The sequence below is a fragment of the Arthrobacter sp. T572 genome (genome assembly GCF_056780115.1).
In genome coordinates this window covers 2,852,716-3,310,541 of record NZ_JBRAZQ010000002.1, presented here as the reverse complement: position 1 = coordinate 3,310,541, position 457,826 = coordinate 2,852,716, and the positions used below count along the sequence as shown (strand labels likewise).

The 457,826-nt window shown below is 63.7% G+C and carries 422 protein-coding genes and 5 tRNA genes (2 of these 427 only partly in view); 285 read left to right on the top strand and 142 right to left on the bottom strand.

Annotation, left to right across the window (positions count from 1 at the left end):
• From ACUYMZ_RS16495 to ACUYMZ_RS16450, 10 genes are all read left to right on the top strand, one after another.
• Positions 1-445 carry the 3' portion of a histidine phosphatase family protein gene (locus ACUYMZ_RS16495; protein ID WP_426003905.1) on the top strand. 221 nt of this gene lie to the left of the window's left edge, so 445 of the gene's 666 nt are visible here — the last part of the coding sequence; its start codon lies off the left edge, out of view; the stop codon is at positions 443-445.
• 9 nt (positions 446-454) lie between these two features.
• The gene (locus tag ACUYMZ_RS16490) at positions 455-1,060 is read left to right on the top strand and encodes a TlpA family protein disulfide reductase (RefSeq protein WP_426003904.1); all 606 of its coding nucleotides are present in this window, start codon (positions 455-457) and stop codon (positions 1,058-1,060) included.
• Between the two features lie 6 nt (positions 1,061-1,066).
• Positions 1,067-1,822, top strand: a complete 756-nt coding sequence (locus tag ACUYMZ_RS16485; protein ID WP_481604584.1) for a cytochrome c biogenesis CcdA family protein — start codon at positions 1,067-1,069, stop codon at positions 1,820-1,822.
• On the top strand, positions 1,822-3,531 hold the full coding sequence (gene resB, locus ACUYMZ_RS16480) for a cytochrome c biogenesis protein ResB (RefSeq protein ID WP_481604582.1): 1,710 nt from the start codon (positions 1,822-1,824) through the stop codon (positions 3,529-3,531). Before ACUYMZ_RS16485 ends, resB begins: the two co-directional genes overlap by 1 nt.
• Entirely contained in the window at positions 3,531-4,598 is a 1,068-nt protein-coding gene (ccsB, locus tag ACUYMZ_RS16475) for a c-type cytochrome biogenesis protein CcsB (RefSeq protein WP_481604580.1), read from the top strand. The genes resB and ccsB overlap by 1 nt, the downstream gene beginning before the upstream one ends.
• Positions 4,599-4,755: 157 nt before the next feature.
• On the top strand, positions 4,756-6,894 hold the full coding sequence (locus ACUYMZ_RS16470; RefSeq protein WP_481604578.1) for an Hsp70 family protein: 2,139 nt from the start codon (positions 4,756-4,758) through the stop codon (positions 6,892-6,894).
• Between the two features lie 2 nt (positions 6,895-6,896).
• Positions 6,897-8,972 (top strand): LuxR C-terminal-related transcriptional regulator, encoded by a 2,076-nt coding sequence (locus ACUYMZ_RS16465; RefSeq protein WP_481604576.1) that lies wholly within the window; start codon positions 6,897-6,899, stop codon positions 8,970-8,972.
• A 126-nt stretch (positions 8,973-9,098) separates the two neighbouring features.
• Positions 9,099-10,385 (top strand): IniB N-terminal domain-containing protein, encoded by a 1,287-nt coding sequence (locus ACUYMZ_RS16460; RefSeq protein WP_426003896.1) that lies wholly within the window; start codon positions 9,099-9,101, stop codon positions 10,383-10,385.
• Between the two features lie 130 nt (positions 10,386-10,515).
• Entirely contained in the window at positions 10,516-12,393 is a 1,878-nt protein-coding gene (locus ACUYMZ_RS16455; protein WP_481604574.1) for a dynamin family protein, read from the top strand.
• Entirely contained in the window at positions 12,390-13,889 is a 1,500-nt protein-coding gene (locus tag ACUYMZ_RS16450; protein ID WP_481604572.1) for a dynamin family protein, read from the top strand. The genes ACUYMZ_RS16455 and ACUYMZ_RS16450 overlap by 4 nt, the downstream gene beginning before the upstream one ends.
• A gap of 94 nt (positions 13,890-13,983) precedes the next feature.
• Here the strand turns inward: ACUYMZ_RS16450 and ACUYMZ_RS16445 are convergent, their stop codons facing one another.
• Entirely contained in the window at positions 13,984-14,424 is a 441-nt protein-coding gene (locus tag ACUYMZ_RS16445; protein WP_481604570.1) for a hypothetical protein, read from the bottom strand.
• Positions 14,425-14,592: 168 nt separating this feature from the next.
• Positions 14,593-15,039, bottom strand: coding sequence for a PLD nuclease N-terminal domain-containing protein (locus tag ACUYMZ_RS16440; RefSeq protein WP_426003892.1), 447 nt, complete (start codon positions 15,037-15,039; stop codon positions 14,593-14,595).
• Between the two features lie 87 nt (positions 15,040-15,126).
• On the opposite strand from ACUYMZ_RS16440, the gene ACUYMZ_RS16435 reads away from it, so the two are divergent.
• Positions 15,127-15,438 (top strand): DUF4229 domain-containing protein, encoded by a 312-nt coding sequence (locus ACUYMZ_RS16435; RefSeq protein ID WP_426003891.1) that lies wholly within the window; start codon positions 15,127-15,129, stop codon positions 15,436-15,438.
• A 30-nt stretch (positions 15,439-15,468) separates the two neighbouring features.
• Here ACUYMZ_RS16435 and ACUYMZ_RS16430 read toward each other — a convergent pair whose 3' ends face one another.
• From ACUYMZ_RS16430 to ACUYMZ_RS16410, 5 genes are all read right to left on the bottom strand, one after another.
• Positions 15,469-16,350: a 1,4-dihydroxy-2-naphthoate polyprenyltransferase gene (locus ACUYMZ_RS16430; RefSeq protein WP_426003889.1), complete on the bottom strand. Its 882-nt coding sequence runs from the start codon at positions 16,348-16,350 to the stop codon at positions 15,469-15,471.
• A 60-nt stretch (positions 16,351-16,410) separates the two neighbouring features.
• Positions 16,411-17,550 (bottom strand): AMP-binding protein, encoded by a 1,140-nt coding sequence (locus ACUYMZ_RS16425; RefSeq protein WP_481604567.1) that lies wholly within the window; start codon positions 17,548-17,550, stop codon positions 16,411-16,413.
• 7 nt (positions 17,551-17,557) lie between these two features.
• Positions 17,558-18,517 carry a 1,4-dihydroxy-2-naphthoyl-CoA synthase gene (locus tag ACUYMZ_RS16420; protein ID WP_481604565.1) on the bottom strand — a complete coding sequence of 320 codons (960 nt, stop codon included), beginning with the start codon at positions 18,515-18,517 and terminating at the stop codon, positions 17,558-17,560.
• A 21-nt stretch (positions 18,518-18,538) separates the two neighbouring features.
• Positions 18,539-18,976: a VOC family protein gene (locus ACUYMZ_RS16415; RefSeq protein ID WP_481604563.1), complete on the bottom strand. Its 438-nt coding sequence runs from the start codon at positions 18,974-18,976 to the stop codon at positions 18,539-18,541.
• Between the two features lie 123 nt (positions 18,977-19,099).
• Positions 19,100-19,828 (bottom strand): CPBP family intramembrane glutamic endopeptidase, encoded by a 729-nt coding sequence (locus ACUYMZ_RS16410; RefSeq protein WP_481604561.1) that lies wholly within the window; start codon positions 19,826-19,828, stop codon positions 19,100-19,102.
• Positions 19,829-19,881: 53 nt separating this feature from the next.
• On the opposite strand from ACUYMZ_RS16410, the gene ACUYMZ_RS16405 reads away from it, so the two are divergent.
• The 5 genes from ACUYMZ_RS16405 (at position 19,882) to ACUYMZ_RS16385 (ending at position 25,862) form a co-directional block, all read left to right on the top strand.
• Positions 19,882-20,826: a metal ABC transporter substrate-binding protein gene (locus ACUYMZ_RS16405; protein ID WP_481604559.1), complete on the top strand. Its 945-nt coding sequence runs from the start codon at positions 19,882-19,884 to the stop codon at positions 20,824-20,826.
• A complete protein-coding gene (locus ACUYMZ_RS16400; RefSeq protein WP_481604557.1) occupies positions 20,823-21,557 on the top strand; it encodes a metal ABC transporter ATP-binding protein in 735 nt (244 codons plus the stop codon). The genes ACUYMZ_RS16405 and ACUYMZ_RS16400 overlap by 4 nt, the downstream gene beginning before the upstream one ends.
• Before the next feature lies 1 nt (position 21,558).
• Positions 21,559-22,425, top strand: a complete 867-nt coding sequence (locus tag ACUYMZ_RS16395) for a metal ABC transporter permease (protein WP_481604555.1) — start codon at positions 21,559-21,561, stop codon at positions 22,423-22,425.
• Between the two features lie 123 nt (positions 22,426-22,548).
• A complete protein-coding gene (locus ACUYMZ_RS16390; RefSeq protein ID WP_481604553.1) occupies positions 22,549-24,198 on the top strand; it encodes an ABC-F family ATP-binding cassette domain-containing protein in 1,650 nt (549 codons plus the stop codon).
• A gap of 200 nt (positions 24,199-24,398) precedes the next feature.
• Positions 24,399-25,862, top strand: coding sequence for an amino acid permease (locus tag ACUYMZ_RS16385; protein ID WP_426003877.1), 1,464 nt, complete (start codon positions 24,399-24,401; stop codon positions 25,860-25,862).
• A gap of 56 nt (positions 25,863-25,918) precedes the next feature.
• On the opposite strand, the gene ACUYMZ_RS16380 is transcribed toward ACUYMZ_RS16385, so the two are convergent.
• Positions 25,919-26,851: an endonuclease domain-containing protein gene (locus tag ACUYMZ_RS16380; RefSeq protein ID WP_481604551.1), complete on the bottom strand. Its 933-nt coding sequence runs from the start codon at positions 26,849-26,851 to the stop codon at positions 25,919-25,921.
• A 159-nt stretch (positions 26,852-27,010) separates the two neighbouring features.
• Between ACUYMZ_RS16380 and ACUYMZ_RS16375 the strand changes: the two genes are divergently transcribed.
• The 5 genes from ACUYMZ_RS16375 to ACUYMZ_RS16355 all read left to right on the top strand — a co-directional run bounded on the left by ACUYMZ_RS16375 (position 27,011) and on the right by ACUYMZ_RS16355 (position 31,139).
• Entirely contained in the window at positions 27,011-27,469 is a 459-nt protein-coding gene (locus tag ACUYMZ_RS16375; protein ID WP_481604549.1) for an SRPBCC family protein, read from the top strand.
• Positions 27,469-28,125, top strand: coding sequence for a pentapeptide repeat-containing protein (locus tag ACUYMZ_RS16370; RefSeq protein ID WP_481604547.1), 657 nt, complete (start codon positions 27,469-27,471; stop codon positions 28,123-28,125). Before ACUYMZ_RS16375 ends, ACUYMZ_RS16370 begins: the two co-directional genes overlap by 1 nt.
• A gap of 120 nt (positions 28,126-28,245) precedes the next feature.
• Positions 28,246-29,472 carry a thiolase family protein gene (locus ACUYMZ_RS16365; protein WP_481604544.1) on the top strand — a complete coding sequence of 409 codons (1,227 nt, stop codon included), beginning with the start codon at positions 28,246-28,248 and terminating at the stop codon, positions 29,470-29,472.
• Positions 29,473-30,279, top strand: coding sequence for an enoyl-CoA hydratase/isomerase family protein (locus ACUYMZ_RS16360; RefSeq protein ID WP_426003871.1), 807 nt, complete (start codon positions 29,473-29,475; stop codon positions 30,277-30,279).
• Positions 30,276-31,139 (top strand): 3-hydroxyacyl-CoA dehydrogenase family protein, encoded by an 864-nt coding sequence (locus ACUYMZ_RS16355; protein WP_426003870.1) that lies wholly within the window; start codon positions 30,276-30,278, stop codon positions 31,137-31,139. Before ACUYMZ_RS16360 ends, ACUYMZ_RS16355 begins: the two co-directional genes overlap by 4 nt.
• Positions 31,140-31,176: 37 nt before the next feature.
• Here ACUYMZ_RS16355 and ACUYMZ_RS16350 read toward each other — a convergent pair whose 3' ends face one another.
• Positions 31,177-32,415 (bottom strand): IS110 family RNA-guided transposase, encoded by a 1,239-nt coding sequence (locus ACUYMZ_RS16350; RefSeq protein WP_481604541.1) that lies wholly within the window; start codon positions 32,413-32,415, stop codon positions 31,177-31,179.
• Positions 32,416-32,770: 355 nt separating this feature from the next.
• Between ACUYMZ_RS16350 and ACUYMZ_RS16345 the strand changes: the two genes are divergently transcribed.
• The 6 genes from ACUYMZ_RS16345 to paaZ all read left to right on the top strand — a co-directional run bounded on the left by ACUYMZ_RS16345 (position 32,771) and on the right by paaZ (position 38,996).
• Positions 32,771-33,367, top strand: coding sequence for a GNAT family N-acetyltransferase (locus tag ACUYMZ_RS16345; protein ID WP_442424955.1), 597 nt, complete (start codon positions 32,771-32,773; stop codon positions 33,365-33,367).
• Between the two features lies 1 nt (position 33,368).
• On the top strand, positions 33,369-33,800 hold the full coding sequence (locus ACUYMZ_RS16340; RefSeq protein ID WP_481604538.1) for a hypothetical protein: 432 nt from the start codon (positions 33,369-33,371) through the stop codon (positions 33,798-33,800).
• 161 nt (positions 33,801-33,961) lie between these two features.
• The gene (locus tag ACUYMZ_RS16335; protein ID WP_481604535.1) at positions 33,962-34,876 is read left to right on the top strand and encodes an SGNH/GDSL hydrolase family protein; all 915 of its coding nucleotides are present in this window, start codon (positions 33,962-33,964) and stop codon (positions 34,874-34,876) included.
• Positions 34,877-34,966: 90 nt separating this feature from the next.
• Positions 34,967-35,704, top strand: a complete 738-nt coding sequence (locus ACUYMZ_RS16330) for a tyrosine-protein phosphatase (protein ID WP_481604531.1) — start codon at positions 34,967-34,969, stop codon at positions 35,702-35,704.
• Complete coding sequence (locus ACUYMZ_RS16325) at positions 35,701-36,717, top strand: glycosyltransferase family 2 protein (protein WP_481604530.1); 1,017 nt, start codon at positions 35,701-35,703, stop codon at positions 36,715-36,717. Before ACUYMZ_RS16330 ends, ACUYMZ_RS16325 begins: the two co-directional genes overlap by 4 nt.
• Positions 36,718-36,896: 179 nt before the next feature.
• On the top strand, positions 36,897-38,996 hold the full coding sequence (paaZ, locus tag ACUYMZ_RS16320; RefSeq protein ID WP_481604528.1) for a phenylacetic acid degradation bifunctional protein PaaZ: 2,100 nt from the start codon (positions 36,897-36,899) through the stop codon (positions 38,994-38,996).
• 221 nt (positions 38,997-39,217) lie between these two features.
• On the opposite strand, the gene ACUYMZ_RS16315 is transcribed toward paaZ, so the two are convergent.
• From ACUYMZ_RS16315 to ACUYMZ_RS16300, 4 genes are all read right to left on the bottom strand, one after another.
• Positions 39,218-39,451: a hypothetical protein gene (locus tag ACUYMZ_RS16315; RefSeq protein ID WP_481604526.1), complete on the bottom strand. Its 234-nt coding sequence runs from the start codon at positions 39,449-39,451 to the stop codon at positions 39,218-39,220.
• A 183-nt stretch (positions 39,452-39,634) separates the two neighbouring features.
• Complete coding sequence (locus tag ACUYMZ_RS16310) at positions 39,635-40,237, bottom strand: TetR/AcrR family transcriptional regulator (protein ID WP_426003862.1); 603 nt, start codon at positions 40,235-40,237, stop codon at positions 39,635-39,637.
• A gap of 108 nt (positions 40,238-40,345) precedes the next feature.
• Complete coding sequence (gene paaK, locus ACUYMZ_RS16305) at positions 40,346-41,677, bottom strand: phenylacetate--CoA ligase PaaK (protein WP_481604522.1); 1,332 nt, start codon at positions 41,675-41,677, stop codon at positions 40,346-40,348.
• A 7-nt stretch (positions 41,678-41,684) separates the two neighbouring features.
• Positions 41,685-42,146 carry a hotdog fold thioesterase gene (locus ACUYMZ_RS16300; RefSeq protein WP_426003860.1) on the bottom strand — a complete coding sequence of 154 codons (462 nt, stop codon included), beginning with the start codon at positions 42,144-42,146 and terminating at the stop codon, positions 41,685-41,687.
• Positions 42,147-42,254: 108 nt separating this feature from the next.
• Between ACUYMZ_RS16300 and ACUYMZ_RS16295 the strand changes: the two genes are divergently transcribed.
• A complete protein-coding gene (locus ACUYMZ_RS16295) occupies positions 42,255-42,818 on the top strand; it encodes a GNAT family N-acetyltransferase (RefSeq protein ID WP_426003859.1) in 564 nt (187 codons plus the stop codon).
• Here ACUYMZ_RS16295 and ACUYMZ_RS16290 read toward each other — a convergent pair.
• Entirely contained in the window at positions 42,811-44,364 is a 1,554-nt protein-coding gene (locus ACUYMZ_RS16290) for a putative bifunctional diguanylate cyclase/phosphodiesterase (RefSeq protein ID WP_481604519.1), read from the bottom strand. The genes ACUYMZ_RS16295 and ACUYMZ_RS16290 overlap by 8 nt on opposite strands.
• Before the next feature lie 71 nt (positions 44,365-44,435).
• Positions 44,436-45,500 carry a hypothetical protein gene (locus ACUYMZ_RS16285; RefSeq protein ID WP_481604517.1) on the bottom strand — a complete coding sequence of 355 codons (1,065 nt, stop codon included), beginning with the start codon at positions 45,498-45,500 and terminating at the stop codon, positions 44,436-44,438.
• Positions 45,501-45,606: 106 nt separating this feature from the next.
• Between ACUYMZ_RS16285 and ACUYMZ_RS16280 the strand changes: the two genes are divergently transcribed.
• On the top strand, positions 45,607-45,774 hold the full coding sequence (locus ACUYMZ_RS16280; RefSeq protein ID WP_426003856.1) for a hypothetical protein: 168 nt from the start codon (positions 45,607-45,609) through the stop codon (positions 45,772-45,774).
• Positions 45,775-45,923: 149 nt separating this feature from the next.
• On the opposite strand, the gene ACUYMZ_RS16275 is transcribed toward ACUYMZ_RS16280, so the two are convergent.
• Positions 45,924-47,567, bottom strand: a complete 1,644-nt coding sequence (locus ACUYMZ_RS16275) for an ATP-binding protein (RefSeq protein WP_481604513.1) — start codon at positions 47,565-47,567, stop codon at positions 45,924-45,926.
• 214 nt (positions 47,568-47,781) lie between these two features.
• On the opposite strand from ACUYMZ_RS16275, the gene ACUYMZ_RS16270 reads away from it, so the two are divergent.
• Complete coding sequence (locus ACUYMZ_RS16270) at positions 47,782-48,165, top strand: DUF7793 family protein (RefSeq protein WP_426003854.1); 384 nt, start codon at positions 47,782-47,784, stop codon at positions 48,163-48,165.
• A 19-nt stretch (positions 48,166-48,184) separates the two neighbouring features.
• The gene (locus ACUYMZ_RS16265; protein WP_481604511.1) at positions 48,185-48,988 is read left to right on the top strand and encodes a class I SAM-dependent methyltransferase; all 804 of its coding nucleotides are present in this window, start codon (positions 48,185-48,187) and stop codon (positions 48,986-48,988) included.
• 78 nt (positions 48,989-49,066) lie between these two features.
• Here the strand turns inward: ACUYMZ_RS16265 and ACUYMZ_RS16260 are convergent, their stop codons facing one another.
• From ACUYMZ_RS16260 to ACUYMZ_RS16245, 4 genes are all read right to left on the bottom strand, one after another.
• Positions 49,067-51,286, bottom strand: a complete 2,220-nt coding sequence (locus ACUYMZ_RS16260) for a S9 family peptidase (RefSeq protein WP_481604509.1) — start codon at positions 51,284-51,286, stop codon at positions 49,067-49,069.
• A gap of 72 nt (positions 51,287-51,358) precedes the next feature.
• On the bottom strand, positions 51,359-52,279 hold the full coding sequence (locus tag ACUYMZ_RS16255; RefSeq protein ID WP_481604507.1) for a GGDEF domain-containing response regulator: 921 nt from the start codon (positions 52,277-52,279) through the stop codon (positions 51,359-51,361).
• Entirely contained in the window at positions 52,276-55,440 is a 3,165-nt protein-coding gene (locus ACUYMZ_RS16250) for a hybrid sensor histidine kinase/response regulator (RefSeq protein WP_481604504.1), read from the bottom strand. Before ACUYMZ_RS16250 ends, ACUYMZ_RS16255 begins: the two co-directional genes overlap by 4 nt.
• Positions 55,441-55,534: 94 nt before the next feature.
• Positions 55,535-57,211 carry an alkaline phosphatase D family protein gene (locus tag ACUYMZ_RS16245; RefSeq protein WP_481604502.1) on the bottom strand — a complete coding sequence of 559 codons (1,677 nt, stop codon included), beginning with the start codon at positions 57,209-57,211 and terminating at the stop codon, positions 55,535-55,537.
• A gap of 122 nt (positions 57,212-57,333) precedes the next feature.
• Here ACUYMZ_RS16245 and paaA point away from each other — a divergent pair, with 122 nt between their 5' ends.
• The 16 genes from paaA (at position 57,334) to ACUYMZ_RS16165 (ending at position 70,778) form a co-directional block, all read left to right on the top strand.
• Complete coding sequence (gene paaA / locus ACUYMZ_RS16240) at positions 57,334-58,329, top strand: 1,2-phenylacetyl-CoA epoxidase subunit PaaA (protein ID WP_481604499.1); 996 nt, start codon at positions 57,334-57,336, stop codon at positions 58,327-58,329.
• The gene (paaB, locus tag ACUYMZ_RS16235; protein WP_481604497.1) at positions 58,329-58,757 is read left to right on the top strand and encodes a 1,2-phenylacetyl-CoA epoxidase subunit PaaB; all 429 of its coding nucleotides are present in this window, start codon (positions 58,329-58,331) and stop codon (positions 58,755-58,757) included. Before paaA ends, paaB begins: the two co-directional genes overlap by 1 nt.
• Positions 58,754-59,677, top strand: a complete 924-nt coding sequence (gene paaC / locus ACUYMZ_RS16230; protein ID WP_426003846.1) for a 1,2-phenylacetyl-CoA epoxidase subunit PaaC — start codon at positions 58,754-58,756, stop codon at positions 59,675-59,677. Before paaB ends, paaC begins: the two co-directional genes overlap by 4 nt.
• Before the next feature lie 5 nt (positions 59,678-59,682).
• Complete coding sequence (gene paaD / locus ACUYMZ_RS16225) at positions 59,683-60,228, top strand: 1,2-phenylacetyl-CoA epoxidase subunit PaaD (protein ID WP_481604494.1); 546 nt, start codon at positions 59,683-59,685, stop codon at positions 60,226-60,228.
• An 8-nt stretch (positions 60,229-60,236) separates the two neighbouring features.
• On the top strand, positions 60,237-61,442 hold the full coding sequence (gene paaE / locus ACUYMZ_RS16220) for a 1,2-phenylacetyl-CoA epoxidase subunit PaaE (RefSeq protein WP_442424825.1): 1,206 nt from the start codon (positions 60,237-60,239) through the stop codon (positions 61,440-61,442).
• An 8-nt stretch (positions 61,443-61,450) separates the two neighbouring features.
• Entirely contained in the window at positions 61,451-62,230 is a 780-nt protein-coding gene (locus tag ACUYMZ_RS16215; RefSeq protein WP_481604492.1) for an enoyl-CoA hydratase/isomerase family protein, read from the top strand.
• A 230-nt stretch (positions 62,231-62,460) separates the two neighbouring features.
• On the top strand, positions 62,461-62,859 hold the full coding sequence (locus ACUYMZ_RS16210; RefSeq protein WP_426003842.1) for a hypothetical protein: 399 nt from the start codon (positions 62,461-62,463) through the stop codon (positions 62,857-62,859).
• A gap of 253 nt (positions 62,860-63,112) precedes the next feature.
• Positions 63,113-63,358: a Flp family type IVb pilin gene (locus ACUYMZ_RS16205; RefSeq protein ID WP_426003841.1), complete on the top strand. Its 246-nt coding sequence runs from the start codon at positions 63,113-63,115 to the stop codon at positions 63,356-63,358.
• Positions 63,359-63,454: 96 nt separating this feature from the next.
• Positions 63,455-63,829 (top strand): TadE/TadG family type IV pilus assembly protein, encoded by a 375-nt coding sequence (locus ACUYMZ_RS16200; protein ID WP_481604489.1) that lies wholly within the window; start codon positions 63,455-63,457, stop codon positions 63,827-63,829.
• Positions 63,817-64,845: a pilus assembly protein TadG-related protein gene (locus ACUYMZ_RS16195; RefSeq protein WP_481604487.1), complete on the top strand. Its 1,029-nt coding sequence runs from the start codon at positions 63,817-63,819 to the stop codon at positions 64,843-64,845. Before ACUYMZ_RS16200 ends, ACUYMZ_RS16195 begins: the two co-directional genes overlap by 13 nt.
• Before the next feature lie 31 nt (positions 64,846-64,876).
• Complete coding sequence (cpaB, locus tag ACUYMZ_RS16190; protein WP_481604485.1) at positions 64,877-65,647, top strand: Flp pilus assembly protein CpaB; 771 nt, start codon at positions 64,877-64,879, stop codon at positions 65,645-65,647.
• A complete protein-coding gene (locus ACUYMZ_RS16185) occupies positions 65,644-66,840 on the top strand; it encodes a CpaE/TadZ family protein (RefSeq protein ID WP_442424822.1) in 1,197 nt (398 codons plus the stop codon). The genes cpaB (ACUYMZ_RS16190) and ACUYMZ_RS16185 overlap by 4 nt, the downstream gene beginning before the upstream one ends.
• A gap of 218 nt (positions 66,841-67,058) precedes the next feature.
• Positions 67,059-68,348 carry a TadA family conjugal transfer-associated ATPase gene (locus ACUYMZ_RS16180; protein WP_442424837.1) on the top strand — a complete coding sequence of 430 codons (1,290 nt, stop codon included), beginning with the start codon at positions 67,059-67,061 and terminating at the stop codon, positions 68,346-68,348.
• Between the two features lie 7 nt (positions 68,349-68,355).
• Entirely contained in the window at positions 68,356-69,288 is a 933-nt protein-coding gene (locus ACUYMZ_RS16175) for a type II secretion system F family protein (protein ID WP_481604482.1), read from the top strand.
• Between the two features lie 8 nt (positions 69,289-69,296).
• Complete coding sequence (locus tag ACUYMZ_RS16170; protein WP_481604479.1) at positions 69,297-70,181, top strand: type II secretion system F family protein; 885 nt, start codon at positions 69,297-69,299, stop codon at positions 70,179-70,181.
• Positions 70,182-70,298: 117 nt separating this feature from the next.
• A complete protein-coding gene (locus ACUYMZ_RS16165; protein WP_481604477.1) occupies positions 70,299-70,778 on the top strand; it encodes an Hpt domain-containing protein in 480 nt (159 codons plus the stop codon).
• On the opposite strand, the gene ACUYMZ_RS16160 is transcribed toward ACUYMZ_RS16165, so the two are convergent.
• Positions 70,775-71,554, bottom strand: a complete 780-nt coding sequence (locus ACUYMZ_RS16160) for a response regulator transcription factor (RefSeq protein ID WP_481604475.1) — start codon at positions 71,552-71,554, stop codon at positions 70,775-70,777. The two genes, ACUYMZ_RS16165 and ACUYMZ_RS16160, sit on opposite strands and share 4 nt — an antisense overlap.
• 231 nt (positions 71,555-71,785) lie before the next feature.
• On the opposite strand from ACUYMZ_RS16160, the gene ACUYMZ_RS16155 reads away from it, so the two are divergent.
• Together ACUYMZ_RS16155 and ACUYMZ_RS16150 are read left to right on the top strand one after the other, a co-directional pair.
• Positions 71,786-73,459: an ATP-binding protein gene (locus tag ACUYMZ_RS16155; RefSeq protein ID WP_481604473.1), complete on the top strand. Its 1,674-nt coding sequence runs from the start codon at positions 71,786-71,788 to the stop codon at positions 73,457-73,459.
• 65 nt (positions 73,460-73,524) lie between these two features.
• Positions 73,525-74,469 (top strand): lipid kinase, encoded by a 945-nt coding sequence (locus tag ACUYMZ_RS16150; protein WP_481604469.1) that lies wholly within the window; start codon positions 73,525-73,527, stop codon positions 74,467-74,469.
• A gap of 60 nt (positions 74,470-74,529) precedes the next feature.
• Here the strand turns inward: ACUYMZ_RS16150 and ACUYMZ_RS16145 are convergent, their stop codons facing one another.
• On the bottom strand, positions 74,530-76,437 hold the full coding sequence (locus ACUYMZ_RS16145) for an FG-GAP-like repeat-containing protein (RefSeq protein ID WP_481604467.1): 1,908 nt from the start codon (positions 76,435-76,437) through the stop codon (positions 74,530-74,532).
• A gap of 267 nt (positions 76,438-76,704) precedes the next feature.
• On the opposite strand from ACUYMZ_RS16145, the gene ACUYMZ_RS16140 reads away from it, so the two are divergent.
• Together ACUYMZ_RS16140 and ACUYMZ_RS16135 are read left to right on the top strand one after the other, a co-directional pair.
• Entirely contained in the window at positions 76,705-77,013 is a 309-nt protein-coding gene (locus ACUYMZ_RS16140) for a VanZ family protein (RefSeq protein WP_481604465.1), read from the top strand.
• Positions 77,014-77,041: 28 nt separating this feature from the next.
• The gene (locus ACUYMZ_RS16135; protein ID WP_481604462.1) at positions 77,042-77,854 is read left to right on the top strand and encodes an alpha/beta fold hydrolase; all 813 of its coding nucleotides are present in this window, start codon (positions 77,042-77,044) and stop codon (positions 77,852-77,854) included.
• A gap of 55 nt (positions 77,855-77,909) precedes the next feature.
• On the opposite strand, the gene ACUYMZ_RS16130 is transcribed toward ACUYMZ_RS16135, so the two are convergent.
• From ACUYMZ_RS16130 to ACUYMZ_RS16120, 3 genes are all read right to left on the bottom strand, one after another.
• Positions 77,910-79,223 carry a choice-of-anchor P family protein gene (locus ACUYMZ_RS16130; protein WP_481604460.1) on the bottom strand — a complete coding sequence of 438 codons (1,314 nt, stop codon included), beginning with the start codon at positions 79,221-79,223 and terminating at the stop codon, positions 77,910-77,912.
• Positions 79,224-79,337: 114 nt separating this feature from the next.
• Entirely contained in the window at positions 79,338-80,417 is a 1,080-nt protein-coding gene (locus tag ACUYMZ_RS16125) for an LCP family protein (RefSeq protein ID WP_481604458.1), read from the bottom strand.
• Between the two features lie 80 nt (positions 80,418-80,497).
• Complete coding sequence (locus ACUYMZ_RS16120; RefSeq protein WP_481604456.1) at positions 80,498-82,072, bottom strand: DUF4434 domain-containing protein; 1,575 nt, start codon at positions 82,070-82,072, stop codon at positions 80,498-80,500.
• Between the two features lie 709 nt (positions 82,073-82,781).
• Between ACUYMZ_RS16120 and ACUYMZ_RS16115 the strand changes: the two genes are divergently transcribed.
• The 9 genes from ACUYMZ_RS16115 to ACUYMZ_RS16075 all read left to right on the top strand — a co-directional run bounded on the left by ACUYMZ_RS16115 (position 82,782) and on the right by ACUYMZ_RS16075 (position 94,162).
• A complete protein-coding gene (locus tag ACUYMZ_RS16115) occupies positions 82,782-83,081 on the top strand; it encodes a hypothetical protein (RefSeq protein WP_481604453.1) in 300 nt (99 codons plus the stop codon).
• A gap of 66 nt (positions 83,082-83,147) precedes the next feature.
• On the top strand, positions 83,148-84,365 hold the full coding sequence (locus ACUYMZ_RS16110; protein ID WP_481604451.1) for a glycosyltransferase family 4 protein: 1,218 nt from the start codon (positions 83,148-83,150) through the stop codon (positions 84,363-84,365).
• A 536-nt stretch (positions 84,366-84,901) separates the two neighbouring features.
• On the top strand, positions 84,902-86,113 hold the full coding sequence (locus ACUYMZ_RS16105; protein ID WP_481604449.1) for a glycosyltransferase family 4 protein: 1,212 nt from the start codon (positions 84,902-84,904) through the stop codon (positions 86,111-86,113).
• Positions 86,113-87,000, top strand: coding sequence for an ABC transporter permease (locus ACUYMZ_RS16100; protein WP_426003822.1), 888 nt, complete (start codon positions 86,113-86,115; stop codon positions 86,998-87,000). Before ACUYMZ_RS16105 ends, ACUYMZ_RS16100 begins: the two co-directional genes overlap by 1 nt.
• Before the next feature lie 88 nt (positions 87,001-87,088).
• Positions 87,089-87,880 (top strand): ABC transporter ATP-binding protein, encoded by a 792-nt coding sequence (locus ACUYMZ_RS16095; protein ID WP_442424835.1) that lies wholly within the window; start codon positions 87,089-87,091, stop codon positions 87,878-87,880.
• Positions 87,881-88,097: 217 nt separating this feature from the next.
• Complete coding sequence (locus ACUYMZ_RS16090; protein ID WP_481604446.1) at positions 88,098-89,774, top strand: glycosyltransferase family protein; 1,677 nt, start codon at positions 88,098-88,100, stop codon at positions 89,772-89,774.
• A gap of 16 nt (positions 89,775-89,790) precedes the next feature.
• Positions 89,791-91,089 carry a UDP-N-acetyl-D-mannosamine dehydrogenase gene (wecC, locus tag ACUYMZ_RS16085; protein WP_481604444.1) on the top strand — a complete coding sequence of 433 codons (1,299 nt, stop codon included), beginning with the start codon at positions 89,791-89,793 and terminating at the stop codon, positions 91,087-91,089.
• Positions 91,090-91,127: 38 nt separating this feature from the next.
• Positions 91,128-91,487, top strand: a complete 360-nt coding sequence (locus ACUYMZ_RS16080; protein ID WP_442424809.1) for a hypothetical protein — start codon at positions 91,128-91,130, stop codon at positions 91,485-91,487.
• Between the two features lie 53 nt (positions 91,488-91,540).
• Complete coding sequence (locus tag ACUYMZ_RS16075; RefSeq protein WP_481604442.1) at positions 91,541-94,162, top strand: glycosyltransferase; 2,622 nt, start codon at positions 91,541-91,543, stop codon at positions 94,160-94,162.
• A gap of 1 nt (position 94,163) precedes the next feature.
• On the opposite strand, the gene ACUYMZ_RS16070 is transcribed toward ACUYMZ_RS16075, so the two are convergent.
• From ACUYMZ_RS16070 to ACUYMZ_RS16035, 8 genes are all read right to left on the bottom strand, one after another.
• Positions 94,164-95,921, bottom strand: a complete 1,758-nt coding sequence (locus ACUYMZ_RS16070; RefSeq protein WP_442424807.1) for a heparinase II/III domain-containing protein — start codon at positions 95,919-95,921, stop codon at positions 94,164-94,166.
• The gene (locus ACUYMZ_RS16065; RefSeq protein ID WP_481604440.1) at positions 95,914-98,238 is read right to left on the bottom strand and encodes a glycosyltransferase; all 2,325 of its coding nucleotides are present in this window, start codon (positions 98,236-98,238) and stop codon (positions 95,914-95,916) included. The genes ACUYMZ_RS16070 and ACUYMZ_RS16065 overlap by 8 nt, the downstream gene beginning before the upstream one ends.
• Positions 98,239-98,286: 48 nt before the next feature.
• Positions 98,287-101,169 carry a heparinase II/III domain-containing protein gene (locus ACUYMZ_RS16060; RefSeq protein WP_481605907.1) on the bottom strand — a complete coding sequence of 961 codons (2,883 nt, stop codon included), beginning with the start codon at positions 101,167-101,169 and terminating at the stop codon, positions 98,287-98,289.
• A gap of 265 nt (positions 101,170-101,434) precedes the next feature.
• Positions 101,435-102,577, bottom strand: a complete 1,143-nt coding sequence (wecB, locus tag ACUYMZ_RS16055) for a non-hydrolyzing UDP-N-acetylglucosamine 2-epimerase (protein WP_442424805.1) — start codon at positions 102,575-102,577, stop codon at positions 101,435-101,437.
• Positions 102,578-102,666: 89 nt separating this feature from the next.
• Positions 102,667-102,996 (bottom strand): hypothetical protein, encoded by a 330-nt coding sequence (locus ACUYMZ_RS16050; RefSeq protein WP_481604438.1) that lies wholly within the window; start codon positions 102,994-102,996, stop codon positions 102,667-102,669.
• 197 nt (positions 102,997-103,193) lie between these two features.
• Entirely contained in the window at positions 103,194-104,840 is a 1,647-nt protein-coding gene (locus ACUYMZ_RS16045; protein ID WP_481604436.1) for a hypothetical protein, read from the bottom strand.
• 230 nt (positions 104,841-105,070) lie between these two features.
• The gene (locus tag ACUYMZ_RS16040) at positions 105,071-105,640 is read right to left on the bottom strand and encodes a YdcF family protein (RefSeq protein WP_481604434.1); all 570 of its coding nucleotides are present in this window, start codon (positions 105,638-105,640) and stop codon (positions 105,071-105,073) included.
• A 59-nt stretch (positions 105,641-105,699) separates the two neighbouring features.
• Complete coding sequence (locus ACUYMZ_RS16035; RefSeq protein ID WP_426003811.1) at positions 105,700-106,164, bottom strand: Lrp/AsnC family transcriptional regulator; 465 nt, start codon at positions 106,162-106,164, stop codon at positions 105,700-105,702.
• A 172-nt stretch (positions 106,165-106,336) separates the two neighbouring features.
• Here ACUYMZ_RS16035 and pdhA point away from each other — a divergent pair, with 172 nt between their 5' ends.
• From pdhA to ACUYMZ_RS15975, 12 genes are all read left to right on the top strand, one after another.
• On the top strand, positions 106,337-107,530 hold the full coding sequence (gene pdhA / locus ACUYMZ_RS16030; protein ID WP_481604429.1) for a pyruvate dehydrogenase (acetyl-transferring) E1 component subunit alpha: 1,194 nt from the start codon (positions 106,337-106,339) through the stop codon (positions 107,528-107,530).
• Positions 107,527-108,615 (top strand): alpha-ketoacid dehydrogenase subunit beta, encoded by a 1,089-nt coding sequence (locus tag ACUYMZ_RS16025; protein ID WP_481604427.1) that lies wholly within the window; start codon positions 107,527-107,529, stop codon positions 108,613-108,615. Before pdhA ends, ACUYMZ_RS16025 begins: the two co-directional genes overlap by 4 nt.
• A gap of 2 nt (positions 108,616-108,617) precedes the next feature.
• Positions 108,618-110,066 carry a dihydrolipoamide acetyltransferase family protein gene (locus tag ACUYMZ_RS16020; protein ID WP_481604425.1) on the top strand — a complete coding sequence of 483 codons (1,449 nt, stop codon included), beginning with the start codon at positions 108,618-108,620 and terminating at the stop codon, positions 110,064-110,066.
• 196 nt (positions 110,067-110,262) lie between these two features.
• Complete coding sequence (locus ACUYMZ_RS16015; protein WP_481604422.1) at positions 110,263-112,689, top strand: S8 family serine peptidase; 2,427 nt, start codon at positions 110,263-110,265, stop codon at positions 112,687-112,689.
• Positions 112,690-113,943: 1,254 nt separating this feature from the next.
• Positions 113,944-114,882 carry a hypothetical protein gene (locus ACUYMZ_RS16010; protein ID WP_481604420.1) on the top strand — a complete coding sequence of 313 codons (939 nt, stop codon included), beginning with the start codon at positions 113,944-113,946 and terminating at the stop codon, positions 114,880-114,882.
• A 14-nt stretch (positions 114,883-114,896) separates the two neighbouring features.
• On the top strand, positions 114,897-115,373 hold the full coding sequence (locus ACUYMZ_RS16005) for a hypothetical protein (protein ID WP_481604418.1): 477 nt from the start codon (positions 114,897-114,899) through the stop codon (positions 115,371-115,373).
• 298 nt (positions 115,374-115,671) lie between these two features.
• Entirely contained in the window at positions 115,672-116,559 is an 888-nt protein-coding gene (locus ACUYMZ_RS16000) for an MBL fold metallo-hydrolase (protein WP_426003805.1), read from the top strand.
• Between the two features lie 113 nt (positions 116,560-116,672).
• Positions 116,673-117,893: a hypothetical protein gene (locus ACUYMZ_RS15995; protein WP_481604416.1), complete on the top strand. Its 1,221-nt coding sequence runs from the start codon at positions 116,673-116,675 to the stop codon at positions 117,891-117,893.
• A gap of 98 nt (positions 117,894-117,991) precedes the next feature.
• A complete protein-coding gene (locus ACUYMZ_RS15990) occupies positions 117,992-119,977 on the top strand; it encodes a beta strand repeat-containing protein (protein WP_481604413.1) in 1,986 nt (661 codons plus the stop codon).
• A 93-nt stretch (positions 119,978-120,070) separates the two neighbouring features.
• Positions 120,071-121,288 carry an MFS transporter gene (locus tag ACUYMZ_RS15985; protein ID WP_481604411.1) on the top strand — a complete coding sequence of 406 codons (1,218 nt, stop codon included), beginning with the start codon at positions 120,071-120,073 and terminating at the stop codon, positions 121,286-121,288.
• Positions 121,289-121,338: 50 nt separating this feature from the next.
• Positions 121,339-122,265: a YqiA/YcfP family alpha/beta fold hydrolase gene (locus ACUYMZ_RS15980; protein WP_481604409.1), complete on the top strand. Its 927-nt coding sequence runs from the start codon at positions 121,339-121,341 to the stop codon at positions 122,263-122,265.
• Positions 122,266-122,342: 77 nt separating this feature from the next.
• A complete protein-coding gene (locus ACUYMZ_RS15975; protein ID WP_481604407.1) occupies positions 122,343-123,818 on the top strand; it encodes an adenine nucleotide alpha hydrolase family protein in 1,476 nt (491 codons plus the stop codon).
• A 13-nt stretch (positions 123,819-123,831) separates the two neighbouring features.
• On the opposite strand, the gene ACUYMZ_RS15970 is transcribed toward ACUYMZ_RS15975, so the two are convergent.
• The 3 genes from ACUYMZ_RS15970 to ACUYMZ_RS15960 form a co-directional block, all read right to left on the bottom strand.
• A complete protein-coding gene (locus ACUYMZ_RS15970) occupies positions 123,832-124,722 on the bottom strand; it encodes an alpha/beta fold hydrolase (RefSeq protein WP_481604405.1) in 891 nt (296 codons plus the stop codon).
• A gap of 214 nt (positions 124,723-124,936) precedes the next feature.
• A complete protein-coding gene (locus ACUYMZ_RS15965; protein WP_481604403.1) occupies positions 124,937-126,484 on the bottom strand; it encodes a M28 family peptidase in 1,548 nt (515 codons plus the stop codon).
• 60 nt (positions 126,485-126,544) lie between these two features.
• Complete coding sequence (locus tag ACUYMZ_RS15960) at positions 126,545-127,870, bottom strand: acyltransferase family protein (RefSeq protein ID WP_481604401.1); 1,326 nt, start codon at positions 127,868-127,870, stop codon at positions 126,545-126,547.
• A 186-nt stretch (positions 127,871-128,056) separates the two neighbouring features.
• Between ACUYMZ_RS15960 and ACUYMZ_RS15955 the strand changes: the two genes are divergently transcribed.
• A complete protein-coding gene (locus tag ACUYMZ_RS15955) occupies positions 128,057-128,425 on the top strand; it encodes a putative periplasmic lipoprotein (RefSeq protein WP_481604398.1) in 369 nt (122 codons plus the stop codon).
• 76 nt (positions 128,426-128,501) lie between these two features.
• Positions 128,502-129,827, top strand: a complete 1,326-nt coding sequence (locus ACUYMZ_RS15950) for a D-glucuronyl C5-epimerase family protein (RefSeq protein ID WP_481604395.1) — start codon at positions 128,502-128,504, stop codon at positions 129,825-129,827.
• Positions 129,828-129,894: 67 nt separating this feature from the next.
• Here the strand turns inward: ACUYMZ_RS15950 and ACUYMZ_RS15945 are convergent, their stop codons facing one another.
• The gene (locus ACUYMZ_RS15945) at positions 129,895-130,806 is read right to left on the bottom strand and encodes a phosphatase PAP2 family protein (protein ID WP_481604393.1); all 912 of its coding nucleotides are present in this window, start codon (positions 130,804-130,806) and stop codon (positions 129,895-129,897) included.
• 154 nt (positions 130,807-130,960) lie between these two features.
• On the opposite strand from ACUYMZ_RS15945, the gene ACUYMZ_RS15940 reads away from it, so the two are divergent.
• From ACUYMZ_RS15940 to ACUYMZ_RS15925, 4 genes are read left to right on the top strand one after another with little or no spacing between them, the layout of a single operon-like run.
• Positions 130,961-132,379: an extracellular solute-binding protein gene (locus ACUYMZ_RS15940; RefSeq protein WP_481604391.1), complete on the top strand. Its 1,419-nt coding sequence runs from the start codon at positions 130,961-130,963 to the stop codon at positions 132,377-132,379.
• Positions 132,376-133,335, top strand: a complete 960-nt coding sequence (locus ACUYMZ_RS15935; protein WP_481604389.1) for a carbohydrate ABC transporter permease — start codon at positions 132,376-132,378, stop codon at positions 133,333-133,335. Before ACUYMZ_RS15940 ends, ACUYMZ_RS15935 begins: the two co-directional genes overlap by 4 nt.
• An 8-nt stretch (positions 133,336-133,343) precedes the next feature.
• Positions 133,344-134,216 (top strand): carbohydrate ABC transporter permease, encoded by an 873-nt coding sequence (locus tag ACUYMZ_RS15930; protein WP_442422916.1) that lies wholly within the window; start codon positions 133,344-133,346, stop codon positions 134,214-134,216.
• 25 nt (positions 134,217-134,241) lie between these two features.
• Positions 134,242-135,615: a glycoside hydrolase family 32 protein gene (locus ACUYMZ_RS15925; protein ID WP_481604386.1), complete on the top strand. Its 1,374-nt coding sequence runs from the start codon at positions 134,242-134,244 to the stop codon at positions 135,613-135,615.
• Between the two features lie 82 nt (positions 135,616-135,697).
• Here the strand turns inward: ACUYMZ_RS15925 and ACUYMZ_RS15920 are convergent, their stop codons facing one another.
• Positions 135,698-136,747 (bottom strand): LacI family DNA-binding transcriptional regulator, encoded by a 1,050-nt coding sequence (locus ACUYMZ_RS15920; RefSeq protein ID WP_481604384.1) that lies wholly within the window; start codon positions 136,745-136,747, stop codon positions 135,698-135,700.
• 70 nt (positions 136,748-136,817) lie between these two features.
• A complete protein-coding gene (locus ACUYMZ_RS15915; protein WP_481604382.1) occupies positions 136,818-137,450 on the bottom strand; it encodes a DUF2510 domain-containing protein in 633 nt (210 codons plus the stop codon).
• Positions 137,451-137,541: 91 nt separating this feature from the next.
• On the opposite strand from ACUYMZ_RS15915, the gene ACUYMZ_RS15910 reads away from it, so the two are divergent.
• The 4 genes from ACUYMZ_RS15910 (at position 137,542) to menD (ending at position 143,251) form a co-directional block, all read left to right on the top strand.
• The gene (locus tag ACUYMZ_RS15910; protein ID WP_481604379.1) at positions 137,542-138,141 is read left to right on the top strand and encodes a hypothetical protein; all 600 of its coding nucleotides are present in this window, start codon (positions 137,542-137,544) and stop codon (positions 138,139-138,141) included.
• A gap of 61 nt (positions 138,142-138,202) precedes the next feature.
• Positions 138,203-139,222, top strand: a complete 1,020-nt coding sequence (locus ACUYMZ_RS15905) for an o-succinylbenzoate synthase (RefSeq protein ID WP_481604377.1) — start codon at positions 138,203-138,205, stop codon at positions 139,220-139,222.
• Between the two features lie 75 nt (positions 139,223-139,297).
• On the top strand, positions 139,298-141,388 hold the full coding sequence (locus tag ACUYMZ_RS15900) for a PhoX family protein (protein ID WP_481604375.1): 2,091 nt from the start codon (positions 139,298-139,300) through the stop codon (positions 141,386-141,388).
• Between the two features lie 159 nt (positions 141,389-141,547).
• Positions 141,548-143,251 (top strand): 2-succinyl-5-enolpyruvyl-6-hydroxy-3-cyclohexene-1-carboxylic-acid synthase, encoded by a 1,704-nt coding sequence (gene menD, locus ACUYMZ_RS15895; protein WP_426003788.1) that lies wholly within the window; start codon positions 141,548-141,550, stop codon positions 143,249-143,251.
• Between the two features lie 63 nt (positions 143,252-143,314).
• On the opposite strand, the gene ACUYMZ_RS15890 is transcribed toward menD, so the two are convergent.
• The 4 genes from ACUYMZ_RS15890 to ACUYMZ_RS15875 all read right to left on the bottom strand — a co-directional run bounded on the left by ACUYMZ_RS15890 (position 143,315) and on the right by ACUYMZ_RS15875 (position 147,319).
• Positions 143,315-144,097 carry an amino acid ABC transporter ATP-binding protein gene (locus ACUYMZ_RS15890; RefSeq protein ID WP_426003787.1) on the bottom strand — a complete coding sequence of 261 codons (783 nt, stop codon included), beginning with the start codon at positions 144,095-144,097 and terminating at the stop codon, positions 143,315-143,317.
• 11 nt (positions 144,098-144,108) lie between these two features.
• Positions 144,109-144,900 (bottom strand): amino acid ABC transporter permease, encoded by a 792-nt coding sequence (locus ACUYMZ_RS15885; RefSeq protein ID WP_426003786.1) that lies wholly within the window; start codon positions 144,898-144,900, stop codon positions 144,109-144,111.
• Positions 144,901-145,007: 107 nt separating this feature from the next.
• Positions 145,008-145,805 (bottom strand): ABC transporter substrate-binding protein, encoded by a 798-nt coding sequence (locus tag ACUYMZ_RS15880; protein WP_426003785.1) that lies wholly within the window; start codon positions 145,803-145,805, stop codon positions 145,008-145,010.
• 158 nt (positions 145,806-145,963) lie between these two features.
• Positions 145,964-147,319 (bottom strand): isochorismate synthase, encoded by a 1,356-nt coding sequence (locus ACUYMZ_RS15875; RefSeq protein WP_481604372.1) that lies wholly within the window; start codon positions 147,317-147,319, stop codon positions 145,964-145,966.
• 90 nt (positions 147,320-147,409) lie between these two features.
• Between ACUYMZ_RS15875 and ACUYMZ_RS15870 the strand changes: the two genes are divergently transcribed.
• The 4 genes from ACUYMZ_RS15870 (at position 147,410) to ACUYMZ_RS15855 (ending at position 152,101) form a co-directional block, all read left to right on the top strand.
• Positions 147,410-148,180 (top strand): demethylmenaquinone methyltransferase, encoded by a 771-nt coding sequence (locus ACUYMZ_RS15870; protein WP_426003783.1) that lies wholly within the window; start codon positions 147,410-147,412, stop codon positions 148,178-148,180.
• An 11-nt stretch (positions 148,181-148,191) separates the two neighbouring features.
• Positions 148,192-149,535: a geranylgeranyl reductase family protein gene (locus ACUYMZ_RS15865; protein WP_481604370.1), complete on the top strand. Its 1,344-nt coding sequence runs from the start codon at positions 148,192-148,194 to the stop codon at positions 149,533-149,535.
• 9 nt (positions 149,536-149,544) lie between these two features.
• Complete coding sequence (locus ACUYMZ_RS15860; protein ID WP_481604368.1) at positions 149,545-150,648, top strand: polyprenyl synthetase family protein; 1,104 nt, start codon at positions 149,545-149,547, stop codon at positions 150,646-150,648.
• Between the two features lie 586 nt (positions 150,649-151,234).
• Positions 151,235-152,101 (top strand): endonuclease domain-containing protein, encoded by an 867-nt coding sequence (locus ACUYMZ_RS15855; protein WP_481604366.1) that lies wholly within the window; start codon positions 151,235-151,237, stop codon positions 152,099-152,101.
• A gap of 194 nt (positions 152,102-152,295) precedes the next feature.
• Here ACUYMZ_RS15855 and ACUYMZ_RS15850 read toward each other — a convergent pair whose 3' ends face one another.
• On the bottom strand, positions 152,296-152,718 hold the full coding sequence (locus ACUYMZ_RS15850; RefSeq protein WP_426003779.1) for a hypothetical protein: 423 nt from the start codon (positions 152,716-152,718) through the stop codon (positions 152,296-152,298).
• Between the two features lie 13 nt (positions 152,719-152,731).
• A complete protein-coding gene (locus tag ACUYMZ_RS15845; protein ID WP_481604364.1) occupies positions 152,732-153,391 on the bottom strand; it encodes a trimeric intracellular cation channel family protein in 660 nt (219 codons plus the stop codon).
• A gap of 62 nt (positions 153,392-153,453) precedes the next feature.
• Here ACUYMZ_RS15845 and ACUYMZ_RS15840 point away from each other — a divergent pair, with 62 nt between their 5' ends.
• The 9 genes from ACUYMZ_RS15840 (at position 153,454) to ACUYMZ_RS15800 (ending at position 163,239) form a co-directional block, all read left to right on the top strand.
• The gene (locus ACUYMZ_RS15840) at positions 153,454-154,152 is read left to right on the top strand and encodes a sirohydrochlorin chelatase (protein ID WP_481604362.1); all 699 of its coding nucleotides are present in this window, start codon (positions 153,454-153,456) and stop codon (positions 154,150-154,152) included.
• A 151-nt stretch (positions 154,153-154,303) separates the two neighbouring features.
• Positions 154,304-156,046 carry a nitrite/sulfite reductase gene (locus ACUYMZ_RS15835; protein ID WP_481604360.1) on the top strand — a complete coding sequence of 581 codons (1,743 nt, stop codon included), beginning with the start codon at positions 154,304-154,306 and terminating at the stop codon, positions 156,044-156,046.
• On the top strand, positions 156,043-156,756 hold the full coding sequence (locus ACUYMZ_RS15830; RefSeq protein ID WP_442422933.1) for a phosphoadenylyl-sulfate reductase: 714 nt from the start codon (positions 156,043-156,045) through the stop codon (positions 156,754-156,756). Before ACUYMZ_RS15835 ends, ACUYMZ_RS15830 begins: the two co-directional genes overlap by 4 nt.
• Positions 156,753-157,712 (top strand): sulfate adenylyltransferase subunit CysD, encoded by a 960-nt coding sequence (gene cysD, locus ACUYMZ_RS15825; RefSeq protein WP_481604358.1) that lies wholly within the window; start codon positions 156,753-156,755, stop codon positions 157,710-157,712. The genes ACUYMZ_RS15830 and cysD overlap by 4 nt, the downstream gene beginning before the upstream one ends.
• Positions 157,713-159,134: a sulfate adenylyltransferase subunit 1 gene (locus ACUYMZ_RS15820; protein ID WP_481604356.1), complete on the top strand. Its 1,422-nt coding sequence runs from the start codon at positions 157,713-157,715 to the stop codon at positions 159,132-159,134.
• A gap of 101 nt (positions 159,135-159,235) precedes the next feature.
• Positions 159,236-160,189 (top strand): homocysteine S-methyltransferase, encoded by a 954-nt coding sequence (gene mmuM / locus ACUYMZ_RS15815; protein ID WP_481604354.1) that lies wholly within the window; start codon positions 159,236-159,238, stop codon positions 160,187-160,189.
• Positions 160,190-160,341: 152 nt separating this feature from the next.
• Positions 160,342-161,493, top strand: a complete 1,152-nt coding sequence (locus tag ACUYMZ_RS15810; RefSeq protein WP_426003772.1) for an ABC transporter substrate-binding protein — start codon at positions 160,342-160,344, stop codon at positions 161,491-161,493.
• Between the two features lie 86 nt (positions 161,494-161,579).
• Positions 161,580-162,311, top strand: a complete 732-nt coding sequence (locus tag ACUYMZ_RS15805) for an ABC transporter ATP-binding protein (RefSeq protein ID WP_426003771.1) — start codon at positions 161,580-161,582, stop codon at positions 162,309-162,311.
• A complete protein-coding gene (locus ACUYMZ_RS15800) occupies positions 162,301-163,239 on the top strand; it encodes an ABC transporter permease (protein ID WP_481604351.1) in 939 nt (312 codons plus the stop codon). The genes ACUYMZ_RS15805 and ACUYMZ_RS15800 overlap by 11 nt, the downstream gene beginning before the upstream one ends.
• Positions 163,240-163,660: 421 nt before the next feature.
• Here ACUYMZ_RS15800 and ACUYMZ_RS15795 read toward each other — a convergent pair whose 3' ends face one another.
• On the bottom strand, positions 163,661-164,218 hold the full coding sequence (locus ACUYMZ_RS15795; RefSeq protein ID WP_481604349.1) for a dihydrofolate reductase family protein: 558 nt from the start codon (positions 164,216-164,218) through the stop codon (positions 163,661-163,663).
• 119 nt (positions 164,219-164,337) lie between these two features.
• On the opposite strand from ACUYMZ_RS15795, the gene ACUYMZ_RS15790 reads away from it, so the two are divergent.
• The 5 genes from ACUYMZ_RS15790 to ACUYMZ_RS15770 all read left to right on the top strand — a co-directional run bounded on the left by ACUYMZ_RS15790 (position 164,338) and on the right by ACUYMZ_RS15770 (position 170,804).
• Positions 164,338-165,381 (top strand): LLM class flavin-dependent oxidoreductase, encoded by a 1,044-nt coding sequence (locus ACUYMZ_RS15790; protein WP_481604347.1) that lies wholly within the window; start codon positions 164,338-164,340, stop codon positions 165,379-165,381.
• Between the two features lie 135 nt (positions 165,382-165,516).
• Complete coding sequence (locus tag ACUYMZ_RS15785) at positions 165,517-166,428, top strand: glutaminase (protein WP_481604345.1); 912 nt, start codon at positions 165,517-165,519, stop codon at positions 166,426-166,428.
• Between the two features lie 103 nt (positions 166,429-166,531).
• Positions 166,532-167,809 (top strand): uroporphyrinogen-III C-methyltransferase, encoded by a 1,278-nt coding sequence (gene cobA / locus ACUYMZ_RS15780; RefSeq protein WP_481604343.1) that lies wholly within the window; start codon positions 166,532-166,534, stop codon positions 167,807-167,809.
• Between the two features lie 101 nt (positions 167,810-167,910).
• Positions 167,911-169,377, top strand: coding sequence for an FAD-dependent oxidoreductase (locus ACUYMZ_RS15775; RefSeq protein ID WP_426003766.1), 1,467 nt, complete (start codon positions 167,911-167,913; stop codon positions 169,375-169,377).
• Between the two features lie 62 nt (positions 169,378-169,439).
• A complete protein-coding gene (locus tag ACUYMZ_RS15770) occupies positions 169,440-170,804 on the top strand; it encodes an MBL fold metallo-hydrolase (protein WP_481604340.1) in 1,365 nt (454 codons plus the stop codon).
• 4 nt (positions 170,805-170,808) lie between these two features.
• Here the strand turns inward: ACUYMZ_RS15770 and ACUYMZ_RS15765 are convergent, their stop codons facing one another.
• The 3 genes from ACUYMZ_RS15765 to ACUYMZ_RS15755 all read right to left on the bottom strand — a co-directional run bounded on the left by ACUYMZ_RS15765 (position 170,809) and on the right by ACUYMZ_RS15755 (position 174,299).
• Positions 170,809-171,495 (bottom strand): FadR/GntR family transcriptional regulator, encoded by a 687-nt coding sequence (locus ACUYMZ_RS15765; protein WP_426003764.1) that lies wholly within the window; start codon positions 171,493-171,495, stop codon positions 170,809-170,811.
• A complete protein-coding gene (locus ACUYMZ_RS15760) occupies positions 171,492-172,760 on the bottom strand; it encodes an MFS transporter (RefSeq protein ID WP_481604338.1) in 1,269 nt (422 codons plus the stop codon). The genes ACUYMZ_RS15765 and ACUYMZ_RS15760 overlap by 4 nt, the downstream gene beginning before the upstream one ends.
• Before the next feature lie 96 nt (positions 172,761-172,856).
• Positions 172,857-174,299 (bottom strand): PucR family transcriptional regulator, encoded by a 1,443-nt coding sequence (locus ACUYMZ_RS15755; RefSeq protein ID WP_426003762.1) that lies wholly within the window; start codon positions 174,297-174,299, stop codon positions 172,857-172,859.
• Positions 174,300-174,443: 144 nt separating this feature from the next.
• Here ACUYMZ_RS15755 and ACUYMZ_RS15750 point away from each other — a divergent pair, with 144 nt between their 5' ends.
• Positions 174,444-175,874 carry an aminobutyraldehyde dehydrogenase gene (locus ACUYMZ_RS15750; protein ID WP_426003761.1) on the top strand — a complete coding sequence of 477 codons (1,431 nt, stop codon included), beginning with the start codon at positions 174,444-174,446 and terminating at the stop codon, positions 175,872-175,874.
• 47 nt (positions 175,875-175,921) lie between these two features.
• Positions 175,922-177,292, top strand: coding sequence for a 4-aminobutyrate--2-oxoglutarate transaminase (gabT, locus tag ACUYMZ_RS15745; RefSeq protein ID WP_481604335.1), 1,371 nt, complete (start codon positions 175,922-175,924; stop codon positions 177,290-177,292).
• Positions 177,293-177,476: 184 nt separating this feature from the next.
• On the opposite strand, the gene ACUYMZ_RS15740 is transcribed toward gabT, so the two are convergent.
• Complete coding sequence (locus ACUYMZ_RS15740; RefSeq protein ID WP_481604333.1) at positions 177,477-179,747, bottom strand: polysaccharide lyase 8 family protein; 2,271 nt, start codon at positions 179,745-179,747, stop codon at positions 177,477-177,479.
• A gap of 305 nt (positions 179,748-180,052) precedes the next feature.
• The gene (gene rarD / locus ACUYMZ_RS15735) at positions 180,053-181,129 is read right to left on the bottom strand and encodes an EamA family transporter RarD (protein WP_481604331.1); all 1,077 of its coding nucleotides are present in this window, start codon (positions 181,127-181,129) and stop codon (positions 180,053-180,055) included.
• Positions 181,130-181,258: 129 nt separating this feature from the next.
• Between rarD and ACUYMZ_RS15730 the strand changes: the two genes are divergently transcribed.
• From ACUYMZ_RS15730 to ACUYMZ_RS15705, 6 genes are all read left to right on the top strand, one after another.
• A complete protein-coding gene (locus ACUYMZ_RS15730) occupies positions 181,259-182,692 on the top strand; it encodes an FAD-dependent oxidoreductase (RefSeq protein ID WP_481604329.1) in 1,434 nt (477 codons plus the stop codon).
• A gap of 130 nt (positions 182,693-182,822) precedes the next feature.
• A complete protein-coding gene (locus tag ACUYMZ_RS15725) occupies positions 182,823-184,175 on the top strand; it encodes a GAF domain-containing protein (RefSeq protein WP_442422946.1) in 1,353 nt (450 codons plus the stop codon).
• Between the two features lie 99 nt (positions 184,176-184,274).
• Positions 184,275-185,798: an acetaldehyde dehydrogenase ExaC gene (gene exaC, locus ACUYMZ_RS15720; RefSeq protein ID WP_481604326.1), complete on the top strand. Its 1,524-nt coding sequence runs from the start codon at positions 184,275-184,277 to the stop codon at positions 185,796-185,798.
• Between the two features lie 94 nt (positions 185,799-185,892).
• A complete protein-coding gene (adhP, locus tag ACUYMZ_RS15715; RefSeq protein ID WP_481604324.1) occupies positions 185,893-186,915 on the top strand; it encodes an alcohol dehydrogenase AdhP in 1,023 nt (340 codons plus the stop codon).
• Positions 186,915-187,370 (top strand): DUF779 domain-containing protein, encoded by a 456-nt coding sequence (locus tag ACUYMZ_RS15710; protein WP_481604322.1) that lies wholly within the window; start codon positions 186,915-186,917, stop codon positions 187,368-187,370. The genes adhP and ACUYMZ_RS15710 overlap by 1 nt, the downstream gene beginning before the upstream one ends.
• Before the next feature lie 229 nt (positions 187,371-187,599).
• Positions 187,600-189,132 (top strand): amino acid permease, encoded by a 1,533-nt coding sequence (locus ACUYMZ_RS15705; protein WP_481604320.1) that lies wholly within the window; start codon positions 187,600-187,602, stop codon positions 189,130-189,132.
• Positions 189,133-189,260: 128 nt separating this feature from the next.
• Here the strand turns inward: ACUYMZ_RS15705 and ACUYMZ_RS15700 are convergent, their stop codons facing one another.
• The 4 genes from ACUYMZ_RS15700 to ACUYMZ_RS15685 form a co-directional block, all read right to left on the bottom strand.
• The gene (locus ACUYMZ_RS15700) at positions 189,261-189,896 is read right to left on the bottom strand and encodes a DUF2461 domain-containing protein (protein WP_426003751.1); all 636 of its coding nucleotides are present in this window, start codon (positions 189,894-189,896) and stop codon (positions 189,261-189,263) included.
• Between the two features lie 119 nt (positions 189,897-190,015).
• Positions 190,016-191,497 carry a catalase gene (locus ACUYMZ_RS15695; protein WP_442422951.1) on the bottom strand — a complete coding sequence of 494 codons (1,482 nt, stop codon included), beginning with the start codon at positions 191,495-191,497 and terminating at the stop codon, positions 190,016-190,018.
• Positions 191,498-191,504: 7 nt separating this feature from the next.
• Positions 191,505-191,981: a Fur family transcriptional regulator gene (locus tag ACUYMZ_RS15690; RefSeq protein WP_481604317.1), complete on the bottom strand. Its 477-nt coding sequence runs from the start codon at positions 191,979-191,981 to the stop codon at positions 191,505-191,507.
• Positions 191,982-192,011: 30 nt separating this feature from the next.
• Complete coding sequence (locus tag ACUYMZ_RS15685; protein WP_481604315.1) at positions 192,012-192,803, bottom strand: hypothetical protein; 792 nt, start codon at positions 192,801-192,803, stop codon at positions 192,012-192,014.
• A 96-nt stretch (positions 192,804-192,899) separates the two neighbouring features.
• On the opposite strand from ACUYMZ_RS15685, the gene ACUYMZ_RS15680 reads away from it, so the two are divergent.
• On the top strand, positions 192,900-194,171 hold the full coding sequence (locus tag ACUYMZ_RS15680) for an MFS transporter (protein WP_481604313.1): 1,272 nt from the start codon (positions 192,900-192,902) through the stop codon (positions 194,169-194,171).
• 101 nt (positions 194,172-194,272) lie between these two features.
• Entirely contained in the window at positions 194,273-195,142 is an 870-nt protein-coding gene (htpX, locus tag ACUYMZ_RS15675; RefSeq protein ID WP_426003746.1) for a zinc metalloprotease HtpX, read from the top strand.
• Between the two features lie 108 nt (positions 195,143-195,250).
• Here the strand turns inward: htpX and ACUYMZ_RS15670 are convergent, their stop codons facing one another.
• A complete protein-coding gene (locus ACUYMZ_RS15670; RefSeq protein ID WP_426003745.1) occupies positions 195,251-195,742 on the bottom strand; it encodes a YajQ family cyclic di-GMP-binding protein in 492 nt (163 codons plus the stop codon).
• Positions 195,743-195,922: 180 nt separating this feature from the next.
• On the opposite strand from ACUYMZ_RS15670, the gene ACUYMZ_RS15665 reads away from it, so the two are divergent.
• Together ACUYMZ_RS15665 and ACUYMZ_RS15660 are read left to right on the top strand one after the other, a co-directional pair.
• Entirely contained in the window at positions 195,923-196,189 is a 267-nt protein-coding gene (locus ACUYMZ_RS15665; RefSeq protein ID WP_426003744.1) for a hypothetical protein, read from the top strand.
• A 129-nt stretch (positions 196,190-196,318) separates the two neighbouring features.
• Positions 196,319-196,403, top strand: a tRNA-Tyr gene (locus ACUYMZ_RS15660).
• An 87-nt stretch (positions 196,404-196,490) separates the two neighbouring features.
• Here ACUYMZ_RS15660 and ACUYMZ_RS15655 read toward each other — a convergent pair.
• Positions 196,491-197,258, bottom strand: coding sequence for a potassium channel family protein (locus ACUYMZ_RS15655; RefSeq protein WP_426003743.1), 768 nt, complete (start codon positions 197,256-197,258; stop codon positions 196,491-196,493).
• A 46-nt stretch (positions 197,259-197,304) separates the two neighbouring features.
• A complete protein-coding gene (locus tag ACUYMZ_RS15650; RefSeq protein WP_426003742.1) occupies positions 197,305-197,526 on the bottom strand; it encodes a hypothetical protein in 222 nt (73 codons plus the stop codon).
• 172 nt (positions 197,527-197,698) lie between these two features.
• Between ACUYMZ_RS15650 and ACUYMZ_RS15645 the strand changes: the two genes are divergently transcribed.
• On the top strand, positions 197,699-198,244 hold the full coding sequence (locus ACUYMZ_RS15645) for an acyl-CoA thioesterase (protein WP_442422952.1): 546 nt from the start codon (positions 197,699-197,701) through the stop codon (positions 198,242-198,244).
• On the opposite strand, the gene ACUYMZ_RS15640 is transcribed toward ACUYMZ_RS15645, so the two are convergent.
• Positions 198,241-198,645: a hypothetical protein gene (locus ACUYMZ_RS15640; protein ID WP_481604310.1), complete on the bottom strand. Its 405-nt coding sequence runs from the start codon at positions 198,643-198,645 to the stop codon at positions 198,241-198,243. The genes ACUYMZ_RS15645 and ACUYMZ_RS15640 overlap by 4 nt on opposite strands.
• Before the next feature lie 174 nt (positions 198,646-198,819).
• Between ACUYMZ_RS15640 and ACUYMZ_RS15635 the strand changes: the two genes are divergently transcribed.
• Both ACUYMZ_RS15635 and trxA read left to right on the top strand, forming a co-directional pair.
• A complete protein-coding gene (locus ACUYMZ_RS15635) occupies positions 198,820-200,685 on the top strand; it encodes an SGNH/GDSL hydrolase family protein (protein WP_481604308.1) in 1,866 nt (621 codons plus the stop codon).
• Between the two features lie 98 nt (positions 200,686-200,783).
• Positions 200,784-201,161, top strand: a complete 378-nt coding sequence (gene trxA / locus ACUYMZ_RS15630) for a thioredoxin (RefSeq protein WP_426003738.1) — start codon at positions 200,784-200,786, stop codon at positions 201,159-201,161.
• A 95-nt stretch (positions 201,162-201,256) separates the two neighbouring features.
• On the opposite strand, the gene ACUYMZ_RS15625 is transcribed toward trxA, so the two are convergent.
• From ACUYMZ_RS15625 to ACUYMZ_RS15610, 4 genes are all read right to left on the bottom strand, one after another.
• On the bottom strand, positions 201,257-201,535 hold the full coding sequence (locus ACUYMZ_RS15625) for a putative quinol monooxygenase (RefSeq protein WP_426003737.1): 279 nt from the start codon (positions 201,533-201,535) through the stop codon (positions 201,257-201,259).
• Between the two features lie 91 nt (positions 201,536-201,626).
• A complete protein-coding gene (locus ACUYMZ_RS15620; RefSeq protein ID WP_442422955.1) occupies positions 201,627-202,442 on the bottom strand; it encodes an ABC transporter permease in 816 nt (271 codons plus the stop codon).
• On the bottom strand, positions 202,442-203,410 hold the full coding sequence (locus tag ACUYMZ_RS15615; RefSeq protein ID WP_481604305.1) for an ATP-binding cassette domain-containing protein: 969 nt from the start codon (positions 203,408-203,410) through the stop codon (positions 202,442-202,444). The genes ACUYMZ_RS15620 and ACUYMZ_RS15615 overlap by 1 nt, the downstream gene beginning before the upstream one ends.
• A gap of 118 nt (positions 203,411-203,528) precedes the next feature.
• Entirely contained in the window at positions 203,529-204,503 is a 975-nt protein-coding gene (locus ACUYMZ_RS15610) for a DNA-3-methyladenine glycosylase family protein (RefSeq protein WP_481604303.1), read from the bottom strand.
• A gap of 132 nt (positions 204,504-204,635) precedes the next feature.
• Here ACUYMZ_RS15610 and ACUYMZ_RS15605 point away from each other — a divergent pair, with 132 nt between their 5' ends.
• The 4 genes from ACUYMZ_RS15605 to ACUYMZ_RS15590 are packed head-to-tail and all read left to right on the top strand — an operon-like array spanning position 204,636 to position 209,011.
• Complete coding sequence (locus ACUYMZ_RS15605; protein ID WP_426003733.1) at positions 204,636-205,028, top strand: VOC family protein; 393 nt, start codon at positions 204,636-204,638, stop codon at positions 205,026-205,028.
• Between the two features lie 60 nt (positions 205,029-205,088).
• Positions 205,089-206,474, top strand: a complete 1,386-nt coding sequence (locus ACUYMZ_RS15600; RefSeq protein WP_426003732.1) for a cystathionine beta-synthase — start codon at positions 205,089-205,091, stop codon at positions 206,472-206,474.
• 13 nt (positions 206,475-206,487) lie between these two features.
• The gene (locus ACUYMZ_RS15595; RefSeq protein WP_481604301.1) at positions 206,488-207,657 is read left to right on the top strand and encodes a cystathionine gamma-synthase; all 1,170 of its coding nucleotides are present in this window, start codon (positions 206,488-206,490) and stop codon (positions 207,655-207,657) included.
• Between the two features lie 4 nt (positions 207,658-207,661).
• Positions 207,662-209,011 (top strand): glycosyltransferase 87 family protein, encoded by a 1,350-nt coding sequence (locus ACUYMZ_RS15590; RefSeq protein WP_481604299.1) that lies wholly within the window; start codon positions 207,662-207,664, stop codon positions 209,009-209,011.
• Here the strand turns inward: ACUYMZ_RS15590 and ACUYMZ_RS15585 are convergent.
• A complete protein-coding gene (locus ACUYMZ_RS15585) occupies positions 209,008-211,143 on the bottom strand; it encodes a phosphocholine-specific phospholipase C (protein ID WP_481604297.1) in 2,136 nt (711 codons plus the stop codon). The genes ACUYMZ_RS15590 and ACUYMZ_RS15585 overlap by 4 nt on opposite strands.
• 147 nt (positions 211,144-211,290) lie before the next feature.
• Between ACUYMZ_RS15585 and ACUYMZ_RS15580 the strand changes: the two genes are divergently transcribed.
• A complete protein-coding gene (locus ACUYMZ_RS15580) occupies positions 211,291-211,821 on the top strand; it encodes a winged helix-turn-helix transcriptional regulator (protein ID WP_481604295.1) in 531 nt (176 codons plus the stop codon).
• A complete protein-coding gene (locus tag ACUYMZ_RS15575) occupies positions 211,818-213,164 on the top strand; it encodes an MFS transporter (RefSeq protein WP_426003727.1) in 1,347 nt (448 codons plus the stop codon). Before ACUYMZ_RS15580 ends, ACUYMZ_RS15575 begins: the two co-directional genes overlap by 4 nt.
• A gap of 72 nt (positions 213,165-213,236) precedes the next feature.
• Here the strand turns inward: ACUYMZ_RS15575 and ACUYMZ_RS15570 are convergent, their stop codons facing one another.
• Genes ACUYMZ_RS15570 through ACUYMZ_RS15555 form a run of 4 tightly spaced genes read right to left on the bottom strand, consistent with a single transcriptional unit; the run spans position 213,237 to position 219,530 of the window.
• Positions 213,237-216,335, bottom strand: a complete 3,099-nt coding sequence (locus ACUYMZ_RS15570) for a glycoside hydrolase family 2 TIM barrel-domain containing protein (RefSeq protein WP_481604293.1) — start codon at positions 216,333-216,335, stop codon at positions 213,237-213,239.
• Positions 216,335-217,255, bottom strand: coding sequence for a carbohydrate ABC transporter permease (locus tag ACUYMZ_RS15565; protein WP_481604291.1), 921 nt, complete (start codon positions 217,253-217,255; stop codon positions 216,335-216,337). Before ACUYMZ_RS15565 ends, ACUYMZ_RS15570 begins: the two co-directional genes overlap by 1 nt.
• Entirely contained in the window at positions 217,252-218,199 is a 948-nt protein-coding gene (locus ACUYMZ_RS15560) for a carbohydrate ABC transporter permease (RefSeq protein WP_481604289.1), read from the bottom strand. The genes ACUYMZ_RS15565 and ACUYMZ_RS15560 overlap by 4 nt, the downstream gene beginning before the upstream one ends.
• Positions 218,196-219,530, bottom strand: coding sequence for an ABC transporter substrate-binding protein (locus ACUYMZ_RS15555; protein ID WP_481604287.1), 1,335 nt, complete (start codon positions 219,528-219,530; stop codon positions 218,196-218,198). The genes ACUYMZ_RS15560 and ACUYMZ_RS15555 overlap by 4 nt, the downstream gene beginning before the upstream one ends.
• A gap of 142 nt (positions 219,531-219,672) precedes the next feature.
• On the opposite strand from ACUYMZ_RS15555, the gene ACUYMZ_RS15550 reads away from it, so the two are divergent.
• The gene (locus tag ACUYMZ_RS15550; protein ID WP_426003722.1) at positions 219,673-220,281 is read left to right on the top strand and encodes a TetR/AcrR family transcriptional regulator; all 609 of its coding nucleotides are present in this window, start codon (positions 219,673-219,675) and stop codon (positions 220,279-220,281) included.
• 76 nt (positions 220,282-220,357) lie between these two features.
• On the opposite strand, the gene ACUYMZ_RS15545 is transcribed toward ACUYMZ_RS15550, so the two are convergent.
• Genes ACUYMZ_RS15545 through ACUYMZ_RS15530 form a run of 4 tightly spaced genes read right to left on the bottom strand, consistent with a single transcriptional unit; the run spans position 220,358 to position 224,981 of the window.
• Positions 220,358-221,521: an acyl-CoA dehydrogenase family protein gene (locus ACUYMZ_RS15545; protein WP_481604285.1), complete on the bottom strand. Its 1,164-nt coding sequence runs from the start codon at positions 221,519-221,521 to the stop codon at positions 220,358-220,360.
• Between the two features lie 27 nt (positions 221,522-221,548).
• On the bottom strand, positions 221,549-223,069 hold the full coding sequence (locus ACUYMZ_RS15540) for an APC family permease (RefSeq protein WP_481604283.1): 1,521 nt from the start codon (positions 223,067-223,069) through the stop codon (positions 221,549-221,551).
• A complete protein-coding gene (locus ACUYMZ_RS15535) occupies positions 223,066-224,274 on the bottom strand; it encodes a glutathionylspermidine synthase family protein (RefSeq protein ID WP_481604281.1) in 1,209 nt (402 codons plus the stop codon). Before ACUYMZ_RS15535 ends, ACUYMZ_RS15540 begins: the two co-directional genes overlap by 4 nt.
• 2 nt (positions 224,275-224,276) lie before the next feature.
• A complete protein-coding gene (locus ACUYMZ_RS15530) occupies positions 224,277-224,981 on the bottom strand; it encodes a Tat pathway signal protein (RefSeq protein WP_481604279.1) in 705 nt (234 codons plus the stop codon).
• A 152-nt stretch (positions 224,982-225,133) separates the two neighbouring features.
• On the opposite strand from ACUYMZ_RS15530, the gene ACUYMZ_RS15525 reads away from it, so the two are divergent.
• The 8 genes from ACUYMZ_RS15525 (at position 225,134) to ACUYMZ_RS15490 (ending at position 232,443) form a co-directional block, all read left to right on the top strand.
• Complete coding sequence (locus ACUYMZ_RS15525) at positions 225,134-226,642, top strand: ATP-binding protein (RefSeq protein WP_481604277.1); 1,509 nt, start codon at positions 225,134-225,136, stop codon at positions 226,640-226,642.
• Positions 226,639-227,313, top strand: a complete 675-nt coding sequence (locus ACUYMZ_RS15520) for a response regulator (RefSeq protein ID WP_426003716.1) — start codon at positions 226,639-226,641, stop codon at positions 227,311-227,313. Before ACUYMZ_RS15525 ends, ACUYMZ_RS15520 begins: the two co-directional genes overlap by 4 nt.
• Before the next feature lie 384 nt (positions 227,314-227,697).
• Positions 227,698-228,354 (top strand): MOSC domain-containing protein, encoded by a 657-nt coding sequence (locus ACUYMZ_RS15515; RefSeq protein WP_426003715.1) that lies wholly within the window; start codon positions 227,698-227,700, stop codon positions 228,352-228,354.
• Positions 228,355-228,779: 425 nt separating this feature from the next.
• The gene (locus ACUYMZ_RS15510) at positions 228,780-230,837 is read left to right on the top strand and encodes a DEAD/DEAH box helicase (protein WP_481604275.1); all 2,058 of its coding nucleotides are present in this window, start codon (positions 228,780-228,782) and stop codon (positions 230,835-230,837) included.
• A gap of 117 nt (positions 230,838-230,954) precedes the next feature.
• Positions 230,955-231,380, top strand: a complete 426-nt coding sequence (locus ACUYMZ_RS15505; protein WP_442422971.1) for a LysM peptidoglycan-binding domain-containing protein — start codon at positions 230,955-230,957, stop codon at positions 231,378-231,380.
• A gap of 118 nt (positions 231,381-231,498) precedes the next feature.
• A tRNA-Thr gene (locus tag ACUYMZ_RS15500) sits at positions 231,499-231,570 on the top strand.
• Positions 231,571-231,630: 60 nt separating this feature from the next.
• Positions 231,631-231,704, top strand: a tRNA-Met gene (locus ACUYMZ_RS15495).
• Between the two features lie 82 nt (positions 231,705-231,786).
• Positions 231,787-232,443, top strand: a complete 657-nt coding sequence (locus ACUYMZ_RS15490) for an SDR family oxidoreductase (RefSeq protein ID WP_426003712.1) — start codon at positions 231,787-231,789, stop codon at positions 232,441-232,443.
• On the opposite strand, the gene aqpZ is transcribed toward ACUYMZ_RS15490, so the two are convergent.
• Positions 232,397-233,200 carry an aquaporin Z gene (gene aqpZ, locus ACUYMZ_RS15485; protein ID WP_481604272.1) on the bottom strand — a complete coding sequence of 268 codons (804 nt, stop codon included), beginning with the start codon at positions 233,198-233,200 and terminating at the stop codon, positions 232,397-232,399. The two genes, ACUYMZ_RS15490 and aqpZ, sit on opposite strands and share 47 nt — an antisense overlap.
• Before the next feature lie 57 nt (positions 233,201-233,257).
• Positions 233,258-233,485, bottom strand: a complete 228-nt coding sequence (locus ACUYMZ_RS15480; protein ID WP_481604270.1) for an antitoxin — start codon at positions 233,483-233,485, stop codon at positions 233,258-233,260.
• A gap of 217 nt (positions 233,486-233,702) precedes the next feature.
• On the opposite strand from ACUYMZ_RS15480, the gene ACUYMZ_RS15475 reads away from it, so the two are divergent.
• Positions 233,703-235,274 carry a Na+/H+ antiporter gene (locus ACUYMZ_RS15475; protein ID WP_481604268.1) on the top strand — a complete coding sequence of 524 codons (1,572 nt, stop codon included), beginning with the start codon at positions 233,703-233,705 and terminating at the stop codon, positions 235,272-235,274.
• 8 nt (positions 235,275-235,282) lie between these two features.
• On the opposite strand, the gene ACUYMZ_RS15470 is transcribed toward ACUYMZ_RS15475, so the two are convergent.
• Positions 235,283-236,506, bottom strand: a complete 1,224-nt coding sequence (locus ACUYMZ_RS15470; protein ID WP_442422975.1) for an ROK family protein — start codon at positions 236,504-236,506, stop codon at positions 235,283-235,285.
• A 236-nt stretch (positions 236,507-236,742) separates the two neighbouring features.
• Here ACUYMZ_RS15470 and ACUYMZ_RS15465 point away from each other — a divergent pair, with 236 nt between their 5' ends.
• The 5 genes from ACUYMZ_RS15465 (at position 236,743) to ACUYMZ_RS15445 (ending at position 242,697) form a co-directional block, all read left to right on the top strand.
• Positions 236,743-238,014 carry an ABC transporter substrate-binding protein gene (locus ACUYMZ_RS15465; RefSeq protein ID WP_481604267.1) on the top strand — a complete coding sequence of 424 codons (1,272 nt, stop codon included), beginning with the start codon at positions 236,743-236,745 and terminating at the stop codon, positions 238,012-238,014.
• Positions 238,015-238,035: 21 nt separating this feature from the next.
• Entirely contained in the window at positions 238,036-238,950 is a 915-nt protein-coding gene (locus ACUYMZ_RS15460; protein ID WP_442422977.1) for a carbohydrate ABC transporter permease, read from the top strand.
• On the top strand, positions 238,950-239,858 hold the full coding sequence (locus tag ACUYMZ_RS15455) for a carbohydrate ABC transporter permease (RefSeq protein ID WP_426003705.1): 909 nt from the start codon (positions 238,950-238,952) through the stop codon (positions 239,856-239,858). The genes ACUYMZ_RS15460 and ACUYMZ_RS15455 overlap by 1 nt, the downstream gene beginning before the upstream one ends.
• A gap of 103 nt (positions 239,859-239,961) precedes the next feature.
• Complete coding sequence (locus ACUYMZ_RS15450) at positions 239,962-241,716, top strand: glycoside hydrolase family 13 protein (protein WP_481604264.1); 1,755 nt, start codon at positions 239,962-239,964, stop codon at positions 241,714-241,716.
• 21 nt (positions 241,717-241,737) lie between these two features.
• Positions 241,738-242,697 (top strand): aldo/keto reductase, encoded by a 960-nt coding sequence (locus tag ACUYMZ_RS15445; protein WP_481604262.1) that lies wholly within the window; start codon positions 241,738-241,740, stop codon positions 242,695-242,697.
• Between the two features lie 75 nt (positions 242,698-242,772).
• On the opposite strand, the gene ACUYMZ_RS15440 is transcribed toward ACUYMZ_RS15445, so the two are convergent.
• From ACUYMZ_RS15440 to ACUYMZ_RS15425, 4 genes are read right to left on the bottom strand one after another with little or no spacing between them, the layout of a single operon-like run.
• A complete protein-coding gene (locus tag ACUYMZ_RS15440; RefSeq protein WP_481604260.1) occupies positions 242,773-243,696 on the bottom strand; it encodes a TauD/TfdA dioxygenase family protein in 924 nt (307 codons plus the stop codon).
• 42 nt (positions 243,697-243,738) lie between these two features.
• On the bottom strand, positions 243,739-244,662 hold the full coding sequence (locus ACUYMZ_RS15435) for an ABC transporter permease (RefSeq protein ID WP_426003701.1): 924 nt from the start codon (positions 244,660-244,662) through the stop codon (positions 243,739-243,741).
• Positions 244,662-245,558: an ABC transporter ATP-binding protein gene (locus ACUYMZ_RS15430; protein ID WP_481604258.1), complete on the bottom strand. Its 897-nt coding sequence runs from the start codon at positions 245,556-245,558 to the stop codon at positions 244,662-244,664. The genes ACUYMZ_RS15435 and ACUYMZ_RS15430 overlap by 1 nt, the downstream gene beginning before the upstream one ends.
• Before the next feature lie 2 nt (positions 245,559-245,560).
• Positions 245,561-246,598: an ABC transporter substrate-binding protein gene (locus ACUYMZ_RS15425; RefSeq protein WP_442422983.1), complete on the bottom strand. Its 1,038-nt coding sequence runs from the start codon at positions 246,596-246,598 to the stop codon at positions 245,561-245,563.
• A 362-nt stretch (positions 246,599-246,960) separates the two neighbouring features.
• On the opposite strand from ACUYMZ_RS15425, the gene ACUYMZ_RS15420 reads away from it, so the two are divergent.
• The 6 genes from ACUYMZ_RS15420 (at position 246,961) to ACUYMZ_RS15395 (ending at position 251,142) form a co-directional block, all read left to right on the top strand.
• Entirely contained in the window at positions 246,961-247,824 is an 864-nt protein-coding gene (locus ACUYMZ_RS15420; protein ID WP_426003698.1) for an HpcH/HpaI aldolase/citrate lyase family protein, read from the top strand.
• Entirely contained in the window at positions 247,824-248,744 is a 921-nt protein-coding gene (locus ACUYMZ_RS15415; protein WP_442422984.1) for a DUF2797 domain-containing protein, read from the top strand. Before ACUYMZ_RS15420 ends, ACUYMZ_RS15415 begins: the two co-directional genes overlap by 1 nt.
• Before the next feature lie 36 nt (positions 248,745-248,780).
• Positions 248,781-249,011 (top strand): DUF3188 domain-containing protein, encoded by a 231-nt coding sequence (locus ACUYMZ_RS15410; RefSeq protein ID WP_426003696.1) that lies wholly within the window; start codon positions 248,781-248,783, stop codon positions 249,009-249,011.
• Between the two features lie 45 nt (positions 249,012-249,056).
• Entirely contained in the window at positions 249,057-249,518 is a 462-nt protein-coding gene (locus ACUYMZ_RS15405; protein WP_426003695.1) for an FAS1-like dehydratase domain-containing protein, read from the top strand.
• A complete protein-coding gene (locus tag ACUYMZ_RS15400) occupies positions 249,518-249,952 on the top strand; it encodes a MaoC family dehydratase (protein WP_481604255.1) in 435 nt (144 codons plus the stop codon). The genes ACUYMZ_RS15405 and ACUYMZ_RS15400 overlap by 1 nt, the downstream gene beginning before the upstream one ends.
• Positions 249,953-250,074: 122 nt before the next feature.
• Positions 250,075-251,142 carry a UDP-N-acetylmuramate dehydrogenase gene (locus ACUYMZ_RS15395; protein WP_481604253.1) on the top strand — a complete coding sequence of 356 codons (1,068 nt, stop codon included), beginning with the start codon at positions 250,075-250,077 and terminating at the stop codon, positions 251,140-251,142.
• Between the two features lie 11 nt (positions 251,143-251,153).
• On the opposite strand, the gene ACUYMZ_RS15390 is transcribed toward ACUYMZ_RS15395, so the two are convergent.
• Complete coding sequence (locus ACUYMZ_RS15390) at positions 251,154-251,633, bottom strand: hypothetical protein (RefSeq protein ID WP_481604251.1); 480 nt, start codon at positions 251,631-251,633, stop codon at positions 251,154-251,156.
• Positions 251,634-251,735: 102 nt separating this feature from the next.
• On the opposite strand from ACUYMZ_RS15390, the gene ACUYMZ_RS15385 reads away from it, so the two are divergent.
• On the top strand, positions 251,736-252,839 hold the full coding sequence (locus ACUYMZ_RS15385) for a winged helix DNA-binding domain-containing protein (protein WP_481604249.1): 1,104 nt from the start codon (positions 251,736-251,738) through the stop codon (positions 252,837-252,839).
• A 122-nt stretch (positions 252,840-252,961) separates the two neighbouring features.
• Here the strand turns inward: ACUYMZ_RS15385 and asd are convergent, their stop codons facing one another.
• The 10 genes from asd to ACUYMZ_RS15335 all read right to left on the bottom strand — a co-directional run bounded on the left by asd (position 252,962) and on the right by ACUYMZ_RS15335 (position 263,198).
• Positions 252,962-254,116, bottom strand: a complete 1,155-nt coding sequence (asd, locus tag ACUYMZ_RS15380) for an aspartate-semialdehyde dehydrogenase (RefSeq protein ID WP_426003690.1) — start codon at positions 254,114-254,116, stop codon at positions 252,962-252,964.
• A 105-nt stretch (positions 254,117-254,221) separates the two neighbouring features.
• On the bottom strand, positions 254,222-254,443 hold the full coding sequence (locus ACUYMZ_RS15375) for an NF038396 family protein (RefSeq protein WP_426003689.1): 222 nt from the start codon (positions 254,441-254,443) through the stop codon (positions 254,222-254,224).
• A gap of 20 nt (positions 254,444-254,463) precedes the next feature.
• Positions 254,464-255,063, bottom strand: coding sequence for a dihydrofolate reductase (locus ACUYMZ_RS15370; protein ID WP_481604247.1), 600 nt, complete (start codon positions 255,061-255,063; stop codon positions 254,464-254,466).
• The gene (locus ACUYMZ_RS15365; protein WP_481604245.1) at positions 255,060-255,863 is read right to left on the bottom strand and encodes a thymidylate synthase; all 804 of its coding nucleotides are present in this window, start codon (positions 255,861-255,863) and stop codon (positions 255,060-255,062) included. Before ACUYMZ_RS15365 ends, ACUYMZ_RS15370 begins: the two co-directional genes overlap by 4 nt.
• Entirely contained in the window at positions 255,860-256,252 is a 393-nt protein-coding gene (locus tag ACUYMZ_RS15360) for a GntR family transcriptional regulator (protein ID WP_481604243.1), read from the bottom strand. Before ACUYMZ_RS15360 ends, ACUYMZ_RS15365 begins: the two co-directional genes overlap by 4 nt.
• The gene (locus tag ACUYMZ_RS15355; protein WP_481604241.1) at positions 256,249-257,892 is read right to left on the bottom strand and encodes a hypothetical protein; all 1,644 of its coding nucleotides are present in this window, start codon (positions 257,890-257,892) and stop codon (positions 256,249-256,251) included. Before ACUYMZ_RS15355 ends, ACUYMZ_RS15360 begins: the two co-directional genes overlap by 4 nt.
• A gap of 73 nt (positions 257,893-257,965) precedes the next feature.
• Entirely contained in the window at positions 257,966-258,934 is a 969-nt protein-coding gene (locus tag ACUYMZ_RS15350) for an NUDIX hydrolase (protein WP_481604239.1), read from the bottom strand.
• 9 nt (positions 258,935-258,943) lie between these two features.
• Positions 258,944-261,193 (bottom strand): RNA degradosome polyphosphate kinase, encoded by a 2,250-nt coding sequence (locus ACUYMZ_RS15345; protein ID WP_481604237.1) that lies wholly within the window; start codon positions 261,191-261,193, stop codon positions 258,944-258,946.
• Positions 261,194-261,297: 104 nt separating this feature from the next.
• Positions 261,298-262,278, bottom strand: coding sequence for a mycothiol synthase (mshD, locus tag ACUYMZ_RS15340; protein ID WP_481604236.1), 981 nt, complete (start codon positions 262,276-262,278; stop codon positions 261,298-261,300).
• A 221-nt stretch (positions 262,279-262,499) separates the two neighbouring features.
• On the bottom strand, positions 262,500-263,198 hold the full coding sequence (locus ACUYMZ_RS15335) for a winged helix-turn-helix transcriptional regulator (RefSeq protein ID WP_021472377.1): 699 nt from the start codon (positions 263,196-263,198) through the stop codon (positions 262,500-262,502).
• A gap of 262 nt (positions 263,199-263,460) precedes the next feature.
• Here ACUYMZ_RS15335 and ACUYMZ_RS15330 point away from each other — a divergent pair, with 262 nt between their 5' ends.
• From ACUYMZ_RS15330 to ACUYMZ_RS15300, 7 genes are all read left to right on the top strand, one after another.
• Positions 263,461-264,195: a permease gene (locus ACUYMZ_RS15330; protein ID WP_426003681.1), complete on the top strand. Its 735-nt coding sequence runs from the start codon at positions 263,461-263,463 to the stop codon at positions 264,193-264,195.
• A 165-nt stretch (positions 264,196-264,360) separates the two neighbouring features.
• On the top strand, positions 264,361-264,960 hold the full coding sequence (locus tag ACUYMZ_RS15325; RefSeq protein WP_442422992.1) for a nitrobindin family protein: 600 nt from the start codon (positions 264,361-264,363) through the stop codon (positions 264,958-264,960).
• A gap of 69 nt (positions 264,961-265,029) precedes the next feature.
• Positions 265,030-265,752 carry a flavodoxin family protein gene (locus ACUYMZ_RS15320; protein WP_481604233.1) on the top strand — a complete coding sequence of 241 codons (723 nt, stop codon included), beginning with the start codon at positions 265,030-265,032 and terminating at the stop codon, positions 265,750-265,752.
• 52 nt (positions 265,753-265,804) lie between these two features.
• Positions 265,805-266,890 (top strand): CAF17-like 4Fe-4S cluster assembly/insertion protein YgfZ, encoded by a 1,086-nt coding sequence (gene ygfZ, locus ACUYMZ_RS15315; RefSeq protein ID WP_426003678.1) that lies wholly within the window; start codon positions 265,805-265,807, stop codon positions 266,888-266,890.
• A complete protein-coding gene (locus ACUYMZ_RS15310) occupies positions 266,887-267,297 on the top strand; it encodes an ankyrin repeat domain-containing protein (RefSeq protein WP_481604231.1) in 411 nt (136 codons plus the stop codon). Before ygfZ ends, ACUYMZ_RS15310 begins: the two co-directional genes overlap by 4 nt.
• Before the next feature lie 119 nt (positions 267,298-267,416).
• Positions 267,417-268,040 (top strand): PadR family transcriptional regulator, encoded by a 624-nt coding sequence (locus ACUYMZ_RS15305; RefSeq protein ID WP_481604229.1) that lies wholly within the window; start codon positions 267,417-267,419, stop codon positions 268,038-268,040.
• Positions 268,024-269,532, top strand: a complete 1,509-nt coding sequence (locus tag ACUYMZ_RS15300; RefSeq protein ID WP_481604227.1) for a DHA2 family efflux MFS transporter permease subunit — start codon at positions 268,024-268,026, stop codon at positions 269,530-269,532. The genes ACUYMZ_RS15305 and ACUYMZ_RS15300 overlap by 17 nt, the downstream gene beginning before the upstream one ends.
• A 4-nt stretch (positions 269,533-269,536) precedes the next feature.
• Here ACUYMZ_RS15300 and ACUYMZ_RS15295 read toward each other — a convergent pair whose 3' ends face one another.
• The 5 genes from ACUYMZ_RS15295 to ACUYMZ_RS15275 all read right to left on the bottom strand — a co-directional run bounded on the left by ACUYMZ_RS15295 (position 269,537) and on the right by ACUYMZ_RS15275 (position 273,769).
• Positions 269,537-270,286 carry a GNAT family N-acetyltransferase gene (locus ACUYMZ_RS15295; RefSeq protein ID WP_426003672.1) on the bottom strand — a complete coding sequence of 250 codons (750 nt, stop codon included), beginning with the start codon at positions 270,284-270,286 and terminating at the stop codon, positions 269,537-269,539.
• 17 nt (positions 270,287-270,303) lie between these two features.
• Positions 270,304-271,329, bottom strand: a complete 1,026-nt coding sequence (locus ACUYMZ_RS15290) for a 6-phosphofructokinase (RefSeq protein WP_426003671.1) — start codon at positions 271,327-271,329, stop codon at positions 270,304-270,306.
• A 206-nt stretch (positions 271,330-271,535) separates the two neighbouring features.
• Entirely contained in the window at positions 271,536-271,784 is a 249-nt protein-coding gene (locus tag ACUYMZ_RS15285) for a PspC domain-containing protein (RefSeq protein WP_481604224.1), read from the bottom strand.
• Positions 271,785-271,815: 31 nt separating this feature from the next.
• A complete protein-coding gene (locus ACUYMZ_RS15280) occupies positions 271,816-272,190 on the bottom strand; it encodes a hypothetical protein (RefSeq protein ID WP_426003668.1) in 375 nt (124 codons plus the stop codon).
• A gap of 1 nt (position 272,191) precedes the next feature.
• Entirely contained in the window at positions 272,192-273,769 is a 1,578-nt protein-coding gene (locus ACUYMZ_RS15275; protein WP_481604222.1) for a PspC domain-containing protein, read from the bottom strand.
• 125 nt (positions 273,770-273,894) lie between these two features.
• Between ACUYMZ_RS15275 and ACUYMZ_RS15270 the strand changes: the two genes are divergently transcribed.
• Both ACUYMZ_RS15270 and ACUYMZ_RS15265 read left to right on the top strand, forming a co-directional pair.
• Positions 273,895-275,343, top strand: coding sequence for an ATP-binding protein (locus tag ACUYMZ_RS15270; protein WP_481604220.1), 1,449 nt, complete (start codon positions 273,895-273,897; stop codon positions 275,341-275,343).
• Positions 275,343-276,017: a LuxR C-terminal-related transcriptional regulator gene (locus ACUYMZ_RS15265; RefSeq protein WP_426003663.1), complete on the top strand. Its 675-nt coding sequence runs from the start codon at positions 275,343-275,345 to the stop codon at positions 276,015-276,017. Before ACUYMZ_RS15270 ends, ACUYMZ_RS15265 begins: the two co-directional genes overlap by 1 nt.
• Before the next feature lie 118 nt (positions 276,018-276,135).
• Here the strand turns inward: ACUYMZ_RS15265 and ACUYMZ_RS15260 are convergent, their stop codons facing one another.
• Positions 276,136-277,365 carry a pyridoxal phosphate-dependent aminotransferase gene (locus tag ACUYMZ_RS15260; RefSeq protein WP_481604218.1) on the bottom strand — a complete coding sequence of 410 codons (1,230 nt, stop codon included), beginning with the start codon at positions 277,363-277,365 and terminating at the stop codon, positions 276,136-276,138.
• Between the two features lie 255 nt (positions 277,366-277,620).
• Between ACUYMZ_RS15260 and ACUYMZ_RS15255 the strand changes: the two genes are divergently transcribed.
• The 9 genes from ACUYMZ_RS15255 (at position 277,621) to rplL (ending at position 284,151) form a co-directional block, all read left to right on the top strand.
• Positions 277,621-277,693 (top strand) — tRNA-Trp (locus tag ACUYMZ_RS15255).
• A gap of 80 nt (positions 277,694-277,773) precedes the next feature.
• Positions 277,774-278,058: a preprotein translocase subunit SecE gene (gene secE / locus ACUYMZ_RS15250; RefSeq protein ID WP_426003661.1), complete on the top strand. Its 285-nt coding sequence runs from the start codon at positions 277,774-277,776 to the stop codon at positions 278,056-278,058.
• A 114-nt stretch (positions 278,059-278,172) separates the two neighbouring features.
• Positions 278,173-279,012, top strand: a complete 840-nt coding sequence (gene nusG / locus ACUYMZ_RS15245) for a transcription termination/antitermination protein NusG (protein ID WP_442422999.1) — start codon at positions 278,173-278,175, stop codon at positions 279,010-279,012.
• Between the two features lie 129 nt (positions 279,013-279,141).
• Positions 279,142-279,573, top strand: coding sequence for a 50S ribosomal protein L11 (gene rplK / locus ACUYMZ_RS15240; protein ID WP_481604215.1), 432 nt, complete (start codon positions 279,142-279,144; stop codon positions 279,571-279,573).
• Positions 279,574-279,703: 130 nt separating this feature from the next.
• Entirely contained in the window at positions 279,704-280,411 is a 708-nt protein-coding gene (gene rplA, locus ACUYMZ_RS15235; protein WP_347108088.1) for a 50S ribosomal protein L1, read from the top strand.
• 112 nt (positions 280,412-280,523) lie between these two features.
• Positions 280,524-281,636 carry a GNAT family N-acetyltransferase gene (locus ACUYMZ_RS15230; RefSeq protein WP_481604213.1) on the top strand — a complete coding sequence of 371 codons (1,113 nt, stop codon included), beginning with the start codon at positions 280,524-280,526 and terminating at the stop codon, positions 281,634-281,636.
• Positions 281,615-282,787, top strand: a complete 1,173-nt coding sequence (locus ACUYMZ_RS15225) for a GNAT family N-acetyltransferase (protein WP_481604211.1) — start codon at positions 281,615-281,617, stop codon at positions 282,785-282,787. The genes ACUYMZ_RS15230 and ACUYMZ_RS15225 overlap by 22 nt, the downstream gene beginning before the upstream one ends.
• Before the next feature lie 307 nt (positions 282,788-283,094).
• Positions 283,095-283,694 (top strand): 50S ribosomal protein L10, encoded by a 600-nt coding sequence (gene rplJ / locus ACUYMZ_RS15220; protein WP_426003656.1) that lies wholly within the window; start codon positions 283,095-283,097, stop codon positions 283,692-283,694.
• Positions 283,695-283,770: 76 nt separating this feature from the next.
• Positions 283,771-284,151 carry a 50S ribosomal protein L7/L12 gene (gene rplL, locus ACUYMZ_RS15215; RefSeq protein WP_426003655.1) on the top strand — a complete coding sequence of 127 codons (381 nt, stop codon included), beginning with the start codon at positions 283,771-283,773 and terminating at the stop codon, positions 284,149-284,151.
• Positions 284,152-284,268: 117 nt separating this feature from the next.
• Here rplL and ACUYMZ_RS15210 read toward each other — a convergent pair whose 3' ends face one another.
• Positions 284,269-284,751 (bottom strand): aminoacyl-tRNA deacylase, encoded by a 483-nt coding sequence (locus ACUYMZ_RS15210; protein ID WP_426003654.1) that lies wholly within the window; start codon positions 284,749-284,751, stop codon positions 284,269-284,271.
• A 14-nt stretch (positions 284,752-284,765) separates the two neighbouring features.
• Positions 284,766-285,965: an acetyl-CoA C-acetyltransferase gene (locus ACUYMZ_RS15205; RefSeq protein ID WP_481604208.1), complete on the bottom strand. Its 1,200-nt coding sequence runs from the start codon at positions 285,963-285,965 to the stop codon at positions 284,766-284,768.
• Positions 285,966-286,357: 392 nt separating this feature from the next.
• Between ACUYMZ_RS15205 and rpoB the strand changes: the two genes are divergently transcribed.
• The 8 genes from rpoB to ACUYMZ_RS15165 all read left to right on the top strand — a co-directional run bounded on the left by rpoB (position 286,358) and on the right by ACUYMZ_RS15165 (position 303,294).
• A complete protein-coding gene (gene rpoB / locus ACUYMZ_RS15200; protein ID WP_426003651.1) occupies positions 286,358-289,864 on the top strand; it encodes a DNA-directed RNA polymerase subunit beta in 3,507 nt (1,168 codons plus the stop codon).
• A 104-nt stretch (positions 289,865-289,968) separates the two neighbouring features.
• Positions 289,969-293,868 (top strand): DNA-directed RNA polymerase subunit beta', encoded by a 3,900-nt coding sequence (locus ACUYMZ_RS15195; protein WP_426003649.1) that lies wholly within the window; start codon positions 289,969-289,971, stop codon positions 293,866-293,868.
• 425 nt (positions 293,869-294,293) lie between these two features.
• Positions 294,294-294,668, top strand: a complete 375-nt coding sequence (rpsL, locus tag ACUYMZ_RS15190; RefSeq protein ID WP_009358312.1) for a 30S ribosomal protein S12 — start codon at positions 294,294-294,296, stop codon at positions 294,666-294,668.
• A 1-nt stretch (position 294,669) separates the two neighbouring features.
• On the top strand, positions 294,670-295,140 hold the full coding sequence (rpsG, locus tag ACUYMZ_RS15185; RefSeq protein ID WP_021472399.1) for a 30S ribosomal protein S7: 471 nt from the start codon (positions 294,670-294,672) through the stop codon (positions 295,138-295,140).
• 69 nt (positions 295,141-295,209) lie between these two features.
• Positions 295,210-297,324 carry an elongation factor G gene (fusA, locus tag ACUYMZ_RS15180; protein ID WP_166183604.1) on the top strand — a complete coding sequence of 705 codons (2,115 nt, stop codon included), beginning with the start codon at positions 295,210-295,212 and terminating at the stop codon, positions 297,322-297,324.
• A gap of 231 nt (positions 297,325-297,555) precedes the next feature.
• The gene (tuf, locus tag ACUYMZ_RS15175) at positions 297,556-298,746 is read left to right on the top strand and encodes an elongation factor Tu (protein WP_021472401.1); all 1,191 of its coding nucleotides are present in this window, start codon (positions 297,556-297,558) and stop codon (positions 298,744-298,746) included.
• A 156-nt stretch (positions 298,747-298,902) separates the two neighbouring features.
• Entirely contained in the window at positions 298,903-303,144 is a 4,242-nt protein-coding gene (locus tag ACUYMZ_RS15170) for a hypothetical protein (protein ID WP_481604204.1), read from the top strand.
• A gap of 24 nt (positions 303,145-303,168) precedes the next feature.
• Positions 303,169-303,294, top strand: a complete 126-nt coding sequence (locus tag ACUYMZ_RS15165; protein ID WP_481604202.1) for a hypothetical protein — start codon at positions 303,169-303,171, stop codon at positions 303,292-303,294.
• A 24-nt stretch (positions 303,295-303,318) separates the two neighbouring features.
• On the opposite strand, the gene ACUYMZ_RS15160 is transcribed toward ACUYMZ_RS15165, so the two are convergent.
• A complete protein-coding gene (locus tag ACUYMZ_RS15160; RefSeq protein ID WP_481604200.1) occupies positions 303,319-304,752 on the bottom strand; it encodes a GH1 family beta-glucosidase in 1,434 nt (477 codons plus the stop codon).
• 383 nt (positions 304,753-305,135) lie between these two features.
• Here ACUYMZ_RS15160 and rpsJ point away from each other — a divergent pair, with 383 nt between their 5' ends.
• The 28 genes from rpsJ (at position 305,136) to map (ending at position 323,687) form a co-directional block, all read left to right on the top strand.
• Positions 305,136-305,444 (top strand): 30S ribosomal protein S10, encoded by a 309-nt coding sequence (gene rpsJ / locus ACUYMZ_RS15155; RefSeq protein WP_003803825.1) that lies wholly within the window; start codon positions 305,136-305,138, stop codon positions 305,442-305,444.
• A gap of 17 nt (positions 305,445-305,461) precedes the next feature.
• Entirely contained in the window at positions 305,462-306,112 is a 651-nt protein-coding gene (gene rplC, locus ACUYMZ_RS15150) for a 50S ribosomal protein L3 (protein WP_426003641.1), read from the top strand.
• Between the two features lie 4 nt (positions 306,113-306,116).
• A complete protein-coding gene (gene rplD / locus ACUYMZ_RS15145; protein WP_426003640.1) occupies positions 306,117-306,734 on the top strand; it encodes a 50S ribosomal protein L4 in 618 nt (205 codons plus the stop codon).
• The gene (gene rplW, locus ACUYMZ_RS15140) at positions 306,731-307,036 is read left to right on the top strand and encodes a 50S ribosomal protein L23 (RefSeq protein ID WP_021472408.1); all 306 of its coding nucleotides are present in this window, start codon (positions 306,731-306,733) and stop codon (positions 307,034-307,036) included. Before rplD ends, rplW begins: the two co-directional genes overlap by 4 nt.
• A 29-nt stretch (positions 307,037-307,065) precedes the next feature.
• The gene (rplB, locus tag ACUYMZ_RS15135; protein ID WP_021472409.1) at positions 307,066-307,905 is read left to right on the top strand and encodes a 50S ribosomal protein L2; all 840 of its coding nucleotides are present in this window, start codon (positions 307,066-307,068) and stop codon (positions 307,903-307,905) included.
• 12 nt (positions 307,906-307,917) lie between these two features.
• Positions 307,918-308,199 carry a 30S ribosomal protein S19 gene (gene rpsS / locus ACUYMZ_RS15130; protein WP_003803803.1) on the top strand — a complete coding sequence of 94 codons (282 nt, stop codon included), beginning with the start codon at positions 307,918-307,920 and terminating at the stop codon, positions 308,197-308,199.
• Positions 308,200-308,237: 38 nt separating this feature from the next.
• Positions 308,238-308,603: a 50S ribosomal protein L22 gene (rplV, locus tag ACUYMZ_RS15125; protein WP_426003639.1), complete on the top strand. Its 366-nt coding sequence runs from the start codon at positions 308,238-308,240 to the stop codon at positions 308,601-308,603.
• A complete protein-coding gene (rpsC, locus tag ACUYMZ_RS15120; protein WP_481604193.1) occupies positions 308,604-309,425 on the top strand; it encodes a 30S ribosomal protein S3 in 822 nt (273 codons plus the stop codon).
• Complete coding sequence (gene rplP / locus ACUYMZ_RS15115; RefSeq protein ID WP_021472412.1) at positions 309,426-309,842, top strand: 50S ribosomal protein L16; 417 nt, start codon at positions 309,426-309,428, stop codon at positions 309,840-309,842.
• Positions 309,843-309,844: 2 nt separating this feature from the next.
• Positions 309,845-310,165: a 50S ribosomal protein L29 gene (rpmC, locus tag ACUYMZ_RS15110; RefSeq protein WP_021472413.1), complete on the top strand. Its 321-nt coding sequence runs from the start codon at positions 309,845-309,847 to the stop codon at positions 310,163-310,165.
• Positions 310,162-310,458: a 30S ribosomal protein S17 gene (gene rpsQ / locus ACUYMZ_RS15105; protein ID WP_144659419.1), complete on the top strand. Its 297-nt coding sequence runs from the start codon at positions 310,162-310,164 to the stop codon at positions 310,456-310,458. Before rpmC ends, rpsQ begins: the two co-directional genes overlap by 4 nt.
• A gap of 352 nt (positions 310,459-310,810) precedes the next feature.
• Positions 310,811-311,179, top strand: coding sequence for a 50S ribosomal protein L14 (gene rplN / locus ACUYMZ_RS15100; RefSeq protein WP_003803789.1), 369 nt, complete (start codon positions 310,811-310,813; stop codon positions 311,177-311,179).
• Between the two features lie 3 nt (positions 311,180-311,182).
• A complete protein-coding gene (rplX, locus tag ACUYMZ_RS15095; RefSeq protein ID WP_347108073.1) occupies positions 311,183-311,542 on the top strand; it encodes a 50S ribosomal protein L24 in 360 nt (119 codons plus the stop codon).
• Positions 311,542-312,120 carry a 50S ribosomal protein L5 gene (gene rplE / locus ACUYMZ_RS15090; protein WP_426003637.1) on the top strand — a complete coding sequence of 193 codons (579 nt, stop codon included), beginning with the start codon at positions 311,542-311,544 and terminating at the stop codon, positions 312,118-312,120. The genes rplX and rplE overlap by 1 nt, the downstream gene beginning before the upstream one ends.
• A gap of 78 nt (positions 312,121-312,198) precedes the next feature.
• Positions 312,199-312,597: a 30S ribosomal protein S8 gene (gene rpsH, locus ACUYMZ_RS15085; RefSeq protein ID WP_426003636.1), complete on the top strand. Its 399-nt coding sequence runs from the start codon at positions 312,199-312,201 to the stop codon at positions 312,595-312,597.
• Positions 312,598-312,615: 18 nt separating this feature from the next.
• A complete protein-coding gene (gene rplF / locus ACUYMZ_RS15080) occupies positions 312,616-313,152 on the top strand; it encodes a 50S ribosomal protein L6 (protein ID WP_426003635.1) in 537 nt (178 codons plus the stop codon).
• A 3-nt stretch (positions 313,153-313,155) separates the two neighbouring features.
• Positions 313,156-313,539 (top strand): 50S ribosomal protein L18, encoded by a 384-nt coding sequence (rplR, locus tag ACUYMZ_RS15075; RefSeq protein WP_397325847.1) that lies wholly within the window; start codon positions 313,156-313,158, stop codon positions 313,537-313,539.
• A gap of 29 nt (positions 313,540-313,568) precedes the next feature.
• Complete coding sequence (rpsE, locus tag ACUYMZ_RS15070; RefSeq protein ID WP_426003633.1) at positions 313,569-314,240, top strand: 30S ribosomal protein S5; 672 nt, start codon at positions 313,569-313,571, stop codon at positions 314,238-314,240.
• Between the two features lie 2 nt (positions 314,241-314,242).
• Positions 314,243-314,449 carry a 50S ribosomal protein L30 gene (gene rpmD, locus ACUYMZ_RS15065; protein ID WP_115790334.1) on the top strand — a complete coding sequence of 69 codons (207 nt, stop codon included), beginning with the start codon at positions 314,243-314,245 and terminating at the stop codon, positions 314,447-314,449.
• Positions 314,449-314,919 carry a 50S ribosomal protein L15 gene (gene rplO, locus ACUYMZ_RS15060; RefSeq protein ID WP_426003632.1) on the top strand — a complete coding sequence of 157 codons (471 nt, stop codon included), beginning with the start codon at positions 314,449-314,451 and terminating at the stop codon, positions 314,917-314,919. Before rpmD ends, rplO begins: the two co-directional genes overlap by 1 nt.
• Before the next feature lie 186 nt (positions 314,920-315,105).
• Positions 315,106-316,416, top strand: coding sequence for a preprotein translocase subunit SecY (secY, locus tag ACUYMZ_RS15055; RefSeq protein WP_426003631.1), 1,311 nt, complete (start codon positions 315,106-315,108; stop codon positions 316,414-316,416).
• 5 nt (positions 316,417-316,421) lie between these two features.
• Complete coding sequence (locus ACUYMZ_RS15050) at positions 316,422-316,991, top strand: adenylate kinase (protein ID WP_426007591.1); 570 nt, start codon at positions 316,422-316,424, stop codon at positions 316,989-316,991.
• Between the two features lie 116 nt (positions 316,992-317,107).
• On the top strand, positions 317,108-318,160 hold the full coding sequence (locus ACUYMZ_RS15045) for a 3-oxoacyl-ACP synthase III family protein (RefSeq protein WP_481604187.1): 1,053 nt from the start codon (positions 317,108-317,110) through the stop codon (positions 318,158-318,160).
• Positions 318,157-318,954: a glycosyltransferase family 2 protein gene (locus ACUYMZ_RS15040; protein ID WP_442423008.1), complete on the top strand. Its 798-nt coding sequence runs from the start codon at positions 318,157-318,159 to the stop codon at positions 318,952-318,954. The genes ACUYMZ_RS15045 and ACUYMZ_RS15040 overlap by 4 nt, the downstream gene beginning before the upstream one ends.
• Complete coding sequence (locus tag ACUYMZ_RS15035; protein WP_481604184.1) at positions 318,951-320,126, top strand: cytochrome P450; 1,176 nt, start codon at positions 318,951-318,953, stop codon at positions 320,124-320,126. Before ACUYMZ_RS15040 ends, ACUYMZ_RS15035 begins: the two co-directional genes overlap by 4 nt.
• Positions 320,116-321,921 (top strand): class I adenylate-forming enzyme family protein, encoded by a 1,806-nt coding sequence (locus ACUYMZ_RS15030; protein ID WP_481604182.1) that lies wholly within the window; start codon positions 320,116-320,118, stop codon positions 321,919-321,921. The genes ACUYMZ_RS15035 and ACUYMZ_RS15030 overlap by 11 nt, the downstream gene beginning before the upstream one ends.
• On the top strand, positions 321,918-322,829 hold the full coding sequence (locus ACUYMZ_RS15025; RefSeq protein WP_481604180.1) for an NAD-dependent epimerase/dehydratase family protein: 912 nt from the start codon (positions 321,918-321,920) through the stop codon (positions 322,827-322,829). The genes ACUYMZ_RS15030 and ACUYMZ_RS15025 overlap by 4 nt, the downstream gene beginning before the upstream one ends.
• A gap of 30 nt (positions 322,830-322,859) precedes the next feature.
• Positions 322,860-323,687, top strand: coding sequence for a type I methionyl aminopeptidase (gene map / locus ACUYMZ_RS15020; protein WP_442423012.1), 828 nt, complete (start codon positions 322,860-322,862; stop codon positions 323,685-323,687).
• A 76-nt stretch (positions 323,688-323,763) separates the two neighbouring features.
• Here the strand turns inward: map and ACUYMZ_RS15015 are convergent, their stop codons facing one another.
• Genes ACUYMZ_RS15015 through ACUYMZ_RS15005 form a run of 3 tightly spaced genes read right to left on the bottom strand, consistent with a single transcriptional unit; the run spans position 323,764 to position 327,047 of the window.
• A complete protein-coding gene (locus ACUYMZ_RS15015; RefSeq protein ID WP_481604178.1) occupies positions 323,764-325,110 on the bottom strand; it encodes an ABC transporter substrate-binding protein in 1,347 nt (448 codons plus the stop codon).
• A 54-nt stretch (positions 325,111-325,164) separates the two neighbouring features.
• Positions 325,165-326,073, bottom strand: coding sequence for a carbohydrate ABC transporter permease (locus ACUYMZ_RS15010; RefSeq protein ID WP_481604176.1), 909 nt, complete (start codon positions 326,071-326,073; stop codon positions 325,165-325,167).
• A complete protein-coding gene (locus tag ACUYMZ_RS15005) occupies positions 326,070-327,047 on the bottom strand; it encodes a carbohydrate ABC transporter permease (protein WP_481604174.1) in 978 nt (325 codons plus the stop codon). Before ACUYMZ_RS15005 ends, ACUYMZ_RS15010 begins: the two co-directional genes overlap by 4 nt.
• 236 nt (positions 327,048-327,283) lie before the next feature.
• On the opposite strand from ACUYMZ_RS15005, the gene ACUYMZ_RS15000 reads away from it, so the two are divergent.
• The 8 genes from ACUYMZ_RS15000 (at position 327,284) to ACUYMZ_RS14965 (ending at position 332,639) form a co-directional block, all read left to right on the top strand.
• Positions 327,284-328,321, top strand: coding sequence for a P1 family peptidase (locus ACUYMZ_RS15000; RefSeq protein WP_481604172.1), 1,038 nt, complete (start codon positions 327,284-327,286; stop codon positions 328,319-328,321).
• Between the two features lie 194 nt (positions 328,322-328,515).
• Entirely contained in the window at positions 328,516-328,737 is a 222-nt protein-coding gene (gene infA, locus ACUYMZ_RS14995; protein WP_009358723.1) for a translation initiation factor IF-1, read from the top strand.
• A 69-nt stretch (positions 328,738-328,806) separates the two neighbouring features.
• Complete coding sequence (gene rpmJ / locus ACUYMZ_RS14990; protein WP_011775570.1) at positions 328,807-328,920, top strand: 50S ribosomal protein L36; 114 nt, start codon at positions 328,807-328,809, stop codon at positions 328,918-328,920.
• 196 nt (positions 328,921-329,116) lie between these two features.
• Positions 329,117-329,494, top strand: a complete 378-nt coding sequence (gene rpsM / locus ACUYMZ_RS14985; RefSeq protein WP_021472434.1) for a 30S ribosomal protein S13 — start codon at positions 329,117-329,119, stop codon at positions 329,492-329,494.
• Positions 329,495-329,546: 52 nt separating this feature from the next.
• Positions 329,547-329,948 carry a 30S ribosomal protein S11 gene (gene rpsK / locus ACUYMZ_RS14980; protein ID WP_021472435.1) on the top strand — a complete coding sequence of 134 codons (402 nt, stop codon included), beginning with the start codon at positions 329,547-329,549 and terminating at the stop codon, positions 329,946-329,948.
• Positions 329,949-330,095: 147 nt separating this feature from the next.
• Positions 330,096-331,106, top strand: coding sequence for a DNA-directed RNA polymerase subunit alpha (locus ACUYMZ_RS14975; protein ID WP_347108054.1), 1,011 nt, complete (start codon positions 330,096-330,098; stop codon positions 331,104-331,106).
• 66 nt (positions 331,107-331,172) lie between these two features.
• Positions 331,173-331,730 (top strand): 50S ribosomal protein L17, encoded by a 558-nt coding sequence (rplQ, locus tag ACUYMZ_RS14970; protein WP_426003613.1) that lies wholly within the window; start codon positions 331,173-331,175, stop codon positions 331,728-331,730.
• Between the two features lie 18 nt (positions 331,731-331,748).
• Positions 331,749-332,639: a tRNA pseudouridine synthase A gene (locus tag ACUYMZ_RS14965; protein ID WP_481604165.1), complete on the top strand. Its 891-nt coding sequence runs from the start codon at positions 331,749-331,751 to the stop codon at positions 332,637-332,639.
• 142 nt (positions 332,640-332,781) lie between these two features.
• Here ACUYMZ_RS14965 and ACUYMZ_RS14960 read toward each other — a convergent pair whose 3' ends face one another.
• The 9 genes from ACUYMZ_RS14960 to ACUYMZ_RS14920 form a co-directional block, all read right to left on the bottom strand.
• Entirely contained in the window at positions 332,782-333,660 is an 879-nt protein-coding gene (locus ACUYMZ_RS14960; protein WP_481604163.1) for a type II secretion system F family protein, read from the bottom strand.
• Positions 333,661-333,671: 11 nt separating this feature from the next.
• Positions 333,672-334,613 (bottom strand): type II secretion system F family protein, encoded by a 942-nt coding sequence (locus tag ACUYMZ_RS14955; protein WP_481604161.1) that lies wholly within the window; start codon positions 334,611-334,613, stop codon positions 333,672-333,674.
• A 2-nt stretch (positions 334,614-334,615) separates the two neighbouring features.
• Complete coding sequence (locus ACUYMZ_RS14950) at positions 334,616-336,058, bottom strand: TadA family conjugal transfer-associated ATPase (RefSeq protein WP_481604159.1); 1,443 nt, start codon at positions 336,056-336,058, stop codon at positions 334,616-334,618.
• Positions 336,055-337,251, bottom strand: coding sequence for a CpaE/TadZ family protein (locus ACUYMZ_RS14945; RefSeq protein WP_481604157.1), 1,197 nt, complete (start codon positions 337,249-337,251; stop codon positions 336,055-336,057). Before ACUYMZ_RS14945 ends, ACUYMZ_RS14950 begins: the two co-directional genes overlap by 4 nt.
• Complete coding sequence (cpaB, locus tag ACUYMZ_RS14940; RefSeq protein WP_481604155.1) at positions 337,248-338,015, bottom strand: Flp pilus assembly protein CpaB; 768 nt, start codon at positions 338,013-338,015, stop codon at positions 337,248-337,250. The genes ACUYMZ_RS14945 and cpaB (ACUYMZ_RS14940) overlap by 4 nt, the downstream gene beginning before the upstream one ends.
• A 51-nt stretch (positions 338,016-338,066) precedes the next feature.
• Positions 338,067-339,110 (bottom strand): pilus assembly protein TadG-related protein, encoded by a 1,044-nt coding sequence (locus ACUYMZ_RS14935; RefSeq protein ID WP_481604153.1) that lies wholly within the window; start codon positions 339,108-339,110, stop codon positions 338,067-338,069.
• Positions 339,098-339,511 carry a TadE/TadG family type IV pilus assembly protein gene (locus ACUYMZ_RS14930; RefSeq protein WP_481604151.1) on the bottom strand — a complete coding sequence of 138 codons (414 nt, stop codon included), beginning with the start codon at positions 339,509-339,511 and terminating at the stop codon, positions 339,098-339,100. Before ACUYMZ_RS14930 ends, ACUYMZ_RS14935 begins: the two co-directional genes overlap by 13 nt.
• A gap of 92 nt (positions 339,512-339,603) precedes the next feature.
• Entirely contained in the window at positions 339,604-339,813 is a 210-nt protein-coding gene (locus ACUYMZ_RS14925; protein WP_481604149.1) for a Flp family type IVb pilin, read from the bottom strand.
• A gap of 330 nt (positions 339,814-340,143) precedes the next feature.
• Positions 340,144-340,788, bottom strand: coding sequence for a prepilin peptidase (locus ACUYMZ_RS14920; RefSeq protein WP_481604148.1), 645 nt, complete (start codon positions 340,786-340,788; stop codon positions 340,144-340,146).
• A gap of 285 nt (positions 340,789-341,073) precedes the next feature.
• On the opposite strand from ACUYMZ_RS14920, the gene rplM reads away from it, so the two are divergent.
• The 3 genes from rplM (at position 341,074) to glmM (ending at position 343,551) form a co-directional block, all read left to right on the top strand.
• Positions 341,074-341,517, top strand: coding sequence for a 50S ribosomal protein L13 (rplM, locus tag ACUYMZ_RS14915; RefSeq protein ID WP_426003598.1), 444 nt, complete (start codon positions 341,074-341,076; stop codon positions 341,515-341,517).
• Between the two features lie 37 nt (positions 341,518-341,554).
• On the top strand, positions 341,555-342,061 hold the full coding sequence (gene rpsI / locus ACUYMZ_RS14910; protein WP_021472449.1) for a 30S ribosomal protein S9: 507 nt from the start codon (positions 341,555-341,557) through the stop codon (positions 342,059-342,061).
• A gap of 125 nt (positions 342,062-342,186) precedes the next feature.
• A complete protein-coding gene (glmM, locus tag ACUYMZ_RS14905) occupies positions 342,187-343,551 on the top strand; it encodes a phosphoglucosamine mutase (protein ID WP_442423021.1) in 1,365 nt (454 codons plus the stop codon).
• Between the two features lie 65 nt (positions 343,552-343,616).
• Here the strand turns inward: glmM and ACUYMZ_RS14900 are convergent, their stop codons facing one another.
• Together ACUYMZ_RS14900 and coaA are read right to left on the bottom strand one after the other, a co-directional pair.
• The gene (locus tag ACUYMZ_RS14900; protein WP_481604145.1) at positions 343,617-344,453 is read right to left on the bottom strand and encodes a M15 family metallopeptidase; all 837 of its coding nucleotides are present in this window, start codon (positions 344,451-344,453) and stop codon (positions 343,617-343,619) included.
• A gap of 4 nt (positions 344,454-344,457) precedes the next feature.
• Positions 344,458-345,423 carry a type I pantothenate kinase gene (gene coaA, locus ACUYMZ_RS14895; protein WP_426003595.1) on the bottom strand — a complete coding sequence of 322 codons (966 nt, stop codon included), beginning with the start codon at positions 345,421-345,423 and terminating at the stop codon, positions 344,458-344,460.
• A 145-nt stretch (positions 345,424-345,568) separates the two neighbouring features.
• Between coaA and glmS the strand changes: the two genes are divergently transcribed.
• From glmS to ACUYMZ_RS14855, 8 genes are all read left to right on the top strand, one after another.
• Complete coding sequence (gene glmS / locus ACUYMZ_RS14890; RefSeq protein ID WP_442423023.1) at positions 345,569-347,452, top strand: glutamine--fructose-6-phosphate transaminase (isomerizing); 1,884 nt, start codon at positions 345,569-345,571, stop codon at positions 347,450-347,452.
• A 4-nt stretch (positions 347,453-347,456) separates the two neighbouring features.
• A complete protein-coding gene (locus tag ACUYMZ_RS14885) occupies positions 347,457-347,804 on the top strand; it encodes a holo-ACP synthase (RefSeq protein WP_018776647.1) in 348 nt (115 codons plus the stop codon).
• A gap of 18 nt (positions 347,805-347,822) precedes the next feature.
• Positions 347,823-349,400 carry an NAD(P)H-hydrate dehydratase gene (locus tag ACUYMZ_RS14880; RefSeq protein ID WP_481604142.1) on the top strand — a complete coding sequence of 526 codons (1,578 nt, stop codon included), beginning with the start codon at positions 347,823-347,825 and terminating at the stop codon, positions 349,398-349,400.
• A gap of 70 nt (positions 349,401-349,470) precedes the next feature.
• Positions 349,471-351,813, top strand: coding sequence for a glycogen debranching protein GlgX (gene glgX / locus ACUYMZ_RS14875; RefSeq protein WP_481604141.1), 2,343 nt, complete (start codon positions 349,471-349,473; stop codon positions 351,811-351,813).
• A complete protein-coding gene (gene treY / locus ACUYMZ_RS14870) occupies positions 351,810-354,122 on the top strand; it encodes a malto-oligosyltrehalose synthase (RefSeq protein WP_481604140.1) in 2,313 nt (770 codons plus the stop codon). Before glgX ends, treY begins: the two co-directional genes overlap by 4 nt.
• Positions 354,123-354,173: 51 nt before the next feature.
• On the top strand, positions 354,174-355,943 hold the full coding sequence (gene treZ / locus ACUYMZ_RS14865) for a malto-oligosyltrehalose trehalohydrolase (RefSeq protein WP_481604138.1): 1,770 nt from the start codon (positions 354,174-354,176) through the stop codon (positions 355,941-355,943).
• A gap of 75 nt (positions 355,944-356,018) precedes the next feature.
• Positions 356,019-357,056, top strand: a complete 1,038-nt coding sequence (gene mgrA, locus ACUYMZ_RS14860; RefSeq protein ID WP_481604136.1) for an L-glyceraldehyde 3-phosphate reductase — start codon at positions 356,019-356,021, stop codon at positions 357,054-357,056.
• A 213-nt stretch (positions 357,057-357,269) separates the two neighbouring features.
• The gene (locus ACUYMZ_RS14855; RefSeq protein WP_481604134.1) at positions 357,270-358,355 is read left to right on the top strand and encodes an inositol-3-phosphate synthase; all 1,086 of its coding nucleotides are present in this window, start codon (positions 357,270-357,272) and stop codon (positions 358,353-358,355) included.
• Positions 358,356-358,525: 170 nt separating this feature from the next.
• On the opposite strand, the gene ACUYMZ_RS14850 is transcribed toward ACUYMZ_RS14855, so the two are convergent.
• Both ACUYMZ_RS14850 and mshA read right to left on the bottom strand, forming a co-directional pair.
• Positions 358,526-360,214, bottom strand: a complete 1,689-nt coding sequence (locus ACUYMZ_RS14850; RefSeq protein ID WP_481604132.1) for a formate--tetrahydrofolate ligase — start codon at positions 360,212-360,214, stop codon at positions 358,526-358,528.
• Positions 360,215-360,329: 115 nt separating this feature from the next.
• Positions 360,330-361,574 (bottom strand): D-inositol-3-phosphate glycosyltransferase, encoded by a 1,245-nt coding sequence (mshA, locus tag ACUYMZ_RS14845; protein WP_481604130.1) that lies wholly within the window; start codon positions 361,572-361,574, stop codon positions 360,330-360,332.
• A 104-nt stretch (positions 361,575-361,678) separates the two neighbouring features.
• Between mshA and ACUYMZ_RS14840 the strand changes: the two genes are divergently transcribed.
• Entirely contained in the window at positions 361,679-362,191 is a 513-nt protein-coding gene (locus ACUYMZ_RS14840; RefSeq protein WP_426003581.1) for a GNAT family N-acetyltransferase, read from the top strand.
• A gap of 10 nt (positions 362,192-362,201) precedes the next feature.
• Here ACUYMZ_RS14840 and ACUYMZ_RS14835 read toward each other — a convergent pair whose 3' ends face one another.
• Positions 362,202-363,575, bottom strand: a complete 1,374-nt coding sequence (locus ACUYMZ_RS14835; protein WP_481604128.1) for a family 4 glycosyl hydrolase — start codon at positions 363,573-363,575, stop codon at positions 362,202-362,204.
• A 46-nt stretch (positions 363,576-363,621) separates the two neighbouring features.
• Here ACUYMZ_RS14835 and ACUYMZ_RS14830 point away from each other — a divergent pair, with 46 nt between their 5' ends.
• The 6 genes from ACUYMZ_RS14830 to tsaD are packed head-to-tail and all read left to right on the top strand — an operon-like array spanning position 363,622 to position 368,893.
• A complete protein-coding gene (locus tag ACUYMZ_RS14830) occupies positions 363,622-364,716 on the top strand; it encodes a carbohydrate kinase family protein (RefSeq protein ID WP_426003579.1) in 1,095 nt (364 codons plus the stop codon).
• 57 nt (positions 364,717-364,773) lie between these two features.
• On the top strand, positions 364,774-366,015 hold the full coding sequence (alr, locus tag ACUYMZ_RS14825; RefSeq protein ID WP_426003577.1) for an alanine racemase: 1,242 nt from the start codon (positions 364,774-364,776) through the stop codon (positions 366,013-366,015).
• Positions 366,012-366,593, top strand: a complete 582-nt coding sequence (gene tsaE / locus ACUYMZ_RS14820) for a tRNA (adenosine(37)-N6)-threonylcarbamoyltransferase complex ATPase subunit type 1 TsaE (protein WP_481604125.1) — start codon at positions 366,012-366,014, stop codon at positions 366,591-366,593. The genes alr and tsaE overlap by 4 nt, the downstream gene beginning before the upstream one ends.
• Positions 366,593-367,264, top strand: a complete 672-nt coding sequence (tsaB, locus tag ACUYMZ_RS14815) for a tRNA (adenosine(37)-N6)-threonylcarbamoyltransferase complex dimerization subunit type 1 TsaB (RefSeq protein ID WP_426003575.1) — start codon at positions 366,593-366,595, stop codon at positions 367,262-367,264. Before tsaE ends, tsaB begins: the two co-directional genes overlap by 1 nt.
• Positions 367,265-367,274: 10 nt before the next feature.
• Positions 367,275-367,778, top strand: a complete 504-nt coding sequence (gene rimI, locus ACUYMZ_RS14810; protein ID WP_481604123.1) for a ribosomal protein S18-alanine N-acetyltransferase — start codon at positions 367,275-367,277, stop codon at positions 367,776-367,778.
• Complete coding sequence (gene tsaD, locus ACUYMZ_RS14805) at positions 367,775-368,893, top strand: tRNA (adenosine(37)-N6)-threonylcarbamoyltransferase complex transferase subunit TsaD (RefSeq protein ID WP_426003572.1); 1,119 nt, start codon at positions 367,775-367,777, stop codon at positions 368,891-368,893. The genes rimI and tsaD overlap by 4 nt, the downstream gene beginning before the upstream one ends.
• A gap of 39 nt (positions 368,894-368,932) precedes the next feature.
• Here tsaD and ACUYMZ_RS14800 read toward each other — a convergent pair whose 3' ends face one another.
• Complete coding sequence (locus ACUYMZ_RS14800; protein ID WP_426003570.1) at positions 368,933-370,084, bottom strand: glutamate--cysteine ligase; 1,152 nt, start codon at positions 370,082-370,084, stop codon at positions 368,933-368,935.
• Positions 370,085-370,259: 175 nt separating this feature from the next.
• Here ACUYMZ_RS14800 and ACUYMZ_RS14795 point away from each other — a divergent pair, with 175 nt between their 5' ends.
• From ACUYMZ_RS14795 to ACUYMZ_RS14785, 3 genes are read left to right on the top strand one after another with little or no spacing between them, the layout of a single operon-like run.
• Positions 370,260-371,423: a GTP-binding protein gene (locus ACUYMZ_RS14795; protein WP_481604121.1), complete on the top strand. Its 1,164-nt coding sequence runs from the start codon at positions 370,260-370,262 to the stop codon at positions 371,421-371,423.
• A gap of 25 nt (positions 371,424-371,448) precedes the next feature.
• On the top strand, positions 371,449-371,571 hold the full coding sequence (ykgO, locus tag ACUYMZ_RS14790) for a type B 50S ribosomal protein L36 (RefSeq protein ID WP_011693081.1): 123 nt from the start codon (positions 371,449-371,451) through the stop codon (positions 371,569-371,571).
• A 42-nt stretch (positions 371,572-371,613) separates the two neighbouring features.
• Positions 371,614-372,426 carry a shikimate 5-dehydrogenase gene (locus ACUYMZ_RS14785; RefSeq protein ID WP_481604118.1) on the top strand — a complete coding sequence of 271 codons (813 nt, stop codon included), beginning with the start codon at positions 371,614-371,616 and terminating at the stop codon, positions 372,424-372,426.
• Here the strand turns inward: ACUYMZ_RS14785 and ACUYMZ_RS14780 are convergent.
• Positions 372,423-373,670, bottom strand: a complete 1,248-nt coding sequence (locus tag ACUYMZ_RS14780) for a THUMP-like domain-containing protein (protein ID WP_481604116.1) — start codon at positions 373,668-373,670, stop codon at positions 372,423-372,425. The genes ACUYMZ_RS14785 and ACUYMZ_RS14780 overlap by 4 nt on opposite strands.
• A 68-nt stretch (positions 373,671-373,738) precedes the next feature.
• On the opposite strand from ACUYMZ_RS14780, the gene ACUYMZ_RS14775 reads away from it, so the two are divergent.
• The 17 genes from ACUYMZ_RS14775 (at position 373,739) to ACUYMZ_RS14695 (ending at position 399,120) form a co-directional block, all read left to right on the top strand.
• Positions 373,739-374,161 (top strand): hypothetical protein, encoded by a 423-nt coding sequence (locus ACUYMZ_RS14775; RefSeq protein ID WP_481604114.1) that lies wholly within the window; start codon positions 373,739-373,741, stop codon positions 374,159-374,161.
• A 193-nt stretch (positions 374,162-374,354) separates the two neighbouring features.
• Positions 374,355-374,651 carry a co-chaperone GroES gene (groES, locus tag ACUYMZ_RS14770; RefSeq protein ID WP_018776625.1) on the top strand — a complete coding sequence of 99 codons (297 nt, stop codon included), beginning with the start codon at positions 374,355-374,357 and terminating at the stop codon, positions 374,649-374,651.
• A gap of 84 nt (positions 374,652-374,735) precedes the next feature.
• A complete protein-coding gene (gene groL / locus ACUYMZ_RS14765; RefSeq protein WP_426003562.1) occupies positions 374,736-376,349 on the top strand; it encodes a chaperonin GroEL in 1,614 nt (537 codons plus the stop codon).
• Between the two features lie 168 nt (positions 376,350-376,517).
• Entirely contained in the window at positions 376,518-378,155 is a 1,638-nt protein-coding gene (locus ACUYMZ_RS14760) for a LuxR C-terminal-related transcriptional regulator (protein WP_481604112.1), read from the top strand.
• A gap of 102 nt (positions 378,156-378,257) precedes the next feature.
• Entirely contained in the window at positions 378,258-378,647 is a 390-nt protein-coding gene (locus ACUYMZ_RS14755; RefSeq protein ID WP_481604110.1) for a hypothetical protein, read from the top strand.
• Positions 378,566-379,699, top strand: coding sequence for a flavin-containing monooxygenase (locus tag ACUYMZ_RS14750; RefSeq protein ID WP_481604108.1), 1,134 nt, complete (start codon positions 378,566-378,568; stop codon positions 379,697-379,699). Before ACUYMZ_RS14755 ends, ACUYMZ_RS14750 begins: the two co-directional genes overlap by 82 nt.
• Before the next feature lie 316 nt (positions 379,700-380,015).
• Positions 380,016-382,076, top strand: coding sequence for an acyltransferase family protein (locus tag ACUYMZ_RS14745; RefSeq protein WP_481605904.1), 2,061 nt, complete (start codon positions 380,016-380,018; stop codon positions 382,074-382,076).
• Positions 382,073-384,106, top strand: a complete 2,034-nt coding sequence (locus ACUYMZ_RS14740) for an acyltransferase family protein (protein WP_481604106.1) — start codon at positions 382,073-382,075, stop codon at positions 384,104-384,106. Before ACUYMZ_RS14745 ends, ACUYMZ_RS14740 begins: the two co-directional genes overlap by 4 nt.
• 222 nt (positions 384,107-384,328) lie before the next feature.
• Complete coding sequence (gene guaB / locus ACUYMZ_RS14735) at positions 384,329-385,840, top strand: IMP dehydrogenase (RefSeq protein WP_426003556.1); 1,512 nt, start codon at positions 384,329-384,331, stop codon at positions 385,838-385,840.
• Positions 385,841-385,954: 114 nt separating this feature from the next.
• Positions 385,955-387,832 carry an ABC transporter ATP-binding protein gene (locus ACUYMZ_RS14730; RefSeq protein ID WP_426003555.1) on the top strand — a complete coding sequence of 626 codons (1,878 nt, stop codon included), beginning with the start codon at positions 385,955-385,957 and terminating at the stop codon, positions 387,830-387,832.
• A gap of 51 nt (positions 387,833-387,883) precedes the next feature.
• Positions 387,884-389,020, top strand: coding sequence for a GuaB3 family IMP dehydrogenase-related protein (locus ACUYMZ_RS14725; RefSeq protein ID WP_442423043.1), 1,137 nt, complete (start codon positions 387,884-387,886; stop codon positions 389,018-389,020).
• A gap of 290 nt (positions 389,021-389,310) precedes the next feature.
• On the top strand, positions 389,311-391,065 hold the full coding sequence (locus ACUYMZ_RS14720; RefSeq protein ID WP_481604103.1) for a glycerol-3-phosphate dehydrogenase/oxidase: 1,755 nt from the start codon (positions 389,311-389,313) through the stop codon (positions 391,063-391,065).
• Positions 391,066-391,135: 70 nt separating this feature from the next.
• Positions 391,136-391,624, top strand: coding sequence for a PTS sugar transporter subunit IIA (locus ACUYMZ_RS14715; RefSeq protein WP_426003551.1), 489 nt, complete (start codon positions 391,136-391,138; stop codon positions 391,622-391,624).
• 70 nt (positions 391,625-391,694) lie between these two features.
• Positions 391,695-392,543 (top strand): SURF1 family protein, encoded by an 849-nt coding sequence (locus tag ACUYMZ_RS14710; protein WP_426003550.1) that lies wholly within the window; start codon positions 391,695-391,697, stop codon positions 392,541-392,543.
• A complete protein-coding gene (locus ACUYMZ_RS14705; RefSeq protein WP_426003549.1) occupies positions 392,540-393,040 on the top strand; it encodes a DUF3817 domain-containing protein in 501 nt (166 codons plus the stop codon). The genes ACUYMZ_RS14710 and ACUYMZ_RS14705 overlap by 4 nt, the downstream gene beginning before the upstream one ends.
• A 121-nt stretch (positions 393,041-393,161) precedes the next feature.
• Positions 393,162-394,751 carry a glutamine-hydrolyzing GMP synthase gene (guaA, locus tag ACUYMZ_RS14700; protein ID WP_426003548.1) on the top strand — a complete coding sequence of 530 codons (1,590 nt, stop codon included), beginning with the start codon at positions 393,162-393,164 and terminating at the stop codon, positions 394,749-394,751.
• A 127-nt stretch (positions 394,752-394,878) separates the two neighbouring features.
• A complete protein-coding gene (locus ACUYMZ_RS14695; RefSeq protein WP_481604100.1) occupies positions 394,879-399,120 on the top strand; it encodes an AAA family ATPase in 4,242 nt (1,413 codons plus the stop codon).
• Between the two features lie 22 nt (positions 399,121-399,142).
• Here ACUYMZ_RS14695 and cpaB (ACUYMZ_RS14690) read toward each other — a convergent pair whose 3' ends face one another.
• The 3 genes from cpaB (ACUYMZ_RS14690) to ACUYMZ_RS14680 form a co-directional block, all read right to left on the bottom strand.
• Positions 399,143-399,895, bottom strand: coding sequence for a Flp pilus assembly protein CpaB (cpaB, locus tag ACUYMZ_RS14690; RefSeq protein WP_481604098.1), 753 nt, complete (start codon positions 399,893-399,895; stop codon positions 399,143-399,145).
• A 66-nt stretch (positions 399,896-399,961) separates the two neighbouring features.
• Positions 399,962-400,237, bottom strand: coding sequence for an FmdB family zinc ribbon protein (locus tag ACUYMZ_RS14685; RefSeq protein ID WP_426003543.1), 276 nt, complete (start codon positions 400,235-400,237; stop codon positions 399,962-399,964).
• Between the two features lie 133 nt (positions 400,238-400,370).
• Entirely contained in the window at positions 400,371-400,985 is a 615-nt protein-coding gene (locus ACUYMZ_RS14680) for a 5-formyltetrahydrofolate cyclo-ligase (RefSeq protein WP_481604095.1), read from the bottom strand.
• A gap of 123 nt (positions 400,986-401,108) precedes the next feature.
• Here ACUYMZ_RS14680 and galU point away from each other — a divergent pair, with 123 nt between their 5' ends.
• The 11 genes from galU to ACUYMZ_RS14625 all read left to right on the top strand — a co-directional run bounded on the left by galU (position 401,109) and on the right by ACUYMZ_RS14625 (position 409,059).
• Positions 401,109-402,014, top strand: a complete 906-nt coding sequence (galU, locus tag ACUYMZ_RS14675; protein ID WP_426003540.1) for a UTP--glucose-1-phosphate uridylyltransferase GalU — start codon at positions 401,109-401,111, stop codon at positions 402,012-402,014.
• A gap of 6 nt (positions 402,015-402,020) precedes the next feature.
• Positions 402,021-402,647 carry a GNAT family N-acetyltransferase gene (locus tag ACUYMZ_RS14670; RefSeq protein ID WP_426003539.1) on the top strand — a complete coding sequence of 209 codons (627 nt, stop codon included), beginning with the start codon at positions 402,021-402,023 and terminating at the stop codon, positions 402,645-402,647.
• A 131-nt stretch (positions 402,648-402,778) separates the two neighbouring features.
• Entirely contained in the window at positions 402,779-403,678 is a 900-nt protein-coding gene (locus ACUYMZ_RS14665) for a hypothetical protein (protein WP_481605902.1), read from the top strand.
• Position 403,679: 1 nt separating this feature from the next.
• Positions 403,680-404,480, top strand: coding sequence for an SDR family oxidoreductase (locus ACUYMZ_RS14660; RefSeq protein WP_481604093.1), 801 nt, complete (start codon positions 403,680-403,682; stop codon positions 404,478-404,480).
• Positions 404,481-404,517: 37 nt separating this feature from the next.
• Positions 404,518-404,590, top strand: a tRNA-Ala gene (locus ACUYMZ_RS14655).
• Positions 404,591-404,837: 247 nt separating this feature from the next.
• Entirely contained in the window at positions 404,838-405,374 is a 537-nt protein-coding gene (locus tag ACUYMZ_RS14650; RefSeq protein WP_426003535.1) for a PadR family transcriptional regulator, read from the top strand.
• Between the two features lie 4 nt (positions 405,375-405,378).
• Positions 405,379-407,085: an ABC1 kinase family protein gene (locus tag ACUYMZ_RS14645; protein ID WP_481604090.1), complete on the top strand. Its 1,707-nt coding sequence runs from the start codon at positions 405,379-405,381 to the stop codon at positions 407,083-407,085.
• A gap of 28 nt (positions 407,086-407,113) precedes the next feature.
• Positions 407,114-407,635 (top strand): universal stress protein, encoded by a 522-nt coding sequence (locus ACUYMZ_RS14640; protein ID WP_481604088.1) that lies wholly within the window; start codon positions 407,114-407,116, stop codon positions 407,633-407,635.
• Positions 407,622-408,095, top strand: coding sequence for a fluoride efflux transporter FluC (locus ACUYMZ_RS14635; RefSeq protein ID WP_426003530.1), 474 nt, complete (start codon positions 407,622-407,624; stop codon positions 408,093-408,095). Before ACUYMZ_RS14640 ends, ACUYMZ_RS14635 begins: the two co-directional genes overlap by 14 nt.
• A complete protein-coding gene (gene crcB, locus ACUYMZ_RS14630) occupies positions 408,092-408,463 on the top strand; it encodes a fluoride efflux transporter CrcB (RefSeq protein WP_481604086.1) in 372 nt (123 codons plus the stop codon). Before ACUYMZ_RS14635 ends, crcB begins: the two co-directional genes overlap by 4 nt.
• 65 nt (positions 408,464-408,528) lie before the next feature.
• Entirely contained in the window at positions 408,529-409,059 is a 531-nt protein-coding gene (locus ACUYMZ_RS14625) for a ferritin (protein WP_426003526.1), read from the top strand.
• A gap of 67 nt (positions 409,060-409,126) precedes the next feature.
• Here the strand turns inward: ACUYMZ_RS14625 and corA are convergent, their stop codons facing one another.
• From corA to ACUYMZ_RS14610, 3 genes are read right to left on the bottom strand one after another with little or no spacing between them, the layout of a single operon-like run.
• On the bottom strand, positions 409,127-410,122 hold the full coding sequence (corA, locus tag ACUYMZ_RS14620) for a magnesium/cobalt transporter CorA (protein ID WP_481604084.1): 996 nt from the start codon (positions 410,120-410,122) through the stop codon (positions 409,127-409,129).
• 9 nt (positions 410,123-410,131) lie between these two features.
• The gene (locus ACUYMZ_RS14615) at positions 410,132-410,557 is read right to left on the bottom strand and encodes a DUF1761 domain-containing protein (RefSeq protein WP_426003514.1); all 426 of its coding nucleotides are present in this window, start codon (positions 410,555-410,557) and stop codon (positions 410,132-410,134) included.
• Positions 410,558-410,606: 49 nt separating this feature from the next.
• Positions 410,607-411,095, bottom strand: a complete 489-nt coding sequence (locus tag ACUYMZ_RS14610; RefSeq protein ID WP_426003513.1) for an Lrp/AsnC family transcriptional regulator — start codon at positions 411,093-411,095, stop codon at positions 410,607-410,609.
• 174 nt (positions 411,096-411,269) lie between these two features.
• Here ACUYMZ_RS14610 and ACUYMZ_RS14605 point away from each other — a divergent pair, with 174 nt between their 5' ends.
• Complete coding sequence (locus ACUYMZ_RS14605; protein WP_481604081.1) at positions 411,270-412,505, top strand: MFS transporter; 1,236 nt, start codon at positions 411,270-411,272, stop codon at positions 412,503-412,505.
• A gap of 22 nt (positions 412,506-412,527) precedes the next feature.
• On the opposite strand, the gene ACUYMZ_RS14600 is transcribed toward ACUYMZ_RS14605, so the two are convergent.
• From ACUYMZ_RS14600 to ACUYMZ_RS14590, 3 genes are all read right to left on the bottom strand, one after another.
• On the bottom strand, positions 412,528-413,034 hold the full coding sequence (locus ACUYMZ_RS14600) for an Lrp/AsnC family transcriptional regulator (protein ID WP_442423059.1): 507 nt from the start codon (positions 413,032-413,034) through the stop codon (positions 412,528-412,530).
• Between the two features lie 65 nt (positions 413,035-413,099).
• Positions 413,100-413,729 (bottom strand): TMEM175 family protein, encoded by a 630-nt coding sequence (locus tag ACUYMZ_RS14595; RefSeq protein WP_481604078.1) that lies wholly within the window; start codon positions 413,727-413,729, stop codon positions 413,100-413,102.
• A 31-nt stretch (positions 413,730-413,760) separates the two neighbouring features.
• Positions 413,761-415,017, bottom strand: a complete 1,257-nt coding sequence (locus ACUYMZ_RS14590) for an MFS transporter (RefSeq protein WP_481605900.1) — start codon at positions 415,015-415,017, stop codon at positions 413,761-413,763.
• Positions 415,018-415,089: 72 nt separating this feature from the next.
• Here ACUYMZ_RS14590 and ACUYMZ_RS14585 point away from each other — a divergent pair, with 72 nt between their 5' ends.
• Positions 415,090-416,064: a LysR substrate-binding domain-containing protein gene (locus tag ACUYMZ_RS14585; RefSeq protein ID WP_481604076.1), complete on the top strand. Its 975-nt coding sequence runs from the start codon at positions 415,090-415,092 to the stop codon at positions 416,062-416,064.
• Here ACUYMZ_RS14585 and ACUYMZ_RS14580 read toward each other — a convergent pair.
• Positions 416,039-417,079 (bottom strand): nitronate monooxygenase, encoded by a 1,041-nt coding sequence (locus ACUYMZ_RS14580; RefSeq protein WP_481604074.1) that lies wholly within the window; start codon positions 417,077-417,079, stop codon positions 416,039-416,041. The two genes, ACUYMZ_RS14585 and ACUYMZ_RS14580, sit on opposite strands and share 26 nt — an antisense overlap.
• Positions 417,080-417,118: 39 nt before the next feature.
• On the opposite strand from ACUYMZ_RS14580, the gene ACUYMZ_RS14575 reads away from it, so the two are divergent.
• Positions 417,119-418,051 carry an N-acetylglucosamine kinase gene (locus tag ACUYMZ_RS14575; RefSeq protein ID WP_481604073.1) on the top strand — a complete coding sequence of 311 codons (933 nt, stop codon included), beginning with the start codon at positions 417,119-417,121 and terminating at the stop codon, positions 418,049-418,051.
• 1 nt (position 418,052) lies between these two features.
• On the opposite strand, the gene ACUYMZ_RS14570 is transcribed toward ACUYMZ_RS14575, so the two are convergent.
• Entirely contained in the window at positions 418,053-419,081 is a 1,029-nt protein-coding gene (locus tag ACUYMZ_RS14570) for a pirin family protein (protein WP_481604070.1), read from the bottom strand.
• A 50-nt stretch (positions 419,082-419,131) separates the two neighbouring features.
• Between ACUYMZ_RS14570 and ACUYMZ_RS14565 the strand changes: the two genes are divergently transcribed.
• The 9 genes from ACUYMZ_RS14565 to ACUYMZ_RS14525 all read left to right on the top strand — a co-directional run bounded on the left by ACUYMZ_RS14565 (position 419,132) and on the right by ACUYMZ_RS14525 (position 428,761).
• Entirely contained in the window at positions 419,132-420,928 is a 1,797-nt protein-coding gene (locus tag ACUYMZ_RS14565) for a glycoside hydrolase family 35 protein (RefSeq protein ID WP_481604068.1), read from the top strand.
• A 46-nt stretch (positions 420,929-420,974) separates the two neighbouring features.
• The gene (locus ACUYMZ_RS14560; RefSeq protein ID WP_481604066.1) at positions 420,975-421,439 is read left to right on the top strand and encodes an NUDIX hydrolase; all 465 of its coding nucleotides are present in this window, start codon (positions 420,975-420,977) and stop codon (positions 421,437-421,439) included.
• Between the two features lie 210 nt (positions 421,440-421,649).
• Positions 421,650-422,807, top strand: coding sequence for a ribosome small subunit-dependent GTPase A (gene rsgA, locus ACUYMZ_RS14555; RefSeq protein WP_481604064.1), 1,158 nt, complete (start codon positions 421,650-421,652; stop codon positions 422,805-422,807).
• A 170-nt stretch (positions 422,808-422,977) separates the two neighbouring features.
• The gene (locus tag ACUYMZ_RS14550; RefSeq protein WP_442423065.1) at positions 422,978-424,072 is read left to right on the top strand and encodes an ABC transporter ATP-binding protein; all 1,095 of its coding nucleotides are present in this window, start codon (positions 422,978-422,980) and stop codon (positions 424,070-424,072) included.
• A complete protein-coding gene (locus tag ACUYMZ_RS14545; RefSeq protein ID WP_481604061.1) occupies positions 424,072-424,815 on the top strand; it encodes an ABC transporter permease in 744 nt (247 codons plus the stop codon). Before ACUYMZ_RS14550 ends, ACUYMZ_RS14545 begins: the two co-directional genes overlap by 1 nt.
• Positions 424,812-425,558: an ABC transporter permease gene (locus ACUYMZ_RS14540; protein ID WP_426003497.1), complete on the top strand. Its 747-nt coding sequence runs from the start codon at positions 424,812-424,814 to the stop codon at positions 425,556-425,558. The genes ACUYMZ_RS14545 and ACUYMZ_RS14540 overlap by 4 nt, the downstream gene beginning before the upstream one ends.
• Positions 425,555-426,514, top strand: a complete 960-nt coding sequence (locus tag ACUYMZ_RS14535) for an ABC transporter substrate-binding protein (protein WP_481604058.1) — start codon at positions 425,555-425,557, stop codon at positions 426,512-426,514. The genes ACUYMZ_RS14540 and ACUYMZ_RS14535 overlap by 4 nt, the downstream gene beginning before the upstream one ends.
• A 120-nt stretch (positions 426,515-426,634) precedes the next feature.
• The gene (locus ACUYMZ_RS14530; protein WP_426003494.1) at positions 426,635-427,855 is read left to right on the top strand and encodes a pyridoxal phosphate-dependent aminotransferase; all 1,221 of its coding nucleotides are present in this window, start codon (positions 426,635-426,637) and stop codon (positions 427,853-427,855) included.
• Between the two features lie 51 nt (positions 427,856-427,906).
• Positions 427,907-428,761: a polyphosphate kinase 2 family protein gene (locus tag ACUYMZ_RS14525; RefSeq protein ID WP_426003493.1), complete on the top strand. Its 855-nt coding sequence runs from the start codon at positions 427,907-427,909 to the stop codon at positions 428,759-428,761.
• A gap of 12 nt (positions 428,762-428,773) precedes the next feature.
• On the opposite strand, the gene ACUYMZ_RS14520 is transcribed toward ACUYMZ_RS14525, so the two are convergent.
• Together ACUYMZ_RS14520 and xseA are read right to left on the bottom strand one after the other, a co-directional pair.
• Positions 428,774-429,016: an exodeoxyribonuclease VII small subunit gene (locus tag ACUYMZ_RS14520; protein WP_442425061.1), complete on the bottom strand. Its 243-nt coding sequence runs from the start codon at positions 429,014-429,016 to the stop codon at positions 428,774-428,776.
• A 34-nt stretch (positions 429,017-429,050) separates the two neighbouring features.
• Positions 429,051-430,328 (bottom strand): exodeoxyribonuclease VII large subunit, encoded by a 1,278-nt coding sequence (xseA, locus tag ACUYMZ_RS14515; protein ID WP_426003490.1) that lies wholly within the window; start codon positions 430,326-430,328, stop codon positions 429,051-429,053.
• Between the two features lie 169 nt (positions 430,329-430,497).
• On the opposite strand from xseA, the gene ACUYMZ_RS14510 reads away from it, so the two are divergent.
• Together ACUYMZ_RS14510 and ACUYMZ_RS14505 are read left to right on the top strand one after the other, a co-directional pair.
• Positions 430,498-431,370 carry a hypothetical protein gene (locus ACUYMZ_RS14510; RefSeq protein ID WP_481604051.1) on the top strand — a complete coding sequence of 291 codons (873 nt, stop codon included), beginning with the start codon at positions 430,498-430,500 and terminating at the stop codon, positions 431,368-431,370.
• Positions 431,371-431,379: 9 nt separating this feature from the next.
• A complete protein-coding gene (locus tag ACUYMZ_RS14505; protein ID WP_442425064.1) occupies positions 431,380-432,465 on the top strand; it encodes a 4-hydroxy-3-methylbut-2-enyl diphosphate reductase in 1,086 nt (361 codons plus the stop codon).
• A gap of 92 nt (positions 432,466-432,557) precedes the next feature.
• Here ACUYMZ_RS14505 and ACUYMZ_RS14500 read toward each other — a convergent pair whose 3' ends face one another.
• Positions 432,558-433,823, bottom strand: a complete 1,266-nt coding sequence (locus ACUYMZ_RS14500; RefSeq protein WP_442425065.1) for a DNA recombination protein RmuC — start codon at positions 433,821-433,823, stop codon at positions 432,558-432,560.
• 112 nt (positions 433,824-433,935) lie between these two features.
• Between ACUYMZ_RS14500 and ychF the strand changes: the two genes are divergently transcribed.
• Positions 433,936-435,021 (top strand): redox-regulated ATPase YchF, encoded by a 1,086-nt coding sequence (gene ychF / locus ACUYMZ_RS14495; protein WP_426003485.1) that lies wholly within the window; start codon positions 433,936-433,938, stop codon positions 435,019-435,021.
• A gap of 118 nt (positions 435,022-435,139) precedes the next feature.
• Here the strand turns inward: ychF and ACUYMZ_RS14490 are convergent, their stop codons facing one another.
• On the bottom strand, positions 435,140-435,268 hold the full coding sequence (locus ACUYMZ_RS14490) for a hypothetical protein (protein WP_426003484.1): 129 nt from the start codon (positions 435,266-435,268) through the stop codon (positions 435,140-435,142).
• 108 nt (positions 435,269-435,376) lie between these two features.
• On the opposite strand from ACUYMZ_RS14490, the gene ACUYMZ_RS14485 reads away from it, so the two are divergent.
• The 8 genes from ACUYMZ_RS14485 (at position 435,377) to ACUYMZ_RS14450 (ending at position 442,402) form a co-directional block, all read left to right on the top strand.
• The gene (locus ACUYMZ_RS14485) at positions 435,377-435,889 is read left to right on the top strand and encodes a DUF1877 family protein (protein WP_426003482.1); all 513 of its coding nucleotides are present in this window, start codon (positions 435,377-435,379) and stop codon (positions 435,887-435,889) included.
• A 56-nt stretch (positions 435,890-435,945) separates the two neighbouring features.
• Complete coding sequence (locus ACUYMZ_RS14480; RefSeq protein ID WP_481604046.1) at positions 435,946-436,059, top strand: helix-turn-helix transcriptional regulator; 114 nt, start codon at positions 435,946-435,948, stop codon at positions 436,057-436,059.
• A gap of 15 nt (positions 436,060-436,074) precedes the next feature.
• Positions 436,075-436,389 (top strand): nucleotidyltransferase family protein, encoded by a 315-nt coding sequence (locus ACUYMZ_RS14475; protein WP_481604044.1) that lies wholly within the window; start codon positions 436,075-436,077, stop codon positions 436,387-436,389.
• Positions 436,390-436,427: 38 nt separating this feature from the next.
• Positions 436,428-436,835 carry a HepT-like ribonuclease domain-containing protein gene (locus ACUYMZ_RS14470; RefSeq protein WP_481604042.1) on the top strand — a complete coding sequence of 136 codons (408 nt, stop codon included), beginning with the start codon at positions 436,428-436,430 and terminating at the stop codon, positions 436,833-436,835.
• A gap of 172 nt (positions 436,836-437,007) precedes the next feature.
• Entirely contained in the window at positions 437,008-438,690 is a 1,683-nt protein-coding gene (locus ACUYMZ_RS14465) for a peptide ABC transporter substrate-binding protein (RefSeq protein WP_426003476.1), read from the top strand.
• Between the two features lie 126 nt (positions 438,691-438,816).
• Positions 438,817-439,746 (top strand): ABC transporter permease, encoded by a 930-nt coding sequence (locus ACUYMZ_RS14460; RefSeq protein ID WP_481604040.1) that lies wholly within the window; start codon positions 438,817-438,819, stop codon positions 439,744-439,746.
• Positions 439,736-440,680 carry an ABC transporter permease gene (locus ACUYMZ_RS14455; protein WP_426003472.1) on the top strand — a complete coding sequence of 315 codons (945 nt, stop codon included), beginning with the start codon at positions 439,736-439,738 and terminating at the stop codon, positions 440,678-440,680. Before ACUYMZ_RS14460 ends, ACUYMZ_RS14455 begins: the two co-directional genes overlap by 11 nt.
• 12 nt (positions 440,681-440,692) lie before the next feature.
• Positions 440,693-442,402, top strand: coding sequence for a dipeptide ABC transporter ATP-binding protein (locus tag ACUYMZ_RS14450; RefSeq protein ID WP_426003471.1), 1,710 nt, complete (start codon positions 440,693-440,695; stop codon positions 442,400-442,402).
• 146 nt (positions 442,403-442,548) lie between these two features.
• Here the strand turns inward: ACUYMZ_RS14450 and ACUYMZ_RS14445 are convergent, their stop codons facing one another.
• A complete protein-coding gene (locus ACUYMZ_RS14445) occupies positions 442,549-443,400 on the bottom strand; it encodes an SGNH/GDSL hydrolase family protein (RefSeq protein WP_442425067.1) in 852 nt (283 codons plus the stop codon).
• A 283-nt stretch (positions 443,401-443,683) separates the two neighbouring features.
• Here ACUYMZ_RS14445 and typA point away from each other — a divergent pair, with 283 nt between their 5' ends.
• Both typA and ACUYMZ_RS14435 read left to right on the top strand, forming a co-directional pair.
• A complete protein-coding gene (typA, locus tag ACUYMZ_RS14440; RefSeq protein ID WP_426003467.1) occupies positions 443,684-445,600 on the top strand; it encodes a translational GTPase TypA in 1,917 nt (638 codons plus the stop codon).
• 25 nt (positions 445,601-445,625) lie between these two features.
• Positions 445,626-446,006, top strand: coding sequence for a hypothetical protein (locus ACUYMZ_RS14435; protein WP_481604037.1), 381 nt, complete (start codon positions 445,626-445,628; stop codon positions 446,004-446,006).
• Here the strand turns inward: ACUYMZ_RS14435 and ACUYMZ_RS14430 are convergent.
• Positions 446,003-446,260 (bottom strand): putative acetyltransferase, encoded by a 258-nt coding sequence (locus ACUYMZ_RS14430; protein WP_481604035.1) that lies wholly within the window; start codon positions 446,258-446,260, stop codon positions 446,003-446,005. The genes ACUYMZ_RS14435 and ACUYMZ_RS14430 overlap by 4 nt on opposite strands.
• A gap of 134 nt (positions 446,261-446,394) precedes the next feature.
• Here ACUYMZ_RS14430 and fdxA point away from each other — a divergent pair, with 134 nt between their 5' ends.
• The 3 genes from fdxA to ACUYMZ_RS14415 all read left to right on the top strand — a co-directional run bounded on the left by fdxA (position 446,395) and on the right by ACUYMZ_RS14415 (position 449,399).
• The gene (gene fdxA, locus ACUYMZ_RS14425; protein ID WP_018776555.1) at positions 446,395-446,721 is read left to right on the top strand and encodes a ferredoxin; all 327 of its coding nucleotides are present in this window, start codon (positions 446,395-446,397) and stop codon (positions 446,719-446,721) included.
• A 14-nt stretch (positions 446,722-446,735) separates the two neighbouring features.
• On the top strand, positions 446,736-447,884 hold the full coding sequence (dapC, locus tag ACUYMZ_RS14420) for a succinyldiaminopimelate transaminase (RefSeq protein ID WP_481604032.1): 1,149 nt from the start codon (positions 446,736-446,738) through the stop codon (positions 447,882-447,884).
• A 231-nt stretch (positions 447,885-448,115) separates the two neighbouring features.
• Positions 448,116-449,399 (top strand): citrate synthase, encoded by a 1,284-nt coding sequence (locus ACUYMZ_RS14415; RefSeq protein WP_387434892.1) that lies wholly within the window; start codon positions 448,116-448,118, stop codon positions 449,397-449,399.
• 86 nt (positions 449,400-449,485) lie between these two features.
• Here ACUYMZ_RS14415 and galE read toward each other — a convergent pair whose 3' ends face one another.
• Positions 449,486-450,526 carry a UDP-glucose 4-epimerase GalE gene (gene galE, locus ACUYMZ_RS14410; protein ID WP_481604029.1) on the bottom strand — a complete coding sequence of 347 codons (1,041 nt, stop codon included), beginning with the start codon at positions 450,524-450,526 and terminating at the stop codon, positions 449,486-449,488.
• A gap of 79 nt (positions 450,527-450,605) precedes the next feature.
• Between galE and ACUYMZ_RS14405 the strand changes: the two genes are divergently transcribed.
• Complete coding sequence (locus tag ACUYMZ_RS14405; protein WP_481604027.1) at positions 450,606-451,226, top strand: TetR/AcrR family transcriptional regulator; 621 nt, start codon at positions 450,606-450,608, stop codon at positions 451,224-451,226.
• Between the two features lie 88 nt (positions 451,227-451,314).
• Positions 451,315-451,926 (top strand): hypothetical protein, encoded by a 612-nt coding sequence (locus tag ACUYMZ_RS14400; protein ID WP_481604025.1) that lies wholly within the window; start codon positions 451,315-451,317, stop codon positions 451,924-451,926.
• A 10-nt stretch (positions 451,927-451,936) separates the two neighbouring features.
• Here ACUYMZ_RS14400 and ACUYMZ_RS14395 read toward each other — a convergent pair whose 3' ends face one another.
• On the bottom strand, positions 451,937-452,779 hold the full coding sequence (locus ACUYMZ_RS14395) for a hypothetical protein (protein WP_481604022.1): 843 nt from the start codon (positions 452,777-452,779) through the stop codon (positions 451,937-451,939).
• A 13-nt stretch (positions 452,780-452,792) separates the two neighbouring features.
• Positions 452,793-453,818, bottom strand: coding sequence for a 2,3,4,5-tetrahydropyridine-2,6-dicarboxylate N-succinyltransferase (dapD, locus tag ACUYMZ_RS14390; protein WP_426003454.1), 1,026 nt, complete (start codon positions 453,816-453,818; stop codon positions 452,793-452,795).
• A gap of 105 nt (positions 453,819-453,923) precedes the next feature.
• Between dapD and dapE the strand changes: the two genes are divergently transcribed.
• Positions 453,924-455,048: a succinyl-diaminopimelate desuccinylase gene (gene dapE, locus ACUYMZ_RS14385; RefSeq protein ID WP_481604020.1), complete on the top strand. Its 1,125-nt coding sequence runs from the start codon at positions 453,924-453,926 to the stop codon at positions 455,046-455,048.
• Positions 455,049-455,122: 74 nt separating this feature from the next.
• On the opposite strand, the gene ACUYMZ_RS14380 is transcribed toward dapE, so the two are convergent.
• From ACUYMZ_RS14380 to ACUYMZ_RS14365, 4 genes are all read right to left on the bottom strand, one after another.
• Positions 455,123-456,016, bottom strand: coding sequence for an amino acid ABC transporter permease (locus ACUYMZ_RS14380; RefSeq protein ID WP_426003450.1), 894 nt, complete (start codon positions 456,014-456,016; stop codon positions 455,123-455,125).
• Positions 456,013-456,663 carry an amino acid ABC transporter permease gene (locus tag ACUYMZ_RS14375; protein ID WP_426003449.1) on the bottom strand — a complete coding sequence of 217 codons (651 nt, stop codon included), beginning with the start codon at positions 456,661-456,663 and terminating at the stop codon, positions 456,013-456,015. The genes ACUYMZ_RS14380 and ACUYMZ_RS14375 overlap by 4 nt, the downstream gene beginning before the upstream one ends.
• Positions 456,664-456,761: 98 nt before the next feature.
• The gene (locus ACUYMZ_RS14370) at positions 456,762-457,640 is read right to left on the bottom strand and encodes a glutamate ABC transporter substrate-binding protein (protein ID WP_426003448.1); all 879 of its coding nucleotides are present in this window, start codon (positions 457,638-457,640) and stop codon (positions 456,762-456,764) included.
• 94 nt (positions 457,641-457,734) lie between these two features.
• A protein-coding gene (locus tag ACUYMZ_RS14365) for an amino acid ABC transporter ATP-binding protein (RefSeq protein WP_426003446.1) crosses the window boundary here: on the bottom strand, positions 457,735-457,826 show its final stretch. Its footprint extends 664 nt past the window's final position; the window shows 92 of its 756 coding nt (coding positions 665-756); its start codon lies off the right edge, out of view; it ends in the stop codon at positions 457,735-457,737.

Genomic DNA, 457,826 nt, shown 5'->3' with positions numbered 1-457,826 from the left:
CGAAGCCCTGGGGCTTGAAATCCACACCGAGCCCCGCATCATCGAGGCCGAGAACCACTTCGAGGGGCTGCACCCCACGCGCAGTGAATTCCTGAAGCCCAAGCACTGGTTCTACTTCCGGAACCCCATGCGGCCATCGTGGGGAGAAGCCTACAAAGACCAGGCCGCGCGAATGCTGGCCGCGGTGGAGGATGCCAGGCTCGCAGCGATCGAAGCAGGGGGAGACGGGGCCGAGGCCATCATGGTCAGCCACCAGTTGCCCATCTGGACCACGCGCCTCACGGCCGAGGGGCGCAGGCTTGCGCATGATCCCCGCAAACGCGAGTGCACCCTGACGTCCTTGACGTCACTGGTCCTGGATGATCGCGGCAGGATCGTCCGCGTCGACTACAGCGAGCCGGCTGCCGTCCTGCTTCCCGGTGCCGCCAGCACCCCCGGAGCGTGAAAGCGAATCATGGATAACAACCCCTCCCGCCGCGGTGTCCTGTCTGCCGGCGGAGTGCTCCTTGCAGGGCTCACCATGGGTCTGTCCGCCTGTGCCCAAAAGGACTCCCTGGCCGACCAGGCACGCGCCGGCGACAACAAGAACTACGTGGCCGGCGATGGCTCCGTGACCGAGTTCGCCAAGGCCGACCGCAGCGCCCCCGTGCAGCTCCAAGGCACCCTGTTCAACGGCTCCTCCGTCAAGCCGGAAGACATCGTCGGCAAAGTCACCGTGCTGAATTTCTGGTTCGCCGCGTGTGCGCCCTGCCGTGTCGAAGCCCCTCAGTTGGAGGCCCTCCACCAGGAGTTCAAGGACCAGGGCGTGCAGTTCTTCGGCGTGAATCTCCGGGACGAGAAAGCCACGGCCGAAGCTTTCGACAAGACCTTCAACATCACCTACCCCAGCTTCAATGACCAGGACGGAGCCGTGTTGCTCTCCGTGTCCGGGATCGTGCCTCCGGGCGCCGTGCCTACCACGCTGGTCCTGGACAAGGAGGGCAGGGTGGCATCCCGCGTGCTTGGCGAGATCGAGAAGAGCACTTTGAAAGCGCTCATCACCACCGCGGCAGCCGAGTAGCCAACCATGAACAGTCCCTTCGCCGAGACGATCCTCAACGGGTCCTTGCTCCTGGCCGTGCCCGTGGCGCTGCTGGCCGGGCTCGTGTCGTTCCTGTCGCCCTGTGTGCTGCCGCTCGTCCCGGGCTACCTGGGCTACGTGACAGGACTGACCGGCGTCGACCTCCAGCGCCAGCGGCGCGGCCGCATGCTGGCCGGGATCGGCCTGTTCGTCCTGGGCTTCTCGGTGATCTTTGTCCTGCTGGGCGGCGCGTTCGGCCAGCTGGGGACCCTCGTGACCGGCCGCCAGAACGCGTGGATCACCCAGATTCTGGGCCTCTTGGTGATTCTGATGGGCGTGGTGTTCATGGGTGGGTTCTCGTGGTTGCAGCGCGCTGCGAAGATCCACGCGAAGCCGCCGGCCGGCCTGTGGGGTGCGCCCCTGCTGGGGCTGACGTTCGGGCTCGGCTGGGCGCCCTGCATCGGTCCCACCTACTCCGCCGTGCAGCTGCTCAGCCTCTCCGGCGGTTCGTCGGCGGCCAAAGGCGCCCTGCTGGCGTTCATTTACAGCCTCGGCCTGGGCATCCCGTTCCTGCTGATCGCCTTGGCGGTCCGCCGCGGCATGGGTGTGATGGCCTTCTTCCGGAAGCACCGCCTGGCAATCCAGCGGACCGGCGGAGGCATTTTGGTTTTGCTCGGCATCCTGATGGCCACCGGTGTGTGGGGAATATGGGTGACCGAGTTGCAGTACTGGTTCCAAACCGACGTGAAGTTGCCGATCTGATGAGCGAGTCCGTGAAAGCCAAGAAGAAATCGCCAACCGCCGGCGAAGCCCCGTCCGAGGGTGGGGACAAGCTCCAGCAGGCCAAGTCCGACGCCGCCCTGCCCGCGCTCGGCGTCAAGGGCATGATCCGCTGGGCCTGGACGCAGCTGACCAGCATGCGGACTGCGCTGTTCCTGCTGCTTCTCCTTGCCATTGCTGCGGTCCCCGGTTCGCTCTTCCCGCAGCGGCCTGCCAACCCGTCGGTGGTGACGCAGTACATCAAGGACAATCCGTCTTACGGCGAACTCCTGGATGCGCTCCAGTTGTACGACGTCTATTCTTCGGCGTGGTTCTCGGCCATCTACCTCCTGCTGTTCATCTCGCTGATCGGCTGTGTCACGCCGCGTGCGATCGCCCACTACAAGGCGATGAAGTCGCAGCCGCCCCGCACGCCCAAGCGCCTGTCCCGGCTTCCGGAGTACGGCACCCTGGTGCTGCCCGCCGACGCCGGGATCCCGGCGTCGAAGGCGATCCTTGATGCCGCCGGGCTGCTCAGGAAGCGCGGCTACCGCGTTGAGGTAAGGGACGCCGACGGCGACCTGCCGAACCTGGGTGCCGAGCGGGGATTCATGAAGGAAGTTGGAAACCTGGTCTTCCACACCTCCCTGATCGGCGTGCTGGTCTCCGTGGCCATTGGCGGCCTCTTCGGCTACAGCGGCCAGCGCATCCTGGTTGAGGGCGACACCTTCGTCAATACCCTGGTGGGCTACGACCAATTCACTCCAGGCACCAACTTCCAGAGCAGCTGGCTGCAGCCCTACTCCATCCGGCTGGATAAGTTCGAGGCACAGTTCGACCGCGAATCGGCGGGCAAGATCGGCCAACCCATCGATTTCACCGCTGATGTGACCACCAAGGATTCCCCGGACGCAGCGGAGCAGAAGGAAGTCCTCAAGGTCAACGAGCCCGTGAGCCTGGGCGGTACCAGTGTCTACCTGACCGGTAATGGCTACGCCCCCGTGGTGACGGTCCGTGACGGCAGCGGAAACGTTGCCTTCCAAGGGCCGGTGGTTGCCAAGCTGCAGGGCGACAACTACTACTCGTCCGTGGTGATCAAGGTTCCGGACGGCCGGCCCGAGCAGCTGGGCTTTGTGGGCTTCTTCCTTCCCACGGCCTATGTCACGGAGGACGGCGTGTCCTTCAGCGCGAGCCCGGAATTGTTCAACCCGCAGCTGAGCCTGAACTCCTACTACGGGGATCTGGGCCTGGACAAGGGTGTGCCGCAGAACGTCTTCGAACTCGATGTCTCCGAGCTCCAGCAACTCAACGGGCGGGACCTGGAAGCCGGGGGCATTACGCTGGCACCGGGCATGACCAAAGACCTGCCTGACGGCAAGGGAAGCATCACCTTTGACGGGGTCAAGAAGTACGTGGGCGTGGACATCCACCACAACCCGGGCCAGCTTTATGCCCTGATTTTCGGTCTGCTTGCAGTGGCCGGCCTGGTGACTTCGCTCTACATCGGCCGCCGCCGCGTCTGGGTCCGCACCGGAACCCACCAGGACGGCCGCACCATGGTGGAGTACGGCCTCCTGGCGCGCGGTGAAGACCACCGCCTCACCGGTGAAGCCGCAGCACTGCGGGAGCTCTTTGCCCGTGAGTGGCAGGTTTCCACCGATACCACCAATGCCTCCAATACAGTCTCTTCCACAACCTCGAAGGACCAGTAATGCCCGTCATCAACGAAACCCTGGGCCAGTACAGCGAGCTGTTCATGCTGCTCGCGGCCGGAACGTACACCGTGGCCTTCATCGCCTTTGCGTGGGACCTGGCCAGGAGCAGCAAGACCCTGCGGGCAGTGGACCTGAAGGCGGCCGCCTCGTCGGCTGCCACGAAGGTGGCCGTGGCGGCTGGCAGCGCCGGTGCAACAGCCGGAACTCCCGACGACGGCGGGCCGGCTGACCGGGCCGGGCGTCCGGCGTCGGGCATCTCCTTGGAGGAATCCACGGCGGCAGGCGACATGAAGTACGCGGCCGAGCGCCGCGTGCCTGCCCGCGTGGGTGTGGCGCTGACGGTCCTGGGCGTGCTGATCCATGGCGCCGGTGTGGTGACCCGTGCCCTGGGCGCCGGCCGCGTGCCCTGGGGCAACATGTACGAGTTCCTCACCACGGGTGCCTTCGTGGCTGTGGCAGTGTTCCTGATCGCCTTGATCCGCCGCGACCTGCGATTCCTGGGCACGTTCATCGTTGGCTTGGCCATCATCATGCTGGTGGCCGCCTCGGTGGCGTTCTGGACCCCCGTGGGCCATCTGGTTCCTGCGCTCCAGAGCTACTGGCTCATCATCCATGTTTCGATCGCTGTCCTGGCTTCGGCGCTGTTCACGCTGACGTTCGCCATGTCCGCGCTGCAGCTGGTGCAGTCCTACCGGCAGAAGAACCTGGCCGCCGGCCGTGCCGACACCCTGGGCTTCATGCGGCTCGTGCCCAGCGCGCTCAGCCTGGAGAACCTCTCCTACCGGATCAACACGGTGGCGTTCGTCGGTTGGACCTTTACGCTGATGTTCGGCGCCATCTGGGCAGAGAAAGCCTGGGGCCGTTTCTGGGGCTGGGACCCCAAGGAAGTGTGGACGTTCGTGATCTGGGTGGTCTACGCCGGCTACCTCCACGCCCGCGCCACCCGTGGTTGGACCGGAACCCGTGCGGCATGGCTGTCCATTGTGGGCTACGCCTGCGTCATCATCAACTTCACGCTGGTGAACACGGTCTTCAACGGACTGCACTCCTACTCCGGCCTCTGAGCCGCGCATTCCGGCCCTGAACAGGGCTTCTGTCCGGACCGGGTCAGGCTGGCCCGTCATGCCGCCCTGACCGGCGTCGGCCGATTCAGTAATTGAGCCTTTTGCGCGCCCAAGGCAAGTGCTAACTTGTTGGGAACCCGCTTGTGATGAAGACCGCATGCGCTATGCCGTGTTCTTTTTCGAGGTAACCATGAGCTACGTTCTCGCCATTGACGTCGGGACAAGTTTCACCGCAGCAGCCTTGATGAAGCCCGTTGAACGGGTTGGACCAACGGAGCCCTCCGCCTCAGGTGCCGCTCCAAGGCCCGCCATCCTGCCCCTGGGACTGCACAGCAATGCCGTGCCCTCGGTGGTGTATTTCGCAGAGGACGGCCGGGTCCTGGTGGGCGAGGCCGCCGAGCGCCGGGGCCTTGATGACCCCGCACGGATGGTGCGCGAGTTCAAGCGCCGCATCGGCGACTCCGTACCCATCGCGGCAGGGGATTCGTGGCTGGCTCCGGAAGAGGTTTTCGCCCACATGGCCCGCTGGGTGGTGGACCGGGCGGAGGAGCGCGAGGGTAGTCCGGCGTCCGCCCTGGTCCTGACCCATCCTGCGTCCTGGGGCGGACACCGCACCGCCGTGGTGCGCGAGGCCCTTGCGCAAGCCGGCCTCCCGGAAGTCACCCTGATCAGCGAACCCGAGGCCGCCGCCCTGCACTACGCTTCCCAGACGCGTGTGGAGGACGGCAGCACGATCGCGGTCTACGACCTGGGCGGCGGGACGTTCGACACCGCGATCCTCCGCAAGGTGGCCGCCGGCGCTTTCCGGCTTCTTGGCCATCCGGACGGCATCGAAACCCTGGGCGGCGCCGACTTCGACGCCGCCGTTGTGCGTCATGTGGTTGATTACCTGGGCGGGACAGTGGCCGCGCTTGACCCCGAAGCGCCGGAAACATTGGCCGGGTTGTCCAGGCTGCGTCGTGAATGCCGTGAGGCCAAGGAAGCGCTCTCCGCAGACAATGAAGCAACCATCTCCGTGTCCCTGCCGGGGACGCAGCAGTCCATCCGTATTGTGCGGTCCGAGTTCGAGGACCTGATCGATGCACCGGTCCGCAGCACCGTGGAGGCCCTTGAGGGAAGCCTGGAGCGCATGGGGCTGGCGCCTGAGGACCTCAGTGCCGTGCTGTTGATCGGCGGCTCCTCGCGCATCCCGCTCGTGGCGGAACTGATCTCGGCAGGGCTGGGCCGGCCGATCGCCGTCGACGCCGATCCCAAGTCTTCCATCTGCCTCGGTGCCGCGGCAGCGGTGGCCGGCGCCCTGGACCTTGGTGCCGCCGCCAGTCAGGAGGAAAGCCCGACGGCGGCTGGTCCGGTCGCTGCGGCTGTACAGGCCCGCGGAACACAGGAAACAAAGCGATCGGAGTTCCCGGTAGGGGCGGGCACCGCGCAGCACCTTTTTGCCCGGGCGCACGCCCCGGGCCACCGGACCCAGCCGGCTGCCGGACGGCACGCGCCGCGGTCACGGGTGAAGATGACGGCCGCGGCTGCGGCGGCCGCCACGGTCCTGACGGTGGCCACTGCCACGGCCGCGCAGAGCCCGGACGGAAGCGGCTTGCTGGCGTCGGTGTTCGGGGCGCAGGCTGCGGATGTCATTCGCGACGGCGGCACTCCTGCAGGCGGCCAGCAAGCCGCCCAAGCACCCGCCGGTGGGACGGATTCGGTCCCGGCGACCGGACGGCCGGCGTCGGGATTGGAGGCCAGCGCGCGCAGCGGAGCGGCGAGGACGGGCGCCACCCGGCCCCAAACCCCTACCCGGCAAGGTACCTCAGGTTCCGGGGCGGGGTCCGCGGGCTCCGGTACAGGTACGGCTGCCGGCGCCGGCGCCGGAAGCGCAGCGGGACCTGCTGGGGCAGGCACCGGCAGCGGAACAGGGACCGGCACGGGGGCCGGAACGGGCGCGGGCACCGGAGGAACAGCGACGGACGGAACGGGCGGAACCACCCCGGGCACAGGGACGCCGGCGCCGGATCCCGGGACCACTCCCACAACGCCAGGCGGAGCCGCAAGCGGTCCTACTCCGGACCCGACCACCCCGACCGTGCCCACCACGCCTCCCGTGGTCAACGACCCCACCACGCCACCTGTGGTCACGGACCCTGTGACCCCGCCGCCCACCGGGCCAACCACCCCGCCGGCAACGGAACCACCAGCGCCCGCCCCTGAACCGCCGGCCACCCAGGACCCGGTGCCGGACCCCGCTCCCACCATCACTGAAAGCAGTCCCAGTCCGGATCCCGCGCTGACCCCCGGAGCGTAGGCATGGGCAGGGCGCACGCCGGACCCGATTCCACCGCGGCCGGAGCCGATTCCACCGCGGCCGGAACCCAGCCGGACCTCCAGATGCTGGCGGCCGGGTTGAGCGGCACCACGGCATCTGTCAGGGAACTGTTGCTGGCACTGTCGGCCGGGTTTACGCTGCCGGGGCCACTGCCGGCCACCCTCGAATCGAGGGAGGATCTGGGCGTCATCATCGAAACGGCGAAGGAGAGCGGGCTCCTTTCCGAGGACGGCCGGGTGGTGGGTACCGTTCAGCACGCTCTCCTGACCGGCACACCGGACGCCCATCTGCACGCCCTTCAACGGGAGCTGGTGGACAAAGTACTGTCCGCCGGACTGCCGTTCAGTGATCTGGCCAGGGAACTGGCCCGCGGTGGTTTGCACGACGCCAGGGTGGCGGCCGAACTCGAGCGGGCTGCCGCCGTCGTGGTTGATACGGACCCGCGGCTGGCAGCTGACCTGTTTGCCGAGGCCCTCCTTGCCGGGGCCGATGAATTGGACAAGGCCGCACAGCGCGCCCAGGCCGCGGCGGCGATCGGCGAGCTGGACACCGCAGGCCGGCTGGTGGACCGGCTGCTGGCCATGCCGGATCCGCCCGGGCTGCTGCTGGGCGTGGACGTGGCCGCGTCCGTATGGTCGCAGCGCGGGATGCTGGCCCGGGGCGCCGACACCTACAGCTGGCTGGGCAAAGAACGTCTTGGTTCCTCGGCTCCATTGGCTGCCGTTGCGCTGGCCGGCTCCGGCGACCTGGCCATGGCCGAAGCCGTCCTTGACGCCAACCGGATGTCCGGCTCACCGACCCTGCTGGCGGTCTCCTTGTCGCTGACGGGGCAGGGGCTGCGGCAAACACTGGGCCCCGAACCCCAACTGGGTTTGCCGGACCTCATCCGCGCCTCGGACATGATGAATGCGGCCGGGACCGTGATTCCCATGCCGGAGACCCCTGCCGCCCTCGCTGCGTTGTGCGCGCTGCACGGCGGCGAGCCCGCGCTTGCTGAAACCATCCTGAGATCGGCGTTGACGGCCGGGCAAGGCGGCGACCCGGCAAGACCTCGGCACTTCCTGCTCCTGGCCTGGTCCCTGATGCACCGCGACAACGCCGACGAAGCGCGGCTGGCAATCAACGAGGCCCTCAAAGCGAACCCGTGGAACCTCCCGCCCAGGGACGCGTTCCTGCATGCTGCCCTGGACGTGGGGCTGGCCCGTCGTGGCGGTGACGTCCACGAACTGGTGGTGGCCTGGGACCGCGCACGCGAGGCGATGATGCACGTGTCCGTGGACCTGTTCAATCTGTTGCCGTGGGGTGAACTGATGATCTCGGCGGCGCGCCTGCGGGAGACGCCCAAAGCTGCGCATTACCTGTCCGCTGTCCCGGAACTCCTGGAACGCCTTGGCAACCCGCCGCTGTGGGGCGTGCCGGTGCACTGGGCAGGGGTGGAAGCGGCGTTGCTGGCGGAAGACCCGGCCGGACTCGCGCCTCATGCTGCAGCCCTGGTGCGTGCATCGGAGCACAGCCACTTGGCTTCAGTGCTCGCCAGGGGCGGCCGGGCCTGGGTATCCGTGCTGGCCGGACGCTTCGAAGCCTCCGATGTCGAGGCAGCGGCCCGTGGTCTTGCCGCCGTGGGGATGCCCTGGGAGGGTGCCCGCCTGGCAGGCCACGCCGCCGCGCACGCCGACGAGCGGCGCGACATGGTCAAGTTGCTCGCCTGTGCCCGGGACATCCACCCGCCGGCTTCCGGCGGCACAGCACCGGGAATACCGCAACAGGTAGCGGCAACGGACCCGCCCCCGGAGACCCGGGCCGACGCGGCTGGGCTCAGCGCCCGGGAGCGGGAGGTTGCCCGGCTGCTGCTGGAGGGCAAGACCTACCGGGAAATCGGGGAGGCGATCTACATTTCCCACCGCACCGCTGAGCACCATGTGGCCCGGATGCGGCGGCGACTGGGGGCCGAAAGCCGTTCCGAACTGCTCTCCAGGCTCCGGATTGCCCTTGCGGAGGGGTACCCGGATCGGGAACATCCCCCTGAACCCCCTCTTGGTCCCCCGCGAATCCCCTAACGCTTGGGGTGCGGGTAGGGGGACCACACCCGATGCCCCGCCCACCCCCGCCTCAATACGTTGGTTCCAAGCCCGGCAAAGGCGCCGGGCGGCAACCACCAACCACAGAATTTGAGGGAGCATCCAATGCCTACACTCGCACAACAGCTCGTGCAGTTCCTGATGAGCCTGTTCAACGATCCCGAAGCCGCCGAGGAATTTGTCCGGGACCCGGAAGCCGCCTTGGCTGCCGCAGGGCTCCGGGACGTCTCCTCCGCTGACGTGGACGCAGTCCGGCCGGTCGTGCTGGACTACGCGCCCATCAATGCCCGTTCCTCGTTCGACCGCGAATACAACACCGGCGGAAACCACGGTTCCACCGGTGGTTGGGGCGGCCGTGACAATGACGACGACGGCGGTTATGGCGGCGGCGGCCACGGCGGCGGCGGTTGGGACGGCCACGACGACCACGACGACGATCATGATGGTGGCCACGGCGGCGGTTGGGGGGACCATGATGACGATCACGACGGCGGTCACGGCGGCGGCGGTTGGGACGGCCACGACGACCACGATGACGATCATGACGGCGGCCATGGCGGCGGTCACGGCGGCGGCGACTGGGACGACCACGCCCATGCAGTCCAGCAGTTGGTACACGTGGTCAACAACTACTCGTACACCACCACCATCGACGACCGGGACACGATCACCGACCAATCCGTGAACCAGAACATCTGGGCCGACGGAGACGTGACCCAGTTCTTCAACCAAGATGCTGTGGTCGCCTCCGGTGACGGCGCAGTAGCTGCCGGCGACGACGCCGATGTCAGGGATTCGAACAATACGGACAACTCGGTGGACAACTCCGAGGACAACTCGGTCACGGTGGACGCCCGCGGCAACAACGACATCTCCATTGGAAACACGTACGAGGACAACTCGGTCACCAAGGACTCCTACAACACCGATGTGGACCTTGACCTGGACGTGGACATCGAGGATTCGTTCAACGACGACCACTCGACGCACACGGACAACTCGCACACGAACATCCACAACACGGACTCCTACAACGAGGACTCGTACAACGACGACCACTCCAACAACCTGGAAGTTGGCGACGTGGACGTGGAGTACACCAACATCGAGGACTCCACGATCATCAAGGACAACGAGGTCACGGTCGATTACCGGGACGACCACTCCACCAACGTGGAAGTGGACGACGTCCAGGTCATCAACGACTCCATCGTGGTCCAGGACAACGAACTGGAGTACAAGGAAGACAACTCGGTCACGATCGACGACATCGACGTGGAATACACCAACGTGGAGGACAACGTGGTGGTGGCCGACAACGAACTCGACGTCGAATACAACGACATCGACCATTCAAACGTCATCGCCAAGAACGAGGTGGAGATCGACTAACAGTGCAGTTCCATCAGGCGCAGCGCCCTCTAAACGCTAAGGCCCCGGCAGTGCCCGGCAGGTGATCCATCCCCTGCCGGGCACTTCGTGGCCCCCACCAACCGGACAGGCAGGAAGGCAAGGACAGAGCGTGGCGGAAAAGACAAGCATGGCCACCTTGGTGGAACAAGGCATGGGGCTGGTGGGGGACCGGAGCGACCTGCGCCGGAGACTGGAGAACACCCTCGCCCGTCTGGCCGATCCCAGCGTCCGCGTGATCGTGGTGGGGGAGTTCAAGCAAGGCAAGAGCCAGCTCATCAACGCCCTTGTCAATGCACCGGTCTGCCCTGTGGACGACGACGTAGCCACCACCGTGCCGACGATGGTACGGCAGGGGGATCCGGCGTCGGCGTTTGTCCTGGTGGCCGACGGCGACCGCAACCGTGAAGCGGAGGACGACGGTGGCGAACGCCGCCTGGAACGCCGGGTGGTCAGGCTTGAGGAACTGGCCGACTACGTGTCCGAAAAGGGAAACCCCGGCAACGCACGGAACATCGTGGCGGCGGAAGTGGCGCTGCCCCGGAAGCTGCTCACCGGAGGGCTGACCATGGTCGATTCCCCGGGAGTCGGCGGCCTGGGATCCAGCCATACCCTGACCACCCTGACAGCCCTGCCATCAGCCCACGCCATGGTGTTCGTGTCCGACGCCTCCCAGGAGTACACCGAACCCGAGCTTCGCTTCCTGCGCCAGGCCATGCGTGTCAGCCCCAACGTGCTGTGCGTCCTGACCAAAACGGACCTGTACCCCAGCTGGCGGCACATCGAGGACCTGGACCGCCGGCACCTGGCCGGCGTTGGACCCGACATCCCCCTGTTCCCCGTGTCCTCCGAGCTCCGCCTGCAGGCCGCACGCCTGCAGGACCAGGAGCTCAACGACGAATCCGGATTCCCTGCCCTGGTGTCCTGCCTGCGGAACGACATCGTGGGACAAGCCACCGCACTCCGGCGCAAATCCGTGGGCCACGATCTGGTTTCCGTCACCGACCACCTCCGGCTGGCCCTCCAGTCCGAGCTGGAGGCCCTGGAAAACCCCGCCGGTACCCCGCACATGATCGCCGGCCTGCAGGCAGCAAAGGAAGACGCAGACTCCCTCCGCAAAAAATCGGCGCGGTGGCAGATCACCCTCAATGACGGCATCACCGATCTCATAGCGGATATGGAATACGATTTGCGCGACAGGATGCGACGCATCCAACGTGAAGCCGAGACCGCGATTGACCAAGGCGATCCCGGGCCCGCCTGGGACCAGTTCGCCAGGTGGCTTGAGCAGAGTACGGCCGCAGCCGTGTCGGACACCTTCGTCTGGACCAGCGAAAGGGCGCAATGGCTGGCCGGGCAGGTAGCGGACCACTTCTCCGAAGACGAAGTTGCCCTCCCCGCCCTCCAGGTTTCGGACACCGGTGGTGTGCTGGACCCGGTCGCGGACATCCAAGGCCTGGACGACGGAAAGCTGGGACCGTTGCAGAAGGTCCTCATCGGGATGCGGGGTTCCTACGGTGGGGTCCTCATGTTCGGTCTGCTGACGGGAATCTTCGGCATGGCCCTGATCAACCCACTGTCCGTGGGTGCCGGGCTCATGCTGGGCCGCAAGGCATACCGGGAAGACAAGGCAGCCCGGCTTAAACAGCGGCAGACCGAGGCCAAGATCCTGGTCCGGAAACAGGTTGACGACGTCATCTTCCAGGTGGGCAAGCAACTCAAGGACCGGCTGCGCCTGGTACAACGGGCCACCCGGGACCATTTCACCGACATCGCGGAGGAACACGCCCGCTCCCTGTCCGAATCCGTGGCAGCTGCACAGAAGGCAGCGGCCACCTACGCCGCCGAACGGGATTCCAGGATCAAGGACATCCGTACCAGGCTCCGCGCCGTGGATTCCCTGCACGCAGCCTCGCGCCGGTTGATGGACGCGCCCGGATCCGTGACGGCACAACAGCACATCCGTCCAGCCGCCGTGCCGGCCGAATGACCGACTCCGGAATCCCCGACCTCCTCCGGCAGGCGCGGGAGGTGTTCGGTCATGACGCAGCGGCGCTCGCCGTGGTGGACGAGCTCCGGCAGCGCTGGGAAGGGCCACTCCGCATTGCGGTCGCAGGGATGGTCAAGGCCGGGAAGTCCACCCTGCTCAACGCCATCATCGGCGAGGAGATCGCTCCGACGGACGCCGGAGAATGCACCCGGATCGTCACGTGGTACCGCTACGGCGCGACGCCCCGGGTGACGCTGCACCCGTTGGCCGGAGGCTCGTTGGCCGGAGGCCCCAGGAACGTACCTGTGACGCGCGAGGAAGGACGCCTTGTCTTTCCGCTGGATGGTACGCCGGCTGAGGACGTGGAGCGCTTGGTGGTGGAGTGGCCGGCGCCGGGCCTGAAGGACCTGACGCTCATTGACACGCCGGGCATCGCTTCCCTTTCCACGGATGTTTCCGGCAGGTCCACCGCCTTCCTCCTCCCACAGGACGCGCCTTCCGCCGCGGACGCGGTGATCTATCTGATGCGCCACATGCATGCAGCGGACCTGGGGTTCCTGGAATCCTTCCGGGACACCGCCGCCGGGCAGTCCGGAACAGTCAACGCGCTGGCTGTCCTGTTCAGGGCCGACGAAGTGGGTGCCGGCAGGATCGACTCCTTGATCTCCGCAGCTGTCATTTCAGAACGGTACAGCCAGGACCCGGACGTGAAATCCCTGGCACTGGGGGTTGTTCCTGTCGCGGGCCTCCTGGCCCAGAGTGCCCGGACCATGCGGCAGGCAGACTTCGATGCCCTGCTCGCTGTGGCCACCATGGACAGGGACCAGCGCGAACGCCTCCTGCTGTCCGCCGACCGCTTCATCCGGGGGACGGGAACCGCAGGCTCCGATGGCGCCGGGCAGCTGGACACGGCGACCCGGGAATCGCTGGTCAACCGCTTCGGACTCTTCGGCATCCGGCTCGGTGCGGCACTGATCCGGGGCGGTATCGACGCGCCCACCCCCTTGGCACACGAACTTGCCCGACGCAGCGGGCTGGGACACCTGCTGGACAGCGTGGACCATCTCTTCCAGAGCCGGGCCGGGGCGCTCAAGGCGCGTGCCGCCGTCGTGGGTTTGGAAGCATTGCTCCGCACCGCACCTGCCGGGAGCGCAGAGCCGCTGGCGACCGCACTCGAACGGGTCCGGTCCGGCGCCCACGAATTCCGCGAACTGAAGCTCCTGGCCGCACTCCGGACCGGCAGCGTGCCCTTGGACCTTCGGCAGAGCGAGGAGGCAGAGCGTGTGGTGGGTGGTCACGGCGACCTGCCTGCGGTCAGGCTGGGATTGCCCCCGGACAGCAGTCTTGAGGAGATCAGCGATGCTGCACGTTCCTGCCTGAACCGGTGGCGTGCCCTGGCGGACAATCCCCTGATGCAACCGGCCGCCGTCGAAGCCTGCCGCGTGGTTCAGCGCAGCTGTGAGGGGATGTTGGCGGGCATCCCGGCCGGCCGCTGACCGACCCGCAGCTGTCCGCCCTGCCTGGCCCCCCGGACCCAACTAGGTCGCACTTGAGCGCGTTTTGAGCGCTCAAAACGCGCACAGCTGCGACCTACTTGGGGGTGAGCCACTGCGTGGTGGAGGGAAAGAAGAGCAGGACCAGTCCCGCGGCGGCCAGGATGTACTGGGCAGCCAGCAGGATGATGGCGAGGGCCCCGTCCCCGCCCGGCGCCACCAGCCAGTCCGCGGTCATGACCACCACTACGGCATGGAAGAGGACCACGGGGGCCAGGACCCAGCGCGCCCAGCTGCGCTGCTTGAAGGCTACGGCCACCAGCACGGCCTCCATGGCGGTCACCAAGGCGATAAGGGCCAGGCTGCCAAGGAATACGACGGCGGTGGCGCCCTCGACTGCCTGGGCGTCGCCATCCGGGACCATGCCGGCGATGACGCCTTTCAGGCGTTCGAACTGCGAGTCACGGGCCAGGAACCCGGTGACGAGGACCGCTGCTCCTGCCACGAAGCTGGCGATCCATAAGGCTTTGGAAGCCAAGGCTGGACCCGGAGGCCGCACCGCCGCCGGAATGGGTGGCGGTACCGGGAGCGAGATGCCTGGGCGTGCAGGGGGAGCTGGTGGACCTGACGGGGGCCCGCTGGCTGATGATGCGGTGACAAAACTTTGGGAGGACCGTGATTCATCAGCTTGCTGGGCCATGGTTGCCTACTTCAGCTCGTCCGTGTCATGGGGATCCGGCTCGCCGCGCTTGGCCTCGCCGGAGGGGAATCCCGGGGCACGGTCCGTGGTGGCGTCGCCGGAGGTGCCATCGGATTCGTTGAGCTTCCGCTCCTTGGCCTCGAGCTCAGCCCTGAGCTTTTTGAGGCGCGCTTCTTCCGCCTGGTTGCGGCGGCGGACTTCCAGGTTGCGGAGGAACTCGGGATCGTCGTCCGGTGCGGTGGGATGCCGGCGTACCTGCGGAGCCGAGGGCTTGCCGTAAGGCCTGCCAAAGATGAACCACAGGATGGCGCCCAACAGCGGCAGGAGGATCATGACCACGATCCACGCCGGTTTGGAGATGCCGCGCGTGAGGCGCCCGTCGGTACGGATCACGTCCACGAGGGCGTAGACGAAGATGACAAGGACGACGACGACGCCAACAACCCGGAGCATGCACCAAGTCTAATCGCCGGAAGCCGTTCGCTGGATGCCTTGTTGGGGCCGTGATCAGAGTGCAACCATCACGGCGGCTAAACTTGGATGGTGGCTTTCCTGAAGTATTCCCTGATCCGTTTGGCGCTGTTTGTGCCCTTGTTCGTGCTTTTCCTGTTTTTGGGGACGGGAGTGTTCCTGGCAGTGCTCTTTGCCGGGCTGATTGCCTTTGCCATCAGCTACCTGTTTTTCCAGAAGCAGCGGGACCAAGCCACCGCTGCCATGCGCGAGCGTTTCTCCGGCCGGGCCAAGCCCATCCGCACAGCCGGCGAGGTGGAAGACGCTGCGGCTGAGGACGGCCTCGTGGAGAAGAACCCGGACGTTGCCATCGACAACGACAAACGCCGCCCCCAGGCATAATCCCTTCGCCGCTACCGGCGTAGTCCGGACCTAGAACCCGGTGCTGAGCACCAGGCCCAGTGAGAACAGCAGGCTGTAGCCGAGGTTGATCAGGCCGGTCTGCTTGAGGACCGGGATGAGGCTCTTGCGCTTCTTTCCGTTGACCATGAGCCACGCCGGCATGAGGCAGGCCGGAATCAGCAACAGCACGATCAGCATCCACGGCTTGGTGGGTGCCAGGATGATGACCAGCAGAATGGCAACGCCCAGCATCAGCACGTAGCTTTCGCGGGCGTGCCGGTCGCCCAGCCGTACGGCCAGTGTCCGTTTGCCGGCCGCTGCATCCGTGGGGATGTCGCGGACGTTGTTGGCCATCAGCAGGGCGCACGCGATCAGGCCCGTGCCGATCGCGCCCACCACGGCGGCCAGGCTCACTTGTCCGGCCTGGGTGTAGGTGGTGCCCAGGGTGGCAACCAGCCCGAAGAACACGAAGACGAAGACATCGCCCAGACCCAGGTAACCGTAGGGGTTCTTGCCGCCGGTGTAACCCCATGCCGCCAGGACACAGCCCACACCCACCAGGATCAGCCACCACGTCTGCGTGATGATCACCAGGATCAGACCACACAGCATCGCCAGCCCAAAGAGGCCGAAGGCCGCCCACTTGACCTGCTCCGGCTTGGCCGCTCCCGAGCCCACCAGGCGCAGGGGACCAACGCGGTCTTCGTCCGTGCCGCGGATTCCGTCCGAGTAGTCGTTGGCGTAGTTCACGCCCACCTGCAGCAGGAGGGCCACCAAGGCGGCGAGGATAGCGTTGGGCAGCCGGAATGCATGGAGTTCAAACGCTGCCGCCGAGCCGATCAGGACAGGGGCAATCGCCGCGGGCAGAGTGCGGAGCCGGGCTCCTTGGATCCATTGTGCAGCTGTCGCCACGTGCAGTACCTCGTGTGTTTCGCGTAGATCTTCAGTCAGGTTCGTTAGGGGAGAACCTGTCTATTGTCCCTGATGCAGCCGTTCCAGCTGTTCGATCATGGCCAGCCTGTCCGGTTTTCCGTTCGGGAGCATGATCAGTTCCTTCTCCACGAGCACCGTCTTGGGCGCCAAAATGCCCAATGCGGTTTCGCGTCGGGCAGTAAAACCCTTGATTCCACCGGGCGTGGGGTCCGCCATTGCCACGTAGGCCGCTACCGCCTGGCCCCACTCGCGTGAGGCGACGCCGGCCACGAAAGCCGCCGTGACGCCGTCGAGCTCCTCCAGCTTGCTTTGGATGTACGCGGCGGAGGCCTTGACACCGCCGGTGATGATGACGTCGTCAGCGCGGCCCAACACGGTGAGCTTGCCGTCGGCGCTGAGCTCGCCCAGGTCACCGGTGACGTACCAGCGGACGTCGTCCTCCTCGAAGAAGACGTCAGTGGAAACGCGCGCGCTGTCCAGGTAACCAGCCGCAACGGTCTCGCCGCCCAGCAGGATCCGGCCTTCCAGGTCGCCCCCACCGATGCGGACTTCGACGCCGTCCAGCGGCTCGCCGTCGTAAACGCACCCGCCGCACGTCTCGGCCGAGCCATACGTGGTGACCACGTTGAGTCCCGCTGCCTGCGCGGCCGCGAGCAGTTCGGCAGGTGCCGGTGCGCCGCCCAGCAGGATCGCGTTGAAACGGCGCAGCGCGGCCAGGGTTCCGGGGGCGGGGGAGTCCAGCAGCCGCTGGAGCTGCGTGGGGACCAGCGATGTGAAGCGGATCCGGTCCGTCAATTCTTCGGCAGCGGCCGTGAACGCCTCGGGAGTGAAGCCGTTGGACTGGTCCATGACCCAAGGCCGGGTTCCGGCGTAGAGGGAGCGGACCAGGACCTGCACGCCGGCCACGTACTGCAGCGGCAGTGCCAGGAGCCACTGGCCCTCGCCGCGGAGTGCGATGGCCGTGCCCACGGACGAAGCCGCCAGCGCATCAATGGTGAGGACCGTTGCCTTGGGCGTTCCCGTGGAACCGGAGGTCCGGACCACCACGGCAGCGTCCTCGACGCCGGTCTCCACTGGAACAGCAGTCGGCTGCCCGGTGGCGTCAGTGACGATTTCGACGGCGGGACCCTCGCCATGGAGGGCGGCGGACAGGGCCTTGAGAATGGGATCGATGTCCACGGTGGTCCTAGAAGTAGTAGGGGAACGGGGACCAGTCGGGGTCGCGTTTTTGCAGGAACGCTTCCTTGCCTTCCACCGCCTCATCCGTCATGTAGGCAAGGCGCGTTGCTTCACCGGCGAAGACCTGCTGGCCGGCAAGTCCGTCATCTGCGAGGTTGAACGCGAACTTGAGCATGCGGATCGCCTGCGGCGACTGCCGGGCGATGTCTGCGGCGTACTCCAGGGCGACCTCTTCCAGCCGCTCGTGGTCCACGGCCTCGTTGACGGCGCCCATGCGGACCATGTCGTCGGCCGTGTATTCACGGGCCAGGAAGAAGATTTCCCGCGCGGCTTTCTGCCCGATCTGGCGGGCCAGCAGCGCCGAGCCGTATCCGGCGTCGAAGCTTCCCACCGTGGCGTCAGTCTGTTTGAACTTGCCGTGCTGGCGGGAGGCGATGGTGAGGTCGCTGACCACGTGGAGCGAGTGCCCGCCACCTGCCGCCCAGCCGTTGACGACGGCGATGACTACCTTGGGCATGGTCCGCATGACGCGCTGGACTTCGAGGATGTGGAGGCGACCGGCGCGGGCGGGGTCGATGAACTCAGCAGTATCTCCCCCTGCGCCCTCTACCTGGTACCGGTAGCCGTCCCGCCCACGGATGCGCTGGTCGCCACCGGAGCAGAAGGAGTGCCCGCCATCCTTTTCGGAAGGACCGTTGCCCGTGAGCAGGACTGTGGCGACGTCCGGGGTCATGCGGGCGTGGTCCATGGCACGGTAGAGCTCGTCCACCGTGCCTGGACGGAATGCATTACGGACCTCGGGCCTGTTGAAGGCGATCCGGACGGTGGGCAGGTCCCTGACTCCGGCTTCCGTGCGCTCAACCTGCCGGTGGTACGTCATGTCCTTGAAGTCGTCAAAGCCGGAGACTGTGCGCCAGCGCGAGGGGTCAAAGACGTCGGAAACCTTGGCGGGGAGATCGTTGTTCACAGTCCGAGTCTAGTAATGGCCTCAGCTGATGCAGAACTCGTTGCCCTCCGGGTCGGCCATGGTGTGCCATACGTGCGGCCCCTGGTTGGCGGTCCACAGGTGCGTGGCCCCGCGGGCTTCCAGTTCTTTGCGGACCACGTCCTTGTCCCGTCCCTCCAGCCTGACATCCCAGTGCACGCGGTTTTTCACGGTCTTCGGGTTGGGGTCTGCCTGGAAGAGGATGCGGCGGCCGGTCTTGGGATCGGTGTCCTCGGCGGGAACGATCGCGCAGCCCTCCGCCCAGACCAGTTTGCCGTTGTGGGTGATGGTCTGGTCCTCGGTGGCGTATCCCTGGTCGATCATGGACCGGATGAAGTCCTCGTCCTGTGGCTCCACCGCCCATTCGAGGGTCTCCGCCCACCAGTCCGCGAGCTCGTGGGGCTTTTTACAGTCGACGACTACCTGGATGTTGAGTGTCATGTGCTCCAAGCTAATCCGGCGGTGGGTGGCCGGGTAGGCCTATGCGGTCACTTCCCGTCCGCATCACCCAACTGGGTCGCATTTGTGCGCGTTTTGACGGCTCAAAACGCGCACAAATGCGACCTAGTTGGGGAGGAGGCTGGCGGGGACTGCGTAGATCAGGAGTACGGCCAGCAGGTTCTTCGCGGCGTGGACCAAGTAGGAGAACATGAGATTCTTGCCCGTCCACACGTAGACCGCCACCAGCACTACCGCCATGCCCAGGTACGGAGCCAGGGCCTGCAGGACGAGGCCCTCGCGTCCGACGACGTGGATCGAGGCAAAGACCACCACGGAAATCCCGCAGCAGATCCACAGGTTCACATACTGGGAGAGCTTGCCGATCAACAGGTGCCGGAAGAGGTATTCCTCAACGAACGGCCCAAGCACCACCAGCAGCGGGACCATCAGCCACGCAGGGACCTGCTGCAACATGCCCTGGATGCCCAGTTGGTTTTGGGAGCTTTGCGCACCGCCCAGCACTCCCAGCAGGATCGCGGTGACGATCAGCATGACCACCACCGCCAGCGGCACCATGCCCAGCGTGAACCACGGGCGGGTGCCCAGGATGCCCAGGTCCCGGCGCGCCACGCGCCAGGCGGAGGCAAGGGCGAAAATCCCGACGGCGGCATAAAAGATTGCGTTGATGGCATAGGACGCTGTGGCCGGGTCGCGGAAAACCTCAAGCATGAGGCTTTGGACGGATCCGCCTGCGAAGACAAAGAGGAGCGTGAGGCCGGTGTAGGCGGCAACAGCCACGGCATCCAGCGCGTTGTAGCGATAGAGCTTCGGCCGCAGTGACATGGTGCCCATGGAACCAGCCTAATCTTTGCCGCGTCCTGCATGCGGCGGCTACACTTTTCGGTATGCCTAACTTTTCGTTTCGGCGCGCCAAAGATGTCCGCCGTTTCGCTGCTGTCCTGGTCACCCTGGCCGTTGCCCTGGGCCTCTCTGCCTGCGGGGGGAGTTCCCCTGCCGGAAACGGGGACAAGCCCATGGTCCTCACCACCTTCACCGTCCTGGCCGACATTGCCCGGAACGTCGCCGGTGACAAACTGCAGGTGGAATCGATCACCAAAGCCGGGGCCGAAATCCATGGCTACGAGCCCACCCCCGGGGATATCCGTAAAGCTGCCCAGGCGGACCTCATCCTGGACAACGGCCTGAACCTTGAAGCATGGTTCGACCAGTTCGTCGAGGATCTCGACGTGCCCCACGCCGTAGTGAGTGAAGGCGTCGATGTCATGGAGATCGGCGAAGACAGCTACCAGGGCAAGCCGAACCCGCATGCGTGGATGTCGCCGGACAACGTCCAGATCTATGCCAACAACATGGCCAAGGCGTTTGCCAGGCTGGCGCCGGAGCATGCCTCGGAATTCGAGGCCAACGCCAAGTCCTACAACACCCAACTGCAGACGGTTAAGGACGAGATGGTCAGCAAGCTCGCGGTCCTGCCCGAAGCGCACCGTGCGTTGGTCACCTGTGAGGGGGCTTTCTCCTACCTGGCGCGGGACGCCGGCCTCAAAGAGGTGTACATCTGGGCCGTCAACGCCGAGCAACAGGCCACGCCGCAGCAGATCGCCCGGGCTATCGGGTTCGTCGAGGACAACCAGGTGCCGGCCGTGTTCTGCGAGTCGACGGTGTCGGACGCGCCCATGCAACAGGTGGTGGGTGCCACCGGAGCCAAATTCGGCGGAGTCCTGTACGTGGATTCCCTGTCCGAAGCCGACGGCCCCGTTCCGACCTACCTGGACCTTATCCGGCACGATGCCAAGACCATCACGGAGGCACTCACAGGAGGTGCGCAGTGAGCAGCCCGGCGATCGCCGTCCAGGACGTCACCGTCCACTACGGCGAAGTGCTCGCCCTGGACTCGGCCTCTTTCACCCTGGACCACTCACGGATTTGTGGTTTGGTGGGGATGAACGGTTCGGGAAAATCCACGCTGTTCAAAACCATCATGGGCATGGTCAAGCCGGATTCCGGCCGGGTCCTCATCAACGGCCACACACCGGCCAGGATCCGCAGGGAAGCAGGGATCGGCTACGTTCCCCAGAGCGAAGATGTTGACTGGGCCTTCCCGCTGTCCGTCCGCGACGTGGTGATGATGGGCCGCTACGGGCACCTGGGTTTCACCCGCCGCCCCCGCAAGGCGGACCGGGACGCCGTCGAGCATGCTTTGGAACGCGTGGAACTGGCTGACTTTGCCGACCGCCAGATCGGCCAGCTGTCCGGCGGCCAGAAGAAGCGGGCCTTCGTGGCCCGCGGCATCGCCCAAGGAGCAACCATGATGCTCCTCGATGAACCCTTCGCAGGTGTCGACAAGAGGTCCGAGGCGACCATCACCAGGCTGCTCCGTGAACTCGCCACGGACGGCGCCACCATCCTGGTCTCCACCCACGATCTCCATGCCCTCCCGCAGTTGTGCGACGAGGCCGTGCTCCTTATGCGCAAAGTCCTCATGCACGGCAGTCCCGATGTGGTCATCCAACCAGAAAACCTGGCCATGGCTTTCGGCCTCGACGTCATGAACAGGGGCTGAGATGGAATTCCTCCTCGAACCGCTCAGCTACGACTTCATGGTCCGGGCATTGGCCACCACAGCCATCGCAGCAGTCGTGTGCGCGGTCCTGAGCTGCTGGCTCGTCCTGATCGGTTGGTCCCTCATGGGTGACGCCGTCTCGCACGCGGTGCTGCCCGGCGTCGTCCTGGCCTACATCGTGGGGGCGCCGTTTGCCCTGGGCGCGCTGGTCTTTGCCCTGATCGCAGTGACGTTGATCGGGGTGGTGCGCAATACCAGCAGGGTCAAGGAAGACGCTGCGATCGGCATTGTGTTTACGTCCCTCTTTGCCTTCGGGTTGGTCCTGATCTCAGTGACACCCAGCCAAACCGACCTGAACCACATCATCTTCGGCAACCTTCTGGGCGTCAGTATGGCGGACCTCATCCAGGTGGTGGTCCTGGGGGCGGTGGCCTTCGCCATCCTGATCCTCAAACGCCGCGACCTCACCCTGTACGCCTTCGACCCCACACACGCCCACGCCATAGGACTGTCCCCGCGCATGCTAGGCGCACTGCTGCTGGGTCTGCTGGCGCTGACGTCGGTGGTGGCCCTGCAGACCGTGGGAGTGGTGCTGGTGGTGGCCATGCTCATCATCCCCGGATCCACCGCGTACCTGCTCACGGACCGCTTCAACCGGATGCTGGCCATCGCGCCCGTGATCTCCGTGCTGTGCTCCGTCACCGGCATCTATCTGAGCTACTACCTGGATACGGCATCGGGTGCCATGGTGGTGGTCACGCAAGGTGCGGTCTTCGCCGTCGTCTATCTGTTCAGCCCGCGGCAGGGCCTGATCGGGACCAGGCTGGCGAAGGCCCGGCGGAAGAGGACCCTGGCCGCCGCGGCTTGACGCAGCTGCCTCCGTCCGGGCAGTCTGGACCGATGAAGTCTTGAGCGCAGCCCCCACTTTCCGGCTGCATCCCCAGTGCCCGAGCGGCGTTCCGCTGCTTCCTGCGTACCTGCGAGGATCCTCTTGACGAACCATCTTCACCTTTCCGGCGTGTCCCACGGCTATGGGGACCGCACACTTCTTGACGCCGCCCACCTGGTGATCGGCCACGGTGAACACGTGGCGGTTGTCGGCGAAAACGGGGTCGGCAAATCCACCGTCCTGCGGCTGCTCGCCGACGTTGAAACGCCCGACGCCGGTAGCGCGGGTGTGGCGGGCGGGCCCGGCTACCGGGTGGGGTACCTCGCCCAATCAAAAGGCCTCCCCGGGTCGTTGACCGTGGAGGATGCCATCGATGCTTCCCTGGCAGCCCTGCGAACGCTGGAAGCGCGCATCACGGAGCTGGAACGCGGCCTCGAAGACGCCGACGCTGAAACCCTCGACCACTATGGAAGCCTGCAGACCGAGTACCAACTCCGGGAAGGCTACGGCGCCGAATCGCGGGTTGAAGCAGCGCTCGACAAGCTGGGGCTGGGAGGCCTTGACCGGCGTCGTACGCTGTCAACCCTCTCCGGTGGCGAGCAGGAACGGGTAGCGCTCGCCTGCCTGCTGGCCGATCCGGCAGATGCCCTGCTGCTGGACGAACCCACCAACCATCTGGATGCTTCGGGCGTGGACTGGCTCGAGCGTCGCCTGGCAGCACACCGCGGGACCGTGGTGGTGGTGTCCCATGACCGGATGCTCCTGCGCAAGGTCGCGGGCACCGTCATTGAGGTGGATGGGGACCGCCGCCGTGTCAATCGCTACGGAATGGGCTACGACGGCTACCTGCGCGAAAAGGCTGCCCAACGCGCCCGCTGGATCCAGGAATACGCGACGTGGATCGACGCCATGGCGGCCGAGCGCCTGCAGGCCGCAACGGTGGCGGACGGGATGGGCTATGGCCGGCGGCGCGACAACGACAAAATGGCTTTCGGCGTCAAGACGGGCACCTGGGAGCGGGCAGCGGCCAGCAAGGTCCGCAATGCACGGGAACGCCTCCAGCGCTTGGAGGCGAACCCCGTGGACCGGCCGCCCGTACCGCTGAAACTGGATGCCTCCTTGGACGGCGCTGTGAAGGACAGCGCCGGACCCGCGATCGAAGCACGCGGCATTGCTGTTCCTGGTCGGCTGGTGCCCACGGACCTCCGGGTGGAGGCCGGCGAAAAGGTGCTCATCACAGGCCCGAACGGTGCCGGTAAGTCAACCCTGGTATCGGTTCTCGCTGGAATGCTGCAGCCGGCCGCCGGGACGGTGACGGTGCGCGGCGCCGTGGGATACCTCCGCCAGGAACTGGAGGTGCCGAAGCGGCCAGGACTCAGGCTCCTGCCGGCGTTTGCGGCCGGACTCACCGGCAGTATGGAAGAACACGCCGAGGCCCTCCTGCGCCTGGGGCTGTTCAGGCCCGCGGAGTTCCACGTCCCGGTAGGAAGCCTGTCCGCAGGGCAGCAGCGGCGCCTTGCCTTGGCACGGCTGCTGCTGGGCAACCATCAGACGATGATCCTGGACGAACCCACCAACCACTTGGCTCCGGTGCTCGTGGAACAGCTGGAAGAGGCGCTCGCGGAGTTCGCGGGGACGGTGGTTATCGTGAGCCACGACCGGGCGCTGGGGGAGTGGTTCGACGCTTGTGCCGGTCATGCGGAAGCGGGGAACTGGGTGCGCTACGGCATGCAGGATGGGGAGTTGCTGTAGGCCGCTTGTTGCCTGCGTCACGGGTCCTCCGTCACATGGCGTAAGATAGACGGGTTGCGCGAACCTTCGACGTTCTGCGGTCCGCGTCACACAACGGGATCCTCAAAGGGAAATCCATCGAATTTTGTGTGGCAAAGCCGCCCGTGTTCCGGCACTGGCGCGACCCCCTACAGCAACACCCCGACCCACAAGGAACAGCTGTGCCGCAAAGTACCCCCACAGAAGTCCATAACCCCACGGCTCCATCCACCGCCGTCGGGAGCACCCTCAGCGCCGAGGGTTACCAGAAGACCCTGAGCCGTCGCCACGTCACCATGATCGCCATGGGCGGCGCAATCGGCGTCGGCCTCTTCATGGGCGCCGGTGGCCGCCTGGCCTCCACCGGCCCCGCCCTGATTTTCTCCTACGCCATTGCCGGCGTCATCGCGTACCTGCTCATGCGCGCCTTGGGCGAACTCATCATGTACCGCCAAACCTCGGGCTCGTTCGTGAGCTACGCCGGCGAAATGTTCGGCAAGAAGGGCGCCTACCTTTCCGGGTGGATGTACTTCATCAACTGGGCCATGACCGGAATCGCCGAGCTGATCGCGATCGGCCTGTACTTCCAGTTCTTCTTCCCCAATGTCCCGGTGGAGTTGTCCGCAATCGCAGCGCTGGTGCTGTTGGTGGCCGTGAACCTCTTCAGCGTGAAGGCGTTCGGCGAGTTCGAATTCTGGGCTTCCTGCCTGAAGGTTGCGGCAATCGTGATCTTCCTGGCCGTGGGCACCTTCATGGTGGTCACCAACGCCAAGGTCGGCGAAGGCAACGCTTCGGTGGCCAACCTCTTCCATGACGACGGCGGTATGTTCCCCAAGGGCGCATTGGTGATGATCCTTGTGCTGAATGCCGTGATCTTCGCGTACAACGCGATCGAACTGGTGGGCATCACCGCCGGTGAGATGGAGAACCCGGAACGTGAAGTACCCAAGGCGATCCGCGCCGTCGTCCTTCGCATCGTGGTGTTCTACGTAGGTTCCGTGACGCTGCTGGCCATGCTCCTGCCGTCGGACCAGTACAAGGCCGGCACCTCGCCGTTCGTCACCGTGTTCGGCCAGATGGGCCTCGGCTGGATGGGGGATGTCATGAACATGATCGTCATCACCGCCGCCCTGTCCTCCTGCAATTCGGGCCTGTACTCGATCGGCCGAATCTTCCGCACCATGGCCAACAACGGGCACGCTCCGCAGTGGTTGACCAGGATGTCCACCCGCCATGTCCCTTACGCTGCCATCCTTGCGATCGGCGCGGTGTACCTCGTGGGCATCCTCCTGAACATCTGGCTGGGCGGCTCCTACGCCTTCGATCTCGCATTGAACACCGCGTCCATCGGCGTGATCTTCACTTGGGGTTCGATTTTCGCCAGCCAGATCGCCCTGCGGAAAAAGCGCGGCAAGGTGTCCAGCCTGCCAATGCCGGGTTCGCCGTGGACCAGCTGGCTGGGCTTGTTCGCCCTGCTGGCCATCACCGTGCTGATCGGTTTTGACACCATGACCAACAAGGAAACGGGCGAGGTCTTCCTGCTGGGCCTCTGGACCCTGGCGACCATCCCGTTCTTTGCCCTGGTCCTGTGGCTCGGCTGGCAGAAGGTCAAGCACCGCGAACCGAAGAGCGAGCTGTTCTCTTAAGCAACTGACTGGCATTAGGGGTTGTTCTGACGCCTCAGAGCAACCCCTAATGCCAGCTACTTGGGTGTCCAGCCTTGACCAATGAGCGCGTTCCTTACCTTGGACACGGCCCGGTGGGCATCGATTCCCATGTGGCGCTTTGAAATGCGGACAAGTCTCCAGCCCGCGCGGCTGTAGTCTTCCTCCCGTTCAATGTCCCGGACAATTTGGGCGGGCTCTGAGTGCCCCTCGCCTTCGTACTCCACGGCGATGCGCTGCTCACGGAAGCCAAGGTCGGGTTCACGCACGACGCCGGAACCCAGTTCCGTGGGCCGGTTGAGTTCCGGTTCGGGCAAGCCAGCCCGTTCGAGTGCCAGTCGAAGTCGCGTTTCCGGCGCGGAATCGGCACCGATCCGTGCCTGATCCAATGCCAGTCGCGCTTTCCGGATGCCGGGCGTCCCCTTGTGCCGATCCAACATCTCTTCCAGCTCTTCGCGGGTGCAAAACGGCTCGCTTCGCCCCTCAAAGGCAGCCCGCGGCCTCCTCAGCAGGTGATCCGCGACGACTGTGATTTCATCGATCGTCATCCGGCGGGCGCAGTCGAGCCACGTGCGGGGCCTTGTGGTGATGAGCAAGCCGTTCAGATTGGTGATTTCGTCGTCGAAGAACTGGCCCACATGCCCTTTGACCCCTTTGCGGCGCGGTATGGCCATCGTGTCCGGACGCGAGAGGTGGATCGTGGACTCGTGACTGCCTGGCAGGAAGCCCGGAAACTCCCACAAGACAAACGCGGTGGCGTGCGAAGCGGCTGAAAAGGCAGTCACCACCGTATAGGGGCGCACGATCTGCGGTAGCTCAAGTTTGCCGGTCGAGGGAGACCGAATTCCCCTGCTTGGTGCCCCCAACGCGCGGTGCCTCCAACGCTGACGCGAGACGCCGGCGTCGAGCGCTTCCTGCCAGGTGAACGGCGCTGACTTGAGGGGATCCGGCAACGGTTGTGGGAGTCGCATCTCCACATGCTGGCAAACCTGCCCGGCGCGCGGGACGTTATCCACAGCTCCCGTGGACTCCACCCCAACTGACTGGCATTAGGGGTTGCTCTGACGCCTCAGAACAACCCCTAATGCCAGGCAGTTGGGAGTGTCGGTGGCCGGGTCTAGGCTCGATGTATGGAGCACACCACCACCCTGACCAAGCACGTCAATGCCAGCCCGGAGAAAGTGTGGGCCGTCATCTCGGACATTCCAGGCTCGGCCGGCACCATCTCGGGCATCGATTCGATCCAGATGCTCAGCGAAGGCCCGTACGGCGAAGGGACCCGTTGGAAGGAAACGCGGACCATGATGGGCCGGCAGGAGACCGTGGAAATGTGGGTGTCGCAAACGGACCCGCCGCGCAGTACCACGGTCAGGGCCCTGCAGGGCGGCGCTGACTACACCACCCGCTTCGCGCTCCACGAACGCGACGGCGGTACGGACCTCAGCCTGACGTTCGGCGCGGAGGTCCTCAAGCCCACGCTGATGAGCAAGATAACCATGGCCCTGTTCGGGAAGATCGGCATGAGTTTCACGCGAAAAGCGCTGGCGAAGGATCTCGCCGAGATCGCGGCCAAAGCGGAATCCCTCTGATGGCGGCAGCGAAAGTTGCTGCGCCCAGGATTTCTCCGGTGCGGCTGGATGAACTGCGCGACGACGACGCCCCGGACTTCCAGCGTGGCGAACGGTACGACGGTATGAGGTTCACCCGTGTATCCGCGGACGGTGAAGAACTGAGCGGCGCCGATTTCATCGAGTGCGAGTTCTATGCGGTCTCCTTCAATGAGGCCCAGTTAAGGGGCGCCACGTTCCGTGAATGCACGCTCGCGGAGCCTTTCGCTCCGGTGTTGATGGCAGCCCGGACATCGTGGCAGGACGTGGACATCAGCAACCCCCGGTGGGGTTCGGCCGAACTTTATGAAGGAACCTGGCGCTCTGTCCGAATAGACGGCGGCAAGCTGGATTACGTTAATCTGCGCGGTTCAAAGCTGACGGATGTGCAGATTTCCGACTGCATCATCAGCGAGTTGGACCTTGGCGGCGTTGCGGGAACCCGGGTCGCGCTGAAGAACTGCACCATCGGCACCTTGGACGTCACCGGCGCCAAGCTCAAGGATGTGGATTTGCGCAGTTCGGAGTTCCGTGGAATCAATGGGCTTGCGGGGCTGTCCGGCGTGGTGATCGACGACTACCAGTTGAGCCTGCTCGCGCCGCTTCTTGCCGGGCACTTGGGCATCCGCGTGGTGTGAGGCGTCTGCGCATGACGCGACTCGCCTGTTGACCGGCCCGCACCACCGTGTAATCTTTATAGAACGAACGGTCGGTATATTATTCCGGGCCGGCCCTTTCACTTTGCGAAGGATGTTCTCATGGTCGAGGCTTTTCTTGTTGGCGGCGCACGGACGCCGGTCGGTCGCTATGGCGGGGCATTGTCCTCGGTCCGCCCCGACGACCTCGCCGCCTTGGTGGTCCGGGAAGCTGTGGCGCGTGCCGGCGTCGACCCTGACGCAATAGACGAGGTCATCCTCGGCAACGCCAACGGCGCAGGTGAGGAAAACCGCAACGTGGCCCGCATGGCCACCATCCTCGCCGGACTTCCCCTCCACATCCCCGGGATCACGGTCAACCGGCTTTGCGCTTCAGGTCTGAGTGCCATCATCATGGCCAGCCAGATGATCAAGTCCGGAGCCGCGGACATCGTGGTGGCCGGTGGCGTGGAGTCCATGAGCCGCGCGCCGTGGGTGCAGGAGAAGCCCACCACCGCGTTCGCAAAGCCCGGAGAGATTTTCGATACCTCCATCGGCTGGCGGTTTGCCAATCCCCGCTTCACCAAGGGCGAGCTGTCCCGCGACGGCAAGATGACCTACTCCATGCCGGAAACGGCCGAGGAAGTAGGCCGGGTAGACAACATTTCGCGGGAGGATGCCGATGCTTTCGCGGTCCGATCCCACGAACGCGCGCTGGCGGCCATCGCAGGTGGGCGGTTCAAGGACGAGATCGTCCCCGTCACGGTCAAGACCCGCAAGTCCGAGACCGTGGTGGACACGGACGAAGGACCGCGCGAGGGAACCACCATGGACGTCCTGGCCGGCCTGCGGCCAGTGGTTCCCGGCGGTTCCGTGGTGACGGCAGGGAACTCCTCCAGCCTGAACGACGGCGCCTCCGCCATCATCGTCGCCTCCGAGGCCGCCATCAACAAGTTCGGCCTGACGCCGCGCGCCCGCATCGTTGACGGCGCGTCAGCCGGATGTGAACCGGAAATCATGGGCATCGGTCCCGTCCCTGCCACGCAGAAAGTCCTGGGCCGCACCGGCCTCAGCGTGGAGCAGCTCGGCGCCGTGGAACTCAACGAAGCCTTCGCCACCCAGTCACTGGCCACCATCCGCCGTTTGGGGCTGGACCCGGAGATTGTGAACAACGACGGCGGCGCCATCAGTTTGGGGCACCCGCTCGGTTCCAGCGGCTCGAGGATTGCGATTACGCTGCTGGGCCGCATGGAGCGCGAACTCGCCTCCCACACCGGCCCGAAGCTTGGGCTGGCTACCATGTGCATTGGTGTCGGCCAAGGTACGGCCATGCTTCTGGAAGGCGTCTAAATGGGACTGAAACCCGAAGACTTCACAACCCTCCTCCTCGAGGAACGCGATGACCGGCTGATCGTGCTGCTCAACCGGCCCGAAGTCCGGAACGCCATCGACCAGAAGATGGTGGATGAGCTCCACACGGTCTGTGCTGAGCTGGAGAAAAATCCCAAGGTCCTTATCATTGCGGGCACCGACGGTGTGTTCGCCTCAGGTGCGGACATCGGCCAGTTGCGTGAACGCCGCCGAGACGACGCCCTGCAAGGCATCAACTCCACCATCTTCGCGAGGATCGCCAAGCTTCCCATGCCCGTCATCGCCGCCTTGGACGGTTACTGCCTGGGTGGCGGTGCGGAACTGGCCTATGCTGCCGACTTCCGTATCGGAACGCCCAGTGTTCGGATCGGCAACCCGGAAACAGGGCTGGGCATCATGGCGGCCGCGGGTGCCACCTGGCGGCTCAAGGAACTGGTGGGAGAGCCCAAGGCCAAGGAAATCCTCCTGGCAGGTGCCGTGCTCCGTGCCGAGGAAGCCCTGCGGATCAACCTGATGACCGAGATCCACGAGGCTCCCGAGCTCATGGAAGCGGCGAACAACCTTGCGGATCGCATCGGCCGCCAGGACCCCCTGGCTGTCCGGATTACCAAGTCGGTGTTCCACGCGCCGGCCGAGGCCCACCCGCTGATCGACACCCTGGCCCAGGGGATCCTCTTTGAGTCGCAGGCCAAGTTCGACCGCATGCAGGCGTTCCTGGACAAGAAGTCCGCCAAGGAAACCACAGGATCAGCCCAGGACAACACCACGGACAGGAAGCAGCCATGACAACCAGCCCCGAAATTCCGCATGTAGTTGGCGTCCTCGGTGGTGGCCGCATGGGCGCTGGAATTGCCCACGCTTTCCTCACCAAGGGAGCCACGGTCATCGTGGTGGAGCGCGATCACGAGGCCGCAGCCGGAGCCCAGTCCCGTGTTGCCGACGCAGTAGCCAAGTCCGCCGAGCGAGGCACGTTGACCGGCACGCCGGAGGAAACCATGGCCCGCTTCAGCACGTCCACGGATTACTCGTCGTTCATACACTGCGGACTGGTTGTCGAGGCAGTGCCCGAAGATTTCCAGCTCAAGGTCAACGCGCTGAAAGCCGTGGAGGACCACCTCTCCGCCGAGGCGTTCCTTGCCTCAAATACCTCGTCCCTGTCCGTCACGGAACTGGCCGGCGAGCTCCGCCGTCCGGCCAACTTCCTGGGCCTGCACTTCTTCAACCCGGTCCCGGCGTCCACCCTCATCGAGGTTGTCCTGGCCAAGGAGACCTCGCCCGGCCTCGCTGCCGCGGCCAAAAGCTGGACCGAGGCACTCGGCAAGACCGCCGTCGTCGTCAATGACGCTCCCGGCTTTGCCTCCTCACGGCTGGGCGTCGCCATCGCCTTGGAGGCGATGCGCATGGTGGAAGAGGGCGTGGCGTCCGCGGAAGACATCGACGCTGCGATGGTCCTGGGCTACAAGCACCCCACCGGCCCGCTGAAAACCACGGACATCGTGGGCTTGGATGTGCGGCTGGGTATCGCCGAGTACCTGCACTCCACGCTGGGTGACCGCTTCGCCCCGCCCCGGATCCTCCGCGAGAAAGTCGCCCGGGGGGAACTGGGCCGAAAGACGGGCAAGGGCTTCTTCGACTGGAAGGACTAACCCACCGTCCCCCAACTAGTACGAAAGTAGTGGTGGGTTAGGCTGCGGTGACCGGGGTGATGGTGACGTTGTAGCCGAGGTTGTTGAGTTGTTTGATGGCGTTGTTCTTGGCTCTGGTTGGGTTGATCCTGTTGAAGTGGTCGGCGCCGGGGTCGGTGTAGCACTCGCCGTTGCGGAGCATGTGCCAGGCCGCTGTGAGGATGGAGTGTTCGATGGCGACGAGGGCTTTGTTGGTTCCGGAACGGGCGGTGATGCGGCGGTATCTCGCGGCGAGGTAGGTGTTTTTGGATCGGGTCGCGGACATGGCCGCGGTGCCGAGTGCTGCTTTGAGGTATTTGTTGCCGGGCATGATGTGGCTGGATTTGATCCTGCCGGCGGATTCGTTGGCGCTGGGGCAGACCCCGGCCCAGGACGCGAGCCGGCCCGGGGTTTCGAACACGCTCATGTCAGCTCCGGTTTCGGCGATGATCACTTCGGCGACTCGTTGGGATACTCCGGGGATGGTGGCCAGGGCTTCCCTGGCCTCACGAAAGGGCTCCATCGCCTCCTCAATCCGTGCCGTGAGGGTATCGATGGTGCGGGTGCGGGCGTCGATCTGGTCCAGGTGCAGTCGTGCCATGAAGGCGTGGTGGGGTTTGAACCTGCCGGTGAGGGCGTCGACCAGTGCCGGGATTTTCGAGCGCAGCATTCCACGGGCCATCCCGGCCAGCACCTCGGGGTTCCGTTCGCCGTTGATGAGGGCTTCGAGCATGTCCCGGGAAGAGACCCCGGTCAGGTCTGAAACCACGGAAGAGAGTTTGATCCCGGAGCTTTCCAGGAACTTCTCCAGCCTTTGGATTTCCCGGGCCCGGTCGCGGGTGGCGATGGCGCGGGCCCGGGTGAGGTCCCGCAGTTCGCGGATGGGTTCGGGCGGCACGAATGATGCCCGCAGCAGCCCGTGCGCGGCCAGTTGGGCCAGCCACGCGGCGTCGGAGACATCGGTTTTGCGTCCCGGGATGTTCCGGGCGACTTTGGCGTTGACCAGCATCACCGGCAGGGTTTCTTCGAACAGGTAGAAGAACGGTTTCCAGTAATCGCTGGTCGCTTCCATCACCACAACAGTGACGTGTTCGCGTTCGAGGAACTCCCGAAGTTCCAGGATCGCGTGCGTGGTCGCGCCCCAGGTTGTGACCTTTGAGGTGTAGGTCCCTTCCCGTTCTCCGGGGACCCGCACGCAGACCTTCGCGTCGCGTTTGGAAATATCCATTCCCGCGGCCCGTTCATGAACAATGTCCATTCCAGCTTCCCTTCAATACATCCAGTTACCGGCGTCGTCTCGGGGAGGACAGGGAGAATATTCAGGAATCTAGTACCCGTGCTTGAAAGCAACAATCCACGGTTCCCGTGGAAGTCCTCCACGCCACGCTGGGTCACGGACTCAAGGCACCAAGTTGGGCCGGCGTTCACCGAGACGAACAATCCCATGATCAACCCGTATGGGCAGAGCCCACCAGAGCCCAGGCGAGCCAACCGCATACTTTCCCGGATCACGGCGCGCCGAAGGCACTCACACGCTGGGTCGCATTTGTGCGCGTTTTGAGCGCTCAAAACGCGCACAAATGCGACCCAGTTGGGTCCGCTAGGCTTGCCGGGTGACTGCGATTGAACCCCTGACCCTGAACGGCGCCTTTGTAACGCTTGAACCCCTCAGCCGTGAGCATCACGACGGGCTGGTGGAAGCGGCCAGGGATGGAGAGCTGTGGAAGCTCTGGTACACCTCGGTTCCGTCTCCGGAAAGGATGTCCGCCGAAATAGACCGGCGGCTGGCTTTGCAGGAGTCGGGGTCCATGGTTCCCTTTGCCACGCGCCTGAACAGCAACGGCAAGCTCATCGGAATGACCACTTACATGAACATCGACACGGCCACACCCCGGGTCGAGATCGGCTCAACCTGGAATGCCGCATCTGTGCATGGCACGGGCACCAACCCCGACTCAAAGCTGTTGCTCCTCCGGCACGCCTTCGAGACCTTGGGGTGTCCCGCCGTCGAATTCCGCACCCACTGGCTGAACCACCAGTCCCGCGACGCGATTGCCCGCCTCGGCGCCAAGCAGGACGGCGTGCTGCGCAACCACAGCCGGACCTCCGACGGCGTTCTGCGCGACACCGTGGTGTTCTCCATCCTGGAGCACGAGTGGCCTGCCGTGCGCACCGGGCTGGAGTTCCGCCTGGCCAAATACACGCGCTGAGATGGTGGCACCGGAACAAGGCCCGCGCATCAGCGTTCGAGCGGCCATCATCATGGTCATTGTGGGCGGGTTGTGGCTGCTGATCTTCAACTTTGCGCCGCCGCCCCCTGGCATGGTCCATGGACAAGGGACCGTTGTCGACCAGGAAATCAGTTCCAAGGGCCTGTGCGAACCGATCGCCGAGGTGGTCATAGACGGCACAACGTATCGGACGCCGCCGGGGACCAGCGATGAGCCCTGCGCCTATGAACTGGGAGAGTCCATAGCCGTCACGTATTACCCGGACAATATCCCGGAGACCCTGGAGATTCCGTTGGAAGGTTCGTCGAAAAAGGCTGTCGCCCTGCTTCCGTGGGTTGGCATTGCCCTGGTGGCTGGAGGCGTCTTCCCGTTAGTGGGTCATGTGGTTCGCCGGCGGGCTTCCCGGTCCTGAAAATCCGTCAAAAGGTCTTTGCGGCACGCCCCACCAGGCGTAATCTAGCCAACACATTGCCCCGGTAGCGGCCGGTTGGTGGGCGAGCCGCGGCTTCCGCGAGCAGCATTGCCGCTGCGGGTGGAGGCGCCGGAGCCCCATCACCGCAAAGGGGAGTAGTCATGGCAAAGAATCGCGTACGACGCCGGATCACGGCTTTGGCGGGCAGCCTCGCCATGGTGGCGCTGACCTTGGGTTTCGCCACCGGCCCAGCCGCCGCAGCACCGCCACCGCCTGTTAACTATGTGGCGTTGGGGGACTCGTATACCGCCGGGACGGGGGCGGGCGGCGCAGTGCGTACCGCAGTCTGCTGGCAAAGCGACGGCGGATACGTGGACCTGGTTGATGCTTCACAACGCGTGGACCTGGTGGCCAATGCCGCCTGCCACGGGGCGATCCTGGCTTTCGACCCCCTCAACCCGAGTCCGTTCTACAACGGCGCACCGACAGTTGCGGAGCAGATTGCCGCGTTGGCCCTCAGCGGCGACCTGTCGGGTGAGACCGATCTGGTCAGCATCACCGCTGGCGCCATTGACGCCGGCAGCCTCCTCGCGCTTCAGGCTTGCTCCACCCCCAACACCCAGCTGTGCGCGGCAACCGTGGCGGGAATCATCCAGAACCTCGGCAGTCTTGAGGCCGCCTTGGAACTGACGTACCAGTCGATCCAGGCTGCGGCTCCGAACGCCACCATCGTCGTCATGGGATATCCCCGCCTGTTTGACCCGTCCCAGGGGGATATCGTGATCGGCGGCGTTACCGTTGTCCCGGTGGAGAACCAAATTGCCGTGAATACGGCCGTGGACGCCCTCAATGCCACCATCGCGAAGGCCGTGGCGGAGAGCGGCACCAACGCCGTGTTCGTTGACGTGACCAAGCGCTTCCTGGGCCATGCCGTGAACTCGGACAATCCATGGATCGTGCTGGACCTGACACAGCCCTTGGCTGACTCGAACTTCCATCCGAACGACGCCGGCCACCAGGCCTACGCATCGGCACTGCTGTCCGCGGTCAAGCCTGCCAAGCTGGTCAAGCAGTAACCGCGTTGCCGACCCGCTGCCAGGGTGCAGCCCTGCAACCTGGCAGCGGGTCTGCGACTGGAAAGCCCGGGTGTGCTTAGCATGGCTTCCATGAACGGAACGGGATCGCACCTTCGCATGGATTGGGACGGCGCCGTGAACGCCTGGCAGATCGCCGGGGACGTGTACAGGATGGGACGCCATGAGTGGGTCACCGAATCCGGGTGGCAGCAAATGTACGACGACGGCGTCCGCACGGTCATCGATCTTCGCGCCTCGCGCGAGCGGCGGCAACGCGACGCAGATCCCGAGGTGCCTGACGCCGTCAAGGCGCGCATCGACGTCGTACATTGCCCCACGGAAGATCCGGACCATGGCGACTACAACGATCTCTTCGGTCCCTATCTGAAAGACCCTTCGCAGTACGGTGACTACCTCCGGCTTTTTCCGGACAAGATCGCAGCGGTGTTCAGGGCCATTGCGGCGTCGTCCGGCAAGGTAGTGGTCCACTGTTCGGCTGGCCGGGACCGCAGCGGAGTGATCGCCCTGATGCTGCAGCGTTTGGGTGGTCTGGCCGACCAGGAGATCGTGGAGGGCTACGAGCTCGCCGCCCGGGGGATCAACGAGCGCCACCGCACCCATGGCGCACCGCACGACCATGACCCGTACCTGCCCGACGACGATCTGGAACGGATGCTGCGGGGCCGGCGGAGCGGCCTGAAGGAGTTCATGGACGGGCTCGACGTCGTGGCTTTCCTGGTTGCCAACGGCGTCACGGAAGAGGAGATTGCGGCGGTTCGCGCGAAGCTGGGCCCCACGGCTTCCACCGCTGCTACCATGCAGGATTGATCACACTTCCCAAATGGAACGGACAAGCCATGACAGCCGGTGCCCGCGTCACGATTGTGACCCGAACCAAGAACCGCCCCATCTTCCTGGCCCGCGCACTGGGCGACATCTTTGGGCAAACGTTCCAGGATTTCGAGCTCGTGATAGTGAACGACGGCGGCGACCCGGCTGCCGTTGACCGGCTCACCTCCCGGCGACCTGACGGGGAGCGGGAACGGATCATCACGCTGCACCACCCGGAATCGGTCGGCATGGAAGCTGCTTCCAACGCCGGCATCAAGGCGGGCAGCGGCGAGTTCCTCGTGATCCACGACGACGACGATTTCTGGGCGCCCACGTTCCTGGAGCAGACCGTTGCCTACCTGGATGATCCGGCTCACGCATCCGAGAGCGGCGTGATGGTCCGTACGGAGATTGTGATCGAGGAGGTGGATGGCGAAGAGATCAGGCCTGTCCGTCGCGAGATCTTCTGGGCCGACCTGCGCCAGATCACACTGGCCGACATGCTCAAGATCAACCGCGCCGTTCCGATCTCTTTCCTGTACCGGCGCAGCCTGCACGACGCCGTGGGGTACTTCGACGAGAGCCTGCCGGTAGTGGGGGACTGGGAGTTCCACCTCCGCGTCCTGAGCCACTCCCGCGTGGGCTTCCTGGACGGGGAACCTCTCGCTTTCTGGTCACAGAGGCCCGAATCGCAAGGCCATGACGGTAACAGCATCTTTGCCCAGGCGACCGACCACACCCACTACGATGCCTTGGTGCGCGATGGACATCTTCGCGATGAGGTTGCCAAGGGCGGGCTGGGGTCGTTGCTGTACCTGACCCGCGTGCTGGCCGAGCAGGAGGAGCTGATCCGTGCCCAGCAACGCCGGCTGGACGAGTCGGCCGCCAAGCTGGACCACGTGCTGGAACGCCTGGACGCCCTGAACCACACCATCATCACCCGGACCAGCGTGGGCGAATTCCTGAAGAAGCCCGTCAAGCTCGCCCGGAAGCTGAGTGGCCGGGCCTAACGCTCTCTCACGTACCGCCCGTCCTGACCGGTTGCTCTCTCAGGCATGCCCAAAATTCCGCTGTGCTGGCCCGCGCCCTTCATGTACCCTGTATATATTACCGAACGGCCGGTCAGTAATGTTGGGTCTTCCAGCAATGGCCGTGCCGATTCCATGTGCCTCGGAAGGACCCGTCGACGATGACCACAACTGCAGTCGCCCCGGAAACCACAGCCGTTACCACCGTCCCCAGCTACGTTCAGGATGCCTGGTGGACTCCGGCACCTGATGCCAGGACCGTCCCGGTCCGGGATGCCAGCACCGGAGAAGTGCTGGCCAACGTGAGCACCGACGGACTGGACCTTGCCGCCGTCGTACATCACGGACGCACCACGGGCCAAACGGAACTTGGCAAGCTGACTTTCCACCAGCGGGCGTTGAAGCTCAAGGAACTGGCCATGTACCTCAACGGCCGCCGGGAGGAACTGTACGCGCAGTCCTCGCAGTCGGGGGCAACCAAGATCGACAACATGATCGACATCGACGGCGGTATCGGCGTGCTCTTCACGTTCGGTTCCAAGGGGCGTCGCGAACTGCCCAACTCGCAGGTCATTGTGGACGGTCCCGTGGAGGTCCTGTCCAAAGACGGTTCGTTCGCGGGCGAGCACATCTACACCCGGATCCCCGGCGTGGCAGTCCAGATCAACGCCTTCAACTTCCCCGTGTGGGGCATGCTGGAGAAGTTCGCGCCGTCGTTCCTGGCGGGCGTTCCCACGATCGTCAAGCCGGCCACACCCACCGGCTACGTTGCCGCCGCTGCGGTCAAGGCGATCATTGAATCCGGCATCCTTCCCGCAGGGTCGCTCCAGCTGATCTCCGGCTCGGCCCGCACGCTCTTGGACGAACTCGACTACCGCGACCTCGTGTCCTTCACTGGCTCTGCGTCGACCGCCACTTCGCTCAAGTCGCACCCCAACGTGGTCCAGGGCGGCGTACGGTTCACCTCCGAGACGGACTCCCTGAACGCAGCCATCCTCGGTCCGGATGCCGTTCCCGGCACGCCCGAGTTCGATGCCTTCGTCAAGGCCGTCGTGACCGAGATGACCGTCAAAGCCGGCCAGAAGTGCACCGCCATCCGTCGCGTGATTGTTCCTGCTGAATTGACGTCGGAGGTCGCCGCTGCCATTGGCGCCCGCATCAACGAGCGCGTCGTGGTCGGCGACCCGCGCGCCGAAGGCGTCACCATGGGCGCGCTCGCCTCGCTGGAGCAGCTCGCCGACGTCCGCGCGGCCGTCCAGTCAATGCTCGACGCCGGCGGCGAGCTTGCGTACGGCAGCCTCGATTCGCCGTCGGTCACCTCCGTTGGAGGCACAGTAGGCGTAGTGGAAGACGGCGCTTTCATGGCGCCGGTTCTTCTCAGCTGGGCCGACGCGGAAGCCGAAGAGGTCCACTCCGTGGAGGCCTTTGGTCCGGTGTCTTCGGTGATCGGCTACTCCGATCTGGCCGATGCAATCCGGTTGGCCGCCCGGGGTTCGGGTTCGCTGGTGGCCTCCGTGTGCACCAACGACCCGTCCGCGGCGCGCGAGCTGGTCGCGGGAATCGCGGCACATCACGGGCGCGTTCACATGCTCAACCGCGAGGACGCACGCTCGTCCACCGGTCACGGCTCGCCCGTTCCGCACCTGGTGCACGGCGGTCCCGGCCGCGCAGGCGGCGGCGAGGAACTGGGCGGCATCCGCTCCGTGCTGCACCACATGCAGCGCACCGCCATCCAGGGTTCGCCGAACATGCTTACGGCCGTGACCGGTCAGTGGCACACCGGCGCCGACCGGAACTTCACTGTGGAGACCGAGGGTGAGCACCCGTTCCGCAAGTCACTTGCCACGCTGCGCATTGGCGACGCTGTGCGTTCGGAGCTCCGCCAGGTCTCGCTGGATGACATCACTGCTTTTGCGAACTCCACGGGCGATACCTTCTATGCCCACACCAACCAGGAAGCAGCCGAAGCCAACCCGTTCTTCCCGGGCATCGTGGCGCACGGATACCTGCTGCTGAGCTGGGCTGCCGGCCTGTTCGTGGAGCCTGCCCCGGGTCCTGTGCTGGCCAACTACGGTTTGGAGAACCTGCGCTTCATCACTCCTGTGGCCGCGGGCGATTCCATCCGCGTGACGTTGACCGCCAAGAAGATCACTCCCCGCGAGACCGATGAATATGGCGAGGTTGCCTGGGACGCCGTCCTGACCAACCAGAACGACGAAATCGTAGCCACGTACGACGTACTGACCCTCGTAGAAAAGTAACCCTCTCGCACCGATCGCCGGTTTTTGGTTGACGCTCTCTCACCGATCGCCGGTTTTTGGTTGACGCTCTCTCACCGATCGCCGGTTTTTGGTTGACGCTCTCTCACCGATCGACGGTTTTTGGTTGACGCTCTCTCACCGATCGCCGGTTTTTGGTTGACGCTCTCTCACCTAACTACGAAGCGCTTCCCGGAAGGGAAGCGTTTCGTAGTTCGGCTTGATCAGAGTTGATACTCGGCCTGCTGGCCGAGTGTTTCATGGATGCAGAAGTCCATGAACAAGGCGCACTTTTCTGCTTCGGCTGTACAGATGTGGTTTTCCGTCTTGAGGTCGGGCAGTCGTAGTCCTGGAACGCGACGCCCCTGGCTTTTCATCTCGGCAACCAGTTGCTCGATGTCGTGGACCTCAAAACCGAGTGCGGTATGGCTGGAGGAGGGCTTGATGCATTGTGCCACCTCCCACGCAAGAAGTCCTCGCTGGCCGCGACGCGGGAGACCTTACCAATTCGTGTCTGGTCTCGGGCCGACGTCGGTGAGAGAGGGTTGCGCCCAGTGGTGACTTTGGTGAGAGAGGGTTGCGCCCGGAGGTGACTTTGGTGAGAGAGGGTTGCGCCCAGAGGTGACTTTGGTGAGAGAGGGTCAGGCGGCGGCGTGGAGGCCGTCGAAGGCCATGGTGATGACGTCGTCGGCGAGCTTCTCCGGGGACAGCGATCCTCCGGGCTTGTACCACTCGACGATGGAGTTGATGGTGCCGAACAGCAACCGGGTGACGGTACGCGGATCGATGTCCTGGCGCAGGGAACCGTCCTCGCGGGCAGCAGAGATGAGCGCGGCCACCCGGTGGTCGAAGTTGCGGCGGCGTTCCAGGGCGTCCCGTTCGATGTCCGTGTTGCCCCGCAACCGCAGCAAAAGCGTGACGAACGGAAGCCGGTCCACCAGCACGGCAATGGTCTGCCGCAACACGAATTCAAGCCGGGCGTCGGCCGGGCCGGTCAGTGCGGCAGGTTGCTCAAGGATCGCCTCAAGTCCCCCCAGCGCATGATCCAGTGCGAGCTTCAGCAGGTCGCCCTTGGACGGCACATGGTGGTAGATGGCTGACTTCGAGATCCCGAGGTTCTCGGCCAGGATGCCCATGGACGTTGCGTCGTAGCCGTGGCGGTTGAAGACGTCGACGGCGATGCGGAGCACCGACTGCTGGTCGTAGCCGGGCCGTCCGCGCTTGGCTGTGGTCTCAGAAGGCATGGTGGCATTTTCTCACGATCTCTTGGCGGTCCGCCGTTCGGCGTCGCGGCATGTCAGGAGATTGCGGCGCCGCGTGCCCTGTAGGACACGCGGCGCCGCGTCAACAATTCAGCCCTTGGGCCGAAGGTCGTAGATCCGACGGAGCTTGCCGTTGGAGCGTTCCAGTGAGCCCGGTTCAACGACGTCAACGACGCAAGACGACCCGACATGGATCTTGATCTGCTCACGCAAGGTGTGGGCCGCCGTCGTACCTGCCTCAACCGGAACGGACTCGCGGCGCTCAATCCTGACCGTCAGCGAATCCATGCGCTTGCCCTCCGGGCGGGTGATTTCCAGCTGGAAATGTGGGCTGAGCTCCGGGATACGCAACGCGATTTCCTCGATCTGCGACGGGAAGAGGTTCACGCCGCGGAGGATGATCATGTCGTCGCTGCGTCCGGTGATGCGGCCCATGCGGCGGTGTGCCGGGCGGGCGGTGCCGGGGAGCAGGCGGGTGAGGTCCTTGGTGCGGTACCGGATGATCGGCAAGGCTTCCTTGGTCAGGGACGTAAAGACCAACTCGCCCGGTTCCCCATCGCCAAGGACCGTGGAGTGGTCGAACGGATCGATGATCTCAGGGCGGAAGTGGTCCTCCCAGATGTGGCAGCCGTCCTGGGTTTCAACGGCTTCGCCGGCGACGCCCGGACCCATGACCTCGGAGAGCCCGTAGATGTCCGAGGCCTTGATGTTCATGGTGGTTTCGAGTTCGTGGCGCATCTCCTCGGTCCAGGGCTCCGCGCCCAGAACGGCGTACTTGAGCGAGGTGGACGTGGGGTCGATGCCCATGTGCGCCATGGCATCGGCGATGGTCAGCAGGTACGTGGGCGTCGCCAGGATGGCATCCGGCTGGAAGTCCTGGATGAGCTGGATCTGGCGTTCGGTCTGGCCGCCGGACATCGGGATGACCGTGCAGCCAAGCGCCTCCGCGCCGGCGTGCGCGCCGAGTCCGCCGGTGAACAGGCCGTAGCCGTACGCGTTGTGGACCTTCATGCCGGGCCGCACGCCGGACGCGCGGAGCGAACGGGCCACCAGCGTGCCCCAGTTGGCGAGGTCGTTCTTGGTGTAGCCCACCACGGTGGGCCGTCCGGTGGTGCCCGAGCTGGCGTGGATCCGGGCAACCTCGTTCTGCGGCACGGCGAACATGCCGAACGGGTACTCCAGGCGCAGATCCTCCTTGGTGGTGAAGGGGAACTTGCCGAGGTCGCTGAGTTCGCGGAGATCTGTGGGATGCACCCCGGCTTCGTCAAACTTGCGCTTGTACAGCGGCACGCGGTCGTGGGCGTACGCGACAGTGTGCTGGAGCCGGCTGAGCTGCAGGGCCTCCAGTTCGTCCCGGGACATGGTTTCCTCGCGGTCCAGCAAGGGCGCGTCGGCAGGTGCGGCGACGGTGTTCTGGGTCATGGTGTTCCTACTTCTTGGAGATGGTGCGGCTGCGGCCACGGAACTCTGCAATGAGCTCTCCCGGCGCGTCGGTGGTGGGGTTGGCCGCTGCGTCGGCGGCGTAGAGCTGAATGTCGTACAGGCCGCTGCGGCCGGTACTCGCCCGGCGGTTCGCGACGGCGGTGATCACCTGGCCTTCGAAGGCCGGCTTGATGAAGTTAATATCGACGCCGGATGCAACCGTGATGTTGGCAGCTTCCTCGCGCGTTGGGTTGGCCGGGTTGCAGGCCAGTGCGAAGGCGGTGTCGCCGAAGGCGAAGATCATTCCGCCGTGGGCCATGCCGAAACCGTTGAGCATTTCCTGCCGGAGGGTCATGCGGATGGTGGCGTGGCCGTCGTCGAGCTTGAGTACCTCGATGCCCATCCATTCGGACGCGTAATCGTTGGTCAGGATGTGGTGCTGGGCACCGGAGAGGGTAGTTTCCACCATGCGTCATTGCCTCCAGCTTTATTTACCGAATGTTCATTAGGTAATCCCAGATCGGCCCAATAGTCAAGACTGCACACGGAACGGCGCTCGCCTAGTAGCCTCAAAGGCATGCCGGATATCGCGCTTCCCATCCTGACCGAACGGCTCATCCTCCGCCGGTTCGAGGCCGAGGACCTCGACCGCTTCCACGGCTACCAATCCCTGCCCGAAACGGCCCGGTTCCTGCTCCGGCCGGAACTGAGCAGGACAAAGTCCATGGAAGTGCTGGGCCGGTACGCCAACTTCGAATTCAAGCAGGAAGGGGACTGGGTCTGCCTTGCGATTGAACGCCAGGACAGACCCGGCCTGTTGGGCGAAGTGGTGCTCAAATGGCTGGAGGGGCCGGGCCAGGCGGAGGTCGGCTGGATCCTCCACCCGGATGCGAGGGGGCAGGGCATCGCCACGGAAGCGGCCGAGGCTGTCCTGGACCTGGCCTTCGGCCTCCTCGCCTTCCATCGCGTGGACGCGAAGCTCGACTCGCGGAACACCGGTTCTGCCGCGATCTGCAAGCGGATCGGCATGCGGCTGGAAGCCTCGTTGGTGGACATCTGGCACTACCGGGGACAGTGGGCCACGGAGGACATCTATGCCATCCTCGATTCCGAGTGGAGGGAGCGCCGCTCCGTCAGCTGATGGGCCATGTCTTGTGGTGTTTCAGCTGCTCCGTGAGGTCCGCCGCCGGCAGGGGACGGCTGAAGAAGTACCCCTGTCCGCTGGTGCAGCCGATGCTGAGCAGGTAATCAGCCTGCTCCTCGGTCTCGATGCCCTCCCACACAGCATTAAGGCCGCAAGCGCGGATCAACTGCAGGACCGCCGCCAGAAGGGCCGGCTGTGAGGGATCGCTGCCCAACGCGGCCAGCAGCGTCCGGTCCACCTTGACCGCGTCCACGGGCAGCCGGCGGAGGTAACTGATGGACGAATAGCCGGTCCCGAAGTCATCGATTTCCAGCCCGACGCCCAGGCGGCGCAGGCTGTTCAGGGTGTAACGATCGAGGTCGTTGCCCTGAATCACCGCGCTTTCCGTCAGTTCCAGCACCAGCAACGACGGGTCCAGCCCGGCCTCCGCCAGGGCGTCCCGGACGTCCTCCACGAACTCCAGCCGCTGCAGGTCGGCTGCGGAAACGTTGATGCGCATGGTGAAGTTGTGGCTCGCCGTGAGGGGGTCGCTGCGCCATTGCTGCAACTGCCCGACGGCGGTGCGCAGCACCCAGCCGCCCAGATCGGAAATCATTCCGGTCTCCTCGGCGATGGGAATGAACTCGTCCGGCATGATGATTCCACGCCTGGGATGTTTCCAGCGCACCAACGCCTCCACGCCTTCGATTCCGCGCGTGTCGAGGCGGATGATCGGCTGGTAGTTGAGAATCAGCTGGGATCCGGCAATTGCTTCCTTGAGGTCGCCAACCAGCTGGTTGCGAAGCTGCCGGGCATGCAACATGGCGGGCTGGAAGATCTTGAGCTTGCCCTTGCCGTCCGTCTTGGACTCGTACATGGCGATATCGGCTTCCATCATGAGGTTCTGCGCGCTCTGGCCGGCTTCGGCCATGCGCAAACCCATGCTGGCGCCGCAACGGAGATGCTCGCCGTCGATCTCCATGGGACTGTCCAAGGCGGCAAGGACGCGGTTGCCGATGGACGTGGCCGTGGAAGGAGTGACGTTGTGCAGGAGGATAGCGAACTCATCCCCGCCCATGCGGGCCACCATGTCCTGTTCCCGGACGGCGCCGCTGATGCGTCGCGCCACGGTTTCCAGCACGATGTCCCCGATGGTGTGGCCCAGCGAGTCGTTGATCGCCTTGAAGCCGTTCATGTCCAGCAGGAGGATGGCCGGGCGCTGGCTGCCGTTGTGGCCGGTCTCCTGGGCATCGGACAGTGCGTCGGCAAAGGCGGAGCGGTTGCTGAGGCCAGTGAGGGGATCGGTCATGGCCATGAGCTGCATCTCGCGGTGGGCGTCATGGAGCTGCTGGGTCCGGGCCGCCACCCGCTGTTCCAACTCGGCGTAGATGATCTGGAGATCCTCTGCCAGGAGGTTGGTGCCCATGATCACGGCGTCGATCTCATCGCGGGCGTCGGATACTTCGATCCTGGCGTTAAGGTCCCCCGCGGCCAGTTTGACGATGCCGTCCAGGAGCAAGCCCAGGCGCGGATCATTGCCTGAATAGGTGTTGCTCTCGGACATGTTCACCCCCGTGTGCCAAGCCTAGCTTTCCACACATCCCGTTCAACAGGCCCGTGCGGCAGGCTGGCTCCTCAGTCGTCCCGGGCAGGGAGATCCCCGGCACTGTCTCCGGCCCCCACAGCGTCCCGAAGGTAGTCACGGACGGCTGCGCTGCGTTCGGGAAGGGCGGCCTGGTCAAAAAGCTTCACGGTCTGGTCGAACGTGGCCACCGCTTCGTCCAATCGCCCCAGCCCCACCAGCGTGCGGGCCAGCAGGAAGTGCGCTTCCGCGGAAGTTTGGGTGGCCAGGATGGAGGAGCGGGCGCACAGCGGCTCGAGGATGTCCAGGGCAGCTTGGTACAGCTTGTTGAGATAGTTCCAGTGCGCCCGCACCAGGGACATTTCCAGATGGTCGCGCTCCGAACCGCCAACAATGTCCGTGGCGAGCTCCGCCCGTTCGATGCAGCGCAGGGTGGCAGCGTCGCTGAGCTTGGCCTGGAGCCGCATTTCGGCAGATGCCCGGTTGAACCTTGCCCACAGGTCCACGTCCTTGGAAGGCGAGAGCCGTTCAGCTGCGAGATCGTGGTACAGGCCGCCGTCGGAAACCCGTTCGGCGAGGAAAGCGACATTGCCGATCACCCAGTAGCCCTTACCCGCTGTGTCCTCGTCGACGTCGGTCAGCAGGTTCTCCAGTTCCAGGCATTCCCGCCAGGCATCATCCAGCAGGCGGCTTTCGGCGAGTGCCGCGATCAATGCCCGCTGGGCGAGGATCTGGACATAGAGGAGATCCGGGTCGCGGGCAGCCAGTTTTGCGGCCTCCGACGCTGTCACGGCCGCCTCAGCGAGCCGCCCGAGTCCTTGCAGACCGACGGCGACCATGGTGCCCGCCTTCGCGCCGAGTTCGGGTGAAGCAGCCGTCAGTGGATGCCCGTTCAGTTCACTGGCAAGGCTGAGGTATTCCTCGATCCTGCCCTGGTCCCGGCGGCATTCAGCCCGCAGGTACTGCATGTCCCACCACGATTGGTCGTCTCCTGCGGCACTGGCCAGGCCGCTGGCTTCTCCCGCCAAACGGAAAGCTTCGTCGAAGTCCCGTTCCTTCCACTTCGCGCGTGCAGTGAGTCCTGCTGCGAGGTGGGGCGAAAGATTGGGACTCTGCATGAGCCCATTATCCATGTCATTGCAGAAGAAAAGCTCGTATAGTTTGCCCCGTGACTTTATTCAAGTCACACACGGAAATTCGCATCAGAACGAAAGGGCACAGCGGATGAAGAAATTTGCGGCAACACTGCTCATGGCAGCAGTCCTGGCAGTCACCGGACTCGCTGCTCCGGCTAATGCCGAGCCTTCGCAGGACAGCACGGCAATCGGCTGGTGGCCGAACAGCACTACCACCAAGACGAACACCACCAGCATTGGTTGGTGGCCGAACTAAATCTGGGGGAGCGCCTTTTAGGCCACATGACTCAAACTGATGCCCTGGGCTTGCGAGCCCGGGGCATCAGTTTTATTTCGTTGAATGTCGAAGATTAGTGACCGTGTCCGTCAGGGCAGACCGTGCTGCATGACAGTCTTGTCAAAGGCCTACGGGCCGCCAACGGGCAATTCCACTGACACCGTGGTGCCGGCCCCGAGGGTCGAGTCGAGGTCCAGCCGTCCCATGTGGCGGCTGACGATATCGTGGGCGATCGCCAGGCCAAGTCCGCTGCCGGGTACGGCGGCAGCCGTGGCGTTGGATGCCCGGAAGAAGCGCGTAAAGATATGCGGGAGGTCGTGCTCGGGTATGCCGAGCCCTGTGTCAGCGACCCGCACCAGTGCTGCCCGTCCGCCGTCTTCGGACGCCGACAGCAGGCTCGTGATTCCGACCCTTCCGCCTTCGGGTGTGAACTTGATGGCGTTGGCCACGATGTTGGTGAAGACCTGTTCCAGCTTCGCTTCGTCGGCAGTGACCTCAATGTCCTCCGCTGCCTCCGTGAAGGAAACAGAGACGTGCCGCGACTCGGCCAGCGGACGAAGCGTCGCCACCACCACCTGGAGCAGTTTGTCGATGTCCACCGGCTTGAGGTCCAGGTTGCTGCCGTCCTGCATCGAAACCGTGAGCATGTCTTCGATGAGCCGGCGCAGGCGGTCCGAGTTCCGTGCGATGACTTCCAGCATCTTGTTGATGCCCTCAGGGACGGGACCGCCGGAGCCGTCACGGATCATGTCCAGGTAAGCGGTGATGGAAGTGAGGGGCGTACGGAGTTCGTGGTTGACCGTGGCAAGGAAGTCGGTCTTTGCCTTGTCCAGCTGCCGGAGCTGGTGGAGGACCCGCTGCTGGGCGCTGATGAGGTGGCCCTGGATAAGCCCGTGGGCCACATTTCCGGCCACGTGCTGCATGAGGGCGATTTCGGGCCGGGTCCAGTCGTGTCGGCGTTGTTCCGTGGCCAGGAGAATGATGCCCAGCGCGGTGGCACCTTCGCCTACCGGGAGGATCACGGACGACACGGGGTTGAGCTCAGGGGACCAGTCCTTGATCGCCCTGGTGACTTTCGCTTCGGGCTCCGCGCGGTGGTCGCTGACGGCAAGGACGTCAGCTTCGGTCCATAGCCTGTTGGTGGCTTCGACGATGATGCCTTCGTTACCGCCCAGCCGCGACGGGAACTGGGTGACGCCGTCGCGGTTCCATTGGGCGCGGATGGTGGGGACCCGCTCGTCACGGAACGTCGCAAACCACACGTGGTCCATGTCCAGCGCCTCACCAAAGCCGCGGACCACATGGTCGGCGATGAGTTGGGGATCGTTGGTTTCCCGGATCGCCGAGGAGACGTTGCGCAGGCTTTCACGGAGGGCTTCGATTTCGCCCCGTGACCGGGACCGCTCCTTGGACCGCCCAATCAGCGTGTTGACCCGGTGTACCAGCTCGTCCGGGCGGACGGGGTTGATCACGTAGTCCACCACGCGCCAGGCTTCGGCTTCTTCGAGATCCACGGAGTCGCCGGCGTCCAACAACAGGAGGACCGGAATGCCGGGGCTCCTGAGTCCGTGCCCCAACGCATTTTCCAGGATCAGCACGTCGGCCACGTTGTGGTCCAGCTGCACTACCAAGGACTCCGCATTCGATGCCGGGAAGATATCGAAGCCGGCGGCACTGAGGGTGGCCGTAATGAAGGCCATGCGTTCGGCATCGGAATCCGCCACCACCGCGGAGCGGGAAACGTGCTGCACTTCGGCCCCGTTCGTCTCCACTGAGCCCCTTCCGCCACAACTGTCGTTCCACGGTAAATCCAGATTTGGCAACACACTATCAGCGCAATTGGGGCGAGCGGACGTGTCACGCCAAAACGCGGTTTATTGCGTGGTGCGGGCCTGCCTTTACTTTGCCGCATGGATTGGCGAGCCTAGGAAGTGCCAACAAGGGGAGGCCCCCGCTGCCCCTTTCCACCACGCGATGAGGAGCCCAGTGGATCAGCCCGGAACACCCCAGGACCACCAGCAGGTGGAATTCGATCTGGTCCTTGAAGAGTCGGGCGTGCTTCGGTTGACGTGGCCACGAGGTGCCCGCATCAAGGAAGATGACGCGCAGCGGGCCATGGACCGGGTGAACGAGCTCTGCGGCACTGACAGGCACCCCATGATCGTGGACATGGCCACCACCGACGATGTCACCCGAGGCGCCCGTTCCGTCTTCGCCAAGCCGTGCCAGGCTTCCAGCATTGCTTTGTGGGGCGCGTCCCCGGTGGACAGGGTCATCGCCAACTTTTTCCTGGGCATCATGAAACCGCCGTGCCCCACCCGCTTTTTCACTGACGAAACAGAAGCGCTGGCGTGGCTGAAAGAGCAATAGCGGCACATATATTGGGAGGATGCTCGCAGCCCTGAAGAAGTACCTGCTGATTCCCCGGCTCATCAAGCTTTCTTCCGCAGCGCCGAAAGATCCGCGCACGGCCTGGGACAAGTACTGGGGCGATGTCCGGACCACGGGGGCCACGGGGGATGTCCTGTGGGATTCGGGCAGTTCCCATGAGCTGGAGGGCTACCTGCCCACGTTGGCGCAGCTGGATCCGTCCTTGCCGGTGGTGGACGTAGGTTGTGGCCACGGAAGCTACACCCGGCTCCTGTCCAAACACTTCCCCCACGCTCTGGGACTCGACTACGCCGCCAACGCTGTGGACCGGGCACGCCGGGAGTCCACGGATTTCCCGGCGACGTCCTACGCTGTGTGCGACATGACAGCGCCTGACGCTGCACGAATCGTCGCGGACGCCCTTGCGGAGGCAGGCACCGGAGGCGACGCCAACGTCTTCATCCGGGGAGTCCTCCACGTGCTGGACCCCAAGGGCAGGGCGGCGTTGGCAGCGAACCTGCTGCCCGTCGTCGGGAAACGCGGCAGCGTCTTCCTGGCCGAGACCAACTTCCGCGGCACCCCGGTGGATTACGTCACGCACCTGGGCGCCACGCGCCATTCCATTCCCGCTCCGCTTGAGTGGGCCATCAGGGGCTTGCCCATGCCGGGCCGTTTTGGTGCGGCGCAGCGGGCCAAAGCATTCCCGGCGCCGGACTGGACCGTTGTGGAGGAAGGCTCGGCGAACATCGAGACCCGCCCGCTGAGCAACCCTTCCTCCCCGGACGTGATCCCCGGCTACTACGCCGTCCTCCGCCCCCGTTAAACCAACTGGGTCGCATTTGTGCGCGTTTTCACGGCTCTAAACGCGCACAAGTGCGACCCAGTTGGGTGAGGGGGGAGGTTACTTGAGGCCGGCGCCTGGGAGCAGTTTGGTGGCGCCGAGGGAGTCCGCCACGAACGCGTAATCCCAGGCCCGCTCGCGCCATTGCACGTACCGGCCGGAAGCTCCGCCGTGGCCACCGTCCATCTCGATCTTCATGACGATCGGCTCGGAACCAGTAGACACGGCCCGCAATGCCTGCACCCACTTGGCCGGTTCCACGTACAGCACCCGGGTGTCGTTGAAGGACGTAACAGCGGCGATCTTCGGGTAGGCCACGGAACGCACGTTCTCGTACGGGGTGTAGGACTTCATGTATGCGTACGCTGCCGGGTCGGTGATGGGGTTGCCCCACTCCTCCCACTCCAGGGCGGACAGCGGAAGCTCCGGGTCCAGGATCGTCGTCAGGGCGTCAACGAACGGCACCTGGGCCACCACGGCTGCGTACTTCTCCGGTGCCATATTGGCCACGGCGCCCATCAGCAAGCCACCGGCGGAGCCACCCATCGCAGCAATGCGGGACGGATCCACCCACCCCGAGGAAGCCAGCCAGTCGGTAGCAGCGATGAAGTCGGTGAACGTGTTCTTCTTGGTGAGCTTCTTGCCGTCCTCGTACCAGTGCCGGCCGAGCTCGCCGCCACCACGGATGTGCGCAATGACCATCACGATTCCGCGGTCCAACAGGGACAACCGGGCCACTCCGAAACCGGGATCCATGCTCATCTCATACGAGCCATACCCGTACACCAGGCCGGCGGCTGTGCCATCCTGCTTGACCGAGACGTGCCTCAGCACGGACAGCGGAACCCGGGTGCCGTCGTCGGCGGTTGCCCATTCACGGGTGGCGACGTAATCGCTGGGAGAGTAGCCGCCCAGCACGGGGCTCTCCTTGCGGAGCAGCAGCTCACCAGCGGGCTTGTCCGGCGTGGGCAACACGAAGTCGTACACCCGCGACGGCGTGAAGTAGGACGTGTAGCCCATGCGGATCACCGGAGCTTCGTAGTCCGAACCGGATACGCCTGCCGTGTAGAGCTCTTCGTCGAAAGCCGGCTCCACGGGCGATGCCTGCCCTGCCGTACCGAGACCGGCGAGCGGCAGTACCTGGACGCGCTCGATGGTGTCCTTGCGGATGGACAGTACCAGGTGGGTGGACGTGACGCCCGCGCCGTTGACGCGCACTTGGTCGGAATGCCCGACGACGGTACGCCAGTTTTGCTCCGACAGCGGCTTGGCCAGTTCTTCCGGATCAACCAGGCTCACCATGGAATTGATGGCGTCCTTGTTGTGGGTGACCAGGAGGGTCTCGCGGCCGTCCAGGAGGAAGGGCTCGGCCTCGTAAAGGAGGCGTTCGTCGCGGGAGATGACCGTGGCCAGGCCGGCGTCGTAGTCGTCGAAGCGCAGCAGACGGGTTTCGCTGAACTCGGAGCACCCGATGCTGAGCACCAGGTGACGCCGGTCGGAGGCGAGGTCGAAGCCCAGCCACATGGCGACGTCGTCTTCCTGGTACAGCACCTCATCATCGGCGACCGGGGTGCCCAGGACGTGCGACTTCACCTGGTACGGACGCCATGAATCATCCACCACCGTGTAAAACAGGCGTGTGCCGTCGGGGGAGAAGGCCACACCGTAGAAGATGTTCTCGATGACGTCCGGCAGGAGTTCGCCGGTGCGGAGGTCCTTGATGCGCAGCGTGAAGCGCTCGTCCCCGGAGTTGTCCACCGCGTAGGCGTAAAGGTTGCCGTCGATCGTGACCGCGGCGCCGCCGACGCTGAAGAAGGGTTGGCCCTCGGCCTCCACGTTGCCGTCCAGGAGGACCTGCTCACCTTCGATGGAGATTACCGGCTCCACCACGGGCGGCGTCCAATCGGCCACACGGTCGCCGGTGTCCTGGGCGCGGACGCGGCACTGGATACTGTATTCCTTGCCTTCCACCGAGCGGCTGTAGTACCACCAGCCGTCCTTGCGGTTGGGCACCGACAGATCCGTCTCCTGGGTGCGGCCCTTGATTTCCTGGAACATTGCCTCGCGGAGCTGTTCCTGGTGCGCGGTGACGGCTTCCTGGTAGGCGTTCTCTGCCTTGAGGTGCTCTATGACCTCGTCCGATTCCTTGTCCCGCAGCCATTCGTAGTGATCGATGAACACGTCGCCGTGGTGTTCGCGACGGGCAGGGACGCGTTTGGCGACAGGGGGCTGGACGGAGGAACCCGGGGCAGGAGCAGGCGCGGAGGAAGTGTGGCTCATGGGGCCACTCTATCGCCCAACTGACTGGCACCAGGGGTTGTTCCCAGCGCTCAGAACAACCCCTGGTGCCAGTCAGTTGGGGGAGGAGCCCTGAGTGGACACGGCCACCCGGTTCCGTCCCGACGCCTTGGCTGCGTACAGGGCAAGGTCGGCCTCCTTGAGGAGCTGCTCCGTCCCAGCCCGGTGCCCTTCGGTGTACGCTGCGACCCCGGCGCTGATGGTCAGCACCCCGTCCGGATCCCCTGAATGCTCGATCTGCAGCGCATGCACCGCGGACCGGACCCGCTCCAGGACCACCTCGGCCCCCGAGGACGTCTGATCCCGCAGGACCAACAGGAACTCCTCGCCCCCGAACCGGTACACCGCGTCCGAGGCCCGGACTTCCGCCGCCAGCGTCGAGGCGATCGTGGCCAGCGCAGCATCACCGGCCTGGTGACCGTAGAGATCGTTGTAGCTCTTGAAGTTGTCCACGTCCACCATGGCCAAACAGTAGTCACCCGGCCCGGCCGAGGTATGCAGCCCGGCCAGGTCCTCCGTCAGCTTGAGCCGGTTGTGCAGCTTGGTCAGCGGATCCGTCCGTGCCTGCTCGGTCAGCGCCGAACGGTACCGGGCCAGATCGGCATGCAGCGAAGTAATCCGTTGCGCGGCCAGCAGACGGATATGCAGGTTGAAGGGGTCCAACGGTTTGGTGACGTAATCATCCGCGCCGGCCTCCATGCCTGCCAGGACGTCTTCGCGGGAGCCATGGGACGTCACCAGGATCACGTAGGTGTAGCTCTCGTCCTCGGCGGACCGGATCGCCCGGCACAGATCCAGTCCGTTCATGCCCGGCATCATCAGGTCGGTCACCACGGCCTCCGGACTGTGGACCTGGAACAGTTCCCATGCGGAGTCACCGTCCACGGCCACGATGCACTCGTGGCCCGACTGCTCCACCGCGGCCTTGGTGATCATCCGGGAGATCAGTTCATCATCAGCGATCAGGACTTTCATGAAGCTCCCAACACCACACGCGCAAGCGCCCGGTCCACACGGTCCAGTTCATGGTGGAGTTCCTGGAGCAGCGGGGCTCCGGCAGTCTCCAACCCGGGCTCGGCTGCCCGGCCCAGGGCCTCCAGTTCCTTCGCCAGCCCGGCAGCGCCCACGGCGCCGATATTGCCCGCCGCTCCGGACAACTTGTGCGCCGCGGACTGCAGCGCCCTGGCGTCGTTCCCGGCCAACGCGGCGGCCAGGTTCTCCAAGGACGCACTGGATTCTGTCCGGAAGGCCGTGATCGCGTCCGGCAGCAAACCCGGACCCAGCGACCGCAGCAGCTCCAGGCGGTCCTGATCCAGCACCGCGTCGTCGCCTGCCGCTGTCACGCCAGTGCCCGACGCCGGTGCTGCCGCCGGCTGCGGCGCGGCACCACCCGCCGGTGCTGCCGCCGGCTGAGGCTCGGCACCACCCGCCGCGGCACCCGCCGCAGCGTCACCCGCGACCGGGCCGTCCGGCGTCGTACTTTCCGCGGAGTTGGCCGAAGCAGCGGCCGGCTGCGGCACCCACGTGGCCAGGATTTCGCCGAGTTTGTCCACGTCGACGGGTTTGCTGATGTAGTCGTCCATTCCGGCGGCGAAGCAGCGCTCGCGGTCTTCGTTGAGGGCTCCGGCCGTCATGGCAATGATGGGGATGCGTGGGCGGCCGGCGTCCCGGGCGCGGATGGTGCGGGTGGCTTGGAACCCGTCCATGACCGGCATGTGGCAGTCCATCAGGACTGCGGCGTAATCCCCGGTGAGGGTGGCCTCCACTGCCTGCGCGCCGTCGTTGACGATGTCCACTTCGTATCCCAGCCGCTGGGCCATGCCACGGGCCACCAGTTGGTTGACCTCGTTGTCTTCCGCTACCAGGAGCCTGCCGTGGAGCTGCGCGGGCCGTTCGAAGACAGGGGCGTGGGCGACGGCGCGTGGCGCTGTCTTGGTGGCAACGAGCCGGAGCAGCCGGTTGTAGAACTCGGAGCTGCGGACCGGTTTGGTGAGGTACTCGCGGATTCCGGCGGAGGTGAGGTCAGCCTTCTCCACGGCCATGGTGGAGGTCAGGAGGATGATGCCGGGCGCTGGGTTGCCGTTGCTTTCCGCCTTGATCAGGCGGGCCAGTTCCAAGCCGTCTGTGTCGGGCATGCACATGTCCACCACGGCGAGGTCGTAGGGAGCGCTGGCCGTGGCTGCCGCGTGGTATTCCTCCAAAGCGGCGTTCGCATCGGGTACTGCCACGGGGACCATGCCCCAACTGGCCAGCTGCGTTTCCAGGACCAGCCGGTTGGTGGCGTTGTCATCCACCACCAGGACTTTCCGGCCTGCCAGTGTCGCGGGCAGGGCGGTTGTTTCTATTGGTGCCGGGCCCACGGGCAGTTCCAGGACGAACCAGAATTTGCTGCCCTTGCCGACCTCGCTGTCCAGGCCGATCTGCCCGCCCATGACTTCGGTGAGCCGGCGTGAAATGGCCAGTCCCAGGCCGGTACCGCCGTAGCGGCGGGTGGTGGAGGCGTCGGCCTGGGCGAAGGACTCGAAAAGCCGGTGGTGGTCCTCAGGGCTGATGCCGATGCCGGTGTCGCGGACCTCGAACCGCAACCGGGCGTCCTTTCCCTCCTGTTCCAGCACGGAGACCTGGATTTCCACTTCCCCGGAGGGGGTGAACTTGACCGCGTTGGAGGACAGGTTCAGCAGGATCTGCCGGATGCGCCCGGGGTCGCCCATGAGCCGTTCCGGCACGTCCGGGTGGCAGTAGGAGATCAGCTCCAGGTCCTTGCTTTGCGCGGCCTCCGCCACCAGCCCGGCAACTTCTTCCACGAGCTCCCGCGGATCGAAGGCGGTAACGTCCAGGTCCACCTTGCCGGCTTCCAGCTTGGAGAAGTCCAGGATGTCGTTGATGAGTGTCAGCAGGACCTCGCCGGCACCCTTCACGCCCTGTGCGTACTGGCGTTGGGCTTCGCTGAGCTCGGTGTCCATCATGAGCGAGGTCAAGCCGATCACGGCGTTGAGCGGTGTGCGGATTTCGTGGCTCATGGTGGCCAGGAACTCGGACTTGAGGCGGCTTGCCTCCAGGGCGTCCTCGCGGGCGTCGAGCAGTTCGGCGGTGCGCTCGGTGACCTTGGATTCCAGCTCGCTGGTGAGCGTGACGTTTTCGACGACGATCAGCACCTGCCGCACGACGACGAACGCCACCATCAGCAGGCCCGTGACTAAGAGGATGGGATCGTTTCCTACGGCACGTCCGGGGATGAAGAACACCGCGCTGAACACGGGAAGGTACGGGAGCAGCTCCAGCATCGCGGCGTACGCGCGGCCATCCTTCCTCGCGGTACCTGTCTCCCGGACCAGGGGACTGAGGCCCACCAGCAGGAAGGCGAGGACCCAGCCCAGCGTGAGGGGTGAACCCGTGACACCGGTGATGCCCTCGATCGTGAACCGTACATAAATGAGGTCCGTGATGGCCAGGATCCAGAATCCCACCCCCAGGCAAAGCCAGGGGAGCCGCCGCCCGCGGGCTGCCCGCATGGTCAGGACGATCACCACGGACACCATGAGAACGTCGGCGATCGGGTAGGCCATCTGCGTGGCCTGCGCCAGCGGATCCTGTTCCGTCCCGCCGGCGATCGTTCCAAGGAGCGAGGTCCAGACGATGAAGAACATGGAGCTTGCCACCACCCCCGCATCCAGGATGGTGCGCCGGACAGGGAGCCTGAGTCCTTGCCCACGCAGCAGCAGGACCAGCCCGATCGCCGTGGGCAGCGCGTACCAGACAAAACCTACATCCGCGAACGAAGGGAAAGGGTATTGGTGGTCGAGGGTGATTCCGTTCAGGGTCCAGATGGCTTGGCCGGCACTCCACACGGCGAGGCCGGCCACCACGAACCAGCGGGCCAGCACGGTGTTGTGGACCACCGGGCCGCGCTTGACCTCCGCATGGTGCTTGAACGCAGCCCGTGCGTGGACCACAAGGGCGGTCAACACCGCGGTGAGGATGGCAAGGTCGCCGGTCAGTTGCGCAGTGGCCGTCCCGATACCGCTGGCGAACATGATGGTCAGCAGAACGGCACACACGCCGGCGGCCGTCACGAACAGTGGCAGGCCTTTCCCTGCCGGGCGCGCTGAAGGAACCCCGTGCTTCACTCCTGCCACTGAACCCCCGCTTCCAAGAGTGGCCCCACCAAAAGCGAACGACGCGTCTATCCCTTGCGCTGAGGAGAGCATACGCCAGCGGCCATGCCCCCGCCTACCGCTCCGGGGTCAGGACCTTCGTAAAGATCACCGTGCCGTTGGCATTCCGCAAGCTCACTGTGAAGGTGCCGTCATCGGAAAGGTCCACGTGCCCGAAGTACTGGTTCTCGCCGTCCCGCGGTGATTCGCCCGGGAACCGTCCGGCACGGGAGAACACCACCTCGGGTCCGAACGTCCCGTCCATGTCGTTCGGGCCGAAGGACCCTGCGTTGATGGGGCCGGCCACGAATTCCCAGAACGGGTCAAAGTCCGTGAACGACGCCCGTTCCGGGGAGTAGTGGTGGGCCGCGCAGTAGTGCACGTCAGCGGTCAGCCAGACGATGTTCTTCACTCCGGACTTCTTGAACGCCGACAGCACGGCCGCGATTTCCAACTCACGGCCGAGCGGCGCTCCCGGATCCCGGTTGGCCAGGCTCTCCTGGTTCACGGCGCCGTCGGGAACGATGATGCCCAACGGCAGGTCCGCGGCGATCACCTTCCACGTGGCCTTGGACTGCCGGACTTCCTTGATCAGCCAGTCAACTTGTTCCTGGCCGAGGATGCTGGTGGCGTAGGGTTCCTTGCCGTCCGTGTTGGGGGACTTGAAGGTCCGCATGTCCAGGCTGAAGATGTCCAGCTGCGGTCCGCGGGGAATCTTCCGGTAGATGCGTGCGGGTTGGTACTGCCCGCCGTCGAACGTTCCAGGGCGCCACAGCGCCGCGGAGTCCGCGAGCGGCATGTTCTCCTGCCACGCCTGGCGGCCGCGTGCGGCGAGCACATTGACGTTGCGTTCGGTGTAGCGGGGGTCGTCCAGGATTTCGCCGGGGTACCAGTTGTTGGTGGTTTCGTGGTCATCCCACTGGGCGATCACAGGGACATCGGCGAACATGGCGCGCATGTTGGCATCGAGTGAGTTGTAGCGGTGGCGTCCGCGGTATTCCTTGAGGGTTTCGGCGACTTTGGAGACTTCCTCGGTGACGATATTCCGCCACACCTGGCCGTCCTTCTCGGTGACGGTGGCGGCGATGGGGCCGTCGGCGTAGACGGTGTCGCCGGAGTGGATGAAGAAGTCCGGGTTGGTGCGGTGCATGGCCGCGTAGCCGCGCCTGCCGCCGAGTTCCTCGTTGATGCCCCAGCCCTGGCCGGCGGTGTCGCCGGTCCAGACGAACGATTGGGAGCCCGACGCCGGCCTGCCGCCTTCGCGCCCGCCGTCCGTACCGCCGTCGTGCTTTCCGTGGGTGGCTCCGGGTGCGGTGCTGAAGGTCCCGTGCACGGCTTCTCCTGCGCCGTTGTCGTCTTCGAAGTTCAGCTCAAGCTTGAAACGGGTGCCCGCGGGGAGTCCCTTGCCATGGATCTTGGCGGTGAAGTCGCTGGCCTCGGTGGCCAGGGGGCCGCGGATGGTGCGGCTGAAGCCGTAGCGCCCGCGGAGGATTTCCCCGGCGCTGTCGATCGCCTGGAGCGTGGCGGTCATCCTGCCCGGACCGGAGGCGCGGGACCAGAGAACGGCGGAGTCCGTGGTGACGTCACCGGTGGCGATGCCCGTGGGGAGGGTGAGCCGCTTGCGGACCAGCGGGATTGCCGTGGGGGCAGCGGAAGCCGGGGCGGTTCCGGCGGCGGTTCCGGCGGCGAGCCCGGCCATGGTGAGACCGGCGAGGGACGTTTTGACGAGGGTGCGGCGTGAGAAGTCAGTCATGCCGTCTACTTTTGCCAGCCGCCGTGAACAGAGGGTGAGCCTGAGGTGAAGCCAAAAGGTTGACTGAAATCACCCGCTCCGCATATTCTGAACGAACGGTCGGTAATTTATTAGGAGCAACCATGGCATCGCAGAATCTGCAGTCAGTGCCCGCTGAGCTGTCCCCGGAGGAACAGGAGCGGGAGGCAGCCGGTCAGGCGTACTTTGATCGCATCATCTCGGAAGACTCGCGCATCGAACCGCGCGACTGGATGCCGGCGGCTTACCGCAAGACTTTGCTGCGCCAGATCTCGCAGCACGCGCATTCGGAAATCATCGGCATGCAGCCGGAAGCCAACTGGATCACCAGGGCGCCGAGCCTCAAGCGCAAGTCCATCCTCATGGCCAAGGTTCAGGATGAGGCGGGCCACGGCCTGTACCTGTACTCCGCAGCAGAGACGCTGGGGCAGTCCCGGGACCAGATGATGGAAGACCTCATTGCCGGCAAGGCCCGGTACTCGTCCATCTTCAACTACCCCACGATTTCCTGGGCAGACATGGGAGCCATCGGCTGGCTTGTTGATGGCGCGGCCATCTGCAACCAGGTGCCCCTGTGCCGTGCCTCGTACGGTCCTTACGGACGCGCAATGGTGCGTATCTGCAAGGAAGAGTCCTTCCACCAGCGCCAGGGTTTCGAGATCCTGCTGGAACTCTCCAACGGCACGCCTGCGCAGAAGCAGATGGCCCAGGACGCCGTGAACCGCTGGTATGCGCCGTCGCTGATGATGTTTGGCCCGCCGGATGACGATTCACCCAACTCCAAGCAGTCCATGGCGTGGAACATCAAGCGGTTCAGCAATGACGAGCTGCGCAGCAGGTTCGTCGGCATGATGGTGGAGCAGGTCCGGGTCCTCGGCCTGACCCTGCCTGACAAGGACATCCGTTTCAACGAAGAAACCAAGAAGTGGGAGCACGGGCCCTTGGACTGGAACGAGTTCAAGGAAGTCCTGGCTGGCCGCGGTCCCTGCAACTCGCAGCGCATCGAACGCCGCCGCGAGGCGCACGAGAATGGTGCCTGGGTTCGCGAAGCCGCCGTTGCCTACGCCCGCAAGCAAGCAGAGAAAGTGAACGCAGCATAATGGCTCCCCACGGAAACCCCGAAGCACCGGCCAGCGCTGCCGGGGAAATCAACAGCGAGGCGCCCAAGGTGGCTGCCACCACGGCGGAAAGCACGACGCCGGCACCCGCCTCTGCGCCTTCGGTCGCCACCGGTGCGGCTCACCAAGAGACGCCCTGGTCCCTGTGGGAGGTCTTTGTCCGCTCCAGCCGTGGCCTCTCGCACGTCCACGCAGGTTCGCTGCACGCCCCGGATGCCGCCATGGCCCTCCGGAACGCCCGCGATCTCTACACCCGCCGCAACGAGGGCGTCTCCATCTGGGTGGTTCCGGCCGAGGCCATTGCCTCCAGCGATCCTGACTCCAAGGGCTCCTTCTTCGAGTCGCCGCAGGGCAAGGACTACCGGCATGCCACGTACTACACCAAGAGCGAAGGCGTGAAGCACCTGTGACTTCCCACGAAACCAACACTGACTTCGCGATCGACGGCCACGGCGACATCTCCGTCGGCGTCCACGGTGCCGGTGCGTCCGGCGACGGTTCGGCCAGCGCCACGCGCATCACGCCGGGCAACGCGCTGCGCCCCGAAGACATTGCCCTTGAGGTCCGCCGCGGGCAGGTCAAGCCGGGCGAGGACGTGGCAGAGTACGCGCTGCGGATCGGCGACGACGGCTTGATCCTGGCCCAACGCCTGGGCCACTGGATCTCCCGTGCCCCGGAGCTCGAGGAAGACATTGCCCTCGGCAACATCGCCCTGGACCAGTTGGGCCACGCCCGGTCCTTCCTGACCTACGCCGGTGCAGCCTGGGACAAGTCCGAGGACGACCTCGCCTATTTCCGCCGCGAGCACGAATTCCGCTCCGCGCACCTCTTTGAGCAGCCCAACGGCGACTTCGCAGTCACCATCGCACGGCAGTTCATTGTGAGCTTCTACCAGTTCGAGCTCTACACAGCGCTCACTGCGTCCACGGATCCCACCCTCGCTGCCATCGCAGCGAAGGCCGTGAAGGAAGTGGACTACCACCGTGACCACAGCGCCCAGTGGGTGCTGCGCCTCGCCGGAGGAACCGATGAGTCCCGTGCCCGCATGATCCAGGGCTTCAAGCTGGTGTGGCCGTACGTGGACGAACTTTTCGAGGACGACGAGCTCACCACCCGCCTGGCCGAAGCCGGTGTCACGGTCCAGCCGTCCAGCCTGCGCGAGGCCTTCGATCGCCTGACCGGTGAGATTTTCGCCGAAGCGGAACTGACCGCCCCGGACGTTCCCCAGTCACTGGGTGGCGGACGCCGTGGCAAGCACTCCGAACACCTGGGCTACGTCCTGGCCGAAATGCAGGTTCTGGCCCGCGAACACCCGGGCGCGAGCTGGTGATGGTGATGGCAACGGTCACCACTGCTGAACAGCAGGCCTGGGACATCGCCTCCACAGTCTGCGATCCGGAGATCCCGGTCCTCACCATCGAGGACCTGGGCATCCTGCGCGGTGTCCGGGTTACGGAAGTACCCCAGCCCGAAGGAAACCACGACGGCGGCACGGCAAGTACCGCCGTCGAGGTCACCATCACGCCCACCTACTCGGGCTGCCCCGCGATGGACGCCATCGGTGACGACCTGCGGGCTGCCTTCCGCAACGCCGGATACGCAGCTGTTGAGGTGAACCTGGTGCTTTCCCCGGCCTGGACCACGGACTGGATGACAGAGTCCGGCAAAGCCAAGCTGGAGGAATACGGCATTGCGCCTCCCACCGGGCGCGCCGCCGCTGGTGGCCATTCGGGTCCGGTGCGGTTGAGCCTGGCTGTGAAATGCCCGCAGTGTTCGTCGCTGAACACCAAGGAACTCACCCGCTTCGGTTCCACCTCCTGCAAGGCGCTGTTCGTCTGCCAGGACTGCAAGGAACCGTTCGACTACTTCAAAGTCCTGTAAGGAATTCCATGACCACCGAAACCCAGACGGCCAGCCGCCGTCGTGCGTCTTTCCATCACCTGACCGTCTCGGAAGTCCGGCGCCTGACGGACGACGCCATTGAGGTGACGTTCGCTGTTCCCGTGGAGCTGGCCGGGCAGTACGACTACCTTCCCGGACAGTACGTGGCCCTCCGCACCACGTTGCCGGATGAGAACGGTGAGCCGCACGAGGTCCGCCGCAGCTACTCGATCTGCGCAGAGCCGCGCACGTTCGACGATGGCAGCAGCGAAATCCGCGTGGCGATCAAGAAAGACCTGGGCGGTATTTTCTCCACCTGGGCCAACGCCGAACTGAAGGCCGGCGATGCCTTGGACGTCATGAGCCCGCAAGGTGCCTTCATCTCGCGGCACGGCAAGGACGGCTCGGACGTCCAGCACAACGTGATGAACTCGATGAACCACCCCGAGGAGCTCGCGGGGGAGCCGGGCAGTTTCGTGGCCATCGCCGCAGGTTCCGGCATCACGCCGGTCATCGCGATCGCGCGGACGCTGCTGGCTGCAAATCCCGACACCAGGTTCGACCTGATTTACGCCAACAAGGCGGCCATGGATGTGATGTTCCTGGAGGAACTGGCCGACCTGAAGGACAAGTACCCCTCGCGCCTGGCGTTGCACCACGTCCTGTCCCGCGAGCAGCGGATCGCCCCGCTCATGACCGGCCGCATCGATGCGGAGAAGCTGCAGTCCCTGCTGTCGTCGGCGATCCACGCCGAGGACGTGGATGAATGGTTCTTGTGCGGGCCGTTTGAGCTGGTCCAGTTGTGCCGGGACACCCTTGCCTCCCGTGGCGTGAAGCCGGAGCACGTCCGGTTTGAGCTGTTCACCACCGGGCGCCCGGACCGTCCCGAGGGCCACGCAGGCCGTCCCGTGGTGGAGGACGAGTCGCAGGAGACGTACAAGATCACGTTCAAGCTGGACGGCCTCACCGGCGATGTCGCCAGCCCGACGCATGCCCGCGAGTCCATCCTGAACGCTGCCCTGCGCGTCCGTCCCGATGTTCCGTTCGCTTGTGCCGGCGGCGTGTGCGGCACCTGCCGCGCCAAGCTGGTCACCGGTACCGTGTCCATGGATGAGAACTACGCCCTGGAGCAGGACGAGCTGGACAAGGGCTACGTCCTCACCTGCCAGGCCCACCCCACCAGCGAAGAAGTGACCGTCGACTTCGACGTCTAAGGAGTCCCATGATCGAGCTCTCCCTTGAAAACGGCATTGCCGAAATTGTCCTCAACGCCCCGGAAAAGCTGAACTCGCTCAACGAGGACGCGCTGCTTGAGTTGGGCAGAGCGTACGACGACGCTGCTGCCGCCGCCTCGCGTGGTGAAGTGCGGGCGCTGCTGCTGCGGGGAGAGGGGCGCGCTTTCTGCGCCGGCCGCGACATTGCCGGGGTGACCCCTGAAACCGACGACGCCCAGGCGTATTTGGGCGGGTTGGTTGAGCCGCTGCTGAAGAAGATGGCGGCATTCCCGGCGCCGACGTTCGCTGCTGCGCATGGTGCCTGCCTGGGGGTTGGGCTCGGGCTGCTGCTGGCTACGGACGTGGTTTATGTGGCGGAGAACGCCAAGTTCGGGTCTCCTTTTGCGAAGCTTGGGGCAACGCTGGACTCGGGCGGGCACTGGTACTTCACCGAACGCCTGGGCATGCACCGCACGCTGGACCTGATCTACACGGCCGACCTGATCTCCGGTAGCGAGGCTGTGGCACAGGGGATGTTCAGCCGGGCCATGCCGGCTGAGTCCTTGCTAGATGAAACGCGGGCGATTGTTTCCCGCGTTGCTGCAGGTGCCACCCAGGCGTTCGTCGCTTCCAAGGAACTGGTGGCCCACATCCGTGACCAGCGCCTTGGCCTGTGGGCTTCCATGGCCGAGGAAAACACCGAGCAGGCGCGCCTGTGCAAGACCGACGATTACGCCGAAGGCTTCAGGGCCTTCCAGGAGAAGCGGGCGCCGGTTTTCAAGGGGTAGGGCAGGGTCGCCCTGAACGCCCTGAACAGCGGCACGCAGGGCTTGGACCGAGTACACGCGTGCCAACCAAGTAGATCCCGTCCACGTATTCGAGTACTGACTACTCGTGACCACCCTTCCGCGCGCAGGATTCAATGGAGACCATCGGTTTTCAACGGGTTTCTGGTCTGGGGAGTAGTTCAAATGCGTGAATTCAGCGATCGCGGCACAGCGGCAATGGAGGGTCTCCGATGAGCGCCGGCATGGAATCCGCGGCCATGTTCGCGGGCTCGCTGCCCGGGCTCATCCTGATGTCGTTGGGCCAGATCATGGTGGTGGTTTGCCTCTGCTTCGACATGGTGCGCGCCCTGTCCGTGCCCCGCTCACACCGCCGCTACGTGGCGAGCACCATCTTCAGGACTTTGGCGGTGCCGTCGGTCATGGTCATGGGAGTCAGTACCTTGGCCGAAGCCGTCATGTCGTCCTGGTTGAACGTGGTCATGAGCGTAGCTGTCCTGGTGGTGATCATCTTCCGTTTGCACCACGACAAAGACGAAGACAACTGGTGGAAGGGCAAAGGCAAGAAGCTGGCCCGCTGGGCACGGAAGCAATTCTCGTTGCCGCCGGCCACGGCCACCGCAATGGGCTGAGCCGTCCGCCGAAGTTACCTATAAAAATAAAGGCCGTGCCATGGTGGCGCGGCCTTTATTTGCATGGATACCAGCAGCTTTTTCCGAGGATTTCCGCAGGACCAGTACAGGACCAGCGCAGCGCCAGCGCAGGAACCAGAGCCTTTCCGCAGGATGTCCCCAAGACTCCGCTTGGGGGTATTTTTCGTTGCTACGTTGTGAGGGAGCTGGTATCGGGCCAGCCCAAATCCCCAACTCGCTCAGGAGTTTCACAATGCTTGTCTACCTCAACAACATCGCTTCCCGTGGCCGTCGTGACGAGACCGGCGCCACCGCCGTCGAATACGGCATCATGGTTGCCCTCATCGCCGTGGTCATCATCGTGGCCGTCAGCCTCCTCGGTGGCAACCTCGTCGAGACCTTCAACAGCTCCGCATGTGCCGTCAAGGGCGGCACGTGGACTGCCTCCGCTCCGGCGTCCGGTTCCACGGCCGCTGTCGTTGGCAGCTGCTCCAAGTAAAACGGCCCGCTGTGCCGGGTGGGTGGGGCAGGGGCCACCCACCCGGCATTCTTCCTTCCACAACCACCCCTGACCGGCAACCGAAAGGGCAGTTCCATGGACAGGGCTTCAGAACGGGGTGCTGTAGCAGTCGAATTCGCGCTGCTGGCACCGGTCCTGGTGCTCCTCGTGCTCGGAATCATGGAATTCGGAAGGGCCTACAACACACAGGTTTCACTCTCGAACGCAGCCCGCGAGGGCGTGCGGGTAATGGCAATTTCGAACGACGTGACGGCTGCGCGGACGGCCGCCAAAAACGCGGCCGTTTCCCTGAACCCCAAGTTGCTTGACACCAACTTCACCTTCAGCGCACAAAGCTGCGCCTCCGGCATGCAAATGTCGGTGACCATCAAGTACACGCTCAGCACCCTCACCGGGATCGCAGGACCGTTTCCCATGGAGGGTGTAGGAGCCATGCAATGCGGCGGATAAGAGCACGCGGGAACGACGAACAGGGAGCTGTGGCCGTCTTCGTCGCCCTGATCCTGGTGGTGCTGCTCGCGTTTGCTGCGCTCGCCGTGGATGCGGGAATGCTCTACTCGGAAAGGGCACAGGTCCAGAACGGATCCGATGCTGCAGCGCTGGCAGTTGCTCAGAAATGCGCTGTCAGCATCAGTGACCCCAACTGTTCGGTTACGCCGCAGATTGCCAAGGACCTGGCCAACAAGAACTCGATAGACAGCCGGGGCAACATCAACTCAGTCAACCTGGACCTCACCAACCGAACGGTGACGGTGTCTGCCGGTTCCCAACAGGCCGGTGGCGGGGCGAACTCGGTCTCACTGGTCTTCGCGCGTGCCCTAGGCATCAACACAGCCGAGGTCCTGACCTCGTCCACGGTCCAGTGGGGCAGCCCCTTGACCGGCACCACCCCGTTCCCGCTCACGTTCTCGGTCTGCCAGGTGCAGGGACAGGTCGGGGGGAACCCGCAGCTTCTCCAGGCACACGGCAGTGGCGCAAACCCCAGCTGCAACTACGGGCCTTCGGGTGCTGCTGTAGAAGGTGGATTCGGATGGACCGTCCAGAATCCAGGTTCCTGCGGTGGCTACATCGACCTTGCACTCAGCGAGGGCGGGAGCGCGCCGGGTAACAGTATCCCCACCAACTGTGCCGGCACACTCAACAAGTGGGCTGACACCATCAACGCCGGCAAGGACGTCATTGTTCTGCTTCCTGTCTTCAACGCCGTAACGGGCACGGGAAGCGGGGCCATCTACCACCTGGTGTCGTTCGCTGCCTTCAAAGTCATCGGCTGGAAGTTCAGCGGCAACTCCAGCCTGCCGGACACCTTCCGCAACGCGAGTCCGTACGTGTCCTCCGCACTTTCCTGTAGCGGAAACTGCCGCGGAATCGTCGGGACTTTCGTCAAATACGTATCCCTGGCCGACGGTTACACACTGGGCCCAGTCAGTGCCCACGGGGCCACCATCGTCCGCCTGACCAAGTAACACCTTTCCTTTCATCAGCACAGGAGCAGCAGTGAAATCACGCCTAGTGGCAGGATCGGCCGCGGCCTTGCTGGCCATCGTCGGGGTGATCCTCGTCTTTGCCTATGCCCAGGGCGCCGATCAAAGGGCCGTTCAAAACCTGGCCCCCGTGGATGTCCTCATGGTCAAGGCCCCGATTCCGGCCGGCACACCCGTGGAAGCCATGACGGGTTCAGTGACGGCCGAGCAGCTCCCGGCTGCGGCCGTCCCCGCCACGGCGATCAAGGCCCTGGGTGATTCCACGGGCAAGGTCGCTGCTGTGGACCTGGTCCCGGGGGAGCCTTTGGTCGCCGAACGCCTGATCGTCCCCGAGGCCTTGAAAGCCAGAGGCGAGGTGGACGTGCCGGCCGGACTGCAGGAGGTCTCCTTCCAACTCGAGCCCCAAAGGGTGGTGGGTGGTCGCTTGGTGCCCGGTGACCATGTGGGGATCTTCATCTCCATGGAAGGTGGCGGAATCGAGGCAAAGCCGGAGAAGGAAACCACCCAGCTGACCATCCACAAGGTCCTGGTGACCGCTGTCCAGCGTGCTCCGGAGCCATCGGCGGCCCAGCCGACTCCGAGCCCCACCCAGGGGTCCGCCGCCGATCCCAAGGACACGGCTCTCCCCACCGGATCACTGCTCCTGACGGTGGCGGTGAGTGACGTCGACGCGTCCAAGATCGTCTTCGCCTCGGAGTTCGCCAAGATCTGGCTGAGCAAGGAGCCCCTGGATGCCCAGGAGAACGGTCCCCGGATTATCCAGAGGAGTGAGATCTACAAATGAGCCGATTCGTCCTCATTACTCCCAGCGCCGATTTTGATCAGCGGCTGCGGCAGGCAGTTGCCGGCGGACTCCCCGGAAGCGTGCAGACCTTCTTCACCAACGTCCTCCCCGTTGACCCGGCCGAACTCTTCGGCGCCCTCAACCAGGAACCCATGGAGGTGCTCATCCTGGGCCCCGACGTGCCCGTGGAGGAAGCCCTCCGCCTGACCACGGTGCTCACCGTGCAATTGCCGGAACTGAGCGTGCTGCTGGTCACCGAACCCGACCCTGACTTCATCCTCCAAGCCATGCGCTCCGGGATCCGCGACATCATGCGGCCCACGGCGGAGGTGGCTGAGATCCGGGTAACCCTTGAGCGCGCGTGCCAGTCATTTGCGACCCGCCAGCGGACAGCGGAACCGCAACCATCGGGCGCACCCAAGGGCACGGTCATCGGAGTCTTCTCTCCCAAGGGCGGTGTGGGCAAAACGACCATCGCCACCAACATCGCGGTGGGACTGGGCAAGATCGCCCCCATGGGCGTGGTGATCGTGGACCTGGACCTGCAGTTCGGCGACGTTGCCTCCGGGCTGTACCTCAATCCGGAACACACGGTGACGGACGCCGTGACTCCAACCGCCAGCCAGGACTCGCTGGTGCTCAAGGCTTTCCTGACTGTCCACCCGGCAGGCATCTATGCCTTGTGCGCCCCCAAGAACCCGGTTGAAGCTGACGGGATTACCCCGGAGCAGGTGGCCCGGCTGCTGGACCAGCTGGCTGAACAGTTCCAGTACGTCATCGTTGATACTGCTCCCGGCCTTCCTGAGATCGGACTTGCCGCCCTGGAACACTGCACGGATGCCGTCTGGGTGACCGGCATGGATGTGCCCGGCGTGCGCGGCCTCCGGTCGGGGCTGGACATTCTTCGCAGGCTCGACCTCATCCCGGAAGGCCGTCACGTGGTGCTCAACATGGCTGACTCCAAGGCAGGGTTGTCAGTCCAGGATGTCGAATCGACAGTCGGCGCCCCGGTTGATGTGAGCATCCCCCGTTCCAAAGCCGTAGCCCTTTCCACCAACCGGGGAATTCCCGTGCTCCAGGAGGCTACAAAGGATCCGGCAGTGAAGGGCCTCAACCAGTTGGTGCAGCGCTTCAACCCCGCATGGCGGAACACAACCCAAAGGAAACTCCACAGAAGGGTGGTCGTCCAGTGAAGCTTTCCGAACGCCTGCATGACGCCGAGGACGTGGCCTCGCTTCCGGGGGCAGAGCATCGCCGCGAAACCACCCACCCGGCAGCAGGCAAACCAACTTTTGCCCAGGCCGTCCAGCAAGGCAAGCCCGGTCTCCAAGTGAAGGCCTCCGGTACAGCAAACCCCCATGCCACAACAGCCGAGTTTACTGATGCACCCAAACCCAGGACCCAACAACCGGTGGACGCCTTTGCCGCGCTCAAGAGGCGTGCAGCGACGGCATTGTTCGAGCGCCTGGGCGCACGGTTCAATGATTCCTCGCTCAGTGAACTGGAGTTGCGGAGCACTGCCCGTGAAGAGCTGATCCGGATCATCGACGCCGAGCAGGTGCCGCTTTCTGCGGAGGAGCGCAGCCGGCTGGTTGCGGACGTGGCGGATGACGTCCTGGGCTATGGGCCACTGCAGCGCCTGCTTGACGACCCGGACATCACCGAAATCATGGTCAACAGGATGGACCAGATTTACGTCGAACGGCGGGGCAAACTGGCCCTCACCGAATCGGTATTCAGCTCGGAGGACCATCTACGGAGAGTCATCGAACGCATCGTTTCCAGGGTGGGTCGCCGGATCGACGAATCATCACCCCTGGTGGATGCGCGCTTGGAAGACGGCTCGCGCGTCAATGCCGTGATCCCGCCCCTGGCTGTCGGAGGGTCCTCCTTGACGATCCGCAAGTTCAGCAAAGTGCCGTTGACGGTCAGGAACCTGATCGACTTTGGGACGCTCACGCCCCAGATGGCCGAGCTCCTGGACGCTTGCGTCAAAGCAAAGCTGAACATCATCGTTTCCGGTGGCACCGGAACCGGCAAGACCACGCTGCTGAATGTCTTGTCCTCCTTCATTCCGGAGGACAACCGGATTGTCACCATCGAGGACGCAGTGGAACTGCAGATCCAGCAGCAACACGTCGTCAGGCTCGAAAGCCGGCCGCCCAATACCGAGGGCAAGGGTGAGGTCACCATCCGGGAGTTGCTCAGGAACTCCCTGCGCATGCGTCCGGATAGGATCGTCGTCGGCGAGGTCCGTGGGGGAGAGTCGCTGGACATGCTGCAGGCCATGAACACCGGCCATGACGGTTCGCTTTCCACGGTGCACTCGAATTCTCCGAGGGACGCCGTGGCCCGGCTGGAGACCCTGGTCCTCATGGCCGGGATGGACCTGCCACTGCGGGCAATCCGTGAGCAGATAGCGTCAGCGGTGAACCTCATCATCCAGATATCCCGCCTTCGCGACGGAACACGCCGCATCACGCACGTTACCGAGGTCCAAGGCATGGAAGGCGACGTGGTCACCCTCCAGGACGCTTTCGTCTTCGACTATTCGGCGGGCGTTGATGATCACGGCAGGTTCCTCGGCCGCCCGGTACCAACGGGCATCCGCCCACGTTTCATCGATCGCTTCGAAGACGTAGGAATACGGGTTCCGGCAGAGCTGTTTGCGGCCCCTTTGACAACCACCGTGAGGACTTGAGCACGCCATGATGCTGTTTGCCGGGTTGGCCCTTATGCTGTCAGCCATCGTCGCCTTCGGCATTGCCGTGATTCTTCCGAAAACCCCTGAGGTTCCCTTGGAACGCCGGCGGCCCTACCAGCTAGGCTCAGGCTCGGGACTGACCAAACTGACCGGCTCCACCACGGAGGCCCTTCAGGGGTTCCTGACGCGGCGCAACGTCCGGCTGTTCAACCGCGAGACCCTTGATCATGCCGGAGTGCGGATGAGCCAGGCCGACTTTGTTGTCCTGGTTATTGCCGGTGCATTTGTTGGCGCGCTGATCGGGCTTGTAGCCGGTGGCGTCCTGATCGCCGTTCTCCTGGGCCTTGCGGCACCCTTGATAGCCCATCTGGTCCTGAAATTCCGGGCCGGAAAAAGGCGCAGCACCTTTGATGACCAACTGGGCGACACCCTGCAGCTTCTTTCCGGAGGCCTGCGGGCCGGCCACAGCATCCTCCGGGCCATCGATGCAGCTGCTGCTGAATCGGCAAGCCCCACGGCCGAGGAAATGCGTCGCATCATCACGGAGACGAGCCTTGGCCGCGACGTGCACGCGTCCCTGAGCGATACCGCAGAAAGAATGCGGAGCGAGGATTTCGTGTGGATTGCCCAAGCGATCCAGATCAACCGGGAGGTGGGCGGAAATCTTGCCGAGGTACTCGACCAGGTCAATGAGACCATCCGCGAACGCAGCGAAATCAAGGGACACATCAAGTCCTTGGCTGCCGAAGGAAAATTCTCGGCCTACATCCTCATGGCGCTTCCTTTCGGCATCGTTCTGCTGCTTATGGTGGTCAACCCGGGCTACATGAACGTGATGTTCACGCATCCCCTTGGTTGGGGCCTGATCGCGTTGTCAGCCATTCTGATGACGATCGGTGGCTTGTGGATGCGCAAAATCATCGACCTGAAATTCTGAGGTGAACCGTGCACCCCTTCCTGTATATGTCGCTGTTGCTGGTACCCCTGCCGGGGGCCTACCTGGCCTGGTCCCTGCTTTCCGTTGACCGCAAGACCCCGCGGGGCGTCAAGGAACTCCTCACCCGGGGCTACGTTGGAACCGATGCCGGGGAACAGAGGCGGATCGGGCTGCTGGAACGCATCGGTTACAAACTCACTCCGGCAAACTACGTCCAGAAGCTTGACCGATTGCTGTCACTGGCCGGCCGTCCGCAGTCGCTTCCCTTGGGACGGGTCCTGGCTGCCAAACCTGCCCTTGGACTCTGCGGGGCCCTTTTCGGACTGCTCATCACCACGAACAGTTCGAGCGGGCTTATCCGGCTTGTGGGCATATTCGTTGTCCTGCTGGGGTACTTCATCCCGGACCTGATGCTGTACAGCAAGGGGCAGGAACGGCAAAAGACCATCCAACTGGAACTGGCCAACACCATGGATCAGATGCTGATCTCCGTGGAGGCAGGTCTCGGTTTCGAAGGGGCCATGGCCCGGGCCGGGGAAAACGGCAAGGGGCCCCTGGCGGAAGAAATTGTGCGGACGCTCCAGGACATGCAGGTGGGACGAAGCCGCCGGGAGGCCTACCTGGCGTTGGCCCAACGGACCAACGTTCCCGAACTGCGGAGCTTTGTCCAGGCGGTCATCCAGGCGGACACGTACGGTATTGCCATCAGCCGGGTCCTGAGGGTCCAGGCGAAGGTCATGAGGGTCAAGCGACGTCAACGTGCCGAAGAGAAGGCAATGAAACTCCCGGTCATGATCCTCTTCCCCTTGTTGTTCTTCATCTTCCCCGTCTTGTTCATTGCCATCCTGGGGCCCGCGGCCATCAACGCAATAGTGACCCTTGGCGGCAGCTGAGCAAATTCAACAGGAGAAGTAACAAATAGGAACTGCCGGAATCAGGAGGTCGTTAGGATTTGCTCAAGATCAGCACAAGATCGGTTTAAGCCCAAATTCAGGAAGTACCATCGAGTTATGTCCAGTTCAGATTTCCGTGAAGCCAACGTGGAGGGTGTCCCCGGCGCAGCCGGCGGGGGCCACTTCGCCGGGTTGCCCCACGGGAGCCATGTTTCGGCTGATCCGATTCTGGACCTCGCAGAATTCCAACTGCTTGAAGACCAGTTGGATAATCCTCGGATTGCACGTGATTTTGCACGCGACTTCGTGAGGCTTTGGGAGGCAAGGCACCAAACCCTTCGCGCCGCCGTCGAACATGGTGACGTGCCCGCCGCACTGGACGCCATCCTCAGCCTTCGGACTTCTTCGGCCATGGTGGGTGGAGTCCGCCTCGCAGGTCTTGCGGGGCGAATGGAAGAACACATCAACAACGGAGATTTGGGCCAGGCCCGGCCGCTCCTGCATGAGCTTGCCGAATGCGGTGAAAGCACAATCCAGGAGCTCAAAGAAAGCTATGTCCTGAGGAATTCGACTCCGGAACCGGATCCAACCGGTTAGTCGGTCTTTTTGGGAACGAGCATATAGCCGACCCCTCGAACCGTCTGCAAAAAGCGCGGAGCTTGCGAATCTTCACGCAGCTTCCGGCGCAGATTGCCGATGTGTGTCTCAACGGCACGCTCGTCAGCTTCGCTGATGTAGGCGTCGTCGTCGTAATAATCACCACGGGCGGCCCGCACAAGATCAGCCCTGGTCCGAACTTCCCCGGGGTTGCGCAGCAGATCGAGGAGCAGGTCGAACTCGCTTCTGGTCAAGGCCACGGGCTTGCCATCCAGGTCAACAGTGCGGGCCTTGTAGTTCAGGGTCAGGCCGTTGTGCTCAATGGAGGCATGATTGGCCGTAGCCTGGCGGATCGGACTTCCCATCGGAGTGGCCTGGGCCTCCGGCACGGATTGCGCGGCCACCACTCGAGGCCGCCGCATCATGGCCGTTACCCTGGCCCTGAGCTCGCGGGGCAGAAATGGTTTCTTGACGTAGTCGTCCGCGCCGGTCAGGAAGGCCGTCAGGGTGTCTGGCTCGTCGCGCCGGGCCGTGAGCATCACCACGTACGCGTCACTGAACTGCCTGATCCGCCTCAGTACCTCATGGCCGTCCATATCCGGAAGGCCAACATCCAGCGTCACGGCTACGGCTTGATGGTCCCGGACGACCTCGACGCCTTCGCGTCCGGTCGCGGCAGAGTGCACCACAAAGCCGGCCTCCTTCAGGATGGCGCCCACCAGGTTCCGGACGTCTTCATCATCCTCAATGACTACAGCAACCCCAGGCTCGTTCATTGAAATATCCTCGAGTCGGTACGCACCACCGCAAGCCCAGCGCAATACGGAAAGCGTCACCTCAATACGTACGATACAAGCAATCAAGTTATATGGCACCTAATATGTGCAATATGTGCCGATCCCAACATCAGAGCCCATTTCGCCTGATCTGCTCCGTTCTGTGCCATTGCCAGCGGGAAACGGCTCCTGATAGTAATTGGTCCGTGCCTCCCTCCAACGAGTCCTGCCTTGACTGAGCAGCCCTTTCTACGGACCGCCGTCCGCGTTTTCAGGAAACTGACGCCGCGGGCCAAAGTTGCGGTCTGTGAATTGCCTTTGACACTGGTTGTCACGGGATTGATCGTTGCCTCGAGCGGAGTTTGGCCTACCCTCTTCCAGAACTGGATGCTGGTTGTCGGGCTGCTCCTGCACGGCACGTTGTTCCTGGCCTGCTTCCTGGTGCCCTGGGAGCGGCTGCCTTCGAACGCAAGCCTCATCATTCCCGTCCTGGATTTTGTGGCCCTGGCGTTTACCCGCAGTGGATCTTATGGCGTGCTGCCAGGGTTGGCCGTCCTGGCTCTCTTCCCCGTGATCTGGCTGTCCGCTTCCGGACTGCGCGCCAAGACGAGCCTGGCCATCAGCTTTGCCGGCCCTTTGGTGATCTCCCTCCCGGCATTCATCTCCCACCTGCCCCAACCCACCGCTGCCGACATTTTCTCTGTGGCAGTCCTGCCGTTGCTGCTTTTGGCCGTGTCGATCACTATCCGGCTATCGGGGTCCAATGCCCGGATCCAGCAACGGCGCGTTAGTGAGCGGGATCAAGCCCTTAGACAATTGCTCGCTGCGAGCAAGGACCGGGAAATGCTGCTGGAGACCATCCTGGACACGATCGACGTCGGTATTGTCGCGGTCGACTCAAAAGGAAAAACCGTCCTGACGAACAACCAACAAAGGGAGTTTCTGCGGCTGGCCAAAACCGGAGCGTCCACCGATGACGATGAAAGCTTCATCCATGGCCTGGACAAGCAGACGCCCTTGCCGCCCGGCAAGCGCCCTATTGAGCGGGCGATCCAGGGAGAGACGTTTTCCGATTACCTTGTCTGGTTTGGCTCCGGCCCGGAGCAGCGGGCCATCTCAACGGCTGCACGCAGCATGAAACGCCCGGCTGACGACGGTTTCGGGGGAGCGGTGATCGTGTTCCGCGACGTCACCGATGTGGTTGAAGCCCTCGCAGCCAAGGATGAACTGGTGGCCAATGTCTCCCACGAATTCGGGTCCCCGTTGACATCGATCCTGGGCAACATGGACCTGGCACTCCACGGGGATGAGGAAATTCCGGCCGCACCAAGGCGCCGCTTGGAAGTGGTGGAGCGGAACGCTGAGCGGCTCCATGCTTTGGTGCAGGACCTGCTGTTGTCTTCCGCCGCCGTCGAGAGCGTCTACTTGCGGCGGACAGATGTGTCGGGTCTGGTGGAGAACAGCCTGGTGTCAGCCCATGCGCAGGCCGACGCCGCCAACGTTGGCCTGGTTGCCGACGTGCCGTCCCCGCTGTGGGCGGAGGCGGATCCGTTGCGGCTGGGCCAGGCGCTGGACAATCTCATATCCAACGCCATCAAGTATTCGCCCGGGGGCGGCCAGGTCAACGTGAAGGCGGCCCGCAACGACGGCTGGATCCACCTGGAGGTGTGCGACACCGGAATTGGCATGACCAGTGATGAAACCGCCAAGATCTTTACCCGGTTCTTCCGCACAGACAGCGCCCGGCAGGCGGCAATTCCCGGCGTCGGCCTGGGGCTTTCCATTACCAAGTCGATCGTGGAACGTCACGGGGGCACCATCACGTGCAGCAGCATGCCCGGGAAGGGCAGCACTTTCACCGTGGTGCTTCCGGCAGAGCACGACGACGCTGCTGCCGCCAGCTGACGCTGCCGGGTTCCGGCGGTCCTCTCGCAGGTTTTTCCAAGGTGGATCCGCCTACGATGGTCCCCATGAAGTCCCTACGTGAGGTGCGCTCGGCCGCCGTCGTGATTAACGCCGCCTCGCGTCGGGGTGCCGCGGTGAGCGACCAAGCTATCAACACCCTTAAAGGGGCCGGTGTCCCTGTAGCCGCTGTGCACTTGCTCAGGTCAGGGGCGGACCTTGCACCTGCCCTTGGCGGGGTTATGGCGGAGGGGCACGACCTTGTTGTTGTTGGTGGCGGGGACGGCACGGTGAGCCACGCCGCCGGGATACTGGCCGGGACAGACATTGTTCTTGGTGTGCTGCCGCTGGGCACTGCCAACGACCTCGCCCGCACGCTCGAGATACCTGATGATCTGGCGGCGGCCTGCGCCGTGGTGGCCAGTGGGAAAGTGGTTGACATTGACCTTGGCCGGGCGAATGGCCAGCCGTTCCTCAATGTCGCGTCCGCCGGCCTTTCCGTGGGTGTCACCCAAGCCCTCAGCCACCGCCTCAAACGGTACATCGGTCCGTTGGCCTACGGCGTTGCCACGGTGAAGGCCTACGCACGGCACCGCCCGTTTGCGGCACGGCTGGAGTTCCCGGACGGAGACCTGGAGACGCGGGAATTCGACGACCTGATCCAGATCGCGGTGGGCAACGGCCGGCACTACGGGGGCGGCAACACCGTCTCACCCACGGCAGGGATCGATGATCACACCCTGGACATCTACGCGATCTCCAAGGCACCCCTCCCGGAGCTCGTGAAAATCGCCAGGCTCCTCAAGGACGGCAGCTTTGTGAAGCACGATCGCGTGTTCCACTGCGAGACCCGGCGCGTCCGTTTGGTCACCGATCAGCCGCAGCCGGTGAATCTCGACGGCGAGATCGCCACGGAGTCGCCCACCGAATTCGTTGTGGAGCGCAACGCCGTCCATGTGGTGGTGCCGCAGGGGAGCACGAGTGCGGCGTTCGACGGGGTGCGGGGGAGCTGAGGGGGCACGGTTTAGGCACCCGCACGCCCATTCTCCCTGCTTTGGTTCGGCTGCCGCAGATTAGAGGATCTCGGTCATCACGTTCCAGCCGGTTCCTACCTTGATAGCGGAGGGCCAGGTACGCACACCGTTGTTGGAATAGAGCCAGAGATTTCCCGCCGCGTCGCGCGCAAGAATGTCTGCCTTACCGTCGCCATTGAAATCGCCTGGACCAACCAGTGAGTTCATGGCGTTCCAGCCTTGGCCGATCTGCTGCTTGGGGAGCCAACTGCCAAAACCGGTCGCCCCGTGGAGCCACAGTACGCCGGCACTGTCCCTGGCAACCATGTCACCGAGCCCGTCGGCGTTAAAATCCTCCACGCCCGTCAGCTCGGTCAATCCGGCTGCGCTGTATAAGCCACCACCGGCCCAGCCGGGATGCAGGAAGCGGCTCTTCCCATCGGCAACGTATTGCTGCAATGAGCCGGAAGTGGTGCGGGCAATGAGATCCAGGTATCCGTCGCCGTAGTAGTCGAGTGCAAGCAGGGAGTTCATGGTCTGCCAGTCGTGTCCAACCTGGACGCGCGGTTTCCAGCCTCCGGCGCCGTTGCCCGGGTAGAACCACAGCAGGCCCCCGCCATCGCGGCCCAACAGATCGGCGTGACCGTCCGCGTTGAAATCACCGGGAGCGACCATGGCGGTCATGACGTTCCATCCCTGGCCTACCTGGACCCGGGGTAGCCACCCTCCGGTGCCATTGCCGGGGTAGAGCCAGAGAAGCCCCGAAGCGTCCCGAGCCAGGACGTCGGCCTTTCCATCCCCATTGAAATCGTTCTTGGCCGGCTTCTTTGCGTTACCGTCAATAACAGCCACTGTGAACTGCTTCACCTGAAATCCGGATTTAGCAGTGTTGACGACGTAAACCTTGTTGTTGCGCGGGTTCACGGCCGCCTTTCCAGGATCCCATCCTGTATAGAGGACGGTGCTTGAGTTATCCCGGCCATCGATAATGGTGGCTCCACGAACAGCCATGGTGGCGTAAACCTTGTTGTTCGTTGGATTGACCACAATGGTGTTAGCTGGCGTTGCGATAGGGACACTGGCGGACTCGGTCATGGTGGGGCCGTCGACCACCTTGATGGAGCTGTTGGCGTCGTTGCCTGAACCGATGTAAACCTTGTCGGTTACAGGATTGACGGCAAGCGCACCGAGCGGGTCATTTGAAGCTACGGTGCCCGTGATGGTGTTGCTGGCACCATCGATGACCTTCAAACTTGAGCCGTATTGCGGCGCCGTAGTGACGTATAGCTTGTTGCTGGTCGGATTGAGGGCCATGGCAAGAAAGCCCCCCGCCCCTATGGAGACAGTCGAAGTGATTTTGCCGAGCGAATCGATGACCTTTACTGCTCCTGAGGAGAGAGCGTAAGCCGTATTGGTGACGGTGTTGACCACGATTTCCCTGGTTGAGGTGGCACCTGGGACTGGAGTGACCACATTCGTCCTGCCGTCGATGACGACAAGACCGGTCGTGGTGCCGACATATACCTTGTTCGTCTTTTCATTCACTGCAATTGCTGTCGGGGTGGCATCGAGGGCTATCTCCGTGCTCGCTCCCGTGGCATCATCAAAAGCCACGACCGCACCGTACGAATTGTTGATGTACAGCTTGTTCGTCACTGAATTAACGGCAAGCCGAATACGTTCTCCGACCTCTGGGTAGATTTTCTTCGTACCGCCCGCTCCATGGCGGATTACGCCTTCGATACCGGAGGCGACGAAAACCGTGTCGGTTACAGGATTCACCGCTATGTCGGTGATCCACTGCGGGATGGGAAAGCGATCCACCACCACATCCGCATGCGCAGGAGCCGAAGTTGTCCCGAGCGCCAAAGCCAGGGCGAGTCCAACGGCGACCGTTCCCGCCGCAGCTGAGCTCCAGCGTCTTGATCCAACCAAGCCGAGTGCGCGCGAAACGGACGTGGAAGCCATAAGTGAGTCCCCCCAAAGACGAAGCCGACGAACCGTCGGATAGTCGGATCATACAGCGGTGGGACAGTGCCCGCTTGCCGTCGCGGCGAATGACCCACAAAGGCTGGGCCCCACTTAGGCTTATCGAATGACCACCGCCAAAAGCCACGCACTGGAAATCAAACGGCGGTGGCTCCTCGGACTGTTCGCTGGCTACTTGGTGGCGCTGGCATTGGTTGTCTTCCTGCCTTCAAGGAAGCAGGGAAAGTCACAGGGTTCGTCGGAGTCATGGCAGGCTGGCTTACGGTCGTTGGGGTGCCGTTCGATACGGCAGCCGTCGTCATTGAGTTCGTTGCGAACATCGTTATGTTCATCCCGCTTGGTTGCCTGACCTTGGCCCTGTGGCCACAGACGTGGACCATGCGGAGCATGGTGCTGCTCGGTGCTGTTGCCTCGACATTCATTGAGTTGATGCAGCTTTTGATACCTGGAAGGGTGACGGCGGTTTCCGATGTCATCGCCAACACAGCGGGAGCTCTGTTGGGTGTCTTCTTGGCGCGTAAGCTTGGCTTGCGGGCTGCCCGGTCCCATGGGTGAGGACCCGGGCGGGGAGTAATCTGGGCAGATGGAGTCCGAAGTCAGGACTGTTGTCCTGAAGACAGGGATACGTCTTCGGTGCTTTATCCAAGGGTCGCCCGACAACGTGCACGACGGCGGCACACCCTTGGTTCTGCTGCACGCCTGGACTGAGTCCTGGGGAAGTTTCGAGCGGCTGATAGCCGCGCTCCCGGACAGAGCCCTTGTGGTACCCGATCTGCGTGGCCACGGTGGGTCCGACAAACCCTCCGAAGGCTATTCGCTGGAGACCATGGCCGGCGATGTTGCTTCACTTTTGACATGCCTCGGAGTCACGAAGGCACATGTCCTTGGATCATCCAGCGGCGGGTACGTAGCCCAGCAACTGGCAGTGATGCATCCGGAGCTGCTGGCCTCGTTGATCTTGGTCGGGGCACCCTTGAGCTTGCAGGGCAGGCCACCCTTTGCCGATGAGGTTGCGCAATTGAAGGACCCGATTCCAGAGGGATGGGTCCGGGAGTCATTGTCGTGGTTCAAACTTCTGCACGTCGTTCCCAGTGCATACATTGAAGACAGGGTTCGGGATGGATTGGCGGTCCCGGCTGCGCTTTGGAATGCGTCGTTGAAAGGATTGTACGAGGCGGTTCCACCGACAGAGGCCGGAAGAATTTGGGCGCCCACGCTCATTCTGTGGGGATCCCATGACCACCTCTTGCCGAGGCATCACCAGGATGCCCTCGTTGGGCGAATCCCGGACGCACAGTTGAAGATCTATCAGGGAACCGGCCACCTGGTGCTGTGGGAATGCCCTGAACGGGTGGCGGAGGATGTGCTTCGATTTCTTCGGAACCAGCGGGAATGAAGAAGGTGGTCCGCTGTTTCAGCAGCGGACCACCTTCGGTTATTTCTTTGACGGACTACAGTCCGACGCTTGAGTTCGAGTAGCCAATTTGGATCTTCGACCCGGTAGGCAGGGCGCCGAGCGGCTGATTCAAGACGATCTCGATCATGGTCACGATAATTGTTGTGGACGATTTACTGACCTTATGCAGGGTTACTTGGCCAAGCCCAGGTACTTGAACCACAGTGTTGGGGGCCACCGATGCGTTGATCGCCGGGAGCCCGGCAATGCGGAGGTTGGTGAATGTGGATGTGTCTGTGACGGTTGCAGTGGAGCTGCCCGCCGCACGGGTGGCGCTGGTTTCAGCCTTGATGGCATCGGCCTGAACCAGCCCGTTAACTACGTTGAGGCCGGCAATCGTGTTGGTCACCGTGCTCTTGGGTTGCGGAGTCAAAACACCGGTGGCGGTTGTGGTGGATGCTCCAGCGGATGCGACTCCCGGGATCGAGGTGGCCGCAATGTTAACGGTTGAGGTTCCGCCGTTGCACTTTACGGAGGCATGAGCAGTGGGGCTCGATCCGAGCAGACCCGTCGCCAGCGTTGCCCGGGTGCTGTAGCCCGACCCTGCGAGGTATCCGGACTGAGGGGCTGTAAGACTAACCGAACTCACTCCGAGGCGGATGTCAGTGCCCACTTTCAGGCCCGGCAGCCCTTCCTTGAGAATCTCAACACGCAGCGCTGTTGTTGTGACCTGGTAGACGCCGGTGGAGAACAGACGCTTCACCTGCCCGTTGAGGGTCACTTTTCCAACTGAGCCTACAAGCGGAGCGTTGAGATCCAGCACTGTGTTCGCCGCAGGGCTGGCGCTCACAGGAAGCCCCAGTACCTTCAGGTCCGCGATGGTGGTGGTGTTGGTGCCGGAAAATGCTCCGGCGGTGTTCTTTTCCGCGGTGCTTTCGGAGTTGATGGCCCCAGCAGTGACCAGGCCACCAAGCAGGTTGGCTCCCGACACCGTGGACTTTCCTTCAATGCGCTTGCCCGTCGTGGTTAGCAGCGTCTTGACGCTTGTCGAGGCGTTACCAACAGTTCCGACCGTCAGAACATTCAGCCCGGCAGCTGTGTTGCTGGAACTCCGGCCGGTGGCCCCCGTGCAACTAACGCTTGAGTTGGCTGTTGGGCCAGATGTTAAAGTCCTGTCCGCATTGAAGATATAAGACCCATAAGCGGAACCAGTGAAGCCGGTGGTGACCTGCGACGGCGTGATGGCGGCGAATGCCGGGACAGCAGAGCCTGTCAGTGCAAGTGTCACGGCACCAGCTAATGCGACCAAAGTGCGTTTCATGTATTTCTCTCCCCAGAAGTTGTACACGAATTTCGTGGTGGTGCTCACGGTACAGTCCGGTATTGGAGCTAAACAATAGAATTGCCGGTAAACACTGCGAAAAGAACAAAAACGAAGCCCCTGACCGAAGAATGGTCTTCAGTCAGGGGCTTGCGGTTGGCGTCAGTTGCCTTTTTCGAGGGCGTGCGCCGTGACGTACGCTCCAAGTTGGTCTTTGCCCAAGGCATCGGCTATTTCGGAGATCGCACCGGTGTCGGCAACGACGATCGATTGGCCATCCACGGAAGTGCCAGTACCGAGGGTCGGAAGAGTGAACATCACGGTGTCGCTGGCCCGCAGATCCCTGAGCCCAACCGCAAGGTTTCCGATCGCTGCAGCATCGAAACTCTTGTCCACGCTGATGTAGGGCGAAACGGCTGTGACCATGCTGTTCACCGTGACCGGGTTGGTAAGTGTCTCCCGGGCGATCGTCTTGCTGATAATCGCCTTCATGTAGGTCTGCTGGTTGCGGACACGCTGGTAGTCGCCGTCGCTGAAGGACTTGCGCTCGCGGACGAATGCCAGTGCCTCGTCACCATTAAGGGTTTGCTTTCCGGCAGCGTAGTAATGCCCCTTCATCGGGCCGGACGCAGGCGCGAACGGTATCTTCACGTCAACCTCGACCCCGCCCAAGGCATCAGTAAGACCCTTGAACCCTTCAAAATCAACCATGGCCACATGGTCAATCCGCTGTTGGAAGAGCGATTCAACTGTCTGAACCATCAGAGGCACGCCGCCGAGGGCCAGCGCGCTGTTGATTTTGGACTCGCCCTTTTCAGGGATGTTCACCCACAGGTCACGCATGAGGGAAACGGCGTAAACGTTTTTGCGGTCTGCGGGAATATGCACCAGCATCAGCGTGTCGGCCCGCTGATCCGTCGATGCCGAAGTGTCGACGTCCAACTCGGCCGAGCCTCGTGTGTCGCTGCCCATCACCAGGATGTTCATGGGAGCGGCTGCGCCGTTGGTCGGCTCTGTTTTTTGTGGCCTCAGTGACTCTTCCGGGAATGCAGAATCAATCTTAGTTGTACCGGAATTGAATGTCTGCGCCAGGTTGTAGATATAAGCACCGCCAATTATGCCTGCAATGAGTACAACGGCGGCAAATCCAAGCAGCACGTTTCTCGCGGTTTTCTTGGGGTTCTTCTGACGCCGAGGTCGCGACTCTGGCTCGGCATTTTCGATTTCTGTCGGGAGCGTCATATGTTCCTTGGTGTCGGCATCAGCAGTGATGATTCTACCAAGCTCCGCTGGATAGCCTCGCCGGAGGTGCTGTACGGCCTTCAGCCGTCTTGAGGTGAGGCTGCGCCGCCAGGCAGTTGCGGATTTTCCCCAAGGCTGACGATGTAGGAGTTGCTTGTTTGCAGGCTTGTCGGCCCAACGTCCAGCGTGACTGTCTCAAGACGGGGGTTGGCATCTTTGCTGCCGTCCGTACTTTCAGCGGAGCTTGCCTTCCCGACATGTTGCCGCTGTTTTGAACCGTCCTTCAGCGTCCACTCGACCTGAAAACCTTGTCCGGCGAGATTAAAGCCGGATATGTAAACTTTTCCTGCATCTGCATCAAACACCGTGTCGGTAATCAGGGATGCGTGAAATCCATCAGCAAGCTGGTCTTTCAGCGGGGCGTTTTGGCTTTCGCAGGTGAAATACGGATCCCACATGTAGGAGATGACCTTCCGGGCCTTACCCAGTTGCTGAAGCTGGCTGTCGATCCTGGCCAATGTGGTTTGACCCCGCAAGCTTCCATCACAATCGTTGGAGGCGACAGCCGGGGCCATGCCTTCAAGATTTGCCCAGAGATTAGCGCCCGTGCCCCGTATCCCGGCCGCGGCGGCATCAAAGTAGTCCTTATTGGGGGCGATGTATCTCTGTTTCCAGGTTCCTTTGCCGACGATGCTGGCGGCGTACTCATCCACTGGCGCCGTCGCATCAGCTTCAAGGAAGGCCGCACCTTTGCCTGTGCCCATGCCGTCCTGGATGGCTATGTTGAGTTCCAGCCCGCGAGCAGTGGCCGCAATCTTTCGAATTCCTGCCCGAGCGTTCTGCGGGGTGATGCTGGCTGAATCGCGTCGCGCTTCTATGTATGGGCTAATGAGCGCAGAACGTGTAGGGAGGACCCGGTGAATCGCCTCATTCTGCATCGTATAGACGGACAGGATCGGCTCGAAAAAGGCGTTGTCACTCACCGGCATCTCCAAGTGGTGATAGAAGCCAGCCAGCCCTGGGACATCGTTCTTTGCCGCCTGATACTCGAGGAAGCGTTCAGTGAAGCGCTTCAAAGTGCTGCTGTAACTGAGATCCGGGAGGTACTCAATGTCACTTCTTTTCACAGGAGCCGGCATTCCGGCATAGAACTGCATGTCGAGCTCGGATGCGGCGTGGGCCAGGGAAACGGTGGGATCTTTGGCAGTAGTTCGGCTACCCCCTGCGACTACGACGTCGTAAGTGTTGGTGGGGGAGCGGCAACCTTCGCCTTCCGTTGGAAAAGCCAGGATGGTGTAGGTCTTTCCCCTGCTGTCAACGCTCCGGTCCTGCGGACACTTCAGGGCCGTCTCTCCCCATTGGCCCCCGTCCGAGAAGGTGAAGAACTTATTGATTTTCATGGTGGAACCCAGGGCGCCGGCGCAGCTGTCGCCATTGACTATGCAGTCTGCCGGGAGTGACTCTGCCGGAGTGGGCACCAATGAGTTGCCGAAGGTAATGACGGTGTCGCCACCAACCGCCTTGACGTCCCTTAACTTCTGAAGATTCCTGGCGTCGTCGGAAGTCGACGAGATGAAGTATCCGCTGATGGGATACGGCGCCGGCCGTGGCGTCTCCTTAGGAGAAGGCTTGGAATCGAAATCGACTGCGTTCAACCCAATAACCAGAAGAACTGCTGCAACCAGGGGAACAACTGCGTACCAAACCCAAACATGTCCCGGGCGCTGTCTCTTGGGTACTCCGGATACTCTCGGCAGCGTCATGACTTCCTAGGTGGGGTTATCGGCAAGACGACGATATCAGTAGGCCTGCACCATCCTCGCCGGGAACTGCGTCAAGTGGTCAGGCATGGAGCGGCCCGGAACGACGTGACTCCGTCCATACGATAAACTAATCCGGGCCGCCCTCGCGTGATGGACGGCTCCCTGCCGTCCTGACTCTGGCGGTTGGCTTGCCGACGAGGCCGGAACATGCCTCGAACTAGTAGTAACAGGGGGGAAGTTGGGTACCGGAATCAAGCGTGTTCAGACCGCAGTGTTGGTCTTGATGCTGGGGATTCTCGGGTTTCTGGGAGCTCAACCCGCGGTGGCCACAGAGACCGGTCCGGCACCGGATACAACTGCATCCCCGACTCCGGAACCGCAGCCCAGTCTTCCCGGAGTGGTCCTGCCGCCAGTCGTTCAGCCGGCCCCCGACCCAACACCGTTGGAGCCTGCACCCTCACAACCTCCTGTCCAGCCTCCCGTTGAACAGCCAGCGCCCGCACCGGCTCCTGTTGCTCCCCCAGTGGTTGAGCCCACGGTGCCTGCGGTAGAAGTTCCTCCCGCGCCAAGCCCGTCTTCAGCGCCTGTGCCTGTCGTTCCAATGGAACAGCCTGTTGAGAGCTACGCGGTTGTCCCGGACGTTGCCGCGGAATCCGCTTCAGCAGTACCTGCGGAGCCAACTGTGACTCCTACACCGACACCAGCGCAGACACGAACAGCTGCCGTTCCCCTTGCCAACGCAGACATCACTGGGCCATTGAAGGTCGCCTTGGCACCAGTGGCCGAGAATAACCCCATCGTGCAGGGCCTCACAGTCCTGGTTCTGGTTTTGCTGGGCCTGGCATACTTCCGCGCCTTGCGTTCCAAGGGTATGCGCGGCTCCCGTCTCAACGGCAAGTAGCTTATGAAAAGTTCCCTCAAAAGGGAGAACGCTGAGACTGCCCCTGATGCACGTCCGTTGCGACTCATGCTCCTCACCCATTCATACTGGCCCGAACATAGTCCGCCGCAGCGCCGGTGGTCTTCACTGTCCCGGGAATTCCTCAAGGCAGGGTGGGACGTGGATGTCGTCACTCCGGTGGCGCACTATCCCAATGGACGCCGGAATCTTCCCCGCCGCGAAGCCGGAATTGCTTTCTCCCACCAGAAAGGACCGCACGGCGAAATCATCCGGCGTGTTCCTTATCTGCGCCACCTTGGAACCTCAACAGTTGCACGACTTCTGGACCAGACATTTTCCGCGGTGATGTCCGTCCCGCTTGGATTGGGTCGGAACAAGCCCGACGCTATCGTGGCTACAGCTCCGAGCCTGCCGACTCTCGCAGCCGGTTACCTACTCTCACGGCTGCATGGAGTGCCGTTCATCGTTGAGATGCGGGACGCCTGGCCGGATCTGGCCAGGGACGCCCGCCTCGTCCAGGGCAGTGTCAAGAGTGTGGTGGAGCGGGCAGTGGAATTCGTCCAGCATCGCGCCGACTTGATTGTGACCGTCACTCAGGGCTTCGCCGAGACCCTGCGGACACGAGGCCTCCGCAACGTGGAGACGGTCAGTAATGGTTTGGACCTTGAAGCAATACCCTTTCTCGAACCCCCGGCCATGGACCGGGAAATCTTCCACGCTCTGTACTTGGGTAACCACGGCAAGAGCCAGCGTCTTGAAGTCTTGATCCGTGCCAGCGCATTGCTTGGTGAGGGCTTCCACTTGACGCTGGTGGGGCATGGAACAAACCGTCCCCAACTGGTGAAGCTGGCCCGTGAGCTGGATGCTCCTGTGAGCTTTTACCCCTCCCTGCACGGGACGGCGGTTGTGGACAAGTACCGTGAAGCGGACACGTGCATCGTTTCTTTGCGGGATGACTGGAAATCCTTCGAAACCACCGTTCCTTCTAAGACCTACGAGGTGTTGGCGATAGGGCGACACGTGACCGCGATTGTCAAGGGTGAAGCTGAGCGCATCATTCTGGATGCCGGGGGAGGTGACGTGGTTGCGTCAAATCCGGAAGCTGTGGCCCAGTTGTGGCGGGAGCTGGCCCTCGACCGCTCACGTTTAGCAGCGGGCAAGAGCGGCCGGGAGTGGGTACGGAACAATGCCGATTACGCTCAGTTGGCGCACAACTACATGGATATGATCTCTTCGTTGGTGCGCAGGAATGCTCCGGCGCCGACCAAGAGGAAGGCCGCATGAGGCAGTTCATCCGGAACATGTCGATGGCGGCGGCCACTGTTTCCGACCACTTGACGGAGGCGCCCTTCGTTCTTGGACTCCAGGTCAGCCGAAGGCTCCCTTCCCGGTTGGTGCGCCCAATTGCCAGGCTGATATCGGATTCGGCTCCCCGGTCCACGCATCCGCTGCTGGTTCTGGCCAGCCACGCGGCCGGAGACTCTGCGGCGGTGTCACGGCGGTTGCACCTTACGTTGGACCAGGAAGTATCGGCAGGGAGGGCCCGAAGGGCTGCGGAAGCGGCGCTGGCTGCTGGTCAGCCTGAGCTGGCCGATTCTTTGCTGCCGCTTGCGGCAAACAGCAGCCGAGCGGCCGCTACCGTGGCACGCCGTAAGTGGTACGACGGAGATATGACAGGCGCTGTCGGCGCTTTGGAAAGCCGTGGCGGCGACATGGCCAAGCAGAAGCGTCGCCTCGAATCCGAGCTCCGTGTCTTTCAGGGGTGGCGACCCACCCTGCCAAAGGAACCGGCCACGCCAGGCCATCGCAGAGTCTTGCACTTGCTGACCAACTCGGTTCCCCACACGGCAAGCGGGTACGCGCGCCGCACTCATTCGATTTTAACGGCCCAGCACGACGCCGGCTGGGACACCTTGGCTGTTACCCGCGTAGGTTATCCGGTCCAGGTCGGTGTCCTTACCGCCCAGGCAAGTGACGTCGTCGACGGCGTTCGTTATCAACGGCTGTTGCCACAGCGTCTGGCAAAGTCGATGGACGGACGATTGCAGCAGCAAGCAGAACTGCTCTTGGGGATAGCCCGCGACTTTCGGCCAGGCATCATCCATACCACGACGCACTTCGTCAATGGCCTGGTTGCCCGTGAAGTTGCTGACTCTATCAATGTGCCATGGGTATATGAAGTCAGGGGACAGCTGGCCGATACGTGGGCTTCCAGCAGGGGTCCGGGTGCAAGGACCAGTGAACGGTACAAGCTTTTTCTTGACCGTGAAGCGGAAACCATGGCAGCAGCGGATCTTGTATTTACCCTGGGCCAGTCCATGAAGCAAAACATTATGGACGCTGGGATACCGGAAGCGAAAATCCACATCAGCCCGAACGCAGTGGGCGGGGCATACCTTCAGGAGCCTCTGCAACACGCGGAAGCGCGGCTGGCTTTGGGGCTCGAACCTCATCGAAAGTACATCGGCACAGTAAGCAGCCTGGTAGATTACGAGGGCCTGGATGACCTCGTCACAGCATTTGCATTGCTTGCGCCGCGGCTGCCAGAGTTGACGTTGGTCTTGGTAGGGGAGGGCGCTGCCGCTCCGGCCCTGCAAGACCAGGTAAGACGCCTGGGACTGGCCGAAAGGACCATCTTCACAGGACGTGTCAAGCCGGAAACCGCCCGGATGTACCACATGGCTTTGGATGTTTTTGTAGTGCCCCGCAAAGACCTTCCCGTCACGCGATCTGTTACACCCCTCAAGCCTGTCGAAGCCTTGGCCTGCGCGCGTCCGGTGGTCGCCAGCCGCTTGGAAGCTTTGAGCGAGATAGTGCATGACGGAGTCCACGGACGGCTGGTGGATGCGGAGAATCCAGACGAACTGGCTGAAACCTTGCGGGAACTGCTTGAGGACGAGGAGCAGCGCGAGCGTTTGGGTGCTGCCGGCAGGCAGTTCGTGTTGGCGACGCGGACATGGAGCGCAAACGCCGCGGCCTACGGCAGTGCATATGAATTTTTGGCATCGAAGAACGTAAGGAAGGCAGGCTGATGTCGGCGAGAAAGGCCAAGCTTCCGCCGCCGGCGGCAATTCAGCCGATGTCGGTGGACATTCGAAAGCTCTCCCGGGTTGGGTCCCGGCCGGGATTCCTGGACTACTTGGTTCAACTGTGGGACTACCGCCAGTTCATCTTCTACGATGCCCGGGCCAGGGTTCAGAGCGGTACCCGCAAGGACCGCCTTGGCAGTGCTTGGTTGCTGCTAAATCCGGTCTTTAATGGGCTGACGTATTACGTGATTTTTGGCCTCCTGCTTCAGACCAGCCGTGGAATTGAAAACTTCGTCGGCTATCTGGTGGTGGGCGTCTTCCTCTTTCAGTTCAGCGCCGGAGCCATTACTTCCGGCGCGCGCTCCATACGTAACGGGAAGTCGGTCGTCCAGGCGTTCAACTTTCCCCGGGCAGCCCTGCCTTTGGGTGCCAACATCCGCGAGTTGTTGTCGTCAGTACCCCTGATACTTGGCATGTTGCTGCTGGTCGTCGTTATTCCCCCTGCGGAAACTATCAGCTTGATGTGGCTTCTCATCATTCCTGCAGTTTTCCTGCAGGGCGTCTTCAACCTCGGACTGGGGATGATCCTTGCGAGAATCATCTCGCGGCTGCATGACGTCACCCACTTGCTTCCATTCATGATCAGGGCATGGATGTACGGTTCGGCCGTCTTCTATTCATACGAACGTTTCGTAAGCGACCCCACGTTGCTGGCAATCATGAAGTTCAACCCCCTGTTCAACGTCATCGACATCGTGCGCAGTTGCGTTCTCTACAACCGTTTGCCCGCCTGGGAGTCGTGGGCCAGCCTTGGCGTTGTTGCCCTGGGAGTGCTTTTGGTCGGTTTCGTCTTCTTCTGGAAGGGGGAGGAAACGTATGGTCGCGATTGATCAAGCGGTCTTCCTGGACGGCCCACCCTGCGTCGTCATCGACAAAGTGAGGATGACGTACAGAGTTCCATCCTCCGAGGGCAGGACAATGCCCAAGGGAAAAGGTTTAAGGAACAGGATCAAGAGGGTCCTGGAGCGTCCGAATCTTGTGACCGTCAGTGCGCTTAAGGAAATCTCCTTGGTTGTGGAGCGCGGCGAATCGGTGGGCATCATCGGCCGCAACGGCTCCGGCAAGAGCACTATCATGAAGCTCATCAGTGGCCAGGTTGCGCCAACGCATGGTGCCGTTTATGCCTCGAGCACCCCTGTCCTCCTGGGCGTGAATGCGGCCCTGGTTCCGGAATTGTCAGGTGATCAGAACGTGGTACTGGGCTGCCTGGCCATGGGTATGAGCATGGAGCAGATAGACGCCCAGTTTGACAGTATCGTTGCCGTTTCCGGCTTGGATTCGGCCATCTACCTTCCGATGAAGTCCTATTCATCCGGTATGGCCTCAAGATTGCGGTTCGCGATCGCCGCGTCGGTTAATCCGGAGATCCTTTTGGTTGACGAGGCTCTCAACACCGGCGACGCCCAGTTCAATAACCGAAGCAAGGCCCGGATGGACGAGCTTCGTGCACAGGCGGGCTGCGTCTTCATCGTCAGTCACGGGCTGGACACCATCCGGGACATGTGCAGCCGTGTGATTTGGTTGGACAAGGGGGAGCTCATCATGGATGGCCTGCCGGATGAAACCACAGGAATTTACCGGGATTTCTCATCGAATTTGTCAAGGGGCAATAACCTGACCGCAGCCAGGATCAGGGAAGAAGCGCGGGCAAATCTTGTAGCTACGCGGGTGTTGGAACGGGCCAGTGGGCGCCGCATGGAAGGGCGTTGAGATTCTTTTGATCAGTGATATTCGGAAGGCCGTCTGGCATTTCAGGCAGGGCGGCCCCACTCAAGTCCTGGAGTGGCGGAGACGGCAAAAAATTGAGAAGCGCATAAACGGTGCCAAGGGGGTTGCGACACAGCCCCGCACGGAGGGAAGCGTCCCCACATTTGCGCCCCACCGGGTTCCGGACCGGGGTCCTAGGCGGGACGACCTGACTGTAGGCGTGATCTTGGACGACTTCTCCATCGCAGCCTTCTCTTTTGAATGGAACCTGGTCCAGTTAAAAAAGGACTCGTGGCGCCAGCAACTCAAAGAGACCAGAATCGACTTCCTTTTCGTGGAGTCCGCGTGGAACGGGAACCAAGGTTCCTGGAAGTACCAGCTCATGGGTACCTCCGGACCCAAGCAGGACTTTCTTGACCTGATGGCGTGGTGCCGCAGCCACGGTATCCCCACGGTGTTCTGGAACAAAGAAGACCCGCCGCATTACGCCGACTTCCTCCCGGCTGCCCGGGAGTTTGATGCTGTTTTCACCAGCGACTCGGACCGCATTCCGTCATACCGGGCGGACTTGGGCCACGACCGTGTGGCTGTGCTTCCGTTTGCTGCACAACCGGCGATCCATAATCCCGTGCGTGTGGGCCAAACCCATCATGCCCGTGGAGTTGCCTTCGCCGGAATGTATTTCGCGCACAAGTATCCGGAACGCCGGCAGCAGATGGACATCCTGCTGCATGCCGCGCGGGATGCCTCTGCCCGATCTGGACCGAAGCTCGAAATCTTCTCGCGCCAGTTGGGTGGCGACTCAAATTACCAATTCCCGGTTCCGTTTAACGAACACGTTGTTGGCAGTCTTGACTATGCCAAGATGTTGAGTGCCTACCGGGCCTACAAGGTGTTCCTCAACGTGAACTCAGTTGTTGATTCTCCGAGCATGTGTGCCCGGAGGATCTTCGAGATCACAGCCTCCGGGACGCCCGTTGTATCAACGCCCAGCGCGGCAATCCCACACTTCTTTGACGCCGATCAGGTCTATGTAGCGGGGTCCCGCGAACAGGCTGAGAGCCAAATCCGCATGCTCGCCCGCAGTTCCGAGCTTAATGACCGGGTCGTTCATCGGGGACAGAGGCGTATCTGGAGCGAACATACCTACGCACACCGTGCTGAGACTGTGGTTGCCTCGGTCCTTCCCGGGCGGGCCCGGAGGGTTGACCTTCCCACAGTCAGTGCCTTGGTACCCACCATCCGGCCGCACCAGCTGGAGCACGTCTTTTCAACTGTCGCCAGCCAGACAGATGTGGACGTCGAGTTGGTTCTCCTGACCCACGGGTTTGAGGTGCCGGAGAGCCAGGTACAGGAACTTGCGCATAAGCACGGAGTGAGCCGGTTCACGTTGTTGACGGCCACAAGGGACGTCACGCTCGGTGAGTGTCTTAACCGCTGCGTAGCCGCATCAACGGGTCAGGTACTGACCAAAATGGACGACGACGACTACTACGGCCCCCGGTACTTGGTGGATCTCCTGCACGCACTCGATTATTCGAAGGCAGACGTGGTGGGCAAGCAGGCGCATTACATGTACTTCGCTTCGACCAACGCCACTATGCTGAGGATCCCCCATATGGAACACCGCGAGACGCGGTTCGTCATGGGGCCCACCATTACCGCCCGCCGCGAGGTCTTCGAAGCCCATCCTTTTGAGCCGCTGAACAGGGGAGAGGACACTGCTTTCCTGAAGGCCGTTACAACGGCCGGCGGTTCCATATACTCGGCTGACCGCTTCAACTTCTGCCAGTACCGAAAAGGTGACGGGCACACGTGGGATATCTCGGATGAAGAACTTGCCGCTTCCGGCGAAATAAAATTCTTTGGTGCCCCCAAAGAACACATCACTGTTTAACTAAAAGGGGAAAATAATGACAAACATCAAGACAGTGGCCGTTATTGGCCTTGGATACATTGGTCTGCCTACCGCGGCCATCCTGGCAACCAACGGCATCAACGTCGTGGGTGTGGATGTAAACCAGAACACGGTGGACGCCGTGAACCGCGGAGAGGTTCCTTTCGTTGAACCTGACCTGGGCGTACACGTTGCCGGTGCTGTTAGCCAGGGACACCTGCGCGCCACCACCGAGACTCCGGCCGCCGAGGCTTACATCGTTGCCGTCCCCACCCCGTTCCGTGCAGACCACTCTGCAGACCTCAGCTACATCGAGGCCGCTGCACGCGGAATCGCTCCGCAGCTAAAGGGCGATGAACTGGTCATTCTGGAGTCCACCTCCCCTCCGCGTGCAACCCGCCACCTGGCCGACTACATTCTGGCGCTCCGCCCGGACCTGTCCGTCGACGGAGCCAACGGTGCTCCCGTGATCCACTTCGCCCACTGCCCCGAGCGTGTTCTTCCGGGCCGCGTGATGATCGAACTGGTCACGAACGACCGCATTGTTGGTGGCGTTACCCCCGTAGCAGCCGAACTTGCCAAGGACCTCTACGCTGTCTTCTGCCAGGGTGAAATCCTGGTCACCGACGATGTCACGGCCGAAATGGCCAAACTCGTGGAAAACTCCTACCGCGACGTGAATATCGCGTTCGCCAACGAGCTCTCCATCATCAGCGACAAGCTGGGCATTGATGTTTGGGAGCTGATCCGACTGGCCAACCACCACCCCCGTGTCAACATCCTTCAGCCGGGTCCGGGCGTGGGCGGCCACTGCATCGCCGTGGATCCGTGGTTCATCGTTGCCGCCGCTCCCGAGGAAGCCCAGCTCATTCGCCAAGCCCGAGTCACCAACGACTCCAAGCCGGAATGGGTAGTAGCAAAGGCCCGCAAGGCCGCTGAAGAAGCCGGTGCCGCACCGGTCATCGCAACCCTTGGCCTGGCCTTCAAAGCCAATATCGATGACCTGCGCGAGTCGCCGTCGATCGGCATTGCTGCTGATCTGGCTGAACAGCTTCCAGCCGCCAAGCTCCTTGTTGTGGAGCCGCACGTCGAGGCCCTGCCGAAGGCACTGAAGGACCGCGCCAACGTTGAACTCGTTGGCACGGAGGAAGCCATCGCCCAGGCAGACGTCATCGTCGTCCTGGTCGACCACGACGAATTTAAGTCCATCTCTCCCGCTGCCTACGCCGGCAAGACGGTCATTGATTCCCGGGGCATCTGGGGACCTGACGCGCTGACGCAGGCCACGCCCGCCGCAGTCCCCGCCGTTAACTAGCGGTATTTCGGCTACCGCAGAGGAAGAATCACTACTTCATGGACCGCAACACCAGCGATATTGAGCAAATCCGGCGGGGCATCACCCGCGCGGCACTGGCCCACGAGGCCCAAATCGCAAAACTACAGGCTGAACTGCAGGACGCGTATGAGCGGGAAATAGGGATGGCCTCTGTGGTAGCTGAAAGGCGGAAGTTCAGCCAAGAGCTGTATGCGACCCGTCTTAAACTTGATATGTACCGAAAGAAATATGCTGCCACTGAGAAGCTGCTTGCCGAGCGTGACAGGCAGTTGGGTGATGTGCAAAGCAAACTCACGGCATTGTCGAATTCCTTTCTCGGTGCCCTGCAGTTGAAATATTGGCGCCGCGGCTGGCGCCGCGGAGGACGAAAAGGATAATGGGGGAATCGGTGATTCGCGAGAACGATCGCCTTTGGCGCGTTAAGAAGCGCTTGCAGGAACTTGAGTACAGCCACTTGGGATCCGACTCCCGGCAGGGTTTCTATACCTCGAAATTCTATGTGGACTCTGTACTCGCAGGAGATCCTGTCCTGCCCGCTGCCACCCACAAGAAGTATCTGGCGCGCCGAAATGAGTCACACCTCCAGGGCTACCTGGATGACCTTCGTCCAATTTTGGATGCGATTCCCGCTTCGCTGGGGTCCAGAAGCCTCAAGCCCCATGCTGCTGATGTCGCTGTCATCGCAGATGAATTTCTCTACAAGAGCTTTGATTCAACAGCCCGGCTTCTATACGTAACTCCCGAAAATTACCAGGAGATTGCTGCCGAGGCAGGACTGCTGCTCATTGCCAGTACCTGGCGGGGACTTGACGGTGAGTGGAAAGGCCTCGCCACGCAGGGCTCCAAGAGGCGACACTTCCTTCTTGAGGAGGTCGTCCCTTACTTCAGGGCGAAAGGCACCCCAATTGCTTTCTACTCCAAAGAGGACCCACCCAACTACAACCAGTTTCTGAGCATTGCGCAGGCAGCCGACCATGTCTTCACCTGCGCAGCAGAAAGCGTCCCCGACTACGAAAGGGACTGCCCCGATGCCACTTCCGTACAAGTACTGAGCTTTGGAGTAAATCCGCACCATCACTCTCCGGTCTACTCCAGGAGACGTCGCCTATCGGACGTGCTTTTCGCCGGATCATGGCACACCCAGCGCTATCCCGAGCGCCGGGCATCAGCCAAGGCTATCTTCGATGGTGTCCTTGAATCGTCGCGGAACCTCGTGATTTTTGATCGGAACTGGTCGCTTGCCAACAGCCGGTATTTTTACCCGGAAGAATACCTTCAGCACGTGGCGCCTGCCGTTGAGCATGACCTGCTTTTGAAGCTCCAACGGATTTCCGACTTCAACATCAACCTGAATTCGGTAATCGCAAGCTCTTCAATGTATGCAAACCGGGTAGTAGAGCTTCAGGCCATGGGCTCCATGGTCTTGTCCAACTACAACCTGGGTGTCAACAACAGGTTCCCGAATGTCTTTACCGCTCAGACAAGTACTGACGTCCGTGCGGTTTTGGATGGGATGTCTGCCTTGGATCTTTACGAAGTTCAGATGGAAGGTCTTCGTCGGGCTTATACCGATCATCTTGCCCATGATCGGATGGCAGAGATCCTTAAGGCCGCTGGAATTTTGGAAGGCAGCGGAAAGCCCCGCGTTTGTGCGGTATTGGATACGGCCTCGGATGAGTTGAAACAGACGGTGCAGCAGCAAACGCTGAAGGACATCGAAGTTGTAAGTCGGGATCAATTAAGTGACACCCGCCGGAGTTTCGATATCGCCGTGCCCCTGTCGGATCAATTCAGATACGCTCCAACGTACTTCGAGGATCTCGTGAACGCCTTCAAGTACGCCGACGTTGATTTCGTCATGAAGTCTGTTCAGGGTGTTGGTTCCGGGAGTCCTTTGCCGGAGCACGAGTCGTGGGCCACCATGGCTGCTCCTTCCGCAGGAGCCGTCTGGCTTGACTCCGACGCGGGCTCCTCTTACTTGGGTGGCGGGTCCATCGAGGGTAACGGCTATGTGTTGGATCCTCTTGGCATTGGCAGGGGTACGGAGTCCTTCCCGCTGGTTAGCAATGGGGTCACCGGAGCGTCCGAGCCGCTTCTCTCAGTCATTGTCCCCGTCCATAACAACGGCCCGTTCCTCCTCAACAAGTGCGTGAGGTCGCTCGAACGGTCGTCCATATTCACTCGGATGGAGATCATCCTGGTGGACGATGGATCGACTGACCTGCGTACGCATCAGATACTCGACGAACTGGCGGCCCGATATAACCACGTGTCCGTTTTCAAGTTTGGCGATACGGGTTCGGGGAGTGCATCAAGGCCGAGGAACAAAGGCTTGGAGCTGGCGACGGCGCCCTGGGTAACGTACCTGGATCCCGACAATGAAGCCATCTGTGATGGTTACGCGAAGCTCGTGGAACTTGCAGCCCGCGAATCTCTGGACATGGTCGTGGGGGACATGCTGAGATACTCCGACGGAGTGAAGATGTTCCACAACTCGCGCAAAGTGGGGCGTGGACTGGCAATGGCCGAAACGGGCGATGGCTCGTCAAGCCTCACCCAGAGGCTGGACTTCTATCCCATGAGTATCCAGGCTGTCGTGCTCAACACCGAGTGGCTGAAGGAGCTGGGTCTTGAGCAGCCGGTGGGGGCACTGGGCCAAGACTCCTTCTTCTTCCAGCAATTGGTTCACTACGCTCGCAGAGTTGACGTCCTTGAGGTGCCGATTCACATCTACTACGGCGCAGTCGAGAATTCTGTTGTGAACTCGGTCGGACCTAAGTTCTTCCGAAAGTATCTGCCGCTGGAGACAGCACGTGCCGCGTGGCTTGAGGAAACCGGGCTGATGCCTGACTACAAGGCGACGCGGGCCCAAACTTTCATGAAGCACTGGTTCGTCCGCAAGCTCAGGCTTGTTCCGGAGTCTGAGCTTGCCGAATGCATTGATTTGGTCAAGCAACTGGGACGGCTCTACGAGCCGATAAATTGGGAGGACGCCGAGGTGTCGGCGATCATGGACGGCGACACCTCGACACTTATCCCAGCCCGAAGTTAAATCATTCTTCAGGGGCGGGTTCACAGAAAGTGAACCTGCTCCTGAAGACGTGATGGCGGGTTGAAGTGGCCTCCAAACAGACGGACCATACCCCTTCGCGGGTGCCGTCACTGACGGATCTCCACCCGCGAAGCGGGTTATTGGACTCGCGCACCGGGGCATGGATAGTTGCGTCTGGGTCCGTCTGCAGCGACAGAATCCACTCGGCGTCGGCTGTGCCCCAGAGTAACCTGGCTCGGTCCTGGCCTGGATCATTCAATAGATCCAGCTGGCCCGCGACGTTGAACCAGACCTGATAGTCCCGCCTGATGGCGTCCGTACTTTGGACGTCATCTATGACGGTGAGGCCCAGACCGGGCTCCAGCTCAATAATGCGCCGATGCGTCCAGCCTGTGTGGTCGATCCGGCCACGCAGGACAAATACGCCACTCCGGTCCTCGCAGACGCCCAAGCCAGAGCCTACCGGCGTACGACGGCGGTCGTGATTTCTTCCATTGGCGGTCACTGTATTGTGCGCCCAACTCGACTCGACGTACTGCCGGAAGGGGTCGGCGTAGTAGAAGCCGTCGGCGCGGAGTGGCGAGTCGGCAGGCAGTTGGGCCCCGTAGCCGTAACGGCCGCCTTCAACCAGTATTTCCTGCCCGCGGTCGTACCAAACAAAGTTTAAGTCGTCGGCATGTTTGTGTGCCCGTCCGTGAAAGGCGGCTGTGAACGCCAGATATGTCGAAGCGGCAACGGGCGCACCAGCGGCACGCTGCCCCGAACGCACGAAAGCGTAGCCTGACTCTGGAAATACGCCAAGCTCCTTTTTACAGTTCTCGCCGTCTGCCCCGCCGGACATCAGGTAATTCGTCTGGGGGCTCAATGTCAGTGGGTGGCTTCCATCAACCATGTTCACGTAAGGGGTGTCACCGAGGGGCACCAAGGATCCATTGGGCTGGATCATCCAACCCAGCAGGTCAGCTGCTTTCCTGAGCCGGCCTGTCAGTTCTGAGTCCTCGATGAGACCGTAGTCCACGGCAAGCTGGAAGGAATGCATGAGCATCCGGTGGTATTCGGGGGAGTGCTCACTATGACCACCGTCCGGAAGGAACTGCGTCCGGATCATCACGGCGAGGCGTTCGCGCCCCACCTGCGCCAACCTCTCCAGCTCCGGAACGGCGTCAAGGGTTGTACCCAGTACGGTCTGCCCGATGGCCACGAAGTAGCCATGATTAGTGCGTGGATTGAACGAGCTTTCCAGAGCGAACTCGAGCTCGTGCCTGTTCACAGCGTAGAGCAGGGTGCGAAGTTCCTGAACCGCTATACCGTTCCTTGCGCCCAGGTAGATAAGCCCTGCCAGCCGTAGGGCACGTTGCCCCAGTGCCATGTTGTACCAAACAATGGCATTATCGGTTTCCTGGCTGGAATATCTCTCCGACCAGGAAACAGCACGGTCCAAACACCATTGCAGGTATGCGCGGTCTCCGGTAGCGAGGAATTCCCGGATGGGCTTATCCATGAATTTCCAGCCGTGCAGCTGCGAACCCCAGCTTCTGTCGTCAGCGCAGAGATTATCCCATTCGAGGGGCAGCGAAAGGTCCAACCGGTCATAGTCGCCGGCTTTCCAACCATTAGTGGTGATCTCAGCGGCTGAATCGCCGACCAGACTGTCGAACCACACGCCGCTGGACAAATCGGGACGGTGACCCGAAGCGATCATCCGGCAAAGCGCTTCGATGTCACCGTCCGTCAGTTCCTGGAACAGCGTTTCAGACACGGATTGCATTCGCCGCCAGGTTCGCATACTGCTGATTGTAAACAGCAGCGTTGGCTTCCCACGAACGGCTTTCCCGAACCCATGACGCCCCTGTGGCCGACATCTGACTGCGCCGCTCCGGATTCGACACAAGTTCCGATAGCACGTCCGCCAGCGAACTGCTGTTTCCAGCCTGGAACAGGGCAGCGGAGCCGCTTGCCTCGGCAATCTCCTTGAGAGCATCCACGTCCGACATCACGATCGTGCGTCCGGTAGCGAACGCCTCGAACGGCTTAAGGGGCGTGACGAGCTGGCAAACAGCTGCTGCAGTGCGCGGCACGACAAAGATGTCGATGAGGCCGTAGTAGTCAAGGATGTCCTCATGGGGTACGCGTCCTGTGAACAGGGCGTCGTCGAGTCCCAAGGACGACGCCGCTGCCTTGAGCGAGTCGAGGACCGGTCCGTCACCCACCACCAACAGCCTGACCGGAACGTTGAGGCGTTGCCGCAACTGACTGAACGCCTCGATGAGTACAGGGACACCTTCGTACTCGACCAGGGACGAGATATAGCCAATGACGATCTCGTCGTCCTGAATGCCGAGCCTGCCTGCCAGTTCGAGGTTTCGTGTTTGCACCGGGAACTGGTCACCGCTTACTGCGTTCGGTACCACGGAGGTTTTGTCCGTTGGCAAACCTTCCTCCGTGATACGGCGCTTCATGACTTCGGCAAGGGTGAAGACGTGGTCTGCTGCGTCCCTGCAATCGTGCTCGCGCTCCCGGCGCCAAGCGTAGGTGTCTGGACTGCCCCAGCGTTCGCTGAACGTCTCTATGTCTTCGATACCGTTGGCCTGGGCCATGCGGGAAAGCCACGACTCCTCCCAGAAGCCGCGGGACTCATAGATCACCGGAATCCCGAAGTAATCACCGACCGCCCGCGCTGACAGGGCGTTCAGGAAGTCCGAGTGTGCATGAAGTACGGCCGGACGTACCTCGGAAACGACCCTGGCGAGTTCCTCGACATTTGCACTAATCCACGTTGTCAGGGCCGTGTGGAGGCGGATGGGCCCCGTTGGGAGATGGTAGGAAACCCCGTCCAGTTCCACCTGAGCCGGCGCGTCTTCGTTCACAGCGTCGCCCACCTGGTTACAAACGTGGACTTCCAAACCGGTTTGGATCTGTGCCAGAGCCGTGTAATGCGTCCTCAACGTATAGCCGGACTGCGTCGTGGGGAGGACTTTGCCGACCACATGGAGGATGCAGTTTGGCTTGGGCTCAAAGAGCGCGTGGGGAGCCTTGACCTCCGGCTTGAAGGCCCCGGAGAACAGCTTGACTTCTTCCTCCCGCAACTCGATGGCACTGGCCAACTTCTGGTTGGGGTTCCGTTCAAGGACTACCCGGAGCACGCTTTGGCTCTTGACGGTGTAACCGAGCTTGCGCAGTTCGTTGGCCAAGCCGCGAAGTGCGGCCGTGTTGATTTTTTCGAAGGACGAGTGCGCCTCGAGCATTTCATAGACTGCCAACGGCGTGGTGTTGTAGTGCGCCTCAGCAAGCTTCTTGACCTCTGAAGCAGCGAAGGAATGCCAGTTGCTGCCGTCGGCCGCTACAAGATTGAACTGGCGGGCCAAGTGGCGCTTTTCGAGCTTCTTGACCTCTTCATCATGCTCAGCTTTGAGGTCCTCGACAAGCTTGTCGTATACCTCCGCATCGTGCGAGGTGGCGATGTCCGTCGTTCCGGTTGAACCAGCAATCTCGGCCAGTTCTGTTATTTGTGCGGTGGTGGCGGCTTGGGTGTCTTTGACGTCTGAGAGTGCTGCGGTGGTGGCGGCTTGGGTGTCTTTGACGTCTGAGAGTGCTGCGGTGGTGGCGGCTTGGGTGTCTTTGACGTCTGAGAGTGCTGCGGTGGTGGCGGCTTGGGTGTCTTTGACGTCTGAGAGTGCTGCGGTAGTGGCGGCTTGGGTGTCTTTGACGTCTGAGAGTGCTGCGGTGGTGGCGGCTTGGGTGTCTTTGACGTCTGAGAGTGCTGCGGTGGTGGCGGCTTGGGTGTCCTTGACCTCACCGAGCTGCCGCTGAAGAGTGAGCAGGTATTTTTTGATCGAGGCGTGTGACTCACGTTGCAGCCGCCTGTTTTCTTTGGTGCGTGCAATGGCACCGGCGGTGGCCAGGCAGAAGGCGAATACCCCCAGCGCAAACAAAGCTATAAAAGCCACGATGCTTGCAGTTGAAGCTGCCTGCGGCATGAGCGCAATCACCAGGCCGATAAGTGTGAAGCCAAGACCAGCAGCGGCGGAAAGGCCGATGCTCCTGTCAGAACTGAGTCTTCTGTTATTGGGCAACATTTTTCCTAAGTCAAAGAAATCTGGGCGATGAATCGTGTTGCTGTTTGGTTATTGAACGGGCACCCGGGGGAAGTGCTCCAGCGCGGCAGCGCGGAAATGGGCATAAAGCTCTGCGGTGGCAGCCACGTGGCCAGCACCCCATTCGACATCGATGAACTCAATCCTGTCGTCGTGGCTGCCGTGTTCAGATTCCAGCATCCTGCGGAACGGATCGCGATGTTTGGTTACGTGGTGGGTATCCCCGGTGTTCTGGACATACAAGACCCTGGGAAGATCCTTGAGCATCGCATACGTCTCCACAACTGACGTGGAAAGCCGGAATCCTCGTGCTTCTTCTACATCCACGTCGGGCTGTAAACAGGTGTCCAGTGCGACGTCCGCACTCGTTCGGAAGTATTCCTTCACATCAGTTTGGGGATTAAATACCAGCGCCACTGACTCCGGAAGGTAGGACGCGACCTGTAACGCGGTGAATCCGCCCCCGGAACTGCCGGCCAGAAGTACTCGGGAAGCACCGGTTTCAGACTGAAGTTTTTGTATGCACTTAGCCATAAATTGATGAACGTTGGTGCTCCCATCCCCGAGATACCAGGAAAGGGTCATGCTTTTATTGAGGTCCAGTGACGGATCCTGGAAGACGGCATGGTTCCCGCCTTCCATGAGTTCGGACGTGAGACCCTGGAAGAACGGCAGGGTTGTTTTAGTCCGGTTGATGGCTCCGTGAAACCTTACGGACAACAGATCAGAAGCCCCCCGTCCCACGGCAAAAGGCAGTACCAAGCCGCCAAGGTTGGCCGAGTATATCTTCGACTTTTCCTCGTCCTCGAAGCCGATCTCATCCGGAGAGCTGATGGTCTGGATCCGGCGACCGTAAGTGTTGGAGCGAAGCTCAACGTCACGCCAGGCGATGAGCGGCTCGCGCATCACACCCAGAGCACTGTTGTTCAGACCGAGCTGTTCGGTGAGGTCGTTGGACAGGAGGTCAACGATAGCCGTTCGCAGCCCCTGATCATCGCTTGAGTCCTGGGCTGCGTCCAGCAGGAGATCGAGCAGAATGGTCAATGCTTCCAAACGGGCAGACCGTGTGGTTTCCCGGGCACCCACCCAGGACTTCAACAAGGCCCAGTACCGCGTGCTGAATTTGCCATTGCCGGGCTTGGGGGCTGTCCATGCAACATCTGCCTCACGGCACAGGTCCATGGCCTTGAGCCAGGCAGACCTGATGTCCTCCATAGCGGAGGACATATGTCCCTGCTCACCGAGGGTTACAGCAACTCGATCTTCTTCAATGGCAAGATTGAACTGGTAGCGCCCCGAGATCGCACTCAACGCCATTCGTCCACCCGTGGCATCGAGTTTCTTCACCGAGAATGAGCCGGACTGGGGCGCGGCAATGATGGTGATGAACCGGAAACGCCTCCCGGTCTGTTCAGCGGAGACGACGGGGCTCGGCAGCTTTTCCATCCACTTTCTGGACATCCAGCCGTCGAAGGGTTCCTCAGAGCCCTTCACTGTAGAAACAACCGGCAGGTTGCCCTTCCATAGAATGAAGGAGGACTTGCCGTCGCGATCCAGTTTCACACCACCGGGAACGTCCTCGACTGCAGTGTCGGCGTCAAGGTGCCACCGTTGACGTGCCGAGACCTCATCGGCGCTGAAGACGTTGTCGATGACTACAAAAAAGTCTCCGCCGCGGCAGTAAACGACCCGCCTCTTCAACTTCACGCCTTCGTAACCTGGATCGACAAACGTAAAGTCGTCAACCTCGTCGCTGGTGAATGACCGGACCAGCGATACTTCAGTCTTGGGGTCGTAAGCCTTACCGACGACTTCCACGACGTTGTGTCCGAGCCTGGAGAGGCAGTAATCGCGCATCGCATCTTTTTTGTATGCGTACTTTCCCGCATCAACCAGCCAGGGTTGCCCGTTGGAATGCAGGGTCAGTGAAGCGCCATCCTGGTGTCCGTGGACACGGTTCGCTTTGCCGTAGGAGAGGGAATAGAACGTTTCTTTTTTGAAGTCGCGTTCGTGATCACCCCAGCCACTTCGTCCAAATACGTACCCCGCGCGATAGGTTTTTGTGAGCTCTGCGGGCGGTTGCCCAGCGGCTCCTTCCGACCGGACATAATCCAGTTCGGGCGATGACAGGACACCGGCACTAGTGGCTTCCGTATCGCCGATGAGTTCAAAAGTTCCGTCAGGCTTCGTCGCGTGCGCCAATTCCAGGTAAGCGAGGTTCAACCGGTCAGCAGAGACAGGACGGGCCACCCCCTCTACGTCCAGGCGTTTGAAGGCTTCTTCCCACCAGACCAGGTTGTTCTTGTGATAGCCAATGGCGCCTTCGACGTTTACGCCTTCCTCATCATAGTTTTCCTCGAAAAGACCGGTAAGGCGCTGGATTGCCAAGTCAGTCCACTCCGAATTACCAAAGACCGAGCCGATGATGAAGAGAGCCTGGTGCTGGTGCAGGGCATGATTTGAGTGGCCGAGATGCTTGGGGTCGGAGAGCCAGAGTCCGTGCGCATAAATGGAATCAACCAGCCACTGGTCTTCGCCGTCTCGGATGAGGGGAAGTCCAAAGGTAAGGACCATGCCGCGAAGAGCTTCCACCATGTCCGCCCAGGCATAGCTGACGTAATTGCCTTTGTCGTCCTTCTGCTTTGGATCCGACTGGGGATTGGCTTCAATCCACGACTTGCACGTCCGGAGCCAGAACGCCTGGGCGGCTTGGTCTCCGTCCAGAGCTACCCTTCGGACGGGTTCCAACCAGCGCAGCATGTGGAGCTGCGCCTGCCAGTTCCGCTGACCGAACGGATCTGCCTTCCAATCGATCGGTTCCTGGAAGGTCCACGCCGGGTGGGGGCGCATGCTGAGCTCGCCGCGGAGGACGTCGTCAGCCAGTGCGCGGTCCGTTGACCTTTTCCTGAACATCTCTCCGAACGTCTGACGACGGACGACGTCGAGATCAATCGTGTGCGTACTCATCTAATTCCTTACGCGGATCTGCAAGTCTTGCCGGTTACGGGCCTCACGTCGAGGACCAGTCTAGGGGCGTATGACGCGCGTTACTGAGTCATACGACGTCAACGACCCTCTGAGACAGTGTTCGCGAACCCCCAAAAAGTCCGTCATGCCAGCATTGGACAAGGAACTGCCCTGACTCCGTTCGAGGGAGCCAGGGCAGCCATGGTTTGGTTTAGCTGGTGAATTCCGGAATGCGGACCCCGGTTCCAAGCAGTTGCGCTACGGCGGCAACAGTCCGCTCAGCGGCCTTGCCATCGCCGTAGGGATTCACCGCGTTGGCCATTGCATCAAACGCATCCTGCTGATTAAGGAGACGGTCGACCTCTTTGACGATAATTTCTTCATCCGTGCCTATCAGGGAAACAGTGCCCGCCTCCACGGCCTCGGGTCGTTCGGTGTTGTCGCGCATTACCAAAACCGGCTTTCCGAGGCTGGGGGCCTCTTCCTGCACTCCACCCGAATCTGTCAGCACGATGTGGGCCAGGGACAGCATGCGTGTGAACTCCCCATAGGCCAGGGGTTCAGTCACGACGACGTTCGGCTTGCCTTCAAGCGCGGGAAGGACGGCTTCGCGAACAACGGGATTCTTGTGGGCCGGCAGCACGATCACCAGATCCGGTTCGGCGTCGGCGATGCGTGCGAGCGCCCTGCCGACGCCGCGCATGGCATCCCCTTGGTTTTCACGACGGTGCGTAGTTACCAACAGGATCCGGCGGCCGCTGGATGCCAGTTCTTCAAGCTGTGGGTCACTGAAGGGGAGTTGCTTGTCAACGGTGGTCAGAAGCGCGTCGATGACGGAGTTTCCGGTGACGACGATGTCGTCCCCGGCGATGCCTTCTGCCAGGAGGTTGGCTTTGCTGGTACTGGTGGGCGCCAGGTGCAGGCTGGCGATCTGGCTCGTGATCTTGCGATTGGCCTCTTCAGGGAACGGTGAGAAGAGATCACCGCTCCGCAGACCGGCTTCAACATGCACCACCGGAATGCCGTGGTAGAAGGCTGCGATTGCGCCGGCGGTCGAGGTGGTGGTATCGCCTTGCACAATGACGGCGTCCGGCTTTTTCTCAGAAAACAGCTTGTCCAGACCGTCGATGGTGCGGGTCATGATGGCTGAGAGGGACTGGCGCTGCTGCAGGATGTTGAGATCATGATCCGGCTCAATGCCGAAGAGCTCATTCACCTGGTCCAGCATTTCGCGGTGCTGGCCTGTAACGGTCACGACACACTCAAAGTCAGGTGAGTCCTGGAATGCGCTGACAATGGGAGCCATTTTGATGGCTTCCGGGCGGGTGCCGAAAATGGGCATGACGCTGGGCATAGTTTCCCCCGAGAAAGGCAGTGGCTGACCAGCCGATGCTATCGCACGGGGAATGCGGGCTTGGAATCGTGTGTCGCGTGATCAGGTGCTCAGGGAGCAAATATCAAGGTCAACGCCAAAATGGGAATGCTGAGCGTGACAAGGATCACGGCAATGAGTGCGACGACGCGCTTCTGGTGGAGCGTGGCCTTGCGCGGCTGCTTGAGGAGCTGCGGACGCACCGGGTTCTGGTCGGGTGATTTCCGTGCCGGCTCTGCCTGGACTGCCGGAGGTTTACCGGGAGTGTCTGCGCGGTAATTTTCGATCACAGCCCGGGATGCAGTCACGCTTGCGGCCTCCACATCCCTCCTGAACCTGCGCCGGCGCATGTGGCGCGGGGAAGGCGAAAGGGCCGCCAGCGGGCGGTCGTTCCTCGTCACTTCTTCACTCCTCAGCTGCGTCCGGATGAAACTTGGGCACATGCAATTCTTACATTTGCGGCGACTGAAGCCATATCGTCGCACAGCGGAGCCAAGTGACAATCAGGCGGAGAGGGCTTTCAGAAGTGGGATGGGCATGTGACGCATACCAGTGGCGGCCGTCCAAAAAGCCACGGCCGCCACTGTGCTGTACGCGTTCATCCCCGGTCTGAATAGAGCGCGTCGTTCCTGACGCCAGCGCTGTTTACTACGTTGATGAAGTAATACTTCCCGGAGCCAAGAGAGGTACTTCCAAGTCTGGCCGTGACCGATTCCAGGAGGGGATTGATGCCTGCTTGCTCCCCGTAGCTTGGGTTGTAGTAGGACGCGGTTACCGTCTTGTCGTACACCCGCCCATACATGTCCGTCCACCGTACTTGGATGGTTCCCCCGCTTAGGTTGTGGCCAGTCACCAGGACGTCGCCGTTCCCGTAAAAGATCGAGTCAGTGATTACCGGAGTAGTGCTGGTTGCCTTGAGCCTGTCCAGCATGGGTGCCCAGGTCCCAGTGCACGTGAAGTAGGGATCCCACATGAAGGAGATGACTTTCCTGGGGGTATTCCCCAGCTGCTGCAACTGCTTGTTGATCCTGGTCTTGGTCGTTTGACCGCGAAGGCTGTTCTGGCAGGGGTTCTGGGAGGTGGCTGGTGCCATTCCTTCGAGGTTGGCCCAGAGTTCCGCACCAGTACCTTCCACTCCCTGGGCCAGTGCCCAGAAGTAGTCCCGGGTGGGTGCCAGGTACTTGCTGCCCCAAGTCCCGCTTCCTACGATCGCAGCTGCATACTGGTCGACGTTTGTGCCGGCCTCGCTCTGGAAGAAAGATCCACCCTTGCCGGTGCCCATTCCATCCTGAACCGCAATGGCCAAATCGACACCGCCGGCCGTCCTTGCAATGTTGTTGATCCCAATTCGGGCCTGGTCCAAAGTAACCCGCCCACCAAACGCGCTCCTGGAATCGATGTAGGGACTGACAATAGCCGAGCGTTCTGGTTGGTACTGTGCGATGCGTGAGTTCTGGATCCTGTAAACCGTGAGGACAGAATCCCATACGGCCCCGTTGCTGAGAGGCATCTCAGTGTGGTGGTAAAAGCCTGCCAGCCCCGGAACGTCGTTGACCTTGGCCTGGTAAATCAGGAACCGTGCCGTGAACAGAGAAAATGTTGCCTGGTAGGAGAGATCGGGAAGATAGGTTATGTCGGTTCTCTTCACCGGCGACGGAAGGCCGGCGTAGTACTTCATCCCCAGGCTGGTTGCTGTCTTTCCCAATGAAATGGAAATGGAGGACGGTCCACCTGTGATGACCACCACGTCGTACCTTCCGGACGGGGACGTACAACCGCTTCCTTCGGCGGGCAGGACCAGGATCGTGTAGATCGAGCCCCCGTTGGTGACGGTCTTGTCCCGGGCGCAAAGGAGAGCGGGTCCACCCCAGGAACTGTTGTCTGAGTAGGTAAAGTAGCGGTTCACGGTGACACCGGAAGCAGCCGCCTTGGCACAATTGACGCCCGAAATGACGCATCCGGTGGGAATTGTTGCCAGTGTGGCAGGCTTCAGCAGCGAGCCGAAAGTAATGACGGTGTCTCCGCCTACGGATTTGATGTCGGTCAGCTTCTTCGTGTTGGCAGCATCACTGGTGCTGCCGTAGATGAAATAGCCGCTGATGGGGTAGACGGGTGACGCTGCTGCTTGAGCCGGCGATGCATGCAGGAAGCCCAGAAGCAGGGCAAGTGCAGCGATAAAACTTAGGGCTAAGTGGCGCGCAGGGAAGCGGATAAGGGCGAGCGTCTCGGCTCTGAAAATGGCCACAACGGATCCTTGGGCTCGTAGGGCTGAGACCTTGGACCTATGGGAAAAGGATGAAGGGCGGGCCAGACAAACTCAATGGCTTGACGAAATCCTTCACGCATCGGCCGAAACGGTGTTGGACGTGTCAAAACGGCTAAAGGCGCGTTGCAGGGATTGTGGTCCCATGACAAAGTCAGTCAGGATCATTCGGGTGCCCGTCCGGGGATAGCCTCGCCTTCAGGCCGGCCGGTCTACACTCTGCACTCAGGCTGCAGCCACACATCAATCAGCCCACCAGTCTCTACCACAAACCGGTCCAGCCAGGCCCCGGCAGACAGGTCCGGATCAGACCCGACCATCTGCACTTCTGCCGGCGTGCATTGGCGCATTAAGGTGCCGGCGCGCAGCAGGTGGTAGTCGGACGTCACCACTGTCACTGACTGCCAGCCGTGCTTGGCCACCAGTTCGCCTACGGCATCGGCTTCCCCTCGCGTGTTCAAGGGCTCGGGACGGAAGCAGATGAGGTCAGGATCGTCCGCGCCGGCATCACACAGTTCGTCGCCCTCTGCGTTGCCGGCGAGGCCGGTCGTGGACACCACCAGAATCGGGATGTCCAGATCGCGTTGCAGGTCCTCAGCTGCTGGAAGCCGCTCCCTGCTCATGCCACCCAGGACGATGATGGCATCCGTGCGGTGCGGGGTGACCTGCGGTGGGTTGTAGAAAAATTGAAGTGCAGCGAGGACCCACACTACAGACGCTGCCAAAAGCACCAGGAGAGTCCGCAGCAGGACGCGGGGTACGGAGGCGGTTTTGGTGGGCACGGGGACAGTTTAGGGTTCAAAACTGGGTGTTCCTGACAGTCTGTATTCAGGAAGGAAAGCTACCGCGTATCAACATCTTCAAAGACAAGGAAAGTCTGGGTATCCAGCACACCCTCCATCGACTGCAATTGGTCGAAGATCACACGGCGCAGGTGGATGTTGTCGGTTGCCCGGACCAGAAGAATCACATCGAAATCTCCGCCTACCAGCGCGATGTGGTGCACTTCGGGTATCGCGCGCAAGTGCTCTTTTAGTTCCCGCCAGGAGTGTTGCTGCACTTTCAGGGTCACATAGGCCGACGAGCGCAACCCGGCCTTGATTGGATCTACAAGCGCGGTGAACTTGGTCAGCACTCCCTCGCCCGTAAGCCGTGCCAACCGGGAGTAAGCATGCGCCCGGCTGATATGCACGTTCTCGGCTACTTGCGTGATGGACATGCGTCCGTCGGTTGTGAGCTCACGGATGATGTCCAGGTCAACGCTGTCCAGGGGGACAGCGGTTTGTTCGGCTTCCGTCTCACTCACGGCAGGCTCCAATTCGTCTACAACACAGGGCAGTTACCCAGCTCACATTGACAATTCGTCTTCCAGACTAGCCCCGATCCCAAAGCTCTTCCATGATTTATGGCAAAGCTGGATACGAAACATGCGCCGGGAAGATACTGGAAGCACATAGTGGCTAGAGAAGGACGGACCAATGACGATCCATGCAGACCACTCTGCGCCCGAGACGGCGGCGGAGGACCAGGCTGCTGACGTCCGGAGAAAATTCGGCATCAGCGTTGAGGACTACATGCTGCCCGCCCGGCACCAGATTCAGATGGTCAATCCGGACGGTACCTTGCGGTCCAAGGAAGACCAAGGCACGGAACCCGGACACGAGTACCCCACTCCCGGCGACGACGAACTGCTGGCAGCGTACGAGCGCCTGGTCATCGGACGGCGCGTCAACGACCAGAACTCCGCCCTGGTCCGGCAGGGCCGCATGGCCGTGTACCCATCGAGCCATGGCCAGGAAGCCTGCCAGGTGGCAGCTGCCATGTGCCTGGGCGACGGCGACTGGCTTTTCCCCACCTACCGAGACGCCGTCGCCGTCATGACACGCGGTGTGGACCCGGTAGAGGTGATGACCATTTTCCGCGGCGACTGGCACGGTGGCTACGACCCCAAGGAACACAACGTCGGAATCCAGTGCACGCCGCTGACCACCCAACTGCTCCACGCCGTCGGCGTCGCCCACGCTGCCAAGCTGCGCGGTGAGAACACGGTAGTCATGGCCATGTGTGGCGACGGTGCCACCAGTGAGGGCGACTTTCACGAGGCCCTCAACTTCGCTGCCGTCTTCCACCTGCCCGTTATCTTCTTCGTGCAGAACAACAAGTACGCCATCTCCGTTCCGCTCAGCCACCAGTCCGTGGCGCCGTCGCTGGCCCACAAGGCGGTGGGCTACGGCATGGCCGGTGAGCGGGTGGACGGCAACGACCTCGTCGCGCTGCTCGCCGTCATGGACCGCGCCGTGAAGCTGGCGCGCGAGGGTTCCGGGCCGTTGCTCATCGAAGCCCACACCTACCGCATGCAGGCTCACACCAACGCCGACGACGCCACCCGCTACCGCCCGGACAGCGAAGTGGCCGAGTGGCAGGCCAAAGATCCCCTGACGCGAATGAGGGCCTATCTCACGGACAAAGAGCTTCTGAATGAGGACGCCAACCAAAGGATCGCTGAGCACGCTGAAGCCGTCGCCACCCAGCTCCGTGAAGGCCTCGGCGAGGACGTCCCGGTACAGCCGTTGGATCTCTTCAAATACGTCTTCGACAAGCAAACCCCGCAGCTGAAGGAACAGGCGGAACTCCTGGCTGATGAACTCGCACGTGAGGAGAGCGGAAAATGACCGTCACCGGCACCACCACGGCCAATGTCAGTGCCGCAACAGCCAGCGCAGCCGCATCGGCTGCAGCCACCGCGGAAGCCACAGGGCCGCAGTCCATCACCATGGCCAAGGCGCTCAACACGGCCATGGCAGACGCCATGCGCGCCGACTCTTCGGTGCTCGTCTTCGGCGAAGACGTTGGCATGCTTGGCGGCGTCTTCCGCATCACCGACGGCCTCATGGCAGAATTCGGCGAACAGCGCTGCTTTGACACCCCGCTGGCAGAGTCCGGCATTGTCGGCATGGCGGTGGGCATGGCCATCAACGGCATGCGTCCCGTCATCGAGATGCAGTTCGACGCCTTCGCCTACCCGGCTTTCGAGCAGATCGTCAGCCACGTTGCCAAGATGCACAACCGCACCAAGGGCAAGCTCAAGATGCCCATGGTCATCCGCGTTCCGTACGCCGGCGGCATCGGGGGAGTGGAGCACCACTGCGACTCCTCCGAGTCCTACTACGCCCACACCGCCGGCCTGAAGGTCTACACGCCCGCTACCGTCGCGGACGGGTACCGCATGCTGCGCGAAGCCATCGACTCCGATGACCCCGTGATGTTCATGGAGCCGAAGAAGCTCTACTGGTCCAAGGACCAAGTGGACTTGGGTGCGTTGCGCGCAGAGCACGACGCCGGTACCTCCACCGAGGGCCGCGCCGCCGTCGCGCGTCCCGGCACAGATGCGACGCTCATCGCCTACGGCCCGTCCGTCCCTACCGCGCTCGCCGCTGCTGCGGCCGCTGCGGAAGAAGGTCGGTCCCTGGAGGTCATCGACATCCGCACCATCGTCCCCTTCGACGACGAGACCGTCTGCGCATCCGTACGCAAGACGGGACGCGCCGTCGTGATCGCCGAAGCGCACGGCTTTGCGTCCGTGTCTTCCGAGATTGTGGCCCGCGTCCAGGAACGTGCGTTCCATTACCTGGCCGCACCGATCCGCCGCGTGACCGGCTTCGACGTTCCGTTCCCGTCTCCCAAGTTGGAGCACTACTACCTGCCCAGCGTCGACCGAATCCTCGACGCCGTCGACGACCTTCAGTGGGAGGACTAACCATGAGTTCAGAGATGCAAGTGTTCCGCCTCCCGGACCTCGGCGAAGGCCTCACCGAAGCGGAGCTTGTGAACTGGCTGGTCGCTGTTGGCGATGAAATCAAAGTTGACCAGCCCATCGCCGAGGTGGAGACCGCCAAGTCCATGGTTGAGGTGCCCTCGCCTTACGCCGGCACAGTTGCCGAACTGCACGGCCAGGCGGGCGAAACGCTCGACGTCGGCAAGCCGTTGATCTCGATCGCCCGCGCAGGTTCCGCTCCAGTTTCGCCGGAAGCTCCTGCCGCCGCTGAAGATCCTGTGTCTACTGGAGTGCCGGCCTCGCCGGAGGTGTCGGCTGCGGCTGAGACGTACAGGACCGAGGAAAAGGCAGGCTCCGGGAACGTCCTGATCGGATATGGCACTCCCGGTGGTGCGACCGGCGGCCGCACACGTCCGCGCAAGGCGAGTGTCGCCGTCGTCGATGCTGCTCCTGCTGTTGTTCCTGAGGTTCCGCTGGAACCGGCCGTTGCAGGGACGCGCATCCCCGGGAAGCTCAGTGCCGTCATCTCGCCGCTGGTCCGCAAGATGGCCCGCGACCACGGTGTCTCCCTTGACTCCATTGAGGGCTCAGGCACCAGCGGGCTGATCATGCGCAAGGACGTCGAGGCTGCGATCTCTGCACCCGCGGAATCGGCTGAACCGGCATCGGCTCCTGCTTCTGCTTCTGCTTCAACGGTTGAGGGCGGGCTGGATACCCGCACCGGCCTAGCCGTCTCTGCCCGTACCCCGGTTCGCGGAGTACGAAAGGCCGTGGCTGCGAACATGGCCAAGAGCCGTTCGGAGATCCCGGAGGCCACGGTCTGGGTTGACGTTGACGCCACGGCATTGCTTGAGATGAGGGCGGAGCTCAAAAAGCGCTCGCCGCACGATACCCCCGGACTCCTGGCCTTTATCGCCCGTTTTGTCACGGCTGGGTTAAAAAAGTATCCGGATCTCAATACCCGCTTTGAAACCGCTGCTGATGGCTCGCAGGAGATCGTTGGCTTCCAGGGAATCAACCTCGGCTTTGCCGCGCAGACCGATCGTGGCCTGGTGGTCCCGTCCGTTCGGAACGCGCACCAGATGAGTGCCCGCGAACTGGACGCAGAGATCCGCCGCCTGACCGCCGTCGCGCGTGAAGGCAAGGCGACCCCCACCGAACTTGGGTCCGGCACCTTCACGCTGAACAACTATGGCGTGTTCGGTGTGGACGGCTCGGCAGCGATCATCAACTATCCCGAGGTGGCGATGCTGGGCGTTGGCCGCATCATCGACAAGCCATGGGTTGTGAACGGGGAGCTGGCCGTCCGGAAGGTCACCGAGCTGACGCTCGCCTTCGACCACCGGGTGTGCGACGGCGAAACGGCCGCAGGCTTCCTTCGGTATGTTGCAGACTGCATCGAGAACCCGGGCGGTGCGCTGGCGGATATGTAGATACGCCCTTTAACGGAAGGACCCCGAGCCGGTTGGCCGGGGTCCTTTCGTGTCATTCCAACGAGATGTCGTACGACCTCCCATATGGCGCCCGGGATGGAGTTTGCCTACAATCGCGTGGGGGTCAGCTGGTGGTCTCCAGTTGCCCGCGACAGGCCTTCCTGGTCTGACGCCATTTCCTGAGGATGCCCACATCATGGTGAGAAAATTCCAGACGCAACCGTCGAGAGCCGTAGCGGTGCTGGCAGGCGCGCTCTTGGTTGCCGGGGGACTTGCAGCACAGCCGGCCGCCGCAGACGGAGACGATATCCTTCCCGGCGCTCCGCAGGTCCTGCAGCCAGCAACTGAATCGGGCACCGACCAGTTCATTGTCGGAATCAAAGACAGCTCCGTCCAGAACGTCACTGACGCCGTGGAAGAGGCGACAGACCAGGCCGGGTTGAAACTTGGAGTAGCGGCGAAAAGCCTTCGTGAGAATGCCACCGGCGGCCATGTAGTAAAGCTTTCCGCGGCTCTCTCCGCCATTGAGGCGGAACAATTCATGCACAACCTGCGCCTGGACCCGGACGTCGCCTACGCAGATCCGGACACGGTCATGCACGCTGCCGTTGCACCGAACGACCCTTACTTCAACGAGCAGTGGGATCTGTGGGAGAACCCGGGTGGCATGCGCACCCCAGGAGCTTGGGACTACACCCATGGGGAGGGAGTAGTGGTTGCCGTTGTGGATTCAGGGATCACCCGGCATCCGGATCTCGACGCCAACATCCTTCCCGGCTACGACATGATCGCAGACGCTGTCGATGCCCGGGACGGGGATGGCAGGGATCCCAACCCCACCGACATGGGAGATTGGGCCGCAGCGAACTTCTGCGAATCAGGCAGCCCGGCGGAAAACTCGTCCTGGCATGGGACACACGTCGCCGGCACTATCGCGGCTGTCGGAAACAACAGCAGGGGGATCAGCGGTGTGGCTCCCAAAGCAAAGATCCTGCCTGTCCGGGCCATGAGCGTCTGCGGTGGCTACACGTCTGACATCGCGGATTCCATTGTTTGGGCTGCGGGCGGCGTCGTGAGCGGTGTTCCCACAAATCCCAACCCTGCCAAGGTCATCAATTTGAGCCTTGGCGCCACCAGGGCGTGCTCAGCCACCTACCAAAACGCGATCGACTTTGCGCACAACGCAGGCGCCGCCGTCGTGGTATCTGCCGGAAACTCAAACCGGCCGGCAGCCGATGCCAGCCCTGCGAACTGCCAAAATGTCATCACTGTCGCGGCGAGCAGCAGGGCGGGTGGCAGGGCGTCCTACTCCAACTACGGAAGCACCGTGGATGTCACTGCTCCCGGTGGCGACATGAGTGCCAATTTCCTGAACGGGATTTTGTCCACCTATAACGCGGGAACCACTGTTCAGGCTGAGACCGGATATGCGTTCATGCAGGGAACGTCCATGGCCGCCCCGCATGTTTCGGGCTTGGCGGCCCTCTTGTTCTCGGCTGAGGGAAGCTCGTTGACTCCCGCTGCCCTGGAGCAGCAGTTGAAGGACACCTCGCGTCCCCTCCCCGCAGGCTGTGTCCCGGGCTGTGGCGCCGGCCTCGTCGATGCCACTGCTGCCCTTATTGCGTACGGTGGCAACCTTCCCGTCGCCCCTTCCCCTGTGGTTTTCCGGGACCTCGACGGTTCTGCAAAGGACACTTTCACCGTCCCCGCCGTGAAGGGCGTTGAGTATTTGCTGGGGGGAGTAGTAGTGACTGCCGGGACTTACCCCGCCACCGGAACCGTGACGGTCACAGCACGGGCAGCCAAAGACTATGTGCTTGCCTCAGGCGCCACTACCAAGTGGACGTTCGTCTTCAAGGCCACGCGGATCAAGATCACGGATTTCAATGGCGATGGCAAGTCCGATGTGCTCGCGCGGGACACCAACGGTGTTTTGTGGCTGTACCCGGGTAACGGTTCCGGTGGTTGGCTGCCGGCGAAGCAGGTCGGGTCCGGGTGGAATGTCATGACGGCAATCGAGGCGTCCGGTGATTTCAATGGCGACGGTAAAGCGGACGTCATTGCCCGGGACAGCAAGGGCGTTCTGTGGTTGTACCCCGGTAACGGTTCCGGTGGTTGGCTGTCGGCCAAGCAAGTCGGTTCGGGCTGGAACGTGATGACGGCTATCGACGCTCCGGGCGACTTCAACGGGGACGGCAAAGCCGATGTCCTGGCCCGGGACGGCAATGGTGTCCTGTGGTTGTACCCCGGCAATGGAACTGGTGGCTGGTTGACTGCCAAGCAGATCGGATCGGGATGGAACGGCATGACCGCGATCGATGGTCCCGGAGACTTTAACGCTGACGGCAAGGCTGATGTGCTGGCCCGTAACGCGGCGGGCGAACTGTTCCTTTACCCAGGCAATGGCTCCGGCGGATGGCTGGCTGCCAGCCAAATTGGTTGGGGATGGCAGGCCATGAACGCCATTGAAGGTCCGGGAGACTTTAGCGGGGATGGACAAAATGACGTCCTGGCCCGCAACGGCTCTGGTGCTTTGTTGCTCTATCCGGGCAACGGGGCAGGCGGGTTCCTTCCGTCCCGTCAGGTGGGGGCAGGATGGAATGTGATGAGCATCATTTTGTAGCCAAACGCAAGAGCTGTCCCCGATTAATAGTCGGGGCGCCTTCGCCCTTGAGGGCCACGATCTGTCTGATCGTGGCCCTTTTTGATTTTCCAATGACTTACACCACATTCAGTTGGTTTTGCATCAGGATCCTTCGGCTTGCTCTACCTCTTCCACGGTTGAGCCATCCAAGACGGCGGTTCAGCTGCGCGTGCACGTCGCCGAACATCTCACGGAGATGCGAGCGCGGGAGTTGCAACTCATCAAACTGAAGGAAACCATGATCAGAAGATACGTCGCGGCCTTTGCAGCGACCACCGTTTTGGCGGCGGGGGTGTTTGCGGCCCAACTGGCTGTACCCTCGGCGGCACGGGCGGAAGCCCCGCCGACCGCGGCCACTACCTTTGATGCGCCGCTATGCCCGGGTACGACTGTCGAAGTAGCCAACCCGATAACCACCGTGGACGGCGCGAATCTCGATAATTACAATCAAGGGCTCGTTGTTCCCTTGTACAACGTTTTCGGTGACCCGGCCGGTGGCACAGATTTGCCCCCGTTATGCGGTGTCCGCTATTCAACAGAGGCTGAAGGCGGACCAATAGGCGGTGGCCCCGTGAGCGCATGGATGTTCTGCACGGACCGCGACTTGGAAACTTGCCATGATGGCCGTCCCCTCGACGAAGATCTCGAGAGGAACGCCGACATGACGGATACTCAACGCCGTCAGTTTGCTTACATCGTGCAGAACGGCTTCCAATACGTGGCGGGGGATGGCACGGTGGAGGAATTCGTTACGTCCGACACGACGAGCATAGAACGCCAGCGGTTGCAGGCACTGGCGTGGTGCGTGGCCGATTTTGCCAAACTGACCCCCCAGCAGCAGGCAACCTGTGTGGCCAGTAAGCTCGGCCCGGATGACATCGACGAAACGCTCGGCTTCCTGGCCCAGACCTATACGCCTGAGCTGACTCTTGATCCCGCAACTTCGGGCCCTTACGACGTTGGAGCGGAAGCCAAAGTCACTCTGAACACAAATGTCGTGAAGACTCCGATCGAGCTGAGCAGCAGCAACGGCACCCTTCAGCTCTGTGACGGCGAGACTGATGGCACGTTGAGTGGTGGGACGTTGACGGTCAACGAACCCTCAGCGGTCGGAGACACTGTCGCGGTTGATCTCTGCATCACGGCCACGACCGCTGGCACGGTCACATTGAACGCCTCAGTGCTTCCTACGACCGATGCCACTCTCAACTGGTTCCACAACGGGGATGACAATTGCCAGGTTTACGCGGTGTTCACTCGGGTCGAGTCCCACGTAGTCACCGATGCGGCCGAGATTTCGTTTCAAGAGCCTGCGCCGACGCCGACGCCGACGCCTACGCCGACTCCTTCGGAGACGCCGACGGAAACCCCGACGCCGACGCCGACTCCGACTCCATCGGAGACGCCGACCGAGACGCCGACGCCTACGCCTACGCCGACTCCTTCGGAGACGCCGACGGAAACTCCGACGCCGACGCCGACTCCTTCGGAGACGCCGACGGAAACTCCGACGCCGACTCCTTCGGAGGAGCCGACCGAGATGCCGACTCCGACTCCTTCGGAGGAGCCGACCGAGACGCCGACGCCGACTCCTTCGGAGGAGCCGACCGAGACGCCGACGCCGACTCCTTCGGAGGAGCCGACCGAGACGCCGACTCCGACTCCTTCGGAGACGCCGACGGAAACGCTGACGCCTACGCCTACGCCGACTCCTTCGGAGGAGCCGACCGAAACCCCGACGCCGACTCCTTCGGAGGAGCCGACGGAAACCCCGACTCCGACTCCTTCGGAGACGCCGACCGAAACCCCGACGCCGACTCCTTCGGAGGAGCCGACGGAAACCCCGACGCCGACTCCTTCGGAGACGCCGACCGAAACCCCGACGCCGACTCCTTCGGAGGAGCCGACGGAAACCCCGACGCCGACTCCTTCGGAGGAGCCGACGGAAACCCCGACGCCGACTCCTTCGGAGGAGCCGACGGAAACGCCGACGCCGACTCCTTCGGAGGAGCCGACGGAAACCCCGACGCCGACTCCTTCGGAGGAGCCGACGGAAACGCCGACGCCGACTCCTTCGGAGGAGCCGACGGAAACGCCGACGCCGACTCCTTCGGAGGAGCCGACGGAAACTCCGACCCCGACTCCTTCGGAGACGACGCCCGGTGTCTGTGAGGAATCCCCTGGTGATGGGACTGAGGTTCCCGGTGACGGGACTGAGGTTCCTGGCGGCGGTTCTGAAGCTCCGGGTTGCGAGGAGGTGCCTTCGCAGTGCGAGGAAACCCCTGGTGACGGGACCGAGGTTCCCGGTAACGCGACTGAGGTTCCTGGCGACGGTTCTGAAGTTCCGGGTTGCGAGGACGTGCCTTCGCAGTGCGAGGAATCCCCCGGTGTCGGTACTGAGGTTCCTGGCGGCGGTTCTGAAGTTCCGGGTTGCGAGGAGGTGCCTTCGCAGTGCGAGGAATCCCCTGGTGACGGGACTGAGGTTCCCGGTGACGGGACTGAGGTTCCTGGCGGCGGTTCTGAAGTTCCGGGTTGCGAGGAGGTGCCTTCGCAGTGCGAGGAATCCCCTGGTGACGGGACTGAGGTTCCCGGTGACGGGACTGAGGTTCCTGGCGAGGGTTCTGAAGTTCCGGGTTGCGAGGAGGTGCCCGGAGATGGCTTAGCCAACACGGGCCTTCAGCTGGCCCCGTACGTCTCGGGTGCCGCTGCCCTTCTCATCATCGGCCTGGTTCTCATGCTGGTGACACGGCGAAAGGAAGCCTCGCGTCAGATCTAGTCGATCAACCGTGGTTGAACTGACCTCGTAAGTATGGCCCGGAAGCTTGCTGGCTTCCGGGCCATACCCGTAGATGAGGGACGTCCGGGCCCGCTGCCGACGGCCCGGTTCCGCGTTCTCCCAGCCGCACGTGGGTAGAATCGAGGCCTGAACACCGCCGGATTGCAGTGGATACGGAGAACGCATTGTCAGCTTGGCTGGAACTTGGACCGGATAACTACGTGCTGGAGACAGAGGGGGCATCCCTCAACACCGGACTCGTGGTGGGCAAGGAACTTGCCATGGTCATCGACACTGGCTGCGGCCCCCGGCAGGCCCGGGAAATCCTGGCCGCTGTCCGGGAGAAGACGGAGCTCCCGCTGGTTGTGGTGAACACCCACGCGCACTATGACCACTTCTTTGGCAACGCGGTTTTCGCTGATGCAGGAGTAACCGAGTTCTGGGCGCATGAGAATTGCGCTGCAGCCATTGAACGCGATGCTGACAGCCAACGGCCCTCGGTTGCGGAGAACGAGCCGGAGATGGCGGCAGGGGAGGGCGACGCCGTCGAGGTTGTGGTGCCCAACGCAATTGTCCGCGACCAGCCGGTCCTGGTGGATCTGGGTGGCATCACTGCGACGCTCTTCTATCTTGGACGTGCACATACAGATGGCGACCTGTTGGTCGGAACCAACTCGACCCTGTTCGTGGGCGACCTTGTTGAGCAGGGTGCACATCCTTCGTTCGAAGACTCATATCCCGAGGAGTGGGCTGACGTGCTGCGCCACATCTCAGCCCTGCGTCATCGCTATGAACACTTGGTTCCGGGGCACGGCAAGCCGGCCAGCGACCAGTTCGTCAAGACGATGGCCAACACCATGAGTACTGCAGTGCGGCAGGCCACCCAGTCCATCCGCGACATGCCTGCGGACGCGACCAAGGCCATTCCGGTCCTTCCCTATGGGCCGGAGCAGTCGCGCTGGTTCATTAAGCGCCTGCAGGAAACGAACGCCCAGCACGGTCGGCCGGCCGGAGGATCATTGGCTACTCCCGACTTCGGGCCTGAGAAAACAGGGTTCTACCCTTCCTCTTAGCAAGGTTCCTTACAAGTTTTTCATCTTGACCCCCTAAAAGCGTGGACTAACGGCTTACTCCGGTTTTAGGATGAAGTCGACCATCGGTTCGCGGCTACCTGGGGGGTGTCGAGATGAAGGCCATAAGCGCAATTCCGCGTGCCAAGCAGATTCTCCGCTCCGTCATGGTCGCGGGCGCCGGAACGGCCATCTGGATGGCTCTCTCTGCAACGGCTGCCACCGCAGATTCAGGAACCGGTGATGGAGGCGCACTGCTTGCGGATGCGAAGTCCTCTGTCGCTTCCACGCTTTCCGCCGCAACGGGTGCAACGGGCAATATCACCGCCAAGGCCACGCGCACGACGGTCGCCACTACCAAAGCCGTGTCCGAGGTGAGCACTTCTGTAAGCAAAACGGCCGCGCCGACTTCAACTGGAACGGCTGTAACCGTGCCCCTGCCTTCGGTGCCTCTTCCCGAAGCGGTCAAAGCAGTGGTTCCGGCGCAGCCGGTCAAGGTCCCTGTGCCAGCTGTGACTCCGGTGGTGACCCAGGTGGCAGCATCGACTGATGACATCGTTGCCAGTGTCCCGGTGGTTTCCCGGATTCTTCCTGCGGACAGCGTCAGCGCCGTTGTGGATGCAACCGTGGTTCCGATTACTGGTGCTGTGGATGCAAAAGTCGATACCGCGGTGCCACCAGTCAACGATGTTCTGGCGCCAGTCGCTCTTGAGCCGGTCACCAATGTTGTCGATCCCGTGGTTCAGCCAGTCGTGGACGTTGTTGATACGGTTCTTCCTCCGGCATTAGGCAGCGTTCCGCCGCTCGATGGTACGCTGCCGCCAGTCGGCGGAATCCTGCCCCCTCTGACGGCTCCGGGAGCCTCGGCTCCGCCAGCATCGGGTAGTGGTCCCGAGGTGCAGCCTGCCGCCCCAAACGTAGCGGCACAGCTGCCACCCGCCGTCGGGACCGCCGGTGACGGAACCCAAACGGCAACCATTACAGCCGTTGACGAACCGGCCAAAACCAACGTCGCACCCACTACCGGGACGATGGCAATGCTGCTCCGCGCATGGTTCGGGGAGCAGTCGACCGTGGCGGACATCGGGCAAACAGGCGTCGGCCTTGCAGCAGACGGTGAGCAGCCTGCCCGGCTTCCGAGCGGTCAACCAGAAGCTCCTCTTGGCGCGGTTGGTGCGGGCTCCGGCTCCTCGAATAACGGAACCTCCGGGGCGGCTGCTGCGTTCCTGCAGCACGCGCTGATTATCCCGGCGGACGCACTTGCTGGCATGGGTCCTGCCAGCGACGAAAACCATCCCAAGCCGGTCTCCTTCGATCCCGGCTCCTCTCCTGACTAGTTTCCCAGCCGTGCCGCTGCTCCGTCCGCGGCAAACGGTCATGATGACGATCCTCGTGAGGACGTCTCTGGGAACAAGAACTTCAGGAGAAGATCACAATGAACTCGACTTTACGCAGGTGCCTCGTGGGCACATGCTTTGCCGGCGGCCTCGTGGCTCTCGGCGCGACCGCGGCACAAGCAGCCGGCACAACAACCAACGGCGAGGACGGACTCCTTTCCGGAACCCAGGTGGTTGCCCCCGTCACGGCACCAATCAACCTTGGGGCTACGTCTCTGGGTATAGCCGGAGACTCAGCAGCAACGACCAAAGCGCCAGCGGCAGCCCCCGCTTCCAGCGCTGCGCCGAACGCCGGAACGAACGGGTCCAACGCCATTGGCTCTGGAACCCAAGTAGTCGCTCCGGTTACGGCGCCCATAAACCTGGGCTCGTCATCAGTGGGTCTGCTGGGGGGCTCCACTGCGGCGGGTCCGGCCACGTCAGCAACTCCGTCCGGCTCGGGCGCTCCCGCGTCGACCGCTTCCACCAGCGGATCGAACGGAGTTGCTTCAGGAACACAGGTAGTAGCTCCGGTGACGGTCCCCGTGACCGTGGGGTCCACGTCGGTGGGTGCGTTGGGAGACTCATCGGCCACCTCAACACCAGCAGCAACATCTTCTGCGCCGGCACAAGCGCCGGCGCAGGCAACAACGTCGGGGGGAGAAAGTATCGCATCCGGCGCTCAGGTAGTGGCTCCGATTTCGGTCCCTGTTAACATCGGAGCCACTGCCGCGGGAGTTGGCGGGGATGCAACCGCCACCTCGACGGCGCCAGCGACTTCCGGCGGTGACGCTGCTGCTTCCGGAGCTACTACCAGTGGTCATGATGGCGTTGCTTCGGGGACGCAGGTTGTTGCTCCGGTGACGGCTCCGGTGACTGTCGGTTCGACGGCGGTTGGGGTCCTGGGTGATTCGGCGGCTACGACTGGTGGTTCTTCAGCCGGTGCGGCTGGTGGTGGTTCCACTGCCGGTTCGGGCACTGATGGGTCTGATGGCGTTGCTTCGGGGACGCAGGTTGTTGCGCCGGTGACGGCTCCGGTGACTGTTGGTTCGACGGCGGTTGGTGTCCTGGGTGATTCGGCGGCTGCCAGTGGTGGTTCTTCAGCCGGTGCGGCTGGTGGTGGTTCCACTGCCGGTTCGGGCACTGATGGGTCTGATGGCGTTGCTTCGGGGACGCAGGTTGTTGCGCCGGTGACGGCTCCGGTGACTGTTGGTTCGACGGCGGTTGGTGTCCTGGGTGATTCGGAGGCTACGAGTGGTGGTTCTTCAGCCGGTGCGGCTGGTGGTGGTTCCACTGCCGGTTCCAGTACTGATGGGTCTGATGGCGTCGTTTCCGGGACGCAGGTTGTTGCGCCGGTGACGGCTCCGGTCACTGTCGGTTCTGTTTCCGCTGGAGTGTTGGGTGAATCCGTTGCCACCGCTCCAGGTACTTCGACGGGGACCGGCACCAACGGAACCTCTGCCGGTGGCACCACGACCGGCGAAGGTGGGGTCCTTTCCGGCACTCAACTCATTGTCCCCATCACGGCTCCCGTGACTGTCGGTTCAACCTCTCTGGGTATCGGCGGCGGCTCCGTAGGTACGGTGAACCCGCCGGTCGTGAATCCGCCAGTCGTGAACCCTCCGGTAGCTGAGCCTCCAGTAGTGAATCCTCCGGTCGTTGAACCGCCAGTGGTGAACCCGCCGGTTGTGAATCCTCCGGTCGTTGAACCGCCAGTGGTGAACCCGCCAGTGGTGAACCCTCCGACCAGCGGCGGAGCCAGCACGGGTGGCGTCGATGCCGGGGTCAGTAGCCCGGGAATGGGCGCCGGCAACACCGGCATCTCCGCCGGGACAGGAGCGGCTCAGACGTCCACCATGGACGCAGCCGTCAGCGGCACCCGGGCCGCATCTGCCGCTGGGGCGGGTGCCGCCGTCGGAAGTTCCGCATCCCTGGCCAGTACCGGCCTCAACCAGAGCTTCCTTCTCTGGGCGGCCGCACTGCTCCTGATGGGCGTGGCTCTGGCAGTTGGCAGTCGCCGGGAGGTTGCTGCAACCCGGCAGTAGCCGGTCGGGCCACTCGTTTGTTGTTGCGGTTCCGGCCTCCGGAACCGCAACAACAAACGAGGTAAGCGCACTGTCAGTCCTAGGATGAAGGGGATGACGCCTACCAAAACAGTCCAAAACTTCAGCCTTCGCAGCATAGCTATCCCGGCTTTCGGACCGGCGCTCTTGTTCTGTATGGGCGAGGGGGCCGTGCTCCCGGTCATTGCCTTGTCTGCACGTGACCTTGGCGCATCTGTCGCAGTCTCAGCGTTGATTGTGACCCTGATCGGCCTGGGTTCGTGGCTGTTCAACATTCCGGCGTCGATCATCACCATCAGGTTCGGCGAACGATGGGCAATAGTCGGGGCCGGTGCTGCGGGTGCTTTGGCCCTGGGGGCAGCGGCCTTCGCTCCCCGCCTGGATCACGGGATTTGGTTACTGGCAGCCGCGATGACCGTGGTGGGCATGAGTTCGAGCGTCTTCAACCTGGCCCGGCAGAAGTACCTCACCGAGGCAGTTCCAGTGATGTTCAGGGCCCGTGCCCTCTCAACCTTGGGCGGCGTCACCAGGATCGGTATCTTCATTGGACCGTTCATCGGTGCAGGTGTGATGCAGTTTGCAGGTATCAGCGGCGCCTATTGGGTTGGCTTCGCGGGGATGATGGCTGCTGCGGCGTTGTCCCTCACCATCCCGGACTTGAAGGCACCGGAAAGGTCCGACGGCGGTGCGGTGCCTCCTGCTTCGACGCTCCGGGAGGTGGCTGCCTCCCACGCGGGAGTGTTCCTCTCCGTGGGATTCGGGATCCTGCTGCTCAGCGCTCTTCGGGCATCACGACAAGTGGTGATCCCGCTTTGGGCCGACCATTTGGGGCTGGATGCAACGCAGGCTTCCCTGATCTATGGTCTCTCCGGCGGCGTTGACATGTTGGTGTTCTATCCGGCAGGCAAGCTGATGGACCGAAAGGGACGGCAGTGGGTTGCCGTGCCATCCACGGTGATCATGAGCCTGGCCTTGGTGATCATCCCGTTCACCGGTGGTTTTACGCCCCTGCTCTTGGCAGCACTGCTGATTGGCTTCGGCAACGGCATCAGTTCAGGCCTGATCATGACCTTGGGCGCCGATTTCTCCCCCGACAATGGCCGAAGCCATTTCCTGGGGATTTGGCGCTTCATCGCCGACTCGGGCGCCACAGGGGGACCGGTTCTGCTGTCGGGGTTGACCGCTGCCGTTTCCCTCGCTGCCGGGGTTTGGGCAACGGCTGCGCTGGGGTTCGCGGCCGCACTGGTGTTTGCCATTTCCATTCCGCGGTTGAAGCACCGGCGGAATTACTAGTCCCTGTTACCAGTTCGAACGTTGTGTATTGGCGCGGCTAGACTACCGGGGTGCCAGAAAACCCAGCTGATGAAACCGCCGAGCCCTCGTCCTTCGCGGATCTTCATGGATTCCTGAACGCAGGCAGCATTCCCGCGGGGTTGATTGAGATCCAGCACCACGGCCTGCCGATCGAAATCCTGAACCTTCCCGCTGAATCGGACATCACCTTGGTCTGCTTCCACGGAGCCGCTGAAGCTGACGTTCGGCTCCCGTGGTTCCTGGGGCAGGGTGTAACTGCCGGGTTGCCCGTCAACAGGATTTTCATCTCCGACCCGAGTCTTCGGATCTCGCACGACTTCAACCTGGCGTGGTACGCGGGATCAAGGGTTCAGCCAGACCTGCAGGAGACCTTGGCGGTAGTTCTCAGGCGCATTGTCGAAGAAACCGGAGGGCATAAGGTGATCTTCTTCGGCAGCTCGGCCGGAGGTTATGCCAGCCTTGCGCTGTCCCGTTTCTTTCCGACCTCCCTTGCGCTGGCCGTCAACCCACAAATCTCGATTTCCCGGTTCTACTCTGGCGCGGTGGAACGCTACCTCACCCATGCCTGGGGTGTGGAGGGCAAGGAGATGGACGGACTGCCGGCCAGCGTGACGCATGACCTGGTTCCTGCCTATTCTGCGGGGTTCGACCACACAGTGGCACTGATCCAGAACGCGAAAGACTGGTTCCATATCCAGAATCATCAGCTGCCGTTCGTTGACGCAGTAGGGGAGTCCGACAGTCTGTTCATGCTCATGGACCGCTGGGGTCCCGACTCCGGCGATGGGCACATTCCCCCGCCGAAGGAACTGCTGCGGGCCTGCTTCGAAGTCCTGGCAACCTGCAATGGCGACTGGAGCAAGGCACTGGTTGAGTTCGGCTTCCAAGCTGAAACGACACGACGCCACGTCAAGCAGCGCGTTATGGACACCGCGCCAGCCAAGCAGCCTACGTAACACCGTCTGACGGCCCCTGCTTGAACATGGGCATTTTTCTGCGCTGGGGGATATAACGACTGGGATATTCTTTTTTCATGGCGTCCCCCTTCTACAGTGAACTCACCTATGCCCGTGGGTATCTTTTTTCCAAAAGCCCGCAGGCCCTACCCCGCGAGGGCTGGCATCAGGTCACATTTGCTGACTGGGTCCTGAGCCATGACCCGGTAGTGCCGGTAGCAACGGAGTTCGAGGGCGCCGACGGTGTTGTCCTGATCGGGAACGCTATCGAACCGGGTCTTTCATATGCCCCGGATAACAAGGCGATCGCGCAGCAGATCCTCGAAGCGGCCCGGACATCCCGGGAGAAGTTCCAGCAAAAGTTGGATCACTTGGTGGGGCGCTTCATTGTGATCACCAAGATCGGCGAATCTTTCACTGTGCAGCAGGATGCCACGAGCCTGCGCGCTGTTTACTACACAGATCATCAGTACGGCCCAGTGATTGGTTCACACGTACATCTGGTTGCCGAGACCGTTGGTGCAAGACGAAATTACTATGGCAACCCGCAGTACCTCAAAGAGAACCACACCAAGGTTTATCCCGGCGTCGCGACCGCATATCTCGGGGTCAACAGGCTCACTCCCAACACCGAACTCAACATCCCGCACAGGGGGGTCGAGCGCGTTTGGCCGGTTAAGCCCTTGGAATCATCCACGGTGCACGACGCAGCCATGACGGTCATCCGTACGGTCGATGCGCAACTCGATGCCTTCAGGAAGCGGGGCACGCCGCTCATGTGCTCTTTGAGCGCAGGCATGGATAGCCGCGTGTCGTTGGCATTGCTCAGGCCCTATGTGGACGGCGTGCTCTTCTTTACCTACGACATTGGTTACAAGGCCGCCGTCAGGGCCAACCGTTGGGACCGTGACGGCGCGCTTGAACTGGTTCGCAAGTACGGGTTGAAACACCAGTTGCTTCATATCCCTGAACAGGTGACCGATAAGGCTTTCTTGAATGTGATGCGGCGGAATTCTGCTCAGACGCATCAGCGCTCCCTGGCGAAGGCGTATCTGGAAAACCTGCCCGGCGACCACTTGCATATCCGCTCAAACGTCTACGAGGTGGGTCGGAACTATTACCGTCAAGCCGGGTTCACCATGGATCGTCTGGACGGCGAAGGCATGCTGAATGTCGTCAGCAATAACAAAAGCCAAGACCTTCCGAGCATTGACAGCTTCGAACACTATCGAAACCTCACTCGCTTTGACGAGGCGGTCGAACGCGGATATGACGCGTTGGATCTTTTCTACTGGGAAAACCGCATGGGCGTTTGGATGGCGCCAATTCTTCACGAGAGCGATATCGCCCACGACACCCACATACTGCTGAACTCGCGCCGAGTTCTTGAGACGCTTCTGGGCGTGGATAGCAGCGAACGCGAAGCGAATGCTGTGTTCCTGGAAATCATCAGAATCCGATGGGCCGAACTCCTTGAGGTCCCGATCAACGGCGTCTCCTACGCCCACCTGGTGGAGCAAGGACGTGCTGCAGACCAGGACCTCCGGACATAGGGCCGGACTTCTGTCAATTAAAGGCAGCGCATTCCGCGGGATGGACGAATCCGAGGGATTCCAACGCTTCGTCCCACGGGTGGGCTGACACAGCGCTGATAGCCTCAGCGAAAAGTTCCTTGGACGGGGGGAAGTGTCCGGGCCCCCAGTCGCCCGGCAAGATAACCAGCGGGTTGTCAGGGTGCAGCGATTGCAGCAACGGTTTCATGTGCCGGGCGATGTGCGACTCGTCATTGATGTTCTGCATGTAGGCAATTCGAGTGCCCAGGGGCTTTGCGTATGTCCCGGTGACGTCCTTGACGATGTGGGCCGGGAGATCCTCAATGCCCTTCCCGTCGCCAAAGCAGATCTCCATGAATCGTTTGACGGCGGTTGCGTTGTAATGGGCAATGATGGTCTGTGGGTTGGAAACGAGGGCCAGCGAGCCAGGAAAGCGGCTGGCATAGTGCAGCGATGCGTAGCCACCACCCGAGGATCCGAAGAAAACAAGGCGCTGATCGCCCCAGGAATTGACGATGTGGCGAAGCGCTTCCTCGATGACCGACTGAAGTTCCGGCTGGTGCTCGTTTCCCAAAAACCATGAGAGGTTCAGTGAACCTGAAAGCGCCAGGCTGGGGTCGGAAACGAAGATCCGGTTTGCCTGTGCAGCCGCTGAGATTCCGCCGCCCGTCATGACAGGGTACGAGTGCTTTGCGGAGATAGCGGCGTGGAAGAAGATGACTGTGGTTTTGTAGCCGCGGTTTTGAACCCGGAGATCGACGGGTAGGCCGTTGTAACCGATGCTGTGGTACCCGTTCCCGGGCTGAGTGCCCAGGAAGTCGATGAGGTCGCCGTGGTCGTATTTGGGAATATCGTCCCCAAGGAATTTACGGGTTCTTGCAGTCTCGGAAGGGCGGGTAGTCACCGCAGAACCCTACCATCGGGCCACTTCTCCCTGGGAATCAATGCGGGAAGCCGCGTGCCTGCCCCGTTCAAGGGGTGACCGGGCTCCGACGCCTGCAGCCCCCGGCCGGCCGGTCCTCCCGGGAGTCGAACCTGAAGTCTCAGTCCAACTCCCGAAAAGGAGCCTGCACCGGCCGGGGCTGTTTTTCCGCCTACCCGCGTGAGGGCGTCGGACGCTACCGAACTGCCTGATGACCCTTGAATTCGAGGTTCAGGTTGCCGGAGCCGGAGCCCTTGGCGGTGCCGTTGACTGCGGACTGGGTCATGGCGAACGTCAGCGTGGCGTGGGCTATCGCATCGGCCATCTGTTCAAGGACCGCCGCATCGATGTTGTCGATGTCGTCGCAGGCCTGGTGGTAGCAGGGGTCGTACGCAACGCCGGCCATGCCTCCATAAATGGCTGCCTGCTCAGCGGTCTTGATGTCCTCGGCGCCGGTGAAAAGGCCACCCGCCGGAATGCCGTTCTCAATGAAGCCGAAGTAGTCCGAACGCCCGTCGAATTCCGTGGGCTCCGTGGCCAGGCCCTGGGAAGCGAAGTAGTCCAGGAAGACCTTTTCGATCTGGCCTGAACCGTTGGGGCCGGAGGTGCCCAGTTGCTTGCCGTCGCCGTCGTACACGAAGCGCACGGGGTTAGGGGAGGCCACCATGTCAAAGTTCAGGTTCAGGGCGTGGTTCTTGAGCTCTGTCTTGCTCAGTTGGGCCACATAGTAGTCGGAGCCGATCAGGCCGTCCTCCTCGCCGCTCCACCAAGCAAAGCGAACGCGGTTCTCCGGAGTGACACCCAACTCGGCCATTTGCAGTGCTGTCTCCAGGATGGCAGCGGAGCCTGATCCGTTGTCATTGATGCCTGGACCTTCGGCCACGGAATCCAGGTGTGCGCCCACCACAACGGTCCTGTCAGCCCGGCCAGCGGTGTCTGCCAAGACATTGAACGTCTCGATGGGCTGCGTGTTGCCCTGGACGTCAATGCGGACAGTGGCCCCCGGGAGTCCTGCGAGTTCTTCGCCTACGGCGAAGCTGGCACCAACGGTAGGAATGGTGACCTCTGGATTGTCGGCGGCAGGAGCACCGAGAGTGCCATCCACCCGGGCAAGCCGGTCATCGCCGTCGCCCTGGTTGAAGATGATGACGCCAACGGCACCGGCGGCCTCGGCGTTGACGGCCTTGGTGTTGAACGGACACGTTCCGCGTTGGATCAAAGCGATGGTACCGGCAGGGAATCCGGTGAAGTCGGTGGCCTCGCAGCCGCTGGTGGAAGCACGGTCTCCCAGGAGGTTTATATCCACGGGGGTCACGGCAGCGGTGACTTCCCCAAACCCGGAATACGTCATGGCCGCAAAATCATCGGCTGTATAGGTGAGCGGCGTCGGCGTGAGGCGTTGGAAAGCTTCACTCTCAAGGTTGAACTTCAGGTACTCAAAATACTGGCGCTCCGGTGTGTAGCCGGCTGCCTTCAGTTGGTTCTCGATGTATACGGCGGAAGCTACGTGGCCGGATGTTCCGGCTGAGCGGGTGCCGCCGTTGGCATCTGCGATCGCCTGAAATTCCTCGAGGTGGTCAATGATGGCTCCTGCGGTGACAGCGTCGCGCAGTGCTTGCGTGTCCGTCCCCTTGTCGGCGACGGCGGGCGGGGTGAAAGCAAATGCGAGAACAGCCATGGTGGCTACTCCCGCAGCAAGGGCAGCGGTTGGTTTTCCTGATTGCGGTTTGTGCTTGGTATGCATGTGGTGCATCTCCCTGATACGGACCCGGCATCTGGTTGGCCGGGCGCGGTAGCGAGAAATTTACTCCACAGTAGCCTTCCGGAGAAGCCTTGAATTTTGGCGGCCGTTGACCAAGACAACGGCGAGGACCAGCAGAATCAATCCCCAGGTCGCATTCCAGGCGTCCAGTGCAGTCCGCATCACCACGAACGGCGGAATAACTGCCAGCGCTGTAGCCGTCAGGACGCTCCACAGGCCAGGGCGGGATGCGCCGGGTGCCAAAGCTGTGCTGGCGAGTTCCAGACGGACCAGAGGGGTGGATGCCAGCAAGACCAAAGCCCAGGCTGCGACGTAGAACAACGGCCTTGTCAGCCACCATCCGGCGCTCGCCGGTTCCGGGAAAGGCAGGTGCAGGACCAAGGCAAGGCCGAACAGCGCAATGATCAGAGGCAGGTGCCACAAATAGATGGTCATGGCGCGGCTGCCGACCACGAACATGACCTTCCGGACCCATTCCAACCTCACAAACCGTTGCAACCAGGGGTAGGCAGCCTTCACCAGCAGGACATGGGCCAGTCCCACCAGCACCAGTGGGAACATGGGTGGGTTCTGGCTGGTCAGCATGTCCACTGGATAGGGCCCTGCATCGGTCAGGGGCACCATGAGCAGGTAGGAAGCGACGGCAGCGATCAACAGCTTCCATCGCGCAATCCTGTCGAAGAAACCGTCCGCATAAAAGAAGCCCAGCTGCTGCAGGAGCCCCCAAACAAACACCATGTTCAGCAGCCCGATCGGGTTGGAGTCGAAGCCCCAGGGATTGCGCTCCAAGCCCAAGCGAAGAACATCGACGACGGCGGCGCCCGCGGCCAGCGCGGCCACAGTCCGGTAAGGAGCTGCTTCGTGGAACCGTGCCATCACGGGCACCATGGTCTGGCAGATCAGGTAAGCGGCAAGGAACCACAGCTGGACTCCGGCGCCGGCAGCGATGACCGACAGCAGGTCGCCCGGGACACCAGCCGCCGTCGCACTCCACAACGCAATCGTGAGGAATGCATAGAGGGCAACCGTGGGCCTGACGAGCCGCAGCACCCTGTTGCGCAGGTAGTCCGCCGCGTTGCCTCCTTTGCGCTGGAGGCTGCGCCACGATGTCAGGGAAGCGAAGCCGCCCACCACAAAGAACAAAGGCATGACTTGACCGAACCACGTGCCTTGGGCGAACCAGGACAGGGAGGTCAAGGGGTTCTCCACGCCTATGCCTCCCGGACCAACGCTGATTCCCATCATGAGCAGGTGAACTGCCACAACGGCGAACATGCAGGCTACCCGGATGAGGTCGACCACCAGGTCACGTGAGTCCGCAGTTCCGGATGTGTTGAACGCAGGACGTACGCGTGAGGTTGAAGGCATGGTCCGCTCCCAAAGTTATTTCCAACGAATGGATTAATACTAAGGCTGGCCACTACCAGTACGCCAGCCGTTCTGGCCCCTTGGGGTGACGGAGTCTTCAGGTGGGTGGTCTGAAAGGCCCTGTTGTAGGGTCGAATGCGGTAATAGCCCACTTCCATCCTTCTCTTGAGGAGACCCCAGCCAGTCATGAGACGTGTCCTTGCTGCTTCCCTGATCCTCCTGATGCTTGCCGGCTGCTCCAGCACCGAGCCTTCCTCGAAGCCATCCGCAGCGGAGAGTAAGCCTGCAGTGCCGAAAGTAACCGAAGAGCAGAGCGCAGACCTGATGAAGCGCATTTCGCCTGTGGTGCCAAAATTAACCCAAGAGGAAATCGCGGCCTACTCTCGATATGTTTGCGCAGCGATTCTGCAAGGCGGCAGCGACAAAGCCTTGGTCGCAACTGTGGTGAAGCATTTCAACCGCGCTGACGATCCGATTGCGGACGCTGAAGCCGCCGGCGTCGTGGAAGCAATTCGCGCCAACGGGTTCTGTGTGGAAAAGGATGCCGCGTCCTGACCGTGGTTTGATGAGGCCAAGCAGTTCAGCTCCGGTAGTGTGACTTTGGACTTTCTGCGCAAAAATGGGGGATGGCATGGCCGAGGCGGCAGCGTACGTAACCAACGAGCATGAGGTTGGTTTGCCTCCACTGCGCATGGAGCGAAAGTCCGTTTGGGATTACTTCCGGCTGGAGTTCCTGCCGAATGGATATCCCGGCCGACGTACGAACGGGACGCTGTTCGCGCACCCGATTTACGGGCCGTATGTCATCACTGACTACCTGACCCAGTACCGGCGCACGCCGGATCCGGTCCTGCTGGAGGCGGCCGCAAAGGTTGCTGACGCTGCCATCGACCAGATGGAGACCTTCCAGGACTCTTTGGTCTTCATGTATAGCGAGGAAAAAGCAAAGGTCTCCAGTAAGAAGGGAACCTGGTACAGCGGGCTGACCCAGGCCCGATATATCGATGTGTTCATCAAACTCCTCGAAAAGCCAGGCAATGAGAGATTTCGTGAACCTCTGGAGAAAATCCTGCGGAGCCTTACGATTCCCGTCGAAAAGGGTGGCGTAGCGCGCTATACGCCAAACGGGGGCATGATCATCGAAGAGTATCCTGCCTTGTTGCCTGACTGCACCCTTAATGGGTGGACTACTGCGACCTGCATTATCAGGGACCTCGCGGTTGCAACCAACGACGAAAAAGTTTGGGATATCTTCGCCCGGTCCGTTCGCGGCATCGAAAACGTGATTCCCCTCTATGACGTTCCTGAGTTGGCGACCTCCCGCTACAAGCTTGAGGGGCAAGCTGCATTCCGCATATCGGCCGACGGTGCTGACGTCTCCGTCCTGGATTGCCAGGTGGTCATTCCTGGCAGCGGAACTTTTTCGGCCAGTTACGAGGACGATCCGGCCGGAGAAGTCCTCAAAGCTGGACCCCTCGGCATCCGTGATGGCCGGTCAGTAGCTCTGAAAGTTGCACTCAGCAGGTACTCCTGGCCGGCTCCCAACAAGATCCTGATCAAGATCTCCGCTCAGGGGGATGCGCTGGTGGGCGTTTCCATCGGCGACGCCGTATATAACCCGCTGGCGACCATACCCCGCACGGGAGAATACCGACTGCTGCATCAGTCTGGCGTCACCGAAGGCGAAACGGTTCTGGAAGTGGAAGTCCCTTGGACGGAGGCGGAGATGATCGCCCATCCCACAAACTTCGCCAAGAAGATCGCGGGCAGGCAGGTCAACCAGTATCACTTCATCCACATAGATACGCTTGCCAAGATCGCGGATGAAACCGGAAGTGACATCCTCCGCTACTACCACGACAAGTGGAAGCAGTACCCTTCCCGATGGCCCAGCCTCCCGGCCTATCAGGACGAACGGCTCACCCTCGAGAGATTCGATGTCCGCAAGCATAAATAACTGCCGTACGGGGCGTGCGCGCACTCATGCTTGACCGGCAGACCAAGCCGCTACCCGCCGTCGTGCGTTAGCGCTTCCTTGCCGCCAGCCCGAACAGCCACGTACCGCCCAAGGCGGAGAGGTATCCGGCGATGACTATAAAGGCGGTGCCTGCCCAGAAGTAGTCCACGGTGCTGTCGGTGCTCAGGCCAGGCATGACCTGCAGCACCGAGTAGCCTGCAACTGCCGAGGCGACCAGCAGGGCGAGGACGGTGAGCCACACCCAAAGGCGCGAGGCCGCCCAGTGCTCGCCATAACCGCGCCACACGTTCCAGCCGCCACCGGTCCGGACAATCAGCCATCCGGCCGGAAGCATCACTGCGCCAACTACAAGGAATGCGGCTACGACGTCGGCGGGGCGGTGCCACTGGTTGATCAGGGTCGAAATTCCCGTGGCCACCGCGAAGGTGCTGCCCAGGAAGCCGGCCAAGGGGCGCCAGCGGGGGGACACCATCAGGAACACGGCTGCTGCGGCTGAGGCTGCCAGGGTGGTGTGGCCGGAGGGGAGCGAGTTCAGTTCCAGGGTCTGCACGCCGCGGTCGGGGCGGTCCGGGATGAGGAACTTGAGGACCTGGGTAGCCAGGTTGGCCGCAACACATGCGGCGATGGCGATGCCGGCGGCCTTCCAGCGGCGCCGCGCGACCGTCACAAAGAGCACCACCACGGTAGCGATTGCCAGGGAAATCATGGGCAGTGCATCCAGGAACCTGGTGGAAGCCCTGCCTGCCGTGCCGCTCAGTTCGGTGGCCTCAACCAGCGCTGATTCGTCGATGAACTGGCCCGTGGTGGTGCGGACAAAGAAGTAGTACGTGGCCGCCACCCCCACCAGGCTGGCGATGGTGGCCAGGCAGAAAAGAAAGCCGACGCCTGCGCTTGCAGCGGGCTCCTGTGACGGCCGTTTGCTCGACCTCCCGCTGACGCGGAACTGCTGGGAACTCATTTTCTCTACACTGCCACAATTCGCTGGATGCCTCGTGTGAACACTCCAGACGTCGGAAGCCTGTGGTGAGACCTGCGCAACATTCTTGTGACGCTTGACACGTGTTAGGTGGCAGGAATAGGCTTCCTCACACGTGTTAGGGAAGGAAATCTACATGCCGGGAACCAATGGGGCTTTGCGACAATTCACACGCAGAACCGCCCTCACCGCCCTCGGCGCCGGAATCGTGGGAGCAACAGCGGCGTCGTGGCCGCGGCTCACAGGTGCGGACATTCCGGGCCGGGGAGACAACAGCCTCAGCATCGCCATCATGGGTACGGCAACAGACGCTGCCGCCCGCCAGAAAGTCATCGACGCATTCGTCAAAGTCCACCCGGACATCAAGGTCAAGGTCCAGGCCATCCAGGCTGTGGACTGGAAGGACTTCTTCACCAAGATCCTCACCATGGTGGCTGCCGGGACTCCGCCGGATGTTGTGTACGTGGCTACCGAAGGCGCGCAGCTCTTTGCCGAGAAACTCGCGCACCCTCTGGATGATTACCTGCGCCGCGACGCCGCAGACATGAAGGAGTACTTCCAGGACGTCCACCCCAGCCTGGTGGAAGCCTTCATGTACAAGGGCAGCCTGTTCCAGCTCCCCATCGACTGGAACGCGGCCAACATGTACTACAACACTGCGTCCCTCCGCGCAGCAGGCCTGGACCGTCCTGCTGACGACTGGACGCACACGGACTTCCGGGCCACGTTGGCGGCGATGAAAAAGGCCAAACCCACCGACTTCACCCCCTATTACTGGACCAACAGGCTCTTTGGCGGTGTGGTCCCGTGGCTCTATGCCAACGAGACCAGCTTCCTGAAGGAGACCAAGTCCGGCGGCGGCGAATGGCTGTGGGACAGCTTCTACGCCGATGATCCCTCGCGCGGCCTCCGCTCCGGTGGCTACCAATGGCTGGAGCCCAATGCCAACGATCCCCGCGTCTTTGAGTCCTTCGACTACCTCCGCGGACTCGTGAAGGACGGCTTGGGCGTCCGCCCCGAAGAAGGCGGCGGCAGCTCACTGATCGGCCTCTTCGCCTCCAACCGGATAGGTACGACGCCGGCAGGCGGCTATTGGGTACAAGGCCTCCACGACGCGGGGATGACGGAGGACGGGTTCGACGTCCAGTTCTTCCCCAAATGGCGGTCCCAGCGCCACCAATTCGGCACGGCCGGGTACGCGATCATGAAAACCGCCAAGGACAAGGACGCCGCCTGGGAATGGGTGAAGTTCAGCGCCAGCCTGGAAGCCATGCAGATCGTGTTCCCCACGCCCAACACCACCCCCGCGCGCCGGTCCATGGTCAACCAACAGCTGTACGCAGGCACCGGTCCGCGGAACTGGAAGGTCTTTTACGACACCCTGGACAGGTTCCCCACCACGGGTCCCATTCCGGCACCTCCCCAGCAGGCCGCCGTCGAGACCGCCCTCATGAAAAACGTATCCCTGGCCGTGAGCGGGGACGAGCGCCAGCTCAAGCAGGCCCTCAAATCCATGCAGCGAGACCTTGAACTGGCCCTGAGGAGGCAGCCATGAGCACCGCAACCAGCGTGCCCGCCGGGACCGGCAGCACCCCGCGCCAGCAACCGGCCCGGAAACACGCAACCCCAAAGCGCGGGCTCATTCAGCAACGATGGCTGCCGTGGGCGTTCCTCGCTCCCACCATCGTGGGCATGGGAATCTTCACGCTGCTGCCGATCGTGGCCTCCGTGGCCCTGGCATTCTTCCGGTGGGACATCATTTCTGCGCCGACGTTCGTGGGCTTCGACAACTTCGCTGAGGTAGTCCAAGACCCCACCGTCCGGGTGTCCTTCCTCAACACCATCGTGTTCGTGGTGCTGGCCGTGGCGTTGCAGCTCGGACTCGCCCTGGGGCTGGCCATCATGGTGCAGGAGAAGCTGCCCGCGTGGCTGCGCGTGTTCTTCCGGTCGGCGTTCTTCTTCCCGCTGATCCTCTCCGCGGCCTCCGTGTCCATCTTCATGCGCTACCTCTTCAACGAACAGTTCGGCGTCGTGAACTGGCTGCTGTCCCTGGTGGGCATCCCCGCGATCCCGTGGCTGACGACGCCAACCGGGTCTGCCGCCGTCGTGATTCTTGTGTATGTGTGGCAGAACTTCGGGTTCTCGTTCCTGCTGTTCATTGGCGGCCTCGCCTCGATCCCTGTTGAAACCTATGAGGCCGCGTCCATTGACGGAGCTACCGGCTGGCGCAAGCACTGGTACGTCACGCTGCCGCTGCTCAGCCCCACCACTCTGGTTGCCTCGGTCATGGCGATCATCAACGCGCTCCAGGTCTTCGACCAGCCCTATGTGCTCACCCGCGGCGGGCCCGGCGACTCAACGCGAACGGCTGTCATGGTCATCTTCGAGTCAGCCTTCCAACGGCTCGAATTCGGCCAGGCCTCAGCGATCGGCGTGATCCTCACGCTCATCATCATGGGCATCACGGCCCTGCAGTTCCGGCTCAGCAAACGATTCGTCTTCTACCAGTAAGGCCCGCCATGACCACCATTTCAGAACGTGCTGAAACCACGGCACCCGCACGCACGCGGAAGAAGCGGGACTGGTCCGTAGCCTGGCGCGTCGTCGCCCTGCTGATCGCGTCCGTCTTCATCCTGGGCCCCGTTCTCTGGACGCTGTCCACCTCGCTGCGACCGCCGTCGGAATCCTTCAAACTGCCGCCGGCCTTCCTGCCGCTGAACCCGGACTTCGCCTCCTATGAGCAAGTGTTCAAGCAGATCAACATTGTGGGCCTGGTCCTGAACAGTGCGCTGGTGACCGGGCTGATCGCCATAGGGCAGATGATCACCGCTGCGCTCGCCGGGTATGCCTTCGCCCACCTGCGTTTCCGCGGACGCGGCGCGCTGTTCTCCATTGTGCTGGCCACCATGATGGTGCCGGCGCAGGTGACGATCGTCCCCGTGTTCATGCTGATCCGCGGCGTTGGACTCTCCGACACGCTGCTCGCGCTGATCCTCCCGGCCATCCCGACGGCGTTCGGCACCTTCCTGATGCGGCAGTACTTCATGGGGCTCCCGGCTGAGCTCGCTGAAGCGGCCGCGATCGACGGCGCCTCGCCGTGGCGGACCTTCCGCTCCGTGTACGCGCCGCTGGCGATGCCCGGCCTGGCGATCGTGGGCATCCTGGCGTTCAACTTCCACTGGAACGAGTTCTTCAGGCCACTCATTATGACCATCTCCGAGCAGAACTTCACCCTGCCCTTGGGTTTGGTGTCCCTGCAGGGCAACCTGGGGACCGGAAGCATCTCGGTGGTCCTGGCCGGCGTTGTCCTCTCCATGATTCCCGCACTGGTGGTGTTCATGTTCGGCCAGCGTGCGCTGCAGGATGGACTCACCGCCGGCACGGGCAAATAATCTTCCTACCTTTGAAAGGGTTCCAATGACGGATCTCGCAGTTGTTTCCTCCCTCGCCCGCGCCGCTGTGCACCCGGACCCGGCATTCCCGCGGTTCCACCCACGGCCGGCGCAAGGGTGGATCAACGATCCCAACGGCATCAGCTACATCAACGGCCGTTACCACGTGTTCTTCCAGTACAACCCGTTGTCCGCCCGGCACCACCAGATCCAGTGGGGTCATGTGAGCTCCCCGGACCTGGTCCGCTGGGAAGAACACCCGGTGGCACTCGTTCCCCAGGCAGGCGGGCCGGACTCTGCCGGGTGCTGGACGGGCGTGGTCACGCTGGACGGCGATGTGCCCACGGCCGCCTACTCCGGCGTGCAGGACCACGGCGGCCACTCCCAAGTGGTGATCGCCAGGGGGTCCTCCGACCTCGTGACGTGGGAGCAGAACGGACACGTCGCCGCCTCCATGCCCTCCGATCCTCTGGTTACCGCTGTGCGCGACCCCTTTATCTTCCACTTCAACGGGACCCGCTACGCCATGCAGGGTGCCGGACTGGCCGACGGGCGCGCAGCCTTGCTGTTGTACACGGTGGAGTCACTTGACGACTGGAAGTACCAGGGGATCTGGCTCACCACGGCCAACCCTGTCGCAGCCGAGCACACGCCGGCCGAGATCTGGGAATGCCCGCAACTGGTTCAGGTTCCCTCCGGTTCCGGCTCCCAGTGGGTCATGATGTTCTCCCTGTGGCTCTCCGGCGACGACCACGAACACGCCAATGGTGTGGGCCACCTGATCGGATCCCTGTCCGCGCATCCCGAGACCGGGCTGCCGGTGTTTACTCCTGAAAGTGGCGGAAAGTCAGACCTTGGCCGCGACTTCTATGCACCGCAGATGGTGCAGCTCTCCTCCGGGGCTTCACCTTCGGCCTTGCTCTTCGGTTGGGCCAACGAAGGTCCCGGACGTGACGGCCGCCGGGGCCGCACCCAGGCGGAAATCGACGACGCCGGGTGGTCGGGTGTGTTGACGCATCCCCGGGTTCTGTCGGTGGTCGACGGGGCGCTGGTTGTTACTCCTGTGCCGGAGGTCTCCGCGTACCGTGGCGCGTTGGTGGCTTCCGGGGCGTCCGGTTCGGTGGCTGTACCGGAGTTCGCGGAGGTGTTGGTGGCCGGCGCTGCCGGTCCAGTTGAGCTGGTCCTTGGCTCCGGGAGGGACCGTCAGGTGGTCTACAGGGGAGAGCTCGCCGCAGGGGAGGAACTCCGGATCTTCCTGGATGCCTCATTGGTGGAGGTGTACGCGTCCAACTCCGTGGCGACAACCCTCCGTGCCTACCCCGCGCCCGGCGAATACTGGACTCTTGATGTTCCTCCGGGAGCGACGGCCGATGTGTGGGAGTTGGCCCTGCCCGCCTGAGTGCCCCGCAGGACACTCGGCGACGTCTGAAGCTTGCCCAGGTCGGGGCCTCCCTCCGGGGAGGCCTGCCTGGCAGGGCGGGTCAGCGCGGTGCTGGACCCGTCGACTCACGCAAGACCAAGCGGCAGGGGACCATCGTCTCCGCGGCGAGTGCCGCCGTCGTACTTGTGCCGTCCTCGATGGAATCCAGCAGCGACGTCATCGCCGCACGGCCAATGTCCCTCAGCGGCAGGGCCATGGTGGTGAGGGCGGGGACCATGGTGTCGGCGATGCGGGCTTCGTCGTCGTAGCCCATCACGGACAGGTCGGCCGGGATGCTCAAGCCCAAGCGCGCGGCGGCAAGTGCCACGCCCACCGCCAGGCGGTCATTGGCGCACATAATGGCCGTTGGACGCTCTGCCGGGGACACGCCGGCGAGCAATTTCATGGCGCCGTGGAAGCCGGCATCGATGTCCCAGCCGGCATTGGTAATCCGGTCCTCCCTGATCGGGACCGAAGCTGCTGTCAGCGCCTCACGGTAGCCCTGCACGCGCAGGGGCGCCGCCGGTGAGTCCGCCGAACCGGCCAGGAGCGCGATGTCCCGGTGTCCAAGCTGTAGCAGGTGCCGGGTTGCCTCACGGCCGCCGCCCACCTCATCCGGAATCACGTGGTGAAGCCGCGGCTGGATGTGGCTGTCGTAGCAGTTGGCCAGGACGGACGGAACCCGCAGCATCCCCTGCGGAACATCCAGCGGCTTCAAGCCCACCGTCACGTACATGAGGCCGTCTACTTGGCGGTCCAGCAGAGTTTCAATGGCGCTCGCATCCCGGGCGGCGTCGAGTTCGGTATCCATGACCACGGTCACGAACCCCCGGCTGCGGGCGATGTCGTCAGCGCCGCCGATGATGTTGCCGTCGAACGGGCTGACCACTACCTCGTCGGATACGATGCCGATCACACGCGAGCGCTGGTTCCGCAGACTCAGTGCGATCGCGTTGGGTGTGTAGTTCAACTCCTGCGCGGCCTGCCGGATGCGTTCCTGGCTGTCCTTGGCCACATTCCCGTCCCCGCGCCCATTGAGCACCAGCGAGACCGCACTCCTGGAAACGCCCGCCCTCTTGGCGACGTCCAGGGCAGTGGCCTTGCGGTTCATGGGAGCGTCCTTTCAGCGGAATTAGTCAGCAGTCTACCTAACGCGTGTGAGGGTTGTGCGGTTCCAGGCGTTACGCGCTGACCGAGTAACCGATCTGCGAGTAGATCCGGGACATGAAGTTGGTCATCCAGACGCCCGTCACGATGAAGGACACGACCACGACTCCGATCATCGCCCATATGGGCGCAAGTCCCCGGTCCGGGGCCACCTTACGGACCACCACGGTCCGGCCAATGATGTAGACCATGGGGCTCAGGAAACACCAGGCCCAATGGAAGGGGCGGATCACCCCTGAACGGGTGAGCCGCTGATGGTCCATATAGGCGCACAGGATGCCCACGGCCCACACCAAAAAGCCGGAGATCTGCAAGGCGATGTACCCGCCTGAGTAGATGGATAGCGGGTCCAGGGTGGTGGCGCCCTGCCGCGTGGTGATGAGGCGGAACTCGGGCTGCCACGTCAAAAGCAACAGGACCGGAACCAGTGGCAGCAATGTCAAGGCCCAAATGAAGGTGTTGAACACCGGCGTCTGGTTACTGATGGGCACACGCGGTACCTGCAGTGACTGTCCCATGAACTGGCCCGCGAACGGTGCCAGGTGCGGAGTCCATTGCACACCGTCCCACCAGCGCAGCTGCTGCGGGAAGGCGGGATCCGGGTACCAGCCCGGAGGTGTGGCGGAGCCGTGTGGTGCGTAAGTCATGATTCCCCTGAATTGAGTCGTGGTTTTGAGAATAGCGCGGATGTTTATGCGCAGCCCTCCCGGAAGAACCGTGGCGGTGCAAGGATGAATCATGACCTTCTTCGACGACCTCCCCGAGCCTCCCGCCCGGCCGCGTCAGCCACAGCCCATCCGGCCCGGCTGGGCGGGGCCGCCGTCGGACGAGCTCCCCGGGGTTGCCCACATCGGTGAGTTCATCCACTCCAGTCAACGGGCGGTCGTGGCCTTGAAATCCGTGGAGGTCTATTCCACCGGCTGCGTCCTGGAGCTGATGGGGGTTGTGCGCCGGGGGCAAGAGACGGACCGCGAGTGGCGCGATGTCATGGAGCAGGTCTTCCAGCGGCCCGGTGCCTCTGACGGGGCCGGCTTCCTGATCGGTGTCGCCTACCCGGATGGCCGCAGGGCTGTCGCGTCGCAGCCCGTGCCTCCGATGTTCGAGGATGTTGATATAGCTGGGCCCGTGTTGGTCCCGGTTGGGGGCGGCGGGGCGAACGGCGGCGACCACTCGGTGGAGGTCAAGGCGCGGTACTGGCTGTGGCCGCTCCCGGTCGATGGTGACTGCCAGGTGGTGGCCAAATGGGACACCGTGGGTGTGGACGAGAGCTCCGTGGTGCTGGCCAGTGAGGTGGTTGGAAGCGGCCTGGCACGGATCCGGAAGTTCTGGGCGGGGTAGTTGTCCACATAGCCACATTGGCCCGGAAATGAGCTGATTGGCCGCCGGTACAGTTGGGGCTATGGTGCTTGCGCTTCCCCCACTTGAAGACCTGCTGGACTCCGCCCACGTGGTGCGGCTCCCCATGCGGGTGAAATTCCGCGGCATCATGGAACGCGAAACACTCCTGCTCAAGGGCCCTGTTGGGTGGGGTGAGTTCTGTCCGTTCCCGGAGTACGGGGATGCGGAGGCCTCCCGCTGGTTGGCGTCGGCCGTGGAAGCGGGATGGCAGGGATTCCCGGCCGCCCTTCGTGATGTCATCCCCGTCAACGCCACGGTGCCTGCGGTTACCGCCGATCGCGTCACGGAGGTTCTCTCCCGGTTCGGGCGGGTGGACGCCGTCAAGGTGAAGGTAGCGGAGAAAGGACAGGATCTAGCTGACGATCTCGCCCGCGTCCACGCCGTGCGGGAAGCCTTGCCCGAGGCCGCTGTCCGGGTTGACGCCAACGGGGGCTGGGACATTCCGCAAGCCGTGCATGCACTGGGAAAGCTCTCCGCCGTGGGCCTGGAATACGCCGAACAGCCCGTTCCGGAGATAGAAGGACTCGCTGAGGTCAGGCGGCGCCTGGCTGCGGCAGGCACCCCGGTGTTGATCGCCGCCGACGAGAGCGTCCGCAAGGAGGACGACCCCCTGCGCGTCGCCAGGGCCGGGGCTGCGGACCTGATCGTGGTCAAAGTCGCGCCCCTCGGGGGAGTGGCACGGGCTCTGGACATCGTCGCCCAAGCCGGCCTTCCCGCCGTCGTGAGTTCCGCACTGGACACGTCCGTCGGCATCAGGGCCGGGCTGGCGCTCGCAGCCGCCCTGCCGGAACTGCCCTACGCCTGCGGTCTGGGCACCGTGTCGCTGTTTGCGTCGGACATCACGCGGGACCCCCTCACAGCGCACGACGGCGGCATCCGGCCCCGTGAGGCCGTTGCCGATCAGGGGCTGCTTGAGCAGTTTGCCGCGCCGGGGGAACGTCGCCACTGGTGGCTGGAACGCCTTCGCAGGGTCCACGCGGTCCTGGCATCTTCCGGGCAAGGTTTGTTCACCAACTCTTAACCAGAGGGCCCTCTCGGATTCGGTTTCCGCTGCAAAGCTCGGCGTGAAACGTTTACACCCCCTGGAAGGTCACCCATGTCTGAAACCACCGGCCGCACGTTCCCGCTGCTGCCCATGCTCGGTCACACCAAGGGCAAGCGCAGCGCCGTCACCTGCGCCCTGAAGTGCGACAACGCCTGCGCTGGAGACGTCTGCAACACCAGCGCCAACGGTTACTTCCGCGACATTGCATCCACCGCCATGTCCCGCCGAGCCGCTTTGGGGCTCGGCGCCGCCGGTGCCCTGGCAATCGTCCTTGGCGGTGCGGTGACCGGATCCGAAACTGCTGTGGCCGACGGCGGCCAGGGCCTCTCCAACGCCGCAAAGACGGGCTTCGCGAAGTCCAAGCTCCAGTTCACGGCCATCAAGCCGGTAGACGCATCCGTGGATGCTTTCACTGTTCCGGAAGGCTTCGACTGGAAGCCGGTGATCCGCTGGGGTGATCCGCTGTTCGCCGACTCACCGGCATTCGACCTGAACAACCAGACCGCCGCCGCACAGGCACGCCAGTTCGGGTACAACAATGACTACACGGACATCCTCCCCATCCCGGGTTCCAAGGACCGTCGTGCAGTGCTCTTCGCCAACCACGAGTACACCAACGAGAACATCATGCTGCCGAAGGACTTCGATGCCGCGGAGGCACGGGCCATCGGACGCGCAGGCCACGGTCTGGCTGTAGTGGAACTCGAGCGCAAGAACAAGAACAAGCCGTGGAGCTACGTCCAGGGAGCACCCCTTAACCGCCGCTTCCTCACGGACACCGTCTACGAGCTGACCGGTCCCGCCGCCGGCAGCAACCTGGTCAAGACCATTGACGATCCTGCCGGCCGCTGGATCAAGGGCACGCTGGGCAACTGCGCCGGCGGCACCACCCCGTGGGGCACCATCCTCTCCGGCGAGGAAAACTTCAACGGCTACTTCACCGCCGCCGGTACCAGCGCCGCCGACAAGCGTTATGGCCTCACGGACAAGGCCACCAGCCGTCAGTGGGAACTGGACGAAGACCGCTTCAACACCCGCAACTCCGGCTACGCCAACGAGGCCAACCGGTTCGGCTGGATCGTGGAAGTGGATCCCTTCGACCCCACGTCCACTCCCAAGAAGCACTCCGCCATGGGCCGTTTCAAGCATGAGGGTGCCAACGTGATTGTCGCTCCGAACGGCCGCGTTGTGGCCTACATGGGCGACGACGAGCGCTTCGACTACCTCTACAAGTTCGTCTCCAAGGGCACCTACCAGCCTGGTGACTCGGCGGAAGCTCGCAAGAACAACATGAACCTGCTTTCCGAGGGCGATCTCTACGTGGCACGCTTTACCGGCGACTCCCCGCAGGCCGAGATCGATGGCACCGGCAAACTGCCCGCCGACGGCGCTTTCGACGGCACCGGCGAATGGCTGCCGCTGGTAGTGAACGGCGAGTCTGCTGTCCCCGGTATGTCCGTGGCTGATGTGCTGGTCTACACCCGCCTGGCTGCCGACCAGGTCGGCCCCACCAAGATGGACCGTTGCGAAGACGTTGAGCCGAACCCGCACACCGGCAAGGTCTATGTTGCCTGCACCAACAACTCGGACCGTGGCAAGACCGGCAAGGAAGGCGCCACGGAGGTCAACCCCCGCACGCTCAACCGCGACGGACACATCGTGGAGATCACCGAGGGACCGGACCAGGTGGGGACCAAGTTCAACTGGACCCTCCTGCTGGTGGCCGGTGATCCCGCCAAGAACACCTCCACCTACTTCTCCGGGTTCCCCGCCGACAAGGTTTCCCCGATTTCCTGCCCGGACAACGTCGCTTTCGACTCCGTGGGCAACCTCTGGATTTCCACCGACGGCGCACCGTCCTCCATCGGATACGCTGACGGCCTCTTCAAGGTCACCCTCGACGGCCCCGAGCGCGGCAAGGTGGAGCAGTTCCTGGCGGTTCCGCGCGATGCCGAAACCTGTGGGCCGATCATCCACGACGAAGAGCGCACTGTATTTGTGGCAGTCCAGCACCCGGGGGAGGACGGCTCCTTCGCTGCCCAGAACTCCTACTTCCCGGACTACGTGCTGCCCGGCCAGACCCCGGCCCCGGGAACAGTCAGTGCACCGCGTCCTTCGGTGATCCAGGTGTTCCGCAAGTAGATTTGTCCCGAAACGCTCTTCCTTTCCCCGGGGGTGGAAGAGCGTTTCGCTTTAAGGGGCCTTAGGTGAGAGAGGGACGGGCGCTCTCTCGCCTATGACCCTCTTCACGCGGACGCTCTCTCACCTTTTGCGGCCCTTCGGCGCCAATAGACTGGGACGGTGACTTCCCAGGACTCTTTGACATCCATCGGCGCCGCCCGGGTAGCGGTCGCAGCCCTGCTCGATGGGGGTGTCCGCCATGTGGTGGTCGCGCCAGGTTCCCGGTCCGCGCCCCTGGCCTACGCACTGGCGGAAGCCGAAGCCGCCGGCAAGGTCCTCCTCCACGTCCGGATCGACGAACGCGACGCGGGATTCACCGCGTTGGGCCTTGCCTTGGCGACCGAAGCGCCGGCAGCGGTCGTGACCACCTCGGGTACCGCCGTCGGGAACCTGCTGCCCGCCGTGATGGAAGCCAATCATGCCGCTGTGCCGCTGATCGTCGTGTCGGCTGACCGGCCGGAGGAGCTTCACGGAACCGGCGCCAACCAAACCACCACCCAACTGGACCTTTTCGGCGAGCACGTGCGGTTCGCCGTCGATGTCGCCGCCGGTGACAGTCCCCAGCGGGCCACCGCTACCGCACTGTACGCGGCAACCGGTGCCCTGGAGGACACCCCGCCAGGGCCTGTCCAGGTGAACCTCGCCTTCCGCGACCCGCTGGTGCCCGAACACGGGGACACGCTTCCCGCCGCTTCCGGCCACAGCGTTTTCCATTACGACGCCGGACCCCAGGCACTGGATCTGGCTCCGGCGCCGACCAGCCTCCCGGAGCGCCGCACGGTAGTTTTGGCAGGGCACGACGCCGGTCCCGTGGCCGAAGCTTTCGCCCGGGCGCATGGGCTGCCGCTGCTCGCTGAACCGTCCTCCAACGCACGGTTCGGGCCCAACGCGGTGGGCCCGTACCGCATTTTGCTGGAGCACTTTGGTCCGGAATCGGCCACCCCCATCGAGCGCGTGGTGCTGTTTGGCCGACCCACATTGTCACGCCCCGTTTCGGCGCTCCTGGCCCGCGAAACAGTGGAAACCGCCATCTACGAGCCCGTGCCTGTGGCGTGGTACCAGGCAGGCCGGCGCCGCGAGCAACCCATGGACACCCTGCCCGGGCTGGCCGCTTTTTCAGGGCGTGGTTCCTCCGAATGGCTGGACTCCTGGCTGCTGGCGGGGGCCGCCGCGCAACACGCACTGGATGGAATCCTGGCCGGGGAGCCGGCCGTGGGCCCGTCTGTTGGAGCGACGGTGTGGGAGCACGCGCGCGGCAAGCTGGTGCTGGGTTCTTCGAACGGTATCCGCGACGTGGACCTCGCCGGCCAGCCGCACCCGGATCCCATCGCCACCGTCTATGCAAACCGCGGCCTGGCCGGAATCGACGGCACCCTCGCCACGGCCACGGGAATCGCCCTCGGCAGCGGACGCGAAACCACCGTTCTGGTGGGAGACGTGACCTTCCTCCATGACGCCGGCGGGCTCCTGCTCGGCCACGGCGAACCCGTTCCGGACCTGCGGATCGTGGTGCTCAATGACTCAGGAGGGGCGATCTTCGGCCTTCTCGAACACGGCGCTGTCCACGAATCGGGGGCCTACGGCACCGCCGTCGAGCGCCTCTTCGGTACCCCGCACTCTGTGGACCTTTCGGCACTCGCGGCGGCTTACGGCGTCGGGCACCAGGTGGTAAGTACGACGGCGGAACTTGCCGCCGCGCTGAAGGCACCGCTCAAGGGGCGCACCATCGTGGAGGTGCGCGTGGACCGCGTGGGCCTGCGCGGACTGCACGCCCGGATCAGGTCTGCTGTCTCCGCCGCGGTCGGCCAGGTGCTCACGGCCTGAAATGCCACGAACGCGTCGGGATGTGGGAGAGCATCCGGGGAGCGGGTGCCCTCCCACATCACATCAGTCCTCTACGACGTCGATGTGGGTCGGATCCAGGACACGGCGCAGGAACTCCTTGGTGCGCGGCTGGGTGGGCGCACTGATGACCTGCTCGGCCGCGCCCTCCTCCACTACCACGCCGCCATCCATGAAGACCACGCGATCTGCGACCTCGCGGGCAAAGCCCATCTCGTGCGTGACCACGAGCATGGTCATGCCCTCCTGGGCCAGCTTGCGCATGACAGCCAGCACGTCACCCACGGTCTCAGGGTCCAGCGCGGACGTGGGCTCGTCGAACAGCATGAGCTGGGGATCCATGGACAGCGCACGGGCGATCGCCACGCGCTGCTGCTGCCCACCGGAAAGCTGGTCCGGGTAGCGCTCGGCCAGATGGCCCAGGCCCACGCGTTCCAGGTTGCGGCGGGCAACATCGGAGGCCTCGGCCTTGGAACGCTTGAGGACCTTCACCTGGGAAATGGTGCAGTTGTCCAGCACGCTCAAATGCGGGAACAGGTTGAAGTGCTGGAACACCATCCCCACGCTCTGGCGCATGCGGTTGAGGTCAACGTCGGGATCGGTGGCCTCGAAGTTGCCCACCTTGATGACGCCCGCGTTGGGCTGCTCCAGGAGGTTCACGCAGCGCAGGAGCGTGGACTTGCCGGAACCGGAAGGACCGATCAGGCACACCACCTGGCCGGGTTCCACCGACAGGGAGATGCCCTTGAGGACCTCGTTGCTGCCGTAGGACTTGCGGAGGTCCTTGATGTCCACGCCCGCGGCGTGGACCGTAGCCGAGTTGTTCATGACAGTCCTGCCTATCGCTTGGTCCGCGCGGAGCGGCTTTCGAACTTCCGTGCCAAAAGGCTCAACGGGATGGTGATGATCAGGTAGAAGGCACCTGCCACCAGGAGCGGGGTCAACCCGGCGCCCAGGCTGGAGATGCCGTCGCGGCCGAACTTGGTGAGTTCGTACTGCGAGGCGGTGAGGCCCAGGACGTAGATCAGCGAGGAATCCTTGGTCAGCAGGATGATCTCGTTGGTCAGCGGCGGGAGGACGATCTTGAAAGCCTGCGGGATCACGATCGAGATCATGGCCCGCCAATGCGGCATGCCCAGGGAGCGGGCGGCTTCCATCTGGCCCTTGGGCACGGCCTGCAGGCCGGCGCGGAGGGTTTCAGCGATGTAGGCGGCGGCCACCATGCCCAGGGAAACCATCACGATCACGTTGACGTCCCACTGGATCCCGAAGGCCAGCGGCACGCCGTAACCGAACGCGATGAAGACCAGCAGCGCGGGAACGCCGCGGAAGAACTCGATGTAGCCCGTGGCAATCCACCGGTACAAGGGGAAGGACGAGAGCTTCATCAGGGCGAGCAGCAGGCCGCCGGACAGTCCCACGATGAAACCGAGGGCGGTGTAGATGAGGGTGTTCTTGAGGCCGACCAGGAAGATACCCGGGAACATGGGCCCGATCTTGGCGAAGTTGAAGACGCTGTTCCCTACGGTCGTCCAATCCACGGCGAGGATTACGGCGGCCAGGGCCACAACGAAGATCCCGGCCTGGACGTACAGACTGACTTTGGCGCGTTGACGTGCAGTCATTGCCATGGTGTTCTCACATTCATGTTGCGCAGTTGGGGCCCCGTACGAACTGTCCATCAGAACATATCGTTACGGGGCCCCTCCTGCGTGGATCTTGGGAGCCGGGCTCCGGGCTACTTGGCGGCCTCGCCGAACCAGGTGGTCTTGAACTTCTCCAAGGTGCCGTCGTCCGTGATGCGCTTCAGCGTGGCGTTCACCGAGTCGGCCATGGCGGTGTTGCCCTTCTTGATGGCGATGCCCAGCTTCTCACCGGTGGCGTAGTCTTCCACGCGCTTGAGGTTGGAGTCGTCCTTGATGGCGTAGCCCAGCACGGAGCCGTTGCCGACAGCGGCGTCGATGGTACCGGCCTTGAGGGCCTGGACCAGGAGACCGGAGTCTTCGAACTGCTGCGCTTCGATGCCCTTGTCCTTGGCGTACTGGGCACCGGTGGTGGCCTGCTGGACACCCACCTTCTTGCCCTTGGCGCCGTCCAGGTTGCTGATGCCGGAAGAGGACGTGGCAACGAGGGTCAGGTCGTCATCCATGTAGGGGGTGGAGAAGTCCATGACGTTCTTGCGCACGTCCGTGATGGAGATCGAGGAGATGGAGACGTCGCAGCCGGTCAGTGCCGTGCCGGTCTCGATTGCTTCGAAGGAGCTGTCCACCACGTTGAGCTCGGCCTTGAGGTCCTTGGCGACCTCGGCTGCGATGTCCATGTCGAAGCCGACGTTCTTGCCATCCTTCTGGAACTCGAAAGGCTCGTAGGGGATGTCCGAGCACACGGTCAGCTTGCCGGCGTTGATGAGCTGCGGGCCCGAACCCGAGGACGCTGCCGGGGTGGAGGAGCCACCACAGGCGGTCAGGGCGAGGGCGCCGGCGGCGAGCACGGCGGCCATCTTGGTACCGGACAGAACCGAACGGGAGATCTGCATGTTTTTTACCTTTTGTTGCAGTGGATGCTGAACTGAGTCGGTTTTAGTGTAGCGCCGAACGTGAGATGTGCATCACAGGAAACGAAGTTTCACTATTGGATAACTACTGTACCGAACATGCAAGGGCCCTTACGGAGTCTCTGTCTGGGATCCCGGATTCAGCGCCGGATGCCCAAGGCCTCCAACATCGGCCGGAATTTGGCCCACGTTTCCGCGAGCTCGGCCTCCGGCTGCGAGCCCTCCACGATCCCGCAGCCCGCATAAAGCCGAACCGTGTTGGCGTCCTCGATCACCGCGCCGCGCAGGGCTATGCCCCACTCGCCATTGCCGGCTGCATCCAGCCAACCGACCGGTCCGGCATAGGGCCCGCGGTCCAGGTGCTCCAGTTTCCGGATCAGGGCCCCCGCCACCAAGGTCGGGGTTCCGCACACGGCGGCGGTAGGGTGCAGCGCATTGATCAGGGCAAGGCACGTGGGTACGTGGCCCTCGATATCAGCCAGCTCGGCTTTGACGTCCGAGGCCAGGTGCCACACGTTGGGCAACTCCAGGATGAACGGTTCGCTGTGCGAGTTCATGGCCTCGGAGAACGGGGCCAGCTGCCGGGTCAGCGAGTCGATCGCGATCTCGTGCTCATGACGCTGCTTCTCCGATCCCGCCAAGACCCGTTCGGCGTACTCCATGGGGGAGCCGTCCACGCCCTCGGCATCGCGCCGGTCCAGCGTCCCGGCCAGCACCCGCGCCTGTGCGGTGCGGCCCTCAACCTGGATCAGCATCTCCGGTGTGGCACCCACCAGCCCGTCCACCCCGTAGGTCCAGCATTCCCGGTACCGGGCGGCGAGCTGCCGCAGGACCTCGGCCGCGTTGACCCCCTCAGGGAGGGTAGCCACCACATCCCGGGCGAGCACCAGTTTTTCCAGCTTCCCGGCCCGGATCTCCTCCACGCCGTTGGCAACAGCTTCCATCCACGCTGCCTCGCTCAGCGAGCCGCTGCTGAGGCGACCGGCGGAACCGTCAAGCGCGGCAACCCCAGGTGACATCCCGACGTCGGGACCTCCTGCCGCCTGCTCCCCACCGTCCGCGTCGCCGGGCTTAAGCCAGTGCCCGACGGCGGCCAGGACGCCTTCTTCGGTGAGGTCGCCGTCGTCGAAGGTCAACCGGGTAGCCCAGGCGCGGCCGTCCCGGATGCCGATGACCAGCTCCGGCAGGATCAGCCGCGAAATGTGCGGGGAGGTCTTGGAAAAGGCGAACGAGCCGAAGGCGACGGGGCCGGTGCCGGGAAGTTCGACGTGGTCCGTGATGTCAGCCTCGAGAATCAGGTGCCGCCACCAGATATCGGCTTCCAGGAACCGCTCCGGACCCGTGGCGCTGAACCGGGTCAACTCCCCGTAACCCACCAGGCCGGCCTCGCGGCGGGACCAGCAGAGAACGTCGTCACGCACCAGAAACGACGGCAGCCCCCCGGAGGATGAATCAACATCGAGGGGGACTGTCAAGGTGCGGAGCGTGCTGGTCATGATGCAACTACAGTACTCCCGGTGCCGCCGGAACCCGCCCCGACTTCTACAGGGAAGCAAACTCGGGGGAATGTCTGAGACAATTGCAGGGTGAACCGAGCATCCTTGGAAAAGCGTCCTGACGAAGTTGCGACGATGTTTGACGATGTCGCCCCGAAATACGACGTCGTGAACGATGTCCTCTCCATGGGGCAGACGCGCCGCTGGCGCCGGATCGTGGTCGATGCCATGGATGTGAAGCCGGGTCAGCGCGTGCTGGACCTCGCTGCCGGAACGGGCACCTCCAGCGAACCCTACGCCGACGCCGGTGTGGATGTTGTGGCATGCGACTTCTCGCTCGGCATGCTCAAGGTGGGCAAGCGCCGCCGTCCGGATATCGACTTCATTGCCGGCGACGCCACCAACCTGCCCTTCGCGGACAACAGCTTTGACGCGAGCACCATTTCCTTCGGGCTGCGCAACGTCAACGAACCCCGCAAGGCCCTCGAGGAGATGCTCCGTGTCACCAAGCCGGGCGGCCGCCTGGTCATTGCCGAATTCTCCCAGCCCGTGGTTCCGCTGTGGCGCACCATGTACACCGAGTACCTGATGCGTGCCTTGCCCGCCATCGCCACCAAGGTCTCCTCCAACCCGGATGCCTACGTCTACCTGGCCGAGTCCATCCGTGCCTGGCCGGACCAGGACCACCTGGCCCAGTGGCTGGCCGATGCCGGCTGGACAGACGTCACCTACCGCAACCTGAGCGGCGGCATCGTGGCCGTCCACCGTGCGCAGAAGCCCGCCGAGCACCGCGAAAGTGTTCCCGTGGCCAAGCTGCGCCGCCAGATCAAGCCGCGCCGGACGGGCGCACAGTCAGGCTGACTTAGGACACCGTGAAAGTACTGATAGTTGGCGCGGGCCCGGCGGGGTCCACTGCTGCGTATTACCTCGCCCAGGCCGGTATCGATGTGACGGTGCTGGAGAAGACGTCGTTCCCGCGGGAGAAGGTGTGCGGTGACGGGCTCACTCCCCGGGCTGTCCGTGAAATCCAGAAGCTGGGCCTGCCGCATTCCCAGGATGAGGGCTGGCGACGGAACAAGGGACTCCGACTGATTGCCGGTGGCCGCACCATCGAATTGCCATGGCCGGAAGTCTCCGACTTTCCCACGTACGGACTGATCCGCACCCGCCTCGGTTTCGACGAATCGTTGGCCCGCCACGCGGAGGCAGCGGGCGCCGTCGTGCTTGAACGCCACAGTGTCACCGGCGCCCTGCAGGACGACGACGGCCGCGTTATCGGCGCACGCGCCGCCATCCTGGACGAGTCCGGACGCAAGACGGGCGAACAGCGCGACTTCCATGCCGACGTCGTACTCGCCGCGGACGGCAATTCGACGCGGACTGCCGTATCACTTGGGATGCACAAGCGCGACGACCGCCCGCTGGGTGTTGCCGTGCGCACCTACTTCACCTCGCCGCGGCATGACGACGACTGGATGGAAGGCTGGCTTGAACTGCCCGGCAAGTCCGGCAAGCCGCTGCCCGGTTACGGCTGGGTGTTCGGGGTCGGCGACGGCACGTCCAACGTGGGCCTGGGCATCCTGAACTCCTCCAAGGAATTCGGCAAGCTCGACTACAAGCAGGTCCTGCGCGAATGGACCGCCGGCATGCCCGCCGATTGGGGCTTCACGCCGGAGAACCAGGTGGGGGAGATCCGTGGAGCCGCGCTGCCGATGGGCTTCAACCGCACACCGCACTACTCGCCTGGGCTGCTGCTTCTTGGCGATGCCGGCGGCATGGTCTCCCCGTTCAACGGTGAGGGCATTTCCTACGCCATGGAGTCGGCCCGGTTTGCTGCGGAGTTTATTGTCGATGCTGCCTCCCGTTCAGCTTCGGCCGGTTGGGCCACGCACGACGCCGATGCCCACCTTGCGCGGTACGCGGACTACGTGCGGGACCAGTGGGGTTCGCATTTCACGCTGGGCAGGGCGTTTGCCTTCCTGATCGGCAAGCCCGCCGTGATGAAGCTGGCGCTGCGCACGGGTATGCCCATTCCTGTGCTGATGCGCTTTGTAGTCCGCATGCTGGCAAACCTCACGGACTCCTCCGCCAAGGGTTTTGAAGACCGCGTGATCAGGGTCCTTGAAATGCTTGTCCCGCCCACCTCAAATACTTCCTCTGCCCGCTCTGTGACGGCGGCAGGGGCCGAGACCGCGGTTTCCGCACCAACTAGTTAGGGTTAACCCGTGACGAACTCTGCCGAACACAGCTGGACCCACGCCGGTCACGGCCTGCCGGACTCCAACGAGCCCGCCCCCAACACCACCGCAATCGCGACGGGCCTCCAGCTGCCCGCCGGATTTGCCGCAATTGCCGGCGATCCCGAGCTCGGCCCAGCCATCACCACCAACCTTGCACGGGTGGAAAAGAAGCTTCGCGAGGCCATCTCCAACTCCGACCCTTTGGCTGACGCTACGTCCCGTCACTTGGTGGAAGCCGGTGGCAAGCGTATCCGTCCCCTTCTGACGCTGCTGTGCGCGCACCTTGGTGATGCTTCACGTCCCGAGGTTGTCCAGGCCGCTGTTGTCGTGGAGCTGACCCACCTCGCCACGCTGTACCACGACGACGTCATGGACTCCGCACCCTTCCGCCGTGGTGCTCCTACAGCCCATGAGGTCTGGGGTAACTCCGTGGCCATCCTGACCGGTGACCTCATCTTCGCCCGTGCATCCATCCTGGTGTCCGAGCTCGGTTCGCGTGCCCTGGGGATCCAGGCCCGGACCTTCGAGCGCTTGTGCCTCGGGCAGCTCCACGAAACCGTGGGTCCCCGCGAAGACGAAGACGCCGTGGAGCATTACCTCTCTGTGATCGCTGATAAGACCGGATCCCTGGTTGCAGCATCCGGGCAGCTCGGTGCAATCTTTGCCGGCGCTGCTCCGGAGTTCGAAGACGTGCTCGTGGAGTACGGCGAAAAGGTTGGCGTGGCCTTCCAGCTGGCCGACGACGTCATCGATGTCACCGGCGTGAAGGTTAAGTCCGGCAAGTCTCCTGGCACCGATCTCCGTGAAGGCGTGCCCACCCTGCCCGTGCTCCTGCTCCGCCGTGACGCCGCCGCAGGGGATGCCTCGGCTACTTCGTTGCTTGAGCTGGTGGATGGCGACCTGTCCTCCGACTCCGCCCTGGCTGAGGCTGTCGCGGGCCTGCGCGAGCACCCCGTCACGGCCGAGTCCTGGAAGATCGCCCGCGACTGGTCGGACCAGGCCATTGCAGCGCTCGCCCCGCTGCCGGAGGGTGTTGTGAAGGCGTCCCTGACCAACTTCGCCCACGCAGTGGTGGACCGCAGCAGCTAGTTTTCCTTTGCTCCAGGCAGGCACTCGACCTTGAGGGTTGGGTGCCTGCTTTTTTGTGGGCCCTGGGTTGCTGCTTTTGTGCTCTGGGTGTGCCGCTGCCACCAACTTTGGGCATGGACAGGGGCGGGAAGCCCGGTTTTTGCGGCGTGTTCCCCGTGGTGGCTTCAAAGTGGGTGGTGGCGGCACGTGGGCTACCGCGCGCTGGGCTTGATATGGGTGCTTAAAAGGAATGGCCCCGGCTCGCTGCAACGTTACGAGTCATACGCTGCACCGAACCGGGACCACAATCTCCGTTCGCATCAGATCCACCGGAGGCATTTAGTGGATCCGTGAATAGCTTATGACAACCCTGTCACATTTGCAACATTGACCGTCAATGGCTTTTTCCCTGGTGTGCAGCGATTTACAGATTTGGCGCTGTGCCGCATCCACCCACTTTGCCCCGCCGCATCGGGTGACACGCCGAAAAAGGGGTCTGAAGTCATGGTCGACCCCCTCAAAGTGGGTGGTGGGGGCCCGGGAAGGTTTTCCACATAACCCATTTGGTGGGGCCAGCCAGGCCTGCCGGGGCCAACATGATGTCGGAATGAGCATCAACAACTTCCTTCGCAGCCGCCATGGAGCAGCCACCACCACATCCCTCTACGCCGCAGGGTTCAGTCGGCGGAGCCTGGCCAACGCCGTCAGGTCCGGCCGGATCAGTCGACTCCATCGTGGTGTGTACGTGTCCAAGGAAGCCGATCCGGATATCGTGGCCGCGTTCAGAGCCAACGGGAAGCTGACGTGCGTTTCGGCGGCGCGCTTCTACGGGCTCTGGACCCTGCACGATGTCAAGGACCTGCACCTCAGTTGCACCACGGGGTTGGCCCGGCGTCGGATCGTCCACCACGGCCAGTGCATCCACCCGGATCATCCCTACCTTCCGGTGGCTGGAGTTGCTGACGTTCTGCTCCATGCCATGAGATGCCTCCCCGAGTTGGAAGCATTGGTCATGGTGCAGAGTGCCGTTAGCCAGGCATTGCTGACCACCAAGTTCCTGGAAAGCAAGATGAAGGGCAACCGCAACGGAAAGCTCCGCGCCCTAGTGAATTTGGTCCTGCCAAGGGCCGACTCGCTCTTGGAGGTGCTCGCCCACACCCACTTCCGCCGGGCAGGCCTGCGGGTCCAGATGCACGCGGATGTCCCCGGGGTAGGGGAGGTGGATTGCTTGATCGAGGACTGGCTGATTGTGGAACTCGACGGCAGTACCCACTTTGAGCCAAAGCAGGTGAAAAAGGACCATTACCGGAACAACGCTTCCATCCGGGGCGGACGCCTGAGCCTGCACTACTACTACGCGGACGTCGTGTACCACCCGCAGCGGATGGTGGACGAGGTCCTGCAGGTCCTGGAAAACAGGGAGGCTGGCCTCTTCGGCGCCTACCGCTACATAGCCGGCCCGCCGCCGTCGTAATTTTTCGCGAAGCCTGTACCGCCACCACCAACTTTGAGGGCAAAAGGTGGCCGGGAGGCCCCTACAACGGCGTGTCCCGCCCACATCCCATTCAAAGTAGGTGGTGGCGGCACGCCTCCACCAGAATCAGCGCCACCAAACAAAACAGCCCCCGCCAACCCAAGGGCTGCGCGGGGGCTGTGAACCAGGAAAACCTAGTCTTCGTCGTTAAACGCCCAGTCGAACATGTCGAAGACGAACTCGGAGAACGTTCCTTCCTCGCTCTTCCACTGGCCGCGGGCGTTGTTGCGGCGGTAGACGATGGGATCCGGGATGCTGAGGTCGGCTACCCGGAAGCCCCAGGTGAACTGTTCGTCCTCGTCCTCGAGGAACATGAGGAAGCCCTCGTCATCGACTTCGAGTTCCTCGGGGTCCCAGAAGTAGTGGTAGGCCTCCATGAGGTCCTCGCAACCACCAAGGGCCAAGTAGAACTCGCGGAGCACCAGGGGGATGGTGAAGGAGTGCTCGGACAGGGCGTCATCGAGTTCCTCCGGCGTCAGGCCGTCTTCTTCCTGCCATTCATCCTCGAGATACTTTGGGACCAGCGCGCGGAACTTCTCGAGGAACATGTCAGTCATGCTCCCATCCTAGCTAATCGCGGACCCCCGGACTCGCCCCGGCGCGGTGCCATCCACGCACTGCCAGGGGGACGTACCAACCGCGCCGCCACGCCGTGACGCGGAAAGCAAAGACCACCCCTGCGATCAGGCAGGCGGTCAGCCCGCTGAAGAGCCCCAGGTCCCATAAAAGCGTGGTCAGCCCGGCCCCGACAAAGGCGGGCAGGGCGTAGATGTCACGGTTGTTGAAGAGGGTGGGAATCTCGTTGGCGGTGATGTCCCTCAGGAGACCGCCACCCACGGCCGTTGTGACACCCAACAGGATGCAGGTGACAGGGTTCATCCCCGCGGTCAGGGCTTTCAGGGTCCCGGTGATACAGAACAAAGCCAGCCCGCCGGCGTCGAACAGTGTCAAAAGCGAGGTAAAGCGCTGGACCGATGAAAACAGGTAGTAGACCAGCATGGCGGCCAGCAACGGTGGGGCCAGGTAGGCGGGGTTGGTGAAGGCCACGGGGGGCGCGGTATTGAGGATGATGTCGCGGATGACGCCCCCGCCCAAGGCCGCGATTGAGGCGAGCAGGATGGAACCGAGCACGTCGAACTGTTTCCGGGCAGCCAACAGGGAGCCGGAGACGGCGAAAAAGAACACGCCGATGAGGTCGAGCCACAAAAGAACGATGTCAAGGGAAATCAAGTGGACGGTTCTTTCTTAACGTGCTTCTCAACTGGTGCTGGCTCAACGTTACGCTAGCTCCCATGAACAGCCCCGTCTTGATTGCCTGTGCCCACGGAACCCGCAACACCGAGGGCCAGGCTGCCATCCGCCAGGTCATGGCCGACATCGAGGAACTACGGCCCGGGCTACAGGTCCTTGAGGCGTACGTCGACGTCCAGGAACCGGAGTTGTCCGGCGTGGTGGAGGGCCTGCCGCAGGGGACCCCGGCCGTGGTGGTGCCGCTCCTGCTCAGCACCGGTTTCCACATCAAGGTGGACGTGCCCAAGGCGATCAAGAGCCGGCCCGAGGTAGTTGCCGCCAAACCGATCGGCCCCGACCCGCGCCTGGCAGAGCTGCTCGCCGCGCGCCTGCGGGCCGCCGGCCTGCAGGATCACGACGGCGTGCTGCTGGCTGCCGCGGGTTCGTCACTTCCGGACGGGTCAGTGGACTCCGAAGAGCAGGCGCGCCTGCTCGCCGAACTGCTGCCGAACACGGTCCGGGTCGCCTATGGTGCCAGCGCCCAGCCGAACGTGCCCGACGGCGTCGCCTCCTTGCGTGCCGAACTCGGCGCGGAGGGTGGCCGGGTTTTCGTCGCGTCCTACCTGCTGGCGACCGGGTATTTCCATGACCAGCTGTTCAAGGCCGGAGCCGATGTGGTGACGGATCCGTTGCTGCCGTCGAAGGTCCTGGCAGAGATTGCACTGGAGAGATATGACGCAATCAAGGGCAGCCTTTCCTAAGCCATATTTCGCCGAAATGACGCGGATTCGGACTGCATAGAAACCGGGCGGGAACAAGGCCGGCGTGCTGTTCGTGACGAAATGTTTCCCTAGGTGACTCAACATTTCCGGACCTTTGCTGGCTAAATCTGGCCCCACCTACCCTCGATGTATGACAGATACAGCTGTAGCCGGTGCGCCCGCGGACACCGAAGTCTCCAAGCGTCCCGCACGCACCCGCCCGGCCGCCAAGCCCCACGGTCAGTGGAAGGTTGACGGCACCACACCCCTCAACGCCAACGAAACCTGGAAACAGGAAGACAACGGGCTGAACGTCCGTGAGCGTATTGAGTCTGTCTACTCAAAAGAAGGTTTCGACTCGATCGACGGAACGGACCTGCACGGCCGTTTCCGTTGGTGGGGCCTCTACACGCAGCGCAAGCCCGGGATCGACGGCGGCAAGACGGCGACGTTGGAACCGCACGAGCTCGAAGACAAGTACTTCATGCTGCGCGTGCGCATCGACGGCGGTGCGCTGACCACCGAGCAGCTTCGCGTGATCGGCCAGATCTCCGTGGATTTCGCCCGCGGCTCGGCTGACCTCACGGACCGCCAGAACATCCAGCTCCACTGGATCCGCGTGGAAGACGTCCCGGAAATCTGGCGCCGCCTGGAGGCTGTGGACCTGTCCACCACAGAGGCCTGCGGCGACGTACCCCGCGTCATCCTCGGTTCGCCGGTCGCAGGAATCGCCAAGGACGAGATCATCGATCCCACGCCGCTGATCCACGAACTGTCCGAGCGCTTCATCGGTGACCCGGAACTGGCCAACCTGCCGCGCAAGTACAAGACGGCGATCACGGGCCACCCGTCCCAGGACGTTGTCCACGAGATCAACGACTTCGCATTGGTGGGCGTGGTCCACCCTGAGCTTGGTGCCGGCTACGATCTGTGGGTCGGTGGCGGACTTTCCACCAACCCGCGCCTTGCCGAGCGCCTGGGCGTGTTCGTGTCCGCCGACGTCGCTGCCGAAGTGTGGCTGGGCGTCACCAGCATCTTCCGCGACTACGGTTACCGCCGCATGCGCACCAAGGCCCGCCTGAAGTTCCTCATGAACGACTGGGGTCCGGCCAAGTTCCGCCAGATCCTGGAGGACGAATACCTCGATTTCAAACTTCCGGACGGTCCTGCCGCTCCCAAGCCCAACGCTCCCGGCGACCACATCGGCGTGCACGAGCAGAAGGACGGCAAGTTCTTCATTGGTGTTGCCCCCACGGTCGGCCGTACCTCGGGCGAGGCTCTGGTGAAGCTCGCGGACACCCTGGAGCAGCACGGCACGCACCGCCTGCGCACCACTCCGCACCAGAAGCTCGTCATCCTGGACGTTGCCAAGGAGCAGGTTGAACCGCTGATCGCCGAACTGGACACGCTGGGCCTGTCCGCCCGCCCGTCCGTGTTCCGCCGCGGCACCATCGCCTGCACGGGCATCGAGTTCTGCAAGCTCGCGATCGTCGAAACCAAGGTCACCGCCGCCACGGCCATCGCCGAACTGGAACGCCGTTTGGCCGACCTCGTGGAAACGAAGCAGCTTCCGCAGGCACTGTCCCTGCACATCAACGGCTGCCCCAACTCGTGCGCCCGTATCCAGACGGCCGATATCGGTCTGAAGGGCATGATGCTGCCAACGCCCGACGGCGACCCCACCCCGGGTTTCCAGGTCCACCTTGGTGGCGGGCTGGCCAACAACGAGCGCGAGGAAGCCGGTTTGGGACGTACCGTCCGCGGCCTCAAGGTCACGGTCGAAGACCTGCCTGACTACGTGGAACGTGTGGTCCGCAAGTTCGTCGAAGTTGGCGCCGAGGGCCAGACCTTCGCCGAGTGGGCACACTCCGCAGATGAAGGAGACCTCCAGTGACACTAGCCCTCAAGCGGTCCAACGAAGAGCTCAAGGCACTGGCAGAGGCCGGCGCCGCCGAGCTCGGCTGGAACGCCTCCGCCACCGACGTGATCGCCTGGGTTGCCCGCAACTTCGAGCTGCCCGCCATCACCGTGGCCTGCTCCATGGCCGACGCCGTCCTGCCGGCCTTGGTCGCGGACCAGATTCCCGGCGTCGACGTCTTGTTCCTGGAAACCGGATACCACTTCAAGGAGACCTACCAGACCCGCGATGAGGTCGCGGCCAACCTGCGGGTCAACGTGGTGGACGTCCTTCCGGAACACACGGTGGAGCAGCAGGACAGCCTGCTGGGCAAGGACCTGTTTGCCCGCGATCCCGGCCAGTGCTGCGCCCTGCGCAAAGTGGCCCCCCTCCGCCGCTCCCTTGCCGGCTACGAGGTGTGGTTCACCGGTGTCCGCCGCGACGAGGGCCCCACCCGGACCAATACTCCCGTGGTCACCTGGGATGAGAGCTTCGGCCTCGTCAAGGTGAACCCTATGGTGGACTGGTCCTTTGACCAGTTGGTGGAGTACTCCGAGGACAACATCCTTCCCGTCAACCCCCTCCTGAGCCAGGGCTACCCCTCCATCGGTTGCCAGCCCTGCACCCGCAAAGTGGCCCCGGGCGAAGACCCCCGGGCCGGTCGCTGGGCAGGATCCGACAAGACAGAATGCGGGTTACACACATGAGCACTTACACAACAGAGGAGTCCACGGTGGAAGTTGCAGCAGCAGTAGACGCTTCCTCGGTCGAGCGTCTAAGCTCACTGGACACCCTCGAGTCCGAAGCCATCCACATCATCCGCGAAGTGGTCGCTGAGTTCGAGAAGCCTGCGCTGCTGTTCTCCGGCGGCAAGGACTCTGTGGTGATGCTGCACCTGGCAACCAAGGCTTTCTGGCCGGGCAAGGTTCCGTTCCCGGTGTTGCACGTGGACACGGGCCACAACTTCCCCGAGGTCCTGGACTTCCGTGACCGCACGGTCGAGCGCCTTGGCCTGAAGCTGGTTGTCGGCTCGGTGCAGGAATTCATTGACCGCGGCGAACTCGCCGAGCGTGCCGATGGAACCCGCAACCCGTTGCAGACCGTACCGCTGCTGGATGCGATCCAGAAGAACAAGTTCGACGCCGTGTTCGGCGGCGGCCGCCGGGACGAAGACAAGGCCCGGGCCAAGGAACGCATCCTGAGCCTGCGCGACGAGTTCGGCCAGTGGGATCCGCGCAACCAGCGCCCCGAATTGTGGAACCTGTACAACGGCCGCCACACCGTGGGCCAGCACGTCCGTGCCTTCCCCATCAGCAACTGGACCGAGCTGGACATCTGGCGCTACATCGAGCGCGAGAACATCGAGCTGCCCAGCCTGTACTACGCCCACGAGCGCGAGGTCTTCGCCCGCGACGGCATGTGGCGCGCAGTGGGCGAGGTCTCCCAGCCGCTCCCGCATGAGGACGTCATCACCAAGACGGTCCGCTACCGCACAGTGGGCGACATGTCCTGCACCGGGGCCGTCGAATCCGACGCGTTCACCGTGGCCGACGTCGTTGTTGAAGTCGCTGCCTCCACCCTGACCGAACGTGGCGCCACCCGCGCAGATGACCGCATCTCCGAGGCAGCCATGGAAGACCGCAAGAAGGACGGCTACTTCTAAATGAGCACCGACACCGCATCCCTCATCTCCGGCACTGACGGCCTGGACTCCGCTCCGCTGCCGTCCACGCTGTTCCGTTTCGCTACTGCCGGATCGGTCGACGACGGCAAGTCCACTTTGGTGGGCCGCCTCCTTCACGACTCCAAGGCGATCCTTGCCGACCAGCTCGACGCCGTTGCCCGGACCTCCGCGGACCGCGGCTTCGGCGGCGACAAGGGCGGCATCGACCTGGCCCTCCTCACGGACGGCCTGCGGGCCGAGCGCGAACAGGGCATCACCATCGACGTTGCGTACCGCTACTTCGCCACGGACCGCCGCAGCTTCATCCTGGCGGACTGCCCCGGCCACGTTCAGTACACCAAGAACACGGTGACGGGCGCGTCCACAGCGGATGCCGTCGTCGTACTTATCGATGCACGCAAGGGCGTCCTGGAGCAGACCCGCCGCCACCTGTCCGTGCTGCAGTTGCTGCGCGTGGCCCACGTGATTGTGGCCGTGAACAAGATCGACCTGGTGGACTTCAGCGAGCAGGTGTTCCGCGACATCGAGGCGGACGTCCGCAAGGTGGCCCAGGAGCTTGGCCTGGGTTCCGATGGTGTTTCCGATCTGCTGGTGGTGCCCGTTTCGGCGCTTGACGGCGACAACGTGGTGGACCGCTCCAAGCGCACCCCCTGGTACACGGGCCCGGCACTGCTGGAGGTCCTGGAGACCCTTCCGGCGGCAGACGAGCTGGAAGCCGGGCTGGAGAGTTTCCGGTTCCCCGTGCAGCTGGTCATCCGCCCACAGGGCGCGCTGGCTCCGGATGCCGTTGCCGGCGGCCTGGACGTGGAGGCATACCGTGACTACCGCGCCTATGCCGGCCAGGTCACCGAAGGGTCAGTGAAGCTCGGTGACGAGGTCACCGTCCTCAGCCCGGGCCACGAGCCGCGCATCACCACGGTGGTGGGCATCGACTTCGCCGGACGCTCCCTGGAAGAGGCCGCAGCTCCGCAGTCCGTGGCCATCCGCCTGGCTGACGAGATCGACATCGCCCGCGGTGACACCATCGCAGCGGCCGGCACGGTCCGGGAAAGCTCCGCCGACCTCTATGCCTCCTTGTGCTGGCTGTCACCCAAGCCGCTCCGCGAAGGCCAGAAGGTCCTGGTGAAGCACGGCACGCGTACCGTCCAGGCGCTGGTCCGCAACGTCAACGGCAAGCTGGATCTCGCCACGTTCAAGGTGGAGCCGTCGTCCACGCTGGAGCTCAACGACATCGGGCACGCCCAGTTGCGCCTGGCCGCACCGTTGCCGTTGGAGAACTACCTGCACCACCGCCGCACCGGCGCTTTCCTGGTGATCGACCCGATCGACGGCAATACCCTTGCTGCCGGTCTGGTCAAGGACCACCCGGGCGACCACGAAGACGAACGTTACGTCATCTAAGGTCACAGACAGACACAAAAGACCGCAGCTTTGTTCGATCATCCCCACGCTGCACGGCGGGAATGTCGAACACGCTGCGGTCTTTCTGCAGAACGGACACCATGCCCCGGAATACCTCCCTCAGTACGCTCCTGCACACCGGCCACACCCTGGTGCTGGATGGTGCCCTGGCCACGGAACTCGAAGCCCACGGCTGCGACCTGGAAGATCCCTTGTGGTCCGCCAAGGTCCTTATGGAGCAACCGCACCTGATCAAGCAGGTCCACAGGGACTATTACGACGCCGGTGCCTCCGTGGCGATCACCGCCAGCTACCAGGCCACTCCGCAGGGTTTTGCCCGACGCGGGCTGTCCCTGGAGGAGTCACTTGAGCTGGTCGCGCGCAGCGTCCGGCTGGCTGACGAGGCACGGAAGGAACACGCGGCGGCCACCCCGGATTCCGGGCCCCTGTTGATCGCCGGGTCCGTGGGTCCCTACGGCGCGTACCTGGCTGACGGTTCCGAATACCGCGGCGATTACACGCTTTCTGCCGCGGAATTCCGGGATTTCCACCGCCCGCGTATTGCCGCACTGGTGGACGCCGGAGCCGATTTCCTGGCCTGCGAGACGCTGCCTTCCTACGCCGAAGCGGCGGCGGTGGTGGAGCTCGTGGCGGAGTTCGACGTCGAATCCTGGTTCACGTTCACGCTTCGGGACGGCAGCCACATCAGTGACGGAACGCCCCTTGCGGACGTGGCTGCGCTGCTTCGCGTGGAACCGCGCGTGACCGCCGTCGGGGTTAATTGTGTGCCGCTGGAACTGGTGTCGCCCGCCCTTGGTGAACTCCAGGCCGCGGGCGATGTTCCGCTGGTTGCCTACCCGAATTCGGGGGAGACCTACGACGCCGTGACCAAGACCTGGGGGCCTGCCGGCGGGGTTGCGGACTCGGGCACGCTGGCCGGAAATGTTGCCGACTGGCTCGCCTTGGGGGCGCGGCTGGTGGGTGGCTGCTGCCGGACGACCCCTCGGGACATTGAAGGCCTGGCGGGGAATGTGACGCCAAGTGACCCTTCATGAACCTTGGTTTCTGCGGGATTGAAGCCGAAATATGACAGTCCCTACTGTGAACTCATGACCTCTCCGGAATGGTCCTTCCTTGCCCAACCAGGGCGATGTTGCGGGGCCTGATCTTCGCCCCAGCTCGCATCCCACTTCCATAAGGACCCCCCATGGCAAACAACTCCGAGTCACAAAAACCCGAGTCAGGAACCACCCGCATCGTTGCAGGTGAGTCGACCAAGCCCAAGCGCCGCCGCACGGTGGAAATCGCCGTGGCAGTCGGCCTTGTCCTGCTGATCGGCGCCGGCGCAGCAGTAGCTTCGGTGGTTTCCAACAGCAACAACCAGGCCGCCCCGGCACCCACCACGTCGCCCGCGGCCGAACTCAAGCTCGGCTACTTCAGCAACGTCACGCACGGCCCGGCGCTGGTCGGCACCAGCCAGGGCATCATCGCCAAGGAACTTGGCAGCACCAAGCTCAGCACGCAGATCTTCAACGCCGGCCCCGCCGCGATCGAGGCCCTCAACGCCGGTGCGATCGACGCCACCTACATCGGCCCGAACCCGGCCATCAACTCCTTCGTCAAGAGCAACGGCGAGTCCATCAGCATCATCGCCGGTGCAGCAGCAGGCGGCGCGCAGTTGGTGGTCAAGCCGGAGATCAACTCCGCGGCAGACCTCAAGGGCAAGGTCCTCAGCTCCCCGCAGCTCGGTGGCACGCAGGACGTCGCACTCCGGGCGTGGCTCGGCGACCAGGGCTACAAGACCAACGTGGACGGCAGCGGTGATGTGAACATCAACCCCACCGAAAACGCGCAGTCCCTGAAGCTCTTCACAGACGGAAAGCTCGACGGCGCGTGGTTGCCTGAGCCGTGGGCCTCCCGTTTGGTCCTCGAAGCAGGCGCCAAGGTCCTGGTTGACGAGAAGGACCTGTGGGAGAACGGTGAATTCACCACCACCATCCTGATCGTGAACAAGAAGTTCGCCGCAGAACACCCCGAGACCGTCCAGGCGCTCCTCAAGGGCCACGTGGAGTCGGTCAACTGGCTGAACAACGCCTCACCCGCGGACAAGGCAAGCACCATCAACGCCGTCCTCAAGGACACCGCCGGCAAGCCGCTTCCCGCCAACGTGATCGAGCGTGCACTGCAGAACATCAAATTCACCACCGACCCGCTGGCCGGAACGTACAAGAAGCTCTTGGAAGACGGCGTCAAGGCCGGCACCACCAAGGAAGCTGACATCAACGGCATCTTCGACCTCCGCGCCCTGAACGAGGTTGAAGGCAAGAAGACCTCGGCTGCAGGACTCGGCCAGGACTAACACCACCGGCCGGCCCGCTTCATCACCGGAGCGGGCCGGCTTTGGGCGTATCAACAGCAAGACCAATCAACACGAAGGACGGGACCATGCCAGTCGTACTCGAGAACCTGGGGAAGCGCTTCGGCGACGGCGCCCCGGTGCTGGACGACGTCAACGCCACCATCGCACAAGGCGAGTTTGTCGCCCTCCTTGGTGCGTCCGGCTGCGGCAAGTCCACCCTGCTGAACATCATCGCGGGACTGGAGCATCCGACGTCGGGCGCTTTGGAGGTGCCCAGCGACGGCGCGGCCTTCATGTTCCAGGATGCGTCCCTGTTCCCGTGGTTGACCGCCCGCGGCAACATCGAACTGGCCCTGCAGCTGGCTGACAAGTCCGGCACCAAGGCAAGCCGCCGGGCCCGCGCCACCGAACTCCTTGAGCTGGTGCACCTGGGCGGGGCGGGGGACAAGCGTCCGCATGAGCTGTCCGGCGGCATGCGGCAGCGCGTGGCACTCGCGCGGTCTTTGGCCCAGGACCGGCAGGTGTTGCTCATGGACGAGCCGTTCGCTGCGCTCGACGCCATCACCCGCGACCTTCTGCACGATGAACTTGAGCGCATCTGGAAGGAAACCGGCCGCACCATCATCTTCGTGACGCACAACGTGCGTGAGGCCGTGCGTTTGGGCCAGCGTGTGCTGCTGTTGTCCTCGCGTCCCGGCCGGGTAGTGGCCGAATGGAATGTTACCGAGGAACACCGCACCGACGCCGGCCGTGCAGGGGAGCTCACCGGCGTCATTACCCGACGACTTCGCGAGGAGATCCGCCGCCATGCCAAGTAACCAGACCACTGAAGAGCGGACCCTCCCCGTGACTGATTCCCACCACATCACCTCACCGTCGCTGAAAGGCAACGCCTCCGAGCTCCGGGACCTGGAAGCCGGCCTGGACAACCTCCAGCTGGACACAGGCCGCAAGGGCGGTATCGAGTGGAAGCGCGTGCTGTTGCCCGTGCTGGCATTGGTTGTCCTCATCCTCGCCTGGCAGTTCTATGTCTCGCTGGAGCTCAAACGGCGTGACCTCGTCCCCGGGCCTGTTGATGTCTTCAACCAGTTCCTCACGCTGTGGGGCGAGGGCAAGCTCCAGGAGGCAGTGTGGACCTCGTTGCAGCGTGGCGTGGTTGGCTTCCTTATTTCCGTGGTGATTGCCACCCCGATCGGGCTGATCCTGGCCCAGGTCGCTCCGCTGCGCCGCGCCTTTGGCCCGCTCATTTCCGGCTTGCAAGTCCTGCCGTCCGTGGCTTGGGTTCCTGCGGCCATCATCTGGTTCGGCCTGACCGACGCCACCGTCTACTTCGTGGTGTTCATGGGTGCTATTCCGTCCATCATCAACGGACTGATCTCCGGAGTGGACCAGATCCCGCCGCAGTACCGCAGCGTTGGTACGGTGCTTGGCGCGAACCGGCTGCAGATGGCCCTTCAGATCGTCCTGCCCGCAGCTCTGCCCGGGTATATCGGTGGTTTGAAGCAAGGGTGGGCATTCTCCTGGCGTTCCCTCATGGCCGCTGAAATCATCGCCGTTGGTGGCACCATTGGTTTCGGGCTGGGATCGTTGCTGGACCAAGGCCGTCTGTTGTCCGACATGACTATCGTGATGTCCGCGATCCTGCTGATCCTGTTCGTGGGCATTCTGATTGAGCTCCTGGTGTTCGGCCCTATCGAGAAGCGGCTCCTGCAGCGCCGCGGCCTGTTGGCGGGCAGCAGCCGCTAGCCCGGATCTGACGCAACGCAAAGCCCGACGCAACGCAAAAGCCCGACGGTGACCACCCGCCGTCGGGCTTTCCCACGGACGCTCTCTCACCGAACACCCCTTTCCCAAGGACCCTCTCTCACCGAACACCCCTTTCCCGAGGACCCTCTCTCACCGAACACCCCTTTCCCGAGGACCCTCTCTCACCGAACACCCCTTTCCCGAGGACGCTCTCTCACCGAACACCCCTTTCCCGAGGACGCTCTCTCACGTCCCGCCGGGAGTGCGCGCGCCCTTTTGCACCGAATGCACCTCTTCTTCGTGGGCTGCGCATTCTTTCCGCCTGGCGCACCCTAAACTACGGGTGCGGATGGCGGAAAGGGTTGCGGCTCCAGCGGCGAACCCACCGCGGGATGCGTTCAGCCGCCGTCGTGCGTAAACCCTAAGCAGCCCGACGGTAGTGCACGGAAACAACTCCGTTGCTGAGAGGTGACGTCGAGATCAGTTCGAGGCGGCGGGTGCTGGGGAGCCCGCCCTGGAAGAGGGTCGGGCCGTGGCCGGTGATCACGGGGTGGACCAGGAACTTGTACTCGTCGATCAAGTCCAAGCGGTCGAGCTCCGTGGCGAGTTTGCCGCTGCCGACCAGCACTCCTTCTGGAATGCGGTCCTTGATTTCCTGCACGGCCGCGCGGACCTCGCCGGTCAGGTGGTGGCTGTTGGTCCATGGGAAGTTGGTGCGCGTTGACGAGAAGACGTACTTTGGCATTTCTTCCAGCGTGACCGCCCACTCGCGGAGCGCAGGCGGCGCTTCCACCTCGCCCCGTGCGACCGCGGGCCAATAGGCCTCCATCATTTCGTACGTGGTTCGGCCCCAGAGCATGGCCCCGTTCTCCTCCAAGAGCCGGGTGTAGTAGGCATGCGTTTCGTCATCCGCGATGCCCTCCCGGTGGTCGACACAGCCGTCCAAGGTGACATTGATGCTGAAGGTCAGGAGCCCCATTGGCTGATTCTAGCCCCGACCAATGCCGACGCTCTGGCACATACGGACCCGTTACGTGGTCCGCGCCATAGAAGGGGCCCGGGCGGAATGACCGGCGGCGGATCTGCGTTGTGACGGGCATGCACAAGAAACGGATCGGCTTCCTGTCCTTCGGTCACTGGGCCCGCGTTCCCGGTTCACTGGTTCCCACGGCCGGTGAGGCCCTCAAACAGGGGATCGAACTCGCTGTCGCGGCCGAGGAACTTGGTATTGATGGTGCCTTTTTCCGCGTGCACCACTTTGCCCGTCAGCAGGCCTCGCCCTTCCCCTTGCTGAGCGCCATTGCGGCCAGAACCAGCCGTATCGAAATGGGTACCGGCGTGATCGACATGCGGTACGAGAACCCCCTCTATATGGCCGAGGAAGCAGCAGCCACTGACCTGATCAGCGATGGAAGGCTGCAGCTCGGTGTGAGCCGTGGTTCACCCGAGCCCGCCCTGAACGGTGCCGCCAACTTTGGCTATGTTCCGGCGGAGGGCGAGGACGGCGGTGACATGGCCCGCCGTCATACTGCCCTGTTCCGCAAGGCGATCGCGGGCCACGGGGTAGCCCAGGCTGATCCGCACTACGCCGGAGGGGCCACCGGGCTTCTCCCGATCCAACCTCTCTCGAAAGGCCTGCCGAATCGGATCTGGTGGGGCGCAGGAACCCGCAAGACGGCTGTGTGGGCAGCTGAGCAGGGCATGAACCTCATGAGCTCCACCCTGCTGACCGAAGACACCGGCGTACCCTTCGACCAGCTCCAAGCCGAGCAGATCCAGATGTTCCGCGACGCCTGGACTGCCGCTGGGCACGACTTCGAGCCCCGGGTTTCGGTGAGCCGCAGCATCATCCCGATCGTCGACGCCGAGGACAACCACTACTTTGGCCTTCGCGCCCAAGCCGACAGCCAAGACCAGGTAGGGATCCTCGACGGCGCCCTGTCGCGTTTCGGGAAGAGCTACATCGGCTCGCCCGAGCAACTCGCCGAGGAACTCTCGCAGGATGCTGCGGTCCAGTCCGCAGATACTGTGCTGCTCACGGTCCCGAACCAGCTCGGCGTCGAGTACAACGCGAAGCTGCTGGGGAACGTGGCAAAGCACGTCGCGCCTGCCTTCGGTTGGGAGGCTGCCCGGGCGGGCTAGGTCGGCGGGTTTCCGGGACGGGCGCCGGGCATCGAGTAGTGTTTTTGGCTGTGCGCATGCACCAAAGACACTGAAACACGTGCCCGGCCTCCCTTCAAAGACGAAGGGTGACCCGGCTGAGACAGAGGCCGACCCATGGATATCCAAAACCTGCTCGAAGACATCGCAGGAGCTGTTCAACCCCAGATAGGCCAAGGACAAGTGGCCGGTTACATTCCACAGCTCGGTGCTGTTGACCCCCACCAGTTCGGGATATCCCTGGTCACCAAGGACGGTGAGGTGTTCTCAGCCGGTGATGCGCACGTGGAGTTCTCCATCCAGAGCATCTCCAAGGTCTTCGCCTTGGCGTTGGTGCTCTCCAGCGATGGCGACGGAATCTGGAAGCGGGTGTTCCGCGAACCTTCGGGCAACCCGTTCAATTCGCTAGTCCAGCTGGAAAGCGAAGACGGGATACCCCGGAACCCGTTCATCAACGCCGGGGCGATCGTCGTGACGGACAGGCTGTTGAGTCTGACGGGAGATGCCGCCGGAGCCGTCCGTGCCTTGATGAGGCGGGAATCGGGAAACGCCCTGGTGGACACGGACCATAGGGTGGCCACCTCGGAACTGGAGAGCGGGCACCGCAATGCCTCGCTGGCGCACTTCCTGGCCAGCTGCGGCAACCTGGAGAATCCCGTGGATGAGGTCCTGGAGTCCTACGCGCAGCAGTGCGCCTTGGCCATGACGTGCCAGGACCTTGCCCTGGCCGCCCGGTTCCTCGCATCCAATGGGCTGGGAGCCGAGGGGGAGTTGGTGCTCTCGCCCGCCCAGACAAAGCGGATCAACGCGGTCATGCTGACGTGCGGTACGTACGATGCCGCGGGTGAGTTCGCTTACAGGGTGGGCCTCCCCGGGAAGAGCGGCGTCGGAGGCGGGATTGTTGCAGTTGTTCCCGGCAAATGCGCCATCAGCGTCTGGAGCCCTGGTTTGGGGCGTTCCGGCAACTCGGTGGCGGGTGTGGCTGCCTTGGATGAGTTCACCACCAGGACTGGCTGGTCGGTCTTTTAGCAAGCCTGCGGATTTGAAACTGTTTGTGACGCTGCATTACCCAGCGTTACCGGGTGTGTCCGGGCCTTTGAAGCATATTACGCGCCAGCCCTACAGTTTTTTCATGGCAATTCAGGACATATACCCCACCGCACTGCGGCTTCTCGGCCGCCCGGTGCTGGTGGTGGGCGGCGGACCCGTAGCCGCGCGCCGCGCCAAGGGGCTGCTCGACGCCGGCGCGAAAGTTACGGTGGTCGCTCCCGTTGCCTCTGACAAACTTCGCGCTTTGGTCGATTCGGGCCTGCTCGCTTGGGAGTCCCGCGAATACCGGGCGGAAGACCTCGACGGCGTCTGGTTCGTCCAGACGGCAACCGGCGCTGCCGCCGTGGACACCCAGGTGGCGGCCGACGCCGAAGCGCAGCGCATCTGGTGCGTCAATGCCTCCGACCATGAAGCATCGGCTGCCTGGACCCCCGCGGTGGCCGAGGTGGACGATGTCAAGATCGCCATCAACGCCGGGGGAGACCCGCGCCGCGCCATGGCTCTGCGTGACGCCGTGGCTACGGCGCTCGAATCCGGCGATCTTCCCCTTCGCCGCCACCGCAAGGCATCGGCCGCCGGTCATGGAAGCATCGGATCCGTGGCACTCGTTGGCGGTGGGCCGGGGGATACCGGCCTGATCACTGTGCGCGGCCGCCGCCTGCTGGGCCAGGCCGACGTCGTAGTTGCTGACCGTCTTGGACCGCGCGGGTTGCTCCAGGGGCTGGCCCCTGACGTGCGCGTCATCGAGGTCGGCAAGACACCTGGCCATCACCCGGTTCCGCAATTGGAGATCAACCGCATCCTTGTCGAGGAGGCCCTGAAGGGCAACCGTGTGGTCCGCCTCAAAGGCGGCGACCCCTATGTCCTGGGGCGCGGCGGTGAGGAAGCAGAATTCTGCCGGCAGAACGGCGTCGAGGTTGAAGTGGTGTCCGGCGTGACCTCAGCGATCTCCGTTCCTGCCGCCGCCGGCATCCCCGTAACGCACCGTGGGCTGGCCAAGGGTTTCAGCGTGGTGACCGGCCACGAAGAGCTTTCGGAAGTCCCCGCACGCCCCGACCACACTGTGGTGTTGCTCATGGGAGTGGCCCAATTGCGCGAGTCTGCGGCTGCCCTGGCCGCCTCGGGTCTGCCTTTGGACACTCCAGTAGGTATCGTAGAAAACGGGTATTTGCCGGAGCAGCGCGTCACGATCGGCACGTTGGAGACCATCGCGGACCAGGCGGAAGCCGTCGGCGTGGCCAACCCAGCAGTCATTGTGATCGGCGATGTTGTCCGCGTCAGCCCCTTTGCACCCCAGCACTTCAAGACCGCTGACTACAGCACCATTACCCCCAACCGTCCCCGCGTCCGCACCAACTAGCCCCCGGCCCAACTAGGTAGCAGCAAAGCACGTTTTGAGCCCTCAAAACGCGCACAACTGCGACTCAGTTGGGAGGCCCGAAAAGAAGAAGGAACACAGCCGTGTCAACTAGCACCACCGTAGGTTCTGCGGACCGTCCGCTTCGCGTCGCCGTCATCGGCTCCGGCCCGGCCGGCGTGTACGCAGCCGACATCCTGACCAAGAGCGAAGCCGTCAAGAGCGGCGAACTCAACGTCAGCATCGACCTGTTCGACCGCTATCCGGCACCTTACGGCCTGATCCGTTACGGCGTCGCTCCGGACCACCCCCGCATCAAGGGCATCGTGAACGCCCTCCACAAGGTCCTGGACCGCGGCGACATCCGTTTCTTCGGCAACGTGGACTACGGCACGGACCTGTCCATCGAGGACCTCCGCAAGCACTACGACGCCGTCATCTTCGCCACCGGCGCCATCAAGGATGCCGACCTGAACATCCCCGGCATCGAGCTGGAGGGCTCCTTCGGCGGCGCCGACTTCGTCTCCTGGTACGACGGACACCCGGACGTTCCGCGCGAATGGCCGCTGGACGCCAAGGAAATCGCCGTGCTTGGCAACGGCAACGTGGCGCTGGACGTCGCCCGCGTCCTGTCCAAGCACGCCGATGACCTCCTGGTCACCGAAATCCCGGACAACGTCTACGCCGGCCTGAAGAACTCCCCGGTCACCGACGTTCACGTGTTCGGCCGCCGTGGCCCTGCACAGGTGAAGTTCACGCCGCTGGAACTGCGCGAACTCTCGCACTCGAAGGACGTGGACATCATCCTCTACGCCGAGGACTTCGAGTTCGACGAAGAGTCCGACCGCCAGGTCCAGACCAACAACCAGACCAAGACCATGGTTGGCACACTCACCAACTGGATTGCCGAGCAGCCGGAGGACCTCTCCGAGCTCAAGGCTTCCCGCCGCCTGCACCTGCACTTCCTGCACAGCCCGGTGGAGATCGTCGATTCTCCGGAGACCCCGGGCAAGGTTGCCGGCATCAAGTTCGAGCGCACCGAACTGGACGGCACGGGCAACGCCCGCGGCACCGGCGAGTTCATCGACTACCCCGTCCAGGCCGTGTACCGCGCCATCGGCTACTTCGGTTCTGCCCTGCCGGACGTCGAGTTCGACCACAAGAAGGGCGTTGTGACCAACGACGGCGGCCGCGTCCTGGACGCCGACGGCCAGCACGTCCCGGGCCTCTACGCAACGGGTTGGATCAAGCGTGGTCCGGTTGGCCTGATCGGCCACACCAAGGGCGACGCCCTGGAGACCGTCACCTACCTGCTGGAGGACCGCGAAAACCTGCCGTTCGCCGAGGTCCCTTCGGCAGATGCAGTGGTGGAACTCCTCGACAGCCGCGGCGTGCAGTTCACCAGCTGGGAAGGCTGGCTTGCCCTGGACGCCCATGAACTCGCCCTTGGCGCAGCGGCAACCGAGGCCGGAGGTTCGCACGGTGTTGAGGTTACCCGCGAACGCATCAAGGTGGTTCCGCGCGAGGACATGGTCAACATCTCCCGCGACGGCGTAGCCGCGCAGGTCTAGTTCTTCATTTTTCATCAACGCGGGGCCACTGCTGGTGGCCCCGCGTTGTTTTAATCTGGGGTATGGACGTCGTGGTGATCGAGACACCCCAGCTGGGGGACCGCAGCTACCTGGTCCACGACGGTTCAGTGGCGCTGGTGATCGATCCGCAGCGGGACATTGACCGGGTGGAATCAGCGGCTCTTGCTGCGGGCGTCCGCATCACGCACGTGGCCGAAACCCACCTGCACAACGACTACGTCACCGGGGGCTTGATCCTTGCGGAGAAACACGGTGCCGCCTATCTGGTGAACGGGGCAGATCCCGTCTCCTTTGCGCGGACCGCCGTGGCGGACGGGGATGTCTTCTCCGTGGGCCGCCTGTCCGTGCGGGTGGTCGCCACGCCAGGCCACACCCACACGCACCTCGCGTACGTAGTGCACGACGGCGGCACGGAAGCCGTGTTTTCCGGCGGCAGCTTGCTCTACGGCTCGGTGGGGCGGACGGACCTGGTGTCACCCGGGCAGACCGCGGCGTTGGCCCACGCGCAGTATTCTTCTGTCCGTCGACTGGCGGACTCGGCGCACCCGGAGGCCGCGCTCTATCCCACCCACGGTTTTGGATCCTTCTGCTCCATTGGCCCGGCGAGCCACCAGGATTCATCTACCTTGGCCGAGCAGTCAGCACACAACCACGCCCTCACCGATCCGAGTGAAGAGCACTTCGTGGCCGAGTTGCTCGCCAACATCACGGCGTACCCTGCGTACTACGCGCACATGAGCCCGCTCAATGCAGCCGGTCCGGCACCGGCGGACCTGGGCATTCCGGACTCCGTTGAACCCGGGGAGCTGCGACGCCGGCTCTTGGCCGGAGAGTGGGTGGTGGACCTCCGGCACCGGATTGCTTTCGCGGAGGATCACCTGGAAGGCAGTGTAGCTTTCGAGTACGGCAACGGCTCGAACTTCACCAGCTACCTCGGCTGGGTGATCCCGTGGGAACAGCCGCTCACGCTCCTGGGCTCACACGAGGACGTGGGGAAAGCGATCCGCGACCTGGCGAGGATCGGCATCGACAGTCCGGATGCCGCCGTCGGACTTTCCGGCGGAGCTGCCTTGGAAGTCCTGGCGCCGGGCGCACCGCGGTCCGGCTACCCCCACGCAGACTGGAGCCTGCTGCTGAAGGAGCGCGCTCAGGATGACGTGGTCCTGGATGTGCGGCGGCCCGAGGAGTTCGCAGCCTCGCATGTGCAGGATGCCGTGAATGTACCCGTGTATGAACTCCTTGCCCGGATGACCGAACTGCCGGAAGCCAGGGTGTGGGTGCACTGCGCCACCGGGTACCGGGCGAGTGTGGCAGCGAGTTTGCTGGACAGGGCTGGCCGGGACGTGGTGCTCATCAACGCCCGGTTCAAGGACGCGGCCGGCGCGGGGATCCGGCTGGTGCCCTAGGACGTCAGAACTGGACGGGGGTCTTGTCGGCGCAGAAGTCCAGGTTCCGGTAGACGCTGGAGACGGCGGCCTCGGGGTCGTGGGCTTCGAGGGCATCCACCAGCTCGTCATGGCCCTCGCGGGGGATTCCGTTGAAGCCGTCCGTGCGCTGCTGGCGGAGGAGGTCGTTGTGGAACACCCCGCCAAAGGACACGTAGAGCTGGTGCAGCAGGGGATTGCCGGATGCCAGCGCAACCCGTTCGTGGAACTCCCAATCGGCGGAGGCCCAGGTGGGGTAGTCCTCGGCGAGCCAGGCATCGTGCCGGAGGGACAGCAAGCGGCGCATCTCGGCGATGTCCTCAACCGTGGCGTGCTTGGTGGCCAGCCGGGCAGCTTGGGTATCGAGCCCGAGGCGGACCTCCACAATGTGTTCCTGGGTGTGCTCCTGGTACATGCGCTGGGCTGCTCCGGAGATCTCGCTGTTGGCCCGCACATACGTGCCGTCGCCGCGGCGCACTTCCAGCATCCCTGAGTGCGCCAACGCCTTGATGGCCTCGCGCAGGGTGCCCCGCGAAACCCCCAGCGTTGCCATAAGCTCAGGCTCTGCAGGAATGCGCTCCTGCAGCGGCCACTCGCCGGTCTTGATCATGTCCCGCAGCTTGGCCGTGATCTCCTCGGCGAGGGCCGGGCGGTGCGAAGGGGTCAGGGTCATGCTGTCCTCGGTTGGGTCTTGGATTCAGTGCGCTTGCTGGTGAGAAGGTGGCACGTGACCATGAGCGCCACGGCCACGATGGACAGCAGGCTCAGCGGCAACACCCAGCCCCCGGTGGCGCTGTGGAGCAGCCCCATGCCAAAGGGGCCGATGGCCGCAATCAAGTATCCCAGCGATTGGGCGATGGTGGAGAGTGCGGTGGTTTCCGCCGTCGACTTTCCGCTGCGGCTGATGATCACCAGGACCAGCGGGAAGATGCCAAGGCCGAAGCCAAACAGGACGGCGGGAATGACAGCCAACGAGGTGGGGAGCCACAGCATGGTGCCGATGGCCGCCAGGGTGGAGCTGCTCGCCAGATACAGAGCCGGGCGCAGCATGCCGGGACGGGAGCCGACCGCGAGCAGGACCATGCCTGCGGCAACGGAGACCAGCTGCATGACGCCGAACTGCAGGCCGCTTTCCGAGGCGCTCAGGCCCTGCGAGGTGAGGATGTAGGCGAACCAGCTCATCACGGCGTAGGCCAGGAACGCCTGGAAGGTGAAGATCGCTGTGATGAGGATGCCGAGGCGGGTGCGGAGCAGCGGCCACATGGAGACGGTGGGGCGCTGGCCCTTGGGAGTGTTGCGGTGGGTGTGCAGGACCACGGGCAGGAACCCCAGGAGCGCGGCAACACCCAGGAGCCCCCACGCGGCCAGGCCCATGGACGGCGAACCCAACTGTTGCGCCAGCGGAACGCTCACGGCCGCGGCGAAGGTGGCCCCGCCAGACATGGTGAACGTGTAAAGGCCGGTCATCATGGACATCCGGTCTGCATGGTGCTCCCGGATGAAGGACGGCATGGCCACGTTGCACACAGCAAGCCCGGACATGGCCAGGACGGTGCCGGCCAGGAGGGCTCCGGTGGCGGGAACCGCACGGACCAGCAGACCACCCGCCAGCAGGGCCATGGCGATGAAGATCGCCTTCTCGACGCCCACCCGGCGCGTCAGCCAGGAGGTCGCAAGGCCGGCAACGGCGAAGCACAGCAGCGGAATCGAGGGCAGGATGGAGGCCACGAGCGCGCCGTAGCCCAGCACCTGCTGCAGGTCATGGAACAGTGCGGCGGCGCTGGTGATCCCGGCGCGAAGGTTCAGCCCGATGAGGACCACGGCCACCACACCGACGACGGCGACCATCCGCGTTTTGGGGGCGCGGGTGGTTGCTGCTCCTGCTGGAGAGATCGTGGGGATGTTTCCTGGGGTGGGTTCTACTGAAGTCGCGGCCATGGTTTAAAGGTTAGACGTTTGACGTCTAATGTCTACACTTCTGTGGCGAATCTCTCCGGCCGGGCAGGCACTTACGTGAGTCCCGCCGTCGAGCGCTTACCGCGGGTTGCGGGAGCCCAGCCGCTGGACCGCCAAAGCCAGCCACAGTTGCACACGGTCCTGCGTCTGCGAAGGGTCGTACCCCGTGAGTTCGGTGATCTGGGCCAGCCGGTAGCGGACGGTGTTGCGGTGCAGGGTCAAGGCCTCGGCCACCGCGGCCACGGAGCCGTTGTGGTTCAGGTAGCTTTCCAGGGTGGTGACAAGTTCGGCGCCATGGGCTGCATCGAACTTCCGCAGCGGGGTGAGGGATTCACTGGCCATGTCCGCCAACGGCACGTCCTCGCTCGCCAGGAGCAGGGAAGTCAGGCTGAGCCGCTCGGGTTCGTTCACCGGCAAGCCATGCGCCACGGCGTCGCGGGCCTCGAAGTAGCTCCACCGGAGCCCGTTGGGCTTGGTATAGGCGCCGCCGATTCCGATGACCGCGTGGATGCCCGCCTCCTGCAGGTGGTCGCTGAGATTTTTTGCGAGGGCGGTTGCTGAACTGCCGTCGTCGGCGACCGCCACCACCAGGTCCTTCCCGACGACGGCGCTGACGCCGGCTTCCAGCGACTGCGGCAAGGAGATGCTGACCAACTGCTTGTGGTGCGCCGTGGATTCCGCCACGAGGACCACGTTCTTGCGGGTGCTGTTGATGCCCACGCCTGCCAGGCGCCGGGCCGCCTCGATGGTCTCCAGGGTTCCATGGATGACGTCGTCCAGCACCTGCCCGGCCATGGCGCGCTGGGCCTGCCGCTGTTTGACCATGTTGTTCAGCTCCACGCTGATGAGGTTCTGTGCGTAGCTGACGATGCCGGAGTCCACGAAAGGCTGCCGCAACCACAGTGTGCAGGCGTCCCTGCGGCCGGTAGGGATCGGGTACGAAGCCCAGCCATCCGCCGTCGGGGCCGGTTTGCCGGGGACGCTGTTGTACAACTGCGCGCTGAACTGGGTGAGCACCACGTCGGTACGCAGCATGCTGCCCAGTTGCTTGAGGAGCTCGGACAGGCCGCCGCCGGTGAGGAGTGCGCGGGCCAGGATCTGGTGTCCGGCCAGGAGCCGTTCGAGGTTGGAGTAGTGATCCGCCGAATGGGATTCGGCCACCAGCTTGCCGATGGCGATGAACGGGATCTCGTACGGGACTTCCACCAGCGGCAGTCCCCAGCGGTTGGCCTCGGCGGTCAGGGCATCCGGGACCGACTCGTGCGTGAGCCCGATACCGAAACCAATGCCGACGGCGCCTGCGCGCTGGACCTGCCGGACAAAGCGTCGCTGGTCGGCGGCGCTCTTGAGGCGCAGGCCGGTGGTGAGGACCAACTCTCCGCCGCTGAGGAACCGCTGCGGATCCTCCAGTTCCGTCACCGCAACCCAACTGATGTCCTGGTTCCAGGTGGTCTCGGCGAGGCCGGTTTTCCGGAGCTTCAGGGAGGGGACAGCGACGAGCGAAGCGAGGGACATTGCCATGCTTCCAAGCTTAACCTGCTACTGGGCAAGCGCACTAAGCGCAGTGTTCTTGTGTGTGCAGCTGACTATTCCTTGCGTCACGTTGCTGGCATAGGCTCTGAAAAGCTAAACCCATGCCCAGACACCGAAAGAGGGTTGCACACCGTGGTTCAAACCTTGCAGAACTTCATCAACGGCGAGTTCGTTACGCCGTCAGGTACGGGTCTCCTGGATGTGGTGAATCCCACCAACGGGGAGATCGTGGCCAAGTCGCCCATTTCGGTGCAGGCGGACGTCGATGCTGCCATGGCCGCCGCGAGCGAGGCTTTCAAGACCTGGAAGCACGTCACGCCGGGCCAACGCCAGCTCATGCTGCTCAAGCTCGCCGATGCGGTGGAAGCCAACAGCGACGAACTCGTTGAAGCCCAGCACCGCAACACCGGCCAGGTCCGTTCCCTGATCGCCTCCGAGGAAGTTGCCGCCGGCGCCGACCAGCTCCGCTTCTTCGCAGGAGCCGCTCGTCTGCTCGAAGGCAAGTCCGCCGGCGAGTACTTCGAGGGCCACACCTCCTACGTGCGCCGCGAACCGATCGGCGTCGTGGCCCAGGTCGCTCCGTGGAACTACCCGTTCCTCATGGCCATTTGGAAGATCGGCCCCGCCCTGGCTGCCGGCAACACCGTGGTGCTCAAGCCCTCGGACACCACCCCTGAATCCACCCTGGTACTGGCACGCCTGGCAGGCGAGATCTTCCCGGCCGGTGTCCTCAACGTGGTCCTGGGTACCGGCGAGACCGGATCGCTCATGGTCGAACACAAGGTTCCCGGCCTGGTGTCCATCACCGGTTCCGTCCGCGCAGGCATCGCCGTTGCCAGCGGCGCAGCCAAGGGCCTCAAGCGTGCCCACCTGGAACTCGGTGGCAAGGCTCCCGCGATCGTGTTCAAGGACGCCGACATCAAGAAGAGCGCCGCGGCCATCGCCGAGTTCGCCTTCTTCAACGCAGGCCAGGACTGCACCGCGATCACCCGCGTACTCATCGAGGACTCTGTCCACGATGACGTTGTGGCCGCAATGGTGGAGCACACCAAGACCCTGCAGACCGGTTCGCAGAACGACGAAGACAACTACTTCGGCCCGCTGAACAACGTCAACCACTTCAACGCAGTGACCTCCGTGGTGGAGAGCCTGCCGGCGAACTGCAAGATCGTCACTGGTGGCCACCGTGCGGGCGAGAAGGGCTTCTTCTTCGAGCCCACCATCATCACCGGCGCCAAGCAGAGCGACGACGTCGTCCAGAAGGAAACGTTCGGACCCGTCATCACCGTCCAGAAGTTCAGCACCGAGGCCGAAGCGCTCGAGCTGGCCAACGACGTCGAGTACGCCCTGGCGTCCAGCGTCTGGACCACGGACCACGGCACGGCCATGCGCATGAGCCGCGACCTGGACTTCGGCGCCGTCTGGATCAACACCCACATCCTGCTGACCGCAGAGATGCCCCACGGTGGCTTCAAGCAGTCCGGCTACGGCAAGGACCTCTCCATGTACGGCGTCGAGGACTACACGCGCATCAAGCACGTGATGTCCGCACTGGATGCATAGCGCTGTCGCGTAAGAATTTCCCCGTTTTTTAGAAAGGCAACCCCCTCATGACCACCACCGCGAACGAGCTCTCGTACCGCATCGAGCAGAAGCGCAACATCAACGGCGCTTTCCCCGGCCCCAAGTCGCAGGCACTGGCTGAGCGCCGCTCCGCCGTCGTTGCTGCCGGTGTCGCCTCCGGCGTCCCCGTCTACGTCGAAGACGCCGACGGCGGCATCATCCGCGACGTCGACGGCAACTCCTTCATCGACCTCGGCTCCGGCATCGCAGTGACCAGCGTCGGCGCATCGGATCCGGCCGTCGTCGCCGCCGTCCAGGAAGCCGCCGCGCACTTCACCCACACCTGCTTCATGGTGACCCCGTACGAGGGCTACGTCGCCGTGGCCGAGCAGCTCAACCGCCTCACCCCGGGCGACCACGCCAAGCGCACGGTGCTGTTCAACTCCGGCGCCGAAGCCGTGGAAAACGCCGTCAAGGTTGCCCGCCTGGCCACCGGCCGCGACGCCGTCGTAGCTTTCGACCACGCCTACCACGGCCGCACCAACCTGACCATGGCACTGACCGCCAAGGCCATGCCGTACAAGACCAACTTCGGCCCGTTCGCGCCCGAGGTCTACCGCATGCCCATGAGCTACCCGTTCCGCGAAGAGAACCCGGAAATCACCGGTGCCGAGGCTGCCAAGCGTGCCATCACCATGATCGAGAAGCAGATCGGCGGCGACCAGGTAGCCGCGATCATCATCGAACCCATCCAGGGTGAAGGTGGCTTCATTGTCCCGGCCGAAGGCTTCCTTCCGGCACTGTCCGCATGGGCCAAGGAAAAGGGCATCGTGTTCATCGCCGACGAGGTCCAGTCCGGCTTCTGCCGTACGGGCGAATGGTTCGCCGTGGACCACGAAGGTGTTGTTCCGGACATCATCACCATGGCCAAGGGCATCGCCGGCGGTATGCCGCTCTCCGCGATCACCGGCCGCGCCGACCTGCTCGACGCCGTCCACCCGGGTGGCCTCGGCGGCACCTACGGTGGAAACCCGGTGGCCTGTGCAGCAGCGCTTGCCGCGATCGACACCATGGAGCAGCACGACCTCAACGGCCGCGCACGCCACATCGAAGAGCTCGCCCTGGGTAAGCTCCGCGAACTGGCAACAGAGTTGTCCGCAAGCGGGGGTTCCGTGGTTGGCGACGTCCGTGGCCGTGGCGCCATGCTGGCCATCGAACTCGTCCAGGCCGGTTCCAAGGAACCGAACGCCGAGCTCACCAAGGCTGTCGCGGCCGCTTGCCTCCAGGAAGGCGTCGTCATCCTGACCTGCGGTACCTACGGCAACGTCATCCGCCTGCTCCCGCCGCTGGTTATCAGCGACGAACTGCTGCTGGACGGCCTCGAGGTCCTGGCCAAGGCCATCAAGGCCAACGCGTAAGCTTTCAGCGCACGAGGCGGGACGGGGGTTCAATTCCCCCGGCCCGCCTCTTCTGCGTTAGTCGCCGAGTTCGCGGGAACCCGGCCATATCGTGGGAGCTTTGCCTGCGATCTCGCGCCCCTCCCGCGAACTCGGCCTCGGGCGGGGGCGTCGGTTCCAGTGAACGCCCGACGGCGGCACTTGCCTAGGTGCCGAGCGTCAGGTTCTTTTGGTGGCCGTGTCCGTCGAGCTGGACCTCAAGCGTGCTGGGACCACTGAGGATCGTCCCCTCATCCGCGCTGACCAGTTTGCTCCAAATGCCGGGCACGGTGACCCGGACACTGGCCTGCGTACGGGACGGATCCGCGACGGAAACGGTCAGCGTTCCGTCAACACGGTGCGCCGCAAGCGTGCAGGGTCCCGAAACCGTGTAGCCCTCCGCGCTGCCCGCTGCGTAGAAGTTGGCCATGACCAGCCCTTCCTTGTCCAGCCCGATCATCTGGATGTCCGCCGAGTTGGCGAGGACCTTCACGTCTGGATGAGCGGATTGGTAGAACGTGGCCTCGTGGGACGCGGCCGGCAACGCCATGTAGGCATAGCCCGATCCGGCGGGATCCTTTCCGTGCCGGTGGGTGAACGTGACGTAGTCCCGCGTGACGGCATCCTTGCTTCCGCCGGTGTCCGCCCCGGAGTTGATGTCGTACCAGCTACCCGTCCTGCGGATGACGGCCAATTCGGCAGTGCCGGTCACGCCCGGAGCATCCAGGAGCACGTACCCGCCGTGTCCCTCAATGTGGAGCGAGCGCGTGATCCGGACGGCCGGATCACCCGGGAGGAGGGTGCGGTTCCGTGCATCGGTTCGCAGCACCGGAACGTTTCCGGCCTCGAAGGACCGGTTCTCCAGCGTCGTCCGGACCGACGCCCCGCCTGTTCCCGTAATTCCTGCACCGAGGCACACCAGGGCGTCGTCAAGGAAGAACCACGACTTCCGGCCGGACAGCGACTTGTTGTGGTTGAGATGGTCCATGCCCACCACGCCCCACCGGCCGTTGACTGTCAGCCCACCGGCGAAGGCCTGGTAGGCGCGCGGGATTCCGGTACCGGCACTTCCGGCGCCACTGGTGCGCTGCTGGTCGTTGACCGTGGTTCCGGGGAGTGCATAAGGATCCACTGTCGGCCAGAATCCGGCGCTGAACTGGGCAGGGTCCTGCCGGGTGTAGATGAAGGTCATGCCGTCGCCCTGGTACCAGCCCAGGTTGTTCTCGCTGTTGCCCCACTCATACCGGCCGATGCGGTTGGAAGACAGGTTGACCGTGCAGCCCCATTGCGGCCGATGATGCACCAACCGGTCCTGGTCGGCAAACATGCGGCTGTAGACCGGGGCAGGGGTTGCCGTGACGGCAGCATCGGACAGCACCGTGAGGGACAGCAGGGACTTCGCCAGGCTTTGGGTCGGGTGGCCCACCAGTTTCTGGTCGGCGCACCGTTCCAGCCAGCCCTTGGCCAGGGAAAGGAACCGGGACCTGTAGGGCTCTTCGCACCCTGGTGCCAGGAGAAGGACTGCGGAGATCAAACCGAAGCCGCTGACGTAGTCCGGTTCCCTTTGCCTCGAAACAGCCCGGCCGCGGATGGTGTCCATGATTCGTCCGTCCCAAACGAAGGGGGCGAAAGTGTTTTCCACGGCATCAAGGAGCACGGTCTGCTTGGGGTCGTTCACAGCCCAGGTGCTGCCGCCCAGCATGGCGATGATCTCCGCGATGCCGGCCAACGCCACCACCCCGTACGTTCCGGCATAGGGAAGGTAGCTGTGCTGGACGAAGGAGCCGTCCGTGTAAAAGCCGTCCCCCTTGCTGACGTACGTGAAGACGCTGTTCTTCCCTCCGCGCATCGTGTCACTCAGGGCATCCCGGCCCAGGGCGATTTCCTCGGGCTTGTTGTCCAGGATGCCCCGCATGCAGCAAGCCAGGGACTTGTCCACGGTTTTGCGCGGCACTCCGATTTCCCAGAACCACCAGTTGCCTGCCGCCCGGATCGTGGAGTTGTACGCGGTGTCGCTGAGCAATTGCAGTCCGGTCACGATGTCTGCCGCCAGCTCGGAGTTGCCCGCGTAGGGGCTCCCCGGAACCGCGTATCCCAAAGCCATGTCATAGAGTCGGTTGAAGTGGAGGCCCAGATTGCCCGTAGCGGTGGCGGATTGGCCGATTCCGGTCAGGGGAATGTCATTCCACAGGGACGTCCGGACTGGTGCCTTGTCCATGGAGCCCCACCATTTTTCAGCGGTTTGCCCCATGCCCGCCAGTTGTCCGGCCAGGTCCGGGACGCCCTCTGCGCTTCGGCTGCCCGTGAGGACCAGACGGCGGCGATCGATGAGTTCGGCGAGCCCGGCGGGCGCGGCCAGGGCGGGGCCTGCCTGGGAAAGCAAGGCTCCGACGAGTGCTGCTGCGCCCACGGTACGGAAGAGGGTCCTGCGGCTCATGCGGTGTCCTGTTGAGTTCACAACTGCTCCGTTTCGAGAGGGTCGGCGTAACTGACTGGCAGAAGCGGTTGCTCCCGGCCCTGGGAACAACCACTACTGCGAGCTACGTGGGAAAAGTTTCCGCAACCCTATGCCGGGTCCACGTGCACCTCAACAGAAGTGAACAAAAGTGCTCAGGACAACTTCCTCCGTAACGAGCAGGCAGCGCCGAAGGATCGTCCACGGGATCGCTGGAAAGTTGCGCCTACGTGGGGAAACTTCCCGCGAAGGCGCATGCCTCCAGCGAACTCGGCGAGCGAGCCGACTCAGGCCGCGTCCAGCCGGGCTTTCTTCTTCAAAACGGAGTTCTTGCGGGCGGTCCGGAGCATGTCAATGGTCAACAAAAGCAGGGCCAGCCACACCACGAAGAAGCCGATCCAGCGGGCTGTGGTCATGGTCTCGTTGAAGATGGTCAGCGCCACGACGAACTGGAGCACGGGTGCAAAGTACTGCAGCAGGCCGATGGTGGTCATGGGCAAACGCCTCGCGGAAGCACCGAAGAAGAGAAGTGGCACGGCGGTTATGACGCCGGAGGCCAGGATCAGCCAGAAGTGCGCCGGGCCCTGGGTTGTCAGGGTGGCTGCGCCGGTAGTGCCCAGCACCACCATGGTCACGGCGGCGAACGGAGCCAGGACCACGGTCTCTACGGACAAGCTGGTGATGGCGTCCACCTTGGGCCCTACACGCTTCTTCACGAAGCCGTAGAGGCCAAAACTGAAAGCCAGCATCAAGGCGATCCACGGCAACTGCCCGTAGGAGTAGGTAAGGACACCCACGGCTACAAAACCGATGCCAACCGCCGTCCACTGGAGCGGCCGCAGCTTCTCCTTAAGGACGAAAACGCCCAGCAGCACGGAAACCAGAGGGTTGATGAAGTAGCCAAGGGATGTTTCCACGGCATGGCCCGTGGTGACGCCAAAAGTGTAGGTCAGCCAGTTAATGGCGATCAGGACTGCCGCCAGGGCGAGCGGACCCATGATGGTCCGGTCCCTCATGGCCCGCCCGAGGACCTTCCACGTCCGTGTGACGGTGATCAGCAATGCACAGAAGAGCAGCGACCACACCACACGGTTGGCAACGATCTCGACGGCCCCGGCCGGCTGCAGCACGAAGAAGTAGATGGGGAGCAGGCCCCACAATCCGTAGGCTCCGATGCCGAACAGGATTCCGGTGGTGGTTTCGCTGCGCACGGGCTTGCCGCCCGAAGTACTCCCGACGCCCGTTCCCTTGCCGCCGCCCCCGTCTGCCGCCGTCGTGGGTTGTGCTGCGGATGATGTGGGAAGGATCTGCTCAGGTGTCGACACAAAGGCGCCAACACCGCGACCCGGCGCAATATTCCGCAATGTTCGGCTTGTTTTTAGGATTCTTTGTGACTCGTGCCATATAGGCGGTGGGCCCGGGGGTGCGTGTCTAGAATTGGAATCTGCGCGCCCCGACCACGGGCGTGGCTCACTGCTTCGGAAGGGCTTTCGGTGTCCAACTCAGCCACCTCTCCCCAACGTCCGCTTCGCGTTGCCATTGTGGGCGCGGGTCCCGCAGGTGTGTACGCGGCGGACATCCTCACCAAGTCCAACGAAGTCAAGGGCGGCGACGTTGAGGTCAGCATCGACCTCTTCGAGGCCTACCCGGCACCCTACGGCCTGATCCGGTACGGTGTGGCCCCGGACCATCCGCGCATCAAGGGAATCGTCAACGCGCTCCACAAGGTCCTGGACCGCGGCGATATCCGGTTTTTGGGCAACGTCACGTATGGGCGCGACCTGACCCTCCACGACTTCCGTTCCTTCTACGACGCCGTGATTTTCTCCACCGGTGCCATCAAGGACGCTGACCTGAACATCCCCGGGATCGAGCTGCAGGGTTCGTTTGGCGGTGCCGATTTCGTGTCCTGGTACGACGGCCATCCGGACGTTCCGCGTGACTGGCCATTGGAAGCCAGGGAGATCGCGGTCATTGGCAATGGAAACGTGGCGCTGGATGTTGCCCGCATGTTGGCCAAGCATCCCGAGGAACTGTTGGTTACCGAGATTCCGGACAACGTGTACCAGGGACTGATGAAGTCGCCCGTCACGGATGTCCACGTCTTTGGCCGCCGTGGCCCCGCCCAGGTCAAGTTCACGCCGCTGGAACTGCGGGAACTTTCGCACTGCAAGGACGTGGACATTGTCCTGTACCCCGAAGACTTCGAGTTCGACGAGGCATCGGATGAGGCCATCCGCACCAACAACCAGACCAAGACCATGGTCAACACCTTGACCAACTGGCTGGTGGAAGAACACGCCGAGTCGGAGCAGCCGTCCTCGCGCCGCCTGCACCTCCACTTCCTGCACAGTCCGGTGGAGATCCTCGATTCCCCCGAAACTCCCGGCAAAGTGTCAGCGATCAAGTTCGAGCGGATGGAGCTCGATGGCACGGGCAACGCGAAAGGGACGGGGGAGTTCCTGGAGTACCCGGTCCAGGCCGTGTACCGCGCCATCGGGTATCACGGTTCGCCGCTGGACGAGCTGCCGTATGACGCCCGCCGCGGCGTCATTCCGAACGACGGCGGCCGCGTCCTGGACGCCGATGGCCAACCGGTCCCGGGCATCTACGCCACGGGCTGGATCAAGCGCGGCCCCGTCGGCTTGATCGGTCACACCAAGGGCGATGCACTGGAGACCATTGGCTGCCTGCTGGAGGATCGGCTCAACCTGCCACCGGCCACCAACCCGGATCCGCAGGCCATCATCGATCTCCTGGAGGAACGCGGCATCGAGTACACCACGTGGGAGGGCTGGAACCGTCTGGACGCCCACGAACTCGCACTTGGTTCGGCCTGGTCAGACGCTCCTGAAGCCGACGGCGTGGTGCGCGAACGCATCAAGGTGGTTCCCCGCGAGGAGATGATCCGGATTTCCCGCGGCTGAAACACAGCTGGCGGACGGCCCACGCCCACCCGGTCCGGTAAGCCGGCAGCGGTACACAAAGTGTGCGGCCGGAATTAGACTGACCCGTACCGTCTGCCGTCAGCACACCTTTTTGCCGCCAGGGAGTTCGATGAAGAGCCCGATCCACCCGCCTGTTCCGGGCAATGATGCCCCGGAGCTGTTGCAGCGGCGTGCCCTGTCCGGCCATGAGCAGCTCGGAACCCTGTCCGCAGGTGAGGTCATTCCCGGCCTCCGCAGCCTGGTCCGTGAGTCTTGGCAGCGTTCTGCCGGTTTCAAGGCCAACCCGGATGTCGCAGAGGCTCCGCTGGCCATGGACCGTGACGAGCTGGAGGATTACCGCCGTCAGCACCCCCTGGCCACGATCATGCCCGTCATCCGGAAGTTGCTGGTCCAGCCCAGCCACGACAGTGGCCTGTTGGTGGCGGTCGGCGACGACGTCGGACGCCTGCTGTGGGTGGACGGGGATCCCGTCATGCAGCGCCGTGCGGAGAGCATGATGTTCGTCGCCGGCGCTGATTGGTCCGAGGCGTCCGTGGGGACCAGCGCCCCGGGCACGGCCTTGGCGGTGAACCGGAGCATCCAGATCGCCGGTGCGGAGCATTTCAAGCGTTCGGTCCATCCGTGGAGTTGCACGGCGGTTCCTTTCCATGACCCGGACAGCGGTGCAGTGCTGGGCGTCGTGGACATCACCGGAACGGAGACCGCCGTCGCCCCGCACACTGTTTCCTTGGTGGAGGCTACCGTTGCCGCGGCCCAGGCGCAGTTGCGCATCGAGCGGCTTCAGCTCGCCGCTTCGGCACGCGAGAAACCACGACGCCGGCACTCGCCGTCCGCGCGCGGGGGCGATGAGCGCCGGAACACGCTCTACCGCAACAGCCTGCAGTTGCTGGGGCGGGACCAGGCCCTGCTGAGCATCGGCGGACGTACTGTAGCGTTGTCGGCCCGCCACAGCGAGATCCTGGCGATTTTGGGCAGCCACCCTGCCGGGCTTAGCGCGGAGGAGTTGTGCGCCCGGTTGTACCCCGGCGACGGATCAGCCGTTACGCTCCGGGCCGAGATGGTGCGGCTCCGCAAAGTCATCCAGGAGCTCAGCCCCGAGGCTGTTCCTGAGTCGCGCCCGTACCGGCTGCCCGTGGAGTTGCTGCCGGATGCCGGACAGGTGCTGACCTGCCTGCAACGTGGCGCCCACCGTATCGCCTTGGAAATCTACAAAGGTGCGGTTTTGCCGCGTTCGGAGGCGCCCGGCGTCGTGCAGTTGCGTGAGCGCGTGTCGCACCTGCTGCGCGAAGCGCTGCTGAGCGACGGCAGCGTGGACTCGCTGCTGAAGTACGCGCAGTTGCCTGAGGCGAAGTACGACGCCGACCTCCGCCTTGCCGTCCTTAAGCTCCTTCCGCCGCGGTCGCCCAAGCGCGCCGCCGTGGTGGCCGACCTTGAACGGCTCGAAAGCGAAATGACTGCATAGTGATCTGATTCACACGGTTGCAACGTTGCTGCAACCTTCCCGCTCCTAGGCTCACATCAACGGCGACAGCCACCGTTATTTGCAGCAAAGGAGCCAGCAATGACTGTTTACGCACAGCCCGGTGCGGAGGGATCAAAGGTCACGTTCAAGGACCGGTACGAGAACTGGATCGGTGGGGAATGGGTTGCCCCGGTCAAGGGCGGCTACTTCGAGAACATCACGCCGGTGACGGGCAAGGCCTTCTGTGAGGTTGCCCGCGGAACGGCAGAGGACATTGAACTTGCGCTCGACGCAGCCCACAAAGCGGCACCCTCCTGGGGAAAGACCTCCGCGGCCGAGCGTGCGGCCATCCTGAACAAGATCGCGGACCGCATTGACGAGAACGTGGAACTGCTCGCGGTGGCCGAAACCTGGGACAACGGCAAGCCGGTTCGCGAGACCCTCAACGCCGACATCCCGCTGGCCGCTGACCACTTCCGCTATTTCGCCTCGGCGGTCCGCGCCCAGGAAGGCGGACTCTCCCAACTGGATGAGGACACCACGGCTTACCACTTCAAGGAGCCGCTGGGCGTTGTCGGCCAGATCATCCCCTGGAACTTCCCCATCCTCATGGCCGTCTGGAAGCTGGCACCGGCACTCGCGGCCGGAAACGCGGTTGTCCTCAAGCCGGCTGAGCAGACCCCCACGTCCATCCTGGTCCTGATGGAACTGATCAGTGATCTCCTGCCGGCCGGCGTCGTCAACGTGGTCAACGGCTTTGGCGTGGAGGCGGGCAAGCCGCTGGCGTCCAGCCCGCGTATCCGGAAGATCGCGTTCACCGGGGAGACCACTACTGGCCGCCTGATCAGCCAGTACGCGTCCAACAACCTGATTCCGGTCACGCTGGAGCTGGGCGGCAAGAGTCCCAATATCTTCTTCGACGACGTCGCAGCCCAGAACGACGCCTTCTACGACAAAGCCCAGGAAGGCTTCACACTCTTCGCGTTCAACCAGGGCGAAGTCTGCACCTGCCCGTCCCGTGCCCTGGTTCAGGAAGGCATCTACGACTCTTTCATGAGCGACGTCGTAGCCCGCACCAACAAGATCATCCAGGGCAACCCACTGGACACGGACACCCAGATCGGCGCCCAGGCCTCCAATGACCAATTGGAGAAGATCCTGTCCTACATCGACATCGGAAAGCAGGAAGGCGCCAAGGTCCTCACCGGCGGTGCCCGGGCCGAGCTTTCCGGTGACCTGGCCGGCGGGTACTACGTCCAGCCCACCATCTTCGAAGGCCACAACCGGATGCGGATCTTCCAGGAGGAGATCTTCGGTCCGGTGGTCTCGGTGACGCGCTTCAGCGACTACAACGACGCCATCGGCATCGCCAACGACACCCTCTACGGACTCGGTGCCGGTGTCTGGTCCCGCAACGGGAACGTCGCCTACCGTGCCGGCCGCGAAATCCAGGCCGGCCGGGTCTGGGTCAACAACTACCACGCGTATCCGGCAGGGGCTGCCTTCGGCGGATACAAGTCATCAGGCATCGGCCGTGAGAACCACGCCATGATGCTGGACCACTACCAGCAGACCAAGAACCTGCTGGTCAGCTACAACGAGAACAAACTCGGCTTCTTCTAAAAGCCTGTGCACGGCAGCCGCCCTCCGCTGGTCCCTGTGGGCGGCTGCCGTGCACAACCTGTCCTGTTGTCCAAATGAAAAAGGGAGATCGTCAATGTCGACGACCATGCAAGCAGCAGTAGTTACCGAATTTGGAACCGACCTGAAGGTCATGGAGGTTGAACGTCCGACGCCGGGTCCCGGCCAGGCGCTGGTCCGCCTCCTGACGTCCGGGGTTTGTCATACCGACCTGCACGCCGCCGAGGGCGACTGGCCCATCAAACCGACACCTCCGTTCGTCCCGGGACACGAGGGCGTCGGCGAAGTGGTGGAGGTCGGTGATGGCGTCACGGACGTTGCTGTCGGTGACCTGGTGGGCAACGCGTGGCTGTGGTCCGCGTGCGGTGACTGCCAGTATTGCCGCACCGGATGGGAAACCTTGTGCGAGGCCCAGAAAAACGGAGGCTACAGCGTCAACGGATCTTTCGGTCAATACATGCTGGTGGACACACGCTTCGCTGCCCGCATCCCCGCCGGCTCCGATCCTGTGGAAGTTGCCCCCGTCCTGTGTGCGGGCGTCACTGTCTACAAGGGCCTGAAGATGACCGAGGCAAAGCCGGGTCAATGGGTGACGGTCTCCGGAATCGGCGGCCTGGGGCACATCGCAGTCCAGTACGCCGTGGCCATGGGGTTCCGCGTTGCGGCGGTGGACATCGCTGATGACAAGCTGGCGCTGGCGCGTGAACATGGTGCAGAGGTGACCGTCAATGCCTTGCATGAAGACCCGGCCGAGGTGATCCAGCGGGAAACCGGCGGCTCGCACGGCGTGCTGGTGACGGCGGTGCATCCCTCAGCTTTCGGCCAGGCGATCGGCATGGCCCGGCGTGGTGGAACGATCGTCTTCAACGGCTTGCCTCCCGGAGACTTCCCGGCACCGATCTTCGACATTGTCCTCAAAGGCCTCACGGTCCGCGGTTCGATCGTGGGTACCCGCCAGGATCTTGAGGAAGCTCTGGACTTCTATGCCCAGGGCAAGATCAAGCCAACCGTCTCCACCCGTGAACTTTCCGAGGTCAACGCGGTCCTGGACGAGATGAAGCATGCCAAGATCGACGGCCGCGTGGTGCTGACGTTCTGATGGACAGGATCCAGCCGCAGGAGGACATCAGTGCGCAGCCTGTTCTTGAAGCCTCGGTGACGCTGCCCGGCGAGGACTTTTCCCGGGTAGCCCTCACCGGTGACGCTGTGGACCTGCTGCGCAAGCTCTGGGACCAGCATGGACCCTTGATGTTCCACCAGTCCGGCGGGTGCTGTGATGGTTCGGCGCCGATGTGCTACCCGGCCGGTGATTTCCTGACCGGGGATTCGGATGTCCTGCTGGGCAGGTTCGACATCGGCACGGCAGGAGATGCCAAGCCACTGGGGTTCTGGATGTCCAGGGAGCAATTTGCGTACTGGTCGCACACCCACCTCACGGTGGACGTAGTGGCCGGCCGGGGGAGTGGATTCTCCGTGGAGTCTCCGGAAGGAAAGAGGTTCCTGATCCGTTCCACGCTGATGGACTGGGACGTTCCTGATGTCAGACAGGACTGATCGTCATTTCTGATAACGATGCGGCGCGAAAGGGCCCCGGTTTGCCGATCTACCGGCAATCCGGGGCCTTTGTGCGGGCAAAGACTAGACAACCCGGGAGTCACATCTGCACCACCAGCCACAGGAAAACGTGGTTCGTCTCACTATTCGGGACAAATATGGTCGTCCATCGGCTGGACACTATCCTTGATGAGTCCTATATCATCCCCATCCAGAATGTGGCATCTTTATGAACATTTTCAGGACCAAGTCGATCGAGCAGTCGATCGCTGACGCCGACGAACCCGGCCGTACCCTCAAGCGCAGCCTCAGCACCTGGGATCTCATGATCATGGGTGTCGCCGTTGCCGTGGGAGCCGGTATCTTCTCCGTGGGCGCCAAGGCTGCTGCGAATTTCGCCGGCCCTGCGGTGACCATCTCCTTTGCCATTGCTGCTGTCACCTGCGCCCTGGCCATCATGTGCTATGCGGAATTCGCCACCGCAATCCCCGTGGCGGGCTCGGCTTACGTCTTCACCTATGCCACCATGGGCGAGGTCCTGGCCTGGATCATCGGCTGGAACCTCATTCTTGAACTCTTCACTGCCGCGGCTGTGATCGCCAAGTACTGGGGCATCTACCTCAGCACGGTCTTTGGCCTGATGGGTGTAGACCTGCCTCCGTCCATCAGCCTGGGCGGTGTGGACCTCTACTGGGGCGCGTTCCTCATCGTGGCCATCTTCACCGTGCTGCTGGTGCTGGGGACGAAGCTGTCCGCCCGCGTCGGCAACATCTTCACGCTGATCAAGATCGGCGTGGTGCTCTTCGTGATCGTGGTCGGCTTCAGCTACGTGAAGTTCTCCAACTACAGCCCGTTCGTTCCGGACTCCGTGCCCACCGAAAGCACTGGCGTGGCGGACGTCATGAAACAGTCCTTCTTCGGTTTCCTTACCGGCGCGGCACCGGCCCAGTACGGCACCCTCGGCATCTTCGCGGGTGCGGCCTTGGTGTTCTTCGCGTTCATTGGCTTCGATGTGGTGGCCACGTCCGCCGAAGAAGTGAAGAATCCACAAAAGACCCTGCCCCGTGGTATCTTCGGCGGCCTGGCGCTGGTGACCCTGCTGTACATTCTTGTGTCTCTTGCCCTGACCGGCATGGTGTCCTACACCCAGCTGGCGGAAGTGAAGAACCCGACGCTGACCACGGCATTCGAGGCCGTTGGAAACACCGATGCCGCCAAGGTCATTGCCTTCGGGTCCCTCATCGGCCTGACCACCGTGATCATGGTCCTCCTGATGGGCCTGGCCCGTGTTGTCCTGGCCATGAGCCGCGACGGCCTGCTCCCGCGGGCATTGTCCCGGACCAGTGACAAGCACGCCACTCCTGCCCGCCTGCAGATCATCTGCGGTGCTGCGGTGGCCCTGGTGGCCGGCCTGACCAACGTGGATCTCCTGGAGGAAATGATCAACATCGGAACGCTCTCCGCGTTCGTGATGGTCAGCCTGGGCATCCTGGTGCTGCGCAAGAAGCGCCCGGACCTGAAGCCCGCCTTCCGGGTGCCTTTCGGCAAGGTCCTCCCCGTGGTCTCAGCACTCCTGTGCCTGTACCTGATGACCAACCTCGCGGTGGAAACCTGGATCTTCTTCGCAATCTGGCTGGTCATCGGCATGGCGATCTACTTCGCCTACGGACAGCGCCACTCCCGCCTCAACGAGAAGTTCGCTGCGGCCAAGGCGTCCGTGGATTCCAAGCCTGGTGACGAAGACACCTTTACCAAGGTCTGATCCACGCCGCACATAAAGCCAGGACGCCCGGGAACTGCTGTTCCCGGGCGTCTTCGCGTCCGGCCCCGGGGGACAAGCTTGGGGGTCTGCCTTTTGGACAGAGACTTTCGGGCTGGTTTGATCAGCGACTAGGGCGCCGCGTGCAGGCTGATCCAGTCAACCAAAGGCCTCAGGGTCTCCCAGCGGGAAGCAACCTCGGCTTGTGCTGCCGGGGTTGAAACCCAGGAGGGTTGCCCCACCTCCATGCCGGCGGACAGGTACCGGTGCTTGAGCAGCCGGCCACGGGCGTGCTCCGGATCGAAGCCCCGGGGAACGGTCTTCAGTTGCTCACCCTCGATAAAGAACCCGGCCGCTGACAAGGAATCGACGATCTCCTGAAGTTGCCCTCCGGAGTCCGGGGCATCCACTGCACCCCGGTAGCGGGCCAGCTGGGCCGGGGTGTGGGAATGGTAGCCACCGCCGATCAGGAGGCCGTCGGCATTGACCTGCACGTAGAATCCCACGCCCTCCAGGCGCGAGGCGAAAGCGCCCTGAGCCGTCTTGTACGGTGACTTGTCCTGGGAGAACCTGATGTCCCGGTTGGGCCTGAAGATCTTGGCCGGCCCGAACTCCGGTTCGAGGTCCGCAAGGAGGGCGGACAGCGGCGCCCTGACATCGGCGTCGTACCTGCTTTTGTTCTCCAGCCACCACTCGCGGTTGTTGTTCTCTTCAAGCTCCGCGTAGAAGCGGAATGCTGCAGCGGGGATGCCTTCAAATGTGCTCATGCAAGGATCCTAGGTAGCGCCGCGCGGGCGCAGCCATAGCTGGATTCAGCTATGTGGAAAACGAAGAACACCCCGCTGCGGAATGGATCCGCAGCGGGGTGTTCCCGTAGCAAAAACGCTTAGAGCTTGTTGGCAGCTTCTGCGTCGGAGGAGCCTTCGCCGGCGCCGAGGTTGGCGCGCAGCTTGGCACCGAGTTCGGCGTCAACGTTGGTCCAGTACTGGATGGCGCGTTCCTTGATGTCGGCGCTCTTCACGCCGCCAACGGCACCGGTGATGGTCTCGAGGAAGCGTGCCTTGGCAGCCTCGTCGTAGACCTCGCGGTACAGGGTGCCGGCCTGGCCGAAGTCGTCGTCCTCGGCGTGCAGGGAGTGGGCGGAGAGGGTGAGCTCGCCGTCGTTCTCCCAGCCACCTGCCGGGGAGGCAGGCTCAACAGCAGCCGGGCCACCAACGGTGTTCGGTGCGTAGACCGGGGTGCTCGGGGAGTTGAACAGGTAGCGTCCCTGTCCATCCTGGCTGTAGTTGTGGACCGGGCTCTTGGGCTGGTTCACGGGGATCTGGGCGTGGTTGGTGCCAACGCGGTAGCGGTGTGCGTCAGCGTAGGAGAAGATGCGGGCCTGCAGCATCTTGTCCGGGGAAGCAGCAATGCCCGGCACGAAGTTCGACGGCGCGAAGGTGGCCTGCTCGATCTGCGCGAAGTAGTTCTCCGGGTTCTTGTTCAGCTCCATGGTGCCCACGTGGATCAGCGGGTAGTCAGCGTGCGGCCACACCTTGGTGAGGTCGAACGGGTTGAAGCGGTAGGTCTTGGCGTCCTCGTAAGGCATGACCTGGACGTGCAGTTCCCAGGAGGGGAAGTTGCCGGCTTCGATGTTCTCGTGGAGGTCGCGGATGTAGAAGTCCGCATCCGAACCGGCCAGCGCCTCGGCCTCTTCGCTGGTGATGGAGTTGACGCCCTGGTTGGACTTGAAGTGGTACTTGACCCAGAAGCGCTCGCCGGCGGCGTTGATCCACTGGTAGGTGTGCGAGCCGTAGCCCTGCATCTCGCGCCAGTTGGCCGGGAGGCCGCGGTCACCCATGAGCCAGGTGACCTGGTGGGCGGACTCGGGGGAGAGGGTCCAGAAGTCCCACTGCATGTCAGCGTCACGCAGGTGGGTGCCCGGGAGGCGCTTCTGCGAGTGGATGAAGTCCGGGAACTTGATGCCGTCGCGGATGAAGAACACCGGGGTGTTGTTGCCCACGAGGTCGTAGTTGCCCTCGGAGGTGTAGAACTTCACGGCGAAACCGCGGGGGTCGCGCCAGGTGTCCGGGGAGCCGTTCTCGCCTGCAACCGAGGAGAAACGGATGAGCATGTCGGTCTCGACGCCGGGCTGCAGGAATGCTGCCTTGGTGTATTTGGAAACGTCGGACGTGGTCTTGAACGTACCGAAAGCGCCGCCGCCCTTGGCGTGCACAACGCGCTCCGGGACCCGCTCGCGGTTGAACTGGGCGAGCTTTTCCACCAGGTAGTGGTCGGTCAGGATGATGGCTCCATCGGCGCCGACGGACTTGGAGTGCGCGTCAGACGTAACGGGGGCACCAGACTGAGTTGTGGAAATGGCAGTCATCGTTCTCCTATTTCTTGGTAACTGGTAGTACGGGAAGCTGTTGTTTGGCCTGGCAGTCCTGGCAGATGCCCTGGTAGAGGACGTCTGCAATCTGGATGGTCATTGGCTTGGAGTTTTCGTCCCAGTGCGGCGTAAGGCATGGTGCGTGCCCCACGGCGCAGTCAACGTCCTCCACCTTGCCGCAGCTGATGCAGACGGCGTGGTGGTGGTTGTCGCCCACCCTGGTCTCATAGAGTGCCGGGGAGTGCGGTGGTTCGAAGCGCCGCAGCATCTGCAAATCCGTGAGGTCGCTGAGCACCACATAAACAGACTGCGCCGTCAGTTCAGGTAGTTCCTCCCGGGCGGCAGCGAGAATGCCCTCTGCCGGGGAATGCGGATGATGCTGGACCGCGGCCAATACTGCCAGCCGCTGTTTGGTCACGCGCCGTCCGTGGGACCGCAGGGCAGCGGCCCATGTGTCCTGGTCGGCTGTGTGATCGATCATGCATCCATTGAAGCACTTATTTTGATAAGTTCACAATAAGGCGAGGCTAACTTCCGGCAAACGGAAGACATCAAGCATTGGGCTTGCCTCCTCGGCCGCGGAGCGGCCCACAGCATGCACCCGCAACGACCCGCCGGGATCCGGCGCTTCGACGGCCACGCAGCTGTACCCACTGCTCCGGGAAGACAGGGGAAGGGACCCCAGCGCCGCACCCAAGGCAACAAGCTCACCGGGAAGGACGTCCGCGATGCCCGGCGCGCCGCTTGCAGGTTCAAATACCAAGTGGTTGCGGCCCGCATCGACGGTCGCCACGAGCGGCGTGTGCTGCGCGTCAGGTACGACGCCGGCACCCGGCTCCGCGCCGCCGCCCGGTCCCGGCAGGGGAGCCTGAAGGCCGGAAGCGGCAGCGCGGACGGACTCCCGGAGCCGGTGGTCTACGAGTTCCAGGTCCTCCTCCGGCTCGGCCACCCGGCGGTAGGCCGGAAGCGCAAGCTGGCGGCCCGGCGTCGTGGTTTCTCCGTGCCAGCGCGCAAACAAATGGAACGTCGGAGTAGACGACTCGGCCACAGGTTCCCCCACCGCGTCCCCCAGCGGATGCCACAGGTGGGCGAACATCACGGAGCAGCGCGAAGCGCCCAGGACTTCACGCAGGGCGGTGCGTGCCAGGCCATGGCAGTACAACCAGTCGGCGGCGGAAGATTCCGTGAACTCCACGGACGGGTCGGACAGCCGGAGCACAACGTGGCCGGCGGTCAGCGGATGACGCGGACGGGCAAGCTCCCAGAACGCGGAGCGGAACAGCAAGCGTCGTGACAAGACCATTGCACCTCCCTCCCCGGGGTGAGCCTACCAACCAAGCCGTGACAGCGGGAGAAGGGCGAGTCACGGGGCGTATCGCCGGGTCGTTAGGGTAGCAAGGTGGCAAAACTACTGGCTGACATCACCCCCCTGAAAGAGAGCCCGGCTTTTCGACGGCTGTGGATCGGCGGGTCGGTGGCAGCAATAGGCACCCAACTCACTCTCGTGGCTGTCAGCCTGGAGGTTTACCGCCTGACCCGGGAAAGCTTTTACGTGGGCCTCCTTGGCATCTTCGCGTTGGTTCCCTTGGTGGTGGCCGGGCTTTATGGCGGGTCCGTTTCCGACGCGTACGACCGGCGCAAAGTGGCGATCGTAGCCTCGATAGTGCTGTGGGCCACCACAGTCTGCCTTGCGCTGCAGGCGTGGCTGGAGGTGGGGAATGTGTGGCTGCTCTACGTGCTGGTGGCCATCCAGAGCGGGGCCCAGGGCATCAACGGGCCAGCGCGCAGTGCCATCATTCCGCTGCTGGTCCGCAAGGACCTCCTGCCCGCAGCGAACGCCCTGAACATGCTCACGTTCGGCCTTTCCATGACCGCCGGCCCGCTGCTGGCCGGCGTCCTCGTGGCTACTATCGGTTTTGGCTGGACCTACACGATCGACGTCGTCAGTTTCACCTTCGCCCTATGGGGACTGTTCACCCTGCCCCCGTTGCCTCCGTCCGACGATGCGGTCCGGCCGGGCCTGCGCTCCGTGGTGGAAGGCTTCAGGTTCCTGGGAACCCGGCCCAACGTCCGCATGACCTTCATCATCGACCTCATCGCCATGATCTGCGCCCAGCCCCGTGCCCTCATGCCAGCCATCGGGGCCGTCATGATCGGGGGCGGCGAAACCACCGTGGGTGTGCTGCTCGCCTCCACGGCCGTGGGCGCTTTCCTGGCGGGGCTGTTCTCCGGACCGCTGGGCCGTGTCCGGCGGCAAGGCAGTGCCGTGGTGTGGGCAGTGGCTGGCTGGGGTGCGTCCATCGGCGGCTTCGGCCTGGTGGTGCTGCTCGCCGGAGACGCCGGGCGCGGGGGAGTCACGCCATGGCTGATACCGGCCGCAGCGTGCTGCGCGCTCGCAGGCATTTCAGACTCCGTCAGCGCCGTCTTCCGCACCACGATCCTTCAGTCCGCCACGCCGGACCATCTGCGCGGCCGGCTGCAGGGCGTGTTCATCGTGGTGGTTGCCGGCGGTCCGCGGGTAGGGGACATGCTGGCCGGGGGAGTCACGCAGTTCCTCAGCGAAGGGGGAGTGCTGCTGCTGGGCGGCATCCTTTGCATCGTCCTGGCCTGGCTGGCCTCCCGGCTGCAACCCGGTTTTGTGGCGTACGATGCCAAGCACCCCACGCCCTGAGCCGAAACCTTTCACTGGCCTGGGGGCCGGGCCCGCGGAACATGCCGCCCGCCGTCGGCGTTAATCCGGACAAAACAACCGACGAAAACGATTGGACCACCGTGCACAGACACAACAATGGACTCAAGACCGCAGCGCTCTTTGGCGTGCTGTGGGCGGTGCTGTTGGGTTTGGGCGCCCTCATCGGCGCCGGTACGCGCAGCTCTGCCCCTATCTGGATCATGGCGCTGATCGGCGTGGCAACCACGGCCTACGGGTACTGGAACAGCGACAAGATCGCCATCCGTTCCATGTCTGCCTACCCTGTCTCCGAGGCCCAGGCTCCCCAGCTGTATCAGATTGTCCGGGAGTTGTCCGTACGGGCCAACAAGCCGATGCCCCGGATCTACCTCTCACCCACCATGACGCCCAACGCGTTCGCCACCGGCCGCAACCCCAAGAACGCCGCAGTGTGCTGCACCGAGGGGATCCTGCACCTGCTCGATGCCCGTGAACTCCGGGGGGTGCTGGGCCACGAACTGATGCACGTGTACAACCGGGACATCCTGACGTCGTCAGTGGCCGCCGCCGTGGCCGGCGTCATCACGTCCGTGGGGCAGATGCTGCTGTTCTTCGGCGGCGGGGACCGGCGGAATGCCAACCCGATCGCCATGATCGCCATGGCCCTGCTGGCGCCGTTCGCGGCATCGCTGATCCAGATGGCCATATCCCGCACGCGGGAATACGACGCCGACGAGGACGGTGCCCAACTTACCGGGGACCCGCTGGCGCTGGCTTCGGCGCTGCGGAAGATCGAGTCCGGGGTTTCCCAGCTTCCGCTGCCGCAGGACCAGCGACTCGTCAACGCCTCGCATCTGATGATCGCCAACCCGTTCCGGGGCGGTGGAATGCGCCGGTTGTTCTCCACGCACCCTCCCATGGGAGACCGCATTGCCCGGTTGGAGCGGATGGCAGGGCGGCCGTTGTCCTAGCCGCGCGGGGTTGGTTGAGGTAGCCGGGCGGCCACTGAGTCAAGTGCGAACTCCCGGAAAGGCAAAAAGCCGGGGTGCGGCACACCCCGGCTTTTCCTGGTGCAGAACCTAGCTGCGGAAGTTCACGAACTGCAGGTCGGCTTCCTCGAAGTTCTTGAGGATGGCCATGGTGGCCTGCAGGTCGTCGCGGGACTTGGACGTGACGCGGAGTTCGTCGCCCTGGATCTGGGACTTGACGGACTTGGGGGCTTCGTCGCGGATGATCTTGTTGATCTTCTTGGCGATGTCCTGGGCGATGCCTTCCTTGATGGTGCACTCCAGCCGGAATTCCTTGCCCGAGGGGTAAGGCTCGCCCTGGTCCAGGGACTTCAGCGAGATGCCGCGCTTGATGAGCTTGGACTGGAAGACATCCAGGACAGCCATGACGCGGTCCTCGGAGTTGGCCTTCATGAGGATCTTCTCGCCGCTGAAGTCGATCTCGGCGCCGACTCCCTTGAAGTCGTACCGCTGAGCGATTTCCTTCTGTGACTGGTTGAGCGCGTTGGCGACCTCTTGCTTGTCCACCTTGCTGACGACGTCGAACGTTGATTCGCCTGCCATGACTCTCCTTGGGTTTGGGGCCCGGTAAGGGCGGTTTGTCTGGCATCAAGCCTAGTACGGAAGGGCAGCATTGGGTCCGTGGATCCCTTTCACAGTTCGCTCACAGCACACGCAGGGTTGGAACGAAGGCTGTGGACCGAGAGTTGTACCTGTTGGAAGAGCACACCGCCGGAGGTAAGCATGAGCAGCAAGGCCGTCCAGTATGTCAGCAAGTCCGCGTCCGTGGCGGCCGGAACCTTGGGCACGGCGGCGGTTGCCGCAGCCGGCGCGGTGGCAGCGGCAGCGGTGGCGGCCTCTATTGTCCTCAGCCCGGTACCCGATGCGGCTGCACGCATGGACGGTGTCCACGCAGACCTGCAGCGGGCCGTGGAGCTCAACCAGATCACCGCCGAACAGGCCGCGAAGTTCGAAGCGAAACTGGCCGGACGGATCCTCGGAGAGGCCTGATTCCCGGGCGATTCCGGGCCGTGCGCTCCCGATTAGATTCTTGGACGGAAGTTCTGTAAGGTTGTCTCTGCCTTCGGTTACCGGATCGAAAAGAAACGGTCTTCCGGAAGTGATCTTCTTTTGAAGTTCGGCAGATTACCCGAGCGGCCAAAGGGGGCTGACTGTAAATCAGCTGGCACTGCCTACGGGGGTTCGAATCCCTCATCTGCCACCAACGGGAAATCCCCGGAACCATCTGGTTCCGGGGATTTTTTGTTCGTCCCGGGTTGCCTCCCGGCCACGTGGCAGCGGCCGGGCGGGCCTACGCTTCGCTGCGCCGGGCGGTGTGCTCCCGGAGTTCTGCAATCTCTTTGCGCAACGCGGCGATTTCGGCCACGAGTCCGGCCATCTCGGCACGGACAGGTGCCTCTGCCGCCGTCGTTTTCTCTTCCATGGCGGAGGCGACGTCCTCAGCGTTCTCCTCGATCCGCTGCACCAGCCAGGAGGCGATGGACGCGGTGACGATACCCAGCACGGCAATGCCGCTCATCATGAGCGCGGCGGCCACAAGCCTGCCGATGGGCGTGACGGGGTAAAGGTCGCCGTAGCCCACCGTGGTGATGGTGGTGATGGCCCACCAGGCAGCGTCGCCGAAGCTCACGATCTTGGCGTCGGGGGCATTCTGTTCCACATCGAGGACGGCCAGCGCCCCGACCAGGATCAGCATGGCTGCCGAACCGGCGACGTAGGTGGCGATCCGCCCCCGCAGGGTTTCGCCCACGGTCCGGTGCAGGACCGACAGCAGTGTGACGAGGCGAAGGAGGCGCAGTGGCCGGAAGAAAGGGAGTACCACGATGAGGAGCTCGTGGAGGTTCCAGAGAAACCATCGTCCGCGCTCTTCGGCCAGCCACAGATTGATGAAATAGTCCAGGGCGAAGATGCCCCAGGTGATCCACAGGACGATTTCGAAGGGCAAGGCGGCAGGACCTTCCACGCGCCCAATGACCTGCCAGGCGTACGCAGTGAGGAAGATCAGGGCCGTGGCCATCAGGGGCCACTCCACAAGGTCCCGGTAGCGCGCTTGAGTCATACGGGAATACTAGCCACAGCCAACGCCCGAATCCGGCCGAAAGCAGCTAGGCGGCGGGAGTTTCCAGCCAGTAGCCGTCCATGTGGTGGACCAGCTGCCGGCCCAGGCCGCCCTTGAGCTGGACCCAAAGCGTGCTGCGGTCATCCGTCATGCCGTCGATGGTGCCTTCGATGCGGTTGCCGCGGGCGTCCTGGAGGACGACTTCCTGGTGCCTGTCCAGGGTGGGCCACACGTCACCGGGGATTGGGGTGGTCAGCAGTTCGCTCACAGGGTTCTCCTTGAATCTTCCAACGTTTCGGGGTTCCAGATATTGTGCACGGGATTCATGAACCGGCGGTAAACGTTTGTGCAAACGTTGGACATAAGTTGGACATAAATCAGGGTCTGCACCAGGCAATTCCTTGGTGACGCAAAATGTTACCCGTGGGTAACATGATGGAATGCACCTCTTACTGCGAACCCTGTTGCTGCTGTTCACCTCGTCCAGGCGTCCCCCGCTGAAAGCCTGGGACACGTCATCCTTGCCGCTGCGGGTCCTGCCCACCGACATCGACATCGCCCTGCACGTCAACAACGGCATGTACTTTTCCCTGATGGACCTGGGCCGGTTCGACCTCATGGTGCGCAGCGGGATCTGGCGGAAGATGCGCAAACGTGGTTGGAGCCCGGTCGCTTCCGGTGAGACCATCGCGTTCCGGAAATCGCTCCAGCTGTGGCAGCAATACACGATCGAAACCCGGATCATCGGGCTGGACACCAAGGCCATCTACTTTGAGCAGCGCATGGTGGTGGACGGCGAAATCTACGCCCGTGCACACATCGCCACGCGCCTTGTAGCCAAGGGCAGGCCGGTGACCCAGGAGGAGATCATCGCAGAGTTCGGCGCTCCGCCTGCGGACATGGAATTGCCCGGATGGATCCACGAGTGGCGGGAAAACAACGCCCTCCCCGGGGCGCGCCGTCCGGCTCCCCACATGTGGAGCTAAGAGCCGACGTCCCGCCGCTGCAGCCCCACCGCAGCGGCCACCACGAGAATCGCCGAGATACCCCACAGGGCGGCCGCGGCACCCGCATTGGCCCCGTTGGTGACCGGCGAATTGCCGTAGGCCCAGTGGTAGGGCGAGAAATCCAAGAGCCACTCAAGGTCGGGTGCCTGCCGCCCCACGGCATTGAAAACGTAGCCGAGCACCGCCACGCCCGCCCCGGCAGCCAGCCGGCCCGTCAGCGCCCCGGCGCACAGCGCCACGGTTCCGCTCAGCAGCGCCAGTCCGGCGAAGACCGAGCCGCGTTCCACCGCAAAGTCGAGCCCGTGCAGCACTTCCCGCTGCCCGAAGGTCTTCCGTAACCCCGCAACCCGGATTGCGGGGCCAGGCACAATTCCCGGCATGCCCATACGCTAGGCCCGTGCCCGCCTCCCCACAAGGTGCCCGCATCATAACGATGTGGCACCAAAGGCCGCGTCGGGAGGCAACCATATGCCGGCGTCGAACATACTTGCTTCACTGTTTCCGGTGCGGAAGCAGCGGCAGGGCTTCCGCCCGGGTTTTCATGGGGTAGCAGTATGAGGTTCGCAGCGTCAGCGACCACGCGGTCAGTCCGCAGGATCCACAGAACAGCCACGGCGCTTTTGCTGGCAGGGGTCGTGCTTGCATGCACGGCGGCGGCCGCGCCCACGGCCACCGCACAGCCTGCTGCTTCGGCGCCCACCAGGGTGGTCACCGAGACGGCCACGCCGCCCGTGACGGGCGCCATCGGACACCTCTACACCACCAGTACGTGGGCGCGCAGCGTGCTGCTCAAACCGACTGCCGCAGAAGAGTGTTCGGCTTCGGGCTGCGTGCAGCGGTTCGTCGGAGGCGACATCGCCTGGTCCCCGCGCACCGGCGCCCGCGTGGTGGTCAACGGCCCGGTGCGCACTTCCTGGTGGGACGCAGACGGTCCGGCCGGCTTCCACGGCTATCCCGTGACTGATACCACCAGCGGCCTTCGCAACGGCGGAACAAAGCAGGTGTTCGAACGCGGCGCCATTACCCACTCGCCGGCCACGGGTGCGCAGCGGACCGGCGGTTCAATCCACCTCGCGTGGGGACGTTCGGGTTTCGAAAGCGGCTACCTCGGGTACCCGGCCAGCGGTGAGCGGACAGGACTGCGCGACGGCGGTGTGTACCAGGTCTTTGAACGGGGCTTTGTGGTGTGGTCGCCGGCGTCGGGGGCGCATCCCTCCATGGGGGCGATCCGTGAGCGGTGGCGGCTGTCCGGCATGGAGAACGGCGAGCTTGGCTACCCCACCACGGATGAGTACCGTGGCCTGCGCAGCGGTGGATCAGCGCAGCACTATCAGCGGGGCACCATTGTCTGGTCTCCCGGTACGGGAGCAAAGGCACTGGCCGGGGCCATCCGCGGCTACTGGAATGCAACGGGCGGGCAGAACGGTGCCCTGGGCTATCCGGTCAGTGAGGAGTACCGCCAGGCCTCTTTCGCCTACCAGCAGTTCCAGGGCGGCACGGTGTACTGGTCTGCCGCCACGGGCGCCCACTCCACCACCCACGGCGACATCCACAACCGCTACGTGTCCCTGGGCGGAGCCGCCGGGCAGTTGGGGCTGCCGCTGACGGACAAACTCCCCAGGGCCGGCGGGTTGGTCCAGCAGTTCGTCAACGGCTGGCTCGTCTGGGGACCCTCCACGGGAACACGGATCGTCGGCCACCCTACCTACAAGGTATGGTCCATCAACCCGGGGGAGTTCGGGTGGCCGCTGAAGGACTCCTGGACTGACGCACGCGGGGCCCATGTGGCCTTCCAGAAGCTGGAAACAATCTGGAACGAGACCACGCAGGAACTCTACTCAGCCGAACCGGTGGACGCTGCCACGGTGGTGTTCCTTGGGGACTCGCAACTCGACCTGGATTCCTGGGGCGAACAGGGCGCCCGGGCAGCGGGCTATCCGCGCCAGGTGGTCCGCAGCATCGGCGGACTCGGCTACGTGTCCGGCAGTCCCGCCGTCGGAGGTGGTTCGGCCACCGATGCCATGCTGGCGGACCGGATCCTGCTGCCCCAGGGCAACCCGGGGCTGGTAGTGGTGAACCTGGGCGGCAATGACGCAAGGATCGGTGCCACGGATGCTGCCATCCTGTCCCAGGCGAACCGGCTCTGGGACGAACTGCGCCGGAAATATCCGCGGAGCACCATCCTGGTCAATGGCGTGCTGTCACGCTACGACGCCGGGCATGCGCAGCGCCGCTGGGTGGACGGGCTCGTGACCCGGGAAGCGGCCGTGAGGGGCTGGCCACGGATTTCGATGGCGGGCACCGCCACGATCGCGGGGGCAAACGGCAACTATCTCGACGACGTCCACCTCACCCAAGCGGGCCACAACAAGGTCGCGCCGTTGTATGCCTCGGCACTGCGCTACGTCCTCGGTAAATAGCTACATCCGGCGCGCCGCCATTTATTCCCGGTGACGCGGGAAGCGAACAGCGGGGCTATCCACGGGACTTGACGGGCGGGGTCGCGTACCGTGGAAGCATGGCTACAGTTGACATCACTGGAGAACAGTTCGCATCGACCGTTGAGGACAACGACATCGTCCTGGTGGATTTCTGGGCTGCCTGGTGCGGCCCGTGCCGCCAGTTCGCGCCCACTTACGAGGCTGCCTCCGACAAGCACTCGGATGTCGTCTTTGCAAAGGTGGACACCGAGGCCGAGCAGCAGCTTGCAGCCGAAGCCGGAATCTCTTCCATTCCCACGCTGATGGCTTTCCGCGAGAAAGTCCTGGTCTTCTCGCAGCCGGGTGCGCTCAACGGCCCTCAGCTTGAGCAGGTCATCGAGGCCGTGAAGGGCCTGGACATGGACGAGGTGCACGCCCACGTTGCCAAGCAGCGTGCCGAAGCCCAGGAAAACTAGACCAACCCGCGTCCAGCGCGGAAAAAACACGAGGTCGCCGGAAACTTCCGGCGACCTCGTCCTGCTTCCGGCAGTTTCTGCCGGGACAGCTGGTCTTAGAGGCGTTCCAGCTTGACCGGTTCGGCAAGCAGGGCGCTCAACGACTCGTTCAGGTCCTGCACGGCAACTCCCTTGGAGTGCTTGTCCAGGAGTTCCTCGGATTCCCAGCGCTCAGTGAGCACCAGCTTTTCCTCGGTGGCTTCCGTCAGTTCGTAACGGATGCAGCCGGGCTCGTTGACCACCTCATCGATCGCAATTTCCAGGGCAAGCTTCACGCGGTAAAACTCGCCTTCGTTGGGGATGAACGTGGCCTTCAGGTCAATGGGTTCACTCATGGCCCCAACACTACCGGCAGGACAGGGCGGGTTTTGCTGTGGTTACGGCTCTGTTGCGCCAGGCAACGGTGTGGCAGAAGCCAGGCGGACACTACTTGGTGCTGCGGGCAATTGTGCGGATCCCCACCACCAGCCCGACGGCGGCAGTCACCACGGCGGCCACGAGTCCCCAAAGCGTGTGGTTGCCAACCGTTCCGGCGAAGAGCTCACGCTCTGCATTTACGAGGTACGTCAGGGGGTTGAACAAGCTGGCCACTTTCATCCAGTCCGGTCCCACCTCGATCGGCAGCATGATGCCGGACAAAATCATCAGCGGGAACAGCAGGGTTTGCTGCACGCCCCAGAAAATCCACTCCTTGTTCCGGGACACCAGCGCCAACGCGTAGGACAAAGCGCCCAGCCCGATGCCGAAGATACCCAGGATCACCAGGCCCAGCAGGACGTGCAGCGGATGGAACACGAAGCCGAACGGGATGCAGACCACGGAGATCAGCAGGCCCTGGACCACCAGCGGAGCCCACTCCTTCAGCGCCCTGCCGACCATCAAAGAGGAACGGGACAGGGGAGTGGCAAGAATCCTTTCGTAGGAGCCCGTCATGAGCTCGTACTGCAGGTTGGAGCCGGTCATGGACGTGCCGAAGAGGGCGATCATGACCACCACGCCCGGCAGGAACCACTGCAGCGTGGACTGTCCGCCAAAGACCGGAGCACCCACCGACGCACTGAGCAGTGGACCAAACAACCCCAAAAACACCAAGGGCTGGATCAGGGAGAAGATCAGCGAGAACGGGTCCCGCAGCGGCAGGAGCATCTCCCGCCAAAACACGAACCAGGTGTCGGACACAACGCGGGAAACCCCAGGCCTGTGCAGGCCGGTCCCCACCTTCACCGCGGCTTCTGCGGCCATCAAACCTCAGCTCCTTCCCGCAAACTGCGGCCCGTGAGTTCCAGGAAAACGTCGTCGAGCGTGGGTGGTTTCAGCTCCATTGACTGGGCGGGAGCACCGGCGTCGTGCATGTCCTTCAGGAGGCCGGGCGCAAGGTGCGCTCCCTCCGCCAGCCGCAACCGGAAGCGGACCACGCCGTCGTAGGCGGCCTCTTCAAGCTGGCCTTCTGCGGCGGCCCGGCCCAGCAGGCCCCGGACCTCGGGAGCGGCCCCCGCCGCAACCTCCACCGCCAGGAGATCGCCGGCGAGGTTCGCTTTCAACCTGGCGGCGGTGTCGTCGGCGATGATCGAGCCGTGGTCGATCACGATCACGCGCTCGGACATGGAGTCCGCCTCGTCCATGTAGTGCGTGGTGAGCACGATCGTGGTGCCGAGTTCAGCACGCATCCGCATGATGTGTTCCCACAGGTTGGCCCGGTTCTGCGGATCCATTCCGGTGGAGGGCTCGTCGAGGAACAGCAGTTGCGGGGAGTGCATGAGTCCCAGGGCTACGTCCATGCGGCGGCGCTGGCCGCCGGACAACTTGATGACGGTGCGCTTGGCGAGGTCGCCCAGGTCCAGGGATGCCATGAGCGTCTCGGCCCGCGCCTTGGCGTCCGCGGTGTTCATGCCGTAGAAGCGGCCCTGCATGATGAGTTCGTCAATGACGCGGTAGCTATGCCCGCCGCCGTTGCCCTGGCCGATGTAGCCGATGCGTGCCCGGACACCGGCCGGGTCCTCCCCGACATCCACCCCCGCCACCGTGGCGGTGCCGGAGGTAGGTTTCAGCAGGGTGGTGAGCATGCGCAGGGTGGTGGATTTGCCGGCACCGTTGGGCCCCAGGAAGGCCACCAACTCACCCGGTGCGACGTCGATGTCCACCCCCTTGACGGCCTCCACCGTTTCTTTTTTCGCAGTAAACGTTTTGGTGAGCTTCTTCGTGTGGATCACGGGCACTCCAGGGCGGGTAGCTGCAGGGCTGGGATTAGCTGACTCCAGGCGCCACGCTATACCCGGCAGCGGGCACGGTAAATACTTCCGCGGACACCTTCCGTCCGCATGGGGAGGGTCAGTGTGCGCGGTGGTCCTGGACCGTCATCCGCGGTCCGAAGGTGGGCTTGCGGAACCCGCTCAGGTACAGCATCCGCACCAGCCGCTGGCGTTGCCCCCGCCAGGGTTCGAGGAGTTCGATCATGCCGGGGTCGTCCGTCTTCCGGCCCGTCAGCGCATACCCAACGTACGACGCAAGGTGGTAGTCGCCCACGGAAATTGAGTCGGGGCAGCCGTGGGTCCGTTGCACCACCTCCGCCGCCGTCCACACGCCAATGCCGGGAATGGACTGCAGTTTTGCTCCGGCCTCGGCCGCGCTTACCGCGCCCAGGCGTTCAAGTGCGACGGCGGATTGCAGCGCGCGCATGACCGTGGCCGAACGCTGCGGCCCAACTCCTGCCTTGTGCCATTCCCACGACGGAACGGAAAGCCACTGCCGGGCAGTGGGTGGCACGAGCAGTCCTCGTGGAGCCGCCGGGCCGGGAGCTGCGGTTCCGTAGCGGTACATCAGGTACCGGTAACCACGCCGGGCCTCCAGTGTGGTGACCTTCTGCTCCAGGATGGTGGGCACCAGGGAGTCAACCACCCGGCCGGTGGAAGGCAACCGCACAGCCAGGTTCCGGCGTCGTGCTTCCCGCACCAGCCGCGGGAGGGTGTGGTGGAAAGCGGGCTCGTCAAAGGCGGACCAATCGTCAGCCGCGCCCAAAAGCCGGGGCACCCCTGCCACGGCGTCCCCTGCGCCGGGACCCCAGGCCTGGGCATCCACGAAGGAAACGTTGCCGGCACCACCACCGGAGAGCCGCAAGGTGGTGGGCCCCGCGGGCGTGGTGAACGCCAGCCAAAAGCCGTTGGGGTGGGCAGCGAACGACGGATCGCCGTTGCCGCGCATCAAGGGAAAGAGGGTCTGGTCCAGCCGGAACGCTGCGCCGGGATGCCACCGCACAGAAGCATCTGCCGCGGCCGCAACAAGGGGCGGGGCTTCTGCGATGGTCATGTACTTAATGGTCCCACGCGCCACCGACAATCCGAGCCACGCTAACCCTTACGGAATAAATTGCGCGGGTCTAGACTCCCAGATGTGGCGCGGGTGGGCCGCGCCCCAAACCAAAACCAGGAGCGCGGAACCATGGCTGGAATTGTGCACTTTGAAATCCCCACCGAGGACACCGACCGGGCCAACAGCTTCTACAAGAGCGTCTTCGACTGGAACCTCAGCCCGATGCAGGGCATGGACTATACGATCGCCATCACCACCGATTCCGATGAACAAACAGGCGCACCCAAACAGCCAGGAGCCATCAACGGCGCGTTGTTCCCCCGCACGGACAACCTGAAAACGCCGATCCTCACGCTGGACGTGGAGGACGTCGACGCTGCCCTGGCCCAGGTTGAATCGGCCGGTGGATCGGTAGTGCAGGGCAAGGATGCCGTACCGGGGATGGGCTGGTACGCGTACTTCAAGGACACTGAAGGCAACATCCTGGGCGTGTGGCAGACAGACTCTTCCGCGGGAAGCTGAGGTTGACTCCCGGTGACCGCCGGTCCGGGGGAGCAGCAGGCAGGCGGTAACTTTGTACCTATGAAGTACGCCCAGTCCGTGTTGGACCTCATAGGCAATACGCCGCTCATCAAGCTCAACCACGTTACTGCAGGCATCAAGGCCACCGTCCTGGTCAAGCTCGAATACGTGAACCCCGGCGGCTCCATCAAGGACCGCATCGCCGTGAAAATGATCGAAGCGGCCGAGAAGGACGGGCGGCTCAAGCCCGGCGGAACCATCGTGGAGCCTACCTCCGGCAACACGGGTGTTGGCCTGGCGCTTGTGGCGCAGCAGAAGGGCTACAAGTGCGTATTCGTGGTGCCGGACAAGGTGGGCGAAGACAAGCGCGCCGTCCTGGAAGCCTACGGAGCGGAAGTCGTGGTGACCCCCACCGCCGTGGCACCGGACAGCCCGCACAGCTACTACGGCGTGTCCGACCGCCTGGTCAAGGAGATTCCGGGCGCCTTCAAACCGGACCAGTTCTCCAACCCGGCCGCACCGGGCAGCCACTTTGAGTCAACCGGGCCGGAGATCTGGCGCGACACGGACGGCAAGGTGACCCATGTGGTGATCGGCGCCGGAACCGGCGGCACCATCACCGGCACGGGCCGCTTCCTGAAGCAGGTCTCGGCGGAGCGTCCCGAGTCCGACGGCGGACGGGTCAAGGTCATTGGCGCCGACCCGGAAGGCTCGGTCTACTCCGGCGGCACCGGGCGTCCCTACTTTGTGGAGGGCGTCGGCGAGGACATGTGGCCCGCCAATTACGATCCCACGGTGGCAGACCACGTCATTGCCGTTTCGGACGCCGACTCCTTCGCCATGACGCGCCGCCTTGCCCGCGAGGAAGGCCTCCTGGTGGGTGGTTCGTCCGGCATGGCAGTGGTCGCTGCGCTGAAGGCCGCGCAGGAGCTGGATGAGTCGGCCGTCGTGGTGGTGATCCTGCCCGATTCCGGCCGGGGCTACCTGGCCAAGATCTTCAACGACCAATGGATGCGCTCCTACGGCTTCCTCTCCGGAGGGGAAGAAGTGTCCGTGGGCGAGGTCCTCAAGTCCAAGACCGGTGAGCTTCCAGACCTGGTCCACATCCACCCGAACGAGTCCGTGCGCGATGTCATCAACATCATGAACGAGTTCGGCGTCTCCCACATCCCCGTCCTGTCCCAGGAACCGCCGGTGGTGATGGGTGAGGTCCTTGGTGCAGTGGACGAGCGCAGCCTGACCAGCAAGCTGTTCCGGGGCGAAGCCAAGCTCACGGACAAGATCGCCGAGCACATGGGGGACAAGCTCCCCGTGATCGGATCGCTGGAGACCATATCGGCTGCCCGCGAGCTGTTGTCCGACGTCGATACCGTCATGGTCACGTTCGTTGGTGCCCCCGTGGGCATCCTGACGCGGCATGACCTTCTTGCCTACCTGAGCAACTGACAAAGGAGCTTCCATGTCTGCACCCAACAACGCCGGTTTCAACACCCGGGCCGTCCATGCCGGCCAGGCCTTCGAGCCACGGACCGGCGCGGTCGTTCCGCCCCTGCACTTCAGCACCACCTACGCCCAGGACGGCATCGGCGGCCTCCGCTCCGGCTACGAGTACGGCCGCGGCGGCAACCCCACCCGCGATTCGCTGCAGGAACAGCTTGCCGCGCTGGAAGGTGGCACCGCCGCGTTTTCCTTTGGCTCCGGCCTCGCCGCCGAGGACGCCCTGATCCGTGCGGTGGCCCGCCCGGGAGACCACATCGTCCTCGGCAACGATGCCTACGGCGGAACATACCGCCTGATCAACCGTGTCCTGGGTGACTGGGGCGTAGGAAACACGCCGGTGGACATGGCCGACCTTGACGCCGTGGCACGTGCTGTCGCCGCCAACAACACGCGCATCGTGTGGGTAGAGACGCCCTCCAATCCGCTGATGAAGATCACCGACATCGCGGCGCTCGCTCAGGTAGCCCACGACGCCGGTGCCCTCCTGGTGGTCGACAACACCTTTGCGTCCCCCTACCTGCAGACCCCGCTCACCCTGGGTGCCGATGTGGTGGTCCACTCGACCACCAAGTACATCGGTGGACACTCCGACGTGGTGGGGGGAGCGATCGTGGTCAAGGATGCTGAACTGGCCGAAAAGATCGGCTTTATCCAGTTCGCCGTTGGCGCTGTGTCCGGGCCCATGGACGCCTTCCTGACCACCCGTGGCCTCAAGACCCTGGGCGTACGCATGGACCGTCACAGCGAGAACGGCCAGGCGGTTGCCGAGTGGCTGCTGCAGCGCCCGGAAGTGGAAGCTGTCCTGTACCCGGGACTTCCCGACCACCCGGGCCATGACCTGGCTGCCCGGCAGATGAAGAAGTTCGGCGGCATGGTGTCTGTACAGTTCAAGGGCGGTGAGGCAGCGGCACGCACGGTTGCCGAGTCGACCTCCGTCTTTACGCTGGCAGAGTCCCTGGGCGGGATCGAATCCCTCATGAACTACCCATCCGAGATGACCCATGCCTCCGTGAAGGGCACGGAGCTGGCGGTGCCGGAGAACCTGCTGCGGCTCTCCTGCGGCATCGAGGATGCCGAGGACCTGATTGCCGACCTCGAACAGGCCTTCGCCAAGATCAGCAACGGCTGACACCGTGTCTTCTCCTGTACGAACGGCAGCGTCCACCGCCAAGCGCGGCTGGACGCTGACCCTTGCTGCCCTGTTCACCCTCGCCGTCGCGGTCTGGTTCCTCTACACGGATTACCAGCCGGCCCTGTATGACTACGAGGTCTACCACTACGGTGGGACCAAAATCCTGGAAGGCGGCGACCTTTACGCGGTCCGCGACGGCTTGCCGTTCACGTATCCGCCGTTCGCGGCCCTGCTTTTCTCAGGCCTCGCCGCGATGGGCTTCTTCGCGGGCAGCCTGGCCTTCATCATCGCTGCCCTGGTGGGAGCTGCCGTGGTCGCTGCCTGGCTGGCCAGGCACTACTTCGGCCATGTGGAATGGCGGGCGGCGTTTGCCGACTACCGTTTCAGGACCACTGCGTTACTGGGCACCGGTGCCATCCTGTTGCTGGGCCCATGGCGTGACACCTTCGTCTTTGGACAGATCAACATCATCCTGATGGGCGTGATCCTGGCCGACTTCGCGCTCTACGGCAAAGTGCGGGCAGGACAGATCCGCTGGCCCGCCGGACTCCTGATCGGCCTGGCTGCAGGCATCAAGCTCACGCCCCTGGCCTTCGGGCTCTATTTCCTGGTGCGCAAGGACTTCAAAGCGCTCGCATGGATGGCAGCAGGGTTCTTCGGCTCCATCGCCGCGGCCTGGGCAGCGCTGCCCCAAACGTCGCTCATGTTCTGGACCCGGATCCTTCCGGACACTGGACGGATCGGTGGGCCGGCCTACGTTGACAACCTCTCGCTGAAGGGTTTGCTGCTGCACTTCGGAATGCCCGATTCGACGATCACCAACCTCGTCTGGCTCGCAGGCTCAGTGGGACTGGCCGTCCTGACCGCCCTGATCATCAAGTGGGCGGTCGATGCCGAGGAGAACTTCGTTGCCGTGTCCGCAACGGCGATCCTCATGCTGCTGATCAGCCCGGTTTCGTGGTCGCACCACTGGGTGTGGGTGGCTGTTGCCCTGCCGAGCATGGCCTTCGCCATGCACCGCGTTCCCACCCGCAGCGGACGCATGCGTCTGGCTGGCTGGATCATTGTGGTGGCCTCCACCATTGCGTTCTACATGACCCCCAAGAACCTGGCCGTCTGGGCGGGAGCTGCCGAATGGGGCAAGGATCCGCAGACCCAGTGGCAGCTGATGGTGTCCAGCCTTGGCGTGGTGTGCGCGTTGGCCATGCTGGCTTACTGGGCGCTTGCCTATCGGCCGTCACGGGCCGTGCTGAGGCAGGGTGCGGCGGCCCGGTCCAGCGACCCCGGGGAGGGCCGGACCAGCCCCGGAGCCGCACCTGGCGCAGACGCCGCACCCCGCACTACGGCCTAGCCTGAAATACCCTCCCGGCCATCTTCTTCACGGCCGGTCAGGCGCCGCCGGAAGGATGCGTCGTCAGGGCTCGTGACCTCCACGTCGTACCAGCCCTGGATGGTCTCCCAGCCGATCTTCCTGGCTTGGCCCGGCTTGAGCCGCACGGATTCGGAACGGTCCCCGTACTGCAGCGCTTCCAGGCGCACGGTGACGGTTGCCGTGCCGGTGTTGCGGACTTCCAGCTCCACGGCCTTGCCGCCGCGGAAGCCGTTAAGGCGAACGTCGACGCCGGACGCGGCACCCGCCGTCGAGCCCTTCAGCTCGTACTGGTAGCGGTTGGGGCCTGTGACCACCACGTCAAAGCCGCCGCCGGGAGCGGGCAGGTCCACGCTGTGGCTGCCGAGGACATCCACGTGGCGGGGTTCGGTGACTTCGCCCGCGTAGCCGTAGACGGTGAAGTGCGCGGAGCGCCGGCCGTCATTGGCCAACGCCAGCGTGATCCCCGCAGGCCGGACCGCGGCGGACACCCTGGGACGGTAGGGAAGCGGCCGCGCCGGCCGGCGCCCCGCCTCCTGGATCGGAGCCACCTGGACGGCTGGTGGATTGGGTCGCCAGCGGCTGATCTTCGCCGGTACCGGGCCGGGCTGGTCAAGCACGGGAGGAGTGCCGGGGGACTGGAAGTTGAAGACCCCCGTCAAATCCCCGCAGACCTCGCGGCGCCACGGCGAGATGTTGGGTTCCTCCACTCCGGTCCAGCGCTCCAAAAAGCGCAGCACGGACGTGTGGTCGAACACCTCGGAGCTCACGTAGCCACCGATCGTCCACGGTGAAACCACGGTCATGGGCACGCGGGGCCCCAGGCCGATGGGCTGGCCCGTGGTCCATTCGGTGTCCTCACCGGAGGCGGGCCGCGGCTGGACAGGCGGGGGAACGTGATCGAAGTAGCCGTCGTTCTCATCGAAGTTCAGGAAGATCGCGGTGCTGTCCCACGTCTCCTGGTTGCTCGCCACGGTGTCCAGCAGCCGGTAGACGAAGTTGGCGCTGCCCACTGGTGTGGAGGCGCCGGGGTGTTCCGAGTCGGCCGCGGAGGGAACCAGCCAGCTGACGCGGGGAAGAGTACCGTCGGCGATGTCGGCACTGAGGCGTTCCAACAAGGTGTCAGGGCGCCCGCGCCACATCGCTTTGTCGAAGAGTGCCTTCTCTGCTTCGCTCAGCGTCGCCCGGCCTTCTTGCAGTTGGGCCAGCAGGCGGTCCTGCTCTGCGGCGGTCCTGCCGGCGAGCTTGTCGTAGAACTCTTCGGTGGTCCGCAGGTTTCCTTCCACGGACGCCAGGATCTTCCGGCCGATCGCCTTGAATGTCTGGAAGTATTCCACGGCGTTGTCCGTGAAGTTGTCCCAGTCCTGGTAGATCCTCCAGGGAATGCCGGCTTGTTCGAGGCGTTCGGGGTAGGTGGTCCAGTCATAGCCGCCGTGGGTGTAACCGTAGGCCGCGTTGGTGACGGCACGTTTGGTGCTGTCCGGTTCGGTTCCGGTGGTGCCGCTCCAGAGGTAATTCCGGTTGGGGTTGGTGGAACCGTTGACCGAGCAGTGGTACGCGTCGCAGATGGTGAAGGTGTCGGCGAGTTCGTACTGCAGGGGGATGTCGGCCCGCTCGTAGAACGTCATGGTGGACGCGCTTTTGGCCGGAATCCACCGGTCGCACCATCCGTTGTTCCAGGCTGCCGTTGTTCCGGAGAACGAATGGTCGAGGTCACCCAGGTATTGAATGTCCGAGCCGGGACGGCCGGCCAGTTCGGCTGCCTTCCGCAGTGAGAAAGGCAGCACCGTGCCGCCCGTGGCCCGGGGCTGCTCGAACATGGAGGTCCCACCCGGCAACCGGGTTACAGCTTTGTCCCCGTAGCCCCGGACGCCGCGCAGGGAGCCGAAATAGTGGTCGAAGGACCGGTTTTCCTGCATGAGGATGATCACGTGCTTGATGGACTGGAGGTCTCCCGGCGGTACCGGCTTGGCCATCGCTGCCTGGACCGAAGGAGGCAGCAGGGAGCCGGTGGCCGCCAGGGCGGTGGCCGCGGCGGCGGTGCCGAGGAAGCCGCGCCGGGAAAGCGACCCGTCGGTTGAACGATTAACCAAATCAGGGATCTTCGAGGACATTAACTAACGCCTTTCGTGGTCAGAGTTGACCAAGCCAGCGTAGGAGGGCCTGGTGAACCACGAGTGAAACCGGGGCAAACCAAGGGGGTGCGTCGCGTCCGCGGGGGCGCTCTGGCTTTCTTCAAAGAAGTCAGGTACGTTCACATCATGCCTTTGCGTTCGGACTGGTCTGCCAGGACCTGCAGCCTTGCCCGTGGCCTTGATGTCCTTGGTGATCCCTGGGGCAGCCTGGTCCTCCGGGAAATCTTCTTCGGGAATGGCCGCTATGACACCATCAAGAAGCGGCTCGATGTGGCCGACAACGTCTTAAGCAAGCGGCTCGGCTGGCTCGTGGAAGCTGGGCTGCTGGCCAAGCGTCCCTACCAGGACGGCGGCAGGACCCGGCACGAATACGTACTGACCCGCAAGGGTGAAGACGCGCTCCCCGTGCTCAATGCCATCATCATCTGGGCCGAGAAACACCTGGATGCACCCAACGACGTTTCCCACATGCGCGTCATCCACACCGACTGCGGACAGCCAACGTCATCCGCCGATACCTGCACGCACTGCGGGACACCCCTTACGGCAGCCAATACCAGCTGGCACAGCCTCAGGAACGGGCACCCCATCCAACTGGCGGTCGCACCACCAGCCGGACCGGCCACCACATCACAGCAAACGGAGATGCCCGCATGACCGCGTCAAAGACAACCCGCACCTCCGACGCCGGGGCCACTCCGGACGGGAAGAAACCCGCACGCCGCCTCCACCCCGCATGGATCGTAGCCGCCGTCGCATTCCTGGCCTTGGTGGGAGCAGCGGGATTCCGTGCCGCTCCGGGGGTGCTGATGGTCCCGCTGCGCGAGGAATTCGGATGGTCAACCACCGTCCTGTCACTGGCGGTCAGCATCAACCTGGTGCTCTTCGGCCTGACGGCTCCCTTCGCGGCGGCCCTCATGGAGCGGTTCGGGATCCGGAAGGTCACGGCACTGGCGCTGTGCCTGATCGGGCTGGGCTCCGCACTCACCGTCTTCGTAAACCAGTCCTGGCAGATCCTGTTCACCTGGGGTCTGCTCATTGGACTGGGAACGGGATCCATGGCCCTGGTGTTCGCCGCTACCATCGCCAACACCTGGTTCGCCAAGAGCCGCGGCCTGGTGATCGGCATCCTCACCGCCGGAAGCGCAGCAGGGCAGCTCGTCTTCCTGCCCTTCATCGCGGCGCTCGCCGAAAACCCCGGTTGGCGGGGTGCATCACTCCTCATCGCCGCCGGCGCGCTTGCCGTTGTTCCGCTGGTGCTGCGCTGGCTGCGCAACTCACCAGCCGACGTCGGGGTCCTTCCATACGGTGCCGAAGCGCCAACGGAGGTGGCCGCCCCGGAGGAAAGCACGACGCCGGGCGGCAAGCCGGTCAACGCTGCGGTGCGGGCACTCCAGGTCCTGAAAAGGGCCAGCAGGGTACGGACGTTCTGGGGGCTCGCCGCCGGTTTCGCAATCTGCGGTGCTACCACCAACGGACTGATCGGAACGCACTTCATACCGTCGGCGCACGATCATGGCATGCCGGAAACTACTGCTGCCGGGCTGCTGGCCGTGGTGGGGATCTTCGATATCGTGGGCACCATCGCCTCCGGTTGGCTAACGGACCGGTTCAACCCGAAGGTGCTGCTGGCCATCTACTACCAATTCCGTGGCATCGGGCTGCTGGTGCTGCCCTTGCTGCTGGGCTCCACGGTGGAGCCAAGCATGATCATCTTCGTGGTGGTCTATGGCCTGGACTGGGTTGCCACCGTCCCGCCCACGGCGGCCATCTGCCGCTCCGTCTTCGGTGCAGATGGTTCCGTGGTGTTTGGTTGGGTGTTCGCGGCCCACCAGCTCGGAGCAGCCGTGGCGGCTCTCCTGGCCGGATTCATCCGCGACGCCACGGGGCACTACAACTACGCCTGGCTTGGTGCGGCAGCCATGTGCACCGTGGCCGCCGTCATCAGTGCCACCATCCGCAAGGACGCCGCACGCAAGGAGCCGGTGGCTGTTCCCTGACCGTGTTGTGGGGCCCGTTCTGCGCGCTATTCCGGCCTGGAAATGCGCAGAGCAGGCCCCACAACGGGTGTACTAGCCCACGTCCGTGATCTTGAACGTCAGATTCCTGGCCTCGGGCCGCAACGCAAAGTCAGGCCAGACATCCGGCCCGCAGGCCCTCGAACCCAGTCCATGCTGAGCGGCGTCGAGGTACAGGTAGCTGCCTTGGCTTGCCGGCAGTTCGTGGGGGTGATCCGCGCCCGCCATTTCCTGGGCTGTGTGCCGTGCCAAGGTAAATCCCGGCAGGCGGCCACGGGAATCAGGGACAGCGTTGAACCGCAACCAAGGATTGCCGGAGTTTTGCAGTTCCAGTGACCGTACATCGCTCCGGTGTCCGGTCTCCTGGGGTTTGGAGTAAGGAACGGACAACTCCTCAATTCCTGCCGAGTACCGGCCTACCAGGGCGGAACGGCGGCTGTCCGGGTAGGACTCGCGCGGTCCCGTACCAAACCACGAGACCCCGTCAACCGAACCGGGCAAGTCCAAACGGATGCCCACCCTGGGCCAGACCATGTCCCAGCGGGATCCGGGGATGACGTCAACGCGCAGCCAGAGCTCGCCGCCGGATACTTGCCACTCTTCGGTCACGGAGACCCAGTGTGAGCTGTTCGCGGCGGCATAGCGCGTACGGACACGCAGGCCGTCACCGCTGGAAACGACGTCCTCTACACGCGCAGTCAAGCGGTCGAGTCCAGCTTGGCGCCATTGCTCTGCCAGGGCCGGGGCAGGCACCCCGTTCCCGTTGTTCAGCCATGGATCGGCGGTGTCGTAGCTGCCCCTCCCTGCACCGGCGTCGTTGTCGGTCGGTGCCCGCCACAGTTCGAGGCGCGGCCCGGTCACCGGCAAGCCGGCCAGCGAGACCAGACGGCCGTCCTGGAAAGCAGCGGGTCCCAAGGTCAACGTCGTCGGCGCCCCGCCATCAGGCCGCGAAGGCAGAACAAGAGGGCGGGGTATTGCCTGGCGCGGACCTGTCTCGGTCAGTTCCAATTGCGCGGCGCTGATAACGTGCCCGGCTTCTGCCCACGCTGTGTCCTTTCGGAGGACGGCCTCCACCGTCAGCCAGTATTCGGCAGAGGCCACGGGCGCGAACGCCGGCATCGCGATCCGCGCCGCATCGCCGGCAGCCAGCGGCGTTCCCGCAGCCGTGACCACGTCAAGTTCGCCGGAAGCGTTTACCACCCCGTCCACCTCGGTACGCCAGCGCAGCACAATATCCGATGCATCCGCCGTGTGCCGCAGGTTGGCGACGGACACGAACCGGCCTGTGCCGCCGTCGGGCGTTTCCGGTCCAAAACCCAAACGGAACGGCGAGACAACCTGCTTGTACTCAAAGAGTCCAGGGCTTGGTGTGGAGTCGGACAGGACCATGCCGTCCATCACGAAGTTCCCGTCGTGCACCACCTCGCCAAAGTCGCCGCCATAGGCGAAGAACTCCGTGCCATCCAAGGTGGTGGTACGGATGCCGTGATCCCGCCACTCCCAAACGAACCCACCGTGCAGGCGGGGGTAGCGCTCCACGAGGTCCTCGTACTGGTCGATGGCGCCCGGACCGTTGCCCATGGCGTGGATGTATTCGCACAGGATGAACGGCTTGGTCCGCTGGCGGGCCGACTCCGCGGCGGAGCAACCCAGCAGGAGTGAGCCGGAGTCGTCGCGGCCAATCGATTCGGTCTCCGGGACGGAGGAGTACATGCGCGAATACACATCGGTATAGGCGCCCGTGTAGTCGCCTTCGTAATGGACCGGTCGCCCGGAGTCACGGGCATGCGTCCAGGCGGACATGGCAGCAAGGTTTGATCCTGTTCCGGACTCGTTGCCCAGGGACCACATGACGATCGACGGGTGGTTCTTGTCCCGTTCCACCGTCCGTTCCATCCGATCCAGCAGGGCCTCACGCCAAGCGGGATCGTCGCTGGGATTGCCAACCCAGCCGTGCGCCTCGAAACCATGGGTTTCGAGGTCGCATTCCAGAATCACCCAGAAGCCCAGCTCATCGGCGATGTCCAGCAAGCGTGGGTGGGGCGGGTAGTGGCTGGTTCGGATGGCGTTGACGTTGAACTGCTTCATCAAGGCCAGGTCCTCGCGTGCAAAGTCTTCGTTGAACACGCGGCCCCGGTCCGGGTGGGTCTCATGCCGGTTAACTCCGTGGAAGACTACGCGCCGGCCGTTCACCAGGAACTGGTCTCCCCGGATCTCCACGCTGCGGAAACCGAGGCGCAGCGATATGGTCTCGCTTTGGCTGGCCACAGTGGCGTTGTACAGGCGCGGAACTTCTGCGGACCAAGGTTCGACGGCGGTGATCGCCACAGGGGCGACGTCGGCAGGCGAGTTCCAGACGACGTCGACGTCCAGTTCCGGCACGCTGAGCCTGATGGGGAAGGCGGCGGGGGAGGCCACGATCTCAGGATCGATGGTTCCTGCTCCTGCATTGGTGAATGCGGTGCGGAGCCAGACGTCGTCAATTCCGCCGAGGGGCCTGGCCAAAAGGGTGACGTCCCGGAAAATGCCCGGCATCCACCACTGGTCCTGATCCTCCACATAGCTGGACGCGGACCATTGGTGGACCCTGACGGCAATCAGGTTCCTGCCGGGCCGTACGGCTTCGGTGACATCGAATTCCTGGGCGAGGCGGCTTCCCGTGCCAACGCCGATCAGGCTCCCGTTGAGCCACACCTTGTACCGGGATTCCACGCCGTCAAAGCGCAGAAGGATTTTCCCGGCTTCACTCCACTCCGCCGGTACCTCGAAAGTCCGGCGGTAGTCGCCGGTCGGATTGTGGTCCGGGACGTGCGGCGCATCAAGAGGGAAAGGGAACTGGACATTGGTGTAGATCGGGCGTCCATAACGGCCACTGCCCTCCAGGACCCAGTGTGCGGGAACCGGCATCTGGTCCCATCCTGAGTCATCCAGGGCTTCCTCCGCGACTCCTTCGATTGCTTCTCCCGCGGGAAGGACTCCACGTCCGCCCGCCGTGCCGGGATCACCCGGCAGAAGCCTGAAACGCCACTCACCATTAAGGGAGAGTGCCGGGGCATCACTGTGCAGCCACGAGCGCGCGGGCATCCTGTTTCCGGATCCGGGGCCGGGATCCGTGAGGTAGGAAACGTGCTGGTGTTCTGGGGACAAAGGCATTACTTAACGGCTCCTTCTGTCAGTCCGCCGCGCCAGAAGCGTTGCAGGACGACCATTGCGATACTGAGCGGAATGATGGACAGCAACACTCCGCCGGTGGTGAGTTCATAGAATTCGGGCAAGCGGTCAACCTGGCTAAGCCAGTTGTTGAGGCCGAGTGTGATGGGGTAGAGCTCGGAGTCGGACAACATGACCAGCGGCAGGAAGTAGTTGTTCCAGATGCCTACAAGTTGGAAGAGAAAGACCGTGACGAGGGCAGGCGTGAGTACCTTAAGCCCGATGGTGTGGAAGATCCTGAGTTCCCCTGCGCCGTCGATCCGTGCCGCCTCGATCAGGGCTGTATCCACGGTGGCTTCCGCGTAGATCCTGCAGAGGAACAGGCCGAAAGGCGAGACAAGGGATGGAAGCAGGACGCTCCAGTAGGTGTTGGCGAGTCCTATCTGGCTGAACAGGAGGAACAGGGGCAGCGCCGTGGCCGTGCCGGGAACCAGGACTCCGCCGAGGATGGTGCCGAACACCAGGTTCCGTCCGCGGAACCGGTACTTGGCCAGCGCGTACCCGCCGGCCGCGGCGAAGTATGTGGCGAGCAGTGCGCCAACGCCCGCGTAGATGGCCGAGTTCAGGAACCAGCGGCCAAAGATCCCATTGTCGTAGCTGACCACCTTGGCGATGTTCTCGCCCAAGGAAAACGTGGATGCGAACCAGAAACCGTTGGTAGAGAAGAGATCCGCGGTGGACTTTGTTGAGGCGACGAAGACCCAGTACACGGGGATCAGGAAGTACAGTGCCACGATCACCAGGATCGCGGTGACGATGATGGTGGATGAGCGGCGCCGCCCTGCCGCGCGGTCCGCTCCCATGGCGGGCTTGCCGGCTGGTGACGGGATGTTCGACGTCGGTTTGGTGGCTGTTGTGGTCATGAGGACTTCCTGTTCGTGAATGCGAGGAAGGCGAAGGACAAAACAAATGCCGCGACGGCGATGATGACCGACTGGGCAGCGGCGACGTTGTAATCGTTGTAGGCAAAGGCCGTGGTGTAGGCGCTGAGGTTCGGGGTGTACTGGCTGTCGATGGCAGGAGCTACCGTTTTCAACACCTGGGCTTCGGCGAACAGTTGGAGCGTGCCGATGATCGAGAAAACCGTGGTGAGGACCAACGCGGGACGAATCAGGGGAAGCTGGATGCTCCGGGCAACCCGCCACGTCGAGGCGCCGTCCACTTTCGCGGCCTCGTAGAGTTCCACCGGAATGGCCTTCAACTGGGCGACGATAATCAGCATGTTGTAGCCGGTGTAGCTCCACGTCACGATGTTGGCCACTGACCAGAGCACGCTGTTGGCACCCAGGAAGTCAGGAGTCAGGCCCACGATCTTGGCTACATCAAACAAGGGGCTGAGTCCGGGCACATAGAGGAAGGACCAGAGGATGGTGGCGATCACACCTGGCACCCCGTAGGGAAGGAAATAGGCGGCGCGGAAGAACCCCGGCCATCGTGCCGAAGCTGATTCCAGGAGCAAGGCCAGGACGGTGCAGAAAATGATCATCACAGGAACCTGAACGACGCCAAAGAGCAGCATGCGTCCTATGGAGGCCACAAAACCTCCGTCGCCCAGTGCCAATGCGTAGTTGCCGAATCCCGCGAATTCGCTGGTAACGCCGGCTTCGCCGAAGAGGCCTTGGCGGGTGACCTTGGTGAAGCTGGAACCAACGGCGGCGATGATGGGCAGGATAAACGTAAGGGCGAACAATGCCAGGAACGGCGCAAGCAGAAGCCAGGGTGCCCGGGTGGTGGCTCCGGTTCGCTTACTGCGGGATGGTGGTGGTCCGGAGCGTTGGCTGACTGGAACGGTGCGGACGGTGGTCATGACGTTTCCTTCCGGATGCTCAGGCCTTTGTTCTTGAAGACCTCCATGATCTGCTGCTCGGACTTCACCACTGAGTCCACCAAGCTGGTCCCGAATGCCTTCTTCCGGAAACCGTCACTGAGGATGTTGAACGACTGCTGGGTGACCGGCCACCAGGACCAGTCCGTGTTTTGTTGGCCCGTGGCTGGAACAAACACTTCCTCGTTGTAGCGTTGGCCACTGAAGAAGGTGGACGGTTGCTTCCGCTCAGTGCCGATGAAACCGGGGTTGGGCGACCAGCCGATGCCGCTGTGCTTGATCTCGGCATCGATCCCTTCCGTGGAGGTGGTGAGCCAGACGGCGAACTCGAGTGCCTCTTTGGGGTGCTTGCTGTTGGCCAGCACTGCGGCGGTGGAACCTCCCAGATAGCTGGACCCGAACCCGCTGCCGTCCCACGTGGGCATGGGAGCAACGCGCCATTTGCCTTCGGAGCCGCTGACACCCTGGACCAGGGCGTCACCCCAACTTCCCGTGATGGTGGAGGCAATGCCACCCTTGGCTGCCGCGGCAAACCATGCGGGGGAAAAGGCTCCGTAGGCAGTATTGACGATGTCCTGGTCGATGGCTTGATCGAAAAACCGGGCCGTGTTGAGCGTGGCGTCGTCGGTCATGTTGATGACCCAGCCGTCGGATTCCGGGCGTAGCCACACCGCGCCTGCCTGGGATGCATAGGAAGCAAACGGTGAGGCATCGCTGATGGGGAAGCAGTCCAAGTAGACATCCCTGGAGCGGAGTTCCTTGCCCAGGACGGCCCACTCGTCCCACGTGGCGGGGGTCGTCCCGCCCACTGATTCGAGGACCGCGGGTTGGTAGAACATCCCCATCGGGCCTGAATCCTGCGGAATGCCGTAGACGCCTCCGGCGTAGCTGACCTGCTTCCACAGTGTCTCGTCATAGAGATGGGCGTGGTCATTGGCCCCGTAGCGGGACAGGTCCACCAGTCCGTTGACGAGGAGGAACTCGGGGATGGAACGCATTTCCACTTGCGCGAGGTCGGGGCCGCCCCCGGCAGCCAGGGCCGAGTAGAGCTTCTGGTATCCGCCGGAGTTGCCGCCTGGAATCCACACTACGTCGACCTGGATATCAGGGTGCTGTGCATTCCAAAGGTCAGCGACATTCTGGAAGTCCTTGAGCCAGGCCCAGTAGGTAAGCCTCACGGGGCCCTGTGCAGGAGCAAGAGTGGGGGCCGCGTTGACTGACTGGGTGCCCGGCGTGGCGCACCCTGAAAGGACGCCCATTGCGGCGGTACCCAATCCAGCACCAAGGAGTTGTCTTCGCGTGAGAGCGGTCATGTGCCTTCACCTCGTTGTGTCGGTTGCAGAGGCCACTGACGAACGTCCGCCGGCGGCCGAATGTGATCACGGTAACATAAAATTCGAGTGACTACTCGAATTTTATGTGATGCCGCGAACTCCGCCTGTACACTGGCTAGCCATGACCACAAAGGACAGTGCGCGCTCCGGGAAGCGTGGTCCCTACGCCAAGTCCGAGGAGCGGCGACGCACCATTTTGGATGCTGCCCACGCGGTTTTTGCTGCCCGGGGCTACCGTGGAGGTTCACTTCAGGATGTCGCCGACCACGCGGGCATGAGCCAAACCAGCCTCCTGCACTATTTCCCCTCCAAGAGCGAGCTCCTGATGGCAGTGCTTGCCCGGCGTGACGAAATTACCGAGGCCGCCAACCCGGCCGATATGGCGGAGGGCTTTGCCGAGGTGGTCTTTGGAACCGCCGAGTACAACGAGAACATCCCCGGGGTGATTGAGCTGTACACGGTGCTGTGCGCTGAGTCCCTGACCGAAGGGCACCCTGGCAGGGAGTACTTCACCGACCGTTTCGCCCGGCTTCGGCGGAGCTACACGAGGCGGTTCAAGGAGCTCCAGGCCGAGGGAAGGCTCCGCCCCGGAGTGGATCCGGCACAGGCTGCCACCTCCTTGGTGGGTCTGTGGGATGGTGTCCAGACACAATGGCTCCTGGCCCCGGACGACGTGAACGTTGCGCAAAGCCTGCGCGCTTTCTTCGACTTGGTGGTGGTCCCGCGCTAGCTGACTGCGTTGTCAGGCCCGCTTTGCGCGGACACGCCATCGAATAGCCCGCACAGTGGGCCCCGCAACGGGAAACTTAGCCGCGGAAGGCCGGGATGCCCGTAATGTGGTGCCCCAGGACCAGGGTGTGCACTTCATCGGTTCCTTCGTACGTCCGCACGGATTCCAGGTTGTTGGCGTGCCGCAGGGGTGAATGCTCCAGGGTTACCCCATTGCCACCCAGGATGGTCCGGGCTTCGCGGGCGATCTTGAGGGCCTCGCGCACGTTGTTCAGCTTGGCCAGGGAAATCTGTTCGGGCCGCAGCTTGCCGGCGTCCTTCAATCTGCCCAGGTGGAGGGCCAGCATGGTGCCCTTTTGCAGTTCCACCAGCATGTTCACCAACTTTTCCTGCGTCAGTTGGTACCCGGCCAGCGGGCGGTCGAACTGCATGCGGCCACCGGCGTAGTCCAAGGCAGCCTCGTAGGAGTCGCGGGCTGCTCCCATGGCACCCCAGGCAATGCCGTAGCGGGCGTCGTTAAGGCAAGTGAACGGCCCCCGGAGTCCGTTGGCACCCGGGAGGACGGACTCCGGACCCAGCCGAACGGCGTCGAACGTTACCGCGCATTGGATGGAAGCGCGCATGGAGAGCTTCGGTTCGATGGGGGTGGCAGTGACCCCGGCTGTCCCGGCCGGGACCAGGAAGCCGCGGATGCCCTCGGCTGTTTTCGCCCACACCACCATGACGTCTGCCATCGACGCCAACCCGATCCACCGCTTGGCACCGTCCAGAACCCAGCCCCCGTCCGACTCGCGGGCGACCGTGGTCATGGACGAAGGATCGGACCCCGCAGCGGGCTCTGTCAGGGCGAAGCAGCCGATCAGCTCACCCGCGGCCATCCGGGGCAGCCAGCGCTCCTTCTGTTCCTCCGAGCCCCAGGAATGGATCGCGGTCATGGCCAGGGAACCCTGCACCGACACAAAGGTGCGGATGCCGGAGTCGCCGGCTTCCAGTTCCATGGCGGCCAGGCCATATTCGACGGCGGTCCGGCCCGGGCAGCCATAACCCTCCAGCTGCATGCCGAGGACACCCAGCTCACCCAGTTCCTGTGCGATCTCCCGGGGGAAGACGGCGTCCTCGTACCAGCGGGCAATGTTGGGCCTGATCCGTTGGGTGGTGAAATCGCGGATCCGCTCCCTGGTGTCCAGTTCTTCGGCGCTCAAAAGGGAGTCGAGGGCAAGGACATCGGAAGGATCGCTCATGCCAGCATCCTAGGCGCAGGAGCGACCCTAGCCCCGGACCACCCCGGCCTCTGCGCGCTTGCCGGTGAAGTAGTCCCTGGTTGAGGGGGCGAAGCGGCACACAACGGCCAGCACCACGCCCAGGGCCAGCAGCAGGACACCACTGACAAAGGCCCCGCCGATGCCGAAGATCTGCGTGTCGCCGTATGCCGGGTCCCACATTTCCACGGCGGAGATGAAGAACGCGACCGTGAGGCTCAGCGCACCAAGGAAAGGAAGGATGCCGCGGAACCAGAGGTTGCGGGCGGATTCGCGGAGCGTGGCCCGGAAGTACCAGACGCAGGAGAATCCGGTCAGTGCGTAGTAGAAGGCGATGAACAAGCTGATGGCACTGATGGAGTCGGCCAGCAGGTTTTCGCTGAGGAAGCTCATGGCCACGTAGTACACCACTGCAACGGCGCCCATCACCTGCGTGGAGAACCCGGGAGTCATGTAACGCTCGTGGACCTTGCCGAACCGGGGCGGAAGGGCTCCATGCACTCCCATGGACAGCGTGCCCCTTGCCGTCGGGAGGATGGTGGTCTGCGTTGAGGACAGGACGGAAGCCAGCACGGCCACCACGATCAGCCAGCCCCAAGGCCCAAGCACGACGTCCTTCATGGCCAGGAAGACGTCGTCCTGGTTGGCCTCATTGCCGAGGCCGATGCCGTCGGTGCCGATCGTTGCGTACATCATCACCAGGAGGGCAACAGACACGTAGATCGCTACCAGGACGAACGCCGAGATCACGGCCCCGCGGCCCGGGGTCTTGGCCGGGTTCTCAGTCTCTTCATTCAGGGCCAGGCAGGTGTCCCAACCCCAGTAGATGAACAGCGCCAGCAGCACGCCGTGGACCACGGCACTGGGGTCCGCGAAAGCGCCCACCGGGTTGAACCACTCAAAGTCGAAGGCCTGTCCCTCCGGAGCACCGCCCGCGATGCGGATGATGATCGCCAGTGCGAAGATTCCCAGCGAGATGTACTGGATGTAGGTCAGGGTCCGCTGTACATGCTCGCCCAGCCTGATCCCGCGATGATTCACATAGGTCATGAAGGCGATGAACAGTACACCGGTGGCAGTGACCAGCCAGGTGTTCTCCGCCAGGGAGCCGTCGCCCACCAGCAGCCAAAGGTACTTGCCGGCGATCTGTGCCAGGTTGGCGAGCACCACGATCCCTGCCAGGGCGACGCCCCAGCCGCCGAGCCAGCCGGCCCAGGGACCGAAGGCCTTCCTGGCCCATATGAACGTGGTGCCGCAGTCCGGCAAGGCGCTGTTGAGTTCCCGGAAGGCGTAGGCAATGAAGAGGACCGGGATGAAGCCCAGGATGAGGATCAGGGGAGTGTAGTTGCCGTTGACGGCAACAATGAGGCCCAGCGTGGCAGCCAGGGAATAGACAGGCGCCGTTGACGCCAGGCCCAGCATGACGGAGTCGCCAAGGTCCAGGATTCCGGCGTGGAGGCCTTTGGAAGGAACGACGGCGGTTCCGTCGCCGCCCGGGGAACCACCCGGCGTCGAAATTTCAGTGCTCATAGTACGGCTCCAAAAGGTGAGGTCGAAGTGGGTTGTGCCGGCGCCGGAGCGTCGATCGTGTTGGGCACGAAGCGGCAGAAGTAGTCCGTGATGGGCCCGTCTGATTCGCGGATGCCGCAGCCGACGGACTCGCCGTCCACCACCCACAGCCCCAGGACGGGATGGTTGCCGTCGTAATCCGGCAGGGAGTGGTACTGCTGGTAGCACCAGCCCTCCCGGCCATAGCCGCCAGGTTGCGAGATGTCGATTCCCGGGGCATGGATGCGGATATTGTCGCCCTCGCGGCCATGGAGCGGCTTGGCCACCCATTCCTTCAGCGGACCGGGGTCGCCCAGATAGGCGGGCAGAAGGTTTTCATGGCCTGGGTAAAGGTGCCACAGGGCGGCCAGGAGGGCCTTGTTGGAGAGCAGCATCTTCCAGGCCGGTTCCACCCAGCGCGGATTGTGCGCGCGGGTCAGGAGCCGGTGCCCGAAGGGCTCCTTCATCATCAATTCCCACGGGTAGAGCTTGAACATGGTGCTGATCATGAAATTGTCCAGGTCCACGAACCTGTTCAGGTTGGGGTCCCAGCCGATATCGGACATGTTGATGCCAATGGTGGTCCATCCGCCCTGGCTGGCGACGTCGCGCATGTAGGCGGCGGTCATCCAGTCCTCGCCGGATTCTTCGGCCTCGGAGTGGGCGACGTGCAGCGTGCTCATGCCGGTGCGGAACTGGAGCTTCTGCCACTGGCGGATCAGGGCTTCGTGGATCCCGTTCCACTGGTCCTTATCAGGGAACACGTCCTGCAGCCAGAACCATTGTGCGACCGAGGCTTCGATCAGGCCGGTAGGGGTGTCGGCGTTGTACTCCAGTATCTTGGCCGGCCCGCCCTTGCCGTCGTAGATGAAGTCGAAGCGGCCGTAGACATCCATGTCGCCGGCCTGCAGGGACTCCGCAGCGAGCTCCAGGGCCTGCCGTCCGATGCCGATGTCGCCCATGGCGCCGGTGGCCAGGTACTTGGCGGCCTCCAGGCACATGAGATGCATGTCCTCGGCAGTCTTCTCGAGGGTCTCCACCTCGTCCATGGTGAATTCGTAGTAGGCCGATTCGTTCCAGTATTCGATTTTGCGGCCGTCGGGCATGGTGGTGGTGGAGAAAACCAGGCCCTGTTCTTCGATCTTCTGTTTCCAGTCCGGCCTGGGCGCGGAGGTCAATCGACGCACGCCTACCCTCCCGAGCTTCCGCCGCTTTTCGAACTGCTGCCGAATCCGCCGCGGCTTACCGTGCCGCCCTTGCTGCTGTAGCCCGTGGACGTCTTGGCACCCTGCGGGACCGTCTTGGTGTAGCTGGGGTAGGAGCTTCGGTTCTGGCCCACAGCAGGCACACTGGCACCGCGGGAGTAGAAGTACCACGCGTACACGCCGGAACTGCGGCCGGCAGAACTGCTGTTGTTGCACTGGGAATCGTCAACGCGTTCCCCGGTTTCCTCGTTGAAACACACCTGGGCGTAATCGGCTTCAGCTTCGTTGCTGGCCACCACTGCGGTGATGGTGCCGGCCAACAGTGCCGTGACCCCCAGGCCTACGACGACGGTGCGGCGCCGCGAGCGCTTCTTTCGGGCCTCCGCGTGGGCTGCCTCGCGTTCCCGTTCCTTGGCGAACGGGTCCACCACCGGAAGCGGTTTCCCTGGTTCGGGCTGGTGTGGAGCGGCGTTGGCCGTGGCTCCGCGCTTGCCTTTGCCTTTGCCTTCCGGAGCCTGTGGCACGGGGCCAGAGCCGGCCATATCGGGCCGCAGCTCCGGCTTGGGGACCTGCCACGGCGGTGGCTTGGGCGTGTTGTTGCCGGTGCTGCCGGCGTCCCAGCCGCTGTTGTCCCGGCCGTTGTTGTCCGGGCCGCCGGCAGGGTTGCCAGCGCCGTCTTTCGGGTCCATTCGTTTCCCCCTGGATAGACCGTTGGAGTGTCCGGCGCCCTGGCCGGATGAGGATGCTGAAAGCAAGCCTAGTCCTTGCGCGCCGCACAGGCACCGGTGTCGCGCCGGAGTGGGGAGAACTGCCCACACGGGCCACGTGCAAGGATAAAGCCATGCCAGCACCGGAAGCCCTTCCCGACGACGCCCACGGACTCCTGCTGCGGCTCCCCACGGTGCGTGGCATCGGGCGTGGCCGGATCATGGCGGGCCTCGTGCTGGCGCTGGTGCTGACGGCCGCCGTCGAAATCCTGGTCACCGTCACCGGGTTCCGGAACTTCGCCGTGACCATGCTTTTCCAGTTGGCAGCCGCCGTGGCAGTTGCCGCGATAGGTGGCCTGTGGCCTGCGGTGGTGGCCGCCGTGTTGGGCAGCTTCCTGCTGAACTACTTTTCGGCCGAACCCGTGGGCTCCCTGTCCATCGCCGATCCGACCACCCTGTTCACCCTGGTGGTTTTCCTGGCAGTGGCTTGTGGCGTGGCGCTCGCAGTGGGGCTTGCGACGCGCCGGGCCCAGGAAGCGGCGCAGTCCGGTGCTGAGGCCACCGCACTGAGCGGACTTGCACTGCGCATCCTGAGTTCCGATGACACCTTGGAATCATTCCTCGAAAAGGTCCGGGTCACGTTGGGGGTGGAGGCCGTGACGCTTCTGGGGGCTACCGGCGAGCGCCTTCCGGGTGCACAGCGCGGTTGGCAGGTCCTGGCCGGTGCCGGGGTCCAACCGCCGGTGACGCATGCCGCCGCCGACCATGCCGCCGTCGTTGATCCCCACTACACGCTGCTGCTGCGCGGTGGTCCGCTGACGCCGCAACAGCAGCGGCTGCTGGCCGCGTTCGGCGCTTTGGTGGTGGCCGTGCGGGAACGGCAGCAGCTGGCCAGGAGCCGCAGGGACAACCAACGCCTGGCCGAGGGGAACAAGATGCGCACCTCCATCCTGCGCGCTGTGTCGCACGACCTCCGCACTCCGCTGGCCGGCATCAAGCTGGCGGTCGGCAGCCTGCGGCAGGAGGACGTCACGTTCCCTCCCGAAGTCCAGCGTGAACTCCTGGAAACCATCGAAAACTATGCCGACCGCTTGGACCACCTGGTAGGCAACCTGCTGGACATGTCCCGGATCACCGCGGATGCGGTCAACCCCTTGCTGACCGGTGTCGGGTGGGCGCAGGTGTTGCCGGAGGCACTGCGGGGCGTCTCCGTCGGCAGGCTCAGGAATGAACTTCCGCCCAACCTTCCGCCGGTACAGGCCGACGCCGGGATGCTGGAACGGGTGGTCGCCAATATCGCGGAGAACGCCGTGAAGTACGCTCCGGATTCGGACGTCATCATCACCGCGCGCACGGGTGCCGGCATCAGGGTGGGGGACCGGCCGGCCGGCGAGCTGCGGGTCATCGACCACGGGTCTGGAGTAGGGCACGCCGAAGTGCTGGAGATGTTTCGGCCTTTTCAGCGGCTTGGCGACTCACCCTCGCCGGGCGGCGGGGGCGGGATCGGACTGGGCCTTGCCGTCGCGAAGGGTTTCACCGAGGCCATGGGCGGAACCCTGGTTGCCGAACCCACCCCGGGCGGCGGGCTGACCATGGTGGTGACTTTGCCTTTGTGGACCGGGCACGGCGGGAACGCGGCATGACCCGGGTCTTGATCGTGGAGGACGAGGCACAGATCGCCCGGGCCATGCAGATCACGCTCCAAGCCAACGGTTACCAGGCCATCACCGTAGGGACCGGTGCCGACGCCCTGACCGCGGTTAGCCGAAACGGCGTTGACCTGGTGGTCCTGGACCTCGGTTTGCCGGATATGGATGGTGTGGAGGTGATCCGCCGCATCCGTGGGTGGAGCGCCATGCCGATCGTGGTGTTGTCGGCCCGGCACGCGTCGGAAGACAAAGTGGAAGCGCTCGACGCCGGTGCGGACGACTATGTCACCAAGCCCTTCGGTTTGGATGAGCTGCTTGCGCGCCTGCGGGTCGCCTCCCGCCGGCTGGTCACCGAGCCGGAGCAGCCGATGTTGGCGACGCCCGACTTCCTTGTGGACCTGGCCGGCAAGAAGATCACCAAGGACGGTGCGGAGATCCGGTTGACGCCCACCGAGTGGAACATCCTGGAGTTGTTGGTCCGCAACAAGGGCAAGCTGGTCAGCCAGCAGCAGATCCTCACCCAGGTGTGGGGCCAGGCTTATTCAAAGGAGACGCAGTACCTCCGGGTGTATATCGCCCAACTGCGCCGGAAGCTTGAGCGTGATCCGGCGGCCCCCAGGCACCTTCATACAGAGGCGGGGATGGGATACCGGTTCGATCCGTAGTTGGCATGAATCGGTCTGGCGGTGCGTGGGATGGCGTGCCTCCCTTCGTGTCAGCCCGGCATTCGAATTCGTGGTGAAAGAGGTCATGCCCCGCGACTGACGTGGCACCCGGTTGCCCCGCCGACGCACCCAGCCAGCCCGCCGTCGTCGTTGATTCCCCGGTCTTGTACCCCCACCACCCACTTTGAGCGCACAGGGTGGCAGGAAGTGCTGTGGACCGGCGAGTCGCGGAGAATTTTCCGTCAAAGTGGGTGGCGGCGGTACGCCGGCAGGGCGCAACACCAATAACTTCAGAGGTGAAGGGGCGGTTTTGTGAGAGAGCGTTGGCCGGAAGGGGGTGTTTGGTGAGAGAGCATCCGTGGGGCGCTTCCGTAGACTATGCGCATGAACACCGCATCCGTCCTTGCCGTCTGCCGGGTCCATCAATTGCTGCCGGACCCGGAGGGAAGCGTGGGCGTGACGGCCATCGACAAACGGCCGGTTGAAGGTCCCGTCAAGGTCCACAAGCTGGGCCTGCACGGTGATGTGCAGGCCAGCCGCAAGGATCACGGGGGAGAGGACCAGGCGCTGTACGCCTACTCCCAGGATGACGCCGACTTCTGGTCTTCCGAACTCCAGCGGGAGCTGCCGCCGGGGATCTTTGGTGAGAACCTTCGGGTTGCAGGCATCGACGCCACCGGGGCCGTGATCGGCGAACGGTGGAAGATCGGCCTGGACCTGGAAGTGGAGGTGACATCGCCGCGGGTTCCCTGTGCCACGTTCCAACGGGTGCTGGGGGAACCGCAGTGGGTCAAGCGGTTTACGGCCGAGGGCCGGGTGGGAACCTACCTGCGCGTCATCAAGACCGGGAGCATCTCTGCCGACGACCACATCCACCGCCTGTTCGTACCCAAGCACGGCATTACGGTGGGGCAATGGTTCAGCGGAGCCACCCCGGACATGGTGCAGACACTGCTGGACGCGGAAGCGGACGGCGAGATCCGGTTGCAGGACGACTACCACCCGATGTTCGAAAAAGTCATGCGGCGCCACGGGCTGTAGCCCCTGATCGGCCCGGATCACGTGCCTCGCTGCCGGGCAAGGCGCGGGCTCCGCCTGCAGTGTGTGCGCAAGCTCTCACCGCCGTTGGTACACCGTGGGTCGCGGCCTGACGGCACCGTACCTTACACTGGATATATCCCCCACTCCGGAATTCCCTTTATCCTGCCCAATTTTTGAGGCAGGACTGGTAAGTGTTGGGGCCCGCAAACTGTGTGCGGGCATTTTCATAGGGAGCGCCGGCTAAAGAAAACGCTGTACAGACTGCTGGGATAGCAGCCAAGAGATGCAGCGCGAAGTCCTGCCATGGGATTGCGACAGCGCCGGACTTCTGCGAGAGCAAGGCACCCTTGCCGGGCTTTCGCGTGTAATGCGGCCAAGCCCAACCGGGCCGCGCCGACGCCCCATGGAAGAGGAATTTCCCCCTGATGTCAGAAACTCTCAACGAGAACCTCGACGCCACCACTGCCGACGCAGCCGAAGGTGAAGGTGCCGCAGCCCCGGCAACCGCACCGGCCGCCGTCGAGACCTCCGCTCCCGCGACTGCAGGCGACGCGGACGACGAAGGCGTACGCTTCACCGACCTCGGACTGGATGGCCGAGTCCTGGCCGCCCTGCAGGATGTCGGCTACGAAAAGCCGTCCCCCATCCAGGCAGCCACCATTCCCCTGCTGCTCGAAGGCCGCGACGTCGTTGGCCTGGCCCAGACGGGTACCGGCAAGACCGCCGCTTTCGCTGTTCCGGCGCTTTCCCGCCTGGCCGAACTGCATGACCTGAACGGTCCCTCCCGCAAGACCCAGGCCCTGGTCCTGGCACCGACCCGTGAGCTCGCGCTGCAGGTTGCCGAGGCATTCACGTCCTACGCCAAGCACATGGAGGACTTCACTGTCCTTCCGGTCTACGGTGGCTCGGCCTACGGCCCGCAGCTGGCCGGGCTCCGCCGTGGCGCCCAGGTGGTAGTGGGTACGCCCGGCCGCGTGATCGACCACATCGCCAAGGGTTCCCTGGACCTCTCCGAACTCCAGTACCTGGTGCTGGATGAGGCCGACGAGATGCTCCGCATGGGCTTTGCCGACGACGTTGAGCAGATCTTCCAGGAGACCCCGGAAACCCGCCAGGTGGCACTGTTCTCCGCCACCATGCCGGGCCAGATCCGCCGCATGTCCAAGCAGTACCTGAACGACCCTGCGGAAATCTCGGTGAAGTCCAAGACCTCCACCGGTTCCAACATCCGCCAGCGTTACGTCCAGGTCATGGGCCCCCACAAGCTGGACGCCATGACCCGCATCCTCGAGGTGGAAGAGTTCGACGGCGTGATCGCCTTCGTCCGCACCAAGATGGCTACGGAGGATCTCGCCGAGAAGCTGAAGGCCCGGGGTTTCCAGGCAGCAGCCATCAACGGTGACATCCCGCAGCAACAGCGTGAGCGCACGGTCGACGCCCTGCGCGAGGGACGCATCGACATCCTGGTGGCAACGGATGTTGCCGCACGTGGCCTCGACGTGGAGCGCATCAGCCACGTGGTCAACTACGACATCCCGCACGACACTGAGTCCTACGTGCACCGGATTGGCCGTACCGGCCGTGCGGGCCGCAGCGGCGATGCGATCCTCTTCATGACACCACGCGAGAAGTACTTGCTGCGTGCCATTGAGAAGGCCACCCGCCAGTCCGTGGAACAGATGCACCTGCCCACCGCTGAGACGGTCAACTCCCTGCGCCTGGGCAAGTTCGCCGAGCGCATTACCGAAACCCTCGAGTCCGAGGACGTCTCGCTGTTCCGCGACCTGATCGCCTCCTACGAGGAAGAGCACAAGGTTCCGGCAGCCGAGATCGCCGCAGCCTTGGCAGTCATGGCCCAGGGCGGCCAGCCGCTGTTGGTGAAGGACCTGCCTGCAGCTCCCGAGTTCCAGAAGCGCGAGCGTTCCAAGGACGGCTTCGGTTCCCGTGGCCCGTCCCGCCCCCTCACCGAGGGCAATGCCACCTACCGCATTGCGGTCGGTCGTCGCCAGCGCGTCATGCCCGGCTCGATTGTCGGCGCCATTGCCAACGAGGGTGGCATTTCGTCCGCCCAGATCGGCGGGATCGACATCCGCTCGGACCACTCCCTGGTGGAGCTTCCCGCGGACCTCAGCCCCGAGCAGTTGCGTGCCCTGTCCCGGACCCGCATTGGCGGCGAGCTGATCCACCTTGAGCTGGACACGGGCCGCAAGCCCGGCCGCGACGGCGATCGCGGCGGCTACCAGGGTGGCCGTGGCGGCAACTTCAAGGGAAACGGCGGCTTCAAGAAGGACTTCCGCCGCAACGACGGCGAGCGTTCCTCGTCTGACCGCGGCGGACGTTCCTACAGCGAGCGGACTTCCGGCAGCTACGGCGACCGCGACCGCGGCCAGGCCAGTGGTTCCCGCTTTGGCGGACACGGCGACGGGGCCCGCAAGCCCCGTGGCGGCGGCGAGCGTGACTTCAACCGCAAGGGCAAGTGGTAAACACTGCGAAATACCCTGACAGGGGCCGGCTTTCGAGCCGGCCCCTGTTTGTTTAACCATCGTCACACCGCAGTCCCGGGGTTCCCCGCCGCGTAGGCTCCACGTACCATCGGACCCATGGGACAGGACGACGAGGCCACAGAAGACCAGAGCGCGGCGCGCCAGGCAGCAGAGGATGCAGCCGCCGTCGGGGTTTCTTCCACCGATACTGCCGCGGCCGAGTCCGCAGCAGCCCAAGCCACTGAACAGCAGCACGCTGCAAACGCAGCAGCCGCCCAGGAGGCCGCCCGGGTGGGCCTGAACCCGGACGACCCCGAGGTTCGCGGGGCAAGCCGGGAGGCTGCCTCTGAGGCCGCCGCAGCTGCCGGGCAGCGTGGACCGGTGGCGCCGCCGGTGCAGGAGGTAGTCGTGGAGGCCGGAGACACCATGGGCGGCATCGCCAGGCAGTTCGGTGTGGACCTCGCGGCGTTGATCGCGGCCAACACGGATACCGTCCCCAATCCTGACCGGATCTTCCCCGGGCAGGTGCTCCGGCTTCCCTGAAAATCGAGGTTCCGAGATCAACTTTTGAGCGCCTTCGCAAATTGTGTCGGCGTCACTCCGGGCTGTCTTTTCGCCGATTTGGAGCTTCGGAAAACCTCCGGTAGAGTATTTACTCGTTGCCCCCCTAGCTCAGTGGTAGAGCGCGTTCTTGGTAAGAACGAGGTCACCGGATCGATTCCGGTGGGGGGCTCTGGATGAGGGCCTGCGTCAAGGCGGTTTGACCGGCTTGACGCAGGTTTTTCTCATTCGTGGCGGTGTAGCTCAGTTGGTTAGAGCGCACGACTCATAATCGTGAGGTCGGGAGATCGAGCCTCCCCACCGCTACAGAGCAAGACCCCGCAGGATTTGTCTGCGGGGTCTTTTTGTTGCTCCAACATGTTTGGCACATCTGGGACAGAATGGGTCCATGAGCCGAATCGCAATCATTGGCGGCCACGGCAAGGTGGCCCGGCATTTGTCCCGCATTCTTAGTGGGGAAGGTCACGATGTCACATCCATCGTGCGCAATCCCGACCATGTGGCGGAAGTCATGGAAACCGGCGCTGCTGCCGAAGTGCTGGACGTGGAACATTCGACGACGGCGGAAATCGCCCAGGCGCTGAGCGGACATGACGCTGTGGTCTGGTCTGCCGGCGCCGGGGGAGGCAACCCGGCCCGGACCTATGCCGTGGACCGCGACGCGGCCATCCGCTCCATGGATGCTGCCTCGGCGGCGGGTGTGCGGCGGTACGTGATGGTTTCCTACCTGGGTGCGGCGACGAACCATACGGTCCCCGAAGACCACCCCTTCTTCCCCTACGCGGAGTCCAAGGCAGCCGCCGACGACTACCTGCGGAACACCGGCTTGGACTGGACCGTCCTCGGCCCCGGTTCCTTGACCGAGGATGCGGCCACGGGACTGATCGAGGTGGATCCAGCCGATCCCGGCAACGGTACGCAGACCTCCCGGGCCAACGTGGCCTTGGTGGCGGCCGCGGTCCTTGAGCTCCCGCAGACGGTCGGCCGGACCATTCCGTTTACGGACGGGACCGTGGACGTGGTGGACGCCCTGACCGCGGAATGAACAGGCGGTAGAGCGCTGCTCCTGCCAGAGCACCGGCGATGGGCGCGATGATGAATACCCAGAGCTGGCTGAGCGCCCACGGCTCGGCGTAAAGGGCCGTGGCGATCGAACGTGCGGGATTTACCGAGGTGTTGGTGACCGGGATGCTGACCAGGTGGATCAACGTGAGGCTGAACCCAATGGCAAGCGGCCCGAATCCGGGAGTTGCACGCCGGTCGGTGACGCCAAGGATGACCACAAGGAAGACCATGGTCAGGGCACCTTCGATCACCAGCGCCGACAGGAGCCCGAACCCGCCAGGGGAGTGCTCACCAAAGCCGTTGGATGCGAACCCGCCGTTCCGCGCGGCAGCAAAGAACCCGCTGGGACCGCCCGCTGCGATCGCGGCCAGCACGCTCGAGGCTGCCGCGCCACCCACGACCTGGGCCACCACGTAGGCTGCAACGTCCTTGGCCGGAAAACGCCCGGCAACGGCCAGTCCGATCGTCACAGCCGGATTGAAGTGGCCACCTGATACGTGGCCCACAGCGTAGGCACCCGCGACGACCGTCAACCCGAAGGCCAGCGATACGCCAAGGAGTCCCACGCCCAGGGTGTTGGCGGCATTGGGGAAGCTCGCTGCGAACAAGGCAGTGCCCACACCACCGAACACCAGAACAAAGGTGCCGAGGGCTTCGGCGCCGAGTTTGGAAGCCAGGGCCGGGCCGGCATCAGTATCCGCTGGATGCGCGGAGGTTTGGGTATCTCGGGTGACCATGCTGGGCCTTTCAAAGACGAGTAGAGGTTTGCCGGGGATGTGCGAGGTGACGGAAAGCTACGGCTGGGCACCCTCCTCCGCCGTCGGAGCCTGACCGGATTCACCGTCGATGTTCGCCACGTAGTCCGAGGCCGCATCCTGGACGAGGTCGACCTGCCCGGCGAACTGGCCGCCGGTCTTTTCGTCGATGAGGTCCCCGACCTTTTCGATGGCGTCCTGAACGGCTTCTTCGTTGCCCTGGATGAGGTCCTGTGCTTTGCCCTGCAGATTCTCGAAAAGTCCCATCGATGCCACTTCCTGTGTTGGTTTTTTGTGGAGCTGTTGTCCTGGAGCCGGTTGGCTCTACCAGGTTCGTCTGCCGGCAGCGGCGTTCGTGACGCGGATCCACACCCTTTTTGGGCATGGTCAGGAAGAGCCGCTGTGCCCCCTCCGATATGTTTGACGGGGAGCTTTTGCGGCAGTGCCGTTGAAAGCGGGCATAGGCAACTGGGGAAGCGGGAACATGGATCAACTGGCGCTCATTATCGGATTGCTGCTTGCGACGGTGGTGGCGGTGGGCCTGGGGGACCGGCTGCGCCTTCCCTATCCCGTCCTGATGCTCCTGCTCGCAGTCGCCCTGACGTTCATTCCAGGCTTTCCGGAATTCGAGATCGAGCCTGAACTGATCCTTCCGATTTTCCTGCCGCCCCTGCTGTTTGCCACGGCACAAAAGAGCTCGTGGGCGGTCTTCCGGGTCCGCTGGCGGACGCTGCTGCTCATGGCGGTTGCCCTCGTAGTGGTATCCACCGCCGTCGTGGCAGGTGCGGCCTGGCTTATGATCCCGGGCATCGGCATACCGGCCGCGATTGCCCTGGGCGCCATGGTGGCACCTCCCGATCCCGTGGCGGTGGAATCGGTGGCCGGCCGGGTCCACATGCCGCGCCGGCTCATCACTGTCCTCCAGAGCGAAGGCCTCTTCAACGACGCTGCAGCAATCGTCATTTTCCAGGCAGCAGTCGCCGCTACCTTGTCCGGCAGCGAGGTGGGCCCTGACGTGGTGGTGCAGTTCGTTATCGGCGCTGCCCTGGCCGTGGTGATCGGCATCGCCATGGGATGGCTGACCAAGGTGATCACCAAGCTGGTGGCTTCCATGGTGGCGCGCAGTGCAGTGACCCTCGTGGTGCCGTTCGCGGCCTACATCCTGGCGGAGGAGCTGCACGCCTCAGGTGTGGTGGCCGTCGTCGTGACCGCCTTGGAACTGCAGCGGCACGCCAGGCCGCAGGACGCCGCCGAGCGGGTCACCCGCACGGCTTTCTGGGACGTGGTGGAACTCCTGGCCACCGGGCTGGCCTTCGGGCTGGTGGGGCTTGAGATCCGCCAAGTGATCCGCGATGAGGGCACGGCCATTTTCGGGATGATCGGTATGGCCGTGGTGGTCTGCGTCCTGGTGTTCCTGGTCCGGTTCCTGTGGCTCGGGCTGCTGGCCGCGTCAGCGCGACGGCGCCGCAATATCCTTCAGCCCACGTCGCCCAAGGAGGTCCTCATCCTGACCTGGTGCGGTATGCGGGGCCTGGCCACCCTGGCGCTCGCGCTGGCTCTGCCCTTGACCCTGCCGGACGGCAGCGACTTCCCCGCGCGCCACGAAATCCTGGTGATCGCCTGTGCTGTCCTGCTGGCCACCCTGGTGCTTCCGGGATTGACGTTGCCCTGGCTCATGCGGGTCCTCAACGCCACCGAGGACGGCTCGCATGAACAGCAGGCTGCGCGGGAGCTGGCCAAGCGCGCCCAAACGGCGGCCATGGCCGCCCTGAAGGAACACGAGCTCATGAAGGAACTTCCCGCTGACAAAGTGTCGCTGGTGAAGGAAAAAATGCATCGCCTCCACGCTGAGCTGCTGGACGGCTCCCTGCGGAACGAGTCAGCCGAAGAGAAGAGGAAGCGCGGGCGCGAACTCGCCATCGCCGTCCAGACCATAGCGTTGGACGCCGCCCGACAGGAAGTGGTTGAGGCCCGAAAGGAACCCGGTACGGACCCCGAGGTGGCCGACCGCGTGCTGCGGCAGTTGGACCTCCGGACCATGTCGATGCCCGAGTAGGGCAGGTGCTAGGAAGCTCCCGCCCCTTTTCGCAGGGTAGCGGGGGAAAGGTCCAACGCATGCTCCTCGACGTAATCCAGGGCGTGCCGGATCGCACCGAGGGACACGACGCCATCGCCCAGCGCTGACGTTGCCAGCCTCGGGGGAGTGAAAGTGAAGTCCGGCAACTGCCGGGTGATTTCCGGGATGAGGAGCTCCGCGGAGGCTGCCACGGCTCCGGCGATGACCACCAGTTCGGGGTTGACCAGGGTGCTGATCGAGCCGATGGCACGGGCCATGCGATGGGCCAGCCGGTTGAGGGCCTCCCCGGCAGCGGTGTCACCGTCTGCGGCAGCCTTGAACACCATTTCCGCCGTGAGGGCCGCTGGATCGCCCCCGCACAGGACCCGCAGCTTGGTGTCCGGGTGGGACTCCATGATTTCCCGCCCCCACAATGCGGCGTAGTGCGCAATGCCGTAGGTGTCACCGACGCCGTCCACGTTGTTCAAGTAGCCCAGTTCCCCGAACCCGCCCAGCTGGCCGTGGAGCAGGCGGCCGGACTCGAGGACGCCCGAGCCCAAACGGTCGCCGGCGAGCATGACCACGAGGTTGTCGACTCCCTGCGCAGCGCCCTGCCAGCGTTCGGCCAAGGCTGCGAGGTTGGCGTCGTTTTCCAGGAGTACCCGCCAGCCATGGCGCTCGGACACGATCCGGGAGACGTCGAACGACTTCCAGAATTCCTGGACGGTCAGGACTTCCCCGTTCCTGCCCACAGGGGCAGCGACTCCAACAGACACGGCGAGCACGGACGCGGCCGGGACTCCCGCCCTATCCAGCGCATCCGCGGCGATGCGGTCCAGGACGTCGGCACGCTCTCCCGCCGAAACGTTGTAGGTGCGGAACGGCATGGTGACCCGGGACAGGGGTTTGCCCGCCATGTCGGCAACGATCGTGGTGATCTTGTTGGCGCCGATGTCGATTCCCAGGACGCTGGCGGCACCGTCATCGAAGACGAAGCGGCGTGCCGGCCTGCCCTTCACGTAGTCGCCGGCGCCGCGCTGGTTTTCCAGCTCCTGGAGCCAGCCGAGGTGGACCAGCTCATCGCAGATCGAAATGACGGTGGCCCGGGAGAGCCCGGTGGCAGCCATGAGTTCGGTACCGGTAACGATGCCGGCACCCCGCATGGCCTTCAGCATCGCGCTGGCGTTGACGCGGCGGACCAGCTGCGTGGACGGTGCAGTGCCTGTCAGCATGCAGTGCTCCCAACTTTCTCGGCCGCCTGCGGAATGAGAGGACGGTCTCTCTAAATTTAGTACATAAATTTAGATCCCGTCACATTTGCCGGAACGGCTTGACGGTGTGGTGCTGCTCACATGATACTGGCGATAGGTAATAAATTTATCTCCTATATCAACTCCTGCGTGGGGTCGCATGCTGCCACCCCACGATCGCAACGCGGCGCTGGGGTCCGCAAGACGAAAGGACTACGGTGTCTTTCCAACTGACGCGCATTAAACGCATGGCTGCCATGGGTGCAGGGCTGGCCCTGCTGGCCGGCCTCCTGTCGGGGTGTTCCGGCGAGGGGGATAAGGAAACGATCCGCTTCACCTTCAGCAAGCGGGAAGCCATCGGCTTCATGACCAAGCTCGTGGCCGACTACAACGCTTCCCAGGATGACACCGAAGTGGTGCTCGATACGTCCGGCGTTGACGTCGTTTCCGCCAGCTTTGTCCGCGGAAACCCGCCGGACATCGCGTTGGCCAACTACAACATGGAGACCTCGAGGTTCGTGCAGCGGGGTGCCTTGAGTGATGTCTCCGGCACCGAAGCTGCCACGCGCATCCGTGAGGACCTGCAGCCGCTGATGGACCAGTATGGCTCCTATCCGGGCAGGACCAGTGCCCTGCCGTACTCGATCATGGCGTCGTCAGTGATCTACAACAAGGAAATCTTCGCCGCGAACAACATCGAAGTACCCACCACGTGGAGCGAACTGGTGGCCGTCTGCGAGAAGTTGAAGGCCGCGGGCGTTACGCCTTTCTATGCCACCTTCAAGGACGACTGGACCATTGCCCAGGGTTGGTTCGACTATTCGGTGGGTGGCCAGCTCGACACCCTTGATTTCTTCGGAAAACTCGATGCCGAAGGGACGGAGGTGGGACCCGGATCGTCCGTGTCCTTCCAGAAGGACTTTGACCAGCCCGTGGCCAAAATGATGGAGCTCGCCACCAAATATGTGAACAAGGATGCTGCCAGCCGGGCGTACGGAGACGGAAACCTCGCCTTTTCGCAGGGCAAGGCGGCGATGTACCTTCAAGGGCCGTGGGCGTTCAGCGAGATTGCCAAGACCGCTCCGGACCTGGCTCTGGGAACTTTCCCGCTGCCCATGACCGAGAATCCCGAGGACCTCCGCGTCCGCGTGAACGTTGACCTTGCCGCATGGATCCCGGAGGCGTCCAAGCACAAGGATGCCGCGCGCGAATTCCTTGAGTACCTGTACCGGCCCGAAGTAATTGAGGCCTACAACAAGTCGCAGCTGGGCTTTACCCCCACCAAGGATGCTGCCGCCACTCCGGATCCCCGGATCGAAGGGATGGTGCAGTACTACGACGACGCGAAGGTCTACCAGGGCCCATCGGTGCTGGTGCCCAAAACCATTCCAATCATGAACTACACGCAGGCGCTGATCTTTGGCGAAGATCCTGCATCCACCCTCAGCACACTCGACGCAGATTGGGCGCGCCTGGCTTTCCGCCAGTAGCGAAGAACCAGGGAGTCAGCCATGTCCATCATCACCACCCCACCGACACCCGGGAAGAGCCGCCCGGCTCCGCGCAGCAAGCGGAAGGTCGAGCCGATCTTCTACCTTTTCCTGCTGCCCAGCCTGGTCCTGTTCACCCTGGCCATCACGGTTCCGGGAATCGTCGGCATCTTCTTCAGTTTCACTGACTCGATCGGAATCGGTGACTGGGAGTTTGTCGGACTGACCAACTACATCGCCATTTTCAGCGATCCCGCGATCCTCAAGAGCTACCTGTTCACCTTCGGGTTCTCGATCGTCACGGTCATCGCCGTCAACATCGTGGCGTTCCTCCTGGCCGTGGGACTCACCTCACGGATCCGCATGAAGACGGCGCTGAGGACCATCTTCGTCATCCCCATGGTCGTCTCGGGCATCATCATCGCGTATGTGTTCAACTTCCTATTCTCCAACTCGCTGCCCGCGGCGGGCACGGCGCTGGGGATTCCCTGGCTGGAGAGCAGCCTGCTGGCCAATCCGGACCTTGCGTGGATCGCGATCGTCCTGGTCACTGCATGGCAGGCTGTCCCCGGATCGCTCCTGATTTACATCGCCGGCCTGGTGGCCGTGCCAGGTGACGTCTACGAGGCTGCGGAGATCGACGGCGCAAGCAAGCTCCAGCAACTGCTGAAGATCACGGTTCCCCTGGTTGCAGGGTACGTCGTGATCAACGTCATCCTGGGCTTCAAGGGCTTCCTGAATGCCTACGACATCATCGTCGGCCTGACAAACGGTGGCCCTGGAACCTCAACCCGAAGCATTGCGATGACTGTCATAGCCGGCTTCAACGGCGGCGACTATGCCTACCAGATGGCCAACGCGACGATCTTCTTCGTGGTCGCCATCCTCATCTCTCTCGTACAGCTTTCGCTGACCCGCGGACGGAATGCACTCTGATGAACAAACAAGCCACCCTCGACCTTGACGCCGCCCGCCCTGCATCAGCTGCGCCCGGAACCGGCAGCCGCCCGGCCAGGGCGAAAGCCGAGCGCGTCAACTGGTCCGGAACCACTATCCTCATCCTCTGCGCAGTGACCGTGCTGCTGCCCCTGTACGTCACGATTTCCATGGCGTTCAAGACCCAGGGGCAAGCCGTGGACGGCAACGCCTTCTCCTTTCCCGCGCCGTTCAGCATGGAAGGGTTCGTCCAAGCGTGGACGCTGACCAATTTCCCTGTGGGAGCTGCCATGTCACTGCTGGTTACCGCAGGCACGGTGGTGGCCACGATCATCCTCGCCGCATTCGCCTCCTACGCGATCGTGCGCAATTGGGAACGGAGGTTGTTCCGCTACTCCTTCTTCTATCTGCTCGCGGCCATGTTCATTCCTTTCCCGGTGGTTGCCCTGCCCCAGATCCAGCTCACGGGCCGGTTGGGGCTGGATAATCCGTTCGGTGTCATCCTGCTGGCCACCATGTTCCAGCTCAGCTTCAGCGTCCTGCTGTTCACTGCGTTCCTGCGTTCCATCCCCATGGAACTGGAAGAGAGTGCGAGGATGGACGGCGCCTCCACGTGGCAAACCTTCTGGAAGTTGATCTTCCCGCTCCTGGCGCCGATGAGTGCCACGGTGGGCATCTTTGCCTTCCTGTATGCGTGGAACGACTTCATGATGCCCTCGCTGATTATTTCCGATCCCGCGCTGCAGACCCTTCCCGTGCGCCAGAACCTGTTCCAGACCCAGTTCAGCAACAACTACCACGTGTCCTTCGCGTCCTACCTGATGGCGATGGCGCCGGCAATCGTCGCCTACTTGTTCACCCAGCGGTGGGTCATGGCGGGTGTGACCCAGGGCGCCGTCAAGGGCTGACCGATCTTCTCCCGACCTGCACAACTGCGTTGTTGACCAACGGCGCCAACCGTCACATACTGGTTCGGGATACTAAATTTAGAAGCTAAATCAAAGGAGTTTCGTGAGCACCTCCGCCACAACGGCAAACCTCTCCCAGTCAGACCGCATGGCCGACCCCAATTGGTGGCGCCAAGCGGCTGTCTACCAGATCTATCCGCGCAGCTTCGCCGACTCCAACGGCGACGGCATCGGCGACCTCAAGGGCATTACGTCCAAGGTTCCCTACCTGAAGGAACTGGGCGTTGACGCGGTGTGGTTGAGCCCCTTCTACCCGTCGGCGCTCGCAGATGGCGGCTACGACGTGGATGACTACCGCAACGTGGACCCCAAGCTGGGGACACTGGAGGACTTCGACGAGATGGCCGCCGCTCTCCACAACGCCGGGATCAAGATCGTGGTGGACATCGTCCCCAACCACTCCTCCGACCGCCACGAATGGTTCAAGGAAGCCCTTGCTTCGCCCAAGGGTTCGGCCGCCCGCAACCGCTACATTTTCCGTGACGGACGTGGTGAGAACGGCGAGTTGCCGCCGTCGGACTGGGACTCGGTCTTCGGCGGTCCCATCTGGGACCGCATTACGGAACCGGACGGAACGCCGGGTCAGTGGTACATGCACATCTTTGCCAAGGAACAGCCTGACTTCAACTGGGAGAACCCGGAGATCCGCGAGGACTTCCTCAAGACCCTGCGCTTCTGGTCGGACCGCGGCGTGGACGGCTTCCGGATCGACGTGGCGCACGGCATGGCCAAGGACCTTTCCGAGCCCATGCCCATGAAGGCGGACCTGCTGGCCCGGGCCCACGGCACGGACGGTTTTATTGACGGGACCCACCCTTTCTGGGACCGGGACGAGGTCCACGAGGTCTACGCCGAGTGGCGCAAGCTGTTCAACGAATACAACCCTCCCCGCACTGCCGTAGCTGAAGCCTGGGTGCATGAGTCACGTCGTGCCCGGTACGCCAGCCCCGAAGGACTCGGACAGGCGTTCAACTTCGACCTCCTGCAGTCCGACTTCGATGCAGCGTCCTTCCGGCAGATCATCACGGACAACCTGGTGGCTGCCAAGGAGTCCGGTGCCTCGTCCACCTGGGTTTTCTCCAACCACGACGTCGTCCGGCACGCCACCCGGTACGGGCTGCCCAAGGGCGGTTCCGCAGCGCAAGGCACCAATGCCGCACAGGACGTCACCGGCGCCAAGCCCAAGGGCCAGGACGGCAAGGGCTGGCTGCTGGCCGGCGCTCCGGCGGAGGAACTGGATATCGAGCTCGGCCTTCGCCGCGCACGCGCAGCCTCCCTCCTGCTGCTGGCCCTTCCTGGCTCGGCCTACCTCTACCAGGGCGAAGAGCTCGGCCTGCGTGAGGTGACCGAAATCGCCGATGGAGAACGCCAGGACCCGTCGTTCTTCCGTAACCCCGGCATTGAAATCGGACGCGATGGTTGCCGTGTGCCACTGCCCTGGACTCCCGAAGGGCCGTCCTTCGGCTTCGGTGGAGGCAAGGCCCACCTGCCCCAGCCGGCATGGTTTGCGGACTATGCCGTTTCCACCCAGGACGGTGTAGATGGATCCACGTTGGAGCTCTACCGCACGGCACTGCGCCTCCGCCGGGAACTTCAGGCTGCCGAGGACCTCGAATGGCTTGAAACCGGCAACGCCGATGTCCTGCACTTCAGCCGCCCCGGAGGGTGGGAAACGGTGACCAACTTCGGTACCGGGCCGGTGGAACTCCCGGCCGGTACGGTGGTGGTCAGCAGTGGTCCGCTGGAAGGCGGCAAGCTTCCTTCCGACACCACCGCGTGGATCGTCCGCACCGCCTAGGCGCCGGACGCCTGAAACAGTATGACCAACGCTAACGGGCGGGGACGCCTCATCTACGGCTGCATGGGACTCGGCGGTCCCTGGGAAGGCACCTCCTACGGTGCCGGCGAGATTGACCAGGCAGCCGCCGTCATTGATGCGGCAAGGCAGATCGGGATCGACCTCTTCGATCATGCCGACATCTACCGCAACGGCAAGTCCGAGGCGGTCTTCGGGGAAGTCCTCGCCCGTTCGCAGGGTCTGCGTGGGCAGATCCAGCTGCAGACCAAATGCGGCATCCGGCTGCAGGAACATGGGCTGAACAACCACTATGACCTGAGCCGCGAGGCCATCCTCGGCCGTGTCAACGGAAGCCTGAAAAGGCTGCAAACCGACTACGTGGACATCCTCCTGCTGCACCGCCCCGATCCCTTGATGGACGTACGCGAGGTGGCTGCCGCCGTCGGGCAGTTGCTGGACGAAGGCAAGGTGCGGCAGTTGGGTGTGTCCAACATGTCCGGCGCCCAGATCGCGTACCTCCAGGACCGACTGGAAACGCCTGTGGTCGCCAACCAACTGGAGATGAGCCTGCTCCGCCGGGATTGGCTGGAAAGCACCGTCCTGGTCAATCATCCGGAAGCCGCCACCTGCAGCTTTCCCCACGGCACGATCGAGTACTGCATGGAGAAGGGTGTGGAGTTGCAGGCATACGGGTCGCTGGCCCAAGGCCGGTACACCGGCGCCCGAAGCAGTGACCTCTCTCCCGCCGAATCGGCGACGGCCGCCATGCTGCAGGAACTGGCGGAACAGAAAGACGCCGCACCGGAGTCCGTGCTCCTGGGGTGGCTGATGAAGCACCCCGCGAAGATTTCGCCGGTGGTTGGCACCACGAACCCGGGCAGGATCGGCGCCTGCGCGGATGCAGCAGCGGCAGCGGAAACCATGACCCGCGCTGAATGGTACGGACTCTGGGTAGCGGCCCGGGGGACCAACCTCCCCTAACCCCAACTGAGTCGCAGTAGTGCGCGTTATGAGAGCTCTAAACGCGCTTAACTGCGACTCAGTTGGGTTAAAACCCTAGGAGATCGGTGCCACGACGGAGTACGTGCTGGAATCACCCTGCAGGGCCTGGCTTGGCTTGCCTTCGATGCCCACGGGAATGTCGCCGGCAATCGTCACCCGGTTGAGCTTGCGCGGCTGGCCATCGTAGTTGTCCGGAGCGTAGTGCTGCGTGATCCGGTTATCGAACAACACCACCTGGTTGGGCTCCCAGTTCACGCGCACAACGTTCTCCGGACGGGTCACGTAGGCCTGCAGCAAGCGGATGATGTCCTTGGACTCGGTATTGGACAGACCCACAATCCGCAGGCGTTGCGCGAAGCCGCCGATGAACAGTCCGCGCTCGCCGGTCAAAGGATGGACCCGGACCACCGGGTGGGCGGTCTCGAACTTCAGCCGGGTGAACTCCTTGCGCCGTTCCTCGGCGTTGACGTGCTCCAGGTTCTTCGGCACGGAGTAGTCGTAGTCGTTGGTGTGGATGGCCCAGAGGGTGTCCGCGAAGTTCCGCAGTTCATCGGGAAGGTCGCGATAGGCCCCAGCCGAGGAAGCGATCAGCGTCTCCCCGCCATACGCCGGAAGGTCGATGCTGCGCAGCGTCGAAGCCTGGGGCGGGTTCACCACGAACGTGACGTCCGTGTGCCAGTTGTTGGCCGAGCCGTTTTCGCTGTCCACGGGAAGGACGTTCTCCTCACCCTCCACCGAGGCCACCGTGGGGTGTGCCTTGGTCAGGGGTCCGAAGTGCGAGGCGAACTTCACCTGGGCTTCGTCCGTGAGGATGTTCGCCTCACGGAACACCAGCGCCTTGTGCTCGTTCAGTGCTGAGCGGATCTGCGCCACCGTTTCGGCACTGAGGTCCCCGCTGATATCCAGGCCACGGATCTCGGCGCCGATACGGGCACCCAGCTTCTTGAACTCGAGCTTGGTTTCGGTAATGACGGTCATGGGTCTGTCCTAACTGTTGATTGGTTTGGTTCAGGAGGTGGTTCAGGAAGCGTCGGCGCCGACGGCGGTCCGCCAGCGGGAGAAGTGGCGCTCAAGGGCCACGAGCAGGAAGTTCACGCCCAGCCCCAACAGCGAGACGGTGAGGATGCCCGCGTACATGTCCGGGATAAGGAAGCTGCTCTGGGCATTCACGATCAGGTAGCCCAGCCCAGCCTTGGCACCGACCATCTCCGCTGCGATCAGCACCAGGATGGAGGCCGTCCCGGCCATGCGGATGCCCGTGAAGATGGTCGGCACCGCTGAGGGGAGGATGACCTTCTGGAAAAGCCGGAAACTGTTGAGCCCCAGCGACCTGGCAGCGCGGATCAGCAGGGGGTCCACGGTCTTGACGCCGGCGATGGTGTTGAGCAGCACAGGGAAGAAAGCAGCGTACGCAACGATGCTGATCTTGGACTCCTCGCCAATGCCCAGCAGCAGCGTGAAGACCGGCAGCAGCGCCAATGCGGCGGTGTTGCGGAAAAGCTCCAGGAGCGGGTTCAGGACTGAATTGAGCTTTCCGTACCAGGCGATCAGCAGGCCCAGGGAAACACCGGCGGCCAGCGCCGCGCCGAAGCCGGCAACCGACCGGGTCAGGCTGGCTGCGATATGGCTTTGGATGGTCCCGGCCTCGAACAGCTTGCCCCAGGCCAGGAGGACCTCATGCAGCGGCGGCAGGAACACCCGCGTGGAAGGGCTCGCCAGGTAGATCGGTCCCAGTTCCCAGAGGGCCAGGAAAGCCAGGATCGCTGCGGACTTCCACACGGCGGAACCGGCAAACGAGGCGACCCGGCGGCCTGCGGCGAGGACCGGCGTCGTGCGTTGTGCCTCCTGGGGAACGGAACGTACGACGGCGTCGCGCGGCACGGTGCCGGTGGCACCTTGGGTTGTACTCGGTTCTGCGGCGGCCTGGGTGAGGGTGGTGGTCATCAGGCGGCGTTCCTTTCGGGGGTGGTGGCTGGTTCATCCGGGGCCGTGCCGTCGGGCAGGATCTTGCGGTGCCCGGCGTCCTGGGCACGCCTTACCTCGTCGTGGAGCAGGGTCCACACCTGGTGCCGGTGTTCCACGAAAGCCGGGTTGGAACGGATATCGTCGTCGCCGTCACGGTCCGGGATGTCGATGTCCACGATTTCCTTGAGCCGGCCGGGCCGGGCGCTCAGCACGGCGACGCGCTGCCCCAGGTACACGGCCTCGTCGATGCCGTGGGTGATGAAGACGATCGTCTTTCCGGTGGCTTTCCAGATCCGCAGCAACTCGTCCTGCAGTTGCTCGCGGGTCTGGGCGTCAAGGGCCGCGAAGGGTTCGTCCATGAGCAGCACATCGGGCTCGTAGGCCAGGCTGCGGGCAATGGCTACCCTCTGCTTCATGCCGCCGGACAACTCGTGCGGGTAGCGGTCCTCGAAGCCGGCAAGGCCCACCAGTGCCAGGTACTCCCTGGCCTTGGCTGCCCGTTCGCGGCGGTTCAACTTCTTCCCGTCCGGGCCCACGCCTTCGAGTCCGATGGACACGTTGGCCGATGCGGTGCGCCACGGGAAGAGCGCGTACTGCTGGAAGACCACGGCTCGGTCCTTGCCCGGACCGGTCACGGGCTTTCCATCCACCAGGACTTCGCCGGAGGTGGGGGTGGACAGCCCCGCCAGCAGGTCCAGGAGGGTTGTCTTTCCGGAGCCGCTGGGACCCACGAGGGTCAGGAATTCGCCGTCGCGTACCTCGAGGTTGAGGGCATCGATGGCGGTCAGGCGGGTCGGGGCAGTGGATTTGGCGCCCCGTGCCGGGCGGACGGTGAATTCCTTGGTGACGTTGCGGAGGCTGATCTTGGCTGTCATGGTCATCCCTTCTTCCCGGTGGCGGAAGCGGCGAGCTCGTTGAATTCGTTGGTGTAGTACTTGGACGGGGTGAGCTGGCCCTTGACGATGCCTGCCGAGTTCAACCAGGCCTCCCAGCGGGTGAAGTCCTCGTCCTTGATCACACCGTTGTCCGGAACCCCGGTGCTCTTCCAGTACTTGAGGTTGGCCGTGCTTTCATTCCGGCCGCGGCTTTCGATGATCTTGGTGTAGCGGGCAATGACTTCCTCGCGGGGAGTCTCCGTGGCCCACTTGATGGCCTTGGCGATCGCGGTGGTAAAGGCGCGGGCGGTGGTGGGGTTCTTCTCGATGAAGTCGTTCCGGAGCACGATCTGGCCGCCGGCGAAGGTTCCGAACAGCTCATAGTCGTTGAAGAGGGAGCGGAGCCCGCCTGCCTCGATGGCCCGGTCCTGCAGCACGCCGCCCAGCGTGCCCGCATCAACCTGGCCACGGCGGATGGCTTCCTCGGTGTCGTTCGGTGCCAGCGGAACAAGCTGGACCTGCTTGATCTCATCCGGGCTGAGGCCGTTCTTGGTGAGGTAGGTGTTGATGACCGCCTCGTGGTGGGCGCCCAGGGTGTTGACGGCAATCTTCTTGCCGATCAGGTCGCGTGGTCCCTTGATGGGGCTGTCCGCTTTCACGTAGTAGCCGCTGAACGTTTTCTGGTCGGCGCCGTAGTAATTGATGACGCCCTTGACCGGTGCGCCGGCCTCGATCAGCTTGGTGACCGCGCCGGTGAACGCGCCGCCGAAGTCGGTTTGGTTGGTGGCAGCGGACTGGATGTCCTGCGGTCCGCTGGTGGTGTTGCCTACCCACTTCAGCTCGATGTCGCCCAGGTACCCCAGGTCGTCGGCGAGTTCGGGGAAGGTGACCTGGTTGGACCAGCCCTGATAGCGGAGCTCCTTGACTTCGGTTCCGGCCTGGTTGGCTTGTCCGACCGTGGCTGCACCGCCGCAGCCGCTCACCGTCAGCGCTAGTACGACGGCGGCCGCGACGCTCAGGAGGGGACGATGCAGTTTCATGGGGGGCTCTTTCCGATGGAGGATTTGTGTGATGGGGAAAACCGGCAGGTGCGCTGGCTTGGGAACGATGTAAGCCCACGGCGACGGTGCCTGGGAAGTCTTCCGGTAACGCCCGGAAACGCTGTGAAACAGCGTGAAATGCGACGAAACGGAGGGCCACGGAAGGCAACCCGCGGACACAAGTCGTGGTGTTGAGCCCGGTGACGAAGAGCGTCCGGTGAGCGGCCTTTGACTGGCCGGTAACGCCGTCGGGAAGTCATACTCCGCGCGGAGCGGGGTCATATGGGCTTTAGTTCGTATTGATCCTCACAACCGGCGGGATTTCTTCGCCTCGTGGGGCACAGGGCGGATACGGTAGATACATGACCTCTAGCATCGCCGCCGAGTCCGTTCGGCCTACCCGCAACATTCCCGCTGATATCGCCCGTTCCTGGCTCCTTGTCAACGCCATGAAGACGGAGCTTTTCGACGAGTCGGCGGGTTCGCGGGCAGATGCCATCATCCTTGACATCGAGGACGCGGTTGACCCGTCCCAGAAGGACGCCGCACGTGAAAACGTGGTGAACTGGCTCGCCGCCGGCGGCCAGGCCTGGGTCCGCATCAACGACGCCACCAGCAAGTTCTGGGCGGACGACCTCGCAGGCCTCCGCGGCACCCCCGGCCTTCTGGGCGTCATGCTCGCCAAGACCGAATCCGCGGACCAGGTCACCGAGTCCTACCACCGCATGGACGGCAAGACCCCCGTGATCCCGCTGGTCGAGTCTGCGCTCGGCATCGAGGAAGCCAACCACATCGCCCGTGCGCAGGGCGCATTCCGCCTTGCCTTCGGTTCCGGCGACTTCCGCCGCGACACCGGCATGGCCGCCACCCCGGAGGCCATGGCCTACCCGCGGGCCAAGCTCGTCGTGGCCAGCCGCGTTGGCAACCTGCCGGGCCCGATCGACGGCCCCACCGTAGGCACCAACCACCCGATCCTCCGCGAACAGACCGGTATCACCGTCACCATGGGCATGACCGGCAAGCTCTGCCTGGCCATTGACCAGACCACCGTCATCAACGAGGTCATCAGCCCCACGCCGTCGGATGTCGCTTGGGCCACCGACTTCATGAACGACTTCGAAGCCAACGGACGCGTGATCCGCGACGGCTCCGACCTCCCGCGCCTCGGCCGTGCGGAGAAGATCATGAAGCTCGCCGTAGCTTTCGGTGTCCAGCCTTCGCTGTAATGCTCGTCCACGGCGTCGCGTGGGACTCTCCGGCGTCGCCCGTGCTGCGGCTGCGCGCGCCGGGGGAGTCCACTGACATCGCGTTGGCCCAGGGTTCCACCCTGGGCCTTCGTGTCCTGCCGGGGCTCTGGTGCCTTGGGCACACCAAAGTGCATGGACCCCGCGACCGGACGCACGTTGACTGCGGCAACGGATCACCGGCGGAACGGGGAACCCAGTGCGGGGCCTGCTTTGCGCGCGATGATTCCCGGCTCATGCATGACTTTCATCGGGGCGGATCCGTGCCCGCCGGCCTTCGTGCTTACCTGATGCAGCCGCACTGGCTCTATGTAGCCACCTTCGCCAACGGAACCACCAAAGTGGGCACGGCTTCCGCGCCCAGGAAATGGAACCGGCTGGCCGAACAGGGCGCCGTGCACGCCTCCTATGTGGCACAGGCTGACGACGGCCGGACCGTCCGCGTGCTGGAAGATCTCGTCACCAGCGAACTCGGCCTGGTCCAGCAGGTGCGCTCCGCGGCCAAGGTGGCCTCGCTGGTGCAGCCGCGTGCCGCCGTCGAACTTGCAGCCATCAACCGGAGCCACGCCGCCAAGGTGCGCAGGCTGCTGGGTGGCCTGGCGATGACAGGCTTTGGGGTGGTGGACGAAGAGTGGGACCGGCCGGGGCTGGCCAATGACCTCTGTTCCGTGGGGTCGTCGCCCGACGTCCGGCACGCCTATCCAGTAGAGTTCGACGGCGGCGGGCACGGGCTGCGGGTCCGCTCACTGTCCGGGGCCATCGCCTTGGCGACGCTTCCCGATGCTGCCGGTGGCGAGGTGGACGGAAGCTTCATCGTGGACCTTGGGTCCTTGAAGGGACGGCGGGTTGAGCCCGGCCACCACGTCACCGAGCTCCCCGCCCTGCAGGATGCCCTGTTCTGACACCGGTTCCGCCGGCGCGGCCGGTAGACTTGGACGGTGCTGAACGAATTCTGGGCCACCGCTTCCACCGCCTACAAGGTGCTGGTTTTCAGCGCCATGGGGCTCATCGCGGTGGGCCTGATCCTGTCCATCGCAGGCAACACCTCCGGGAACCCGGGCCTCGCCATGGCGTCACTGCCGGTCATCGGAGTGGGCCTGCTGCTGCACGTGGGTGGCATCGTGGTCCGCGGCCAGCAGATCCGCAAGGGCTACAAGAAGCAGCAGTAGCCGTCGGGACAGCGCCCGGCCGGTCCGGGCCGATAGGGTTGGACCATGAGTATCAATCCGGACTTGCAGGGGCGCAGCTACCCTGCCGCAGAGGTATATGACGTCGGCCGCGAGAAAATCCGCGAGTTTGCCAAGGCAGTAAAGGCCGGCAACCAGGCGCACTTCGATGTCGAGACAGCACGGGCCCTTGGCCACAAGGATCTGGTTGCGCCGCCGACGTTCGCCATCATCGTGGCCCAGCGCGCCGATGCGCAGCTCGTCGAAGACCCGGACGCGGGCATTGATTTTTCCCGTGTGGTCCACGCAGACCAGCGCTTCACCCACCACCGGCCCATCGTGGCCGGCGACCGCCTGGTAGCAGAACTCCACGTTGATGGCGTCAGGGCCATGGGCGGCGGTGCCATGATCACCACCCGCTCCGAAATCTATGCCCTTACCGGGGAAGACGGCCGCGAGAAAGTGGCCACCACGACTTCGTCCATTCTGGTCCGCGGAGAGGGACAGTAATGCCAAAGCTTGAAGAACTGACGGTGGGCCAGGAAATCGGTACCGGCAGCATCCAGGTCACCCGCCAGGACCTGGTGAAATACGCCGGCGCATCCGGCGACTTCAACCCGATCCACTGGAACGAAGCCTTTGCCACGGCCGTTGAGCTCCCCGGCGTCATCGCCCACGGCATGTTCACCATGGGGGCGGCCGTGCAGTTGGTGAGCGACTGGGCAGGCGACCCCGCCGCCGTCGTCGATTACCAGACCCGCTTCAGCAAGCCCGTGCTGGTGGCTGACACCACCGGAACGGAGGAAGCCGGCGCCGTCATCGATGTCACCGGGATCGTAGGTGCACTGGACCCGGAAGCCGGAACGGCCCGGATCGACCTCACAGTGGTAGCTGCCGGCCAGAAGGTCCTCATGAAGGCACAAGCGGTCGTCAAGGTTCCGTAGCCTTCGGCTGGAGTCGCGGCGCACCCCCTCGTCCCAGGGACCACCGGGTGCGCCGCTGCCTTTGCGCCGCTGCCTTCCGGAGTGCGGATGAGGGTATCCCCGATCCCGGCTAGGCTTGATGGGTGACCCAGACGCTGCTTTCCGAACTGACCACGTCCGCCGTCGGCGGCCCGGCCCGCGCCTACGTTGAGGCCCGCACCGAAGCGGAAATCATCGACGCCGTCCGCTCAGCCGACGCCGCAGGGGAGAAGCTGCTCATCATCGGCGGTGGTTCCAACCTTCTGATCTCGGACGAGGGTTATCCCGGGACGGTCCTCAAGATCTCCTCCGAGGGTTTCACGGTCAATGCGGAGGACAGCTGCGGCGGCGTGTCCGTGGTGGTCCAGGCCGGACACAATTGGGACGCCCTGGTGGAACATGCCGTGCTGCACGCCTGGTCCGGGGTGGAAGCGTTGTCCGGCATTCCCGGAGCCACTGGTGCCACGCCGGTCCAGAACGTCGGGGCCTACGGGGCCGATGTCTCCCAGACCATCGCCGCTGTGCGGACCTGGGACCGCCAGCGCAATGCTGTGCAGACCTTTACCAATTCCGAGCTCGCCTTCGGTTACCGGGATTCGATCCTTAAGCAGACCACGGTGGAAGGCTCCCCGCGCTACGTCGTGCTGACTGTGGAGTTCCAGTTGGCGCTGGGCCGGATGAGTGCTCCCATCCGCTACGCCGAGCTCGCCCGGGTCCTGGGCGTCGAGGTCGGGAAGCGTGCGTACTCCACTGATGTCCGGCGGGAGGTGCTGCGGCTCAGGGCGTCCAAGGGCATGGTCCTGGATGCTTCGGACAGGGACACGTACTCCACGGGTTCGTTCTTCACCAACCCCATCGTCCCTGCCGGGCAGGCAGCGGAGTTGCCGGAGGACGCCCCCAGGTACCCCGCCGGAGGAGACGGCCTGGTCAAGCTGTCCGCTGCCTGGCTGATCGACCACGCCGGCTTTGGCAAGGGCTTCGGGCTGGACGCGTCCAGCGTTTCAGGCGGCAGGGCATCCCTGTCCACCAAGCACACCCTGGCGGTAACCAACCGCGGCTCGGCCTCGGCGGAGGACATGGCGGCCGTCGCGCGTGAGGTGCGTGCCGGCGTCGTGAACCGCTTTGGGATCGAACTTCACCCGGAACCGCTGCTGATCGGCGTCTCGCTGTAGCCGGACCGCTGTCAGCGCGTACGGCGTTCGGCCAGCGGAAGAACCTTGTTGAGCAGGAGGAACGTCAGCCCGCAGCTGACCGAACCCAGCAGGAAAATCTGGCTGAAGGCGACGCTCTGGGGTGACGGGCCGCTGGGCATGAAGAGGCCGGCCGCGGCAAAGCCCACCAGGCCCAGGAGCATCACAAGGGCTCCCACCAGGAAGCTGCGGACCTGGGCGGCAGCGGCCGGGTAGAACCAGGGTTCGGGAGCGTCGTCGTCCCGGTCGCCCACGGGTTGGACAATGGCAGCGGCACCGATCAGCGAGGCTGCCGCAGCGGTGGCGATGAGCCCCGCCCGCTGGATCCCCTCCATGGAAGGGGACAAGCTCACTCCCGTACCAACAGCCACGATCAGCCCGGCGCCCAGCCCAAGACCGGTGCACCACCAGCCGGCAGCTGCCAGCCACCGGCTCAACGGCCGCACCAGCGGAGCGAGATCACCAAAAAGCATGCATCCATCCTAGGAAATCCTGCTGGAAGACGGCTGGGAGCCGGTGCAACGTTCCCTGTGCCGCCCGTTCCTTCCCGGCCGCCAAGGCTTCTAGGATGAAGCATGCTTGCTCCTAGAACCATCGGTCGGTTACGGCTGGCGAGCCAAGGGCTCCTTACAGGTTTCGGATCAGTTCCCGAGGCTGTGCGGTGGATGACTGCCATGCAGGCGCAGGACCTGGGCTCAGCGCTGTGGGCGGTCGGTCAGCGCGTGCCGGGATCAACGGCCGCTGACGTGCGCCAGGCCTTGGACGCCGGGACGATCGTCCGGTCGTGGCCCATGCGGGGAACCCTGCACCTCCTGGCACCCGAGGACCTCCGCTGGATCCTCGGCATCACCAGTCCCCGTTTGATGAGGGCCGTGGAGGGCAGGCACCGTGAACTGGGTATCACCCCCGATGACATCAGCCACTGCCGCGATCTTGCCCTCAAGACCCTCCATGACCTGGGCGGCCAGGGTGCCAGCCGGGAGCAACTGTTCACCGCTTTTGAGGATGCCGGGCAGCCCGCCAGGGCGCAGCGGGGAATCCACATTCTCGGCAGCCTGTGCCAGGAAGCCACGTTGGTGCAGGGGCCCGTGGCGGTCTCCAACGGCAAGGCCCGTTTGCAGCAGCTGTTTGTTCCGTTCGACCAGTGGATCACCGGTTCAAGGGAATGTGACCGGGAGGAAGGAATCGCCGAGCTCCTGGTCCGGTACGTGGGCAGCCATGGCCCGGCGACGATCAGGGACTTCGCCTGGTGGACGCAGATCCCTTTGACGGAGGTGCGGAGGGCACTGGAAGCCGTACAGGACCAGCTGGTGGAACTGGCTTTTGACGGGATCAGCTACTGGGTTTCGAAGGACAGTGCGGAACTGCTCGACGGCGGTGTCCCCGGCTCCCGCTCACTGCTGGCACTTCCCGGGTTCGACGAGTTTTTGCTCGGGTACCAGGACCGGAGCATGGTGCTGGCGCCTGAAGCCGCCGGGTTGGTGGTTCCGGGCGGGAACGGTGTGTTCAAACGCATCATCGTGGCCGGGGGAGAAGTGGTGGGAACGTGGGCCAGGACCGGCGCGGGGAAGAGCCTGGGCGTGGTCGCTGAGCCGTTTGAAGGAGGGCTTGGGCCGGCTGCGCAGAGATCGTTCCAGGTGCAGGGCAGGGCCTATCTGAAGTTCATGGCCAGCTGGTAGCTGCGCACGCCCGGGACAGCGAAACACGCCCGGGACGGCGAAACCCGCCCGGGACGGCAAAACCCGCTGTTTCATCGCCGGGTGGCAACAAAACAGCGGGTTTCGGCAGTGCAGGACGTAGCTTAGAGCTTGCCCGTCGCAATGTTCAGCATGCGGCGCAGCGGCTCTGCCGCACCCCACAGGAGCTGGTCTCCCACGGTGAAGGCGCTGATGTACTCCGGGCCCATTTCGAGCTTGCGGATACGGCCAACCGGGATGTCCAGGGTGCCGGAGGCCGCCACGGGGGTCAGGTCCGCCATGGAGGCTTCCTTGGTGTTGGGCACCACCTTGGCCCACTCGTTGTCCTTGGCCAGAAGGTTCTCGATTTCCGTGACGGACAGGTCCTCGCGAAGCTTCAGGGTCAGTGCCTGCGAGTGCGAACGCATGGCGCCGATACGGACACACAATCCGTCCATTGCGATGTGTTCCTTGCCCGCAGCGCCCTTGGACGTGCCGAGGATCTTGTTGGTCTCGACTCCGGCCTTCCACTCTTCCTTGGACTGGCCGTTGCCGAGGTCGGCATCGATCCACGGAATCAGGGAGCCGGCCAGCGGAACGCCGAACTGGGTGGCGTCAACGCCGGTGCGCTGGGTGGCGAGGACCTTGCGGTCGATCTCCAGGATGGCCGACGCGGGATCCTCGAGTTCACTGCTGACCTCGTTGTTCAGCGTGCCGAACTGGTTCAGCAGTTCGCGCATGTGGCGCGCCCCGCCGCCGGAAGCAGCCTGGTACGTCATGGACGTACCCCACTCCACGAGGTTGTTCTTGAACAGGCCGCCGAGGCCCATCAGCATGCAGGAAACCGTACAGTTTCCGCCGATGAAGTCCTTCACGCCGCCGGAGAGCCCGGCATCGATGACGTCGCGGTTGATGGGGTCCAGCACGATGATCGAATCGTCGTTCATGCGCAGGGTGGAAGCGGCGTCGATCCAAAGGCCGTCCCAGCCACGGCTGCGGAGTTCGCCGTGGACCTGCTTGGTGTAGTCACCGCCCTGGGCGGTGACAATAATCGGCAGCTTGGCAAGCGTCTCAATATCGAACGCGTCCTCGAGCTTGCCTGGATCACCCGCGGTAGAGCTCAGGAAGGACGGGGCGGCACCTCCTGCGTTCGAGGTGGAGAAAAATACCGGGTTGATGTTGGCGAAGTCGTTCTCTTCCTGCATGCGGTGCATCAGGACGGAGCCGACCATGCCACGCCAACCGACCAGTCCAACGGACGGATTAGCTGCTGTAGTCATTCACCCAGTCTAAACTTTCGGACCTTGGTACCGCTGTTGGTTACGTCACCCGCACCACGTACGACGACGGCCCGCACCGCAGCGTCCGGCGAGCCGGAAACGGGACTACTGTCCGGCGTCGTGCTCCTGTACCAGCGCGGCCTTCCGGGCCCGCAGTGCGAAGAAGGCACCAAAGGCGAAAACCTGCGTGATCACCACGAGCACGATGATGCCCAGGATTTTGTTGCCGCCCAGGATCATGGTGAGCCCCACGATCGCGGAGAGCAGCGCGAACAGCGGCAGCAGCATGTAGCCCAGCACGAAGAGGGTTTCGGGTTTCTTGAGCATTGCCTGTACGTCCTTGGTTCCTAGCTTTCGGTCCGGCGCCATGAGGTGAACCGGTAATTCGTGCCGTTGGCGGCAGTGAGCCAGCCGTCGGCCGGTGCCATGGTGTCGAAGGTCCAATCGTCGCCGAGTTCCGGGGCGAAGGTATCGCCGTCTGTCTCGAGGTCGATGATGGTGATAACGGCGAGGTTGGCTATGCCCATGGATTGTTCAAAGATCTCTCCGCCACCGACGATCCACACCTTCTGGCCGCCGGGCGAGAACTGGGACTCGAGCAGGGCAGCATCCAGGGAATCCACTACTACTGCGCCTTCAGCATCGGCCGTGGATGCCCATTCCCGGTTGCGGGTGATGACGATATTGGTGCGTCCAGGCAGCGGACGGTACTTCTCGGGGAAGGATTCCCAGGTCTTGCGGCCCATGATCACCGGATGGCCTGTGGTGAGCCGGCTGAAATGCTTCAGGTCCTCCGGCAGGTGCCACGGCATGCCACCGTCCTTGCCAATGACGCCGTTCTTGGTCTGCGCCCAGATCATCCCGATGCCCGTCATCTTCGCAGCGGTTTCCTGCGTGAAGATGACGCCGGGAAGCTGCACTTTCGTCTCTTCTGATGGCGTGCTCATACGGCGATCGGGGCCTTGATGGTGGGGTGGTGGCGGTAATTGACCACCTCGAAGTCGTCCAGCGTGTAGTCGAAGATCGAGTCCGGCTTCCGCAGAATGTTCAGCGTCGGGTACTCATAGGGATACCGGCTGAGCTGTTCTGTTACCTGCTCCACGTGGTTGTCGTAGATGTGGACGTCGCCACCCGTCCAGATGAATTCACCTGGTTCAAGTCCCAGTTGCTGGGCCACCATGAGCGTGAGCAGCGCGTAGGAGGCAATGTTGAAGGGCACGCCCAGGAAGGTGTCCGCGGAGCGCTGGTAGAGCTGGCAGGACAGCTTGCCGTCAGCAACGTAGAACTGGAAGAACGCGTGGCACGGCGGCAGTGCCATGTCCTTGAGCTCGGAGACGTTCCATGCCGACACGATGTGCCGCCGCGAGTCCGGGGTGGCTTCCAGGCCCTTCATGAGTTCGGAGATCTGGTCGATGTGACCGCCGTCGGGGGTTGGCCAGCTGCGCCACTGGACGCCGTACACCGGGCCCAGTTCGCCATCGGCATCCGCCCATTCATCCCAGATGGAGACGCCTTGGTCCTGCATCCACTTCACGTTGGAGTCGCCGCGCAGGAACCACAGGAGCTCGACTGCCACGGACTTGAAATGCACGCGCTTGGTGGTGATGAGCGGAAAGCTCTTGGCAAGATCGAACCTCAGCTGACGGCCAAAAACGCTGCGCGTTCCAGTCCCGGTGCGGTCCGACTTGTGCGTGCCATTCGCCATGACGTCACGCAGCAGGTCTTCGTAAGGGGTGGGGATGCTCACGAGTCCAGCTTACTGGCCAGCCGCCCGCGAAGCAGATCAATGAGCGATTCGTCACTGACGCCCGCGTCGCGCGCCGCGCGGATCAATCCGTCGACGGCGGCCAAGACCGCGGTATTTCGGTCCACCTGGGCGTGAGGGGCCTCCGGCGGCCCGACGACGAGAGTTCCGTTCCGCCGTCGTGTTTCAATCAGTCCGGACTGCTCAAGTTCCTTGTAAGCGCGCGCGACTGTCCCGGCTGCGATGCCGAGGTCGGCCGCGAGGCTTCGGACGGTGGGCAGGCGGTCTCCGGGTTGGAGGGCCCCTGCGCTGACCAGCGTGCTCAGTTGCCGGCGGATCTGCTCATACGGCGGCACGGGGTCCGTGAGGTCGATCGTGATGCCGGCCGTCATGGCGATGGTTGGTTCTGCTTGCTGGCGCGGTCCCGGGGGATAGCGCGGAACAGGCTGCGGACAGGTGTGACGGCGGCGACTACGGCCAGCGCGAAAAGGACGGCGCCGATCATGGTTGACGGGCTCGGGGCAATGCTTTGGAACGCCGGGAAGAGTGCTCCCCACGCTTCCACGTTGACCAGCAACAACAATCCGGCGTTCGCCAGGAGGTAGGCGGCCAGCGTCCGGACGATCCGGAACACAGTGATGGCTCGGAGCGCGGCGTCCAGGCCGCGTTCGGCGTGACCCTCCGGAACAGCACGACGACGACGGGCGGCCAGGATTGCGGTGGCACCTATCAGCCCCACACCGCAGGTCATCAGCAGGCAAGCAGGCCACGACGGCGTACCCACCAGCAGCGCCTGCCCGGCTCCGGTCAGGGCCATGGTCACTGCGAACACCGTTGCCGAGGCGATGGCGAAGGCGAGGAGTCCCCTGGACACTGCCTGCCGCGGCCAGTGCAAGGGTTCTTCCGGGTCACCATGGTTGTGGGCGATCAGGAGTTCTCCAGCGATGATCACCAGCAGGATCAGGGTGGCCATGACAGTCACCACAACAAGGGGCGCCAGGGACCCTTGCCCCTCGACAGGGATGAAACTGAACCACAACACCAGCGTCAGGAGCGGCAACGCCCCCACGAGGCCCAGTGCCGCGCCCAGGGAGATGCTGAGCTTCGCCGCGGCGTGCGTCCGCGGATCGGCCCTCAGGGCGTTGCTGCTCATCGGCTGCCGTAACTCCTGGAGCGAAGGAAGCTTCGGCACCTTCCACCACCACATGACCAGCAGGACCGCCATGTTGACCAGGCCAGGAATGTTGAACCATGACGATTGCCAGGTCGCGCCGGGTGCCGGGAGGGATGCGAAGTTGCCTGCGATGGTGGCAAGGCCGGCCGCGATCGTGGAGACCGTTCGAAGGAGCCGGTTGGTGGCAATGGTTCGAAGGACCCTGTTGTCGTCACTGCCCAGGTTTTCCAACTGGCGTCGGCGGGCAATGAGCACCAGAACCAGCCACGTCGCTGCTGCCAGGACCGCCAGGGCACCACCGAGCCACCAAGCCAGCTCCGATCCTGCGATCCTGCCGTCCTGCCCCTGGCCCGTGTAGACGGTGGTCCCTTCCGCCGACGGGGGAGCGGGGCTGGGAAGTACGGCAGCGTAGGCCGGCTGCGTGGCGATCGTGGCTATGGCGATGGCCGCGTAGGCAAAGATCGCGGCGGTTGTCCACGCGAGTTTCCGCGGCAGGAAGTCGCGGATCCTGCGCACGCTTATTTCGGCATACCTGCGGGGTGCTTTCGGGGCGGGGTAGCTCAGCTGCCCCAGGATGTGGACCGCCAGAGTCGCGGCGATTGGCCATGCCAGCGCCGTAACGATGTCCTCCGCGGTGTGGGGCGCATTCGACGCCGTGGAGTCTGCCCGGATGACGCCTGTGCTCATGGCTCCCTGGAGGGAACTGGCCATCCAGCCGATGATTCCCACCCAGAGGCCGTGCGATTCCACGGATTTGGCATCGGCCGTGGACCATACCTGCACCCTGAGGAAGAGGTAAACGAGGATTGCTCCGAGCGCAGGCCCCAGCAACAGCAGAGGCGGCAGATCAATGGACACGGTCAAGACCCCCCAAGTCTTCGAATGTTTGTATCAAGTATTTGATACAAACGCCTCGGGGGTCAAGCCGCAGCTAATCGTCGAACGGTTTGACCTGTTCGACGGACACAACCTTCCTGTCTCCTCCCCTGGCCACCTGGCACACGACCACTTCGCCCGGCGACAGGTAGGGGTCGGACTGCGGCAACCGGCTGCGCAAGGCTGAGGTCATGTGCTGGCCCAACTGCTTGAGCACCGTAGGCAGGGCCGGACGGTGGGTGCATACCGCCACGGCAACCTGCTTGTCGAAGAGCGCTTCAACGGCGGCGGCGGTCTTCTTGGGCGAACGCCCGTGGTTGTGCTCCGTCAACGCTTCCACCAGTTTTACCTTGGCTCCGCTGGACTTGGCATAAGGCGCAATGGTGGCGACGCATCGTGTCCAGGGGCTGGTCACGATCCGCTGTGGCTTCCACGCATCCAGCAGCCTTTGAACGGCTATGGCTTGGCGCTGCCCCGTAGCTGCCAGGGGGCGGTCGCCTTCGGCCTTGGTCCAGGAGGACCGCGGTTTGGCCTTGGCGTGCCGGATCAATACCAGTGGCCACGTGTCCAGTTCACCCCGGGTGTGGGCCTTTTCAAGGTACTCGAGCGGCTCCACGTCCGACGGGTTGCTGAGGAAGGAGGCGGCCCTGTCGGGGCTGCACCACATGACACTGTCCACTTCCTTGCCGTCCGGCCGGAGTTGGCTTCCGTTCACGCGCACGGCCCAGTAGTGGACCACCTTCAGTCCAGCGCTGACGTGGTAGTGGATGGGCGGCAGCGGAATGCCAAGTGTTCCGTCCAGTCCAATTTCTTCCCGGACTTCGCGGACGGCGCACTCGGGAACGGTTTCTCCGTCGTCAAGCTTGCCTTTTGGCCACGACCAATCGTCGTAGCGGGGGCGGTGGATCAGGAGTACCTCCAGGGCGCCGCGCTGGATCCGCCACGGGATCGCGCCGGCCGCCAGTACGGCCACCGCCTCTCCGGGGTGGTCCGTCTGATCCGCCACGGGGGAATCGCTTTTCAATACTTTCCTTTACCTTCGGGCGGCTGCACGCTGGCGGGAGCGGGATGCCAAAAGCCAGGACTGCATATCCAGGAGCGGTTTGCCGTCTTCATCGAGGTGATGGCGGGTCCAGTGGCCTTGGTTGTCCAAGTGCCAGCTGGACGTCTCATCGTCAACGTAGCGGCGCATCAGGTCCAGGACCGTGGCGATGTCGTCCTTGCCCGCGAGCTGGACCAGCGCCTCCACGCGGCGGTCGAGGTTGCGGTGCATCATGTCTGCGGAGCCGATGTACACCACAGGCTCGCCTCCGTTGGCGAAGGCAAAGACCCGCGAGTGCTCCAGGAAGCGGCCCAGGACGGAGCGGACAGTAATGTTCTCGCTGAGCCCGGGGACCCCGGGCCGCAGGGAGCAGATCCCGCGGACCACGACGTCCACCTTCACCCCGGCCTGGGAAGCACGGTAGAGGGCGTCGATGATCGCTTCATCCACCATGGAGTTGACCTTGATCTGCACCTGCCCGGGGATGCCTGCGGCGGCGTTGCGGATTTCCCCTTCGATCCTGTCGATCAGGCCTGAGCGCACGGAGCGGGGGGCAACGAGCAGCCGCTTGAAGGTCGACTTCGGGGCGTATCCTGACAACTGGTTGAAGAGCTTGGAGAGGTCTTCGCCCACCTGGTCGTTCGAGGTCAGCAGACCCAGGTCCTCGTAATAGCGGGCAGTGCGCGGGTGATAGTTGCCCGTGCCGATGTGGCAATACCGGCGGAGGCCGTCCACTTCCTGCCGCACAACGAGCGAGAGTTTGCAGTGGGTCTTCAGTCCGACAATGCCATAGACAACATGGACGCCTGCCTGCTCCAGTTTCCGGGCCCAGGAGATGTTGGCCTGCTCGTCGAAGCGGGCCTTGATTTCCACCAGCGCCAGGACCTGCTTGCCGGCCTCGGCAGCGTCGATCAGGGCATCAACGATCGGGGAATCGCCGGATGTCCGGTAGAGGGTCTGTTTGATGGCCTGGACCTTGGGGTCCGCGGCCGCCTGCTCCAGGAACGCCTGGACGGAGGTGGAGAAGGAATCGTACGGGTGGTGCAGCAGGATGTCCCGCCGGCGCATGGCCGCAAACACGTTGGCCGCCTTGGACGTCTCGGATTCATTGAGGTATCGGGACGTGTGGGGGACATGCTTGGGGTAGTGGAGGTCTGCGCGGTCGATTCCGGCGATGACCGACAAGCCCCGGAGGTCCAGGGGTGCAGGCACCGAATAGACCTCTGACTCTTCCACCCCCAGTTCGCGCACCAGCAGGGCACGGATGTTGGGGTTGATGTCCGTGGTGACTTCCAGTCGGACCGGAGGGCCGAAGCGCCGGCGCAGGAGTTCCTTCTCCAGGGCTTGCAGGAGGTTCTCGGCATCGTCCTCTTCCACCTCCACGTCCTCATTACGGGTGACGCGGAAGGTGTGGTGCTCCAGGACCTCCATGCCCGGGAACAGCTTGTCCAGGTGGACGGCGATGACTTCTTCCAGCGCGATGAAGCGGGCCACGCGACCAGGCACGGCTCCTGCGCGTGGACCATCCACGGAGATGAGGCGCGGGAGCTGGTCCGGCACCTTGACGCGGGCGAAAAGCTCCTTGTCGCTGACCGGGTTGCTCACGATCACGGCAAGGTTCAGGGACAGGCCGGAAATGTAGGGGAACGGGTGCGCCGGGTCCACCGCCAGCGGGGTGAGGATGGGGAAGACCTTCTCCTGGAACATGGTGGTCAGCCGGTGGCGGGCTTCCTCGTCCAGTTCATTCCAGTGCATGATGTGGATGTGCTCGTAGGCGAGCTCGGGACGGATCTGCTCGGCGAACACCCGGGCGTGGCGCTCCTGCAGCTTATGGGCTTCCTCGCTGATCTGTTCGAGGACCTCGATGGGGCTCAGGCCGGCAGGGGAAGGAACGGCCAGTCCCGTGGCGATGCGGCGCTTCAGCCCGGCCACCCGGACCATGAAGAACTCGTCCAGGTTGGAGGCGAAGATGGAGAGGAAGTTGACGCGCTCCAACAGGAAAAGGTCCGGATCCTCGGCAAGTTCAAGGACGCGCGAGTTAAAAGCCAGCCAGCTGAGCTCCCGGTCCAGGAAACGGTCGGGGGAGATGTCGCCCGCGGGTTCGAGGCTGGGTGCGAACTCAGGGATGTCGATGCGGTCCTGGGTGGCCCGTGACGCCGGAACTTCGGATGACCCGAAGCGTGCGGGAAGCGTGGCGCCCTTTGAGGTGGATCCGGCGGTGCCGACGGGGTCCGGCTGCATGGGGTTCTCCTAAGCTCGGGACGGGGTTTGTCTCCCACATTACAAGCATTTGCCCCGCCCTCAGCCAAGATGTCCGCGGCTTTCGGATCCGGGCGCCGCGGAGGCTACTTTTCGCTCAACGGGCCGTACATGACGTCCGTGTCCCAGCGCACGAAACCCAGCTTTTGGTACAGCGTCACAGCGGCCTGGTTGTCCGCGTCCACATACAGCATCACCGCGTGCAGGTCCTTCTCCTGCAGGTGCCGGATCCCGGCTACCGTCAGGGCCTTGCCCAGCCCCAGTCCTTGCGCAGCCGGGGTCACCCCGACGACGTACACCTCGCCGATCGGCGGGTGCGATCCCTGCCGCGGGTGCACCTTGGTCCAGTGGAACCCCAGCAACTGGTCGCCGGCGTCCACGGCCAGCAGGAAACCGGCCGGGTCGAACCACTCCTCAGCCATGCGGGCGTCCAGGTCTGCGCGGGTCAGCGAACCTTGTTCCGGGTGGTGGGCGAAGGCGACCCTGTTGGCAGCCAGCCACTTCGCCTCATCACGGCCCGGCTCGAAGGGGCGGATGGAGACCCCGTCCGGGAGAGCGGCGTCGGGCAGTGCGGCAGTGGAGGACATCAGCCGCATCTTCCACAGCTCCCGGACCGGACCGTAGCCGAACCGCGCGGCGAGTTCCGCAGCGGCCTCGTGGTTGCCGTGGGACCACGCACCCAGGCCGGCAAAGCCGCGCTGCTCCTGAAGGGCAGCCAGCAGCCGACCGGCCACTCCGCGGTTGCGGTAGCTCGGGTGGACCGCCAGCTCCAGCACACCTTCGGGTTCGGCCTGGCCCAGCGGTTCAACGACGACGGCGATACCCGCCAGGTCCTCGCCGGTGGCCGGATCGGAGTCCTCGTCCGGGGCGTAGAGGGCAAGTGCCATCACGGTGTGGTCCCCGGCATCGGCCCCGCGGAGCATCACCAGGGTCTGCTCGGACAGGGGAGGGTTCCCGTCGGATTCCTCCGCTGCTGCAGCCAGGGTCCGGAAGTCCTTCAGGAGTTCGGGGTCCAGGGCGCCGGTGACGTGCAGGACGGGCCAGTTTTCCGGGTGCGCGTGACTCATGATGCAAGGCTATACGCCCGGGTGCGGCTGCGTAATTTGATGTGTGGGCATAACGGCGGTAATCTCGTTATCTCGTTCGGCTTTGAACCTGGGTTCAGGTCATCAGCCGGGCATTGGGGGGATCCACCAGTGGGGTGGCCTCGATACGTTCGACCCGTATGTCCTCCACCACAACAAAGAGGCCAGGATTCACCGGAATCCTGGCCTCTTTGTCTTGCTGCCTACGCTTCGGAGAGTTCGTCGTCCGGCAGCCGGACGAGCGTCAACCGGTAGCCCACGTTGCGGACCGTGCTGATGAGGTTCTCGTGGTCAACGCCCAGTTTGGCGCGCAGGCGCCGGATGTGGACGTCCACCGTCCGGGTGCCGCCGTAGTAGTCGTAACCCCACACTTCGGTCAGCAACTGCTGGCGGGTGAAAACCCTGCCGGGATGCTGGGCCAGGTACTTGAGGAGCTCGAATTCCTTGAAGGTCAGGTTGAGCGGCTGGCCGCCCACGCGTGCCGTGTAGCTGGCTTCGTCAATCACGACGCCGGCGGCCCGGATCTCCGTTTGGGTTTCCTCTTCGCCCGGTACAGCCCGGGCCATGGCCAGCCGGATGCGGGCTTCCACCTCTGCCGGGCCTGCCGAGTCGAGCACGATGTCGTCAACCGACCAGGCCGAGGAAACGGCAGCCATGCCACCCTCGGTCAGGATCAGCATGAGTGGTGCACTGAGTCCGGTGGCTTTGAGCAGCTGCGTGAGGGAACGGGCACCCACCAGATCCTTGCGGGCGTCAAGGAACACGATGTCCGTGGGGTCGGTCTCGAGCAAGGCGGTTGGCTCTGCCGGAAGGATGTGCACGCGATGGTTGAGCAATTCCAGGGCAGGCAGGATGTCCACCGAAGAGCCGGTGCTGTTCGTCAGGAGCAGGATGTGCGACATAGTTCCTCCAATGGGCGGTACGCGCATCATCGGGCGTCGAAACCGGAGTCTCACCGGCCGGTCACGGCTGCGTGCCGGCTCCCTGCCCGTTGTAACGGGATGAGGGCGTAAACAGCGCGCCGTTGAAGTTTGAGTATACCCACCCGGCCCCGCGCCGTCAGGGATTCGTGACGGTCAGCACCGGCAATTGCGACATATTTGTGCGCCATGAGGCAGGATTGACGAGAGGTCGTAAGGCGCATCGAATTGAGGTCGGCACGCAGTGAAGTCTTGGAGCATCGGGGTATTCGGACTCGTGGCACTCGCAGCCATCGTGGCCAGCACCTTCGTTTCCCGGGAAGCCATGGTTGGCGTCGGCATTGCCGCCTCGGCCGTCGTGGGCATCGGCTGGCCCCATTTCCTCGCCATTCCCGCCAAGAAGACCCTGGCTTCCGTTATTGCCCTGGCCGGTGCCGGATCAGCGGTCTCTGCCGCTTACATGACGGCGCCTGGATTCCTTGACGGGACACCTGCCTGTATTGCCCTGGGCGTCATGGCCGTCTTCGTGATCCAGTTGGTCCGTGGCACGGGCCAGGCCCAACGCCTTGAATCGACGCTCGGCTGCTGCGCCGGCGTCCTGTTGAACTGCCTTGGTGCCGGATGGATTGCCGGAGCCCGGTTCAACGGCGTGAAGGAAATGGTGCTGGTGGCAGGACTGAGTGCCGCCGCCGCATTGCTGGTGGGCATCATCCGGTGGCCGGACCGGATCGTTGCACCCATCGGCGTGGTCGCGGCCGGGCTCATGGCTCCCTTGGCCGGACTGGTTTTTTCCGACATCGCCGTGGTGCCGGCAGCCCTGGTGGGTGTCGTGGTGGGTTCCGTCCTGGTCTGCTTCCGCCGCATGGCGACGCTGAGGCGGGGCCGCCTGAACGCGTTGGCCTCCGCCGGAATGGGTGTTGCTCCCGTCTGGGCGGTGGGGGCCATCGCGTACTTCATAGACAAACTACTCATCTACTAACGGTTAGGATGGCTCTATGTCTGTTCTCGCATTTGAAATCTTCTTCCTTGTCCTCCTTGGCCTGGCGAGCATCGCCATGGCCTGGTTCGCAGGTTTCGTCGTCTACCGTCTGTTCAAGGGCCAGAAGTAAGCTTCTGACCCGGCAGTCCACCAGAGGTTGTTGTTGTGCCTATTGAGATCCCCACGGACCTGACTCCCGAGCTCGTCCCGCTTTCCTGGCTCATTGGTGAGTGGGAAGGCCGCGGCCGCCTTGGTACCGGTGACGAGGGTTCCGAGCATTTTGTCCAGCACGTCTCCTTCACCCACAACGGACTGCCCTACCTGCAGTACCGTGCCGAAACCTGGCTCAGCGACGACGCCGGCGCAAAGTTGCGTCCGCTCAGCGTCGAGTTGGGTTTCTGGGCGCTGGAGCGCAAGCAGCAGGAGGGCGACGGCGGCCCCGGCCTCGTGCCCGCGGACATCGTTCCGGTGCTCAAGACGGCAGATGAGGTTGAGGAACGCCGCAATAAGGACGGCGGCTTCGATCTGTCGGTGTCCATCGCACACCCCGGCGGCATCACCGAGCTCTATTACGGCCAGATCAAGGGCCCGCAAATCCACTTGAGCACGGATATGGTGATGCGCGGCAGCCACTCCAAGGAATACACCGCAGCCACCCGGATCTTCGGGCTGGTTGACGGCAACCTCCTGTGGCGGTGGGATGTCGCCGCCAGCGGCAAGGCACTGGAAGCCCACGCTTCGGCATTCCTGCACAAGGTGTCCTGACCCGTTCACGGCCCTGCTGGCACGGGGGGCTCACTGAAGTTCCACCTGAAAACAGCAAGGGAGCAGCACGTGAACCAGAGTCGCAAACCCGGTGGATACGAAGGCCTCAAAGCCGTGTTCTTCAACGGCACCCTGAAGCCATCGCCGCAGCTGAGCAACACGGACGGCCTGATCCGGATCAGCCGGGACATCATGGAAAAGCAAGGGGTCAGCACCACCCTGATCCGTACGGTGGACCATGACATCGCCAGCGGCGTCTATCCGGACATGCGGGAGCACGGGTGGCAGAAGGACGAGTGGCCCGCGATCTACCCCACGGTTGCCGAGGCCGACATCGTAGTGGTGGCGGGGCCCATCTGGCTGGGTGACAACTCCTCGCAGACCAAGAAGCTCATCGAGCGCCTGTATGCCCATTCCGGTGAATTGAACAGCAAGGGCCAGTGGGCGTTTTATCCGAAGGTGGGCGGCTGCTTGATCACCGGCAATGAGGACGGCATCAAGCACTGTTCCATGAATGTGCTGTACAGCCTCCAGCACATCGGGTTCACCATCCCGCCCCAAGCCGACGCCGGCTGGATCGGCCCCGTGGGTCCCGGACCCAGCTATCTGGATGAAGGATCGGGCGGGCCGGAGAGCGACTTCACCAACAGGAACACCACGTTCATGACGTGGAACCTGCTCCACATGGCCCGGCTCCTGAAGGAAGCCGATGGCATTCCGGCTTATGGCAACCTGCCGGAGGAATGGAAAGCCGGCACCCGCTTCGACTTTGAAAACCCCGAATACCGCTGAACCCTGCCCATCCGCAGGGAATACCCCGCAGCCTCAAGGACTTCTACTACATATGACCCACAAGAGCCCTCTGTTGTCGCGCCCTGGCGCAGTTGAGGACACCGGCCTGGATGCCGGCGTCGCAGCCCACTACGGGGAGCCGTTGCGTGAGCAGCGCGCCCTGGCGGGCGGGACCGCCGTCGTGGATTTGTCCCACCGCGGCGTGGTGACGGTCAGCGGCCCGGACAGGCTCAGCTGGCTCAACACCCTGTCCTCCCAACAGGTCACCAACCTGCAGCCCAACGTGGCCAGCGAACTGCTGCTGCTCAGTGTCCAGGGCCGGATCGAGTTCGATGCCCGTGTGATCGACGACGGCGCCACCACCTGGTTGATCGTGGAAGCAGCCGAGGCGGCACCCTTGGCCGAATGGCTGAACAAGATGAAGTTCATGCTCCGCGTGGAGATCGAGGATGCATCGGGCCAATGGGCGGTCGTGGGCGCAACCAAGCCCGTGGAACAGTTCGCCGGTCGCCTGGTGTGGGAGGATCCCTGGCCGCACGTGGGTCCGGGAGGCTATTCCTACAGTTCGGTCCCCGAGGAGGACCACCCCGGCCGGGAGCGCCCTTGGTTCGAGTACCTCCTTCCGGCTGCGGAGTTGGAAAGCTCCGTTGAAGGTCTGCCCCTGGCCGGAGCCATGGCTGCCGACGCCCTGCGCATCGCCGCCTGGCGTCCGCGGCTCGGAGCCGAAACGGATGACAAGACCATTCCCCACGAGCTCGACCTCATCCGCACGTCCGTGCACCTGAACAAGGGATGCTACAAGGGCCAGGAAACCATTGCCCGCGTCCACAACCTCGGTCATCCGCCCCGGCGGCTGGTGTTCCTCCAGCTGGACGGTTCGCAGCACACGCTCCCGGCGGTCGGAAGTGTCGTATTTGCCGGTGAACGCAAGGTAGGTACCCTGACATCTGTGGCGCAGCACTTCGAGATGGGGCCGGTGGCCCTCGCGGTCATCAAGCGTTCCGTTCCGGCAGGGGAGACCCTCACGGTGATGGACGGCGAAGAACCTTATGTCGCGGCCCAGGAAGTGATTGTTGCCCCCGACGCCGGCCAGGTGGTCGGACGCCAGACCGGATTCCTGAAGGGACCACATCGATGAACCACTCCACAGGCCCCGCCGCAGGCAATGAAGCCGACGACGAGACCCTGGCCCTTGCCCACGCTCTCTTCGATGCCGCCCGGGAGGGCAATACGGAGCTGTTGCGGAGCTACCTCAACGCCGGCGCCCCGGCCACGCTGACCAACGCGTCCGGGGACTCCCTCCTGATGTTGGCTGCCTACCACGGGCACGAGGAAACGGTGCAGCTGATGGTGCACCACGGTGCCGACGTCAACGCGGCCAACGACCGCGGGCAGACGCCCCTTGCCGGGGCGGTCTTCAAGGGATATACGTCAGTTGCGCGGGTGCTGCTGGACGCCGGAGCGGACCCCGACGCCGGTACGCCCACCGCGCGCGATGCTGCGGCCATGTTTGCCCGTACCGAGATCCAGGCCCTGCTGGGATAGGCGGACCGCTGAAGCCCGGTTGTTGTGGAGATGGTCACAACAGCCGGGCTTTTCTTGTCCCCTGATATTCCACGTGGAATAGTTGTTGTGGAATATTCGTATTCGAGGACGTTCGTGACATGCCCCCATCAACTGACCTCACACCCCTGGGTGTGGCGTCATTGGCCCTCCTTGCAGAAGGGCCAATGCACCCCTATGAGATGTACCAACTGCTGATGGCCCGGCATGAGGACCGCTTGGTCAAGGTCCGGCCCGGCACGCTCTACCACGCGGTGGGGCGGCTGGAGGAGCAGGCACTGGTGGAAGCAGTGGGCACCGGACGTGAAGGCAACCGACCGGAACGGACCACGTACCGGATCACGGCCGCCGGCCATGAGGCCCTCGACGCCCGGCTGAAGGCGATGCTGTCCACGCCCGCCAACGAGTACCCGGTGTTTCCCCATGCCATCGCCGAAGCCCACCACCTGCCGGCAGGGATGGTGGCCGGATTGCTCGAAGAGCGACTGGCCGCACTGCAGGCGGACCTGGATTTCCTGGTGCACGCGGAATCCGAGGCCACAGCCAAAGGCGTGGAGCGCAAATACTGGCTGGACCTGGGCTATCAACAAGCACTACGCCGGACCGAGATCGCGTGGATCCGCGGCCTCCTGGCGGACTTGCGCAGCGGAGAGCTGCCCTGGGGCGATCCGCTGCCTCCCAAACCATCACTTGAGCCAAAGGAACCCCTTGGAAAAAGTAGCTAAGCCGTGGCCCGCACTGTGGTCGCTTGTCATCGGGTTCTTCATGATCCTGATCGACACCACCATCGTGTCGGTGGCAAATCCCCGGATCATGGAGGGACTGGACACGGACATCAACGCCGTCATCTGGGTGACCAGCGCCTACCTGCTGGCCTACGCCGTGCCGCTGCTCATCACCGGCAGGCTGGGTGACCGTTTTGGCCCCAAGAACCTTTACCTGATCGGCCTGGTGGTCTTCACGCTGGCGTCCCTGTGGTGCGGACTCTCCGGCGACGTGGGCATGCTGATCGCGGCCAGGGCTGTGCAGGGCCTGGGAGCAGCCATGATGACCCCGCAGACCATGGCCGTCATCACCCGGATCTTCCCGCCGGACCGCCGCGGGGCCGCCATGGGGCTTTGGGGTGCCACGGCGGGCATGGCAGTCCTCGTGGGCCCGATCCTGGGCGGAGTGCTGGTGGACGGCCTGGGCTGGGAATGGATCTTCTTCGTCAACGTTCCCATCGGAATCGTCGCCTTCATCATGGTGAGCAGGTTCGTTCCCAGGCTCGAAACCCACAACCACAGGTTCGACGTGCCGGGCGTGGTGCTTTCCGCCGTCGGGATGTTCCTCCTGGTGTTCGGCATCCAGGAGGGCCAGACCTATCAGTGGGGGACGGTCACCGGGCCCGTTACGGTGTGGGGCCTGATCATCGCCGGACTGGTGGTCCTGGTGGGCTTCGTCGCCTGGCAGTGGCTGCTGGAGCGCCGCGGCGGGGAACCACTGCTCCCGCTGGGACTCTTCAAGGACCGCAATTTCTCCCTGGGCAACACCACCATCATGACCGTGGGTCTCACTGTCACGGCCTTCCCTTTGCCCACGATCTTCTACTACCAGGTGGTGCGTGGGCTGACACCTACCCAGTCGGCCCTGCTGATGATCCCCATGGCCGTCATCTCCGGCGGGCTGGCTCCGTTCGTGGGGAAGCTGATCGACCGGGCCAACCCGCGATGGTTCGCCTCCTTCGGCCTGGTCTGCCTTGCCGCGGCCCTCCTCTGGACCGCAACATTGCTCCAGCCCGACACCCCGATCTGGATGTTCCTCCTGCCCAGCGCCCTGCAAGGCGTTGCCAATGCCTTCATCTGGGGGCCCGTGTCCAACGCGACCACGCGCAACCTGGCTCCGCGCCAGGCAGGGGCCGGTTCCGGGGTGTTCAATACCACCCGCCAGATTGGAGCGGTGCTGGGATCGGCAGCCATCGCCGCCCTGATCCAGGCCCGTCTCGCAGCTGAACTGCCGGCAGCAGCCGGCAGCGGGCCCGTGGGGGAAGCGTCCATGACCGGTTCCTTGCCGGAGGCGCTGCACGCAGGGTTCTCGACGGCGATGGCCCAGTCAATCTTCCTGCCCGCCTGCACGATCCTGCTGGGCGCAGCCGTGGCGTTGTTCTTTGCCAAGCCGAAGTCCGTGGACGGCTGGAGCTCGAAGCCGGCGCCGGAGGACGCCGAAGTCAGGAGCTAGGGATTCAACCCAGCAGTACGCTTGCGTGCAGCCCGCCCGTGGCAAAGCCAAGGCTGCGGGCCATCGCGAGCGCGCTGCTGTTGCTGACATCCGCTTTCCACTGCAGGGTCAAACCTGTGGCCAGGGCTTCATGGGCGGCGATGGATGCAGCGAGGGTGCCAAGGCCACGCCGGCGCCAGGGTGGTGCCACCAGGACCCCCATGGTGGCCAGCAGGTTTTCCCACTCGGCGTAGGCGCCGCACGCGACGGGCGTGGCCTGCTGTTCCTCCGGATGCATGATGGTGAACCGGTGGTCCAGGTGCTGCAATCCCACTTCATTGACGTCGTCCGGCGGGCAGAGGGATTCGAGCCCGATGACCTCAGGGTTGCCGCGCGAGACCGTGAGGTCTTCGGCGGGCTGTTTCAGCGGCAGGTCATCGGCGAAGAACAGTGCTGAGGACCCCAGCCCGTGCCCGCCGTGGGAGCGGGTGAGGGTCAGCAGGGTGACATGCTGGGCCAGTTCCGTGTCCGGAAGTCCGGCCGCAGCGTCCAGGGCCCACTGCGGGCCAACCAACACAGAGACCCCAAAGAGCCGGAGGAAGACCACGGCCCGCGCCGATTCGTCGGCGTGGGTGATCCTGTGGACGGGGTCGCCCGGATCCGCCGCGGAGGCGGCGATCCGCGCAGCAGCGGTGGCGAAAGCGTCGTCGTCGAGCCCTAGATGACGAGCCCACGCCAGCTGGACGATGGCAGCGGACGTGGGCTCGAGAGTCATGGATTCAGCCTAGCCGACTAGCCGAACAACACCGCCGCTTCGTCGTACCGGTGCTGCGGCACTGTCTTGAGCTTGCCCAGGGCCTCCTCGAATCCGACGTGGGAGATGTCGGTACCCTTCAGGGCCACCATGGTGCCCCAGCGGCCGTCCACCACGGAGTCGATGGCAGCCATGCCGAGCCGCGTGGCCAGGACGCGGTCGTAGGCGGTAGGCACGCCGCCGCGTTGGATGTGTCCGAGGATGGTGGCACGGGTTTCGATACCCGTTCGGGCTTCGATTTCAGGAGCGAGCTGGTCTGCGATGCCGCCCAGGCGCGGACGTCCGAACGTATCCAGCCCGCGTTCGGAATGGGGCGACTCCATGTGCTCCGGCACGAAGCCTTCGGCCACTACCACCAAGGGAGCACGGCCACGGTCATGGGCTTCCTGGACCCATTCGGCGATCTGCTCGATGCTGACCTTCTGTTCCGGAATCAGGATGGCGTGGGCGCCCGAGGCCATGCCGGAGTGGAGGGCGATCCAGCCGACGTGGCGGCCCATGACCTCGGCAATCATGCAGCGGTGGTGTGATTCGCCGGTGGTCCGGAGCCGGTCGATGGCTTCGGTGGCAATTTCCACCGCGGTATCGAAGCCGAAGGTGTAGTCCGTCGCGTCAAGGTCGTTGTCCACGGTCTTGGGAACTCCGACGATCTTCAGGCCGGCGTCGGTGAGGCGCTTGGCAGCGGCCAGGGTGCCTTCGCCGCCGATCGCGATGATGGCATCAATGCCCAGCCGGTCCATGTGTGCCTTGATGGCCTCCGGTCCTCCGCCGTTTTCAAAGGGGTTGGTCCGGGAGGTGCCCAGGATGGTGCCGCCCTGCTTCGCGATGCCTCGAACCATGGTGCGGGGGATGTCGATCACATCACCTTCAACCACACCCCGCCAGCCATCGCGGAAGCCCACGAAATTCTGGCCGTGGATGGCGATGCCTTTGAGGACTGCTCCGCGGATGACAGCGTTGAGGCCGGGGCAGTCGCCGCCGCTGGTAAGAATGCCAATTTTCATGTTTGCTCACTCATGGCTTGGAGGAATACGTGCAGAGCGCCACGCTGAGCTCCCAACGATTGTAGACGTGGATGTGGGGTGGGACACAAATAGTTACCGGTGGTCCACGGGTGCGGTAGTGGAAACGTCGCCGAAAAACAAAGGACAACGCTCCGCAGTGCTGCGGAGTCCTCGTCCTTGCCAGGGCAGGTTCTGTGCGTTGCGTCCTAGCGGGAGCGCTGCCGGAGGAACGATTCCAAGGGGATCTTGTTGCCTTGGTCCGGCAGGATCAGCCAGGCCAGGATGTAGAACACGACGGCGGGTCCCGGCAGGAGGCAGAAGAGCAGGAAAGCTACCCGGACATAGGCGACATCAACCTTGAGCTTCGCGGCAATGCCGCCGCATACGCCGCCCAGCCAACGTTGCGGTCCACGCTTCAGGCCGAGGCCCCTGACGATGTTGAAGAACTTGTCCATGGCTACACACTTCCTTGTTGACGTTGCTTTGTCACTTGGTGCGCGGGGTTTTCCTGGAACTTCGGCCGGCGGCCAGCAGGCCGCCCACCACTAGGGCGGCCCCGGCGCCGATCATGAGGCCGATCAGGACATACGTTCCGTCCAGGACCACCCAGCCGAGCGTCGAGATGACCAAAAGTGCCGCAAGGGCGACCACGATCAAGCCCCACACCACCGTGCCGATCCGGGCCTGTCGGGGTTCGTCGTCCGGGTCGGCCTGGCTGGGTGCTGCTTCCGCTACGCTGCGCTCCAGATGGGGCGTCAGGGGAATCTGCTGGAGCCGGGGCTTGGACAACGGTTCGGTCGGGCTGGCGCCTGCCGGGATGGACTCCGTGGGGTTGGTTTCCTTGGGGTCGGTGGTGCTCATGTCAGTTTCCTTCCTGGATGGTCACGTTGCTGAACGTTCCATCGATATCCACCACGAGGTTGGCACCTGGCTTGTCCGCGTTGTACATGGTCCGTTCATCATGGAGGCGGCCGCCGCGGTCCGAGCCGCGTTCATTGAGGTTGCCGAACGTCATGTCCGCACGGACCTCCACCGGCACGTTGTCAGGAATGACCACCGTGACGTTGCTGGCGGTGGCGTCCACGGGAATGACTACTTCCGTGGTCAGCGGCGGAGTGATGTTGATGTCGGTGAGGTCCACACGACCCTGCGCACCTGTTACGTCGATGCCTTGGAGGGCCTGTTCGATGCTCACCGGCGTCCAGTTCACGTCGTCGAAAGTGAAGCGGTCACCGTTGCGGGGCACCACGTTGAAGATGCCGCCGATGACCAGGGCCACGATGGCCATGAAACCGAGGAACCCCGAGGTCCGTCCACGCAGGCCGGCGATCAGGATGCCCAGACCGAGGACTGCAGCGCCTGTCGCCCAGACCACCGCATTGGTCGAGTTGCCGAGGTCGATCACATTTCCTGCATCAAGCAGCTTCACGGTTCCGCCGGCCAGCAGGGCCGCGCCGGCGGTCACTGCCACCGTTGCCGGACCGGGGCCCTTGCGCTTTGCCCCGGGAGCTTTGGCCTGGCCATACGGGGGTGTTGGACCCATGGGTGGGGTGGGACCCTGCGGTGGGCGGGGTCCGGAAGGGCCGTAGGGACCTGGCCCGGACGCGCCGGGACCGTACGAGCCGGGACCGTAGGAACCGGATTGGCCGTAGGAACCAGATGCGCCTGTTGCGCCGCGATCGGAGGTGTCACCGTACACCGGGACGCCCGCGTTGGTGCCGGAAGCGGTGGTGTTCGCTGCCATGGGGTCGCCGTAGACGGCAGCGCCTCCCGCGGGAGCCGCATAGTGCTGTTGGTTCATGGGTGGGACACCCTTCCGGGTTTTGTTGCGCTGAACAAGGTAGTAGATGAGGTAGCTGATGCCACCGACCCAGAAGAGGGTCCAGAACAGGCCGGGCAGGCCGTCCCAGCCCCAGCCCCAGAAACCGCGGCCCAGGCTCGGAAGCCCGATGATCGAGGTGATCAGTGCTCCCGTCATGCCGCCCGACCACCGGCCCGCGGCGGCTTCCTGCACGTGGATACGGCCATCGGGTTCCGGGAGCAAGGCCCAGGCGATGCCGTAGAGGAGGACGCCGACGCCTGCAAACAGGGCCAGGACAATGAAGATGCCCCGGACTATCAGCGGATCAATGCCGAAGCGATGTGCCACGCCACTGGCGACACCGCCTATCCACCGGTCCGGTCCCCGGCGGACTCCTTGGCTGCGGATCCAGTCGTAGAAGTTCTGCTGGGTGGCCGGACCGGCCTGCTGCCACGAGCTGCTGCCGGTTTCGCCGGTGGCACCGGCGGAAGAAGCGCCGGACGTTCCGACCGAGGGGCCGGTGGAAGCACTGCCGGCGGAGGGGCCGGTGGAAGCACTGCCGGCGGAGGCGCTGCTGGCTGAGGGACCGGCCTGACCGGCCGCCCCGGAGTCCTCGGGATTCATGCTGTTCGCGTTCATACCTCGATCCTGCCGCTGGTGCGCACCTGCGCTCTACTGGGGGATACCCTGAACGACCCCTGAGCGAACCCCCAAGAAGACCCGAACCCGCTCCGGGCACCCCTGATCCGTGCTTGGATTGGTACATGACTACCGCTCTGCTGCGCCCGCCGCTGGTCCGCAGCAGCGACCGCATGATTGCCGGCGTCTGCAGCGGACTGGCGGCCCACCTGAACCTGCCTGTCAAAAACGTGCGGGTGGCCATGGTCCTTGCGTGCCTTGCCGGTGGCGCAGGTGTGGCCTTCTACGCGTGGCTGTGGACCATGGTTCCCACCGCGGATGAAGACGCGCGGCGCAAAGCCCGGCGTCCGGCGTCGCCCATTGCTCCCGCGGTGAGCTTCCCGGCTGCGGCGGGAACAACAGCTCCCGACGCCGGACCCTCACCTGCGGGTACCCGCGCACCGGCGGTTGGTGCCGGCGTGGGGCCGGGGACCTTCCAGTCCGGCGGCGCTCCGGGAGCTGCGGGGGTAACCGGCATGAACGGCTCCGACCAGCCTTCAACCGGCGGGACGGGACCGGGTGCTGCATGGTTCAGCTTCCGGAAGATCCAGTACGGCAAGGAAATCCTGCTCGGCGCGGGGTTGTTGCTCGTCGCCGCCATTTTGATCGCCCGCCAACTGGGGGCCGATGTTCCGCTGGGCACCCTGATTCCTGCGGCGGCGATCCTGGGTGGCGCAGCCATTGCGTGGATGCAGCTGGACGAGACCCGCAGGGCGGGCCTCGTGGACAAAACCAAAGCGGACCAGGCCGGGGGTTGGGTACGGCTGGCAGCCGGCCTGGCACTCGTCGTGGCGGGAGTGCTGGTCATGGTGTCCGGATCGGGTTCCTGGGAACAGACGTGGCTGGCGCTGCTGGCTTCCGTGGCCGTGCTCGGCGGTGTCGCACTGGTCCTGCTGCCGTGGGGCCTGAAGTTCTGGAAAGACCTCGAAACGGAACGCGCAGGCAGGATCAGGGAAACGGAACGGGCGGAGATCGCTGCGCATCTTCACGACTCCGTGCTGCAGACGTTGGCGTTGATCCAGCGCCGTGCCGGGTCGGAGCAGGACGTTGTCCGCCTGGCCAGGGCACAGGAACGCGAGCTGCGGTCCTGGCTCTTCAGCGACAACGCCAAGGAATCCGGCCTGTTGGGGGACCGTATCAAGGCGGTGGCCGCTGAGGTGGAGGACGACCACGGGCATGCCGTGGAGGTGGTGTCAGTCGGGGAGGCCGCCATGACGGAACGGCACGAAGCCCTGGTGCAGGCGGCCAGGGAAGCCATGCTGAACGCGGCCCGGCATGCCGGCGGAACCGTCTCCGTATATGTGGAAAGCACAGCGGCGGGAACGGACGTCTTCATCAAGGACCGGGGGCCGGGATTCGATCCGGAGGCTGTCCCCGATGACCGCTTGGGGGTCAGGGAATCCATCATCGGCCGCATGAAACGCCACGGCGGCACCGCGGTGATCAACAGCAGCAGCGACGGCACGGAAGTCCGGCTGGCACTGCCGGCAAGCGATGCCGAACCCGCCGAAGTCCGGAACGGAGAAACCAGGTAATGAACAACACCACCGCCCCCACCACGTCACGACGCGTCCGGGTGGTGATCGTGGATGACCACACGATCTTCCGCTCCGGGCTCAAAGCCGACCTCGACGCGAGGATGGACGTAGTGGGGGAGGCCGGGACAGTGGAACAGGCCATTGCGGTCATCGCCCAAACCCGACCGGAAGTTGTCCTCCTGGATGTCCACCTGCCCGGGGGCCTCGGTGGAGGAGGCCGCGAAGTCATCGGAGGTTCCGCCGCGCTGCTGGGTACCACCAGCTTCCTGGCCCTGAGCGTCTCGGATGCCGCCGAGGACGTAGTGGCCGTGATCCGTGCCGGCGCCCGGGGGTATGTGACCAAGACCATTTCCGGCGCCGAAATCTCCGACGCCGTCATCCGAGTTGCCGACGGCGACGCCGTGTTCTCGCCACGGCTCGCGGGATTCGTGCTGGACGCCTTCGGGACGGCGCCGGCCGACATCGCGGACGACGAGCTGGACAAGCTCTCCGCCCGGGAACTCGAAGTCATGCGGCTCATCGCCCGCGGCTACAGCTACAAGGAAGTGGCCAAGGAACTCTTTATTTCCATCAAGACCGTGGAAACCCATGTGTCCGCGGTCCTCCGCAAGCTCCAGCTCTCCAGCCGCCACGAACTCACCAAGTGGGCCGCCGAACGCCGCCTCCTCTAACCCCTTCCGAAGCTCTCTCACCGATAGCCCCCTTTCCGGCGTCCCTCTCTCACCGATAGCCCTTAAAAGAGAAACGCTCTCTCACCAAGCGGTGAAAGAGCGTTTCTCTGGCGACGGGCTACTTGGCCTTGCCGAGGAACTCCTGGATGCGGCGGACGCCTTCGGCGAGGTCGTCATCGCCCAACGCGTAGGAAAGGCGGACGTAGCCGGAGGGGCCGAACGCCTCGCCGGGAACAACGGCCACCTCAACCTCGTCGAGGATGAGGGCGGCCAGTTCCGCCGACGTCGACGGTCGAACCGGGCCGTTGGCGGTCTCGAATTCCTTCCCCAGCAGTCCGCGGACATCCGCGTACACGTAGAAGGCGCCGGTCGGCGTCGGGCATTCCACGCCGTCAATCGCGTTAAGTCCGGCGACAATCGCCTTCCTGCGGCGTTCGAAAGCCACCTTCATCTCGTCGACGGCGGTCAGCGGGCCCGTGAGGGCGGCGGCAGCGGCCACCTGCATGATGTTGGAGACGTTGGAGGTGGCGTGCGACTGGAGGTTGGTGGCGGCCTTGATGACGTCGGCCGGGCCGATCATCCAGCCCACGCGCCAGCCGGTCATGGCGTAGGTCTTGGCGACACCGTTGAGGATGACCACCTTGTCGCCGAGTTCCGGCGCGGCCGTGGCGATCGAGGTGAACTCGACACCGTCGTAGGTGAGGTGCTCGTAGATTTCGTCCGTGACCACCCACAGGCCCTTGGACGCGGCCCACTTGCCGATCTCGGCAACCTGTTCCGGGCTGTAGACGGCGCCCGTTGGGTTTGACGGCGAGACGAACAGCAGGATCTTGGTCTTGTCCGTCACTGCAGCCTCAAGCTGCTCCACGGTCACCAGGTAGCCCTGCTCCGGCCCGGCGAAGACCTCTACGGGAACGCCGCCGGCCAAGCGGATGGCCTCAGGGTAGGTGGTCCAGAACGGCGTGGGGATGATGACCTCATCGCCTGGATCGACCAGCGTGGCAAAGGTGTTGTAGACGGCCTGCTTGCCGCCGTTGGTCACCAGTACCTGCGACGGATCGACCTTGTAGCCGGAGTCCCGCAGGGTCTTTTCCGCGATGGCTTTCTTCAGCTCCGGGAGGCCGCCGGCGGGGGAGTAGCGGTGATACTTGGGCTGGCCGGCTGCCTCGATGGCCGCCTTGACAATGTAGTCGGGGGTCGGGAAGTCGGGCTCGCCGGCACCGAAACCAATCACGGGGCGCCCCGCGGCCTTCAGTGCCTTGGCCTTGGCGTCAACGGCAAGGGTGGCGGATTCGGCAATTGCGGAAATTCGTTGTGAAATGCGGGCGGCAGGTGTTCCGGCAGACATCTAAATACCGTTCTTCGCAGGCAGCTCGTGGGCTGGATGATGGGATTCGACGTAAACTACCTTATGCTGTTCTGCGGAGCTCCCGGGCGCCCGCTGGATATTGTGACTGATGTTGCTGCTCACATGTTTCCGGGAGCGGCCGGAAGGTCCGGAATCGGGCCGGTTCGACTATCGCAGGATTCTTGCGTAGACTGGTTCACCGGTGTTGAAAAGCACCGCAGGCTGAGTGCGGCCTGAAACATGGATTCGATCCATAGGGTAGTGGCGCAATTGGTAGCGCAGCGGTCTCCAAAACCGCAGGTTGCAGGTTCGAGTCCTGTCTGCCCTGCGCAAGCTGTTCCGGTGGAAACACCGGGACCAGCGCAGCAACCATGGCTCTGATCAGGGCCGGGCACACGACTTTGCAAGGTGAGTGAGGACCAGGTGACGGAAACAGCTGCCAGCAGCTCCAAGGGCCGTCGTCCCGCCAGGAAAGCCGATGCCGGCTTCTTTGCCCGTATCGCCCTTTTTGTCCGCCAGGTCATCGGCGAACTGAAGAAGGTCGTCGCTCCCACGCGCAAGGAACTGATCAACTACACGCTGGTGGTCCTGGTGTTCGTAGCCATCATGATGCTCATCGTCACGTTGCTGGACCTCGCTTTCGGCTCGGCGGTCAACGCGATCTTCGGTGGTACGGGCGTTACGGACAACTAAGCGGAGCTGTCCGCAGACTGCGCGGAAATCCTTGGAATCTGAGGGATTTTGCGGGGTTTGCGGAATTGAGCCATTTAAATAGGCATGTTAGGCAATGAGGAAGCAGGAGACCAAGTGTCTGAGCAGGAGCTCGAGGTAAACGAGGCTGAGCTGGAAGAAGCCAAGGACTCTGCAGCTGAGGCTGCGGAGGAGTCCGGGTTCGATTCTGCTGCGCCCGAATCTGCCGACGTCGACGCCGAGGATGACTTCGAGTCCGACGTAGACGCCGAGTCTGATGATGAGTCCGGCTCTGATGACGCGTCAGGCGACGACGAAACCGACGCCTTGGCTGCTGCCGCCGCCGCGGCTCCGGTTGACCCTGCCGAGGAATTCAAGGCAAAGCTGCGCCGCCAGGAAGGTGACTGGTACGTCATCCACTCCTACGCCGGCTACGAAAACCGTGTCAAGGCAAACCTCGAGACCCGCATCCAGACCCTGGACATGGAAGATTACATCTTCGAAATCCAGGTGCCCATGGAAGAGGTCGTCGAGATCAAGAACGCGCAGCGCAAGGTCATCAACCGCGTGCGCATCCCCGGTTACGTGCTGGTCCGCATGGACCTGACCGACGCTTCCTGGGGCGCGGTCCGCCACACCCCGGGTGTCACCGGCTTCGTGGGCAACGCCCACAATCCCGTGCCGCTGCGCCTGGATGAAGTCTTCTCCATGCTCGCCCCGGTCTTCGAAGAAGAGCAGACGGAGAAGGGCAAGCCCGTCAACAAGCAGGCCCAGGCTCCCGTGGCCGTGGACTTCGAAGTCGGCGAGTCCGTCATCGTCAAGGAAGGCCCGTTCGAGACCCTTCCTGCCACCATCTCCGAGATCAAGCCGGAGTCCCAGACCCTGGTTGTCCTGGTCTCGATCTTCGAGCGCGAAACTCCGGTTACGCTCGCTTTCAACCAGGTCACCAAGATCTAGTTGATTCCAAGATTTCGCTCCCGGCCGCCTGCTTAGCGGTCCGGAAGCGGCCGGCCGCCTTGCCATGGCGGCCACCAACCTGGGACGCGCTCCGGTGTTCCAGGAAGCTATTGAGAGAAGGACCCTACATTGGCTCCCAAGAAGAAGGTCACCGGCCTCATCAAGCTGCAGATCCAGGCAGGTGCCGCCAACCCGGCCCCGCCGATCGGTCCTGCGCTTGGCCAGCACGGTGTCAACATCATGGAATTCTGCAAGGCGTACAACGCTGCAACGGAATCCCAGCGCGGAAACGTTATCCCGGTGGAAATCACGGTCTACGAAGACCGCTCCTTCACCTTCATCACCAAGACCCCGCCGGCTGCAGAGCTCATCAAGAAGGCCGCAGGCGTTACCAAGGGTTCGGCTACCCCGCACACCGTCAAGGTTGCCAAGCTGACCCAGGCACAGGTTGAGGAAATCGCCACCACCAAGATGGAAGACCTCAACGCCAACGATGTCGCGGCAGCTGCCAAGATCATCGCCGGCACCGCCCGTTCCATGGGCATCACCGTAGAGGGCTAATACAGCTTTCACCCGCCGGGCAACCGGCAACTGAAACATTGAAATGTCGCAGGATCCTTGCCGGATCCACGACTGTGGCAGGGCCCAGCGCGGTCCGCAGACCACAACTGCACAAGGAGAAACAAGCAGCATGGCAAAGCGCAGCAAAGCATATGAGGCAGCCGTAGCCAAGATCGAGGCAGACAAGGTCTACGCCCCGTTCGAGGCCATCAGCCTGGCAAAGGAAATCAACCCGTCCAAGTTCGACGCAACGGTTGAGGTCGCTTTCCGCCTCGGCGTTGACCCCCGCAAGGCTGACCAGATGGTCCGCGGCACGGTCAACCTCCCCCACGGCACGGGCAAGACCGCCCGCGTCCTGGTTTTCGCAACCGGTGACAAGGCTGAAGCAGCAATCGCAGCCGGTGCCGACTTCGTTGGTTCCGACGACCTGATCGAAAAGATCGCCGGCGGCTGGACCGACTTCGACGCCGCCGTTGCCACCCCTGACCTCATGGGCAAGGTTGGCCGCCTCGGTAAGGTCCTCGGCCCGCGTAACCTCATGCCGAACCCGAAGACCGGTACGGTTACCCCGGATGTCACCAAGGCTGTCAACGACATCAAGGGCGGCAAGATCGACTTCCGCGTCGACAAGCACTCGAACCTGCACTTCATCATCGGCAAGGTTTCCTTCGACGCCGTCAAGCTGGCTGAGAACTACGCAGCAGCTCTGGAAGAGGTTCTTCGCCTCAAGCCGTCCGCTTCCAAGGGCCGCTACATCCAGAAGGCCACCGTTGCCACCACGTTCGGCCCGGGCATCACCGTTGACCCGAACGTCACCAAGGTTCTCACCGAGGCGTAAGCTTCGCGGGCATTGGCTCTGAAAGGACCGTCCGGCCATGCCGGGCGGTCCTTTTTGCTGCCCTAGACGGGTTCCTTGTCCCGCCGCAAGGGTGCGCCTTAGGCTGTGAGGCGTGGAACCGGCGTCGAACTTTCCCGTATCCAAGGGGCTGACCGTGGAACGGATCGCTGTCCCCCGAAGTCCTCAGGAGTCGCAGCACTCCGACTTCCGTGCTTTCCATGACCTGGACGTTGCGAACCAGTTGGCGCTCTGGGGAGATACCGATCGTTGTGCAACGTTCCCGGAGGCCGTGGTGTTTTGGCAGGGCAACGAGTACGAGGAACGGCAGGTATTCCTGGCCAGGCTCGGCCGCACAGTGGTGGGCAGCGGTTCGCTGACCCTTCCGCTCAGCGAGAATACGACGACGGCGGGCCTGGACGTGCAGGTCGACGCCGCCTACCGGCGCCGTGGGATTGGGACGGCCATCCTGGAGACGCTGGAGGGGACGGCGCGGGACCGCAACCGGGTCTCGTTCGACGGATTCTGTGGAGAGCCCATAGGTCCCGTATTGGCGGGCGCGCCGCTGTTGGACGCGAAATCGGGCACCGGCGGCGTCCCGCGCTACGCTGCGTCCACCCAGTTCGCAGTCCATCACGGCTATTCGCTGGAACAGGTTGAGACCAGCAGTTCCTTGCACATGCCCGTGCCTGCGGACGTCCTTGACGGGCTCGAGGCCGATGCCGTGGCGAAGTCGGCGGGCTACAGCGTGGTGGGATGGGAGCAAAGCTGTCCCGCGGAGTTCGTGGATGGTTTCGCGCGGCTCAAAAGCCTGATGAGCACGGAGGTTCCGATCGCCGGCCTGGGCTGGGAGGGCGAGGTTTGGGACGCCGCCCGGGTGAGGCAGGAGGAGGCCACCTGGGAAGCGGGCGGGATCAAGCAGATTGTGGCCGCTGCCCGGCATGAGGCCAGTGGCAGGCTGGCCGGGTATACGGTCCTGACACACCGGGACGGCCTGCCCGGCGTGATCAACCAGGAGGACACCTTGGTGGATCCGGCGCACCGCGGGCACAGCCTCGGCATGCTCCTGAAGGTGGCCAACCTCCGCCGCGCGGGGTTGCTGTGGCCTGAAGCCATGTCCGTCATGACATGGAACGCGAGCGAGAACCAGCATATGCTGGCCATAAATATCGCCCTTGGATTCAAGCCTTCCGGTTTTGAAGGCGAATGGCAGAAACGGCTGGGATGACAGTAGACGAGGGGAAGACTGTTCACATCGAACAGCTGTGGGTACCTGACAACCTGGAGAGTCCGAAGGCCCGCGATTTTTTGGACGCCGTGGAAGTTGGGCGCCGGGTCAGGATGGAGACGTGGGGGAGTGACGACCTCGCGTACACGCCCTTGGAAAAGCTGCTGGAATTCTCCGATCCGTACGAGCGGCAGATCATCCTGGTGGCCAAGATCGACGGTGCGATCGTGGGCACCGTGGATATTGCCTTGCCTTTGGCGGACAACTTGGATCTGGCTGAATTCACGCTGGACATCCTGCCGGAGTACCAGCGCCAGGGCGTGGGCAGGCAACTCCTTGACGCCGCCGAGCAACTGGCCCGCGCCGAGGGGCGCACCATGGTCCTGGTGGACACCAACCATCCCGCCACGTCCCTGACAGAGATTCCCGAGGACCAGCTGATTCCCGGCAGTGGCCCAGGGTTCCTGCCGGTCAGCAGCAGGGAAGTGGACTTCGCCCAGCGGGCCGGCTACACCCTGCAGCATATTGAGCAGTTCAGTTCGTGCATCCTGCCCTTGGACTCCAAGCTCGTCGCCGACCTCCAGGCCGAAGCCGGGGAAGCGAACGGGGGCCGGTACGCCCTGCACCATTGGACGGACCGCTGCCCTGAACCATGGCTGGAGGCCGTAGCGGAACTGGAGAATGCCGCGGGTGAGGTGGTCCACGGCCAGGACGACGACGAGGAACCGGCCGGCGTTGAACCCGCGGACATGGTCTTCGACGCCGTGGTTCTGCGCGAGACTGAAGACGCCGCTTTGGCGCAGGGACGGCGGACGGTGGTGACCGCCGTCGAGCACGTAGCCAGCGGGCGGCTGGTGGGCCTGACCACCATCAGCGTGCTGGCCCATCGCCAGGACGTCGTGTTCCAGGACGACACCCTGGTCCTGCAGGAACACCGCGGCAACAAACTGGGCCTGCTCATCAAGGTTGCCAACATGCAACGCCTGAGCGAGCAGTTCCCGGATGCCAGGGTCATCTACACCTGGAATGCCCCCGAAAACCGGTACCTCCTGACCGTCAACAAGCAGCTGGGATTTACGACGGCGGGCGTCACCGGGCTCTGGCAGAAGGAACTTCCGCAGCGGTCGGCCGGGGCGACATCGTCGGATTAGGGTGCTGCAACGGCGCCGATTTGGTGATGTCCAGGACTCTCCCGTAACCTTGAAGTACCAAAGACCGTCGGTTGATGGGAATCCACCCTTTCGAGCGCAGCTCAACTCTGCAGCCACGCCCGTGAGAACCAGGTGAATTCCTTGACGAAGGACCCTGACATAGGGCGGCCAACGCAGGTGAACGAGTTGAGTCTCCACAGCCAAGCTGTGTTGAGCCAAGCCCCGTGCATCTGCGCGGGGCGTTTTTAGTTTTAGCTCTCATGAGCGGGGACCCGGAAGACCGGCTTTATTCCCCGGAAGGAGGGTTATGACAACGCCTAGCAAGGTCTCCGCAGTTGCTGAGATCACCAACGATTTCAAGGAATCGACCGCGGCTGTCCTGACCGAATACCGTGGGCTCTCTGTTGCGCAGCTCAAGGAACTCCGTGTTGCTCTCGGCCAGGACACCAAGTTCTCGGTCGTCAAGAACACCCTGAGCGCCATCGCAGCCAAGGAAGCTGGTGTCGATGCATTCGACGGTCAGCTCTCCGGCCCCACTGCGATCGCCTTCATCAAGGGCGACGCCGTTGCTGCTGCCAAGAGCCTGACGGACTTTGCCAAGGCCAACAAGCAGCTGGTCATCAAGACCGGTCTGTTCGAAGGCAAGGCACTTGACTCCGAGGGTGTGGCCGCACTGGCTGCCCTCGAGTCCCGCGAGTTCCAGCTTGCACGTGTTGCCGGTGTCCTCAAGGCTCCTGCATCCGCTGCTGCACGCATCATTGATGCCCTGCGCCTCAAGCTTGAAGAAGAGGGCGGCGCACCTGCACCGGCCGCTGAAGAAGCACCGGCAGAAGAGGCTGCAACCGAGGAAGCTCCGGCTGCTGAAGAAGCACCGGCCGCTGCCGACGCTGCAACCGAAGAGAACTAAGTTCTCCCCCCAATCAAAACTCCGGTGCGAGGAACGGTCCGTCCGGATCCGCACCACCTAATGGAAGGACGCCACCATGGCGAAGCTCAGCAACGAAGAGCTCATTGAAGCTTTCAAGGAACTGACCATCATCGAGCTCTCCGAGTTCGTCAAGCTCTTCGAAGAGACCTTCGAAGTTACGGCTGCTGCTGTTGCAGTTGCCGGTCCGGCCGCCGGTGGCGCCGGTGCTGAAGCTGCTGAAGAGAAGACCGAATTCGACGTCATCCTCGAAGCCGCTGGCGACAAGAAGATCGCAGTGATCAAGGAAGTCCGCGCCATCACCTCCCTCGGCCTCAAGGAAGCCAAGGACCTGGTCGACGGTGCACCGAAGGCTGTTCTCGAAGGCGCCAACAAGGAAGCCGCAGAGAAGGCAAAGGCTCAGCTCGAAGAAGCTGGCGCAACGGTTACCATCAAGTAACTCGTTTTGCTGGGGAAGCCCCGTCCGGTTCGCCGGGCGGGGCTTCCTGCTGTTTAAGCACCCAACTGGGTCGCATTTGTGCACGTTTTGACGGCTGAAAACGCGCACAAATGCGACCTAGTTGGGTTCGCTGATGTCTGCCACGGTGGCGTTCAGGGCGGAGGTGAGGGCGTCTGCGTCCACGAAGGCGCTGCGGCCGTGCGCACCTGCTCCCATGGAGATGCGCCGTCCGGTGATGCTGGCGTCTGCGTACACAGGCCAGGCGGTGGTGCTGCCCAGGGGCGTGATGGTGCCGCGCTCATAGCCGGTCGCTGCAAGGGCGACGTCGGCGTGGGGGAGGGACAGTTTGTTGACGCCCACCAGTGCCCGCAGCTTGGGCCAGGAGATCTGCCGGTCCCCGGGAATGAGGGCGAAGAGGAAGCTCCCGTCCCGGTGCTTGACCACCAGCGACTTCACGATGTCCCCGGGCTCGATGCCCAGGATGCCGGCCGCCTCTTCAAGGCTGCGCGCAGCGGGACGTTCGACGACGTCCACGTCCAGTCCGCGGGCGGCGGCATCCTCAAGGAACCGCTGGGCGCCGTTCATTTCGCTGTTGTCCATGTCAGTGAATCCTGTCAGTCGCGGTAGAGCAGGAGGGCTTCACCCTGGCCGCCTCCGCCGCACAGGGAAACAGCAGCCTTGCCTGTTCCCCGGCGCTTGAGTTCATGGGCGGCGTGCAGTGCGAGGCGGGCCCCGGAAGCACCGATGGGATGGCCCAAGGCAATGGCGCCGCCGTGGATGTTGCACTTTTCCAGCGGATAACCGAGGTCCTTGAGGGACTGGACGGCTACCGATCCGAATGCCTCGTTGATCTCGATGAAGTCCAGCTCCTCGGCGGTCCATCCGGCCTTCTTCAAGGCCTGGGTGATTGCATTGGAGGGCTGTGAATGCAGGGAGTTGTCAGGTCCGGCCACCTGGCCGGGCTTTCCCACCACTGCCAGGTACTCCAGACCGTTGTCCCGGGCGAACCGGCGGCTCGTCAGGACGAGTGCGGAGGCGCCGTCGGACAGGGGAGAGGAGTTGCCGGCCGTAATGGTGCCGTCCGTGGCAAACGCCGCCTTGAGCGGGGCCAGGGTTTCGATCGTGGTGTTCGGGCGGACACCCTCGTCCGTCGTGACCACCACGGGATCACCCTTGCGCTGCTTGACGCTCAGGGGAGCGATTTCGGCGTCGAACGTTCCATTCCCCATGGCGGCAGCGGCGCGTTGGTGGGATGCCGCTGCCACTTCGTCCTGGGCCTTGCGGTCGATGCCGAGCGTTACGTTCTTGCTTTCGGTGGACAAGCCCATGGACTGGCCATCAAAAGCATCGGTCAAGCCGTCGTGGGCGGCCACGTCCAGGGCCTGGATGGCGCCATACGTCCAGCCTTGCCGGGAACCGGGCAGCAGGTGTGGAGCACGCGTCATGGATTCCTGGCCGCCGGCCACCACTACCGTGGCGTCGCCGCTGCGGATCATACGCGCGGCGTCGATGACCGCAGTGAGTCCCGACAGGCAGACTTTGTTGATGGTCACGGCCGGGATGTTCCATCCGACGCCGGCAGCGATAGCGCTCTGCCGGGCCGGGTTCTGCCCTGCGCCCGCCTGCAGGACCTGGCCCATGATCACCGCGTCGACCTGCTCGGCTTTGACGCCGCTGGCCGCCAGCGCGGCGCTGATGGCATGGGCGCCAAGCTCGACGGCGGTGAAGGCCGCCAGTTGCCCGTTGAGGCGTCCCTGCGGGGTGCGGGAGGCAGCAAGGACGACAACGTCATTGTCGTCAGCAGAGTAGGTCATGGTCCCTCTTCCGGTCCGGTGGTGGTGTAGCCAAGGCTATCGCGGGGCGCGCTCCACCCTGTCCTTTCCAACCAAAGTCGGGGGCGCTGCATTCCTTCGCTTGGATGCCTGCGGCAACGGTGCTTGCATTCACAGACGATCTGGGGTAGACAGGAAGGCTGCTTTGCCGTATCGTAGATATTTGCGTCTTCCCTGTTAACCTTCAGCCTTCATATAGCGGTGGGCTTTAAATCTCAGCTGCGCCATTGACGTGCCGTGGATAACGTGCAGTCGTCATGGACTGGCTGGGTCCGGGTCATATAGCGGAACCGGATAAGTATGCCGCGGATAACTCCGCGGGATGCAAACGGGGGAGATCTGAAAACGCCTGAAGGTCTGTGGAAGGATCCCTCTTGGTCGCCTCGAGCACCTCTAATAACGAAACCGCTAATACGGCAAGCACCGATGGTGCCACCCGCCGCCTCTCATTCGCAAAGATTCACGAACCCCTGGATGTTCCGAATCTTCTCGCCCTGCAGACGGACAGCTTTGACTGGCTGGTCGGAAACGAACGCTGGCAGGCACGCGTAGCGAAGGCCGTGGAGGAGGGTGACCTCAGCGTCGCCACCACCTCCGGACTTGCCGACATCTTCGAAGAGATCTCCCCGATCGAGGACTTCCAGGGCACCATGTCCCTGAGCTTCTCCGAGCCGGAGTTCGCTGATCCGAAGTACACCATGGCCGAATGCAAAGACCGTGACGCCACCTACTCGGCTCCCTTGTACGTCAAGGCCGAGTTCATGAACAACAACACGGGCGAAATCAAGCAGCAGACCGTGTTCATGGGCGACTTCCCCCTCATGACTGAAAAGGGAACGTTCGTCGTTAACGGCACCGAGCGTGTCGTCGTCTCCCAGCTGGTCCGTTCGCCGGGCGCCTACTTCGAGCGCGCTGCGGACAAGACCAGTGACAAGGACATCTTCACCGCGAAGATCATCCCGTCCCGTGGCGCCTGGTTCGAGCTCGAGATCGACAAGCGCGACCAGGTCGGCGTTCGCCTCGACCGCAAGCGCAAGCAGTCCGTCACCGTGCTGCTGAAGGCACTCGGCTGGACCGAAGGCCAGATCCTGGAAGAGTTCGGCCAGTACGACTCCATGCGCGCAACGCTGGAGAAGGACGCCACCGAAACCCGCGAAGACGCGCTTCTGGACATCTACCGCAAGCTGCGTCCGGGCGAGCCGCCCACAGTCGAGGCTGCCCAGTCCCTGCTGGACAACCTGTACTTCAACCCCAAGCGCTACGATCTGGCCAAGGTTGGCCGCTACAAGATCAACCGCAAGCTGGGCATCGACCGCTCCCTTGGCGACAAGGAAGCCTCGGTCCTGCACGTTGAAGACATCGTTGCCATGATCAAGTTCCTCGTCGCGCTGCACGCCGGCGAGAAGACCATCATGGGCAAGCGCGATGGCGAAGACCACGAGCTCCGCGTCGAGATCGACGACATCGACCACTTCGGCAACCGCCGTATCCGCGCTGTCGGCGAGCTGATCGAGAACCAGGTCCGTACGGGTCTTTCCCGCATGGAGCGTGTGGTCCGCGAACGCATGACCACGCAGGACGTCGAGGCCATCACGCCGCAGACCCTGATCAACATCCGCCCGGTTGTCGCTGCCATCAAGGAGTTCTTCGGAACCTCCCAGCTGTCGCAGTTCATGGACCAGAACAACCCGCTCTCGGGTCTTACCCACAAGCGCCGTCTTTCGGCCCTTGGCCCGGGTGGTCTGTCCCGCGACCGCGCCGGCATGGAAGTTCGAGACGTCCACCCGTCCCACTACGGACGTATGTGCCCGATCGAAACCCCTGAAGGCCCGAACATCGGTCTGATTGGTTCGCTGGCTTCCTACGGCCGCATCAACCCCTTCGGCTTCATCGAGACCCCGTACCGCAAGGTGTCCAACGGTGTTGTTTCCGACGACGTCGAGTACCTCACCGCTGATGACGAGGCCGAGGTCCTGATTGCCCAGGCCAACGCGCCCCTGGACTCCGACAAGCGCTTCTCCGAAGAGACTGTCCTTGTCCGTGCCCGTGGTGGTGGAGGCGAGCCCGTCCTGGTTCCCGCCGAGGACGTCCAGTACATGGACGTTTCCCCGCGCCAGATGGTGTCCGTGGCAACGGCCCTGATCCCGTTCCTCGAGCACGACGACGCCAACCGTGCACTCATGGGTGCCAACATGCAGCGCCAGGCTGTGCCGCTGGTCCGTTCCGAGGCCCCGTTCGTGGGTACCGGCATGGAGCGCGCTGCAGCAGTCGACGCCGGTGACGTTGTCATCGCCAAGAAGGCCGGTGTGGTCACCGAGGTTTCCGCCGAGCTGGTTGTCATGCTCAATGACGACGGCACGGAGACCAACTACCGCATCAACAAGTTCGCCCGCTCCAACCAGGGCAACTGCTACAACCACCGTGTCCTGGTGAACGAAGGCCAGCGCCTGGAAGTTGGCGGCATCATCGCCGACGGCCCGGCAACGGACCAGGGTGAGCTCGCCCTCGGCAAGAACCTCCTCGTGGCATTCATGTCCTGGGAAGGCCACAACTTCGAGGACGCCATCATCCTGTCCCAGCGCATCGTCGCCGAGGACGTCCTTTCCTCCATCCACATCGAGGAGCACGAGATCGATGCCCGCGACACCAAGCTTGGTGCCGAGGAAATCACCCGTGACATCCCGAACGTGTCCGAGGAAGTCCTCGCAGGACTGGACGAGCGTGGCATCATCCACATCGGTGCCGAGGTTGAAGCCGGCGACATCCTGGTCGGAAAGGTCACCCCGAAGGGTGAAACCGAACTGACCCCGGAGGAGCGCCTGCTCCGCGCCATCTTCGGTGAGAAGTCCCGCGAAGTCCGCGACACCTCCCTGAAGGTGCCCCACGGCGAGTCGGGCACGGTCATCGGCGTGCGCGTCTTCGACCGCGACAACGACGACGAACTGCCCCCGGGCGTGAACCAGCTGGTCCGCGTCTACGTGGCAGCCAAGCGCAAGATCACCGACGGCGACAAGCTCGCCGGCCGCCACGGCAACAAGGGTGTTATCTCCAAGATCCTTCCGGTCGAGGACATGCCCTTCCTTGCAGACGGCACCCCGGTGGACATCGTCCTGAACCCGCTTGGTGTTCCGGGTCGTATGAACGTTGGCCAGGTCCTGGAAACCCACCTCGGCTGGGTTGCCAAGACCGGTTGGAAGATCGAAGGCGAGCCGGAGTGGGTCAAGAACCTCCCGAACCTGCCTCGTGAAACCGGCCAGACCACCGTTGCCACCCCGGTGTTCGACGGCGCCCGCGAAGAAGAAATCACGGGCCTGCTTGACTCCACCAACGTGACCCGCGACGGCGACCGCCTGATCGACTCCTCCGGCAAGACCCGTCTGTTCGACGGCCGCTCCGGCGAGCCGTTCCCGGACCCGATCTCCGTCGGTTACATGTACATCCTGAAGCTCCACCACCTGGTGGACGACAAGATCCACGCACGCTCCACCGGTCCGTACTCCATGATCACGCAGCAGCCGCTGGGTGGTAAGGCACAGTTCGGTGGCCAGCGCTTCGGTGAAATGGAAGTGTGGGCGCTCGAAGCTTACGGCGCCGCCTACACCCTTCAGGAACTGCTCACGATCAAGTCCGATGACATCCATGGTCGTGTGAAGGTCTACGAAGCAATCGTCAAGGGCGAGAACATCCCCGAACCTGGCGTTCCGGAGTCCTTCAAGGTCTTGATCAAGGAAATGCAGTCGCTGTGCCTGAACGTGGAAGTTCTTTCCACTGACGGAACCACCATCGAGATGCGTGACTCTGATGACGCAGTCTTCACGGCTGCGGAAGAACTGGGAATCGATCTGTCCCGCGCAGAGCCCAGTTCCGTAGAAGAGGTCTAGCGGCCGTTCCGGCGGGCCGCAGTTGAACGCTGCCCGCCGGAGCAGCTCCCTCTTTCCGTAACCAAGACTTCAGAATTTAGAGAACAAGAGAGAACAGGGACCACATGTCCAGCGAATCCTCCTTCGGCCTCATGCAGATCGGCCTCGCCACCGCGGAAGACATCCGTGGCTGGTCATACGGTGAGGTCAAGAAGCCGGAAACCATCAACTACCGCACTCTCAAGCCCGAGAAGGACGGTCTTTTCTGCGAGAAGATCTTCGGACCTTCCCGTGACTGGGAATGCTACTGCGGCAAGTACAAGCGCGTCCGCTTCAAGGGCATCATCTGTGAGCGCTGTGGCGTCGAAGTTACCCGCGCCAAGGTACGCCGTGAGCGCATGGGCCACATCGAGCTCGCCGCTCCCGTTACCCACATCTGGTACTTCAAGGGTGTTCCGTCGCGCCTTGGCTACCTCCTGGACCTGGCACCGAAGGACCTCGAAAAGGTCATCTACTTCGCTGCCTACATGATCACCAGCGTCGACGAGGAAAACCGCCACGCTGAGCTGCCCAACCTCCAGGTCGAGCACGATCTCGAGAAGAAGCAGCTCGTGGACAACCGCGACAGCGACATCGCCCAGATCGCCCGCGACCTTGAAGACGAGCTTGCCCGTCTTGAAGGCGAAGGTGCCAAGGGTGCCGACAAGAAGAAGGCCCGCGACTCCGCCGACCGCCAGATGGCGAACGTCCGCAAGCGTGCCGACGCCGACATCGAGCGCCTGGAGCAGGTCTGGGACCGCTTCAAGAACCTCAAGGTCGCAGACCTCGAAGGTGACGAAGGCCTGTACCGCGAACTGCGTGACCGCTACGGCATGTACTTCGAAGGTTCCATGGGTGCCGAGGCCATCAAGAAGCGCCTTGAGACCTTCGACATGCAGGCTGAAGCCGAGGCATTGCGCGATGTCATCCAGAACGGCAAGGGCCAGCGCAAGACCCGTGCCCTCAAGCGCCTCAAGGTCGTCAACGCGTTCCTGACCACCAACAACAGCCCGCTCGGCATGGTTCTCGACGCCGTCCCGGTGATCCCGCCGGAACTGCGCCCGATGGTCCAGCTGGACGGTGGCCGCTTCGCGACCTCCGACCTCAACGACCTCTACCGCCGTGTGATCAACCGCAACAACCGACTCAAGCGCCTGCTTGACCTTGGTGCTCCGGAGATCATCGTCAACAACGAGAAGCGCATGCTTCAGGAAGCTGTTGACAGCCTCTTCGACAACGGCCGCCGTGGCCGTCCGGTCACCGGTCCGGGCAACCGTCCGCTGAAGTCCCTGAGCGACATGCTCAAGGGCAAGCAGGGCCGTTTCCGCCAGAACCTGCTCGGCAAACGCGTCGACTACTCCGGCCGTTCGGTGATTGTTGTCGGCCCGCAGCTGAAGCTGCACCAGTGTGGCCTGCCCAAGCAGATGGCACTGGAGCTCTTCAAGCCGTTCGTGATGAAGCGCCTGGTTGACCTCAACCACGCGCAGAACATCAAGTCGGCAAAGCGCATGGTCGAGCGCTACCGCCCGCAGGTCTGGGATGTGCTCGAAGAGATCATCACCGAACACCCGGTGCTGCTCAACCGTGCACCTACCCTGCACCGCCTCGGCATCCAGGCCTTCGAACCGCAGCTTGTTGAAGGCAAGGCAATCCAGCTTCACCCGCTGGTATGTGGCGCCTTCAACGCTGACTTCGACGGCGACCAGATGGCAGTCCACCTGCCGCTGAGCCCCGAAGCCCAGGCCGAAGCCCGCATCCTGATGCTGTCCTCGAACAACATCCTGAAGCCCTCCGATGGCCGTCCGGTGACCCTGCCTTCGCAGGATATGATCATCGGCCTGTACCACCTGACCACCAAGCGCGTCGGCTCCGCCGGCGAAGGCCGCGTGTTCTCCTCTGTGTCGGAAGCCATCATGGCCTACGACGCCCGCGAACTGCACCTGAACTCCCAGGTGAAGATCCGCTTGGAGAACTTCGTTCCTTACGCAGGTTGGGAAGCTCCGGAAGGTTGGGAGCCCGGCCAGCCGGCGCTCGTTGAAACCTCCCTGGGCCAGGTCATCTTCAACCAGACCCTGCCCGAGGACTACCCGTGGGTTGAGGCTGTTGCGGACAAGGGTGAGCTGTCCCGGATCGTCAACGACCTCGCCGAGCGTTACCCGAAGGTCGTCACGGCTGCAACGCTGGACAACCTGAAGGATGCCGGTTTCTACTGGGCAACCCGTTCGGGTGTCACTGTGGCAATCTCCGACATCGAGGTTCCGGACACCAAGCCGGGCATCCTCGCCGGTTACGAGAACATGGCTGCCAAGATCCAGGGCCAGTACGACAAGGGCCTGATCGACGACGACGAGCGTCGCCAGGAACTGATCGAGATCTGGAACAAGGCAACCAACGAGATCGCCCAGGCAATGCGTGACAGCCTGTCCCCGATGAACACCATTAACCGCATGGTGTCCTCCGGTGCCCGTGGTAACTGGATGCAGGTCCGCCAGATTGCGGGTATCCGTGGTCTTGTGGCCAACCCGAAGGGTGAGATCATCCCGCGTCCGATCAAGTCCTCCTACCGTGAGGGCCTGTCGGTGCTGGAATACTTCATCGCCACGCACGGTGCCCGTAAGGGTCTGGCCGACACCGCCCTGCGTACCGCCAACTCGGGTTACCTGACCCGTCGTCTGGTGGACGTTTCGCAGGACGTCATCGTCCGTGAAGAGGACTGTGGCACCGAGCGCGGTCTGGTCACCCCGATCGCCGTGCCGGATTCCAACGGTGAGCTCGTCCTGGACGAGAACGTCGAGAACAGCGCCTACGCACGTACGCTGGCTGTCGACGTCGTGGATGCCCAGGGCAACGTCCTGGCTCCGGCCGGCACCGACTGCGGCGACGTCGTGATCGGCCAGCTGCTGGCGGCAGGCATCACCGAGGTCAAGGTCCGCTCCGTACTCACCTGTGAGTCCAAGGTTGGTACCTGTGCACTCTGCTACGGCCGTTCGCTGGCCACCGGCAAGACCGTGGACATCGGCGAGGCCGTGGGCATCATTGCCGCACAGTCCATCGGTGAGCCCGGTACCCAGCTGACCATGCGTACGTTCCACACCGGTGGTGCTGTTTCCGCCGGTGGTGGCGATGACATCACCCAGGGTCTGCCCCGTATCCAGGAACTGTTCGAAGCCCGTACTCCGAAGGGTGTGGCCCCGATTGCGGAAGCAGCCGGCCGTATCACCATCGAAGAGTCCGAGCGCCAGATGCGCCTGGTGATCACTCCGGACGATGGCTCCGAAGAGATTGCCTACCCGGTACTGCGCCGTTCCCGCCTCCTCATCGAGGACGGCGAGCACGTCAGTGTCGGCCAGAAGCTGATCAACGGTCCGGTGGACCCGAAGCAGGTTCTGCGCATCATGGGTCCGCGTGCGGCACAGAAGTTCCTCGTGGACGAAGTGCAGGGCGTTTACCGCAGCCAGGGTATTGGTATCCACGACAAGCACGTCGAAGTCATCGTCCGCCAGATGCTGCGCCGAGTGACCGTCATCGAGTCCGGCGACTCCGAGCTGCTCCCCGGTGAGCTGGCAGAGCGCGCCCGCTTCGAGGACGAGAACCGCCGCGTTGTGTCCGAGGGCAAGGCACCGGCTTCCGGCCGTCCGGAACTCATGGGTATCACCAAGGCCTCCTTGGCGACCGAGTCCTGGCTGTCCGCAGCATCGTTCCAGGAGACCACCCGCGTCCTGACGCAGGCGGCCATGGAAGGCAAGAGCGATCCGTTGCTCGGCCTCAAGGAGAACGTCATCATCGGTAAGCTCATCCCGGCCGGTACGGGCCTGCCCCGCTACACCCAGGTCACGGTGGAGCCGACGGAGGAAGCAAAGGCAAGCCTGTTCACGGGCCCCAGCGCTTTCACCGACTTCTCCTATGACGCCCTGGGCGGCGACGGTGCTCCCGAGTTCCACGCCATCCCGCTGGATGACTACGATCTCGGCAACGACTTCCGCTGACATCGGCGGCAGTAGCCAATGATTGAAGGCCGGGCCCCGCACTCTTCGGAGTGCGGGGCCTGGTTCCGTTAAGCGGGCCGTTGCGGCCGGTGACCCGGGGGAGTGGAGGCCCGACGGCGGTACCTGGCTGCCGCCGTCGGGCCTCCATACACCCGATTAAGGCGGCAGATCAAGCCGTGCTAGACTATTCGTAATTGTTCTGTGTGGCAGTGGATGAAGGCCGCCGCAACATCATTTTGGTTTTGTTCTCATGGTGTTGGGTGTGGAGCCTGTTTCCGGGTTGCGGGCAACTTGCGCAACGAATGCCGCACTTTTGCACGCCTACCGGTAGATTCGCTGGCTGCATGAGCAACGCCAAAGTTCCCACTGAGCACCGGCTGGCGCCTGTGTGTGGGGGCAGAGATCAAACAACGGAGAACACGAAAGTGCCTACGATTAACCAGCTGGTCCGCAAGGGCCGCACGCCGAAGGTCTCCAAGACCAAGGCTCCCGCGCTGAAGGGCAGCCCGATGCGCCGCGGTGTTTGCACCCGCGTTTACACCACCACTCCGAAGAAGCCGAACTCGGCTCTTCGTAAGGTTGCACGTGTGCGCCTTAACGGTGGCGTTGAAGTTACCGCCTACATCCCCGGTGTTGGCCACAACCTGCAGGAGCACTCCATCGTGCTCGTCCGTGGTGGTCGTGTGAAGGACCTCCCGGGTGTCCGCTACAAGATCGTCCGCGGTGCCCTCGACACCCAGGGTGTCAAGAACCGCAAGCAGGCCCGCAGCCGCTACGGCGCAAAGATGGAGAAGAAGTAATATGCCTCGCAAGGGTCCGGCCCCCAAGCGGCCGCTCGTTTCAGATCCCGTCTACGGCTCCCCGTTGGTCACGCAGCTGATCAACAAGGTCCTGATCGACGGCAAGAAGTCCACCGCAGAGCGCATCGTTTACGGTGCCCTCGAAGGTGCCCGTGCCAAGACGGGCGGCGACCCCGTCGCAGCCCTGAAGAAGGCCATGGACAACGTCAAGCCTTCCCTCGAGGTGCGTTCCCGCCGTGTTGGTGGCGCCACCTACCAGGTTCCGGTTGAGGTCAAGCCGGGTCGCTCCACCGCCCTCGCACTGCGTTGGCTCGTGGGCTACTCCAAGGCCCGCCGTGAAAAGACGATGACCGAGCGTCTCCAGAACGAAATCCTGGATGCATCGAACGGTCTCGGTGCCGCTGTGAAGCGTCGCGAAGACACCCACAAGATGGCCGAGTCCAACAAGGCCTTCGCACACTACCGCTGGTAAAAACTTCCCGGACGCCGCCGGCTCAATGAGCCGGCGGCGAACGTGTAGCCCATCCGAAAGGGAGACCCCGTGGCACAGGACGTGCTTACCGACCTTAACAAGGTCCGCAACATCGGCATCATGGCCCACATCGATGCCGGCAAGACCACTACTACCGAGCGCATTCTGTTCTACACAGGCGTGAACCACAAGATCGGCGAGACACACGACGGTGCTTCGACGACCGACTGGATGGAACAGGAAAAGGAACGCGGCATCACCATCACGTCCGCGGCCGTGACCTGCTTCTGGAACAAGAACCAGATCAACATCATCGACACCCCGGGCCACGTGGACTTCACGGTTGAGGTTGAGCGCTCCCTGCGCGTCCTCGACGGTGCAGTTGCAGTGTTCGACGGCAAGGAAGGCGTGGAGCCGCAGTCCGAGACTGTTTGGCGCCAGGCTGACAAGTACAACGTCCCGCGTATCTGCTTCGTCAACAAGATGGACAAGCTGGGCGCTGACTTCTACTTCACCGTGGACACCATCATCTCCCGCCTCGGCGCCAAGCCGCTGGTCATGCAGCTGCCGATCGGTGCCGAGAACGACTTCGTGGGCGTCGTCGACCTCCTTGAAATGCGCGCGCTGGTTTGGCCTGGCGACGCCAAGGGCGACGTCACCATGGGTGCTTCCTACGAGGTCCAGGAAATTCCTGCCGACCTCAAGGAAAAGGCCGAGGAATACCGCGCACAGCTCGTTGAGACTGTTGCCGAGGCATCCGAGGAACTCATGGAGAAGTACCTCGAAGGTGAAGAACTCACCCTCGAAGAGCTCAAGGCCGGCATCCGCAAGATGACCATCAACTCCGAGCTCTACCCGGTCTTCTGTGGTTCTGCCTTCAAGAACCGCGGTGTCCAGCCGATGCTTGACGCTGTTGTGGACTTCCTGCCGAACCCGCTGGACGTTCCCGCGATGATCGGCCACGATCCCCGCGACGAAGAGAAGGAACTGACCCGTAAGCCCTCCGCTGACGAGCCGTTCTCCGCTCTTGCGTTCAAGATCGCCGCACACCCCTTCTTCGGCCAGCTCACCTTCATCCGCGTGTACTCCGGTCACGTTGATTCCGGTGCGCAGGTGGTCAACTCCACCAAGGGCAAGAAGGAGCGCATCGGCAAGCTCTTCCAGATGCACGCCAACAAGGAAATGCCTGTCGAGGGCGCTACCGCCGGCCACATCTACGCTGCGATCGGCCTGAAGGACACCACCACCGGTGACACCCTGTGCGATCCCGCCAACCAGATCGTCCTCGAGTCCATGAGCTTCCCGGAGCCCGTGATCTCGGTTGCGATCGAGCCGAACACCAAGGGTGACCAGGAGAAGCTCTCCACGGCTATCCAGAAGCTCTCCGCCGAGGACCCCACCTTCCAGGTGTCCCTCAACGAAGAGACCGGCCAGACCGTTATCGCAGGTATGGGTGAACTTCACCTGGACATCCTCGTTGACCGTATGCGCCGTGAATTCAAGGTCGAGGCAAACGTCGGCAAGCCGCAGGTTGCCTACCGCGAAACCATCAAGCGCGCTGTGGAGAAGGTCGACTTCACCCACAAGAAGCAGACCGGTGGCTCGGGCCAGTTCGCAAAGGTCCAGGTCTCCTTCGAGCCGCTGGAAACCACGGACGGCACGTTCTACGAGTTCGAGAACAAGGTCACCGGTGGCCGTATTCCGCGTGAATACATCCCCTCCGTTGACGCTGGTATCCAGGACGCCATGCAGTTCGGTATCCTGGCCGGTTACCCGATGGTGGGCGTCAAGGCGATCCTGCTCGACGGTGCCTACCACGATGTCGACTCCTCCGAAATGGCGTTCAAGATCGCCGGTTCCCAGGTGTTCAAGGAAGGCGCCCGCAAGGCGAACCCTGTCCTGCTCGAACCCCTGATGGCCGTCGAGGTCCGTACCCCTGAGGAATACATGGGTGACGTGATCGGTGACCTCAACTCCCGCCGTGGCATGATCCAGTCCATGGAAGATGCTGCCGGCGTGAAGGTGGTCCGTGCGAACGTGCCGCTGTCCGAAATGTTCGGCTACATCGGTGACCTGCGGTCCAAGACCCAGGGTCGCGCTGTGTACTCGATGACGTTCGACAGCTACGCGGAGGTCCCGAAGGCTGTTGCCGACGAGATCATCCAGAAGACCCGCGGCGAGTAATCACCCGGATCGGATGCAGTTCCGGTTCCGGGAAGGCATCACAGTGCAGTAGGCGGGGCCGCGGTGGAAACCGCGGCCCGGCCCCCTGCGCGAACAGGCTCTAGGAACTACCATTGGTTCCTGAATCTGCAATTTCACCAAAACCAAGCCCCCAAGTAGACTTGCTAGAGTTTCTGCCGCGAAAAGCGCGGCCGAGGAGCACGTCACTTGAAATCGTTCTAGGAGGAACCTGTGGCAAAGGCAAAGTTCGAGCGGACTAAGCCGCACGTCAACATCGGCACCATTGGTCACGTTGACCACGGTAAGACGACGCTGACTGCCGCCATTTCCAAGGTGCTGTACGACCAGTACCCGGATCTCAACGAGCAGCGCGACTTCGCGTCCATCGACTCTGCTCCGGAAGAGCGCCAGCGCGGTATTACCATCAACATCTCCCACGTGGAGTACCAGACCGAGAAGCGTCACTACGCACACGTTGACGCCCCCGGTCACGCTGACTACATCAAGAACATGATCACCGGTGCTGCCCAGATGGACGGCGCAATCCTCGTGGTTGCCGCTACCGATGGTCCGATGGCCCAGACCCGTGAGCACGTTCTGCTCGCCCGCCAGGTTGGTGTTCCCTACCTGCTGGTCGCACTGAACAAGTCCGACATGGTTGAGGACGAGGAACTCCTCGACCTCGTTGAAATGGAAGTTCGTGAGCTCCTGAGCTCGCAGGGCTTCGACGGTGACGACGCTCCCGTCGTTCGCGTTTCCGGTCTGAAGGCACTGGAAGGCGACCCGGTTTGGGTCAAGTCCGTCCAGGACCTGATGGCAGCTGTCGACGAGTCTGTTCCGGACCCCGTTCGTGACCGCGACAAGCCGTTCCTGATGCCGATCGAAGACGTCTTCACCATCACCGGCCGTGGCACCGTTGTTACGGGCCGCGCCGAGCGTGGTACCCTCGCCATCAACTCCGAGGTCGAGATCGTCGGCATCCGCCCGATCCAGAAGACCACGGTTACCGGTATCGAGATGTTCCACAAGCAGCTCGACGAAGCATGGGCCGGCGAGAACTGTGGCCTCCTGCTCCGTGGCCTCAAGCGCGACGATGTCGAGCGTGGCCAGGTTGTCGTCAAGCCGGGTTCCATCACCCCGCACACCGACTTCGAGGCCAACGTCTACATCCTTTCCAAGGACGAAGGCGGACGTCACAACCCGTTCTACTCGAACTACCGCCCGCAGTTCTACTTCCGTACGACGGACGTTACCGGCGTTATCACCCTGCCCGAAGGCACGGAAATGGTTATGCCCGGCGACAACACTGAGATGACCGTTGAGCTCATCCAGCCGATCGCAATGGAAGAGGGCCTCGGCTTCGCTATCCGTGAAGGTGGCCGCACCGTTGGTTCGGGACGTGTTACCAAGATCATCAAGTAGTTTCTGCTTGTAGATCGGGCAGGTTCCGGTCAGCCGGAAGTTACCCACAGAAGAACCCCACCGCATCGCCGGTGGGGTTCTTCTTTGTTATGATTTATCTATCGATTGGATAAACGCCGGTTCCTTGTTGTGTCCGGTGCTTTGAAAGGGTCTGCCATGACTGCACTGCTGGTTCTGATGCTGGTTGCCGTAGTGGGCTCCATTGGGTTCGCCTGGGGGTCCCATGTGGGCCGCACGGCCAAGCTGCGGAGCGCCCCGGCAACGAAAGTGGAACAGGAATCCGCGTATCAGGCGGGATACCTGGCTGGACACCTCGCGGGCTGGCGTGATGCAGTGACGGCCGCAGGCCGCCACCAGGCAGGGGGAGTGCACCAGGTCCAGTCAGCCGCTCCAGCCGACCTTCCGGCATTGCCGCTTCCTGGCAGCGGTGGGTTGCCGCTGCCGGCTCCACAGTCACCTCTCCCCATGCCGACCGCGGCAGCTCCTGCCGGGCAATTGCCGCCTCCGGCGACGCCTGTGCCGCAGCCGGCCCACGGCCTCGCGCCTGCCCCGAAGCTTGCTCCGTCCACGCCGGCTGTTGTGAGCCCCGCGCCAGCCCGACCCGTGCCACCCCATCCCGCTCCGTTCACGCCCGTGCAGGAAACACCGGAGGAGGCTGCCGCCCGCAAGGCGCGACGCGACCAGCAAAACATCAATGTCACCCTGTATGTTGCCAGCCTGCTGCTGGTTGCCGCAGGCGCGTTGTTCGTCGGCACCAGCCTCCCTGTGCCGCTTCGCTTTGCCGGCATTTGCGGCATCACAGCCCTCTTCTACGGAGCCGGTCTGGTCATCCACCGCCGGGTTCCCAGACTGAAACCCGCGGCAGTGGCCTTCGTGGGCACGGGCCTTGCGTTGGTGCCCATCCTGGGGCTCGCCATGTACAACTTTGCCTTCCATCATGGCCCGGCTGCCTGGCTGATCACCTCTTTGGTTGGTACGGGAGCGTATGTCTATGCCGCGCTCCGGTTGGACAGCAAGGTGCTGGCTTTCCTGTCGCTCACCTTCATGGTTTCCACCGCCTGGTCGGGTGTCTCGATCCTGGGCGGGGCACTCGTGTGGTACTTCACCGCACTCATTGGTGTCGCCATCATCTCCACGGTCGTGGCACTGGTTCAGCCTCGCTGGATACCTCCGCTCTTCCTGCAGCCGTTGGCACAGTTGCACCCTTTCGTGGTGCCGCTTGCCGCGGTTGCCGTAACGTGCATGCCGCATTTGCTGGGCAAGGGGGAGTACCCGCTGGTGATGGCAATGTGCGGGGCCTACTTCGCCGTGATGGTGGCCGTCCCAGGCGTTCGATACCGCATCCAGCATTTCCATGCTGCGCGTATCGCCTTGACCTTGGCGCTTCTCGGCCTGGTGTGGGATCTCTCGGAGGACGCCACCTATGTCATGCTGGCGGCCGTCATCGCGCTGGGTGGACAGGCCGTAGGCGTCAGCTTGGCTGGGCGCCGGATCATCCCGGGGTCTTGGTGGAACGACGCCGTCTCCTGCCTGGGGCTGCAGAGCGTCATCGCTGCCGTCCTTGCGGTGGTTCTTGCCCTTCAAGGTTCCGGTATCCCCACCTATCTTCCCTTCGTCGTCTGCATGATGACTGCCATGGCGTGTGGTTGGAAGCTGGGCCACGGTGCAGAGTTTGCTCCCGGCGGTGTCCTCGCAGTCATCGTGCCCTTTGTCCCCGTGCTGGATGCCTGGTCCGTGGCGGCCTTTGCGGGGTCGGCTGCCGTTTACTGGTTTGCCCGCGCCGCCATATCGGCACCGTACCGGAAGCCCTTGGTCCTTGCGGCGCGGGTGGCCTTGACCTTCTCGGTTCCCGCCATCGTCGCGGGTGCCCTGGACGGTTCTCCCGACAGGAGTGCATACGTCGTCCTGGCCGCGGTGCTCGCCTCCGCAGCGCAGCAGGTGGTGGGTGCCGTCCTGGAACACCGCGGGGTCAGGTTGGCCGGGCCGCAGGCTTCTGCTGCCTCCTTCGGTGGTGCCGCACTGGCCGGGTTGCCGGTTCTTTCCTGGCTGGACGGGGCTGCCGGGAAGCCCTTGGTGGTTGCGGGCGTTTCCACCGTGGTAGCAGCGGGATTGCTGGCCGGGTTGTGCCTCGTTCTGCGGCCTCGGATTTCCGGGGAGGAGCCAGCTGGAAGCAGGCCTTCACCCCCTCGGCCAACCATTGCGGAGTTGCTCGGACCTGTCACGGCGGCAGTTGGTGGTGTCATTGGCTTCGTGACGGTCTCGCTCACGCTGGGCAACGCCGTCCTCCTGGCGTTGACCGGATACCTGGTCCTGTTGGCGCTTCGCCTCCCCGACTCCAGCCGACGCCGGAACTACTGGTGGTTTGCCCGAGGGGCAGCCACTGTCCTCGCGGTATCGGCGTACGTTGATGCCGGCCGGCATGGATGGAGCCCCCGGATCGGGGGCGAAATTCCTTCGGCGGCTTTGGTGCTGGTACTGCTTGCGGCGGGCCAGCTACTTCTGCCACTCCTTCCAGCCGCCCGCCGCCGGTCGCCGGACGCCGCCCGTCTCGACGCCGGCTTGCTCCTGCTGGTCATGGGTGCGGCGGCATCGTTCCTCACGGCAGCCAGTGTTTGGGGCGCACCCCTGTTCCGACACAGCTGGCAGCCGGGGGTTGCGGCCCTGGTAACAGCCGCGGCTGCGGTGACTGCGGGATTCTTTCTGCGGAGGGTGCCCGCCACGTGGGTCATGGCACCCGCTGCCCTAGCACTTCTCCTGCTGCTCAGGTCCGGCGACGTCGGGGATGTCGAGGCCCTGCTGGGCGTGTTCTCCCTCTACGGCATCGTCATGGTGTTTGCGGTGCAGCCCGGGAGGGTACAGGGGGCGTACCTTGTTGCTGCGCGCGTCCTGACCGCTGCTTTGGTCACCGTCCTGGCCGCGGATCTGACGGATTCTCCGGCAGCGGCTTCCCTTGCTTTGGCAACCGTACTGGTGCTGCAACCGGCTTTGGTCCTGCTCTTCCGTGGCCGCCTTCGGGACCTCCCTTACCAGCGTGGGGCTGCGTGGGCTGTCCTGGCTGCCCAGCTTGCCGTGCCGCTGGCGTACCTTGCGATAGGGAATCACGACGCCGGTGGCCGTTGGGTGGTCCTCCTCGAGTTGGCACTGGTCCCGGCTTCCGCAGCGATCATGCGGCGTGTCCAGGAGTTGGGCGGTGCCATGTACTTCGGCGTGGCCTCCGTAGCAGCCCTGGTTGTGGCCGCCGGTCCTGCTGTGGCCTTCCCGGCAAATACGTGGCTGTCCGAACCTATCCTTGACCGATACCAAGGGCCTCTGGTCTTCCTGGGACTGGCAGTGGCCGTTGTGGGGGCCCAGGCCTTTCTGCAACGCCGCAAGCGGACCGCCTCGCGTTCGGTGGTCCCGGCAGAACGTTGGTTGTGGCTGGTTGCCGCTCTCTTGTTCACGCTCCTGGGCGGACTCCTGACCCTTGATGTGTCCTACTCATTGACCGGTCTGGCGGTTTTGGTGCTGGCCCTCGTGCTGTTCGTTGCATCCCACCTTTTGGATATGCCGTCGCTTTATGCTGCGGCAGCGCCGTCGGCGCTGGTGGGTGCAGTACCTGCAGCCGAAGGTTTGCTGGGTCCCGGGAATGGAGCCTGGGCTGTTTTCATGCCTTGGCTCGTGGGCGGTGTTGGCCTTGCCGCACTCCTGTATCCGGTTCGCTGGTTCGGAGGAGCAGGCATCACGGATCAACCCTGGCGCCGGAATGGGCTTGCCGGTACTGCGGTGGGCGCATTGGCAGCTTCTGCCGCCATTGGGCTTGCGAGCGATCCCACTGCCCTCACGGCCGCTGGCCTCGTTATGGTTGCGGGGGTCATCGTGGTCATCGAAGTGCCACACGGCAGGTGGCTTGCCGGAGAGGTCGCGGGATTGGTCTCGCTCGCCGCCGTGCAACGGGCGGTCCTCTTTGCGGGAGTTGGTTCCCCGGAGTGGTTCTGGGCCGCGCAATGGTATGTGGTGGCCGGAGCTGTTCTGGCAGGACTGCGCTATTTCAAGGGCCAGCGGCACGAAGCGCGCTGGCGTTTGGGTGTGACGGCGGGCGTTTTGGCACTGACCTCTTTGGGAACTGTCCTGGGTGGCACGCCGTCACAACAGGTGTATGTCCTCGCGGCCCATGTGCTCCTGCTGGTGGCGGGCCTTCTGCTGGCCGAACGGATGTTTGTGTGGTGGGGTGCCGCAGGGGTGGCTCTCAGCATCATGTGGGCCTTGCGGTCCTACGCGTTCGCCATGCTGGCACTGGTTGCGCTGGCCCTGATCGTTGTAGCTGTGTGGCGGTTGAATAGGAAGCCACCCGCTGCGCCGGACGGGGCCCAGGAGTCCCCGGGCTACCACGTGGAGTCGCGCCCCGACCGCATCCGCTAAGGTTGCTGACAGGAGAGGAGCATCATGGAATTCCTGATCGTCCTGGCAGTCATTGCCGGAATTGGCGCAACCGTGCTGTGGGGCCGGAAGTATTTCCGCAACGAGATCGACCGCGCAAAACGGATCAATCGAGCCAACAAGAACAGGTAGAACGCCTGTTTTAACCCGGCCGGGCTAGGGCTGGTGCCGGCGTGCGCGTCCCAAGGATCTATACCAGTAATAAGACTCCTTGGGCGTGCGCTCCAGGGTTTCGAAGTCAACATGGACAAGCCCGAACCGCTGGGAGTACCCGGCGGCCCACTCAAAGTTGTCCATGAGCGTCCATACGTAATATCCCCGAAGATCCATGCCCTCGGCGGGACCGCCCGGCCCCGTTGCCGTCAATGCATGGCCAAGGTGCTCTGCCAGGTAGCTGATCCGATCGGTGTCCTGCACCGGTCCGTCCACATGCGAAGGCTCCGGGAAGCTTGCGCCGCCCTCCGTGATGTACACGGGAGGCAAGGCATCGCCGTAACGCTCGGTCATTTCCTGCAGCAGTATCGCCAGCTGTTCCGGTGCCTCCGGCCAGCCGAATCCTGTGGTCTCATATTCCTGATAAGCCGCCAGGTGGAAGGGGACGTTGACCATCTCCTCGGCCTGGCCGGTGGGAATCTCCGCGGGACCGCGGCCGGAAGCAACCTTGATGGGGTAGTAATAGTTCAAGCCGTAGAAGTCCAAGGGCTGGCTGATTGTTTCCAGGTCGCCGTCCAGCACCGGGCCCAGTGATCGGAACCAGGGCCACAGCGGAAGCGACGGTTTGGGGTATTGCCCAAGGAGTACCGCATCGGCATAGATCCGGTTCAGGATCAGGTCCAGGGCTTCGGCCATGAGGCGGTCCGAAAGCCGGTTGCCGGCCGATCGGACGGGGGAGTGCATATTGGACAGTCCGATCCGGCCCTTGACCCCGGCAGCCCTGAGGGCCTGCACTGCCAGGCCGTGCCCCAGGAGTTGGTGGTGGGCGGCGGGAAGGCAGTCGAAGAGCAACCGGAGCCCGGGGGCATGGGCACCCAGCGCGTAGCCCTGCAGGGTGACGGAGACCGGCTCGTTGACCGTGACCCAGGAATCCACCCGGTCGCCGAAATGCTCCGCTGCCACGGCGGCGTAGGCGGCAAGTCGCTCAGCTGTATCCCGGTTCATCCACCCGCCCGCATGTTCCAGCGGCAAGGGAGTATCCCAGTGGTAGAGAGTCACCATGGGGGAGATGCCGGCGGCAAGGAGTTTATCCAGCAGGCGGTCGTAGAAGTCCAGCCCGCGTTGATTGACGGCGCCTTGCCCGTCCGGTTGGATCCGGGGCCAGGATAATGAGAAGCGGTAGGAGTCGACACCGAGTTCCTGCATCAGGGCAATGTCCTCATCGGCCCTGTTGTAGTGGTCGCACGCAATGGCGGGGGATCCGCCGTCGACGATTGTTCCGGGCTTTTCCGCGAACGCGTCCCAACCCGAAGGGCCCCGTCCGTCGGCCGTCAGTGCACCTTCGATCTGAAACGCGGCCGAAGCGACGCCAAGGGTGAATCCCGGGCGGAGCCGGGCGGCCAGATCTTCCACCGAACCCGTATCCTGGACTGTCATGCTCCATCATCCACAGCCGGTGGCGGGGCTGGCAATGGCTCCGGCAGCCCCGATTGGCCTTTGCTTGATAATTCCGGCATACTGGATGAGTTGTTCAAGCGCTTCTTCGCGTCCCGATCCGGATAATGCCGGGTGCCAGGGTCCAGGCTGAAGCCCAAACATAACCCTGAACCCCATGGATTGCGGTCGAGTTTGCGTGAAAATCGCGACACGCCCGACCGCGGGGGTCGGTGCGCCGGCAGGTTGAGGAACCCGGAGTATTCCGGATTCAGCTTGTGCGGCGAGTGGTGGTATTACCTCAAACGCTTCGGCGGCCACACAACAGGTAAGTAAACAGAGCAGCCCTAACTAGAGCAGCACTAGCTGAAAGAGAGTCAGGCGACATGGCGGGACAAAAAATCCGCATCCGGCTGAAGTCATATGACCACGAGGTCATTGATGTTTCAGCGCGGAAGATCGTTGAGACGGTCACGCGCGCAGGCGCAACGGTAGTCGGCCCGGTGCCGCTGCCCACGGAGAAGAACGTTTACTGCGTTATCCGCTCTCCGCACAAGTACAAGGACAGCCGTGAGCACTTCGAAATGCGTACTCACAAGCGTCTGATCGACATCATCGACCCCACGCCGAAGGCTGTTGACTCGCTCATGCGTCTCGACCTGCCGGCTGACGTGAACATCGAAATCAAGCTCTAGGGAGGTGCTGAGAGACTATGACCGCAACCCGTAACGTAAAGGGCCTGTTGGGCACGAAGCTCGGCATGACCCAGGTCTGGGACGAGAACAACAAGCTCATCCCGGTAACTGTCGTCCAGGCTGACTCCAACGTCATCACCCAGCTCCGCAATGCGGAGTCCGATGGCTACGTCGCCGTCCAGATCGGCTACGGCCAGATCGACCCCCGCAAGGTCACCAAGCCGCTGGCTGGTCACTTCGAGAAGGCCGGCGTAACTCCTCGCCGCCACGTGGTCGAACTGCGTACCGCAGACGCCGCATCCTACGAGCTGGGCCAGGAGCTCTCTGTTGAGATCTTCGAAGCCGGCCAGAAGATCGACGTCGTTGGCACCACCAAGGGTAAGGGCTTTGCCGGTGTTATGAAGCGTCACGGCTTCTCCGGCGTTGGCGCCTCCCACGGTGCCCACAAGAACCACCGTAAGCCTGGCTCCATCGGTGGCGCATCCACCCCGAGCCGCGTCTTCAAGGGTCTGAAAATGGCCGGCCGCATGGGCGCCGTTCGTCACACCACGCTGAACCTCACGGTTCACGCTGTTGACGTTGAGAAGTCGCTGCTCCTTATCAAGGGTGCCGTCCCCGGTGCCCGCGGCCAGGTCGTACTCGTACGTTCCGCCGTGAAGGGAGCCTAGTTCAATGACTAGCACTGTCAAGGTAGACCTGCCTGCAGAGATCTTCGACGTCCAGACCAACGTGCCGCTGCTGCACCAGGTCGTCGTCGCCCAGCTCGCTGCTGCCCGCCAGGGTACCCACAAGACCAAGACCCGCGCCGAAGTTTCCGGTGCCGGCCGCAAGCCGTTCAAGCAGAAGGGCACGGGCCGCGCCCGCCAGGGCTCCATCCGTGCACCGCACATGACCGGCGGTGGCATTGTCCACGGTCCGACCCCGCGCGACTACACGCAGCGCACCCCCAAGAAGATGAAGGCTGCTGCACTCCGCGGCGCCCTGTCTGACCGCGCCCGCAACGGCCGCATCCACGTCCTCGAGTCCCTGGTTGCCGGCACCAAGCCGTCCTCCAAGGAAGCCCTGGCGTCGCTGCGTGCAGTTTCCGAGCGCAAGAACCTGCTCGTTGTTATCGAGCGCGCCAACGACGTTGCTGCACTGTCCGTGCGCAACCTCGCAGATGTTCACGTTCTGTACGCAGACCAGCTGAACACCTACGATGTGCTGATCTCCGACGACGTGGTCTTCACCAAGGCTGCTTTCGATGCGTTCGTCGCTGACAAGGCAAAGAACGAGGAGGCCTCCAAGTGAGCGTAACCACCATCAAGGATCCGCGCGACGTCGTGCTTGCACCCGTCGTTTCGGAAAAGAGCTACGGTCTGATCGACGAAGGCAAGTACACCTTCCTGGTGGATCCTCGCTCGAACAAGACCGAGATCAAGCTGGCCGTGGAGAAGATCTTCTCCGTCAAGGTCGAATCGATCAACACCATCAACCGTGCCGGTAAGCGCAAGCGCACCAAATTCGGCTGGGGACAGCGCAAGAGCACCAAGCGTGCGATTGTCACCCTCAAAGAAGGCACTATCGACATCTTCGGCGGTCCGCTCGCGTAGCGGAGACCACTTTAACGAGGAAATAAATTATGGGAATCCGTAAATACAAGCCGACTACCCCGGGCCGTCGCGGCTCGAGCGTAGCCGACTTCGCTGAAATCACGCGGTCGACTCCGGAAAAGTCGTTGCTGCGTCCGCTGCACAAGACCGGCGGCCGTAACAACACCGGTAAGATCACCACCCGCCACAAGGGTGGTGGACACAAGCGCCAGTACCGTCTGATCGACTTCCGTCGTCACGACAAGGACGGCATCAACGCCCGCGTTGCCGAAATCGAGTACGATCCGAACCGTACGGCTCGCATCGCCCTCCTGCACTACGTTGATGGCACCAAGCGTTACATCATCGCTCCGAACAAGCTGTCCCAGGGTGACTTCGTCGAGGCCGGTCCCGACGCTGACATCAAGCCGGGCAACAACCTGCCGCTGCGCAACATCCCCGTCGGTACCGTGATCCACGCAGTTGAACTGCGTCCGGGTGGCGGCGCCAAGATGGCCCGCTCCGCAGGTGCTTCGGTCCAGCTCGTCGCCAAGGAAGGCCGCTTTGCACAGCTGCGCCTGCCCTCCGGCGAAATCCGCAACGTTGACGTGCGCTGCCGCGCAACCGTCGGCGAGGTCGGCAACGCCGAGCAGTCGAACATCAACTGGGGCAAGGCCGGCCGTATGCGCTGGAAGGGCGTCCGCCCGACCGTCCGTGGTGTAGCCATGAACCCGGTTGACCACCCGCACGGTGGTGGTGAAGGCAAGACCTCCGGTGGCCGTCACCCCGTCAACCCCAACGGCAAGCCCGAGGGCCGCACCCGCCGTCCGAACAAAGAGAGCGACAAGCTTATTGTTCGTCGCCGCCGTACTGGCAAGAACAAGCGATAGGAGCCTGGACACATGCCACGCAGCCTGAAAAAAGGTCCTTTCGTTGACCAGCACCTCTTTGTGAAGGTCGCACGGGAAAACGAGAAGGGCACCAAGAACGTCATCAAGACCTGGTCCCGCCGTTCGATGATCATCCCCGACATGCTCGGACACACGATCGCCGTACACGACGGACGCAAGCACATTCCGGTGTTTGTCACTGAGTCGATGGTCGGGCACAAGCTCGGCGAATTCGCTCCGACGCGGACATTCCGCGGCCATGTTAAGGACGACCGTAAGGGCAAGCGCCGCTAGGCGCCTGGCTTTACGTCTTAGACGAGAGAAGGAAAGCAATGGAAGCCAAGGCAATTGCGCGTCACATCCGCGTAACGCCTATGAAGGCCCGGCGCGTCGTCAACCTTGTTCGTGGCAAGCAAGCGAATGAGGCTCTGGCAATTCTGAAGTTTGCCCCGCAGGCAGCTTCGGAGCCGGTCTTCAAGGTACTTCAGTCGGCAATGGCCAACGCACGTGTCCTCGCGGACCGCGACGGCGTTGCATTCGACGAGACCGACCTCTTCATCAGCGAAGCATTCGTTGATGAGGGCCCCACCATGAAGCGGTTCCAGCCGCGTGCCCAGGGCCGCGCATACCGCATCAAGAAGCGGACCAGCCACATCACCGTGGTCGTCGCAACCCCGGAGAAAGAGGAGGCTCGCTAAGTGGGACAGAAAGTAAACCCGCACGGGTTCCGACTCGGCATCACCAGCGACCACGTTTCGCACTGGTTCGCTGACAGCAACAAGCCGGGCCAGCGCTACAAGGACTTTGTCCGCGAGGACATCAAGATCCGTCAGCTCATGTCCACGGGCATGGAGCGCGCAGGCATCGCCAAGGTTGAGATCGAGCGCACCCGCGACCGCGTCCGCGTGGACATCCACACGGCACGTCCGGGCATCGTTATCGGCCGCCGCGGCGCCGAGGCAGACCGCATCCGCGGCGAGCTCGAAAAGCTCACCGGCAAGCAGGTACAGCTGAACATCCTCGAGGTCAAGAACCCCGAGATCGAAGCACAGCTGGTTGCCCAGGGCATCGCTGAGCAGCTGACTTCCCGCGTGGCTTTCCGCCGTGCGATGAAGAAGGCCATGCAGTCCGCACAGCGTGCGGGTGCCAAGGGTATCCGTGTTGCTTGCTCGGGCCGTCTGGGCGGGGCAGAAATGTCCCGTTCGGAGTTCTACCGCGAAGGCCGTGTGCCCCTGCACACCCTCCGCGCGAACATCGATTACGGCTTCTACGAAGCCAAGACGACCTTCGGCCGCATCGGTGTGAAGGTTTGGATCTACAAGGGTGACGTCACCGCCAAGGAACTGGCCCAGCAGGCAGCTGCTGCTCCGTCCCGTGGCCGTGGTGGAGACCGTCCGGGCCGCCCGGGTGGCGACCGCCGTCGTCGTAACGACCGTCCGGCAGCTGAGGCAGCACCTGCTGCCATTGAAGCACCGGCCGCTGAAGCTGCTGCTCCTGCAGCAGAAGGAGGACAGGCTTAAATGCTTATCCCACGTCGAGTCAAGCACCGTAAGCAGCACCACCCGGGTCGTTCCGGCGCTGCTACGGGCGGCACCAAGGTCACCTTCGGTGAGTACGGTATCCAGGCACTGAGCCCGGCATACGTTACCAACCGTCAGATCGAATCCGCCCGTATCGCGATGACCCGCCACATCAAGCGTGGCGGTAAGGTCTGGATCAACATCTACCCGGACCGTCCGCTGACCAAGAAGCCTGCTGAAACCCGTATGGGTTCCGGTAAGGGTTCCCCGGAGTGGTGGGTCGCAAACGTCAAGCCGGGCCGGGTTCTGTTCGAACTCTCCGGTGTCAATGAAGAGGTAGCTCGCGAGGCACTGCGCCTGGCAATCCACAAGCTCCCGTTGAAGGCACGCATTGTGCGTCGCGAAGGTGGTGAATAGAAATGGCAGTAGGGTCGAAGGATCTCGCACCCGCACAGCTGGACGGTTTCGACAACGAGCGTCTCGTTGAAGAACTCCGCAAGTCCAAGGAAGAGCTGTTCAACCTGCGTTTCCAGTCCGCCACCGGCCAGCTGGAGAACCACGGTCGTCTGCGCGCGGTAAAGAAGGACATCGCACGCATCTACACCGTGCTTCGTGAGCGCGAGCTGGGCATTCGTGCCGAGGTTGCCGCACCGGTTGTGGAAGCCAAGGAAGAAAAGAAGTCCAAGAAGGCTGCCAAGGCTGAAACTGCCGAGGTTGAAGCTGGAGAGGACGCCAAGTGAGCGAGAAGGAAAACGTGACGGAAGCAGCAGCCAGCGCTGAACAGCGCGGTTACCGTAAGACGCGTCGCGGCTACGTAGTCTCCGACAAGATGGAAAAGACCATCGTTGTCGAGGTTGAAGACCGCGTGAAGCACGCTCTGTACGGCAAGGTTATTCGCCGCACTTCGAAGATCAAGGCTCACGACGAGCAGAACACCGCCGGCATCGGCGACCTCGTTCTGATCGCCGAGACCCGCCCGCTGTCCGCTACCAAGCGGTTCCGCCTGGTGGAGATCCTCGAAAAGGCCAAGTAAATCCCGCGCCGGGCATGCCCGGCAGGTTTACTGGAAGGGTCCGCGTTCCGTATGGAGCGCGGGCCCTTCCGCTTTCCCGGCCGGTTATGGTATGGCCCGAAAGCATGCTAAGATTTTGAGTTTGTATGGCGCCATTTGTGTGCCATCGACTACCTCGTAAACAATCGTGCCACTGCATACTGCCCCGCGCAGGGTTTTCCTGCAAGGGAAGCTGATGCTCGTGGCACGGGCGTTTAGGCCTGTTCTGGCAAAATCCAGGCAGGTCCAGAGACACCCCGATCAACCGTTCCGCAAGGCTCATTCCGTATGCATGTTTTCGGTCTGAGAACCAGCGCGACGCAAGGAGTAAAAATTGATTCAGCAGGAGTCGCGACTGAAGGTCGCCGACAACACGGGTGCTAAGGAAATCCTTACCATTCGCGTTCTCGGTGGATCCGGCCGTCGCTACGCAGGCATTGGCGACGTCATCGTCGCAACCGTCAAGGACGCTATCCCTGGCGGCAACGTAAAGAAGGGTGACGTCGTCAAGGCCGTCATCGTTCGTACCAAGAAGGAACGCCGCCGTGCGGATGGTTCCTACATCAAGTTTGACGAGAACGCAGCTGTGATCCTGAAGAACGACGGTGACCCCCGCGGTACCCGTATCTTCGGCCCGGTTGGTCGTGAACTTCGCGACAAGAAGTTCATGAAGATCGTTTCGCTGGCCCCGGAGGTGCTCTAGTCCATGGCTAAGATCAAGAAGGGTGACCTCGTTCAGGTCATCACCGGCGCCAAGCAGGAACGCGGCGGCGACCGCGGCAAGCAGGGCAAGGTCCTGCGCGTATTCCCCGCCACCAACCGCGTGCTGGTAGAAGGAATCAACCGCGTCACCAAGCACACCAAGGTTGGTCAGTCCCAGCGCGGCACCAAGACCGGCGGCATCGAGGTTGTTGAAGCCCCGATCCACGTGTCCAACGTTGCCCTGGTTGACCCGTCGACCAAGAAGCCGACCCGCGTTGGTTTCCGTCTCGACACCGTTGAGAAGGACGGCCGCACCAAGACCGTTCGTATCCGCGTGTCCAAGGCCACCGGGAAGGACATCTGATGACTGAGACTCTCGAGACTCCAGTGAAGATCGTTCCTCGTCTGAAGACGAAGTACGCAGAGACCATCAAGAAGTCCCTGCAGGACGAGTTCAACTACGCGAACGTGAACCAGGTTCCCCGCCTGGTGAAGGTCGTTGTGAACATGGGTGTTGGAGATGCCGCCAAGGACTCCAAGCTGATCGACGGCGCTGTCCGCGACCTCACCCTGATCACCGGCCAGAAGCCGCAGGTAACCAAGGCCCGCAAGTCGATCGCACAGTTCAAGCTGCGCGAAGGCATGCCGATCGGTGCACACGCAACCTTGCGTGGAGACCGCATGTGGGAATTCGTGGACCGTCTGGTATCGCTGGCCCTGCCGCGTATCCGTGACTTCCGCGGCCTCAACGGCAAGCAGTTCGATGGCAACGGCAACTACACCTTCGGTCTGACCGAGCAGGTTATGTTCCACGAAATCGACCAGGACTCCATCGACCGCGTCCGCGGTATGGACATCACGGTCGTCACCACTGCCAAGACCGACGACGAAGGCCGCGCGCTGCTCAAGGCGCTTGGTTTCCCGTTCAAGACTGAAGACTAACTACGTAAAAGGTCCGGCCGTGCCAGCTCCTAAGAGCCGGCACCGCGGAAACCGTTACGAGGAAGGGCTATAGCCCAAATGACTATGACAGATCCTGTCGCAGACATGCTTACGCGTCTGCGCAACGCAAACTCGGCATACCACGACTCCGTCACCATGCCGTACAGCAAGCTGAAGGCACGCGTCGCCGACATCCTGAAGGCAGAAGGCTTCATCGCCGACTGGAAGGAAGAGGACGCAGAGGTTGGCAAGAAGCTGACCATCAGCCTGAAGTTCGGTCCGAACCGCGAGCGTTCGATCGCTGGTGTCCGCCGCATCTCCAAGCCCGGTCTCCGCGTTTACGCGAAGTCCACCAACCTGCCTCACGTGCTGGGTGGCCTGGGTATCGCAATCCTGTCCACCTCTTCCGGCCTCCTGACTGACAAGCAGGCCGGCAAGAAGGGCGTGGGCGGCGAAGTCCTCGCGTACGTCTGGTAACGGGAGAGGAAGAGAATAATGTCACGTATTGGACGTCTCCCCATCACCGTTCCCGCCGGCGTTGAAGTCAAGCTTGATGGCTCCGTCATCAGCGTCAAGGGCGCCAAGGGCGAGCTGAGCCACACTGTGGCCAGCCCGATCGAGGTTTCCCTGGAAGAGAACACCCTGACGGTCACCCGCCCGAACGACGAGCGCAACTCGCGTTCGCTGCACGGCCTGACCCGCACCCTGATCTCCAACATGATCGTGGGTGTCACCGAGGGCTACGAGAAGAAGCTTGAAATCGTCGGTACCGGTTACCGTGTTCAGGCCAAGGGTGCTGACCTGGAGTTCGCTCTGGGCTACAGCCACCCGGTGAACGTCTCTGCTCCGGAAGGCATCACTTTCGCGGTAGAGGGCCCCACCAAGCTCTCCGTTTCGGGTATCAACAAGCAGCAGGTTGGCGAAGTTGCTGCCAACATCCGCAAGCTGCGCAAGCCCGATCCCTACAAGGGCAAGGGTGTCCGTTACGCCGGCGAGGTCATCCGCCGCAAGGTCGGAAAGGCTGGTAAGTAAACCATGGCCATCGCAATTAACAAGAAGCGTTCGAACAAGAGCAAGTCTGCTGCCCGCAGCCGTCGCCAGCTTCGTATCCGCAAGCGCATCACGGGTACCGCTGTTCGTCCCCGCCTGATCGTCAACCGCTCGGCACGTCACGTGTTCGTTCAGGTTGTCGACGACAGCAAGGGCGTTACCGTGGCTTCGGCTTCCACCCTGGAAGCTGACCTGCGCGCATTCGACGGAGACAAGACTGCCAAGGCCAAGCGCGTCGGCGAGCTCGTTGCCGAGCGTGCCAAGGCTGCCGGTATCGAAGCTGTTGTCTTCGACCGTGGCGGTAACAAGTACCACGGCCGCATCGCCGCCGTCGCTGACGGTGCACGTGAAGGTGGGCTGGCACTGTGACCGCTGAAAACAACGAAAAGGACATTCAGGTGACTGAAGCTGTAGCTGCTGAAGCAACTGAGACCGCTGCCGCTACCGAGGACCGCCGCGGCGGCCGTCGTGGCGAGCGCGGCGAGCGTGGCCAGGGCCGCGGCGACCGTGGTGGCCGTGGTGGCCGCGACGGCGGTCGCGAGGCCGAGAAGAGCCAGTTCGTAGAGCGCGTTGTAACCATCAACCGTGTTGCCAAGGTCGTCAAGGGTGGTCGTCGCTTCAGCTTCACCGCCCTGGTGGTCGTCGGTGACGGCAACGGTCTGGTCGGCGTCGGCTACGGCAAGGCCAAGGAAGTTCCCGCTGCTATCGCCAAGGGCGTTGAAGAGGCCAAGAAGTCCTTCTTCCGCGTTCCGCGCGTTGGCAACACCATCCCGCACCGCGTGCAGGGTGAGGCTGCTGCAGGCGTTGTCCTGCTGCGTCCGGCTTCCGCCGGTACCGGTGTTATCGCCGGTGGTCCGGTCCGTGCGGTATTGGAGTGCGTGGGTATCCACGACATCCTCTCCAAGTCGCTCGGTTCCTCCAACGCGATCAACATCGTTCACGCGACCGTTGACGCCCTGAAGCAGCTCGAAGAGCCCGCTTCCGTGGCTGCCCGCCGTGGCCTGCCGCTGGACGAGGTCGCTCCGGTTGCCCTGGTGCGTGCGCTCCAGAACCAGAAGGCAGGTGTCTAGTCATGGCTAAGAACCTGACTCCCTCCGACGCCAAGTTGGAGATCACCCAGATCAAGGGCGTCATTGGCGCCAAGCAGAACCAGCGCGAAACCCTTCGGTCGCTCGGCCTGAAGCGCATCGGACACACCGTTGTCCGTACCGCTGACGCCGTGACTGTTGGCATGCTCAACACGGTTCCGCACCTCGTGAATGTAGAGGAGGCGAAGTAATGGCAGAGAACGAGACCGCTGAGAAGCAGAACGCTCTGAAGGTCCACCACCTGCGTCCCGCCCCGGGTGCCAAGACCGCCAAGACCCGTGTGGGTCGTGGTGAAGGCTCCAAGGGTAAGACCGCTGGTCGCGGTACCAAGGGTACGAAGGCCCGCTACCAGGTAAAGGCTGGCTTTGCCGGCGGCCAGCTGCCGCTGCACATGCGCCTGCCGAAGCTGCGCGGCTTCAAGAACCCGTTCAAGGTTGAATTCCAGGTTGTTAACCTGGACAAGCTGAACGAGCTCTTCCCCGAAGGTGGCGCTGTCACCGTCGAGTCCCTGGTTGAGAAGGGCGCCGTTCGCAAGAACCAGCCCGTCAAGGTGCTGGGCACCGGCGACATCACCGTCAAGGTTGACGTCACCGCCCACGCTTTCTCTTCCAGCGCTGCTGAAAAGATCGCTGCTGCAGGCGGAAGCACCACGGCTCTCTAAGAGTCTGTGGGGCGTTTGCCCACAGTCATAAAGATCCCGGCATGCGGGGCCACAGGCCCTGTATGCCGGGATTTTTTTGCTGGTTGTGGACTCTCGATTATTACGACGGCGTCACAAGCAGCTAGACTCGGTTGTTGGGTTTCAATGAGCCCATTCACATCCTTGTACTTAAACTCAGGAGGACGCTTGCTCAGCGCATTCGGACGGGCGTTTCGGACGCCCGATTTGCGACGCAAGTTGTTGTTCACGCTGGGAATCATCACAATCTTCCGCTTGGGAGCTTTCATCCCCTCGCCTGGTGTGAACTACCAGAATGTCCAGCAATGCTTGATCAACGGTGATACCTCGCAGGGCATCTACCAGCTGGTGAACCTGTTCAGCGGCGGTGCGTTGCTGCAGGTGTCGGTTTTTGCCTTGGGCATCATGCCCTACATCACGGCGAGCATCATCGTGCAGTTGCTCCGCGTGGTCATTCCGCGGTTCCAGCAGCTGTATGAGGAAGGCTCCTCCGGTCAGTCCAAGCTGACGCAGTACACCCGGTACCTGACCATCGCCCTGGGCCTCCTGAATGCCACCACCCTGGTGTCGTTGGCGCGTTCGGGCCAGCTGCTGCCGGGCTGCAACCTGCCGATCATTCCGGATGAAAGCATCATCGCCACCATCCTGATCATCATCACGCTGACGGCCGGTACGGGCCTCATCATGTGGATGGGCGAGCTTGTCACGGAAAAGGGCGTGGGCAACGGCATGTCCCTGCTCATCTTCACGTCCATTGCGGCGAGCTTCCCGGGTTCGCTCGGTTCCATCTGGGAGTCCAAGGGACCGGGTACCTTCTTCACGGTGCTGGCGGTCGGTCTCCTGACAGTCGCCCTGGTGGTCTTCGTGGAGCAGTCGCAGCGTCGTGTTCCCGTTCAATATGCCAAGCGCATGATCGGGCGACGCACCGTTGGCGGCACCAGCACCTACATCCCCATCAAGGTGAACATGGCCGGCGTCGTGCCCGTCATCTTTGCCTCCTCCATGCTGTACCTGCCGGGCCTGATTGCACAGTTCAACCAGCCGCAGGCAGGGGAGCCGATCGCTCCGTGGGTTGAATGGATCAACAACAACCTCACCCGCGGCGACCATCCCATCTACATGGCGCTCTACTTCGCCATGATTGTTTTCTTCACCTACTTCTACGTGGCCATCACCTTCAACCCTGAAGAAGTGTCGGACAACATGAAGAAGTACGGCGGGTTCATTCCGGGCATCCGGGCGGGTAAACCGACCGCGGACTACCTGCAGTACGTGCTTTCCAGGATCACTTTGCCTGGAGCCCTCTACCTGGGCTTCGTGGCGTTGATTCCGCTGGTCGCACTCGTCCTGATCAACGCCAACCAGAACTTCCCGTTCGGTGGCACCTCAATCCTGATCATGGTGGGCGTCGGCCTGGAAACCGTCAAGCAGATTGATGCGCAGCTACAACAACGTCACTACGAAGGGCTTTTGCGATGACGAGAATGCTGATCATTGGACCTCCGGGTTCGGGTAAGGGTACGCAGGCTGAGCGGATTTCCGAGCGGTTGGGCGTGGTGGCCATCTCCACCGGCGACATCTTCCGTGCCAACGTCAAGGGCGAGACCCCGCTGGGTATCGAAGCCAAGAAGTACATGGACGCCGGGGACTTTGTTCCGGACAGCGTGACCAACAAGATGGTCCGGGACCGCCTCAGCGAAAGCGATGTGGAGAACGGCTTCCTTTTGGACGGATACCCCCGTACCACCGCCCAAGTGGACTACCTGGACCAGATCCTCGCCGAGGGCCAGCAGGAGCTCGACGTCGTGCTCCAGCTGACCGCCGACGACGAAGAACTGGTAAGCCGCCTCCTTGGCCGTGCCAAGGAAACCGGACGCTCAGACGACAACGAGGCCGTCATCCGCCACCGGTTGGACCTTTACCACGAGCAGACCGAGGCCGTTGTTGCCAAGTACGCCGAGCGTGGCATCCTCACGCAGGTGGACGGTATCGGCGGGATCGACGAGGTCACGGACCGCGTCCTGACCGCAATCGAATCCGCCAAGGCCGTCTAGGCCGTCTAGGCAGCTTTTCCACATAGCCGGTCAGCCGGCGCTGGAGCAGAGGGTGTGTCCCGTACCATGGGTGCGGGACACACCCTTTTCGTTGGCGGCATACAGTGGGGGACCGCATGCAGGAAGCTCTTTCCGGACGCAGCAGGATGGCAGGTTTGGAGGTCTATCTTCCTCCAGCGCGCCTGGACACTTCCGCCGTCGAACAACGCATCGCGGAGTCGAGTCCAGGGTTCCGCGTTCCCAGGGGCCTGATCCACCGGGTCACCGGGATCAGGACCCGCACTGTCATGGCGGACACAGAGCAGGCCTCGGACCTGGCGGCGCATGCCGCTGCCAAGCTGCTGGCCCAATGCGGGCTGCAGGCTACGGACATCGGGCTCCTCATTTTCGCCTCCGCCAGCCAGGACATGGTGGAACCGGCCACGGCCCATATGGCGGCAGCCAAGCTGGGATTGTCCTGCCCGGTGATGGACGTCAAGAATGCCTGCAACAGCTTCCTCAACGGACTGGAAGTGGCAGACGCCCTGATTGCGTCGGGCCGCTACAGCCGGGTCATGGTGGTTACAGGGGAAGCCCCGTCACGGGCTGTTCGGTGGGCGGTTCCTGACTTCGCGACTTTTACGTCGAGCTTCCCCGGGTACACCATGAGCGACGGCGGGGCTGCCTTGCTGCTGGAAGCCGTACCACCTGCCGGGGAGCAGGGTGATGCTGCAGCAGGTCCGGAGGGTGTCCTCGCCACCGCTTTCACGGCCAAGAGCAGCCATTGGTCCGTGGGGACCCTCGCCGCAGGTGGCTCGGCATATCCCAGGGATCCTGAGGCCAGCTACTTCAGCATGGATGGGGAAAAGCTCAAGGATGCGTTCCTTGACTTGGGATGCGGGATCCTCGATGACACCCTCGACCGGATGGGGTTGCAGTGGAACGACTTCGCGGTGGTGTGTGTGCATCAGGTGAGCGCCCCCTACCGTGAGATCTTCGCAGCGCGTGCCGGGGTCGCCCCCGAACTCCTGGTGCCCACCGTGGAAGAGTTCGGCAACCTGGCCTCGGCCAGTCTTCCCCTGCAGTTGAAAGTGGCCATGGACACAGGCCGTTGCGCACCCGGTGATCTGGTGGCCCTGGTTGGTCTTGCCGGCGGGGTGAGCCTGGGAATGGCCGTGGTGCGGCTGTGACACTATCGGCACGGAACCCGCAGTTGGACAGCACGGCACCAGTCCAGCGTCTGTGCATTGCAGTTCCCATGCTTAACGAGGAGAAACTGGTCCTGCAGACGCTGGAAGCTTTGGCGGCCCAGGAGTACCGGGACTTCAGCGTGGTGGTGGTGGACAACGGATCCACCGACGACAGTTGTGGGATTGTGGCCCGTTTTGCCGCGGCGCATCCGTGGCTGGATGTGCGGCTGGTTCACGATCCCGAGAAAGGCACCGGCGCGGCAGCAGACACCGGCATGCGTTTCGGTGTGGATCACGGAGCGCAATGGCTGGCGCGCACCGATGCGGATTGCCTGCCCGAGCCCACGTGGACGGCACGGATCGTCCAGGCCTTTGGCGACGGACTGGAACTGATTGCGGGCCAACTGATTCCGCGTGACGATGAGGGCATCACCGCGTGGGAGCGCCGCATGATGCTCCTGGCCGTGGAGGTGGCATCTTTCTTTGGCCGCATCCGGCCGGGTAACAAGGGGGAGGGCTACCTGGGGCCGTACCAGATGCTGCCGGGTTGCAACATGGCAATCACCGCGGAGATGTACACCCGGTCAGGAGGCTTTCCCCGGTCCCGGATCGAGGACCTCCACGAAGACCGGGCCTTATCCAACAGGGTCCGCAAGCTGACCCGCAACTATGCCCTTCGCCGTGACGTGGTGGTCCATGGTTCCTCACGCAGGGTGAAAGCCTGGGGGTTGAAGAACACCCTTGCCTGGTATGCGGACCACAGGTACCGGCCCGACCACGTGGATATCCGATGATCGAGGCCGGGCACTGGGAACAGAAGGTGCACCTTGCTGCCCATCCTGTCCTCTACCCGCTGGTTCGCGGTTTGGGCCGTCTCCGGCCGGTGATGCGGCTTCCTGGGCTGGGGGTGTTGGTCAGCGACGCCGCGCTGATCCGCCAGGTGTTGATGGACGGGGAGCGCTTCGTCAAGAACGGACCGTCAGGCTCAGGAGCGCTCTGGACACCCGTGGTTGGACCCCGGGCGCTGGTCAACATGGACGGACCGGAGCATCGCGAACTGCGGCGGAAGCTGGCCGATTTGTTCACTCCGGGGCAGGTGTCCGGGATCGTGGAACCTGCTGGCCAGGCACTGCGCTCCAGGGTCGATCGTGAGTTGGATGCCGATGCCCGGGTGGACCTGGTGGACTGCGTCAAGGAGCTTGCCGGGGGAGTCATCTCCCGCCTCCTCGGGATTCCGGAAGATGCTCCCGGACGCCTGCCGGACAGGGAACTGTACGACCTCGGCTCGTCCATTTCTTCGCTCGTTCGTCTGGGGCGTCCCACCCTGACCGCACGCCAAGCCGCCAAGGGCAGGGCCGCCGTCGAGGTGCTGGCGGGGCCGGCGAAGGCCGCCTACCGTGACAGCGATCCCGGCAGCTTCCCTGGCCGGCTGCGCAGCCTGGGCATGTCGGAGGAGGAGGCCATGGGGATCATCAGCGCTTTTGTCATGGTGGGCACGGAAACACTGGTGTCCTTTGTGCCGAGGCTGATTGCCTTGCTGGCTGACAGCGGCCGGCTGGAGGGCCTGGTGAAAAACCGGGACGGGCTTCCGGCTGCTGTCACGGAAGCGCTGCGCTACACGGTTCCCTCACCCATGATGCTCCGCGACTCCACGGCGGCCTCCAGGCTTGGTGGCATACCCGTCCGCCAGGGCGACAGGATCCTGCTGTCCACCATCCATGCGTCCAAAAGCCTCGGCGGTTTTGATCCCGGACAGCCGGTGCCCGGGGCAGCGCGCCAACTCTGGTTTGGTGCCGGGCCACATTTTTGCATCGGCATGCCGCTGGCCATGGCGGAGATCAACGCAGTGCTGCAGGTTCTGCTGGACCGCCACGCCCAGCGACCTTGGGTGATTGCGTCCCGGCGGGTGAGCAGGCGAGTGTTGATTCCCGGCTACAGCAGCTTGGAGGTAGCCAATGCCCGGTGATGCGACGTCGGCCCCGACGGCGACAACGGCCACCACAACAGGGACGCAGACCGCCGTGGACCTCATCGCAGCGGTCTATGCCGCCGCGGAAAGGAACCCGGACAGCCCTGCCATCACGGCGCCGGGCAGGGCAGTCGCTCGCCTTGGGAGGAAGCCGGGCAGGACGAGGCCCGGGCCCACCATGACCTACAGGGAACTGGTGGACGGGATCGAAGCGACAGCGCGAAGCCTGGCGGCAGACGGTTTCGGCGCTGGGGAGCGGATGCTCTTTTCTGTCCGTCCCAGCCCGGCGGCTTTTACCCTGGCCCTCGGGGCAGTCCGGGCCGGTGGTTCCGTGGTCTTCATTGATCCGGGTATTGGCCCCTCACTGTTCCATGACCGCGCCGAACTGGCGGCGCCGCGCTGGGCAGCGGCAGAGTCGCTCCTGTATGCGCTCAGCACCAAGAGCCCGCTCCGTCCGTTGGCCCGCCGAAAGGGCCTGCTGTTGCCGGACTACGGTGCCATGAAAGTCCGGCACTACTACTCGGGCCCGTGGCTGCCGGGGGTTCCGGCAAGGGCGACACCCGTCAGGCGCCTGGCCCGGGAACACAGCGACCACGGTTCGCTTCAGTGGGATGCGGAGAAGGATGCCGGCCAGGAGGCGGTCATCATCTTCACTTCCGGCACCACGGGCGCTCCGAAAGGTGTGGTGCACACCCGGGGTTCACTGGCGGCGGGTTTCGACCAGCTGTCCCGGAAGTGCACTTTCGGACCTGGTGACCGCATCCACTCCGAACAGTTGATGATGGGATTGCCGGCGCTCATTGCAGGTGCACACTGGACCATGCCCGGGTACGGGTTCTCGTCCCACATCGACCCCCTTCGCCTGGCCGCTGAGCTTGGTCCTGTGGCCGGGGCGGCAGCCCCTTACGACGCCGCCACTCACCTGTTCCTTGTGCCATCCCAGTTGGCTCCGATCCTGGACGCGGTAGAGGAAGGCACGGTGGTGCTCCCAGGCTCGCTCAAGACCGTGATGCTGGGGGCGGCTCCGGTGTTGGCGCCGTTCCTCAAACGGGCCATGGGACTGCTTCCAGGGGTCGACTTCAAGCTCATTTACGGAATGACCGAGCTCCTTCCCATCGCAATCGCCGACGGGAGGGAGAAGCTGGCCTTCGCCAGCGGAACCGATGCCGGGTTCACGGCCCCCGATGGAAGCGGCGAAGGTGACTTCCTGGGAGAGCCGCTGCCCGCCGTCGTAATCCACGTGGGAGAAGACCACGAGTTGTACGCGAGCGGTCCCAACATGTGCCGCGGGTACCTTGGCGGGGAACCGATGGTGGAACACGCTACCGGTGACCTGGTGCGGCTCGACTACGGACCCGCCGGAAGCGGCCCGGGAAACACAGCGGGTAGCGGGACAGACGACGGCGGCACGAGACCGCCACGGTTGGTGATGATCGGGCGCACGAAAGACATGATCATCCGGGGAAAGACCAACATCTACCCCGCACTGTATGAGCCGCTCATCCTCTCGATCCCGGGCGTCCGTGCGGCCGCCATGGTGGGGGTCGCGGACGCCATAGGAGACGAAGCCGTAGTTCTGGCAGTGGTGCCCGCCCCGGACGTGTCCGCGAAAACGCTGCTCGCAAGGCTTGGGAAGGAACTTCCACGGCTGATCGACGAGTCTGCCCTGCCGGACCGCATCGAACTGGTCAGCTCCATCCCCGTGAGCGGCCGGCACAGGAAACCTGACCGGCAGGCACTGAGGTCGCTCGTCGCGGGAAGACCCGCGGGCGGGGACAGGGGCACGCCATGAGGATCGCCGTGACGGGAGCCACGGGGTTCATAGGGGGAGCGGTCGCTTCAGCCGCCGAAGCCCGGGGCTGGGAGGTGGTGCGCTTTGCGCGTCGTCGCGGACCCTCGCTGACGTACTGGGACCTCGCCGGGGTACCACCGGCGCACCTGCCTGCGGTAGACGCCGTCGTTCATGCAGCGGCGCATGTGGCCGACTGGGGTGACCCGGGAATCTTTCACCGGGCGAATGTCCACGGCACGCGCGCAGTGGCGGAGGCGTACGCGGGGACCCGCCTGGTCCACGTCTCGAGCTCCAGTGTCTATCCGTGGTGGACGCCGTGTTCCAACCGGGCGGAAGAAGAAGTAGCTTCCCGGCACCTCGGCGCGTATGGACGCAGCAAGGCGCTCGCAGATGTTGAAGCACGCCGCCACGCGAACTCAGTGGTCCTGCGCCCGCACGGCGTCTACGGTCCAGGGGACCGGACCCTCCTGCCCCGGCTCGTCGCCAACATCCGCGGAAACCACCTCATGACCGTCGGCCGTGAGGATGTGAGCCACCAGCTGACACACATCGACAACCTGGTCCGCGCCGTGCTGGCAGCGTGCTGCGCCGGAATCCGCGGGGCAGTCAATGTGGCTGATGCAGCCCCGGTGGAGCTGGGGGGCGTGCTGCGCCAGGTCCTCGACGCCACCGGCCACCAGCACGTGGGTATCCGGTACGTTCCCTACTCCGTGGCCATGGCTCTTGCTGTTGGCTCAGAAGCTGCAGCCGCCGCCACGGGCAAGGCTCCCCGCCTGACCCGCTATGCCGTGAGCCAGCTCGGAATGGAGCGGACCTACCGTCTTGACCGGCTGCGCGGGGACCTGGGAATCGAGCCAATTTCGACCACGCTCCTTGATGCGGGAAAATGGTTGGAGCGTGGGGCCTGACCGGCTCCACAGGAATCTTTAGAGGAGAACATGGCGTTCGGTCAGCCCCGCATCGAATACAAGACGAACGAGCAAATGCGGAAAATGCAGGAAGCCGGGTTGGTCCTCAGCCGGGCACTCGATGCTGCTGTCGCAGCTGCCAAGGCAGGAGTCACCACCAAGGACCTGGACGACGTCTTTGCGGCGGTCCTCAATGATGCCGGAGCAAAGTCCAATTTCCTGGGCTATCACGGCTTCCCTGCCACCATCTGCACCTCCGTGAACGAGGAAGTGGTGCATGGGATCCCCGGAGGCCGGGTCCTCGAAGACGGTGACATCATTTCCATCGACGGTGGATGCATCGTTGACGGGTGGCACTCGGACTCCGCCCGCACCGTGATCGTGGGCACGGCGGACCCCGAAGACCAGCGTCTTTCCGACGTGACGGAAGCTGCCCTGTGGAGGGGCATCGCGGCCCTGGCCAAGGGCAAGTTCGTGGGCGACATCGGCAATGCCGTTGATGACTACGTTTCCTCGGTGCCGGGCAAGCCGCTGGGAATCCTGGAGGACTACGTCGGCCACGGCATCGGCTCCGAAATGCACATGGCGCCCGACGTCCTGAACTACCGGACAAACCATCGGGGACCGAAGATCCGCCCGGGACTGTGCCTGGCGATCGAGCCGATGCTTGTACGCGGAGGCATTGAGACCGCCACCCTGGAGGACGACTGGACCGTGGTGACTACCGACGGCAAGCGCTCCTGCCAGTGGGAGCATTCCGTAGCCGTCCATGAGAAGGGTATCTGGGTCCTGTCCGCACCTGATGGCGGGGCAGAAAAGTTAGCGCCGCTCGGCGTCGTGCCCGTTCCGATCCCTTAGCAACAACAGGACAGGCGAGGGGCTGCCGTGGTTATTGGACCACTGGCAGCCCCGCTTCCTTGCTTTGTCAGAAGGGCTACGCCTTCAACTTCGGCTTCACATCCTTGGTGTAGATGCCCTCAAGGGTTTTCTTGAGCTCCGTCATGGTCGCCTTGACGTCGCCCTGTTGGGTGAGGATCTTTGCGGCGGCCTTGGCCATCTCCTGGTCGGCGCCGGGCAGGAACACGCGGGCGTTGTCCTGGACGCGGGTGACGGCCAGCTGGTCCATCGCGGTCTTGATCTGCGGCGTGGCAGCCAGCACGGCGGACATGTCGGCCGACAGACGCGTGGGCATGTACCCGGTAGCGGCCGAGAAAGCCGCCGTGTTGTCCGGTTCCGTCATGAACTTCAGGAACGTGGCGGCCGCAAGTTGCTCCTCCTTGCTGATGCCGCTCGGAATGCCCAGTCCTGCACCGCCGGTGGGGCAGACGCCCGACGTGACCTCAGGCCCGCCGGGGAGGAAGCCGACGCCAACGTTGAACTTGGCCGCCTTGAGCACGCCCAGCAGGGAGCCCGTGGACGAAATGGTGGCGGAGGTGATCCCGGCGGCGAAGTCGTCGGCAGCCTCCTTGGAAGAAACGCCGGCCCAACCATCCTTGTAGATGGAGTCCTGCGCCCACTGCAGCGCGGCGACGGCCTTCTCCGAATCGCAGGTGATGTCCCAGTCCTTGGACCAGTTGCCGCCCCAGCCCCACAAGTTGTTCTGCAGCGTCCACCCGGCGTAACCGGCCAGTGCAGGGTAGATGTAGGCGTACTGGGCGCCCGAGGTTGCCTTGAGCTTTGGCGCCCATTCGGCGAATTCCTGCCACGTTGCCGGCGCCCGGTCCGGCAGGCCTGCCGCCTTGAAGTGGTCCTTGTTGTAGTAGAACAAGGGGGTGGACCGGCCATACGGAAGGGCCCACTGCTGGTTGTCGTACTGGTAGTCGTCAACCAGGGACTTCTGGAAGTCGTCCAGCTTGATGTCGAGCTGCTTCACCAGCCCGTCGAGGGGAATGATGCTGCCATTGGAGAAGTACCGGAACCACCAAACGTCGGAGAGGACCACCAGGCCGGGCAGTCCGGTCTTTGCCGCCTGGGAGGTCTGGAACTTCTGGGCGATCTCCTCGTAGTTGGCACCTGCGGTGACAAGGTTCACCTTGATGTCGGGGAACTTCGCGTGGAATTTATCGATGATGGACTTCTCCACGTCCTGGGACTTGCCGGGGTGGTTGGTCCAGAAATCGATGGAGGCGGCGGGCTTGACGCCGCTGAAGTCGATGGCAGCCGTTTCGACGGCGGTTCCGGGACCCGCCGTCGACGGCCCACCGCAGGCTGCCAGGGCTGCTGTTCCGGCGCCGAGGCCTGCAAGGCCAAGGAAATGCCGACGGTCAAGATTCGTGCGCATGGTGCTTCCTCTCAAATGACGTGCGTAGATGCGAAATAGTGCGGGTGGAGAGTGTTAGCCGGTGACGCTGCCTTGCGTCAGTCCGGCGACGATGTAGCGCTGCAGCGCGGCGAAGACCAACAGGATGGGCACGATCACCAGGACAGCACCCGCCATGAGGATGCCCCAGCCTGCCCCGTTGCCCTCGGAGTTCTGGAGCAGGGTCAGGCCGACCGGCAGCGTCATGGTTTCGGGTCGGTCGGTGATGATGAGCGGCCAGATGTAGTCGTTCCATTCGCTGACCACCGTCACCAAGGCCACGGTGGCTACCGATGGCAGGGAGACGGGGACAATGATCTGCCACAATCGCCGCCAATGCCCGGCGCCGTCGATCTCGGCGGCTTCCAGGATGGAGGGCGGCAGGGTCAGGAAATGCTGCCGGAGCAGGAAGGTGCCGTATGCCGTGCCAAGACCGGGGAGGATGATGCCCCACAGCGTGTTCTTCCCGCCCATGCCCGCGATCAGGATGTAGTTGGGCAGGATGGAGACCTGCGCCGGCACCATGAGCGCCACCAGGATCAGCACGAAAATCACGTTCTTGAAGGGGAACCGGACGAACACCAGCGCGTAGGCGGTGAGGATTGTCAGGACCACCTTGATGGATGACCCAACCGCCGTGACGATCAGGCTGTTGGTGAAAAACTGCGCGAACGGCACCGTGGTCATGGCCGTGGCGTAGTTCTCAAGGTTGAGCGACTCCGGCAGGATCTTCAGGTCCGTGGTCACGATCTCGCCGGGCTGTTTGAAGGAACTGAGCACCATCCAGAGCAGGGGGAGGAATACCACCAACGTGGCAATGATGAGCGGGATGTAGCCGGTTGCCAGGGTTTTGACCAGGTTGGCTGCGGACAGCGGCCTGGCGCGCGGCGGCTCTTGGTGTGGTTCGAGGGGAGGAACGACGGCGGCGGGAGACTGCGCGCTCATGAGTAGTGGACCTTTCGCTCAACAAAGCGCAGTTGGAGGACAGTGATGACCAACAGGATTGCGAAGAGGATCACCGAGATCGCGGCCGAGTAGCCTGCCCTGTTGTAGGCGCCGAACGCCTGGAGGTAGGCCTCGTAGATCAGTGTGCTGGTACCGTTCCCGAGCGGGGTCATGATGCGGATGAGGTCAAATGCCTGTAGGGAACTGAGCATGGTGGTGATCAGCAGGAAGAACGTGGTGGGGGAGAGCAGCGGCACCGAGATGTTGAAGAAGCGCCGGATGCTGTTGGCCCCGTCCAGTGCTGCGGCCTCCATGACGTCGCGCGGCAGCGACTGCAGGCCGGCGAGGTACACCACGGCGCAGTACCCGAGGTTCTTCCAGACGTAGACAATGATGACCATCGCCAGTGAAAGCTGGGGGTCGTTGATCCACTGGGGGCTCTGCTGTCCCAGCCCGCGGAGGATCCATGCGAGCACGCCGTAACCGGGATCGAAGATGAACAGCCACACCAGGCCGACGCCCACCCCGGACAGGACATAGGGTGCGAATACCGCCGAACGGGCAAAAGTGGTGCCGCGGACGTTCGAATTAAGTGCCAGTGCCACGAGCAAGCCCAGCACCATGGAACCGCCGACGGTAACCACTGTGAAGACTGCCGTGGTTCCAAGGACCTTGGAGGCATCCTCGCTGGCGAAGAACGTGACGTAGTTTTGCAGGCCCACCACTGTTGCCGAAGCCGAACCCAACGTCCAGTCCAGCGTGGAGTAGTAGATGTTGTTGATCAGCGGCCAGTACGTGAAGGTAGCGATCAGGGCCAGGTTTGGCAGGGCCATGGCCAGGAAGACGAGGAAATCCTTGCGGCTGCGGCCGGACCAGCGTTTGGCGGCGCGGACAGGTGCAGGCCTGAGTTCAGGCGGCACGGTGCCCGGTGCGGCCGCAGTTCCAGCGCGGCGGTTAACGAGTCGGGTAGTCATGGATCACTTACGTTGTGAGGCGAACTTTTAGGTGCCGGCCCGGATCGGGGCGGCGGGAGACAGCCCTAGCTCACCACAGCGCAAGGCCCTGGGCGGGCCAAAACCGGCCACAGTACCGATAGTTGGCTGACACTTCCGGACCCGTTTACTCGCCGTTACTCCGGAGTTGGGATTCGAGGCTTGGCTCCCACTTCCACCGGCCTTGGCCGCGAAGCCAGCCAGTGGAGAATGGAGCCATGAAGGCGATCACCGATGTTCCCGGAATAAGGGTTGGACACTCGCAAAAGGCTGGCGGGGGGTGGCTCAGTGGCGTGACCGTCGTGCTTCCGCCGCCTGGAACCGTGGGATCGGTGGATGTCCGGGGTGGGGGCCCGGGGACGCATGAGACTGACGCGTTGGATCCAACGACGCTCGTATCCACAGTGGATGCCGTGGTCCTCACCGGTGGGAGCGCCTTCGGCCTGGTAACCGCCCATGGGGCCCAGCGATGGTGCGAGGAGCAAGGGAGGGGTTTCGCCGTTCCCGGGACCGTGGTTCCGATAGTCCCGGCGGCGGCCATCTTCGACCTCGGACGCGGTGGCGACGTGCGCGCCCGACCCGACGAGGACATGGGCTACCAGGCAGCCGCCGCAGCCTTTGCCTCAGGCGACCATGCCGCCGTCGTGCGTGGAAACGTTGGTGCGGGAACCGGTGCCGTTGTTGCCCGAGGGCAGTTCAAGGGCGGAATAGGTACATCCTCGATCACGCTTGACCGTGGCGTCATTGTAGGTGCGCTGGCGGTGGTTAACGCGCTCGGGATGCCAGTGGGGCTGGGACCCGGCAGCGCGCGTCTAAGGTGGGGCCACGACGGCGGGGTTCCCTGGCCGAGCTTGCGAGGCGAGGGGGCCGTTGGGGAGGAACGACCGAGCGCGCAGAGGGTCGCAGACCCGCTGGCCCCACCTCAGGGACTCAACACCACGCTTGTCGTCATCGCTACGAATGCAATTCTGGATGTAGCGGAGTGCAGGCGGACTGCTTCGTCGGGCCACGCGGGGCTGGCCCGGGCGCTTGATCCTTCCCATACCCTCGCCGACGGTGACACCGTGTTCGCGTTGGCGACTGGCGCCGTCGGGCTTGACCGCAGCAGTGAGCAGGCGCGGCAGGTCTCGCTCATCACGCTCCAAAGCGCCGCGGCAGAAGCCGTCCGGCTGGCGATTCTGGACGGCGTCACGTCGGCTGTAAGCATCACGACGGCGGCCGGAAGCTTCCCTGCCTACCGGGACGCCGGGGAGTGACGGGGCGGAAAAGGTGCGCTACCATGAACGGATTTAACTTTCACGCCCCAGTGGCGTAAAGTTGTCTGTTGGTTGTCTGTACAGCCACGCCCTTTTTGGTGTGGTGGTTCCAAGAGGGCCAAGCAAACAAAAAACGTCCGCTGGATCGCCGGTGCCTACCGGAGGACTGCGGCAAACAACAGTTAGCGGAGGATATGGCCAAGAAGGACGGGGTCATTGAGATCGAGGGCGTTGTGACTGAGGCGCTGCCCAACGCGATGTTTCGTGTTGAGCTGACCAACAAGCACATCGTGCTCGCACACATCTCTGGGAAGATGCGTCAGCACTACATTCGAATCCTCCCCGAGGACCGCGTAGTGGTGGAGCTGAGCCCATACGACCTCACACGTGGTCGTATCGTCTACCGCTACAAGTAAATTGCTGGGCGGCAGGGCATGTCCCGCGCCGCTCCAGCAGATCAACTGCAAAACACGCAAAGGAACGCCATGAAGGTCAAGCCGAGCGTCAAGCAGATCTGCGACAAGTGCAAAGTGATCCGCCGTAACGGCCGGGTCATGGTGATCTGCGAGAACCCGCGCCACAAGCAGCGCCAGGGCTAATTCCCCGCAAGGGAATCAGCGCCCGCAAGGGCAAACCTGGGTTGCTAACCCACGCAAGTAAATAAAGGCAGCACAAGCTGAGCTGGGACAGAAGTACAGAGCCCGGACAGCGTACCCCCGGTCGGAGGCTGGGGCCGCACTGACAGTGCGGGTGTACTGCCTACGACCTCCGGTTTATTCAAGGAGTACCGCCACTATGGCTCGTCTCGCTGGCGTAGACATTCCCCGCGAAAAGCGGTTGGAAATTGCGCTTACTTACATCTACGGCGTGGGCAAGACCCGTGCACACGAAACCCTGGCTGCCACCGGCATCAGCCCTGACGTTCGCGTCAAGGACCTGACTGACGCCGAGCTGGTCCAGCTGCGTGACTACATTGAAGGCAACTACAAGGTTGAGGGTGACCTTCGCCGCGAGGTAGCCGCTGACATCCGCCGCAAGGTTGAGATCGGCAGCTACGAAGGCCTGCGCCACCGCAAGGGCCTGCCCGTACGCGGTCAGCGTACGAAGACCAACGCTCGTACCCGCAAGGGCCCGAAGCGCACCGTCGCCGGCAAGAAGAAGGCCGGACGTTAATCCCCACGGGATTGACCTGGTTTTCCCCCGATAACTTTCTGTAGGAGAAACAATGCCCCCGAAGACTCGTGGAGCGGTCCGTAAGCCGCGTCGCAAGGATAAGAAGAATATTGCGCTTGGACAGGCGCACATCAAGAGCACCTTTAACAACACCATCGTGTCCATCACGGACCCGACTGGCGCTGTGATCTCCTGGGCTTCCGCCGGTGAGGTTGGCTTCAAGGGCTCCCGTAAGTCCACCCCGTTCGCTGCCCAGATGGCTGCTGAGGCTGCTGCAAAGCGCGCCCAGGAGCACGGTCTGCGCAAGGTTGACGTTTTCGTCAAGGGCCCGGGTTCGGGACGCGAAACCGCAATCCGTTCGCTTCAGGCTGCCGGCCTCGAGGTTGGCTCCATCCAGGACGTCACCCCCAGCGCCCACAACGGTTGCCGCCCGCCGAAGCGCCGCCGCGTCTAATTAGGTTCTACCTGCCTGACGGCCGGGCCTGCTTGTGAAGGGATGTCCTTTCGCAAGCATGGTCCGGCTGGTCAGGCTGGAAACCGAAGCCGATTTCCACCACCTGTGTTGCGTCATATAGCGGATGCTCGCTGAAAGGAAACCTAAGTGCTCATTGCACAGCGCCCCACCCTGTCTGAAGAAGTTGTAGCCGAGAACCGCTCCCGTTTCATCATTGAACCGCTGGAGCCGGGCTTCGGTTACACCCTCGGAAACTCCCTCCGCCGTACCCTGCTCTCCTCCATCCCCGGTGCCGCTGTTACCAGCATCCGGATCGATGGCGTGCTGCACGAGTTCACCACGGTTCCGGGTGTCAAGGAAGATGTCACCGAGATCATCCTGAACATCAAGAACCTTTCGGTTTCCTCCGAGCACGATGAGCCGGTTGTTGCGTACCTGCGCAAGCAGGGCCCCGGAGTCGTCACCGCCGCGGACATCGCTCCGCCGGCCGGCGTCGAATTCCACAACCCGGATCTGCACATTGCCACCCTGAACTCGAAGGGCAAGTTCGAACTCGAACTGACCATCGAGCGCGGCCGTGGCTACGTTTCGGCAGCTCAGAACAAGTCCGGCGACTCCGAGATCGGCCGTATCCCGGTCGACTCGATCTACTCGCCGGTCATGAAGGTAACTTTCCGCGTGGAAGCTACCCGTGTTGAGCAGCGCACCGACTTCGACAAGCTCATTGTCGACGTCGAGACCAAGCAGGCTATCGCTCCGCGCGACGCTGTTGCTTCTGCAGGCACCACCCTGGTGGAACTGTTCGGTCTGGCCCGTGAGCTGAACACCGCAGCTGAAGGTATCGAGATCGGCCCGTCGCCCACAGACGCTGCCCTGGCAGCTGACATGGCTCTGCCGATCGAGGATCTGGACCTGACGGTCCGTTCCTACAACTGCCTCAAGCGTGAGGGCATCCACACCGTGGGTGAACTCGTTGCCCGCTCCGAGGCTGACCTGATGGACATCCGCAACTTCGGTGCGAAGTCCATCGACGAGGTCAAGGCAAAGCTCGTGGAACTGGGTCTGTCCCTGAAGGACTCCCCTCCCGGTTTCGATCTCGCAGCCCGCGCCGCAGCCATCGAAGAGGACGACGCCGCGTTCAGCGACGACGAGCTCTAACAAGCAGATCTTGGTCGACGGGTCCAGTGATGGACCCGGCCGGCTTACACAACAGGAGAAATAACTATGCCTACCCCCACTAAGGGTCCGCGCCTCGGAGGCGGCCCGGCTCACGAGCGCCTGATGCTCGCGAACCTGGCAGCTTCGCTCTTCGAGCACAAGCGCATCACCACCACGGTTACCAAGGCCAAGCGCCTCAAGCCGTACGCAGAGCGTCTGGTCACCTTCGCCAAGCGTGGCGACCTCGCTTCCCGCCGCCGCGTACTCGGCCTGATCAGCAACAAGGGCATCGTCCACGAGCTGTTCACCGACATCGCCAGCGCCGTTGAGAACCGCGATGGTGGCTACACCCGTATCACCAAGATCGGCAACCGCAAGGGCGACAACGCTCCCATGGCTGTCATCGAACTCGTTCTTGAGCCCGTTTCCCCCAAGCAGGCTGTAGTTGCTGAAGCTTCTGCCGCTGCTGCCCAGGCTGCTCCGGCTGCCGAAGCTCCTGCTGAGGAAGAGGTTGTAGAGACCGAAGCTGCTGAGGCTCCCGAAGCTGAAGCTGCCGAGGCCCCCGAAGCCGAGACTGAAGAAGCTCAGACCGAAGAGGCTCCGGCCGAAGAGGACAAGAAGTAATTCAGTAGACTTGGGTCTATGAATCAACAAAAACCCGCTGCCCCCGTTTCGGAGGGCGGCGGGTTTTTGCGTATCCGGATGCACCTCTCTTACGACGGTGGTCCGTTCAGTGGCTGGGCCGTGCAACCGGGACTTCTGACTGTCCAGGGTGCGCTTGAGGAAGCACTTGAGTTGTTGGTGCGGCGGCCCGTGCGGGTCACGGTCGCGGGGCGGACGGACGCTGGCGTCCACGCCCGCGGGCAGGTTGTCCACGTCGACTTCACTTCCGCGGAGTGGTTCGGTCTGACGCGGGGGCACGACGTCGATCCTTCCGTTTCGCTGCTGCGTCGCCTTCGCGGCGCGTTGAGCCGGGTTCTTGGCGACCTCACTGGTGCGATCGAAGTGCACGACGCCGGTCTGGCGCCTGCCGGATTCGACGCCCGCTTCTCAGCCCTGTGGCGTCGTTACAGTTACCGGATTGCCGACGGCACCGAGCGTTGGGACCCGGTGCTTCGTGGGATCACGCTGTGGCATAAGGTCCCATTGGACGTGGCCTTGATGAACGCCGGGGCATCACTGCTGCTTGGCCTGCAGGACTTCCGTTCCTACTGCAAGCCTCGCGAAGGTGCGACCACCATCCGCGAGTTGCAGCGCTTCTCCTTTGACCGCGGTCCGGACGGAATCATCGTTGCCACAGTGCAGGCCGACGCCTTCTGCCACAACATGGTGCGCTCCCTTGTGGGCTCCACCTTGCGGGTGGGGGAGGGCCTGGAACCTCCGGCCTGGTTGCACGAGCGGTTGCTGGCCCGCGCCCGTGATCCGAAGTCCATGCTGGCGGCCCCGCACCCGTTGGTCCTGGAAGAAGTGGCCTACCCGTCCAATGACGAGTTGCTGGCCAGGGCGGAGTTGACGCGGGCCAAGCGGGAGTAGCCCGCTGTCTACGGTCGGGTCCGGGTGGCTGGGGCCGGACATTGGAGGACCCCCTCCCGGCTCTGGGTACCGGAAGGGGGCCGTTGTGGCCGTCCGCGGTCTGGGATCCGCGGAGGGCCGGTCTATTTCCCGCTGGCTACGGTCAGCTGAAGGCCTGGATGATTTTGATAGCGGCGGGACCCAGAAGGACTATGAACAGCACCGGGAAGATGCAGAACAGCAAGGGGAAGAGAACCTTGACGGGCAACTTCATTGCTTTTTCTTCCGCAGTCTGGCGACGCTTGACACGAGCCTGCTTAGCTTGCGCACGAAGGACATTGGCGATGCCAATACCGTATTTGTCTGCTTGAATCACAGCCAGAACAAAACTACGGACGTCCGGGACAGCGCATCTTTCGGCCAATGCCTCATAGGACTCCTGCCGGGGCCTACCCACTTGAATGTCCTGCAGGGTCCGCATGAGTTCCTGTGGCAAAGGCCCCGATCCTTGAGATGCTGCTCTTTCCATTGCTGACTCGAACCCGAGGCCTGCTTCGACTGAGATGAGCATCTGATCCAGCGTGTTCGGGAACTCCAGCTTGATGGCTTCCTGGCGTTTGATTCCTGTGTTGTAGACCAAGAGGTCGGGGATGAAGTACAGGAACACTGTCAGGAAAAGGCCCAGTCCCACGGTTCCCGGTCCGGGGCCGAGAAGAAACAAGACAATGCCGATGAACGCTCCTACCAGCGCGAGGGCCGGCTTGAGTGCAATGAGCTTAGTCAGCGGCATTGAGCTCGGTCGGCCGGCGAGGGCAAGCCAATGATCCATTTTGGCTTCGTAGCTTCCGGGAGTCAGTTTACGGGCGACGCCAAGCAGAAGCGGCGGACGCTGTATGTTTATGCCTGTGCCTTGGGCAAAGCCCGAGCCAAGGTTTGTCTGGATGGCAACAGCGCCTTTTCGGTCAATGCTGATGAGGGACCAAGCGAAATACGCCAGGGGCAGCACGATAATGGCGATGAATAGCCACGCAAGGGGAGTCATAGCACGGCCTCCTAAAACTTGATCTTTATTGTGCGGCTCATCCAGAAGCCACCGACGACAAACAGGACCGCGCTTATCACTACCAGTCCGATTCCTACTGGGTGCTCGGCGAAGAGCTTCATATAACTCGGGTTCAACGCCGACATGAAGACTCCGACAGCAACGGGAAGAATCATCAGGACCACGGCTGACATCTTGCCTTCGGCGCTCAGAGCGCGCACGTGCCCTTTGATTTCGCTGCGCTCCCGGATGGTACCTGCAACTTGCTCCAGGACTTCAGCCAGGTCGCCACCTACCTCCCGGTTGATCTGTATGGCTTGCCCAATCCAGCGGAAGTCTTCGCTGTCCATGCGACTAGCGCAGTCTTCGATGGCCTGCCGGGGGTCCTTGCCGATTCGTACTTCATTAACGATGCGGCTCAGTTCTTCCGATGTCGGGGCCTGTGCCTCCTGGGCTGCGGCTTCCAGGGACCTCATGATGCTATGCCCTACGCGCAGCCCACCTATCAACATTTGGATGGTGTCCGTGAGCTGCAGCTCGAACATGCCGCGTCGTTTCTGCGTCCTTGTGACCAGCACTAGTTTCGCCAGTAGAGGCACCGCCAGCGCCAAAAGGATTCCGATAATGACGTTGAAAAGGAGTGCGCCGATGACTGCCGAAACTATTGAGCCGGCGACAACCACGACGGTGAAATCCGCGGGAGCCTGCTTGACCCCTGCTTGGTACAGGACCTCCCGGTTGAAAGGACCGCCTGAGCGACCGAGCGCGATATCCATGAACTGTACAGCGGTTCCAGAAACCCGACCCACAGTTGAAGTGTCTTGGTTGGATTCCACCCGGCGACGCTCGAGGGGAATTCTGGCGTTTCGAGGCTTGAGGACAACGACAAACAGTATGAGGATGGCCGCCAAGCAAAAACCGATGGCGGTGATGAATGGTGCTGGAGATTCCATTGCTACCGCCTCACAACTGGTTGAGGGGCGACACCAAAGGTCGCGGGCGATACTTGGATACCAAGCTCGGCGAAGCGGTCGAGGAAGCGTGGGCGAATACCAGTGGGTATCGCTTTCCCCAGGAATCTACCTTGCGCGTCCAAACCCGCTGAGTAATCGAAAAGAAACGTATCCTGCAGTGTGACGACGTCGCCCTCCATACCTTGCACTTCCGTCACATGAGTGACGCGGCGGCTGCCATCGCGCAATCGCGTAACTTGAACGATGAGATCAACAGCCGATGAAACCTGCTCCCGTATGGCGCGAAGCGGGAGATCCATTCCGGCCATCAAAACCAAAGTTTCCAATCTGGCGATTGCGTCCCTCGGAGAGTTGGCGTGGACGGTGGATAGAGAACCGTCATGTCCGGTGTTCATAGCCTGCAGCATGTCGAGCGACTCGCCACCACGTACCTCTCCGACGATGATCCGATCCGGACGCATGCGCAACGAGTTGCGAACGAGGTCGCGGATGGTGATGGCACCCCTTCCCTCAATATTGGGAGGCCGGCTCTCCAGCCGGACGACGTGACGCTGCTGCAATTGAAGTTCAACGGCGTCTTCGATGGTGACGATCCGGTCAGACTCCGGGATGAAGGAAGACAAAACGTTCAGTAGAGTCGTTTTGCCTGTGCCTGTTCCGCCTGAGACGATCACATTCAGCCTCGCCCGGACACAGGCGCTCAGCAGCTCGGCCATCTCCTGGCTCAGGGAGCCCCACTCAATGAGGTTCCTGACCGTTAGGGGAACGTGGCTGAATTTCCTGATGGTTAGTGAAGGACCATTGACCGCGAGCGGAGGGATGATGGCGTTGACACGTGAACCATCTTCCAGCCGCGCGTCAACAAGCGGCGAAGATTCATCGATACGGCGCCCGACCTTCGATACGATCCGTTCGATGACCTTTCTCAAATGATCGTCTGAGCTGAACGTCAATTCAGTCAACGCCAAGTGGCCATGACGCTCCACATAGATCTGGTCATACCGGTTAACCATTACTTCGGTGATCGATGGATCTTCAAGCAAACGCTGCAGGGGCCCGAAGCCCATGACTTCGTCCGCAATCTCCCGGATGAGCCGTCGGCGTTCCTCGGGGGTCAGCGGCACCTGTTCGTCGTCAATAACTGCCGAAAGCTCGTCGACAGCGAATGAGCGCAGATCCTCCTCAGATGAAGATGGGTCGCCTATGCGGTTTCCGATGCGTTCGAACAGGGCCGAAGCAGCACGTTGTTTCAGGCCGGCCAGCGCGTCCACAGCGGGAGTGACCGGCGCTCCCCCAAACAGCGGGGCTGCACTTGAAGGCCCGGTGTTCCGGTCACTTTCAGTTGCAGTAGTCGCAGGTTGCGAATCAAGTGATCCAGCCACGGCCAACGGGTTGTTTTTAGAAAGACGCTCTGAGAGTTTCATGACACCACCACTCGCCGGTGCAGCTTGTTCTGCGGCGTCGCTTCCATCCGTGGGTCGAAGCGCTGAACCAGCTTCCGAAGGCCCTTGATGGCCGAATCGCGTGCCGTTCCCTGAAGCACCGGAATACCCCTGTTGGTCGAGTAGGGGAGTGTTCGTGACCGAGGAATTACTGTGTCAATGGGCACCCCAATCGTGGCTTCGACGTCCTGGACGGAGAGACCGCTCTTCCTATCCGCGAAGTTCAAGACGGTATGCCTGCCCTGTGGCAGTAGTTGAAGTTCCTTCAGCACGCTGAAGCACTTCCGGAGTCCCCTGATGCTGGGTACGTCCATCCCGCAGACCCACACGCCGTCAGTGGCCAGTTCCAAAGTGGCCAGGCAGTGTTCGCCAAGTCCCGGTGCAGTGTCAACCACTACGTATTTGAACTCGGTTGCCAATTGGTTGAGAAGGCGTGTTACGTGGTCGGCAGTGATGTAGTCCGAATCGGAGGGCTTCTGCGGGGCGCAGAGGGCATAGATGCCAGCTGGATGGACCGTCAGGAACGCCTTAAGGACCATTGAATCCTGGGCCGCTGATCCGTGAACCGCTTCTGTAATGGAGTGTTCTGGTTCAAGCATGAGACCCGAGGCGACATCCCCGAACTGAAGATCGAGGTCGACAATGACGACACTCATGGGCGCAAGCGTCGCCAGCCCGACTGCGAGGTTGGTGGCTACAGTTGTTTTGCCGACACCACCCTTAGGGGACATGACGGCAATGATCCGCCCCCGTTCCTGTCCGGTCTCAGCGGGTTGCATTCCTCGCCGCCTGCTGGCGGCAGCCAGGCATGCTCGCTCCAGGAGTATGCGGAGTTCGTTGACGTCGGCTTCGGGAGCGACAACGTCCCTGACACCTGCGTGCATGGCCTTCAGGACGATGTCCGTACTCGGCTCCGCCACCATCAACAGGCTTATTTCCGGGTACTGGAGATCGATGACCGTGGCCAGTTTGAAAGCGTCATCAGGATTTACGCCAGGGCCGAGGATCATGACCTCGGGCGGTGCACCGGTAAGTTGCTTGAAGATTTCGTCGGTACCGGCTTGAAGGATATCGGGCGACAGTGTTTGCAGTTCTCCGTGCAACGCTCCCGAGATCGCCTGGCGTATGCGCCCTTCGAAGTCGCGCACGGCGGTGATGGCTACAAAGCGGCTCATTGGACCAGCCCTCCAAAGGTCGTTGTAGGAGGATCGCTCTTGACCGTTTTGTCGGTCTGCTTGGAAAGCCAGAGAGTGCCGAATTCTGCGCCGAAGACCATCTTGGCGGCGTTTGCGTCACTAAGGGCAACCGTCACATAAGCTGAACCATTGGGCAGCGCAACGCCTTTGTCCGTGCCAGCGGATTTCTCCGCGTCAGGGGCCGCCTGCTGAACAGCAGTGACAATCACGTCGTGGTAAAGCAGCTCCGTAAAGTCCTTCCACCCGGTGAGGTGGGCGGGCAGACCGGCGCCGGCAGGGACTGCCTCATCCAGCTTGAAGGAGGCATAGACCGTGACGGTATCACCTGCTTCGATACGGCCACCCAGGATCCGTTCCGGCGCGAGAACGAAGGTGGCTTCCTGTAAGCCCTCCGGGACGGGGACGGTTCCGGGCACGAGCTCATTCGGGTTGACCAGCTTCACACCGAGCAATTGCTCACCCGGTTGCAGATCTACGTTGGTAACCTTCCCCTTTTGATCGCTAAGGGCGCTGACTGTCCCTTGGGCGACTGCCGATTGCGGCAGGGTTTCAGTTTTGACTTTGTTGCCGAGATCCTCGACCTTGGTGCCGGCAGGGATCTTTTCTTTGATTACGAGAACACTGACGGGTTCCAGCCCTTGCTGCGCCCGCTTGTCGGCTCCTTGAACATAGGTAACCAGCAAGACGGTACCAATGACTGCCAACAGCAGTGCTGCAATGCCTCCCAGTAGGCGTGCTTTCACTTTGGACTCCTTCGAGTTTTTTCTGTGTAGAGGAGTAGCTCTTTTCAGCTGCTACTCGGTGAGCGAGACAACCGAGGCGCCGTAATTCGGAAGGCCTGTGGTTGCCTGCATGCCCTCTTCGAGGGACACGAAACGGGTGAAGTACCCCTGAAGTCCACGGCAATTTCCGTTGCAGCTTGGAGCAAGGGGATCGACAACGGCCCCAGAGCCGCTGAATTTGTATCCGGTTACCTGGAATGCTGCGAACCCGATGAGGGTGTATACGGCATTGCTTCCATTACCGGTAGCTGCGCTGAAGAGTGGGATCAGGGCAGGCTCGTTCATGATGTTCGCCAAAGCAGCGTTGCATCCGACGCCGTTGGGAAAATGATTGCCGGTTTGACCGTCGACCGTCGCGTCTAGGTCGATATTGGTAGAGCACCCTGAATCAGTCTCAAGCCATCCGAAACCACCTGGCTGGTAACCGTTTTGAGCAGCACAACCTGGAACGGTCGGGGCGTTCTCGTCGTAACGAAGCAATAGGTGCGTAGGAGTCGGGTCGCCCGTGAAACTACCGGTCGAATTCAATGAAGCCAGTTGCGTTGGAGACAAGTACTTTTTGAAAACGCATTCGCTCACCGTCCACGGCAACGTAGAGGCAGATGACGGGGAACCCCAGGAGGCTTCGGCGACTGCACCGATCTGGGCAGTCTCATTCCCCAAAGCCTGGGCAAAGAACAGTGTGAAGCTGTTCGCGCCCGTTTCGGCGTCCCGGGCATTGGTAACTACACGCACTGTGTTTGCCGATGGGAACGACACTGACGCGCCACTCGACTCGTCATTGGCGTTATTGTTGGCGAACAAGTTGCCGGTGGCTGTGCTATCCCCGCAACTGCCATTGGCGCAGTCCGTTGCAATAGCCAGGGCCGCAGCGTCAGCGCCGTTCTGCAACTGGGCTTTCTCCGCGTACATTGCCCCGACATCCACCGCTAAAGCGGCAAATCCAAGGAGAACCACCATAAGCCCGGCCACGACGACCGTGGTTGCCCCGCGTTCGTTCGCTGAGCACGAATCTTCGATGAGACCACGCTTTGGGGCTTTTGTTAGCCGCCGCATCTCATCACCCCAACTCCGGTCATGTTAATGGGAAAGATTCCAGAACCACCGAAGAAGCCGGCGTCCAAAAAGCCGGTTAGGGACTGTAAGGTAACACTGGTGGTAACTTCCACGTTGGCTCCGGGTGCGCAACTCGAAGCATTGTCTGAGACGGTGACACCCAGGCCGTCCAGTGCTGGCGCGGCAGCCAATGCTGCCCCTGAAACGTCCAAACTCCCGTCCTGATAGTGCACCGCTGCGTGGCGGGCTCCTTCACGCGCAGCCTGAGTCAGGGAAACCTGGACATTGTATGCACGCCCAAATTCCATGATTCCGAACAGGATTAGCAGCAAGAGCGGCAATATGATCGCCATTTCCACGGCTGCGGCGCCTCGCTCATTAGTCTCGGATTTCACATCCATCTCCCGGTCCCAGATCCCTACGAGTCGTTGCTTAAAGCGGTTGGTTGGCCGTGGGGCAAGATAGCCGCCACGGCCAACCGCGGAACAAGGAGCTAGGCTGCGGCCCCGCCACCACCGAGGTTGATGCCATCGAAGAGACCATCGACCCGTACGCCAAGTGCGAAGGCAGCAGCACCCACGACGACTGCGATGGCGGCGACCATGATGCCGTATTCCACCATCGTCGCTCCCTTCTCTTCCTTGGTGAAACGGTCCTTGACGCCGGCGATGTACGAGGTAATGGTGAACATAAGAGCAGACATTGGAAAATCCTTCCCAGAATGAATTTTGATGAGTTGGTTTTTATTCAGTTATAGGTCCCGCAAATTATGTGAATTTGCTACGTCCTCCGAACTACCCCCGTGTTGTCTTAGCGGTTCGGATTTCGATAAATCAAGAATTCACCCTGGGCCTGCAGCTGAACAATGCGTAGCCGTACTCGAATTGCCGAAACGGGCATTACCCGGCCACCCGGAAGCGGGCAGGGGAGTACTCAGTTTTCGCGGGAAAGAAATCGCCGGACTACTTGGTTTTGACAGTAGCCTTACGGAAAAGGGCCCAAAAGGCGCCCTGTCCGGGTACCTGCCGACTGTCTACTGGAGTACCAAAATGACGCCCAAGGTGGCCAGGAACATGGCCGGCCCGTGGGCGGTCTCCACCGCTTTTTCCTTGCGGCCAAGGCGTAACATCAGCACCGTGAGCACCCCGCCCACCACGAATCCCAGTAGTCCGCCGTAGAGTACTTGCTGCCAGCCCAAGTACCCCAAGTACAGTCCAACGGGTGCTGCGAGCTTCACATCGCCCATTCCAAGGCTCCCCGGCGAAATAAGTCCCAGAATCAGGTAGCCGGCGAACAGGATTGCGCCCCCCGCGAGGGCGCGCAGAAGGTCCGGCCAGCCCGGAGTGAGTGCCGCGGATCCCGCAAGCAGCAGCAAGCCGCCTCCCAAAAGGAGTAGCACCAGGGGATTGGGCAGCAAATGCAAACTGAAATCAATGCGGGAAAGCTGCACGCCCAGGACTGCCAGTAAAAGAAATGCCGGCAGCTCGGTGGAAAATCCAAAACGCCACGTCAGTAAAGCGAACAGCAGTGAGGTGACGGCCGCCGTCGTGATCCGTACCTTCAGTGAGGGGAGTCCGCCGAGCCGCGGCAGCCACAGTGCAATGAGCCACTCGGCAACGGGACTCAGGGCGAGTCCGGCGAGGGTGGCGAGGAGCAGGAGGGCGGGCCCGTCGGTCATCTTGTCTCCATCAGGCGGCGAACGTCCCCGGGGGGGCGGATACCCCATTTTGACCCGGGGTGCCGCCTGACGGTATTGTTTATAGTCGTTGTGCGTGTCCTATCTCGATCACACATGCCCATTGGGGATCCAGTTGCAGGGTCAGTAACTCAAGAAGCATTTCGAGGTTCCGGGATGACTGGTCTAAAGAGCCCTCACCTCTGCTCCGGTAACGCATACATAGTAGGTGCGCGCTGATGCGTGACGCCTAAAACATGAACGCCAGAACAAGAACGAGGCAAAACCGTGCGTACGTACACCCCGAAGCCCGGCGATATCAACCGCCAGTGGCACGTCATTGACGCCACCGATGTTGTCCTTGGTCGTCTTGCCAGCCAGACCGCAACACTGCTGCGCGGAAAGCACAAGCCGACCTATGCGTCCCACATGGACATGGGCGACTTCGTCATCATCATCAACGCTGAAAAGGTCGCCCTTACCGGTGCCAAGCTGGAGCAGAAGCGCGCATACCGCCACTCCGGCTACCCGGGCGGTCTGACCTCCGTCAACTACGCAGAACTGCTGGAAAAGAACCCGGTTCGCGCTGTTGAGAAGGCCATCAAGGGCATGCTCCCCAAGAACTCCCTGGCCGCACAGCAGCTGGGCAAGCTCAAGGTCTACGCAGGCCCGGAGCACCCGCACGCTGCACAGCAGCCGAAGACTTTCGAAATCACCCAGGTCGCCCAGTAGTCCTGGCCACCAAACAACTTTTTATTCAAGGAGAATCGTGGCTCAGAACGAAGAACTGACCGCCGAAGCCGTCGAGGCTGAGGAAAACCTCACCAGCTACACCTCTGAAAGCGCTCCCGCCGAGGACGCGCCCAAGAAGGAGCGCCCGGCACTGACCGTTGCCGGTGCAGCTGTTGGCCGCCGCAAGGAAGCCGTTGCACGCGTTCGCGTTGTTCCGGGTTCCGGCAAGTGGACCATCAACGGCCGCGAGCTGGCCAACTACTTCCCGAACAAGCTGCACCAGCAGGATGTCAACGAGCCGTTCCGCGTTCTTGACCTCGAAGGTGCATACGACGTCATCGCCCGCATCCACGGTGGTGGCCCCTCCGGCCAGGCTGGCGCACTGCGTCTCGGCATCGCTCGTTCCCTGAACGAGATCGACGTCGAGAACAACCGCCCCACCCTCAAGAAGGCTGGCTTCCTCACCCGTGACGCCCGCGTCATCGAGCGTAAGAAGGCCGGTCTCAAGAAGGCACGCAAGGCCCAGCAGTACTCCAAGCGTTAATCCGCTTCACCGGAAGCCCGTCCCGCCATATGGTGGGGCGGGCTTCCGCCGTTTAAGCGACGCTTGTGACGCTCCCGGACGCGCCGTGGCCGGGCGCTGCGCCGCCGTCGTCTAAACTTGAGCCGATGTCTAGATTATTTGGAACAGATGGCGTGCGCGGTCTCGCGAACGGATTGCTCACCGCGGAGCTGGCTATGCAGCTCGCCCAGGCCGCCGCCGTCGTACTTGGCCATGACCGCACTACCGACGGCAAGCGGCCACGCGCCGTCGTCGCCAGGGACCCCCGCGCCAGTGGGGAGTTCCTCGCCGCTGCCGTTGAGGCGGGGCTGTCCAGCTCCGGCGTCGACGTCTACGACGCCGGCGTGTTGCCAACCCCTGCTGCCGCTTACCTGGTGGCGGACCTCGACGCCGATTTCGGCGTCATGCTGTCGGCCTCCCACAACCCCGCCCCGGATAACGGGATCAAGTTCTTTGCCCGTGGCGGCCAAAAGCTTCCCGACGACGTCGAAGACGCCATCGAAGCGCAGCTTGGCAAGGAACCGCAGCGGCCGGTGGGCGGAGACGTTGGACGCATCCAGCGCTTCTCCGACGCCGAAGACCGCTACATCGTGCACCTGCTCCAGACGCTCCCCAAGCGGCTCGACGGCCTCAAGGTTGTCCTGGACTGCGCCCATGGCGCTGCAAGTGGTTGTTCACCGCAGGTGTTCAAGGACGCCGGCGCCGATGTCGTGGTGATCGGCGCGGAGCCGGACGGCCTCAACATCAACGAAGGCGTTGGCTCCACCCATTTGGGACCGCTGAAGGAAGCCGTGGTCAAGCACGGCGCGGACCTCGGGATCGCCCACGACGGCGACGCCGACCGCTGCCTGGCCGTGGACCATGAAGGCAACGAGGTAGACGGCGACCAGATCATGGCGATCCTGGCGCTGGCCCTCAACAAGGCCGGCAAACTCAAGGACAACATCCTGGTGGCCACGGTCATGAGCAACCTCGGCCTGAAGATCGCCCTGCGCGAGGCCGGCATCACCATCCGCGAAACCGCGGTGGGTGACCGCTACGTGTTGGAGGAAATGCGCGACGGCGGGTACAACCTTGGCGGGGAGCAGTCCGGCCACGTGATCTTCTCCGACTACGCCACCACGGGCGACGGCGTCCTCACCGGCCTGCAGTTGGCATCCCAGGTGGCGCTCACCGGCCGCAGCCTCCAGGAACTGGCCACGGCCATGCATAAACTGCCGCAGCTCATGATCAACGTCAAGGGCGTGGACAAGGCCCGTGCTGCCACCGACGAAGGCGTGGCGGCGGCTGTGGCCGCAGCCGAGGAAGAACTTGGCGAGACCGGCCGTGTGCTGCTCCGCCCGTCCGGCACCGAAGCCCTGGTCCGCGTCATGGTGGAAGCGGCAGACATGGAGACCGCCGAGCGGATCTGCAAGGGTCTCGCTGCCGTGGTCAAGGACCGCCTCGGCGCCAACAGCCAACTCTCCGTCTAGGACAACCACAACGGCCCGTTTCCCTGCGTACCAGGGAAACGGGCCGTGTGCCTTTTAAACGCAGCTCACAGGTAGTCCGGTGCGGCTTCCAGCCCGAAGTACTCTTCCAGCGTGGAAATGCCCCGGGCGGCCATGTCGGTCGCGGCATCGACGCCGATGTACCGCAGGTGCCAGGACTCGTAGAAATAGCCCGTGGTGTCATGAAACATCCAGGGATACCGGACAACAAAGCCGTACTTGTGCGCGTTGGCCTTGGCCCAGATCGCCGCAGGCTGGTCCGCGAAGCACGGTTGGAAGCTGCAGGCGCCGCCGCCATCGGCAATGTCGAACGCCCAGCCGGTCTGGTGTTCGGAGAAGCCCGGGCGGGCCGAAGCGCGGTCCGCGGCGGCCTGGCCGCTGCCCGCCACATGGCCGTTGTACGTGGCGATCTGCGTTGTGTAGGAACGGTAGCCGGAGGCCAGGGTCATAACGACGCCCTCCGCTGCGGCAGCGCCAAACATCTTTTCTGCGGCAGCCGCCGTCGTACTGTTCACCATGCTGGCCTCGCCGCTGACGGCGAGCCGTACTGCGGGCTGGACCAGGTCCGCCGGCACGTAGTTCGGGGGATTGAGGGGGCGGTGCTTGTTGACCACCACCCACGGGCTGGCGGGATCGGTGAGGGAGAAACCTGTCGCGGCAGCGCTCGACGGCGGCGGGCTGGCCGGGGTGCTGGATGCGGCGGCCGCGGGGGTCACCGCGGCAGGCTCGGACGCCATCGCGGCACTGGGAGACGGGGTGGCCGTGGACACCTCCGGCGAGGCCGTGGAGCTTTCCGGAGTGCAGGCTGTGAGGGCGGCCAGGCCGGCCCCGGCGGTGAGGAAGCCGGCAAAGGCCCGCCGTGACGGCAGGGGACGGGACTGCACGGGGTCAGACCTTCCTGAGGAGCATGCGTCGGATGGAGTGGTCGGCGTCCTTGGTGAGCACCAGTTGCGCCCGGCCGCGGGTGGGCAGGACGTTCTCCTCCAGGTTGGGCTCATTGATGCGCTTCCAGATGCCACGCGCCGTGGATTCGGCATCGTCGTCGGACAGGGTGGCGTACCGGTGGAAGTAGGACTCCGGCTGCGCGAACGCCGTGGAGCGGAGCTTGCGGAACCTGTCGACGTACCATTCCTCGATGTAGGAGGTCTTGGCGTCCACATAGATGGAGAAGTCGAAGAAGTCGCTCAATGCGAGGCCCTGCTTGCCGTCAATGCGGGGACGCGCGGGCGCCAGAACGTTGAGGCCTTCGACAATGAGGACATCGGGACGGCGGACCACCACTTCCTTGCCGGGCACGATGTCATAGGTCACGTGCGAGTACCAGGGGGCACGGACTTCCTCGGCGCCGCCTTTGACTTCGGACACAAAACGCAACAGGGCGCGGCGGTCATAGGACTCGGGAAAACCCTTGCGTTCCAGCAGATGGCGGCGCTTCAGTTCGGCCAGCGGATAGAGGAAGCCATCGGTGGTGATGAGTTCCACATTCGGCGTGCCCGGCCAACGGCGCAGCATCTCGCGCAGCACGCGGGCAATGGTGGACTTGCCCACGGCCACCGAGCCGGCAACGCCGATGACGAACGGCGTGCGCTGGGTCTGTTCGCCCAGGAAGGTGGTGGTGGCGGCGTGAAGCTGATGTGAAGCCTCCACATAAAGGTGCAGGAGGCGGGAAAGCGGGAGATAGACCTCCCGGACTTCCTTCATGTCAAGGGGGTCACCGAGGCCGCGGAGACGGAAAATGTCCTCCTCATTGAGGGGCTGCTCCATCTGGGCTGCGAGCCTGGACCAGGTCTGCCGGTCCAACTCAACAAAGGGGGAAGCGCCGTCGCCGTTTGCTTCGGTGCGTTGCAAAGTCACGCTCTCGATTCTGCCCTTAGCGCGGCGTAACAGGAAATGCGCGACGACCGGCAGATGAATTGTGGGTGATGCACGCCTCATGCTTGCGGCGGTGAGGGAGGACGTCCCACATCAGTTGTTTGCGCCAGCCGCTAGGATTGTGCCCATGTGTGGAATCGTAGGCTATGTAGGCAATTCGTCTCGTCAGGGAGCTGGCCACAGCGCCCTTGACGTCGTTGTGGAGGGGTTGCGTCGTCTTGAGTACCGCGGCTACGACTCCGCGGGCGTCGCAGTGGTGGCTGACGGGACCATCTCCTCCCGGAAGAAGTCCGGCAAGCTGAGCAACCTGGTCAGCGAACTCGAAGCAAACCCGGTCCCGGAATCCCTGACCGGCATCGGCCACACCCGTTGGGCCACCCACGGCGGTCCCACCGACCGCAACGCCCACCCGCACCTGTCCGATGGTGGCCGCCTGGCGCTGATCCACAACGGCATCATCGAAAACTTCGCAGAGCTCAAGCAGGAGCTCATCGCCAAGGGCGTCACCTTCGAGTCCGAGACGGACACCGAAGTTGCTGCCGCCCTGCTGGGTGACATCTTCCGCAACCAGCTCAACGGCGACGCCGGCAACCTCACCCAGGCGATGCGCCTGGCCTGCCAGCGCCTGGAAGGTGCCTTCACCCTCCTGGCTGTCCACGCCGACCAGCCGGATGTCGTGGTTGCTGCCCGCCGCAACTCCCCGCTGGTGGTTGGTTTGGGCGAGGGCGAAAACTTCCTCGGCTCCGACGTCTCCGGCTTCATCGACTACACGCGCCGCGCCGTCGAACTGGGCCAGGACCAGATCGTCACCATCACCGCCGACTCCGTGGAAATCACCGACTTCTTCGGCGCTCCCGCCGAGGGCAAGGAATACCACGTCGACTGGGATCCGGCATCTGCGGAAAAGGGCGGCTTCAACTCCTTCATGGAGAAGGAAATCCACGACCAGCCGGACGCCGTTGGCCAGACGCTCCTGGGCCGCTCGGACCTCAACGGCAAGCTGACGCTGGACGAGCTCCGCATCGACCCGGAGCTGCTCAAGCAGGTGGACAAGATCATCGTCCTGGCCTGTGGCACCGCCGCTTACGCCGGCCTCGTTGCCAAGTACGCCATTGAGAACTGGTGCCGCATCCCCACCGAGGTGGAGCTTGCCCACGAGTTCCGCTACCGCGACCCGATCGTGGACGCCAAGACGCTGGTTGTTTCCATCAGCCAGTCCGGCGAGACCATGGATACCCTGATGGCTGTCCGCTACGCCCGCGAACAGGGCGCCAAGACGATTTCCATCTGCAACACCAACGGCTCCACCATCCCGCGCGAATCGGACGCCGTCCTCTACACGCATGCGGGTCCGGAAATTGCCGTTGCCTCCACCAAGGCCTTCCTTGCGCAGATCACCGCTGCCTACCTCCTGGGCCTCTACCTGGCACAGCTGCGCGGCAACATCTTCTCCGGCCAGATCAAGGATGTCCTCGCGGACCTGAACAAGATCCCCGCCAAGATCCAGACCATCCTGGACGAGTCCGGCCCGCTGCGCGAACTCGCCCGCAGCATGAAGGACGAGAAATCCGTGCTGTTCCTTGGCCGCCACGTGGGCTACCCTGTAGCGCTGGAAGGTGCCCTGAAGCTCAAGGAAATCGCGTACATCCACGCTGAAGGCTTCGCTGCCGGCGAGCTCAAGCACGGCCCGATCGCCCTGATCGACGAAGGCCAGCCCGTCTTCGTGGTGGTTCCGTCCCCGCGCGGCCGTGACTCCCTGCACTCCAAGGTGGTCAGCAACATCCAGGAAGTCCGCGCCCGTGGTGCCCGTACCCTGGTGATCGCCGAGGAAGGTGACGAGTCCGTCAAGGCCTACGCCGAGCACGTGTTCTACGTTCCCGAGACGCCCACCCTGCTCATGCCGCTCCTCACCACGGTTCCGCTGCAGATCTTTGCCGCTGAACTGGCCGGAGCCAAGGGTTACGACGTGGACCAGCCGCGTAACCTGGCCAAGAGCGTGACCGTAGAATAACGGCATGATTGTTGGCATTGGCGTAGACGTCGTAGACATCGAGCGGTTCGGTCGGCAACTGGAACGGACCCCCGGCTTGCGGGACCGTCTGTTTGTTCCTGCTGAACGGGAACTCAACACCCGGTCCCTGGCCGCCCGTTTTGCTGCCAAGGAAGCCGTCGCCAAAGTCCTGGGAGCCCCTGCGGGCATGAACTGGCAGGACTGCTGGATCGGACTCGACCAGAACGGCCCCACCATCCAGGTCAAGGGAACAGTGCTTGCTGTCGCCGAGGCCAAGGGCGTCAAGCGGTGGCACCTGTCCATGAGCCACGACGGCGGCATCGCCACGGCGACTGTCCTCGCCGAGGGATAGAACGGACACAACAGAATAATGATCAGCGCCTTCACCGGCCAACAGATCAGGGATGCGGAAAAACCGTTCCTGGACGCCGGTGGGGGCGCTGTTCTCATGCAGCGGGCTGCCTACGGGCTGGCCCAGGCTGTGGTCCGGGAGGTGGGCAGGCGCCGAAAGCTGGCCGGGGCCGCCCTCACGGTCCTGGTGGGCAAGGGGAACAACGGCGGGGACGGCCTCTTCGCCGCCGCCATGTTGGCCCGCCGCGGGATGCGTACGACGGCGGTGCTCGCCTCACCGGAGGCGCACCCGGACGCTCTGGCTGCTTTTTTGGCCGCGGGTGGCCGGGTGTTGCACCTGCAGGGTGGCAATGCCGAGGAACTTGCCGTCGCAAGCGCCGGGGATGACGTTGTCATCGATGCCCTGCTGGGAACGGGGGCCCGGGGTGGCCTCCGGGGTGCGTCCGCTGAGCTCGTGGCGGCCCTGCAGGAACTGCGGCCCCGGTGCGTTGTGGCCTGTGATGTTCCCAGCGGATTGGATTCCAGTACAGGCGAAGTCCATTGGCCGGTGCTGCAGGCGGACCTCACCGTGACCTTCGGCGGGATCAAAGCGGGCCTCCTGACAGACCCCGGTGAGGGATGCGCCGGGCGGACCGTGCTGGTGGAGATCGGCATCGAGGACGCTTTGGCATCCCAGGCGCCGGAGCTGCGCCGGCTCACAACGCCGGAAGTGGGTGCCCTCCTCCCGCATCCGCAACGCCGGTCACACAAGTATTCCCGGGGAGTGCTCGGCGTCGTCGCCGGGTCACCACGATTTGCCGGCGCCGCTGTGTTGAGCGTCCATGCCGCAGCCGTGGCCGGAGCCGGCATGGTCCGCTATGTAGGGCCGGAGGCGGCCGCACGGCAGGTCCTGGCCAGGACTCCCGAGGCCCTTTGGGAAGAGGGGACCTCCGGCAGGGTCCAGGCCTGGCTCCTGGGCCCGGGCGTTGACGGCCCCGGGCAGGAGGACCACGCCCGGACCGCTGCCCAGGCTGCCTTGGACGCCGGGCTGCCGGTCGTCGTCGATGCCGGTGCGCTGAAGCTCCTTCCGCAACGGTGCCCGCCGCAGTGGATCCTGACTCCCCATGCGGGCGAACTGGCCGTGTTGCTTGCCTCGCTCCCCTCCACGGGAGAGGTTGCCGTGACACGGGAGGACGTCGAGTCGCGGCCGCTCCACTTTGTACGGCAGGCCGCCCAACAAACGGGGGCCACCGTGTTACTGAAGGGCGCCACCACACTGGTGGCATCGCCGTCGGGCGTTGTCTTCAGCCAGTCCGACGGCACCCCCTGGATGGCCACCGCCGGAAGTGGCGACGTGCTGGCCGGGGTCCTGGGCGCCTTGCTGGCGCAGTCCACGGACGCCCTGATGGACGACGACGGAGCTTACGCCGCCTTGGGCCTGAAGCCCGAAGACCGCTGGGCTGCTGTTGCCGCGGCAGCGGCGGGGATCCATGGCCGGGCGGGTCGGGCGGCGTCGGAGGATTTTGCTGGAGGGCCCCTTACAGCTTCGGCGATCATGGCTGCGGTACCCCGCGTCATTGGTTCGCTGATCGCGGAATGCGACCACGGAAAACCGTAAGGTTACTGTCCGTGTCGGGGGTCATGAGTAGGCTTGCAGCAGTTGTTCGCATCACCTAAGAGGAGAACGCATGGAAGTCTGGCCTGGATCGGCTTATCCGCTGGGCGCCACATTCGATGGCACCGGCACCAACTTTGCCCTGTTCAGTGAAAGGGCTGAACGGGTGGAACTGTGTCTCTTCGACGACGATGGCAGCGAAGTCCGCGTGGATGTCAAGGAAGTGGATGGGTACGTCTGGCACTGCTACCTGCCGCAGGTGCAGCCCGGGCAGAAGTATGGCTACCGCGTTCACGGGCCCTACGACCCCGACGCAGGCCAGCGGTTCAACCCCAACAAGCTGCTGCTGGACCCTTACGCCAAGGCAGTGCACCGGCAGATCGACTGGGATCCGTCCCTTTTCTCGTACAACCTGGGAGACCCGGACTCCCGCAATGATGAAGATTCCGCACCCCACATGATGCTGGGCGTGGTCATCAACCCGTTCTTCGACTGGGACGGCGACAAGCTCCTCCGCATCCCTTACCACAAGTCCGTGATTTACGAGGCCCACGTTAAGGGCCTTACCATGCTGCACCCGGAGGTGCCGGAAGAGCAGCGCGGTACCTATGCAGGCGTGGCGCATCCGGCCGTGATCTCCCACCTCCAGAAGCTCGGCGTCACCGCCATTGAACTCATGCCGGTGCACCAGTTCGTCAACGACGGCATCCTGCAGGACAAGGGCCTGAGCAACTACTGGGGTTACAACACCATCGGGTTCTTCGCCCCGCACAACAGCTACAGCTCAAAGGGCGATACCGGTCAGCAGGTCCAGGACTTCAAGGCCATGGTCCGTTCGCTGCACAACGCCGGTATCGAGGTCATCCTGGACGTGGTGTACAACCACACCGCTGAAGGCAACCACCTCGGTCCCACGCTGTCCTTCAAGGGCATCGACAACTCGGCCTACTACCGACTGGTGGAGGACGACCAGAAGTACTACATGGACTACACCGGCACCGGCAACTCGCTGAATGTCCGCAGCCCGCACTCCCTGCAGCTGCTTATGGACTCGCTGCGGTACTGGGTGACGGAAATGCACGTGGACGGATTCCGGTTCGACCTCGCTTCCACGCTGGCCCGCGAGTTCTACGACGTCGACAAGCTCTCAACTTTCTTCGAACTCATCCAGCAGGACCCGGTGGTGTCCCAGGTCAAGCTCATCGCCGAGCCGTGGGACGTCGGCCCCGGCGGTTACCAGGTGGGCAATTTCCCGCCGCAGTGGACCGAATGGAACGGCAAATACCGCGACACCGTCCGTGACTTCTGGCGCGGCGAACCGTCAACGCTGGGTGAGTTCGCCTCCCGCCTGACCGGATCGGCCGACCTCTACGAGCACTCGGGCCGCCGTCCTTTCGCGTCCATCAACTTCGTCACGGCGCACGACGGCTTCACTCTCATGGACCTGGTGTCCTACAACGAGAAGCACAACGAGGCCAACGGTGAGGACAACAACGACGGCGAATCCCACAACCGCTCCTGGAACTGCGGTGTTGAAGGGCCCACGGACGATCCCACGGTGCTCGGCCTGAGGGCGCGGCAGCAAAGGAACTTCATCGCGTCCCTTTTCCTGTCCCAGGGCGTGCCCATGCTGCTCCACGGGGACGAACTCGGACGGACCCAGCAGGGCAACAACAACGGCTACTGCCAGGACTCCGAACTCACGTGGATCAACTGGGACTCCGTGGACCAGCCGTTGATCGAGTTCACGGCCGCCGTCAGCGCCCTGCGCGCCAAGCATCCCACGCTCCGCCGCAGCCGGTTCTTCGATGGCCGCCCCGCTGTCCGTGGTGAGGGTGAGCGGCTTCCGGACATCGTGTGGCTGGACAAGGACGCAAGCACCATGACACCCGGGGACTGGGACACCGCCCTGGGCCGTTCGGTAGGTGTATTCCTCAACGGTGACGGCATCCGTGGGCTGGACCATCAGGGACGCCGGATCACCGACGTGAACTTCCTGCTCTACTTCAACGCCGACGTCGACGAAGTCGGATTCCGGATCCCCTCGGACGAATACGCTGCAGCCTGGGACGTCATGATCGACACCGGGGGAGAAGGTGCGGAGGCCGACATCGTCAAGGCCGACCAGATCCTCATGGTGGCGGGCAAGTCACTGGTGGTGCTCCGGGCACACAGCACTCCCGAGGTGGAACCGGACCACTCCGTGGCCGCCTCGCTGGCGGCGCTGACCCAGACCAGCACTCCGGAGACCGCCTCCGTGACGGCGCCTGCAGTCACGTCGATTGCGTTGGGGTACAAGGACGACGAAGGCGCCGGAACCGGGGATACTGCCGGGGAGGAACCGGGTGGGGCGGACACTGCCGGCGCGGAGGCGGAAGCCGGCTCTGAGGCAGACCAGAAGAAGGCGGACTCATGAGGACTCCAGTCTCCACATACAGGCTGCAGATCCGTCCAAGCTTCACCTTGCAGGACGCAGCGGAACTGACGGGCTACCTCAAGGACCTGGGTGTCGACTGGGTCTACGTCTCGCCCATCCTGACCGCCGAGAAAGGGTCCGATCACGGCTACGACGTCACCGATCCTTCCACGGTGGACCCGTCCCGCGGTGGGCCGGAAGGCCTGGAAGCCTTGTCCAAGGCAGCGCGGAAGGAAGGGCTGGGAGTCCTCGCGGACATCGTTCCCAACCACATGGGAGTAGCATCACCTGGCCAGAACGCCTGGTGGTGGCAGTTACTGAAGGAAGGGCGGTCGTCCAAGTACGCGGAAGCGTTCGACGTCGACTGGGACTTCGGCGGCGGCCGGATCCGCATCCCTGTGTTGGGCGGAGACGATGACCTTGACCAGCTCAGGATCGTCGACGGCGAATTGCACTTCTACGACCACCGCTTCCCTTTGGCCGACGGCACCTGGACCGAAGGGGACTCACCGCAGGACGTCCACAACCGGCAGCACTATGAGCTGGTCGGATGGCGCCGGGCCGACGCGGAACTGAACTACCGCCGGTTCTTTGCCGTCAACACCCTGGCCGGGGTGCGGGTGGAAGTACCGTGGGTCTTCGACGAAGCGCACCAGGAGATCGTCCGCTGGTTCCGTGAGGAACTGGTGGATGGACTGAGGATCGACCACCCGGACGGCCTGGCCGATCCCGAGGGCTACCTGGCCCGTCTGAAGGAGGCCACAGGTGGCACGTACTTACTGGTGGAGAAGATCCTGGAACCCGGGGAGAAGCTGCCGGAAACCTTCCAGTGCGAAGGCACCACCGGATACGACGCCCTGGCAGATGTGGACCGGCTCTTCGTCGACCCCGCCGCTGAAGAGTTCCTCGACGACCTCGACGCTCGGCTCCGGGACGAAGCCGAGCCTGCCAACTACCAGGTCATGATCCACGGCACCAAGCGGCGCATCGCCGACGGCATCCTCCGCTCGGAAATCCTGCGCCTGTCCCGCCTGGTGCAGGAAACCAGTGCGCTGCCGCGCTTGGACGTAGCCGATGCCCTCGCCGAGATCATCTGCTGGTTCCCCGTCTACCGGACCTACCTGCCGTACGGTCAGGAAATCCTGGAAGAATCGATCGAGCACGCGGCCAAGCACCGGCCGGAGCTGGCCGGAGTCCTGGAAGGACTTCGTCCGCTGCTGCTGGACACCACCGGCGAGCTTGCCCGGCGGTTCCAGCAGACCTCGGGCATGGTCATGGCCAAAGGCGTGGAGGACACGGCGTTCTTCCGCTACACCCGGCTCGGTACGCTCACGGAGGTGGGTGCCGACCCCACGGAGTTCGCCGTTTCTCCCGGGGAATTCCACCAGAGGATGGCCCGTCGCCAGGCGGAATTGCCGCTCTCCATGACCACGCTCAGTACCCACGACACCAAGCGCAGCGAGGACGCCAGGGCCAGGATTTCCGTGATCTCCGAGTCGGTCCCCGAGTGGGAACTCTTCCTCGGCACGGTCCAGGACCTGGCGCCGATTCCTGACGGTCCGTTGTCCGCCTTGATCTGGCAGGCGATCGCCGGTGCCTGGCCGGCGGACCGCAGCCGTCTTCAGGCTTACGCCCTCAAGGCTGCCCGCGAGGCCGGCAACTCCACCAACTGGACCGACCCCAACCTGGAGTTCGAGCGGCACCTGGCTGCCGCCGTCGACTCCGTTTTCGATGTTCCGGAGGTCGGGGCCGCGTTGGAGAACTTCGTCGCGGAACTTGAGCCGTACGGTACGTCCAACTCCTTGTCCGCCAAGCTGGTGCAGTTGACCATGCCCGGCGTGCCCGACGTCTACCAGGGCACGGAATTCCGGGATGGTTCCCTGACGGACCCTGACAACAGGCGGCCTGTGGACTTCCAGGCACGGATTGATGCGCTCGCGGAACTCGATGGCGGCGCAGGCCCGGCCAGGACGGACGAGGCCGCCAAACTCCTGGTGGTGTCCAGGGCCTTGCGGCTGCGGCGGGACCGTCCGGAGCTGTTCGGCGGGTACCAGCCGGTGGCTGCCACCGGCGCAGCGGCCGCCCACGTGGTGGCGTTCAGCCGTGGCGCGGACGCCTCGGGCGCAGTGACCGTTGCCACCAGGCTTCCCAAAGCCCTGGAGCGCAATGGCGGCTGGCGGGACACCGCTGTGGACCTTCCAGCCAAGAGCCGCGACGAACTGACGGGAACCACTTTCGACGCCGGTCCTGTCCCGCTGGCTGCGCTGCTGGAGCACTACCCGGTGGCGCTGCTGGTCCCGGTTGACTGAAGCGCCGCGCCACACCGTTACTGCACACGCTTGAATGTATAGGGGAGCTTGATGGAGCACGCTGCTGGAAAAGAGCTTTTTGATGTGTGGGCACCGGACGCACGTTCGGTAAAGCTGCTCGCGGACGGTCGCGAGTACAGCATGGAGCAAAACAACGACGGCGGCGCGCAGGGTTGGTGGCGCGCCCCCGCCGGGGTGGCGGCTGGCGAGGCCGTCCCTTACGGCTACATCGTGGACGGCGAAGGGCCGTTCCCGGATCCCCGATCACGGCGGCAGCCCGACGGCGTTCATGGGTTGTCAGCGACTTTCGATCCCTCCGCCCACCAGTGGAAGGACCAAAACTGGAAGGGCCGCAGCCTCAAGGGTGCTGTTATTTACGAGCTGCATCTTGGGACCTTTACACCGGAGGGCACCCTGGAAGCAGCCATCGGGAAGCTCGATTACCTGGTGGACCTGGGCGTGGACTTCGTCGAACTGCTGCCGGTCAACGCCTTCAACGGCGTCCATAACTGGGGCTACGACGGCGTCCTCTGGTACGCCGTGCATGAGGCCTACGGCGGACCGGCGGCCTATCAGCGGTTTGTGGATGCGGCCCACGCGGCCGGGCTGGGAGTGATCCAGGACGTCGTTTACAACCATCTCGGACCCAGCGGCAACTACCTGCCCAAGTTTGGCCCGTACCTGAAGTCCGGTGAGGGGAACACCTGGGGCGACTCGGTGAACCTGGACGGTCCCGGCTCGGACGACGTTCGGCGCTACATTCTGGAAAACGCCGCCATGTGGCTCCGGGATTACCACGTGGATGGTTTGCGGCTGGATGCAGTCCATGCGCTCCGGGATGAGCGCGCCGTGCACATCCTGGAAGAATTTGGCGCACTCGGTGATGCCGTCGAAGCGGAAACCGGCATCCCGCGGACCATGATTGCCGAGTCGGACCTCAACAACCCGCGGCTGATCTACCCCCGCAGGGACAACGGGTATGGGCTCGAAGGCCAGTGGAGCGATGACTTCCACCATGCCCTTCACGTCAACCTCAGTGGCGAGACCACCGGCTACTACGGCGACTTCGACTCCCTGGCTGTCCTGGCCAAGGTCCTGGAGCACGGCTTCCTGCACGATGGCAGCTACTCAAGCTTCCGCGGACGTCACCACGGCCGGCCCATCCGGCGGGACCTGGCACACCCCTCGGCGTTGGTGGTCTGCCTGCAGAACCATGACCAGATCGGCAACCGTGCGATTGGCGACCGCCTGACGGCATCGCTGTCCTATGGCCAGTTGGCCATCGGTGCCGTGGTCACCATGACGTCGCCGTTCACGCCCATGCTGTTCATGGGCGAGGAGTTCGCGGCTTCAACCCCCTGGCAGTTTTTCACCTCCCATCCGGAACCGGACTTGGGGGAAGCCACGGCGAAGGGCCGGATCAAGGAATTCGAGCGGATGGGATGGGACCCGGACGTGGTTCCCGATCCGCAGGACCCGGAGACCTTCCACCGCTCAAAACTCAACTGGCAGGAAGCATCCGACGGCGACCACGCCAGGTTGCTGGCACTGTACCGCGATTTAGCACAGCTGCGCCGAAACAATCCTGTCCTGGCAGACGGTGGGTTCGCGGACACCTCCGTGGAATATGACGATGACGAGCACTGGCTCGAAATGACCCGCGGAGACCTTCGGGTGGTGTGCAACTTCGGGTCGGAAACGCTCGATACCCCGGTGGAAGGGGCGGTGCTGCTGGCAACGGACGCACAAGCAGCCCTGGATAACGGCACGTTGACGCTTCCCGGCGCCAGCGCCGCCGTCGTGCGCGTCAACCGAGGCTAGCTGCTCCAAAGGTGACGGCGCCCACATGACGGACGGCGCCGTCACCCGGAGCGACACGGTGGCAGGATGGTACGTATGACTTATTCGGCCGCGGAAAACCGCTACGAAACCATGCCCTACCGCCGCGTCGGACGCAGTGGACTGAAGCTTCCCGCGATCTCGCTGGGGCTTTGGCACAACTTCGGCGATGACAAGCGGTTCGACGAACAGCGCGCCATCCTGCGCCGTGCGTTCGACCTCGGCGTCAACCACTTTGACCTCGCCAACAACTACGGACCCCCGGACGGCTCGGCCGAGACCAACTTTGGCCGGCATCTGAAGGAAGACTTCAAGCCCTACCGCGATGAACTGGTCATCTCCACCAAGGCCGGCTACTACATGTGGCCCGGCCCGTACGGTGAGTGGGGTTCCCGGAAGTACCTCATTTCCAGCCTGGACCAGTCGCTGGAGCGCATGGGCCTGGACTACGTGGATATTTTCTACAGCCACCGGCCTGATCCTGAGACTCCGCTGGAGGAGACCATGGGCGCGCTCGATTACGCTGTTCGGTCCGGCAAGGCGCTGTATGCAGGCATCTCCTCCTACACTCCTGAGCAGACACTGGAGGCAGCCCGGATCCTGAAGGAACTCGGCACGCCTTTGCTCATCCACCAGCCCAGCTATTCCATGCTCAACCGCTGGACTGAGAACGGCAGCCCCAACCTTTATGAGGCCCTGGACCAGGTGGGCGCCGGGTCCATTGCCTTCTCGCCGCTGGCCCAGGGAATGTTGACGGACCGGTACCTCAACGGTGTGCCTGCGGATTCCCGTGCAGCCAAGGAAAGGTTCCTGTCGGAATCGGCTCTGACAGAAGACAAACTCGACCGGGTCCGCGGGCTGAACGCCATCGCGCAGGGACGAGGTCAGACGCTCGCGCAGATGGCCGTGGCCTGGATCCTGCGGGACCAGCCGAAGGGGTCGCCGGTCACTTCTGCGCTGATCGGCGCCTCCAGTGTCCGCCAGCTCGAGGACACGCTCAGCGCCATCAACAACCTGGACTTCACCCATGAGGAGCTGACGGCGATCGATGAATTCGCCGTCGAGTCCGACATCAACCTGTGGGCCCAGAAGTAGCCAGCCCCACCGATCCTCTCTCACGTCCCGCCGGGTGCCGTCGATTGGGTTTAAGCTGCTGACATATTGCGAGGGGCCAGCCGGGAATAACGGCGGCCCCTCGTGTGTTGGTTAGAATGCAAAAGTGTGCGCCGAATGGCGCCGTGCCAATCTGCCGCTCTCCGGGCTCAGCCGGGGCATCGCGTGGCACTGAGGTTTTCCCAAAGGAGTTCCGTGTCTTCACATCCGATTCGTGTTGCCATTGTCGGCGTAGGAAACTGCGCCGCATCGTTGGTCCAAGGTGTCGAGTACTACCGCGACGCTGACCCGAAGTCCACGATTCCCGGTCTGATGCACGTTGAGTTCGGCCAGTACCACGTCAACGACGTAGAGTTCGTTGCCGCTTTCGATGTCGACAGCAAGAAGGTTGGCCTGGACCTCGCCGACGCCATCGGGGCCAGCGAGAACAACACCATCAAGATCGCCGACGTTCCGGCTACCGGTGTGAAGGTCCAGCGCGGTCACACCCTCGACGGACTGGGCCGCTACTACCGCGAGACAATCGTCGAGGCTCCGGAAGAAGCCGTTGATGTCGTAGCAGCGTTGCGGGAAGCCAAAGCTGACGTCATGGTCTGCTACCTGCCGGTTGGCTCGGACCAGGCTGCCAAGTTCTACGCCCAGTGCGCAATCGACGCCGGCGTTGCCTTTGTCAACGCGCTTCCTGTCTTCATTGCCGGCACCAAGGAATGGGCCGACAAGTTCACCGAGGCCGGCATCCCCATTGTTGGCGACGACATCAAGAGCCAAATCGGTGCCACCATCACCCACCGCGTGATGGCCAAGCTCTTCGAAGACCGCGGTGTCACGCTGGACCGCACGTACCAGCTGAACGTTGGCGGCAACATGGACTTCAAGAACATGCTTGAGCGCGACCGCCTGGAATCGAAGAAGATCTCCAAAACCCAGGCTGTGACCTCCAACGTCGAGGCAGACCTGCACGCAGACGACGTCCACATCGGCCCGTCCGACTACGTGGCCTGGCTCGACGACCGCAAGTGGGCCTTTGTCCGCCTCGAGGGCCGCAACTTCGGCGACGCCCCTGTCTCGCTCGAATACAAGCTTGAGGTCTGGGACTCCCCGAACTCCGCAGGCGTGATCATCGACGCCATCCGCGCGGCCAAGATCGGCCTGGACCGCGGCATCGGCGGCCCGCTGCTTTCCGCTTCCAGCTACTTCATGAAGTCCCCGCCGGAGCAGTTCAACGACGACATCGCCCGCGAGAAGGTTGAAGCCTTCATCCGCGGCGACATCGAGCGCTAACCGCGAAAGCGACGAGCGGCCCTCCTGGTAACCAACCACCGGGAGGGCCGCTCGCCTTTTAAGCGCCCCCACCTTCCCCGACGCTCTCTCACCTTTTACCCCCTTTTGGCAATCCCTCTCGCACCCGGTGAGAGAGGGCTCGCCAAAAGGGGGATTTTGGTGAGAGAGGATCAGAAGAGGCCGGTGGGTTTGCCGGAAGCGTCCACGTCCATCCGCATGGCCGCCGGCTCCTTGGGCAGGCCGGGCATGGTCATCACAGCGCCGGTCAACGCCACGATGAAGCCCGCCCCCGTCTTGGGAATGAGCTCGCGGACGTGCACCTTGAACCCTTTGGGAGCACCCAGCCTGGAGGCGTCGTCGGTGAACGAGTATTGCGTCTTGGCCATGCAGACCGGAAAGCTGGACCAACCGTTCCGCTCGATCTCGGCGAGCCGCTTCTCCGCGGGGACGGAAAACTCCACGGTATCTGCGCCGTAGATTTCCTGGGCGATGGTCCGGATCTTGTCCTCCACCGGCATCCCGAGCGGGTACAGGTGGCGGAAGCTGGACGGGCCCTGGAGCGCGGCGGCCACCTTGGCAGCGAGCTCGTCGCCGCCGTCGCCTCCACCACCGCGTCCCCAGACATCGGCGACGGCGGCCTCCACGCCTTCCGCTGCGCACCAGGCGAGCAGCCATTCGAGTTCTTCCGGGGTGTCCGTGGCGAACCTGTTGATGGCCACCACCGGTGTGACGCCGAACCTCGCCACGTTCTGCACGTGCCGTTTGAGGTTTTCAACCCCGGCGGCAACAGCCTCCACGTCGGGGCGGGCCAGGTCCTCCTTGGGAACACCGCCGTGCATCTTCAGCGCGCGGATGGTGGCAACCACCACGACGGCGGAAGGCGCCACGTCTGCGAAGCGCGCCTTGATGTCCATGTACTTTTCGGCCCCGAGGTCCGCGCCGAAGCCGGCCTCGGTCACCACGATGTCCGCCAGTTCCTGCGCAGTCCGGGTGGCGATGATCGAGTTGCAGCCGTGGGCAATGTTGGCGAAGGGGCCGCCGTGGACGAGCGCCGGCGTTCCGGCGATGGTTTGGACCAGGTTCGGCTTGATGGCGTCCTTCAGGAGCAGGGTCAGTGCCCCCTGGACGCCAAGGTCGGCGACGGTCACCGGCCGCCGGTCGTGGGTGTAGCCGAAGGTGATCCTGCCCAGCCGGGTGCGGAGGTCTTCCAGATCCGATGCCAGACAGAAGATTGCCATGATCTCCGAGGCCACGGTGATGTCGAAGCCGTCCTGCCGGGGGACACCCTGTGCGGGACCGCCCAGGCCGATCACCACTTCCCGGAGCGCCCTGTCGTTCATGTCCAGGACGCGTTTGAACGTCATGCGGCGCGGGTCGATTCCCAACTGGTTTCCCTGGAAGATGTGGTTGTCCACCAACGCCATGAGGGCATTGTTGGCCGAGGTGATGGCGTGGAAGTCTCCGGTGAAGTGGAGGTTGATGTCGTCCATGGGCAGCACCTGCGAGTACCCGCCGCCCGTGGCACCGCCTTTCATGCCGAGGATGGGCCCCAAGGACGGTTCCCGGAGGGCAATCATCACTTTGTGCCCGGCACGGGCCAGGGAATCGGCGAGTCCCACGGTGGTGGTGGACTTGCCCTCGCCGGCGGGAGTGGGGGACATGGCCGAGACCAGGACCACCTGTCCTGCAGGCTTCCCCGGTTCAGGGAGCAGCCGGGCGGGATCGACCTTCGCCTTGTACCGCCCGTACAGTTCCAGAGCATCCCGGGGAATTCCGGCCCGCTCAGCGACCTGTTCGATCGGGAGCAGCGTGGCCTGCTGGGCTATTTCAAGATCGGTCAGGACCTTGTTCTCAGACATCGTTGTCCTTCGGCTCGGTGGCGGTTCGGTGCGTGCCCGGGATGTGGGCCTGCGCCGTGCGCGCCAATCTACCAGCCAGGGCCGGGCATGCAGCGGAAGCCCTGCCGCCAAGACATCACCTGCCAGGTACCAGCAGGCCTGACACCGACTCCTTGTAGCTCTCCAAGGTGATGGCGGCGGTCCGCTGCCATCCGAACGACTCGGCGTGTGTTGCCGCAGCCCTGCCCATGTCTTCGCGCGTGCGGACGTCGTCGTACAGGTCCTCCAGGGCCTCGGCCCAATCCGAAGGATCGTGCCCCTCCACCAGTATTCCGGTCCTGCCATCGGAGACGGCACGGGTCAGGCCGCCAACCTTGGTAGCGACCACAGGTGTGCCGCACGCCTGTGCTTCCAACGCCACGAGCCCGAACGACTCGCTGAAGGAAGGCATGACCACCACGTCCGCGGACCGGAACCAGCCGGCAAGTTCCGGAGCCACTACCGGTGGGCGGTGCGTGACGATGTCGCTGAGCCCTGCGTCCTGGATGACCTGCTGCAAGTTGAAGTCCTTGGCACCGCTCAACGAGCCCAGGATGGTCATTTCAAGGTCGATGTCCGGACGGCGCTTGCGGAGGATTCCCGCCGCCTTGACGAATACCTGCGGTCCCTTGAGCCGTTGGATACGCCCGGCAAAAACAATGTGGAAGCTCTCAGGCCGGACACCCCGCTCCCTGCGGGCCTTCCGCCGGAACGATGGCGTGAATACGTTCAGGTCAACGCCGGGCGGTGCGACATCGATCCGGTCCGGGTCGGCGCCGTAGTGCGAGACCAGTTCTTCGGCCTCAGCGGGGGTGTTGGCAATCAGGCGTGACGCGCCGTCGACGATCCTTTGTTCCCCTTCTTCCCGCCGACGGGGCTCGGGGCGCTCGCCGGACTCCAGGACCAGGTTCTTGACCTTCGCCATGGTGTGCATGGTGTGGATCAGCGGCACGTTCCACAGCTCCGCCAGTTCAAGGCCCGCCACGCCCGACACCCAGTAGTGCGAGTGGATGGCGTCGTACCGTCCGTGCGGCTGGCTGTGGCGGATGGCGTCGATCTGCTCCACCATTTGGTGGAGCAGGGCGGGGAGTTCTTCTTTGGGCAGCTTCCGGCGGGGACCGGCCATGACGTTGTGGACGCAGACTCCGGGGCCGGGATGTTCGACGGCGGGTTGCCCGGCTTTGGTGGAACGGGTGAAGATCTCCACCTCCACGCCATTCTCTGCCAGCGCCATGGCCAGCGCACGGACGTAGACGTTCATCCCGCCGGCATCCCCGGCACCGGGTTGCTCCATGGGCGAGGTATGCAGGGACAGGAGCGCCACACGGCGAATCAACGGCACAGCGTTCCTCCTGCCTTAATCCCACACAGCTTTGCCTGCAGAAAACACTACTCCTGCCTTGGGCGTGGCGTGATCCCGGTGCCGGGGCTGCTAGCGTTTCCGCTGTGAGCCGCGACAAGAATTTCCACATCCGCCCCGCCACCCCCGACGACTGGCCCGGCATCTGGGCCGTCATGGAGCCCGTCATCCGCGAGGGTGAAACCTTCACCTGGGACCGTGACACCGCTGAAGACGCAGCACGTGCCAAATGGACCAAGGATGCCCCGGGCCAGACCTTCGTGGCTGTGGCTGACGATGGCGAGGTCCTGGGTACCGGGGAATTCCACGCCAACCAGGCCGGGGGCGGCAGCCATGTTGCCAACGCCGGCTACATGGTGGGGTCCAGGCATTCGGGCAGGGGCATCGCCCGAGCCTTGTGCGAGTACTCCCTGAAGGAGGCCAAAACCGCAGGGTTCCGTGCCATGCAGTTCAACGCCGTGGTGGAAAGCAATGTCCGGGCTGTGTGGTTGTGGCAGTCCATGGGGTTCCGGATCCTGGCCACCGTTCCCGAGGCCTTCAATCATCCCGAGATTGGTTTCGTAGGACTGCACGTCATGTACCAGGAGCTCAGGAAATAACCCGGCGACGTCACTTCCACAGCCCCCGGACTTCGGGAAAGGCCTGTTCGTAGCCTTCCACCAACCGCTGGCCGAGGTCCTCCGAACCCACCAGCGGGTGGGCGGCGAAGGCCCGGACCGCTGCGCCGCGGGAGCCGTCCCGGACGGCCTGGATGGTGAGCCGTTCAGCGTCCTTGACGTGGCGCATCAGTGTGAGGAAGCGCCCGCCGGGGCGGTCCTGCGGAAGCGGCAACGCGCCGTCGGGCGTCACAGAACAGGGAACCTCGACGACGGCGTCACCCGGCAACCCGGGCACGGCAACCAATGCGGGACCCGCCCCGGTGACGGCAACGGGGGAGTTGGGCACGTTGAGGATCAGCTCGGCCGGCCCGCCGCCAAACAGCGCCCGGATCACGGCCAGTGCCACCCGCTCGTAGCCACCGCCGGCGAGGTCTTCCTCGTCCCGCTGTCCGCCGTCGGTGCGTGCCTCGGCGAGGTAGCCTTCTTCCCGCGACCGCCTGGCTGCGTCCCAGCGGGCATAGGCGCCGGACGCGCCGGCGAGCTCCGGATACAGTGAGCGCTGCTGCTCGTGGATGGACGCGCCGCGGGTCTCCGTCTGGTCGCGGATCGCACCGGTCGCGTTTTCTGTGTCGTAGTAGTAATAGAGGTATTCGTTGGGCAAGGCCCGCACCCGCTGCAGGGTGTGCAGGGAAAACAGCCTGCCCTCCTCAAAAGAACGGAGCGCAGCTTCATCCGCCAGCAGTCCGGGCAGCAGGTCCTTCCCGCGCGGTGCCAGGCGGTAGAGCCAGCCGAGGTGGTTCAACCCGAAGTAGCCCACGCCGTCGAGCTTTCCGTCCGGAAGGGGTGCACCCGCGGCCGCCGCGGCGCGCTTGACCAGGCCCCCGGCAGAGTCGCAGATGCCGATCACGCGGCGTCCCAAAACAGGAACCAATGCCTCGGTGACCATACCTGCCGGGTTGGTGAAATTGATGAGCCAGGCATCGGGACAGAGGCGGCGCATTGCGTGGGCCAGGCGCAGCATCTCCGGAATGGACCTCAACGCATAGGAGATTCCGCCCGCACCCGTGGTCTCCTGCCCCAGCAGCCCGAGGTCCAGGGCAACCCGTTCATCCACTACGCGCCCTGCCGTCCCACCGGGCCGGATCGCGGCAAAGACGGCATCGACGCCGGCCAGCGCCCGTTCCAGGTCAGTGGAAACAGTGACCTGCGGGGCCGGTCCGCCACCTGGCATGTCGCGCAGGACGGCCTCGATTCCGGCAAGCCGGGAAGCGTCCACGTCATACAGAACCAGTTCATCCACCAGCCCCACGAAGGGACCCGAACGCAGGGCGCGGTAGACAAGGGGAACCCGGAATCCGCCGCCTCCGGCGATCATGAGCCGCATGCCTTGAGTCTATGCAGCCCAAGGCCTGCGGCGTAGTCTGCCGTGCATGGACGCCATGCCCCAGCGACGCTTCGACCCCCTTGCCTCCGTCCGGTCCGACGGCAGCAACCAGTGCGACCTCCTGCTCACCGGAACCGTCTTCCAGGACATCATCTTCACGGGACTGCCCCATTCGCCCGAACCCGGAACCGAAGTCTGGAGCGAGGGCATGGGAAGTTGCCCCGGGGGTGTGGCCAACCAGGCGATCGCCGCGGCCCGGCTGGGGCTCCGGACCAACCTGGCCGCCACTTTCGGCGACGACGGCTACGGCGACTACAACTGGCAGATCCTCGAAACCCAGGAGCACGTTGACCTGTCCTTGTCCCGCAGGGTTCCGGGATGGCATTCGCCGGTGACCGTTTCCCTGTGCGTGAACCAGGACCGCTCCATGATCACCCACGGGCATCCGGCACCGGTCAACACTTCGGAGTTGATCGGGAAGCCGCCCAGGGCGCTCGCCGCCGTCGCGGACCTGGGGGAGGAACTGGAACCATGGGCTCTTGCGGCAAAAGAGTCCGGGACCAAGTTGTTCGGCGTGGTGGGCTGGGATCCCAGCGGTGAATGGTCCCAAAAACGGCTTGAGCAGCTGGAACATTTCCACGCCTTCATCCCCAACGCCCCTGAAGCCATGGCATTCACTGGGAAATCCGATCCGTGGGCTGCGTTGTATTCGTTGGCGGACCGGGTACCGGTAGCCGTGGTGACGTTGGGAGCCCAGGGGGCCATGGCCGTGGATTCGGACACGGGCGAGGAAGAATGGGTTCCTTCCCTGCCGGTGTCTGCCTCTGATCCCACCGGCGCAGGCGACTGCTTTGACGCAGCCTTCATCGTCGGAAGCCTGGCGGGGTGGAAGCTGGGGGACCGCCTCAGGTTCGCGAACCTGTGTGCCTCGCTGGCCGTTCAGCAGGTGGGTGGATCGCTGGCGGCACCCGGATGGGGCGACATCGCGGATTGGTGGCAGCGCGCCAACGCCAGGAAGGAACGCCAGTCCAGCCAATGGCTGCGCCGCTTCGCCTTCCTGGAGCCGATCGTGAAGGATATTCCAGCCGAAGCCCAACGGCGTGCCCGCGCCACCATTGCCCACCTGTCAGACGCGCACTGACCTGCGGAGTGCCCCTCCAATTAACCGGCCCTCACCGGCGCTACTAGAATCTCTTAGGTGACTTACGAAGCAGCGGCAGACATTGGGATCGGTTCCAGGCCCTCCATAGCAAAATCGGCAGTACTGGAACGATCGGCCGTGATCGACCTCGAGGCCATCCGGCACAACGTCCGCCAGTTCGTCGCCATCGCCTCTCCGGCCGCCGTCATGGCCGTGGTCAAAGCCGATGCCTACGGCCACGGTGCGGTGCAGGTAGCCCGTGCCGCCCTGGAGGCCGGAGCCCGCTGGCTTGGCGTGGCGCACATTTCGGAGGCCCTGGCCCTGCGCGCTGCCGGTATCGATGCCCCGTTGCTCGCCTGGCTGCACACCCGCGAAAGCAACTTCCAGGCGGCAGTGGCCGCCGGCGTCGACGTCGGAATTTCCGGGTGGGAGCTGGATGCGGTTGTGGCTGCGGCCCGCGAGCAGGAACGCCCCGCCCGGGTCCACCTCAAGGTGGACACCGGCCTGGGCCGCAATGGCTGCACCATGGCCGACTGGGACCAACTAGTGGGACAGGCCATGGAATACCAGGATGAGGGCCTGCTGCGCGTAGTGGGGATCTTCTCGCACCTGGCAGTGGCGGACGAGCCGCAACGGCCGGAGACCGACCAGCAGTTGCAGGTGTTCCGTGAAGCACTGGCCATCGCCGAAGACGCCGGCGTGGACACCGAAGTCAGGCACATCGCCAACACGCCCGCAGCACTGTCCAGGCCGGATTCGCATTTCGACCTCATCCGCGTGGGGCTCGGGATCTACGGATTGTCGCCTTTCGCCGGCGCCACCTCCACCGAACTCGGCCTGCACCCCGCCATGACCGTGCGGACCCTGCTGTCCAACTGCAAGAAAGTCCCCGAAGGCCAGGGGGTGTCCTACGGTCTCCACTACCACACCAGCGAAGAGAGCACGCTGGGCCTGGTACCGCTGGGCTACGCTGACGGGGTACCGCGGGTGGCTACCGGCGGACCGGTCCGCGTCAACGGCGTCAACTACCCGGTGGTGGGCCGGATCGCCATGGACCAGATGGTGATCGACCTGGGCCCCCTGACGGCTGAGCAAACAGCTCAACTCAAGGGCAGCGAAGCCGTGATGTTCGGTGATGGCGCCGACGGCGGACCCACCGCAGACGACTGGGCGGCGGCCGCGGGAACCATCAACTACGAGATCGTCACCCGCATCAGCCCCAGGGTACCGCGCAGTTACGTCAATGAAGCTCCCTCCGGCGCCGATGCCCAGGTGGAACCGGAAGCGGCGGCGCTGTGAGCGGGCCCCAGTGGGAGCGCACCCTGAGAGTTACGACGGCGGAGCAGACCCACGCCGTCGCGGCGGCACTGGGCGGTGTCCTTGAGGCGGGCGACCTCTTGGTGCTCACCGGGGAACTGGGTGCCGGGAAGACGACCTTCACGCAAGGACTCGGCGAGGGACTCGGTGTGCGTGCCGGGATCATCTCGCCCACTTTCGTCCTGGTGCGGATCCACCCGAACCTTCCGGACGGTCCGCGGCCAGGCGGGCCGGACCTGGTCCATGTGGATGCCTACAGGCTGGAATCGTCCGCGGAGATCGACGACATCGACCTGGAAAACACCATGGACACGGCCGTGACCGTGGTGGAGTGGGGGCGTGACCGGGTGGAGCACCTTTCCGCCAGCAGGCTCGACGTGGAACTGCACAGGGCTGTGGGCGCGGGTTCCCCCGGTGCAGGTGGCACCACTACCGACGCCGTGCTGGACTTCGACACCGAAGACGACGACGAGCCACGCACCATCATTTTCCGCGGCTTTGGTCCCCGGTGGTCCGAGGCCCCGCCCATGCTCGAAACAAGCCAGGAAGGAGACCGCTGATGCTGATCCTCGCCATCGACACCTCCGCCGTGGCCAGCGCTGCCCTAATCTCCGATGCCGCCATGGAATCGGTGGTGGATTCCTTCGCCACGGAGGACACCCGAAGCCATGCCGAGGTCCTGGCGCCGGGCATCGACAAGCTCCTGGCCGGTGCGGGCGTCACCGGTGCGGACATCGATGCGATCGTGACCGGCGTGGGACCGGGACCCTTCACCGGACTTCGGTCCGGGATCGCCACCGCGCGCACCTTGGCGTTTGTCTGGAACAAGCCCTTGTACGGCCTGATGAGTCTGGACGCGATCGCGCTGGAAGTCGCTGAGTCCACGGCCGCTGTCCCGGAATTCCTGGTCGCCACGGATGCACGGCGCAAGGAGGTCTACTGGGCCCGCTACACGCTCCCGGAAGGGCAGCTGCCGCAGCTGGCCGACGGCCCGCATGTGGGCTTCGCGTCCGGCTTGCCGGACCTTCCGGTCTTTGGTGCCGGTGCCGGGCTTTACGCTGACGATCTCAATGCCGTGGAAGATTTTGCGCTGGCGCAGCCGGACGCTGCGTCCCTGGGCCAGTTCGCCCTGGCGAAGCTGGCGGCGGGGGAGCAGCTCCTGGACTCCACGCCCTTGTACCTGAGGGAATCCGATGCCCAGGTTCCCGGGCCCCGCAAGCGGGCGTTGTGAGGTGGCAGGCGTGAAGCTCTCTCCCAGGCTTGAAAGCGCGGGGATCTCCCTGCGGGACATGACCGAGGCCGATATCCCGGCCGTGGAGGCACTGGAGCGCCGGTTGTTTCCGGTTGACGCGTGGCCGGTGCAGATGTTCTTCGACGAGTTGTCCCAGCCCGAAACCCGCCGCTACGTGGTGGCGGAGGCAGCCGGCCGGATCGTGGCGTATGCGGGCTTGATGTGCATCGAGCCCATAGCGGATGTCCAGACGATCGCCGTCGTTCCTGAATACGAAGGCAAGGGAATCGGCTCCGCGGTCCTGACCGAACTTATCGAGGAAGCGCGGCGCCGCCGCGCGGCAGACGTCCTGCTGGAGGTCCGGGCAGACAATCCGCGGGCCCAGCAGCTGTACCTGCGCTTTGGGTTTGAACAGATCCATGTCAGGCCCCGGTACTACCGCGACGGCACCGACGCCTTGATCATGCGTCTTTCCCTCACCGAACCACACCCCACAGAAGGAACCGAAGCGTGAGCGTTTCCTCCCCGCAGCATCCGTTGGTCCTGGGCATCGAGTCCTCCTGCGACGAGACCGGCGTCGGGATCGTGCGCGGAACCACGTTGCTGACCAACACGGTGTCTTCCTCCATGGATGAGCACGTCCGCTTTGGCGGTGTGATCCCCGAGATCGCCTCCCGGGCCCACCTGGACGCTTTCGTGCCCACGCTGCGGGAGTCGTTGCAGGAGGCCGGCGTAACCCTGGACGAGATCGACGCGATCGCAGTCACCTCCGGGCCGGGCCTGGCGGGAGCGCTCATGGTGGGCGTGTGCGCAGCCAAGGCGCTCGCGGTGGCCACGGGCAAACCGCTGTACGCCATCAACCATCTGGTGGCCCACGTGGGTGTGGGGCTGCTGGACAAGGCGCCCGACGCCGGTGCTGCCGCCGGCCTGGGTGCCGGCGACCTGCCGGAGAACCTTGGAGCACTCCTGGTGTCCGGGGGCCATACGGAGATCCTGCGCATCCGGAGCATCACTGACGATGTTGAGTTGCTGGGTTCGACTATTGATGACGCCGCAGGCGAAGCGTACGACAAGGTCGCCCGCATCCTAGGACTCGGTTACCCGGGCGGTCCCGCGATCGACAAAATGGCCCGGCAGGGAAACCCGAAGTCCATCCGCTTCCCGCGTGGATTGACGCAGCCCAAGTACATGGGAACGGCCGGGGAGCATGGCCCGCACCGGTATGACTGGTCCTTCAGCGGCTTGAAGACCGCTGTGGCACGGTGCGTGGAGCAGTTTGAAGCCCGGGGCGAAGAGATCCCCGTGGCTGACATCGCAGCGGCTTTCCAGGAAGCCGTGGTGGACGTCATCAGCTACAAAGCCGTGCTCGCGTGCAAGGAGAACGGGATCACCGATGTCCTGCTCGGGGGCGGCGTTGCGGCCAACTCGAGGCTCCGGGAGCTGACTGGCCAGCGCTGCGCTTCTGCGGGCATCAAACTGCACGTGCCGCCGCTGGGCCTGTGCACGGACAACGGTGCCATGGTCGCGGCACTGGGCGCCCAGCTGATCATGGCAGGGATCGGACCCAGCGGCCTTTCCTTCGCCCCGGATTCATCGCTGCCCGTCACCACGGTGTCAGTACCTGCCTGATCCGGACGTGGGCGTGCTGCCCATGTCCGGTTGGCCGGATCAGGCGTCGGGACCTTTGCGCATCTGCTGGACCAGGTCCATCACCACTGCCTGGAGATCGCCGTTGTGTTCGGCGGCTACGCGGCGCTGGCGCTGGTAGCTGGCGCCCCGCTCGATGATCCTGGTGACGTCGGCCAGTTCCTCGGAGCACCCGAGCTTTGCTGCCACGGGTTCCAGCCTCTTGATGGTTTCGGCCAGGTGGTCGGTGACCAGCTGTTCGTTCCCGGCGGCGTCGAGGATGATGATGGCTTCCATCCCGTAGCGGGCGGCGCGCCACTTGTTTTCCTGGACGTGCCATGGCGGCATGGTGGGGATGGTTCCGCCGGCGTCCAGGATGGAGGAGAACTCGTCCACCAGGCACTGGGTGAGCGCCGCGATGGCGCCGACTTCCTCCAGCGTGGCCAGGCCGTCACAGATCCGCATTTCAATGGTTCCCAGTGCCGCGACCGGGCGGATGTCCCAGCGGATCTCTGAAATGGCATCGATCACGCCGGTGGTGAACATGTCCTGGACGTAGGACTCGTAGGCTTCCCACGTATCGAACTGGAAGGGCAGGCCCGCCGTGGGGAGCTGCTGGAACATCAGTGCGCGCTGGGATGCGTAGCCGGTCTCTTCCCCCGCCCAGAAGGGGCTGGAAGCGGACAGGGCCTGGAAATGCGGGAAGTAGTTCACCAGGCCGTCCAGGATGGGAAGGACTTTGTCCCGGCGGTCAATGCCCACGTGGACGTGGACGCCGTAGATCACCATCTGCCGGCCCCACCACTGGGTGCGCTCGATCAGCTTGGCGTAGCGTTCCTTGTCGGTGACCGGCTGGAGCAGGGGAGGGCTGAACGGGTGGCTGCCTGCGCAGAAGACCTCCACGCCCAAAGAGTCGGTGACCGAGCGGACGGCGGAGAGTGACCGGTTGAGGTCCTCCTTGGCCTCCTTGACCGTGGTGCAGACGCCGGTGACGAGTTCCACCGTGTTCAGCAGAAGTTCGCGCTTGATGTGCGGGTGTTCGTCGTCCTCGTTGAGGCCTGGGTGGTTGGCGGCGACGCCCTTGAGGACCTCGTTGGCTACAGAGACCAGTTCCCCCGTTTGTGCATTGACCAGCGCCAATTCCCATTCCACACCCAGTGTCGACTGCCTGGATGGCGCAAACTCAATCTGCACGTAGTCCCCTCGTTGTGTCTTCAGGCCGGTGGAGTCCCGGCCCGGCGTTGCCCCGCTGCGGGGCCGCCAGCGGTCGGCACAAGTCTAGTGCAGCGGAGCGGCCCGGCATGCGGCGGCGCCGGACATTAAGTCCGGTTGAATTGATAATGCGAATGATTCGCAATAGACTGCCTGCATGCACCTCACCATCGTCAGCTCCCTCGACAGCCAATGCCGTGAAGCCGCCGCTGCGCGGCTGGGAAACACGCATGCGAACTCCGCCGTCGTCCTCCATGACCTCCTCGATGGTTCCCTGGTCCTGCGCCGCGTCTACAGGGACGGCAAGCTCTTCGAGCGTGAAACCACGGTGCTGGAACACGGCTGCCTCAGCTGTACTGTGCGCCTGGACGTGGTTCCTACGGCAGAACGCCTGGCCTCCTGCGGCTTCGACCACGTAGTCCTGGGCCTCCCGCCCGGAGTGGCTTCCGGGATGGCTGTGACCGAGTTGCGGCAAGGACTCAGCAGGCCTGCTGTGATCGACAATGCCGTCCTGTCCCTCGATCCCGCGGACCTGGACGACCACATCTGGGACCGCCACACCCTGTTCGAGTCAGGCTTTACGTCCATGCAGCAGGACGACCGGACCAGCGGCGAGTTCCTGATCGGTGAGTTCGGGCAAGTGGATACCGTCATGATGCATGCAGGCCTCGGTGCCGAGCTGACAGGACATGCCGGCAGCGGATCCGATGCCTGGCGCAGCGGCATGGAACTGCTGGGACAACTGGCACCGCACGCCGCCGCCGTGGGAACCGGCGACGACTTCCTGCCAGGATGCTTCGACGACGCAGAGGCCCAGGCAAGAACCAGGCCCGGAACCGTGCGCCTGCCGTTGACCGATGCCGTGGGTTCCTACCGCACCGTGCTGCACAAAGCCCCCAGGCCGCTGCACCCCGGTCGCTTCCGTGACGCCCTGCCCAGGCTGGCGGCGGGAAGCCACTGGATGCGGGGACGACTGTGGATCGCCTCGGCAGCCACTACGCGCATCGCCGTCCAAGGCATCGGCCCCCGTGTTTGGCTGGAGAGCACCGGCACCTGGCTGGCCGACGCCCAGGCCACAAGCTCAAAGGCGGGTCGTACCGCACTGGTGCCGCCCGGCGTCGAACCCGTCCTGGAATGGCATCCAGAATATGGCGACCGTGGCACCGTACTGGCGGTGACCGGACGCTCGGAGGATGTCGATCCCGCGGAAATCGGGCGCCTGCTGGAAGGCTGCCAGCTCAGCGACGCCGAGATGGCACGCGACGGCGCGGTCTGGGAGGACCCGCTGGACCTCAGCGACGCCCTCCAAAGCCCCCACTGATGGAACCAAAGAAAAGGAGCACCACATGAAGGTCCGGAACTCGCTGCGAGCCCTGAAGAAGATCCCCGGCGCCCAGATTGTCCGCCGCCGCGGCCGCACGTTCGTCATCAACAAGAAGAACCCCCGGATGAAGGCCCGCCAGGGCTGACCGTTGCGGGCCGGGCACTGCCGGACGCTGTTTAATGGGTTCATGCCCATCCTGAACAAAGACATGTCCCTGTGCATATCGCTGGCGGCCCGGCCCAGCAACATCGGAACCCGGTTCCACAACTACCTCTACGATCTGCTGGGCCTGAACTTTGTTTACAAGGCATTCGCCCCCGCAGACATCACCATGGCAGTGGCCGGCATCCGTGGCCTGCCTATCCGCGGCGCAGCTGTTTCCATGCCGTACAAGGAAGCCGTGATCCCGCTGGTGGACGTCATGGACCCCTCGGCGCTGGCCATCGACTCCGTCAACACCATCGTCAACGACCACGGCGTGCTGACCGCCTACAACACGGACTACATCGCCATTGCCCGGCTCCTGGCGGACCACCAGGTCCCCTCAACGCACTCGGTGCTCCTCCGTGGAGCCGGCGGCATGGCCAAGGCCGTCGCCGCGGCGCTCCGGGATGCCGGTTTCACCACGGTGACCATCGTGGCCCGCAACGAAGCCAAGGGCAGGGCGCTCGCCGATCTCTACGGTTTCGGCTGGCAGGACGATGTCAACGGCTCCACGGCGGACCTCATCATCAATGTGACACCCCTGGGAATGGCCGGCGCCGACGAGACCGCCCAGTCCTTCAACGACCCGACCATCGCCGCGGCCCAGGTGGTGTTCGACGTCGTGGCCCTGCCCGCTGAGACTCCGCTGATTTCGGCTGCGCGGTCGGCAGGCAAGCCGGTCATCACTGGCGCGGAAGTGATCGCCATCCAGGCAGAGGAACAGTTCGTCCTGTACACAGGCGTCCGTCCCACGCCGGAACAGGTACGCGAGGCTTCGGAGTTTTCCCGGCGCTAGCCTGCCTGCTGTGCGTGCGTTGCCGGTTCCACCACGATTGCCACTCTGTCCTCGCCGATCCGGGTGAGGACCAGGGTGGCTGTTTTGCCGCCCTTGGACTTTGCGGCGGGCTTGCCGGGCAGCAACTGCTTCCTCAGTTCCTCCGGGGTGACTGCTGTTCCCCGCTTCTTGATGTCCAGCACGGTGATGCCATTCGCTTTTACCCAGGCCTTCAGCGCCTTGACGTTGTACGGCATGGTCTCGATGACTTTGTAGGCGCGGGCGAACGGTGAGTCGTGCAGCTCCGGGGCGAAGATGTAGGCGATGTGTTCATCCGCCAGGTGCCCGCCCAGCCGTTTGGCGACGTCGGCCACCAGTCCTGCGCGGATCACCGCACCGTCCGGTTCGTACAGGTAGCCTTCAACAGGCCCGACGGCGGCTGCCGGACCGCCGTCGAAATCCTCGCCGCTGGTGATCTCCGCGGCGCCCTGCGGCCCGATCACGAGGGCGGCCCGGCGTACCCCGGGGCGGGCGACGGCGTTGAACCACAGGGTCACCTCCGTGACGTCACCGCCCACCGAAACCCACTGGGCCTCGCAGCCGTCAGGGACCGAATCATGCGGCATGCCCGGGCCCATCTTGACTCCCACGGACCGTCCGGTGGAGGCAAGGTGTTCCACGAACGACAGTGGGGGAGAGAAGGCCTCAGGGTCCCAGATCCTGGTGGTGCCGGACGTCGAGGTGGTGCGCCGGGCGGGATCCAGCCAGACACCGTCCACGCCATCCAGCTCAACGGAGGCAGCATCGGCGTGCACCACCACTGCGTGGGGGAACGGCATGAGGTTGATGGTGGCACAGGCGGCCGTGGTTTCATCCATCTCCACGGCGGTAACTGCGATATCCATCGACGCCAGGGCCAGGGAATCGGCTCCGAGCCCGCAGCCCAGGTCGGCAACATGGGTGACACCGGCCTTGGCGAAGCGCTCGGCGTGGCGCGCGGCGACATTGAGGCGCGTAGCCTGTTCCAGGCCCGCCTGGGTGAAGAGCATCCGGTGGGCGAACTCGCCGAACTTCGCCTCGGCCTTGGTGCGCAGGCGGGACTGGGTCAGGACGGCCGCCACGAGTTCGGGGGAGTGCCCGGCCTTGCGCAGATCCGCGTTCAGGGCCAGGGCGTCGGCTTCCCGGTAAGGCCCGAGCGACGCCAGGAGATCCCATCCTTCGGTAGTCAGCAAAGGTGCAAGGTGTTCCTGGGGAGCGTTGGGCATGGCATCCAGCCTAACGTTTTCGCGTCCCGGACCGGGACGATGGTGATCAGCCCGATAGGGTTGATTTCATGGAAGACACCGCAGCTCCGCAGCCCTCCGACACCAACAACACCGGCGGAAACCAATCCGTCCGGCCCGGAGCCGATGGACATTCCGCCGGCCGGTCCTTTTCCACTTATGCCCGTCCTGCCCTGATCGCCGGCGTGGTGATCGCGGTGATCTGCATCGGCCTGCTCATCGTCATTTTTGCCTTGGATTCCTTCAATGCCGCCGCCTACTCGGTGACGGGCAAGAGCGTCAACGATGCCACCGACGAGGCCCGTGACATCCGGGAGTTGTATACGGGTGCCCGCACGGGCGGGACCATCGGCCTGGTGGTTTCCGGCGTCGTGGCAGTTGCGTCGGGGATTGCGCTGTACCTCAACCGCGGGGCTGCGGCGGCGGACGGCGATGACGAGGATTACGATCTGGACGATCTCCGGGACCAGTAGCGGGTTCACCCATGACGAAATGCTGGCACTCGCCTTGACCGAGTGCTAACGGCTTACATAGAGTCTGTGTTAGCACTCTCCCCGTGAGGCTGCTAACCACGCCAGGTAAGCTGCCGGCACCGCGACGACGGTTGCACGCCTCGGCACCCTTGTTCTTAGTCCATGAATCAGCTCATGAAAAGGAGAGATCCGAGTGTCGGTCTCGATTAAGCCTCTTGAGGATCGTATTGTTGTTCGCCCGCTCGAAGCAGAGCAGACCACGGCTTCGGGCCTGGTCATTCCGGACTCCGCACAGGAGAAGCCGCAGGAAGGCGAAGTTGTTGCAATCGGCCCCGGCCGCTTCGATGACAACGGCAACCGCGTTCCGGTTGACGTAGCTGTTGGCGACGTCGTCATCTACTCCAAGTACGGCGGAACCGAAGTCAAGACCGGTGGCAGCGAGTACCTCGTTCTGTCCGCCCGCGACGTCCTCGCGATCGTCGTTAAGTAACTTCCTGGATTCCCGCACCGCAGCCACTTTGGAAACACTCCGAGCCGCCGCGGTGCGGGTTTTCCGTCTTGAAAGGACACAACCATGGCAAAGCAGCTTGCATTCAACGATGCTGCCCGCCGGTCTCTTGAGGCCGGTATCGACAAGCTCGCCAACACTGTCAAGGTGACGCTGGGCCCGCGCGGCCGCAACGTCGTACTGGACAAGAAGTGGGGCGCGCCCACGATCACCAACGACGGCGTGACCATCGCCCGTGAGGTGGAGCTTGACGACCCGTACGAGAACCTTGGCGCACAGCTGGCCAAGGAAGTAGCCACCAAGACCAACGATGTCGCCGGTGACGGCACCACCACGGCCACCGTCCTGGCCCAGGCCCTGGTCAAGGAAGGCCTCCGCAACGTCGCAGCCGGCGCAGCTCCGGGCGAGATCAAGCGCGGCATCGAGGTTTCCGTGGAAGCCATCGCCGCCCGGCTCCTGGAGAACGCCCGCGAGGTCGAAGGCACCCAGGTCGCCAACGTTGCCGCCATCTCCGCGCAGAGCGATGAGGTTGGAGAGCTTCTTGCAGAAGCTTTCGGCAAGGTGGGCAAGGATGGCGTCATCACCATCGAAGAGTCCTCCACCACCCAGACCGAACTGGTCCTCACCGAGGGCATGCAGTTCGACAAGGGCTACCTGTCGCCGTACTTCGTCACGGACGCAGAGCGTCAGGAAGCCGTCCTCGAAGACGCGCTGATCCTGATCAACCAGGGCAAGATCTCCTCCCTGCAGGAATTCCTGCCGCTGCTGGAGAAGGCCCTCCAGGCTTCCAAGCCGCTCTTCATTATCGCCGAGGACATTGAAGGCGAAGCCCTGTCCACGCTGATCGTCAACCGTATCCGCGGAACGCTCAACGTTGTGGCCGTCAAGGCACCGGGCTTCGGTGACCGCCGCAAGGCCATGCTCCAGGACATCGCCACCCTCACCGGTGCGCAGGTTGTCTCCCCGGACCTGGGCCTCAGCCTGGACACCGTTGGCCTTGAGGTGCTCGGTACTGCCCGCCGCATCACGGTTACCAAGGACAACACCACCATCGTTGACGGCGCCGGCACGGAGCAGGACGTGGCCGACCGCGTTGCACAGCTCCGCGCAGAGCTCGCCCGCACCGACTCCGACTGGGACCGCGAGAAGCTGCAGGAACGCCTGGCCAAGCTGGCCGGCGGCATCGGCGTGATCAAGGTTGGCGCAGCCACCGAGGTTGAGCTCAAGGAAAAGAAGCACCGCATCGAGGACGCTGTGTCCTCCACGCGTGCTGCCCTCGAAGAAGGCATCGTCTCCGGTGGCGGCTCCGCCCTCGTCCACGCCCTGAAGGCACTGGATGAGTCCCCGGAGGTCAAGGCACTGGAAGGTGACGCAGCTGCCGCTGTCGGCATCGTGCGCCGCGCTCTGGTCCAGCCCCTTCGCTGGATCGCCCAGAACGCCGGCTTCGACGGTTTCGTGGTTGTTTCCCGCGTGTCCGACCTTGAGGCCAACCACGGCTTCAACGCCAAGTCCGGCGAGTACGAGGACCTGATCGCCGCAGGCGTGATCGACCCCGTCAAGGTCACCCGCTCCGCACTCCGCAACGCCGCTTCCATTGCAGCCCTGGTCCTCACCACCGAGACCCTGGTTGCCGAGAAGCCGGCCGAGGAAGAAGACGCACACGCAGGTCACCAGCACTAAGCTGACTGCATCAAAGAGCCCCGGTCACGTGCGCGTGGCCGGGGCTTCTTGCTGCCTTCACCCGAGTGCGCTGCCGCTATTGTGAGCGTCCGACGGCGGCGGTACCCTGACGCTTATACGGCGGCTTGGGCGGGCCAATCCCGGCTGCTTGAGGCCGCGGGGTGAGTCATGTCAGTACCGGCCACAGCCTTGGACCAGGGCCGCTCAGCGTATTCGGAACATCGCTGGAGCGAGGCCTTGGAGTGCCTTGTTCGGGCGGACGCAGAGGGCGGCCTTCCTGCCGAGGACCTCGAAACGTTGGCATCGGTGGCCATGCTGCTGGGCAAGGACTCCCAGGGGGAGGAATACCTGACCCGGGCCCATGATGACTTCCTGGCCATGGGGGATGTACCGGGTGCCGCGAGATGCGCCGCCTGGATGGTCCTCTACCTGATGGACATCGGCGAAAGTTCCCACGGTTCAGCGTGGATGTCCAGGGCCACGCAACTGGTCGAGTCAATGAATGGTGCCGGCCCGGCGGAGGGTTACCTCCTGATTCCGTCGGCGCTCGGGGCGCTATACCACGGGAGCCCGGCGAAGAGCGAGGAACTCTTTACCCGCGCCTTGGGTATTGGACGGCGTTTCCAGGACCGGGACCTCATGGCCCTGGGGCAGCTTGGCCTGGGCACGGCCCGGTTGACCCTGGGTTTTCCCGACGAGGGGCTGCAGCTCCTGGATGGGGTGATGTTGTCTGTCACAGCGGGCGGGATATCCCCGATTCCCACCGGGATCATTTACTGTGCAGTGATCGGCAGTTGCCGGCTTGCCTACGATGTGCGCCGGGCCCGGGAATGGACCACGTCGCTGGAGCGCTGGTGCGGGGACCGCCCGGATATGGTGATGTTCAGCGGCCAATGCCAGAACCACCGGGCTGAGCTGTTCATCCTCCACGGTGCATGGGACGACGCCCTTGATGCCGCCCGCATCGCGCAGGACCGCTCGCGCCGGGGAGATCCTGAAGCCCTCTACGGGGCGTGGTACCAGCAAGGCGAGGTGCTTCGGCTCAGGGGAGATTGGGAAGCAGCCGAAGCCGCGTACGCAAAAGCCGGGGAAACAGGGTTTGAACCGCTGCCGGGCTTGGCGCTGATGCGGGTTGCCCAGGGCAGGATTTCCCAGGCGCAGGCCATGATGCGCCGCGCGGTTGCTGCAGCCGATCCAGCCAACAGGTACCGCCTGCTGCCGGCGCTGGTGGAAGTGGAACTCGCTGCGAAGGACGCCGGAGCGGCAAGGGAAGCCGCCGATGAGTTCTCAACCCGGGCGGGGGAGTCCGTCAGGCCGTTGGAGCACGCCTTGGCAGCGCAGGCGGAGGCCGGGGTGTTCCTGGCCGAAAGCCGCCCGCTCGAGACGTTGGCGGCGGCACGGAAAGCCTGGCGGATCTGGTACAGCCTGGAGGCGCCCTTCGATGCCGCCCGTTGCCGCGTCTTGGTAGGACGCGCCTGCGCCGGGCTTGGCGACCAGGATTCAGCGGCGATGGAGTTCGAGGCAGCCAAGGCCGAATTCTCCGGGCTGGGCGCTCATCCTTCCCTCCGCGACGTCCTGGAGGTCAGCGCATCTCCGGCTGGCTCCGGCACCTCGCCGCTGAGCGCCAGGGAGTTGGAAGTCCTGCGGCTCGTTGCCGGGGGCAATCCCAACAAGGCCATCGCCCGTTCGCTCTACCTGAGCGAAAAGACCGTGGCTCATCACGTCAGCAACATCCTGACCAAGTTGTCCGTGCCGTCCCGTGCGGCGGCCACCAGTTACGCCTACGAGCACCGGTTGCTGGACTGACGCCCCAATACCGGGCTATGGGCATAAGTACCCATGCCCTGACGGGAAGGATGGGTCATGCTCCCGAGGCGGTGTCCCGGGCTGGAACCATAGCGTGGCTGTATGAACATTCCACTGCTGGCCGTGACCGTCTCCACGGTGCTCTTCGCAGCCAGCATGCTCCCCATGCTGGCCAAGGCCGTCCGTACCAAGGACCTGGCCTCCTACAGCCTGGGCAATATTGCCCTGACCAACGTCGCGAACGCCGTTCACTCTCTGTACGTCTTCGATCTGCCGGCTGGACCGGTATGGCTGTTGCACTCCTTCTATGTGGTTGCTTCGGCGCTGATGCTGGCCTGGTGCTTGCGGTACCGGAAATCAACACGTGAAGCGAAAGGGACCGGACGATGGAACCGGAAAATAGCAAAGCTGTGGAAACGATCATCGTGGGAGGCGGGCAGTCAGGGCTTGCGCTGGGCTACTGGCTGGCGCGGTCAGGCCACGACTTCCTGATCCTTGACGAGCACGCCAGGAGCGGTGACGCCTGGCGGCAGAGGTGGGATTCCTTGCGCCTCTTTACCCCGGCCAAGTATGACGGCCTGCCCGGAGCACCCTTCCCCGGAGACAGGGTGGCCTTCCCTTCCAAGGACGAGCTGGCGGACTACCTCGAAAAGTACGCCCGGACCTTCAATCTTCCCGTTGAGCACCGCACCCGGGTAGAGGGGATTGAAAAGATGGAAAACCCTGCGGGGACCGGGCCGCACGGGTCCCGTTTCACGGTGCGCTCGGGTAGCCGTACGTGGCATGCCCGGAACGTGGTGATTGCCACCGGCGGGTACGGGATCCCCCGGCGTCCGGAGTTCGCGGACGCCCTCCACCCGGGAATCCACCACTTCCATTCGGTCGATTACAGGAACCCCGCGCAACTCCAGCCGGGTGGGGTGCTGGTGGTGGGGCTCGGAAATTCCGGGGCGGAAATTGCCCTGGAGGCAAGCCGTACGCACCCCACGTCGGTGGCAGGGAAGCCCGGCGGTGAGATTCCGGTGCGCCACGGACGGTTCGCTGCCCGCACCGTGCTGCCTGTCATACGGTTCCTGGGGATGTACGTCCTGACCGTGGATAATCCCGTTGGCAGGAAGGCCGCTGCAGCCTTCCATTCCATGGCCACGCCCTTGATCCGGACCCGAACCAAGGAACTCCGCGCAGCCGGCGTCAACGTCTTGCCCCGTGTAGCGGGGACACACCATGGGCGGCCGTTGCTGGCGGACGGGCGCGTCCTGGACATCGCCAACGTCATCTGGTGCACCGGCTACCGGGAGGACTACTCATGGGTCAAGCTGCCCCGGGGCGTGCAGCTTGAAGGCCTGATCGGTCGACGGGGAGTGGTGGACCCGGTCCCGGGTCTTTACGTCCTCGGCCGGGAGTTCCAGTTTGCTGCTGCGTCAGCCACACTGCCCGGCATCGGGCGGGACGCCCGGTACACGGCGGAGCATCTCTTGAGGGCCCAACACGATTCCTCCCGCAGTGTGATGCCTCACACCGAGTCCTTGGGGGCGGCTGGCTGAACGGGCCGCTCCCGGAGCGGGCCCAGGTACTCCAGGCAGCCCATCGGAGCGCCGACGGCGGTTGCGCGCTTAATCGCCCTGTGGCCTGCAGGGACGTAACGTGGCGACGCACATCCGAACAGGGGAGGGGACGTCCCGCGACAGGCGCCCGGCCACAGCCCGCACACAGGTCAGGGCAGGGAAATTCACAACCCGGTATGGGCTGATTGAACCCTGGACAGCGGCGAAAACGGTACTTTTGACTGGGTCGCATGCTCGAAACCGCATATGATGGATGCTTTGTAATGAGCCTTATGAGGAACCGCCTAACGTGACTATGCCAACGATCCCCACGCCCGCCCGGCCAACCAGGCGGGCTTCAGGACCCGTTGCCAAGTCAAAGTTCCGCCCCGAAATCCAGGGTTTACGGTCGCTTGCCGTGCTCATGGTGGTCACTTACCACGTCTGGATCGGGCGGGTGTCCGGGGGCGTGGACGTTTTCCTCCTGATTTCCGCATTCCTCATGACCCTGCAGTTCACGGGACGCTATAAGCAACGGCGCTCCATGGACCTGCTGCGGCACTGGCTGCATCTGTTCAGGCGCTTGCTGCCAGGGGTGGTAGTGGTCCTTCTCGGGACCATGGCGGCAACTTTTGCCTTCCTTCCTCCCACGCGGTGGGTGGAAGTGGTCCACCAGGCCTGGGCATCCCTGTTCTACTTTGAAAACTGGCTCCTCCAGACGCTGGCGGTCAATTACTACGCCACGGACCACAGCCTTGCCAGCCCCCTCCAGCACTTCTGGTCGTTGTCCATCCAGGGCCAGGTGTTCATCCTTTGGCCTGTGATCTTTGCCGTCATGGCAGTGGTCTGCCGGAAATTCGATCTCCGGTACCGGGCGTCCCTTGCCTACGTCTTCGCCCTGATTTTTGTGGCGTCGCTGGCGTACTCCGTCATTTTCACGGCAACCAACCAGGCTGTGGCGTACTTCGATACATTTGCCCGGCTCTGGGAATTCGCGTTGGGCTCCTTGGTGGCCCTGATCCTCCCTGCGCTGAACTTCTCCAGGCCCGTTCGCGTGGTGATGGGCTGGGTGGGCGTCGTGGCCATGCTGAGCTGCGGCATCCTCCTCCAGGTCCAGACCGCCTTTCCGGGATTCGTTGCACTGTGGCCGACCCTCGCGGCCGTTGCCGTCATCGCCGCCGGGCAGACCGGCAGCCGCTTCGGCGTGGACCGCATCCTGAGCTCCCGGTTCCTGGTCCGCCTGGGTGACAACTCCTACGCGCTCTATCTCTGGCACTGGCCGATCCTGGTCATTGCCCTGGCCTGGAGCGGCAAGGACCACGCCGGTTGGTTGTCCGGAACAGTGATCATTGCACTGTCCCTGGTTCTGGCCTTCCTGACCACCAAGTATGTGGAGAAGCCGTTCCGCGAGTGGGCGTGGCCTGAAGTGAAGCGCCGCCGTGCCGCCGTCGCCATTGCCGTATGCCTGGCCGTGGCGTGCACACCCCTCCTTGGCTTCCAGTACAAGCAGTATCTGGACCAGAAAGCGGCCGCTACCCAGGCTTTCAACGACAACCCCGGCGCCCACGCCCTCCTGCCCGGGTACGTGGATCTTGTCAGCGCTGACGCCAAGACCCTGCCCACGGCCGAACAGCTCCCCGAAGACTGGGCCCGGCTTTCGGGCCCGTGCGAGGGAGGCGCCAGGCCCGACGAGAAGATCCTGCAGGAGAATTGCCAGCAGAACAGCGTTCCGGACGAAGAATCGGTCAAGGACATCGTGGTGCTGGGCGACTCCCACTCACAGCAGTGGCTCGCCGCGCTGGGACCCCTCGCCGAGGCCCAGCGCTGGAAAGTGACCGCCCTCCTTTTGGGGGGATGCCATTTCATGCCGGACAACGCCGACGCCGACGAGGGCTGCAACGATTTCAATGCGGAGGCCGCCAAGTATGTTTCCGCCCAGAGCCCGGATGCCGTGTTCATGGTCGGCACCCAGGCATCGCCGTCGTCGCCCGATGAGCAGCTGGTCTACGGCTTCGAACAAACCGTGACCAACTTCAATGACCTCGGCATCCAGATGGTGGCCATCCGGGACAATCCGCGGTATGACTACAACGTCACCGAATGCGCCTTGGCCAAGGGCGTGGACAGCGCCGACTGCAAGTCGGACCAGCAGGATGTGCTGGCAGCAGAAAGCCCGTTCGCAGCGGTGCAGGGCATGTTCGGGAACGCAGCATTCCTGGACATGACGGACCTGCTCTGCAACGGCGTCCAGTGCCCCAGCGTCGTGGGCAACATGTTCGTCTACCTGGACGACAACCACCTGTCCCGGACTTACGTCACCAGCATGGGGGACATGTTTGCCGAGAGGTGGTTTGCCGCGACGGGGTGGGCCCGATGAAGCCCGCACGCAGTTTCCGTCCCGAGGTGCAGGGCCTGCGGGCCCTGGCAGTGCTCATGGTGGCGGCCTACCACATCTGGCTCGGCCGGGTTTCCGGGGGAGTGGATGTCTTCCTGCTGATCTCGGCCTTCCTGCTGACGCTCTCCTTCACGCGGAAGCTCGAAGACGGCAAACCGCTCAAACTGTTGCGGCACTGGCTGCACGTTTTCAAGCGGCTGCTGCCCGCCGTCGTCGTGGTCCTCCTGGCGGTCCTGACCGCCACGCGGGCCTTCATCCCGCAGAGCCGGTGGCCCGACGTTCTGGCCGAGGCGTGGGCGTCGCTGTTCTACCGGCAGAACTGGCAGTTGGCGGAGTCGGCCGTGGATTACTACGCGCAGGACCATTCGGGGGCCAGCCCCTTGCAGCACTTCTGGTCGCTGTCCGTCCAAGGGCAGGTGTTCATCCTGTGGCCGTTGGTGTTCGCCGCGGTGGCAGCGCTCCAGCCGTTGCTGCGGCGGTGGTTCCCCCGCAGCCGGGCTGTCAGCCACCGTGCGATGCTCACAGCGGTTTTCGCGCTGGTTTTTGTGGTCTCCCTGGCCTATTCGATTGAACAAACGGCCAGCAACCAGGAGTTCGCCTACTTCGACACCCGCACGCGGCTGTGGGAGTTTGCGCTCGGTTCCCTCCTGGCGCTGGTGCTGCCCTACCTCAGGCCGGGCCGTATCCTCCGCGTCGTCCTCGGCTGGACAGGCATTGCCGCCATGCTCGCCTGCGGACTGCTGCTCACCGTGGACCGCTCGTTCCCTGGCTTCGTGGCGCTGTGGCCAACCCTTGCCGCCGCGGCTGTGATCGTCGCCGGACAGAGCGGCAGCAGGTTCGGCGTCGACCGCCTGTTGGGCTCCAGGCCGCTGGTTGCCGTGGGAAACAACTCCTACGCGCTCTACCTGTGGCACTGGCCTGTCCTGGTGTTCTTCCTCCTGGTGACGGAGACCAGTGCTCCGAACCTCCTCCAGGGCCTCGGCATCATGGCGGTGTCCCTGGCGCTGGCCGTCGCCACTACCCGCTTCGTCGAGCAGCCGCTGCGCCGCTGGGAGTGGCCGGACGTCCGGTCCTGGCGTGCCGCCGTCGTGATTGCTTCCTGCGGCGCGCTGCTGGCTCTGCCGGTCACCGCCTGGCAGGGCGCCATTGCGGCCGAAGGTGCGGCGATTGCCGAACAGCCGCGGGAGCTGACCCCGGGTGCTGCAGCGTTGGCACCGGAATACGCGGGCCAGCCCACCCCGGAAGCCATGATCATTCCCGCGCCCGCTGCGATGAACGATGAGTGGGCTGACATCGACGGCCTGTGTACCGGCGACAACGTACCGACCGATCCTTTGCTGCAGGGCTGCCTGCAGAACGAGGAGCCTGAGACGGTCACCAAGGAGATCGTGGTCCTGGGGGATTCGCACGCCCAGCAGTACATGGCGGCCCTGGGGCCGATTGCCAAGGCACACGGCTGGGAAGTGGTGACCCTGCTCAAGGGCAGCTGCCGCTTTGGTGCGGAGTCTGCCGAACGCAATGACGAATGCAACGAATTCAACAAGGCAAGTGCCGCGTACGTCATGGAGCATAAACCCGATGCCGTCTTTACGGTCGCGTCCCTGACGCATGTTTCGGCGCCCTTTGAGACCGAGGTTCCCGGCTACCTGGAAGGCATCAAACCCTTCACGGACGCCGGAATCGACGTGGTAGGCATCCGGGACAACCCCCGCTTCACCATCAACATGCCTGAATGCGTCCAGAAGAAGGGCGCCGAATCGCCCGACTGCAACGCCCCGCTGGAAGAATCCCTCGCGGCTTCATCACCGCTTGACGATTACGTGGGCAAGGTTGACCGCCTGCACCTGATGGACATGAGCGACTTTATCTGCGGGCAGGGAACCTGCCCCGCAGTAGTGGGCAACGTCTATGTCTACAAGGACGACAACCACCTCACCAAGACGTACGTGCAGAGCATGATTCCCATGTTTGAGGAGCGGCTGCTGGCAGCCACCGGCTGGGCCGGCCGCTAGGAGGCGGCACCTTCCGGACGGGCGGCCCGGGTACGTGAGGTACGACGGCGGCCTGCCGCCAGTGCTGTTGCTCACACTCAGGGGGCGCGGAATATGGCGACGGGCGTGAAGGTTCTAGTATTTATCCAACACCTGCACAGGCCAGTCCCGTAATGACGGGCTGGTCATCAGTTGCAACCCCTACCAGCTACAGCCCGCAAAACCCAGGTAAGAGGCGCACTCATGACCCAGCCCGAACACGATCCCTTTGGCTTCGTAGGCCTGACCTACGACGACGTCCTGCTGCTTCCCGGCCACACGGACGTTATTCCGTCGGAAGCCGACACTTCTTCCCGCATCTCCAAGCGCATCACGGTCCAGACCCCGCTGCTGTCCGCGGCCATGGATACCGTCACCGAGTCCCGCATGGCCATCGCCATGGCACGACAGGGTGGCTTGGGCGTGGTGCACCGCAACCTTTCCATTGACGACCAGGCCGAGCACGTGGACCGCGTCAAGCGCAGCGAATCGGGCATGATCACCAACCCGCTGACGATCAACCCGGAAGCCACGCTGCAGGAACTCGACGAGCTGTGTTCCCGCTACCGCGTATCCGGGCTTCCTGTGGTGGATCCCGATGGCCGCCTGCTGGGTATCGTCACCAACCGCGACACCCGCTTCATTCCGGAGTCGGAGTTCCCAACCCGCCGGGTCAGCGATGCCATGACCAAAATGCCGCTGGTTACCGGCCACGTGGGCATCAGCCGCGAAGAAGCCTCGCACAAGCTGGCCACCAACAAGATCGAGAAGCTCCCGCTGGTGGATGACCAGGGCCGCCTCAAGGGCCTGATCACCACCAAGGACTTCACCAAGGCTGAGCAGTACCCGCTGGCCACCAAGGACGAGGAAGGCCGCCTGCGCGTCGGTGCTGCCATCGGCTTCTTCGGTGACGGCTGGGAACGCGCCATGAAGCTGATCGACGCCGGCGTGGATGCCCTGTTCGTCGACACCGCCAACGGCCACTCGCAGGGTGTGCTGGACATGATCTCCCGCCTTAAGTCCGATCCCGTGGCTGCCCACGTGGACATCATCGGCGGCCAGGCCGCCACCCGCGAGGGTGCACAGGCGTTGATCGACGCCGGCGCCGACGGCATCAAGGTGGGCGTCGGACCTGGTTCCATCTGCACCACCCGCGTGGTGGCCGGTGTGGGCGTTCCGCAGATCACGGCCATCTACGAATCCGCCAAGGCTGCCATTCCGGCCGGCGTCCCGCTGATCGCCGACGGCGGCCTGCAGTACTCGGGCGACATCGGCAAGGCGCTGGTGGCAGGCGCGGATACCGTGATGCTTGGCTCCCTGCTGGCAGGTTGCGAAGAATCCCCGGGCGACCTGATCTTCGTCAACGGCAAACAGTTCAAGAGCTACCGCGGCATGGGATCCCTGGGCGCCATGCAGTCCCGTGGCAAGAACACGTCCTATTCCAAGGACCGTTACTTCCAGGCCGACGTGTCCGGTGATGACAAGCTCATCCCCGAGGGCATCGAAGGCCGGGTGGCCTACCGCGGCCCGCTGGCCTCCGTGGCCTACCAGCTGGTGGGCGGCCTCCGCCAGACCATGTTCTACACGGGCGCACCCACCATCGGTGAGCTCAAGGCACGCGGCAAGTTCGTCCGCATCACCCCGGCCGGGCTCAAGGAATCGCATCCGCACGACATCCAGATGACGGTCGAAGCGCCCAACTACAACTCGCGCTGACGTTTTCCGGCAGACGGTCCGTGGCATGTCCACGGGCCGTCTGCTTTTTTCTGCGCCCCGCACTCCTCAACCTGCGCAGGCCATAATGTCGGTGCCGGGGAATAGGCTGGGGACATGTCCGAAAAGCCAGCCCAGCCGCGGCATCCCGAGTCAGCCCGGGTGACCAAGGCACCGCCCCGCAAGCTGGCGCTCCGCCCGTATGCACGCGCCGTCGGGCAGGTCCTCAAGGTGAGTTTCAAGGCCTCGCCCGCGGCAGTCATCATGAAGGTGGCCGGTTCCCTGATTTCGGCCACCCTTCCGCTGGTGACCACCTACTTTGCGGCCCTGACCACCACGGAACTTGCCGCCGGCTACGCGGGAGACCCAGGGGCCGGTCCCCGCGCCATCCTGTACGTGGTCATCACGGCCGCTTTAGGGCTCTTTTGGGGTGGGTTTACCAGCGTGGACCGCTACATCCAGCAGCTCATGAGCTTCAAAGTCGGCGCGATCGTGGGCGACATGATGTACCAGAGGTTCCTGGCCCTGGAGTTCTGGCGCTATGACGACAAGGAAACGGTGGACCTCTACGACCGCGCCAAGCGGTTTTCCGACTCCTACGCCCGGGTCCTGGACCGGATCGCCGCCATCTTCACGCAACTCGTCTCGGTCGTCCTCGCCGTGGGTGCACTGCTGTTGGTCAGCTGGTGGATCGCGGTCATTGTGCTCATTGCGATTGTCCCCAGCGTCTACCTGCAGTTCAAGCTTTCCAGGGAACAGATCGCCCACTGGAACACGCAGGTGGATTCGCGCCGCCAACGGCGGATGATCGAGCAGAACCTCCTCCGCCCCCAACACATCGCCGAGATGCGCCTCTACGGAATCGTCGGCTACCTCATGGACCTGCGCTCCCGGCTCCGGGATGCCGATGAACGGCGGCGGCTTGACTTCCAAAAGCGCTACATTCCCAAGCAACTCGCAGCAGACGCCCTGCAATACGGCGCCGAGGTAGTGTCGCTGATCTGGGTCGTGGGCCAGATCATCGCGCGGGCCCAGCCCGTAGGCCAGTTCCTATATGTCCAGCAGATCGTCAGCAGGGCGTTGTCCACCGCCAACAACCTCGTGTCCTCCCTAAGCTCCATTGACGAGGACCTCGCCAACCTCAAGGACTATGAGCTGTTCATGGCGCTTCCGGTGCCCACAGGCCATGAACCGCCCCTGGCCAAGGCTCCCTCAACGGTTGAACTGCGGAACATCCGCTTCAGCTACACCGGCAGCGACATCGAGGTCATCAAGGGCATCTCGATGACCATCACCGCGGGACAACACATCGCGATCGTGGGCGAGAACGGGGCCGGCAAATCCACGTTGATCCGCATCCTCGCCGGTCTGTACCGGCCGGATTCGGGCCAGGTGTTGCTGGACGGCGCAGACCTCGCAGGGATCGATGTCACCAGCTGGCACCGGCACCTCGCTGTGCTGAGCCAGGAATTCCTCAAGTACGAGTTCGCCACAGCCGCGGAGAACATCTACCTGGGTGACGTGGCCCAGGAGCGGGACGACGCCCGGGTCCGGCGCGCAGCGGCCGATGCCGAGGCCATGGAGTTCATCAACAAGCTGCCCAACGGCTTGGAAAACCATGTCAGCAACTGGATGGAAGACCCGCGCGGCCGGAAGGGAAGCGGGCTGTCCGGAGGCCAATGGCAGCGGCTGGCCATGGCCCGGAACTTCTACCGCGATGCTTCGTTCATGGTCATGGACGAGCCCACCTCGGCCATCGACGCCCTGGCCGAGCACCGCATCTTCACCCGTCTCTTCGCTGACCGGAGCAGCACGATCATCGCCATCAGCCACCGCCTGGCAACCATCGAGAAAGCGGACATCATCTACATGCTGGAGGATGGGCGGATCGCCGAGCAGGGCACCCACAAGGAGCTGGTCGCACTCCGGGGCCGTTATTACCGGATGTTCGAATCCCAGCTGGGCGCGGAGGAGACCTCGCGGAACGCCCCGTAGCACGGCCGGGGACAGACCGGGAGGGTGGTGCCGGTGGGATAAACTCAAGCAGTGACTTACGAGATTGAGATTGGCCGTGGCAAGCGTGGGCGTCGTGCCTACTCCCTGGATGACATCGCGATCGTTCCGAATCGCCGGACGCGTGACCCGAAGGACGTCTCTGTCTCTTGGCAGATCGACGCGTACAAGTTCGATATGCCTGTCATTGCGGCTCCCATGGACTCGGTGATGTCTCCGGATACCGCGATTGCCCTGGGCCGCTTGGGCGGTCTTGGCGTGCTTGATCTCGAGGGCCTCTGGACCCGGTACGAGAACCCGCAAAAGGTCCTGGACGAGATCGCCGGACTGGCAGACGAAACCAGCAGTCCCGCCGTCACCCGCCGGATGCAGGACCTGTACCAGGCACCCGTCCAGCCCGAACTCATCAGCTCCCGCCTGGCCGAGATCCGCGCCGCAGGCGTGACCGTGGCAGGTTCCCTTACCCCGCAGCGCACCCAGGAACACTACAAGACCGTGGTGGCTGCCGGCGTCGATATCTTTGTCATCCGCGGCACAACAGTCTCCGCCGAGCACGTCTCCAAGAACCACGAGCCACTCAACCTCAAGCAGTTCATCTACGAGCTCGATGTTCCCGTCATCGTCGGTGGCGCGGCCGGATACACCCCCGCCCTGCACCTGATGCGGACCGGCGCGGCCGGCGTCCTGGTCGGCTTCGGCGGCGGCGCCACGACCACCACCCGCCGCGCCCTGGGCATCCACTCGCCCATGGCATCCGCTATCTCGGATGTCGCCGCCGCGCGCCGCGACTACATGGATGAATCCGGCGGACGCTACGTCCATGTCATTGCCGACGGCGGCATGGGCAGCTCGGGCGACATCGTCAAAGCGATCGCCATGGGTGCAGACGCCGTCATGCTCGGCAGTGCCCTGGCCCGGGCAGAAGAAGCTCCCGGCCGTGGCTGGCACTGGGGTCCCGAGGCGCACCACCTCGAGTCACCCCGCGGCGACCGCGTCAACGTGGGCACCGTTGGGCCACTGGAGGAGGTCCTTCATGGCCCGGGCCACCACACCGACGGAACGTCCAACCTCATCGGCGCCCTCCGCCGTTCGATGGCCACTACCGGCTACTCGGACCTCAAGGAGTTCCAGCGCGTGGATGTCGTGGTTTCGCCCTACGAAGGCAACTGAATCCTTGGCCTAAGACGCCCCTGCTGTCCCGGATCTTTTCCGGTCCGGCAGGGGCGTTTTCCACTTGCCCGGGAAGTTCTCCCCATCGCTACGCATCGGGACGGATCCTCAACTGCGCGGATACCTGGAGTACTTGGCCCTGACGTGGAGGACAGCAAGGGCGGCAAGGCGTTCGGTCCTCTCTGACGATCCGCGGATCTGTGGGGCTGGGGGGGAACGGGCACTGCCGCGGGCGGCGACCAGCCAGTAGGGTAGTGGACTACCAGCTGTTGCGTTTGAGGAGGAGTCCGATGAGCAATATCGCAGGCGGTTCCCAGGTGAATCCTGCGGGAGCCCTAAGCCCCGAGTCCCGTGCCGCATCCATTGAGGCGCTGAAAGCCACTGCCCAGGCAGGCAAGGAACTGGACATCCTGATTGTCGGTGGGGGCGTCGTAGGCGCCGGTGCCGCTCTTGATGCCGTGACCCGCGGCTTGACGGTGGGCATCGTCGAGGCCCGCGACTGGGCGTCGGGGACATCGTCGCGATCCTCCAAACTCATCCACGGTGGCCTGCGCTACCTGGAGATGCTGGACTTCGGCCTCGTCCAGGAAGCGCTGCAGGAACGCGGACTCCTGATCCAGACCATCGCACCGCATCTGGTCAGGCCCGTGCCGTTCCTGTACCCGCTGACCCGCAGGATCTGGGAACGGCCCTACGTAGGCGCCGGCATCATGCTGTACGACACGCTGGGCATCACGTCCGGGCACAGCCGGGGCGTGCCCATGCACAAACACCTCTTCAAACGCGGAACCCTGCGCGCCGCACCTAGCCTGAAGGACGATGCGTTCGTCGGCTCCATCCGGTACTACGACGCCCAGGTGGATGACGCCAGGTTGGTGGTCAACGTCGTCAGGACAGCCGCCCACTACGGCGCCCATGCGGCAAACCGCGTGCGGGTTGTCGATTTCCTCCGCGAGGGTGAGCGTGTGGTGGGGGCCAAGCTGGAAAACCAGGAGGACGGCAACGTCTTTGAGGTCCGCGCCAAGCAGGTGGTCAACGCCACGGGCGTCTGGACCGATGAAACCCAGGCCATGGTGACGGACCGCGGACAGCTCAAAGTCCGGGCGTCAAAAGGCATCCACCTGGTAGTGCCCCGGGACCGTTTCCAGTCCACGGTCGGGCTGATCCTCCGCACGGAGAAGTCTGTGCTGTTCGTCATTCCGTGGGGCCGGCACTGGATCATCGGAACCACGGATACCGACTGGAAGCTGGACAAGGCCCACCCTGCGGCGTCCAGCAAGGACATCGACTACGTCCTTGAACACGTCAACCGGGTCCTCAAGCGCCCCCTGACCCGTGAGGACGTGGAAGGCGTCTACGCCGGACTCCGCCCCCTCCTGGCCGGGGACAATGACTCCACGGCCAAACTGTCCCGGGAGCACGTGGTGGCTCACCCCGTGCCTGGGCTGGTAGTGGTGGCCGGCGGGAAGTACACCACGTACCGGGTGATGGCCAAGGACGCTGTGGATGAGGCTACCCGCGCCATGGACGAGCGGGTGCCGCCCAGCTGCACCGAAACCATTCCGCTGCTCGGGGCCGAGGGTTTCAAGGCGGCCTGGAACCGTCGAGCCCGGTCGGCGGAGGAGGCCAGGGTCCACGTGGCGAGGGTGGAGCATCTGCTCAACCGCTTCGGATCCATGGCCTCGGAAGTCCTGGACCTCATCAAAGAACGCCCTGAGCTCGCCGAACCCCTGCCCGGTGCGGACGACTACCTGGCAGCCGAGGTGGTTTATGCCACCACACACGAGGGCGCACGCCACGTCCATGACGTACTGACCCGGCGTACCCGGATTTCCATCGAGGCATGGGACCGGGGTGTGTCGGCCGTGCCCGTAGTAGCTAAGCTGATGGGTGGGATCCTTGGCTGGAGCGAGACCCAAAGGGAAAGCGAAGTACGGCACTACCTGGCGAGGGTGGAAGCTGAACGGCTAAGCCAGCAACAGCCCGACGACGAGTCGGCAGACGCCGCGCGCATGGGAGTAGATGACATCATGCCCCTTCGCTGAGCTTCACGAGGCCTTCTTCGCAAGCACTACAGGAACCGTGCGCCGGAAGGCCGCACTGGAGGGACAACACGTGGCTGAACCACTTGACCGGTATGACGCGGAACTGACCACGCCGGACATGGTCATTCTGGAACTCGAGGCCGGGGACAAGATCGACGCTGCGGCGCAACTGGCCGGACGGCTCCACGCCGCGGGGCGTATCTCCAACCTGGAGGGCTTCCTGGAACAGGTCCACTCACGCGAGCACCAATTGGCCACCGGCCTGCCCGGTGGGATTGGCCTGCCCCATGCGCGCAGTGAATACGTGGACCGGATTTCGATCGCCGTGGGAGTGACCAAGTTCGGCCATGCCCTGGACTTCGGAGCCAGCGACGGACCGGCCACGGTCATCCTGCTCATCGCAACCCCGGCTAGTTCCTTTTCGGACCACCTGGAAGTCCTTGCGACCCTGGCCCGGTCGCTGTCCAAGGAGTCGTTCAGGGAATCTCTGCGCCGTGCCCACGACCCGGAAGTCATCTCGGAGCTCATCAACTCCAGCCTGGTTTTCTTCGACCACTGATTGCCCGCCGGTGGCCGGCAATCCGGCCCCCGGTTCGTTGTTCTACAGCCGGACGAAGTACGGTTAACAGGTGCTGAAAACCGCGTTGAAACCCCGCTGGATCGCAGGACTTGTCTTTGCGCTGGTCCTGTCCGGGGTGTTTGTGCTGCTCAGCCAGTGGCAACTCAGCCGGTCCACCCAGCATGAGCCTCCCGCGCCCTCCAGCCTCGAAGAAGTCAAGCCGCTGGTGGACGTACTCCAGCCCGGCCAGTTCTTTCCCGGGTCTGTTTCGGACCAGATGGTCAGCGCGACCGGCAGTTATGACCCGGCCAAGCAGGTCCTCGTCGAAGGCCGCCTGCACGACGGCCACAAGGGCTACTGGATCGTTTCCGCCTTTGCGGTCGAGAACGCGCCCACCATCACCGGTGCTGCAGCGTCGCCGCAAACCTGGATCCCCGTGGCACGGGGCTGGGTCGCCGAACCCGCCCAAGCCGGCCCGCCGCCGTCGGGCACCCTTACGGTGACCGGTCGACTGCTGCCGTCCGAAGCGCCCCTGCCCAACGTCGACGCCGGTGAAGGCCGCGCGTCGGCCGTGGCCGTTGCCGAACTGATCAACAAGTGGGAAGTTTCCAGCTACCCCGGCTTCATCGCCGCGACCTCCGAAGCGGCCGGCGGCGCCACTGTACCGCTCGACGACGCGGTGAAGCCCCTCAATGTCCCCGCCCAACCGCCCGCGCAGCAAATCAACTGGTTGAACCTCTTCTACTCGGTGGAGTGGGTTGTCTTTGCAGGCTTCGCGCTCTACATCTGGTGGCGGATGGTGGCCGACGACCACCGCCGGGACCTCGAAGAGGATGACGACGAGTACGACGACGACGTCCACCCTGACACTCCTGAAAACCCAGCAAGCCCTGAGCCAGAACAAAAGGTGCAGCAATGATTGAGCCCAAACCGGCCATCCAGCCCGAACAGTCCGGACCCAAGCCAAAGAAGCGCAGGTTCGGGGGGACCGAAGCCCAGATCCGTTCGGCGTTGAAGTTCTACAAGGTCATGGCCTACCTGACCGGTGCCATGCTCCTGCTCCTGTGCGCTGAACTTATTGCCCGCTACGGCTTTGGTGTTTCCCTGTTTGCAGGGGGAACCAACGCTGCCACCGGCCAGCCGTTCGGTTTCGGGTTCGCCTCTTCCGAGCCCAAGGGCGTGATTGGCGGATTCAACATCTCCACCACCGTGCTGATCGTGCATGGCTGGATGTACGTGGTGTACCTGGTCTCCAACTTCCGCCTGTGGTCCCTGATGCGCTGGCCCTTCTCCAAGCTCGTCCTGCTGGCCCTGGGCGGTGTTGTTCCGCTCCTGTCCTTCATTGTGGAGAAGAAATTCCACGCACAGGTTGAGGCGGAACTGGCGGCCAACCCCCAGGCATCCAAGCGCTACTGACACCTGACCGGCCGGCCCAGGAGTCCATTGGATGTGAGATGCCTAACGGCGGGCCCCGAAATGGCCATGGACCGCCTCCGCCAACGTGCACCGGGGTGGTCCGGCCAAGTAGTCTTGTCTGGTGACTACTCCCACCGCACCCCAAACTTCCCAGAAGCCGGTGCTGGTTGTTGACTACGGTGCCCAGTACGCGCAGCTGATTGCACGCCGCGTCCGCGAAGCCAATGTGTATTCGGAAATTGTTCCGCACACCTTCACCACCGAGCAGCTTCTGGCCAAGAACCCGGCAGCCATCATCCTTTCCGGCGGACCCTCCAGCGTTTACGCTGACGGTGCCCCGAACGTCGGAGCGGATCTCTTCGAAGCCGGTGTGCCGGTGTTCGGCATCTGCTACGGCTTCCAGGCCATGGCCAATGCTCTGGGCGGCAAGGTAGCCCGGACCGGCCTGCGGGAGTACGGGGCAACCGAAGCACTCCTGGTAGGCGACGCCCGCTCCATCCTGGATGGCGTCCCCGCCACCCAGAACACGTGGATGAGCCACGGCGACTCCGTGCACGAGGCACCTGAAGGCTTCGAAGTACTGGCCACCACGGCAGGTGCGCCGGTCGCAGCTTTCGCCAACGAAGAAAAGCGCCTTTACGGTGTGCAGTGGCACCCCGAGGTCAAGCACTCCGTCCTCGGGCAGCACGTGCTGGAAAACTTCCTGTTCAAGGGTGCGGGCCTGAGCCCCAACTGGACCACGGGCAACATCCTCGAAGAGCAGGTGGAACGCATCCGCCAGCAGATCGGCGATTCCCGGGTCATCTGCGGCCTCTCGGGCGGCGTTGATTCGGCCGTGGCAGCTGCACTGGTGCAGCGGGCCGTGGGCGACCAGCTGACCTGTGTCTTCGTGGATCACGGGCTCCTCCGTGAAGGTGAAGCAGAGCAGGTGGAACGGGACTTCGTAGCCGCCACCGGCGTGAACCTGTACGTCGCGAACGAGCAGGAGCGCTTCCTTTCCGCCTTGGCCGGTGTCTCCGACCCCGAGACCAAGCGCAAGATCATTGGACGCGAATTCATCCGTGCCTTCGAGGAAGCCGAACGGGCCATCATCGCCCAGGCAGCGGCCGAAGGGGAGAAGATCAAGTTCCTGGTCCAGGGAACCCTTTACCCGGACGTCGTCGAGTCAGGCGGTGGCGAAGGCGCAGCCAACATCAAGAGCCACCACAACGTCGGCGGTCTTCCCGAGGACCTGCAGTTCGAACTCGTCGAGCCGCTCCGAGCGTTGTTCAAGGATGAGGTCCGCGCAGTGGGCGCGCAGCTTGGCCTGCCGCAGGAGATCGTGGGCCGCCAGCCGTTCCCTGGCCCTGGCCTGGGTATCCGCATCGTCGGCGAAGTCACCAAGGACCGCCTGGACCTGCTCCGCAAGGCCGACGCCATTGCCCGTGCTGAACTCACCGCCGCCGGCCTGGACAACGATGTGTGGCAGATGCCCGTGGTCCTGCTCGCGGATGTGCGCAGCGTTGGTGTCCAAGGTGATGGCCGCACCTACGGCCACCCGATAGTCCTGCGTCCGGTGTCTTCCGAGGACGCCATGACGGCGGACTGGTCACGTTTGCCGTATGACCTCCTGGCCCGGATTTCCAACCGGATCACCAACGAGGTGGACGGTGTGAACCGCGTGGTGCTGGACGTCACCAGCAAGCCGCCGGGAACCATCGAGTGGGAATAGCAGTGTGAGTGGCCGGTCTCCTTCGGGAGGCCGGCCACTGTGCGTTTGACCGGAAATGGCGGCTAATTTCGCCTCGGCGCAGTGTTGCGGAGCGGGGAGCACGGGTATTCCAGCTACCCTCGAAAGTATGCCGGTATGGTCCAAGGCGTCTAAAGCTAGTACAGAAAAGAAGGCAGCAGTTGTGTCAGTAGGTCAAAGCCAGGAAGAGGGCTCGGAAGAGCTGCGGAAATGGCTCGCCGGTCTCAAGCCCGTCACTGGTGCGGACACGATGCTGCGTTTCGTCAAGACGCCCGAAGGCGCCATTGATCTCAGCAATGCGCACCCGTCCGGGTTGGCGCAGTTGCTCGCGGGACGCAGGACGCGCCTGTCGACGCTCATCAGGGACCGCCAACAGTACCTCGTAGCTGCCCGTGCCGCCCGGAATATCCGTTCCAAGATTTTCGAGCTCAGCAATGACCGGGGCATCGATGCCGGTTATCTGACCGCTGGCACCGTAGTGTGGACGTCGGCTGTTGGCGGCAAGCCGCAGCGGGTTTCCGCCCCTGTGATGTTGACGTCCATTGCCTTGACTGTCCGCCCGGGTGAGGACGACTTTGAGCTGCAGCTCACCGAGCAGGCCCGGATCAACCCGGCCCTTGTACGGCACCTGAAGACGGTGCACGGGATCGTCTTCGACGTCAACGCAGTTGCCCGCATGGCCTACAACACGGCCCGCCTGGATCCCCAGCCCGTCCTCGACCGCCTTGCTACGCTCGTCCAGCCCATCCATGGCGCCGAGGTTGAGTTCAACCTGCTGGTTACCACGCTGGCAGACCTTTCCGGCAACCTCGATGATCCGTGGATCAACGCGAACAACAAGATTGTGTCCGCCTTGGCCACGGCGGCAACCGGCGGCGATATTGAGCCTGACTCCATCAAGGCCGGCCGCTTTCCCGGCCTGGACGAACGCGACCCCGCCGACGAACTCCTGCTGCTGGACGCCGACACCGACCAGCAGTATGTGGTGGATGCCGTGCGTGCCGGCGACTCGCTGGTTGTCAGCACCCCGCCGGGCAGCGGCCAGACCCAGACAGCCATCAATGCCATTGGCACGCTGGTGAACGAGGGCAAGTCTGTTTTGGTGGTGGGGGAGCGCCAATCAAGCCTGGCCGGGCTCTCAGCCCATCTGGAGACCCTCGGCCTTGACTCCATGCTCTTCCGCCCGGGGAACGGTACAACACCGCAGCAGCTGAAGGGCCAGTTGGTCCGCGCCATCATGCGCAATGAGAAAGCCCTCGAGCCGCAACTGGGTAATCTCCACCAAACACTCACCGGCCACCGCCATGCCCTGATGGACCATGTGGCGTCGCTGCACAACGTCCGCGAACGCTGGGGGTGCTCGCCCTACCAGGCCATGCAGTCGCTGGCGGAACTGACCTCCATCCATCCTGCGCCTGCCACCACCGTGCGCTTGAAGCGCAGTGTCCTGGACAACATCAAGGACCGCGAGGAATTGGCAGGCAGGCTCCGTCGCGCTGCCGAGCTGGGCAGTTTCAGCAGGGCATCCACGTCCAGTCCCTGGTACGGAGCCCGCTTGGTCAACCGCAAGGAGACCGAGGAAGCCCAGGAGCTGGCCCGGCTGGCTGAAAAGAAAGTCCCCGAACTCCGCGAGCGGATGAAGCAGTTGTCTGACCATGCGGAGATCCGTCTGGGCGGGACGTTCAGGGAGTGGGGTGCACAGCTTGAACTGCTGATCGCCGTGCGCGAAAGCCTGGACAAGTTCACTCCTGATATCTTCGATCGTCCCGTGCACGACCTCATTTCCGCGACGGCCAGTTCTGCGTGGCGGCGGGAGCGCAACTTGGAGATGCCGTCCATGCAGCGCTCCAGGCTTCGCCGCGTTGCCAAGGAATACGTGCGGCCCGGTGTTCACATTGCCGACCTCCACAGCTCGCTGGTGCTGGTCCAGGAACAGCGTGCCCTGTGGGCGGAGTACGCCACCACGCAGAGGCACCCGGCTGTTCCCTCCGGGCTGGCGGACCTGGGCGCCCTGTACCGGGAAATAGACGGCGAACTGCACCGGCTCGGCGAAGCCCTCAAACACACCGCTGCCGGTGGTGACCTGCACGCGACGCCGTATCAGGAATTGATGGAGCGGCTCGAGCGCCTTGTGGCAGACACCGCGACCCTTGAGACCCTTCCCGAGCGCACGCTCCTCATCGAGGAAATGCGGGAGCACGGACTCGGGGAGTTGCTGGCCGACCTTGCGGCGAGGGAAGTGCCAGCGGGATCCGTCGCGGCAGAACTCGACCTGGCGTGGTGGCAGTCGGCCCTGGAAGCCATGATCAGTGGCGATGACTACCTCGCCATGTCCGACGGCGACTCCCTGCGGCGACTGGAGGCTGAATTCCGCCTTGCCGACCAAGCACACATTGCCAGCGGTGCTGCGCGCCTGCGGTGGCAGCTGGCCGGCAAATGGCGCCAAGGGATCGTGCAGCACCCCCGCCAGGCGGAACTGCTCCGTGCCCTCCTCAAGGACGGGCGCGTCACGCTTCCGGCACTGAGTGCCCAGGCTCCTGACCTGGTTCCGCTGCTGGTGCCCGTATGGTCTGTCAGTCCTTATCTCCTTACCGGTGTGCTTCCGGCGGAGCAGAAGTTCGATGCCGTTGTCATCATTGACGCAGAATCGACATCCCTGCAGGCGGTGCTGCCGGCCATTGCACGGGCAAGCCAGGTGGTGGCGTTTGGCGACGCCAGGATCGCCAGTGCGCGGACGTTCAGCGTCGCAGTGGAGCCGCCCGTAGCAGGAGTGTCCGGTCACGAGACAGTGGACAGTGCCTTCAACGCCTTGGCCCGTGTCCTGCCTACTTGGCAGTTGAACTGGGTCTACCGGGCGGTGGATGAGGACCTCATCCTGCAGCTCAGCAAGAACTATTACGACGGCGGACTGCGCCGGTTGCCCGATGGCAGCTCCGTGACGGGGCTGGACCGCTCGATCCTGGTGGAGTACATTCCTGACGGCACCGGCTTGCCCGGCGCCGACCACGAGGGCGTGGAATCGGTCACCGCAGAAGTGAACCGCGTGGTGGACCTGGTCTTCGAACATGCGAGGCTGCGGCCCCGCACGTCCCTGGCCGTGGTCACTGCCAGCCTCCGCCATGCAGCGCGCATCGGGGAGGCCATCCGGCTTCAACTGCCCAACCATCCCACGCTGTCCGGATTCTTTGGAGCCGGCCCCGAGTCGTTCCGGGTAGTGGACCTGGAGCGCGCCCAGGGCCTGGTCCGGGACCACGTGATTTTCTCGCTCGGCTACGGCCGGACGCCCCACGGCCGGGCGCTGCATTCGTTCGGGCCATTGTCGGTGGAGGGGGGACGCAACCGCTTCGCGTTGGCTATGACCAGGGCCCGGCGCTCCATGCACGTGCTCAGCTGCTTCCGGCCCGAGGATCTTGACCTGGACCGTTTGTCCCACGGCGCAGTGGACTTCTACGAACTGCTTGACCGTGAGTTGTCCGGAAACAGCAACCTGGGAACCCCGGCGTCCCGCGCCGTAGCCAGCGAGCAGGCGTTGGGCGAGGATCCCCTGGTTGCTGACCTGGGAGAACGGCTCCGGGCGCGGGGAGCCCGCGTGTGGCACCTCTACGATGGCGTGCTGGACATTGCTGCCGCTGCAGACCCTGTCCATACCATTGGCCGGGAAGGCGCTGAGGTCCCCACTCCAGTGGCCATCGAATCCGACGGCACCGAACGGTATCGGCGGATGAGTGTCCGCGAACGCAGCAGGTTGCGTCCCCAGCTCCTGGAGCGCATGGGCTGGCGCTACATGTCCCTCTGGACCATTGAGGTCTTCACCGATCCGTCGTCCTGCGCGGACCGTATCGGCTCGTACCTTGGCCTTGAGAACCATGTGGCGCACCCGGGAGCGTCCAGCCACACTGGCTTCCTGGACATGGACGTTGAACAATTGGGCGTGGACGGCAGTTCGGCTTATGGCCGCAGTGCCGCTCCCACCCGCGGTCAGCAGGCTGCGGAGGACGTGTCGACGCCCCGGCCCGGCATCGGGGAAGACAGGAAAGAACCAAGCATGACCAATCAGGAAACCGGCGGCGAGGACGTAGCCCGGGCGGAACATGCCCAGGGTGACGGGCCTGCAGGGGAGCCGACGCACTGGGACAGTGAACCGGCGGAGCAGGCGGCGGATGCAGCAGCCGAGGTGGAGACCGGATCCGGAGCAGCTGAAGAGGCTATACCCGAAAAGTCGGCACGGGCATCCTCCGGGGGCATCCTTCCAAACAAGGCTTCCGAAGACGATCCCCGGCGCTGGAACGACGACGAAGGCTACGATCACGACCAGTGGCTGAAGGAGCAGAAGCCCCCTCATTGGGGCTGACCCTTCCCGGGAACGCCGCCCTTCATGACGGGTTCACCAGCACAAAGAAAAGCTTGCCTTGCGTAGACGCGCCGGCAAGCTTTTCTGCTTGCACCGGGTCCGCGGCGACAACAACCAAACCCTCGGTTTCGCTGGTCCCAAGCCACTGCCCGGACGTGCCTCCTTGGGCGGAAGTCCAGAGCACCGGGACGGACGCTGCCAGTATGCGGTTGTCCCTGGATTCGTCATACGATCCCGCAGCGGTGAGGACAACGTTGACCAGTTGGCCGGGGGAGAGCAGTTGGATGGATGAAGGATCCGCCATGCGGAGCGGTACGGCGGCCGTTCCCGGGGGCGCTCCTGTCAGGAGGCCGGGGCCCAGAAGGTTTGCTTCGGTGGGCAGTTGGCCCTTGGACAAGGGTGATGCCAGCTGGCGTCCGGCCACGGATGCGGGGTCCCGGAGCGTTCCGTCCAGGGCGAGGTCGGGCGGGACGCCGACAGAAGTGAAGTCTGCTTCCGTGAGGGTGGCTCCTGCCGGGAGGTCGCGGGCCGCTGCCAGAATGCTGACGCGCTGTTCCGATGCCGGGGTGAGCTGCTGGACGGCGATCCCGGTGGCCAGGCAGAGCAGCAGTGCAACAGTGAGGCGGCGGTTCCTTGCAACCAGGGATCCAAGTCTGAGCCGGCGGGCAGGGTTGCGACTGGTGTACCGGGAAGGCCGGGGGGAAGTAACGGAGGCTCCGCCGACGTACGGTGTTGGACGACGGACTATCAGGGATCCGGATGTTTTTGGTGGCATACAGCCACGTTAAACACCGGAACCGGCCGCTAAACAGCGGCCGGTTGCCTTATGTGGATAATGCGGTCAGCTTGCCGCTGCGGCGGGTGCCGGGGTGGCGGCAGGCGCCGGAGCAGCGGCCGGTGCTGCAGCTGATGGAGCGGCAGAGACCGTACTTCCCTTGGAGTCGCGTGAGTCGGTGCGGTAGAAGCCTGAACCCTTGAAGACAACGCCTACGCTGTTGAACTTCTTGCGCAGCGAGCCCTGGCATTCCGGGCACTCCGTCAGGGAGCTGTCAGAAAAGGACTGGACGATGTCGAACGCGTGGTCGCAGTCTTTGCAGGCGTACGCATATGTGGGCACTGAATTCCTCCTTCAGAACAAAGTACAGGTCCTGATGGATGCTCTGCGGAAAAACCCGCATTAGCAGTCACAGGGCCTGAGTGCCAATTCTAGCATCTGAAGGGGCGCAACCCGCCATGGAATGTGCAGGACCTCACACACCGCCGCCCAAGGCGCCCAAGGTGTGTATGCCGGACGGTGTCAGTGCTTCCGGGACCGGCTGGTCGAATTCTTCGGCGGGGATTGCACCGGAAGGCAACAGATCGTCGTCGTACACCACCGCAATGGTGGGCGGACGCCCGCCCGAAGCGTCGAATTCCTGCAGGAGGCGGTCGTAGTAGCCGCCACCCTGTCCAATGCGGTTTCCGTCCCTGTCCACCGCGGTGGCCGGCATGAAGATGCCGGCCACGCCCGCTGCCACGCTGCTGTCCAGGCGCTCGCCTTCGGGTTCGTCGATCGGTGCGAAGTCGGACCGCACGAAGGCGGTGTCCGGAGTCCAGTAGACCCAGCTCAGCCGCCGTCCCGCCTCGCAGACGGGCAGCAGCACCCGGTGGCCGGAGTCGTACAGGGAAGCAATGAGCGGCAGCGTTGGTGGCTCGTGGGCCACCCCGACATAGATGGCAAAAGAAGCCTCCGTGCCGTTGGACCTCTTCTCCGCCCACGCCATGCCATGCCGGGCTATCGAAGCGCCGGCGGCGGCCATCTGTTCCGGTGTGAGCGTGCGCCGGTGAAGCCGGCGGCTTCGACGGATGTCTTCCTTCGTTGCCATCTCAATCCCGTCCGGGCCCCGGTCAACGCAGCAACATCGGCGCTGATGGGGTCCCTGCATTTTGTTCGACCCGCTCGGCGGGGGGTTTACCCGTTGGTGTGCTCCTTCCGTTACATTAGTCCGGTGACTCTCGATAACAATGCTGTCCGTAAGGCCGTCATCCCTGCAGCGGGTCTTGGTACCAGGTTCCTGCCCGCAACAAAGGCGATGCCCAAGGAAATGCTGCCCGTGGTTGACAAGCCCGCCATCCAGTACGTCGTCGAGGAAGCGGTCAAGGTTGGCCTGCACGACGTCCTGATGATCACCGGTCGCAGCAAGCGCGCGCTGGAGGACCACTTCGACCGCGTGCCCGCGCTGGAAGCCACCCTCGCGGAGAAGGGGGATACGTCCAAGCTGGAGGCCATCCAGAAGGCAACCAACCTCGGCGATATCCACTACGTCCGCCAGGGCGACCCCAACGGCCTTGGCCACGCGGTGCTGCGTGCCAAGCAGCATGTGGGACGTGAACCGTTTGCGGTCCTGCTGGGTGACGACCTGATCGACCCCAAGGACGATCTGCTCAGCGACATGATCGCCGTCCAGCAGAAGACCGGCGGATCCGTAGTGGCCCTCATCGAGGTGGAGCCGTCCAAGATCAGCGCCTACGGTTGCGCCGATGTCGAGGAAAACGGCGAGGACGGCTACGTCCGCATCAAGCAGCTGGTGGAGAAGCCTTCCCCGGAAGAAGCCCCGTCCAACCTTGCCGTGATTGGCCGCTACGTCCTTCACCCGGCCGTGTTCGACGTCCTGGAAAAGACGGCGCCGGGCCGAGGGGGAGAGATCCAGCTGACGGACGCCCTTGAAGTCCTGGCAGCCGGTGAAGGCGAAGGCTACGGCGTGTACGGTGTCGTGTTCCGTGGGCGCCGCTTCGATACCGGAGACAAGCTCAGCTACCTCAAGGCCTGCATCGAGCTGGCGAGCGAACGTGAAGACCTCGGCCCTGAGCTCCGCGAGTGGCTGCCGACTTTCACGGCCGACCTGCCTAAGTAATTCAGGATGTACGGCTCTGCGATCTGGCCGGTAACGCTGGAAAGCGGAGACCTTGTACTTCGGCCGATCCGTTACCGCGACAAGCGGGAATGGACTGAAGTCCGTTCGCGGAACAGCGAATGGCTGGCTCCCTGGGAGGCGTCCAACCCTGCACCGGGTGGGCGCCTGCCCAGTTACCGGCAAATGGTTGCGTCCCTGAACGCCCAGGCCAGGCAGTCGACCGCGTTGCCCTTCCTCATTACAGAATGGACACCCGGGTTTCCTCAGCCACGCATCGTTGGGCAGCTCACGGTGTCCTCCATTTTGTGGGGTTCGGCCATGATGGCCACGCTCGGGTACTGGGTGGACAAGGAGCGGGCAGGGTTGGGTATTGCCCCCACCGCCGTGGCGCTGGCCACGGACCATTGCTTCCGGGCCCTTGGACTGCACCGCATGGAGATCAACATCCGACCGGAGAACGGTCCCAGCCTGCGGGTTGTGGAAAAGCTTGGCTTCCGGGACGAGGGTTATCGGGAGCGCTACCTTCACATCAACGGTGAGTGGGCGGACCACCGCTCTTTCGCCCTCACGGCGGAGGAAGTTCCGCATGGCCTCCTGGAGGGCTGGCTGAGGGGACGAACGGGCAGGTCATAGGCCCTTTGTGGTCATAACTCCAATCATTTGGGGACTCGCCCACGACACACCGCAGGCAATGCCGCTGCACCTGATGATTTGCTTCTACGGTTTTGAATGTGGACTTCCCTCTCAGCAGCTCAGTGATCCTTGTGGTCACTGTCGCGCTCTGGATGGTGTGGGTGGCTCCCTATGTTCTTCGGAGCAAGCGCCAGCAAGTCCAAACGGCTACCGGGCCGGCAGACCACTTCGACGACGAACCAGACGAAACGCAGGCAGGGGTGCTCCTCACGGTGGCGCCGCGGCAGGAGAAACCGATGGAGACCATGCACAGCAAAGCACCGGCGTCCACCTTCGAATCCCGCATGCCTGGACCCTCCGTGGTCACGCCCGCTCCTACCCCCTTCACCATCCGCTACGCCAGGCTGACCTTGGCCTTGTCCGGACTGGCCTTGCTGCTGACCTCGGTGGTGTCCGCCATCCTGCTCGTGTTCCGGGTCGGTTCCTTCTGGCTTCCGCTGGTGTCCCTCATTGGAGCAGCCGTGGCCGTGGTCACTTTGCGGCGGCTTGCGCTGCGCGACCTGCGCGAGCGGCGGGCACGCCGCGAGGCGCGGTTGGCGCCCATCCCTACGCCGGCCCGCTACCTGCCGAAGCAGCAGCCCGTCGAGGCGAAAGAAACCAGCGTCTTTGATGCCGAAGCAAGCAGCCATGAAGCCGCCCGCCTTTCTGCGGTGGAGCTCAGGCAGGCGGCTTTGGCTGTGGCCCTCGCTGCCGGTGATACTTCTGCCGAATCTCCACAGGATGCCAAGGGCAGCAGCTGGGAGCCTGTGGAGGTTCCCAAGCCGACCTACGTAGCTGCGCTCAAGGCCAACCGCCCTGCTCCCGAACCCCTCGACCTCCCTGAGGCTCCCAAGCCGGTCGGCAAACCCGTGCTCAAGCAGGGCATCGAGCAGGTCGAAGCCGCAGCCGCCGCACAGGCACGCGTGGCAGGGGCCAAGGGCCAAAGCGCCCTCAGCAACCTCGACGACGTCCTGCAGCGCCGCCGCGCCTAGCATGGCAAACCTCTGCGTCGCCGGGGGAACGGGCCAGGTAGGCCGTGACGTCGTCCGCCTGGCGCTCGACGCCGGCCACACCGTTAGCGTCCTCAGCCGCCACACGCCGCAGGCCGGTTCCGAAAAGCATCACGACGGCGCCACCTACTTTGCGGGTGACGTCACCACAGGCGCCGGTCTGGAAGCCGCAATGGCGGGTGCCGACGTCGTGATCGACTGCCTGGAGGGTCAGTTCGGCAAGGCCCGGAAGAGATTCGCCGACGGCGGGGTGCGGCTTCTGGAGGCAGCTGACCGGGCAGGCGTGCGCAAGGCCGTGGTGCTGTCGATCATCAACTGCGACCAGAGCACTGCGGCCTACTACGCTTCCAAATCTGCCAAGGAGCGCGTTTACCAGGAGTCGCCGCTGGAGACCGTAGCGGTCCGTGCGACCCAGTTCCACAGCCTGCCGGTGGCAGTGTTCCAAGCCGGTGCCGGAGTGGGGCTGATCCCGGTCTTCAAAGGTGCCCGTTTCCAGCCGATCTCGCCGTTGGATGCGGCGGCCGCTGTACTCGAGGCTGCCCTGGAACCCGGCTCTTCGGAGAACCACCGTATTCGCACTGTGGGTGGCCCGGAGGTGCTGGGCATGCGGGAGATGGCGGTGACCTGGAAATCCGTGACCGGTGCGCGGGGCAGGGTGGTGGAGCTGCCCTTGCCGGGCGCCATGGGCCGTTACCTCCGCGCCGGCCTCAACCTCGCACCCGGCCACGCGTGGGGCCGCGAGACGTTCGTGTCCTGGTTGGAAAAGCGGCGGGAAACTCTATAGCCTAGGGACACCGGCCACGGATCCAATGAGTGGCCCGGGGGCTATAGCTCAGTTGGTAGAGCGCTTCGTTCGCATCGAAGAGGTCAGGAGTTCGAATCTCCTTAGCTCCACATTTGGCTCCATGCCCCGTCAGCACGGCGATGGCCCCTTGTTTCTGTCCCCCTCAGAAGCCTTACCGGCCTGGACAACGCCATCAGCTTCTTCCAAAGCCTGGGGCGGGGACCGGAGGGGATCATCGTCGCCCTGGCGCAGCGGCTCGGCTAGTCCAGTGGCCGCGGCCATTGTCCGCCACCTCTGCCAGGTATATCGTTGGGCTATCGTTCAGTATCGTTCGCGATCTTTTGCGAGGTGGGCACAATGCGTGATTCATTCCCTGCAGGCGGATTCATGGGGAACAGCTTTGACGGTATGTGGCAGGCGATGGAGGACTTCCGGTCGCGGTTCGAGAAACGGACGGGCACCCGGGCCGGCCGCGGCGAACTGCGGACAGCCATCCTCGCCCTCCTGGCCGAGCGGCCCATGCACGGCTACCAGATCATCCGGGAGATAGAGGAACGCAGCGGCGGCGACTGGAAACCGAGTGCAGGTTCTGTCTACCCGACGCTCCAGTTGCTCGCAGATGAGGGATTCGTCACCTCGGAGGAAGCCAACGGCCGGAAGATCTACTCGTTGACCGAGGCTGGCCGCGAGGACGTTGCCGGTGCCGAAACCTCCAACCTGTGGGCCTCGGCCGGCTCCGGGCATGGCTTCGCGGCGTTGCCCAAGGCGGGGATCGAGTTGGCCCAAGCGGCCGCGCAGGTTGGCCGGACCGGGACACCCAAACAAGTGCAGGAGGCAGTGACGGTCCTGGAAGAAGCCCGTCGCCGGATTTACGCCATCCTCGCCCAGGACTGACCGGTTGGCGTCCGGACTGCACGGCCTCACCAAGACGAAACGCCGGTCAGGGGACACCCGTGCCCGGTATCGCCGGATCCTCCGGTTCGCCGCCTGGCACCTCGCGGTGACGTGGTGGTATGAGCTGATACTGCCCCGGGTGGGCCTGCGCGGTCTTGCCGAGCGGACCAGGGCTCGGAGGATGCGGCATTTCGCACGCCGCTTCCACTCCCTGGCGGTGGAACTGGGTGGACTGATGATCAAGGTGGGCCAGTTCATGTCCTCACGGCTGGATGTCCTGCCGCCCGAAATCACTGCCGAACTTGAAGGACTGCAGGACGAAGTGCCTCCGGTGGCCTTTTCGGCCATTCGCGAACTCGCCGAGCAGGAACTCGGGGCACCCCTGGAGGCGGTGTTTGCCTCCATCGACCAAACACCCATCGCTGCCGCATCCCTGGGCCAGGCACACAGGGCGCAGTTGTTGCCGGGAATCGCGGAGGACACCGGCCTGGGCAGCGTCGTGTTCAAGGTGCAGCGTCCCGGGATCGACAGGATCGTGGACGTCGACCTGGCTGCCTTGCGGCGGGTGGGTGGCTGGCTTCGCCGCATCAGGATCGTCTCGGCGCGCGCGGACGTACCTGCCCTCATCAAGGAGTTCTCCCAGACAAGCCTGGAAGAGATCGATTACCTTAATGAGGCCGCCAACTCAGAACGGTTTGCTGCGGACTTTGCCGATGACGCAAGGGTGGCCGTGCCCGCGGTCGTCTGGGAGCGGACCACCCGCCGGGTCCTGACGCTCGAGGATGTAACCGCAATCAAGATCACGGATGCGGCAAAGTTGGCGGCCGCGGGGATCGATCCGGTGCAGGTGGCGCCCGTGTTTGCCTCGGTAATGTTCGACCAGCTGTTCACCCATGGCTTCTTCCACGCAGACCCTCACCCCGGAAACATCTTCGTCACCCCTGCCCCGGATTCCGGGCAGGGGCACCCGTGGAAGCTGACGTTCATTGACTTTGGCATGATGGGCGAGGTCCCGGTGAAGACGCGCAGCGGGCTCCGGAAGCTGTTGATCGCGGCAGCAGCCCGCGACGGCAGGGGGTTGGTGGCTGCGATCAGCGATATCGGAGTGCTGGTCCCCTCCGCTGACAGTCTGAAGCTGGAGCAGGCCATGACGCAGCTGTTCGCGCGCTTCGGCGGAATGGGGTTCGCCGAGTTGAAGGAAGTGGACCCGCGGGAGTTCCGCGACTTTGCGATGGAGTTCGGCGACGTCGTCCGGTCGCTGCCCTTCCAATTGCCGGAGAACTTCCTGCTCATCATCCGCGCCATGTCCTTGACGTCCGGGGTCTGCAGTTCCCTGGACGCCAGGTTCAACCTGTGGGATTCGGTGGAGCCCTACGCCGCCCGGTTGTTGCGGGACGAGCGCGGCAATGTGGTGAGGGACGCGGCCTCGCAGGCCTGGGAGATAGCCGCCGCGGCGGTGGCCATGCCCAGGCGCCTGGATGCCTTGATCCGGAAAGTTGATGAGGGATCCCTCGAAGTTGCCAACCCGCGGCTGGAGCGCCACATGGCAAAGCTCGTCCGCTTGGGGCAGCGGGTTGTGGCGGCATTGATCTTCGGCGCCCTGCTGATTGCAGGTGCCTTGGTCCGTCCCGAGGATCACGTGTTAAGCAATGTCCTGATGGTCTGCTCCGTGCTTCCTTTGCTTTTCGGCCTGCGACCGCCGCGCAGCTAAGCGCACAACCGCGTCGTAAACTGGCCGTGTGACTGACACTCCGCACCGCCTGGAACAACCCGCCCGGATGTCCGGACCCGTTCTGGTAGGTGTCGTCCAAGGCCAGCGCCCTGTTGTGGTGGAGCAAGCAGCCAAGCTGGCGGCCGCCGCCGGACTGCCGCTGGTGTGTGCGCACGTCGATGTCACCGTATACCCGGTGGATGGGACCACCGGGGGAGCTGCGGCTCCGATCGACCCTGACAGCGGAGACGCTGATGAGCAGGACATCCCCGAACAGCTGAGGAAAGACCTCGAAGCCCGGCTGTCCGGCCTGGACGTGGAGTGGTCGGCGGTTTTCCTTGCCGGCGAACCCGCCAAGGCCCTTGCCCGCGAGGCCAACCATTCGGGTGCAAGCATGATCGTGGTGGGCAGCAGGGACCACAAGCTGGGTTCCGTGATCAAGGAACTGACGGGAGGATCGATCGCCAGGCACCTGGTGCACCATCAGGACCGTCCGGTACTCGTGGTGCCGGTGGATCCGCGTCTTCCGGACGACGATGACGAGGACTGACACCGCGCGCCCTGTGCACCTTCAGTGGAAATTCGTTGGGTTGGTGGCCGCGGGCGGTGTTGCCGGTGCGCTCGCGCGCTATGTCCTGTCGCTGGTTATTCCAGCGCCCCATGATTTTCCGCTGCCCACCTTGGTCATCAACCTCTCCGGGGCCCTTGCGCTCGGCGCACTGCTTGAGGCGCTCGCCCGCAAAGGGCCCGACGCCGGTACACGCCGGAGCGTGCGGCTGGCCGTGGGGACGGGTTTCCTTGGGGCCTACACCACCTACAGCACGCTGGCGCTGGACGCTGTCCACCTGCTTGGAGCCGGTGCCTTCCCCGCCGCAGCGTGGTACCTGGGATTGTCCCTGGCCGGGGGTGCGGCCGCCACCGTCGCGGGAATCGGGCTCGGTGCCTTGATCCACAGGCGTACCCAGGGCAGGCCGGCGTTGGCCGAAGGCAAGGGACGGCAGGACGCATGATGGTCTTACTGCTGGCCCTCGCCGGTGGAGCGGGCGCCGCAGCCAGGTTCGTAGTGGACGGTGCTGTCCGCAGCCGCGTGAAGACCGCGCTGCCGTGGGCCACCATCCTGATCAATGTGTCGGGTTCGCTGGCGCTGGGCCTGATTGCAGGATTGGTGATGAGGGGCCACGCGCCGGAGTCGCTGCAGTTGGTCCTGGGTACGGGGTTCCTGGGCGGTTACACCACCTTCAGTACTGCCAGCCTGGAAACCATCCGGCTGCTCCAGAGCGGCCGGACGGTGCTGGCGGTGGTCAACGGCGTTGGCTCGATGGCGGTGTCTGTGGCCGCAGCCGGCACCGGCGTTTGGTGTGCCCAGACAGTGCTGTAAAGGCCTGGGACGGTGGTGACCAATCCCACCGATGAGCGTCGGCGTACGGCGGTAGGATCAGTGCCATGGCTAAGAAGACATTCAACCAGTTGTTGTCCGAGCAGGTCGCCAATGAGTTTGCGGCCTCCCAGCAATACATCGCCGTCGCGGTCTATTTTGACGGCGAAGATCTGCCCCAGTTGGCCCGGCACTTCTACCGCCAGTCCCTGGAAGAGCGCAACCACGCCATGATGATGGTCCAGTACATGCTGGACCGGAATGTCCACGTGGAAATCCCCGGCATCGCACCCGTCCGCAACAACTTCACCAACGCCAAGGAACCCATTGCCTTGGCCTTGGAGCAGGAGAAGGAAGTCACCCGGAACATTGAGGAGATGTTCCGGGCTGCCCGTGCCGAGGGCGATGCCTTGGGCGAGCAGTTCATGCTCTGGTTCCTCAAGGAGCAGGTGGAGGAAGTGGCTTCCATGACCACGCTCCTCAACATCACCGAACGCGCCGAGAACCTCTTCGACATCGAAAACTACGTGGCCCGCGAAACCGTGGGCGACGGCGGACACGATGCCGGTGCGCCGGCCGCTGCAGGCGGGGCCATCTGACCAAGGCTCCACGTTCCGAAAGGCCGGCGGGATCAGCTCCCGCCGGCCTTTCATGGGACGCGGGGAGTTACAACCAGCCTTTGCGTTTGAAGATGACATACATCAGCAAGGCCGCGCCGAACATGAGTCCCACGGCCAGCGGATAGCCGAACTCCCAGTGGAGTTCGGGCATGTGGTCAAAGTTCATGCCATACACGCCGGCCACGAATGATGGCGCAAACAGGATGGCCGCCCACGACGAAATCTTCTTCACCTGCTCGTTCTGCGCTGCGCTGGCTTCGTTCTGGCGGTTGGCGGTGAGCGTGCCGTCAAGGGTCAGTGCGTTCTGCAGCAGGTCGCGGAAGGAGTTGGCCCGGGAGATGACCCGCTGGACGTGGTCCTCTACGTCCCGCAGGGAGCGTTGCAGCTCAATGTCCACACCGTACTTCTCGAACCCCTTTTCCAGCAGCGCGATCATGTCCGGCAGAGGGTGGATGGCCCGCTGGAATTGGATGACCTCTCGCGCCAGTTCATAGATGCGGCGGGAGACCGCAGTATCGCCGCTGAAGAGTTGGTCCTCAATCTCATCGATGTCGTTCTCGAGTCCGGCCACCACCGGAGCGTAGTCGTCCACCACTTGGTCCAGAAGCGCGTACAGTACGGCCTCCGGGCCGTGTTTCATGAGGTCCGGGCGTTTCTCCAACCGCTGACGTACCCGGGCAACGCCGCCCGTTTCCGCGTGCCGGACGGTGACCACGAAGTTGGGTCCGGTGAAGATATGGAGTTCGCCGAACTCGACTGTTTCCTGGTCGTCCAGGTATCGGGCTGGCCTGAGGACCGTGAACAGGTTGTGGTCGTAGCGCTCAAGCTTGGGCCGCTGGTGGGCGGAAACGGCATCTTCCACGGCCAGTTCATGGAGTTCGAACTCCTGGGCAACGGCTGCCATCTCTTCCCGGGTTGGCCGGTAGAGCCCGATCCAGGCCATGCCGCCGTGCTCCGCCAGCGTTTCAAAGGTTTGTTCCAGGCTGTGCGGGGTTGCCGTACGGACACCGTCAACGTAGACGGCGTTATCGATAATGGTCACGGATGAACGCTACTGCATGGCCCCGATAATGGCTCCCGCGACCGTCATGGCCACAATGTCATGCCCGGAGTCGATCACGGTGACGGCCGACGGGCGTCCGGCGAAGCCGTTGTGGATGACGTGCCCTCCTGCGCGGAAGACCAGTGCCACGATCAGTGCGAAGAAGGCACCGGCGAAGAAGGTATTGAGGTTCAGGGCACTGATCAGGACTGCCAGGAGAATGCTGGTAATGGCTGCGGCCAGCATCATGGGACCCCAGATCCCCGCGCCGCCTTCAATGTTCTTCAGGTCTTCTTCCGTCTTGCCGATGGCCTCCATCCACCGGCGTCCAAGCACGGCAGGCATGTACCAAACGAACCCGATCACCATGCTAGCCACGAAGGCGATCAGTACTGCGAGCCAGTTGATGTCAGTGATGTGTGAAAGCCATTCCATGGTGACGATCCTAGTGCCGCGAACAGGAAGCTGAGTCAACGCGCAGGTGTCATGCCGGCCGCGTGTTGGCTGCCCGTGCGAGGCGCTCCATCAATGGTTCGGTGCGGTAGGGGATGTGCGTGTGCAGGGCCAGCACCGTTTCAGTCCGGATGACGCCTTTGGTCCGCAGGACGGACCTCAGCGCCGCCTGCAGATTGTGGGTGTCCGTGGCTACCACCCGGCACCACAAATCCCCGCGTCCGGAGATTTCATGGACCTCCAGCACCTGGGGGATGAGCCGCAAGGCGCCTATGACGCCGTCGAGTTCCCGGTGGGTGACCTCGATGGTGACGAAGGCGACGACGTCGTAACCCACCTTTTCCAAGTCCACCTCGCGGCCGGAAGCCTGGAGCACGCCGTTTCGCAACAGCCTTTTGAGCCGGCTTTGCGCCGTGTTGCGGGCGATTCCCAGGGACTCGCTGAGTTCGGCTATCTGGATCCGTGGGTCCTTGATGAGTTCGAGCAGGATCTTCAGGTCCAAGGGGTCGAGGGTGTTCAAATGGTCACTCCGCATCAATCTGGCTGGATGGCTTTGACTGTTTTGCTCAATCATCCCAGCTTATGGAGCTCATTAGCCCAAACACGTTGCATCCTGTTGCCACCGAATTCTTTTGCGGTTCGCGCCGTGCCCACAAGGCGGGGCGGGGACCTTGAGGCGAAGGCACACCACACCATGACTGTCTTGAGCGAACTCCGCATGCGTCCAGCCACAGCGGGGCACTGGGGTTGGGACGCGTCCACAACATCGCGGCTGGTTCTGGCCGGCGTGGTGATTTTCGCCCTGCTGGTGGGCGCCAATCTGGCCACGCCTCTCTATCCCTTGCTGCAGGACCAGTGGGCGTTGTCTTCCCTGGACGTCACCATCGCCTTCTCCAGTTATGTCCTCGCCCTGGTCACCGTTCTCATGGTTGCCGGCCACTGGTCGGACCACATCGGACGGCGTGCGGCCTTGGTGCTCGCTGTCCTGGTGGGACTGTTGGGCGGGTTGATCTTTGCCCAGGCAAACGGGCTTGGCATGCTCAGCGCCGGCCGCGCCCTGCAGGGTGTGGCCGTGGGCCTGGCTACGGGTGCAAGCTCCGCGGCATTGCGGGAGCTGCTGCCCCAGCGCCCGGATTGGGCTTCCCGTTTTACGCTGTTGTCATCGGCCGGCGGAGTCGCGGCCGGTCCCGCGATCGGGGGACTGTTGTCCTTGCTGCCTGACCCGACGCGGGCGCCCTACTACATCCACTCGGCCGTGCTGGTTGCGGCACTGGTCCCGCTGTGGCTGCTCAAAGCCCGGCCCGCCATAGCCCCGGCCCTGGGCAGGCCTGCCTTCGCCGTCCTCGCGCCGCGGAAACCGGCTGTTTCGCAACACGCGCGGGGAGCGTTCTGGCTGGCGTCGTCGGTGGGTTTCCTGAGTTTTGCGGTGTTCGGTTTCTGCTTGTCCCTGGCGCCCGGCGTTTTCGCCTCAATGCTGCAGGTGGACTCGCGTCCCCTCCTGGGCGTGCTGGCGGGGATCACGCTGGGCGCTTCCGCGCTGAGCCAGCTCCTGGAGGTCCGGGGCCGGTTTGTTGTGCCGCTGAGCCTGGCCGTGCTGGGTGTCTCCGTGGTGTTGATCGGAGTGGCTTCCGGGCTGTCCAGCCCCTTGCTGCTCGTGGCGGCCAGCGTCGCAGCCGGTATTGGGCAGGGCATTGCTTTCCGCCATGTTTTCAACAACGTGGCCGGCAAGGTTGAGCCGTCCCGGCACGCGCAGGTCATCAGCACGGTCTATGTCATCACGTACCTGGGCAGCGCCGTTCCGGTGATTGGGCTGGGACTGGCGGTTTCAGCTCTGGGCCAGCAGACCGCCGTCGTGGGTTTTACCGCTGCGTGCGGCGCGGCGGCGCTGGTCCTGGCCGCCGTCTCCGTTCGCTCCGGACGCCGCGGCTGAGGGGACGCGGCGGCAAAGGCTCCTACTCCGGCAGCGGACCGCGGTTGCCCGGGATGTGCTGGAACACCATGGTGGTCTCGGTGTGGCCCACCACGGGGTCGGTGGCCAGGTTGTCCAGGAGCCAATTGCGGAGATCGTCGGTATTCGCGACGGCGATGTGCAGCAGGTAGTCAACGGAACCAGTGGTGTGGAACGTGGAGATGACAGCCGGGAGCTTGGGAACGCGTGCAGTGAACCGGTCGATCTGGTCCCGGTCGTGGGCGCGGAGGCGGACCGCGATCAGGGCCTGGACCGAACGTCCGATGGCGGGCAGGCTCAGGACTGCCTCGAACCCCTCGATGATTCCGCGCTCGGACAGTGCGCGGGTGCGCATCAGGGCTGTTGAGGGTGCGATCCCCACCAACTCGGCCAGTTGCTTGTTGGAAATCCTGGCGTCGTCCACCAGAGCTGCCAGGATTTTCCCGTCGATGGCATCGAGCGGCTCTGCACCACCGGTTGTGTGCCGAACATTCTTCGCCTGGCTGCTCAATGATCCTCCTGAAATTGCCCTGCAACCATCATAGGCGTTGGATTTCGAGCGCCAGGCAGGGACTTTCAGGCCCTTTTGTACAGTCTCCGGTCAAGTCGCTGCAGGGGTGCGCTCAGGACCATGAGGAGCAAGGGCAGATTGCCGAGATCCGGAACGGCGAAGGCGATGATCAAGGCAACCAGGAACAGACCGGCCACGATTGCGCTTGCCCTGATGCCTGATACCTCCGCGGTGTCCTGTAGATCATGAAGATCAGGATGGGACCGCAAGTACAGGCGTGCCAGCAGGAGGAGGAAGCTGGCAGCGAACAACGTGCCGATGTACACCAAAGGTTGGGCCCAGTCGCCCTGCAATTGCGTGGACAACGCGGTGGCTACCGGCATCCACACAATGGTGAGCATCCACGCGATGGTGAGCCAGAGCAGTCCCGGATCCACCCTCCGAACGTTGCTGAACAACCGGTGATGATGGACCCAGAACACGGCGATCAGCAGGAAACTGAGGGCAAATCCCAACAGCGGATACCGTTCTTCCACCAACCAGTCGGCCGTGGTGCCGTTATGGTCGGACAGTTCACCCACGCTTTCCATCAGGGGCAGGATCAGCAGGGTCAGGGCGATGGCCACGACCGCATCGGTAAAAGCCTGCAACCGTTCAGGCGACGACAATTCCCTCGGCTGGGAGGCCCTCTTCATGCCTCTGATTCTAGGTTGCGGTATTTCGGCGTCAACGGTCCCGGCGCTCTGGTGGCCGATGCACGGCGGCGGTGACTGCCGCCGTCGTGATGGCCAGGACGATGACGCCCACGGCAAGTGCCGTCCAACCGAAGGACTGGAAGGCCAGGCCGCCCGCCCAGCCAATAACGCTGGAACCAAGATAGTAGGAGAGGTTGTAAAGCGACGCTGCCTGGGCGCGTCCCGTGGTGGCAATCGCTCCCGTCCATCCGGACCCCACGCTGTGGGCTGCAAAGAAGCCGCCGGTGAACACCACCAGTCCTGCCAGCGTGGCCGCAAGATTGTCTGGCAGCGTCAGGGCGAGACCTGCCGACATCACAACGATGCCGCCGAGCAGGACCCGGCGGCGTCCGAAACGGGTGGTGAGCCCGGCCGCCCACCGGGAGCTGAAGGTGCCGGACAGATAGGCCAGGAAGATCAGGCTGACGACGCTGGCGGGAAGGTTGAACGGCCCGGCATGCAGCCGGAATCCCAGGTAGTTGTACACGGCCACAAAACCGCCCATCAGCAGGAAGGCCTGCAGGTAAAGGGCCAGCAGTTTGGGGTTGGCTGCATGGGTTGCCAACGTCCGGAGGGCTCCGCGCAAGCCTGTGGCTGCGGACGGAGTGAAGCGCCGCTGTTTGGGTATGAGCACCAGAAAGAGCACAGCCGAGACCGTGGCGAGCAGGGAAACAGCCAACGCGGCGGCGCGCCAGCCCCACACTTCCCCGACAGGTCCGGCCACCAAACGCCCGGCAAGTCCACCCAGTGTGGTCCCGGCGACATAGCTGCCGGCGGCCAGCGCTGTGTGGATCCTGGTGACTTCCTCGTTCAGGTACGCAATGGCAATTGCTGGAATGCCTCCCAGCGCCATCCCCTCCAAAGTCCGCAGGCCAAGCAGCAGCGGCACCGTGGGAGCCAGTGGCACCAGCAGCCCCAGCACGGTGGCAGCTGCAATACCGATTCCCATGGCCCGCACGCGTCCGATCCTGTCCGCCACGAATGACCACGGAAGGACGGTGACGGCCAGGCCGATCGTGGCCAGCGAGATGCTGAGCGCGGCTTCCGCGGCGGAAATCCGCAGGTCGTGGGCCATCAGGGGGAGTACAGCCTGGGTGGAGTAGAGCTGCGCAAAGGTGGCAACTCCCGCCAGGGCCAGGGCGGCCAGCACGCGTCGGTAGCCCCGGGACCCGCGGACGTGGCCCTCCCACGGGGCGGCGGTGGCAGTGGCGGCTTCATTCACCGGCCCAGAGTAGGCCTCCCGGAACATGATGATCCAATGCATAATTTGATGACAACCGATGCATTTGTGCATGAATCAAGGAAGCCGGAGGAAACCCGGATGGAACCCGACCATCGCCAACTGGTCCAGCTTCTGCCCCTCCTGCCTGTCCTGGCCGAGCTCGGACGTACAGAGCACATGACCGAGACGGCACAGATCCTGGGCGTGCCCCAGTCGACGGTCAGCCGGGCGGTGGCCAGGGCAAGCGCAATCGTGGGAATGGACCTCCTGGTCCGTGACGGGCGGGGGATTCGCCTGACACCGGCGGCCAGGACGCTCCTGCCTTATGTCGAGGCCGCGTTGGAAGACTTCCAGGCCGGATTGGACCGTGTCCGGGACGAGTCCAACATTGTCCGCGGGCGGATCGGCGTGTCGTTCCAGCACACGTTCGGGGAGGCAACGCTGCCCCTGCTCATCAGCGCTTTCCGGTCCAGGCACCCCAACATCGTGTTTGACCTCCGACAGGGTCCGCGGGATGGCTGCCTGGACGAACTTTCGCGCGGAGACACGGACTTTGCCTTGACAGCGCCCATCGCACCGGTGGGCAGGGGCATCACGTCCCACGCCCTCTACCGCGAACCGCTGCGGGCAGTGCTGCACTACCGGCACCCGCTGGCCCGGCGCAGCAGCGTGCACCTCGCGGAACTGCGAAACGATCCCTACGTGACGCTTCCCGAAGGCGTGGGCCTCCGTGCCCTGGGCGAAGCCCTGCTCCGGGAAGCCGGCTTCCGGCCCCGCACGGCGTTCGAGGTCCAGGAGTCCACCACCGTGCGCGGACTGGTGTCGGCCGGTCTTGGCTACAGCATCCTTCCACCGGCCGGCCCCGGCTCGGGAACAGGCCAATTCCTTCCGGAAACGGAGCTGGGACTCGTAGAGATCCCCATCGAATCAGGGCTGGCGTTCCGCCAGATCGGCATCGCGTGGCGGGAGCGCACCTTCGAACCCGACGCTGTCCGGCTCTTCCGCGAAATGGTGGTGGGGCGGGGTGAAGCGCTGCTTGCTGAACTGGTCAGAGCCCGCTCAGGAACGTCTTGACCACTTCCCGCGCCGGTCCACTCCGGGCTGCCTGCCAGCCTGTGCCGGCCCACAAGTTCAACCGCTCCGGGTCGCCAGCCGCCGAGGCCGCGGCACGGAGGGGTGCCGTCAGGTGGTGGATGGCAGGGTAACCCTCCGGAGCGTCCTGATGGTCCATGACAAACTCGTTGACCAAGGACCTGGCCCATCGGCCTGTGAATGCCCGGGTCATGGCTGTGCCGGTGTACCGGGGATCACCGAGCGCATCCTTGTGCGCCTGCCGTGCACCGCTTTCGTCGGTACGCACCAGCGCCGTACCCACCTGTGCGGCTACCGCTCCTGCCGCCAGGACCTGCCGGAGGCTTCCCGCATCCATCACGGCACCGGCCGCTACCAGGGGAAGTCCGACGGCGGCACGCACCTGGGCGACCAGGTCCGCCGTCGTGCTGGCCGGGACGGTTCCCGCGGTCCCGCCGGAGGTCAGGAAGGCAGCCGTGTGGCCGCCGGCGGAGCTGTGCTGGACGGCGATGGCGTCCGGACCTTCCGCGGCAGCTGCCAGTGCTTCGGGCACGCTGGTGACGCTTGAGATGACTGTCGTTCCTGCGTGCTGCAGGGCCTTGACCACGGACGAGCCCGGAAGTCCAAAGGCGAAACTGACGTACTCCACCGGTTCGGCCAGCAGGAGGTCGATTTTGCCCTGCCAGGCGTCGTCGTCATCCAGGCGCAACGCCGGGACTGTGGCCCCGTACCGGGCGGCTTCTGCTTCCAGATCCGACGCGTAGGCCTCCAGGCGCGCCCGTTCCTTGCTGCCACGCAGTGCGGCCAACTGCTCCCTGTTTGGCACGAAGAGGTTCATGCCAAAGGGAACTCCGGCGGCGCGTGCAGCGGCAATCTCTGCTGCCATGGCGTCGGGGCTTTTGTACCCGGCGGCCAGGAAGCCCAGTCCGCCCCCATCGTGCACAGCCTGGACCAGTGCGGGCGTCGACGTACCGCCGGCCATGGGAGCAGCAATGAAGGGTGTGGTGAACAGGGGCATGTGGTTTCTCCTCCGGACGCTCCAAGCTAGTCTTTCACGGTGAACAATCTTGACTCTGCCGCGCATTCCTCCGCGTCCCCGGCCATCACCGGCACCGTGATCGGACTCGACATCGGGGGGACCAAGACCCGCGGGGTCCGGTTCGAGGACGGTGTTCCCGTGCGCGATGAAAACGCCGGCAGTTCCAACGTCCAGAACGTTACCGTTGAGCAGGCCATGGCCAATCTTGCGGAGTTGTTCGGAAAGATCGGCGGCGGCACCGTTGACCAGGTGTACGCCGGTGCGGGGGGAATCGATACCGACGAGGACGCCAGGGCGCTCGCGGACCTCATCGCGCCGCATGTGCCCGGTGCGCGCATTACCGTGGTCCACGACTCCAGGCTGCTGCTGGCTGCCGGTGGTGCAAGCACCGGCGTTGCGGTCATAGCCGGAACGGGATCCGCAGCGTGGGGTCGGAACCAGGCCGGTCAAGAGGCCCGGGCAGGTGGCTGGGGGTACCTCCTGGGTGATGAAGGCAGCGGCTACTGGCTGGGCCGGGAAGCCGTGCGCCACAGTCTCCGGCGCATGAACCAGGGCTTGGAGCCGGACCGCCTCAGCCGTACCCTGCTCGAGGCCTGCGGCGTGGACGAGCCCGGCAAGCTGATCGCGTTGTTCCACTCGCCGGATACGGGCCGCCGATACTGGGCGCAGCAGGCCCGCCTGGTGGTGGAAGCAGCCGATGCCGGTGACGAGGTGGGCATCGGCTTGGTCGAGCAGGCCGGGCGGGACCTTGCGGACCTCGCGGCGCAAGCCGTCCGCCAGCTGGGCCTGGCGGGTCCCGTGATCCTTGGCAGCGGCTTGGGCATGAACGTTTTACGGCTGCAGGAATCGTTCAAGGCCAGGCTCGCCGAGGGCGGGATCGTGGACGTGAGGATCCTCCAGCAGGATCCCGTCTTCGGCGTGCCCCGGCTGGTGGCCGAACAGCCGGCCTGAGCTACCCGCGGCTTCGTGGCCGGAGCTTGACGCCGGGCAGCGGTGGTGCGGGAATCCGGCCGGCCTCGGCACCGGCCGCGGGTCCGTGTCCGTGGACGTGGCCGAAGCGCGAGGCGGCGGCAGCGTCGTCGTCGAGCAGGCCTTCGGCCTCCCATTCTTCCCGGGCCTTCTCCACTTCCTCGTGGGTGCGTCCCACGAAGTTCCACCACATCAGCAGGTCCTCGCCGAACGGCTCCCCGCCCAGCAGCATGAACCGGGTGTCCGGCCGGGCTTCCACGGCCAGCGAGGACCTGCCGGCACCGAGGTAGGCCAACGGTCCGGGGTCGATACTTTCGCCGTCGATGGTGACGTGGCCGTCGAGGACGAGCACGGCGTGTTCGAAGTCGTCGCGCAGGGGCAGGTGCAGAAGCCCGGAGCCTACGATGTCCGCCCCTACGATCGGGCTGAACATGGTTGCGGGCGACTGCTGCCCGGCGAACTCACCCACCATGACTGTGGCCGTGTAGCCATCGCCCAAGGCCACGGGAAGTTCCCGGTGCTGCTCGAAGGACGGCTCGCGGTGCCTGTGCTCATCAGGAAGCGCTACCCACAGCTGCAGTCCGCGGGACATCGGGATTTCATCTGCGGCGAGGGTCCGGCCGTCCTGCGGCGTGGGAAGAACGGAGAACTCCGAGTGGGAAATGCCGTGGCCTGCCGTCATGATGTTCAGCTCGCCCGGATTGACCACCACGTCGCTGCCCACACTGTCGCGGTGGCGGACTGCACCTTCCAACGGCCACGTCACGGTCTGCAGGCCGCAGTGCGGGTGGGGGAGGACACTCATGGCAACCCGGTCAGGGCCAAAGCTGTCCAGGAAACACCATGCACCAACGGTAGGCAACCCGCGCTGCGGAAGCGTGCGGTAGACGTTCATGGCACGGACGCCGCCCAGTGGTACTTCCCGTTCAGGCCACAACTGGACACACGGGCCCTGTCCTTCGGGAGCGGCCGGGCATACCTGCTCCGCTGGTGCGGTATCCAAGTTGGTCATGTGTGAATCACCTGTGCATAAATGTTGGAATCTGAGCTAATCTGTTCCGTGTGAACAACGCCCTTTTGAGCTACCACGACGCCGTCCTTTACCGTTCGGGTGAACCGTACCGCATCCTCGCCGGCGCCATCCACTACTTCCGTGTGCACCCGGAATTGTGGAGGGATCGCCTGCGCCGCCTCAAGGCGATGGGCGCCAACACCGTGGACACCTACGTGGCATGGAACTTCCACCAGCCTAAGCGCGACGAGGCTCCGGACTTTACCGGATGGCGGGATCTGGGCGCCTTTATCGACACCGCTGCCGAAGAAGGCCTGGAGGTCATCGTCCGCCCGGGACCCTATATCTGCGCGGAGTGGGACAATGGCGGCTTTCCCGCGTGGTTGACAGGAATTCCGGGCATCGGGCTCCGGTGCATGGATGCCCGGTTCACGTCGGCGATCGAGGAGTGGTTCGACCACCTCCTCCCCATCATCGCTTCCCGTCAGTCGTCGGCCGGTGGTCCCGTGGTCGCCGTGCAGATCGAGAACGAGTACGGAAGCTACGGTGACGACCACGACTACATCAGGTGGAACCGGCGGGTCCTGGAAGAGCGGGGCATCACCGAACTGCTGTTCACCGCGGACGGCGGCAATGACTACTTCCTCGACGGCGGTTCGGTAGAGGGCACGTGGGCGACGGCAACGCTGGGGAGCCGCGGCGAGGAAGCCATCCAGACGTGGAAGCGCCGCCGCCCTGATGAGCCGTTCTTCAACGTCGAGTTCTGGGGCGGCTGGTTCGACCATTGGGGTGAGCACCACCATCGGCGCGACGCCGAAGACGCCGCTGCGGAAGCCCGCAAGATGCTGGACCTTGGCGGGTCGCTCTGTGTGTACATGGCACACGGCGGGACAAACTTCGGTCTGGGATCCGGCAGCAACCACGACGGCACCATGCTCCAGCCAACGGTCACCAGTTATGACTCAGATGCACCCATCGCCGAAAACGGCCAGCTGACGCCCAAGTTCCATGCCCTCCGCCGGGAGTTCCACCGCGCCAGTGGAATCACCGAACTGCCCCAGTTGCCGGCTGACCTGCTGGCCGTGCCACCAGTGCTGCCGGCCGCCACCTTGCCGTTGTCCGAGCCGGGGGATCTCCTGGAGTTCCTGCGGGAAAGCGGCAAGCCGGTCACCAGCGTCAAGCCGCTCACCTTTGAGCAGTTGGGGCTCGACGGCGGCATGGTGCTGTATACGTCGGAGGCCATCCTGCCGGGACTCCCGGAGACCCCAACGGAGTGCCGGATCAGGATCAGCGGCCTGGCAGACCGCGCCTACATCTGGGTTGATGGATCCTTTGCCGGTGTCCTGGATGACGTAACGGGTCCGGAAGGGCTGTCTGTTACAGGTCAGGGTGTGGCGGCCAGGCTGGACATCCTGGTGGAAAACCTGGGGCGGATCAATTATGGTCCGTTGACCGGACAGTCCAAAGGAATCCTGGGCGGCGTCCTCATCAACCAGCGGTACACCTTCCACTGGACCCAGACGCCGGTGGCCCTGGCCGACTGGGACGCGGAGCAGGTGGAGAAACTGCCCGGCGCGGATTTCCACGCCGAAGAAGCGGCGGACACCTATATTGCGCTCCCGGACTTCGGCAAGGGATTCCTTTGGTTGAACGGATTCCTGCTGGGCCGCTACTGGGCCAAGGGTCCGCAAGTGACGCTGTACGCCCCTGCGCCCTTGGTGAACGCAGGCCGCAACAGCATCAAGGTGCTGGAACTCGAGAAGCCCGGAACCGCCGTCGAACTCCGGGAAGTACCTGACCTGGGACCGGAAGAAGCCGGTCCCATTGCCGCAGCCGAGCTGCACTAAGGCCTCCCTGACGCACCTCCGGGCTGCTGCAGCCTAAGCTGGCACCATGAGCCTGGAGTTTGACACCCGCCCCGCCGCCTATGCCGTCATCGTCCAGGACGGCAGGATCCTGCTGGCCTATTGGAAGCAGGACGGCAAGGAAGGGTGGACGCTGCCGGGTGGCGGACTGGACCTCGCGGAGCATCCCGTGGACGGCTGCCGGCGCGAGGTGTTCGAGGAAACCGGCTACGAGGCCCACATTGACGGAATGCTCGGCATCGATGTCGGACATTGGCCGCGGGACGTCCAGCCGGACGGCGCGTTACGTGATTTCCAGGCCCTCCGGCTCGTCTATGAGGCCAGCATCACGGGCGGCGAACTGACCCACGAGGTTGACGGAAGCACCACTCACGCCGCGTGGATACCGTTGGAAGACGTCCCTGGGCTCAACCGCGTTTCCTTGGTTGACGTTGCCCTGCGGTTGCATCGGGAACGCCCTGCGGATGGAAAGCTCACCGACCACGCCGGCTGACTCTGGCGCGGAGGCGCCGGTACCGCTACGCTGAAGAACGCTGCCGGCCGATCAACGGACGGCCCGGATGCCAAGGAGGTGGATTTTGATGACTGCCACGGTCCTGCGCGCCCTGCACACCAGTGCCCTGCGGGTCCAGCACATCACCATCCCTGTCCCGGCGTCCGCCGTCCACAGCTAGGCGGCCCGGGCCTCACCAGAGGCCAACCATTGAATACTTCCGCTTTTTCAAGCAACCCCTCAAGCAACCCCATCTCCGGCCCGGCCGACTACGGTTACACGCCATCCATCGCCGCCCTCTTTCGGGCCCATCCCGTACCTGCCGCCTTGTCAGGCCCCGATGACCGTCCCGGCCGCATCGTCAGGCTGGACCGCAACCGGGTCCTGGTCGCGTCGGCTGCCGGGCTCCTGCACTTGCCCTACCCCGGGCAAGGACCCGTTCCCGCCACCGGTGACTGGGTATGGCTCGGCACCAACCGCGCCGGGGAGCCGGCCGTCGTCGACGTTCTTCCCCGCCGTTCGGCACTGAGCCGCAAGCGCGCCTTCGAGGCGTCCTCAGAGGAACAGATTCTCGGCAGCAACATCGACATCGTGGCAGTCGTGGTGCCCATGGACCGGCCCCTGACGCACAACCGGCTGGAACGGACACTGGTTGCGGCCTGGGACTCGGGCGCCACTCCGCTGGTAGTGATCACCAAAGCGGACCTGGCCAACCTGGCGGACGATGTCGTGGGACAGGTCATCCTCCAGGCGGCCGGAGTGGAAGTGGTCACCACCTCGGCCGAGCACGGCGACGGGCTGGACGAGCTCAGGCAGCACATTCCGGCCGGCTCCACCCTGGTCCTCCTGGGACCTTCGGGTGCTGGAAAGTCCACGCTCATCAACGCGCTCGCCGGCAGGAACATCCAGCAAACGGGGTCCGTGCGTACAGGGGACGGGAAAGGACGGCATACCACAACTTCCCGGGAACTTATCCCTTTGGCAGGGGGTGCGGTCCTGATGGACACCCCCGGCGTCCGGGGCTTTGGCCTGTTCGACGCCGAGGACGGCATGGAGGAAATGTTCGGCGACCTGGAAACGCTGTTGTCCGCGTGCCGTTTTGCGGACTGCTCCCACCAGGCCGAACCCGACTGTGCCGTCCAGGCAGCCTTGGCCGACGGGTCCCTCGATCCCCGGCGGTGGGCGAGCTACCTCAAGCTCCAGCGTGAGCTCGCAGCCCTGAACCGCAAGCACGATGCCGCCGCACGCCGCGCCTACCAACGGGAGTGGCACCAGAAGGTCATGTCCGCCGACCGCGGCCAGCGCGCCGCCGAGCGGTACCGGCATGACCGTGCGGAAGAAAGGAGCGGCAAGCGGCGCAAACGGTGAACATTGCCGATTCATTACGGAATCCGTGGCGTCGCTGACATCACCATGGAGGCTGGCTACTCTGGGTGAAGATCGGCTTTGCAGCCTCTAAATAAGCATGCTTATGATCATGTGGCTCTACCGACCGATGTACCGACCGATGCCGCGACCACAGATAGGCAAGTCCAGGTATGGCCCCAGCCATGATTGAGTTCCAGAGCGTCACCAAGCGGTACCAAGGCGGACAGCCGGCGGTAGAGGACCTCTCCATGTCCATTGACAAGGGAGCCATCACGGTTTTTGTCGGGCCGTCCGGGTGTGGCAAGACTACCTCGCTGCGCATGATCAACCGCATGGTCGAGCCGTCATCGGGCACCATCACTGTTGACGGCAAGGACGTATCGCAGGTTCCGGCCCCGGAACTGCGCCGGTCCATGGGCTATGTCATGCAGTCCTCGGGCCTGTTGCCGCACCGCACCGTCCTGGACAACATCGCGACAGTTCCGCGGCTCAACGGTGTGTCCAAATCCGACGCACGCAGGCGGGCTGCGGAACTGCTCGACGTCGTGGGGCTGGCCTCCGCCCTTGGCAAGCGGTATCCGTCGCAACTGTCGGGCGGCCAGCAACAGCGCGTGGGAGTCGCGCGGGCCCTGGCCGCCGACCCTCCGGTCCTGCTCATGGACGAACCCTTCAGTGCGGTGGATCCTGTGGTGCGGGACGAATTGCAGCAGGAACTTCTCAGGCTTCAACGGGAACTGGCCAAGACCATCGTCTTCGTGACCCACGACATCGATGAAGCCACTGTGCTGGGGGACAAAGTCGCGGTCTTCGCAGTGGGCGGAAAACTGGCCCAGTACGCAGCGCCGGAGGAGATCCTGCGGGCACCGGCCAGCGACTTCGTTGCCTCCTTCGTGGGGCGCGACCGCGGTTTCCGGCACCTTGCTTTCAACGTCGCCGATTCCGTCAGGCTCCACCCGGTGACCATGGTTGGCGCGTCTGACGGACATGAGGCGGGCCGCAGGAACGGGGAATGGGCGCTGGTGGTTGACGATGACTCCCGGCCCCTTGGTTGGTCGTCACCCCGCGACGGTGCCGGCCTGATCCCTGGTGGCTCGCTGTTCCGCAAGGGGGACACCCTGCGCCGCGCCCTGGATGCGGCGCTCTCCTCGCCGTCCGGCCTGGGTGTTGCAGTGGACGACGACGGGCGGGTCGCCGGTGTCCTGAAAGCTCCCGAAGTCCTGGCCTTGATCGAGGAGACCCGCCGGCACAGGGAGGACGCCACCTGATGGAGTGGTTCCTGGCCAACAGCGGCATGGTCTTCGGCCTGGCAGGGCAGCACCTGGTGCTCGCTGTCATTCCGATGGTCCTTGGGCTGCTGATTTCGATACCGCTGGCGCAGCTCGCACGGCGCAACAGCACCTTGCGCTCCGTGGTGGCCACCGCAACCTCGCTGCTCTACACCATTCCGTCCCTGGCCCTCTTCATCATCCTGCCCACCATCCTTGGTACCCGGATCCTGGACCCGCTCAACGTGGTGGTCGCCCTGACGATCTACGCCGTGGCCCTGTTGGTCCGGGCAGCCATGGATGCCTTTGACTCCGTGGACAACGACCTCCGCAACGCCGCCGTAGCCATGGGATTCAAACCCCTGGCCCGTTTCTTCCAAGTAGACCTTCCATTGTCACTGCCCGTGCTTTTCGCCGGTCTGCGCGTGGTGTCCGTCAGCAACATCTCCCTGGTGAGCGTGGCGGCACTGCTGGGCGTGGGGAACCTGGGAATCCTGTTCACGGACGGCCTCCAGCGCACGTTCGTGACCGAAGTCGTCGTCGGAATCATCGCCATCCTTGTCCTGGCCCTGGTCATGGACGCCGTGCTCGTGGTCCTTGAACGGATCCTCACTCCGTGGACCCGGGCGGCGGGCGGCTCCCGGGGCGGCCGGACCGACGGCACGGAACTGCTGACCGAACCCAAGCAGGGCCCGGCTCCTGCCAAAGCCGCACTTCGGACCGATCCGGGGGCCTCAGCATGAACAACGTCTTTACTGACACTCTTGCGTGGCTGACCGATCCCACGCACTGGACCGGAAGCGGCGGCATTCCCGCCCGGCTGGCCGAGCACCTCCAGTACAGCGGCCTGGTCCTCGCCATCGCAGCACTCATCGCCGTACCCGTCGGGCTTTTCATCGGTCACACCGGCCGGGGCAGGGTGGTGGCCGTTGCCCTGGCAGGAGCGCTTCGCGCGCTGCCCACCCTTGGCCTGCTGGTCCTCTTCGCGCTCCTGGCCGGAAGTGGCCTCATGCCGCCCGTTTGGGCGCTGGTGATCCTGACCGTCCCGCCACTGCTTGCCGGAACCTACGCCGGGATCTCGAGCGTCGACGCTGCGGTGGTGGACGGTGCACGGGCGGTGGGCATGACGGAGTTGCAGATCCTTTTCCGGGTGGAGCTTCCCAACGGCCTGCAGGTCATGTTCGGCGGCATCCGCACGGCCGTGTTGCAGGTCATCGCCACAGTATCCGTGGTCGCATACCTTCCCTTGGGCGGCCTGGGGCGCTACCTGTTCGACGGGCTGGTCCTCCAGGACTTCCCCCGGATGCTGGGCGGATCCCTGCTCATCGCCGCCCTGGCTATCGCCGTGGACCTCGTCCTGGCAGCCATCCAAAGGCTGGTGTTGTCGCCCGGCCTCAGACCAGACCCACGCGGACGCCGCACGGCTGCCGATCATCAGAAAGCCACAGCTCTCCCAGGGGCTGCCGTTCAAGGAGGTACACCATGAATAAATCCGTCCCCATGACCATTACGCGCCGTGGCCTCGGCGGCCTGGCAGCCGGACTCGGTGTGGCGCTCGCCTTGAGCGCATGCGGCGGGAGCCCGTTGGCTACGCCGTCCACGTCGGCGGCTTCGGGCCCGGCTGGTGCAGGCGGCTCCCTGGTGGTTGGATCCGCCGACTTCCCCGAGAGCCAGGTCATCGCCGAGATCTACGCCGGAGCACTCACCGCAGCAGGAGTCACCGCCAGCACCAAGCCCAACATCGGTTCGCGGGAAATTTACTTCAAGGCTGTCCAGGACGGATCCGTGGATCTCGTCCCGGATTACTCCGGCAACCTCCTCTCCTACGTGGACACGGAAGCCACGGAGGTCTCCGCGGAGGACGTCTACAAGGCACTGCCGGGCAAGCTTCCGGATGGCCTGGCCGTCCTTGAGCCCGCCAAGGCTGAATCCAAGGATGCCATGGTGGTCACCAAGGCAACCGCCGAAAAGTACCAGCTGAAATCGATTGAGGACCTGGCCAAGGTCTGCAAGGATTTCACCATGGCCGCTCCGGCCACGTTCGAGACCCGCGCCTACGGCTTCCCGGGCTTGAAGAAGAACTACAACTGCGAGCTCAAGGGCCTGCAACCGTTCAACGACGGCGGCGGCAACCTGACGCTCCAGGCACTCCTGGAAGACAAGGTGCAGGTGGCCGACATCTATACCACCACGCCCTCCATCGCTGACAACGACCTCGTGGTCCTGGAAGACCCGAAGAACAACTTCAAGGCCCAGCAGGTCCTGCCCCTCTACAACGAGGCCAAGATGACGGACAAAGCCAAGGAAGCGCTTAACAACGTCTCCAAAATCCTGACCACCGATGACCTCATCAACCTCAACCGCTCGGTCAGCGGCGACCAGAAGCAGAGCCCCAAGGACGCTGCTGCCGCCTGGCTTAAGGAAAAGGGCATCGTCAAGTAGCGGTTGGCGCAAACCGCGTACGACGGCGGTGACGGACCCGCGCGGGTCCGTCACCGCCGTCGTTGGTTATGTGAGTGAGGTCTCAACGGAAGTCCATGGCCCCTGTGGCATATTTGAGGGATGGCGAATTTCAAGCAGTCCACCAAGCTTCATAATGTCCTCTACGACATCCGTGGACCGATTCTTCAGGCCGCCCAGCAGATGGAGGCGGAGGGTCACCGGATCCTCAAACTGAACATCGGAAACCCGGCCCCGTTCGGGTTCGAAGCGCCTGACGCCATTCTGGTGGACATGATCCGGCACCTGCCCAATGCCCAGGGCTACAGCGACTCGCGCGGCATCTTTTCTGCCCGGACTGCTGTGTCGCAGTATTACCAGACCCGTGGCATCCAGAACATCCACGTCGATGACATCTACCTTGGCAACGGCGTCAGCGAACTCATCACCATGTCGCTCATGGCCCTGTTGGAAGACGGCGACGAAGTCCTGATTCCAACCCCTGACTACCCGCTCTGGACCGCCTCAGTAGCTTTGGCCGGCGGCCGCCCGGTGCACTATCTCAGCGATGAAGAATCGGGCTGGCAGCCGGACCTGGAAGACATGGAAGCCAAGATCACGCCCCGCACCAAGGGCATCGTGGTCATCAACCCCAACAATCCCACCGGAGCGGTCTACCCTGAGGAGACCCTCAGGAAAATCGTTGCGCTGGCAGAGAAGCACGGCCTGGTGCTGTTCGCTGACGAGATCTACGAGAAGATCCTGTACGAAGACGCCGTGCACGTAAACCTGGCCGGCCTGACCGGGGACGACGTCCTCTGCCTCACCTTCAGCGGCCTGTCCAAGGCGTACCGGGTCTGCGGCTACCGTGCCGGTTGGATGGCCATTTCCGGGCCCAAGAAGGATGCCGCGGATTACCTTGAAGGCATCAACCTGCTCGCCAACATGCGCCTGTGCGCCAACGTACCGGCCCAGCACGCCATCCAGACTGCACTGGGCGGCTACCAAAGCATCAACGACCTCATCCTTCCCGGGGGACGGCTCCTGGAACAGCGGAACAAGGCCTACGAATTGCTCAACGCAATACCGGGCGTCAGCACCCAGCAGGCCAAAGGTGCGCTGTACCTTTTTCCGAAGCTTGACCCGGAGGTCTACCACATCAGGGATGACGAGAAGTTCGTCCTTGATCTGCTGAAGGAACAAAAGATCCTGGTCTCGCACGGGCGCGCGTTCAACTGGGTCCGCCCGGACCACTTCCGCATGGTTACCCTGCCCAACGTCAAGGACATCGAAGAAGCAATCGGCCGCATGGCGGACTTCCTGTCGAGGTATCCCGGCAACTAGCCTGTGATCCATGGCCTTGCCAGGCGGCAGGTCCCGGCAGAAAGGAAATCCATGGCACATCCCGTTGAGTTCGCCAAGAGTCCGGCCGAAGTTTTGAAGATCAAGCAGGGCTTCACGCTCGAGAGCCTGGACCCGGAGTCGACCCCTGGCTACACCGGGTTGAAAGCCGATGGCCAGGCCTTGCTGTCTGCGCAGGACGACCGGCTCGCCGAACTGCAGGAGAAACTCTTTGCCTCAGGCAGGTTCGGCAGTGAGAAGCGGCTGCTGCTGATTCTCCAGGCCATGGACACCGCCGGCAAAGGCGGGATCGTGAGCCATGTGGTGGGGGCCATGGATCCGCAGGGAGTGCAGTTGCACGCCTTCAAGGCGCCCACGGACGAAGAAAAGGCCCACGACTTCCTGTGGCGGATCGAGAAGGAAGTGCCGGCCGCCGGCATGGTGGGTGTCTTCGACCGATCCCACTACGAGGACGTCCTCATCCACCGTGTCCATGGATGGGCGGACGACGACGAACTGGAGCGTCGCTATGCGGCCATCAACGATTTTGAGGCCAGGCTCGCTGCCCAGGGAACCACGATCGTCAAGGTCATGCTCAACATCGGCAAGGATGAGCAAAAGAAGCGCTTGATCGCACGGTTGGATGACCCTGCCAAACACTGGAAGTACAGCAAGGGCGACCTTGCTGAGCGCGCCCACTGGGATGATTACATGAAGGCCTACAACACGGCGTTCCAGAAAACGTCCACGGAGCTCGCCCCGTGGCACGTTGTACCGGCCAACAAGAAGTGGTACGCGCGTATCGCCGTGCAGCAGCTGTTGCTGGATGCCTTGGAGAGGATGTCGCTGGAGTGGCCGAAGGCTGACTTCGATGTCGCCGCAGAACGGGCACTTGTCGCGGAATCCTGAGCGCTCGTCCTGTCAGCCGGCGGCTTCGGGCCCGTTGCCTGCCTCCCGTGCGGACGCCAGGCGCTTGCGGGCACCCTCCAGCCAGTCCTCGCAGCGCTTGGCGAGGGCCTCGCCGCGTTCCCAGAGTGCCAGTGATTCCTCCAGGCTGGCACCGCCGGCTTCCAGTCGGCTGACGACAGCCACCAGCTGCTCCCGTGCTTCCTCGTAGCTCAGGGCGTCCAGTGATTCTGCGCCGGTGGGGTTGGTCTCAGTCATGGTGTCCTTTGGTTCGTTGTGTAGAAAGGATGGGTCAGCGGTCCGCGTGCTGGCCGTGACCACTGGATACGGCCCTGAAGCGGCCTTCTGCCACGCGGATTGACAGGGCAGCTCCATCCGGCGCCTGGTCCGGGTTGCTGACCACTGTGTGGCCCTGCTGGTCCTCTCCCACGATCTGGACTACGGCGTAGCCGCGGTCCAGGGTCTTCTGGGGGGACAAAGCACGGACTTGGGCGCGCAAGTGGTTCACCTGGTCCAGGGCCCTGACGATTGCTGTATTCACTGCCGCGTGGGAGCGCTGCTGAAGCCGGCCGATGTCCTCCCCACGGGCCTCGATCATGGTCCCGGGATTGGCAAGGACCGGCCTGGAACGCAGGGCATGCAGTCTGTCCGTCTCCCTGTCCACCAGCCGGCCGATGCTGCGGCGCAAGTGGTCCCTGGCTTGCCGCACCACGGCCAGTTCCTCGGCGACGTCCGGCACGATCCGCTTGGCAGCGTCGGTGGGGGTTGAAGCCCTCAGGTCGGCAACATCGTCAAGGATCGGCCGGTCGGCCTCGTGCCCGATTGCACTGACAATTGGCGTGGTTGCTGCGGCCACAGCGCGGATAAGGTCCTCGTTGCTGAAAGGGAGCAGGTCTTCCAGCGCACCGCCGCCGCGGGCAAGGACGATCACGTCCACGTGCGGGTCTTCGTCGAGTTTCCTCAGGGCTGCGATGATTTGTCCGACTGCGGTGTTGCCTTGGACGGCTACTTCCCGGACATCGAACTCGACGGCAGGCCACCGCAGCGCCGCGTTGCGGAGGACGTCCTTTTTGGCGTCGGAGTCGCGGCCCGTGATGAGCCCGATCCGGTGGGGCAGCAGCGGCAGCTTGCGCTTGCGCGAGTCGGCGAACAAGCCCTCCGCCGCCAGTGCCTGCCGAAGCCGTTCGATACGTGCCAAGAGGTCGCCAAGACCAACGGGCCGGATGTCCTTCACGGACATGTTCATGCGCCCGGTCTTGATCCAGAACTCGGCCTTGACCAGGGCCACAACCCGTGAGCCGCGCTCCAGGGGCGTCCGCTGCCGGTCCAGCACCGTGGACCAGACGGAGGCCGGGAGCGAGATCTCCGCGTCCACGTCCCGCAGCGTGAGGAAGGCATTCCCGCCACGGCGGTTCATCTCAATGACCTGCCCCTCAATCCACGCAGCAGGGGCGCGTTCGATGTGCGCCTTCAGCTTCCGGGACAGCAGTTGCAAGGGCCAGGGATTGTCCGGGCTGGTCTCGGCGGCGGTCGCAGGCAGCGTCGACTCCGGCATTGCGTCAGCTGCCATGGGCGGTCCGTGCTTCAACCTGCATGTGTGTGTCCTTGCTCGTGGAACCGGGAGATGTCCCGCCCGGCCTTCCAACTCTATCCATAGCAATACCGGCGGGGCCCGACATTTTTTCCTTGTTGTGGACAGTCTTAGGATGGGTGCAACGACCCCGACACCAAGGATCATTGTGCGTACCTTCGTTTCAGCCGTGGCCGTCCTGCTGGCGCTCGTCCTGACCGCCATCGCTGTTCCAGCCGCGTGGGTGGACCGGAACGTGGTGGATGAAAACGGCTTCGCACGGATCTCGGGGGAGCTTGGCACGGAGCCCGGATTCCAGGAGCGGCTTGCCGGGGCCGTTGCCGGCAGCTTCCAGGCCTCGGTTGACTTGCCGGAGCCCATCAAGTCCCTGGCGGGGGACGCCTTGGAGGAAGCCGCGGCCGGAATGCAGTCATGGCCGGATTATCCGGCGGCGTGGGAGGAAACGGCCAGGAACAGCCACAGGCTCAATTTTGGAACCGCCGGGCAATCGGAGGAAGCAGCAACTGCCACCGCATTGCAACTGGACATCGCTCCGTTGGTCAGGCTTATTCGGGACCATGTGGCCTCGGGTACGGGCATCAGGATCGACGTACCTGACAAAAACATCGTCACCTTGGGGGAGGCGTCGCACCGTGAACTCGTGGAACGGGCAGCAGCCTTTGCGCCCTTGTGGTGGATGGCAGCCCTGGGGGCTGCAGTGGCTGTCCTGCTCGCCCTGGCAGCCGCCCGGCGCCGGTCGGTTGTGATGGTCTTCCTTGGCATAGGCGGTCTGGGGCTGGCTTTGTTGTGGACGTCGACGGCGGACCTCGCCGGATCGATGCTGGGCACCGTCGCCAGCGCCAACAGTGTGGCGGAGCTTTTCAAACAGGAGTTCTTCAATGCCGCCCGCGCCGATTTCGGGCAGTGGATCATGGCCGCGGCATGGGTCAGCGCTGCAGTGCTGGCCGTTGGCCTGGTGCTCTTGCTGCTCTCCGGGAGACGACGGTCACCTTTTGCTCCGGGACAAAGGACTGCCCGGTAACATTGAGGGATGACCTCCACAGCCATTTCCATCCCGATGCCCACTGTGCCCCGGAGACGGCGATCGCCGGAAGAGGTACTGGCGGCAGCCCCGGTGACCGGGCCCAAGAAAGTTTTGCTGGCGGCTCCCCGTGGTTACTGCGCGGGCGTGGACCGGGCAGTTATCGCCGTGGAGAAAGCCCTGGAGCACTACGGTCCGCCCGTCTACGTGCGGAAGCAGATCGTCCACAACGTCCATGTGGTCACCTCGCTTGAGGAGAAGGGCGCCATCTTCGTCGACGAAACCGACGAGGTACCTGAGGGCGCCTTGGTCATTTTCTCGGCCCATGGTGTGTCACCGGCTGTGGTGCAGTCGGCCGAAGACCGTGGCCTGCGTACCATCGACGCCACGTGCCCCCTGGTCACCAAGGTCCATCGTGAGGCTGTCCGCTTCGCCAAGGAAGACTACGACATCCTGCTGATCGGCCACGATGGCCACGAGGAAGTCGAGGGAACCGCCGGCGAGGCACCCGATCACATCCAGATCATCAACGGACCCCATGAGGTTGACAAGGTCTCGGTCCGCGATCCGGAAAAGACCATCTGGCTGTCCCAGACCACCCTGAGCGTGGATGAGACCATGGAGACCGTCCGCCTGCTCAAGGAACGCTTCCCCACATTGCAGGATCCGCCCAGCGATGACATCTGCTATGCCACCACCAACCGCCAGGTAGCCATCAAGAAGATTGCGCCGCAGGCCGATTTGGTGATTGTGGTGGGTTCGGCCAACTCGTCCAACTCGGTCCGGCTGGTTGAGGTTGCCCTGGAGTACGGTGCCAAGAGGTCGTACCGCGTGGACTTCGCCAACGAGGTTGATGAGGCCTGGTTTGAAGGCGTTGCCACAGTCGGCGTGACCTCCGGTGCTTCCGTTCCCGAGGTTCTTGTCCAGGATGTCCTCCGGCTGCTTGCCGACTATGGCTATGGCGAAGTCCAGGAAGTGGTGACGGCGGAGGAGGACCTGTTGTTCTCCCTGCCCAAGGAACTGCGCGCTACGCTCAAGCAGGCGGGCGACGTCAGCCGGGCCCTCGGCGGCCGCGGCAACCGTCCCACCTCCTGACAATCACCAAGAGCTGACAACGGCCCGTGATGGGCTGCCTCCACGGTCGTGGTTGGCAGGCCATCCCGGGCCGTTTTGTTGGTCAGGCGTTGTCAGGCCGCGGACTCACGGTCCTGCGGCCCGCCATGGCCGTGCCCTTCCGGTGTGCTGTCTACGGCGAGGAGCTCGGGTGCGGCCAGGGCGCGGGGGACTGCTTCCACGGCAGGGGGAGCAGCGAGTCCGGCTTCATCCATGGTGTTGAGTTTGCGCGCCGTGGGAAGAACCCGGGCCTCCAAGGTGCCCACCAAGGCGTTATAGCGGTCTACTGAGGTCTTCAGCGACGAGCCCAGCTTTCCGACGTTATCCCCCAAGGTGCCCATACGTTCGTACAACTGCTTGGCCAGTTCGAACAGTTCCCGGGCACTGTCCGTGAGGACATCCTGGCGCCAGGTGAAGGCGACCGACTTCAGAACGGCCAAGAGAGTGCCCGGTGATGCCAGCACCACGTTGCGGGAGAGCGCGTGCTCCAGCAAGGAGGGGTCGGCTTCGAGCGCCGCGGCCAGGATGGATTCGGCCGGAAGGAAGCAGATCACCAGCTCGGGGGAGTTCCCGGGGATGTCCCAGTACTTCTTGCCGGCCAGTGCATCAATGTGGGCCTTCAGGGCTTTCCCGTGCTGGGCCAGCAGTGTCTTGGAATCCTGGTTGCTTCCGGGAACGACGGACTCGCCGAGGGCGCCATCGCCGTGAAGTTGTTCCTGCGCTCCCAGGTAGGACGTCAGCGGTACTTTCGCGTCCACTACCAGTTGCTTGCCACCGGGAAGCTGGACCACCAGGTCAGGGCGCAGGGTGGTGTCGGTCCGCCCGGAGTGGACCTGCTCCTGGAAATCGACGTGCCGCAGCATTCCCGCGGCCTCAACGATGCGACGCAGCTGGACCTCGCCCCACTGGCCCCGGGCACTGTTGGAGCGCAGGGCAGATGCCAGGGCGTGGGTGGAGCGCAACAGCTGCTGGTCGGAAAGCCGGGCGTCCTGGAGCTGCTGTGCCAATTGACCGTACTGTTCCACCCGGTCCCGCTCCAGCAGTGCCACTTGCTGCTGCACCGCGGTGAGTTTCTCCGCCACCGGAGCCAAGGCGCGCAGGACGCTCCCGTCCGAGTTGCGTGCTTCACTCAGCTCCCGGTTCTGTGCGAACAAAAGGCGACGCTCGGCGTCGGCGGCTGCCAGCTGCGCGTTGGCCTCCGAAAGCCGCGCCGACACGGCGTCGAAGTCCTCTTCCAGGCCGGCGTTCCGGCGCCGGAAAGCGACATAGGAAACGCCAATCCCGAGCCCAGCACCAATGAGCAGCATCAGCAAGGCCAAAACCAATCCAAATCCATCCATGAAGCAACCCAATCACAGGGGTCCGACAGTTTTAGTACGGCCCGCCCCCTTGGCACGTCAGGTCCGGTTCCGGCAAGCAGGCAAACCACCGTTCCGGGTAGAATCAATGCTCGTGGCTCTTACTATTGGCATCGTCGGACTGCCCAACGTCGGCAAATCAACCCTTTTCAACGCACTGACCCGTAACCAGGTGCTTGCTGCGAACTATCCCTTCGCAACCATCGAACCGAACGTCGGCGTCGTGAACCTTCCGGACCCGCGCCTGGCGAAGCTGGCCGAGATCTTCGGCTCCCAGCGTCTGCTGCCGGCACCCGTGTCGTTCGTGGACATCGCCGGAATCGTCAAGGGCGCCTCGGAGGGCGAAGGCCTGGGCAACAAGTTCCTTGCCAACATCCGTGAAGCAGAAGCCATCGCACAGGTCGTCCGCGTGTTCGACGACCCCGATGTTGTCCACGTGGATGGCAAGGTGGACCCGCGCTCGGACATGGAGACCATCAACACGGAGCTGATCCTGGCCGATCTCCAGACCATCGAAAACGCCATTCCGCGCATCGAAAAAGAAGTCAAGATCAAAAAGCGCGAGGCGGCGGAACTCGCCGCCATCAAGGCAGCCCAGGCTGTGCTCGAACGCGGCGACACCATCTTCTCGTCCATCAAGAGCGACAAGCTGGAGATGGGACACCTCAAGGAGCTCGGGCTCCTGACCGCCAAGCCCTTCATCTATGTCTTCAACGCCGACGAAGGCATCCTTGGCGATCCTGCCAAGCAGGACGAATTGCGTGGGCTTGTTGCTCCCGCAGATGCGGTGTTCCTCGACGCCAAGCTCGAGGCCGACCTCGTTGAACTGGACGAGGAAGAAGCCAGGGAAATGCTGGAAATGAACGGGCAGACGGAGTCCGGACTGGACCAGCTGGCGCGCGTTGGTTTCCACACCCTGGGTCTCCAGACCTACCTCACCGCAGGTCCCAAGGAAACCCGCGCCTGGACCATCCGGCAGGGTGACACCGCGCCGCAGGCCGCCGGTGTGATCCACTCAGACTTCCAGCGCGGCTTCATCAAGGCCGAGGTTGTCTCCTTCGACGACCTCATCGAGGCAGGGTCCATGGCCGAAGCCAAGTCCCGCGGCAAGGTCCGGATCGAAGGCAAGGAATACGTCATGGCCGACGGCGACGTGGTGGAGTTCCGCTTCAACGTCTAGTCAGGACCGGGGCCATTTGGGCGCCGACAACTCAGCAGGCCGCAGGTCAAGGAGTCTCACCACTCTAAGGCCTGCGGCCTTTGCTGTCGGGTCGAGCCGACGCCGACAGACGTGTCTCCTAGGAGTTCTTGGGTTTTTCCTCGGAGGTTGTTTTCGCGTCAGGCTCGGGAATGTCGTGGACCTTTTTCGGGATCTTTCCCTCGACGTCGGCAGGAACCGGGGGATCTTTTTCTTCGTCTGCGGACATGTGCCAAGCATAGTGGGGTCGGTTCGCGAGAGGCCGCTCAGGTGAGAGTTATTCACATACGCCTTTTGGCCTGTTCCTTTGCACTATCCGGCTTTGCACACTTGGCATATGGGAATCAGATACTACGCATATGCCTTCGACGGCGATGTTACCGACCTTGCGCTTGCCGATCCGAGACGTTTTCTATCGTCGGATCCATTAGCCGACGCTTGGGGCCTTGAGAGTGCGGACGGGGTCACTATCGCCACGTTCAAACAGTCCGTGCCTGAGTGCGACATGCTCTATTTGGATAAGGCGTGGCGGCAGCTACAAGCATGCACAGCGCCTCTCGCACCTGGAATGGAGGCGAGACCTGCATTTCGCATGTTCGAAGGCCAAGTAACAATGCATTACGACGGATGGGACTCATGGTTGCGCGTTCTCACGCCGGGGGAAATGGAGGCGGTGTCCCAGGACCTGAATCGCATCTCTGAGAACGATCTGAGGCAGCGGCTACCCGCTGTATCGCGCGCTGACCAAGAATCTGAGGTGAGCTATGCAGCTCATTACCTGCAGCAGGCGAAGAGCTTTGTCTCGAACCTTGTTACGAGCGGGCGCGGGATGGTGTATCTGATCGGATGAGCGAGAACTTGGCTTCCGTCATGCCGGTTGAACATATCACGCGATATCATTTTGGAGTGACCAATGTCGTGCGGGAACTTCGGGAAGCGGCAGGACTCAACCAGGCAGAGCTGGCATCCCGATCCGGCGTGGCCCAGCCCAACATTGCAGCCTACGAAGCTGGTCGGTGAAGGGCGTCAGCGCAGATGGTTGAGTGTCTGGGAGCCGCTGCGCGCCCCTTCCCGCATGAAGCCCTCGACGCCCACCGCCGAGAATTGATTAACCTGACCGGCTGCTTCGGACTCAGCAATCCGCGTGTCTTCGGCTCAGTCATTCGGGGCACCGACCGTCCAGGCAGCGACATCGACATCCTCGTCACACGATCGCCCGGGGTCGGATTGTTGACTGTCGCGGCGTTTGCCGCGGAAGCAAGTGAATTGCTGGGGGTGGAAGTTGACGTCGTCACCGATGGCGGATTGCGTGAAGATCACGAAATCCTGACTACCGCCGTCGCCCTATGAATTAAAGGGACGCAGCCGCACTTGGGGAGATCGTTCGTTTGTGTGTCGTCGCGGGTGCCCTCGCCAGGTGTGGCCGCGCCTGGTACATCGGCGATGCTGAGAATGTGCCGGGACTGGCGGCTGAATCGTTGATTATCAAAATCGGCGAAAACGTCGCACGTTTGAGTGTTTACACGACCAATTCATACCCTGAGGTTCCGTGGTCGCTGATCAAGCGGATGCGGGATCGCCTCGCACATCACTACGAGGGCACGGATGGGACACCCTTGTCGCCGACCTCTGCCAACGATCCAGAATCTCATCCGCTCGATTACCTAGTTCCGGGCCAGTCGAATCTCATGGGTCCGAAACCGGGTTCAATCTTGCCCAAAATCTTTGTTGTCCTGCTGTCAGACAGCGAATGTTACCACCGGGTAAGGTTTGACTTGAAATTCCCGGCAATTTAGGCATCTGGAGGTTGCGGAACGGTTACAGTTTGGCCAGCATGTTCCAACATCCGGACGCAATGTGGGTAGGCTTACACTCACATGTAGGCAACGTCACAGTAGGAATCTGTGCCTTGCCTGGGGGACATCACGAATTTCCCCTGTCCAACTCCACGACTCCATAGGAGGCGGAATGCGTTTCTCGCGCACTTCCAAAGCTCTAGGCGTAGCGGCGATCATCGCCCTCGCAGCGACCGGTTGCGGCGGCGGCTCCGGCAGCAACACGAACACCTCAGCCGCAGGAGACCCCAACAAGGTCATCACCGCATACAGCAATGAACCCCAGAACCCGCTGCTTCCGGCCAATACCAACGAGGTGTACGGTGGCCGCGTCGTAGAGCTGCTGTTCGAAGGCCTGCGCGCGTACGACGCAGACGGCAAGCCGGTCAACGCCCTGGCGGAATCCATCGAAACCACGGATTCCCAGACCTGGACCATCAAGGTCAAGGAAGGTGCCAAGTTCACCAACGGCGAGGCAATTACTGCCAAGACCTTTGTTGACTCCTGGAACTTCGCTGCCCTGAGCACCAACCTCCAGAACAACGGCTTCTTCTTCGAATCGATCGAAGGCTACGCAGACGTCAGCGCCACCACCGAAACCACCGGTGCCGACGGCAAGAAGACCTCCACTCCGGCGCCGACGGCCCAGACCATGTCCGGCCTGACCGCTACCGACGACCAGACGATCTCTGTCAAGCTGACCCAGCCTGAAGCAGACTGGTCCCTTCGCCTGGGCTACTCGGCTTTCTACCCCCTTCCGTCGGAGGCCATCAAGGACCCGAAGAAGTTCGGCGAAAACCCGGTGGGCAACGGCCCGTACAAGTTCGAAAAGGAAGGTGCCTGGGTCCACGACCAGTCCATCTCCCTGGTCAAGAACGCTGACTACAACGGCCCCCGCGCTCCCAAGAACGGTGGCGTGACCTTCAAGTTCTACACCGATCCGGGCCCGGCCTACACCGACCTGCAGGCTGACAACCTGGACGTCACCGACGTCCTGCCGTCGAACGCCCTGAAGACCTACACCACGGACTTCCAGGACCGTAACTCCACCAAGCCGGTGGCCAACAACTCCACCCTGAACATTCCGGGCTACAACCCGAACTTCCAGGGTGAAGCCGGTCTCCTGCGCCGCCAGGCGCTGTCCCACGCCATCAACCGCGACGAGATCACCAAGGTCATCTTCAACGGCACCCGTACCCCGGCCACCGAGTTCACGGCTCCCGTGCTGGACGGCTACAAGAACGACATCCCGGGCAGCGACGTCTTGAAGTTCGACGTCCAGAAGGCCAAGGACCTGTGGGCCCAGGCTGAGAAGATCAAGCCTTACGACGGCTCCAAGCCGCTCCAGATTGCTTCCAACACCGACGGTGGCAACAAGGAATGGATCGACGCCGTAGCGAACGGTTTCAAGAACAACCTCGGCATCGACGCTGAAATCCAGCCGTTCGCCAAGTTCGCTGAAGTCCTGGACCTGCGCAAGTCGCAGTCCCTCCCCGGCCTGACCCGCGCAGGCTGGCAGGGTGACTACCCGTCGCTCTACAACTTCCTCGGCCCGGTCTGGGCAACCAACGCCTCCTCCAACTACGAGAAGTACTCGAACCCTGAGTTCGACAAGCTCCTCAAGGAGGGTCTGGCAGCCAAGACCCCTGAAGATGCAAACGCCAAGTTCAACCAGGCACAGGAGATCCTCTTCAAGGACCTCCCCGGCCTGCCGCTGTGGTACCAGAACCGCCCGATCGTGTGGAGCAACAACGTTGTCTCAGCTGAAACCGGCTGGAATGGCGGCATCCTCTACTACAACATCGCGGCCAAGTAATCCCCAGGATCTGAACTTGCCGTAAGGCATTGGGGGCCCGGCCTGGCGCCGGGCCCCCAATTGCTTGCCCCGGCAGGAAGGCAAACATGACACACCAACACCCGTCCAGAGAAAGGGGGGTGAACCGTGGTCCGCTACATTCTGCGTAGGCTCCTCCAGGTGATTCCCGTCTTCCTGGGAACCACCCTCCTCGTTTACTACATGGTGTTCGCCCTGCCCGGCGACCCTATTGCGGCCCTCTTTGGCGAACGCCAGCCGCCGCAGAGCGTCATTGACGCGCTCCGTGCCCAGTACAACCTGGACCAGCCCTTCTGGGTCCAGTACGGAATCTTCCTGAAGAACGTTTTCACCTTCAACCTCGGCGTGGACTTCACCCAACAGCCCATTGCCGACGCGTTGGCACGTGCCTTCCCGGTCACGGCCATGCTCGCCATCGAGGCTTTGATCATCCAGGCGGTGTTCGGAATCGCTTTCGGTGTTTTCGCCGGACTCCGCAAGGGCAAGCTGTTCGACTCCACAGTGCTGATCGTTTCCCTCGTGGTCATCGCCGTCCCCACCTTCGTCCTTGGCTTCGTCTTCCAGTTGGTCTTCGGTGTCCAGCTCGGCTGGGCCAGGCCAACGGTTGGTGCGAACGCGGACTGGGGCAACCTGATCCTGCCGGCGGTGGTCCTTGGCCTCGTGTCCTTCGCATATGTACTCCGCCTCACCCGCGCCTCCGTGGGTGAGAACATGAACGCCGACTACGTCCGCACGGCCACGGCCAAGGGGCTCTCCCGCCCGCGCGTCGTCATGGCCCACATCCTGCGGAACTCGTTGATTCCGGTGGTGACCTACCTCGGAGCCAACCTGGGTGGCCTCATGGGTGGAGCCATTGTCACCGAAGGCATCTTCAATGTTCCCGGAGTGGGCAACAAGCTCTTCCAGGCCATCCAGCGCAGCGAAGGACCCACCATCGTGGCAATCGTGAGCGTCCTGGTCCTCGTCTTCGTTGTGACCAACCTCCTGGTTGACCTCCTGTACGCCTGGCTTGACCCGAGGATCCGCTATGACCAGTAATACTGAACACTACGTTGCCCCCATCGACGAGACGCCGCTTCAGGCCACGGATTCCGTCAAGACGGACCATGCGCCCTTGAGCCTGTGGGCAGATGCGTGGCGCAAGCTCCGCCGTCGCCCGATGTTCATCGTCTCGTCGTTGTTGATCCTGCTGTTGACCACCATTGCCATCTTCCCGGGCCTGTTCACCAGTGTCGCTCCGAATAACGATTGCCAGCTGGCAAATTCGGAGGCGGGTCCCACCGAGGGACATCCGTTCGGGTTCACCCTCCAGGGCTGCGACGTCTACTCGCGGGTTATCCACGGTACCCAGGCTTCCCTGGCGGTTGGTGTCCTGTCCGTGCTCTGCGTGGTCATCATCGGCGTCACGCTGGGTGCACTGGCCGGCTACTACGGCGGTTGGCTTGACGCCGTCCTGGCCCGACTCGGTGACATTTTCTTCGCATTGCCGATCATCCTCGGTGCCCTGGTGGTGACCCAGTTGCCCTTCTTCCGGGAGAACCGGGGCGTCTGGACAGTGGTGATCACCATATCCCTGTTGGCGTGGCCGCAGATGGCCCGCATCACGCGTGGTGCGGTGATCGAGGTCAGGAATGCCGACTTCGTCACGGCGGCCCGTTCGTTGGGCGTTTCGAAGTTCGGTGCCCTGCTCAAGCATGCGCTGCCCAACGCGTTGGCTCCCGTGATCGTCCTTGCCACCTTGGAACTCGGTGTCTTCATTGTCCTTGAAGCAACGCTGTCCTTCCTGGGCGTGGGGCTGCCCCTCAGCGTCATGTCGTGGGGCAATGACATCTCTGCGGCCAACGCCTCGATCCGCACCAATCCGGGCATCCTTCTTTACCCGGCCGCCGCACTGTCCATCACCGTCCTGAGCTTCATCATGCTTGGCGACGCCGTCCGCGATGCTCTTGATCCCAAGAGCCGTCAGCGCTAAAGGAGGCGAACAATGACATCAGCCAACATCAGCATTGATGAAGCAACTGCGCAGGTACGGCCCATCCTGGAAATCAAGGACCTCGCCATTACGTTCAAGACCGGCACGGGAGACGTGCAGGCGGTCAAGAACGCCCACCTGACGATCATGCCGGGTGAGACCGTCGCCATTGTGGGGGAGTCCGGTTCAGGCAAATCGACGACGGCGCTCGCCGCCATCGGCCTGCTGCCGAACAATGGCCGGGTCTCGGGAGGGCAGATCCTGCTCGACGGCGAGGACATCGCCAACGCGCCGGAGAAGCGGATGATCGAGCTCCGTGGCAGCCACATCGGCATGGTTCCGCAGGACCCCATGTCCAACCTCAATCCCGTGTGGAAGATCGGCTACCAGGTGCGGGAGACCTTGCGGGCCAATGGTCGTCCGGACGGCCCCGAGGATGTTGCCCGCGTCCTGGCCGAAGCGGGCCTGCCCGACGCCGCGCGTCGTGCCAAGCAGTACCCGCATGAGTTCTCCGGTGGCATGCGCCAGCGTGCCCTGATCGCCATTGGCTTGAGCTGCCAGCCCAAGCTGTTGATTGCCGATGAACCCACGTCCGCCCTGGATGTGACAGTCCAGCGCAGGATCCTGGACCACTTGGACACCATGACCACCGAGCTGGGTACTTCCGTCCTGCTCATCACGCACGACCTCGGCCTTGCGGCCGAACGTGCTGACAAGGTGGTGGTGATGTACCGGGGCAACGTGGTGGAAGCAGGTCCCTCACTGGAACTGCTGCGCAACCCCCAGCACCCCTACACCAAGCGCTTGGTGGAGTCCGCTCCGTCGTTGGCGTCCCGCCGCATCCAGGTTGCCAAGGAGCAGGGGGTGGAGGCCGAAGACCTCCTTGCGCCCGTGGAGGCAGCGGAGCAGGCGGCTGCGGACGATGTCCTGCAGATCCGGAACCTGCGCAAGATCTACAAGCTGCGCCAGGGACTGGGCCAGTCGGCCGACTTTGCGGCGGTGGACGACGTCAGCTTCAACGTCAGGCGTGGCACCACCACCGCGATCGTGGGCGAGTCCGGTTCCGGCAAGTCCACCGTGGCCAAAATGGTGCTCCAGCTGGAAAAACCAACAGAGGGGTCCATCGTCTTCGACGGAGTGGACACTGCAGGTCTGAAGGGCAAGGAGCTCTTCAAGTTCCGGCGGCGGGTCCAACCGATCTTCCAGGACCCGTACGGTTCGCTGGACCCGATGTACAACATCTTCCGGACCATCGAGGAACCCTTGCGGATCCACAAGATCGGCAACAAGGCCAGCCGTGAAAAGAAGGTCCGTGAGCTGCTGGACCAGGTGGCCCTGCCGCAGTCGATGATGCAGAGGTATCCGAACGAGCTCTCCGGAGGCCAGCGGCAGCGTATTGCCATTGCCAGGGCCCTGGCTTTGGATCCCGAAGTCATCATCTGCGATGAAGCCGTGTCTGCGCTGGACGTCCTGGTCCAGGCGCAGGTCCTCAACCTGCTGGCGGAACTCCAGGACAACCTGGGACTGACGTACCTGTTCATTACCCACGACCTCGCAGTGGTCCGGCAGATCGCCGACCACGTGTGCGTCATGGAGAAGGGCAAGCTCGTGGAAACGGGCACCACGGACGATGTCTTCGACAATCCGCGCCAGGCCTACACCGAGGCACTGCTGGATGCCATCCCCGGTGGTTCCCTGCTGCTTCCCCCGGCGGTGGCCTGACCGGCGTCGTACTTCACGGACGCCGCATCACAGCGAAGAGCCGGTGGTCCCCGAAAGGGAACCACCGGCTCTGGCATTTAAGTGTTGCGGGGCCCGCAACAGGCGGGTCGACGACGACAAAGCCCGCAGAGCAGGCCCAACAACGGCTACTGGCCGGCCGCCGGGGCGTCGGTTTCGGGCCGCGGCGACAGGCCCAATGAAGCCAGTTGGCCGGCAAGGACCTTGCCAAGCTTTTCGTGCCCCGAGGGTTTCATGTGCACGGCGTCCTGGAGGTCCGCGACGGCGTCGTACCGGGTCAGCCAGTCACCAGCGCTGACGAACGGAATGGAATGCTTCGCTGCGATCCTGCCCAGCAGCGCATCTACCTCGGTACGGCGCCCGCCACCGTTGGCCGCACCGCGGGCGAGTGTCCCGATCATGGCCATCCGCGCGCCGGGGTAACGCTTCTTGAGCGCGGCAATGAGCCGCTCGGCGTTGCTGGTGACCTGGGCATCCGTTGCCTTTTGGGAGGCGTCGTTGCCGCCACCCTGCAGGACGATCAGCGGCGGGTTGCCGTAAGGCAGCAGCCAGTCGCCGCGCTGGAGGGCGTCGATGTAATTGCCGGTCTTGCCGTTGGAGGCCACAAAACCCGTGCCGCCCATGCCCACAACGTGCAGCTTGTAGCCGAGCGCCGCAACGCCCCGCTGCGGCCACGAGTCCTGGGGCATGGCCTGCGAGTCACCGATCAGCACTGCCGTGTGTTCCACATCGGCCAGGACAATCTCGTTCCGGTTGTTGGCGGGGTTCTTGTACAAGCTGCCCACGGGCAGCTCACTTGCTGCAGGGCTGCTGGGGCTCGTTACGGGTTTGCCCGCGGCAGCAGTGGCGGCCGCGGCCGGCACAGCGGAACGGGTGGGGGAAGGCGGGGTAGTGGCCGGGTTCGATCCGCAGCCGACCAACAGGACGCCGGCGGCGACCAGGGGTGCGAGCATGCGGAACGCGGCCGAAGCTTGTCGCATCGATGGTCTCCGTGTGGCACTGGTTTCTGCAGCCATCATGGGGCAACGGACCGGAAAAATCCAGTATCTGGACTTTGGGGTTACCAAAGAGTAACGGGCAGTGAGCCGGGCCACATTTAACAGCGGTTTCCCTTGCTTTTTAGGCTGATAAATGCAGGTGCGTTTAGAATTGCATCAGGTGCCCTGTGTCCCGGGGTCTTTTCGTTGTGTGTTCCGATCAGGTGATCAGGTATGCGCGCGGATCAAAACAGCTGACTTCACCACTGAAACGAGTCATAAACGCATGTCTGAAACTACCGTTAACACTGCGTCGCGGAGCGATCTGCGCAACGTCGCGATCGTCGCACACGTTGACCACGGCAAGACCACCCTGGTCGATGCCATGCTCAAGCAGACCAACTCCTTCGCCGCCCACGGCGAAGTTGAGGACCGCGTGATGGACTCCGGTGACCTGGAGCGCGAAAAGGGCATCACCATCCTCGCCAAGAACACCACGGTCGCCTACAACGGCCCGTCGTCCAACGGCGAGACCATCACCATCAACGTCATCGACACCCCCGGCCACGCCGACTTCGGTGGCGAGGTGGAGCGCGGCTTGTCCATGGTTGATGGCGTCGTGCTGCTGGTGGACTCCTCCGAGGGTCCCCTCCCGCAGACCCGCTTCGTGCTGCGCAAGGCCCTTGCCGCGCACCTGCCGGTGATCCTCCTGGTCAACAAGACCGACCGTCCCGACGCCCGCATCGACGAGGTTGTCCACGAGTCCATGGACCTCCTCCTCGGGCTGGCTTCCGACCTCGCGGACGAAGTTCCGGACCTGGACCTGGACAAGGTGCTGGAAGTTCCCGTGGTCTACGCTGCTGCCAAGGTTGGCCGCGCTTCCCTGGACCAGCCGGCCAACGGCTCCGCTCCCGAGAACGAGGACCTCGAGCCGCTGTTCAAGACCATCATCGAGCACATCCCGGCTCCGACCTACAACCCGGACGGCGTGCTGCAGGCGCACGTGACCAACCTGGACGCCTCGCCGTTCCTTGGCCGCCTCGCCCTGCTCCGTATCTACAACGGCACCCTCCGCAAGGGCCAGCAGGTTGCCTGGGCCCGCCAGAACGGTGAACTGAAGACCGTCAAGATCACCGAACTCCTGGCCACCAAGGCCTTGGAGCGTGTTCCCGCTGAGTCCGCAGGCCCGGGTGAGATCGTCGCCGTCGCTGGCATCGAGGACATCACCATCGGTGAAACCCTCACGGACGTGGAGAACCCCGAGCCGCTGCCGCTGATCACCGTGGACGACCCCGCGATCTCCATGACCATCGGTATCAACACCTCTCCGCTGGCCGGCAAGGTCAAGGGCGCCAAGGTCACCGCCCGCCAGGTGAAGGACCGCCTGGACAAGGAACTGATCGGTAACGTCTCCATCAAGGTCCTTCCCACCGAGCGTCCTGACGCCTGGGAGGTCCAGGGCCGTGGCGAGCTCGCGCTCGCCATCCTGGTTGAGCAGATGCGCCGCGAAGGCTTCGAACTGACGGTCGGCAAGCCGCAGGTAGTCACCAAGATGGTCGACGGCAAGCTGCACGAGCCTATGGAACACATGACCATCGACGTGCCCGAGGAATACCTCGGCGCAGTCACCCAGCTCATGGCTGCCCGCAAGGGCCGCATGACCAACATGGCCAACCACGGCACCGGCTGGTGCCGCATGGAATTCATCGTTCCTGCCCGTGGCCTGATCGGTTTCCGCACCCGGTTCCTCACGGACACCCGCGGTGCCGGCATCGCAGCGTCCATCTCCGAAGGCTACGAGCCGTGGGCCGGTCCGATCGAATACCGCACCAACGGTTCGATGGTTGCCGACCGCGCCGGCGTTGTCACTCCGTTCGCCATGATCAACCTGCAGGAACGCGGCTCCTTCTTCGTGAAGCCCACCTCCGAGGTCTACGAGGGCATGATCGTGGGCGAGAACTCCCGCGCCGATGACATGGACGTCAACATCACCAAGGAAAAGAAGCTCACCAACATGCGTGCCGCTTCCTCGGATTCCTTCGAAAACCTGACCCCGCCGCGTGAGCTCACGTTGGAGGAGTCCCTGGAATTCGCCCGTGAGGACGAGTGCGTCGAGGTTACGCCGGAGGACATCCGTATCCGCAAGGTCATCCTGGACGCCAACGAGCGCGCCAAGGCCAACCGCGCCCGCGCCAAGGCCTGACGGCCGGCTGCCAAGGGACTACTGCATGAAGAGGAGGGTCGTCAGCGCCCGCGGCATCGCCGTGGCCGCGCTGGCGGCCCTTTTCGTTGCCGTAGCGGGGACTGCCCTGCACCGGCAGACGGTCCTGCTGGCCGGCGTCGATGTTCCCTGGGGTGTTGGGGCGGCACTGCTGCTGCTTGCCTCGGTGGAGCTATGGCTGGCAGCGTGGTCGCGTTCGGTGATCCCGACGGCGGTAGCCGGCCTGGGCACGTACGCGGCGGTTGGCGTGGTCTCGTCTTCCGGCCCTGCCAAGCAGTTGGTGCTGGGCGACGTGGCGGGGAACAGTTGGGTGTTCGGGATCGCCGTGGTGACTTTGGCCATGCTGGTGGTCGCCGGCCGGCTCCGCCCCCGGGCCGCCGGAAACTAGCGGCCGCCGCGGCTGCGCTGGATCGGTTCGCGGCGGGCAGGCGGAGGTGGTACCTCCTTGGCGGCGATGACGGCCGGCAGCGGAATGACGACGTCGGCAGCCCGGGTCCGCACGGTGACACTGCTTTCCGTCGTAGCCACCACATACCCCAGCGCATCGGTGAGGCCGTCTTCGACGCGGTAGCGGACCACCACGCGGATGCCCGGCTCTGCGGTAAGCAGGAACTGTCTGGGTGGCAAATGCGGGGGAGTCACCGTTTCATACTAAGTCGCCGGCTAGGTTGGCGTCACAGGCCTGTTGGATAATAGGGTCGGAAGTTGAATGCCCGGCATGCTGCCGGCAGTATTACCCGGCCGTCGCCGGGACAAACCGTTGAGAGGTCTGGGACGTGACGTACGTAATCGCGCAGCCGTGTGTGGATGTCAAGGACAAGGCATGTATTGAAGAATGCCCTGTCGACTGCATTTACGAAGGTGAGCGTTCCCTCTACATCCACCCCGATGAGTGCGTTGACTGTGGCGCCTGCGAGCCTGTGTGCCCCGTGGAAGCCATTTACTACGAGGACGACACCCCGGAAGAGTGGGCTGACTACTACAAGGCCAACGTCGAGTTCTTCGATGACCTGGGCTCGCCGGGCGGTGCAGCAAAGATCGGCAACACCGGCAAGGACCACCCGTTCATTGCCGCTTTGCCGCCGCAGAACCAAGACCACTAAGGGCGGTTGCATCCTTGATCTCCGCGGCACCCGCCTTCGGCCTTAACCTGCCCGACTACCCGTGGGAGGCCATGGCGCCTTACGTTGCCACGGCGTCCAAGCACCCCGGTGGCGCAGTGAACCTGTCCATCGGTACGCCGGTGGACCCCACTCCCGGACTCATCCGGGACGCCCTCGCAGCAGCATCGGATGCCCACGGATACCCGACCGTGCACGGCACCGAACCCCTGCGGCAAGCCGTGGTGGACTGGTTTGCGGCCCGCCGCGGCGTTCCCGGCCTGGATCCCCGCGATGTCATGCCCACGGTTGGTTCCAAGGAGCTGGTCGCATGGCTGCCGTTCCTCCTGGGACTGGGATCCGGTGATGTGGTGGTCAGGCCAACAGTCGCCTATCCGACCTACGACATCGGAGCGATGCTGGCCGGTGCCACCGCTGTTGCGGCAGACAGCCTGGATGAACTCGATGCCGCCACCCGGGCCAAAGTGCGGCTGGTATGGATCAACTCGCCTGGCAACCCCACGGGCAGCGTCCGTGATGCCGCGTCCTTGCGGGAGATTGTTGCCCAAGCACGTGAAGTGGGCGCTGTGGTGGCGTCGGACGAATGCTATGCGGAGCTTGGCTGGGGGGAATGGGATGCGCAGCGCGGGGGAGACGCCGTGCCCAGCATCCTCGACCCCCGTGTTTCCGGTGGTTCCACCGACGGACTCCTGTGTGTCTACTCCTTGAGTAAGCAGTCCAACCTTGCCGGCTATAGGGCCGCTTTCGTAGCCGGTGACTCCGCGATCATGGCCAATCTGGTCAACAGCCGCAAGCACGCCGGCATGATTGTGCCTTTCCCTGTCCAGGAAGCCATGCGTGTCGCCCTGGGCGACGCCGCTCATGTACTGGCCCAAAAGGACCTGTACCGGGGCCGTCGTGAGCGGATCGTGCCCGCATTGGAGAAATTCGGGCTGACCATCCACCAGTCCAAAGCGGGGCTGTACCTGTGGTCCACGGCCGGTGAGGCAACGTGGGACACGGTTGCCCGGTTTGCCGATCTGGGCATCGTGGTGGGGCCCGGGGTTTTCTATGGTGATGCCGGGAACGGGTTCATCAGGGTTGCCCTCACAGGAACCGATGAGCGCATCGACGCCGCCGTGGAGAGGTTGAACGCAGCCTCATAACAATGCTGTGACTTGTGACACAAAGTGCGCCATTCCGCCAGTAACCGGACAGAACGGATTAGTTCCGCAGGGTTACTGGCGGTAGCTTTTTAACTGACTATCAATGGTGGCCTTCAATAAGAAAGCACTCCGGCCGTTGGAGCCCTGCAACAGCGGGGCCGAATGCGGCGTCACCAGAAGTTTGGTTGGACAAGTTCTATAGAGGCCCAGAGGCCTCATGAAGGGGACTCCATGACTGAGACCACCAGCGCGACACTGCGCCATGCCGGCGGCGAACTCGAACTGCCGCGCATCAAGGTTGTAGAAGGAAACGAAGGCTACGACGTTTCCAAGCTGCTGAAGCAGACGGGCGCCGTTGCCTATGACCCCGGCTTCATGAACACCGCGGCCACCACCTCGGCCATCACCTACATCGACGGCGACGCAGGCATCCTGCGCTACCGCGGTTACCCGATCGAGCAGCTCGCCCAGCATTCGAGCTTCCTCGAAGTTTCCTACCTGCTGATCTACGGCAACCTGCCCACCCCTACGGAACTTGAAGAGTTCGACCAGCGCATCCGCCGGCACACCCTGCTCCACGAGGAACTGAAGGGCTTCTTCGGCGGCTTCCCGCGGGACGCGCACCCGATGCCGGTGCTGTCCTCGGCTGTCTCGGCGCTGTCCACGTTCTACCAGGACTCGCTGGATCCGTTCAACGCCGAGCACGTTGAAGTTTCCACCATCCGCCTCATGGCCAAGCTGCCGGTCATTGCGGCCTACGCACACAAGAAGTCCATCGGACAGCCCATGCTGTACCCGGACAACTCCATGAACCTGGTGGAGAACTTCCTGCGCCTGAGCTTCGGCCTCCCGGCAGAGCAATACGAGCTTGACCCGGTAGTGGTCAAGGCACTCGACCTGCTGCTCATCCTGCACGCAGACCACGAGCAGAACTGTTCCACGTCCACTGTGCGCCTGGTGGGTTCGTCCAACGCGAACCTGTTCGCCTCGGTGTCCGCCGGCATCAACGCGCTTTTTGGCCCCGCACACGGTGGCGCCAACGAGGCCGTGCTGAAGATGCTCCGCCAGATCCAGGCCGACGGCATCAAGCCCGAGGACTACATGGAAAAGGTCAAGAACAAGGAAGACGGCGTCCGCCTCATGGGCTTCGGACACCGCGTCTACAAGAACTACGACCCCCGCGCCAAGATCATCAAGGCTACTGCCCACGAGGTCCTTGGCAAGCTCGGCGGCAATGACGAACTGCTGGACATCGCCATGCGCCTCGAAGAGAAGGCGTTGGCGGACGACTACTTCATCCAGCGCAAGCTGTACCCGAACGTCGACTTCTACACCGGCCTGATCTACAAGGCCATGGGCTTCCCGGAGAAGATGTTCACTGTGCTCTTCGCCATTGGCCGCCTCCCGGGCTGGATTGCCCAGTGGCGCGAAATGATCAACGACCCCCAGACCAAGATCGGCCGTCCGCGGCAGCTCTACACGGGGGAGCCGGAGCGCAACTACCCGGCCAACTGATGCGGTAACAGCGTCAATAACGACGGCGGCCGCCCACCTCGCGCGAGGTGGGCGGCCGCCGTCGTTAATCGCCTGGGCGTGCTCGCCTAGGCGTTGTTCACGGCAGCTGGTTGGGCTGCGTTGTAGCCATAGGGGTTGTTCTTTTGCCAGCGCCAGTGGTCCTCGCACATCTGGTCCACGGTCTTGGTGGTGGACCAGCCGAGGTCGGCCAGGGCGGACGAGGCGTCAGCCCAGAAAGCCGGAAGGTCTCCCGCGCGGCGGCCGGTGATCTCGTAGGGGATGGGCTGGCCCACGGCCTTTTCGAAGGACCGCAGGACTTCCAGCACGGACGAACCCTTGCCGGAGCCGAGGTTCCAGCGCCGGACACCGGGGCGGGTGGCGATGAAGTTCAAGGCCGCGACGTGGCCTTCGGCAAGGTCCACCACGTGGATGTAATCGCGCTGCGCCGTGCCGTCAGGGGTGTCATAATCGCCGCCGAATACCATGAGCTTCTCGCGGCGGCCAACAGCCACCTGGGCGATGAACGGAACCAGGTTGTTCGGGATGCCCTGGGGATCCTCGCCGATGCGGCCCGATGGGTGTGCGCCCACCGGGTTGAAGTAGCGCAGGAGTGCTATATGCCAGCGGTCGTCGGCGTTGCCAAGGTCGGAGAGGATGTCCTCGATCTGTTCCTTGGTGCGGCCATACGGGTTGTTGGCACCGATCTCCATCTTCTCGATGTAGGGGATCGGGTTGTGCTCGCCGTACACGGTGGCGGAGGAACTGAAGACGATGGAGCGGACGTCGTGCTTGTCCATGGCCCGGAGCAGGTTCAGGGTACCCACGATGTTGTTGTAGTAGTACGCCAGCGGCTTCTGGACCGATTCGCCCACGGCCTTGAGCCCTGCAAAGTGGATGACGGCGTTGATCTGGTGCTGGTCGAACACTGCCTCGACGGCGGGCTCGTCCACCAGGTCCACATTGTGGAACGCCGCGGTCCGGCCGGTGAGTTCGGAGACCCTGCGCAGGGATTCCTCGCTCGAGTTCGCGAGGTTGTCGAGGACGACAACGTCGTGGCCGGCTTCCTGGAGGGACAGTACGGTGTGCGAGCCGATATAGCCGGTGCCACCCGTGACGAGAATTTTCATGGTCTCTACGCTATCCGAAAGTGGGGGCTCGCCGCTCAGTGTGAGCGGCATTGAAGCACGTTCGTGCTAGAAAATACTGGTGCCCAAAATTGTTGATGCCGAAGCCCGGCGCCAGGAAGTTGTCCACGCCGTGTTTCGCATCATTGCCAGCGACGGCCTGGAGCGGGCATCCCTCCGGGAAGTGGCCGACGAAGCCGGCCTGGCCGTGGGCTCGGTGCGGCACTACTTCTCCAGCAGCGACGAGCTTCTGGTCTTTTCCTTCGCAGCGGTCATCGACCGGATCGCCGCACGCCTCGAGGAGGCACTGCAGGCAGTGGTGCACCAGCGGCCCGGGAGCCCTGACCATGACGCGGCCGTCCTGAACATGCTGGGGCAGCTTCTTCCGTTGGACGAGGAACTCGCGGTTGATGCCTGTGTGTGGATGGCGTTCCGGAACGCTGCCCGCATCAAGCCGGTGCTGTCGGAGGAGTCCGAACGGAGCCACAGGACCGTTGCGGCCTTGGTCGGACGACTGGTGGTGGAGTTGAGTCCCGGTCAGGCGACCGACCAGCAGGTCCTGGTGACTGAAGCTGAACGGCTCCTGGCGACCCTGGACGGACTGTGCATGCATGCGTTGCTTCACCCTGAATGGATGACGGCGCAGATGTGCAGCGACGTCCTGACGGCCCATCTCAAAGCCTTCCAGGCCCTTCCGGCCTGACGCCCGAAGAGTGCCCTGCGCCGTTAACGTCGCGACGCTTCCGGAATAGACTGGGAGATGTCGGGAACCTGCCAGGGGAGGACTTCGGATGCATAAGTCAGGCGGCCCAGGGTGGCGCATCACCATGGACACCTCCGGGCCGATGCTCATTGCGCTGTATCTGCGTGATGTTGCAGGACTCGACGGAGCCGGAAAACCCCAACTGTCCCATGCGTCGCCCAAGGTGCGGCATGCGGACCACAGCCACCTGACCTCCGATGTCGGGGGACTCAGTGCCTTGAAAACCGAGTGGGAGGCCTGGTGGGAAAAGCTGGTGAAGTCCTATCCGGACCCCGCGATCGATTTGTCGCCACCGAGTTTCAAGGCCTTCGGGAACTCCCCGGCCCTTCAGCGGGTGTTGCAGGCCCACTTCGGTGCTGCCTTGGGATGGGCTACGGACAGGATTGACGAATATGCCGACCTGGAAGCCGCGCGTGAAGCCAACGGGCTGACCAGCGTCCTCAACGAGATGGTGGAGGACCGGCTGCTGGAAGTCGGACGGGGCTCCAGGGATTTCGATCTCACCATTATCGAATTGCCCCTCAACGAACCCCGGGCCTGGTACCTGGAGCCCAATACGATGATCATGAGCCACCGGCTGCTGTCCCAGCCGGACGTGTTCCGGAGCTACGTCCAGCCCGTGGTGGAACTCCTCGCCTGATTCCCGCTGCTCACGTGGCGGGGGCGGCCACCGTGATGGTGACCGCGTCGGCCGGTGCTGCCGACCCGGCCCATCCGTTGCGCTTCTCCCGGTTCCACGTTTGGCCCGCCACGTCCACTTGGGTGATGGCAAGGGCCTTGGCATTGGCCACGGCCCAGTGGCCTATGGCCCAGGCCTGCGTGCCGCTGAGTTCCAGCCGCACCGAGCGGCCCTGGACGGTGGGAGCCTGGGTGCCGAACGCCGTCGTCAGCTCATCAACGACGGCGGCAGGGTCACCTGCAGCGTCCGGCATGCGCAGTTCGCACGTCAGGGAAGCCTCAGAGTGTCCGGTGAGGGCGGAAGCGAACGCCCGGCCCATGTCCTCGTGCTGTGCATAGGCGCGGGGAAAGGCAGACCGTTGGACGGCCTGTGCAGCCTGGGTGATCTCCATGGTTTCGTAGCCCCGCACTTTGATCAGGCCGTCGTAGAAAGCGTTGCTTGCGTAGACGGGGTCCATGACCTGGGCTTCGGTGCCCCAGCCCTGCGAGGGCCGTTGCTGAAAGAGCCCACGGGAATCGGGTCCGGCCTGGTCCCCGTAGTTGATGTTCCGCAGGCGTGACTCCTGCATGGCGGTGGCCAGGGCGATGCTGGCTGCCCGGGGCGGCATTCCCCGACGCACGGAGATGGCTGAGATCAGGGAAGCGTTGGCGGCCTGGTCCGTGGCGAGTTCATGGCTGCCGGCGCCGGCAACAGCGACGCAGCGCTCCGGGACCAGGGTCTCGGAGCGCTGCAGTACGGCAACCACCGCATAGATGGCGCCGGCCACGAGGGCCAAGGCCAGTACCGCGACTACCGCGCGACGGAACCGGCGCATGGGTTTTCTCCAGCTAGTTGGCGTGCAGGGCCTCGTTGAGTTCAACGGTCTGGCCCTGGCGGGGCAGCACTTCCACGCCACCGGTAGTGGAGTTGCGGCGGAACAGGAGGTTCGGCACACCGGAGAGTTCAACCGCCTTGACGATCCTGGTGGTGTCTTCGCCGTTCTCGTCCTTGGGGCCGGGAACGCGGACACGGGTTCCTGCCGTCACGTACAGGCCGGCCTCAACCACGGAGTCATCGCCGATGCTGATGCCAACGCCGGAGTTGGCGCCGAGCAGCACCCGCCGTCCCAGGGAGATCTTTTCCTTGCCGCCGCCGGACAGAGTGCCCATGATCGAAGCACCGCCACCAACGTCGGTGCCATCGCCTGCCACGACGCCGGCAGAGATGCGGCCTTCCACCATGGAGGTGCCGAGGGTGCCGGCGTTGAAGTTGACGAAGCCTTCGTGCATGACCGTGGTGCCCTCGGCGAGGTGGGCACCCAGGCGGACGCGGTCGGCGTCGGCAATCCGCACGCCGGTGGGGACCACGTAGTCCACCATGCGGGGGAACTTGTCCACTCCGTACACCACCACGTTGCCGCGCTTGCGCAGGCGTGCACGGGTGAGTTCGAAGCCCTCCACCGCGGCGGGGCCGAAGTTGGTCCACACGACGTTGGGGAGCTTGCCGAAGATGCCGTCCAGGTTGATGCTGTTCGGCGTGACCAGCCGGTGGGACAGGAGGTGCAGGCGCAGGTAGGCGTCGGCGGTGTCCGCCGGGGCAGCGTCGAGGTCGATCTGGGCGAAGACTACCTTCTGCTCGGTTCCGCGGTCCGCATCCTTGCCTTCTTCGGCGAGGGCCGTCAGCGCGGGGTCGGCGTTCTCAACGTCGCGGAGGGACCCGGCGGCGGCACCCAGCGACGGTGCGGGATACCAGACGTCAAGTACGGTTGCTTCCCCGGAGGCGGAGGTGGCGATGGTGGCGAGGCCGAATCCGTAGGCCGTTCGGTCGTTTACGGTGGCGTTTGCGGGCACAGCAGAGGAAGCAGTTTCAGTCATGCGCCCAGTGTATCCAGCGCCTGCTGCCCGGCTGAAACCCGTTCCATAACGTGGAGGTCGCATTCCCGGCGGACGTCCGGGCGCCGCGGCAGTTAAGGTGGAGGGGTGACCCTGAATCCAGCACCCCTGCTCCTTGACCTGCGCCAGGACGTCGCGCAGCTGACTGCCGCGCTCATTGACATCAACTCTGTGTCCGGCAACGAGACCGTGCTCGCCGACGCCGTCGAAGCGGCACTGCGGGCCGTGCCCCAGTACACGGTGGTCCGCGATGGCGACGCGATCATCGCACGGACGGAGCTTGGCCTGCCGGAGCGTGTCATCCTGGCCGGCCACCTGGATACCGTGCCCTTGCCCACCGTTGAAGGGTCGCTCGGGACTGTGCCGGCAACCTGGGAATCGGGCGTTCCCGGTGAGGGCGTCCTCTACGGGCGCGGGACCACGGACATGAAGGGCGGCGTCGCCGTGCAGCTGGCACTGGCGGCAACACTGTTCGACGGCGGAACCCCGCCGGACAAGGACGTCACCTTCGTCTTCTACGACCACGAGGAAGTGGAAGCGGTGAAAAGCGGGCTGGGCCGTCTGGTCCGCAACCACAGGGAACTCCTGGACGGCGACTTCGCCATCCTCCTCGAACCCACCCACGGCACAGTGGAAGGTGGCTGCAACGGCACCAGCCGGTTCGAGGCCACCACCATCGGGGAAACCGCCCACTCAGCCCGGGCATGGATGGGTGTCAACGCGATCCATGCCGCGGCGCCGATCCTTGCCCGGCTGGCTGCCTATGAGCCACAGACAGTAAACGTGGACGGCCTGGACTACCGCGAGAGCCTCAACGCCGTGAAGATCAAGGGCGGAACAGCGGGCAACGTCATACCGGACCGGTGCGTGGTGGAGATCAACTACCGGTTCGCCCCGGACAAGACACCCGACCAGGCAGAGGCACATGTCCGCGGTCTTCTTGAGGGTTTCGACGTAGTGCGCACCGACGCAGCAGCCGGCGCGCGTCCGGGACTGAACCACCCTGCTGCCGCGTCCTTCGTAGCCGCCGTGGGTGCCGAGCCCAAGCCCAAATACGGTTGGACCGACGTCGCGCGCTTCAGCGAACTGGGCATCCCGGCGGTGAACTTCGGACCCGGCGATCCTCTGCTGGCGCACAAGGACAATGAACACGTCGACGCCGATGCCATCCGTGAGTGCCTTCGTGCACTCCGGACGTGGCTGGGGCGGTAGGGCCCTCCCCGAACACCAAGAAGGTCCGCAGCCGGCTGGCTGCGGACCTTCTTTTGTGGGTTTGTTGGTGCTGACTACTTCTTGTCAGGATTCTGGATGTTCTTGTTGTCGGCCCCGGCTGGAGCGTTCACGTCGAGATCAACCGTTTTGACGGCGGACGCCACACCGCCGGCGGCCTTCTTCGAGCCGCGGCGTTCGATCCAGATGGCAATCCGGGAAACGGACAGGTTGATCAGGATGTAGATCGCGGCACCGACGAAGAATGCCGGGAAGAGGAAATCCGGGCCCAGGAAGTCGGCCATGATCTGGATCTTCCGCAGGAGTTCCTCGTAGCCCACGATGTAGCCGAGCGACGTGTCCTTGAGCAGCACCACCAGCTGTGCCACCAGGGATGGGAGCATTCGGCGGACAGCCTGCGGGAACTCGATGATCATGCGTGACTGGAAGCTCCGCAGGCCGATCGCGAGACCGGCTTCGCGCTGGCCCTTGGGCAGGGACTGGATGCCTGCCCGGAGGATCTCGGCGAAGATGGCGGCGTTGTAGAGCACCAGGCCGGCCACCACGGCGGTGAACTGCCCGGTGGCGAAAACCAGCAGCACGAACAGCATCATGAGGACCACGGGCATGCCGCGGAGGAACTCAAGGACCACCTGCGTAGGCACCCGGATCCATGCGATGAGGGAAATCCGGAGGAGGCAGAGGGCGATACCGAGCGGGAAGGCGATGATCGCGGCAACCGCTGCTGCAGCCAGCGTGGACAGAATTCCCTGCCCGATCAGGCTCCACACGTCCGGTGCCATGGAACCGTAGAAGATCTCCCAGCGGTCGGCGTCGAAGATGCCCTGCTGGGCCAGCGTCAGCACCGCAATGGCCAGGACGGCCACGATGATGATGATGCCGGCGACGGAACCGAGGAGCGAGTACAGGCGGGCCTTGGGCCCGGGGACGTCGTACAGGACCGAAGTCATCGGGCAATCGCCACCTTTCGTTCGACAAAGTGCGCCAGCAGGCCCAAGGGCACCGTGATCAGCAGGTAGAAGAACGCAACGCCCAGCAGGACCCAGAGCACTTTGTCTCCGTAGTCGTTGGACAGCTGCCGGCCGTAGCCGAAGAGTTCCAGCACGAAGAATGCGCCTGCAACGGACGAGTTCTTGACCAGGGCGATCACGATGTTGATCAGCGGCGGTACAACCGTCCGGAGTGCCTGGGGAAGAACAATGAAGCCCAGCACCTGGGTGAAGGTCATGCCGATGCTTCGTGCGGCTTCTGCCTGGCCAACCGGGACGCTGTTGACGCCGGAGCGGACTGCCTCGGCGACAAACGCAGCGGTGTAGCTGCTCAGGGCGATGATCGCGGCGACTTCAAATTGGTCAAACTTCACGCCAAGCCGGGGAAGGACCACGGCGGAGAAGAAGAAGATGATGGTGAGGGGCGTGTTTCGGGCGACTTCCACATAAAACATGCTGAAGCCGCGGAGGGCAGCGACGGGAGACACCCGCATGGCCGCCAGGAGGGTCCCGAGGATCAGGGCAATGAGCCCCGAAATCAGGGAGAGGTACAGGGTACGGAGAAATCCGTCCCAATATTGGGGGAGGCTTTCAATGACGGCGTCCATGGCTTCCTTCGGCTGCAGCTAATCAAGGAACAGGGTCCTGGGTCCGGAAACTGCCGCCGACCGGTCTTCCCGGACGGCGGCAGCAACAGGATTGGCGACTAGTAACGGTCGATGGTGGGGAGCTCGGGAGCGGTCTTGATGACCTTTCCAGCAGTAGCTTCCCAGGCCTTCTTGTAGGTGTCGTCCTTGGCGAAAGCTTCCAGCTGGTCGTTGATCCAGTTACGGAAGACGGTGTCGTCCTTCTTGAGACCGATGCCGTAGGGCTCCTTGGTGAAGGTTTCGTCCGAAGCGAGCTTGAAGGCGTCCGGTTCCTTGTCCACGTAACCGGCGAGGATCACGTTGTCAGTGGTCACGGCAACAACCTGCTTGTTGCGCAGCGGTTCCAGGCAAGCGGTGTAGTTGGCGGCGGGAACAAGCTCGGCGCCGTACTTCTCAACAATCGTCTTGGCCGGGGTGGAGCCGGTGACGGAGCAGACCTTCTTGCCCTGGACGTCCTCGGGCTTGGTGATGGAGTTGTCGTCCTTGTTCACCAGCAATGCCTGGCCGGCTTCGTAGTACGGTCCTGCGAAGGAGACTTTTTCCTTGCGGGCGTCGTTGATGGTGTACGTAGCGATCACGATGTCCACGCGGCTCTGCTCGATGAACGGTTCGCGGTTCTGTGAGACCGTCTCAACCCACTCGATCTTGTCCGCCGGGATACCCAGCTTGGCGGCGATGGCCTTGCCGATTTCAACGTCGAAACCGACCGGCTTGCCGTCCAGGCCCTTCTGGCCGAAGAGCGGCTGGTCGAACTTGGTGCCGATGGTGATCTTCTGGGCCTTGCTCAGCTTTTCCATGGTGGTGCCGGCTTCGAACGTCGGCGTCGCAACAGGGGGAGTGGTTGAGCTGCCTCCGCCACCGCAGGCGCTCAGGGAGAGAGCGAGGGCTGCGGTTGCGGCAACCAGGAGAGACTTCCTCCGGGTGATAAAAGCCTTCATGACATTCCTTTCATTGATGGGCCGCTTTACGGCCTGGGTGCGGTCCTTGCGGCCTGGGTGCCGGCCTGGGGGCCTGGATGTGGGCCTGGGAGGACTAGTGGGTCAGAAGCTTGGACAGGAAGTCCTTGGCACGGTTGCTCCGGGGGTTCGTGAAGAACTCCTCGGGAGCGGCATCTTCGACGATCT

Excerpts from the sequence above, each read along its gene's own strand:
- ACUYMZ_RS15665 (WP_426003744.1), top strand. The coding sequence starts at position 195,923 with ATGAGCAGCAAGGCCGTCCAGTATGTCAGCAAGTCCGCGTCCGTGGCG.
- ACUYMZ_RS16135 (WP_481604462.1), top strand. The coding sequence starts at position 77,042 with ATGGAGTCCGAAGTCAGGACTGTTGTCCTGAAGACAGGGATACGTCTT.
- ACUYMZ_RS14920 (WP_481604148.1), bottom strand. The coding sequence starts at position 340,788 with ATGACCGACGGGCCCGCCCTCCTGCTCCTCGCCACCCTCGCCGGACTC.
- rplQ (WP_426003613.1), top strand. The coding sequence starts at position 331,173 with ATGCCTACCCCCACTAAGGGTCCGCGCCTCGGAGGCGGCCCGGCTCAC.
- rplD (WP_426003640.1), top strand. The coding sequence starts at position 306,117 with ATGACTAGCACTGTCAAGGTAGACCTGCCTGCAGAGATCTTCGACGTC.
- ACUYMZ_RS15540 (WP_481604283.1), bottom strand. The coding sequence starts at position 223,069 with ATGAGCACTGAAATTTCGACGCCGGGTGGTTCCCCGGGCGGCGACGGA.
- ACUYMZ_RS16410 (WP_481604561.1), bottom strand. The coding sequence starts at position 19,828 with ATGGGCACCATGTCACTGCGGCCGAAGCTCTATCGCTACAACGCGCTG.
- rplC (WP_426003641.1), top strand. The coding sequence starts at position 305,462 with ATGACCGCAACCCGTAACGTAAAGGGCCTGTTGGGCACGAAGCTCGGC.
- ACUYMZ_RS16380 (WP_481604551.1), bottom strand. The coding sequence starts at position 26,851 with ATGCGACTCCCACAACCGTTGCCGGATCCCCTCAAGTCAGCGCCGTTC.
- gabT (WP_481604335.1), top strand. The coding sequence starts at position 175,922 with ATGACCACCACCGCGAACGAGCTCTCGTACCGCATCGAGCAGAAGCGC.
- rpsS (WP_003803803.1), top strand. The coding sequence starts at position 307,918 with ATGCCACGCAGCCTGAAAAAAGGTCCTTTCGTTGACCAGCACCTCTTT.
- ACUYMZ_RS14955 (WP_481604161.1), bottom strand. The coding sequence starts at position 334,613 with ATGGAATCTCCAGCACCATTCATCACCGCCATCGGTTTTTGCTTGGCG.
- ACUYMZ_RS16260 (WP_481604509.1), bottom strand. The coding sequence starts at position 51,286 with ATGAGCCACACTTCCTCCGCGCCTGCTCCTGCCCCGGGTTCCTCCGTC.
- ACUYMZ_RS14500 (WP_442425065.1), bottom strand. The coding sequence starts at position 433,823 with ATGGATGGATTTGGATTGGTTTTGGCCTTGCTGATGCTGCTCATTGGT.
- ACUYMZ_RS15335 (WP_021472377.1), bottom strand. The coding sequence starts at position 263,198 with ATGTCGCACATCCTGCTCCTGACGAACAGCACCGGCTCTTCGGTGGAC.
- ACUYMZ_RS15575 (WP_426003727.1), top strand. The coding sequence starts at position 211,818 with ATGACCGCGTCAAAGACAACCCGCACCTCCGACGCCGGGGCCACTCCG.
- ACUYMZ_RS14370 (WP_426003448.1), bottom strand. The coding sequence starts at position 457,640 with ATGAAGGCTTTTATCACCCGGAGGAAGTCTCTCCTGGTTGCCGCAACC.
- paaE (WP_442424825.1), top strand. The coding sequence starts at position 60,237 with ATGACCACCGAAACCCAGACGGCCAGCCGCCGTCGTGCGTCTTTCCAT.
- ACUYMZ_RS15965 (WP_481604403.1), bottom strand. The coding sequence starts at position 126,484 with ATGCATACCAAGCACAAACCGCAATCAGGAAAACCAACCGCTGCCCTT.
- ACUYMZ_RS14545 (WP_481604061.1), top strand. The coding sequence starts at position 424,072 with ATGGAGTGGTTCCTGGCCAACAGCGGCATGGTCTTCGGCCTGGCAGGG.
- ACUYMZ_RS15035 (WP_481604184.1), top strand. The coding sequence starts at position 318,951 with ATGATCGAGGCCGGGCACTGGGAACAGAAGGTGCACCTTGCTGCCCAT.
- ACUYMZ_RS15605 (WP_426003733.1), top strand. The coding sequence starts at position 204,636 with ATGGCTGGAATTGTGCACTTTGAAATCCCCACCGAGGACACCGACCGG.
- ACUYMZ_RS16470 (WP_481604578.1), top strand. The coding sequence starts at position 4,756 with ATGCGCTATGCCGTGTTCTTTTTCGAGGTAACCATGAGCTACGTTCTC.
- ACUYMZ_RS16140 (WP_481604465.1), top strand. The coding sequence starts at position 76,705 with ATGGCAGGCTGGCTTACGGTCGTTGGGGTGCCGTTCGATACGGCAGCC.
- ACUYMZ_RS15625 (WP_426003737.1), bottom strand. The coding sequence starts at position 201,535 with ATGAGTGAACCCATTGACCTGAAGGCCACGTTCATCCCCAACGAAGGC.
- rpmJ (WP_011775570.1), top strand. The coding sequence starts at position 328,807 with ATGAAGGTCAAGCCGAGCGTCAAGCAGATCTGCGACAAGTGCAAAGTG.
- ykgO (WP_011693081.1), top strand. The coding sequence starts at position 371,449 with ATGAAGGTCCGGAACTCGCTGCGAGCCCTGAAGAAGATCCCCGGCGCC.
- ACUYMZ_RS14560 (WP_481604066.1), top strand. The coding sequence starts at position 420,975 with ATGAGCCTGGAGTTTGACACCCGCCCCGCCGCCTATGCCGTCATCGTC.
- ACUYMZ_RS15265 (WP_426003663.1), top strand. The coding sequence starts at position 275,343 with ATGAACAACACCACCGCCCCCACCACGTCACGACGCGTCCGGGTGGTG.
- ygfZ (WP_426003678.1), top strand. The coding sequence starts at position 265,805 with ATGACCCACAAGAGCCCTCTGTTGTCGCGCCCTGGCGCAGTTGAGGAC.
- ACUYMZ_RS16415 (WP_481604563.1), bottom strand. The coding sequence starts at position 18,976 with ATGACACTCAACATCCAGGTAGTCGTCGACTGTAAAAAGCCCCACGAG.
- ACUYMZ_RS15310 (WP_481604231.1), top strand. The coding sequence starts at position 266,887 with ATGAACCACTCCACAGGCCCCGCCGCAGGCAATGAAGCCGACGACGAG.
- mgrA (WP_481604136.1), top strand. The coding sequence starts at position 356,019 with ATGACTTATTCGGCCGCGGAAAACCGCTACGAAACCATGCCCTACCGC.
- ACUYMZ_RS15345 (WP_481604237.1), bottom strand. The coding sequence starts at position 261,193 with ATGCAGCCGGACCCCGTCGGCACCGCCGGATCCACCTCAAAGGGCGCC.
- ACUYMZ_RS15955 (WP_481604398.1), top strand. The coding sequence starts at position 128,057 with ATGAGACGTGTCCTTGCTGCTTCCCTGATCCTCCTGATGCTTGCCGGC.
- ACUYMZ_RS15960 (WP_481604401.1), bottom strand. The coding sequence starts at position 127,870 with ATGCCTTCAACCTCACGCGTACGTCCTGCGTTCAACACATCCGGAACT.
- ACUYMZ_RS15405 (WP_426003695.1), top strand. The coding sequence starts at position 249,057 with ATGAGTATCAATCCGGACTTGCAGGGGCGCAGCTACCCTGCCGCAGAG.
- ACUYMZ_RS15695 (WP_442422951.1), bottom strand. The coding sequence starts at position 191,497 with ATGACTGCCATTTCCACAACTCAGTCTGGTGCCCCCGTTACGTCTGAC.
- ACUYMZ_RS15285 (WP_481604224.1), bottom strand. The coding sequence starts at position 271,784 with ATGGACAAGTTCTTCAACATCGTCAGGGGCCTCGGCCTGAAGCGTGGA.
- ACUYMZ_RS16355 (WP_426003870.1), top strand. The coding sequence starts at position 30,276 with ATGACAACCAGCCCCGAAATTCCGCATGTAGTTGGCGTCCTCGGTGGT.
- ACUYMZ_RS15855 (WP_481604366.1), top strand. The coding sequence starts at position 151,235 with ATGAGCATCAACAACTTCCTTCGCAGCCGCCATGGAGCAGCCACCACC.
- ACUYMZ_RS15430 (WP_481604258.1), bottom strand. The coding sequence starts at position 245,558 with ATGACAGCCAAGATCAGCCTCCGCAACGTCACCAAGGAATTCACCGTC.
- ACUYMZ_RS16110 (WP_481604451.1), top strand. The coding sequence starts at position 83,148 with ATGCTCCTCACCCATTCATACTGGCCCGAACATAGTCCGCCGCAGCGC.
- rpsK (WP_021472435.1), top strand. The coding sequence starts at position 329,547 with ATGCCCCCGAAGACTCGTGGAGCGGTCCGTAAGCCGCGTCGCAAGGAT.
- typA (WP_426003467.1), top strand. The coding sequence starts at position 443,684 with ATGTCTGAAACTACCGTTAACACTGCGTCGCGGAGCGATCTGCGCAAC.
- ACUYMZ_RS14760 (WP_481604112.1), top strand. The coding sequence starts at position 376,518 with ATGTCAGTACCGGCCACAGCCTTGGACCAGGGCCGCTCAGCGTATTCG.
- ACUYMZ_RS15420 (WP_426003698.1), top strand. The coding sequence starts at position 246,961 with ATGACCTCTAGCATCGCCGCCGAGTCCGTTCGGCCTACCCGCAACATT.
- ACUYMZ_RS16290 (WP_481604519.1), bottom strand. The coding sequence starts at position 44,364 with ATGTCCGAGAGCAACACCTATTCAGGCAATGATCCGCGCCTGGGCTTG.
- ACUYMZ_RS15160 (WP_481604200.1), bottom strand. The coding sequence starts at position 304,752 with ATGACAGTCCAGGATACGGGTTCGGTGGAAGATCTGGCCGCCCGGCTC.
- ACUYMZ_RS14485 (WP_426003482.1), top strand. The coding sequence starts at position 435,377 with ATGGGAATCAGATACTACGCATATGCCTTCGACGGCGATGTTACCGAC.
- ACUYMZ_RS16435 (WP_426003891.1), top strand. The coding sequence starts at position 15,127 with ATGGTGGCTTTCCTGAAGTATTCCCTGATCCGTTTGGCGCTGTTTGTG.
- ACUYMZ_RS15480 (WP_481604270.1), bottom strand. The coding sequence starts at position 233,485 with ATGGGACTTTTCGAGAATCTGCAGGGCAAAGCACAGGACCTCATCCAG.
- ACUYMZ_RS15210 (WP_426003654.1), bottom strand. The coding sequence starts at position 284,751 with ATGGACAACAGCGAAATGAACGGCGCCCAGCGGTTCCTTGAGGATGCC.
- ccsB (WP_481604580.1), top strand. The coding sequence starts at position 3,531 with ATGCCCGTCATCAACGAAACCCTGGGCCAGTACAGCGAGCTGTTCATG.
- rpsH (WP_426003636.1), top strand. The coding sequence starts at position 312,199 with ATGACTATGACAGATCCTGTCGCAGACATGCTTACGCGTCTGCGCAAC.
- ACUYMZ_RS15510 (WP_481604275.1), top strand. The coding sequence starts at position 228,780 with ATGTCAGAAACTCTCAACGAGAACCTCGACGCCACCACTGCCGACGCA.
- ACUYMZ_RS14615 (WP_426003514.1), bottom strand. The coding sequence starts at position 410,557 with ATGGAATGGCTTTCACACATCACTGACATCAACTGGCTCGCAGTACTG.
- rplP (WP_021472412.1), top strand. The coding sequence starts at position 309,426 with ATGCTTATCCCACGTCGAGTCAAGCACCGTAAGCAGCACCACCCGGGT.
- ACUYMZ_RS16200 (WP_481604489.1), top strand. The coding sequence starts at position 63,455 with ATGGACAGGGCTTCAGAACGGGGTGCTGTAGCAGTCGAATTCGCGCTG.
- tsaB (WP_426003575.1), top strand. The coding sequence starts at position 366,593 with ATGCTGATCCTCGCCATCGACACCTCCGCCGTGGCCAGCGCTGCCCTA.
- ACUYMZ_RS14660 (WP_481604093.1), top strand. The coding sequence starts at position 403,680 with ATGGCAAACCTCTGCGTCGCCGGGGGAACGGGCCAGGTAGGCCGTGAC.
- asd (WP_426003690.1), bottom strand. The coding sequence starts at position 254,116 with ATGACTACAGCAGCTAATCCGTCCGTTGGACTGGTCGGTTGGCGTGGC.
- ACUYMZ_RS16005 (WP_481604418.1), top strand. The coding sequence starts at position 114,897 with ATGGGACTGAGGTTCCCGGTGACGGGACTGAGGTTCCTGGCGGCGGTT.
- rplO (WP_426003632.1), top strand. The coding sequence starts at position 314,449 with ATGGCAGAGAACGAGACCGCTGAGAAGCAGAACGCTCTGAAGGTCCAC.
- ACUYMZ_RS16210 (WP_426003842.1), top strand. The coding sequence starts at position 62,461 with ATGAGCGCCGGCATGGAATCCGCGGCCATGTTCGCGGGCTCGCTGCCC.
- ACUYMZ_RS15565 (WP_481604291.1), bottom strand. The coding sequence starts at position 217,255 with ATGACCACAACAGCCACCAAACCGACGTCGAACATCCCGTCACCAGCC.
- ACUYMZ_RS15645 (WP_442422952.1), top strand. The coding sequence starts at position 197,699 with ATGCACCTCTTACTGCGAACCCTGTTGCTGCTGTTCACCTCGTCCAGG.
- ACUYMZ_RS15415 (WP_442422984.1), top strand. The coding sequence starts at position 247,824 with ATGCTCGTCCACGGCGTCGCGTGGGACTCTCCGGCGTCGCCCGTGCTG.
- ACUYMZ_RS15875 (WP_481604372.1), bottom strand. The coding sequence starts at position 147,319 with ATGACCAGCACGCTCCGCACCTTGACAGTCCCCCTCGATGTTGATTCA.
- aqpZ (WP_481604272.1), bottom strand. The coding sequence starts at position 233,200 with ATGGTCACCCGAGATACCCAAACCTCCGCGCATCCAGCGGATACTGAT.
- ACUYMZ_RS15555 (WP_481604287.1), bottom strand. The coding sequence starts at position 219,530 with ATGACCGCTCTCACGCGAAGACAACTCCTTGGTGCTGGATTGGGTACC.
- ACUYMZ_RS16310 (WP_426003862.1), bottom strand. The coding sequence starts at position 40,237 with ATGCCTTCTGAGACCACAGCCAAGCGCGGACGGCCCGGCTACGACCAG.
- ACUYMZ_RS16080 (WP_442424809.1), top strand. The coding sequence starts at position 91,128 with ATGGACCGCAACACCAGCGATATTGAGCAAATCCGGCGGGGCATCACC.
- ACUYMZ_RS15840 (WP_481604362.1), top strand. The coding sequence starts at position 153,454 with ATGAACAGCCCCGTCTTGATTGCCTGTGCCCACGGAACCCGCAACACC.
- ACUYMZ_RS16365 (WP_481604544.1), top strand. The coding sequence starts at position 28,246 with ATGGTCGAGGCTTTTCTTGTTGGCGGCGCACGGACGCCGGTCGGTCGC.
- ACUYMZ_RS15905 (WP_481604377.1), top strand. The coding sequence starts at position 138,203 with ATGGTGCTTGCGCTTCCCCCACTTGAAGACCTGCTGGACTCCGCCCAC.
- ACUYMZ_RS16165 (WP_481604477.1), top strand. The coding sequence starts at position 70,299 with ATGTCCAGTTCAGATTTCCGTGAAGCCAACGTGGAGGGTGTCCCCGGC.
- mmuM (WP_481604354.1), top strand. The coding sequence starts at position 159,236 with ATGCCCCGGAATACCTCCCTCAGTACGCTCCTGCACACCGGCCACACC.
- ACUYMZ_RS15930 (WP_442422916.1), top strand. The coding sequence starts at position 133,344 with ATGACCACCATTTCAGAACGTGCTGAAACCACGGCACCCGCACGCACG.
- ACUYMZ_RS16160 (WP_481604475.1), bottom strand. The coding sequence starts at position 71,554 with ATGAACGAGCCTGGGGTTGCTGTAGTCATTGAGGATGATGAAGACGTC.
- ACUYMZ_RS14625 (WP_426003526.1), top strand. The coding sequence starts at position 408,529 with ATGGCTAAGAAGACATTCAACCAGTTGTTGTCCGAGCAGGTCGCCAAT.
- cpaB (WP_481604098.1), bottom strand. The coding sequence starts at position 399,895 with ATGCCACCAAAAACATCCGGATCCCTGATAGTCCGTCGTCCAACACCG.
- rplX (WP_347108073.1), top strand. The coding sequence starts at position 311,183 with ATGGCTAAGATCAAGAAGGGTGACCTCGTTCAGGTCATCACCGGCGCC.
- rpmC (WP_021472413.1), top strand. The coding sequence starts at position 309,845 with ATGGCAGTAGGGTCGAAGGATCTCGCACCCGCACAGCTGGACGGTTTC.
- ACUYMZ_RS16185 (WP_442424822.1), top strand. The coding sequence starts at position 65,644 with ATGAGCCGATTCGTCCTCATTACTCCCAGCGCCGATTTTGATCAGCGG.
- ACUYMZ_RS14755 (WP_481604110.1), top strand. The coding sequence starts at position 378,258 with ATGAACATTCCACTGCTGGCCGTGACCGTCTCCACGGTGCTCTTCGCA.
- ACUYMZ_RS14965 (WP_481604165.1), top strand. The coding sequence starts at position 331,749 with ATGAATCAACAAAAACCCGCTGCCCCCGTTTCGGAGGGCGGCGGGTTT.
- ACUYMZ_RS15525 (WP_481604277.1), top strand. The coding sequence starts at position 225,134 with ATGCCAGCACCGGAAGCCCTTCCCGACGACGCCCACGGACTCCTGCTG.
- ACUYMZ_RS15375 (WP_426003689.1), bottom strand. The coding sequence starts at position 254,443 with ATGCTCAAGAAACCCGAAACCCTCTTCGTGCTGGGCTACATGCTGCTG.
- ACUYMZ_RS16295 (WP_426003859.1), top strand. The coding sequence starts at position 42,255 with ATGCCGGATATCGCGCTTCCCATCCTGACCGAACGGCTCATCCTCCGC.
- ACUYMZ_RS14740 (WP_481604106.1), top strand. The coding sequence starts at position 382,073 with ATGAAGCCCGCACGCAGTTTCCGTCCCGAGGTGCAGGGCCTGCGGGCC.
- ACUYMZ_RS14780 (WP_481604116.1), bottom strand. The coding sequence starts at position 373,670 with ATGCCCAACGCTCCCCAGGAACACCTTGCACCTTTGCTGACTACCGAA.
- ACUYMZ_RS14650 (WP_426003535.1), top strand. The coding sequence starts at position 404,838 with ATGCGTGATTCATTCCCTGCAGGCGGATTCATGGGGAACAGCTTTGAC.
- ACUYMZ_RS15505 (WP_442422971.1), top strand. The coding sequence starts at position 230,955 with ATGGGACAGGACGACGAGGCCACAGAAGACCAGAGCGCGGCGCGCCAG.
- ACUYMZ_RS14535 (WP_481604058.1), top strand. The coding sequence starts at position 425,555 with ATGAATAAATCCGTCCCCATGACCATTACGCGCCGTGGCCTCGGCGGC.
- ACUYMZ_RS15655 (WP_426003743.1), bottom strand. The coding sequence starts at position 197,258 with ATGACTCAAGCGCGCTACCGGGACCTTGTGGAGTGGCCCCTGATGGCC.
- wecC (WP_481604444.1), top strand. The coding sequence starts at position 89,791 with ATGACAAACATCAAGACAGTGGCCGTTATTGGCCTTGGATACATTGGT.
- ACUYMZ_RS16395 (WP_481604555.1), top strand. The coding sequence starts at position 21,559 with ATGGAATTCCTCCTCGAACCGCTCAGCTACGACTTCATGGTCCGGGCA.
- ACUYMZ_RS14435 (WP_481604037.1), top strand. The coding sequence starts at position 445,626 with ATGAAGAGGAGGGTCGTCAGCGCCCGCGGCATCGCCGTGGCCGCGCTG.
- ACUYMZ_RS15515 (WP_426003715.1), top strand. The coding sequence starts at position 227,698 with ATGAACACCGCATCCGTCCTTGCCGTCTGCCGGGTCCATCAATTGCTG.
- ACUYMZ_RS14925 (WP_481604149.1), bottom strand. The coding sequence starts at position 339,813 with ATGTCTGCTCTTATGTTCACCATTACCTCGTACATCGCCGGCGTCAAG.
- ACUYMZ_RS16440 (WP_426003892.1), bottom strand. The coding sequence starts at position 15,039 with ATGCTCCGGGTTGTTGGCGTCGTCGTCGTCCTTGTCATCTTCGTCTAC.
- ACUYMZ_RS15030 (WP_481604182.1), top strand. The coding sequence starts at position 320,116 with ATGCCCGGTGATGCGACGTCGGCCCCGACGGCGACAACGGCCACCACA.
- dapD (WP_426003454.1), bottom strand. The coding sequence starts at position 453,818 with ATGACTGAAACTGCTTCCTCTGCTGTGCCCGCAAACGCCACCGTAAAC.
- ACUYMZ_RS15225 (WP_481604211.1), top strand. The coding sequence starts at position 281,615 with ATGGCAGAAACGGCTGGGATGACAGTAGACGAGGGGAAGACTGTTCAC.
- ACUYMZ_RS15260 (WP_481604218.1), bottom strand. The coding sequence starts at position 277,365 with ATGTCTGCCGGAACACCTGCCGCCCGCATTTCACAACGAATTTCCGCA.
- ACUYMZ_RS16300 (WP_426003860.1), bottom strand. The coding sequence starts at position 42,146 with ATGGTGGAAACTACCCTCTCCGGTGCCCAGCACCACATCCTGACCAAC.
- rplV (WP_426003639.1), top strand. The coding sequence starts at position 308,238 with ATGGAAGCCAAGGCAATTGCGCGTCACATCCGCGTAACGCCTATGAAG.
- ACUYMZ_RS16375 (WP_481604549.1), top strand. The coding sequence starts at position 27,011 with ATGGAGCACACCACCACCCTGACCAAGCACGTCAATGCCAGCCCGGAG.
- ACUYMZ_RS14935 (WP_481604153.1), bottom strand. The coding sequence starts at position 339,110 with ATGCGGCGGCTAACAAAAGCCCCAAAGCGTGGTCTCATCGAAGATTCG.
- ACUYMZ_RS14455 (WP_426003472.1), top strand. The coding sequence starts at position 439,736 with ATGACCAGTAATACTGAACACTACGTTGCCCCCATCGACGAGACGCCG.
- ACUYMZ_RS14670 (WP_426003539.1), top strand. The coding sequence starts at position 402,021 with ATGTACGGCTCTGCGATCTGGCCGGTAACGCTGGAAAGCGGAGACCTT.
- ACUYMZ_RS15705 (WP_481604320.1), top strand. The coding sequence starts at position 187,600 with ATGAACATTTTCAGGACCAAGTCGATCGAGCAGTCGATCGCTGACGCC.
- rplF (WP_426003635.1), top strand. The coding sequence starts at position 312,616 with ATGTCACGTATTGGACGTCTCCCCATCACCGTTCCCGCCGGCGTTGAA.
- ACUYMZ_RS15445 (WP_481604262.1), top strand. The coding sequence starts at position 241,738 with ATGACCAACGCTAACGGGCGGGGACGCCTCATCTACGGCTGCATGGGA.
- glmS (WP_442423023.1), top strand. The coding sequence starts at position 345,569 with ATGTGTGGAATCGTAGGCTATGTAGGCAATTCGTCTCGTCAGGGAGCT.
- ACUYMZ_RS16450 (WP_481604572.1), top strand. The coding sequence starts at position 12,390 with ATGACCGACTCCGGAATCCCCGACCTCCTCCGGCAGGCGCGGGAGGTG.
- ACUYMZ_RS15915 (WP_481604382.1), bottom strand. The coding sequence starts at position 137,450 with ATGACTTACGCACCACACGGCTCCGCCACACCTCCGGGCTGGTACCCG.
- rpsM (WP_021472434.1), top strand. The coding sequence starts at position 329,117 with ATGGCTCGTCTCGCTGGCGTAGACATTCCCCGCGAAAAGCGGTTGGAA.
- ACUYMZ_RS15005 (WP_481604174.1), bottom strand. The coding sequence starts at position 327,047 with ATGACTACCCGACTCGTTAACCGCCGCGCTGGAACTGCGGCCGCACCG.
- ACUYMZ_RS14880 (WP_481604142.1), top strand. The coding sequence starts at position 347,823 with ATGATCAGCGCCTTCACCGGCCAACAGATCAGGGATGCGGAAAAACCG.
- ACUYMZ_RS14785 (WP_481604118.1), top strand. The coding sequence starts at position 371,614 with ATGCCCATCCTGAACAAAGACATGTCCCTGTGCATATCGCTGGCGGCC.
- ACUYMZ_RS15990 (WP_481604413.1), top strand. The coding sequence starts at position 117,992 with ATGAACTCGACTTTACGCAGGTGCCTCGTGGGCACATGCTTTGCCGGC.
- pdhA (WP_481604429.1), top strand. The coding sequence starts at position 106,337 with ATGACGATCCATGCAGACCACTCTGCGCCCGAGACGGCGGCGGAGGAC.
- ACUYMZ_RS15810 (WP_426003772.1), top strand. The coding sequence starts at position 160,342 with ATGGCAAACAACTCCGAGTCACAAAAACCCGAGTCAGGAACCACCCGC.
- ACUYMZ_RS15800 (WP_481604351.1), top strand. The coding sequence starts at position 162,301 with ATGCCAAGTAACCAGACCACTGAAGAGCGGACCCTCCCCGTGACTGAT.
- ACUYMZ_RS15640 (WP_481604310.1), bottom strand. The coding sequence starts at position 198,645 with ATGCCGGGAATTGTGCCTGGCCCCGCAATCCGGGTTGCGGGGTTACGG.
- ACUYMZ_RS15580 (WP_481604295.1), top strand. The coding sequence starts at position 211,291 with ATGCCTTTGCGTTCGGACTGGTCTGCCAGGACCTGCAGCCTTGCCCGT.
- ACUYMZ_RS15475 (WP_481604268.1), top strand. The coding sequence starts at position 233,703 with ATGGATCAACTGGCGCTCATTATCGGATTGCTGCTTGCGACGGTGGTG.
- ACUYMZ_RS16175 (WP_481604482.1), top strand. The coding sequence starts at position 68,356 with ATGATGCTGTTTGCCGGGTTGGCCCTTATGCTGTCAGCCATCGTCGCC.
- ACUYMZ_RS14540 (WP_426003497.1), top strand. The coding sequence starts at position 424,812 with ATGAACAACGTCTTTACTGACACTCTTGCGTGGCTGACCGATCCCACG.
- ACUYMZ_RS15275 (WP_481604222.1), bottom strand. The coding sequence starts at position 273,769 with ATGAACGCGAACAGCATGAATCCCGAGGACTCCGGGGCGGCCGGTCAG.
- cobA (WP_481604343.1), top strand. The coding sequence starts at position 166,532 with ATGGCAATTCAGGACATATACCCCACCGCACTGCGGCTTCTCGGCCGC.
- ACUYMZ_RS15470 (WP_442422975.1), bottom strand. The coding sequence starts at position 236,506 with ATGCTGACAGGCACTGCACCGTCCACGCAGCTGGTCCGCCGCGTCAAC.
- ACUYMZ_RS16280 (WP_426003856.1), top strand. The coding sequence starts at position 45,607 with ATGAAGAAATTTGCGGCAACACTGCTCATGGCAGCAGTCCTGGCAGTC.
- rpsG (WP_021472399.1), top strand. The coding sequence starts at position 294,670 with ATGCCTCGCAAGGGTCCGGCCCCCAAGCGGCCGCTCGTTTCAGATCCC.
- ACUYMZ_RS14375 (WP_426003449.1), bottom strand. The coding sequence starts at position 456,663 with ATGGACGCCGTCATTGAAAGCCTCCCCCAATATTGGGACGGATTTCTC.
- ACUYMZ_RS15545 (WP_481604285.1), bottom strand. The coding sequence starts at position 221,521 with ATGAGCGATCCTTCCGATGTCCTTGCCCTCGACTCCCTTTTGAGCGCC.
- ACUYMZ_RS15910 (WP_481604379.1), top strand. The coding sequence starts at position 137,542 with ATGACCTTCTTCGACGACCTCCCCGAGCCTCCCGCCCGGCCGCGTCAG.
- paaK (WP_481604522.1), bottom strand. The coding sequence starts at position 41,677 with ATGACCCAGAACACCGTCGCCGCACCTGCCGACGCGCCCTTGCTGGAC.
- ACUYMZ_RS15710 (WP_481604322.1), top strand. The coding sequence starts at position 186,915 with ATGGACAGGATCCAGCCGCAGGAGGACATCAGTGCGCAGCCTGTTCTT.
- ACUYMZ_RS15290 (WP_426003671.1), bottom strand. The coding sequence starts at position 271,329 with ATGAAAATTGGCATTCTTACCAGCGGCGGCGACTGCCCCGGCCTCAAC.
- ACUYMZ_RS15795 (WP_481604349.1), bottom strand. The coding sequence starts at position 164,218 with ATGGGGCTCCTGACCTTCAGCATCAATGTCACCTTGGACGGCTGTGTC.
- ACUYMZ_RS14415 (WP_387434892.1), top strand. The coding sequence starts at position 448,116 with ATGACTGAGACCACCAGCGCGACACTGCGCCATGCCGGCGGCGAACTC.
- ACUYMZ_RS15530 (WP_481604279.1), bottom strand. The coding sequence starts at position 224,981 with ATGGACCCGAAAGACGGCGCTGGCAACCCTGCCGGCGGCCCGGACAAC.
- ACUYMZ_RS15850 (WP_426003779.1), bottom strand. The coding sequence starts at position 152,718 with ATGACTGACATGTTCCTCGAGAAGTTCCGCGCGCTGGTCCCAAAGTAT.
- ACUYMZ_RS15385 (WP_481604249.1), top strand. The coding sequence starts at position 251,736 with ATGCTTGCTCCTAGAACCATCGGTCGGTTACGGCTGGCGAGCCAAGGG.
- rplB (WP_021472409.1), top strand. The coding sequence starts at position 307,066 with ATGGGAATCCGTAAATACAAGCCGACTACCCCGGGCCGTCGCGGCTCG.
- ACUYMZ_RS14450 (WP_426003471.1), top strand. The coding sequence starts at position 440,693 with ATGACATCAGCCAACATCAGCATTGATGAAGCAACTGCGCAGGTACGG.
- guaB (WP_426003556.1), top strand. The coding sequence starts at position 384,329 with ATGACCCAGCCCGAACACGATCCCTTTGGCTTCGTAGGCCTGACCTAC.
- ACUYMZ_RS16405 (WP_481604559.1), top strand. The coding sequence starts at position 19,882 with ATGCCTAACTTTTCGTTTCGGCGCGCCAAAGATGTCCGCCGTTTCGCT.
- ACUYMZ_RS14730 (WP_426003555.1), top strand. The coding sequence starts at position 385,955 with ATGTCCGAAAAGCCAGCCCAGCCGCGGCATCCCGAGTCAGCCCGGGTG.
- ACUYMZ_RS14380 (WP_426003450.1), bottom strand. The coding sequence starts at position 456,016 with ATGACTTCGGTCCTGTACGACGTCCCCGGGCCCAAGGCCCGCCTGTAC.
- ACUYMZ_RS15925 (WP_481604386.1), top strand. The coding sequence starts at position 134,242 with ATGACGGATCTCGCAGTTGTTTCCTCCCTCGCCCGCGCCGCTGTGCAC.
- rplA (WP_347108088.1), top strand. The coding sequence starts at position 279,704 with ATGGCAAAGCGCAGCAAAGCATATGAGGCAGCCGTAGCCAAGATCGAG.
- ACUYMZ_RS16015 (WP_481604422.1), top strand. The coding sequence starts at position 110,263 with ATGGTGAGAAAATTCCAGACGCAACCGTCGAGAGCCGTAGCGGTGCTG.
- ACUYMZ_RS15725 (WP_442422946.1), top strand. The coding sequence starts at position 182,823 with ATGAAGAGCCCGATCCACCCGCCTGTTCCGGGCAATGATGCCCCGGAG.
- ACUYMZ_RS14490 (WP_426003484.1), bottom strand. The coding sequence starts at position 435,268 with ATGTCCGCAGACGAAGAAAAAGATCCCCCGGTTCCTGCCGACGTCGAG.
- ACUYMZ_RS15600 (WP_426003732.1), top strand. The coding sequence starts at position 205,089 with ATGAAGTACGCCCAGTCCGTGTTGGACCTCATAGGCAATACGCCGCTC.
- ACUYMZ_RS15360 (WP_481604243.1), bottom strand. The coding sequence starts at position 256,252 with ATGACGGCCGGCATCACGATCGACCTCACGGACCCCGTGCCGCCGTAT.
- paaA (WP_481604499.1), top strand. The coding sequence starts at position 57,334 with ATGGCATCGCAGAATCTGCAGTCAGTGCCCGCTGAGCTGTCCCCGGAG.
- ACUYMZ_RS15490 (WP_426003712.1), top strand. The coding sequence starts at position 231,787 with ATGAGCCGAATCGCAATCATTGGCGGCCACGGCAAGGTGGCCCGGCAT.
- ACUYMZ_RS16255 (WP_481604507.1), bottom strand. The coding sequence starts at position 52,279 with ATGAAAGTCCTGATCGCTGATGATGAACTGATCTCCCGGATGATCACC.
- ACUYMZ_RS15460 (WP_442422977.1), top strand. The coding sequence starts at position 238,036 with ATGTCCATCATCACCACCCCACCGACACCCGGGAAGAGCCGCCCGGCT.
- ACUYMZ_RS16265 (WP_481604511.1), top strand. The coding sequence starts at position 48,185 with ATGCTCGCAGCCCTGAAGAAGTACCTGCTGATTCCCCGGCTCATCAAG.
- ACUYMZ_RS14395 (WP_481604022.1), bottom strand. The coding sequence starts at position 452,779 with ATGCGCCGGTTCCGTCGCGCGGTAGTCGCGGTACTGGCCTTGGCCCTC.
- ACUYMZ_RS14520 (WP_442425061.1), bottom strand. The coding sequence starts at position 429,016 with ATGACTGAGACCAACCCCACCGGCGCAGAATCACTGGACGCCCTGAGC.
- ACUYMZ_RS14550 (WP_442423065.1), top strand. The coding sequence starts at position 422,978 with ATGGCCCCAGCCATGATTGAGTTCCAGAGCGTCACCAAGCGGTACCAA.
- ACUYMZ_RS15995 (WP_481604416.1), top strand. The coding sequence starts at position 116,673 with ATGAAGGCCATAAGCGCAATTCCGCGTGCCAAGCAGATTCTCCGCTCC.
- ACUYMZ_RS15170 (WP_481604204.1), top strand. The coding sequence starts at position 298,903 with ATGACTGCACTGCTGGTTCTGATGCTGGTTGCCGTAGTGGGCTCCATT.
- map (WP_442423012.1), top strand. The coding sequence starts at position 322,860 with ATGGCGTTCGGTCAGCCCCGCATCGAATACAAGACGAACGAGCAAATG.
- ACUYMZ_RS16340 (WP_481604538.1), top strand. The coding sequence starts at position 33,369 with ATGGTGGCACCGGAACAAGGCCCGCGCATCAGCGTTCGAGCGGCCATC.
- infA (WP_009358723.1), top strand. The coding sequence starts at position 328,516 with ATGGCCAAGAAGGACGGGGTCATTGAGATCGAGGGCGTTGTGACTGAG.
- ACUYMZ_RS16095 (WP_442424835.1), top strand. The coding sequence starts at position 87,089 with ATGCCCAAGGGAAAAGGTTTAAGGAACAGGATCAAGAGGGTCCTGGAG.
- ACUYMZ_RS16485 (WP_481604584.1), top strand. The coding sequence starts at position 1,067 with ATGAACAGTCCCTTCGCCGAGACGATCCTCAACGGGTCCTTGCTCCTG.
- ACUYMZ_RS15890 (WP_426003787.1), bottom strand. The coding sequence starts at position 144,097 with ATGAACAACTCGGCTACGGTCCACGCCGCGGGCGTGGACATCAAGGAC.
- ACUYMZ_RS15935 (WP_481604389.1), top strand. The coding sequence starts at position 132,376 with ATGAGCACCGCAACCAGCGTGCCCGCCGGGACCGGCAGCACCCCGCGC.
- ACUYMZ_RS15570 (WP_481604293.1), bottom strand. The coding sequence starts at position 216,335 with ATGCCTTTGTCCCCAGAACACCAGCACGTTTCCTACCTCACGGATCCC.
- ACUYMZ_RS15835 (WP_481604360.1), top strand. The coding sequence starts at position 154,304 with ATGACAGATACAGCTGTAGCCGGTGCGCCCGCGGACACCGAAGTCTCC.
- ACUYMZ_RS14795 (WP_481604121.1), top strand. The coding sequence starts at position 370,260 with ATGCACCTCACCATCGTCAGCTCCCTCGACAGCCAATGCCGTGAAGCC.
- ACUYMZ_RS16125 (WP_481604458.1), bottom strand. The coding sequence starts at position 80,417 with ATGACGCTCCCGACAGAAATCGAAAATGCCGAGCCAGAGTCGCGACCT.
- ACUYMZ_RS15280 (WP_426003668.1), bottom strand. The coding sequence starts at position 272,190 with ATGAGCACCACCGACCCCAAGGAAACCAACCCCACGGAGTCCATCCCG.
- ACUYMZ_RS15760 (WP_481604338.1), bottom strand. The coding sequence starts at position 172,760 with ATGGCCGCGACTTCAGTAGAACCCACCCCAGGAAACATCCCCACGATC.
- ACUYMZ_RS16060 (WP_481605907.1), bottom strand. The coding sequence starts at position 101,169 with ATGTTCAGGAAAAGGTCAACGGACCGCGCACTGGCTGACGACGTCCTC.
- ACUYMZ_RS15455 (WP_426003705.1), top strand. The coding sequence starts at position 238,950 with ATGAACAAACAAGCCACCCTCGACCTTGACGCCGCCCGCCCTGCATCA.
- ACUYMZ_RS15620 (WP_442422955.1), bottom strand. The coding sequence starts at position 202,442 with ATGGCCGCAGAAGCCGCGGTGAAGGTGGGGACCGGCCTGCACAGGCCT.
- ACUYMZ_RS15885 (WP_426003786.1), bottom strand. The coding sequence starts at position 144,900 with ATGGCAATGACTGCACGTCAACGCGCCAAAGTCAGTCTGTACGTCCAG.
- exaC (WP_481604326.1), top strand. The coding sequence starts at position 184,275 with ATGACTGTTTACGCACAGCCCGGTGCGGAGGGATCAAAGGTCACGTTC.
- ACUYMZ_RS16350 (WP_481604541.1), bottom strand. The coding sequence starts at position 32,415 with ATGGACATTGTTCATGAACGGGCCGCGGGAATGGATATTTCCAAACGC.
- ACUYMZ_RS15520 (WP_426003716.1), top strand. The coding sequence starts at position 226,639 with ATGACCCGGGTCTTGATCGTGGAGGACGAGGCACAGATCGCCCGGGCC.
- ACUYMZ_RS14580 (WP_481604074.1), bottom strand. The coding sequence starts at position 417,079 with ATGCCCCTGTTCACCACACCCTTCATTGCTGCTCCCATGGCCGGCGGT.
- ACUYMZ_RS14930 (WP_481604151.1), bottom strand. The coding sequence starts at position 339,511 with ATGGATGTGAAATCCGAGACTAATGAGCGAGGCGCCGCAGCCGTGGAA.
- ACUYMZ_RS16465 (WP_481604576.1), top strand. The coding sequence starts at position 6,897 with ATGGGCAGGGCGCACGCCGGACCCGATTCCACCGCGGCCGGAGCCGAT.
- ACUYMZ_RS14505 (WP_442425064.1), top strand. The coding sequence starts at position 431,380 with ATGACCTCCACAGCCATTTCCATCCCGATGCCCACTGTGCCCCGGAGA.
- treZ (WP_481604138.1), top strand. The coding sequence starts at position 354,174 with ATGGAGCACGCTGCTGGAAAAGAGCTTTTTGATGTGTGGGCACCGGAC.
- ACUYMZ_RS14530 (WP_426003494.1), top strand. The coding sequence starts at position 426,635 with ATGGCGAATTTCAAGCAGTCCACCAAGCTTCATAATGTCCTCTACGAC.
- ACUYMZ_RS14445 (WP_442425067.1), bottom strand. The coding sequence starts at position 443,400 with ATGCGACAAGCTTCGGCCGCGTTCCGCATGCTCGCACCCCTGGTCGCC.
- ACUYMZ_RS15205 (WP_481604208.1), bottom strand. The coding sequence starts at position 285,965 with ATGACCTACTCTGCTGACGACAATGACGTTGTCGTCCTTGCTGCCTCC.
- rpsJ (WP_003803825.1), top strand. The coding sequence starts at position 305,136 with ATGGCGGGACAAAAAATCCGCATCCGGCTGAAGTCATATGACCACGAG.
- ACUYMZ_RS14950 (WP_481604159.1), bottom strand. The coding sequence starts at position 336,058 with ATGAAACTCTCAGAGCGTCTTTCTAAAAACAACCCGTTGGCCGTGGCT.
- ACUYMZ_RS15805 (WP_426003771.1), top strand. The coding sequence starts at position 161,580 with ATGCCAGTCGTACTCGAGAACCTGGGGAAGCGCTTCGGCGACGGCGCC.
- ACUYMZ_RS15755 (WP_426003762.1), bottom strand. The coding sequence starts at position 174,299 with ATGGCAATGTCCCTCGCTTCGCTCGTCGCTGTCCCCTCCCTGAAGCTC.
- crcB (WP_481604086.1), top strand. The coding sequence starts at position 408,092 with ATGATGGTCTTACTGCTGGCCCTCGCCGGTGGAGCGGGCGCCGCAGCC.
- ACUYMZ_RS14465 (WP_426003476.1), top strand. The coding sequence starts at position 437,008 with ATGCGTTTCTCGCGCACTTCCAAAGCTCTAGGCGTAGCGGCGATCATC.
- mshD (WP_481604236.1), bottom strand. The coding sequence starts at position 262,278 with ATGAGTCACGCGCACCCGGAAAACTGGCCCGTCCTGCACGTCACCGGC.
- rpmD (WP_115790334.1), top strand. The coding sequence starts at position 314,243 with ATGGCTAAGAACCTGACTCCCTCCGACGCCAAGTTGGAGATCACCCAG.
- ACUYMZ_RS15700 (WP_426003751.1), bottom strand. The coding sequence starts at position 189,896 with ATGAGCACATTTGAAGGCATCCCCGCTGCAGCATTCCGCTTCTACGCG.
- ACUYMZ_RS16460 (WP_426003896.1), top strand. The coding sequence starts at position 9,099 with ATGCCTACACTCGCACAACAGCTCGTGCAGTTCCTGATGAGCCTGTTC.
- ACUYMZ_RS14960 (WP_481604163.1), bottom strand. The coding sequence starts at position 333,660 with ATGACTCCCCTTGCGTGGCTATTCATCGCCATTATCGTGCTGCCCCTG.
- ACUYMZ_RS16335 (WP_481604535.1), top strand. The coding sequence starts at position 33,962 with ATGGCAAAGAATCGCGTACGACGCCGGATCACGGCTTTGGCGGGCAGC.
- ACUYMZ_RS15585 (WP_481604297.1), bottom strand. The coding sequence starts at position 211,143 with ATGTCCTCGAAGATCCCTGATTTGGTTAATCGTTCAACCGACGGGTCG.
- ACUYMZ_RS14680 (WP_481604095.1), bottom strand. The coding sequence starts at position 400,985 with ATGGCAACGAAGGAAGACATCCGTCGAAGCCGCCGGCTTCACCGGCGC.
- ACUYMZ_RS16115 (WP_481604453.1), top strand. The coding sequence starts at position 82,782 with ATGGAACAGCCTGTTGAGAGCTACGCGGTTGTCCCGGACGTTGCCGCG.
- ACUYMZ_RS14595 (WP_481604078.1), bottom strand. The coding sequence starts at position 413,729 with ATGAAGAGGGCCTCCCAGCCGAGGGAATTGTCGTCGCCTGAACGGTTG.
- ACUYMZ_RS14720 (WP_481604103.1), top strand. The coding sequence starts at position 389,311 with ATGAGCAATATCGCAGGCGGTTCCCAGGTGAATCCTGCGGGAGCCCTA.
- glmM (WP_442423021.1), top strand. The coding sequence starts at position 342,187 with ATGTCTAGATTATTTGGAACAGATGGCGTGCGCGGTCTCGCGAACGGA.
- ACUYMZ_RS15945 (WP_481604393.1), bottom strand. The coding sequence starts at position 130,806 with ATGAGTTCCCAGCAGTTCCGCGTCAGCGGGAGGTCGAGCAAACGGCCG.
- ACUYMZ_RS15440 (WP_481604260.1), bottom strand. The coding sequence starts at position 243,696 with ATGACCGTCATTACCGAAACCAAGCTCGAGTTCAAGAAGCTGGGTGCC.
- ACUYMZ_RS15370 (WP_481604247.1), bottom strand. The coding sequence starts at position 255,063 with ATGAGCACGCCATCAGAAGAGACGAAAGTGCAGCTTCCCGGCGTCATC.
- ACUYMZ_RS16330 (WP_481604531.1), top strand. The coding sequence starts at position 34,967 with ATGAACGGAACGGGATCGCACCTTCGCATGGATTGGGACGGCGCCGTG.
- ACUYMZ_RS16195 (WP_481604487.1), top strand. The coding sequence starts at position 63,817 with ATGCGGCGGATAAGAGCACGCGGGAACGACGAACAGGGAGCTGTGGCC.
- galE (WP_481604029.1), bottom strand. The coding sequence starts at position 450,526 with ATGAAAATTCTCGTCACGGGTGGCACCGGCTATATCGGCTCGCACACC.
- ACUYMZ_RS15390 (WP_481604251.1), bottom strand. The coding sequence starts at position 251,633 with ATGCTTTTTGGTGATCTCGCTCCGCTGGTGCGGCCGTTGAGCCGGTGG.
- ACUYMZ_RS14475 (WP_481604044.1), top strand. The coding sequence starts at position 436,075 with ATGGTTGAGTGTCTGGGAGCCGCTGCGCGCCCCTTCCCGCATGAAGCC.
- ACUYMZ_RS16145 (WP_481604467.1), bottom strand. The coding sequence starts at position 76,437 with ATGGCTTCCACGTCCGTTTCGCGCGCACTCGGCTTGGTTGGATCAAGA.
- ACUYMZ_RS15305 (WP_481604229.1), top strand. The coding sequence starts at position 267,417 with ATGCCCCCATCAACTGACCTCACACCCCTGGGTGTGGCGTCATTGGCC.
- ACUYMZ_RS16100 (WP_426003822.1), top strand. The coding sequence starts at position 86,113 with ATGTCGGCGAGAAAGGCCAAGCTTCCGCCGCCGGCGGCAATTCAGCCG.
- ACUYMZ_RS14850 (WP_481604132.1), bottom strand. The coding sequence starts at position 360,214 with ATGTCTGAGAACAAGGTCCTGACCGATCTTGAAATAGCCCAGCAGGCC.
- ACUYMZ_RS15010 (WP_481604176.1), bottom strand. The coding sequence starts at position 326,073 with ATGAGCGCGCAGTCTCCCGCCGCCGTCGTTCCTCCCCTCGAACCACAC.
- ACUYMZ_RS15270 (WP_481604220.1), top strand. The coding sequence starts at position 273,895 with ATGACTACCGCTCTGCTGCGCCCGCCGCTGGTCCGCAGCAGCGACCGC.
- ACUYMZ_RS16360 (WP_426003871.1), top strand. The coding sequence starts at position 29,473 with ATGGGACTGAAACCCGAAGACTTCACAACCCTCCTCCTCGAGGAACGC.
- glgX (WP_481604141.1), top strand. The coding sequence starts at position 349,471 with ATGGAAGTCTGGCCTGGATCGGCTTATCCGCTGGGCGCCACATTCGAT.
- ACUYMZ_RS15685 (WP_481604315.1), bottom strand. The coding sequence starts at position 192,803 with ATGGTCTTGTCACGACGCTTGCTGTTCCGCTCCGCGTTCTGGGAGCTT.
- ACUYMZ_RS15435 (WP_426003701.1), bottom strand. The coding sequence starts at position 244,662 with ATGACCACCACCCTCACCCAGGCCGCCGCAGAACCGAGTACAACCCAA.
- ACUYMZ_RS16370 (WP_481604547.1), top strand. The coding sequence starts at position 27,469 with ATGGCGGCAGCGAAAGTTGCTGCGCCCAGGATTTCTCCGGTGCGGCTG.
- ACUYMZ_RS14705 (WP_426003549.1), top strand. The coding sequence starts at position 392,540 with ATGATTGAGCCCAAACCGGCCATCCAGCCCGAACAGTCCGGACCCAAG.
- xseA (WP_426003490.1), bottom strand. The coding sequence starts at position 430,328 with ATGGCAGCTGACGCAATGCCGGAGTCGACGCTGCCTGCGACCGCCGCC.
- ACUYMZ_RS14830 (WP_426003579.1), top strand. The coding sequence starts at position 363,622 with ATGGACGCCATGCCCCAGCGACGCTTCGACCCCCTTGCCTCCGTCCGG.
- ACUYMZ_RS15880 (WP_426003785.1), bottom strand. The coding sequence starts at position 145,805 with ATGCAGATCTCCCGTTCGGTTCTGTCCGGTACCAAGATGGCCGCCGTG.
- ACUYMZ_RS15785 (WP_481604345.1), top strand. The coding sequence starts at position 165,517 with ATGGATATCCAAAACCTGCTCGAAGACATCGCAGGAGCTGTTCAACCC.
- treY (WP_481604140.1), top strand. The coding sequence starts at position 351,810 with ATGAGGACTCCAGTCTCCACATACAGGCTGCAGATCCGTCCAAGCTTC.
- ACUYMZ_RS14945 (WP_481604157.1), bottom strand. The coding sequence starts at position 337,251 with ATGAGCCGCTTTGTAGCCATCACCGCCGTGCGCGACTTCGAAGGGCGC.
- trxA (WP_426003738.1), top strand. The coding sequence starts at position 200,784 with ATGGCTACAGTTGACATCACTGGAGAACAGTTCGCATCGACCGTTGAG.
- ACUYMZ_RS15900 (WP_481604375.1), top strand. The coding sequence starts at position 139,298 with ATGTCTGAAACCACCGGCCGCACGTTCCCGCTGCTGCCCATGCTCGGT.
- ACUYMZ_RS15400 (WP_481604255.1), top strand. The coding sequence starts at position 249,518 with ATGCCAAAGCTTGAAGAACTGACGGTGGGCCAGGAAATCGGTACCGGC.
- groL (WP_426003562.1), top strand. The coding sequence starts at position 374,736 with ATGGCAAAGCAGCTTGCATTCAACGATGCTGCCCGCCGGTCTCTTGAG.
- ACUYMZ_RS15025 (WP_481604180.1), top strand. The coding sequence starts at position 321,918 with ATGAGGATCGCCGTGACGGGAGCCACGGGGTTCATAGGGGGAGCGGTC.
- paaZ (WP_481604528.1), top strand. The coding sequence starts at position 36,897 with ATGACCACAACTGCAGTCGCCCCGGAAACCACAGCCGTTACCACCGTC.
- ACUYMZ_RS14885 (WP_018776647.1), top strand. The coding sequence starts at position 347,457 with ATGATTGTTGGCATTGGCGTAGACGTCGTAGACATCGAGCGGTTCGGT.
- resB (WP_481604582.1), top strand. The coding sequence starts at position 1,822 with ATGAGCGAGTCCGTGAAAGCCAAGAAGAAATCGCCAACCGCCGGCGAA.
- ACUYMZ_RS14775 (WP_481604114.1), top strand. The coding sequence starts at position 373,739 with ATGGAAGACACCGCAGCTCCGCAGCCCTCCGACACCAACAACACCGGC.
- ACUYMZ_RS15770 (WP_481604340.1), top strand. The coding sequence starts at position 169,440 with ATGGACGTCGTGGTGATCGAGACACCCCAGCTGGGGGACCGCAGCTAC.
- ACUYMZ_RS14570 (WP_481604070.1), bottom strand. The coding sequence starts at position 419,081 with ATGACCAACTTGGATACCGCACCAGCGGAGCAGGTATGCCCGGCCGCT.
- ACUYMZ_RS16205 (WP_426003841.1), top strand. The coding sequence starts at position 63,113 with ATGCTTGTCTACCTCAACAACATCGCTTCCCGTGGCCGTCGTGACGAG.
- ACUYMZ_RS14400 (WP_481604025.1), top strand. The coding sequence starts at position 451,315 with ATGCATAAGTCAGGCGGCCCAGGGTGGCGCATCACCATGGACACCTCC.
- ACUYMZ_RS14525 (WP_426003493.1), top strand. The coding sequence starts at position 427,907 with ATGGCACATCCCGTTGAGTTCGCCAAGAGTCCGGCCGAAGTTTTGAAG.
- ACUYMZ_RS15635 (WP_481604308.1), top strand. The coding sequence starts at position 198,820 with ATGAGGTTCGCAGCGTCAGCGACCACGCGGTCAGTCCGCAGGATCCAC.
- ACUYMZ_RS15165 (WP_481604202.1), top strand. The coding sequence starts at position 303,169 with ATGGAATTCCTGATCGTCCTGGCAGTCATTGCCGGAATTGGCGCAACC.
- ACUYMZ_RS15670 (WP_426003745.1), bottom strand. The coding sequence starts at position 195,742 with ATGGCAGGCGAATCAACGTTCGACGTCGTCAGCAAGGTGGACAAGCAA.
- ACUYMZ_RS14585 (WP_481604076.1), top strand. The coding sequence starts at position 415,090 with ATGGAACCCGACCATCGCCAACTGGTCCAGCTTCTGCCCCTCCTGCCT.
- ACUYMZ_RS16025 (WP_481604427.1), top strand. The coding sequence starts at position 107,527 with ATGACCGTCACCGGCACCACCACGGCCAATGTCAGTGCCGCAACAGCC.
- ACUYMZ_RS15790 (WP_481604347.1), top strand. The coding sequence starts at position 164,338 with ATGCACAAGAAACGGATCGGCTTCCTGTCCTTCGGTCACTGGGCCCGC.
- ACUYMZ_RS15765 (WP_426003764.1), bottom strand. The coding sequence starts at position 171,495 with ATGACCCTGACCCCTTCGCACCGCCCGGCCCTCGCCGAGGAGATCACG.
- cysD (WP_481604358.1), top strand. The coding sequence starts at position 156,753 with ATGAGCACTTACACAACAGAGGAGTCCACGGTGGAAGTTGCAGCAGCA.
- ACUYMZ_RS15985 (WP_481604411.1), top strand. The coding sequence starts at position 120,071 with ATGACGCCTACCAAAACAGTCCAAAACTTCAGCCTTCGCAGCATAGCT.
- ACUYMZ_RS15920 (WP_481604384.1), bottom strand. The coding sequence starts at position 136,747 with ATGAACCGCAAGGCCACTGCCCTGGACGTCGCCAAGAGGGCGGGCGTT.
- ACUYMZ_RS15595 (WP_481604301.1), top strand. The coding sequence starts at position 206,488 with ATGTCTGCACCCAACAACGCCGGTTTCAACACCCGGGCCGTCCATGCC.
- ACUYMZ_RS14835 (WP_481604128.1), bottom strand. The coding sequence starts at position 363,575 with ATGCGGCTCATGATCGCCGGAGGCGGCGGATTCCGGGTTCCCCTTGTC.
- rplR (WP_397325847.1), top strand. The coding sequence starts at position 313,156 with ATGGCCATCGCAATTAACAAGAAGCGTTCGAACAAGAGCAAGTCTGCT.
- ACUYMZ_RS15195 (WP_426003649.1), top strand. The coding sequence starts at position 289,969 with ATGTCCAGCGAATCCTCCTTCGGCCTCATGCAGATCGGCCTCGCCACC.
- paaD (WP_481604494.1), top strand. The coding sequence starts at position 59,683 with ATGGCAACGGTCACCACTGCTGAACAGCAGGCCTGGGACATCGCCTCC.
- ACUYMZ_RS15045 (WP_481604187.1), top strand. The coding sequence starts at position 317,108 with ATGCAGGAAGCTCTTTCCGGACGCAGCAGGATGGCAGGTTTGGAGGTC.
- ACUYMZ_RS14695 (WP_481604100.1), top strand. The coding sequence starts at position 394,879 with ATGCCGGTATGGTCCAAGGCGTCTAAAGCTAGTACAGAAAAGAAGGCA.
- ACUYMZ_RS15000 (WP_481604172.1), top strand. The coding sequence starts at position 327,284 with ATGAAGGCGATCACCGATGTTCCCGGAATAAGGGTTGGACACTCGCAA.
- paaB (WP_481604497.1), top strand. The coding sequence starts at position 58,329 with ATGGCTCCCCACGGAAACCCCGAAGCACCGGCCAGCGCTGCCGGGGAA.
- ACUYMZ_RS16150 (WP_481604469.1), top strand. The coding sequence starts at position 73,525 with ATGAAGTCCCTACGTGAGGTGCGCTCGGCCGCCGTCGTGATTAACGCC.
- ACUYMZ_RS16020 (WP_481604425.1), top strand. The coding sequence starts at position 108,618 with ATGAGTTCAGAGATGCAAGTGTTCCGCCTCCCGGACCTCGGCGAAGGC.
- ACUYMZ_RS16490 (WP_426003904.1), top strand. The coding sequence starts at position 455 with ATGGATAACAACCCCTCCCGCCGCGGTGTCCTGTCTGCCGGCGGAGTG.
- ACUYMZ_RS14745 (WP_481605904.1), top strand. The coding sequence starts at position 380,016 with ATGCCAACGATCCCCACGCCCGCCCGGCCAACCAGGCGGGCTTCAGGA.
- ACUYMZ_RS14605 (WP_481604081.1), top strand. The coding sequence starts at position 411,270 with ATGACTGTCTTGAGCGAACTCCGCATGCGTCCAGCCACAGCGGGGCAC.
- ACUYMZ_RS15950 (WP_481604395.1), top strand. The coding sequence starts at position 128,502 with ATGGCCGAGGCGGCAGCGTACGTAACCAACGAGCATGAGGTTGGTTTG.
- rplJ (WP_426003656.1), top strand. The coding sequence starts at position 283,095 with ATGACAACGCCTAGCAAGGTCTCCGCAGTTGCTGAGATCACCAACGAT.
- wecB (WP_442424805.1), bottom strand. The coding sequence starts at position 102,577 with ATGCCCAGCGTCATGCCCATTTTCGGCACCCGCCCGGAAGCCATCAAA.
- ACUYMZ_RS15015 (WP_481604178.1), bottom strand. The coding sequence starts at position 325,110 with ATGCGCACGAATCTTGACCGTCGGCATTTCCTTGGCCTTGCAGGCCTC.
- ACUYMZ_RS16215 (WP_481604492.1), top strand. The coding sequence starts at position 61,451 with ATGATCGAGCTCTCCCTTGAAAACGGCATTGCCGAAATTGTCCTCAAC.
- ACUYMZ_RS15975 (WP_481604407.1), top strand. The coding sequence starts at position 122,343 with ATGGCGTCCCCCTTCTACAGTGAACTCACCTATGCCCGTGGGTATCTT.
- ACUYMZ_RS15050 (WP_426007591.1), top strand. The coding sequence starts at position 316,422 with ATGCTGATCATTGGACCTCCGGGTTCGGGTAAGGGTACGCAGGCTGAG.
- ACUYMZ_RS16245 (WP_481604502.1), bottom strand. The coding sequence starts at position 57,211 with ATGACTGACTTCTCACGCCGCACCCTCGTCAAAACGTCCCTCGCCGGT.
- ACUYMZ_RS15820 (WP_481604356.1), top strand. The coding sequence starts at position 157,713 with ATGAGCACCGACACCGCATCCCTCATCTCCGGCACTGACGGCCTGGAC.
- ACUYMZ_RS16285 (WP_481604517.1), bottom strand. The coding sequence starts at position 45,500 with ATGCAGAGTCCCAATCTTTCGCCCCACCTCGCAGCAGGACTCACTGCA.
- rplL (WP_426003655.1), top strand. The coding sequence starts at position 283,771 with ATGGCGAAGCTCAGCAACGAAGAGCTCATTGAAGCTTTCAAGGAACTG.
- ACUYMZ_RS15690 (WP_481604317.1), bottom strand. The coding sequence starts at position 191,981 with ATGATCGATCACACAGCCGACCAGGACACATGGGCCGCTGCCCTGCGG.
- ACUYMZ_RS15940 (WP_481604391.1), top strand. The coding sequence starts at position 130,961 with ATGCCGGGAACCAATGGGGCTTTGCGACAATTCACACGCAGAACCGCC.
- ACUYMZ_RS14635 (WP_426003530.1), top strand. The coding sequence starts at position 407,622 with ATGACGAGGACTGACACCGCGCGCCCTGTGCACCTTCAGTGGAAATTC.
- ACUYMZ_RS15610 (WP_481604303.1), bottom strand. The coding sequence starts at position 204,503 with ATGACCATCGCAGAAGCCCCGCCCCTTGTTGCGGCCGCGGCAGATGCT.
- ACUYMZ_RS15740 (WP_481604333.1), bottom strand. The coding sequence starts at position 179,747 with ATGAGCCGCAGGACCCTCTTCCGTACCGTGGGCGCAGCAGCACTCGTC.
- ACUYMZ_RS15295 (WP_426003672.1), bottom strand. The coding sequence starts at position 270,286 with ATGACTCTCGAGCCCACGTCCGCTGCCATCGTCCAGCTGGCGTGGGCT.
- ACUYMZ_RS15560 (WP_481604289.1), bottom strand. The coding sequence starts at position 218,199 with ATGACCACCGTCCGCACCGTTCCAGTCAGCCAACGCTCCGGACCACCA.
- rplE (WP_426003637.1), top strand. The coding sequence starts at position 311,542 with ATGACTGAGACTCTCGAGACTCCAGTGAAGATCGTTCCTCGTCTGAAG.
- ACUYMZ_RS15550 (WP_426003722.1), top strand. The coding sequence starts at position 219,673 with ATGACCACAAAGGACAGTGCGCGCTCCGGGAAGCGTGGTCCCTACGCC.
- ACUYMZ_RS16065 (WP_481604440.1), bottom strand. The coding sequence starts at position 98,238 with ATGTTGCCCAATAACAGAAGACTCAGTTCTGACAGGAGCATCGGCCTT.
- ACUYMZ_RS15425 (WP_442422983.1), bottom strand. The coding sequence starts at position 246,598 with ATGAAACTGCATCGTCCCCTCCTGAGCGTCGCGGCCGCCGTCGTACTA.
- adhP (WP_481604324.1), top strand. The coding sequence starts at position 185,893 with ATGTCGACGACCATGCAAGCAGCAGTAGTTACCGAATTTGGAACCGAC.
- ACUYMZ_RS14590 (WP_481605900.1), bottom strand. The coding sequence starts at position 415,017 with ATGTTCCGGGAGGCCTACTCTGGGCCGGTGAATGAAGCCGCCACTGCC.